Origin of the sequence: Curtobacterium herbarum (genome assembly GCF_016907335.1) — a bacterium.
Classification (GTDB): Bacteria; Actinomycetota; Actinomycetes; order Actinomycetales; family Microbacteriaceae; genus Curtobacterium; species Curtobacterium herbarum.
In genome coordinates this window covers 504,271-958,891 of sequence record NZ_JAFBBT010000001.1, presented here as the reverse complement: position 1 = coordinate 958,891, position 454,621 = coordinate 504,271, and the positions used below count along the sequence as shown (strand labels likewise).

Genomic DNA, 454,621 nt, shown 5'->3' with positions numbered 1-454,621 from the left:
CCACGATCGAGTCCATCAGCGCCCAGAGCTGCGCCTGCGACCCGGCCGTGACCAGACCCGGCTTGCCGCTCATCCGCTGCAGGGCGCGCGGCACGGTCCCCGGTCCGCGCGGGTCGGCCTGCACGACGGCCAGGAAGAAGTCCTCGCCGACGAAGGCGTGCACCTCGCCGAACTCGACCTCTTCCTCGGCGTCCCGGTACACGGCGGGCTTCAGCACGGCGAACAGCGTCGACCCGTACCGCTCGAGCTTCGGCCGCTGGTGCCCCTCGGCGGAGTCCTCGACCGCCAGCTCGTGCAGCCCGAGCGCCACCGCGACGTCGCCGAGCTCGACCGCGTCGGGCCGGTCCAGCACGATGCACGCGGAGGCGCCCTGCTCCTCGAGCATCCGGAAGCTGTCGTCGAGCGAGCTGCTCGCCGTCGGGGCGATGCGGTCCACGTACACGGTGTTCAACTCGACGGTCACGGCACCACCGTACGCACCCTGGGCAACCGGTGGGCGAACAGCAGCGGGACGGCGTAGCGTCCAGGTCCTCAGCATGCTGACGAAAGGGATGACCATGCGGTGGATGCGGAAGATCGTGATCGCGGTGAGCGCCGTCGTCGCCGTGGTGGGCTCGTTCATCGGGTCCGGAGCGGCCGGCGGCACACCGATCGCCGAGGCGGCGGACGGAGCACTGTCGGCCTCGTCGACGGCGATCGCGCCGGGCGGCCCCGCGTTCGGGATCTGGAGCGTCATCTACGTCGGGCTCATCGCCTTCGCCGTGTGGCAGTTCCTTCCCCGGACCGCCGACCGCGCCCGCCACGACCGGCTCGCCGTGCCCGCGACGCTGTCCCTGCTGCTCAACGCCGCGTGGATCCTGTCCGTGCAGTTCGGGTACCTGTGGCTCAGCGAACCGATCATCGTCGCGCTGCTCGGCGTGCTCGCCTGGGCCTTCGTGGTGCTCCGGCGCACCCGGCCGTCCGGTCGTCTCGAGGCGCTCATCACCGACGGCACGTTCGGGCTCTACCTCGGCTGGGTGTGCGTCGCGACGGCGGCCAACACGGCCGCGGTCCTGACCGCTGCGGGCTTCCGCGGGTTCGGTCTCGGGCAGGACGTCTGGGGCGTCGTCGTCGCTGCGGTCGCCGGCCTGGTCGGTGTGCTCGTCGCGGTCACCGGACGCGGGCGGATCGCGCCGACACTGTCGCTCGGCTGGGGCCTGGCGTGGGTCGCGATCGCGCGCCTCGACGGTCCGCTGGTGTCGGTGCCGACCGCCGTCACCGCGGTGGGGGCCACCGCAGTCGTCGTCGTCGTGACCCTCGTGGCGCGCGCCCGTGCGGGGTGGGCCGCGCGGCCGGCCGGGCTGCGCACGGCCTGACGCGGCGCTGTCCGCGGGCCGGCAGGCACGGCACGGCGCTGACTGCGGCCCCGCGGGCAGGGACGGCGCTGACCGGCGCCCGGCAGGCACGGCCGGTTCCGGACCTCCGGCCTGGAGGCACGGCACCGCCCGCCACGCCGGCCGGCTCAGCGTGCGGCGGCCACCAACCCGTGTGCGGCGGCCACGGCCTCGTTCGTGACCCGCCCCGCGTGCACGTTGAGGCCGAGTGCGAGAGCCGGGTCAGCCTCCAGTGCGCGCTCCCACCCCTGGTCCGCGATGGCCACGGCGTACGGCAGCGTCGCGTTCGTCAGCGCGATCGTGCTGGTGCGGGGTACCGCTCCGGGCATGTTCGCCACGCAGTAGTAGACGGCGTCGTGCACCCGGAAGGTCGGGTCGTCGTGCGTGGTCGGCCGTGAGCCCTCGAAGCACCCGCCCTGGTCGATCGCGATGTCCACGAGTACCGAGCCGGGTCGCATGTCGGCCACCATCGCGTCGGTCACGAGCTTCGGCGCCGAGGCCCCCGGGATCAGCACCGACCCGATCACCAGGTCGGCGTCCGCCACGGCCGCCGCGATCGCGAGCGGGTTCGACCGGAGCGTCGTCACCCGGCCGTCGAACCGCGCGTCGAGGGCCCGGAGGCGCGGCAGGCTGATGTCGAAGAGCGTCACCTCGGCCCCCATCCCGAGCGCGATCGTCGCCGCGTGCTCACCGGCGACACCGCCGCCGATCACCACGACCCGCCCCTTCGGCGTCCCGGGGACACCGCCGAGGAGCAGCCCACGACCACCGTTCGCCCGCATCAGGTGGTGCGCACCGACCTGGGCCGACAGCCGCCCGGCGATCTCGGACATCGGCGACAGCAGCGGCAGCGACCGGTCCGGCAGCTGCACGGTCTCGTAGGCGATCGCGGTCGCACCGGACTCGACGAGCGCCGAGGTCAGCGGGCGGTCGGCGGCCAGGTGCAGGTAGGTGAAGAGCACCTGCCCCTCGCGGATCAGCGGGTACTCGGACGCGACGGGCTCCTTGACCTTGAGCACCATCTCGGCCTGCTCCCAGACCTGTCGCGCGTCCGGGACGACGGTGGCACCGGCTGCGGTGTACTCGTCGTCCGTGAAGGCGGACCCCGCGCCGGCTCCGGCCTGCACGAGCACCTGGTGGCCGTGCATCGTCAGCTCGCCGACCCCGGCCGGGGTGGCGGCGACGCGGAACTCGTTGTTCTTGATCTCGGTGGGGACGCCGATGCGCATGACGGACTCCTTCGTGGGGCAGTTGCTCGGTCCCACCATTCAGCCGCGTGTTCGTCTCGGCCGTGGTCAGACCGAACGATCGCCCGTCCGGAACGAGTTCGGTGTCACGGCGTTCGGTACGACGGCACGTCAGACCGCTCCCACCGAACGCGGCACCGCACACTGGCCCGCACGGTGGCGCAGCGCGCGGTCAGCGGCGCAGGCGGGAGCGCAGCGTGTCGCTCGGCAGCTCGCCGAAGCGGGACCGGAACGCCGCCGAGAACCGTCCGAGGTGCCCGAAGCCCCACGCACGGGCGATGTCCGCCACCGAGGTCTCGTCGCGATCGGCACGCCGCAGGTCGTCGCGCGCGCCGTCGAGCCGCACCGAGCGGAGCAGTTCGCCGGGCGTCTGGTCGAGGTGCCGACGGAGCGACTGCTGCAGTCCGCGGGGGCTGAGGCCCGCGGCGGCGGCGATCTCCGGGGTCCCGATCGGCTCACGGGCGTGGGCGTGCACGTAGTCGAGAGCCCGACGCAGGCGCTGGTGTTCCGGGCCGCTGCCGGACACCGCGGTCCGCCAGCTGCTGCGCCGCGGGAACGCCCGGACGGCGGCGGTCGCGAAGGCCTCGGCGATGTCGCGACGGGCGACCGCGGAGAGCTCGGTGTCGACCTGCAGCCAGGTGGACGAGTGCCGGCGGACGGTCTCCTGCCAGACACGGAGACCGTCGGCGTCGGGACGCTCGAGCGGTTCGAACGCGAAGGTGTCGTCGCCGACCAGGTCGGTCAGGAACTTCCGGTCCAGGTGGACGAGGTTCAGCCCGACGTCGCGGTGGTGCAGGTCGTAGAGCTCCGACGGCAGGACCATCGGCACGCCCTGCACCAGGTCGACGGCGCGACCGTTGAACGTGATGGTGCTGCTGCCGCTGCGGAGCCACGCGACGATGACGTCGTCGGACTGGCTCTGGCTGCGCAGGTCGACGCCGAACCGGGAGGTCCGGAGGGACATCCGCTCGTCGGTGACCCCGGCGAAGTCCCAGAGCGTGTCCGGACGGGTCCGGCGGATGACCGGGGCCTTGAGGTCGTAGTCGGCGGTGAAGAACGCCATGGCCTGGTCGATGTCGGTCCCGGCGAGCCGGCGGTAGGAGCGCGTGTCCTGCCGCGGGACGGCTCGGGGCCGCTCGACGCTGCCGGATCGGCCGACACTGCCGGATCGACCGACGCTGCCGGATCGACCGACACTGCCGGATCGGCGGGCGACGGACGGACCGGCTTCGGGAGAGAGCACCATCCTCCGACGGTAGATCAGGCCACCGACATCCTGGCCGGTCCGTCCACCCCAGAAGCGGGGACAGGCCCCGGGTTCCCGTCCGGGCCCTGGTGCTCCGGTCAGTTCTGCAGGATCGCCTGCCCGACGCTCTCGTCGAGGATCAGGTCCGTCACGAGCCCCGCCGCCAGCGCCCCGCGGAGCGACGCCGCCTTGCCCCGCCCGGCGACGACGCAGATCCGCCGCGGTGCCCGTTTGATCGTGTCGAGGTCGGGGGCGCCGGCCCGGGCGTTCACCCCGATGTCCTTCCACGACCCGTCCGCACGGTAGAACACGGTCGAGACGTCGCCGACGACCTGCGCCGTGACGAGTTCGTCCTGGTCGGCCGGGTCCAGGTACCCGCCGGAGTACACGTGCGAGGGCACCGGGGCCTGCGGGGCGCCGACGCCGAACACGACGACGTCCATCCGTTCGTGCAGGTCGAGCACACGGCGGATCGAGCGCTCCCGGAAGAGCGCGGCCTTGGTGGCGGGGTCGTCGAAGAACGCCGGCACCGGGAACTGCTGGACGAGGGCGCCGTACGCCTCGCCGAAGCGCCGGAGGATCTCCGAGGCGTAGACGATGCCGGTCGTCCGGGTGTTCGCCGCCCCGTTCACCTGCACGATCGTCGAGCCGTGCGTGGTCTTCGGCACGAGGTACCGGCTGACCGCGCTCACCGTCGACCCCCACGAGATGCCGATCACCATGTTCGACTCGATGTACTGGGTGAGGATCCGCGCGGCGGACAGCGCGACCCGTTCCAGGCGGTCCACGTCGCTCGTGTGGTCCGGCACCGGCACGACGTGGGCGTGCACGCCGAAGCGCGCGCGGATGCTGCGGCTGAGCGCGGCGGCCTGGTCGAGGGGCGACCGGATCTGGATGTCGACCAGTCCGGTGTCCCGCGCGTACTTGAGCAGTCGGGACACCGAGGACCGGGACGTGCCGAGCTCGTCGGCGATCGCGTCCATCGTGAGGTCCTGCAGGTAGTAGAGGTGTGCGGCCCGCAGGGCCTGCTGGGTGCGCACGGGCTGGGCGGCATCGCTCATGGACCGAGCATGCACGGACGTGCACGACCTCTGCAACCCCGTCCGCGCCTCCCGTCCGCACCCACGCACCGCGCACCGGAGGCGCGACAACCGTTCTGCACGTCCGTGCACGCAGGTTGCCCACGCGTTCCGACGAGCGCACGATCGATGGAGTACCAACGGAATCGACCCCAGAAAGCGATGCGAACGACCATGTCGAAGAAGACGCAGCCCAGGAACACGGTCACCGCCCTCACCGGACGCCCGAACGCACAGGTCCTCATCGTCGGTGGTGGGATCAACGGCATCGCCGCGTTCCGCGACCTCGCCCTGCAGGGTGTCGACGTCGCGATCGTCGAGCGTGGCGACTACGCCTCCGGCGCCTCCGCCGCGTCGAGCCACATGATCCACGGCGGTATCCGCTACCTGGAGAACGGCGAGTTCCGCCTGGTGCGCGAGAGCGTGCAGGAGCGCAACGGCCTGATCCGCATCGCCCCGCACTACGTCAAGCCGCTGCAGACGACGATGCCGATCTTCTCGACGTTCTCGGGCATCATGAACGCCCCGCTGCGCATGCTGACGCACAAGCAGCGCTCCACGAAGGAGCGCGGCGCGATGCTCATCAAGATCGGCATGACGATCTACGACTCGTTCTCCCGCGACGGCGGCTCGGTCCCGAAGCACGTCTTCCGCACCAAGAAGGCCGCGCTGCAGGACATGCCTGCCCTGAACCGCGACCTGAAGTACACCGGCACCTACTACGACGCCTCGGTCCACGAGCCGGAGCGCCTGGCCCTCGACGTCCTCAAGGACGGCCTGGCCGCCGGCACCGGCACCGGTTCCGACGCCACCGCGCGTGCCACCAACTACGTCGAGGCCGCGGGCAGCCGTGACGGCGGTGTCCTGCTCCGCGACCGCGAGACCGGCGAGGAGTTCGTGTTCACCGCGGACGTCGTCGTCAACGCGTCCGGCCCCTGGACCGACCTCACCAACGAGGCGTTCGGTGGCGAGACGAAGTACATGGGCGGCACCAAGGGCTCGCACATCGTCGTCGACAACCCCGAGCTCCTCGAGGCGACGAAGGGCCGCGAGCTGTTCTTCGAGAACAACGACGGCCGCATCGTCCTCATCTACCCGCTCAAGGGCCGGGTGCTCATCGGCACGACCGACATCGACGCGGACCCGTCCGAGCCGGCCGTCTGCACCGAGGAAGAGGTCGACTACTTCTTCGGCCTGGTGAAGCACGTCTTCCCGCAGATCGAGCTGAACCGCGACCACATCGTCTACCGCTACTCGGGCATCCGACCGCTCCCCCGCCACGAGGACACCGCCCCCGGGTTCGTGTCGCGTGACTACCGGATCGTCGACACCCCGATCGCCGGGCTGCCGAAGACCACGGTCCTGTCGCTCGTCGGTGGCAAGTGGACCACCTTCCGCGCCCTCGCCGCGCACCTGTCCACGGACATCACGACGAAGCTCGGCGTCGCCCGCAAGGTCGACACCACGGGCATGCCGATCGGCGGTGGCAAGGACTTCCCGACCACCGACGGGCAGCGTGCCCTGTGGATCAAGTCGCACCGTGACGGGCTCGCGTCCGAGACGGTCGACCGGCTGCTCGAGCGCTACGGCACCCGTGCCGCCGAGGTCGTCGACGCCCTGTCCACCGGTCCGGTCGAGCCGCTCGAGTCCGACGCCACGATCACCCGTGGCGAGGTCCGGTACTTCGCCGAGCACGAGCAGGCCGTGCACCTGATCGACGTGGTGCTCCGCCGCACGAACCTGGCGTTCGTCGGTGGCGTCACGATCGACCTGCTCGACGAGCTGGCCGACGTCATGGCCGACACCCTCGGCTGGACGACCGAGGAGCGCGCGGACGAGATCCAGCGCACGCTCGACGTCCTGCGCGAGTCGCACGGCGTCATCGTGCCGCTGACCTCGGCGTCGCAGCTCGCCTGACCCCTCCCGCGAAACGCAACCTGGGCGGTTCTCCGCAGCGGTATCCCGCTGCGAGGAGCCGCCCCGGTTGCGTTTCGCGAGGACTGCGCGTTTCGCGGGGACCGCGCGTTCCGCGGGGCGGACGGGAGGCGCGGGCCGGGTCCGTCAGAACCGCTCGCCGGTCGGGTCCTGCGCGCTCAGGTCGGTGAGGTCGTCGCCGCCGATCGGCTCCCCCGCCCAGTCCACGAGGCGCCAGCCGTCCGCACTCGATCCCTCCAGCTCGACGACGCCGGTGTTCTCCAGGTGCCGGTTCCGTCCGAGGTCGTTCGGCACGTTCTGCGCCGTCACCGCGGCCCAGATCCGGATCGCCGCACCGTGGCTGAACGCCGCCGCGACCTGGGCCCCGGTCGCCTCGATCTGCTGCACGGCGTCGTCGTAGCGGGCGAAGAAGCCGTGCCCGTCCTCGGCGCCGGGCATCCGCGCGTCGAGGTCCCCGGCGGCCCAGGCGTAGGCCGCGGCCAGGTAGCTCTGGACCGACACGGTGTCCCGCTTGCCCTGCAGGTCGCCGGCCTCGATCTCGCGGAGGCCGGGCAGCACCGCGGGCTCGAGGTCGAGCGCCCGGGCGAGCGGGGCCGCGGTGATCTGCGTCCGCACCATCGTCGAGGTGAACAGCCGCTCGATCCCCCGGTCGCCGAGGGCCGCGGGGAGCGCGTCGGCCTGCTCCTGGCCGAGGTCGGTCAGGCCGGGCCCGGGCACCTCGGCGTCGAGCAGGCCGGTCACGTTGGCGGGGGTCTGTCCGTGGCGGACGAGCAGCAGTCGCATGCCTCCCACCCTACGGATCGGCCCGGACGTCACCCCTGCCGGGTGTTCCAGCGCGGGTTCTTCTTGTTGATGACGTAGACGCGTCCGCGGCGGCGGACGATCTGCGAGCCGGGGATCTTCTTCAGCGCCTTGAGCGAGTTGCGGACCTTCACCACGAGCCTCCTTGTTGAGAACGGTTTTCATGTACCGTACTGCACATGTCGACCGTCCCGATCACCCTCGTGTCCGCACTCCACGACGCCGACGCCGCACGCGTCGCCGCTCGGCTGTCGGACGGCCACCGGATGCACGCCGCCGGCAGCGCCCTGGCGGCCGCGCGTGCCGTCGCGGAGCGCGCGGAGCACCTCGCCGAGGTCTGCGGTCCGGACGCCCGGCACTCCCTCGTCGTCACGCTGCCGGCGTGGGGTGACGCCCGGGCGGTGGCGATGATGCTCGCGAACGCCGCCCGCGCCGAGACCGGCGACGACCGGGTGATCGACCACGTGGTGTCGGTCCTCCGTGCCGGCGACGTCGAGCACCTGCTCTGGTCCGGCGTCGACGACGCGTTCGTCGCCGGTGAGCGGCTCGCGGCCCTGATCGAGTACGCAACCGTCATCGTGCTCCAGGGCACGGAACGCCTGCCGGTCGCCCGCCGACGGGCTGTCGTCGCCGTCGTGCACCGCTGCGCACCACAGGCGGTCGTGCTCGCGGACGTCCGGGTCCGGAGTGCCGACGACCTGCCCGCCTCGAACGGTGCCGCCGCACGGGTCCTCGCCGGGTCGGCCGGCTGGATGCTCGCCCTGTCCGCGGACCACGACGTCCGGGTCCCGAGCACCGACGGGCTCACCGCGTTCCGCTACCGCGACCCGCTGCCGTTCCACCCCGCGCGCCTGGCCGACGTCGTGGAGCACGACCTGGTCGCGGGACCGCAGGGCCGGGTGCTCCGCTCGCGCGGCTTCTTCCGCCTGGCGTCCCGGCCGGACCACGTCGGCTCCTGGTCGAGCGTCGGTGCGATGCTCGCCCTGGACCCCACCGCGAACCCGTCCTGGGACGAGGACGCCCCGATCGGCCAAGCGCTCTGGTTCATCGGCGAGGGACTCGACGTCGACCGGCTGACCCGCGCGCTCGACGGGGCGCTCATCACGCCGTCGGAGCTGCTGGCCGGCCCGGACCTCTGGCGGTCCTGGGCCGACCCGTTCCCGGTCTGGCCGGCGCTCGACCGCGGCGAGTGACGCCGCGGCGACGGGCGGCGCTGGCCTGCGGAACACCGGTGTTCGTCTGTCGAACACCCGCCGGCCGCGGTGTGACGGACGAACACCGGTGTCTTGCGGGGGCGCGGGGCGGCCGGGAGGCGCGGGTCAGCGCCCGGGCTCGCCCGCCGGCACCGGGGTGGCCGCGTCCACGGCCCCGAACGGCAGGTCGCCGAGGTCGAGGTGCGGGTTCGTGTCCTGCGTGCGCACGAGCTCCCGTGCCTCGTCGCTCGTCTCGACCGCCGGCATCGACCCGGGCAGCGGGCGCTGCGAGGACTCCTTCATGCAGAACACCCCGACCGCCCCGAGGACGCTCGTCGCCATCAGGAAGTACGCCGGTGCCAGCTCGTCGCCGGTCGCGTCGAGGAGCGCCTGCACGATGAGCGGCGTGGTCCCGCCGAACACGGCGATGGCGATGTTGTACGCGAAGCCCATGCCGCCGTACCGCGTCGAGGTCGGGAAGAGCGCCGGCAGCGACGCCGCCTGGTTCGACACCCACAGCGCCGTCATCAGCGCGAGCAGCGCCAGCCCGAGCAGCGTCGACCACTGCTCGCCGTGGCCGATCAGCATGAAGGCCGGCAGCACGAGCACGATCGTCGTCGCGGCACCGATCCACATCACCGTGCGACGGCCGAGGCGGTCGGACAGCCGTCCGGTGACCGGCAGCATCAGTGCCAGGAGCACGAGCACCGGGATCGTCAGCAGGGTGCCGTCGACGGCGGAGTAGCCGAGCGAGTCGGTGAGGTACGTCGGCATGTACGAGGTCAGGGCGTAGCCGACGGTGTTCGACGCGGCGACGAGCATCACGGCGATGACGATCGGCCGCCAGTACTGCCGCACCATGGCGAACACCGTGGCCGGACGGCCCTCGGCGTCGGCGCGGGCCTCGGTCGATGCCTCCTGGGCCGCCTGGGTCGCCTGGAACACCGGGGACTCCTCGATGCGCAGGCGGAAGTACACGGCGACGACGCCGATCACGCCGGCGAGCAGGAACGGCAGCCGCCAGCCCCAGGCGGTCATGGTCTGCTCGCCGAGGACGATCTGCAGGACCGTGACCACGGAGGCACCGAGCGCGAAGCCCATGTAGCTGCCGAGGTCCAGGAAGCTGGCGAAGAACCCCCGCCGCCGGTCCGGGGCGTACTCGGTGATGAACGTGGTGGCACCGGCGTACTCACCGCCGGTCGAGAACCCCTGCAGCAGCTTGAGCACGACGAGCAGCACGGGCGCCGCGACCCCGATCAGCGCGAAGTCCGGCAGGGCACCGATCAGCACGGTGGACGCCGCCATCATGATGAGCGTCGTCGCCAGCACCTTCTGCCGGCCGATCCGGTCCCCGAGCCGCCCGAAGACGATCCCACCGAGGGGGCGGGCGATGTACGTCGCCGCGAACACCCCGAGACTGAAGAGGACCTGCACCCCGGGCTCGGCAGTCGGCAGGAACACCCGACCCATCGTCACGGCGAGGTAGCCGTAGACACCGACGTCGTACCACTCCATCGTGTTGCCGACCACCATGCCGCCGACCGCCCGGCGCATCATGCCCTTGTCGACGACGGTCACGTCGCTCTCGCGGAGCCGACGAGCAGGCCTGCGCCCGGGCCTCCCGGTCGACGGGTCACTGCGTGCTGACCGGTCCCCACGGGTGTCGGGGCGCTCGGTACTGCTGGGGTCGGAACCCATCCGTCTCTCCTCTGTTCCGCTCGGCCGGTCGTTCCGGCCTGGAAGCAACAGCCGACGACGTTACCGAGCGACTGCCATTTCATCCAGCGGAGACTGCCAGGTTCGGCGCTGTCACCCGGACGGGGGTCGTGCCCGATCAGCAGCCTGGTACCGATCGGGCGGAACGGTCACAGCCTGGTAACTTCTGGCGATGGGGATCGAACCGGACACGAAGAACTGGACCTGGGTCATCGAGTCGGCCTGCCCGGACTGCGGGTTCGACGGCGCCGCGGTGACGATCCGCGACGTGCCGGGGCTCATCGACGCGAACACCGCCGGGTGGCCCGAGCAGCTCCGCCGCGCCGACGTGCGGCAGCGCCCGGACGACGCGACCTGGTCACCGCTGGAGTACGGCGCACACGTCCGCGACGTGCACCGGAAGATGACCGAGCGACTCGAACTCATGCTCGCCGAGGACGACCCGCTCTTCCCGAACTGGGACCAGGATGCGACCGCCGTCGCCGAAGGGTACGGCGAGCAGGATCCGGCGACGGTCGCCGAGGACCTGCAGGCCGCGGCGCGTCGGGCCGCACGTGCGTTCGCCGGTGTCCGCGACGACCAGCTCGACCGCACCGGGCGACGCTCCGACGGCAGCGGCTTCACGGTCGGGTCGCTCGCGGTGTACTACGCCCACGATCCGGTCCACCACCTGTGGGACGTGCGGCACGCGCGCTGAGTGATCCGGGCCTCCCGGCCGACTGCGACCGCCGACGGCGACCACGGACGACGACCGCAGGCCGCCGTCAGGCCAGGGCGTCGAGCAGCGCTCGAGCGGTCGCCGCGTCGGTGACCAGCTCGTTGACCAGACGTCCCCGGACGGCACTGATGATGCTCGGCACCTTGACCGCACCGACCGCGACCCCGACCGCGTGCGGCACGGCGGCGAGGACCTCGCGTGAGGTCCGCACCATCCGGTCGCTGCCCGGGAACTCGATCGGCTCCCCGTCCGGCCCGGTGAAGTTCAGGCAGACGTCGCCGGTCGCCCGGTCGAAGACGTCGTCGTCGACCGGCAGCCCGCGGGCCATCGCGTCCCGGGTCACGACCGGCGCACCGATGCCCAGGATCGCGCCCTTCGCCCGACCCCACAGCCCGACGACGTGCTGGAACGCCGGGTCCTCGTCCAGGGAGGCCCGGAGCGCCTCCGACGGCAGGGCCTGCGCGAACAGGAAGGTCGGGATCGCCCCCGAGCGCTCCGCGGCGGCGCGGGTGATCTCGTTCGTCTGGAACCACTGGTTCGGGTCCGCCTGACCACCGACTGTGGGGACGAGCTGCACGCCCGGCATCGGCGGCATCGCCCCGTGCGCGATCGCGTGCACGGTGCTGCCGGACGACATCAGCACGGCGTCGCCCGGGGCCAACCCCATAGCCTCGACGGCGGCGGCGACCGGCTCGGCCAGGTCGACCCCGAGCGTCGCGGCGTGGGTGACGGCGGCCAGGTGCACGGCCTGCAGACCGAGCACCACCTGCAGTCGTTCGGCCAGGGCCACGGTTTCGTCCTGGAACGGGTCGACGACCTCGATCCGGACCAGGCCGGCACGACGGGCCTCGGACACGAGCCGGCTCACCGTCGGGCGGGAGACCCCGAGGCGCGTCGCGATCTCGTTCTGCGTGGCGTCCTCGAGGTAGTACATCCGCGCGGCCTGGTAGACGGTGTCGAGCGGGAACCGGGAGCGCTGGTTCTCGACCGCCGGCGTGGGGGTCGACGGGCCCGGTGCGGGGATCGAGGGACCCGGTGCGGACGCGGTGCTGTCGGACATCGAGCGCGGGCCTCCCGGGGAGTGGTGCGGTCGGCCGGGCACCCGGACGACACCGCGATCGTAGCGCCGCGCGGCCGGACGTCGGCTGCCCGCGGACCCGGCAGAGCACAGCGTTCTGTCGGTTGTCGGACGTACCGTCCTCGTGACCCTGATGCGCTCCACAGCGGGGTCCGACGCTCCACCGAGGGGATCCACCCATGAAGAAGTCCGTCTGGCTGCCGGCCCTGATCGCACCCGTCGTCGTGGCCGGTGTCGTCGCCGCTCCCGTGATCGCGCAGGCCGCGTCCACCCCGATCGCCGGTGACCACCCGACCGCGGCCGCCGTCATCGCCAGCATCGCGAAGTCCTCGGACGCGCGGTACTCGGGCAAGCTCGCGCAGACGAGCGACCTGGGACTGCCGGAGCTCCCCACCGGGGCCGGCGGATCCTCGCTCGAGGGCGACGCCTCGGACGCCCTCAGCCTGCTCACCGCGTCGCACACCGCCCGCGTCTACGTCGACGGGGCGAGCAAGCAGCGCGTGCAGGTGACGGAGCAGCTCGCCGAGCAGGACCTGATCCGCAACGGCAGCACCGTGTGGACGTGGGACTCGAAGGCGCGCACCGCCACCAAGACCACGCTGCCCAGTCGTGGGGCCCAGGCCCCGGGCAGCGGCACGACCACCCCGTCGGACGTCGCCGAGCAGGCCATCGACGCGATCACGCCCACCACGACGGTCTCGAAGCCCGTCGCGACCTCGGTCGCCGGGCACGACGCCTGGCTGCTGACCCTGACGCCGAAGTCCTCCGACACCCTGGTCGGCCGGGTCCAGCTCGCCGTCGACCAGCAGACCGGACTGCCCCTCCGTGCCTCGGTCACCGCTGCCGGCACGACCGACCCCGCGTTCCAGGTCGGGTTCACCAGCCTCGACTACGGCGCCCCGGCCGCGCGCCTGTTCGACTTCACCCCGCCGACCGGCGCGGACGTCAGCACGAAGGACCTCTCCGACGCCACACCCGGTTCCGGTGCACGCCACCACGGCTCCGGCAGCGCCGAGCGCCCGACCGTGTCCGGCACCGGCTGGGACACCGTCGTGGCCCTCCCCGCGGGCAGCGCCGACCAGGCCGGTCTCGGCTCCGACGCCTCGGGGCTCCTCGACCAGCTCACCACCGCGGTCGCCGGCGGACGTGCCGTCCAGACCTCGCTCGTGTCGGTGTACCTGACCGACGACGGCCGGGTCCTGGCGGGCGCGGTGCCGGTGTCGACCCTGGTCGCCGCGGCCAAGTGACGACGGCCCCGGACGCAGCAGCGGCGGCGCAGACCGCGGCACCGCAGACCAGAGCGCCGCAGACCGGCACCGACCTCGCCATCCGCACCGAGGGTCTCCGCAAGGTGTTCCACAAGCAGCGCGCGGTGGACGGCATCGACCTGGCCGTCCCCCGCGGCTCGGTCTTCGGGTTCCTCGGACCGAACGGCTCCGGCAAGACCACCACCATCCGGATGCTCCTCGGGCTCTCGAGCGCGACCGGCGGCTCGATCCAGGTGCTCGGCGAACCGATGCCGTCGGCACTCCGCTCGGTGCTCCCCCGCGTCGGTGCGCTCGTCGAGGGTCCGGCGTTCTACCCGTACCTCTCCGGTCGGGCGAACCTCTCGCGGTTCGACGCCGCCGACCCCACCTCGGACCCGCGCAGCCGGAAGGACCGGGTCGCGTCCGCCCTGGACCGCGTCGGCCTGACGCACGCGGCCGACAAGAAGGCGCACGCGTACTCGCTCGGCATGAAGCAGCGGCTCGGGCTCGCGAACGCCCTGCTCACCCCGCGCGAGCTCCTGGTGCTCGACGAGCCGACGAACGGCCTCGACCCCCAGGGCACCCGTGAGGTCCGACACCTCATCCGGTCCCTGGCCGACGACGGCACCACGGTCTTCGTGTCGAGCCACCTGCTCGCCGAGATCGAACAGGTCTGCACGCACGCCGCCGTGATGCGGACCGGGCAGCTCGTCGCGCAGGGCACGCTCGACGACCTGCGCTCAGCCGGTGCCCGCACCGTGACGGTCCGCACCCCCGACGTCGGGCAGGCGGCGGTCGTCCTCGGACGGCTCGGGCTGGCGCCACGACGGGACGGCGGGTCGGACGTCCTGGTCGCCGACCTGGTCGCCGACGTCGAACCCGAGACCATCACCGCGGAACTCGTCCGCGCCGACGTCCGGGTCCGCGGGCTCGCCGTCGGTGGCGGCACGCTCGAGGACCTGTTCGTCGCGCTGACCGGAGAGGGATTCGATGTCGCTGGCTGAGCCCACCCCGTCCACCGCCGAGCGCCCGTCGACGACCGGCAGCGCCGACCGTGGCACCGCCCCGGCCCGCCGGACCCGTCCGTTCGCGCTGCTCGGTTCCGAACTCGCACTCGTCTTCCGGCGTCGCCGCACCTGGGCGATGCTCGGTGCCCTGGCCGCCGTGCCGATCCTCATCGCCGTCGCGGTCCGACTGACCACCGGCGCGGACAGCGGGGGCCCGGCGTTCCTCGGCGACATCACGAACAACGGCCTGTTCGTCGCGTTCACCGCGCTCACCGTGTCGATCCCGCTGTTCCTGCCGCTCACCGTCGGCGTCGTCGCGGGTGACACCGTGGCGGGCGAGGCGAGTCACGGCACCCTGCGGTACCTGCTCGTCGCGCCGACCGGCCGGGTGCGGTTCATCCTGGTGAAGACGGCCGGTGCGATCGCGTTCTGCCTCGCCGCGACCCTGCTCGTGGTGCTCGTGGGTGCCGCGATCGGGGCCGTGCTGTTCCGGATCGGCCCGGTGACGCTGCTGTCCGGCACGCAGGTCGACGGCTGGTCGTACGCCGCGCGGGCCCTGCTGCTCGCGCTCTACGTGACCCTGTCGATGCTCGGCCTCGTCGCGATCGGTCTGTTCGCGTCGACCCTGACGAACGTGCCGGTCGGGGCGATGGCGGCGACCGTGGTGCTCGCCGGCGTCTCGCAGGTGCTCGACCAACTGCCGCAGCTGGACTGGCTGCACCCGTACCTGTTCTCGCACCTGTGGCTCGGGTTCGGCGACCTGCTCCGCGACCCGATCTCGTTCGACTCGTTCGGCAGCAACGCGCTGCTGCAGCTCGGCTACCTGGTCGTCTTCGGGGCGCTGGCGTACGGCCGGTTCGCCAGCAAGGACATCCTCAGCTAGACCGGACCACCAGCGGACCGACCGCCCTCAGCTGGTCGGCACCGCCCCGTCGGCCTTCGCCTCGGCGTACTGGTCGCGCAGGTCGCGGTTCTTCTCGGACCGGTACCAGTCCTGCCGCGCCCCGGTCTCGACGGGCTGCATGCCCACGACGACCTTGCCGCGGGAGTGCATCTCGGCCAGGTCCTCGTAGGCGTCGACGATGTACTCGAACGGGTAGAAGCCCGAGATCAGGATCTGCACCCGGCGGTCCTCGACGGCCTTCGCCAGGAACAGGATGAGCTCCTTCGCCTCCGGGTCGGAGGCCGGGGCGCGCAGGAAGCGGAGTTCCGCGTCCCGTCGGGCCTCGGACGAGACGAACCGTTCCTCGGCGACGCCCAGGCGGAGCGCGAGCTCGTGCGCGGCTTCGTCGCCGTGGTTGTCGATGAAGGCGGTGACGGGCCGACCCGCCGCGATCTCGGTGATCCGGGCCTCCTCGCCGTCCCCGTACGCGACCGGCAGGATGCCGATCTGCCGCAGGTAGTCGTGGTTCCGCGGGCTGCCGAGGCCGATCACGGTCGCGCCGGCGTCGCGGGCGAGCTGGCACTGGATGTGGCCGACGCCACCGGCGGCGGCGCTGATGACGACGGTGTCGCCGGGGCCCAGGCGGAGCTTCCGGACCACGTCCACGGCGGTGCAGCCGGCCAGGTACAGGCCGCCGGCGACCTCCCACCCGACGTGCGTCGGCTTCGTGACGACGGCTTCGCGGGGCACCACGACCCAGGTCGCATGCGAGCCGCCCTCGGGTGCGTGACCCATGACCTCGTCACCGACGCGCAGGTCCTTCACGCCGGCACCCCGGGCGCGGACGATGCCCGCCAGGTCGACGCCCTGGCGTGCCGGGAACTCGACCTGGATGTGGTCCTGCAACTTGCCCTCGCGGAGGAACCGCTCGATGTGGTTCAGGCCGGCGGAGATGACCTCGACGACCACCTCGCCGGGGCCGGGTGTGGGTCGCTCCTGTGGCACGACCTCGACCACGTCGAAGTCGCCGTACCGCTCGTACTGGACTGCGCTACCGGTTCGCATGTCACCCTCCTCGGGATGTCGTGCGTCCGTCCTACTCGCCTCGGCCGCGGGTCTGTCCGCGGATGTGGGGTACTCGCAGGGAGCGGACCGGATCCTGAAGACCCGTCGGGACGTGCCGGCACCCGCTGCGGCGGGGACGGACGGGAGGCACGGTGCGGGGCCGCCACGTGCCTCCCGTCCGCCCCGTGGTGCGTCGGGACCCGCAGGTCAGGCCGGTCAGGCCGGGCCGAACGCCGCCGCGATCCGGGCGGCGGCCTCCGCGTCGAGGTGCAGCGCCTGCTCGTCGGCGTCCGGCCGGGGCAGCCGGACGGGCGTCGACCAGAGCGAGCCGTCGGCGGCCAGGTCCACGACGAGCGCGCCGGTGCCGACGAGCGCGGTCTCCTGGTCGTACGCTCCGGCGACGTCGTTGTCGTTCGCGACCCCCGGGGCCACCAGGACCGGCACGCCCGCGATCGACCCGGCGAAGTGGTGGTGGTAGTGCCCGCCGAGGACGACCCGGACGTCGGTGCCCCGCAGCACGTCGGCGAGGTCCTCGGGGTTCCGGAGCTTCAGGGCGTCGTGCAGCGCGGTCGGTGCCGGCAGCGGCGGGTGGTGCAGGACGACCACGGACCCGTGCTCGGACGGTTCGGCGAGCGCGGCGCGCAGGTGCTCGAGCGCCGGCTCGCTGAGTTCGCCGTACCCGGCTCCGGGGACGCTGGTGTCGACGGTGACGATCCGCCGGCCCGCGACGAGCGACTGGCCGCGCACCGGGACGGACGGGTCGTGGTGCTCCATGGTGTGCACGAGGGGCTGCCCGCCCTCGCCGAGGACGTGCCCGTCCACCAGGACCTGCCGGAAGCCGGCGCGCTGGTCGTGGTTGCCGGGCACGGTGACGAACGCGGCTCCGTGCCGCTCGGCCCAGTCGCCGACCGTCCTCCGGACCGTCTCGTACGACTCGGGCGAGCCGTCCTCGGACACGTCGCCGGAGATCACGACGAGTCCGGTGCCGGGCACGGTGTCGAGGTGCTCGAGCAGCGCGTGGAGGGCCGCCGTCGTGTCGACCGTGCCCTGGTGCAGGGCGCCGTCGCCGGTCAGGTGCGTGTCCGACAGGTGCAGGATGCGGAGGGTTCCGGGTGCGGGGGTCTGCATGTCGCACACCGTAGCCGGGGCGGGCATCCGCGGGCTGTCGGCGGGGTTACCGTTGTCCGGTGATCGACCTCCGCTCCGACACCGTGACCCGTCCCACCCCGGCGATGCGCCGCGCGATGGCGGACGCCGAGGTCGGGGACGACGTCTTCGGCGAGGACCCGGAGACCACCCGGCTCGAGCAGGAGGTCGCGGAGCTCCTCGGGCACCAGGCCGGCCTGTTCACGCCGTCCGGCTCGATGGCGAACCAGCTCGGGCTGCGACTGCTCGTCGGCCCGGGCGAGGAACTGCTCGCCGACGTGCAGGCCCACGTCGTCCGCGCCGAGCTCGGGGCGGCCGCGGTGTTCTCCGGCATCACGACCCGCACCTGGGCGTCCGAGCGGGGTCGCCTGGTCGCCTGGTCCGTGCAGGAGATCGCCGAGCCGAACGCCGGCGCCTACTCGGTGTCGACCACGGCGATCGCGGTCGAGAACACGCACAACTTCGGCGGCGGCACGGTCCAACCACCCGACCAGGTCCGGGCGGTACAGGACTTCGCCCGCGAGCACGGCATCGGGCTGCACCTGGACGGCGCCCGGCTGTGGAACGCGCACGTCGCGTCGGGCACCCCGTTCCGGGAGCTCGCCGGCGGCTTCGACACGGTGTCCGTCTGCCTGTCGAAGGGCCTCGGTGCCCCGGTCGGGTCGGTGCTCGTCAGCACGGCCGAACGGATCGCGGCCGCACGGATCTGGCGGAAGCGGTACGGCGGCGGCATGCGGCAGACCGGCATCCTGGCCGCCGGTGCCCGGTACGCCCTGCGTTCGCACGTCGACCGACTGGCCGAGGACCACGCGAACGCCCGGCTGATCGCGGCGGCGCTCGACGTCGACCCCGCGACGGTGGACACGAACATCGTCTTCGTCGAGGTGGCCGACCCGGCGGCGTTCGTCACGGCTGCCGCAGCGGGTGGTGTCCGGGTGATGCAGCTCGGGCGGACCACCGTGCGGCTCGTGACGCACCTCGACGTCTCGGCCGCGGACGCCGAGCAGGCGGCCCGGGTGCTCGCGACGATCCCGCGGTGAACGCGACCGGCTGACGGACCGCGGGCACGCTGCACGACGCGAGCCGCGCCTCCTGGCCGTCAGACGGCCTGGGTAGGGTCGGCTCGTCGGAAGGGGTCCACCGTGGCCGGAGCAGACATCAGCGTCCGCGACTTCGTCATGCGCTTCGGCGACCGGAACGTCGTCGACGGACTGACGTTCGACATCGCCCCCGGTGAGACGTTCGGCCTGCTCGGCAGCAACGGCTCCGGCAAGACCACGACGATCCGCGCGCTCCTCGGGATCACCGCGCCGACCGCCGGCACCCTGACGATCGACGGCGAACCGTACCGACCCGCGACCGGCGGCATCGGGTACCTGCCGGAGGAGCGCGGGCTGTACCGCAAGGAGACGGTCATCGACGTGATGACGTACTTCGCGGCCCTGCGCGGGACACCCCGGGGGCCGGCCACCCGGTGGTCGACGGAGTACCTGGAGCGGGTCGGCCTGGCGGACAAGGCGAAGGTGCGCATCGACCGGCTCTCGGGCGGGCAGCAGCAGAAGGTGCAGCTCGGCATCACGATCATGGACCGGCCGCGCCTGCTGATCCTCGACGAACCGACGAAGGGCCTGGACCCGGTGAACCGCCGGCTGCTCCTGGACCTGGTCGACGAGCGGAAGGCCGACGGCGCCACCGTCGTCCTGGTCACCCACCACATGGACGAGGTCGAACGGCTCTGCGACCGGATCCTGCTCCTCAAGGACGGGGTGGCCGCCGCGTACGGCTCGATCCCCGAGGTGCAGGACGCCTTCGGTGGGGCCGTCGCCAAGGTCTCGCTGAGCGGGTCGGTCCCCCGCTCCGACCGCTACCGGCTCGCCCGCCACGAGGGCCACGTCGCCTACCTGGTGCCGACCGCGGCGGCAGCCTCCGACGGGTCGGACGTCCTGGCCGAGCTCGTGGCCGCCGGGGTCCGCGTCACCGGCTTCGAGATGCGGCGGATCCCCCTCGACGAGATCTTCGTGCAGCTGTACGGGCACGACGCCGGCGCGGATGCCGGTGCCGCGGCCGCGGCGGCCGGAGCCGCACGGTGAGCCGCCTGGGCACCGTCGTCCGGTTCGAGTTCGTCCGCGCGGTGAAGAAGCCCGCGTTCTGGATCGGCACCCTCGCCCTGCCGCTCGTCGTCATCGTCGTGTCGCTGCTCGTCGGGGTCGGTCAGGCCGCCGGCACGGACTCGGCGATCTCGAGCGGGTCGGCCGCCCGGACGCCGTTCCACTACGTCGACCACTCCGGGCTGGTGTCCGAGCAGGTCGCGGCGAGGTGGGGCGGCTCCCCCTCCACCGACCCGGCGGCGGACCGGGCAGCCGTCCGCGCCGGACACCTCGACGCGTTCGTCACGTTCCCCGCGAGGCCGTCCACCACCCCCGTGACCGTGCTCGGTGCGGACCGCGGACTGTTCGCCAACACGGGGTACTCGGCCCTGGCGGAACGGGTGCTCGAGCAGAGCGTCGCCGCGCAGGTCGACGACGCCGAGGCCGTGCACATCCTCCGGTCGCCGCCGGACGCGACGGTCACCACCTACGCCGACGGCCGTGTCGCCCCGGGCTGGCTGTCGATCGTGCCGCCGCTGCTGTACGTCGCCGCGTTCTTCGGGCTCGTGATCCTGCTCGCCGCCCGGATGGTCACCGTCGTGGTCGAGGAGAAGGAGAACCGCATCTCCGAGATGATCCTGACCACGGTCACCGCCGGCACCCTGATCCGCGGCAAGGTCATCGCCATGCTGCTGGTCGGACTCGTGCAGGTCGGCGTGTTCCTGGTGCCCGGGCTGCTGTCGCTCACCGTGGTGCTGCCGCTGGTCGCCGGACGGGTCGGGGCCGTCGCTCTGGACCCGTGGCGGATGGTCGCGGGCGCACTGCTGCTCGTCGGCGGGGTGCTGCTGGCGTCGGCGCTGTTCGTGGCGGTCGGTGCCTCGGTGCCGACGATCAAGGACGCCTCGACGCTGCAGTCGGCGGCGCTGTTCGCGGTGATCATCCCGCTCTACGCCGCCTTCTTCGTGATGACGACGCCCTCGTCACCGATCGCCGCGTTCTTCACGTACTTCCCGACGTTCACGCCGGTCACCGCGATGGTGCGGAACGCGGTGGGGTCCCTGTCGGTCGTCGAGACGGTCGCGTGCATCGTCGAGGTGTTCGTGGTCGCGGGCGTGTTGCTCTGGTTCGCGGAGTTCCTGTTCCGGCACTCGGTCGCACAGTACGGGTCGAAGGTCAGCCTGAAGCAGATCGCCGGGTGGCGACGGTCGAGGGCGTTGCCGCGGTCACGCTGAACCGCGGTCTCAGCCGACGGTGACCGGCGCGGCGGAGGGCTTCCGCCCCTGCACCATCCAGACGAAGAAGCCCGCCAGGGTGAAGCCGCCGTAGACGACGTACATCAGCCCCGAGGCGTAGTACCCGGCCGAGAACAGCAGCGGCACACCGACCAGGTCGACCGCGACCCAGATGAGCCAGAACTCGACCCAGCCCTTCGCCATGCCGTAGGTGGCGAGGAGTGATCCGACGAAGATCCAGGCGTCGCTCCACACCGGCTCGTAGGAGCCGAGCGCGCGGAACACCGGCGTGAGGACGGCGGTTCCGCCGACGAGGGCGACGACGAGCAGCGCACGCGCCCGCCAGGAGGCCCACCTCGGCTCGAGCACGGTGGTCGCCTCGTCCGCGCGGTGCGTCCAGCGGTACCAGCCGTAGACGCTGACCAGGATGAACATGACCTGCCGTCCGGCCTGCCCGAGGAGGTTGACGGGGTTCGGGGTGTCGAAGAGGGCACCCATGAAGACCGTGAAGAGGAGCGCGTTGCCCGCGATGCCGACCGGCCAGGCCCACACCTTGCGGCGCATCCCGCCCAGGGCGCTGAGCAGCCCGAAGACGTTGCCGATCACCTCACGCCAGAGCACCGTCTGGTCGCCGATGACGAGCTGCGCGTCGAACAACCACCGCACGATGCCCATGTGACCTCCTCGATCCGGTCGATGCAACTGCACAGACCTGGCGCGCATTCCGCCGATCACCGCCGAACGGTCGGGGGACAGACTGGTCCACTATCCGGAGGACGAGAATCACCCCTGTTCTGGGGGTCGCAGGGGGCCCGACGGCGCTTGTCCTCCATTTGGGGGACTTGTACGCTCGGACCAACAAGCGAGTCCAGCCCGCCCGAGCAGCGTCCGACGCCAGCGTCACCACGCCGACGTCACGACGCCTCGGAGCCCGGCGACCGCTCCTCTCCCGCACCGCGCGGTTGCGGCCCCGCCTCCCACGGGGCCGTCCACGCCGTCGTGCGCGAGCACACCCGAGTGCCGACGACGGCCACACCGCGCCCGTCAGGGGCGCAGAACGGAACCACCCATGCACAAGATCGTCTCCGGAGCAATCGCGGGCGCAGCAGGCGTCGCCCTCCTCCTCGGCGGGGCCGGCTCCTTCGCCCTGTGGAACGCGAGCGCCAGCAGTGCGGCATCGGCCGTGAGCGCGGGCACGCTGACCCTCACCGCGAACAACGACGGCGCGTGGACCGACATCACGAACGGCCGCTCCGCCACGATCAACCCGGCATCCGTGCTCATGGTCCCCGGCAACACGTACCAGTTCACCCAGACCCTCACCGTCGGCGCCACCGGCCAGGACCTCAAGGCCAACCTGACCTACGCGCAGCAGAGCATCACCGGCGACCAGGCACTCGTCGCCGCGACGACGAAGACCCTCGCGGTCACCTCGACCAGCGCCTCGGTCGTCCCCGCCAGCGGCACCGCCAACACCTTCGTGGTGTCCCCGTCGACCGCGACCTCGACCGTCAAGGTCGTCTTCACGATCGCCCTGCCGTCCTCGGCGACCACCGGGCAGGGCGGCACCGTCAACGTCGGCGCGCTCGCCTTCACCCTGACGCAGACCGCCATCGGGTCCTGACCCGTCGGTGACCGACCGCGTGCGACGGGCTGCCGATCCGCCCGTCGCACGCGTCTGCCCACCCGGGCACCCGCACCTGCCCCCGCACCGCCAGCACCACCGCACCGCCCGAGGAGGACGAGCATGAGCGCCACCACGACGGCCTCGGGGCGCCACCGCGCACCCCGACGGAACCGCTGGGTGTGGCCCGCCGTGCTCGCCCTCGTCGTGGCCGTCGTCACCGCACTGCTCGGCACCAGCAGCACCTACGCGCTCTGGAACCAGGCGGCGAGCACCTCCGCCTCGACCGTCCGCTCGGGCACCGCGACCCTCACGGTGAGCCAGCTGACGATGGACGCCACACCCCTGGCACCCGGAGCCGCCAGCACCGGGACCTTCACCGTCACCAACACCGGCACCGTCCCGCTGAGCACTCGGGTCGTCACGGCGTCCGCGCGCGTCACCGGCACCAGCACCGCCAGCACGACCGTGCTCGGCGAGGTCACCCTGCGCTACTCGGTCGTCACGTCGACCAGTGCCTGCCGCGCCGGCACCGCCGGGACCTCCGGCCGCGTCGCCACGTACGACTCGGGCACCGACGCCGGCAGCGTCCCGGCCGGCGGTCGACGGATCGGCTGCGTGGAGATGGACCTGGACACCGACGCACCCCAGAGCCTGGCCGGAGCCGGGGTGTCCGTGACCCTCACGGTGACCGGGACGCAGGTGACCTCGTGACCGCGCGCCTCCGCCTGCTCCTCACCGTCCTGCTGGTCGCGGCCTTCGTCGGCGGCGGTTCGTCCGCCGCCTGGGCGCTCTGGACGGCCTCCGCATCGACGACCACCAGCGTCGCGGTCGGCCGCATCGCGGTCACGCTCGGCGGCACCGACGCGCTGACCACCGCGTTCTCGTCGACCACCACGACCGCGACCACACCGGTGACCGTCACGAACACCGGCACGATCGCCGGGACCGCGAGCACCACGGTGTCCGTCCTGGCCGGCGGGTCGACCGCCCTCGCCCGCGCCGTCGACGTCCGCGCCTGGCCGGTCGGCTCGACGGGCGCCTGCACGGCGAGCACCGCGGTCGCGTCCGGCGCGGTCGTCGGCACCTGGGCCTCCCTGCCGAGCCTGACGTCCAAGCTCAGCGCCGGTGGCAGCACCGTCTGGTGCATCCGGTCGACCCCCGGCACGGCGGCCCCCGCCGCCTCGCGGGTCGACGTCGCCCTCGACGCGACCCTGACGAACGCCAGCTGGACGACGGGCGCCGTCCGCGGGACGTTCTCGCTGACGACGGCCGCGGCGGCTCCCGCCCTGGTCTGCACCGACCACAGCGGCAACTACGTCGACGTCGCCTGGGACGCCGCCGGGCGGTCGATGGACACCTGGTACGGCGCGTTCGTCCGTGGCGTCCAGATCGGCGACCGCCAGCAGTCCTACTTCGGTCGCGTCACGATCGCGCCGAACCAGATCCCGGCGTCGGTCGCGACGAGCGGCACGGTCACGGTCGACGTCTTCGTCCTCGACTCGGCCGGCAACCGCACGACGACCAACGCGGGGACCGGCACGATCACGCTGTTCACGCAGAACAACGGCCCCGCCGTCCGGTGCGGATCGTGAGCGCCCACCTGGCCGGGCGCGGGACGGGAGGCCCGGACCGCCGCCGCCCCTCGGCCCCCGTCCCACAGGAGCGCACCCGCCGCACCGGCGCGCGGGCCGCGCGAGTCCAGCGCGTCCGGCGTTCCGGCGGACCGGTCGCCCCGCGGAGCGCCCTGGTCTCGGTGCTCCGCGCCGTCGGCTTCGGGCTGAGCACCGGTCTGGTGCTGCTCGTCGCCGCACTCGCCGTCGTCCTCATCGTCGTGCCGAAGGCCACCGGCTCGATGCCGCTGACCGTCCTCACCCAGTCGATGGAGCCGACGCTGCCGCCGGGCACGCTCGTCGTCGTCCGGCCGGTCGCCACGGACCAGATCGAGGTCGGCGACGTCGTCACGTACCAGATCACCTCCGGCCAGGCGGCCGTGGTCACGCACCGGGTCATCGCCGTGAGCTCGTCGTCCGACGGCGGCCGGACGTTCACCACCAAGGGCGACAACAACGCCGTGGCCGACAGCCGACCGGTCCTCCCGGCACAGATCCGCGGCACCGTCTGGTACAGCCTGCCGGCGCTCGGCACGGTCGACCAGTTCGTGAACGGCTCCCGTTCGTGGCTGATCCCGTCGGCGGCCGTCCTGCTGCTCGGCTACGCGGCCGTGATGATCACCGTGGGCAGCGTGTCCACCGTCCGCCGCCGCCGGGCCGCCCGCGCAGCACCGGCGGGCAGCCGCCGTGCCGCGGGTCGGCACCGGTAGCGGGCGCCGGCAGACGTCCCGCGGGGTGGACGGCAGACGTCCACCGGCGGTCTAGGCTCTGGCGGGTGACGGACGGTCGGACCGACGGGGTGCAGCGTGCACGGACGCTGCTCGAGGACGCGGCGACGCGGCTCGCAGCGGCCGGCGCCCGTGACGAAGCACTCGGCGAGTACGTCGAACCGAAGGCGGTGCTCGGCATCCGGCGGGACCCGATGATCCGCTCCCTCGGACGGGTCTGGCGGATCGGCGCGCTGCTGCTCGGGTCCTCCCCCGAGACCGCGGGCCAGGTCTGGGCGACGGGGTCGATCACGCGCGTGACCGAGGCCGGACGCTCCCAGTTCGTCTCCGTCTCCGCCGAGGTCCGCCGGGCCTACCGTGCGGCGGCGGCGAAGGGGCACTTCGCACCCGGGGACACCGTGAACCACAGCGCGACGCCGATCCCGCTCGACGCCTCGCTCGTCGGCGCGGACACGGCACTGTTCGTTCGCGACGACGAACCCCGCGTCCGGTGGTCCGCGACCGCAGGCACCGACGTCCCGCTGGCGGACTACCTCGCCGACCGCGTCGGGCTGCTCGTCGACCCACCACCCGGTGCAACGGACTAGCGGCACGAGCCGCCGGCAGCGTCGCCGCGTACCGTCTCCGGAGTGACCGACCCCGCCCCCGCAGCCGTGCGACGGCGCCTCCTGCTGCCCGGCCAGTACGGCCCGGCGTTCGACGACGGCGGCCCGGTGCTCGTCGTCGAGGCCCGCGAGTTCTTCACCGCACGCCCGGTGCACCGGACGAAGGCGCACCTCTGGCTCAGCGCCCTCCGCCACCGCGTCCGCGCCCTGGGCGAACGCGCCGAGCACGTCCGGGTCGAGCACCTGCGGGACGCCCTGGTCGGACAGGACGACCTGGAGGTCGTCGACCCACCGTCCCGGGTGCAGCGCGCCCAGGTCCGGCACTGGGGACACGGCACCACCATCCTGCCGAGCCGCGGGTTCGTCACCGGCGAGGACGAGTTCGCCCGCTGGGCCGCCGAGCGCGGCGGACGCTTCCTGATGGAAGCGCACTACGAGCGCGTCCGGCGCCGTGAGGGCTGGCTGATGGCGAACGACGCCCCGCTCGGCGGCGCGTTCAGCCTCGACGCCCAGAACCGGCAGCCTCCACCCCGCGGCGCGACGACCCTCGGGTTGCCCGCCCCCTGGTGGCCGACCGAGGACGACGTCGACGACGAGGTCCGCGCCGACCTCGACCGGTGGGAGCGCGACGGCCTGGTGCAGTTCGTCGGGCGGGACGACCGACGACGCTTCGCGGTGACGCCCGACGAGGCCCAGGCGGCACTCGACGACTTCGTCGCGGTCCGGCTCGGTGACTTCGGGCCGTACGAGGACGCCGTGCTGACGAACGACTGGACCATGGCGCACTCGCTGCTCAGCGTGCCGCTCAACCTCGGTGTGCTCGACCCCCGGCAGGCGATCGACGCGGCGCTGGCGGCCCACGCCTCGGGAGCGGCACCGCTCGCCAGCGTCGAGGGGTTCGTCCGGCAGGTCGCCGGGTGGCGGGACTACGTCTGGCACCTCTACTGGTGGCTCGGCGACGACTACGGGTCCGACGTCGAAGCACTCGGGGCGCGGTCGGCGGCCCAGGCGGCACCGCCCCGGACGCGACCGCCTGCCGGAGCCGGGCCCGCCTACCCGGCGGGGCCGAGCCTCCCGGCCTGGTGGCGGGACCTGGACGCGACGGAGGTCGACGCCGTCTGCCTGTCCGTCGCCCTCGACGGCGTCCGCGACCACGGGTGGCTGCACCACATCCAGCGGCTCATGGTCCTCGGCAACTGGGCGCTGCAGCGGGGGTACGACCCGCTCGAACTGACCGAGTGGTTCACCGACGTGTTCGTCGACGGCACCGACTGGGTGATGCCCGCCAACGTCATCGGGATGTCGCAGCACGCCGACGGCGGGGTCGTCGCGACGAAGCCCTACGCGGCCGGCGGGCGGTACATCGACCGGATGACCGACCACTGCGGCGGCTGCCGGTTCAACCCGACCACGCGCCTGGGCGAGGACGCCTGCCCGTTCACCGCCGGGTACTGGGCGTTCCTCGAACGGGCCGAACCGGCGCTCCGGCGGAACCCGCGGATGCGACGGCCGCTGCAGCAGATGCGGGCGATGCCGGACCTGGCGGCCGTCGTCGCGCAGGAGGCGGCACGCGGGAGACCGTGACACCGGCCGGTAGGGTCGGAGCGTGGCTCAGATCAACGACGACCCCACCGACCGCTACGACCTCCGCGAGTTCCGCCCGCAGACCGACGACCAGGGGTTGCCGGACGCCACCACCCGCGCCTGGATGGACGCCGTCGCCCTCGGGTTCCACGAGCCTCCCGAGGCGGACGAGGGCGCGGCCCGGATGGTGTCGCACTTCATCGCCGACCAGGAGACCTTCCTCGGCGTCTACGTCCAGCGGCCCGCTCCCGGTTCCGTCGACGAGACCTGGCCCGCCGGCACGTTCACGTGGTTCCCGAAGGACCTCAGCTGGGGCGACGGTTCCGCCGTCCGGACCCAGGCGGTGTCCGCCGTGACCGTCCGACCGACCGACCGTCGCCGCGGGATCCTCCGCCGGATGATGACGCACGCGCTCGGACGCGGCGTCGCCGACGGCTACGCGATCGCCTCGCTCACCGCCTCGGAGGGCACCATCTACCGCCGCTTCGGCTTCGGCTGCGCGATCCGCGAGCGTGCCGTGCACGTCCGCCGCGACCGGGCACTGCCGTTCCTGGCGCCGACCACCGGCACGGTCGTCATGGTCACCACGCAGTGGCTGGCGGACGGCGTCGGCCAGGAGGTCTTCGCCCGCTTCCACGCCCGCACCCCCGGCTCGATGGTCCGCAACACCGGCACCTGGCCGATCGTGTTCGGCGAGTTCGGTCTCGACGGGCAGAAGGCGAAGGACGTCCGCGCCGCGGTGCACCGTCCCGACGGGTCCGACGAGGTCGACGGCTACGTCACCTGGCGGGTCGTCGAGGGCAAGACCGGCGAGGACACCCGCGTCGAGATCGTCGACCTGGTGTACACGACCGACGCCGCCTACCTGTCGCTGTGGGAGTTCCTGCTCTCCATCGACCTCAACGACGTCGTCGTCTACAAGCGCTCCCGCCTCGACGACCCGATCGTCGCCGCGCTGGCGGACGCCCGCGCCTACGACGTCGACCACGAGGAGGACCACGTCTGGCTACGCGTCCTCGACGTCGCCGCCGTGCTCGAGTCCCGCCCGTACGCGGCCGACGGCTCGCTCACGATCGCGGTCACCGACGCGCTCGGCCACGCGTCCGGCACGTACCGGCTCGACGTCCGGGAGGCCCGGGGCACCGTCACCCGGCTGGCACCCGACGCGGACGTGGCCGGCTCCGACGTCGCACTCGACGTGGCCGACCTCGGGGCGCTGCTGATCGGGTCGGTCTCGCCGGTGACGCTCGCGGCCGCCGGGCTGCTGCGTGCGGCGGACCCGGCCGTGCCGGTGCTCCTCCGCGCGATGCTCACCCCGCCCCGGACCCCGCACGGCATCACGTACTTCTGACGCGGGCGGCGCCGCGCGCGGCCGCCCGCGGCCGCCCGGCGTCGTCTGGCGTCGTCTGGCGTGGCACAACAGGAACCGGCCCGAACCACGGGATGCAGTGGTTCGGGCCGGTTCCTGTCGTGCGGGTCCGGCCGGCACCGCAGGCGGGCGGGCCGGAGCGGAAGGACGGGAGGCCCGCCCTACGCCCGGCGGCGCACCCGCGGGTCGACCACGGCGTAGACCAGGTCGACGACGACGTTCGCGGTGACGACCAGGAACGCCGAGAACACCGTGAACCCGACGACGACCTGCAGGTCCAGCGTGTGCACCGCGTCGATGAGCAGCGCGCCGAGCCCCTGCATCGAGAACACCTTCTCGGTGATGACCGCGCCGCCGAGCAGCGTGCCGAGGTCGAGCCCGAACAGCGTCACCACGGGCAGGATCGCCGTCCGCAGCCCGTGCCGCACGACGACCTGCCGCTCGCGGAGGCCCTTCGCGCGGGCGGTCCGGACGAAGTCCTGCCCCATCGCCTCGAGCATCTCACCACGGGTCAGGCGGGCGTAGATCGCGGCGCTGATGAACGCGAGCACGCACCACGGCAGCACCAGGTGCGTCAGCCAACCGACCGGGTCCTCGGTCAACGGGACGTACCCGCTGGTCGGCAGGATCCCGAGCACGAAGCCGAACAGCAGGATCGACAGCAGCCCGATCAGGTACGCGGGCGAGGACACCCCCGCCACCGCGACGGTCATCACGGTGCGGTCGAGGGCCGAACCCGGACGGAGCGCCGAGGCGGTCCCGCCGAGCACGCCCGCGACGAGCCAGAGGAGCGCCGCACCGATCGCGATCGAAGCCGTGACGGGCAGGCGGTCGACGATGAGCGTGGTGACGCTCTCGTGCAGCTGGAACGAGTAGCCGAAGCAGGGTGCGGCGCACTGCACGGCCGAGACACCGCTGCCGAACGAGCGGCCGGTGAAGATCCCGCCGAGGTAGGCCGTGAACTGCAGGATCCACGGCTTGTCGGTGCCCAGGAACGCCTGCACCTGCGCCAGTCGGTCCGGGGTGCAGGGCTTGTCGCAGATCGCCCGCGCCGGGTTCGTCGGCAGGAGCATGAACAGGGCGTAGGTGATCGCGGCGACGACGAGCAGCACGACGACGGCACCGAGCACCCGGAACAGCACGAAGCGGAGCGCGGTCATCGGCTGCCTCCTCTCGGGTCGAGGGCGTCGCGGAGGGCGTCGCCGAGCACGTTGAACGCCAGCGTGACGAGGAACAGGGCGGCTCCCGGGAAGACGAGGTACATCGGGTCGGTCTGCACCCACCCGACGGCGTCGCCGATGCTGCGACCCCACGACGGCGTCGGCGGGGTGACGCCGACGGCCAGGAAGGACAGCGCGGCCTCGGCGCCGATCATGGACGGGATCGAGATGGTGGCGTAGACGGTGATCGTCGCCGCCAGGTTCGGCAGGAGCTGGGTGCGGATGACGTGCCAGCGGCCTGCCCCCATCGCGGTCGAGGCGACGACGTAGTTCCGTTCCCGGAGCGACAGGGTCTGACCGCGGATCACGCGCGCGACCGCCGGCCAGCCGAAGAACCCGATGACCAGGACGACCAGGACGGGCTTCGGGAACGAGGTCGGCACGATCGCGGTCAGGGCGATCATGAACACCAGCGACGGGAAGCCGAACATCACGTCGACGACCCGGCTGAGCACCCGGTCGTACCAGCCGCCGAAGAACCCGGTGGTGACGCCGACGAGCACGCCGATGACGAGCGACAGCACGGTCGCGGCGAGCCCGATGCCGAGCGAGGTCCGCGCGCCGTAGGTGACGATCGCGAACAGGTCGCGGCCGGTCAGGGGCTCGACGCCGAACCAGTGCGCCGCGCTCATCCCGCCCAGGGAGCCGCGGGGGGCGCCGAAGTCGTTGAGGGCCCCGACGTTGTACCCGTACGGGTCCTGCCCGCTGATCCCGGCGATGAGCGGTGCCGCGAGGGCGACCACGACGAACACGGCGATCACGACCGCGGACACCACGGCCCAGCGGTCACGACGGATGCGTCCGACGACGGCACGGAAGCCGGTGCCGGAGCCCGGGGCCGGGCGGACCGGACGCTCGACGACGTTCGCGGTCATGCGACCACCCCTTCCCACTCGCGCCACGCTCGGCGGCGTTCGGCCTGTCGGGCCGGGTCGGCGACCGGTGCGGCGGCGAGCAGCATGCGTGTGTAGTCCTCCTGCGGGTCGTCGAGGACGGCCTGGGTCGTACCGTGTTCGACGATCCGCCCGTGGTGCAGCACCGCGACCCGGTCGGCGAGCTGCCGGACGACGGCCAGGTCGTGGCTGACGAGCAGGCACCCGAACCCGAACTCGACCTGCAGGTCACGGAGCAGGTCGAGCACCGCGGCCTGCACGGTGACGTCGAGCGCCGAGGTCGGCTCGTCGGCGATGAGCAGCGCCGGCCGGAGCGCCAGTGCCCGCGCCACGGCGACCCGCTGCCGCTGCCCGCCGGAGAGCTGGTGCGGGAACCGCTCGGCCCACGACGGATCGAGCTGCACGGCCTCGAGCAGTTCGCGGACGCGTGCCGGTCGGTCGGCGTTCGGCTCGTGCACGAGGAGCGGCTCGGCGATGCTCCAGCCGATGCTCTGCCGGGGGTTCAGCGACGAGGCGGGGTCCTGGAACACGATGCCGACGCGCTTGCGGATCTCGCGGAGTCGACGGCCGCGGGCGGTGCGGAGGTCCTGCCCGTCGACGTCCACCGTGCCCTCGACCACCGGGACGAGGCCGGCCAGGGCACGGCCGATCGTGGTCTTGCCCGAGCCGGACTCCCCCACGAGGCCCAGGGTCTCGCCGGCGTGCAGCTCGAGGTCGATGCCCGACACGGTCGGTGCGCCGCGGCGCGAGTACCGCACGCCGACGTCGCGCATGCGCGCGACCAGCGGCCGGGAGGCACGCGCCGCGTCGTCGAGCGGCGCCGCGCCGAGTCTCGCTTCCGCGGACAGATCGCGGCTCTCGAGGGCCGCGTCGTGTCCGCCAGGGCGAGTCTCGGCGGAGGCGCCGTCCGTGGCGGGGGTGGGACGCGCCTCCAGGGCGGGCACGGCGGCGAGGAGCGCTCGCGTGTACTCGGCCTGCGGGTGGGCGAACAGGTCGACGACCTGGCCGTGCTCGACCGGGTCGCCGCGACGCATCACGAGCACCTCGTCGGCGACGTCCGCCACCACACCCATGTCGTGCGTGATGAGCAGCACCGCGAGCCCGCGGTCGCGGCAGAGGGTCCGGAGCAGGTCGAGGATCCCGGCCTGCACGGTGACGTCGAGGGCCGTCGTCGGCTCGTCCGCGATGAGTGCGACCGGGTCACCGGCCAGCGCCATCGCGATCATCGCGCGCTGCAGCTGGCCGCCCGAGAGCTCGTGCGGGAAGGCCTTGCGGATCCGCGACGAGTCGTCGATGCCGGCGGACCGGAGCAGCTCGTCGACCCGGGCAGACACCCCGGCGCGGTCGAGGGTGGTCGGATGTGCCCGGACGGCCTCGGCGATCTGGGTCCCGATCGACAGCACCGGCGTGAACGAGTTCATCGGTTCTTGGAACACCACGCCGATGCCGGCGCCGCGCACCTGGCGCAGTTCCTCGACGGGTGCGCCGACGAGCTCCTCGCCGCGGAACCGGGCACTGCCCTCGACCCGCGCCTGCGGCGGCAGGAGTCCGAGCACGCTCATCGCGCTGACGGACTTGCCGGAGCCGGACTCTCCGACGAGCGCCAGGACACGTCCGGGCGTCAGGTCGAAGGAGACGTCACGGACGACGGGCTCCGCGTCGCCGAACGCGACGCGGAGCCCCCGTACTTCCAGGATGGGATCGGTCACTGCTCGAGCGAGACCTTGAGGTAGTTCGGGTACGCCGGGAAGTCGGCGATCTGGAAGTTGTCGACGTCCGAGCCGGCCAGGAACGACTGCTTGGCGTACATCAGCGGGACGACCGGAGCGTCGGCCATGATCGTCTTGTCCGCCTGCGCCCAGATCTTCTGCGCGTCGGACTGGTCGACCGTGGCGCTGGCCTTCGCGATGAGGGCGTCCACCTTCGGGTTGCTGTACTTCGAGACGTTGTAGCCACCGCCACCGATCTGCGACGAGTCGTAGAGCGGCTGCAGGTTGGCGTTCGCGCTCGGGAAGTCCGGCTGCCAGCTCGACAGCGACAGGTCGAAGTCGGTGCCGTTCGTGGTGGCCTGCGTGAACGAGTCGTAGTCGAGGGGCTTCAGCGTCACCGTGATGCCGGCGCGCTTGAGACCGGCCTGCAGTGCCTGCGCCTGGGCGAGGTACGTCGGGTCGTTCTGCGTGACGAGCGTCAGCTTGAGGTTCGAGACCCCGGCCTGCTTCAGCAGCGACTTCGCCTTGTCGACGTCACCCGTGGCGCTCGTCTTGTAGAGGTCGTAGTCCTGGCGACCGGCGATGCCCGGCGTGATCAGCGTCGACGCGTAGGTGCCGGCGAGGGCTCCACCCGCGGCGATCCGGAAGGACTTGCGGTCGACCGCGTACTGCAGGGCCTGACGGACCTTGAGGTCCTGCAGCTCGCCGCGCTGCGTGTTGATCGCCATGTAGCTGATCGGGCCGGCCTTCGACGTGGCGAGGCGGTCCTGCGCGGACGGGTTGCTCCGGACCTGGTTGAGCTCGGCGGCACCGAGGTAGATCGCGCCGAACGAGCTCTTCGCGTCACCGTTGTCGGCGATCAGCGTCTGCGTCATGGTGGACGGGTCCTGGCTCTCCTTGAAGACGATCTTCGAGGGGCCGGCGGTGCGCACGTCGTCCGTCTTCGCGGACCAGGCCTTGTTGCGGACCAGGGTGACCTGTGAGCCCTGCTGGTTCGACTGCACCTGGTACGGGCCGGACGCGACCGGCTTGAGGTCGTAGGCGCCGGTGTCGGTGCCCTGGCCCTCGGGGACCGGGGTGAACGCGGGCATCGACGCGAGCCACGGCCAGTCGCCGTACGCGTCGTTCAGCTTGAAGACGATGGTCTTGTCGTTCGGCGTCTCGATGCTGTCGAGGCTCTTGCCCTCGAACGGACCCTTGTAGTCGCCGCCGCCGACCAGGAGCGACTTGTGGTAGCTCAAACCACCGGACAGGGTCGGCGCGAACGAGCGCTCGATCCCCCACTTGATGTCCTTCGTGGTGATCGGCGTGCCGTCCTGGAACTCGACGCCGTCCTTCAGCGTGTAGGTCCAGGTCTTGCCGCCGTCACTGGCGACACCGGTGTTCGTGGCCAGGTCCGGGACGACCTTCGCGGTCTTGCCCGGCTCGACGTCCCAGGTGGTGAGGCGACGGGCGACGAGGCCCATCGACGTGATGCCGAGGCTCTGGCTCGTCGCGGGGTCGAGGTGGAACGTGGTCTGCGAGGTGAGGATGTTGAGCGTGCCGCCCTTGTCCGTCCCGCCGCTGGCGTCGTCGGAGGCGTTGCCGCCCGAGCAGCCCGTGAGGACCAGGGCCGCTGCGGCGGCGACTGCCGCGGTGATGGTCAGGCGCTTCGGACGTCTCATGACGACGGGTCTCCTTGTTCGGGGGTGCCGGGTGGGCGGCGTCCATCCTGGCACCGCGCCCGGATCCGTTCCGAATCCCGAGCGTGCGGGACGACGCACAACGAAACACTCCAAGTCGTCGGCGTCGCCCGCCATTCCCGAACGGTGGTCGCGATCTGGAGACCGTCGGGTATTGCGGACGCGGCTCAGCGGTCGAAGAAGTCGCCGATCCCCGGCCACTGGAAGCCCTCGCCGAGGTTCCCGACCTGTTCGCCGAGTCCGCCGAGCGCCTGCTCCCCCTGCGCCGCCACGCCCTCCACGCTGCCGCCGAGGTCACCGAGACCGCCGCCCACTGTGTCGCCGAGGCCGGCCGCGACGCCCTCGAAGTCCACGCCGAGGTCCGCCGCCTGCGCGAGCACCGGTCCCGCGGCCGCGCTGAGGACCGCACCGCCGGCGACCGCGACCGCGAGACCGCCGACCGCCAGGGCGCCGCCGCCGATCGCGGCGCCGCCGAGCACCTTCCGCATGGTCCCGGGACGGCTCGTCTCGCCCCGTGTCGCGGTCCGGGCGAGACCCGCCGCGGAGGCATCGGTCCCCCGGTCGTGCTGCGGCAGTTCCGCGTTGAGCCGCTGCAGGACCTGCTGGCGCTGCTCCGGGGTGAGTCGGGCGAACGCGTCGTGGTGGGCCTGCTCGAGCCGCTCGGGATCGGCGGTCTTCAGCAGGTAGTCGTACTTCGCGATCGCGACGCGGTCGGCCTCGCTCGATGCGCCGGGACGGGCCTGGTGGTTGCCGACGGGGCGCTGCTGCTGGCGTCCGGACGGCGACTGCGCGGGCTGTCCGTGCGGCTCCGCGTGCGGTTGCGTGCTGCGGTCGTCGCCGGTCAGCTTGTCCGCCGCCGTCCGGACCAGTCCCCGCCAGTCGGTCCCGCCCGGACGAGCCGGCTGTCGGTACTGCTGCACGCCCCCGGACTGCTGCCCGCTGCCGGGCTGCTGGCCGGAGCGCTTCTGGAGTTGCTTGTCGATGACCTTCGAGGCCATGCCGAGGATGCGGTTCAGGTTCGCCATGCCTGACCTTTGCGTCCGCACGTGCACAGCCCCGGCGACGACCCGGTGGAACGGCGGTGCAGTCCCCGGGCATCTCCTGTGAACAGCGAGAAAGGCACGCCTGCGCTCGCGCCCTGACCATCGTCACTCCGTGTCGACGTCTTCCGGCACCGTCGATCCGACGCCGCCGACGTCGTCTCGGTACGGGCGCCGGAGCGGCGCGGTGAGTTGCCAGGCGATCACGCCGCAGAGCCCGACGGCGCCGAGCAGGACCAGTGCCAGGAACGGAACGAGATGCGATCCGATGACGTCCATGCCGTTCCGCCCTCCGAGCTGTGGTGACACTGGAATACATGTATCACGCCGGTAGGCTGGCCGTCGAGCGCGGAACCGCCGGACCGCGCTCGGAGCGAACGAGTGAAGCCCGGGACTGCAGGAACAGTCCCGGGCTTCGGTTCGCTCTCCGAGTGGAGGGCCAGGGGAAGACACCGTTCCCCGAGTTCAGCACTCGGGAAGCAGTGTAGCCGAGCTCGCTCGGCGGCACACCCCTGGCCTGACGCTCCTCGTGTCCGCCGGCGATGACACCAGGAGGTCTCGATGTCCCACGACGACGAGCGCCGGCCCAGGCGTCAGGTCCCGTGGCTGGGGATCGCGAGCTTGCTCGTGACCCTCGCCCGGTTCCTGCACGACCTGAGCCGCAAGGGCCAGTGACGAGGGCGCCCCGCACCGCATCCAGCGGCGCGGGGCGCTCCCGTCCGGCGGGGTCAGCCGAGCACGCGGTCCAGGAACGGGTTGCGGAAGCGCCCCTCCGGGTCGAGGTCCCGCGCCAGGGCGGCGAACGCCCCGAGCTGCGGGTAGACCTGGTGCAGCCGCTCCGGGCTCGCCGACGCGACCTTGCCCCAGTGCGGCCGGGGTCCGAACGGCGCGAGGGCCTGCTCGATCAGGGGCAGCGCGACCGCGACGTCCTCGTTCTGGCGGCGGAACGTGAAGTGGAACGCGACCGAGTCCCGTCCGGAGCTCGGTGCGAGCCAGGCGTCGTCGGCGGCGATGCGGCGGATCTCGGACACGAACAGCACGGGGGCGAGGGCGTCCCCGATCTGCCGGAGCGCGTGGACCGCGGGGACGGCGTTGCTCGCGTCGATCATGTACTCGGCCTGGATCTCCTCGCCGGCCGAGGGCGTGAACGACGACCGGAAGTGCGGCAGCCGTTCGTGCCAGGGTCCGGGGACGCCGCCCTGTTCGGTGACGCCGGCGGTCTCGCTGCCGGGTACCGGGTGGATCGGTTCGGCCCCGGCGACCGCCCCGAGGGCAGCGAGGTCGACCACGGCGTCGTCGCGGTCCTCGCGCCGCTTGGTCCAGATCTGCCGGATGCCGTCGTCGGTGTAGCCGGTGAACATGCTGACGCTGTAGCCGGCGGACATGATCGACTCGAACTGCGCGTCGACGACGTCCCAGCCGAGCCCGGTGTGGACGGTCTGCGCGACCCGGTAGGTCGGTTCGACCGCCAGGTGCACGGCGACGACGACGCCGAGCGCGCCGAGGGCGACCCGGTGCGCGTCGAGCCGGGGGTCGTCCGCACCGACGACCTCGACGTCGCCGGAGGCCCGGACGATCTCGAGTCCGACGACCGACTGGGCGAGCGACGCGTTGCCGACACCGGAGCCGTGGGTGCCGGTCGCGACGGCACCGGCGACGGAGATGTGCGGCAGGGAGGCGAGGTTCGCGAGGGCCCAGCCACGGGCCTCCAGGCCGACGGCGACCTGGGCGTGCGTGAGTCCGGCGGCGACGCGGGCCACGCGCCGGTCGGAGTCCACGTCGAGTTCGGGCGGGAGGCCCGTCAGCGTCACCTGCACCGCGTCGGTGTCGGCGATGGTGTTGAACGAGTGCCGTGACCCGAGCGCCGTCAGGCGCGGGGTCGAGGCGACCAGCCGCTGGAGGTCGTCCACGCTCGTCGGTTCCGCCAGGTGGCTCGCCGAGTAGGTGACGTTCCCCGCCCAGTTGGTGCGGGTGTGGGCTGCGGTGGTGGTGTCGTCGTCGATCACGTCGCTCATGGTAGGCCTCCCGACCTGACTCAGAAGCCCCGGTCGAGCCGGTGCCAGGTCTGCTGCGTGCGGACCTCGTCGCGGAAGCCGCGCACCGTGGTGTGCTCGTCGATGACCAGGAACTCGGTGCCGATCATGGTGGCGAGGTCCTCGAGCACCTGGATGCCGACGGCGGTCGTCATCACGGTGTGGTGTGCGGCACCGGCGGTGAGCCAGGCCTCGGCCGAGACCGGGAACGAGGGCTGCGGCTCCCAGACGGCACGGCCGACCGGCAGGTTCGGCAGCGCCTCGGTCGGCGGGACGACCTCGACGACGTTCGCGGTGAGGCGGAAGCCGTCGCGGGTGTCGCTCAGGGCGGCGACGACCGCGGGGCCGGCGTCGGCGGTGAAGACCAGGCGCACCGGGTCGTCCTTGCCGCCGATGCCGAGCGGGTGGATCTCGAGCGTCGGGGTCGACGACGTCAGGGTCGGCGACACCTCGAGCATGTGCGCGCCGAGGATCTTCTCGGCCCCCGGGGTGAGGTCGTACGTGTAGTCCTCCATGAGCGAGGCACCACCGGGCAGCCCGGCACCGGCGACGTTCATCGCGCGGACCAGGACGGCCGTCTTCCAGTCGCCCTCGGCGCCGAAGCCGTACCCGTCCGCCATCAGTCGCTGGACGGCCAGGCCGGGCAGCTGCTTGAGCGTGCCGAGGTCCTCGAAGTTCGTGGTGAACGCAGCGGAGCCGTTCTCGGCGAGCAGGGCGCGGAGGCCGAGCTCGATCGCGGCACCGTCGCGGAGGGCGCCGTGCCGGTCGCCGTCGCCGCGGAGCGACGGGTCGACGTCGTACTCCGCCTCGTACGCAGCGACGAGCGCGTCGACCGCGGCGGTGTCGGCCGTCGCGGCGTCCACGGCGGCGACGAGGTCGTTGACACCCCAGGTGTTGACCTGCACGCCGAGCTCGATCTCGGCCTCGGTCTTGTCGCCCTCGGTGACGGCGACGTAGCGCATGTTGTCGCCGAACCGTGTCAGCTTGAGCTCACGGATCGCGGCGGCTCCGGCGGCGGCTCGGGTCCAGTCGGCGACGCGCTGCTGCACGCGCGGGTCGGACACGTGGCCGACGGCGGTGGCGTGCCGGACACCCATGCGGGCGAGGGCGTACCCGAACTCGCGGTCGCCGTGGGCGGCCTGGTTGAGGTTCATGAAGTCGAAGTCGATGTCCGCCCAGGGCAGCGTGACGTTGGCCTGCGTGTGCAGGTGCAGCAGCGGCTTGGTCAGCGCGTTGAGGCCGCCGATCCACATCTTCGCGGGGCTGAACGTGTGCATCCACGTCGTCACGCCGATGACGTCGTCGTCCGCGCTGGCCTCGATGAGGGCGCGGCGGATGCCGTCGGCGTCCTTGAGGACGGGCTTCCACACGAGCTTCACGGGGACGTGCGGCGCGAGCTCTGCGTGCACGGCGCGGCTCTGTGCCTCGACCTGGCGGAGGGTCTCCTCGCCGTAGAGGCCCTGCGAGCCGGTGAGGAACCAGACCTCGTAGCGCTCGAGCGTGGCCTCGGGGTCGACGGCGTCCGTCGTGGTGGGGGTGTCCTGCGTCATCGCATGGCTCCTTCGGGGTTCTGTCCGTAGACGTTCTGGTATCGATCGAAGAGCCGGTCGACGTCCTCGGGCGCGATCGGCACGAGGTCACCGCCCTGCTTCGCGATGTGGACCGTGCGGGCGACGTCCTCGCACATCACGGCGGCCTTGACGGCGTCCTTCGCGTCCTTGCCGATGGTGAAGACGCCGTGGTTCTGCATGAGCACCGCGCGCGACCGGTGGTCCTTGAGCGTCGCGACGATGCCCTGACCGATCGAGTCGTCGCCGATGATCGCGAAGGGTCCGACCGGGATCGGGCCGCCGAACTCGTCGGCCATCGCGGTGATCACGCAGGGGATCTCCTCGGCGCGGGCGGCCCAGGCGGTGGCGTAGGTCGAGTGGGTGTGCACGACGCCGTTCACCTCGGGCATGTTGCGGTACACGAAGGCGTGCGCGGCGGTGTCGGAGGACGGCCCGTGCGCGTTGCCCCAGCCCTCGGCCGGGACGCCGTCGAGGGTGCAGACGACCTGGTTCTCGGGGGTCAGGTCCTCGCTGACGACGCCGCTCGGCTTGATGACGAACAGGTCGGTGCCGGGCACACGCTCGGAGACGTTGCCGCCGGTCCAGATGACCAGCCCGTAGCGGACGAGTTCGCCGTGCAGTCGGGCCACGCGCTCCCGCGCTGCGGCGACGGCCGCCGTGGTGGTGTCGTCGGTCATCAGTTCACGTCCTGTTCCTGCTGCTGTTCGGTCGGGAGGCTCGGTTCGGCTGCCGTCGTCGGCCCGCTCGCCGACGTGGTCGCGCTCGCCGACGTGGTCGCGCCGGGCGTCGGGGTCGCTCCGGGCGTCGGAGCCGCTCCGGGCACACCCGCTGCGATCGCCTGGATCGGCAGCGCTGTCCGGAACCGATCGAGGTACGCCGTGAACCCGTCGACGTCGCGCTGGTCCGGGTCGACGACGTCCGACGCCGCCGATCCGAACACGGTCGTGTCGAGGTACTCGGCGAGCGAGGTGCCGGCCGCGTGCTCGAGGTAGGAGGCGAGGACCGCGATGCCCCACGCCCCGCCCTCGCTGGCGGTGGCCTCGAGCGCGACGGGCACGCGGAGTGCGGCGGCGAGCTGGCGCTGCGGCAGGCCGGGCGTCCGGAAGAGTCCGCCGTGTGCGGTCATCCGGTCGACGGCGACGTCCTCGGCGTGCAGGACCTCCATGCCGATGGCGAGCGTGGCGAACGCGCCCATGAGTTCGGCGCGGACCAGGTTGCCGAGCGTGAAGCGTGCGTCGGGGGCGCGGAGGAGCAGCGGTCGGCCGTCCTCGACGCCGGTGACGGGTTCGCCGGCCAGGTAGTTGACGGCGAGCAGTCCGCCGGCGTCGGGGTCGGCGGTGGCGGCCTCGTCGAGCAGGGTGCGGAAGACGGTGTCGGCGTCGGTCGGGGTGCCGGCGGCCTCGGCGAAGCGCCCGAAGACCCGGGCCCAGCTGCCGATCTCACTGGCGCCGTTGTTGCAGTGCACCATCGCGACGGCGTCACCGGCGGGGGTGGTGACGACGTCGAGTTCCTCGTGCGGGGTGGACAGCGGCCGCTCGAGCACGACCATCGCGAAGATGCTCGTGCCGACGCTGACGTTGCCGGTGCGCTGGGCGACCGCGTTGGTGGCGACCATGCCGGTGCCGGCGTCGCCCTCGGGCGGGCAGAGCGGGGCGCCGGGCTGCAGGGTGCCGGTGGGGTCGAGCCAGGCGGCGCCCGCCGGGGTCAGGTGGCCGGCGTCCTGGCCGGCGACGCGGACCTCGGGCAGGAGTGCGCGGAGGTCGGGGACGCCGATCAGGTCCTGTGCGGTGTCGAGCATCCGGGCGTCGTAGTCGCCGGTGGCCGGGTCGATCGGGAACACGCCCGAGGCGTCCCCCACGCCGAGGACGTCCTGCCCGGTGAGCTGGCGGTGCACGTACCCGGCGAGCGTCGTGATGCCCGTGGTCTGCGCGACGTGCTGCTCGTCGTCGAGGACGGCCTGGTACAGGTGCGCGATCGACCAGCGGAGCGGGATGTTGAACCCGAGCGCGTCGCTCAAGGCCGCCGCGGCCGGGCCGGTCGAGGTGTTGCGCCAGGTGCGGAACGGCACGAGCAGCTCACCGTCGGCGTCGAAGGGCAGGTAGCCGTGCATCATCGCCGAGACCCCGACGGCGCGGAACGTCGTCGGCACCGTGCCGTGCTGCGCCTGCAGGTCGGCGACGAGTGCGGCGTACGCGGCGCGGACGCCGGTCTCGACCGCTGCCAGCGGGTAGGTCCAGCGACCGTCGACGAACTCGTTCTCCCACTCGTGGCTGCCGGCGGCGATGACCGTCAGGTCCTCGCCCACCAGACACGCCTTGATGCGGGTCGACCCGAGTTCGATGCCGAGGGTCGTGCGGCCGTCCGCGATCTCGCGGGTCCGGTCGTCGCTCATGGTGGGCCTCCTGCTCTCGCCGTCGAGTGAGCGCTCACACCGTAGCGCGTGAGCGCTCACCCGGACAACTCGTCGGGCCGCGTCGCCGCACAGCGCACCGGAGGCGGTCGTCCGCGTTCCGGAGCCGTCAGACGCCGACGGTGCTCTCGCGGATGACGAGCGTGGGGGCGACCGACGCCGACGCGGCCGTCCCGCCGTCGATCAGCGCCAGGAGCGCCTGCCCCGCGACGCGGCCGAGCTCCTCGAGCCGCAGGTCCACGGTGGTCAGCGGGGGTCGGCTCGCCAGCGCCATCACGTCCCAGTCGTCGAACCCGGTCACCGCGACATCGCCGGGCACCGACCGGCCGGACTCCCGCAGTCGGTCGCACACGCCTCGGGCGATCTGGTCGCTGCCGCACACGATCGCGTCGACGTCGGGCGCCTGGCGCGCGAGCACGTCCACGGCCTGTCGACCCCAGCGCTCGGACCACTCGCCGAACAGCGGCGGTGCCACCAGGTGCGACCCGAGCACCGAGGACGCACCGTCCGCCCGTCGGAGCGCCGACCGGTGCCGCTCCGGCCCGGTCACGACGGCGACCCGCTGCCGACCGAGTGAGCGCACGTGCGTGGCCACGAGTGCCGAGCCGGCGGCGTCGTCGAGGGTGATCGAGACGTCGGCCTCGTCGGTGGAGGGCGTGAAGGCGTAGACGACCGGCATCGACACGTCGATCGGCGGTCGGGCGTCGGCGGACCGCCCGGTCACGATGACGCCGTCGACACCGCGTGCCGCCAGGGAGCGCAGGTAGTGGGCCTCGCGCACGTGGTCGTCGCGGGTGTCGCAGAGCAGCACGGCCATCTGCCCAGCGGACAGCGCGTCCTCGGCGCCGAGCAGCACCGGGATCGAGAACCGACCGAACGAGTCCGTGGTGATCATGCCGACGGTGTAGGTCCGCCCCGAGGACAGCGCGCGGGCTCGGGCGTCGCCGACGAACCCGAGCTTCTCGGCGGCGTCCTTCACCCGCTGCCGCGTCGAGTCGCGCAGCTGACCGGTGCCGTTGAGCGCCTTCGACGCGGTGCCGATCGACACGCCGGCGAGCGCGGCGACGTCGGTGATGCGGGTCGGCGCTCCGGTGCGTTCGGCCGTCACGGCAACCGCCTTTCCGATGGTCTGGACGTTCGGATGATCATACGCAAGCCGGTGCACGGAGCCCTTGCGCGCCTGACGTCCGTGTCGTAACGTCCACCGCAGAAAGCGTTTTCCGAACCGGGACGATGCAGTCCGGGACGGCACCAGTCACATCGCAAGGAGGCGACATGACCACCACGCTCGCGACCGACCGCGGCGCGCACACCGCGACCCCGGTCCTCCCGACCGCCGATGCGCACCTCACGCTCCGGCCGTTGCCGACGGGGGACGCCCGGATCACCGGCGGCTTCTGGGCGCTCCGGCAGGAGCGCAACGGCCGCGACGCCGTGCGCGGCGCCCACGCCCTGCTCGAGGCCGCCGGCAACTTCCGCAACCTCCGCATCGCCGCCGGACTCGAGGAGGGCGAGGCCACCGGCCCGGTCTTCATGGACTCCGACGTGACGAAGTGGCTCGAGGCGGTGGCGTGGGAGTACGGCCGCGCGCCCGCCGACGACCTGCTCGAGCTGCAGCGCGAGGTCACCGCCCTGTACGCGCAGGCGCAGGCCGATGACGGCTACCTGGACTCCGTGCAGCAGGTCCGGGGGAAGGGCGAGCGGTACACGGACCTCAAGTGGAGCCACGAGATGTACTGCGCCGGGCACCTGTACCAGGCGGCCGTGGCCCAGCACCGTGCGACCGGGGACGACGCGCTGCTCGAGGTCGCGATCCGGAACGCCGACCACCTGGTCCGCACGTTCGGCGACGGCACCGCACCGGACGGCACGCCGAAGACCCGCGACGTCGACGGCCACCCCGTCGTCGAGATGGGCCTGGTCGAGCTGTACCGCGAGACCGGCACCCGCGCCTACCTCGACCTGGCGCACTGGTTCGTCGACGCCCGTGGGCACGGCATCATCGAGCGTGCCGGCGGCGAACCGACGTACTTCTCCGACCGGGTCCCGACCCGGCAGGCCACGACCGTCGAGGGCCACGCGGTCCGGGCCGTGTACCTGGCGGCCGGCGCGGTGGACGTCGCGATCGAGACCGGCGACACCGAGCTCCTCGCCGCGAGCGAGCGGCAGTTCGCCGACATGATGGCGACGAAGGCGTTCATCACCGGCGGCCTCGGCGCCCGCTGGGACTGGGAGGCGTTCGGCGACCCGTACGAGCTGCCGACCGACCGGGGGTACGCCGAGACCTGCGCGGCCATCGGCGGGGTGCAGTGGGCCTGGCGTCTGCTGCTCGCGACCGGCAAGCCCGTCTACGCCGACGCGATCGAGCGTCTGCTGTACAACGCGTTCCTCGCGGGCGTGAGCCTCGGCGGCACCGAGTACTTCTACGTCAACCCGCTGCAGCAGCGCGACCACGCCCACCAGGACGAGAACCGCTCCCCCGCGCACGGCCGTCGGGGCTGGTTCGACTGCGCCTGCTGCCCGCCGAACATCATGCGCACCTTCGCCAGTCTCGACGGCTACCTGGCGACCGCGACCGACGGCGGGCTGCAGGTCCACCAGTACGCGACCGCCTCGCTCGGGCCGGTCGACGTGGCGACCGGGTACCCGCACGACGGCCGGGTGCGCGTCACGGTCACCGAGGACGGACCGCTCGCCCTCGGACTCCGGATCCCGGCGTGGTCGGACACCACGACCGTCACGGGTCCGGACGGCCCGGCGAGTCCGGCGGCCGGCACGCTCCACGTCATCGACCGCGAGTGGTCGGCCGGCGACACCGTCGAGCTCGTCTTCGACACGACGCCGCACCGGTACGTCGCCGACGCGCGCATCGACGCCGCCCGCGGGCAGGTCGCCATCGAGCGCGGCCCGCTCGTCTACGCGGTCGAGCAGGCTGACCAGCAGGGCTTCACGGTCGACGACCTGACGGTGGACCCGGCGGCGCCGATCACCGAGGACCACCGGGACGAGCTGCTCGACGGCGTCGTCACGCTGCGGATCCCGGGGCGCGCGCCGGCCGAGCACGTGCAGCCGGCGTGGCCGTACCGGCGGCTGGACGGGCCGGGAGGGGCGGATCGCGCAGGCGACGCGACCAGCGTCGACGACGTGGCCGGTGCGTCGGACGCGACCACGGGCCTCCCGGGAGCTCGCGACGTCACCGCGACCGCCGTCCCGTACTACGCGTGGGCGAACCGGGGAGCCGCGCCGATGCGCGTCTGGCTCCCGCTGGCCCGGTGACGTCGTGGACCGCAGGTCGTTCCTCGTCGGCGGCGTCGCCGGCGCGGCAGCCCTCGCACTCGCCGGCTGCTCCGGCACCCTGCCGAAGGTCGTCGCGAAGCCCGCGGTCTTCGGCAAGGGCGCGACCGGCACCGTGCAGGTCTGGTGCCGGTCCGCGACCCAGGCCGGTCTGACCGCGGCCGTCGCCGGCTTCAACCGCCAGAACCCGGAGCTGCAGGTCCAGCTCACCCCGGTGCCGGACGCGCAGTACGTGACGAAGCTCGCGACCGCGATCCGTGGCGGGACACCGCCGGACGTCGTCGACATCGACGACATCAACTCGCAGCTGTTCATCTTCCGCGACGCGTTCGCCGACCTGACCGACGTGGTGCGGGACCTCGACTACGTCGATGCGATCTCGCCCGGGCACCTGCGCCTGCTCGAGTTCCGCGGCCGGTACTACGGGCTGCCGTACCTGGCGGACAACTCGCAGCTGTTCGTGAACACCGAGCTGTTCGAGCGGGCGGGGCTCGACGTCCAGGAGTCGACGAAGGACCTGTCCACGCTGCTCGACGCGGCCAAGGCGATCCGGAAGACCGGCGACGACGTGTACGGCTGGTCGATCGCCGGCAACGCCGCCGGCATCATCGGCTTCGTCACGCAGCCGCACGTGTGGGCGACCGGGGTCGACATGATGTCCGGCGAGGTCGGCTCGCAGCGGGCGAACATCACCGGCAACGAGGCCCTGGAACGGATGCTCGAGTTCTACCGCCAGCTCTGGAAGGACGGGGTGCTGTCGAAGGCCACGTACTCCGACGCCGGCACCACGTGGGGCGCGGACTTCCGGGCCGGCAAGGTCGGGATCTTCCCCACCTCGTACGGGGCGACGGTGCCCGCCGCGACGAAGGCGATGCGGGCGAAGATGCAGACGGTGCTCATCCCGTCGTGGGACGGCAAGCGGTCGTTCTTCGACGGCGGCGACAACATGTGCATCCCGAACGGTGCCACGAACCCGTCCGGGGGCTGGGCGTTCATGCAGTACGCCACCGGGCTCCGGCAGCAGCAGGCACTGCCGGACGGCGGGTACTTCCCGACGCGGTCCGACGCCGCGACGCCGGAGTACCGGAAGCGGTTCCCGCTGGCCTCCGGGCCGCTCGACTCCTTCGAGAGGGGCTACGCGCCGCGGACGCTCGCCTACAACCTGCTCAACAACCAGCCGTCGTCGCCGTACTTCGCGATGTTCCGGGAGGCCGTGTTCGGCTCGGGGAGCGCTGCCGCCATGCGGACGGCGCAGTCCGACTACCAGCGGATCCTCGACCAGGTCCAGGCCTGAGCGTCGTCCTGCTCGTCCTGCCCGTCCCGCTCGTCCCGCTCGTCTCGCGCTCGTTGATGCACAGAGAGGTGCACGCATGTCGACCATCTCCACCCGGCGCTCCACCGGCCGGACCGGCGTCGGCCGCCCGACCGTGGGCCGGGGCCCCGGCCCCGGTCGCGGCCCGGCTCGGCCCCGCAACTCGCTCATCCACCCGCCTCGGACCGGCGCCGTGCTCGTCGCGCCGGCGATCCTGTTCGTCGCGGTCTTCGTCCTCGTCCCGCTCGTGTTCGCGCTGTACATCTCGTTCACGAACTGGCCGCTCATCGGGTCGTACCGGTTCATCGGGCTGCAGAACTACCTGACGCTGTTCCAAGACCCGACGTTCGTGCACGCGATCCTGTACACGCTGCTCTACACCGCGATCGTGACGCTGCCGATCCTGGCGCTCGGCTACTTCCTGGCCGTGCTCGTCCGGGCCCGCCGCCGCGGCAGCACCGTGCTGCGGACGGTGTTCTTCCTGCCGTACGTGGTCGGGCTGACCACGCTGTCGTTCATGCTCGTGCTCGAGGCGCAGCCGAACTCGGGCGCCGTGAACCTGGTGCTCCGCTGGCTCGGGATCACCGACGGCAGCACCGCGTGGCTCGTCAACGGTCCGCTGGCGACGGTGCTCATCTGCGTGCTCGTGGTCTGGGCGGTGTCCGGGCTGACCATGGTGCTGCTCATGTCGGCGATGCAGGGCGTCCCCGACGAGGTGTACGAGTCCGCGCAGCTCGAGGGCGCGTCCTGGTGGCAGACCGAACGGCTGATCACCATCCCGATGATCCGCTCGACCATCGCGCTGAGCGTCATCATCTCGGTCATCGGGTCGCTGCTGGCCTTCAACCAGTTCTACATCCTGACCCAGGGCGGGCCGGGGACCGAGACCACCACGATCGTCAACGCGATCTACAACCGCGGGTTCGTGAACCTGCAGCTCGGGGCCGCGACCGCCCAGTCGATCGCCCTCGTCGTGGTGATCGCCGCCGTGACGGTGGTCCAGTTCTGGGCACTGCGAGAGAAGGACTGACGCCATGAGCACCACGACCTCGCGTTCGGGCCTCGGGGCGCCGGACCTGTCCACCCGGACCCTGACCACCACCGACGACGGGCATCGCCGCCGCCATCAGCAGGGCAGCGTCCAGCACCCGCGGGACACCACCGTCAAGCGCACCCTCTACGCGATCGCCGGCATCGGGTCCGCGCTGGTGTTCGGCGTCCCGCTGCTCTGGTCGATCCTGCGGGCGTTCCAGTCCGAGGCCGTCATCACCGAGGCACCTGACCCGGCGACGTTCTTCCAGCTCGGGTGGCAGAACTTCGCCGCCGTGTTCTCGTCGTCGTCGCACCTGCTGACCGGTGTCGTGAACTCGCTCATCGTGTCGATCGCCACGGCGGTGCTCACCGCGGTGATCGCGACGATGGCCGGGTACGGGTTCGCGCGCTTCCGGTTCCGTGGGTCCGGTGTCGTCTTCGGGCTGGTGCTGCTGACGATGATGGTGCCGTTCCAGGCGATCCTGACGCCGCTGTACCTCGAGCTCAACGCGATGAAGCTCACGAACTCGCTGCTCGGGCTCGTGTTGTTCTACACGACGGTGAACCTGCCGTTCGGGGTGTTCGTGATGCGGAACGCCTTCCAGTCGATCCCGACCGAGCTCGAGGACTCGGCCTTCGTCGACGGGGCTTCGCGCTTCCGGGTCGTCGTCTCCGTGCTCCGCCCGCTGCTCCTGCCCGGGGCGGCGACCGCGGCGCTGTACGCGTTCCTGGCGTCGTGGACGGAGTTCCTCGGAGCACTGACCTTCCTGACGAAGGACTCGCTGTACACGCTGCCGGTCGCCCTGCTCAACCTGCAGACCGGGGCGTACGGGCAGGTGTCCTACGGCAACCTAGTCGCCGGGTCGGTCGTCGCGATGCTCCCGTGCATCGCGCTCTACGTCGGACTGCAGCGGTTCTACGTCGCCGGGTTGTCGTCCGGCGCGCTGAAGGGCTGACCGCCGGAGCCGCTGGTCCGACGCCGCCTACGTGCTGCGCCGGACCACCAGCTCCGGCTGCAGCAGGGCGTCGTCGTGCTGGCCGCCCTCGAGCAGCGCCCGCGCCGAGGCGAGCACCCGCTCCCCCATCGCCTGGAAGTCCTGGCGGACGGTGGTCAGCGGCGGCGTGAAGTGCGCCGCCTCCGGGACGTCGTCGAAGCCGATCACCGCGACGTCGTCCGGCACCCGCAGCCCCTCTTCCACGAAGGCGTGCAGGACGCCGAGCGCCATCTGGTCGTTCCCGGCGAACACGGCGTCGACCGAGGCCACGTCCATCGCCCGACCGGCCGCGAAGCCGCTCGCCGGGGTCCAGTCGCCCTCGAACACGACCGGGGTCAGGCCGCGGTCGCGCATCGTCCGGTCGTAGGTCGCACGGCGCACCTCGGCCTCCTGCGAGACCGACGGCCCGGCGATGTGCACGATCCGCCGGTGCCCGCGGTCGAACAGGTGCTGCAGCGCCATGGTCGCGCCGGCCGCCTGGTCGATGGCGACCGCGGAGATCGTCGCACCACCGCTCCCCGGCACGACCAGGTCGGTCGGCAGCGCGTCACGCTGCACGGCGTTCGCGACGACGACGGGCACCGTCACCGGCAGGGTCAGTGACGCCAGGGCGTCGAGCACCCGGTTGTCGGCGGCGACGAGGACCACCGCGGCGACGTCCTGCGCCAGCAGTGTCGACAGCGCCTCGGACAGGTCGGCGGGCTTCGGGTCGTCCGGCAGCGTCGAGAGGAGCACGTGGTACCCGGCTGTCCGGGCCGCGCGCTCGAACCCGATCGCGGTACTCGACGGTCCGTAGAGCGCATCGCCCGCGCTGACGAGTCCGAGTGCCCGGCTCCGTCCGCCGGCGAGTGCCCGGGCGGCGGCGCGGGGCCGGTAGCCGAGGGCGGTGACGGCGTCGGTGACCTTCGTCCGGAACTGGTCCCGGACGGTCGGGTCCCCGTTGATCACGCGGGACACGGTCTGGTGGGAGACCCCCGCGCGTTCGGCGACGTCGAAGATCGTCGGGGCCTTGCGTCCCCTGCCGTTCGGCGTCGCGGTCGTCGTCATCCGGTCACCGTACCGTGCCGCCAGTTCGGGGACACGACATCCCGATCCGGTGTCGACGAGTTGACACCGCTCGGCGGAGACCACATGATGTGAGCGCTCACTTGGAGCATCACATCCCCAGCGGGACACAGCAGCCCCGCACCTGAACGCGTCGATGTCGACGCGAGAGGAACAGAGGTACTTCGATGAAGAAGCGCAGGATCGTCGCGGGCGTCGCAGCCCTCGGCCTCGCTCTCTCCCTGGCCGCCTGCTCTGGCGGCGGTGGTCGTTCCGCGACCGGCGACGGTGGCAGCAGCACCGACAACAAGGGCGCCCTCGTCGGCGTCGCGATGCCCACGAAGGTGTCGGAGCGCTGGATCAAGGACGGCAACGCCGTCAAGAGCGACCTCGAGAAGAAGGGCTACAAGGTCGACCTCGAGTACGCAGACAACAAGATCCCGCAGCAGGTCCAGCAGGTCAGCAACATGATCACGAAGGGCGCGAAGGTCCTCATCGTCGCGTCCATCGACGGTGGTTCGCTGTCCGACCAGCTCGACGCCGCCGCCAAGGCCGGCATCAAGGTGATCTCCTACGACCGCCTGCTCACCGGCTCGAAGAACGTCGACTACTACGTCTCGTTCGACAACGAGAAGGTCGGCGTCGACCAGGCCACCTCGCTCCTCACCGGGCTGGGTGTGCTCGACGCGGACGGCAAGAAGACCGGCAAGAAGGGTCCGTTCAACATCGAGGTGTTCGCCGGCTCGCCCGACGACAACAACGCCACGTTCTTCTTCAACGGCGCGATGAAGACCCTCAAGCCGTACATCGAGGACGGCACCATCAAGATCGGCTCCGGCCAGGACGGCTTCACGCAGGCCGCCACGCAGCAGTGGGACCCGGCGACCGCCAAGGCCCGCATGCAGAACCTCGTCGCGAAGTCCTACTCGGGCGGCACCGTGCTGAACGGCGTGCTCTCCCCGTACGACGGCATGTCGATCGGCATCATCTCGGCACTGCAGGGCGCCGGCTACGGCACCAGCAGCCGTCCGCTCCCGACCATCACGGGTCAGGACGCCGAGGCCGCGTCGGTCAAGTCGATCATCGACGACCAGCAGTACTCGACCATCTACAAGGACACGCGCAAGCTCGCGACCGAGTCCGTGAAGATGGCCGACGACCTGCTGACCGGCAAGAAGCCCGAGGTCAACGACACCAAGAGCTACGACAACAAGGTCAAGGTCGTCCCGACCTACCTGTTCCAGCCGACGGTCGTCACGAAGGACAACTACAAGAAGGTCCTCGTCGACTCCGGCTACTACAAGGAATCCGACCTCCAGTAGGTCCGTCCGGACCATCCCCGGACGGGAGGCGCGGTGCTGAGCCGCACCGCGCCTCCCGTCTGCCTTGAACTCACCACCCACAGAAAAGGCGGTCGACGTGGCGGACACCATCCTCGAGATGCGCGACATCACCAAGACGTTCCCCGGTGTGAAGGCGCTGCAGGGCGTCTCCATCGAGGTCGAACGCGGCCAGGTACACGCGATCTGCGGCGAGAACGGCGCGGGCAAGTCGACGCTGATGAAGGTGCTGTCGGGCGTCTACCCGGCCGGCACCTTCGACGGCGAGATCCTCTTCGAGGGCCAGCAGGTCAGGTTCTCGAACATCAACGACTCCGAGGAAGCCGGCGTCGTCATCATCCACCAGGAACTCGCCCTGAGCCCGTTCCTGTCGATCGCCGAGAACATCTTCCTCGGCAACGAGCAGTCCAAGGCCGGCTTCATCGACTGGAACAAGACGAACCTCGCCGCGGCGGAACTGCTCAAGCGCGTCGGTCTCAAGGACAACCCGATCACCAAGATCGTGGACATCGGCGTCGGCAAGCAGCAGCTCGTCGAGATCGCCAAGGCCCTGTCGAAGAAGGTCAAGCTCCTCATCCTCGACGAGCCGACCGCGGCACTGAACGACGACGACTCCGCGCACCTGCTCGAGCTCATCAAGTCGCTGCAGGCCGAGGGCATGACGGCGATCATCATCAGCCACAAGCTGAACGAGATCAAGGCGATCGCGGACAAGGTCACGATCATCCGCGACGGCCAGACGATCGAGACGCTCGACATGCACGCCGACGAGATCTCCGAGGACCGCATCATCCGCGGCATGGTCGGTCGCGACCTGTCGAGCCGCTACCCGGAGCACGAGTCGAAGGTCGGCGAAGAGCTCCTCCGCATCGAGGACTGGAACGTCCACCACCCGCTCGACGCCTCACGTCAGATCATCCACGACGCGAACCTCATGGTCCGCGCCGGTGAGATCGTCGGCATCGCCGGGCTGATGGGCGCCGGACGCACCGAACTCGCGATGAGCGTCTTCGGGCACTCGTACGGCACCGGCATCAGCGGCACCGTCTACAAGCGCGGCGTCCCGATCAAGACGAACACCGTGTCGGCGGCGATCGACAACGGCATCGCCTACGCCACCGAGGACCGCAAGCGCTACGGCCTCAACCTGATCGACGACATCAAGCGCAACGTGTCGGGCTCCGCACTCGGCAAGCTCGCCAACTGGGGCTTCGTCAACAGCTCCGAGGAGACCACCGTCGCGCGTGGCTTCCTGAAGAACATGAACATCAAGGCCCCGACGGTGAACGCCGTCACGGGCAAGCTCTCGGGCGGCAACCAGCAGAAGGTCGTCCTGTCGAAGTGGATGTACGCCGACCCGGACGTGCTCATCCTCGACGAGCCCACCCGCGGCATCGACGTCGGCGCGAAGTACGAGATCTACACGATCATCAACGCGCTCGCCGACCAGGGGAAGGGGATCATCGTGATCTCCTCCGAACTCCCCGAACTGCTCGGCATCTGCGACCGCATCTACACGCTCTCCGAGGGTCGCATCACGGCGGACGTCCCCCGCTCCGAGGCGACGCCCGAGACCCTCATGCAGTACATGACCCAGGAACGGGAGACCCCAGTCAATGAACGCGCTTAAGTCCGCCGCCAGCTACCTCACCGGGCAGCTCCGACAGATCGGCCTGTTCATCGCGCTGATCGTCATCGTGATCTTCTTCCAGGCGACGACCGGCGGGATCACCCTCGCGCCGATCAACGTCTCGAACCTGGTGGTGCAGAACAGCTACATCCTGATCCTCGCGATCGGCATGGTGATGGTGATCATCGCCGGCCACATCGACCTGTCCGTCGGGTCCGTCGTCGCCTTCACCGGTGCGATGGCCGGCGTCATGATCACCCAGTGGCACATCCCGTGGCCGATCGCGGTCGTCCTCTGCCTGGTCCTCGGCGCCCTCGTCGGTGCCTGGCAGGGCTTCTGGATCGCCTACTTCGGGATCCCGGCCTTCATCGTCACACTGGCGGGCATGCTCGCCTTCCGCGGTGCCGCCCAGATCGCCCTGCAGAACCAGCAGATCTCGCCGTTCCCGGAGGGCTTCCGCTCCCTGGGCTCGGGCTTCCTGCCGGCCTTCGGCACCTCGGGCTACGAGCCGCTCACGATGATCCTCGGTCTCGCCGCCTCGGTGATCCTGGTCATCACGGCGTTCCGTGGTCGTGCCACCCGTCGCAAGTACCAGCTCGAGGACGAGCCGTTCGCCTGGTTCATCACCAAGCTCGTCTTCACCATCGCGCTCGTCATGTTCGTCGCGGTGCTGCTCGCCAGCTACAACGGCACCCCGATCGTGCTGGTCATCCTCGGCGTCCTGGTCATCGTGTACTCGATGGTCATGCGCAGCTCGGTGTTCGGCCGTCACATCTACGCGATCGGCGGCAACCCGCTCGCCGCGCAGCTGTCCGGCGTCAAGACGAAGCGGGTCACGTTCCTGCTCTTCGTGAACATGGGCGTCATCGCGGCCCTGGCCGGCGTGGTCTTCACCGGTCAGCTCAACCTGGCCTCGCCGAGCGCGGGCAACGGGTTCGAGCTCGACGCCATCGCGGCCGTCTTCATCGGTGGCGCTGCCGTCACCGGTGGCATCGGTACGGTGCCGGGCGCGATCGTCGGTGGTCTGATCATCGGCATCCTGAACAACGGCATGTCGATCCTCGGTGTCGGCACCGAGTACCAGCAGCTCATCAAGGGCCTGGTGCTCCTCGCAGCCGTCGCGTTCGACGTCTTCAACAAGCGCCGCGCGGCCAGCAGCCGGAAGTAGTACCACCGCAGCCGAGACTCGGGCTGAGTGACAGGACGCGCATCATCTGATGCGCGGAACGTCGCTCAGCCCGAGTCTCGTTTGCGTCTGCGCTTGCGTCCGCGTCCGCGGTCAGCGGGTCAGGACGGCCCAGCCGGCGGCCGGGAGGCGCAGGGTCCCGTCGCGCAGGTCACCCGCGCCCGCCTCGACCCGCGTCGCGTCGGCTGCGGGCAGGACCACCGGCTCAGGCGAGAGGTTCAGGGCGGTGACCACGGCCTCCCGGTCGGTCGCGGTGCGGAGGACGAGCGCCGTGTTGTCGAGGTGCACCACGTCGGTGTGGGCGCGGTGCAGCCACGGGTGCCGACGGCGGAGGGCGACGAGCGCCTGGTGGGCGTGCAGGACGTCCGCCGCCGTGCCGGAGACCGCGGGCGGTGCGGCTGGGAAGGTCGGACGGACGGCGTCGTCGCCGCCCTCGCGGTCCTCCTTCACACCGGTCCAGGCGAACTCGTCGCCGGCGTAGACCGACGGTGTGCCGGCGACCGTGAACAGCACCGCGATGGCGTGGCCGACGACCCCCTCCCCCACGGCGGAGGCGATCCGGGTGACGTCGTGGTTGCCGACGAAGGTGCTCGGGGCGAAGGTGGTGAGCAGTTCGTCGTGCCGCTCGATCGCGTGCGCGAGCTCGTAGCAGTTGCGGTCGGCGATGCCGTGCCAGATCCCCTGCCACAGTTCGTACTGGGTGGTGGAGTCCATCGTCGACTCGCGGACGATCTGCGCGGTGTCGCCGTGGATGACCTCGCCGGAGAACCAGGCGTCGGGGAACCGCTCGCGGACGCGGGGCAGGACCCGCGCCCAGAACGCCTGCGGGACCGCGTAGGCCGCGTCGAGTCGCCACCCGTCGATGCCGCGCTCGAGCCAGTGCGTCATGACCTGGACGACCAGGTCCTCGGTCGCGGTCGAGGTGTGGTCGAGCGCCACCAGGATGTCGTGCCCCTCGAACGACCCGACGGGGACCGGCTGTCCGGGCTGCCAGCCGTCCCAGTCGACGGCGAACAGCGGAGCGGTCTCGGCGTCCGGGCCCTGCTCGGCGAGTGCGCGGAACGCGGGGTGCTCGCGGCCGACGTGGTTGAAGACGCCGTCGAGCAGGACCCGGATACCCCGGTCGTGGGCGGCGGTGACCAGGCGGTCGAAGTCGTCGTCGTCGCCCAGGCGGGGGTCGATCCGGAAGTGGTCGACGGTGTCGTAGCCGTGCGTCGAGCTCGCGAACACCGGGCCGAGCAGCAGGCCGTTGAGGCCGAGGTCGACGACGTGGTCGAGCCAGGCCTCCAGGTGTCCGAGACGGTGCTCGACAGTGCCGTGACGGCCGCTCGTCGGGCGGATCTCCGCACCGACGAAACCGAGCGGGTAGACGTGCCACCACATCACGTGCTCGACCCAGGCGGGCTCGGGAGTTCGGTCGACGTCGTGGTCCATCCCTGCATGCTGCCAGCCGGCCCTGGTCGGGAGCGCCGATCGGGGTACCACCAGCCTGGAAGCGCGTCGGTGGCGAGGACGATCATGGACGCATGGGACGAGCCATCCGCACCGAGGACGACGCACGCCGACTCGATGCCGCACACGCCGAGCGGACCTGCGCGTCGTGCGGTCGTCGGATGCCGGACTCGGCGAGCGCGGACGCGAAGTGGTGCTCCGACGCCTGCCGCCGGCACAAGCTCGACGACGCCGACCGGACGCTCGAGCGCACCATCGACGAGCTGCTCGACGCCCGAGCCGCGACCTCGAGCATCTGCCCCTCGGACGCCGCGCGCGCGATCGGCGGCGACGACTGGCGCGACCTGATGGAACCCGCTCGACGCGCTGCCCGACGCATGGTCGCCCGGGGCGAAGTCGAGATCACCCAGAGCGGCAACGTCGTCGATCCGTCGACCGCGAAGGGGCCGATCCGCATCCGCCGTCCGCGCTGAGTGGCCCTCCTGGACCGCCCGTCAGCGATTCCGGGGTACACCGCCCTCGGCCCAGCCGTGAGCGGCACGACGGACGGGGTTAGCGTCGGCAGCACGCGCCGGGGACCCTCGGCGGATCCCCGCAGGAAGGAACACCATGTCGCTCGCAGACAAGGCCAAGGACGCAACCCAGAAGATCGTCGGCAAGGCCGAGGAGACCGTCGGCAAGCACACCGACGACGCCGAACTCACCGCCCAGGGTCACAAGGACCAGGGCATGGGCGAGGCCCGCATGGAGACCGAGAAGGCCAAGGACGCCGCCGACGACAAGTGACCGTCGGCACCACCTCGTGACGCCCGTACCGCTCGCGGTGCGGGCGTTCGTGGTTCCTGGGCCCGTACCGCGGTTCGGTCAGCGGATCGTATCGGTCTTCTGCCGCATCGTGACGACCAGCCGCTCGAGCGCCAGGACGAGGCGATTCGTCTGCTCGCGCGTCACCCGGGAGGACGAGTACTGGAAGTTCGTCTTCTCGTCTGTCAGACGCTTGAGGTGGTTGCCCGGTTGTCTGTCCGGTGAGCACGCGACGTCGAGCAGGCGTCGCGCCTGCGCATGGTCATCACCGACGTGGTGCTGACCGAGGACAGCCCCGCAGATCGCGTCTGCTGCCGCGATTCCGCCGAGGACCGCGTTCGAGCCGGCAGCCTTCCAGTCCGCATGCGACGGTGATCCAGCACACAGTACGGCCACCTCGTAGTAGGCCTCGGCCTCGTCGCGCCGCATCCGGACTGCGGACGCGTCCATCGCTCGTGTCCGAGGCGGCATCAGACGAGAGTACGGATGTCGGACCCGTACACGGTGTGCGCGTCGGCTCGCCATGAGCCCACGAGCGGGTCCCCCTCGGCGGCGAACCGTTCCAGGTCGGCACGCGTGACGTCGAAGACCTGGCACGCGTTGCCCGTCCAGCGCTGCACGAGATCGCCCAGGCGAACGACCACGTCGACGTCGGTCTCGGCCGCGAACACCACCAGCAGGTCGACGTCCGATTCGTCGGTAGCCGTCCCCCGGGCGAGCGATCCGAAGATCGACACCGACAGCACGTCGACCTCGGCTGTCGCGACGAAGTCGTGGATGCGGCGCTCGAGCTCGGCGCGAGCACCGAGCACGAGCTCGACCGCTGGCCACAGCAGGTGTTCCCGGTTGACCTGGTACGCGGAGTGCTGCAGACCACGCTCGACGTGCACCAACCCGGAGTGCTCGAGTTTGTCGAGGGCGCGCTTGATCCCCGTGTGCTGTGCGGCACCGGCGACGCGAGCCACCTGACGCCCGGTCATCGCCGTGTCGGTCCGGGCGAGGACGCGGAGCGCGTCAGCCTGTGTCGGGCCGACGAGAGTGGCGAGGGGAGCAGCGAGTTGCATCCTGTGAGTGTACAGCTGATCGGTACATCTGTACACAGATCGCGTACACAACGCGACGGCCACCTCGGACTGCTTCTGCTCGCGTGCATCTCCCCGTCAACGGCAGCTCGCACGTGGTTCGGGCAGACTCGGGGCATGACCGCGGGCGTGGAGGACGACCACTTCTTCGTCGTGAGCGGACGACGCTGGCGGCGGACGGACCCGGCGCTCCCCGAGGACCTGGCAGCACGCCTCCGCGCACATCTGGGTCGCGGACGGAACGGGGTGAAGCTGGCGAAGCGGGCCGGTGACGAGAGTGCCGTCGCCGCCGCCCGCCACCGCAACGGCCTCGCCAAGCACGGGCTCGGCGAGCGGGGGCCCGAGTGGTGGGAGCGACCCGAACCCGAGCGGATCGCGCAGGCCGAACAGGCCCTCGCGGACCTCGACCGGCTCGACGGGACGCCGTGACCGACGACGAGGTCATCCGTGCCCCCGCGTGGGAGCGGAGCGCGAGCACCGCTGCACTCGGTCCCCTGCAGATCGTGGTCGGCGCTGTCCTCATCACGGTCGCCTTCGTCCCGGAAGCGTCGGCTCGGGTGTTCATCGTGGCCCTCGGCGTGCTCATGGTGGGCTTCGGCGCATGGACGACCGCTCGAGCTCGACGCGTGGCGGTCCGCCTGGGCGACGAGGAGCTCCGCTACGACGGGTACGTCCTGAGCTGGTCGGTGCCGCGCGCGCAGATATCGACCGTGCTCGACGACGGGTACGTCGAGTGGGTGGACGAGACCGGTCGCCAGCGTCGACGACAGATCGGACTCCTGACGAAGGCGTACGAGGACGACGGTACGAAGTTCGCCCCGGACTGGATCTGGCGTCGTCAAGGCCTCCTGCGCGTCCGTGAATGGGCCGAGGCTCGGGCGTTCTGACACAGCCCCGAAGTCGGACCCCGGTCGCCGGAGTCGCACTTCCTGCTGCTCGGTAGCCGTCGGTCCGGCCGATCGTGCGACCTGGGCGGACGGCGCTCGGTGCGCCGCCGAGCCACCTCGGTCCGCCACCCCGTCACCCGCATGGTGGACGCGACACCCGCGATTCCCCACCTTCCGGATGAGGTGCGAGCGATCCTCGCCGCCGTAGGCTCATCGCGGCGAGGACGCCGAGGACCGAGGGGGACCATGAACGACATCACGCACACGGGCGCACTGGTGGGGCTGCGCACCGGCACGACGACGGCCGAGGGACCGGCCGGCGCCAGGGTCGGTGTGCTGCTCGAACTCTGCTCCGAGGACGCCGCGGGCGTCCGCCGACCGTGGGAGCTGCTGGTCACACCGGCCCAGGCCGCCGCACTCGTCGAGGCCGAGCGGACCGAGCCCGGGGTGCTCGTCCGCTTCGCCGGCGAGCGTCTCGGTGAGCGCGGCGGTGTCCCGGTCGTGCGGGTCGGCCGGATCGCGGTGCTCGTCCCCGAACCGACCTGCTGACCCCACCCAGACCGAGACCGAGCACCGGACGAGGACTCAGCCCTCGGTGTGCCCGAGCGACGGCTCGACACGCATGCAGACGGTGCGGGCCGCCGAGGCGTGCACCTCGAACACGACGACCTCGTTCCGACCGGCCCGGAGCACCGGCCCCGGGACGGCGAGCGTCCGCTGCGGCCCACGCGACCAGTACCGGCCCAGGCAGAACCCGTTGACCCAGGCGACACCCTTCCGGAACCCGTCGAGCGCCAGGAAGCGGTCGCGGTCTGCGTCGCTCTCCGGCAGGTCGAACGCCCCCGTGGCGAACACCGGACCGGCGAGGGTCTCCCCCGTCGGCACGGCTGCGGTCCGCAGGGCATCGAGCGCGCCCTCCGGCAGCGGGTCGAGTGCCAGGGGTGAGACGGTCCAGCGCGACAGCACGTCGTCGTCGATCCGGACCGCGCCGATGAGCCCCTTCGGCTCGCCGATCCGGGGCCCGTAGTCGACGCGGCCCTGGTCCTCGACGAGCAGTTCCAGGAGGCCCGTCACCGGTGGCAGGGCGATCGCACGATCGTGGTGCTCCCGCTCCAGGACGCCGACGGTCCGGCCGTCGACCCGGACGAGGACGCGGTCGCGGACCTCCTCGGCGACGGTCAGCACGCCGCCGGCGGGCAGGTCGACCTCCGTCCGGTACAAGACGAACCCGGAGGCGGCGCCCAACTGGTCGAAGGTCGGTGGCGTCTCGTGGGTGGTCCAGCTGGTGATCGTCGGCAGCAGGTCGACGAGCGGCAGGACGTGGTCGAGGCGGACGGCGACGTCCGCGGCGGGGGTGGGCCGGGCCTCCAGGCCGTCAGCGGACGGCGACGCCGACACGGACGCGAGCAGGCCGGACCCGCCGGGCTGCATCGCCGCGGGCAGCTCCGGGACGGGTGCGTACCGGGCGATGACGTCACGGAACGCGTGGAACTTCTCGGTGGGGCGTCCGGCCTCGTCGAGCGGGGCGTCGTAGTCGTACGACGTCGCGATCGGCCGGTACACGCCCTTGTCGTTCGCGCCGTTCGTGAAGCCGAAGTTCGTGCCGCCGTGGAACATGTAGACGTTGACCGAGCCGCCGGCGGCGAGCAGGTCGTCCAGGTCCGCGGCCGAGGCGGCGGCCGGGGTGGTGTGGTGGTGCTCGCCCCAGCTGTCGAACCAGCCGTCCCAGAACTCGGAGCACATCAGTGGTCCGGTCGGCTGTGCCTGGCGGAGCCGTGCGAGGCGCTCGGTGGAGCGGGACCCGAACGAGCCGGTCTTGTGCAGCGACGGCAGCGAGCCGTCCTCGAGCATCGAGTCCATCGGCTGGTCGACGCTCGTGAACGGGACGGTGAGCCCGATGTCGCGGTGCATGCGCTCGAGCTTCTCGAGGTACACCGGGTCGGATCCGTAGGCGCCGTACTCGTTCTCGACCTGCACGAGCACGATCGGGCCGCCGGCGTCGATCTGCCGCGGCACCAGGATCGGCGCGAGGGCGTCGAGGTACCGGCCGACCGCGGCGAGGAACTGCGGTTCGTCGCGGCGGATGCCGACCGTGCCGTCGGTGAAGAGCCAGAACGGCAGCCCGCCGTTGGTCCACTCGGCGCAGATGTACGGGCCGGGACGGACGATGGCGTGCATGCCCGAGGCTTCGACGAGGTCCAGGAACCGGCCGAGGTCCAGGCCGCCGGTGAAGTCGAAGGTGCCGGGCGTTTCCTCGTGTGCGTTCCACGCGACGTAGGTCTCGACGGTGTTCAGGCCCATGAGCTTGGCCTTGTGGATCCGGTCGGCCCACAGGTCGGGGTGGACGCGGAAGTAGTGGATCGCACCGGAGAGCACCCGGTGCGGCTGCCCGTCGAGCAGGAAGTCGGTGTCGCCGATGGCGAAGCGCATGTCGTTGCTTTCTGGTGGGAACACGTCGGTGCCGACGCGTCTCGTGGGAACGCGGCCGTGCGGGGAACCCGCACGGCCGCGTCGATGTGGTGGGACTACTTGGTCGAGACCGTGAAGCCCTGCTGCTTGCCGTACTTCGCGAGCGCGTCCTGCCAGGCCGACAGACCCGACTCGAGCGACGTGCCCTTCTCGTACGACTGCCCGACGGTGTCGGCGTAGACGCTGTTCGCGTACACCTGGTACGGCAGGTAGGTGAAGTCGTTGTCCGACGCCTTGGACGCGTCGACGAGCACCTTGTTGATCTGCTGGCCACCGAAGTAGTCCGGCTTCTCGTCGAGGAACGCGGACGACTCGAGGTCGGCGGTGGTGGACGGGAACCCGCCGGACTCCATGAAGACCTTGGTGGAGGCCTTCGACGAGTTCAGCCACTTGAGGAAGCCGGCGGCGAGGGCCGGGTTCTTCGACTGCTTCATGACGACCTCGGCGCTGCCGCCGTTGTTCGCGGTGGCCGCGGTCTGGCCGTCGTAGGTCGGCATCGGGGCGACGCGCCAGTCACCCTTGGCGTCGGCGACGCTGGCCTCGAGGTTGCCGGGCATCCAGGCGCCGGTGATCAGCGTGGCGATCTCGCCGTTGCCGAGCTGCTTGTACCAGTCGTCGGTCCAGCCGACGGTCTTCGCCAGCAGGCCCTGCTCGACGAGCTGGTTCCAGGTCTTGGTCCACTTCTTCGTGCCGGCGTCCTGCAGGTTGATGGTCACCTTGTCACCGTCGGTGGTGAACGGGGTGCCGCCGGCCTGGGCGATCATGCTCGTGGTGAAGCCCGCGTCGCCGGAGTCGGCGGCCAGGTACTTCTCGGGGTCGGCGTCGTGCAGCTTCTTGGCCGCGGCGACGTACTCGTCCCACGTCTTCGGCACGGCGATGTCGTACTGGTCGAAGACCTTCTTGTTGTAGAACATCGCCATGGGGCCGGAGTCCTGCGGCAGGCCGTAGACCTTGCCGTCCATCGAGACCGACTTCCAGGTGCTCGCGGCGAACTTGCTCTTCATGTCGCCGAAGCCGTAGTCGGACAGGTTGAGCAGCGACTCGGACAGGGCGAACTGCGGCAGCGCGTAGTACTCGACCTGGGCGACGTCGGGAGCGCCCGAGCCGGCCTTCACGGTGTTCTGCAGCTTCGTGTACTGGTCGGCGCCGGTGCCGGCGTTGACGAGCTTGACCTTCACCTTGGGGTAGGCCTTCTCGAACGCGGCGACCTGGTCCTTCGCGGAGGGGGTCCACGACCAGTAGGTCAGCGTGCCGCCCTGCTCGAGGGCCTTGTCGATGTCGGAGGCCGAGCCGCCGGAGGCGGAGCCGCCGGACGCGCAGGCGGCGAGGGCCATCGCGGCGGTGACGCCGATGGCGAGGGCGCTGAGCCCGCGCCGGAGACGCTTCTGCATGGTGGTGCCTTTCACTTCATCGTGAAGAAGGTGCTTCTTCGTGGAGGAGGGACTGCTGGTGCCGGTGCGGTCCGTTGCGGGGCCGCTCCGTGCCTCCCGGCCGGGTTCCGGTGCTGCTGACCGGGGCCGGAGGGCGGGATCAGGCCTTGACGGAGCCGGCCGCGAGGCCGGACTGCCAGAAGCGCTGGAGGAAGAGGAACGCGACCACGATCGGGATGATCGTGAGGAGCGAGCCGGTGACGACGAGGTTGTAGATCGGCTGCGCACCGGAGCCGGTGGCCTGCGCGTTCCACTGGTTCAGGCCGACGGTCAGCGGGTACCACTTCGGGTCGCTCAGCATGATGAGCGGCAGGAAGTAGTTGTTCCAGGTGGCGACGACCGCGAACAGCAGGACCGTGACGACACCGGGCGCCAGGAGCTTCAGCGCGATGGTGAAGAAGATCCGGAACTCGCCGGCGCCGTCCATGCGGGCGGCCTCTATGAGTTCGGTGGGGATCGCCTCGACCGCGTAGGTCCAGATGAGGTACATGCCGAACGGGCTGATCAGCGACGGCAGGATGATCGACCACGGGGTGTTGGTCAGGCCGACCTGCGAGAAGAGCAGGAACGTCGGCACCGCGAGAGCCGTGCCCGGAACGGCGATCGCGCCGAGGACGATGGCGAACACGGCGCGACGGCCGGGGAACTGGAACTTCGCCATGCCGTAGCCGGCGACGGTCGCGAGCAGCGTCGCGCCACCCGCACCGACGACGACGTAGAGCAGCGTGTTGCCGAGCCACTGCACGAAGATGCCGTCGTTGTAGGTGAGCGTGTCGACGATGTTCTGCCAGAGGTTGAACTTCCCGCCGAACCACAGGCCGAACGTGGACAGCAGCGACGACTGCGTCTTCGTGCTGTTGACCAGCAGGTAGAAGAGCGGTGCGAACGAGTAGACGACGAAGACGACCATGACCGCGGTCAGGAGACCGGAGCGCTTCACCTTGCGTCCGTCGACGGGCTTGGCCGCCTTCCGGGAGGCGCGGGTGCGGCGGTCACGCGGGTCACCCTGCGTCGTGGTCGCCTCGGTGACGGTGAGGGGGGCGGGACCCTGGAGGGTGCTCATCGGTTCTCCTGTCGGGTGCCGCGGACCTGCACGACGTAGGCGATGACGGCGGTGATGACGCCCATCACGATCGCGACGGTGGCGGAGTAGTTGAACTGCTGGCCGCTGAAGGACAGCGAGTAGGCGTACATGTTCGGCGTGAAGGCGCTGCCGATGACGTTCGGGGCGAGGGTCTTCAGCAGGTTCGGCTCGTTGAAGAGCTGGAAGCTGCCGATGATCGAGAAGATCGTCGCGATGACCATCGGGCCGCGGAGCGCCGGGAGCTTGATCGAGAACACGGTGCGCATCGGGCCGGCGCCGTCGAGCTCGGCCGCTTCGTACAGGTCGCCGGGGACCGTGCGCAGGGCGGCGTAGAAGATCAGCATGTTGTAGCCGAGGAACTCCCAGGTGACCACGTTGCCGATGCTCGTCAGGACCCAGCTCGGGCTGAACGGCTGGAGCAGGTCGATGCCCATGGCGTCGTTCGCGGCTCCGGTCAGGCCGAACTGGTTGCCGTAGATGAAGCCCCAGATCAGTGCCGCGACCACACCGGGGACGGCGTAGGGCAGGAACACCGCAATGCGGAAGAACCCGGTGCCCCAGAGGCGGGCGCTGTCGAGGGCCAGGGCGGCGACGAGGGCCAGGACCAGCATGATCGGCACCTGGACGACCAGGAAGATCGCGACGCGGCCGAACCCGGACCAGAACTTGGCGTCCTGGAACAGCTGCACGTAGTTGGCGAACCAGACGAACTGGTTGCCGCCGATGAGCTGGTCGCGGAACAGGCTGAGCCAGAGCGCGTAGCCGATCGGCACGATGAGCATCAGCACGAGGACGGCGACGAACGGGCCGACGAACAGCCAGCCGGTCATGCGACCCCGGGGCTTCCCACGGCGACGCGGTGCGGGCGTGGTGCCCGTGCGTCGCGGCGCGGCCTCGGGGCTCCGCGCGGTGAGCGTGCTCATGTGACTCCTTCGTCGTGTCCTGAACTGACGTCGACGAGGACCGCAGCGCCGGGTGGTCGTGCTGCGACCCGCGCTGATGTTGACGTCAACATCGAACGGAGGCGACCATAGCATGGCAACGTCAACATGCGCTAGCGTTCGGAGGAGTGGCCGCGCACCGACGCCGGTCCACCGGTCGTGATCCGGTGCCCGTCCCCCGGCGGCGCACCCGTCCCGGCCCCACGTCGTTCGCACGGAAGGGGGCGCGACCATCTCGACGACCACCGACGCCACCGCAGTCCCCCGCCGGGCCCCGTCCCTCGCCGCCGTGGCGGACGCCGCCGGGGTCTCGATGCAGACCGTCTCCCGCGTGGCCCGCGGGTTCGACAACGTCAGCCCCGAGACCCGCACCCGGGTCCAGCAGGCGATGGCCGACCTCGGCTACCGGCCGAACCGCGCCGCCCGGGCACTGCGCTCCGGGCGCTTCCGCACCATCGGCGTGATCATGTTCACGCTCGCCTCGTACGGCAACATGCGCACGCTCGAGGCGATCGCCGACGCCGCGGGGGTCGCCGACTTCACCATCACGCTGCTGCCGATGGCCTCTCGCACGGAAGAGGGCGTCCGGTCCGCGTTCTCCCGCCTGCACGAACAGGCCGTCGACGGTGTCGTCATCATCATCGAGTCGCACGTCATCGACACCGCAGAGGTCGAGCTCCCCGACGGCGTCCCCATGGTCGTCGTCGACTCCACCGGCACCACCGAGCACCCGGCGATCGACACCGACCAGGCCGACGGCGCCCGCCTGGCGACCCAGCACCTGCTCGACCTGGGCCACGACACCGTCTGGCACGTGGCCGGACCGGCGTCGTCGTACTCGGCCGCGCGGCGTCAGGCGGCCTGGAGTGCGGCCCTCACCGCCGCCGGACGCACCGTCCCGCCCGTGCTCGGCGGCGACTGGAGCACCGAGTCCGGCTACCGGGCGGGCCTCGAGATCGCCCGACGCCCCGAGATCACCGCGGTGTTCGCGGCGAACGACCAGACCGCGCTCGGTGTGCTCCGCGCCTGCCACGAGGTCGGGCGTGCCGTCCCGTCCTCGCTCAGCGTCGTGGGCTTCGACGACTCCCCCGAGTCCGACTCGTTCTGGCCGCCGCTCACCACCGTGCACCAGTCCTTCGACGAGGTCGGACGGCGCGCGGTCGCCACCCTCCTGACGCAGATCGAGGGCGGCGCGGTCACGGCAGCGACGGACCTCGTGCCGGTGCGGCTCGTCGTGCGTGCGAGCACGGCGGCGCCGCCGGCGCGCTAGCTGCGGAGCCGCGGGGCCGCGCCGAGGCTCGGCCAGGCGGACAGAATGCACCGCACGCAGGCCGCAATGTGTCCGCCCAGCCGAGGCTCGGCGGACGGGAGGCGCGGCGCGGGCCCGCCACGCGCCTCCAGGCCGCACAAGATTCGCGCTGAGCGACAGGCCGCGGGTCAGCCGCCGCGAACGGTGTCGCCCAGCGCGAACCGCGCCGAGGCTCGGACACGCGGACAGAATGCGCCGCACGCAGGCCGCAACGTGTCCGCCCAGCCGAGGCTCGGCCGACGGGAGGCGCGGCGCGAGCCCGCCACGCGCCTGCCGGCCGCACGAGACTCGCGCTGAGCGACACGCCTCGCGCCGGCCACCGCGAGCGGTGTCGCCCAGCGCGAAACGCGCCGAGGCTCGGCCACGCGGACAGAATGCGCCGCACGCAGGCAGCAATGTGTCCGCACAGCCGAGCTTCGGCGGACGGGAGGCGCGGCGCGGGCCCGCCACGCGCCTCCCGGCCGCACGAGACTCGCGCTCGGCGACAATCCGCGCGGCGGCCACCGCGAGCGGTGTCGCCCAGCGCGAACCGCGCCGAGGCTCGGCCACGCGGACAGAATGCGCCACACGCGAGCCGCAATGTGTCCGCACAGCCGAGGCTCGGCCCCGCCGGCCCCGCCGGGCCGGCGGCAGCCCGCCGGGCCGGCCCGCCGCGCCGCCGCGCCGCCGGCCCGCACAGCGAAGGACGCAGGGCCCCCGAAGGGACCCGGCGTCCTCTGCTCACTCGACGCTCGCCGCACGCAGCGTGCGCCGAGGCGACTACCCGATCGAGAGCGCCGTCCAGGAGACGGGCGGCAGCTCGATCGTGATCGTGTCACCCTCGCGGCGGACGGACTCGTTGGTCCGCAGGCCGACGCGGGAGGTGTTCGACAGGTCGTTCACGGCGTGCAGGTCATCGTCCCAGATGCCCTCCGCGTGCACGTCACCATCGACGTCGAGCCCGGACAGGTCGATCGTGACCGTCGTGCTCTCGCTCTGGTGGCGGTTGACGAGGAACACCGCGGCGTGCCCGTCCTCCACCGTGGCCGCCGAGTCGACGACCGGGACGGTGCCGTGCTTGCCGCCGTCGATCGTGTCACCCGAGGCGACGACGTTCAGCGACGTGCCGTGCGCCAGGCGCGACGTGACCGAGAACGGGAAGAACGTGGTCTGGCGCCAGGCCTCGCCACCGGGCTCGGTCATGATCGGGCCGATGACGTTGACGAGCTGCGCGATCGACGCGGATGCGACGCGGTCCGCGTGGCGGAGGAGCGAGATGAGCAGCCCACCAAGGACGACGGCGTCGGCGACGGTGTAGACGTCCTCCAGGAGGCGCGGGGCGACCGGCCACTCGTCGAGCGTGAACGTCTTCTGCTGTGCCTCCCACTTCGTGATCGACCAGACGTTCCACTCGTCGAACGAGATGTCGATCCGCTTGTCGGAGCCCTTGTGCGCCTGCACGTGGTCCGCCGCGGTCGTCACCGTCTTGATGAAGTGGTCCATGTTGGCGCCGGAGGCCAGGAACGAGGTGAGGTCCTGGTCCTCCTCGTAGTAGGCGTGCGCCGAGATGTAGTCGACGTCCTCGTACGCGTGCTCGAGGACGGTGCGCTCCCACTCGCCGAACGTCGGCATCGACGCACCCGAGGACCCGCAGGCGACGAGCTCGAGGTCGGGCTGGATCTGCCGCATCGCCTTCGCGGTCATCGCGGCGAGCTTGCCGTAGTCCTCGGCGTTCTTGTGGCCGAGCTGCCACGGGCCGTCCATCTCGTTGCCGAGGCACCACATGGTGATGCCGAAGGGCTCCTCGCGGCCGTTGGCCTTGCGCTCCTCGGACCGGGCGGTGCCGCCGGGGATGTTCGCGTACTCGAGCAGCTCGATGGCCTCGGCGGCCCCGCGCGTGCCGAGGTTCACGGCGAGCATGAGCTCCGAGCCGACGGAGTCGAGCCACTGCTGGAACTCGTGCAGCCCGACCTCGTTCGTCTCGGTCGAGTGCCACGCCAGGTCGAGTCGGCGGGGACGCTGCTCGACCGGGCCGACGCCGTCCTCCCACTTGTAGCCGGAGACGAAGTTGCCGCCGGGGTAGCGGATGGTCGTGACGCCGAGCTCCTTGACGAGTTCGATGACGTCCTTGCGGAAGCCGTGCTCGTCGGCCGACTCGTGGGCGGGTTCGTGGATGCCGTCGTAGACGTGGCGGCCGAGGTGTTCGACGAAGCCGCCGAACAGTCGGCGCCGCACCGGCCCCACCGTGAACGCGGAGTCGAGGACGAGGTGTGTGCGGGGCATGGATCTCCTTCGATCAGGCTGTGCGTCGAGCACGAGTGTTCCGCAGGGTCACGGAAGTGAGCGCTCACCTGCAGGAAACGCTATCGGGTGTCGACACGGGACGGAAGGGCTGGTGCGCGCGTCGGCGCGGCACTAATGTGAGCGCTCACGGGGCACCGAAGCCCCGCGATCGGGACGTCGTTCCTCCCCGGATGACCGTCCCGTTTCGGCCCGTCCCGATGGAGTGATGCCATGCCGAACCGATCCGTCCCACCCCTCCGCGGGTCCACCTTCACCCGGAGGAGCCTGCTTGCGGCCGGAGCGGCGGCCGCGACGGTCCTGCCGCTCGCCGCCTGCTCCAGCCCGCTCGCCGCCGGTCTCGCCGGCAGCGCCCTGAACCCCGAGACGCTCGTCTTCTGGAACCTCTTCGGCGGCGGCGACGGTGTCCGCATGCAGACCATGGAGGACGGCTACGCCAAGCAGCACGGCGGTTCGTCGTCCCTGCAGGCCACGACCTTCGCGTGGGGCAACCCGTACTACTCGAAGCTGACACTGGCGACCGTCGGGAACAAGCCGCCGGACGTCGCGATCGCGCACCTGACCCGGGCGAAGCCGCTCTGGGACGGCGACCTGCTCGACCCGATCACGGCGGAGGACCTGGCCGGCGTCGGTCTCAAGGCCAGCGACTTCAACCAGAAGGCGTGGGCCGCGCAGAAGACCGACGGCGCCAACATCGCGATCCCGCTCGACACCCACCCGTTCGTGCTGTTCTATAACGTGGACGTCTGCAGGAAAGCGGGGCTGCTCGACAGCGACGGCGAGCTGAAGAACCTGGACGGCATGGACGCGTTCGAGAGCGCCCTCGCCGCCGTGTCCAAGGTCACCGGTGGCACCGCACTCAACGTCGCGAACGTCGTGCCGGAGACCGCGACCCCGTGGCGCTTCTTCTGGACGATGTACAACCAGATCAACGGTGCGACGCCGTTCATCAGCGACGGCGGCGCGAAGCTCACCGTCAACGAGGACGCCTACAACGAGGTCACCAACCGCACCCAGAAGTGGGTGAAGCAGGGCTGGATGAACAAGGCCCTGGACTACGCCACCGCCCAGTCGCTGATGTTCGACGGCAAGGCCGGTTTCTTCATGCAGGGCGAATGGGAGATCAGCACCGCCCAGTCGATCAAGGGGCTGAAGTTCGGGATGGCGCCGATCCCGACGCTCTACGACAAGCCCGCCACCCAGGCCGACTCGCACACGTTCATCCTGCCGAAGAAGGACCGCACGCCCGAGCAGAAGAAGGCCGCGCTGCTCTTCATCAAGCAGATGCTCGAGCAGAGCCTGACCTGGGCCGAGGGTGGGCACGTCCCGGCCTACATGCCCACGTTCGACAGCACGAAGTACAAGGAGCTCAAGCCGCAGTCGAACTACGCCGCGGCCGCCGAGACCGCGGTCTTCGACGACGCCGCGTGGTACGGCGGATCGGGTTCGACGTTCGAGGGCACGGTCGGTGCGCAGCTCGCCCTCGTGCAGCAGGGCAGCTCGAGTCCCGCGCAGGCACTCAGTGCGATCAAGAGCCAGCTGGCGACCTACCTCAACACCCCGAGCCCCCTGTGAACGGGCACACGACCGGGCAGAACACCGGGCACACGACCACCGTGAACACCGCGCGAAAGGCACGATGACGTGACCACAGCACCTGTCCTCGACCGCCCCACGGACGCGGCCGCCGCGCCCCGTCGACTCCGTACCTACCGCACCAGTCTCACCCGCGGGCAGGGCCGCAGCGGGTGGCTGTTCCTCGCCCCGTTCGGCCTGTTCTACATCGCCTTCCTGCTCGGCCCGACGGTCTGGATGATCGTCACGAGCTTCTTCAACACCTCGACCGTCCGCACCGGGCTCGGGAGCTTCGCCGGCTTGGCGAACTACGCCGAGATGCTCGGGCGCTCCGACTTCTGGTCGTCGCTCTGGCACACCCTGCAGTTCACGCTGTACACGACCCCGCCGCTGGTGATCCTGGCGTTCGTCTTCGCCGTGCTGACGAACCGGATGAACAAGGGCCAGTGGTTCTTCCGCCTGGCGTTCTTCCTGCCGTTCATCCTGCCGTCGGCGACGATCTCGCTGATCTGGGTGTTCATCTTCACGCCGGCCACCGGCCTGTTCGCGACCATCCAGTCCGCGATCGGCATGACCCCCGGCTCGGGCATGCTGTCGAGCCCGAACACGGCGATGATCGGTGTCGCCATCGCCACCGTCTGGTGGACCCTCGGCTTCAACTTCGTGCTGTACCTGGCCGGTCTGCAGGAGATCCCCCGCGAGCTGTACGAGGCGGCTGCCGTCGACGGTGCGTCGAACTGGCAGCAGATCAAGTCGATCACCCTGCCGCTGCTCGGCCGCACGACGACGCTCGTCATCCTGCTGCAGATCATCGCGAGCCTGAAGATCTTCGACCAGGTGTACCTGATGACGAACGGCGGCCCGGGCATCTCGACCCAGGTCTCGCTGCAGCTCATCACCGGTGTCGGCTTCACCGACAACCGGCTCGGTGCCGCGTCGGCAGCGTCGGTGCTGCTGTTCATCGTGATCGTCGCCATCGCGATCATCCGGCAGCTCGTCGAGCGCGCCGCCGCCAAGCGTGAGATCGGAGCCTGACATGACCGCCACCGAGAGCATCACCACCGGCCGCACCAAGCTCCGCACCGGCGTCTCGTCCGCCGCCCCCACGAGCGCCGCGAAGATCGGCGTCAGCGGTCGCGGTTTCACGATCGTGTCCGCCGTCGTCCTGACGGTGTTCGCGATCATCTGGCTCATCCCGAGCCTGTTCGCGCTGAAGACCTCGCTGTCGGACAACGGTGTGGCCGCGCTCGGCGCGAAGTCGATCCTGTCGAACTGGAACCCGACGCTGCACTCCTACGCGTCGCTGTTCCAGTCCGGCGACATCTGGAACTGGTACCTGGCCAGCGGTGTCACGAGCGTCGTCACCGCGGTGCTCACGGTGATCTTCGCGTCGATGGCGGCCTTCGCGCTGTCGCGGCTGGTGTTCCGCGGCCGGAACATCGCGTTCCTGCTCATCATCCTGGGCATCATGATCCCGACGCAGGTCCTGATCATCCCGATCTTCCAGGAGCTCAACGCGGTCAACCTGCTCAACACCTACTGGTCGGTGATCTTCCCGCAGGTGCCCGCCGTGATCGCGGTCTTCATCTTCAAGCAGTTCTTCGACGGCATCCCGAAGGAGCTGGAGGAGGCCGCGCGCATCGACGGCGCGGGCATCTGGAAGATCTACTGGTCGGTCATCTTGCCGCTGTCGCGTCCGGTGATCGCGGCGGTGACGATCCTGACGTTCGTCGGGGTCTGGAACAACCTGCTGCTGCCGCTGTTCGTGCTGTCGAACCCGGACCTCATGACGATCCCGGTCGGGCTCGCCACGGTGCAGGGCAGCTTCGGTCAGCGGTACGCCGACATCCAGGCGGGTGCGATCCTGGCGGCGCTGCCGCTGATCATCCTGTACCTGATCTTCCAGCGGCAGATCGTCGAGGGTGTCACCGGCTCCGGCCTGAAGGGCTGACGCCCGGTCCGGACGTCGCGTCCGGACCACGTGCCGGACGGGAGGCTCCCCACCAGCTGGTGGGGAGCCTCCCGTCCGTCGTGGGTGCGGTCCGCACCCGCGGGGTGCCCCCGGTCAGCCCCGTCAGCCGGCGAGCGGCTCGAGCCGCGACCGGAGGAGGCAGAACTCGTTGCCCTCCGGGTCCTGCAGCACGTGCCAGGACTCCTCGCCGGTCTGGCCGACGTCCGCCGGTCGGGCGCCGAGCGCGAGGAGGCGTTCGAGTTCGGCGTCCTGGTCGCGGTCGACCGGGTTGACGTCGAGGTGCAGGCGGAGGGGCTGGGCCTCCGCGTGCGGGACACGGGCCAGGATGATGGTCGGTGTCGCGCCGCCGAAGCCCGAGGCCGGGCCGATCTCGATGCCGTCCTCGTCCTTGCCGAGTTCGACGTAGTCGAGGACGGCGCACCAGAAGCGGGACAGTGCCTCGGGGTCGTCGCAGTTGAGGACCAGTTCGCTCAGTCGGCAGCTCATGGCGCGAGGCTACGCGCGGGCCTCCCAGGGCGTCAGCGCGTCAGCGCGTCAGCGCGTCAGGGTGTCGGTGTGACGGTCCACTTCCCGTTCGTGGCGATCGCGAGGATGCCCGGCAGATCGGCCTCGAAGGTCTCGGAGAACGCCTCCGTGTCGCCGTAGATCCGGGTGGCGTCCGAGGTCGTGAAGACGCGGAGGCCGAAGCGGTCGTCCGCGCTGGCCGGCGTGTAGTCGACCTTCACGTGCCCGACGTCGTCGGAGAAGAACAGCACGGCGGGACCGGTTCCGGACTGTGGGCCGGACACCGTCGCCAGGTCGTTCCAGCTGCGCAGCGTGAGCGACCACGGGCCGTCGGCCTCGATGATGAGCATCTGCTGCTCCGGGTCGTTCTTGAGGACGCTGGTCACGAACGACGCCTCGAGGGGTGCCCGAGCGGAGCCGAACGGTGACATCCGCCCGGGTGCCGTGATGGTCGCGGTACCGGTGCACCCCGAACAGTCCAGGTCGGCGACAACGCCGAAGTCCCCGCGGACCCGGAACGCGATGTCCGAGGGGCCGATGCCGGAGACGGTCGCGGGAGCACCCTCGGCGACGTCCCCCGCGTCGATCGTGACACCGGTGAGTTCGGCGACCGGCGGGGCCGTCGGTGTGGGGGTGGGGGTCGGCGTGGGCGTGGCACGGGCGGTGGGCGTGCGGTGCGGCGTTGCCCGTCGGCTGGATGCCGTGTCGGAGCCGGTGCTGCCCGGCAGCATCGAGCAGCCGGTCACCAGCAGCAGAGCGGTAAGGACGACCGCCGTCGCGGTCGCTCGCCGGGTGCGCCCCCGGCGCGGGTCGTCCGTGTGTTCCCCCATGCCGCAAGCGTGCCACAGGCGGGGGCCCCGCGATCGAGCCTTAGCAGGCGCTCAGGCCATCGCGGGCTGGCGTGCCTCGTGCTTCCAGAACCCCGAGAACGTGATGCGGGACTTCGGCAGCCCCGCACGGTGCAGGTGCCGGCGCCCCTCGGTGGCCAGGCGGGACTCCCCCACGACGAACGCGTATCCGCGGTCGTCGGAGGGCACGTGCCGCTGCAGTTCGGCGAGCGCCGCACGTCCGGGGACCGCGGCGGCGTCACCGCGGACGAGCCAGGTGACGGTGACACCGACCGGGGCGTCGAGGTCGCGGATGTCGAGCGCCGACGGGACCTCCTGGATGATGCGGCCGACGGCGTCCCGCGGCAGGGACCGGGCGATGCCGACGACGGCGGGCAGGCCGGTCTCCTCGGCGGCGATGACGACCTCGCTGGCGTCGTCGGGGCAGTGGAAGATGCAGCCCTGGTCGAGGAGCGCGAGTTCGTCGCCGGGCCGGGCACCGCAGGCCCAGATCGCGGCGCGGCCCTCGAGCTGGCCGTCGGCGCCGGTGTGCACGACGAAGTCGATGTCCATCTCGCCGAGTTCTGGGCGGTGTCCGGCGACGGTGTAGTTCGCGCAGTGCGGTCGGGCGTCCTCGGCGATGCGGAGGTACTGCGGCCACCACTTGGCACCGTCGAGCTCGGGCATCACGAAGGTGTCCTGCTCGGGGCGCTGCAGGAACAGGCGGAACCAGTGGTCGAAGCCGAGGAACGGGAAGTCGCGGATCTCGTCGCTCGCGATGGTGACGCGGTGGATCGACGGGGTGTGCCGTTCGGTGCGGACGACACTCGCCCGGAACAGCCGCGGGTTCTCGGGCATCAGCCTCGGGATCTTCGCCATGAGGGAAGGCTAACCTAATATGGCTTCCGTGCCACCCCCTCCCCTCGCCGTCCCGACCGCGCCCGCCGCCCTGCCCGGAGCGGTGATCGGCGCCTCCGGGGTGCACCGTCGGACGGCTCGACGCCGTGTCGCGATCCTGCTCGGCCTCGCCGTGCTGGTCGTCGTGGCGGCGGTCGCGAGCATGCTCCTCGGCAGCAACCAGATCGGTGCCGACCGCGTGCTCGCGGGCCTGATGCGCACCGGTTCGGGGACCGACGAGGCGATCGTCTGGGGCTCCCGCGTCCCCCGCACCCTGATCGGCGCGAGCGTCGGGGCAGCCCTGGGGATCGCCGGACTGCTCATGCAGGGGCACACGCGCAACCCGCTCGCCGACCCCGGCCTGTTCGGCGTCTCCGCCGGTGCGGGTCTGGCGGTCGTGCTCGGGGTCTTCGTCTTCGGCGTCACGAGCACCAGCGCCTCGGTCTGGTTCGCGCTCGTCGGCGCGGTCGTCGCGAGCGTCGTCGTCTTCTCGGTGACGGTCGCCGGCAGCGGGACCGCCAGTCCGGTGCCGCTCGCCCTGGCCGGAGCCGCGGTGTCCGCACTGCTCGGCGCACTGACGTCCTTCATCGTGCTCACCGATCAGGACTCCCTGGACGCCTACCGCCTCTGGGTCGTCGGGTCCCTGTCCGGTCGGCAGCTCGACGTGCTCGCCGCCGCGTGGCCGTTCATGGCCGTCGGCCTCGTGCTCGCGATCTGGAACACCCGGGCCCTCGACGCGCTCGGGCTCGGGTCGGAGCTGGCGAAGGGCCTGGGCGAGGACCTGCTCACCGCGCGGCTCGTCGGCCTCGGCGGCATCACCCTGCTGGCCGCAGGCGCCACCGCCGCGGCCGGTCCGATCGCCTTCGTCGGGCTGACCGTGCCGCACGTCGCCCGCGCCGTGGTCGGGACCGGGCACCGGTGGACCCTGCCGGCGTCGGCGTTGCTCGGGGCGGTGCTGGTCCTGGCCGCGGACGTCGTCGGTCGCCTGATCGGCGGGTTCGCCGAGGTCGAGGTCGGCATCGTCCTGGCCGTCATCGGCGGTCCGGTGTTCGTCGCCGTCGCCCGTCGCCGATCGCTGGTGTCCCTGTGAGCGCCACGACGCGGGTCGACACCGACGTGCCGACCGCCGACCCCACCACCGGCGGGCCGACGCCGACCGCCACGCGCACCGCCACCGGCCCCCGCCGCGGCATCCGCATCGGCCCGGTCGGTCTGGCCTGGCGCCCCCGCGTCCTCACCACCTCGGTCGTCGCGGTCGTCGCGGCCCTGCTGCTCGTCGTCCTCGGCGTCGCGATCGGCTCGACGTTCATCGCCCCGGGCACCGTCGTCCGTGCGCTGCTCGGCCTGGAGTCCGGCCCGGACCAGTTCATCGTGACGACCCTGCGCCTGCCCCGGGTCCTGACCGGAGCGCTCGTCGGTGTGACCCTGGCCGTCGCCGGTGCCCTGACCCAGACCTTCACCCGCAACCCGCTCGGCACGCCGGACATCATCGGTGTGACCTCCGGCGCGAGCGTCGGCGCGGTGGCGGCGGTGGTCCTCGGCGGCGGCAGCTCCTCGATCAGCGCCCTCGTCCTCGGCGGCGGCATCCCGGTCGCCGCGACGATCGGCGCCCTGGTCGCGGCGACCATCGTCTACGGGCTCGGCTGGCGCGGCGGCGTCCAGAGCCACCGGCTGATCCTGGTCGGCATCGGGGTCAGCGCGACCCTCGACGCCGTCACGAGCTACCTGCTCGTCCGCGCGAAGATCACCCAGGCCACCGCCGCGTCGCAGTGGCTCGTCGGCAGCCTGTCGAGCACCTCGTGGACGACGGTGTGGCCACTGCTGGTGATCGCCGCGGTCGGGGTGCCGATCGCCCTCGCGACCTCGGGCGCGCTCGGCATCGGGCAGCTCGGCGACGAGGTCGCCACCGGCGTCGGCCTGGGCGTCCAGCGGCACCGGCTGCTCGTGATCGGCCTGGCGGTCGTCCTGACCGCCGCCGCGGTCGCCGCCGCCGGCCCGGTCGGCTTCGTCGCGTTCGTGGTCCCGCAGATCGCACTGCGGATCGCGGGGACGAACCGGCCACCGCTGCTGCTGTCGGCAGCGCTCGGCGCGGTCCTGGTCCTCGGCGCGGACCTGCTCGCCCGCTCGGCCTTCCCCTGGCAGGTGCCGGTCGGCATCGTCACCACCGTGATCGGCGCCCCCTACCTGATCTGGCTCCTCATCCGTCACCGCAAGGAGATGTCCCGATGACCACGACGACCCACTCGGCACCGGCCGCGACGCCGGCCGTCGGTCGCGGACACGCCGCCCCCGTCCTGGAGGCCCGTGGCCTGTCCGTCGGGTACGACCGGACCCCGGTCATCCGCGACCTCGACCTGACGATCGAGCACGGCACCGTGACGACGTTCCTCGGCGCGAACGGGTGCGGCAAGTCGACGCTCCTCAAGGCGCTCGGCCGGGTGCTCAAGCCGCAGGCCGGCGAGGTGCTCCTGGACGGCCTGCCGATCCGGAAGGAGCCGAACCGTGCGGTGGCGCGGAAGCTCGCGATCCTGCCGCAGTCGCCGCTCGCCCCGGCCGGCACGAGCGTGCTCGACCTGGTGATGCGCGGCCGGAACCCGCACCAGTCCTGGGCCCGCCCGTGGACGGCGGAGGATGCGGCCGTCGCCGAGGACGCCATCGCGGCGACCGGTCTGACCGAGGTCGCCCACCGCGACGTCGCGAGCCTGTCCGGTGGGCAGCGCCAGCGCGCCTGGATCGCCCTGGTCCTGGCGCAGCGGGCGGACACCCTGCTGCTCGACGAACCCACCACCTACCTGGACCTGGCGCACCAGCTCGACGTCCTCCGCCTCGTCCGCCGGATCAACCGCGAGCAGGGCTCGACCGTCGTGATGGTGCTGCACGACCTGACGCTGGCCGCGCGCTACTCGGACCGGCTCGTGGTGCTCCACGACGGCGGTGTGGTGGCCGACGGCACGCCCGCCGAGGTCCTCACCCCGGCCGTCCTCGAGCAGGCGTTCGGCCTGCACGCCCGCGTGGTGCCGGACCCGGTGACGGGCGCGCCCATGGTGGTCCCGGAGGCCGACGAGCACGACGTCTGACGTGCCTCCCGGCCGGGATCCGACCCGGAACTGGTGCATCGATACGGGTTAGGTTAGGCTCACCTAACGTGAACACTCTCCGCCGCGGCACGGTCCGTGCCGCCCTCCTGACCGCCGTCACCGCGACGGCCCTCATCCTCACCGGCTGCTCGAGCACCGGCGGATCCGACGACGCCGGCAACGGCACGAGCGCGTCCTCCCGCGCCTGGTCGTACGAGGACGCCACCGGAGCCACGGTGAAGGTCGACCACACCCCGAAGCGCGTCGTGGTCCTCAACGACATCGCGATCTCGTTCATCGAGTACGGCCTGCGCCCGGTCGGCACCTTCGGCCAGCTGACCATGGCGAAGGACCAGCGCTTCAAGGGTCTGGACACCGACGGCATCACGCAGCTCGGCAACGCCTACGGCGACATCGACCTCGAGAAGCTCGCGGCCCTGAAGCCCGACCTCATCGTCACCTCGGTCTACCCGACCGACGCCAAGGGCACGCTCGACACCACGCAGCCCGGCTACGGCTTCAAGGACAAGGAACAGCAGGAGCAGGTCGCCGCCATCGCGCCGATCGCCCAGGTCAAGTGGGGCGGCGAGGGCGAGGACGTCATCGAGCACATCGCCGACCTCGCCGAGTCCCTCGGGGCGAAGGAGACCACCGTCGAGGCCGCCGAGAAGGACTTCGACACCGCCAAGGGCGCCCTGCAGCAGGCCGCGAAGAAGAGCGACCTCTCCATCGTCTCGATGTACGCGGACGGCGACGGTGCCTACGTCACCCGCCCGTCCGACGAGCCGACGCTGCAGATGTACACCGACTTCGGCGTGGACTTCGTCGTCCCGAAGCCCAAGGGCTGGTACTGGGGCATCTACAGCTGGGAGAACGCGGGCCAGATCACCGGTGACGTGATCCTGCTCTCGCAGCAGGGCTACCAGGTCGCGGACCTCGAGAAGCAGCCGACGTTCGCCGACAACGCCGCCCTGCGGGCCGGCCAGGTCCACAGCTGGACCTTCCCCGCGCTCGACTACGCCTCGCAGGCCGACTACATGACCAAGCTCGCGGGCTGGATCGCGGAGAGCAAGCCGGTCTCCTGACGCGACCGCACGACGCAGTCGGGAGGCTCCTCACCAGCCGGTGGGGAGCCTCCCGTTCCGTCGTCAGCCCGCTCCGGGTCAGCCGCGCAGGCCGGCGACGGCGGTCTTCGTCGCCGCGGCGACGAGCGCGTCGACCGGATCCGCGTCCGCCCGCGACCGACTGGTCATCACGACGAGCACGATCGGGGTACCGCCGGGCGGGGTGACGATCCCGACGTCGTTCCGGACACCGTACGAACCGGTACCGGTCTTGTCCGCGACCGTCCACCCGTCCGGCACACCGGCGCGGATCGTCGCGTCACCCGTGGTGGTGCCGGCCATCGTGTCGACGAGCAGCTTCCGGTCCTCCGGCCGCAGCGCGTCGCCGAGCAGCACGGTCCGCAGGTCCGCCGCGAACTGCGCCGGCGTGGTCGTGTCACGTTCGTCACCCGGGGTGGCCTCGTTGAGGTCCGGCTCGACCCGGACGACCTGCGTCACCTGGTCCCCGATCCCCCGGAGCCACTGCTGCACGACCGCCGGACCCCCGACCCGGGCGACGAGCAGGTTCGCGGCCGTGTTGTCGCTCGACCGCAGCATGGCGTCGAGGAGCGCCCGGACCGTCATGCCCGAGCCGACGTGCTGCGAGGTCACCGGTGCGTAGGAGAGGACGTCGTGCTGCTCGATCGGCACGACGGCGTCGAGATCGTCCGCCCCGGCGTCGTCGAGCACGGTCGCGGCGATGAACACCTTCGCGGCCGACGCGAACGCGAAGCGCTCCCCCGCCCGGTGCGTGACGGTCGCACCACTGCCGGTGTCGATCGCGACGAGCCCCAGGCGGGCGTCGTCCCGGGTCTCCAGAGCGTCGAGGGCCCGGGCGGTCGCCGCGCTCGTCGTGCTCGCGTGGGTCGGTGCCGCGGGGGTCGGCGTCACCGCGTTCGTCCCGGCCCGGGAGGTGGGCGCGCTACCGCGGAGCCCGACCACCGTCGTCCCCGACTGGCAGCCGGTCAACGCGATCGCCGACGCGACGACGAGCGCGGTCGCGATGGTGGCCCTCGTCCGATCCGGCATCGTCACACGATAGTGCGGCGATCCTGCCCGTGGCCGAGTGCACCTGCGCGCTCCCGCAGGTCCGCTCGCACCGATCGGGGGACGAACCTGGGCATCGACTCCAGGAAGGTGCACCGAGTGCATCGATGCACCTAGTGTCTTCACCGTGACCCTCTCACCCGACCGCCGTGCTGCCCTCAAGGCACGGCACCGGGCCGCGATCCTGCAGGCCGCTCGCGACCTGATCGACGAGCGCAGCGGCGAGTTCAGCGTCGACGAGCTCGCCGCCCGCGCCGACGTCGCCCGACGCACGGTGTTCAACCACTTCGCCTCGCTCGACGAGATCCGCCTGTCGGTCTGCGAAGAGGTGCTGTCGGTGATCATCGACCAGTTCCTCGCCGAGATCGCGAACACTCCGGTCGGTGACGGCAGCCGTGCCGCGATGTTCGACGAGCTCGAGTCCGCCGCCCGCGGCACCGACCTGCCCGGCGCGATCGTCCGCCTGCACCGGATCCTCGGCGAGCCGGAGGAGGACGACCCGAAGGCGGCCGCCCTCACGCAGACCGCGTTCGCCCGCGTGACGGGGCGCCTCCGGAGCGAGGTCGCCCGCCGGCACCGCGCAGCTGATGCCCTGGACACCGCACTCCTGGTGGACTCGTTGATGAGCGGCATCGTCGTCATCGCCGACCACTGGCTCGCGACCACCGGCCCCCGCCTGGACGACCAGGCCCGGGACGACTGGGACGCCCTGCTCGGACGGCTCGTGCACAGCGTCCGCAGCGGGTACCTGCCCGAGCACTGACCACTCGACGTCCTCCCTGGGGTCCACCGGCGCACCCCGTTCGACAGCACCACCCACGATGAAAGGAACGGGGCCCAGCATGGCCGGTCTCCTCTACCGCCTCGGTCGCTTCGCGGCCCGCCGACACTGGTCGGTGATCATCGCCTGGATCGTCCTCATGGCGATCGCCGGTGTCACCTTCAGCCTGTTCTCGGGCACGATCTCGTCCTCGATCACGATCCCCGGCACGAAGACCAGCCAGGTGCAGGACGAGCTGGCCGACAAGTTCCCGAGCGCGAACGGCGGCAACGGCACGCTCGTCTTCCAGACGACCGACGGCAAGGCCTTCTCGGACAGCCAGAAGGACGGGGTGCAGTCGTTCCTGACCGACCTCGAGGACCTGCCCGGCGTCAAGGGCACCACCGACGGCTTCGCCACCCAGCAGCGACTCGACGACCAGCGCCAGAAGATCGTCGACGGCCGCAAGGAGATCTCCGACGGCCGCCAGAAGCTCGAGGACGGGCAGCAGGAACTCGACGCGCAGAAGACCCAGCTCGAGTCCGGCCAGCAGCAGATCAAGGACGCCCAGGCGCAGCTCGACGCGAAGAAGGCCCAGGCGCAGGCGCAGGCCCAGGCCGCCGGAGCCGCTGCGGCCGCCAGCGCCGCAGCGCAGGCCCAGGCGCAGGCCGGCCAGCAGCAGCTCGCCCAGGCACAGGCGCAGATCGACGCCCAGCAGCAGCAGCTGACCGCCGGCGAGCAGAAGATCGCCGACGCGCAGAAGACGATCGATGCGAACACGAAGAAGCTGGCGGAGAACGAGAAGGACCTCGAGCAGGGCTCCGACCTGCTCGACCTGTCGAAGGACATCCGCTTCGTCTCGTCGAACGACTCCGCCGCCATCGGCACGGTGCAGTTCACGAAGTCGACGTTCGAGGTCCCGCAGACCACGAAGCAGGAGATCTCGGACCGTGCGGACGCCGCGAAGATCAGCGGCGTCGACGTCTTCGTGTCGAACGACATCGCGCAGGGCGTGCCGTCGATCCTCGGACCGGGCGAGATCATCGGCGTCATCATCGCCGCGCTCGTGCTGTTCCTCATGCTCCGCACGGTGATCGGTGCCGCGATCCCGCTGCTCAGCGCCGTGCTCGGTGTCGGCGTCGCGACCCTCGCCTCGCTGTCCTTCTCCGACCTGGTCGAGTTCATCTCGGTCACGCCCGTGCTCGGGGTGATGCTCGGGTTGGCGGTCGGCATCGACTACTCGCTGTTCATCCTGAACCGCCACCGGACCCAGCTGAAGCAGGGCATGGGCGTGCACGAGTCGATCGGGCTGGCGAACGGCACGTCCGGCAACGCGGTGGTCTTCGCGGGCACCACGGTCATCGTGGCGCTGCTCGCGCTGAACATCACCGGCATCCCGTTCCTCGGCCTGATGGGCACGGTCGGTGCGGTCGCGGTCCTGTTCGCGATCCTCATCGCCACGTCCTTCACCCCGGCCCTGCTCTCGCTGCTCGGCCTGCGGGTCCTCCGGAAGAAGGAGCGGCAGCAGATCGGGCACACCGGCTCGGTGCCGGTGCCGAACAAGCCGATGTCGACCTGGCGTGCCGTGATCACGCTCGTCGCGGGCATCGCCGTCCTCGGCACGATCGCGCTGCCCGCCACGCAGATGCGCCTGGGTCTGCCGTCCGGCTCGTCCGAGGCGGTCGAGTCCAGCCAGTACAAGGCGTACAAGACGCTCGAGAAGGAGTTCGGCGCCGGCCAGAACGGCCCGCTGCTCGTCGTCGCGACGCTGCCGAAGGCGGTCGGCAAGGACGACGTCACCGGCACCGAGGTCACCATCGGCCAGGCGCTGTCGAAGAACGACGACGTCGACGCCGTCCTGCCGATCGGCGCGTCGAAGGACCGCTCGATCATCGCGTTCCAGGTGAAGCCGAACGGCGGCCCGGACAGCGTCTCCACCGAGACGCTCGTCAAGGACCTCCGCGCGCAGAACGTCTCGACCGACGACGGCACGGTGGAGCTCGGCGTCGCCGGCAACGCCAGCGCCAACATCGACGTGTCCGAGAAGCTCGCGAACGTCCTGCCGCTCTACCTGGCGGTCGTGGTGGGTCTGTCGCTCATCATCCTGATCATCGTGTTCCGGTCGTTCCTGGTCCCGATCACGGCGACGGCGGGCTTCATCCTGTCCGTGCTCGCGTCGTTCGGTGGGCTGACCGCGATCTACCAGTTCGGCTGGCTCGGCAGCGTGTTCGGCGTGCACGACCCGGCGCCGATCCTGAGCTTCCTGCCCATCATCGAGATCGGGATCCTGTTCGGTCTCGCGATGGACTACCAGCTCTTCCTGGTCTCCGGCATGCGCGAGGCGTACGCCCACGGGGCCAGCGCGAAGGTCGCGGTCCAGCGTGGTCTGCACGCCGGTCGCGCCGTGGTCACGGCAGCCGCGATCATCATGATCTCGGTGTTCGCCGGGTTCATCTTCTCGGACTCGTCGACGATCAAGCCGATCGGGTTCGGGCTCGCGTTCGGCGTCCTGCTCGACGCGTTCGTGGTCCGGATGCTGCTGATCCCGGCCGTGATGCACCTGCTCGGGAAGAGCGCCTGGTGGATCCCGAAGTGGCTCGACCGGATCCTGCCGGACGTCGACGTCGAGGGCGCCAAGCTCGAGCGCATGCAGCCGGCGACGCAGCACGCATCGTCCACCGCAGCGGGCGAGGGCGACGCGCACCACGGGTCGCACGCCGCCCCGGCGGAGCCGGACGCGCCGACCCACGACTCGGGTCACTCGCCCGCGCACCGCGCGTAGGCACCAGCGTCACCCCGGGAGGCCCGGTGCCGGTCCACGAGACCGGCACCGGGCCTCCCGTCCGTCGCCCACCCCGCGCCACCCCCGCGGAACACCGGTGTTCGTCGATCACATCGCGCAGATGCGCGGCGCAACAGACGAACACCGGTGTTCCGCCGCCTCGATGCCAGCCGCTTCGTGCACGAAGGGTACGGTGGGCGCATGCTCCACACCGAGATCGACCCGCTCTCCCTCGACCGGCAGCTCTGCTTCGCCCTCGCCGCCACGAGCCGCAGTGTGGTCGGCCTCTACCGCGAGCACCTGGAACCGATGGGCCTGACGCACCCGCAGTACCTCGTCATGCTGGCACTGTGGGAGCGTGACCCCCGCTCGGTGCGCGAGATCGCGGGCGAACTCCGACTCGAGTCCGCGACCTTGAGCCCCTTGCTGAAGCGTCTCGAAGCCTCCGGGTACGTCCGTCGCGGCCGCAGCCCCGAGGACGAACGACAGCTCGCGGTGTCCCTGACCACGGCCGGACGAGCCCTCCGCGACCGGGCCGAGGCGGTCCCCGTCGCGGTCGCCGCCCAGCTCGGGTGGCCGGTGGCGCGGCTCGAGGCCCTGAAGGACGAGCTGACGGCACTGCTCGAGGTCGTCGACCACGGCTGACCTGTCCGTCCCGCGGAACAGCGCGTACACTAATGGTCAGGGCACGAACGGAAGGGTGACCATGGGACGCTTCGCGCAGTGGTACGAGCGGTGGAACACGACGCTGATCGACAAGATGGGCCCGTCGCAGATCGGCGCCGGACACCCCGAGGGGCTCGACGACCGCACGGTCGACCGCGGCTGCCCGATCTGCCACCAGCCGCTGTCCCTGCACACCGTGATCCGCCCCGAGGGCCAGGTCCGCTCCTCCACGCTGGTGTGCCCGCGCTCCTGAGCGCACCGGCCGGCGCCCGAGTACCGGCCGCCGCCCGCGCACCGGCCGGCCTCACCGAGTTGGAATACGCAACACGATGCCGACGTTGCCGCTCGGCGTGAAGCTCTTCGAACCCACCGCCCTCGGCGCACTCCGACTCAGCAACCGCATCGTCATGGCCCCGCTCACGCGCACCCGCGCCGGCGAGCACGGGATCCCCAACGACCTGCTCGTCGAGCACTACGCGCAGCGCGCGACCCTCGGCATGATCATCACCGAGGGCACCTGGCCCGTGCAGGAGGGCCGCTCCTACCCCGGCCAGCCCGGCATCGAGACCGACGAGCAGATCGCCGGCTGGCGTCGCGTCGCCGACGCCGTCCACGAGCGCGGCGGCACGATCGTCATGCAGCTCATGCACGGTGGTCGCGTCTCGCACCCCGCGATCTCGCAGACCCCGCGCATCGTCGGCCCGAGCGCCGTCGCCGCCCCGGGTCAGACCCACCTGGCCGACGGCTCGAAGGCCGACATGCCGGTCCCGCACGGGCTGACCACCGACGAGGTCGCCGAGGCAGTCCAGGGCTTCGTCCAGGCCGCCCGCAACGCCATCGCCGCCGGCATCGACGGTGTCGAGGTGCACGGCGCCAACGGCTACCTGGTGCACGAGTTCATGTCGAGCCACTCGAACACCCGCACAGACCAGTACGGCGGCTCGGCCGAGAATCGTGCCCGCTTCGCCGTCGAGGTCACCACGGCCGTCGCCGAGGCCGTCGGCGCGGACCGCACCGGCATCCGCCTGTCGCCGGAGCACGGCATCCAGGGCGTCATCGAGGACGACGCCGACGACGTGCGCGCCGTCTACTCCGCGATCGCCGAGGGCCTGGCGCCGCTCGGGCTCGCCTTCATCGACGTCCTGCACGCCGAGCCGACCGGTGAGCTCGTGCAGCACATCCGCCGCACCGCGGGCGCCCCGTTCGTCGTGAACTCGGGCTTCAGCGCGATGACCACGCGCGACGAGGCCATCGCCGTCGTCGACGAGGACGTCGCGGACGCCATCGCCGTCGGCCGTCCCGCGATCGCGAACCCGGACCTCGCCGAGCGCTGGGAGCAGGACGCCGAGCTCAACGAGCCCCGCCCCGAGCTCTTCTACGGTGCGACCGCCGAGGGCTACACCGACTACCCGACCCTCGCCGAGGCGCGCACGTCGGTCGCGTAGTCCGCACCGCACGACGGGAGCCCCGGCCCCGGCCCCGGCCCCGGCCCCGGCCCCCAGCGCGAGCCGGACCCGCACAACAGGAACCCGCTCGAACCATGGTCTCCCATGGTTCGAGCGGGTTCCTGTTGTGCGCAGCCGATCGGCGCCAGCCGTCCGGCGCGCGGCGTTCGTGCGACAGGCCGTCGAGCAGCAGGGCCGCCATCGCGACGGGAGGCCCGGTGCCAGCTGGCACCGGGCCTCCCGTCGTTCCCGGCTCAGGTCGCACCCGGGTCAGGTCGCACCCGACTCAGCACACACCCGACCGGGCCGCACTCGACAGAGGCCGGTCCTGGTCGGCGCCGTCCCAGAGGTCGCCGCACTCGACCGGCTGCGCCCCCGCTGACCGGAGCCAGGGACCGGCGCCACGGTCGCCGCCCGCCGCCGCAGCGATCGCAGCCCGGAGCGATGCGCCGAGCGCTCCCCAGTGGTCGCGGCCGACGAGCACCGGGTGCCCTGGTCGGCCGTCGTGCACCGCCCGCCGCAGCGACGCGTGGTCCGGAGCCGCGCGCCCGCGGGCGTCGAGCACCCACCGGACCGCAGCGGCGGGCAGCCCGGGCAGGTCCACGAGCGTGACGAGCACGGCCGTCGCGTCCGGGTTCTCGGCCGCCGCCGCCAGACCGGTCAGCAGCGAGGCGGACGGACCGCGCTCCCAGTCGTCGGCGACCACGCTGCGGACCGCCGGCCGGTCGGGGACCAGGGCACGGGCCTCCCGGCTGGCGGCACCGAGGACGACGACGACCGCATCGCACCCGCCGTCGAGCAACGCGGTGACCGCCAGGTCGACCCAGGGTCGGCCGTCCGCTCGTCGGACCAGCGCCTTCGGCCGACCCATCCGGGTGCCCGCGCCAGCCGCGAGGACGACGCCGACCACCCGGCCGACGCCGACCACCCGGCCGGGCCCCGCGCTGGCAGTCGTCACGTGGTCGCTCAGACGAACCCGGGCACGGCGAGCCAGGCGGCGGGGGCGTCCTCGATGCCGTCCCGGACGACCGTGCCCGAGATCAGGCCGTAGGGGCGGTCCGCGGCGAAGAAGACCTCGCCCGGGTTGTCGAGGCCGAACGGTGCCAGGTCGACCAGGAAGTGGTGCTTGTTCGGCATCGAGAAGCGCACCTCGGCGATCTCGGGGAACGCCTCGATCGCGGTGCGGCCCATCGCGAACAGGGTCTGCTGCAGCGCGAACGAGTGCAGGTCGGCGAAGGTCTCGAGCATCCGTGCGAGGACGCCGGCGTGCACCGCGTCGTAGTCGATGCCGGCGGCGACCGCGTCGGGCAGGTACCGCCAGCGGGCCGTCACCGAGGTCGCCAGGATCCGGTCGTCGGTCTCGGCGAGGGTCGTGTAGCCGTCGCGCGGGAAGCCGTGGAACTCGCTGCCCGTGGACTTCAGCACGGTCAGGTCGGTGACGCCCGCGATCACGTGGACGTCGTCGCCGTCGACCTGCACGACGGCGGTGCGGGTGCCGGCGCCGGCGCGGACGAAGGCGTGGTCGTGCTCGCGGCCGGCGACCGTGATGCGCTCCCAGGTGTGCTGCTCGGCCGAGAGGGTGGCGCCGTCGTACCAGTCGAACGCGGTGGTGAAGTGGCGTCCCAGGCGGAGCAGGAACTCCTCCGGGCTGTGCACACCGTGCTCGCGGGCGAAGGCGTAGACGGTGTTCTTCTGCGAGTCCGTCGCCAGGACCTTCGCGTTGTCGCCGTCGGTGTACGAGTCGGCGAGCGCCGTGCCCCGCAGCTGGGTCGTGACGGTCAGGTCCTCGATCTCGTGGCGGTCGGTGTCGCGGGTGATCCGGACCAGGCGGACCTCGGCCTTGCCGTACTGGTTGGCGCCGAGGTGGACCGTGGTGGGGGCGGGTGCCGTGGCGGGTGCCGTGGCGGGTGCCGTGGCGGGTGCCGTGGCGGGTGCCGTGGCGGTGGCGCTGTCGGGGGCGGTGCTGGTGTCGGTCATGGGGTCAGCTCCCTCGGTAGGTGGAGTAGGCGAACGGACTGAGCAGGAGGGGGACGTGCAGGTGCGGCGCGGGGTCGTCGGGCCCCTCGGTCGTTCCGGGCGTCTCGGGCACGGTGATCGTCACGGTCACCCGCGGGTGGAACGTGCCGGTGTCGAGCGCCGCCCAGTACGCGCCCGTGGCGAAGGACAGGGTCCACTCCCCCGGAGCGAGCAGATCCGGTCCCAGGCTGCTGATCCGACCGTCGGCATCGGTGCGACCGGAGGCGACGAGCACCCCGGCGGCGTCGGTCAGCGAGACGGCGACCCCGGCGGCGGGCCACCCGTTCGTGGTGTCGAGCACGTGGGTGCTGAGGTGGCTCACCGGACGCTCCGGTCGAGTCGGAGGAGGGCGATCTCCCGCAGCTGGTCGGCGACCTCGACGCGCTCGGCGGCGTCGTCGTTCTCCATCCGTCGGCGGAGCTCGGCGAGCACCTGGTCGGCGCTGCGACCGGCAGCGCGGATGAGGAACACCCGGTCGAAGCGGGTCTCGTAGGCGGCGTTGCCGGCCCGGAGCGCGGCCGCGGTGTTCGCGTCGGCACCGGCGGACGCGGCCTGTTCCAGCCGGGAGGCTGCTGCCGCGGCCCCGTCACCCACCGGCCGGTCCCCGATCCGCGGGTGCTCGGCGAGCGCGGCGTCGACCTCGTCGTCGGTCCAGGTCCGGGCGAGCCGGTCGGCCGCGGCGGCGAGGGCGTCCGCCGATCCGTACGGGCGGCCGGCGAGGACGGCGTCGACCCACCGGGGCACCGCGGCCCACGACGTGACGAGGGCCCGGGCAGCGTCGTCGTCGAGCCGGTCGAACGCGAGGGCGCTGCCGGTGGTCGCGGATGCCTGGGTGACAGCGCCGGACGTGGCGGTGTCGGACGGTGGAACGGTCATGTCCCGGAGGATGGCACCCCCGTGTTTCGGGGAGAGGTCGGGCAGGTCACGGGTCCGCTGCACCACCCGACCGCGGCTGTTCCTTCCCCGTAACGACGCTGAAACACCGGTTCCCTAGCGTGGCCGACATGGCATGGAACCGGGGCATGATCGCGCACGGCCGACGAGTCGGTGCGCTCGTCGACCCCTGCCGCCCTGCCCTGATCGGACCCGTCCATGGACCTCGTCTCCGTCCGCACCGTGCGGACCCCGTCGCACCGCGACGACCTCGTCTTCGCACCCGGTGACCGCCCGCTCGGTGGCGGCACCTGGCTCTTCTCGGAGGAGCAACCCGGCCTGACCGGGCTCGTCGACCTGACGACGCTCGGCTGGCCCGACGTCGAGCGGACGCCCGGCACGCTGACGATCGCGGCGACGTGCACGATCGCCGCGCTGCTCCGGGTGCAGCCGGACCCCGACTGGGTCGCCTGGCCGCTGGTCGACCGGTGTGCGAACGCGCTGCTCGCCTCGTTCAAGGTGTGGAACGCGGCGACCGTCGGCGGGAACGTGGCGGTCGGGTTGCCGGCCGGGGCGATGACGGCGCTCCTCGTCACGCTCGACGCGACCGCGGTTGTGTGGACGCCGGACGGCGGGGAGCGCCGCGTCCCCGTGGACCGGCTCGTGCTCGGGGTACAGACGCTCGACCTCCGGCACGGCGAGGTGATCCGGGCGTTCGAACTGCCGGAAGAGGCACTGCGGGCGACGACCGGGTTCCGCCGGGTGTCGCTCAGCCCGCACGGCCGGTCGGGCTCGCTCGTCACCGCACGGTGGTCGGCGGCGGGCTTCGTGCTCGTCGTCACGGCGGCGACCCCGCGGCCGGTGGTGTTCCGGTGGTCGTCGGTGCCGTCGGCCGGCGAGGTGGACGCAGCACTCGACGCCGTCCTGGGCGCGGACGAGGACTGGTACGACGACCCGCACGGATCCCCCCGGTGGCGACGAGCGGTGAGCAGCGTCTTCGCCCACGAGCTCCGGGACGAAGCGGCCGAGGCAGCGGCCGCACCGGGAACACCCGCAACGACGGCGGGCACCCGATGAGGCTCGAGGTGGACGGCGCACCGCTCGAGGTCGCGCCGCAGCCCGGACAGGTCCTCCGCACGCTCCTCCGCGACCACGGCGTGACCTCGGTGAAGAAGGGCTGCGACGCCGGGGACTGCGGTGCCTGCACGGTCCTCGTCGACCAGGTACCGGTGCACTCCTGCATCACCCCGGCCCACCGGCTCGAGGGCCGCTCGGTCACCACGGCCGCCGGTCTCGGCACCCCCGAGGACCCGCACCCCGTCCAGCGCGCGTTCGCCGAGGCACCCGGGTTCCAGTGCGGCTTCTGCACGGCGGGCTTCGTGGTCACCGCGTCGACACTGACCGAGGACGACCTGGCCGACCGGCACCGGAAGCTCAAGGGGAACCTCTGCCGCTGCACCGGGTACCGGGCGATCGAGGACGCACTCGACGGCGTCGCGAACACCTCGTGCGCGGCACCGGGCGCGGCGATCGGCACCTCGGTCGCCGCCCCCGCCGCCCGGCGCATCGTCACCGGCCGCGAGGAGTACACGCTGGACATCCCGGGCGACGGACTCCGGCGGACCGAGGCGCTCCTGCACCTCGCCGTCCTCGGCAGCCCGCACCCGCACGCCCGCATCACCGCGATCGACACCGCCGAGGCCTCGGCCCTGCCCGGCGTGCACGCCGTACTGACCCACCACGACGACCCCGGCGTGCTGTTCTCCACCGGCCGACACGAGTCCCGACTCGACGACCCCGACGACACCCGCGTGCTCGACCCGGTGCTGCGGTTCCGCGGCCAGCGCGTCGCCGCCGTGGTCGCCGACAGTGTCCGGATCGCCGAGCAGGCGTGCGCCCTGGTCCGGGTCGAGTACGAGGTCCTCGACAGCGTCCACGATCCCGACGCCGCACGCCGACCGGATGCCCCGCTCCTGCACGGTGACAAGACGACGGCCGAGCACCGGATCGCCGAGCCTGCGCGGAACGTGGTGGCGAGCCTCCACGGCGGGACCGGCGACGTCGAGACCGCACTGTCCGCGTCGGCCGCGACCGTCGACGGGGTCTGGACCACCGGCCGCGTCTCGCACGCCGCCCTCGAGACGCACGCGACCCGCGGGTGGGTGGACCCGGACGGGAGGCTCGTGCTCCGGACCGCCACGCAGGTCCCGTTCCTGGTGCGGGACGAGGTCGCCCGCGTCTTCGCGCTCGACCCGGCCCGGGTGCGCGTCGTCGCGAAACGGGTGGGCGGCGGCTTCGGCGGCAAGCAGGAGCTGCTCACCGAGGACCTCGTCACCCTGGCGGTGCTCCGGACCGGCCGCACCGTGCAGTTCGAGTTCAGCCGCCGGGACGAGTTCACGGTCGCGCCCACCCGGCACCCGATGCGTGTCCGGGTCCGGCTCGGTGCCGATGCGGACGGCACGCTCACGGCGCTGCACGTCGACCAGACGATGGACACCGGGGCGTACGGCAACCACGGCATCGGCGTGATGTTCCACTCGGTCAGCGAGTCCGTCGCGGTGTACCGCTGCCCGGTGAAGCGCGTCGACGCGGAGTCGGTCTACACGAACAACCTGCCCTCGGGGGCGTTCCGCGGGTACGGGCTCGGGCAGGTGGTGTTCGCGATCGAGTCGGCGATGGACGACCTGGCCCGGGAGCTGGACATCGACCCGGTCGACCTCCGGCGGCGGAACGTCGTCGTGCCGGGTGACCCACTCGTCGTCACCGACCCGCACGAGCAGAGCGACCTGCAGTGGGAGGGCAGCTACGGGCTCGACCAGTGCCTGGACCTGGTCGAGGACGCCCTGGCCGGCCCGCTGCCCGAGGTGCCGCGGATGGACGGGCCGGTGGTGGACGATTCTGCCGACTGGGCGTTCGGCACCGGTGTCGCGCTCGCGGCCATCGCCACCATGCCGCCCCGCGGCCACCACGCACACACCTGGGTCGAGCTGGTGTCCGGCGGCCGGTACCGGATCGGCGTCGGCACCGCCGAGTTCGGCAACGGCACCACCACCGTGCACACGCAGCTCGTCGCCACCGCACTCGGCACCACGCCCGACCGGGTCGACGTGCACCAGTCCGACACCGACGCCACCCACCACGACACCGGGGCGTTCGGGTCCGCCGGGGTCGTCGTCGCCGGCCGTGCCCTGTACGCGGCCGCGCAGGCACTCCGCGACGACCTGACCGCCCGGGCCCTGGCACTCGTCGCAGCCCGCACGCCACGCACCGCCTCCGGGGTGCTCGGTCCCGCGGTCACCGTCGAGCCCGAGGGCGTCCGCGTCGGCGACGAACTCGTCGGACACGCCGAACTGCTGGCCGAGGGGCCGCTCGTCGCCCACGCCAGCCACGACGGCACCCCGCGCTCCCTCGCGTTCACGGTGCACGGCGCCCGGGTCGCGGTGCACCGACCGACCGGCGAGGTCCGCATCCTGCAGAGCGTGCAGGCCGTCGACGCCGGCACCGTCCTCAACCCCGAACAGCTCCGCGGCCAGGTCGAGGGCGGTGCCGCACAGGCGATCGGGTCGACGCTCTACGAGGAAGTCGTGCTCGACGACACCGGCCGGGTCACCACCGACGCCTTCCGCTCCTACCGGGTGCCGAAGATCTCCGACGTGCCGCGCACCCGGGTGCTGTTCGCCGAGACACACGACCCGCTCGGACCCCTCGGCGCGAAGTCGATGAGCGAGGCGCCCTACAACCCCGTCGCCCCGGCCGTCGCCAACGCCGTCCGCGACGCGATCGGCATCCGGCCGTACCGCCTGCCGATGACCCGCGACCGGGTGTGGGCGCTGCTGACGGACGCGACCGACGCCGGAGGTGCCTGATGTTCGAACTGGCACCGCGCCTCCTGGCCGTGCTCGACGGCGGCGACCCGATCGTCGTCGCGACCGCCGTCGACGTGCAGGGCAGCGCGCCGAGCGGCACCGGCACCTCGATGGCCGTGCTGCCCGGCGGTGAGGTCGTCGGCACGATCTCCGGCGGGTGCGTCGAGGGGGCGCTGTACGACACCGCCGAACAGGTCATGGCGACCGGCGTCCCGGTCCTGGAGCGGTTCGGGTTCGAGGACCCCTCCGACCCGCTGGCCGACTGGGCGCCGGGTCTCCGGTGCGGGGGCCGGGTCGAGGTCCTCGTGCGCCGCGTCCTGCCGACCGACGCCGTCGTCGTCGACGCGCTCCGCGCCGCCGCTGCCGGGACGCCGACGTCGCTCGCCCTGTCGCTCGACGCGGCCTCGCTCGGCACCGTGGTGACGGCGTCGGACGGCTGCCGGACCCGCGTCTTCACCGAGTACGCCGGCGGACGGGCACGGTGCATCGTCGTCGGCGCGGTCGAGTTCGCCGTCGCCGTCACGAACACCGCGGCGATGCTCGGCTACGCGGTGACCGTCGTCGACCCGCGGCCGGTGTTCCTCACCGACCAGCGGTTCCCGGCGGCGCAGGAGCGGGTCGTCGGGTGGCCGCCGCGGGTCCTCGCCGACACCGCGATCGGGCCGGACACCGTCGTCATCGTGCTCACCCACGACGAGCGGTTCGACGCCGAGGTGCTCGACCTGGCGCTCCGTCGTGGTGCCGGGTACGTCGGGGCGATGGGGTCCCGGGCGACGCACGAGCGGCGGCTGTCGGTGCTGCGGGAGCTCGGGACGCCCGGCACCGAGCGGCTGCGGTCCCCGATCGGCCTCGACATCGGCGCTGAGACGCCCGCCGAGATGGCGCTGTCGATCATGGCCGAGGTGGTGGCGGTCCGCCGCGGTGCCTCGGGCGGCGCGCTCGTCGACGGCAGCGGACCGGTGCACCGGCGGGCGGTCGCCGCCCGCTGAGCCACGACCGCGTGCTCAGGGACCGGCCGACAGCCGCCCGAGCAGCGGGAACCAGTGCCGCTCGGCCAGCACGGACCCGGTCCCGCCGTCGACCCACTCGCCCGGGACGACGGGACGGGCCACGGCCGTCCAGACCGCGAAGGCAGCGACCGGTGTCGGCCACTCGTACTCCGGTGTCGGCACCCTGACCGTGTTGCGCACGGCCCCGACGTACCGGAGCGGCACGGGACCACCGACCACGTGACGGGTGAGTGCCGCGATGGCGAGCACACCGTCGTGGTCGTCCGGACCGACGCGCGCCGTCGGCAGGTCGAGCTTGCCGGACCCGTCGCGACGTGTGCAGAAGACGCGGTGGCCGTCGGTCAGCAGCAGGCGGACCAGCCCGGTTGGACCGAGCACGGGGCCGCCGAGGACGACGTCCGCGACACCGCCCGGCGGCAGCCACGGGGCGTCGACGGTCGACGCGATGACCTGCGGGGCGTCGTCCTGCACCGGACGAGGGTACCGAGCGGACGCACCCGAGGGGGCGTCACGCGACCGCACCACGCGACGGGACCTCAGCCGACGGGGGTGAGTCGCGCCTCCCGGCCGTGGTCCGGTACCGGACTGCCCGAGCCGGACACGGGCAGGGTGAGCACGAACGCCGCGCCGTCCAGGACGAGCGGGTCGGCCGCGACCAGCTCGCCGCCGGACGCACGCGCGATCCCGCGCGCGATCGGCAGGCCGAGCCCGGCGCCGCCGCTCCGGTCCTCGCGTCCGTCGTCCAAGCGGACGAGTCGGTCGAAGACGCGCTCCCGGTCCGCGAGCGGGATGCCGACGCCGTCGTCCTCCAGCCGGACCACCGCGGTGTCCGCACCGGCGGCAGCCAGGAGCGTCAGCAGCAGGTGGCCGTCACCGCCGGTCGCCCGGGCGGCGTTGTCGGCGAGGTTGCCGAGCACCTGGGCGATCCGGTCCGCGTCGAGCAAGGCCGGCACCGGATGGTCCGGCACCCGCACGTCGAGGCGCACCGACGGCAGCCGCAGGACCAGCCGTTCTGCCTCAGCCGTCAGGAACGCGGCCAGGTCCACCGGTCGGCGGTCGAGTTCGATCCCACGATCCAGCCGCGCCATCGTGAGCATGTCGTCGACGAGCCGGGAGGCGCGCCCCGCCTGTCGCACGACGTGCACCGCGAGCTGCTCCTGCTGCCCGCCCTGCACGCCCGCGCGGATCAGCGTCTCCGCGGCCGCCCGGACCCCGGCGACCGGGGTGCGGAGTTCGTGCGCGGCGTCGGACAGGAACGCCCGGAGGCGCAGCTCGGCCTGGACGGCGGAGTCCTCCGCACCCTCAACGGCGTCGAGCATGGTGTCGAGGGCGGTCGCGACGCGGCCGATCTCGGTGTCGTTCCGGTGCGGGCGGAGGCGTCGGCCACGGTCACCCCCGGCGATCGACATCGCGGTCGACGTCACGACGTCGAGTGGTCGGAGCGCCCGGCGAACAACGAGGGTGACACCGACGACGGCGACGACGAGGAACCCGGCGGACGCGGCGCCCATCACCCAGCCGAGTGTCGACAGGGTGGACTGGACGTCGCGCGTGCCGGTCGTCAGGGTCAGGACCGTGCCGTCGTCGAGCCGCGACCGAAGGGTCAGGACACCGTCGTCCTCGGAGGTCGTCGAGGACACCACGGACGCGCCGTCCGCACTGCCGGTCGTGGTGCGGCCCGTGCCTGTGCCGGTGCCGGTGCCGCCAGCAGCTGCCCCCGGGCCCGACCCCGGCGCGGGCAGGCTCCCCGGGTCGGGTGGTCCGGCGCGGAGCTGCTCGGGCGACGGGCCGGCCTGCACCTCGGCACCGTCGGGCTGCACGATGCGGACGGACAACCCCTGCATGGACAGCCGGTCGGCGAGGTCGTCGGCGTCGACCGTCCCGACGAGGGCCGCCGCCGCGGACGCCCGGTCCCGCAGCCGGTCGACGGTCTGCGCGCGGAGCTGATCACCGAGCAGGACCTGCACCGCGACGCACAGCCCGCCCAGCAGGACGGCCAGGAGCACCACGATCGCCACGACGGTCCGCAGGCGGAGGGACGTGGTGCGGAGTGCGGGCGGCGCGGCTGTCACAGCCGGTTGCGTGCTGTGACTGACCACGACCCGGCGGCGGCTCACGCGGCGACCCGCTCGGCGCTCATCCGGTAGCCCAGCCCGCGGATCGTGTGGATGAGGCGTGGGCCGTGCGCCTCCATCTTCCGCCGCAGTGCACTGAGGTGCACCTCGACGATGTTCGGGTCGATGTCGTCGTACCCCCACACCTGCGTCAGGATCTGCGCCTTCGACAGCGTCCGGCCACGACCCTCGGCCAGGAAGCAGAGCAGCCGGAACTCGGTCGCGGTCAGGTCGAGCAGCGCACCACCGCGGCGGGCGGTCGCGCCGTCCGGGTCGACGACCAGGTCGCCGACCTCGACCACGGACGGGATCCGCCCGCGCCGCCGCAGGACCGCGGTGACCCGGGCCACGAGCTCCGCCATCGCGAACGGCTTCACCACGTAGTCGTCGGCCCCCTCGGCGAACCCGCGGAGTCGGTCCTCGAGTTCGTCCCGCGCCGTCATCATCACCACGGCCGCGTCCGACACCGACCGCACGCGGGCAGCCAGCACGATGCCGCTCGCACCGGGCAGCATCCAGTCCAGCACCACCAGGTCGGGGCGCCCGGAGGCCAGGTCGTCGACGAGGGTGTCGCCGTCGCCGGCGGTGCGCACGGCAAACCCCTCGGCGCGGAGGCTCGAGGCGACGGCGGTGCGGATGGACTCGTCGTCGTCGACGACGAGGATGCGGGCGGGGAGGGTCACGCCGGGAACCGTAGGCGTCCACTGCGAGCAAGGAGCATGGAACGACCTGGGCAACGCCTGTGCTTCAGTTCTGCTTCAGACACGACTTCCAGCGTGGTCCACAGCGAGCCGGACGGGTTCGTCACGACCACGAGGAGCACCCCGATGCACCAGAGCAACCAGCCCGACGACCAGAACGACCGCAACCGCAACCGGAACGACCAGCCCACGGAGCAGTACCCCGTGGACCACTTCGCCGCGGCGCCCACCACAGCACCCGCAGCCGACCGCACCGCCGGACGACGACGCTTCGCCCGCCGCGCCGGCATCGGTGCCGCGGTCGCCGCCACCCTCGTCCTCGGCGGGGTCGGCGTCACCGCGGCGATGGCTGCCGGTCCGGGTGACGGTGGGAACAGCAGCGTCACCGCGCCGACCGGGGCGCCGAGCGGAGCACCGTCCGGGGCGCCCACCGGTGCGCCGACGGGAGCGCCGAGCGGTGCGCCCGCCGGTCCGGGCGCAGCCGGTGGTGCAGCCGGCGGCCCGGCAGGTGGCCCCGCCGGTGGTCCGGCAGCCGGGCCCGGAGCCGGTCCGGCCGGCGGAGCCGCCACGTGCGGTCCCGACGGAGCAGCACCGAAGGCAGACGGGAAGGTGCCGACGCCGCCGAAGGGCGACGGCAAGGCGCCGACTCCCCCGGCGACGGACGGCTCGGCGCCGACCCCGCCCGCCCCGGCTGACGCCCCCACCGGTGCCCCGAGCGACGCACCGAGCGACGCACCGACGTCAGGTTCCTGACGCGACCGGGCCGGGAGGCGCGGTGCGGGTCCGACCCGCACCGCGCCTCCCGGCTGGTCCGGACCGGACCGGCCGGATCCGCTCGGTCGGTCTCGCGGAGGAAGCGGGGTGCGGGATCGATCGCCGCCGGGAAGGCACGGATGTCCAGCCCCACCGTCGTGGCGATGACCGTTCCGATCGACTCGGGGCTCAGCCCGCTCGTACCGGCGCGCGTCCCGCGGTAGCCGTACCCGGCGTTGGGTCCGGTGACCCAGGTGACCTGGTGCGCGGCCCCTCCATGTTGTGCACCATCTCGCGCTCGTCTATCAGCGCAGCGCAACCCAGACGGGGAACGCTGACGCGGCGCTCCATGCCTGGGGCCGGCATGCGGCCGGGTACGGTACGGGCGCGATGACGTCGGCGGCGTCGTCGCCGGAGTGCAGCTCCGGCATCCGGTAGTCGAAGGTGACTGCGGCGCGGAGGAGGCCCTCGGCGAGCGTGCGGGCCTGGTCAGTGAGGCCGGCGCGCGTGAGGCCGTCGATGGCGATGGCGGTGTCGTGGGTCCAGACGCTGCCGCCGTGGTAGCTCAGCGGCCAGAACCCACCGGCGGTCGTCGAGAGGGTGCGGAGACCGAAACCGCTTGCCATGTCGGGAGCGACGAGCCGATCGGCGATGGTGCGCTCCTCGTCGGCGGAGAGCAAGCCGGTGCCGACGAGGTGGCCGATGTTGCTGGTGACGGTGTCGACGGGCCGCTTGTGGACGTCGAGGGCGATGGCCGGGTACGCGCTGATGCTGTCGGCCAGCCAGAACTGGTCGCGGAACTTCGTCTGCAGCGTCGCTGCCCAGCTGCGCCACGCGTCGCCACCGTCGCGGTCGAGAGCGTCGAGGATGTCTGCGCCGTGGACGGCTGCTTCGTAGGCGTAGGCCTGCACTTCGCAGAGCGCGATCGGCCCGTCAGCGAGGCTGCCGTCGTGCCACTGGACACTGTCGCCGGAGTCCTTCCACCCTTGGTTCGCAAGGCCACGGCCGGACTCGTCGACGTACTCGAGGAAACCGTCGCCGTCGGAGTCGCCGTAGTCGCGCATCCACGCCAGCGCCTGTTCGAGGGCCGGGACCAGCGCGCGTACTTCCTCCTCCGGCATGCCGGCGCGCCAAGCGTCGTGGAGCAGACAGATCCACAGCGGGGTCGCGTCGATGGTGCCGTAGTACAGCGGGGACAGGGTGAGCTCGTCGTTGTCGATCGCGAGGGACTCTGAGCGGATCTCGTGCATGATCTTGCCCGGCTGCTCCGCGGTGACCGGATCGACCTTCGTTCCCTGCAGTGAGGCGAGCACGCGGAGCGTGGATGCAGCGAGCTCTGTGGTGACGGGGAGCAGGAACCGTGCCGCCCAGATCGAGTCCCGCCCGAAGAGGGTGAAGAACCAGGGTGCGCCGGCTGCGAGGAACTCGTCCTGCCCGCCGGTGAGGCGCATGCGGAGGTTGTCGAGGTCGGTGGATGCCTGCTCGAGCCAGGCCTGGAGGCGGTGGTCCGCGACGCCGGTCGGCGTGGTCCAGGGGCGCGCAGCGGTGACACCTTCGACGACGGTGTCGTCGGTCGTGCTCGTCACGGTGTACCTGAAGACTGCCGGGCGCCCCGCGGTGGCGGTGTCGGTCCAGGTCACGACGACGTCCGTGGCGTCGATGGTGATGACGGCTCCGGGCGCGGTGAGGGTGACCGTGGTCAGGTCCGAGCACCATGTCGCTCCGGTCGGGGTTGTGTCCGGCTGCGCGCCCGTCGGTGCGGCACCGCTCTTGATGGCGTCCATGCCGGTGGCGTCGGTGGTGATCCGGATCGTCAGCGTGACGTCGACCGGGCTGGTCTGCCGGGTGGTGACGGTGTACTGCTCGTCGATGCCGTCCGTGCGGGTGCTGCGGTCGTGGTCGAGCCGGGTGTCGGGATCGGCGCCGGGAGCGTCGAGGCCGCGGAGGAGCGCGGTGCAGCGGGTGTGTGCGCCGTCGCGACGTGCGGTGGCGATGTGCTCGACGTCAGTGCCTGCCACCGTGGTGCGGATGGCGGAGACGATGCGCTGGTCGCCGGTCCAGTAGCCCTGCACCGGGAAGCTGCCGATACTGCCATCCGGGGCAGCCCAGACATGGGTGGGGGCGGTGAGGGTGACGAGCGCATCGTGCAGGAGCGGCTGCTTGGGTGCGGAGCTCGGGGTGGTCGGGGCGGGTGCGGGAGGATTCACAAGCGTCATCGACGGAAGCTTTCGTGTGGTGGGTGGTCAGTGGTGCCGGTGGTGGAGGGTCACTCCTTCACGGCTCCGTCGCTGGAGTTCATGATCCGGCGCTGGAAGACGAAGAACGCGATCGCGACGGGGATCGTCATCACGAATGCGGCGGCGAGCTTGATGGGGAACTGGTTCCCGGCACTGAGCTGCCCAGAAGCGAGGCCCGCGACGCCCTTGGTGAGCGTCGTCAGTTCTGGTGAGGAGCTCGAGACGATGAACTGCGACAGCTCGTTCCACGAGCCCTGGAAGGACAGGATCGTGATGGTCACCACTGCGGGGCGGGCCATCGGCAGCACGATGGACCAGAAGGTGCGGAACGTGCCGGCACCGTCGATGCGGGCTTGTTCCTCGACGCTGACGGGGATGGACTCGAAGAAGTTCTTCATGATGAACACGCCTGCAGCGTCGACGAGCAGGGGGATGATCATGCCGGCGTAGGAGTCGTAGATGCCGAGCTGGTTGATGACGAGGAACTTCGGGATGAGCAGTACGACGCTCGGGACTGCCATGACTGCGACGACGGCGCCGAAGACGACGCCGCGACCGCGGAACCGGAGGCGGGCGAGCGCGTAGCCGGCGAGGGAGTCGAAGAAGATCCGGCCGAGGGTGACGAAGAACGCGACGATGAAGGAGTTCTTCAGCCAGGTCGGGAAGTCCGAGTTGTTGAACAGGGTCGTGAACGCAGCGGTGGTCCACGTCGCCGGCAGCGAGAGCGGGTTGAGGGATGCGTCTTCGTCGGTCTTGAAGGAGTTGACGATGTCGACGAAGAACGGCAGCAGGTAGACCAGCGCGATGACGGTCAGGACGACGTAGAGGGTGATCTTGCCGAGGACCGCCGACGGCGGCAGCTTCCGGCGGCGCTTCGGTTCCGACGTGCCTCGCGGGTTGATGGCGACGCCCGCTTGCGCGGCGGCCGCGGGGGTGCTGGCGGTCATCGCTGCTGCTCCTTCGTGGCGGCCGCGGCGGGACGGACGTTCTCGATCCACCGCATGCGGCGGCGGGAGACCTTCCGGTCACGCAGGATCAGTCGTTGCAGGAGGGTGAGGACGACGATGATCCCGAACAGGATGAACGCGATCGATGCGCCCACACCCCACTGCTGGTCGTTGAACGACGCTTGGTAGGACAGGTAGGCGGGGGTCAGTGTGGTGTTCGCCGGCGCACCCTTGGTACCGGTGTAGATCTGGTCGAACACCTGCCACGTGCCGATGAGGCCGAGCGTGAGGACGGTGAAGAGCGTCGTTCGCAGCTGCGGGAGGGTGACGAGCCAGAAACGGCTCCAGGACCCGGCACCGTCGAGCATCGCAGCTTCGTCGATGTCGCCGGAGAGGTTCTGCAGCGCGGCGATGAACAGCAGCATGAACGTTCCGGACGTGGTGAAGATCGCCATGATGATGTACGCACACATCGCCACCGACGGGCCGGAGAGCCACTCCCAGTAGGAGATGCCGAGCATGGTGTGGTCGGTCAGCAGTGCCGGGCCCTGCTGGATGCCGAGGCCGTGCCCGATCGCCGTGAACAGGCCGGTGGGCTCGTTGAACCAGTTCGGGCCGGCGATGCCGACCAGGGCGAGGATCTTGTTCACCGCTCCGGTGGAGGAGAACAAGAAGAGCCACAGCACGGTGATCGCCACCGACGAGGTGACCGACGGGAAGTAGAACGCGGTACGGAAGAAACCACGGCCGCGGATGACCTGCCGGTTCACCAGGAGCGCCAGGCCCAGGGCGACGGCGGTCTGGATCGGGACGACGAAGACGACGTACCAGAGGTTGTTGCGCAGCGACGTGCCGAACTGCTGCTCGATCAGCGAGCCGCCGGAGAGGAGCTGCTCGTAGTTCTTCCCACCGACGAACGAGACGCCGGCCCCGAACGGGCTGCCGACTCCCTGCCAGTCGGACAGGCTCACCCAGAGCGCCATCAGCACGGGCACGGCGAGGAAGACGCCGAGGATCACGAGGGTGGGTGCGGTGAACACCCATCCGGCGATGGCTTCTGCTCGTCCTGCCCCGCCGCGGCGACGCTTCGGCCCGTCCGGCCCGGTTCGTGGCCGTCGCGGGGTGGCGGGTGCCGTGGTGCTTGCGCTCATGGGTGAGCCTTCCGTTGCTGCTCGGGTGAGTTACTGCTTGAGGGCGGCGGCCAGGTTCTTCTGCGCCCCCTCGAGCAGGGTCTGCACGTCCGTGGACGCCAGCGCCGGGATCTTCGAGTCGAAGTCGGTGATCACGTCAGCGGTGCCCGGCTTGTTCGGCACACCCTTGGCGGAGTCGACCTCGTCGAGGAACGCGGCGTACTGCGGGTACTCCTGCTTCCACTTGCTGGCCGCGGACTGGACGCTCGGCATCACACCGAACTCCTTCGCGAAGGTCAGCTGCTGGTCAGCGGAGGTGAGCTGCTCGACGAGCTTCAGCGCGGCGGCCTGGTTCTTGGACGCCTTCGCGATGCCCCAGCAGTTCGTGAACTGCAGCGTGCCGGCGCCAGAGGGGCCTGCGGGCAGCTCGACGACCTTGTAGCCGACGTTCGGGTAGCTGGACTTCATCGCGCCGGTGAGCCAGTTGCCCTCGATGGTCATCGCCGACTTGCCCTTGCCGAACGCGTCGCCGCCCCAGCCCTCGCCTAGGTCGCTGGAGAACTTCGTCGAACCGTCCTTCAGCAGACCCTTGACGTAGTTGAACGCCTTCGCGTTCGCATCGGAGTCAACAGTCGCCTTCGTCTGGTCGGTGTTGGTCAGCTCGCCGCCAGCCTGCGCCATGAACGCGCCGATCCGCTCGTACTGCGGGCTCATCGCCAGGCCCACGTGGCCATCCTGAGTGAGCTTCTTCGCTACGGACGACAGCTCGTCCCACGTCTTCGGGACGTCGCTGTCGGTCAGGCCCGCGGCCTTCCAGTCGGCAGTGTTGATGAACAGCGCGAGGGTGGAGAAGTCCTTGGGCGCGCAGTAGAACTTGCCGTCGTAGGTGAACGACTGCTTCAGCGTCGGGTAGAAGTCCCCCTTGTTGCTCAGCTGGTCGCCGTAGGGCAAGAGGGAGCCGTTCTTCGCCCAGCCGGTCATCTGCGCGGACGAGGCGTAGAAGACGTCAGCGGGCTTGCCCGACGCGAAGCCCTGGCTCATCTGCTGGTCGAGGTCACTCGCGACCTGCACGCTCGCGCCTGTCCCGGACTTCTCCGACCAGCTCGACACCGCTTGCTTGACCGCGGATGCCTCCGCGTCGCCGGAGGAAGCGATCAAGACATTGAGCTTGCTGCTGCTCGAGGTCAGCTTGCCGTCGCTGGAGCTGGGCTGGGAGAACCCGGATCCTCCGCAGGCGGTGAGGGACAGGGCGGCGGTCAGCGCGATCGCGCCCACGGCCAGCATGCGCGGCATGCGTCGTTGCATCGGGTACTCCTCTTCGAGCGGTGCTGGAAACTTGATCGTTCAATTGGAACGATCAAGTGGTCACAAGATACACGAAGTCGGCACTACGGTGAAGCCATGCAGCGCACCCCCACCGTCGTCGACGTCGCCACCGCTGCCCAGGTGTCACGTCAGACGGTCTCCAACGTGCTGAACAGCCCGGACATCGTCCGACCGGCCACCAGGGAGCGCGTCGAGCGCGCCATCGCCGAGCTCGGCTACCGGCCGAACGCTGCCGCCCGTCGACTCCGCACACAGCGCAGCTCCACCCTCGGGATCCGCCTCGACCATGAACAGAACGGAATCTCCGGCGTCGTCCTCGACCGGTTCCTGCACGCGCTCGTCGAAGCAGCCGACGCTCGCAGATTCCGAGTCCTGCTCTTCACGGCAGACTCCCCTGAAGACGAGATCGCACAGATCGAAGCTCTGATCGAAGGCGCGGACGCGGACGGATTCGTGATCACCGCGACTGCCGAGAACGACCCCCGACTTTCGTGGCTGCACGACCGCAACGTGCCGTTCGTTTCCTTCGGGCGTCCTTGGGGCGTCCCGCTGGATGCGTGGGATTCCTATCCCTGGGTCGACATCGACGGTCGCGCTGGTGTCCGCGGCGCCACGCAGCACTTCCTCGCGGCCGGAACCCAACGGGTCGGCTACCTCGGGTGGCCGACCCGGTTCGGGCAGGACGACGAACGCCGTCAAGGGTGGGTTGAAGCGATGGACGCAGCCGGAACACCCCACGACGACCTCGAACTCGCAGTCGAAGACGATGTCGACGCTGCCGCCGCGGCCGTCCGCACGGCACTCTCTGCCGGTGTCACCTTCGAGGCGGTCGTCTGTGCCAGCGACACGCTCGCTCTCGGGGCCCGTATGGCTCTCCCAGCCGCAGTTCCGGTCGTCGGTTACGACGACACCCCCGTCGCCGGCGCCCTCGGGATCCCCAGCGTCGCGCAGCCCCTCGTCGAAGCCGCTCGCGCTGTCGTGGATGTCCTCCTCGGTTCCACTGGGCACGCCGTCCTGCCAGCCCCAGCCGGCCACCACCTGCTCGAACCATCTGTGGTCTGGCGGTAGTCGCTGTGAGTACCCGTTGAGCCGTCTGACGTTCGGTCAGCGCGTTGCTCGACACCTCGCGCCTCGCCCGTACGGTCTCGCACCGATCGTTCCTCCCGCGAGGGCGGACCACGCCGGCCGCAGGAGTCCCGCTTGCGCCTGCCCGTGCGCCGGTCGACTCTTCAGAACCCGAGCCGGGAGCTAACGGCGCCGACGGCGCAGGCTTCCGAGCGCGACCTTGAGCCAGCGTCGGCAGACGTAGATCACGCCGAGGAGGCCGACAGCGACGGGGATGAAGATCGGCCAGGCAGTCGTGAAACCGAGCACGAGCGCCAGGGCCTCGAATCCGATCAGGGAAGCGGCTCCGACGTAGAGCGTCGCCGCAGCATCGTTGAGTCGCCACCAGAGTGCTGTCGCTCGAGCTCGGACCGCTCCGATGCGCGGCAACTTCTTCTGGCGCGAGGGCACCACGTCAGACTCGCAGCCTGGTGAACTCAGGGCCAGCCCCGACCGTCGGAGGCTCCGTCGGGACGGGTCACATGCACCAGCAGAGCGGGGACAGCCGCGAGCACCGCGCCGATCACCCACAGCAGCGGCGCCGTTGAGAAGCCACCGTCGGGGGAACCGCTCGGTCCGGCTCGCATGAAGAGGACGGCGTCGACGACGAGTACCGCGGGGACCACGAGAAGCGCCGTGGTTCCGAGCCACGCGAACCTCCGCGCTCCTGTACCGAGGACCGCGCACACAGCGAGGGCGCCTCCGGTCATCACCGTGACCATCACGAGCACCAGCAAGCCCGGCAAGCCCGTCAGCAGAACGGCGACGGCACCGCCGTGGGTGAACTGGGCTGCGACGGCGCCGACTGCAGCTGCCAGCAGCGCATGCGGCCACGGCCCTGTCCCGGTGCGTCCGCTTCCGTCGCTGTCCCCACGAGTCACGGCCTGATCCTCGCACGGACAGGCAGAGCCAGTCCGATCGCGGGTGGATCGCCGCCCGAGCCGTCCGATGACCGTTGGTCGACGGTGTCAGCCGAGCACGCCGGTGTGCTCGAGGACGATCTGCACGCCGATGAGGATGAGCACCACACCGCCGGCGATCTCGGCGGGCTTGCCGAAGCGAGCGCCGACCCGACGACCGACTGCCACGCCGACGAAGCTCAGGACCGCGGTCGTGATGCCGATGAGCAGGACAGCCCATCCGATCGACACCGGCAGGAACGCCAGCGTGATGCCGACCGCGAGGGCGTCGATGCTCGTCGCGATCGCCAGCACCAGCAGCTCGCGGATGCGCAGCCGGTCGGTGTCCTCGTCGGTGTCCTCGTGCTTGCTGAACGCTTCCCAGAGCATCTTGCCGCCGACGAGCGCGAGCAGCCCGAACGCCACCCAGTGGTCGTAGTCGGCGATCGCCCGGGCGAACGTCGTCCCGAGCAGCCAACCGAGCAGCGGCATCAGCGCCTGGAAGAGACCGAAGACGACCGAGATCACCACGGCCTGCCGGACGTTGAACCGCTTCATGTGCAGGCCCTTGCCGAGCGCGACGGCGAAGGCGTCGGCTGAGACGCCGAGCGCGATGAGGAAGAGAGCCCAGAACGACATGGGGTGACGCCTTTCGAGATGACAACGGAGACGCCGTCGTCTCGGAACTCGTCGATCCTGCCATGTCGCGAGTGGCTTGCAGAGCGAAAAAGGCCTGATCAGAGGGATTCGGGGCGACGAATTCGCGTGTTCGATGGCCCGCCCCGAGAACCCGGTGTGTCACAGAACGGTAACGAGGACAAACCGACCCAAACCGGTTCGCGACCGGCCCCGAATCACTGTCACAAGCCGGGAAACACCCGCAAGCGCTCACCAGCAGCTCACCGCTGGTTCTCCACCCCGTCGCAGGGGTGTGTTCGGCGCGCTGTCACCAACCGCGCCGAGCGCGTTCAAGCAAAGGAATGAAGACATGCGCAAGTCCCTGAAGAACACGATCACCCTCGCCACCGCCGGCGCGATCGTCCTGGGCGGTGCCGGCTTCGGCATCACCGCAGCCAACGCGTCCACCCCGACCGTGCACACCGTCTCCTCCAGCTCCGCGTCGAAGATCCCCGCACCGGTCGCCTCGGTCCCCGAGGTCCTCGGCGGCAACACCTCCGTCGCACTCGACAAGGGCTTCACCGACGCCCTCACCTCGCTGAAGCTGACCCCGGGTGTCTCCGGCAACGCCAAGCTCGCCGACGGCGCCGTGTCGTTCCCGATCACCTCCGGCTCGGTCACCTACTGGAGCCCGGACGGCAAGTACCGCCCCTACGTGCAGGGCCTGCTGAACCACGACGACTCCGGCCTGACCCTCAAGGCCGGCGACACCACCGTCACGCTCGAGAACTTCGTCGTGAACCCGGGCTCCTCGAAGCTCTCCGGTGACGTCCTCGTCAACGGCAAGGTCGCCGTCTCCAACGCCTACCTCTTCTCGCTCCACGGTGGCACGCTCAAGCCGCTGCAGCTCGAGGGCGACAACGCCATCCTCACCGGCACCACCGTGCACATCTCCGACGACGCCGCGAAGCTGCTCAACAGCACCTTCAAGACCGACGCCGTCAAGGGCGGCCTGCTCGTCGGCACCGCCACCATCACCGCCCAGATCAAGTAACACCCACGCGTCACCAGACGCACCAGCACCACGAGAACGCCGCCCCGGCACCACCGGGGCGGCGTTCTCGCGTTCCCGCCGCCGTGCCACTGTGCGAAGGTGCTGGCATGGCCTCGCCGCAGACACTGGACCTCACCGACCGCCGGGTCCTCGCCGCGTGGGCCGCGGACTGCGCCGAGCGGGTCCTCCCGCTGTTCGAGCGCCACGCCCCCGAGGACGGCCGACCCCGTGACGGCCGGCCCCGTGACGGCCGGCCCCGTGACGGCCGGCCCCGTGACGGCATCGTGCGGACGCGGGCCTTCGCCCGCGGGGAGATCGACGCAGCAGAGATGATCCGCCGGCGCTTCGAGACCGGTCGCGCCGCCTCTGCCGTGCGTGACCCGGCAGCACGAGCGGCCGGGTTCGCCGCCGGCCAGGCATCGGGTGTCGCCCACATGGGCGCCCATGCGCTCGGCGCCGCTGCCTACGCGGTGCGTGCAGCCGGGCTCGGGTACTCCGGATCGGGTGCGGACGAACTCCGCTGGCAGATCGGGAGCATGAGCGCTGAGGTCGGACGCGCACTGCGCCGACTCCCCCTGCTCGGGACCGACTCGTCCGGGCCGCTCGGGTCCGGCCTGTTGGCCTCCGGTGGCCTCGCCGTCACGATCCGCGCGCTCCAGGCGTCCGTCGTCGCCGCGCCCTGATCGCGGGTGCCGCCGTGCCGGGAGGCGCGGGCCGGCACCACGACGCCGCTACACTCCGCGAAAGGGGTGCGACCGCGTGCTCCGGGGAAGGTGGGGACGTGCTCCAGGGAGTATTCGGCGGCGGGCACGTCGCCGTCCTGCTCGTGATCGTGCTGATCGAGGTCGGAGCGCTGGTCGTGCTCTGGCGCGACCGGACCCGCTCGCAACTGGCGAAGATCGTCTGGACCGTCGTCGTCATCGCGCTCCCGGTGCTGGGCGCGCTGGGCTTCCTGCTGAACTGGGCGCTCGGACGTCTCGCCGACCGGCTCAACCGCGCGCACTGAGCCGCGCGCACTGAGCTACGCGCACTGAGCTACGCGCACCGACCGCCGGTCAGGGGCGGTAGTCGGGCCGCTGTTCGTAGAGCTTCCGCTGACCGTCCAGGTCGTGCGTGTGCGCTCCGGACATCGCGCCGATCGTCTTCGCCACCGATTCGAGGGCGAACAGCAACCCGCGAACCACGTTCCCCAGGATCCGCATGACGGTCCTCCCTCGTTCTGCGAACCGTACCCCGGCGGCCGGGCCCGCGTCGAGACACGCCCGTCAGTGCTCGACGCCCTCACGATCCCGAGACGCCGTGGAATCCGGCGGCGTCTGAGCACAAGCGGGGCGTCCCACGGAGACGGCGGCGTCCCACGGAGACGGGGGCGTCGCACGGAGACGGGGGCGTCTCACGGCGACGGACGCCTCACGGAGACGCGCGCGTCTCACGGACGCGCGCGCCCCCGCGCCAGGCGCTCCCGCAGCCGGGCCGCCAGCTCGCCCTCGTCGGCCGTGACGAGCCTCCCGTCCCGCACCACGACGCGCCCACCGACGACGACGTGCTTCGGCCGCCGCCCCGGCGACGCCCAGAGCAGCCCGGCGACCGGGTCCGCCACCCCGGCGTCCGCGACCCCGGACACGTCCCACACGCACAGGTCACCCGCCGAGCCGGCCCCGAGGTGCCCGAGTCCGGGCCGCCCGAGCCCGACCGCGGAGCCCTCGGTCGCCATGCCGAGCACCTGGCGCGCCGGCAGCTGCGGTCCGACGAGCGCGGACACCTGCATCGCGAGTCGCGCGTCGGCGAGCAGGTGTCCGGCGTCGTTGCTGCCACCGCCGCTGGTGCCGAGCCCGACCGGCACACCCGCGGCGGCGAGCCGGGCGACGGGTGCGATGCCCCACCCCATCGGCACGTCGCAGCCCGGGGCGTGGGTCGCGGTGGCCCCGGCGGCAGCGAGGCGCCCGATCTCCTCGTCCGTGACGTCGCAGAGGTGCGCGACGGTCACGTCCGGCGCGAGCCACCCCCACGCCTCGAGGAGGTCGAGCGGCCGGCGACCGTACCGCTCCAACGCGATGGCGGTGTCGACCTGCTCGTTCGCCTGCGTCCGCCGACGGAGGCCGTGCTCGGCGGCGACCTCGCCGAGCGCCCGGAAGGTGGCCTCGCCGTCGGAGTGCACGCCGGCCGGCCCGACCGCGATCTGCAGCCGGCCGTCCGGGTCGGTGCCGCCGACGGCGTCCTCGTGCAGCAGCGCCCGGACGATCGCATCGGCCGATGCCGCTGCCTGCGACGGGTCGTCGCGCGCGCTCCCCCGGACGAAGACGAGCCGACCGCCGAGTCCGCGCACGGCCTCCACGGTCGCCGCGGCGAGCGCGACGGTCTCGACGGTGCTCGCGTCGGTCGGCCAGTTCAGGTGGTGGTCGGCGATGGTCGTGACGCCGGACAGGAGGCCCTCCGCGGCTCCGACCGCAGCGGCCGCCCGGTAGAGCTCGGGGTCGTGCCCCGCTTCCGCGTAGGCCTGCGCCATCGTGGGCAGCCAGTCCGCCATCGGCACTCCGCGCGTGCCCGGGAGCGTCCGGAACGCGGTCTGCAGCAGGTGGTGGTGGGCGTTGACGAGTCCGGCGGTGACGACGCAGCCGGAGGCGTCGAGGGTGGTCGCGTCAGTGCTGCCGTCGTCGACGACCACGTCGCCGTCACGTTCGGTGCGGGGGTCGACGAGGACACGGAGGGCACCGGTGACGGTCAGCATGGGGAGTTTGTAGCAGGGTGCTGTTTCGGTCTCGTGACGCCGGACGTTCCGGGAGGGACGCCCCGCGTTCGCGGGAAACCGGCCGGGAACACCCGCGAAACACGGGGTCCCTAGGGTCCCGGACATGACCCACACCCTGATCCGCGGCGGGTGGGTGCTGACCGCCGCCCCCGACGCCTCCTCCACCCCGTCCGCGATCCGGGACGGCGCGGTGCTGCTCGACGGGGACCGGGTCGCCGCGGTCGGCACGTTCGCCGAGCTGTCGGCAGCGAACCCGGACGCGACGGTCCGCGGCGGGGCGAACGACATCGTCACCCCGGGCTTCGTCAACACGCACGGGCACTTCAGCGAGGGCCTCATCACGGGCATCGGCTCGCAGTACACGCTGTGGGAGTGGCTGAACGCCCTGATCTCGCACGTCAACCCGGTGATGACGCGGGACAAGGCGTACGCGGGCACCATGCTGCAGGGCATCCAGATGCTCCGGAGCGGGGTGACGACGGCGAACGACATGTTCTGCTCGGACCCGATCGCGGACGAGCCGGCGACCCCGGGTGTCGTCCAGGCGCTCGAGGAGCTCGGCCTCCGCGGCGTCGTGTCGTTCGGCTCCGGGGACGTCGACCGCGGCTTCGGCCCGGCCCCGATCCTGGCGGAGTTCGACGCTCTGCGCGAGGCGGCCGACGCCAGCCGCTACAGCACGTTCCGGGTCGGCATGTCCTCGATCGGCCGGTACTCGGACGCCGCGTGGCAGGAGCACATCGACTACGCGGTGAACGGCGGCCACGGCATCCACGTGCACGTGCACGAGGTCCGCGAGGAGGTCACCGCCGCCCGCCAGCGCACCGGCAGGACCGTCGTCGGGCACGCCGAGGCGACGGGCATGTTCCGCGTGCCGGTGATCGCCGCCCACAGCGTCTGGATGGACCGTCAGGACCGCGAGACCTACGCGGCGAACGGCGTCGGCGTCGCGCACAACCCGGTGGCGAACGGCATCCTGGCGAGCGGCATCGCACCGGTGGCGGAGCTGCGGGCCCTCGGGATCCCGGTCGGCATCGGCGTCGACGGGCCGGCGTCGAACGACTCGCAGGACTTCCTGCAGGCGATGAAGACCGCGGCGATCCTGGCCCGCATCCGCGATCTGCAGGCGACCGCGATGAGCGCCCGGGAGGCGTTCGAGATGGGCACGATCGGCGGTGCCCGCGCCCTGCGGATGGAGACGGAGATCGGTTCGCTGGAGCCGGGCAAGCGCGCGGACGTGGTCGTGTTCGACGGGGAGAGCCCGACGCTCGCGAACGTCCACGACCCGTTCCAGGCGGTCGTGTTCGTCGCCGGCAGCCGCGAGGTCAAGGACGTCTGGGTCGACGGCGAGCTGAGCCTGGCCGACTTCGAGGTCACCCGCGTCGACGTCCGGGAGGCGGTGGCTCGCGCCCGTCCGCTGGCTCGCCAGCTCGTCGAGCAGGCTGGGCTGGAGCGCCTGTCGGCGCTGACCGGCGGCCCCCTCGACGACACCGAGCGGCCGTAGGTCCGGCCGACGGCGGGTCAGAGCTCGAGCACCAGTCGCGGGCAGCCGGCAGCAGCGCGGGAGACGCAGACCATCATGGTGCGGTCGTCGGCCTGCTCGGCGGGGCTGAGCACGGTGTCCCGGTGCTCGACGGCACCCTCGAGGACGGGGGTCTCGCACGTGCCGCAGGTGCCCTCGCGGCAGGACGACAGGACGAAGGCCCCGGCCTCCTCCGCGACCTCGAGCAGGGTCCGGTCGGCGGGGACGGTGACGGTCGTCCCGGTCAGGGTGAGCTCGACCTCGAACGACTCCCCGGGCGCGTCCACGGCGGCGGCGGGCTCGAAGCGCTCGACCCGGACGCTGCCGGCCGGCCAGTGCGCGGCGGCGGCTTCGACGGCGTCCATGAGGCCGCGCGGACCGCAGCAGTAGACGACGGCGTCCCGTGGTTCGGCGAGCAGCCCGACCACGTTCAACCGGGGTGCCTCGTCGGCCGCGGCGAGGTCGACCCGGTCGGGGTGCGCGGCCAGGAGCTCGTCAGCGAACGCCATCCGGTCGCGGGAGCGCCCGGCGTAGTGCAGCTCCCACGGGGTACCGGCTGCCTCGGCGGCGGCGATCATCGCGCGGATCGGGGTGATCCCGATGCCACCGGCGACGAAGACCGCGGGGCGGTCGGGGTCGAAGCCGAAGTGGTTGCGCGGGCCACCGACCAGGACCTCGTCGCCGGTGCGCAGGGTGTCGTGCACGGCGACGGACCCGCCCCGACCGGCGGCTTCGCGGAGGACCGCCACCCGCCAGTGCCCGTCCGGGGTGGTGGTGACGAGCGAGTACTGGCGTTCGGTGCCGGGCGTGACCTCGAGGTCCACGTGGGCGCCGGGCTCCCAGTCGGGCAAGGGAGCACCGTCGACGAGGGCGAGGTCGAGCGTGACGACGTCCTCGGCCACCCGCTGTCGGTCGGCGACGCGCATCCGGTGCCGGGCCTCCGTGCCGTTCGTGAACGCGGCGCCGTTCGTGAACCCAGCGCCGTTCGTGAACCCAGCGCCGTTCGTGAACCCAGCACCGTTCGTGATGCCGGGCCCGCTCACGATGCCGCTCCGGCCCGCGGGGTCTCCTTGACGACGATCATGTGGAAGGCGCTGCCGTCGGCACTGCACCAGCGGTGCCCGGTGCCACCGCGGTAGTACGCCGAGTCGCCGGGTCCGAGCCGGACGACGTCCTGGCCGCGGAGGTCGAGCAGGACGTCGCCGGCGAGCACGGTGAGGAACTCGTCCTCGCGGTGCTCGAAGTACTCCCCCGGTTCGGTGTTGTCACCCTTCCACTCGAGCGGCTCGAAGGCGTGCGGGCCGGCGTGCACGAGCAGCCGTGCCTCGCCGCTGGAGAACGGCCCGCGGGCACCCTCGCCGGAGCGGAGCACCTCGGGCCCCCGGTCGTCGGGCTCGTCACGGACCGGGGCCCCGGCGGCGAGGAGTGCGACCTGCGTGGTGTCGAGCGCGGCGGCGATCTTCTCGAGCGACACCATGCTCGCCCGGGAGTGCCCGCGCTCCGCCTGGCTGAGGAACGGGTGCGACAGCCCGGTCCGTTCGGCGAGCTGCACGAGCGTCAGCCGCGCGGAACGGCGGAGCGCCCGGATGTGCTCGCCGACGAGACGAGCCTGTTCGTCGACGACCCGGTCGGCCGTGGGCAGGTCGCGCTCGGGCAGGAGTTCGGTGTGCATCGCGCTCCGATCGTGGTCCGGTCCGTTGCCGGCGTTCCGTGCACGCCATCTCGTCACAGTCGGCAACCGGAGCGAAACGGGTGGGAAACACGGCCCACCTAGCATCGAGGATGTTGATGCGATCAACATTGTCACACACGATCGAGAGGGCTCCATGGACTCGTCACTGCCCCGCCCGATCGCCCTCCTGCGGACTGCGCTCCTGGCCGACGGCCGTCTCGTCGACGTCGCTCTGACCGATGACACCGTGACCGAGGTCGCCCCCGCCGGCATGCTCCGAGCCCCGTCCGCGAGCACGCTCGAGCTCGACGGCCGCCTGCTCCTGACCGCCCCGGCCGAACCGCACGCACACCTCGACAAGGCGCTCAGCGCCGACCGGATCGACCCGCCGCTCGGGGACCTCGGCTCGGCCATCGCCGCGTGGGCCGCGTACGCCACGACGATGTCCGTCGACGAGATCGCCGACCGGGCCCGGACCGCGGCCCTCGCGCTGCTGGCCGCCGGCACCACCGCGGTCCGCACCCACGTCGACGTCCTCAGCCACGGTGGGACCGGCACCGTCGCCGAGGCCGTCCGCGGCGCCCGGGCCCTCGTGCAGGTCCGGGACGAGCTCGCCCACCTGATGGACATCGAGCTCGTCGCACTGGCCGGACCGCTCGCCCCCGACGCCCACGTCGAGGCGGTCCTGGACCTCGGCGTGGACCTGGTCGGCGGCGCCCCGCACCTCGCCGAGGACCCGCTGGCCGACGTCGACCGGCTGCTCGCCATCGCCCGGCGCCGCGGCCTCGGGGTCGACCTGCACGCCGACGAGAGCCTCGACGGGCCGGTCACCCTCGACCACTACGCCCGGGCCGTCCGCGACTGGCCGCGCGACCGCCAGTACTCCGCCGGGCACTGCGTCCGCCTCGGCACGATGGACCCGGAGCGCCTGGCCCGGGTGGTGGCCGACGTCGCCGCAGCGGACCTCGGCGTCATCACGCTGCCGATCACGAACCTGTACCTGCAGGGCTGGCAGCACCGGGTGTCGACACCGCGTGGGCTCACCGCGATCCAGGCACTCCTCGACGCCGGCGTCCGGGTGGCGGCCGGCGCCGACAACGTCCGCGACCCGTTCAACCCGGTCGGCCGGAGCGACGCCCTCGAGACCGCGTCGCTGCTCGTGACCGCGGGCCACCTGACGCCGGACCAGGCGTACGCGATGGTGAGCGACACCGCCCGGAGCGTGATGGGCCTCCCGGCCGCCGGCCCCGTCGTCGGCGCGCGCGCCGACCTGCTCGCGATCGCCGCGACCAGCGTCACCGACGCCGTCGCGAACGCACCCGCCGACCGCATCGTCCTGTCCCGCGGGCGACTCGTCGCCCGCACCGAGGTGCACCGCACCGTCGCCGCCCCCGCACGGGCCAGGGCCTCGGTGCCCGAGCCCGCGACCGTCCCCGTTCCCTGACCGCGCACGACCATGCACGAGAACACGAGGTAGCCGTGACCACCACCGCACCAGCCCCCGTCACCGCGACGGACACGCTGCTCGACTTCCGGAACGTCGAGATGACGTTCCCGAACGGCACCGTCGCCCTGCAGGGCGTCGACCTGACCGTCGACCGCGGCCAGTTCGTCTCGGTCGTCGGCCCGTCCGGCTGCGGCAAGTCGACGCTGCTCCGGATCGCCTCGGGGCTCGAGACCGCCTCCGACGGCACCGCCGGGGTCGCCGCCGACCGGATCGGCTACGTCTTCCAGGACGCCACCCTGCTGCCGTGGCGGAGCGTGCAGGGGAACGTCGAACTGCTCGCCGAACTCGGGCACGTCCCCAAGGCCGAACGGGCCGCGAAGGCGAAGCACGCGATCGACCTGGTCGGCCTGGACGGCTTCGAGGCGAACCTGCCGAAGCAGCTCTCCGGCGGCATGCGGATGCGCGTCTCGCTCGCCCGGTCGCTGACCCTCGACCCGGAGCTGTTCCTGTTCGACGAGCCGTTCGGTGCCCTCGACGAGATCACCCGCGAGCGCCTCAACGACGAACTGCTGCGGCTGTTCGTGGAGCAGCAGTTCGCCGGCCTGTTCATCACCCACTCGGTGTCCGAGGCCGTCTACCTGTCCACCGAGGTCATCGTCATGTCCGGCCGACCGGGCAGCATCGTCGGCCGGTTCGACGTGCCGTTCCCGATGCCCCGCGACCCGGACATCCGCTTCACCCCCGAGTTCGCCGAACTGGTCGGCGAGGTCTCGCACGCACTCCGGGAAGGACACCGCTGATGGTCACGCTGCAGGAGGTCACGGAGGCCCGCACCGCACGCAACGCCGCCCGTCGGTCCTCGACCCGCACCCGCCGGTCGGTCACCTGGTGGCAGCCCGTCGTCGTCCTCGCCGTGCTGGTCGCGCTCTGGTACGCCGCGGCCGCCTACTACGACCACGTCCGGAGCCTGGCGTTCCTCGTGCCGTACCCGCACCTGGTCCTCACGGCCATCGTCGCCCCGACCGGCATGGACGGCGCACCCTCGACGTTCGGCCACGACCTGTGGACGGCGCTCGGGCGGACCACCGTCGTGTCGCTGACCGGGCTGGGGTTCGCGATCGTCATCGGCGTCCTCTGGGCGATGGCGATGGCGCAGGCGAAGTGGCTCGAGAACTCCCTCTACCCCTACGCGGTGGTCCTGCAGTGCGTGCCGATCCTGGCGCTCGTGCCGCTCATCGGTGCCCTGTTCGGCTACGAGTTCACCAGCCGGGTCATCGTCACGGTGATGATCGCCCTGTTCCCGATGGTGTCGAACACCCTGTTCGGGCTGCAGTCGGCCGACCGGGCGCAGCACGAGCTCTTCCGACTGCAGCGCGCCAGCCGCCTCGCCCGACTCGTGAAGCTGCAGGTCCCCGCGGCGCTGCCGTCGATCTTCGTCGGTCTGCGCACCTCGGCCGGCCTGTCGGTGATCGGTGCGATCGTCGGCGACCAGTTCTTCCAGCGCGGCAACCCCGGCCTCGGCGTCCTGATCCAGGTAACGGCGTCCCGGCTGATGGGACCCGAGCTCTACGCGACCATCATCATCGCCTCGCTCTACGGCGTCGTGGTGTTCCTGGTCTTCGGTCTGCTCGGTCGCCTGGCCGTCGGCCGCTGGCACGACTTCGGCTGACGCCTTCGCCGGGCGACGCCGCCCGGCCGCTCCCACTCCTCCCTTCCCACAGCACCCACCCCCAGCACCACGAGACCCGCACCACGAACGGAGCCTCCATGCGCACCACCACCCGACTCGGCGCTGTCACCGCCGCCCTCACCGTCACCGCGATCGCCCTCACCGGCTGCGCGAGCGGCTCGGCGAGCGGCAGCAGCACGACGGCCGCCAGCACCGCCACGGCGACCGGCCCGAAGGTCGACCTGTCCGGCACCTGCCCCGCGACCGTCGTCGTCCAGACCGACTGGAACCCGGAGGGCGAGCACGGCCACCTGTACCAGATGCTCGGCCCGAACCCGACGGTCGACGCCTCCGGCAAGACCGTCACCGGCGACCTGTACGCGAACGGCAAGCCGACCGGGGTGAAGCTCGAGATCCGTGCCGGCGGCCCGGCCATCGGCTACTCGAAGGTCAGCTCGCAGATGTACCAGGACAAGTCGATCACCCTCGGCTACGTCTCCACCGACGAGGCCGTCCAGTTCTCCGGCAAGCTGCCCACCACCGCGGTGTTCGCCGAGAACGACCAGTCCCCGTTCGTGATCATGTACGACCCGTCGAAGTACAAGGACGTCGACAGCATCAAGGACCTCGGCAAGCAGCTCGAGAAGAAGAAGGGTGTCGTCCGGTACTTCAACGGCGCCTCGTACATGTCGTACCTGGAGTCGGCGGGCATCCTGCCGAAGAGCATCCTCGACGGCAGCTACGACGGCACCCCGGCGAAGTTCGTCTCCGCGGGCGGCAAGGACGCGCAGCAGGGCTTCGCCACCGCCGAGCCGTACATCTACCAGCACCAGGTCGCGGCGTGGGGCAAGAAGGTCGCGTACAAGCTCGTCTCGAGCACCGGCTGGAACCCGTACCCCGAGACGATGTCGGTCCGCACCGGTGAGCTGTCGAAGCTGTCGCCGTGCCTGAAGCAGCTCGTCCCCGTGATGCAGCAGGCGGACGTCGACTACCTGAAGTCCCCCGGCGCCACGAACGACCTGATCACCCAGCTCGTGCAGCAGTACAACAACGGCTGGACGTACGACTCGAAGGTCGGTGCGTTCGCCGCGAAGCAGATGAAGTCGCTCGGCATCGCGACCGACGGTGACAACGGCTACGTCGGGGACCTCGACGAGCAGCGCGTCACCGACTTCATCGAGAAGGCCACCCCGGTCTTCGCCGGCGACGGCGGCGACGTGAAGTCCGGCCTGCAGGCCTCCGACCTGTACACGAACGAGTTCCTGGACAAGAAGGTCTCGCTCGGCTTCTGAGCGCGCCGGTCGGCTGAGCCGACCACCCACCGGACGGGAGGCGCGGTGCACCACCGCTTCGGGCCTCCCGTCCGCCGTCTCCCCACCTCCCACGCAGCAGGAGCCCGCATGACCACCGTCACCCCCACCGCCGTGCCCACCGCCCCCGTCCCGCCCGCCGCACTCGAGGCCCTCCGCGCCGAACTCGTCGACCTGCTCGGCGAGCGTGGGGTCAGCGCGGACCAGCGCACCCGCGAACGCGCCTCGGTCGACGAGGCCACGATGAGCCCGATCCTCAGCGAGCAGCTGCCGCTCGGACTGGCGGACCTCGTCGCATCCCCCGCGTCCGCCGACGAGATCGCGGCGACCCTGCACGCGGCCGTCCGACACGGCGTCCCCGTCACCACCCGGGGCAAGGGCACCGGCAACTACGGCCAGGGCATCCCGCTGCACGGTGGCCTGGTCCTCGACACCTCCCGGGCCCGCGCGGTCGTCGAGGTCGGCGACGGCTGGATCACCGCCGAGTCCGGCACCTCGATGGTCGCCCTCGAGCAGGCGGCAGCGACGGCCGGCCAGCAGCTCTGGATGTACCCGTCCACCGCGCAGTCGACGATCGGCGGGTTCCTGTCCGGTGGCTCCGGCGGCACCGGGTCGATCGCGCACGGGTCGAACTGGCAGGGCTTCGTGACCGCGCTCGACATCGCGCTGCCCGGCGAGCCCGGCCTGCACCACGTCGAGGGCGACGCCGCACAGCCCTTCGTGCACACGTACGGCACCGCCGGCGTCATCGCCCGCGCGACCGTCCGGCTCGAACCGCTGCAGGACTGGCGGGCCGTGTACGCGTCCTTCCCGAGCTTCGAGCAGGCCCTCGCGGCCGTCCGCACCCTGCGCGGGCTGGACCCGGTGCCGCGCCTGGTGAGCGCCGACCGCGCCGAGGTCGCCGCCACCCTGCCGACCGACGCCGCGATCGTCGCCGGCCGTGCGAGCCTCCGCGGCATCATCGACGCCGACACGCTCGACGAGGCCCGCGACCTGATCGGCCTGGCCGGTGGCACCGTCGAGGACGTCCGCGAGGGCCTGCAGCAGACCACGAAGGTGTCGATGCTGTCCTACAACCACCCGATCTGGTGGCTGAAGCGGAACACCCCCGACACCGAGTACTTCCACGTCGAGGTCGGCGGCGAGGCGCTGATCGACCGGATCGCCGAGGTCGAGGCCGCGTACCCGGGCGGGATGCTGCACATCGAGGCGGCGCACGTCGGCCCGATCGGCATGCTCACAGCGCCCTACACCGGGGCGGAGGACGTCTACGCCGGTTACCCGGTCCTCCGCGACCTGGGCGTCCGGGTGCACAGCCCGCACCAGTACTACGTCGACCACGGGGTCGAGGAACTGCTCGCGCTGAAGCAGCAGACCGACCCGGACGGGCTGCTCAACCCGGGGCACGTCATCGACCCGGCGTTGGTGCACTCCGGCGGCTCCACCGCGTCCGCGCAGCCCGCCGTCCCCGGGTTCGGCAAGTGAGCGCGGGCACGACGAGCTCGCGGAAGCTCGCCGAGCTCTCCGGCCCGGCCGTCGCCGCCGGCTTCACCGCCGACACGATCGTCGTCCAGCCCACCGGCGCGATCGAGCACCACGGCCCGCACCTGCCGTTGCTGACCGACTTCCTGCTCGCCGACCACATCGGCGGCGCAGCGGTCGAGCAGGCCGCGGCCGAGGGGCTCGACGTCTGGCAGCTCCCCACCCTGGCGTTCACGAAGTCCGACGAGCACAGCTGGGCACCCGGCACCGTGTGGCTCGACGCCGACACGATGTTCGACACCGTGGTGCAGATCGGCCGGGCCGTCGCCCTGACCGGTGCCGGCACCCTGGTGTTCGCGAACGGACACGGCGGCAACGTGGCGCTGCTGCAGGTCGCCCTCCGCGAGATCCGGAAGCAGACCGGACTGAAGACGTTCCTCATGCCGACCCTGGCCCGCGTGCCCGGGCCGGACGGCGAGGACGCCGACGAACGCGGCCTCGGCATCCACGGCGGGGCGGCCGAGACGTCGATGATCCTGCACCTCCGGCCGGACCTGGTCGACATGCGCCTCGCCGAACGGTGGGTGCCGGACCACCTGGCGGACTTCGAGAAGATCGCCTTCAACGGCGGACCGGTGTCCTTCGGGTGGCTCTCGAACGACTTCGGGCCGGCCGGCGTCGTCGGGGACGCGAGTCGCGCCTCCCGCTCGTACGGGGCCGCACTGTGGGAGCACTCGCTCGCCGAGGCGGTGGCATCCCTGCACGAGATCGCCCGGTTCGACCCCGCCGGACCGCGGTGACGAGCGCGGTGACGGGCGCGGTGTCGGGCGCACCCGACCCGCTCGCGCTGGCCGCGTCGTGGCTGCCGGCGACCTGGTCGGGCGTCACCCCGACGATGACGCTCGCCACCATCGGCCTCGACGGCTACCCGTCGGCGCGGACGGTCCTGCTGTCCGCGTTCGACGGGCAGCGGCTGCACTTCCACACCGACACCCGCAGCCGGAAGGCGGCCGAACTGGCGGCCGTGCCACGGGCCTCCGTCACGATCCACTGGCCGGACGTCGCCCGCCAGCTCACCGTCACCGGAGACGTCGCACCGGTCACCGACCGGGAGGCCCGGATCGCCTACGACGCGCGCTCCCGGTACCTGCAGGTGCTCGCCTGGCTCAACGACACCGACCTGGCGGTCGCGCCCGAGGCGGACCGCCGGGTCCGGTGGGCGGCGTTCGAGCGGGAGCACGGTGACGCTCCGCTGTCGCCACCGCCGACCTGGGGCGGGTTCGCCCTGACGCCGCTGCGGATGCTGTTCTGGACCGGGGCGGCGGACGGGCCGAGCAACCGGCTGGCGTACGAGCGGGACGCCTGTGGGGTGTGGCGGAGCGAGGTGTGGCCGGGCTGAGGACTGCCGAGTCTGCCGGGTCTGCCGCACCGGCCCTCGTCGACGCCCCGACCTGGAAGCGCCGTGTCGCGGAGAGCCGCCCGGATGATCGAGAACCTCCGGCCAGATCCGACTGCTCCCTCCTCAGCCAGCCGTGACGATGTCCACCTGCCGCGCAGGCAGCGGGCCCCGTGCCGCCGTTGCGAGTCGCGCCGGGAGAACGACCCCGCCGGTGTGCGCCGCGAGGTAGTCCACGAAGGTGCCGACAGAACACTCGGCACTGGGCTGCTCGTCGGTCGCCCGCATGTCATCAGCCGACCGGACGTCGAGGGCACCATCGATGTCCACGACCGCCACTCGACGGACACCAGCCTGCGTCTTGACGAACACGTTGGCGTAGCCTCCGACTGCTTCGACGCGACGGAGCAGGACCGGCAGGCGCTCGTCCTCGAGCGCGACGACGACGGGAGAGCGCCCGTCCACGTCCACGACGTCGAGGTCGACGTCCGCGAGATCACCGATCGCCAAGGAGCGATCGATCTCACGTCTGAATGCATCGAGGTCGGTCATCGCGCTCACTCTTTCCCTTTCGTGTCCCGCAGTGTAATCGCGTACTTGGTCACGAGCGCGGACGCGGTGTCGAAGAGCCGAGCGACGTCATCCTCGTTGTGCAATGGTCCGATGCTCTGCACCTCGCCGGTGACGTGGTGCAGGTGAACATGCCCATGACAGCAGTCCGCACGTGCGCGTTCGATCCAGGTCCCGTCGATGTCGAGCGAGAGCACGAGGATCGCGAAGTCCACGAGCTGTCCTGCGGACCGGAACAATCGGTGATCCATCCGGCTGGTGTCCGCGTCGTCGACACTCTGGTACCACGCCCGAGGTGAGCAGTCTCGCCGGTCGGGTGCTCTGTACGCTCCCCGCTCCTGATCGGCGACCACACGTTCGACCTCGGCCCGCGCACGACGTTCCTCCCGTCGCACCTTCTGCTTCCGCCGCGCCATGGGCAGAGCAGTGGCTGCACGCCGCTCAAGGCCCGCCGTACCCGGTGGCCGTGAGCTCGTTCCTGGTGTCCTGCCGCGGCGCTGGGCAGCCGATGACGGTAAGGGTCTGGTGAGCGTCGTGAAGAAGATTGCCGGCGCGGTAACCGGCGGTATCGACGAGGACCACCGGACCGTCGCCGCGTACTAGGCAGCACGGAAGGGCCGAGACCTCGCGATCGAGGAAGCAGCACTCGACGTCGGCCACCACCGGGTGGCGCAGGAAGCCGGCCTCTCACCGTCCGCGTTCGACAGATCCTGCGCGACGTCACTGCTCCGCAGGAACACGACGGCACTGACCGGTAAGGGTGCTCTCAATGAGACGCTGAACGAAGCAGAACATCGGCATCACCGCGGCTCTCGTCGCGGCCGCCGTCATCGGTACGATCGTCCCGCCGTCCGTGGGGCCCTCTCGACGTGGACGGGAAGCTGCTTGTTCGAAACCGCAGCGTGGTCACCACCGACGATACGTCTGGTCATCTGGAGCGTGCCGCAGAAGCATCGGTGCGTGCCCTCAGCCAGGACACGGTGAGGGAACCGATCCAGGTCCTAACGGGCTGATTGGTCGATACGCTGTTCGATGAGTAGCAGCAGCGTCAATCAGGGGGATGCGATGGGAAAGGCAAGTAGGCAAAAGGCAGAACGTCGGGCCGCGGGGACCACAGGCCCTTCGCCCGCTGTTGAGCAGCGCAAAGCGAAAGCCGCAGCCCCGCGATTCAGCCCGGGGGCGCTTGCCGTCGACGAAAAGCAACTCGAAGGCCTACTCACCGTGATGCCCGCCGACCGGTTGCCCTATCTCGGGATGGCGGCCTGGTATCTTGCGCAAGCGCCGCACCGTAACGCGAATCAATGCCTGGTGGCGAGCATGGTCCTCGTGGCCGCGTTGCAGTCCTTCGGCGTTCAGGCGGACCTGGTCGCCATTGAAGTAGCGATACCGTCGGCCGGTGTCTCCTACGGTTCGCCAGAGCCCCGGGTTGTTGACGACATGGTTGCAGGCCACGTGGGCCTCCTCGCCGGCGACACCTTCTTGGATGCGACCGCTTCCCAGTTCAAAGAGATCCGAGAAGATCGGGGTGTGATGCCGGTCGTTGGCAGGATTGCCGACGAGGACAGGGTGCGTAAGCACGGTGGAGTTCTGCGGTTCCCGTTCGGCAGCGGCGAAACGATGGAGTACAAGGTGCATCCGGTGGGCTCGGCAGACGAGGTCGGTATCAAGTTCTTGGAGAAGAACTCGATGGTAGACATCGCGCAGCTGGTCACGAACCTTATCCGCGGGTTCGCGTGGGCTGTCGGTGCGACGCGAGGTGAGATCAACACCGGATTGCCGAAGCTGAACCAGTCGATCGCCGAGGCGCTGCAGGCGGCCTCAAAGGGCCAGACCCCCCAGCTCGTTGACGGATCGGTCGAGTACCGGTAGTCCTGCTAGAAGCGGGACTACCGGTCAGTAGCCTGCTTAGGGAACAGGGGCGCTTGTCCGAAGGACGGGATCCCCGCGACGCCGGCGAGCAGCCGCCACCGCTGGGCGAGTTGCTCATCGGTGGCGTCCGCAGGGGCAAAGAAGAATCGCTTGGTGCCCGCTTCGGCGCTGCGGACATGCAGCTCGTAGTCGTCGCTAGGAAGGCCCGCCTTCTCTACCCAGACCTGGTCGAAGCGGTCGAGGTTCACCATCTGTGGTCCGGTCGTCGTGCTGAGTTTCACCCATGCGCTCATGGCTCCAGTTTCCTCGACAAGCCTGTGACGAGCTCTGAGCTACATGTGGCGATGCGGGCCGCTCTGATCCTGGCGGGGGCCGGACTGGTCGTACGTGTTCCGCTTCGTGGCCTCGGTCTGTTGCGCGCCCTCATGCGCAGATTGTGCCGCGGCGGCAGCCCGGCGTCGGGGAGGGCGTCTACGAGGCCATCCGGGGCGTTGGCCATCCGGCGGATGGCCTTGTGCGCGTTGGGTGCCGTCTCCTCGATGGGTTCCGCGGTGGGAGTGGCCGCCGGAGGATCCAATGGACCGTTGCCTGAGCGAACGCCGCGGGCTCGCCGGCGACGCGCTCGGATGCGTCCGCGGACGCGGTGCGGTCGGTCGACGGCTGGGCAGCGTCAGTGTGTGTTGTGGACCGTTGTGTCAGGCGCCACACCGGTCTCACGGTCCAGCAGCCGCAGGACTCAGCTGGCGCCGATGGAGCCGAGCTGGGCTGGGTCGCCGCGCAGGCGACGCAGCGCCGTGCTTGTCCGCAAGGGCCAGCAGCCGGCCGAACTCGGGGGTCCCCGCCATCGATGCCTCGTCGATCAGCAGGAGCGTGTTGTGATCGATGCGGTACCGGTCGAGGACGGGCTGCACGGTGCGTTTCCCGTGGCGTGCGCCTGCAGGAGCATGTGCGCGGTATCGGAGTCGGTGTCCAGTTCTCGGCCGAGGACCTGCTCGGCCTTCCCGGTTGGGCCGATTGCGAGGACCCTGCCGCCGCCTTCTTCGACGGCGTAGATCGTGGCCCGCATCGCGGTGCCCTTCCCGGTGCCGGCGGGGTTCATACCGGGAAGAGCACGGCGATGCGGTGTCCACCGTTCGCGAACCGGTGGGCGAGCTTGAGCTGGCCGCCGTTGAGTTCGTGGCCGCCGTCGGCGACGGCGCGTGCGTTGAAGCGTGCGATCGCCGCGTCGAAGTCAGCGTCCGACATGCGGAAACCACCCACGGTACGAGCGGCGTCGAGGACGACTTTTTCGAGGCGGAGAGTCTTCGCGGACGTGTACTGCTCCGCGCGGTGCACCCGAAAGACGCTCTCCCCCGTGTCGTGTCGCAGCTGCGCCGGGACGGGGTTGAGCTCCGGCGGTGTCAACAACACGGAACGTCGCGCGCCGGCCATGGTGACGTCGTCAGCGAGTGACTGGAGTCCTTGCCCAGTGACCTGCGCGACGCGGCGTGCGAGGCGGTCCGCCTCCGTCTGGAGGTGCGTGTCCTTCCAGGTGAACCGGTCGCCATCAGCCGACCATAGCGAAACCCAAGTCAGGAGGCCGAGAATCTGTATGCACGGCGCGCGCTCCGTCAATGTCGAGTGCGAAATCCTCCAGGAGGGGACGAACGCACCCGATGTGCATCGGGGGCGTGACGAGATGAGACGTTGCCGTGTTCTGAGCGAGCGAACTCCCCGACGTAAAGGCCTTCCAGCCACGCGGCGAGGACGCCAGGTCCCCTGCTGCTCATCGGCCCGCCTCCGTGGTGACCGGCGGCAGGGCGAGCGGCTCGACGTCGAGCGCTCGGAGGACGCTCCGGATCGCGTAGAGGCCGACGCCCGGGCGCCCTCGTTCGAGATCGGCCACCACGTCCGGTGTGACGCCGGCGCAGGCCGCGAGTTCGACGCGCGAGAGCTGTCGGATCAGCCGCTCGTCGATGATCGCACGGGCCAAGCGCTCAGGCGTGCCGCCCCTCGTGAGCCTGGCTGACCATCAACTCGCCCGGCGACCATCCCGTGGGGACGTCGCCGCGGAACCAGGCGCGGAGGAGCGACGCCGGATCTTCGGCGGTGCGGAGGGCAGCCAGGTGCCGTGCGACCCGGATCCGATCCGCGCCGGTGAGTCCGACCACGCTCTGATCGCGCAGGGCACGGAGCAGCAGCGCACGCATCTTGACACCCATCGGGCGCGGAGCGCGGGACACCTCGTGCCGCCCTCCGTCCTCGATCACCCAGGTCGTGCCGACGCGGCGTGCCGGTATGCGGCCCGCCACCCGGGAACGACGAAGGCCCCGGAGACGATCTCCGGGGCCTTCGTGGTGCTCTGGTGCTGTGCGCTCGAAGGGACTCGAACCCCCAACCTTCTGATCCGTAGTCAGATGCTCTATCCATTGAGCTACGAGCGCGTGGCCCTTACGAGCCGTGGAAGACTCTACAACAGCTCCGCTCACAGCGCCAATCGACGGGACCGAGCCCGACCCTCCGGCGTGTCGCTCGGTTCAGGCGACGGTCGGCTCCTGGTCGAACACCTCGGCGAGGAACACCTGCAGCGCCTGCCACGAACGACGGTCGGCACGCTCCTGGTACTGCGCACCGTGGTCCGGTGCGTCGGTGCCCGGGACGGCGAAGGCGTGCATGGCGTCCGCGTAGGTGACGACCTGCCAGTCGACGTGCGACACCCCACGCATCTCGTCCTGCCAGGCGTGCACGGCCTCGTCCGGCACGACCGGGTCCGCACCGCCGGTGAGGACCAGGAGCTTCGCGCGGATCTGGTCCGCGTCCGAGGGGTCGTGCGCGATGAGGCCGCCGTGGAACGAGACCGCCCCGACCAGATCGGCACCGGTGCGGGCGAGCTCGAGCGCACCCGATCCGCCGAAGCAGTAGCCCATCACGACGACCTTCGACGCGTCGACGTCGGGGTCGGCGAGCAGGCGGTCGAGTCCGGCGAGCAGGCGGGTGCGGAACAGGGCGTTGTCGCCGTAGAAACGACCGGCCACCTCGGCGGCGGTGTCGTCGCCCGGGCGGACGCCGGCGCCGTAGACGTCGGCGCCGAAGGCCACGTAGCCCAGGCGCGCGAGCATCGTCACGCGTGCCTCGACGTGCTCGTTCACCCCGTGCCAGTCGTGGATGACGAGGACGGCCGGGCGCGGACCGGCGATGGCTGCGTCCTTGGCCAGGACCCCTTCGAGGTCGGTGCCCTCGGAGTCGTAGTGGACGGTCTCGACACGGATGTCGGCACCGGCGGGTTCGGGAACGGTCTGCAGGACGTCGTCTGTCGTGGTCACGTCTCCGAACGCTACGCCTGCCCCGCTACGAGACACCGCGACGAGGCGGTGTCACGAGGCGCTGTCACGAGTCGACGTTGTCCCAGTCCTCCGGCCCACCCGACCCGGCCGCGTAGTCGTCGAGCGGGGCCTTGCCGGAGCGCCAGAGCTGCAGGAACGGCTCGACGACCTTCCACCCCTGCACGGCGCTGTCACCGCGGACGGACAGGGTCGCGTCGCCCTCGAGCACCCCGGCGAGCACCTCCCCGTAGGCACTGAGCCGACCGGGGTTGAACGTCACCTCGAGCGCGGTGTGGTCGATCGTGTACGGGTCGCCCGGGCCGTTGACGTTGAGCTCGAGCTGCATCTCGTCCGGCGCGATCCAGATGCACAGGCGGTCCGGCTTGTGCGCCCCGGTCAGGCCGTCGGGCACGTGCGGCGAGTCCTTGAACGTGATGAGGATCTCGCGGCGCTGCTTGCCGAGGGCCTTGCCGGAGCGCAGGGTGAACGGCACCCCGGCCCAGCGCCAGTTCGCGACCTCGAGCTTCAGCTGCGCCAGGGTCTCGGTGCCGAGCGACGGGTCCACCCCGTCCTCGTCGACGTACGACGGCATCGAGCGGTCCCCCACCGTGCCGGCCGTGTACCGGGCGCGCTTGCCCGCCGTGAGCGGGTCCCCACCCCACGGGCGGACGGCGCGGAGGACGAGCTCCTTCTGCGTCCGGAGGTCCTCCGCGTCGATCGATGCGGGCGCCTCCATCGCGACGACCGCCATCACCTGCAGCAGGTGGCTCTGGATCATGTCGACCAGGGCGCCGGCCTTGTCGTAGTAGCGGGCACGTCCCTCCAGTCCGAGGGTCTCGTCGTAGACGATGTCGACGCGCTCGACGTGCTGGGAGGACAGCAGGGGTTCGATGATGCGGTTCGCGAAGCGCAGGCCGAGCAGGTTGAGCACCGTGGACCGACCGAGGAAGTGGTCGACACGGTGGATCCGCGACTCCGGCAGGAACGAGTGCAGCAGGTCGTTGAGGTGCTCTGCGCTCGCGGCGTCGGTGCCGAACGGCTTCTCGAGGGCGAGCCGGGTGTGTGCCGGCAGGTCCAGCTTCGCCAGCTGCTCGCAGCTCTTCTCGGTCACCGCGGGCGGCAGGGCGAAGTAGATCGCCGGGTCGAAGCGGCAGTCCCCGAGCAGGGTCGTCAGGTCGTCCGGGGACGTGACGTCGGCCTTGCGGTACGAGGATGCGTCGACCACGGCCTGGAGGCGCGGGGACAGCGCCGTCTCGCCGGTCGCGCCCTCGTCCTCCTCGTTCTTCGACGCCTGTGCGTTCTCGAACGCGTCGTGCACCAGCTGCTTCCACTCGGCGTCCGAGAGGTCCTCCACACCGGCGCCGACGAGCTGGATCTCCCAGTCCTCCTTGACGTCGAGGAGCGTCGCGAGGCCGGGCAGCAGCAGCCGCTTGGACAGGTCGCCGCTGGCTCCGAGGATGAGCAGTGTGGTCTGGAGGCTCGCCATGCCCCAGACCGTACTCATCGGATCCCGAACGGGGCCGGTCCGCGGCGCTACGGTGGTGGCGGTGTGGACGCGCGGGAGCGTCGACACGGCGCGAGGGAGCACCATGACGACAGAGGGCAACGTCCACGCACCCGGTGTGGGACAGCAGCTGGCCGGTCCACCACGGGCGACGACACCGCAGGGCGGACGGCTCCGGGTCGCGGTCGTCGGCACCGGCATGATCGCCGCGGTGCACGTCCGGGCTGCGCGTGCCGCCGGTGCCGACGTGGTCGGGGTCCTCGGCCGGAACCGGGAGCGCTCGGAGCAGGTCGCCCAGCAGCTCGGCCTGGAGCACGGGTACGCCGACCTGGACGCCGTGATCGCCGACCGCCCGGACGTCGTGCACATCTGCACGCCGAACGACCAGCACCACCCGCAGGCCCTCGCGGTGATCCGCGCCGGGATCAACGTCGTGTGCGAGAAGCCCCTGGCGGTGTCCGCCGAGCAGGCCGACGAGCTCGAACGGGCCGCTGCCGAGGCCGGTGTCGTGGCGAGCGTGCCCTTCGTCTACCGGTACCACCCGATGGTCCGCGAGATCCGCTCCCGCATCGCCGACGGCCAGCTCGGCCGACTGCTCGCCGTGCACGGTCACTACCTGCAGGACTGGATGCTCGACTCGGATGCGTCCTCGTGGCGGGTCGACTCCGGCGCGGGCGGACAGTCGCGGGCCTTCGCGGACATCGGCTCGCACTGGTGCGACCTGGTCGAGTTCGTCACCGGCGAGCAGTTCGACTCGGTCAGCGCCGTCACCGACATCGTCCACCCGACCCGACCCGCAGCCTCCGGGCCGTCGTTCTCCGGCACCCCGGACCCGGACCCGATCGCCGACGCCGGCGAGCGCGCCGAGGTCACCACCGAGGACACCGCGGTCGCGACGTTCCGCACCGGCAGCGGCCGGATCGGCAACGTCGTCATCTCGCAGGTCTCGGCCGGCCGGAAGAACCGGCTCTGGTTCGAGGTGGACGGCATGCTCGGTTCCGCGGCCTTCGACCAGGAGCAGCCCGAGTCCGCCTGGTTCGGCAACGAGACCGGGGCGCAGATCGTCGTCCGCGACCCGTCCCAGGGCTCCCCCGACCAGCGCCGACTGGCGGTCGTGCCGTCCGGACACCCGCAGGGCTACGTCGACGCCTTCGCCGCGTTCGTCGCCGACACCTACACGGCCGTCACGACGGGCACCGCACCCGAGGGGCTGCCGACCTTCGCGGACGGCGCCCGGTCGGCACGCATCATCGACACCGTGGTCGCCAGCGCCGGCGACCGCGCCTGGAGGGAGATCCGATGAAGCTCGGCATGCTGACCGCCTGTCTCCCCGGGTGGGACCTCGGCCGCATCGCGGACTTCGCGAGCGGGCAGGGCTACGAACGGCTCGAGGTCGCCGTCTGGCCCGACACCGGCGGCCGCGACTTCGAGGCGGCGCACCTGCCCGTGTCGACCCTCACCGACGAGGACGTCCAGGCGACGCGGGAGCTGCTCGACCGCACCGGGCTCGAGATCTCCGCGCTGGCGTACTACGAGAACAACCTGCACCAGGACCCGGCCCGGCGCGACGAGGTCCGCACGCACCTCAAGCACGCGGTCGACGCCGCACAGCGCCTCGGGATCCCCTACGTCGGCACGTTCATCGGCCGCGACAACACCAAGAGCGTCCGCGAGAACATGGCCGAGGGCGACCGGGTCCTGCCCGAGCTGCTCGACTACGCCGGGGAGCGCGGGGTCCGCCTGATCATCGAGAACTGCGTCATGGAGGGCTGGCACCCGGACGGCTACCCGGGCAACATCGCGTACTCGCCGGAGCTCTGGGAGTGGGTGACCGGGCTCGGCTTCGGCCTGAACTGGGACCCGTCGCACCTGACGTGGATCGGCATCGACCCGGTCGAGACGATCCTGCCGTTCGCCGAGCACATCGTGCACGCGCAGGCGAAGGACCTCGAGCTGTTCCCGGAGCACCGCAACCGGTACGGCTTCTTCGGCAAGGTCGACAAGGGCGACGACCCGTGGGACATGGGCTGGTGGCGGTTCCGCGTACCGGGTCGCGGGGTCGTGGACTGGCCGCACGTGGTCGACCGGCTGTACGAGGCGGGCTTCGACGGCACGCTGAGCGTCGAGCACGAGGACCCGCTCTGGGGCGGGGAGGACGAGAAGGTGTTGGAGGGCCTCCGGATCGCACACCGGACGCTCCGGCCGCTCATCGCGGTCGAGTAGGTGCAGACGCCGCGGTGCTGGGAATCCTGAGGGCGCTCCGGAGCACCCTGGACGCATGAGCCAGAACGTCAGCGAATTCGTCCTCGACCGCATCAAGGCATGGGGCGTCACGCGCGTCTACGGCTACCCGGGTGACGGCATCGGCGAGTTCGACGGCGCCCTCGGCAAGGCCGACCGTGCGGGCGAGGGTGTCGAGTACATCCGGCCGACGCACGAGGAGATCGCGGCGCTGATGGCGACCGCGCACGCGAAGTTCACCGGCGAGGTCGGCGTCTGCATCGCCACGTCGAGCCCCGGCGCCTTCCACATGCTCAACGGCCTGTACGACGCGCAGATGGACAACCAGCCCGTCGTTGCGATCGTCGGGCAGCAGGGCCTGGCCGCCGTCGGGACGTTCACGCAGCAGGAGTCGAACCTGGAGCGGGTCTTCGCCGACGTCGCCTGCTACGTGCAGACCATCACGACGCCGGACGCCGCCGGGGTCGTCATCGACACCGCCTTCCGCACCGCGATGCTCCGGAAGCAGCCGGCCGTGGTCGTGCTCCCCCACGACGTGCAGGCGATGCCCTGGTCGGAGCCCGGCGCCGAGCACTGGGTCTCGCGGTCGAGCGACGTCCCGGCCTCGACCCGGATCACGCCGCCGGCTGAGGACATCCGGAAGATGGCGGACATCATCAACGCCGGCGAGAAGGTCACGTTCCTGGTCGGCGCGGGAGCACGCGGTGCCACGGACCAGGTGCTCGCCGCCGCCGGGAAGGCCGGCGCCGGGATCATCACCGCGCTGCGCGGCAAGGACGTCGTGCCCTCGGACGTGCCGTTCCACACGCAGCAGGTCGGTCTGCTCGGGTCGCGCCCGAGCCTGACCCAGATCAAGGAGTGCGACACGATCGTGCTCCTCGGCACGAACTACCCCTACGGCGAGTACCTGCCGAAGGTCGGGCAGGCCCGCGGCATCCAGGTCGACATCAAGCCCGAGCAGCTGGGCCTGCGGTACCCGAACGAGCTCAACATGTGGGGCGACGTCGGTGCGACGCTCGACGCCCTTCTGCCGCTGCTCGAGCAGAAGGACGACCTGGGCTGGCAGGAGCAGCTGGCCGAGGAGATGCGTGAGTGGGAGGCCGAGATGGGCCGCCAGGCCGAGGTCGCGTACAGCGACGGGGTCAACCCGCGCCGGGTCGTCCGCGCCGTCAACGAGCGGCTGCCCGAGGGCGTCACGGTCACCTGCGACGCCGGCACCACGGCGGACTGGTACGGCCACCACATCCGACTGCGTCGCGGCATGCACGGCGACATGTCCGGCCGACTGGCGACGATGCTCGCGGCGATGCCGTACGCCGTCACCGCGAAGTTCGCGTTCCCGGACCGGCCGGCGGTGTGCACGATCGGTGACGGTGCCTTCCAGATGCTCGGCATGAACGAGCTCATCACGGTGAAGAAGTACATGGACCGCTGGCAGGACAAGCAGCTCGTCATCGTGGTGATGCACAACGACGACCTGGGCCAGGTCTCGTGGGAGATGCGCACCGAGGACGGCAACCCGATGTGGCGCGGCTCGCAGGACGTCGAGACGATGGACTACGCCGGGTACGCCGAACTGCTCGGGTTCCAGGGCATCGCGGTGCACAGCGACGACGAGGTGGACGCCGCCGTCGAGCGGGCCTTCGCGCACCAGGGCGTCACGCTCATCGACGCGTACGTCAGCCGGAGCGTGCCGCCGCTGCCGCCGCACATCACCGCCGAGTACGCGATGAACACCGCGAAGAGCCTGCTGAAGGGCGACCCGGTGGAGTTCGACGTCGTGAAGGACTCCGCGAAGGCGATGGCCGCCGAGGTCGTCGAGCGGGCGAAGGGTGCGTTCGGCCGCGACTGACCGGGTTCGTGGGACGGTGGCGTCACGGCCAGTTGAACATCATGTGACGCCGCCGACCCTGGTCTGGCGTGTCGCCTGTGGATCCTCGTAGGTTCGGCAGGTCGCGTCCCCCGTCCGGGGGCGGAACCACCACACCAGGAGTCCTCACACCGATGAGCCCGTCCCACACCCCCGAGACCACCAGGCGGAGGCGCGGCATCGTCGCCGGCACCGCCCTCGCCACCGCCGGGGTCCTCGTCGCCCTCGGCGCACCGACCACCGCCTCTGCCGCCGAGACGCCGGCCACCACCACGCCGGCCGCCACCGCAGCGGCAGCGGCAGCGGCAGCGGCAGCCGGTGACACGACGATCGACCTGTACGACGTCAACGACTTCCACGGCCGGATCACGCGGTCGATCTCGCAGACCGCGGGCAAGCCGACCCCTCGCGACGGGGACGCCGCCGGTGCGGCCACCCTCGCCGGCGCACTCGACCAGCTCCGCGGGCCGGACCCCTCGACGTCCGCCTTCGTCAGCTCGGGTGACAACATCGGCGGGTCGACGTTCGAGTCCTTCATCCAGCAGGACCAGCCGACCATCGACGTCCTCAACCAGATGGACCTCAGCGTCAGCGCGATCGGCAACCACGAGCTCGACAAGGGCCAGGACGACCTCCGAGACCGCGTGATCGGGCCGGACGGCGCCCGCAACGCCAAGTGGGACTACATCTCGGCCAACATCCTGGACAGCGCCACCGGCGAGCCTGCCTTCGACCCGTACTCGATCCAGGAGATCAGCGGGAAGCGCGTCGGGTTCATCGGTGCCACGGTCGACCTCGTCAAGCAGGGGCTCGTCAGCCCGGACGGCATCGCCGGACTCGAGATGGGCGACATCACCACCGAGGTCAACAGCGTCGCCGACGACCTGACCGACGGAGACGACACCAACGGCGAAGCAGACGTGCTCGTGCTCCTCGTCCACGACGGAGCGGAGTCCGCGGCTGCCGGCGACCTGGACAACGGCTCCGACTTCGCTCGAGCCGTGCACGGTGTCACGCCGAAGGTCTCGGCGATCCTGTCCGCGCACACCCACCAGACCTACGTGCACTCGGTCGTCCCCGACGGCGGCACGACCCCGCGTCCGGTGATCCAGACCGGCTCCTACGGGTTCAACCTCGGACACGTGCAGCTCACGGTCGCCGCGGACGGCACGGTCACCCCGAGCCTCGCCGAGAACGTCCGCCTCGTCGACGGCACCTTCACGCCGGACGCCGGCGTCCAGCAGACCGTCGACGCAGCGGTCGCCGAAGCGGACGTGCAGGGGGCGGTCGAACTCGGCACCATCGACCGCGACATGCGGCGCGCCGTCCAGACCGACGGCTCGGAGAACCGGGGTGGCGAGTCCACGCTCGGCAACTTCGTCGCCGAGGTCCAGCGGGAAGCGACCGATCGACAGGGTTCGCAGATCGCGTTCATGAACTCGGGCGGACTCCGCGCGGACATGGCAGCCGGCCCGGTGACGTACAAGGAGGCGGCGGTGGTCCAGTCGTTCGCGAACACCCTGGTCGTCCTCGACCTCACGGGTGACCAGATCCGCCAGGCACTCGAACAGCAGTGGCAGCCGTCGACCGCGTCCCGTCCGTTCCTCAAGCTCGGCGCCTCGGACGGCTTCGCCTCCACGTACGACCCCCAGGCCGCCGCCGGCTCCCGCATCACGTCGATGACGCTGGACGGTGAGGCTGTCGGCGCGACGACCACCTACAAGGTGACCGTCAACTCGTTCCTCGCGGGCGGCGGCGACAACTTCGCCGCGTTCAAGCAGGCCACCGTCAAGCAGGACAGCGGCAAGGTCGACCTCGAGGCACAGGTCGAGTACTTCCGTGCCCACCCCGAGGTGACGGTGCCGATCGACCAGCGCTCGATCGGTGTCCGCACGACGCCGGTCCCCGAGGGCGGCTTCCAGCCGGGTGACGACGTGACGGTCGACCTGTCCTCACTGGTGTTCAGCAACGCCGGCGACCAGAGCGGCGACGTCTCGGTCTCCGCCGGCGACCAGGTGCTCGCCACCAGCCCGGTCGACACCACCGTGGTCGACAAGACCGACGAGCAGGGTCGTGCGTCGTTGACGTTCACGGTCCCCGAGCCGGGCGTCGCCCAGCCCGCGGACCCGACGCCGGCCACCTCGCGCCTGGCCGCGACGGCCGTCGAGACCTCGGACGAGCCGCTCGTCGTCACGCTGCCGAACGGGCAGCGGATCACCCTCGCCGTGACCATCCCGCTCGCGGTCGCCGCCGACCCCGGTACGGACCCCGGAACCGATCCGGGCGCCCCCACCGACGGCTCCGACCCGACGCCGACCCCCGTCCCCGGCGGGACCCCCGGTGATGCCGGACTCGGCGGCACCGGCACCGGTGTCGTGCCGATCGCCGGCGGCGGGATCGACGCCACCGACGGCGGTGCCCTCGCCTACACGGGTGCCGAGCTCGCCGCTCCGGCCGTCGCGGCCGGGCTGCTGCTCCTGGCCGGACTGACCGCACTGCTGGTGGTCCGCCGGAAGCGTGACGCGCACGACGTGAGCGAGCGCTAGGAGGGCTGACGCGCCTCCCGGCCACGACGCAGTCGACGGGCCCGTCCACCGACCGGTGGGCGGGCCCGTCCCGCGTGGGCCGGCGGCCGGGAGGCCCGTCCCCCGGATCCGTCGGTCTCGCGCGGTCAGCGCGGTCGGTTTCCGCACGTCACCGCGGTACGCTGCATCCGTCGCCACGCGCGATGCGTCGTGCCGGGTCGCCGGACGGTGGTTCCGCCCGATCGGACCCCGCGGCGCGGGTGTCCTCCGCCTCCAGGGAAACGGCGGAGGACACCCCTCTCAGTTCCGGGCGTTCCCGGCGCGGCCGGGGTCAGCGGAAGAGCTGCTCGCCGATGTACGAACCCTTGCGGGGTGCCGGCGGGACCGCGAAGACCGCCGACCCGATGTGCGCGATGTACTCGTTGAGCCGGTCCGACGCGCCGAGCTTCCGCTGCAGCCGCGTGAAGTGGTCCGGGTCGTTCATGTACGCCACGAACAGCAGTCCGGCGTCGAGCTGCCCGTACTGGTTGAGCCCGTCCGTGTAGTTGTAGCCGCGGCGCAGGATCTTCACGCCACCGTTCGCCTCGTGTGCGGCGAGGGCGACGTGCGAGCGGGGGTCGATCGCGGGCGCTCCGTGCGCGGTTGCGTGGAAGTCCGGAGTGGTGTGCTCCTGGCCGCCGGAGAGCGGCGCGCCGCTGACCTTCGTCCGCCCGAACACCCGCTGCTGGTCGCTGACGACGTCGGCGTCCCAGATCTCCAGGTTCATCCGGATCTTCCGGACCACCTGGTAGGTGCCGCCGGCCATCCAGTCGGCGTCCTCGTCGAGCCACACGAAGCGGTCGTGGTCGGCGTCGGTGGTGATGTTGCGGGTGCCGTCCTTGAAGCCCATGAGGTTCCGCGGGGTCGCCTGGGTCGGCCCGGCCGAGGCCCGACCGAAGCCCAGGACGGTCCACTTCACGGTCGCGCTCCCCCGGGCCATCCGGGCCAGGTCACGGACCGCGTGGTACGCCACCTGCGGGTCGTCGGCGCAGGCCTGCAGGGACAGGTCGCCACCGGTCAGCCCGGACTCGAACCGGTCGCTCGGCAGCGACGGCAGTTCGGCCAGGTCCGCCGGACGCTTGCCGGCCAGGCCGAAGCGCTCGTCGAAGACCCCGGGGCCGAGGCCGACCGTGACGGTGAGGGACGCGGGCCCGAGGTCGAGCGCCTCGCCGGTGTCCGCGCCGACGCCGTCCCCGTGCGCGGGTTCGACGCTGCCGATGGTCTCCCCGGCCTGCAGCTGCGCGATCGCGGCCGACCAGCGGGCGAGCAGCACCTGCAGCTCGGTCGCGGTTCCGAGGGTCAGGTCGAAGGTCATGAACACGCAGTGCCGCTGCGGGTCGGTCCGGATCCCGCCCTGCGGTGCACCGGCCGTCGTCGCGTAGAACGGGTGGCTGCGGGACGTGTCGACGGACTCGTCGCCGTTCGCCGCCGCGGTGAACGGGTCGACCCCGCTCGCCACCGCGGACCCGGCGATCCCTGCGGCCGCGCCGACACCGGCTCCGGCGACCGCAAGGCCGGCGCCGAGCAGGCCCCGGCGGGAGACTCCCCGGGCCTGGTCCTCTCCGGGGTTCCGGTCGTCGCGGTCGTCGCGGTCGTTCACGCGGTGGCGACCTTCTCGGCCAGGCGGGACAGCGGGTCCTGCAGTGCCTGGACCTGCTGCGAGATCGCGTTCGCGTGCGCGGCCCGGGTGGAGGCGTCCCAGCTGTCGAAGCCGCCGAGGTCGTCGGCGTTCCGGAAGCTGTCCATGAGCGTGTTCGTGGCGTCGAACTGCTGGGCGATCTGCTTCGTCAGCGCCGGGTCGACCTTCGTCAGTCCGGGCTTGAGGTACGCGAAGGCCTGGCGGGAACCCTCGACGTTGGCGGCGAGGTCGACGAGGTCGATGTGGCTGTACGCCTCTTCCTCGCCGGTGATCTTGTTCGACTGGACCTCCTCGAGCAGGCCCGCGGCACCGTTGGCCAGGTCCTCGGGCTTGTACTCCAGCGTCGGCACGAGCTTCGCGAGCAGGTGCACGTTCGTGGCGAGGTCGTCGGCGTACCGCTTGGTGTCGGCGGTGATCGCACCCGTCGCGAACAGGTCGCGCTCGACGGCGTGGAACCCGCTCCAGCCGACGGCCGGGTCGGCGTTCGAGGCGCGCATGTCGATGAGGTAGTCGAGGTTGCCGGCGTTGTCCGTCGCCTTGTGGCCCTTCTTCACGAAGCCGTCGACGTCGCTCTCGACGTGCTCGTAGTACGGTCGGGCGTTCGCGTAGTCGGTCTTCGCGGCCATCAGGTGACCGGCGTCGACGTCCTTCTCGAGCTTGTCGACCGCGGTCACCATGTCGGTGACCTGGCCGTCGACGTACTCGGCGTACCCCTTCGTGCCGTCCTGCAGCAGGCTCGCGGCGCTGCTGTTCGCGGTCGACTTCACCGAGCCGGTCACGGTCAGGCCGGTGAGCTCGTGCTCCGCACCCGGGCAGTACACCTGGTACTTCCCGCCGGTGAGCGTCGCGGTGAACGAGACCGGGTCGAGTCCCGGCGCCAGGTTCTCCTTCTCGCCGAGGATGCGCTGGTCCTGCAGCAGCTCGACCTCGGTGATCGCGGTCGACGACTCGTTCTTCACGGTGAAGGTCACGGGTCCGGCGCCGACCTTGCTGCTGCTCACGGCGCAGCGGTCGGAACCGTCGTTCGTCAGGGTGACGGTGACCCGGGCCACCTTGCCGGAGGTCTCGGTGGCGTCACCCGAGGCGGTCCCGTTGCTCGCGCAGCCGGTGAGGGCCAGTGCCGCGACGGCGCCCAGCGCGCCGAGGGTGACGAGGCGCCCCCGCGTGGTCAGGGGTCGGACGGTGGTCGCTCTACCGAACGGCATCGGTGCTCCTTGCGGTCGCCGTGACGGGAGGGCCACGGGTGGGGGTGGTCGAGGGGACGGTCGTGTCGGGCAGGCCGAGGCGACGGCGGTCCCGGAGGGCGAGCAGCACCTGCGCGGCGGCGGCGATGCCGAGCGCGAGGGGCAGCCAGCGGGTCCAGAGGGCGAGCTCCGCGGTGTGGGTCCGGTCCGCCGCCAGGGCGGCGGTCGTCCGGTCGACGGTGGCGCGCGGCACGGCCCAGACGGTGCGGTCGAGCGTGCTAGTCCGGGCGGTCGGGAGGCCCCCACCGGTCAGCGTGAGCACCGAGCGTTCCGCACGGCTCGCGTCCACGACGCCGCCGCCGACACTCCACAGCGTCACGGTGTCGCGGGTCACCCAGGAGGCCCGGTACGGCCCGGGCGCGCTGCTCGGGGAGATGCCGACCGGGATCCGGCCGAACAGCTGCACGAGGTCGTCGAGCGTCAGGGTGGCGGGCTGGTCGGCGGCCCCTCCGTCGGAGGTGACCCGCCAGCGGTCGGTCGTGGTGCCGGCGCGCGTGACGCGGCGGTGGGCCGCCGCGGGGAGGGTGATGCGCGCCTCCCGGCCGGCGCTGCCGGTGCTGCTGCCGACGACGCGCAGGGTCGCCGTGGCCCCGGAGACCCGTGCGGTGACGGAGCGGGCGTCGCCGGTGACGCGGGTCGTCGCGGGGACGTCGGTGTGTCCGGCCGGGACGGCGACGGCGAGCGCGAGGGCGGCGACCGCGAGTCCGGACGCGACCGCGATGCGGACGGCGGGGACGCGGACGGCCGACGGCTTCCACCGGCGCGGCCAGAGCGACAGGGCCAGGACGGGGACGACGTAGAGGACCCAGCCGAGCACCTCGACGACCCGCGGGTCCGGCGGGATGCCGAGCACACCGGTGACCAGGGCGCCCTGCACCGAACCGTTCGGGGCGAGCCAGCTGAGGTCGACGGTCCGCTGCTGACCGATCACGACCCAGCCGGCCTCGTGCGCCCGGCGGAGCACGGTCAGGACCAGGCCGCCGGCGACGAAGACCAGGAAGACGCCGGTGCCGGTGAAGAACTTCGCCAGGTCGAGCCGGACACCGCCGGTGTATATGCCGTACCCGACGACGACCGCGCCGGCGATGCCGATCACCGCGCCGAGGGCGGCGAGGCCGGTGTCGGTCGACGCCTGGAAGGTGGCGAGGAGGAAGACCGAGGTCTCGAAGCCCTCCTTGAGGACGGCGAGGAAGGCCATGCCGGCCAGTGCCCAAGCGGTGCCGCGGCCGAGGGCGGCGGACGCGCTGGCCTCGAGCTCGCGGCTGAGGTGGCGGGCGTGGGTCCGCATCCAGACGATCATCCCGGTGACGAAGACCACGGCGACGATGCCCATGACGGCCTCCATCGCCTCCTGCTGCGCCTGCGGGAGCGCCTGCTCGACGACCTGCAGCCCGAGCCCGACGGCGATGCTGAGGAGCACGGCGACGCCGACCCCGGTCCACATCGGGGCGAGGGGAACGCGGTTCCGTCGGAGGAACGCGGCGATGATCCCGACGATCAGGGTGGCTTCGAGGCCTTCGCGGAGACCGATGACGAGTGTGGCGAGCATGACGAAGGTGAGGCTAACCTAACCGGCGCGCGAACCGCCAGCCGGAGACGCGTGCGCTTTGATGGTCCTCATGAACCTGCTGACCGTGGACGGCCTCGCCGCCGTGACGAACGTGCTCGACCTCGCCGGGGTCTTCGCGTCCGCACTGCTCGGTGGCGCGGTCGCCCGGTCGATGGACTTCGACCTGTTCGGCTTCCTGGTGGTGGGGTTCGTCTCGGGCCTCGGCGGCGGGATGCTCCGCGACGTCCTGCTGCAGAACGGTCCCCCGGTCGCCCTCACCGATCCGCTGTACGTGCCGGTCGCGGTGGCCGGGGCGCTGGTCGCGTTCTTCGTGTCGTTCTCCGAGCGCGGGTGGGACCGGCTGTTCACGTTCCTCGACGCCGCCGTCATCGGGTTCTGGGCGGTGGTCGGGGTGCAGCGCACGTTCGACGCCGGGCTCGAGTGGCCGGCCGCGATCATCATGGGCACCATCACCGCGGTGGGTGGCGGGGTCGGGCGTGACCTGCTGCTCCGACGCGTGCCGGCGGTGTTCGGCGGCAACGCCCTCTACGCCTCGGTCGCGGTCGCCGCGTCGGTCGTGATGGTCGGTGCGTCCGCACTCGGCTCGCCGACGATCGGCATCATCGCCGCCGTCGTGCTCTCGCTGCTGCTGCGCTGGGGCGCCGTCCGCTGGGGCTGGGGTCTGCCGAACGGCCGCAACTGGCAACCGCAGTCGCGGCTCGCCTCGCTGCTCGGACGCGGCCGTGGGCGCGGGCGGACACCGCGGCCGGTCCGGCCGGTCGGTGCGCGGGTGCTCCGTCGGCCCGGGCAGCGCGCGGGCGCCGGTGGGCTGCACACCGGCAGCATCCGGATCGAGGGGCTCCGCGGGGAGGGCCGCGGCGACGGCGGGCACGGTGGCGACGGGCACGGTGGCGACGGGCACGGCGCCGAGGGGTACGGCGCTGCGGCGAACGGCGTTGCGGGGCCGCGCACCGGCGGGCTGCGCCCGGACCCGGACGCGCCACATCCCGCGGAGCGCCACGAGGACTGAGCCGCCGCCCTGTCGCCCGCCGCAGACACGACGTACACTCGAGACCGCCGGGTATCGACCCGGCTGCACTCCCCGAGACGACGAACCGACGTGACCCGAAGACGGCGGTCCGGTCGTGGGGCGCGCAGGCACCGTCCGTGCCGGCACGAGGGGCCACCGCTCCGCGCGTGATCAGACACGCGGTGCGGTCCCCCGGGCCTGCCGGCGGGAGCACCGGCCCCAGCCGCGGGCACCGCCGCGACGAGCACACGCGTCATCCGCACACCCCGCACCAGCACCACCCGCACCAGCAGAGTCCCGGAACAGGATCCTCCGATGACCGACGCAACCGACCCGGTCGATCCGGGGACATCGGAGGACCGCACCACGCCGGTCCCCCGGACACCACGGTCCGAGGTCCGGGAGCGTCTGCTCGCCGCCGGCTCCCGGGTCTTCGCCGAACAGGGCGTGCACGAAGCCCGGCTCGACGCCGTCGCCGCGGCCGCGGGCTTCAGCAAGGGCGCCGTGTACTCGAACTTCTCCTCGAAGGAGGACCTGGTCGCGCAGGTCATGCAGCGCGCCACGAGCATGGTGCTCGCGTCACTGCAGGAGCTGATCGGGCTCGACGTCAGCGCCGCGGACATCAGCGACGTCGTCCGGGCGGCCTTCGGGCGGCACGACCAGAGCGCGCAGTTCGCCCTGCTCTCCGAGCTGCGTGCCTACGCCATGCGGCACCCGGAGTTCATGCCGGAGTTCGTCCGCCAGCGTCGCACCCTGCAGGACGGCGTGCGCGAACTCGTCCACACCTGGTTCGCCGCGCACCCCGAGGTCGACCCCGGCATGCCGCTCGACACCTTCGCGACGATCCTCATCGCCACGAACTCCGGCATGGTGTTCGACGCACCGGCCCTCGACGGCATGCACCCCGGCGACGCGGTCGCGACCGTGGTGGAGGCGGTGCTCCGGCCGCGCTGACCGGCCGGCCGGGCCAGCACGGTGCGCGACCCAGCGGTGCCGGGGGCCCGCGGCGCAGGGGTCGGGCGGTGCCGGTCGGTCGGCCTCCGGGGCCGGGTCAGCCCGCCGCCGGCGCCGGCCGACGGTCGGACGGACGACCCGAGGGCAGCACGCTCGGCGGGAGCAGGCGGGACCGGACCACACGACCACCGGACACGGCGGCGTCCAACGCGGTGCGGGCCTCCTGGACGGACCGCAGGAGCGCCTGCGTGTCGGAACGGCCGTCGGCGGCGAACCGCTCGTGGTCGACGGCGTCCACCACGGACCGCAGGTGCGGCAGCACCGATGGCGGCACGACCGATCGGAGCCGACCGAGGTCGGCGCGTGCCGTCCGGGCGACCGCCGCAGCGTCCCCGGGTGGAGCCGATCCCGGTGTGCAGCCGTGGTCGGCGAGGTCGTCGAGCAGCTCGCGCCAGGCGGTGACGGCCGGGTGTCGCCCGGCGGCGATCCCGCTCAGTCGTCGGTGCCGTCGCGTCGCCCGCACCGCACCCGGGGCGGCGAGCACGGCCAGGGCGACGAGCACGCCGACGAGCACACCCCACGGGACGGGGCCGCCGCCGGTGCTGCTGCCGCCCGCAGCGGCGGCGGTCGGCGTCGGGGTCGGGGTCGCCGAGGCGGACGAGGGGGCGGTCTCCCCCGGGGCCGGCAGGGGCGTCTCGGTCGGGGCCGGAGCCGGGGTGGCGGAGGCGGAGGGCTGCGGCTGTGCGGCCTGGTCGGAGTCCGGCGTCGGCTCGAACGACACCCAGCCGGCGCCTCGGATGTAGAGCTCCGGCCACGAGTGCAGCTGGCGGTTCGACACCGTGTACTGGCCGTCCTCACGGCTCGCACCGGCGCGGTAGCCGACGGCGATGCGGGACGGGATGCCGAGCGTCCGGGCCATCACGGCCATCGCGGACGCGAAGTGCACGCAGTAGCCGGAACGCTCCTGCAGGAACCGGGCGACGACGTCCATGCTGTCGCCGTCGTAGCCCTGCTCGACCGGTGCCGTCTCGGAGTAGGTGAACAGGCCGCTGCGGAACCACCGCTCGAGTGCCCGGGCCTGGGCGTAGTCGGTGGTCGCGCCGGCGTCGACCCGGGCCGCGGTCGTGCGGATCACGGCCGGCAGGTCCTTCGGCAGTTCCGTGTCGGTCCGGAGCTGCGCCCGGGACGGCACGACGAAGCCGCGACCGTCCGCCTGGGACAACCGGCCGGACGCGGCGATGGCGTCCAGGTAGGCGTTCGCGGAGACCGAGGCGCCGTACGCCTCGTAGACCGCGCCGCGTCGGGTCGCCGGACCGGCCGAGCGCACCGTGTTCGCGTCGCCGGACCAGCGCCACTGGGTGAGGTCCAGGTTCGTCGACTTCGACTCGACCGACATCGCACCGGCGGGCACCGGCAGGTAGTTGCTCGACAGCCCGGTGATCTGGACGGTGACGTCCCCGCGGTCCGCCAACCGGGGGTTGATGCCGTCCACCCGTCGGGACTGGTCGGCGGTGTCCGAGGTCGAGGCGTCGGTGACGGTCGGCACCCAGTCGCCGGTGCCGAACTCGTCGAGGTCCGCGAGCTTGAGGTACTCCGGCTGCCCGTCGGAGGACCGGTAGCGGAACACCTCGAGCTCGTTCGGACGGCGGAGGTCCTGGCCGAGTTCGAGCAGGGTGCCCGGGCGTCCGGGTTGGATCGGCGACTGGATCGCCCCGGTCACACCGGAGAGCCAGCCGGCGTTGATCGGCACGAGGACGGGCAGGCCGATCGCCACGACCAGGCCGATCGCGCCGACGACGGCCGCCGGGAAGACCCGTTGCACCGGTCGGACCGAGGTCCACAGCAGCGCCAGGAAGGCCAGCGCGGTGCCGGCGATCAGCCACGCGGACGGGGCCTCGCCGGTGATGATGCCCGGCACCAGCAGGATCACGAGCGCGGGTGCGGCGGCCAGGGCGGCGGTCGGGGCCACGGCCGCCAGGAACAGCGAGGCACCCGCGACCCAGGCGATCGCCACCGTCACGATCAGGCGGATCGAGTCGGTCTGCGGCAGCGGTGCCGGGTTCAGGCGGATCGCCGCGAGCGTCTGCCCGAGGGCGCCGTTCCGGTCGAGCCACCCGAGCGGTGCGGTGTCGTTGAGGAGCGCGGCGGCGCAGGAGCCGAGCACGAGCGTGGCGACGAGCGCCACGAACCGGACACCACGCGGTCGCGTCCGGACGCCGAGCACGACGGCGACGAGCACGGCGGTGAAGACCACGCCGGACAGCCACCACGAGACACCCTGCACGAGCGGCCGCATCGCGAGCGCGGCGACCAGGACGGGCACCGGGGCGAGGGCGACGACCCAGGCGCCGGGGCTGTCCGGGCTGCGGTCGTCACGGTCCAGGACCTCGCGGACGTCGACGTGCTCGCGCTGCCGACTCGGGCTGGTGGCGGTCATCGGCTGTGTCCGCTCGGGCTGGTGGCGGTCATCGGCTGTGTCCGCTCGGGCTGGTGGCGGTCATCGGCTGTGTCCGCTCGTGGTCGTGCCGGGCACCGGGACCACGAGCACGCGCCACCCGGCACGGCCCATGATCCCGCGCACGACGGGGTCCGGGGCGACGACGGTGACGAGCACACCACGGCTCGACCCGTTCGTCGTGGAGACGAGTTCGGCCGCCTCCTCCGCGCTGCAGTGCCCGGTGACGACGGCGGTCATGCCGTGCACGTCACGGCCGCGCACCTCGTGCAGGACGTCGGTCAGTTCGCGGGCGTCCGAGCGGGGCTGCACGTCGGCCAGCCCCACGAGGACCTCCGACAGCCCGCCCGCGTCGCCGCTGTGTCGGACGTCCCCGCCGGGGCCGTCGCTGACGAGCGCGACCCGGGAGGTGCGTGCCGACAGGGCCCGCGCGACGCTGGCCGCCACCACGACGGCGTGCTCGAAGGCCTGGTCGCCGCCGAGGTCGGACAGTTCCGACAGGTCGTCGCGGCCGAGCTGCTGGTACGAGGATCGGCGCACGTCCAGGGCGACCACGGCCTCCGGCGGCTGCGCCTGCGTGGTCTGGCGGACGTGCAGGACGCCTCGCTTCGCGCTCTGCCCCCAGTGCACGCGACGGATCGGGTCGCCCGGTCGGTAGGGACGGAGCTCACTGTCGTCGGCGGAACCGCCCTGACCGACCCGGCCCTCGTCCGCGGAGACCGCGCCGACGAGCGCACCGGTGTCGAGTGCGGCGAGCGGCGTCGTCCCGGGGACCACGACGACCTCCTCCGCCGGCACGACCGGACGGTCGATGCGGAGCAGGCCGAACGGGTCCTCGACGCGGACCGTGACCGGGCCGACGAACGCCCTCCCCCGCTGGATCGCGAGGGCTTCGACGTCGAGCACGGCCGGCGGGGCACCCGGTCCGATGGTGATGAGCGACGCGGCCTCGTTCGTGCTCACGAACAGGTCGTCGAGCTGCTCTCGGACCAGCAGCGTCGACCGCGGCGCGAACCGCACCTCGGACCCGCGGAGCGTGACGCGTTCCCGGTAGACCTCCCCCACCTGCACGATCGCGCGCGGTGCCGACCGGGAGGCGCGGAGCGGCGCCGCCACGGCCAGTGCGGTGACGACACCCGAGACGACGAGCACCAGGAGCAGGAGCCCCGCGGACACGGCGACGCTCATCGAGGCGACGAGGCCGCCGCCGACCAGGCCGAGACCGACCGCGAGGACCGTCCAGCCCCGGAGCGTCGGCCGGGGGAACGGGGTGCGGCGCAGCATGCCGAGCCCGCGACGGCCGATCCGGGACAGCGCCGAGCCGGCCGCGCCCGCGCGCAGCGCGAACGGTCGGACGGCGGGGCGCTGGTCGGCCATCAGGAGCGGACGGGGGTCGCGGTGAACGGCACCGCGGTGTCGGAGACGATCCGGACGACGATCCCGCGGGCGGTGTCCTCCGCCGAGCCGCCGAGGCCGCGGGCCACCGGGACGAGCCGGTGTGCCAGGACCACCGGGGCCAGGGCGGCGACGTCGTCCGGGGTGACAAAGCTCCGGCCGAGGAGCGCCGCGTGCGCCCGGGCGGCCTGCGCCAGGTGCAGGGTCGCCCGCGGGCTCGCGCCGAGCAGCAGGTCGGGGTGCATGCGGGTGGCACGGACGAGCTCGACGATGTAGGCCTCGACGTCCGCGGCGATGTGCACCGTGCGGACCGACGCGATCATCGCGCGGAGCGTGTCGACGTCGACGACCGGACGCAGGTCGGCGAGCGGGTCGTGACCACCGCGGGCCGCGAGCATCCGCCGCTCGGCACCGGGGCTCGGGTAGCCCATCGCGATGCGCGCCATGAAGCGGTCGCGCTGCGCCTCCGGCAGGGGGTAGGTGCCCTCCATGTCGACCGGGTTCTGCGTCGCGACGATCATGAACGGGGACTCGAGGGGTCGGGTCACGCCGTCGACCGTGACCTGCGACTCCGCCATCGCCTCGAGCAGCGCCGACTGGGTCTTCGGGCTGGTGCGGTTGATCTCGTCGCCGATCACGACGTTCGCGAACACCGGCCCGGGCGAGAACCGGAAGGTGCCGGACGACTGGTCGTAGATGTTCACGCCGGTGACGTCCGAGGGGAGCATGTCCGAGGTGAACTGGATGCGGCTCACGGACCCGCCGACCGAGGCCCCGAGTGCCTTCGCGAGCACGGTCTTGCCGACGCCGGGGACGTCCTCGACGAGCAGGTGCCCCTCCGCCAGCATCACGGTGAGAGCGGTGCGGATCGCCTCGCTCTTGCCGTCCACCACGGTCGCGACCGACGCCATGACGGCCGCCCCCGCGTCCTGGATCCGGTCGATCGGGACGGTGTGGTGGGTCAGCTCCGGCACGCAGGTCTCCTCGCCGCTGGGTCGATGTCCGGCGATGCTACAACGGCCGAGTGAGCGCAACCGGAGGATGCGTCACCGAACGCGTCGTCCGGACGGGAGGCCCGTCACCGCCCCGGCAGGGAGGACAGGTTGAGCGACCACATCGCGACCCCGTGCACGCCGAGTTCGCGGGCCAGGTCGCGTCGGACACCGTACGACCGCTCGTCCGACCAGTGCAGCTGCCGGCCGTCCGCGAGCGTCGCCGACCACTCCCCGGTGCGGTCCGACCACACCGCACGGTCGCCGGCCAGGTGCGACGCCCGGGCGGCCGGGATCGGGGCGGGGTCCGCGCCGGGACCCCAGGCGTAGCCGTAGCCCGCGACGCCGACGTCGATGCGGTCCGCGGGCAGCCCGCCGGCGATCGCGGTCCGGAGTGCCTTCCGTGTCCACGGCAGCGACCCGATCGTCCCGGCGTCGCTCCACGGCCCGTGCTGGTCGTAGGTCATCAGCACGGTCCGGTCCAGGTGCGGCGCGAGCCCGGCCAGGTCGTAGCCGCGCGAGCGGTACTCGGCCGGGTCCGTGGAGGACATCATCGCGATGGACACCTCGGCGTCCGCCCCGAGCCGCTCGCGGACCGCCGTGCGGAGCGCCCGGGCGAAGGCGACCAGGTCGGCCTGGTCCTGGGAGCGCATCGACTCGAGGTCGATCTGCACGCCGTCGGTCCCCAGTCGCGCAGCCAGGTCGACGAGCTCCCCGACGACCCGGGCCCGGTTGGCCGACGACGACAACAGGGCCGTGGCGCCCTCGGGCGAGAAGTCCCCGATGCTCGAGGAGTAGTTGCTGAAGAGCACCTCGGTCCGGGCTCCGGCCGTCGCGGCCACACCGACGAGTTCCCCGACGTCGCCGGAGGTCGGCAGCAGGTGCGTGCCGTCGTCGGAGAGTGCAGCCCCGTCGACGCCGATGACGTCGGCGCCGCGGTCGACCGCGGTCCGGACGCGTTCGGCGGCGCCGCCACCGGGTTCGACGTAGCCCTCGATGCCGCTACCCGCGCCGTTCCCGTCGTCCTTGCCGTCGGCGTTGCGGTCGGCGCTGCACCCGGCGAGCAGCAGGGCGGCGACCGCGACGGTCGCCGCGGCAGACGTCATCCGTCGCATCACCCGATGACCGTAGCCCGTGCGACAGCCCGAGACCCGGTGCGCCCGGAGTGGGCGGCCCGGGAGCACTGCCAGCGAGACGACGAAACCCCGATCCGCTGAGCGGGACCGGGGTTTCGTGGAGTGCGGAGACGGAGGGATTTGAACCCTCGGTCCCCTAGAGGGGACTCCACCTTAGCAGGGTGGTGCACTCGGCCTGACTATGCGACGTCTCCAGGTGTTCGACGACGAGCATACAGGAGGTCCGGCGGACTCTCGACCCGGTCGGACCACCGGATCACAGCCCCGGACCGCGGACCGCAGACCGGGGACCAGCCAGGCCGGTTCACCGCGTGCGTGCGGCATCGAATCGGCCGGTCCCCCGAATTGGGGACGATGAGGGGTTGCTGTTGTGTACCCCGGTGCCTAGTCTGATCCTGACGTGGCATCACATTCCGGGGCGTCACACCCCCGTCGCCGCGACACAGCACCCAGCAAGAGCACGCAGTGCACCACCCAGATGTCGCTCCCCGTGGCCTGGGCCTGACGCCCCGATCGTCAGTGCCCGCCCGGGGAGCGACCTGGTTCCGGGACGTCCGCGGTGCCGCCGGGGTCCTGAGGGCCCGGCACCGGTCAGGCCGTCTCGGCGCTGCGGAACCGCTCGGGCAGCGCGATGAGCAGCTCGGACAGCTCGGTCAGCCGCACGGCGCACAGGGCGACGTCGTCCGCGAGCGCGGCGTTCCGTGCGGCCTTGACGACCTGCATGCGCCGGGTCCAGTCCGCCGCGACGTCGATGCCGTTCGCCCGGGCGATGTCATCGGTGTGGAAGACGTCGAGCACCGTCTGCTGTGACCGCAGCCAGTCCGCACTGACCGGGGCTCCCGAGCGCCGGAGCACCCAGACGGCGAGCTCGACGAACGCGCCGGCCTCGGACAGGCAGTCGCGCAGGACGGACGGGTCGAACGGCTCGTCGGCCCGCGCGCAGCTGGTCGGCGGATCGACGAGCATCGACTGCGCGATCCGGGTGCGCTCGACCATCTGCCCGACCGTCCACGGGGCGATCACGACGCCGACGTAGCGCTGGACGATGACCAGCCGCAGGGCTTCGAGCGGGACGAGGGCTTCGCGCACCGGCGTCCGGGACACCCGCATGTCGTCGGCCAGGGCGTCGAGTCGCAGACGCTGCCCACGGCGGTAGTGGCCACGCAGGATGTTGCGCAGCATCCGCTCGAACACCGCGTCGCGCAGCAGGTTCCGCGGCACGCCGAGCGGGTCGCCGGCACCGGCAGCAGTCGGGGCGCCCGGAGCGCTGGCAGCACTGCTGGGCACGTCGCTGTCGACACGCAGGGGTTCGGTCATCAGGTCACCGTCATGCACAGCGGCCCCGATGGCCGAGGGCGTCGGCGGCCCGGTGGACAACCGCGCCGGTCTGTCGTCTGTGGAGGACAGCGCGCTGTCCTCTCCGGCGGTGTGGTGCCGGTGTGGTGGTGTCGTGCATCGGATCCTCCGTGACCACGGCCCTCCAGGACGGGACCGTGGCCACGAGGATCACAGAACGCGACGCCAGCCGCTAAACATGTTGCATCAGGAGTTTCGCTTGCCCTCCGCGCTGTCCTTGCCGGTGAGCACCGACAGGGGCTGCGTGATGTCCTCGAGCCCCTTCCGGGCGGCATCGACCCCGAAGACCAACGCGACCACCCCGCCGATGATCATCACCGCCGACCCCAGCAGGTACCCCCAGAAGAGCGGTTCACGGTCCGAGCCGTCGCCGATGAACGCGCCGTAGATGAGCGGGGCGACGGCACCGAAGACCTGGGCCAGGGCGAAGAAGTACGAGATCGCCTGCGACCGCAGCTCGAGCGGGAAGATCTCGCTCACGGTCAGGTAGGCGCTCGAGGCACCGGCCGACGCGAAGAAGAACGAGATGCACCAGAACACGACCTGGACACCGGCGCTGATCGCGTCCGCCCGGAACAGGAACGCCGAGGTCGCGAGGACGAGCCCGGACACCAGGTACGTCAGGAAGATCATCTGCCGCCGACCCCAGGTGTCGAAGAAGCGGCCGAGGATGATCGGGCCGAGCAGGTTGCCGATCGCGAACGGGAAGAAGTAGATCGACGTCTCAGCGGTCTTCAGCCCGAAGAAGTTCGTCAGGACCAGCGCGTAGGTGAAGAAGATCGCGTTGTAGAGGAACGCCTGCGTGATCATCATCGTCGCGCCGACCAGTGTGCGGGTCGGGTACTGCTTGAGCAGCACGCGGGCGATCGTCAGGAACCCGACGTTGTCCATCGGGGTGACCGTCAGCGCCTTGGACTGCGGCACGGGCTCGAGCTTCGTGCCGGACTCCTTCTCGACCTCCGCCTCGATCCGGGCGACGGTGTCCTCGGCCTCCTGCTCCTTGCCGTGCGTCATCAGCCACCGCGGACTCTCCGGGATGTGCCGACGCAGGAAGATGATCGCGATCCCGAGCACCGGGCCGAGGAAGAACCCGATGCGCCACCCGATGCTCTCCGAGAAGTTCGCCGTGTCGAGCAGGTAGATGTTCGCCGCCGCGCCGAGTGCCGCACCGCCCCAGTAGGTGCCGTTGATCGCGATGTCGACGTGCCCGCGGTACTTCGCCGGGATCAGTTCGTCGATCGCGGAGTTGATCGCGGCGTACTCACCGCCGATGCCGAGACCGGCGACGAAGCGGAACACCGCCAGGAACCAGAAGTCCTGCGCCAGGCCCGCGACGCCGGAGCCGATCAGGTAGATCGCGAGCGTCAGGATGAACAGCTTGCGGCGACCCAACTTGTCGGACAACCGCCCGAAGACGAGGGCGCCGACGACCTGGCCGACCAGGTAGATGCTGCCGAGGGACGCCACGTCCTGGTTGCTCAGGCCCAGGTCCGCCTTGAACCCGGCGTTCGACACGATCTGGATCTCGAGGCCGTCGAGGATCCAGGACACCCCCAGGCCGACCACGACGCTCCAGTGGAACCGGGTCCACGGCAGTCGGTCCATCCTCGCCGGGACCAGGCTCGTCACCGATCCGTCTCGCGTTCCGCTGGCGCTCGCCATGCGCATGCTCCTTCCGCGGCGAGCGCCCTCGGCTGCCGCAGAATCGGAACGTACGCCTCAGCCGCCGCCCAGGTTCGGAGCCGGCGAGAACCGGCCCGGAACAGGGGGGCCGACGGACGGGAGGCGCGGGACGGCCCCGCCACGGGCCTCCAGTCAGTACCGTGGTCGCGTGCCGCTGCAGAACTCGACCGACCGCATCCTCACGACCCACACGGGGTCGCTCCCCCGGACGCCGGAGCTGACCGCGCTCCTGGTCGCCCGCGACCAGGGCAAGCCCTTCGACGAGCAGGCGCTCCGCGAGGAGACCGCCGCGGTCCTCGCGCGCACCGTCGACGCGCAGCTCGACGCCGGGATCGACATCGTCAACGACGGCGAGGTCCCCCGCGTCGGCTTCTCGACCTACATCCGCGAGCGCCTGTCGGGGTTCGGCGGGACGGGCCACCGCAAGCCGACGCTCGACTCGGTGAAGTTCCCGGAGTACGCGGCGTTCCAGGCCCGACAGATCGACGAGGGCGCCGAGTTCGCCCGCGTCTGGGACACGCCGGTGGCCCAGGGACTGCTGCAGTACGACGAGGAACGCGCCGGCATCCGCGAGGACCTCGACGGCTTCACCCGCGAGCTCGACCGGAACGCCGCTGCCGGACGCACCCCGGCCGGCACGTTCCTCTCGGCGGCGACGCCCGGGATCGTCGCGACCACGCTGCTGCTCGACGACGCGAACCCGCACTACGCCGACCACCGCGAGTACGTCTTCGCCCTCGCCGAGCAGCTCCGCGTCGAGTACGAGGAGATCGTCGCCCGCGGGCACGTCCTGCAGCTCGACGCCCCGGACCTGGCGATGGAACGTGTGATCCACTTCGGCGACGCCTCGCTCGACGAGTTCCTGGCGGCGGTCGACCTGCACGTCGACGCCCTCAACCATGCGCTGCGGAACATCCCGAAGGAGCAGACCCGGCTGCACGTCTGCTACGGCAACTGGCAGGGTCCGCACCAGGACGACGTGCCGGTCGACGTGCTGCTGCCGCACCTGTACCGGGCCGAGGTCGGGTCGTTCAGCATCCCGTTCGGCAACCCGCGGCACGCGCACGAGTTCCCGGCGTTCCGCGACCTGCCGCTGCCGGACGGCGCGGTCCTGGTGCCCGGGGTCATCGACGTGACGACGAACTACCTGGAGCACCCGCAGCTCGTCGCGAACCGCATCGTCGAGGCGGCGGAGGCCGTGGGCGACCCGACGCGCATCGTCGCGGGCACGGACTGCGGGCTCGCCACCTTCGCCAGCTACGAGTTCGTGGCGTCCGACGTCGCGTGGGCGAAGCTCGGCGTGCTCGTCGAGGGCGCCGAGATCGCGTCCCGCCGCCTGTTCGGGTAGAGCTCCCGCAAAACGCAACGTCGGCGGTGACTCGCAGCGGTATCGCCTTGCGCACAGCCGCCAACGTTGCGTTTTGCGAGGATGCCGTCGGTGGGCGGGCGTACCGTGGCGCCCGTGAACCGACCTGCAACCTCCACGGTCGGCGAGCTCCGCGCTGCTGGGCACGTCCAGAAGTCGGTCCGCGCCGAGATCCGCGACAACCTGCTCACCGCCCTCCGCGAGGGCCGCGACCCCTGGCCCGGCCTGCACGGCTTCCAGACCACCGTCATCCCGCAGCTCGAACGTGCCCTGATCGCCGGGCACGACGTCGTCCTGCTCGGTGAGCGCGGCCAGGGCAAGACCCGACTGCTCCGCACCCTGAACGGTCTGATGGACGAGTGGACGCCGGTCATCACCGGCTCCGAACTCGGCGAGCACCCCTACGAACCGATCACCACGGCGAGCATCCGCCGGGCCGAGGAGCTCGGCGACGCGCTGCCGATCTCGTGGGTGCACCGCGACGACCGCTACGTCGAGAAGCTCGCGACGCCGGACACGTCCGTCGCGGACCTGATCGGTGACGTCGACCCGATGAAGGTCGCCGAAGGCCGCAGCCTGGGTGACCCGGAGACCATCCACTTCGGCCTGATCCCCCGCGGCCACCGGGGCATCGTCGCGATCAACGAACTGCCCGACCTGGCCGAACGCATCCAGGTCGCGATGCTCAACGTGATGGAGGAGCGCGACGTCCAGATCCGCGGCTACGTGCTGCGTCTGCCGCTCGACGTGCTCGTCGTCGCGAGTGCGAACCCCGAGGACTACACGAACCGCGGCCGGATCATCACCCCGCTGAAGGACCGCTTCGGCGCCGAGATCCGCACGCACTACCCGATCGAGCTCGCGGACGAGATCGCCGTCATCCGGCAAGAGGCGCAGTTGACGGCCGAGGTGCCCGACGCCCTCGTCGAGATCCTGGCCCGCTTCACCCGTGCGCTCCGCGAGTCGAGCGCCGTCGACCAGCGCAGTGGTGTCAGCGCCCGCTTCTCGATCGCCGGCGCCGAGACGGTGTCCGCCGCCGCCGTGCACCGCGCCGCCCGCCAGGGTGAGTCCGACGCCGTCGCCCGGCCGATCGACCTCGAGACCGCGGTCGACGTCCTCGGCGGCAAGATCGAGTTCGAGTCGGGTGAAGAGGACCGCGCAGACGAGGTGCTCGAGCACCTGCTCCGGACCGCGACGGCCGAGACCGTCCGCGCGCGCTTCCGCGGGCTGGACTTCGGGGTGCTCGTCGACGCGCTCGAGGGCGGCACCATGGTCACGACGGGCGAACAGGTCAGCGCGCGGGACTTCCTCGCCGGGCTGCCGTCGCTCGGCGAGTCCGACCTGTACGACCAGGTCTGCGAACGCCTCGACGCGACGTCCGACGGCGAGCGTGCGGGCGCGATCGAACTCGCACTCGAGGGGCTGTTCCTCGCCCGCCGCATCAGCAAGGAGTCCGGCGGGGGCGAAGCAGCGTATGGGATGTGACGCCGTGCACACCGATACCGGCACCCGCACCGGCACCGGCACCACAGGGGTGACCCGTGGCTAGCCGCCCGAACCGTCGACTGAGCCGCGACAGCCGGTACGGCAAGTACGACGGCGGCCCGGACCCCCTCGCCGCCCCCGCCGACCTGTCCGAGGCGCTCGACGCCATCGGGCAGGACGTGATGGCCGGCACGTCGCCCGAGCGTGCGATGCGGGAGTTCCTCCGCCGCGGTGGACGGTCGCAGCGCGGGCTCGACGACCTCGCCCGACTCGTCGCCGAGAAACGCCGCGAGCTGACGAGCAAGAACAACCTCGACGGCACCCTGCAGGAGATCAAGCAGCTCCTCGACGAGGCCGTCCTGGCCGAACGCGGGCAGCTCGCCCGCGACACGGCGATGGACGACGGCGACCGGGCACTGGCCGAACTGCAGCTCGACAGCCTGCCCGCCTCGCCCGCCGCCGCGGTCAGCGAGCTGAACGGCTACGACTGGAAGAGCCCGACGGCCCGCCAGAAGTACGACCAGATCAAGGACCTGCTCGGCCGCGAGATGCTCGACCAGCGGTTCGCGGGCATGAAGCAGGCGCTCGAGAACGCCACCGACGACGACCGAGCCGCGGTCGCGCAGATGATGCAGGACCTCAACGAGCTGCTCGACGCCCACCGTCGGGGCGAGGACAGCCAGGAACAGTTCGACGAGTTCATGGCGAAGCACGGGGACCAGTTCCCGTCGAACCCGCAGAACGTCGACGAACTGCTCGACGACCTCGCGGCCCGTGCCGCCGCGGCCCAGCGGATGCGGAACTCGATGACGCAGGAGCAGCGGGACGAACTCGATGCCCTGGCCGAGCAGGCGTTCGGCTCCCCCGCGCTGATGGGGGCGCTGTCCCAGCTCGACGAGAACCTCCGAGCCCTCCGTCCCGGCGAGGACTGGGGCGGCTCCGAGGGCATGGACGGTGAGCAGGGACTCGGGCTCGGCGACGGCACCGGGGTCTTCCAGGACATCGCGGACCTCGACGCCCTGGCCGACCAGCTCGCCCAGGTCGGCCCCGGGTCCGAGCTCGACGACCTGGACCTCGACGCCCTGGCGCAACAGCTCGGCGACCAGGCGGCCGTCGATGCCCGGACCCTGCAGCAGCTCGAGAAGGCACTGCGGAACTCGGGTGCGATGCAGCGCGGCAGCGACGGGCAGCTCCGACTGACCCCGAAGGCGATGCGGCAGCTCGGCAAGAGCCTGCTCAAGGACGTCGCCGAGCGGATGTCGGGTCGGCAGGGTGCGCGGGACCTCCGCCGTGCCGGTGCGGCCGGGGACCGCTCCGGGTCGACCCGTCCGTGGGAGTTCGGCGACACCGAGCCCTGGGACGTCACGCGCTCGATCACGAACGCGCTGACCCGGACCGCCGGGGACGGCCCACGGACCGGAGCCGGCGTGCGGCTGCAGATCGAGGACGTCGAGGTGCAGGAGACCGAGGCCCGCACCCAGGCCGTCGTCGCACTGCTCGTCGACACGTCGTTCTCGATGGCGATGGAGGACCGCTGGGTCCCGATGAAGCGCACGGCCCTGGCGCTGCACACACTCATCTCGACACGGTTCCGTGGCGACGACCTGCAGCTCATCGCGTTCGGTCGCGAGGCCGAGGTGATGGACGTCGAGCAGCTCGTCGGCCTCGACGCCATGTGGGACAAGGGCACGAACCTGCACCACGCCCTGCTCCTGGCGAACCGGCACTTCCGGAAGCACCCGAACGCCCAACCGGTGCTGCTCATCGTCACCGACGGCGAGCCGACGTCGCACCTCGAGCCGAACGGGCAGGTGTACTTCAGCTACCCGCCGGACCCGGTGACGATCGCGCTGAGCGTCCGAGAGCTCGAGAACGCCCACCGCCTGGGCGCGAAGACGACGTTCTTCCGGCTCGGTGACGACCCGGGCCTCGCCCGCTTCGTGGACGGCATGGCCCGCCGCGTCGAGGGCACGGTCACGGCGCCGGAGAACGACGACCTCGGGGTCGCGGTGGTCGGCTCGTACCTCGGTGCTCGACGCGGTTCCGGGTCCGCCTTCGGCGGCGGCCCCGGTGACGACGGCCTGTGGGGCAGCGCCTTCACCCGCTTCGGCTGACCGGTCACCTGACGGACGGGAGGCGCGTACCGGCCCCGGTACGCGCCTCCCGTCCGTCAGCGACGCAGCGTCAGAAGACCGGCCACGGCACGGCCGGCCCGTAGCCGTCCGGCGGCGGGAACGTCGCGACCGCGGCCAGCGCGGCACAGCGCCCGCGGAGCGCCGACAGCTCGTCGTCGGTGAGGTGCTCGCGCAGGGTCTCGCCGAGCTCCCCACGCAGCGCCTCGGACAGTCGCTGGAGTCCGGCCAGTTCGTCCTCGCTGAGCGGTTCGCCGATCCAGCCCCAGAGCACGGTCCGGAGTTTGTGCTCGACGTGGAAGGTCAGGCCGTGGTCGACGCCGTACCGGTGCCCGTCGGCCATCGCCAGGACGTGTCCGCCCTTGCGGTCGGCGTTGTTCGTGACGACGTCGAAGACCGCCATCCGCCGGAGGGCGACCGAGTCCTCGTGCACCAGGGTCACGGCCTGGTCGTTCTCGTCCACGGCGTCGAGCACCTCGCGGACGGTGCCCTCGGCGACCGCGGCGGCGGCGTCATCGGCGGGGACCAGGTCGACGGCGTCCTGCTCGGGGTCGACGTCCTGCCACCGCTGCACCATGCCGGGGCCGAAGGGGCCGTCGCCGATCCAGGTCTCGGGCACGACGTCCCACCCGAGCGCCTGGGACACCAGGTAGGCGGAGACCTCACGCCCGGCGAGGGTGCCGTCGGGGAAGTCCCACAGCGGCTTCTCGCCCTCGATCGGCTTGTAGACGACGTTCTCGCCGTCGAGCCGGGCGAGGAACGTGGCGTTCGAGGCCTCGCGGATGCGTCCGGTGATCCGGAGCTCGCCCGGGGCGCTCGGCACCGCGGCGCCGGCGGCGTCAGGGCCGAGCGTCATCCGAGCTCGGGGAGCTCGGGCGGGTTCGGTCGGCCGGCGGCGATGACCTCCCGCGTGCGCTCGACGAAGGCGCGGGCGCTGCCGACCGGGATCTTCACCTGCAGCAGTTCGCTCGGCTCGGACAGCTCGACGACCGCTTCGACCTCGTCGCCGTCACCGGTCGGTTCGGTGAACACCTCGACGTCGTCCTCGATCGGGTACGCCTCGATGACGACCTGCGCGGTGGCCGGGTCGAAGCCCAGGCTCAGGGCGCCGGCGCGGAACTCGGGCTCGACGGGCTGGTCGAGGGGGTCGCCGTCGCGCAGCTCGGTGGGTGCGGCGTCCGGGACGCTGAAGCGGTTGTCCTCGACCGTGGCGACCTCGTCGAGGAGCTCGTCGATCTTGTCGGCGAGGACGGCCGACTGTTCCTTCTCGATGGCGACGCTGACGACACGGCGGCCGTCACGGGCCTGGATGTAGAACGACCGCTCGCCCGGGCGTCCGATCGTTCCGACGACGAGTCTGTCCGGCCAGTCGAAGCCGTGGACGATGGGGGGCATACCCGCATTGTAGGAGCGTGCGGCTCCGACCGTTCAGGGAGTGGCGGAGTCCGGGCGCTCGGAGGACGACGACGGCTCGTCGTGCCCCGCCCCACCGCCGACGACGGCGTCCCCGCTCGGCGCCGCGGCCCGGGCGAGCCACGACAGGTCCCCCGACTCGGTGTTCGTCGCGACGACGTCCGGCCGGGCCTCCCCGTACCGGACGATCGACACCGATGCCGGTCCGACCGAGATGCGCTGGAACAGGTCCAGGTGCATGCCGAGCGCGTCGGCCAGCACGGACTTGATGATGTCGCCGTGGCTCACCGCGACCCAGACCGCGGCGGCGCCGTGCTCGGCCTCGATCTGCGCGTCCATCCGACGGATCGCGGCGACCGCCCGGGACTGCATGGTCTGCATCGACTCGCCGCCGGGGAACACGACCGCGCTCGGGTTCGACTGCACCACCCGCCACAGGGGTTCGGTGGCGAGTTCGCTGATCGTGCGGTTCTGCCAGTCGCCGTAGTCCGCCTCGATGATGCCGCGCTCGACGAACTGCTGCGGCTCGCCCGACTGGAACGCGGTGATCGCCCGCGCGGTCTGCCGGCACCGCTCGAGCGGGCTCGACACGACGGCGGCCAGCGGCACCGCGGCGATGCGCTCGGCGGTGGTGGCAGCCTGGCGCTTGCCGACGGAGTCGAGCGCGACTCCGGCCGTTCGCCCGGCGAGGAGTCCGGTCGCGTTCGCGGTGGTGCGTCCGTGCCGGACGAGGAGGACGGTCGCCATGGGGACGATCCTAGGCGGCTGGTCCCATGCAGATCGCGCACACGATTGCGTCCGGCGGCGAACCCGGGCGATGATGCACTGTGCTGGTCTCCATCGTCTACATGAGCGTCGCGACGCACGAGTTCAGCGAGGACGAGCTCACCGAGATGCTCGCGGGTGCCCGGCTGAACAACGAGGCGCTCGGCGTCTCCGGGTTGCTCGTCGTGAAGAACGGCCGGTTCATGCAGTTGCTCGAAGGTCCGGCGTGGAGCGTCGACGACCGGTTCGCCGCGATCGAGCGGGACCCGCGGCACCACGCCGTCAAGTCGCTGATCCGTGAGGACATCGAACGCCGCCGGTTCGACGGCTGGTCGATGGCGTACCGCGGGCTCGACGACTCCGACATCGCGTCCGTCGAGGGGTTCAGCCCGTTCCTGTCCGGCACCCTCGACTTCCCGCGGTCCTTCGACCGGACGAGTGCCGCCTGGCTGCTCAAGTGGTTCCGGGACCGCGACCTCGGCGACGCCTGACCGCATCGAGACCCGGCGGAGCCGCCTGTGCGTCTGTACCGTCGGCGTCATGCCGTTCTTCCGCTCCTCCGCCGCTGCCCCGCCGACGACGCCACCGACCGAGTCGGTGACCGGTGTACGCGCTGCCTGGTCGGACTCGCTCGGCCGCCTGGCGACGCGCTGCCTGCAGCTGATCATCCTCATCGTCATCGCCGCGGGCATCGTCTACGCCGGTCAGGTGCTCGGCGTCGTGACGATCCCGGTGCTCCTGGCACTCATCATCGCGTCGGCCATGCACCCGGTCGTCTCGTGGCTCCGCCGGCACGGTTTCCCGTCGGTGTTCGCGACGCTGACGGTCCTGCTCGGGGTCCTCGTCGTCCTCGGGCTCCTCGGCTACCTCATCGTCGTCGCGGTCGAGAACCAGTGGTCGAGCCTGCAGAAGTCGGCGGTGCAGGGCTTCGAGCAGCTGCAGGACTTCAGCAAGAGCCTGCCGTTCGCGATCTCCGACAAGCAGGTCGACGACGCGGTGAAGACCGCCACCGACTTCGTCACGAGCGCCAAGTTCGGCTCCGGTGCCCTGGCCGGCGCGTCCGCCACCGCGAACTTCCTCACCGGCCTGGTGCTGATGATCGTCGTGCTCTTCTTCTTCCTCAAGGACGGGCCCCGCATCTGGGAGTTCCTGCTCCGTCCCTTCACCGGCGCCTCGTACGACCGCGCCCGTCGTGTCGGTGACCGCGTCGTCTCGACCCTCGGCGGCTACGTCCGCGGCACCGCGACCGTCGCCGCGGTCGACGCGATCGGCATCGGCGTCGGCATCGCCATCGTCGGCGTCCCGCTCGCGCTGCCGCTGGCGGTCATCGTCTTCATCACGGCGTTCATCCCGATCGTCGGCGCCACCGCGGCCGGCATCCTCGCCGCCCTCGTGGCCCTGGTCGCCCTCGGTCCGGTGCCGGCGCTGATCGTCGTCGGCATCGTCGTGGTCGTCAACCAGCTCGAGGGCAACTTCCTGCAGCCGGTCCTGATGGGCAAGACCCTGCGCCTGCACGGCCTGGTCATCCTGGTCGGCCTGACCGCGGGCACCGTCCTCGCCGGCATCACCGGCGCGATCATCTCGGTGCCGCTGCTCGCCGCCGCCTGGGGCGCCATCAAGGTGTGGGACGGCCCGGACCTGGCCGCCGAGCCGTGGCGGCAGAAGCGTTCCGAGGACGTCGAGCACCACGAGCGTGAGAACAAGCGGGCGAAGCGTCGCGAGAAGGCGCAGAAGGCCCGCGACAAGCGTCGCGAGGAGCAGGTCAAGGAGCGCGCCAAGCGCGTCGCGCAGACCGACTGACGTCGACGACAGGACCGGACGGGAGGCCCGGACCAGCCCACCGGGGCCGGTCCGGGCCTCCCGTCGTGCGTCCGGTACCACGCTGGCGCCGGAGGCCGTCCGGCGGCGAGCGGTCCGTCCTGCGGCGAGCGGTCAGGCGAAGGCGCGGTCGACGACCGCCAGCAACCGGTCGCGGTGCGCCGGCACGACGCAGGCGTGGGCGAGGACGCGCCACATCGTCGCCACGGACGGCAGCAGGTCGATCCGGGCGGCACGGACGTCGGACACGAGCTGCACGCCGGTGAACCACGGGACGACCGTTGCACCGAGCGCCTCCGGGGTGACGGTCGGACCGACCTCGCCCGCGGCGACCGCCAGGCGGAAGACGTCGACGACGCTCGCGATCCACTGGTCGTAGAAGGACGACGTCGTCCCGGCGAACACCCGGTTCTCGAGCGACAGGCGGATGCCGGCGCGGACGACCGGGTCCACGAGCAGCAGTCCGGCGATCGCCCGCGACGCCTCGACCAGCCGGGCCAGCGGTGACGGCCCGTCGTAGGTGATCGCCTCGAACGTGCGGGCGTTCTGCTCGGCGATGACGGCGAGGGCGATGGCCTGCTTCGTGCGGAAGTGGAAGTGGATGGCGCCCTGGCTGACCTCGGCGGCCTTGGCGATGCCGGAGATGCTCGCGGCGCTGAAGCCCTGCCGGTCGAACTCGACGGCGGCGGCCTCGAGGATCGCGGTGCGGCGGTCCGGTCCCCGTCCTGGGACCGAGGTCGGCGTGGTCATGGTCGTGCTTCCCCCGTGGTCCGTCGTGCAGGCCGTGCACAGAACGACCCGTACACTCCGCCGACAACCGTACCGCCGTCCGGCGGCGAACTCACGCCCCCGATCTGGTGCCGCGGGCGAGGGACGCGAGCATGCCCAGCCGCTCGGCGCTCGCACTGCCCGGGTCGGCGTAGTAGAGCACGAGGAGCAGCCCGTCGACCGGCAGTTTGTCCCGGTGCAGGTGCAGCTCCCCCACGACCGGGTGGTCGACCGTCATCGATCCACCTTCGAGCACCCGGACGTCCTGCCGCGCCCACAGCTGCCGGAAACGTCCGCTGGCCAGCGACAGCTCCCCAACGAGTTCGACGACCCGCTGGTCGTGGACCTCGTCGGCGACCGAGTGCAGGAAGGCGCCGACGAAGCTCGCGACGGCATCCTCCCAGTCACGGTGGAACACCTGTTCCTCCGGGTCGAGCAGCAGGGAACGAAGCCGGTTCTCACCGACGCGGAGCCGGGGCGAGAACGCGGTCGCCAGATCGTTCGTGGCGAGGACGTCGAATGCCCGCCCCTCGATGAACGCCGGGACCTCGAGTGCGGCCAGCAGTGCGTGCAGACGCGCCGGGACCCGCTCCGCCGTGCGACGGGGACGCGCACGTCGGACGGGTTCGGCGAGGTGCTGGAGGTGCGCGCGTTCGACCTCGTCCAGCTGGAGCACCCGGGCGAGCGCGTCGAGCACCTGGTGCGACGGGTGGATGTCCCGCCCTCGCTCCAGGCGCAGGTAGTAGTCGGTGCTGACGCCGGCGAGCATCGCGACCTCTTCACGGCGCAGGCCCGGCACGCGCCGGACCCCACCGACGGGGAGCCCGACCTGCTCCGGTGTGACGAGTCCACGCCGTGCCTGGAGGTACGCGCCGAGCGGGTTCGTCGGCGTCGCGGTCGGGTCCCCGTCGCGTGTCACGCCGCTGAGCCCGACCGTCCGGGCAGCGTCGCCAGAGCCCGGGAGCGCTGAGTGACCAGGTCGTCGTACGTGCCGTCACGTTCTGCCCACCGGTGCATGAGGACACCCTGCACCAAGAGCTCGTGCGGGGTCGGCTCCTGTGCCAGGAGCGCCATCACCTCGGCACCGAAGTCGCCGAGGTGCAGCGCGTTCGTGTTGCTGGCGCCCATCGTGGTGTTGACGGCCGGGGGCACGAGTTCGGCGACGTCGACCCCGGTCCCGGCGAGCTGCGCTCGGAGCGCCTCGCTGTAGGCGTGCACCGCCGCCTTGGTGGCGGCGTACGTCGCCATCAGCGGGAACGGCAGGAAGCCGATGCCCGAGCTCACCGTGACGATCGTGCCGCTGCCCTGTCGGAGCAGGTGCGGGGTGAACGCGTCGACCACCCGGATCGTGCCGAGCAGGTTGACGTCGACCGTGCGGGCAGCGTCGGCGAAGTGCGCCGGATCTCGGAGGTCCTCGGCGACGCCGATGCCCGACATCGTGATGACGGCATCCAGGTCGGGCAGCAGGTCGAGCACGGTGTCGCGGGCGGTGGTGACGGAGTCGTCGTCCGTGACGTCGATCGAGACGGTGCCGAAGCCCTCGGCGGCGAGCTGGTCGAGCACGTCGGCTCGCCGGCCGCCGACGACGACCCCGCTGCCGGCGTCACGGAAGCGCCGTGCGAGTTCCAGGCCGATGCCGGAGGTGCCGCCGATGACGGCGACCGAGCGTGTGGTGATGTCCATGCCCTCGACGCTAGGTCGGCTGAGCGCTGTCACCCGGGGCTCTGCGAGGACCCCCTCAGTCGCCGCCGCGGTTCAGAGGCAACGCCGGACGTCCTCGACGAAGCGCGGGACACCTGCCCGCCGGAGCGTCTCGAGGACGTCGTTCTTCGACACGGGCGGGTCGGCGTAGTCCTCCACGAGTTCTCGCAGCGCCTCAGTCCGAGATCGCGACTTCGACAAGCGCGTGCGAGACCTCTGAGTCTGGAAGCCGATCGGTAACATGAACCATGGCAGCGGCGACACGGTTGCATGGTTGCGAACCATCCTTCCGCGCGGTCCGTGCACGAATCGCTTCCGCCTCCGCATCCGTCCTGTTCGCGTCGGCCAGCCGGCCGACGGCCTCAGCAGTGTTCTTGAAGACTCTGGACACCACAAGCAGGACAGAGACGGCGGCCATCGCGCAGCCGGCGTACGTCGTGCATGAAGAGCCGAAGGCAACAGCTCGATATCGATAGTGGACGGGCTGCCACAGCCCAACCGCCTTACTCGGGCGTTCGGCCGGTCTTCCTCGTCCTGCCATCGGCGGTCTTCTTCGTGCCCGAGGTACTACGCGAAGACGAAGACTTGCGCTGCGTCGTCGATATCTTCGGCGACTTCGTCGATAGACATGCCGGCCGCTTCGTTGAGCCCGACGCGCAAGTGCAGCGCCTCCGTGTCGAGCTGAGCTTGAAGAATGGTCGCATGCGGCAGCCTTGGGCAAGCCGATGGGGTAGCGAAGCTCCAACCGCCTCGCTCCGACCTCACCTTGCAATGGCTCTTTGAAGACGGGTCGACAGTCCGCGTTCGCGGCTGTAGCCGACCAGCTGGCCGTCCACCGAGCCGCCGCGTCATGTTTGCGAACGAGCGTCCGCAGGCGTCGGCGAACGCTGCTCGAGAAGAAACGTGACCAGCTTCGAATTTGTCTTGTGCCTAACCGTCTTTGTGGGTGAGTTCTGCCGCGATGTCCCACCCCTGGCCTTTCGCCCAGCTGAGAGTCACCCAGCACCTCTTGAGGGCACGGTCGTGTGGGTGCAAAATCACGCCGATGATGCTCGGCTCGACCCCATCGTCATAGGTGACCTTCGCCGGCTTCCCAACGACCGACTTGCAGGTTGACCAGGCGACTCTTGCCTCAGATCGATTCGCTTTGCTCGCAGCGGCGATGAACTGACTCTCATCGGCGCGCTTGAGTCCAGCGATGACCGCGTCCCGTGCGTGAATCTGCGACGCCTCGGATGGCTCCCCTCCCGCGTCTGACGGCGCGTTGGATCCCGCACACCCGACGAGCGCCCCCAACGAGAACATCACGATCCCGGTAAGAGACACAGCTCGCACCAACCTGCTCGTTGATTTCATATTAGATTCCATAAGGGTTCACCCAGTAGGGGCCGCTCATGTGTGGGTCAAGTCCTGCCCACGTCTGGCCCCTGCCATAAACCGGCTCGTTGGTCTTGTTCTTAGAGTGTTGCGACACGTAGATGTTGCCTGCTGTGACCTTCGTCACAATCGCGGCGTGGTCGATTCCGCTCTTCCCGCCGCCCTTGAAGGCTACGTATGCGATGTATCCCGGCTTCACGCTGCTCCTGCCGACGCTCACTGCCCCGTGACTGAGCTGGAAGTTGTAGTTCTCCGGTTGGTGACCCCAGGACATCGAGTAGAACGCATTCCGACCGAATGCTCGGTCGATGAACCACCGGTTGGAGTCGTGAGAGATGTGCTGGGTCATCTCGTTGTTCACCATGTTGGCCAATCCACCCCAGTGAAGTGCTCGAGACACGAAGTTCGTGCAATCTGGGCTGAACCAATTGGTCTTTCCACTCTCCTTCGAGTACCTCAGAGCCCACGCAGCGACGCCAGCGACGTCCACCGTTGGGCCAGTCGTGCCGCGCGCTGCAGTCGTCAGGTTGCGCGTCCGGGCAACGCCAGCAACGATGCTGCCACCCGCCGGCCCCTGGTAACCGGTAGTCGATATCGAGCCGAGATCAGGATTCTCAGTTGCCGCCCACCCGGCTGCGTCCTCGGCGCTGTCGGCGGCGCTCGTCGTCACCGGCTGCACAAGGGCTTCCTGGTCGGCGTACCCGCGCAGTGTGGGAATTGTGCCGTCCAATGTGAAGAGGTAGGCACCGTCGTCGTCCGACTCCCCGTCCACGCTCTCAGCTGAGCCGCTGCTCGTATCCACAGTCGTGTAGGTCTGTGTGGCGGTCGCGAGCAATGTCACCCCGGTAGCCGTTGGGATCGCGAGCACATCGGTGAGTTTGGTGACGTCGTTCGTGTCTTGCTGATCATTGGCCGATTCGGCGTCGTACTGGTTCAGATATCCGGTGCTGAGCACACCGAGCGCTGGGGTCACCACGGCTGCTGCAGATGCGCCGCTGAGCGCATCGGACGTGCTCGCCTCACTTCCCGAGGCGAGTTTGCTTTCCGCGTCGACGAGGTTCTGAACAGCGAAGGCGTACAAAGAGGGTCCGTTGGCGACGGCGACCGGCGTGACGCTGCTGGAGACCGTCGCTTGCCCAGAGCCGACGGGATTGTTGGCGACCACGCTGACTGTGTATGCGCTCCCGTTCGTCAGACCGGTGAACACGACACGAGGCTTGAACACCGTCTTTGTGGAAACAACCGTTCCCGCCGCAGTGAGGACAGAAGCTGTGTAAGAGCGGACGCCGTCGGTCGAGCCCGTCGTGTCGTACCATCCTGCGTTGGTCGGCGAATCCCATGCTGCAATGACCCCACCGTCCCCGCCTGTCGCCGTCAGTGCACGCGTCGCCCCGGGAATGGTCGCCGCCACGTACGTGATGGTGATTGATGCCGGCGTCTCTAGCGATGCGGGCCCGTAGTAGTTCTCACCTGTGGCGCCGCTTGCGGTGTTGGATTCCGACAGTACCGCGCCGAGGTTACCGGCACCGTTGCTGTCGTACCAGTCATTAACGATGGTGGTGATGTCGTAGCTCGTGGTCGAGGCAGATTCAGGGAACGTCAGCGGGCTGTCTGCTGGCGTCGCGGCGATGTCGAGCCCAGAGGCCGCCGCGCCGACATTCTGTGTAGCTTGCGCGATGGAAAGCGTTCCGCTCGAGCAGGATTCGCCGAAGCACCCGCTCGCAGTGAGGTTCAACGACGCCGACGTGATCGTTGCGCCTGTCGGAAGTGCGCCGAGGTTGGCGTGCAGGGCGGTGATGTGGTCCGCGTTCTGTCCATCCATACCCAGCGAGATAGCGCCGGTCGTGAGGTTGCATGGTGCTCCATCACAGTCCTGCTGTCCGTCGGGCGCCGTCGCCGTGGTGAGCGAGTCTCCGGTGATACTCATCGTCTGCGTCGAAGGTGCGGCCGTCGGAGAAGGGGTGCCAACAACAAACGTGTGTTTGGCAGACGTGGCCTGCGCCGCGCAGGCGTCGTCTTGGTACGCGTGGACCCACCACGTGTATTTCGCTCCGGCCTGGATGTACTTGGCGGGCAGGTGGAAGGTGATGGCTGACCCGTTGTCAACTGTCTCGGTGGCCGTGGGTGAGCCGTCGACGGTCTTCCCTGAGGAGTCGACCACAAAAATTTGTCCATTCACTCGTCCGGCGAGCGAGTTGGTCAGCACCGCCGAGAGGACCGGGTCGCCTTCTGAGGCGCCGGCTGTCGGGGTCGTAGTATCCGCGGCTTCGCCGAGGATCGAGTCGGTATCGCTCGCGCACATCGTCGAAGCGCCCCCGGCATACCATCCCTCGATGTCGACGACGAAGTCGACCGAGGCTGTGCCGAGGTTGTGGATCTCGATTGCGCCGTCCAGCCCGACCGGGACGGTGTTGGTGTTCGAGCGGATCGAGTCTGGTGCGTACTCGACGTCCGAGATGTTTGGTTCCGCTGTGCCGTCAGCCCATGCTCGGGCGAAGCCGGCGGTGTCGGTTGATGCGTGGATGGCAATGAGGTCGACGACGACTGACGACAACCCATCCGAGGTGCTCGGCACCCCATGGGTGTCACCCAACGGGACAGTGATCGTCTTGCCCTTGGGGACGGAGACGTGCGGTTTCACCCGCGTGTCGTAGGCGCGGCCGGAACCCGGCGTGAACGACCCAGCAGTCGACGATCCCGGGACGAAGTAGCCCTCGACGTCGATGTTGACTGCGATGGCGGTCCCGTTGCGGTTCCACACCTCGAGCTTGCCGTCAGCGCTCAACTGCACGTGTGCGCTGATGGCAGTTGCGACGTTCGCTACACCCGGATAGTTCAGCGAGGTCGTCGGGACGATTGACCCTGCTGGACCGGGGGCGATGTAACCCTGATCCGTCCCCTTGTTCTTCACCACGAAGTCCGCGACCACGGCGGTGGCGTTGCTGGGAATGTTGTTCACGCCGGTGATCTGCACGGTGTAGTTGCCATTCGCTGCGATGGCTTGATCGCCGGCGTAGCGCTTCCCAGCGATCGGCACATAACCACCGGCCGCCGACGAGCCAGTGGAGTAGTACCCCTCGACATCGGCCACGAGCTGGGTGGACGCGTTGGTCTCCACCTGGATCGTGCCGTCACTGTTCACCGCGACATCCGCCTGGTTCGACGTGGTCCCCAGGTCACCGCCGTCGAAGGTGCCCACAAGGGTCGCAGCAGTGTTGGCGTTCGGGCGCACGGACACCTGCCCCAAGCCACTCGGACTGACCTCGGTCAGGTTCAGTGCCACAGCAGTCACCGAAGACGACGACGGCACTCCAGCTTTCCCAGTCACTTGCACCGTGCGCCACGTGTTCGCCGGCATGGCGGTCTTGTAGCCGCCCATGCCGTTCCGCGTGTCAAGGATCCGCCCCGCGGATGCGACAAACTGTGCTCCCGTAGCAGTGTCCGCAGCCGCTAGCTCCCCCGGCGCGGTGAGAACAGCCCCCGTCAGCGCCGCCACAACGGTGGCCGCGACGATCACAAGACGAGTCGGCGTAAACAGTCGGCTCAGACGCACCAGAAGTCCCCTCGCTCCGCCACGTACCTCACGGCGGATCAGGCCAAGCAAAGCGTAAGAGCGGTCTGTGAAGCCATGAACGCTCCCAAAGGGTGACGCAGGCACCGGCTGTCGCGAAAATCCTTCATTCGCCGAGGGCGCCCGGCGCCTGGCACGCAGATCGATAACGCGTTCCTCGCCCGCCCGCCCGCCAGCCAGCCAGCCAGCCAGCCAGCCAGCCAGCCAGCCAGCCAGACTCGCCGACGCACCGCGACGCGAGTTTCCGACGACGCCGCGGAGTTGGAGGCTCTGCGCCGCCCAATGCCGCTCCCAGTCGTCGGTCTGGAACCTCAACGCCTCGGGCACCGCGTCGTTCGGAGCGGCTGCTTCCAGCTGATGCACGTCACCACCTGCGGCGCGAACACCATCAGATGCCAAAGCGACGCCCTGCGCACGGAGGGCCACCTCGAAGGCCCTCCGTCTCGCAGGGTCACGAATCCGACGACACCCGCTTCGGGAACCGCTGACCTGCCTGCGCGCACCGCCGAACCGACCGACCGGCCCGCGCGGCGCGAAGCGCGTATCCCGACCTCGCGGACGGCAACTCCTCCACGATCACGTACGGCTCCGCCCACTAGGCGTAAGCCCCACACGTCGGTAGCCAGAACCGCTACGCCAGAGTCATTGCCTCGCTGCGCGGATCAGCGCGACCCCGCGACCGCGTCCAAGCTCAACACCGCCGACCTGCCCCGGGAACGGCCGATTTTGCATAGGACCTCAACTGAACGACGACGAGCGAGAAGAACCCAGATCAGCGGCCCAATCAGGCATCCTTCGACTGCGGGCGGACTGCGGCGATTCCCAGAAACCGGTTCCGGTTTCCGCGACTCGTCGCCCAAGATCGCAATCGCTCTTCCCCGTAACAACGCGGAAGTGGGTCGAGTTTCCGAGACCTCTCCGTCGGAAATTCCGAAATCCCCCTGCGGAGGGTGTGGGATTCGAACCCACGAGACATCTCTGCCCACCTGTTTTCAAGACAGGCTCCATCGGCCGCTCGGACAACCCTCCGTGACCCGACCACGTGGCGAGACGTGACCGGGTCCCGAGCAGTCTACCGAGCCTCCCGGCCCGCGCGCAGCCAGCGCCCGTCAGCCAGCGAACAGCAGCCAGCCGTCAGCGCGGCAACGTGTCGAGCGCCGCCGCGAGCCCGTCGTCCGTGACGCCGCCCGTCAGCTCGTTGCCCGCGTCCACGACGTCGTCGGGCGCCTGCCCCATGACGACCCCGCGGCCTGAGGTGGAGGCCCACCGCAGCATGTCGATGTCGTTGCGTCCGTCGCCGGCCGCGAAGACGCGGGAGCGCGGGATGTCGAGCCACTCGCGGACGCGCTCCATGGCGGTCGCCTTGGTGACCCCTTCGGGCGCGATGTCGAGCCACGCGGTCCAGCCGACCGTGTACGAGACCTTGTGCAGCCCCATCTTGTCGACGATGTCCAGGAACTCTTCGAGGCCGTGCTCCGGGGAGATCACGACGACCCGGGTGGCCTGGACGCCGAGCAGCCGCTCGAACGCGACGTGGTCGCCAGCGGCGGTCATGGTGTCGTCGGGGAAGTCGCCGGAGAGCAGGTAGTGCCCGGTCTCGTCCTCGACCCCGTAGGCCCCGTTCTCGAGGGCACCGCGGATCGTCCGCAGGACCTCGGTCGGGTCGAACGTCTCGACGTGCACGCGCTCGTAGGCGCCGGTCTCGATGCGCTTGAGGGTCAGGGCACCGTTGGCGCAGACCAGGTACTTCGGCTGGATGCCGAGCCGGTCGAGCAGCGGGACGGTCATGCCCTCGCTGCGACCGGTGGAGAGCATGACCTCGTGTCCGGCGGCTTCGGCGTCCAGGACGGCCTGGACGACGGTGTCGGTGACGACGCCGTCCTCACGCATGGTGGTGCCGTCGATGTCGAGGGCGACGAGCCAGCGCTTGACCCGCGCGACCTCGCCCGAGCCCGCAGCAGCCGCAGCCAGGCCCGACCCCGACGCCTCGGAACCGTCGACGAATCCGCGTGACGAGCTCATCGGGGCTCGATCACCTCGACGCCGCCGAGGTACGGGCGGAGCACCTCGGGGATGACGACCGAGCCGTCCTCCTGCTGGTGGGTCTCGAGGATCGCGACGAGCCAGCGGGTGGTGGCGAGGGTGCCGTTGAGCGTGGCGACCGGGGCGGTCTTGCCGCTCTCGGTGCGGTAGCGGATGTCGAGGCGGCGGGCCTGGAAGGTCGTGCAGTTCGACGTCGAGGTGAGCTCGCGGTAGGTGCCCTGCGTCGGGACCCACGCTTCGAGGTCGTACTTGCGTGCGGCGCTCGTGCCGAGGTCGCCGGCCGCGGTCTCGATGACGCGGTAGTGCAGCCCGAGGTCCTGCAGCATCGACTCCTGGTAGGACATCAGCCGCTGGTGCTCGGCGTCGGCCTGGTCCGGGTGGACGTAGGCGAACATCTCGAGCTTGTTGAACTGGTGCACGCGGAGGATGCCGCGGTTGTCGCGACCCGCGGACCCGGCTTCGCGGCGGTAGCAGGTGGACCAGCCGGCGTAACGGAGGGCCTGGTCGTCGCCGGCGGGGAACTGCAGGATCTCGTCGGCGTGGAACCCGGCGAGGGCGACCTCGCTGGTGCCGGTCAGGTACAGGTCGTCGGCTTCGAGACGGTAGACCTCGGCGGCGTGCTCGCCGAGGAAGCCGGTGCCGGCCATCGTCTCGGGGCGCACGAGCGTCGGCGTGATGAGCGGCTCGAACCCGTGCGCGACGGCGCGGTCGAGACCGAGCGACATCAGCGCGATCTCGAGTCGGGCACCCATGCCGCGCAGGAAGTAGAAGCGCGAGCCGGAGACCTTGACGCCGCGGGCGATGTCGATGATGCCCAGGGACTCCCCGAGGTCGGCGTGGTCCTTCGGTTCGAAGGAGAACTCCGGCTTGGTGCCGACGGTACGGAGCGTGACGAAGTCGTCCTCGCCGCCGGCGGGCACGTCGGGCATGACGACGTTCGGGATCGAGCGGACGACCGTGTTGAAGGTGTCCTCGGCCGCGGTGACGGTGGCCTGGGCCTCCTTCACCTTCGCGGACAGCGCCTGGGCCTGCTGCACGAGCGCGGCCTTCTCGTCCTTCGGGGCCTTCGCGACGGTCTTGCCGAACGCGTTCTGCTCGGCACGGAGTGCCTCGAACGCGGTGATGGCCGCCCGTCGGGCGGCGTCGGCTGCGACGGCCTCGTCGACGACGTCGACGGAGGCGCCGCGCGCCGCCTGCGAGGCCTTGATGAGGTCCGGTTCGTCGCGCAACAGCTGGGGGTCGATCACCCGACCACCTTACCCAGCCACGGGTGACCAGCCGGTGAACCACCGGACGGGAGGCCCGTGCTCGGCTGATCCGCGCCTCCCGGCTGCCGGCTGGCCGCGTTCCGGACTGCGCAGCACCTGTTCGGTAGCGTTGTCGGCATGTCGACGCCCTCGGATGCCACCGCTGTGCCGGAGGACGCCCCCGCAACGGAGCAGCGCACCGCCGCAGTCATCTACAACCCCGTCAAGGTCCACCTGCCGACGCTGAAGCGCACCGTGAACCGGTACCAGCGTGAGGCCGGCTGGGCCGAGACGAAGTGGTTCGCCACGAGCGAGGAGGACCCGGGCGGCGGCATGGCCCGCGAGGCCCTCGAGGCCGGCGCCGACGTGATCGCCGCGGCGGGTGGCGACGGCACGGTCCGCGCGGTGGCCGAGGTCGTGCACGGGTCCGACGCGGTCCTCGCGCTGCTGCCGAGCGGCACCGGCAACCTGCTCGCCCGCAACATCCCGGCGCCGATCGACGACCTGGGTGCGAGCGCGCACACGATCTTCCACGGCGAGGACCGGCCGATCGACTTCGGCACGGTCGGGGTCGAGCGGAAGGACGGCTCGCGCGAGCAGTTCGGGTTCCTCGTGATGGCCGGCCTGGGTCTCGACGCCCGGATGCTCGCGAACACGAACGACGACCTGAAGAAGAAGGTCGGCTGGCTGGCCTACGTCGACTCCCTGGTGCGGTCGCTGCGGGACGCCAGTGCGTTCGAGTTCCGGTACCGCCTGGACGGCGAGTCGAACCGCTCGGTCCGCGCGCACTCGCTGATCGTCGGCAACTGCGGCATGCTGCAGGCCGGTGCGACGCTGCTGCCCGACGCGGAGATCGACGACGGTGTGTTCGACATCGTCGTGATGCGTCCGCGGGGCTTCTTCGGCTGGTTCCGGATCGCCGCCCGGATGCTGTGGGAGAACGCGATCCTCCGCTCGGTCCGCCGGTCCGCGCTCGGCAAGACCGAGATCGGCAAGCGCATCGTCACGAAGGCGCGCGAGGAGCGCCCGCTGCGCTACCTGCGCGGCGAGGAGTTCACGGCCCGCCTGGAGCGTCCGGACGAGTTCGAGATCGACGGCGACCCGGTGGGCGAGGTCGTCGCCTTCCGCGCGCGGATCGACCCGGGTGGGTTGACCGTCCGTGTCGCGGGTCCCGAGGACCAGACGCGGGCGACCCGCCGCCGGACGCCGCGTTCGTGACGGCGGCGCCGGACGGCGGATCGTCCCGTTCCGGCAGATCGGGCCGGGAGGCTCAGCTCGCGTCCGGTTCGCCGCTCACGATCGCACGCAACCAGTCGCGCGCCTCGACGAACGCCTGGTCCGAGTAGCGGGGTGAGACCTCGGCCCGGACGCCGTCCGCCCGCGGGTACGACCCGAGGAACGTCACCCGCGGGCTGAACCGGCGAAGTCCGAGCAGCGCGTCCGCGACCCGTTCGTCCCGCACGTGGCCGTCGAGGTCGATGACGAACCGGTACCGCCCGAGTTCGTCGCCGATCGGCCGCGACGACAGCAGGCCCATGTTGATGCCCCGGGTGGCGAACTGCTCGAGCATGTCGACCAGGGCGCCGGGGTGCTCGTTCGGCAGTTCCACGACGACGCTGGTCTTGTCTGAACCCGTGCGCTCCGGCAGTGCGAGCGTCTTCGAGACGAGCACGAACCGGGTGACGGCGCTGGCGTTCTCGCCGATGGACTCCGCGAGCACCGCCAGGTCGTAGTGGTCGGTGATGCCGGGCGGGGCGACGGCAGCGTCTGCGACCGAGTGCTCCGCGAGCAGTTCGGCCGCCGCGGCGACGTTCGACGAGGCCGGGATGTGCCCGTGCCCCGGGACGTTCGCCTCGAGCCACCGGTGCGTCTGCGCGTAGGCGACGGGGTGGGCGTTGACGGTGCGGACGTCGGCGAGCGCGGTGCCGGGGCGGGCGACGAGGACGAAGTCGACGGGGACCAGGTACTCCCCCACGATCCGCACGCCGGGGATCCGGGCCAGGGCGTCCTGCGTGGCGCTGACCCCGCCGTCGACGCTGTTCTCGATCGCGATGACCGCACCGACCGAGCGACCGGTGACGACGTCGTCGAGGGCTTCGCCGACGTTGTTGACGCTCCGCCAGGGCTTGCCGGCGGCGGCCTCGACGAGCTTCAGGGCCGCCTCGGTGAAGGTGCCGGCCGGTCCGAGGTAGCTGTAGGTCTCGTCGGGCTGGTCGGCGGCATGGCTCATACCGGGGAGCCTAGCGGCGGTCAGTACACCAACTGCATGGTGTCGGAGTCGCCGTTCCGTCCGACGGTGCGGAAGCCGATGCGTTCGTAGAGGATCCGGGCGCCGGTGTTGCCGTCCTCGACGCTCAGGCTGATCCCCGGCCAGCCGGCGCTCCGTCCGGCGGCGACGAGCCGGGCGAGCAGGGCTGATCCGACACCGCGGCCGCGGGCACGGGCGTCGACGGCGAGGGTGAGTTCGGGCACGTCCTCGGCGACGAAGCCGTAGCCCGGGTCGCTCGCGGGCAGGTGCACGGCCCAGGCGACGCCGAGCGGCCCGTCGTCGTCGGACGCCACGACGCCGATGTCGGCGGGGCGCCCGTCGGTCTGGTCGTCCGGGGTCCGGTCCGGGTCGAAGGCGACCGAGTAGTGGGCGAACTCGGGCCGGTCGAGGTCGGCGTCGGTGAACCGCTCGGCCGACCAGTTCATCGCGTCGAGGCTCGCACGGCGCAGCAGGGGCAGGTCGTCGCGGGTCGCGAGTCGGTAGGTGACGCCGTCGGCCACGTCCGGGAAGCCGTCGTCGGCGGTGCCGGTCAGCCGCCCCTCGCAGATCGTCGGCTCGTCCGCGGGCATGTTCGCCACCGCGGCGAAGCGTCCCTCGGGGTCGACGCGGCTGAGGAGCACGCGGGAGATCCCGTCGAGCTCGGCGACCTGCTCGTCCGACAGCGCGTCGATGACCAGGCGGCGGGCGGTCCGGACGTGCCCGGGGGCCGCGGCGACGATGTGGTCGAAGCCGGCGTCGGTGAGCCGGACGTCGGTGGCCCGGCGGTCCTCGGTGGAGGGGCAGCGTGCGACCAGCCCGCGCTTCTCGAGCCGGGACACCACGTGCGACAGCCGGGGCAGTGACGCGTTCGTGGCCGAGGCCAGCACCGACATCCGGAGCGTGTGGAGCTCGGTCTCGGACAGCATCGCGATGACCATGTAGTCGAACAGGGTCAGGTCGGCGTCGCGCTGCAGCTGGTGGTCGAGCGCTGCCGGCAGCAGTTCCATCACCGCGACGAACCCCATCCACGCCCGGAGCTGCTCGCGGGAGAGCCAGGGCGTGTCGTCGGTCATGCTCTCATCCTAGGGAGAGGTTGTCGCTGCAACCACAGGTTGGTCCGACCGACGCCGAGCCGTGACCACACCGACGACGAGGGCGATCACCACGACGGCGACCAGGACCCCCTCGACGACGAGCAACCGCGTCGTGTAGTCGAACGGCAGCACGGTGTCGTTCTTCGTGCCGTGGGCCTTCGCGGCGATCTCCGGCAGGACGACCAGGGCCAGGACGGCGCCGAGGACGATGGCCGCCTGCACCACGACGAGCACCCACGTGCGGAGGGACCGGCCGGCCCGGCGCAGGCCCATGCCGACGGCCAGCACGAACGGCGACAGGATCGCGTCGTGCAGCACGACGGCGCCGAGGAGCCAGGTCGCCAGCCCACCGATCCGGTTCGGACGGACCGAGGTGACGAGGACCCAGGCCCCGAACGCCAGGACCAGCACGCCCAGGACGACGAGCACGATGCGGGCCGTGCGGACCCGGTTGTCGACGACGGCGGTGCTCATGCGATGACCTCGATCCGTTCGATCCACTTCGTCTGCAGCACACCCGGACGTCCGGGCGCGATGATCCGGGCGGGGAACCCGTGTTCCAGGTCGAGCTTCGCGCCGTTGAGCTCGAGGGCGATCAGCGTCGTCGGGTCGGCGGTGTACTCCGGCCCCATCTCCATGATCCGGTAGCCGCCGTGCCGCTCCAGGCTCGTCACCCGGACGTGCACGTTCGGATCGGCCTGCACCGCAGCCAGGAGGTCACGCATCCGGACCCCCTTCCACGTCGCCATCTGGCTCCAGCCCTCGACGCAGGAGATCGGCAGGCGCGCCTCGGTCTGGCCGAGGGCGATGAGCTCGGCGCGCGAGAACGTGCGGCTGACCGAGGGGCCGGCGACCGTGAGCACCCAGTCGGCGGCGGTCGCGGTGGCCAGGACCCCGGCGGCGCGGGCCGTGCGGTTCACCGGCAGCCCGTTCTGGCCGAGGTGCCGCTTGCGGGGACCGAAGACGTTGAACGGTTCGCCGAGGACCGACGACTGCCCGACCGTCAGGGCGACCACGCCCGCGGTGGCCGCGGAGACACCGGCGATGAACCCGCGGCGGGCGACGCGCTGGCGGCGACCGTCCGCGGTCGCGGTGGCGGCGGCGGTCGGGGCAGCAGGAGTGGCGGCCGGCGCGGCGTCGGTGTCGGTGTCGGTGTGGGCGACACGGACCGGCTCGGGTGCGGGAGTCCCGTCGATCCAGCGGTGGAGGCGACCGACGAACCCGCGGGACGTCGAGGCGGAGCCGGGACGGGCCTCCTGTCCGGGCCGGTCCGGATCGTGCTGGTTCGGATCGGGCAGTTCACTGCCCACCGTCGGGTCCGCGACGAAGCGGCCCTGGGCGTCGAAGGAGTCGCGCTTCCGCCAGTACCGCGTGATGATCTGCAGCTTCGTGCCGATGTGGATGAGCAGCGACCCGATGAGGACGTAGGCCAGCGCGTTGTGCACCTGGCGGAACGGGAACGGCCACGGGTACCACTGGTAGGTGTTGAGCAGCCCGGTGACGACCTGCACGAGCGCCGACGCCACGAACACCGCGATCGACGCACGCTCGAGCAGGTGCAGGACGCTCCGGACCGGCGGGGTCTGCACGAGCGCCGGCATCACGATGTTCAGCTTCGCGAGCAGCAGCGGGATGATCGCGATGCCCGCCGTGATGTGCAGGCCCTGCGTGAACTGGTAGAGCTGCACGGGCCGGGTCGGGAACCGCATCCAGCCGAGGGGCTCCTGCAGCAGGTGGCTGTAGACGCCGGTCAGGAAGCAGACCAGGAACGCGATGCCGAGCAGGCGGCCGGTGACCACGGCGCCGCGGGCGGTGCGGTTCGGCGAGGCCATCGCGTCGCGGGTGTGGCGCATCAGACGCTGCACCCCGGCTACTGTCGTCGGACCATGAGCGAACGACTGCGTCCGACCCGTCCCGACCGACGAGCGCTCGTCCCGACCGTGCTCGCCGTCGTGGGCGTGCTGGTGCTCGGCATCGTCATCGCGGTGGGTGTCACGCATCTGGGGTTCCTCCGGGAGGGTCATCGCTCTCCATTCGTTGCGTGGACCCTCATCGCTTGGACGGTCTTCGCAGGCGCCGTGCTGGCGCTCAGGTTCGTGCCCCCGCACCTGGTGACGCGGATCGTCCTCGGTGGAGCGGTGATCGTCGGCATCGCGGCCCTGATCGGACCACCGAACACGAGCACCGACTCCGCACGCTACGCCTGGGACGGCATCGTGCAGCACGCGGGCATCTCGCCGTACCTGCACACCCCGCAGTCGGACGTGCTGCAGCACCTCCGCCCGGACTGGTTGTTCCCCGACAAGGTGAACGGCACGTGCGACGACATCAAGCCCCGGTTCCGCGGTCTCGGCGACGGTCGGCTCGGCCACTGCACGGCGATCAACCGACCCGACGTGCCGACGATCTACCCGCCGATGGCCGAGCTGTGGTTCGCGCTCGTCCGGGCGTTCGTCCCCGCCACCGCGCAGTACCTGCCGTTCCAGTTCGCCGGGCTCGTCGTCTCGCTCGGCGTCACGATCGGCCTGCTCGTCGTCCTCCGCCGTCTCGGCCGTCCGACCTGGTGGGCCGCGCTCTGGGCCTGGTCGCCGCTCGTCGCCGCCGAGGCCGTGACGAACTCGCACGTCGACGTCGTCGGCGCCGCCCTGGCCACCGCGGGCGCCGTGCTCGTCGCGTTCGGCCGGCCGATCTGGGGCGGCATCGCGCTCGGAGCCGCCACCGCGACGAAGCTCATCCCGGCGATCGTCTACCCGGCGCTCCTCGGGCGGTGGCGCAGCTGGTGGGCGATCCCGGTCGGCATCGCCGTGTTCGGGCTGCTCTACGTGCCGTACGTGCTGACGACCGGTCCGAAGGTGCTCGGCTACCTGCCCGGCTACCTGTCGGAAGAGGGCTACGAGGACGGCTCCCGGTTCGCCCTGGTCGCGAAGGTCCTGCCCGGGGACGCCGCCACGGTCGTGGTCGGACTCGTCGTGCTCGTCGCCGCGGTGCTGGCCTGGCGGCTGTCCGACCCGGCGAACCCCTGGTCCGGCCAGGTCTTCATGATCGGCGTGACCTTCCTCGCCGTGACCCCGCGCTACCCCTGGTACGCGCTGCTGCTCATCCCCTTCGTGGTGCTCTCCGGCCGGTGGGAGTGGCTGGCCCTGACCCTCGCGATCGCGCTGCGCGGGGTGTGGCCCTCGGTCGTCGCCTACCGGTGGTGGCTGCTCGCGGCGATCGCCGTCGTGCTCGTCGTCACCCTGGTCCGCACCCGCCGGGAGGACTGGCTGCGCTGGCGTGACCGGCTGCTCGGCCGCGACCGGGCGCTCCACGACGGGGTCCACCCGGATCGGAGCGAGCGCACCGTATCCTGAGGCGATGCCGGCCCAGATGCTGCCCTCGACGGGCCAGATGCCGCCCACGTCCGGGCAGTCCACGTCCGGGCAGTCCACGTCCGGGCAGCCGCAGTCGACGACGGGTCAGGCATCGCCCGGGCAACTCCTCCCCACGTCGGACCTGATGCGCCGGGTCCACCCCGAGGCGCCGGCGCCCGGCCCCCTGGACCGCACCGACCTGCCCCCGCGCCCCGCCGGCGACCCCGGCCTGGTCGACCGCTTCGGCCGGTACGCCGTGGACCTGCGGGTGTCCCTGACCGAACGCTGCAACCTCCGTTGCACGTACTGCATGCCGGCCGAGGGGCTGCCCTTCGCCCCCGACGCCGCCCTGATGTCCGCGGACGAGATCGCCCGGCTGGTGGGCCTCGGCGCCGAGCAGCTCGGCATCCGCAAGGTCCGCTTCACCGGCGGCGAACCGCTGCTCCGCAAGGACCTGGTCGACGTGATCGCCCGGAGCGCAGCTTCCCACCCCGACCTGGAGCTCTCGCTCACCACGAACGCCATCGGGCTCGCCGGTCGCGCCGCCGCCCTCCGCGCCGCCGGACTGCACCGGCTCAACGTCTCGCTCGACACCGTCGACCCGGACGTCTTCGCCGAGGTCACCCGCCGACCGTTCCTGGACCGGGTCCTCGAGGGCATCGCGGCCGCCGCGGACGCCGGACTCGGGGTGAAGGTCAACGCGGTCCTGATGCGCGGGGTCAACGACCACCTGGCGTCCGAGCTGCTGGCCTGGTGCCTGGAACGTGGCCACGAGCTGCGGTTCATCGAGCAGATGCCGCTGGACCCGGGCCACGCCTGGGACGCGTCGACGATGATCACCGCCGTGCAGATCCGCGAGATCCTCAGCGTCGACCACGAGCTCACCCCCGACGAGGCCCCGCGGAACGGCGCTCCGGCCGAGCGCTACCGCGTGCGGTCGCGTGCGACCGGACAGGACCTCGGCACGGTCGGCATCATCGCGAGCATCACCGAGTCGTTCTGTGCCGACTGCACCCGCACCCGCCTGACCGCCGACGGCCACGTCCGCAGCTGCCTGTTCTCGGACGACGAGGTCGACCTGCTCGGCCCGCTGCGCGCCGGCGCCGACGACGGGGTGGTCCTCGACCGCTGGCGTCGGGCGATGTGGGCGAAGCCGCGGGACCACGGCGACGACAGCGACGGGTTCGTGCACCCCACCCGGGGCATGAGCGCGATCGGAGGATGACCGACATGACCACGCTGCGTTTCTTCGCCGCCGCCCGTGCCGCGGTCGGGCTCGACGAGACGACCGTCAGGGCGGACTCGCTCGACGACGCCCTCCGGCAGGTCGCCGCCGCGGACCCCGACCGGTGGTCGGCACTGCAGGAGCGCTGTTCTTACCTGGTCGACGGGGTCACCACCCGTGACCGCTCGACCTCGCTGACGGGCGTCGGCGTCGTGGACGTCATGCCGCCCTTCGCCGGCGGGTAGCCGCCCGGCCGCAGGGCCGATCAGCGCTCCCAGACCGTGAGCTCGGCGGGCGGCACGTACACCCGCACGGGCGTCCCCGGTGTCAGTCCGAGCGCCGCGACCGCCGCGAGCGTCAGGTCCGCCGTCAGCTCCCCGGCCCGCACTCGGACCAGACCGTCCCGCGGCTCCAGCGCGGTGACGGTGCGGAGCAGCCCGCCGTGGTCGTCGTGGTCGGCACGGGTGACGACGGCGGCGGTCGGGTGGTGCGCGGCCGACACGGCACGGCCGGGAGGCACGCCGTGCGTCCCCGACACCAGCCGGCCCCCGGCGTCGGGCTGGCTCCCCGCACCGTCCGGCACCGTCTCCGCGAGCACGAGACCGTCCGCCGTCGCCGTCCCGTGCAGGACGACGAGGCCCGAGAACGTCGCCGCGAAGGCGCTCCGCGGTCGGGCGAGGACGTCGGCGGGGCGCCCCTCCTCGACCACACGGCCGTCCTCGATCACGACGACGCGGTCGGCGAGGGCCATCACCTCGACCGGGTCGTGCGTGACGAGCAGGCTCGGGCGGCCGGCGACGGCGGTGCGGAGGGCTGCCCGGACCTCCTGCCGTGCGCCGACGTCGAGTGCCGAGGTCGGTTCGTCGAGCAGGACGACCGCCGGGTCCGCCGCCAGGGCCCGGGCGATCGCGACGCGCTGCGCCTGCCCACCCGACAGGGTCCCGGGGGCGCGGTCTGCCAGGTCGGCCACCCCGACGGCGGCCAGGGCCTGGCGTGCGGTGTGGCGGGCCTCCCGGCCGGAGCGTCCGGCAGCCCGCGGACCGAAGGCGACGTTCGCCAGGACGCTCCGGTGCGGGAACAGGTCCGGGCGCTGGGCGACCAGGCCGACCCGGCGGCGGTGTGCGGGGACGCTGCGGCCCGGGCCGGCGAGCAGCCGGCCGGCGGAGCGGACCTCGCCGTCGTCCAGGGCGAGCAGGCCGGCGACGGCGTCGACCACGGTGGACTTGCCGGCACCGTTCGGGCCGATCAGGGCGACGCACTCGGACGGTCCGACGTGCAGGGCGACGTCGACGCCGCGGTCGTGCCGGACGACGTGGGCGACCAGTCCGGCCGGGTCGACCAGGCCGGCCGGGTCGGCGGTCACAGCGCGGCTCCGCGGGTCCGGACCGAGGCCAGCCCGATCACCAGGACCGCGACGACGACGAGCACCAGCGCGAGCGCGACCGCCGTGTCCGGGTCGATCTCCCGCTGCAGGTACACCTCGAGCGGGAGGGTCCGGGTGACGCCCTGCAGGCTGCCCGCGAACGTGAGGGTCGCGCCGAACTCACCGAGGGCGCGGGCGAAGCAGAGGACCAGGCCGGCCGTGATGCCGGGCAGGACCCGCGGGGTGGTGACCGTGAGGAACGTGCGGGTCGGACCGGCGCCGAGCGTGGCGGCGACCCGCTCGTACCGGTCGCCCTCGACGCGGAGCGCCCCCTCGATCGAGGACACCAGGAACGGCATCGCCACGAACGTCTGCGCGATCACGACCGCCGCCGTGGTGAACGCGATCCGCAGCCCGTGCTCGTCGAGGAACGCCCCGACGACCCCGAGCCGACCGAACGCGGCGAGCAGCGCCAGCCCACCGACCACGGGCGGCAGGACCAGCGGCAGCAGCACCACCGCGCGGGCCACCCCGGTCCACCGTGAGCGGGAGCGGGCGAACAGGACCGCCAACGGGTACCCGAGGACGAACGCGATGCCGGTCGCCGCGGTCGCCGTGCCGAGGCTCAGCCCGAGTGCGGTCAGCGACGCGGGCGAGGTCACCAGCGCGACGAAGGAGCCCCACTGGACCCGGCCGACCATCGCGAGCACGGGGACGACGACGAACAGGCCGCCGAGCACCGCGGGGACCGGCAGCCACCACGGGACCGGGCCACGGACCGCCGGGCGGCTGCGGCGGGTGCTGCCCGCCGGGCGGCTGCGTCGGCTGCGGCCACGCGGTGTGTCCGGCACGTCGGTCAGGGCTTCCCGAAGCCGGCGGCGCGCAGGGTCCGCTGCCCCGCCGAGGACAGGACGTACGACGTGAAGGCCTGGGCGAGCCCGGGGTTCGCCGCGTCCCGCAGCACGCTGATCGGGTAGGTGTTCACCGCGTCGTCCGCGGCCGCGAAGGGCACCCCGTCGACGTCCCCACCCGCGCCCTGCACGTCGGTGCGGTAGACGATGCCGGCGTCGGCCTGACCGGAGCGCACCTTGCCGAGGACGTCGGTGACGGACTGCTCCTCGCTCACCGGGTGCAGGTCGACCCCGCTCGAGCGCTCCACCGCGGCCGTCGCGGCACCGCAGGGCACCGGTGCGGCGCAGGTCACGAGCTGTACGCCGGAGTCGTCCAGGTCCGCCAGGTCCCGGATGTGGTCCGGGTTGCCCGGTGCGACGGCGATCTCGAGCGTGTTCGTGGCGAAGTCCCGCGGCGAACCGCTGGCGAGGGTCCCCGCACCGAGCTTCGCCGTGGTGGCCTCGTCCGCCGAGGCGATGACGTCGGCGGGTGCGCCGTTCTGGATCTGCGAGACGAGGTCGCTCGATCCGGCGAACGAGAACGTGACGGTGGTGCCCGGGTGCGCCTGCTCGAAGTCGTGCCCCAGGGCGGTGAAGGTCTTCTGGAGCGACGCGGCGGCGAAGACCGTGATCGACCCGGTCGGCATCGAGTTCGACGTCGGCCCCGGGGTCGTGCTGGCACCCCCGGCGGCCGGCGTGCTCGCGCATCCGCCGAGCGCCAGCGCGAGCAGCACGGCGGTGGTCAGGACGGTCGTCACCGGGGTGCGCTGCTGCATCGTGGGCCTTCTCTTCGCGAACTGGGGTTCCGCAGGTGCGGTCAGGTTCGACGATCCTACCCGCAGCAGCGGTTCACTCCAGCGTGAGTGGCCGGCCCTCACGTCGCCAGGCGTCGATGCCGCCGTCGAGGACGGTGACGGGCCTCCCGACGGTCCGCGCCCACGCGTCGGCCCGCGGCCCGCGCGCGCAGGTGACGACGACGTCCCCGTCCGGCAGCACGGCGTCCCCGTGCACCGACCCGGCGATGACGCCGGTGGCCCACTCCTCGGGGGTGCGGACGTCGACGAGGGTCAGGGTGTCGGCCGGGTTGGCCAGGCGGGCGGCGAGGGCTGCGGGCGCGATGCGCGGGGCGGCGGGGGCTGGGCCGCCGGCTGCGGCCGCTCCGGCAGCTCCGGCCGGGAGGCCCGTGGGGCGTCGCGACGCCGGCCCGCGTCGGATCGGGCTCTCGGTCCACCGCCAGCGCCGTGCGTCGACCGTGAGGAGCCGGCCGAGCAGCGGGTCGCCGAGCCCGGCGACGAGGGCGGTCACCTGCGCGGCCATCACCGACCCGACCGCCCCGCAGAGTGCCGGCAGGACACCGTCGACCGCACACGAGCCCTCGTCGGGCAGGACCTCGGGGTGCAGGTCGTGGAAGTCGACGCCGTCGTCCCCGGCGTCGCGGAAGACCGAGACCTGCCCGTCGTAGGCCAGCACGGTCCCCCAGACGAACGGGATGCCGAGCGGCGCACACGCGTCCGAGATCGCCCGCGTGACGTCCACCGCGTCGGCGGCGTCGACCACGACGTCGTGCCCGGCGACGTGCTCCGGCCGGAACCGACCGACGACCGCGACGACGTCGAGTTCGGGGTCGACCGCGCGGGCCCGGGCCGCGGCGACCTCGGCCTTCGCGACGCCGACGTCCGCGGTCGTGAAGAGCGTCTGCCGGGCCAGGTTCGAGCCGTCCACGACGTCGTCGTCCACGATCGTCAGGCGTCCGAGCCCGCTGCCCGCCAGGTACGCGACGACCGGTGCACCGAGACCGCCGGCACCGACCACCAGGACCCGCGCCCGACCGAGCCGTTCGAGGACGTCCGGCCCGGAGCCGGTGAGCGCCGCCGTCCGTGAGCCGAGCCGGCGGCGCGCGGTGCTGACGGTCATGCGTCCTCCTCCGGGCCCGGCGTCTCGACCGTGACCATCGTGGCCTTGACCGAGGCGACCGCGACCGAGCCGATCTCGAGCCCGAGCTCCCGCACCGCCTCGGAGCTCATCAGCGAGACGACCCGGTGCGGACCGCACTGCAGCTCGACCTGGGCCATCACGGTGTCGACGACGAGCCCGGTCACGATGCCGACGAACCGGTTCCGTGCCGAGCTCTGGACGCCCGAGGGGTCGGCGAGCTGGTCGCCGCGGGACCGGGCGTACTCGGCGAGCTCCCGACCGTCGACGACCGCCCGCCCCACGGCGTCGGTCGCACGGCTGAAGGTGCCGCCCTCGACCAGTCGGCGCACGGTGTCGTCGCTGACCCCGAGGTACGTCGCGGCGTCACGGATCCGGAGCTGCGTCATGACGTCGACCTTAACTGTGCGACACCGACCTTCGGCTTGTGGACACTCACCGGCTCCGAGGGCCTGATGTCGGGCTCCCGTCCAGCGGCGCTCGGTACCGTCTCCGGCGTGAGTTCTCCCCGTACCGGCAGCATCAGCGTCCCGCACGCGGTGCGCCACGTGCCGGTCCGTGCCGGTCTCCGCGGTGCCGTGTCGGCCGCCGCGACCACCGCCGTCCGCACCCCGGAGCTCACCATCGGAGCACTCGGCGTCGTCGTCGCGGCCGCCTTCTCGTGGGTCCCGTCGCTCTGGTACGACGAGGCCGCGACCGTCACCAGCGCGCAGCGGTCCTGGCCCCAGCTGTGGGCCGAGCTGCACACCGTCGACGCGGTGCACGGTCTCTACTACGCGCTGATCCACGCCTGGTTCTGGCTGGTCGGCTACACCCCCTTCACGCTGCGACTGCCGAGCGCGCTGGCGATCGGTGTCGCCGCCGCGCTCGTGGTCGCCCTGGGTCGTCGGATCGGCGGCAAGCGACTCGGCATCACGGCGGGCATCGTGTTCCTGCTCCTGCCCCGCGTGCAGTGGGCCGGCACCGAGGGCCGCCCGTACGCCACGATCACGACCCTGTCGGTCTGCCTGACGCTGGTCGGCCTGACCGCGCTCCGCCACGGTCGGCAGGGCCGCGCGATCGGCTGGTGGGTGGCCTACGGCGTGCTCGCGGTCGTCTCGGTCGCCTTCAACGTGTACCTCTCGCTCGCGGTCGTCGCCCACGCCGTGGCGCTGGTGTGGACCCTGCTCGCCGAGCGGCACGACCTGCGCCTGGCGACGGTCTCGCGCACCGGCCGGATGCCGGGCGCTCCGCTGGTGACCGGTCACGTCCTGGTCCGGTGGGCCGTCGCCGCCGGTGCCGCTGCCGTCGTGGTCGCGCCGTTCGTCCTCGTGGTGTCGTCGCAGGCCAGGCAGATCGGCTGGATCAAGGGCATCGGCACCGGCACGTTCGGGCAGGTCTTCTCGACGGCGTGGTTCGGCGCCTCCGGCCCGTACGCCGCGATGGCGTGGACGCTCATGACGATCGGCGTCGGGACCGCACTGGTCCAGGCGCGTCGGGGCGTGCCGGCGGCGCGCGCCGTCGTCCGGGCGCAGGCCGTCCGTGTCGCGCTCCCGCTCGTCGTCGTCCCGACCACGGTCCTCCTGCTCGCGACCGCGCTGGGCGAGCGGCTCTACTCCCCCAAGTACGCGTCGCTGAGCCTGCCGTTCGTCGCGGTGCTCATCGCACTGGCCCTGACGATGATCCGACCGAAGGCGCTGCTCGCGGTGGCCGTCGCGGCCCTCGTCGTCCTGTCCGTGCCCACGGCGGTCACCGTGAAGGGGACCGAGGCGAAGTCCGGCTCGACCTGGTCGCAGGCGGCGTCGATCATCAGCGCCGAGCGGGCCTCCCGTCCGAACGCCAACGAGGGCGTCGTCTTCGGCAGCGTCTACCGGCACCCGACCACGACCGCGGACATCATCAAGGTCTCCTACCCGGAGGCGTTCGCCGGCCTCACCGACCTGGCCGTCGGCGCGGACGGGGCCGACCAGGGCGTGCTCTGGAACCGGAACGCGGACCTCGCCTCGACGGTCCCCGCTCGACTCGGCGACATCGACACCGTCTGGTACGTCGGTGGCACGTCGCGCACGATCCGGCCGGAGTTGAAGGCCGTGCTCGCGGAGCACGGGTTCCGTCCGGTGCACAACTGGCAGACCGGCAAGGTCATCATGACGGAGTTCGTCCGCTCCTGACGGTCGCCCCGATCGAACGCCGGTCCGACCGACGGCCGCTCCGATCGACGGCCGCCGTCAGTGCAGGACGCGGGCGCCGTGCACGGGACCGTGTGCCCGCAGTGCCACGAAGCCGGACGCGCTGAGCGCCACCTGCACCTCGAGTGCGGCGTCGCGGTCCGGCACGAGGAACGCCACCGTCGGCCCGCTGCCGGACACCAGCCCGGCCAGGGCACCCGACCGCTCCCCCAGCTCCAGCGTCTCCGCCAGTGCCGGCTGCAGTCGCATGGCGGGTGCCTGCAGGTCGTTGTGCAGGTTCTCGGCCAGGAGCTCGGCGTCACCGGCTCGGAGGGCCTGCAGCACCTGCGCCTCGACCACGGGGGTGCGCGGCGCGGGTGAGATGTCGGCCCGGTAGCGCTCCCGGTGCTCGTCGAGCGCGCGGTACACGGCGGGGGTCGAGAGGCCGGTCTCGCTGAGCGCGAGGACCCAGTGGAACTCGCCCTTCGCCAGCGCCGGGCTGAGCTCGTCGCCACGGCCCGTGCCGACGGCGGTGCCCCCGGCGAAGGCGAACGGCACGTCGGCGCCGAGCTCGGCCGCCAGGCGAAGCAGTTCGTCCCGACCGAGTCCGGCGCCCCACAGGGTGTCGACGGCCAGGAGGGTCGCGGCGGCGTCCGCCGAGCCGCCACCCATGCCGCCCGCGACCGGCACCTGCTTGTCGATCGTCAGGTGCACGCCGCCGCGGTGCCCGGACGTGCGGGCGATCAGGCGGGCGGCGCGGATCGCCAGGTTGGTGTCGTCCGTCGGTACCGAGGAGGTGTCGATCGGACCGGTGAAGCGGACCGAGAAGTCGTCGGCGTGTTCCGCCGTGACGTCCTCGTACAGGGACACTGCCTGGTACGCGGTGGCGATGTCGTGGTAGCCGTCGTCCTGCAGCGCACCGACGGACAGGTGGACGTTGATCTTGCCCGGTGCGCGCGTCCGCACCCGATCCGGAGCGGGCGTCGACGTCATGCGACCAACCTATCCCCGTCCGGGTCCGGCTCCGGTCGCGTCGGCCGCCGCGGCGAACCCACGGCGCAGGTCCGCGATGACGTCGTCGATGTGCTCCAGGCCGATCGACAGGCGGATCAGGCCCTCGCCGACCCCGGCCGCAGCACGCTCGGACGGGGTCATCTGCACGTGCGTGGTCGACGCCGGGTGCACGACCAGGGAGCGGACGTCACCGATGTTCGACACGTGGTCGAAGAGCTCGAGCGCGGCGACGAAGCGTCGGCCGGCCGCGACCCCACCGGCGAGGTCGAACGCCAGGACGCTCGACGGCCCCTTCGGCACGTACCGCTGCTGCAGATGGTGCCACGGCGAACTCGGCAGGCCGGCGTAGTGCACGTGCTCGACCTGCTCGTGGGCATCGAGCCAGGACGCCACCGCCGCCGCGTTCGACACGTGCCGGTCCATCCGGAGCGACAGGGTCTGGATGCCCTGCAGCACCAGGAAGGCGTTGAACGGGGCGATCGCCGGGCCCAGGTCCGCCGACAGCTTCGACCGGGTGCGCTGGATGAAGGCGCGGCGCCCGAACTTCTCGGCGAAGTTCGTCCCCGAGAAGCCCGAGTGCTCCGTCGTCGTGAGCTGCGGGTACTTCGCCGGGTACGCGGCCCAGTCGAAGTTCCCACTGTCGACGATGAGCCCGGCGATCGCGCTGCCGTGTCCGGCGAGGTACTTCGTCGCCGAGTGCACGACGATGTCCGCGCCGTGCTCGATCGGCCGGACCAGGTACGGCGTCGCGATGGTGTTGTCGACGATGAGCGGGACGCCGGCGTCGTGCGCGACCCCGGCCACCCCGGCGAAGTCCAGGACGTCGCCGCGCGGGTTCGGGATCGACTCGCCGAAGAACGCACGGGTCTCGGGGCGCACCGCGGCGGCCCACTCGTCCAGGTCGGTGGGGTCCTGCACGAAGGTGAACGTGATCCCCAGGTCCTTCAGCGTCGACGCGAAGAGGGTGTAGGTCGCGCCGTACAGCGACGCGCTCGAGACGATGTGGTCCCCGGCGCGGGCGAGGCCCAGCACCGCCAACGACGTCGCCGCCTGCCCGGACGCCAGCGCCAGGGCGGCGACCCCGCCCTCGAGGTCGGCGATCCGACGCTCCAGCGCCGCAGCCGACGGGTTGTTCACGCGGGAGTACGTGTGCCCGGGCGCGTTCAGCAGGAACCGGTCGGCCGCGTCCTCACCGGACGGGTAGACGAACGCCGCGGTCTGGGCGATGGGCGGCACGTTCCCGCCGAAGCCCGGGTCGGACTTGAAGCCCGCCCGGATCTGCCGGGTCTCGAACGCCCAGTCGTCCTCGGCGGCCATCAGGAGATCGCCTCTGCGGGCACCGAGGCGCGGACCAGCGGGATGACCTGCTCGCCGAAGCGCTCCATCTCCTCGAGCTGCGGCGAGAACTGCAGCAGCAGCGTGTCGACACCGGCGTCCTCGTACTCGCGGATCCGCGCCGCGACCTGCTCCGGCGTGCCGACGAACTGCGGCCGCAGCCCACGGTTCGACACGGAGTAGTCCTCGAGCGAGGGCACGTGCTCGAGCTGCGACTTCGAGATGAAGTCCTGGTACGACTCGTACGCCTTGCCGTGCTGCACGTCGGTGATGCGTGCCAGCTCGGCCTGCGCCTCGTCCTCGGTCTCGCGGACGATCGCGTAGGCGGCCATCCCGAACGCCTCGAACGGCGGCAGACCGGCGTCCGCACGGCGACGGCGCATCTCGGCGATCTTCGTGCGGAGCTCCTCGACCGTGCCACCGTGGGTCAGGTAGGCGTCGGCGTAGTGCGTGATGCTCGCCTTGCCGGCCTCGCTCTCACCGCCGGCGTAGATGCGCGGGGTGACGCGCGGCTTCGGTTCGAGGTGCGCGTTCTCGACGTCGTAGTACTCGCCGTGGAAGCTGTACGGCGTCTCGCGCCAGAGGCCCTTCAGGATCTCGACGAACTCCGCGGTGCGCTTGTACCGGTCGTCGTGCTCCGAGAAGATGCCGCCGTACTGCCGTGCTTCCTCCGCCCACCAGGCGCTCACCACGTTGAAGGTGAACCGGCCGCCCGAGATGTCGTCGATCGTCGCCGCCTGCTTCGCCGTCACCGCCGGCAGGTGGTAGCCGGGCCGCATCGCCGCCATGATCTCGAGGCGCTCGGTGGTCGCCGCGATCGCCGCCGCCAGGGCCCACGCCTCGAGACTCGGCGCCGCGACGCCCTTGATGTCGTTGAGGTTCAGCTCCGGCACGAGGGTCAGGTCGAACCCGATCCGCTCGGCGCGCTGCGCCAGGAGCTTCACGTAGTCGAACGTGACCGGCATCTGCTCGTCGTCGACGTTGCGCAGCCAGCCGCCGAAGAGCGGGGTCCAGTATCCGAATCGCACGGGAGAGGTTCCTTGGGTGGTGAGGAGGGACGGACGGGAGGCACGCCCCGGGTCGTGGGGCGGGCCTCCCGTCCGATGGTGGTCGGGACGGGACGGCCGGGGGCCGCGTGGGCGGCTGGCCTCGTCGGGTCAGGCGTGCGCTGCGGCGGCCGCGTACTCCGCGTCGAGCAGGCCGCCGAGGAAGCGCGCGATCGAGCGCGGCCCGGAGGCCGGCGCGACCGCCTCGACGGCGGGGTTGTAGTTCGTGTTCGTGTTGATGTCGTACACGACGGTGCGGCCGTCGGTGGTCTCCATGAACTCGACGCCCGCGATCCGGATGCGCTGGTCGGCGAGGAAGCCGCGCAGCTGCCGGACCAGCTGGTGATCCGCGGTGACCTCGGCGCGGACCGAGAACGTCTCGGTGGCGCCGCCGTCGGTACCCGGGACGTCGCACACCGCACCCGCGATGATCTGCGGGACCTCGCACGCGTCCGCCGGGCAGAGCTCGAAGCTGCCGGCGCTCGTGTCGACACGGACCGCGTAGACGAACTCGCCGCCCACGAACTCCGCGCGGGTGATGAACGGCTCGCGGGCGACCAGGTACTCCTGCAGCAGCGTGATGCCGTCGACCGGCGCCTCGAACTCCGGGCTGTCGACGTAGGCGTCGAACTCGGCGAGCGAGTCGAAGCGGCGGACGCCGAGGCCCTTGCCGCCCTGGTTGTGCTTCGTGATGAACGGGACGTCCTGGCCCCCGGTGAAGGTGGCCGCCGACTGCTTGAGCGTCGTCGTGCCGAACACCGCGGTCGTCCGGGGAACGTCGAAGCCGGCGGCGCGGAGGAGTCCGTGCTGGGCGACCTTCGACACCTCGAGCTCGAGGACGTGGCTGCCGCCGACCACCTGACGCCCGGCGCGCTCGAGCCAGCCGAGCACCGCGCGGGTGTACTCCTTGCTGTGCTCGTGCCCGCGGGTGTGGCTGCTCGCCGACATGCGGCTCCAGTAGACGCCCGGCTCCGGCTCGGCGGCCAGGTCGATCTGCCCCTCGGTCAGGAGGATCTCCTGCACCGGGACACCCTCGGCCTCGAAGGCGGCGGCGAGCGGCGGGAACCACTCGGGGTTCTCGTGGATGACGTACACGCGCGGAGTGCTCACCGCACCACCCTAGGCACGGTGTCCGCGTGCCTGCCAGGTGTGTGACGTGGTGTTGCGTGCGCACCACACTGGTGCCGCACCACACTGCTGCCGCACGACACAACGCCCCGCACTGGGCGGGGCGCTGGCTGGGTGCGGGAGGCCCGGAGGCATCCTGCACGTGCAGCATATCAGTTCAGCGGGGCGCGGCCGCGGCGTCGAAGGTCTGCTGGCCCAGGACGCCGAGGAGCTCGAGCTTCTGCGCGTCCTCGCTGCCCGGCGGAGCCGTGAACAGCAGGAGCGCCTGCGCCTGGTCGTCGGTGTGCAGCACCTGGCAGTCGACGGTGATCCGGCCGAGTTCGGGCTGCACGATCGTCTTGTTGTCCGACCAGCGGCTCGCCACCTCGTGCAGCGCCCACAGCTCGGCGAACTCGGGGCTCCGCCGTTCGAGTTCCGCGACGAGCTCGGTCGCCCGACGGTCCCCGGGGCCGGCCAGCCCCACGGCGGCCCGGAGTGACGCCACGACGACCCGGCCCAGGTGTCCGTGTTCCTCGGCGGCGTACTTCGCCCGCTCGGTGCCGCTGACGAACCAGCGCCACGCCTGGTAGCGCTCGTTGCCGGACAGCCCGACCGAGGTGCCGAGGAGCGCCGCGGCCATCGGGTTCTCGACGAGCGTCTCGCCCAGGTGGTTGACGACGATCGCCGGGGTGTCCGCCAGCCGGTCGAGGACGCGGAGGATCGCGGGGTCGACGTGGTCGGCGCGGTGCATGCGGACGGGTGCGTTCTGCCCGGCCAGGTGGAACAGGTGGTCCCGTTCGTCGAGCGAGCAGCGGAGGGCACGGGCGATCGCCGCGACCATCTGCTCCGACGGCTGCGGGCCGCGCTGCTGTTCGAGCCGCGTGTAGTAGTCGACGGACATGCCGGCGAGGGCCGCCACCTCTTCACGCCGGAGGCCCGGGGTGCGCCGCCGGACACCGGCCCCGATCCCGACGTCCTCCGGGCGGAGCAACTCGCGACGGCGTCGGAGGAAGTCGGCGAGCGCAGCACGGTCCATGCGCCCAGTCTGCTGCGTCCGCCCTCCGGGAGCCAGGGACCGCCGGTCCCCCGATGACCGCGCTCTGGTTGCCGCTCGCCCGACGGCGCATCGTGGTGGTCATGGACATCACGAACAGCACCGTCTTCATCCCCGGCGCGACCTCGGGCATCGGCCTGGCACTCGCGCTCCGCCTGCAGCAGGCCGGCAGCACCGTCGTCGTCGGCGGCCGTCGTCAGGCGCTCCTCGACTCGATCGCCGCCGAGCACGGCCTGGACACCGTGCAGGTCGACGTCGCCGACGCGGACTCGATCCGGCAGGCGGCCGAGACCGTCCTCGCCGCCCACCCCGCGCTCGACACCCTGGTGACGATGTCGGGCATCATGCGCAACGAGGACCTCCGCGACCCGGCGCACATCACGGATGCCGTCGAGATCGTCGAGACGAACCTGGTCGGTACGATCCGGCTCATCGACGCGTTCCTGCCGCACCTGCTCGGTCGCCCGAGCGCGACGGTCATGACGGTGTCGTCGGGTCTGGCGTTCGTGCCGCTGACCGCCACCCCGACCTACAGCGCGACCAAGGCCGGCGTGCACGCGTACACGCAGGCGCTCCGGCAGCAGCTCGTCGGCTCGTCGGTCGAGGTGCTCGAGCTCGCGCCGCCCGCCGTCGCCACCGACCTGATGGGCGGCCAGGACTTCGGCGGGATGCCGCTCGACGCGTTCATCGACGAGGTCGTCGGCCTGGTCGAGTCCGGTGCGGCTCCGGAGATCCTGGTGCAGAACGTCCAGCCGCTGCGCTGGGCCGAGCGCAACGGGAACCACCAGCAGATCCTCGAGATGATGGCGGGACGCGAGCACTGACCCGATCCACCCCTCCCGACATGTCGCACATCACTGTGCCGGGAGGTGCCAGGATGGGTGGATGCGACCAGCACCGTACGAGGAGACCCTGCCGTCCGGACGCCTGATGCCCGTGGTCGGCATCGCCCTGATCGTCATCGCGGTCGGGGCGGTGGCGCTCCCGCTCGTCGTCCCGCCGTCACCGGGGAACGACATGGGTCCCGGAGACACCGCGGTCCTGATCGGGACACTCGCCGTCACGGTCGTGCTCGGCGTCGGCGTCGTCCGGATGCGCGAGACGGTCCGCGTCGACGACGTGCTGGAGGTCCGCGTCACCCCGTTCTGGTACCGACGCCGCATCCCGCTCGACCAGATCGCGTCGGTGACGCCGATGACCCTGACCGGCCGCAACTCCGGCGGGTGGGGCATCCGCCTGATCCCGAGCGGGACCGCGATCCTGCTCGACCACGGGCCCGGCGTGCACGTCGCCGTCCACGGCAAGCGTGCGCTCCGGTTCCGCTGCGGCGATCCGGACGCGCTCGTCGCCGTCCTGGAGGCACGGGGCGCGTCCGTCCGCTGAGTCGCGTCGGTCAGCGTGCGCGCGTCCGCTGAGTCGCGTCCGTCGGGCGGGGTCCGTCGGGCGGACTCCCTCGGGCCGGGTCCGTCAGTCGCTCGTGCCGGCGGCCGCGAGGACGGTCCGGCCGAGCCGCACGAAGTCGTCGACGCCGAGCTCCTCGCCGCGGGCGGTCGGCGCGATGCCGGCGGCTTCGAGGACCTCGGACGCACGAGCACTGCCACCCAGGACACCGGAGAGCGCCTGGCGGAGCATCTTCCGCCGCTGCTGGAACGCTGCGTCGACCAGGGTGAACACCCGCGAGCGCAGCTGTTCGTCGCCCGGCGGCTCGTGCCGGTCGAACCCGACCAGGACGCTGTCGACGTTCGGCACCGGCCAGAACACCTGCCGGCTGACCTGCCCGGCGATCCGCCACGACCCGTACCAGGCGGCCTTGACGCTCGGGGAGCCGTAGACCTTGCTGCCGGGGTCGGCGGCCAGGCGGTACCCGACCTCGGCCTGCACCATGACGAGCGAGCGGACCAGGGACGGGAAGGTCGCGAGCAGGTGCAGGAGCACCGGCACGGACACGTTGTACGGCAGGTTCGCCACGAGGTGCGTCGGCGCGACGGGCAGGTCCTCGGACGAGACCTGCATGGCGTCCTGGTGGACGACGGTCAGGCGGGCGTCGGGCTGCATCGCGGAGACGGTCGTCGGCAGGTGCGCGGCGAGCCGGGCGTCGATCTCGACGGCGGTGACGGCAGCGCCGGTCTCGGTGAGCCCGAGCGTCAGCGACCCGAGGCCGGGTCCGACCTCGAGCACCGCCGACTCGGGCGTGACGCCGGCGATCGACACGATGCGCCGGACGGTGTTGGCGTCGTGCACGAAGTTCTGGCCGAGCTTCTTCGTGGGGGTGACGTCGAACGTCGCCGCGAGTTCCCGGATCTCCGCCGGGCCGAGGAGCGCACCCACGGCTACTGCACCACCGTGACGGGCTCGGCGTCCCACGCGCCGTAGACGAGTTCGGTGTTCGAGGTGATCTGCGCCGCGAGCATCGAGGCGTCGGTCCCCAGCGTCTCGGCCATCGACCGGAGCGTGTGCGGGATCAGGTACGGCGCGTTCGGCCGACCGCGGAACGGCGTCGGGGTGAGGAACGGCGCGTCCGTCTCGATCATGATCAGGTGGCGCGGTGCGACGTGCAGGGCGTCACGCAGGTTCTGCGCGTTCTTGAACGTCACGGTGCCGGCGAACGACATGTACCAGCCGCGCTCGGCACACAGGCGTGCGAGCTCGGGGCCGCCCGAGAAGCAGTGGAAGACCGTGCGCTCCGGGGCCCCGACACGCTCGAGCACCTCGACCACGGCGTCGTGGGCGTCCCGGTCGTGGATCGTCAGCGCCAGGTCGTGGTCCTTCGCGATGCGGATGTGCTCCTCGAAGGAGCGGATCTGCGCCGCCCGGCCGTCGTCACCCGTTCGGAAGAAGTCGAGCCCGGTCTCCCCGATCGCCCGGACCCGGGGCAGGGCCGCGAGCTCCGCGATGCCGGCGAGGTGCTCGTCGAGCAAGCCCTGTTCGTCGAGGACCGGGGCTTCGTTCGGGTGCAGGGCCACCGCGGCGAGGACCCGGGGCTCCCGTGCTGCGATCGACGCCGACCACTGCGAGGTGGCCAGGTCCGTGCCGACCTGCACGACACCGCGGACGCCGACGCTCGAGGCACGGTCGAGGTGCTCCCGGTAGTCGAGGGGACCGTCGCCGCCGTCCCCGACCCCGTCGGCGATCTCCATGTGCGTGTGGTTGTCGTACACCGGGACGGTGAGGGCCTGCGGCAGCGGCGGGTACGTCAGGTCCCGCTTCTGTCCACCGCCGTCGCCACCGCGTGCGCGGACGTGCGCGTCGGTCACGCGGCGCCCTGCTCCGGCTGCTCGATGCGCGGGAAGAGCCCGGCCGCGAGGGGTGTCACCGTCTCGGAGCCCTGCCACTCCCAGGCGCGGTCGATGCGCTGCTCGGCGATGGTCCCACCGGCACCGATCGAGGCCCAGAGCTTCTCGGTCGCCTTCGGCATCACCGGGGACACGAGCACGGCCACCGTGCCGAGGCCCCGGAGTGCCGTGACGAGCACGGTCGCGAGGCGCTCGCGCTGGGCGTCGTCCTTCGCCAGGGCCCAGGGCTCCTGCTCGGTGATGTAGCCGTTCAGGGCGTCGACGAGTTCCCAGACCGTGGTGATCGCGTCGTGCGGGGCGAAGGCGGCGATCGACGCGTCGGCCCGCTCGGTGACGGCCTGCGCGAGGGCATCGACGGCCGCGTCGGACTCGGTCAGCTCGTCGCGTTCCGGGACGGCACCGTCGAAGTACCGGTTCAGCATGGCGACGATGCGGGAGGCCAGGTTGCCGAAGCCGTTCGCCAGCTCGGCCTGGTACCGCGCCGAGATGTCTTCCCAGCTGAAGTTGCCGTCCTGCCCGAAGGTGATCGCGCGGAGGAAGTAGTAGCGGAAGGCGTCGGAGCCGAACGTGTCGGTGATCTCGCTCGGGGCGATGCCGGTCAGCTTGGACTTCGACATCTTCTCGCCGCCGACGAGCAGCCAGCCGTGGCCGAACACGCGCTCCGGCACCGGGAGCCCGGCGGCCATGAGCATCGCCGGCCAGATCACGGCGTGGAAGCGGGCGATGTCCTTGCCCACGATGTGCACGCTCGGCCAGAGGCGCTGGAACGCTTCGTCGTCCTCGGTGCCGTAGCCGAGGGCGGTGATGTAGTTCAGCAGCGCGTCGAACCAGACGTAGAGCACGTGGTCGGAGTCCCACGGGATCTGGATGCCCCAGTCGAAGCTCGACCGCGAGATCGACAGGTCGCGCAGCCCCTGCTTGACGAAGGAGACGATCTCGTTGCGGACGCTCTCCGGCTGGATGAACTGCGGGTTCGACTCGTACAGGTCGAGCAGGCGCTGCTCGAAGTCGGACATCCGGAAGAAGTAGTTGCGCTCGGCCAGGACCTCCACCGGGATGGAGTGGATCGCACAGACCTGCTGCCCCTCGTACGGCCCGGTGCCGGGGACCAGGTCGCTCGGCTGCTTGTACTCCTCGCAGCCCACGCAGTAGAAGCCCTCGAACTCGCCGGCGTAGATGTAGCCGTCGTCGTACAGCTTCTGCAGGAACGCCGTCACACCGCGCTCGTGGCGTTCGTCGGTCGTCCGGATGAAGTCGTCGTTCGCGACGTCGACGGTGTCGAGCAGCGGCTTCCACGCGTCGGTGACCAGACGGTCCGCCCACTCCTTCGGGGTCACGTCGTTCGCCGAGGCGGTCCGCAGGATCTTCTGCCCGTGCTCGTCGGTGCCCGTGAGCAGCCAGGTGTCGTCGCCGCGCTGGCGGTGCCAGCGCGCGAGGACGTCCGCGGCGACCTCCGTGTACGCGTGCCCGATGTGGGGCACGTCGTTGACGTAGAAGATCGGCGTGGTGATCGAGAACGAGCTGCCGTCGGCCATGCGGACCATCCTAGAGGCGCGTCCGTGCCCCGTGACGCGCGGTCACCGGCCTGTGGAGAACCGGACGGGAGGCCCGTGGCGGCGCCGCCACGGGCCTCCCGTCCGACAGGTGTCGGGTCCGGTCAGCGTGCGGCGAGTGCACCCTCGTAGAGGTCGCGCTTGGACAGTCCGGTCGCGTCGGCGACCGCCGCGGCGGCCTCCTTCATGCGTGCGCCGGCGGCCACGCGCTCGAGGACCAGGCGGACGCCGTCCTCGATCGTGGCGTCCTCACCCGACCCGGTCGAACCGGCGACGACGACGCAGATCTCGCCGCGGACACCGTCGGCCGCCCACTCGGTCAGCTCGGCGAGGGTCCCGCGTCGGATCTCCTCGTGCATCTTCGTGAGCTCCCGGCAGACCGCGGCGCGCCGGTCGGCGCCGAAGCCTGCGGCCATGTCGCCGAGCGTGTCGGCGATCCGGTGCGGCGACTCGAAGAAGACCATGGTCCGCTGCTCCCCCGCCAGCGCGGCGAAGACGCGGCGACGCTCGCCGCCCTTGCGGGTCGGGAAGCCCTCGAACGTGAACCGGTCCGTCGGCAGTCCGGAGAGCGCGAGGGCGGTGAGGACGGCACTCGGGCCGGGGATCGCGGTGACGGTGACGCCCGCGGCGGCGGCGGCCTCGACCAGGGGGAAGCCGGGGTCGCTGATGGCGGGCATGCCCGCGTCGGTGAGCACGACGACGTCGTCCTCCCGGGCGAGTTCGACGACCTCGGCCGCACGCTCCCGCTCGTTGTGCTCGTGCAGCGCGATGAGCCGCGGCCGGTTCTCGATGCCGAGTGCGCGCATCAGGTGGATCGCGGTCCGGGTGTCCTCGGCGGCCACGACGGAGGCGTTCGACAGCGTCTCCACGAGTCGACGGGAGGCATCACCGAGGTTGCCGATGGGGGTTGCTGCGAGGACGATCACGACCCCATTGTCGTCGTCGTGGCCGTGCCCTGTGGACGGCGCGGGCGAGCGGCGAGGTCGCGTCCGTAGGATGCTGCGAATGACCACGGACCTGGCCGACCTGCAGAAGACCGTGCCGGACGTCCCGCGCGGCTCGCGGCTCGACGACTGGTGGGGCCGCGTGCTGTCCGTCGGCTGGCGGGTCGCCGCCTGGCGCTGGGGCGGTCCGATCGCGGTCACCGTGCTGGCGGCCCTGCTCCGACTGGTCGACCTGGGCCGGCCGCACACGCTCGTGTTCGACGAGACGTACTACGTCAAGGACAGCTGGTCCCTGGTGCACCTCGGGTACGAGGGCACGTGGCCGGCGAACCCGACCGGTGACGGCGCGACGACGACCGACCAACGGTTCGCCGACGGGCAGACGGACCTCTACTCGCGCGCCGCGGAGTTCATCGCGCACCCGCCGCTCGGCAAGTACCTCATCGGCCTCGGCATGCTGCTCTTCGGGCCGGACAACGCCTTCGGCTGGCGGTTCACGGTCGCGGTCCTCGGCATCGCCACCGTCTTCCTCACCGCGGTGATCGCCCGCTCCCTGTTCCGGTCGACGTTCATCGGCACGCTGGCCGGCGGCTTCCTGGCGGTGGACGGGCAGGCGATCGTGATGTCGCGGGTGTCGCTCCTCGACGGCATCGTCACGTTCTTCGTCGTGCTCGGGTTCGGCGCGCTCGTGCTCGACCGGCGGTGGTCCGCCCGGCAGCTCGACCGGTGGGTCGACCGGAGGGCCGCGGCCGGTCGCCCGACGCTCTGGGGGCCGGTGCTGTGGTGGCGGCCCTGGCTCGTCGCGATGGGCTTCGCGCTCGGGCTCGCGACGGCGACGAAGTGGACCGGGCTGTACTTCCTGGCGTTCTTCGCCGTGTACTCGGTGGTCAGCGACATGCTGCTCCGCCGTCGGGCCGGTGTTGCGTTCTGGTCGTCGAGTGCCGCGCTGCAGCAGGCCCCGGTGACGTTCATGCTCACCGTGCCGATCGCGGCCGTCACCTACGTGGCGTCCTGGGCCGGCTGGTTCCTGACCCGCGGCGGCTGGGACCGGAACTGGCTCGGGACCGGCGGGGAGCGCTGGACCGGGGTGCTCGCCTGGGTGCCCGACAGCCTGCAGAACTGGTGGCACTACCAGAGCGAGATCTACGCGTTCAACATCGGCCTGCACACGCCGCACTCGTACCAGGCGAACCCGCTGCTCTGGCTCCTCATGCAGCGGCCGACGTCGATGTACTACGTCGGCGTGGACGCGGGCCAGGACGGCTGCGCGGCCGATCGCTGCGGGGCCGCCATCACGGGCATCGCGAACCCGTTCGTCTGGTACGCCGCGGTGATCGCAGCCGTGGTGCTGCTCGTGCTGCTCGTCACCCGGCGGCGGTGGGAGTACGGCATCGTCCTGATGGGCATCGGCGCCGGGTACCTGCCGTGGCTGATGTACCTGGACCGGACGGTCTTCCAGTTCTACACGATCGCCTTCGAGCCCTTCCTCGTGATGGCGTTGGCCGCGGTGATCGCACACCTGCTCGGCTCACGCGAGGATCCGCGACCACGACGGACACGGGCGCTGGTCTGGCTCGGGGTCTACCTGGTCGTGGTGGTCCTGGCGTCGGCGTACTGGTACCCGCTGTGGTCGGCGATCCAGGCTCCGTGGGACTTCATCCGGTCCCACTACTGGCTGCCGAGCTGGCTCTAGGCGGGTCGGGCTGGTCGGGCTGGCTGCGCTGGTCGGGCTGGCTGCGCCGACGGCGCTGGCTGCACGGGAGGTCCGGGCACCCGCCGGGCGGGAGGCGCGGTGCCGGCCCGCCACGGGCCTCCCCCACCGACACTGCCCGCGCCGTGGGCCGAGTCCGGAGGGTGGCGAGCGGTCACGACACCCCGCCCGAGCTCTCCGAGTGGTCACGAACCGTCGGTTCGGCGCGCCCGAGACGACGGTTCTCGACCGGTCGGCGGACGTGAACGGTGGGTCCTGACCGGTCGGGAGCCCGGTGGCGGCGTGCGCCGGCGGACGTGAGCGGTGTGTTGTGACCGGTCAGGGCTGGGCGTGCAGGGCGCGCTCGATGGTCTCGCGGTCGAGCGGTTCGCCGAGCATGCCGTCCGGTTCGACCGGCGGCAGGACGCCGTCGATGACGACCTTGGCGTACCGGCGCCAGGCGTCCGGGTCGTGCGCACGGGTGGCGTCCGCGACGGAGCCGATCATCGTGGTGAGCATCGGCAGGTCGCGGTAGTCGAAGCCCTCTCGGACGACGCCGGCGTCCCGCGCGCGACCGATGATCGCGGCGACCTGGCGTTCGAGGCGGTCGCGTTCGTGCACGATCGAGGGCCTGGCCTTGCCGGCACGGACGATCGCGTCGGCGAGGGCGCGGTCCCGCGCACGGAACTCGAACACGCCCATCAGGTACAGCCGGAGCGACTCGCGCGGGTCGATCTCGGTGGCGGCACGTTCGGCCGCGGCGTTCATCGCCTCGAACTTCGTCGCGAGCAGCGCCTCGATCAGGGAGTCCTTGTCGGCGAACCGACGGTAGACGGTGCCGACGCCGACGCCGGCTTCGTGCGCGATGTCGTTCAGGGTCACCGACAGCCCGCGCTCGGCGAAGCACTTGCGTGCGGTCTGCAGGATCAGCTCGCGGTTGCGTGCCGCGTCGGCTCGGAGGGGCCGCTCGAGTTCGGCGTGCTGATCGGTGGTGCTCACGGTGACGACCGTAGTTGAACTTTCTGGGAACAAGCGGATGCGCTCGCTCCGTTTTGGTCTACAGTGGTCTGAAGCGGATGCCTGGCATCCGGTTTCACCACATCAAGACAGTGCCCGACGGCGCGCGCTGCGAACACCCTCCACCCCTTCTCGAAGGAGGCCTGTCGTGACGGCAGAACAGACAGCGCCCGCTCCCACCGGTGCGGCGCCCAAGACATCCGGTGCCACCGCATCCGGTGCCACCGCACCCCGCAAGGACCACCGCTGGATCACCCTGGCGGTCATCGCCCTCGCGCAGCTCATGGTCGTGCTCGACGCGACGATCGTGAACATCGCGCTCCCCTCGGCGCAGCAGGACCTCGGCTTCGGCACGGACCAGCGACAGTGGGTCGTCACCGCGTACTCCCTGGCGTTCGGCTCGCTGCTGCTGCTCGGTGGTCGCCTCGGTGACCTCTTCGGTCGGAAGAACACCTTCATCATCGGGCTCGTCGGGTTCGCCCTCGCCTCGGTGCTCGGTGGCCTCGCCGACTCGTTCGGGCTGCTCGTCGCCGCCCGCGCCCTGCAGGGAGCCTTCGGTGCACTGCTCGCGCCGTCCGCACTCGGCATGCTCACGACGACCTTCCGCGACCCGAAGGAACGCGGTCGTGCGTTCGGCATCTTCGGTTCGATCGCCGGGTCCGGTGCGGCCATCGGTCTGCTGCTCGGTGGGGTCCTGACCGAGTACACCTCGTGGCGCTGGTGCCTCTACGTCAACGTCGTCTTCGCCGTGCTCGGTGTGATCGGGGCACTCGTCTTCATGGTGAAGCCCCCGAAGGCCGACCGGCCGCGCATCGACGTCCTCGGTGTCGTCACGATCACCCTCGGGTTGGTCGGCGTCGTCTACGGCTTCTCGAACGCCGAGACCAACGGCTGGGACGACCCCGTGACGATCGCGATGCTCGCCGTCGGTGTCGTGCTGATCGCGGCCTTCGTGTTCATCGAGACCCGCGTCGCGCACCCGCTGCTGCCCCTGCGCGTCGTGCTCGACCGTGACCGCGGTGGCTCGTTCGTCGCGATCGGCCTCGTGGCGATCGGCATGTTCGGGATCTTCCTGTTCCTGACCTACTACCTCGAGCAGACCCTCGGCTTCTCGGCACTGCAGACCGGCCTGGCGTTCCTGCCGATGCCGCTGTCGATCATGATCTCCGCGACGCAGATCGGCGGCCGCCTGCTGCCCCGCGTCGGCCCGAAGGTCCTGATCTTCGCCGGTGGCCTCGTCGCCGCGACCGGGCTCCTGCTGCTGCTCCGCACCGACCTGGACAGCTCCTACGCGGGCACCGTCCTGCCGGCGCTGGTCGTCATCGGGCTCGGCATGGGCACGATCTTCTCGTCCGCGATGAACACCGCGACCACCGGTGTGGCCCGCGCCGACGCCGGTGTCGCCTCGGCAACGGTGAACACCATGCAGCAGATCGGTGGCTCGATCGGCACGGCACTGCTGTCGACGATCTTCGCCGACGTCGTGAAGAACAGCCTCTCCGGGCTGTCCGCCGCACCGACGAAGCTGCAGCAGGCCCAGGCCACGCTCGACGGCTACCACGCGGCCTTCGGCATCTCGGCCGGTGTGCTCGTGCTCGTCGCGATCGCCAGCGGGTTGCTCATCAACCGCCAGTCGGTCCGTCTGGCCCGCCTGGCGCGTGCCGGCTCGGACACGACCGGCAGCGTCCCGGTCGCCGCGCACTGAGCGGAAACCACCACAGCACGAACGTCGAACGCCGGTCGGCTCCGCACCACCATGCGGAGCGGGCCGGCGTTCGCCGTGTCGGAAGCCGCTTCGCGCGGCGATCGACGTCCGCCTCCCCCGGCCTGTGTCGGACTGTTGCTGAACCGCTGTCCCAGGTCAGGGGTGTCCGTTAGCGTTTGCGCCATGGCCCCCGTCCTGACCTCGCCGCTCGTGTCGACGCAGTGGCTCGCCGACCACCTGGGCGCAGAGGACCTCCTGGTCCTCGACGCCTCGGTGCACACGGACGGCATCGGCTTCGACATGTCGTGGCACTCGGCTCGCGAAGCGCACGAGCGCCGCGGACACGTACCGGGCGCCGTCTACGCCGACCTGATCGACGACTTCTCGGCCTCCCAGGCCGATCTGCCGTTCACCCGTCCCGGAGTCGACCGCTTCGAGTCCGCGGCCCGCGCGCTCGGGGTGAGCCGGTCCTCCACGGTGGTGGTCTACGACGACGGTGTCGGCGAGTGGAGCGCTCGTCTGTGGTGGATCTTCCGGTCCTTCGGCTTCGACGCCGTCGCCGTGCTCGACGGCGGCTTCGCGAAGTGGCGCGAGGAAGGCCGCCCGGTCCGCGTCGGCGCGCTGTCCCGCGGGCCGAAGCCGGCCGGCGACGGCGACGCGTTCGTCGCGGGTGAAGAGCGACCGGTCTGGGCCGACCGGGCACGGGTCCTCCGCGCGGTCGACGGTTCCGAGCCGGCCGCCCTCGTCATGGCTGCCGACCCGACCGTCCTGGGCGAGGACCACCCGCCGATCGTCCCGGGCAGCACGACCATCGGGGTCCGCGAGCTGCTCGACGGATCGAACGCGCTCCTGCGGCAACCGGAGCTCAAGCGTGCCCTCGCGCCGGTCCTGTCCGCGGACGAGGTCGTGACCTACTGCGGTGTCGGCAGCGCATCGTGCGTGGACGCCCTGGCCCTCACGGTGCTCGGACACCAGAAGGTCCGCGTCTACGACGGGTCGCTCGCCGAGTGGTGGCGGGAGCCGATCGCCTCCTGAACGGCCGACGCGTCTGCGGGTCCGGCGCCGTCTGCGGGGCCGGCGCCGTCTGCAGGTCCGGCGCGTCTGCGGCGCCGGCGCTTCCCGTCGTCCCCGGCGGGCTAGCGTTGCCCGCATGAGCAGCAGACGCGCGGTCGTCCTCGGCGGCACCGGCGGCATCGGGTCCCAGGTGGTCCGCGGACTCCTCGACGTGTCCGGCCGGGGCGGCGGCGACTGGGAGGTCGAGGTCGTCTCCCGCACCGGCGGGCCGGTCGCCGACGAACTCCTGGCCCGTGGTGCCGTCGGCCGACCTGGAGACCGACGCGACACGTCCTTCCTGCGCGAACTGCTGCGTCCCGGCGCGGACCTGCTCGTCGACACGGTCGGCGTGACCCGCGACGACGCCGTGCAGCTCGCTCCCTTCCTGGACGACGTGGGGTCGACCGTCTTCGTCTCGTCCAAGGCGGTCTACGCCGACGAGCAGGGGCGGCACGCGAACTCGGTGGACAAGCCGGTGTTCGGCGGCGCGGTCACCGAACTGCAGCCGACGCTCGCACCGGGCGACGCCGACCCGACGAGTCGCGACGGCTACGGCGCCGCGAAGGTCGCCGCCGAACAGGTCCTGCTCGACCACGGTGCACCCGTCACGGTCCTGCGTCCGTCGAAGGTGTACGGCGTCGGCATCGGCCGCCCCCGGGAGTGGTTCGTCGTGCGCCGGGTGCTCGACGGCCGCGAGCGCATCCTGCTCGCCGACGAGGGCCGCGGCGTCGACCACACGACGGCAGCATCCGGCATCGCGTCCCTGGTCCGACTCGTCGCCGACGCGCCCGACCGCCGGATCCTCAACGTCGCCGACGAGACGGCGCCCAGCGTGCTCGACATCGTCCGCACCGTCGCCGGCCACCTCGGCCACACGTTCGAGGAGGTCCTGCTCGGCGAGGACGCGCCCGCCTTCGTCGGGCTCACGCCGTGGTCCGTGCCGTCGCCGTTCGTGCTCGACACCACCGCCGCACGCGCACTCGGGTGGGTGCCGCCGCGGTTCGCCGACGCGGTCGTGCCGGAGGTCGACTGGCTGGTCGAGACCGCGCACCGCACGCCGGTCGACGGGGACGTCCCGTGGGCGTCGGACCCGTTCTGGGACCGGATGTTCGACTACGGGCCGGAGGATGCGGCGATGGTGCTGCTGTCGCTCGGGCTCGACTGATCGCGGACCCGGCTGCGGCGCACACGATGTCCACGGTGAACCGCCCAGAGGTCCTGCTGATCGGCGGCCGGTCCGGCGTCGGCAAGTCGACGACCGCCATCGCGCTCCACGGTCTGCTCGCGGCGGCCGACGTCCGACACGTGGTAATCGAGGGCGACTTCCTGGACCTCGCATGGCCACCGCCGCACCGGGAGCACCCGGAGGCACAGCTGGCTGCACGGAACCTCGCGGCCGTCTGGGCAAACGCGCGGGCGTTGGAGCACCACCGGCTCGTCTTCACGAACACCGTCTCCGTCCTCGAGTCCGTCGTGCTCGCAGACGCGATCGGTGAGGACCCCCTCGTCACCGCGGTGCTGCTGCGCGCCGGGGACGAGGTGGTGGCGGACCGTCTCGGCCGACGAGTCGGCGGTCCGGCTGCCCTCGACGAGATCCGCCACAGTGCTGCGACTGCACGGCACCTCGACCATGCCGTCGCCGACGACGTCGTCCGCGTCGAGACGGACGGACGGACACCGGCGGACATCGCGCAGGAGCTCGGCCGCCTGACCGGGTGGCTGGCCTGACGGCCCGCTCGGTCTGGTCGCGCCGGGCTGTGGACAGCGGCGACTCCTCCACAGATCGGCCTGGAGGCCCGCCCACACAGGGCGCGCGGGGCACGCTGGGTGCATGAACGACAACCGGCTCGGGACCGCCGTCAGCCCCTACCTCCGCCAGCACGCCGACAACCCGGTGGACTGGCGTGAGTGGGGAGCGGACGCCTTCGCCGAGGCACGGGAGCGCGACGTGCCCGTCCTGGTGTCGATCGGCTACGCCACGTGCCACTGGTGCCACGTCATGGCGCGCGAGAGCTTCTCCGACCCGGAGATCGGCGCGGTGCTCCGGCAGGACTTCGTCGCCGTGAAGGTCGACCGTGAAGAGCGCCCGGACGTCGACGCGAGCGCGATGGCCGCGGCGAGCGCCTTCACGGAACAGCTCGGGTGGCCGCTGACCGTGTTCATGACGCCGGACGCGCAGGTCTTCTACGCCGGCACGTACTACCCGCCGCAGCCGGTCGGCGAGCACCCGTCGTTCCGCCAGGTCACGGCTGCGGTGCTCGACGCGTGGCACGACCGTCGACACGAGGTCGATGCGAACGCGGCAGCCGTCGCGCGGGCGATCCGGCAGGGTGCGCAGGCGGACGCGGCCGCGGCGCAGGCGGGGCCGCCTGACGGGGGTGGGGCGGGCCTCCCGTCGGTCGATGCGATCCGCGGGGTCGTGGCGGACCTCGAGCGCGCAGAAGACGCGACGGACGGCGGGTTCGGTGGAGCGCCGAAGTTCCCGAACGCCCCGCTGCTCGAGTTCCTCGGCGACGCGGCCGCGGACGGCGACGGCGCTGCCGGCGCGCTGCTCGCCCGTGCGCTGGACGCCATCGCCGGTTCGGAGCTGACCGACGCCGACGGCGGGGTGTTCCGGTACGCGACTCGTCGCGACTGGTCCGTCCCGCACTACGAGCGGATGCTCTCCGACAACGCCGGACTACTCGCGGTCGCCGACGCTGACCGGGCCCGGGGCATCGCCGACTTCCTGCGCGACACCCTGCGCCGATCGGACGGTGCGTTCGTCGCGGCACAGGACAGCGAGTCCACGATCGACGGCCGTCGGGTCGAGGGCGAGTGGTACCGGTTGCCACGCGACGAACGCAGTCGGCTGGATCCGCCGCCGCTGGACGACCAGGTGCTCACCGGGTGGAACGGCCTCGCGATCCGGGGGCTGGTGCTGGCGGGCACCCGCGCGGGCGACGACGAGATGATCACCCTCGCACGCGCCGCCGCCGACGCCGTGGTCGACGCGCACCTCCGCGACGGCCACGTCGTCGTCCGGTCGAGCACGCCGCGTGGTGCGTCGTCCGCGCCGCCGACGGTGGAGGACCTGGGGTTGTTCGCCGAGGGGCTGCTCGAACTCGCCCTCGCGACCGGTGAACTGCGGTACGCGACGATCGCCCGGACCCTGGTCGGCGACGGACTCTCCGGGGCGCTCGAGGTCGACCCCGTCCTGGCTGCCGCGGGCACCGCGACCGGCGAGCAGCCGCAGACGGCCCTGCGATCGGGGACGGTCGCGCTGGCCGGTGCTGCGGCGACGCTGTCCGCCCTCACCGGGGACGACGAGCCGCGACGCGCTGCCGAGCGGCTGGTCGCGGAGCGCGCACGGACGGGGGTGGAGCGGCCGCTCGGGCATGCGGACGCCCTGGGCTTGGCCCTCGCCCTGCAGCGCCCCTCCCGGCAGGTCGTCGTGGTCGCCGACGAGCGGGCCGACGCCACGGTCGCGGGCATGCTCGCCGCGGTCCGGACTGCGCGACGTCCGGGAACGCTGGTGGCAGTGCTCACCCGGTCGCAGGCAGCGGAGTGGTCCGCAGCGGGTTTCTCGTTGTTCGACGGGCGCGACGCCCTCGACGGCGTGACCTACGTCTGCCACGACCGCGTGTGTGCGCTCCCCGCGCGGAACGCGGACGACCTGTCCGGCCAGCTCGCGCTCCGGCACGGCTGACCGCGGCGCGCCCGGACGGTATCCTGGAATGCTCATGTCGAATCCCCCCGTCATCACGTACCCGCCCGAGCTGCCCGTCTCGCAGCGGCGGGACGACATCGCCGCCGCGATCCGCGACAACCAGGTCGTCATCGTCGCCGGTGCGACCGGGTCGGGGAAGACGACGCAGCTGCCGAAGATCTGCCTCGAGCTCGGGCGCGAGAGCATCGGCCACACCCAACCCCGACGCATCGCAGCGCGCACGATCGCCGAACGTGTGTCCGAGGAACTCGGCGGTGAGCTCGGCGGACTCGTCGGCTACCAGGTGCGCTTCACGGACCGGGTCAGTTCGGACACCCGCATCAAGGTGATGACCGACGGCATCCTGCTCAACGAGATCCACTTCGACCGCGACCTGAAGCGGTACGACACGATCATCATCGACGAGGCACACGAGCGGTCCCTGACGATCGACTTCCTGCTCGGCTACCTGAAGCGGCTCCTCGCACGGCGCCCCGACCTCAAGCTCGTCATCACGAGCGCCACGATCGACCCGGGGTCCTTCTCGAAGCACTTCGACGACGCCCCGATCATCGAGGTCTCCGGTCGCACCTACCCGGTGGAGATCCGCTACCGGCCGCTCGTGGCCGAGGACACCGGCGACGACTCCGATGACGACGAGTCCGACTCCCGCACCGGCGACAGCGGCAGCAACGCCGACGACCGCGACACCCTGCAGGGCATCACCGACGCGCTCGACGAACTCGCGCGGGAAGACCCGGGCGACGTCCTGGTGTTCCTGTCCGGCGAGAACGAGATCCGCGACGCGCAGGACGCCATCGAGGGCAAGCACTACCCGGGCACCGAGGTCCTCCCCCTCTACGGGCGACTGTCCGCGGCCGACCAGCACCGGGTGTTCCAGCGGTCGAACACCCCGGGCCTCCGGCGACGTGTCGTGCTCGCGACGAACGTGGCCGAGACCTCGCTGACCGTCCCCGGCATCAAGTACGTCGTCGACACCGGCACCGCCCGCATCTCCCGGTACTCCCCGCGGGCGAAGGTGCAGCGGCTGCCGATCGAGGCGATCTCGCAGGCGTCCGCCAACCAGCGTTCCGGCCGCGCCGGTCGCACGAGTGCGGGCATCGCGATCCGGCTCTACTCCGAGGACGACTTCGACCGCCGTCCGGAGTACACCGACCCGGAGATCCTCCGCACGAACCTGGCGGCCGTCATCCTGCAGATGATCTCGCTCGGGTTCGGGGACATCGAGTCGTTCCCGTTCCTGCAGCCGCCGGACTCACGGGGCGTGAAGGACGGCCTGGACCTGCTCCGCGAACTCCGCGCCGTCGACACGGAGGGTGCGATCACGAAGACCGGCAAGCAGCTCACGCGCCTGCCGATCGACCCGCGGCTCGGCCGGATGGTGCTCGAGGCCAGCCGGCAGGGTGTCGGGCGCGAGGTCATCGCGATCGTCTCGGCACTGAGCATCCAGGACCCCCGCGAACGTCCGCTCGAGAAGCGTGCCCAGGCCGATCAGCTGCACAGCCGCTTCGCCGACCCGACCAGTGACTTCCTGACGCTGCTCGGCCTGTGGAACTACCTGGAGGACAAGCAGGACGAGCTGTCGTCGAGTGCGTTCCGCCGGATGTGCAAGGCCGAGTTCCTCAACCACCTGCGGATCCGCGAGTGGCAGGACCTGTACCGCCAGCTCTCCCGCGCGGCGAAGCAGGTCGGCATCCACGTCGGGACGGAGCGCAAGGACGACCCGGACTCGGTGCACCGGGCGCTGCTCGCCGGACTCCTCAGTCAGATCGGGCTCCGCGACCGCGAGAAGCGCGACTACCTCGGATCGCGGAACACCCGGTTCGTGGTCTTCCCCGGCAGCGTCCTGGCGAAGAAGCAGCCGGACGCCGTGATGGCCGCGGAGCTCGTCGAGACCAGTCGACTGTTCGCCCGGACCGTCGGCCGCATCGACACCGCCTGGGTCGAACCGTTGGCCGGTGACCTGCTCAAGCGCACCTACGGCGAACCGCACTGGGAGAAGAAGCAGGGCGCCGTCGTCGCCTTCGAGCGGGTGACGCTGTTCGGTGTCCCGATCGTGCAGCGCCGACGCGTGCAGTACAACCGGATCGACCCCGTGCACTCACGGGAACTGTTCATCCGGCACGCCCTGGTCGAGGGCGAGTGGGAGTCACAGCAGGCGTTCGACCGGGCGAACCGGACGCTCCGCCGCGAACTCGAACAGCTCGAGGAGCGCACGCGACGCCGCGACATCCTGCTCGACGACGAGACCGTCGTCGCGTTCTACGACGCGCGCATCCCCGCCGAGATCGCCACCACCCGCGACTTCGAGGGGTGGTGGCGACGGACCCGGCGTGACCAGCCGGACCTCCTCACCATGCGGCGGGAGGACCTGCTTGACGAGTCGGCTGCCTCCGCCGCCGAGGACGACGACGAGTACCCGACGCAGTGGCGGAGCGGCGACCAGCGCCTCGCCGTCCGCTACCGGTTCGAGCCGGGTGCCGAGGACGACGGCGTCAGCGTGCAGGTACCGCTCGCCGTGCTGCCCCGGATGCGCGAAGCGGGCTTCGACTGGCAGGTGCGCGGCCTCCGCAAGGAGCTCGTCACCGCCCTGATCAAGGCGCTGCCGAAGCAGATCCGCAAGAACGTCGTCCCCGCGGCCGACTGGGCCGAGAAGATCGTCACCGAGCTGCCCGACGACGCCCCGACGACGCCGACCGAGAGCTTCCGGGCAACCCTGGCGAAGACGATCCAGCGGCTCGTGCACGTGCCGGTCTCGGAGTCCGACTTCGACATGTCCCGGGTGCCGTCGCACCTGCTGCCGACCTACGCGGTCGTCGACGAACGCGGCCGCCGGGTCGAGGCCGGCAAGGACCTGTCCGCGCTGCAGACGAAGCTGAAGGACCGGACCCAGCAGAGCGTCGCCGCCGCCACGCAGCGGTCGGGAGGCTCGTCCCGCGTCGCCGACGCCGGCTCCGGCCGCCGCATCGAACGCTCCGGCCTCGCCGCCTGGCCCGACCAGGACCTGCCGGAGGTCCTCGACACGAAGCAGGCCGGCGGCGTCATCCGCGCCTACCCGGCCCTGGTCGAGGAGGGCTCCGGCCCGAAGGCGACCGTCGGCGTGCAACTCCTCGCGACACCGGGCGACCGGGCCGTGCAGATGCCCGCCGGGGTCCGGCGCCTCGTGATGCTCGCCGTACCCTCCCCGGTGTCCTACATCCAGCAGCACCTCACCGCGCAGGAGAAGCTCGCCCTCGCCGCGAGCCCCTACCCGTCGACGAACGCACTGTTCGACGACGTCCTGGCCGCGGTGGTCGACGCCGGCATCCGACGGACCCACCCGGACGGGCTGGTCTTCACACGGGCCGCGTTCGAGCAGGTGCGGGACACCGTCTCGGCGACCGTGGTCGACACGATGTTCACCGCGGTGTCCGAGGTCGCCGCCGTCCTGACCGCGCAGCGGAACGCCGAGCGCGCGATGAAGCAGGCGACGAACATGGCGCTGCTCCCGGCGCTGTCGGACATGCGGCAGCAGATGGAGCGCCTGGTGTTCGCCGGGTTCGTCTCGGTCGCGGGGCTCGACCGCCTCCGACGCATCCGGGTGTACCTGCAGGGCATCGAGGCCCGCGTGACGAAGCTGGTGCAGAACCCGGGCCGCGACGCGAGCTGGATGCGTGAGGTCACCGGCGCGACCGAACGCTACGTCGAGGCGGGTGGGGCGTTCCCGCCCGCGGTCGGCTCGCACCCGGAGCTCGTGCACGCACGGTGGATGCTCGAGGAGTTCCGCCTCAGCCTGTTCGCGCAGGAACTCGGGACGGCGGAGACCGTGTCGCTGCAGCGGATCACGAAGGCGCTGACCGCCGCCGGCCGCTGAACCGCGCCGTCCCGCCGACCAGCAGCGAGGAGGCGGGGCTCACCCAGGCTCGGCCAGGCACTCGGTGCTGAAGAACACCTCGCCGGAGGTCGTGGAACCCTCATCGGGTCGGCGGAGGTCGTCGATGGAGTACGTGCCCGGCTGGTCGTTGCGGAGCTGGCACTCCTGCCTGGTCACCTCGGCGTCCGCGGGGTCCAGATCCGACTGCAGGAGCGCAGCGGTACGAGCCCCCAGCTTCCGCAGCTCCCCGGCAGCGTCTCGGTCACCGAAGTGACGTTCAGCCGCGGTGGCCGGCTGGGCGCGTCGCTGGGCGCCCTGGGCGGTGGTGCCGATCGTGTTGAGCAGCGCCGTTCCGTCCAACACCCCGGCGATGCAGAGGACGACGATGGCTCCGATCATCGCCGCCGACGACCGGCTGCGGTCCTTCCGGCGTTCGCGGACCTCGACGACGAGCACGGCTGCCGGGATCCCGACGGCGATGGCGACGCCCAGCAGGACGGCCAGCGTGGTGCCCGGGGTCGGCTCTCCGGACCCGAAGGTCTGCTGCAGGCTCGCCCCGAGTTGGAACGCGAAGCCCACGACGAGGGCAACCGGCATCATCAACGCCACGACGACGCTCGACGACCGGTTGGTCGCCTGTGTGGGCTGCGCAGGCGGCGCCGGGGTCGTCCGGCCCGGGACGGCGGCGTCGAGACCGTAGGGACCAGGTGTGCCCAGGTCCTCGTCCGGCTGCGACTCGGGATCGTCGTCCGGTCCGCGGTCGTGATCAGTTGCTTCGTTCATGTTCCCCCCGAGACCCATCTTGCCGGACCAGGACTACGGTGACCGCCATGATCGGCACACTCGACGTCGTCGTCCTGGACTGCCCGGACACCCGCGCCTCCGCCCGCTTCTCCGCCGAAGTCCTCGGCGGGGAGGTCGTCGCCTTCGACGAGGACTGGGCCGAGGTGGTCCTGCCCTTCGCCGGACACCGTCCGTTGCTCGCCCTCCAGCGCGCCGACGGCTACCGGGCTCCGGACTGGCCGGGGCAGAGCGTCCCGCAGCAGGTCCACCTCGACGTGAAGGTGGACGACCTCGACGTCGCTGAACAGGCCGTGTTGGCGGTCGGTGCGCGGGCGACCGGCGCGGGCACCGACACCTTCCGGGTCTACCTCGACCCGGCGGGGCACCCGTTCTGCCTGGTCCGCCCCCAGGACTGACCTGCTCCGGTCAGTCCGACGGCCCGTCGGCGGCAGCGTCAGCCGCAGCAACCGGCCCGTCGGGCTCGACCGCCAGCCCCGTGACGACCTCGACCCGCGGCAGTTCGGCGAGCACCGCACCCGGCAGGAGCAGCTTCGCCCCGCGGACACCCGCACCGATGACGACCTCGGGCACCTCGAGCACCCGGGAGTCGACGTACACCGCCCAGTCCGCCGGCAGCCCGATCGGCGTGATGCCGCCGTACTCCATCCGGGTGCGCTCGACGGCGTCGTCCATCGGCGCGAAGCTGACCTTCCGAGCACCGAGCAGCCCCTTGACGGTGCGGTTGACGTCGAGCTTCGTCGACGCGAGCACCACGCATGCGGCGTACGTCACGGTGTCTCCACGCTTGCCCGCGACGACGATGCAGTTCGCGCCGCCGGACACCGGGAAGCCGTACGCCTCGGAGAAGGCTGCCGTGTCCGCCAGGTCCGGGTCGATCGGCGACGCCTCGATCCGCTGCACCACGCCGGCGGGCAGGGCGACCAGGGCCTCCGCGACGGGGATGGCGATCGAGCCGGTGGCGAGCAGGACGGGCATGCGGTTCAACGTCGGCATCGCTCCACCCTAGGGACGCCCACCACGACGACGTGTCAGCAGGAAGCCGGACGACGCGGCGTCCACCGCGACGCGGCGTCCACCGCGACGCGGCGTCCACCGCGACGCGGCGTTCACCGCGAGCCGACCACCCGCCGCCGGTCACGCGCCGATGCCCAGACCTGCACGACCAGCCCGAGCGCGATGAACCCCGCCATCATCCCGCCCATCGCCGTCGCGGTGCCGCCGAGCGCTCCGGCGAGCGGCGTCGCCAACCCGCCCAGCCCGAACGTCAGCCCACCGGCCAGCGCCGAGGCGGTCCCGGGGTGCCGGTGGCCGAGCGCCTGCGTCAGCGTGATCGACCCGGGGATCACCCAGCCCCACGCGGCGGTGACGAGAGCGAGCGCTGGCCAGACCACGGCTGGCCCGGCCCCGCTGACCGCGCCGAGCAGGACGAGCACCGACCCCGCGGTGCCGACGGCGAGGCCGATCGTGTAGAGCCGGTCCTCGGCGACGCGGCCGACGAGCTGCCGGAACACCAGGGTCGACACGATCATGCACGACGCGTTCGAGGCGAAGACGAGCGTGTAGAGCCCCTCGCCGAAGCCGTACTGCTGCTGGAACACGAAGGACGAGGTGGCGATGTACGAGAAGAAGCCGATGGTCCCGCAGCACCCGGTGACGAGGTACCAGCGGAACCGTGGGATGCGCAGCAACTCCGCCATCCGTCCGAGCACGGCCCGGGGCGACCGGCCACCGGGGGTCGGCTCGGTCAGGGTCTCCGGCAGCAGGCGTGCTGCGGCGATCGTGAGGACGGCGCCGAGGACCGCGAGCACGACGAACGCACCGCGCCAGGTCGAGAACGACAGCACGACGCCCCCGGCGAGCGGTGCGACGACGGGCCCGACCGAGTTGACGACCGCGAGCGTCGAGTACAGCCGGCTGCGCTGCGTCCCGGTGGCCGCGTCGCCGACCATCGCTCGACCCGCCACCGCGCCGGCTGCGCCGCCGAGGCCCTGCACCACGCGCGCCACGACCAGGGTCACGATGTCCGGGGCGATCGCGCAGACCAGTCCGGCGACCGCGAACAGGGCCGTCCCGCCGAGCAGGATCCGGCGCCGTCCGACGCCGTCGCTGATCGGTCCGACGACGATCTGCCCGACCGCGAAGGCGACGAGGAACGCGGTGAGGGTGAGTTGGACGGCGGCGGTCGAGACGTCGAGGTCGCGGGCGATGGCCGGCAGCCCCGGGATGTACATGTCGGTCGCGAAGGGCGACACCCCGACGATGAGGCTGAGGGTCAGCAACGGCCCCCGGCGTCCGGTCCAGGACGTGCGGGTGTGATCGGCAGCGCTGCTCATCGCCGCCACCCTAGCCCGCGCGGAGCGCGCAGCGACAGGGACGATCGTGACCGGTCCGGGTCAGCGACGCGACCCCGGGACGGACGGGAGGCCCGTGACCAGCTGGTCACGGGCCTCCCGTCCGACGGTGTCGCGCTCCCCCGCGACTGGCCGTCACCGGCCGGTTCCCCGTCAGCCGACGATCTCCCACGTGACGAGTCGCGCGTCGCGGGTGGTGACCTCGTGCACCGGTCCCTCGACCGCGAGGACCGCGCGCGGTGTCGCGGTGCCGGGCAGGACCCGGGGCGCGGTGGCGCGCTCGTTGACGATGACGCCTCCGGTCGCGGTGTCGGCGTCCGCCACGGAGGCCGAGGCCGCCGCGTGCGAGCCGACCCAGACCTCCACGTCACCGGGTTCCACGATCCGGACCATGCGCCGGTCGCTGAACGCCAGGCGGGTGGTGGGGACGGTGAAGGCGAGCCGGACGGAGGCGCCGGCGTCGAGTTCGACGCGGGCGTAGCCGAGCAGCTGCACGACCGGGCGGGTGACCGACCCGGCGACGTCGTGCCCGAACAGCTGCACGACGTGGGCGCCGGCGACCGAGCCGGTGTTCGTCACCGTGATGCTGGCGGTGAACGCCGAACCGGCACGGACCGCGTCGTCGACGACCAGGTCCGTGTGGTCGAACGAGGCGTAGGACAGGCCGAAGCCGAACGGCCGGACCGGCGTGGAGTCGGTCGCGGTGACGTCGGACGGGCCGCCCAGGGCGGGGTGCAGGTACGAGTACGGCTGCGCACCGGCGGACCGGGGCAGCGACACCGGCAGCCGACCGGAGGGGTTCACCCGACCGGTGACGACGTCGGCGATCGCGAGACCGCCGCCCTCACCGGGGAAGAACGCCTGCAGGACGGCGGCGGGCCGCGGCCCTTCCCCGTCGAGCGCCCAGCCGACGGCGTACGGCCGGCCGGTGAGGAGCACCAGGACGACCGGCGTGCCGGTGGCGACCACGGCCTCCACCAGGTCGCGCTGCACGCCGGGCAGGTCGAGCGACTCGGAGTCGTTGCCCTCGCCGACGGTGCCGCGGCCGAACAGGCCCGCCTGGTCGCCGACGACGACGACGGCGAGCTCGGCCGCCATCGCGGCGGCGACGGCGTCGGCGATGCCGGTCCGGTCCTCCCCCTCGACCGTGCAGCCCTCGACGACCCGGACCGACGCGCCGGCGAACGCGTCGGTCAGCGCCTCGGCGACCGTCGGGATCGAGAACCCGAGCGGCAGTCCGGGGTGGGCGGCGAGGACGTGGTTCGCGAACGAGTAACAGCCCTGCAGCGCCTCGGCGCGGTCGGCGTTCGGGCCGATCACGGCGACGGTGCCGGGGGTCTGCCGGACCGGCAGGACCCCGTCGTTGCCGAGCAGCACGATCGACTCCTCGGCGAGACGCCGGGCGAGCGCCTGGTGCCGCGTTGAGTCGAGGTCGACGCCGGTGGGCGGTTCGTCCTCGTACGCCTCGGGGTCGAGCAGGCCCAGGGCCTCCTTCTGCGCGAGCGCACGGAGGACCGCTCGGTCGACGTACGCCTCGTCGAGCTGGCCGGACCGCACGCGCTCCAGCAGGGGCTGCAGGTACGCGTCGCCGGTGGGCAGCTCGATGTCGATGCCGGCCTCGAGGGCGAGCGCCGCCGCTTCCCCGCGGTCGGCGGCGACGGCGTGCATGACCTCGAGGAACGCGATCGCGAAGTAGTCCGCGACGACGGTGCCGTCGAAGCCGAGCTGTTCACGCAGCACGGTCGTCAGGTACTCGGGGTTGGCGGCCATCGGGACGCCGTCGGTCTCGGTGTACGAGTTCATCACCGAGCGGGCGCCGCCGTCGAGCAGTGCCATCTCGAACGGCGGCAGGAACACGTCGCGGATCTCGCGCGGCCCGGCGGAGACGGGCGCGTGGTTGCGTCCGGCGCGGGATGCCGAGTAGCCGAGGAAGTGCTTCAGTGTGGCGTGCACGCCGGCGTCCTGCAGGCCGCGGACGTACGCGGTGCCGACCGTGCCGACCAGGTACGGGTCCTCACCGATGCACTCGTCGACGCGGCCCCAGCGGGGGTCGCGGACGACGTCGAGCACCGGGGCGAGCCCCTGGTGGATGCCGAGTTCGCGCATCGAGTCGCCGATCGCACGGCCGACCTGCTCAACGAGTTCCGGGTCGAACGAGGCGCCCCACGCGAGCGGGGTCGGGAAGGTCGCGGCCTTCCAGGCGGCCAGTCCGGTGAGGCACTCCTCGTGCACGAGCGCGGGGATGCCGAGCCGCGTCTCCCGCTTCAGGCGACGCTGCTCCTGCCAGAGCCAGGCGGCCCGCTCCTCGGCGTCGACCGGGCGGGTGCCGTACACGCGGGTGTAGTGCCCGATGCCGTCGCGGGTCACGTCGGGCAACGTGGCCCGGTCGTCCTGCGCGGCCGCCATCTCGCCCTGCATGGGCGCGACGACGCCGTTCTGGTCGAGCCAGTAGCCGACGATCTGCGCCGTCTTCTCCTCGAGCGTCATCCGGGCGAGCAGGTCGCGGACGCGGTCGCTCACCTCGGGGACGGCCGGGAGGCCCGTGGCCGGGTCCGACAGGTCGGTGCGGACCGTGTCGACCTGCCGGGGTTCGTTGGTGATCGTCATCCCTTGACCGCCCCGGTGAGACCGCCGACGATCCGGCGCTGGAAGATCGTGAAGAAGACCAGCGCGGGGATCATCGACATCGACGTGAACGCCAGCACCTTCGCGGTGTCGACGGAGTACTGCGATGAGAACGCCTGCACACCGAGCGGCAGCGTGTAGCTGCCCTCGTTGTTAAGGATGAACAGCGGCAGGATGTAGCTGTTCCAGCTGGCGATGAACGCCAGGATCCCGACCGTGACGACACCGGGCAGGGACAGCGGCACGATCATCCGGAAGAAGAACCCGAGGCGGCTGGCGCCGTCGATGGACGCCGCTTCCTCGAGCTCGTCGGGGATCGCGCGGAGGAACGGCACCAGGATGATGACCGTCGTCGGCAGGGCGAAGGCGATCTGCGGCAGGATCACACCGGCCAGGCTGTCCGTCAGACCGAGGTCCTTGATGAGCAGGTACAGCGGGGTGATCGCGACGGTGATCGGGAACATCAGGCCGGCGGCGAACAGCGCGTAGAGGGCACCGCGGCCGGCGAACCGGTAGCGGGCCAGGATGTAGCTGACCATCAGGCCGAGCACGACGACACCGACGGTCGTCGCGATCGCGCTGACCGCCGAGTTACCGAGCTCCCGCCAGAAGATCGAGCTGCTGAGGACCGAGCCGTAGTTGCCCAGTTCGAACGGTGCCGGCAGACCGGCGGGGCTCGTGGTGATCTGCGAGTTCGTGCGGAAGCCGCCCAGCACGATGTACAGCACCGGGGCGAGGTTCGCGGCGACGAACAGGATCGCCACGACGTAGGTGAGCGGGTTGGCGCGACCGATGGCCGCACTCGACCGGCGTGCACGCGTCGCACGGCGCCCGGGGGCGACGATGCTCGTGGTGGCCATCACTTCTTCCCTTCGGTGATCGCGCCCGCGGTGTCCCGGCGGAGCACGAATCGTTGGTAGATGAGCGCGACGGCCAGGGAGATGATGAACATCACGACGGCGACGGCGCTGCCGAACCCGTAGTTCCCGGAAGTACGGCCGTTCGCCACCATGTAGGTCGCCATGGTCGACGTGCCTGCGGTGGAGGCGATGTACTGCCCCCAGATGATGTAGACGAGGTCGAACAGCTGCAGCGACCCGATGATCGACAGGAACGCCCAGATGCGGATCGTCGGCCCGAGCAGCGGCAGGGTGATGCGCCGCTGGATCTGCCAGTAACCGGCGCCGTCGATCGCGGCGGCCTCGAACAGTTCTTCGGGGATGCTCTGCAGGCCGGCGAGGAACAGGATCACCGCGAAGCCGATGTACTTCCACGAGATGATCACGAGCAGCGTCCAGATGGCGATGTCCGGGTTGGACAACCAGTCTGCGCGGAGGCCACCGAGGCCGATGCCCTGGAGCAGGTCGTTCACGGCGCCGTTCGACTGCAGCAGCAGGCTCCAGCCGGTGCCGACGATGACCTCGGAGATCACGTACGGCACGAAGACCAGGACGCGGATGAGACCGCGGCCGTGCATCTTCTGGTTGAGCAGCAGCGCGAGGACGATGGCGATCGGGCCCTGCAGCACCAGCGACAGGACGACGATGAAACCGTTGTGCATGAGGACCGACCGGAAGGCCTGGTCCTGGAAGATGATGACGTAGTTCTGCAGGCCGACGAAGTCGGTGGGCGGGCCGTAGCCCTGCCACTTGAAGAACCCGTAGTACGCGGCCATGGCCACGGGCAGGATCACGAACGTGACGAAGACGATCACGGCGGGTCCGGCGAGGACGGCGATCTCCGCGCGCTGCCGCCAGTCCGCGAGCCGCTTGGCGGGCCGACGCCCGGCGGGGCGCGGTGCCGTGGAGGCACCGCGCCCTGCCTGCGTGGACCCCGCGCCGCGGTCCGACCCGGTGGCCGGGTCCGTGCCGAGCGAGGTGTCGAGGGTCATGGTCAGCCCTTGGCCGCAGCCTGGTTGGTGGCGGTGACGATGTCCTTGGCGTTGCCCTTGCCGGCGAGGACGTCCACGACGCTGGTGTTCAGCGCGTTGCCGACGTTCTGGCCGTAGAGGGTGTCGAGGTACTGCGACACGAAGGGGGCGTCCTTGTACGCGGCGAGCGCCGTCTTCAGGTACGACTCCGACACGACGGACTGGGCGTCCTGGTTGACGGGGATCGCCTGGAAGGCCTTGTAGTAGCCCTCCTGGTTGTCCTTCTGCACGATGAAGTTGAGGAAGTCGGTGCAGGCCTTCTTCGGGGCCTTCGCGGTGCAGGAGTAGCCGTCGACACCACCCATCATCGACTTGGCGTCACCCTTGCCGCCGGACACAGCGGGGAACGGGAACCAGCCGAGGTCCGGCAGCGGCTTGGCGTCCGGGGTCAGGGAGGAGATCACGCCCGGGTCCCACGCGCCCATGAGTTCCATGGCCGCCTTGTGGTTGGCGAGGAGACCGGCGGAGCTGCCGGCACCCTGCTGGGCTGCGGTGGTGAGGAAGCCGTCGTTGAACGGCTTGGTGTCGTTGAAGGCCTCGAGGTCCTTGCCGGCCTTGGCCCAGCAGGCGTTGTCGAACTTCAGCGACTTCGCGGCACCGGTCAGGGTCTTCTCGCTGCAGGCGCGGAGGGCGAAGTTGTAGTACCAGTGCGCGGCCGGCCAGGCGTCCTTCGCACCGACGGCGACCGGGTCGACCCCGGCGTCCTTGAGCTTGCTGATGTCGTCGTTGAGCTCGTCCATCGTGGTGGGGGTACCCGAGATGCCGGCCTTCTCGAAGAGGTCCTTCGAGTACCAGATGCCCTCGGGGAGCACGGCGACGGGCATGGCGTAGGTGCCGTCCTTCGCGTCGTAGCCCGAGAACGTGCCGGCGCTGATCGACTTCTTCGCGTCGGCGCTGATCGAGTCCTTGATGTCGAGCAGCTGCCCGGCGTTGATCATGGCGTTGAGCTTGCCGCCACCGCGCTGCAGGAAGACGTCGGGGCCGTCACCGGAGTTCAGCGCGGTCTGGAGCTTGCCGTCCAGGTCCTCGTTCTGGATGGCCTGGATCTTGATCGTGACGTTCGGGTTCTTCTTCTCGAACGCCTTGACCGTGTCGGCCCAGTAGGCCTTGCCCGGTCCGGTGGTGGAGTTGTGCCAGAAGGTCATCGTGACCTTGCCGTTGCCGTTGCCGTCGTCGGCGGATCCGCCGCTCGAGCAGCCCGTGGCGAGCAGTGCGGTGCCGGCTGCGATGGCGATTGCCGCCGCGAACCTGTTCTTCCTCGTCATTGTGGAATCCCTCGGTAGTCGTCGTTGACATGCGACCGCGAGGCCGCACGGAGAGCATGCCTGGCGCTCTTTCGGCTTGTCAATCGATTTCGATAACGATTTCGGTGCGTGGCGGTCCGCGGCTCAGCGGCCCGGCGCGGGGTACGGTGTCGACGTGGATGCCATCGCCCGTCCGGCTCCCCTGCGGGGGCGGACCACCATCAGCGATGTCGCGCGGGCCGCCGGTGTCTCCGTCCCGACCGTCTCGAAGGTCATCAACGGACGCGACGGTGTCGCCGCCGCCACCTCACAACGCGTGCTCGCGGTGATCGAGTCGCTCGGGTACGAGAGCTCCCTGGTCGCCCGCAGTCTCCGCCGCAGCCGCACCGACGTGATCGGCATCCTGGTCACCGAGTTCGAGCCGTTCTCGACCGAGTTGCTCACGGGCATCTCGTCCGCCGCCGACGGCACCGGGTACGAGCTGCTCGCGTACGCCGGACTCGTCAGCGGTGAGGCACGCCCCGGCTGGGAGCGTCGCTCACTCTCCCGACTGGCGGGCACCCTGATCGACGGCGCGATCGTCGTCACCCCCACCACCCTGATGGCGAGCACCCCGATCCCCGTCGTGTCGATCGACCCGCACACCGGGCCCGAGGGCCACGCCGCGATCGACTCCGACAACGTCGGCGGGGCGCGGGCCGCGACCGAACACCTCATCGCCCTCGGACACCGCCGGATCGCGCACATCCGCGGACGTGCCGACCTGGCCTCGGCGGAACTGCGCGAGCTCGGGTACCGCCGGTCCCTCGAGGCCGCCGGCATCCCGTTCGACCCCGACCTGGTCCGCGTCGGCGACTACCAGACCGCCGCCACCGCCGAGGTCGCCCGCGAACTGCTCTCCCGCCACGACCGACCGACCGCGGTGTTCGCGGCGAACGACAGCTCGGCGATCGGGGTGCTGCAGGTCGCCGGCGAACTCGGGCTCCGCGTGCCGCAGGACCTGTCCGTTGTCGGCTTCGACGACGTCCCCCAGGCCGCGAACGCCACTCCCCCGCTGACGACGGTCGCGCAGCCGCTGCACGACCTCGGTGCCGAGGCGCTCCGCATGCTGCTGGAACTGCTCGGCGGCCGCGACGTACCGGCGCACGTGCAGCTGCCGGCGTCCCTCGTGGTCCGCGCGAGCACGGCGCCGCCCCCGCCCGGTTCCTGAGGCGGCAGGCGCGGGACGCCGGCGTCTCCGCGAGACACCGCGGACCTCCCGAGACGCCGCCACATTCCGCGGCGTCTCCCGCACTCGGCGGCGTTTCCCACAGACGGGGCGTCGGACGGGAGGCGCGCAGCCCGCTCGCCCCGCGCCTCCCGTCCGCCCCGCCAAACGCCGGCGTCTGCGCGAGACACCGCGGACGCCGCGAGACACCGCCACATTCCGCGGCGTCTCGCACACTCAGCGGTGTCTCTCACAGACGAAGGGCGGCCGATCGTTTCGCGGGCCCATGGCATTCAGTCAAACCCATGGAACGTCTCGTTGGCCGATCGGCTAACGAGATGTCCGGATCTTTGCCCGTCCGGCTACATCAAGAACTCAGTAGCTGCTTCGACCCCTTCAGTCGTCAGGCTCCAGTTCGGCCTAGCGAAATCCTCCCGCCGTAGTCGCACCCTGACCTCGTCGACAACCTCATCCGCGCGAGTCTGGGCACGACTAACACCGTTGACCTCATATCCGAGCTTCTGCGACACCCGCAGGGATGCTTCGTTCCAAGCGGCTGCGCTCGACTCCGCCCACTCCGCTCCTAGGTGATCGAACGAGAACAGCAGCAATGCCGTCCGCATCTCGGTGCCGAGCCCGTTGCCCTGGTGCGCGAGGGCAAGCCATGATCCGCTCTCGACGGTCTTGCGCGCGGCGAAGCGGCGAGCATGCAACTCCTGGACGCCGACCGGCGTGCCGTGGTGGAGCACGGTGAAGCTCACACCCCATGAGTCAGGGCTCACTCCGGACCGTAGCTTCCAGTGGTACTGCGCGAGAGAATGCGCCAATGTTGTCGGTTCTGCGTCCGTCCACGGAACACCGAACGGCATCCGAGCGGGATCGTGCACACCCGACAGTGCCACGTCGACGAGCCCGGGAAGGTCCTCGTCGCGCAGGGGGCGCAGTTCCAGCCTGGGAGTGATGAGGCGCAGCCCGAACAAGGGCCAGACTTGATCGAGATCCATCGACCAACGATAAGAGCGCGACGTCGAACGTTACAGGCCGACAGTGTCTCGTTGATCGGTCGGCTACCGGACACCGAATCGGGCCCAGGAGTCGGCGGGTAGCTCCGGCTGGCCTGGGTGTGAGCAGCCTCGCTCTGTGTCGTCGTTTTCGCTGCGATCGGTGTCGGGTCAGGTGGTGCCGATGACGAGGGTGCTGCGGGCGGCCTCGACGACGTCGTTGGTGATGACGTCGAGCTCGTTGATCTTCAGGACGCGTTGGATCTGAGGGAGGAGGCGCTCAAGGAGCCGGAAGTTGCCGCGGGTGATGCGTTCGACGGCGGCGATGGCTTGCGCGTCGGTGAAGTCGTCGGGGTCGAGCGTCTTGCCGAGCTTGCGCCATTGACGTTCGAGGACGAAGAGCAGCTCGTCGTGGCCGAGCGGACGGTACTGGTGGGCGAAACCGAGGCGGCTGTAGAGCTGCGGGTAGTGGCTGAACTGCTTCTCGATGCCGGGCATGCCGATGAGGATCATCGCTATGCCGGTGCGGTCGTACTGGTCGCGGAGCCACTCGATCGCGTTGCCGGTGAGGCGTTCGGACTCGTCGATGATGATCAGCTCGAGCAGGGACGGGTTGGGGCCGTGTGCGTGGTCGAAGTGGCGACCCTGGAGCAGGAGGTGTTCCTCGATGCAGCGTTCGGTGCGGAGCATGTCGTGCCGGAGGTCGTCCTGCAGGGCGCGCATCGTGGCGGAGACCTCGGGCGTGTAGAAGACGGTGCGGGCTCGGTGGGCGGCGGCGTAGATCTTCGTGTCGTCTTCGCTGCGTGCGGCCCATCTGGCGATGAACGGGCCGATGCTGTCCCAGTGGGCGTAGCGGCGTGCGGAGAGGGTCTTGCCGACGCCAGCGGGGCCGAAGCAGACGCCGATGGTGTTCTGCTTCCGGACGGCGTCGGCGAACTCCGCGAACCGACGGTGTTCCTTCGTGATGATGAACTGGCTCGTCATGACCGGTCCTCCTCGTAGGTCATCAGTCGCGGTTGATCCGGTGCCGGTGCGGGTGCTGGTGGGGTGTGATCATCGGGTGTGGGGCGGACGATCGCGATGCGTTCGCGGATCTGCCCGCGCAGGGCTCTTCGTTGCGCGTTCCGGGCGGCCTGGATCTGCTTGAGACTGATGGTCTCGGTCTGATGCGCGGTACTGATCGCGGTGCACAGGAACGCGTCGCGGTGAAAGACACGGATCTCGGTGACGTCGCGGGGGTCGTACCGGACGCTGACGGTGCTGCCCACGAAGGGTGCGAGAGTGGTTGCGGTGTAGCGGAGCCCTTCGAAGTGGATGCCGTCTCGTTGCACGACACGCGTGGTCGGGACGGTGAGCAGGAACCCGTCGAGCTGCTCGAGGGAGTCCGGCATTCGTGGCAGCCACCCGTCTGCGATCCACGCTTCCAGTGGGCTCTTCCGGAGCTCGCGGTGGATGCGGGCGTTGTAGCGGCGGATGAACGTGTTGATGGCACTGTCGACACCGGCGAGATCCAGCGCCGGCGTCGGCGCCGGCGCCGAGGATCCGGGTGCGAGGTGGCCGGGGAGCGTTGGGAGCAGCTCGGTGTTGATGGTGCCGAAGAACCGCTCGATCTTCCCGCGGCCCTGGGGGCGAGCGACCTGCGAGTGGATGATGCGGAGGTGCAGCACGGCGGCGGTGTCGCCGATTCGGTGGCTGGTGAAGTCGGACCCGTGGTCTGTGTAGAGCACGTCTGGGATCCCGCAGACAGGCCAGTCCGGTTCCGGCTTGTGCCAGATCGCTTGCCGGAGCGCGAGCGCGGTGTTCGCGGCGGATGGGGCGCCGAGGAACACCATGTACCCGCAGACCGCGCGGGAGTAGTCGTCGAGGATCACCGTCAACCACGGCCGTTCGGGCTTGCCGTCGGGTCCGACGATGAGCAGATCGAGCATCGTGTGGTCCGCCTGCCAGATCGCGTTGGGGCGATCCGCACGACGTCGGAGCAGCAGTTCGTGCTTGTCCCGATATGACGCGGGCCCCTCAAGCGCGAGCGTCACCATCCCGGGATCAAGCCCGTTCACGATCGACCGCACAACGGAGTACGACGGCGCTGAGAGACCTCGTTTGGTGCAGTAATTGTCGACCTGGCGGTGAATCGTGGCGATCGAAGGTCGTGGCTTGGTGAGTGCGAGCCCCTCAATCAGGCGCACCAGTTCCGGTGCCGTCCGTCGGGCGCCGTGATCGGTGCGGGTGCCGTCGGCGAGAGCCGGGTATCCGCCGGTTCGGTAGCGGGCCAACCAGCGTTGCAGGGTGCGCTCAGCGACGCCCGTGGTGCGGGCCAGGGTGGCGAGCGGGATGGCGTCCTCGACGTGCAGTCGAAGGATGCCCCACCGCTCGCTCGCGTCCATAGCCAGCTACATCGTTGGGGAAGGCTTGGTTCGTCGCGCCGCGACGGGCTCGGCGTGCTTCGCGAGTGCACGGTAGATGGTGGTGCGGCTAACGCCGAGCACGTCGCCGATCTGCGCGACGGTCATGTCCTGCTGTTCGTAGAGCCGGCGTGCGGTGCGCACCTGGTCCGCGGAGAGCCGAGATGGTCGGCCGCCGGTGCGGCCGCGGGCTCGAGCGGCGGCGAGGCCGGCGTTGGTGCGTTCCTTGATGAGGTCCCGTTCGAACTCCGCCAACGCGGCGAAGACGTGGAACACGAGCCGGCCGCCGGGCGAGGTGGTGTCGATGGTCTCCTGCAGGGACCGGAACCCGATGCCGCGCTCGGCGAGAGCGTGCAGCTGATCGATGAGGTGCCGGATGGACCGGCCGAGCCGGTCGAGTCGCCAGACGACGAGAGTGTCGCCGGGGCGGAGCTGGTCGAGGAGCTTGTCGAGCTCGGGCCGGTGTTGGAGCGACCCGGACATGGTGTCGACGAACACGCGGTAGCAGCCAGCGGCGTTGAGCGCGTCGATCTGCAGCGACGCGTCCTGGTCTGTGGTGGACACGCGCGCATACCCGAGAAGGTGACCCATGAAGAGAACGTAGCGAAACTCGACCAGGAGGGGTAGTGGCGGCACGTAGATTCTGGGACTGGGTTCCGCTACAAGACACGGCGCCTCGCACCCGGACTGAGCGCCGGTACGGATAGTTGTAGCGGAATCGTTCGTATTTGTTACGTCTGCCGCGCTCGCGCGGCGAGCCGGAGTGCTTGCACGGAACGGAGGTGTTGTTCCGATCGGTGGCGGCCGTTGGCGGGAGACGGATGTGGTGCTGCGATGACCGGAAGGAGTCGGGGGTGCTCGTCCAGGGTGAAGTGTCGCATGACGCCGTCGAGGGCAACGGCCCCGTACGTGACGATCGCAGTGAGAGCGGGGAGGGCCGCGAGCAGTGTGGCGAGGGCATGCCGCCCCTCGTCGATGTCCTCGAGTCGCACGCGGTCGGGCAGTTCCCATGGGACAAGGTTCCAGCGGACGTACTCGCCGCGTGCGAGTCCGGACTCGATACGGGCTGCTCGGAACGCGGCCGCGGTCGGGCCCGGGTTGTCCTCGCTGCAGATCGCTGCGTGCGCTGCGGCGATGGTCTGGGGGCCAGGCGACTGCATCAGGACCAGGACACGGCTGAATCTGCCGCCGGATCGTGGGTCGAAGCTCGGGACGAACCGTCGGCTGCCGTCGGGCGCGGTCCGCCACGTCTCCGCGAGACCGTTCAGCGATCGAACGTCAGCGAGTTCCTCGGGGGTACTCATGCCGGCTGTGGCGGTGCCAGCAGGGTGCCACGGATGACGGATCCGTGAAAGGTGCGAAGGGCAACGGTGATCCATGCGGCGACGAGGCCGGCGTAGTAGATGACGGCGAGGACGGCAACGACGGTCAGGCCTGAGTGCAGGGCGAGCCCGTTCAGGCCGGTGACGCAGGTCCCGACGGGGAACGTGAAGGACCACCAAGTCAGGCTGAACGGCAAGTGTTCGCGGGCAGTGCGGATGGTGATCGCGAGGGCGATGACGGTCCACAGCAGCGCGAAGCCGAGCATCGCGAACCCGTACACCAGCGCCACGACCAGCAGGGCATGCGCGGTACTCGCATCGACAACGGTGGGGGCGTTCGATGCGAGGAGGTTCACCGCGGTGATCGACTGTCCGACCGGCCCGAGGACGATCCACAGAGTCGGGACCATGCCGGCGGCCCCGACCTTGTGCTGCGCGAGACGGTTCCAGATCAGCGTGATCACGACCAGCGACGTGATGAGGCTGAGGCCGAAGAAGCCGTAGCAGGACCACAGCAGCGTCTCCCGCGCCTGCCCGGCGGGGGCGTACGGCAGCAGGAGCGCACCGGTGGAGGCGGACACCATCGGCGGGACGATCGGCATCAGCCAGCCGCCGAACGCGGAGTCGGGCTTGTTCTCGTGGCGGGTGAACGCCAGGTACGGCACGAGCACTGCCGTGAGCAGTCCTCCGATGGTGCCGATGGTCCACAGGACCCAGTCGATGGTGACGGCGGCGGGCAGGCCGACCCAGTCCTTGCCGAGCAGGAGTGTCCCGGCGCCGACGGTGAGGAACGCCATCGGTGGTGCGCCGTAGAAGTGCGAGATCACCGGGTTGAGCTGGTGCCCGGCTGCAGTGCTCCGGTAGCGGATCCAGTGCAGCACCGTCGCGGTCGTGAGGGCGACGAGGAGCACCGCGGCGATCGCCCACACGACCGTCGCCGCGAGGCGCAGCCCGGGGAACTGCAGCGGCAGTGACGCAGCTGCGACAGCGACGATCCCCGTGCCCATGATCGACGCGAACCAGTTCGGTGTGAGATTCGACACGATCAGGCCTGGCCGCTCCAGGTCACGGAACAACGCCGTCTGCGGCCGTTGGGGCAGCTGGCTACCGTTCGCGGGTGCAGGGTCCGTGCGGAGCGTTGTCATGGGCCAAGCCTGCGCGAATCCTGCCTCTGGCGGTACCCGGAACCTCTTGGCAGGGCACAATCAATGATTGTGGCACTACGGCGACTCACGGACCGAACCCTCGACCTCGACACACTCGACGTGCTCGCACGCGTCGCCGAGACCGGCTCCCTCTCCGCTGCCGCTGGAGCGCTCGGCGTCACGCAACAGGCAGTGTCTGCTCGGATCCGGGTCGCCGAGCGCATGGTCGGTCACTTGTTGGTGCACCGCTCGACCACGGGGTCGGTGCTGACCGAGACCGGCAGGCTCGTCGTCGGGCTGGCCGGACCGGTCCTCGACGCGTCTCGCCACCTCGAAGCAGGAGTGGCTGCGCTGCGGACTCCCACGGGTTCGCTCGTCGTCGCAGCGTCACAGACGATCGCGGAGCTGCTGCTGCCGGGCTGGCTGCTCGAATTCCGCCGCCGCGAACCCGACGTGCGGGTGCGCCTGATCGCGGGCAACTCCGCCGCGGTGACGGACCTCGTGCAGTCGGGTGGCGCGAACCTCGGGTTCACGGAGACCCCGGTGACGGCGGCAGGTGTGTCCGCGCAGGTGATCGCGGACGATGAGCTCGCGGTCGTCGTTGCGCCGGAACATCCCTGGGCTCGGTCGACCGGGATCACTGCGGAGGTCCTGGCGGCGACGGCTCTGCTCCTGCGGGAAGAAGGTTCCGGAACTCGCGCGACCCTCGCCGCATGGCTCAGGGAGGCCGGTTTGAGCATGTCGGTTCCGGCCGCGGTGCTGGAGACCACGAGCATCATCCGGGCGAACGCGCAGGCTGGAATTGCACCGGCGGTGATGAGCCTTCGCACGGTCGCCGCCGACATCAACGACGGGTCGCTGGTGCGGGTCCCGCTCGCTGGGCCGCCACTTGCCCGGCCGTTGCGGGCGATCTGGTCGGGAGAGCCTCAGCCAGCTGGTTCTGCTTTCCTGCGCGTCGCCCACGAGGTGACCGGTCGGGGTCAGCGCAGCCCGTAGGGCAGCTCCGGATTGTTCTCCGCGATCTCGGTGAGCCGGTTGTACTTGGCGACGCGTTCTCCGCGGGCGGGTGCGCCGGACTTGATCTGTCCGGTTCCGGTGCCGACGACGAGGTCCGCGATGAACGTGTCGGTGGTCTCGCCGGACCGGTGCGACACCATGCTCCGCATCCCGAGCGAGCGTGCGACGCCGATCGCGTCGAGGGTCTGGGAGACGGTGCCGATCTGGTTCGGCTTGATGAGCGCCGCGTTCGAGAGCCCGTCCTTCCCACCGTCGCGGATGCGCTGCGGATCGGTGACGTAGAGATCATCGCCGACGATCTGGAGCATGTCGCCGAGCGCGAACGACATCGCCTTCCAGCCGCCGTGGTCATCTTCGGAGAAGCCGTCTTCGATGCTCCGGATCGGATACCGGCTGATGAGGTCGCGGTAGTAGTCGACCATGCCTGCGCGGTCGAGCCGGCGGTCCACGACCCGGTAGCTACCGTCACCGAGCGCGAACTCGTTCGCCGCCGGGTCGAGTGCGATCGCGACGGTGTCCACGCCGGGCTCGTAACCGGCGGCACTGATCGCGGCGACGAGGAGGTCGAGGGCCTCCTCGGGCGCGGCGATCGACGGGGCGAAGCCGCCTTCGTCCCCGAGACCGAGACTGCCGAACCGTTCCCGGACCAGTGCCGCCAGCGCGTGGTAGACGTCCGATCCGATCCGAACCGCGTCGGTCATGGTCTCGGCGTTCACCGGGGCGATCATGAACTCCTGGAAGTCGAGCGCGTTCGCTGCGTGCGCTCCGCCGTTGAGCACGTTGAAGTGCGGGACGGGCAGGCGGGGCGTGCTGCCGGTGACGTCTGCGATCCAACGCCAGAGCGGCAGCTCCGCTGCGGCGGCGAGAGCGCGTGCCATCGCGATCGAGGTCGCGACGACACTGTTCGCGCCGAGCCGGCGGTGGTTCGGGGTGCCGTCGAGGGCAGCGAGGGCGGCGTCGGCCTGCCCGATCGAGGTCCACGACTGGCCGGTGATCATCGGTGCGACGTCCGTCGTGATGAGGTGCAGTGCCTGGCTCACGTCGCGGCCGCCGTAGCTGCTGCCGCCGTCGCGAAGCTCGACAGCCTCATGCGCGCCAGTGGATGCGCCTGCGGGGGCGTCACCGGTGACGACGGTGCCGTCCTCGAGCTCGAGACGCACCTGGATCGTCGGGTAGCCGCGGGAGTCGAGGATCCGGGAGCCGTGCAGGCTGCTGATGGTGACGGGGCGGCTGGTGTGGGTCACGTACTCGCCCTGATGGTGGGTGGTGTGGTGGACGTTGCTGATGTAGTCGTTCACGGCGGTTGTCGCCTTTCGGGTTGGTCGTGCGGGTGTGGGCCGCGGGGAGGCGGAGGGACGACCTCCTGGCGATCACTGGGCGCCAGTTGCCTCCCCACGGCGGTTCAGGGCGCGCACTGGATGGTGTCGGGTGCGCGGGTGCCGGTCAGGGGTGCGGGGTGAACCGTTCCTGTGCGGCGCGGATGATGGCTTCGGCGTCGACACGGTTCGCCCACCCGTTGGTGGTGACGTGCTTGCCGTGCTCGATCTCCTTGTAGTGGGCGAAGAAGTGCTCGATCTCCGCCAGGACCGGCTCGGCGACGTCGGAGATGTCCTGGACGTGGTCGAAGCGGACGTCTCCGGCGGGGACGGTGAGGATCTTGTCATCGCCGCCGTTCTCGTCGACCATGCGGAGCATCCCGACCGGGCGGACGTCGATGACGACGCCGGGGAACGTGGGCCGGGGCAGCAGCACGAGCGCGTCGAGGGGGTCGCCGTCATCGCCGAGAGTGTCGTCGATCGAGCCGTAGTCCTGCGGGAACACCATGCTGGTGAACACCGCCCGGTCCAGGCGGATCCGTCCGGTGGCGTGGTCGACCTCGTACTTGTTGCCGCTGCCGCGGGGGATCTCGATCGTGATGTCGAAGTGCATGAGCTGTTCGTCTCCCAGTCGGATGGTCAAGTGAGGGTGCCGAGGGTGACGCCCCCGGCGGCTGCGGCGACGGAGACGACGAGCATCCCGAGCCCGTTCACGGCAGCCGCGGTGGTGCGGCCAGTGCGTGCGAGGCGGACGGTCTCGAAGCTGGCGGTGCTGAACGTGGTGTAGCCACCCATGAGCCCTGTTCCGAGCACCGCGACGGGGGTGGCGCCGAGGTGACCGGCGGCGCCGGTGATCAAGCCCAGCAGGAACGAGCCGGTGATGTTGATCGTCAGCGTCCCGACCGGGAGCCGGAACTGCCGACCCCGGTTGATCGCACCATCCACGAAGAACCGTGCGGCCGCGCCGACACCGCCAGCGACCGCGACGCTGAGGAAGGCCAGGGCGCTCATGATGTGGCCCCGTTCGGTCGGACCAAACCCGCGATCGCGAGGCCGCTACCGGTGGCGATCGCGCCGGCGAGGACCGTCAGGAGCGCGTACCCGGTGCCGGCCAACCCGCGGCCAGCGAGGAACAACACCGCGGTGCTGGTCGCGAGGGTGCTGTAGGTGGTGAACCCGCCGAGGACACCGGTTCCCAGAAGCAGGCGCAGTGTCCGGCGGCGACCCTCGTCAGGTCCGCGATGCGCGAGGTGTTCCAGCAGCACACCCAGTAGGAGCGCGCCGGCGATGTTGATCCAGAAGATCGCCCAGGACACCTCCTGCTGAGCGGGGAACGCGGTGCTGAGTCCGTCGCGTGCGGCGGTACCGATGGCGCCGCCGAGTGCGACGACACCGAGGTACCGCCACCGCAGATGCACTGGCCGGTCGATACGTTCCGGGTCGTTGGCGTCGATGTCTGGGTCGGGCGGGAGCTGCCCATCGGGCAGCTGCGTGTCCGTTCGGGAGGTCATGTTCCACCTTCCGCAGCGACCGCTGCCGCTGCTGCTCGTGCTGCCGGATGCAGGTACTCCCCACCCCGCGGACAGAACCCACCGTCGCCGTCGAACCGGTAGATCAGGGGTTCGCCCGTGGGGAGGTTCAGGTCCGCGAGCTCACCGTCAGTTAGGCCGTCCATGCAGGCACACAGTGCCCGCAGTGAGTTGCCGTGCGCGACGACGAGCACTGTCTGCCCGTCGCGGAGTGCCGGGGTGATGCTGTGCGACAGGACGGGTTGGACCCGGCGGATGACGTCGGAGAGTGTTTCGGTTCGACGAAGTGCCGCCCACGGCAGTCCACGAAGCGCCGGCGTCCGCCGGAGCGCCAGCCACGCGCGGATCGACATGCGTGGTGGCCGTCCCGTGCGGGTCCGACGAACAGCGAAGAACTGCTCCGCCCCCAACGCCGCTTGCGCATTCTGCTTGGACATGCCGGTGAGGGCGCCGTAGTTCCGCTCGTTCAACCGCCACGTCGACTCGATCGGCGCATCACGTCCGAGGACGTCGGTGACGAGCTCCGCCGTGTGGAGCGCCCGCTCGAGCGTCGACGTGAGCACGAGGTCCGGTCGGATGCCGGCATGCAGAAGTAGCAACCCAGCCCGATTCGCTTCGGCGCTGCCCTGTTCGGTCAGCGCGACGTCTCGCAAGCCGGTGAAGGTACCGGCAGCGTTCGCAGTGCTCTGTCCGTGGCGGAGCAGAACAAGCTGGCCGGTCACGGGGTGTCCCACGGCAGTGGGGCATCGAACCCGACCGGATCAACGGGCACTACGAGCACTGAACGGTGCTGCTGATGGGTCAGCCGTACCGCGACCGACCCCGTGAAGAACTCCGCGATTCGACCCGCTCCCGTCCTGGCCCCGACGACCAGCATCGCCGCGTCGCGGTCTTCGGCCACCTGCGACAGTGCCCGGCTCGGATCCCCGACACCCGGGACGAACGTGACGTCGACGCCGTAGGTCGTTGCGGCAGCACGTACTGCCGCCTTGTCACTGTCCGACAAGCCCTGCGGTGTCGTGTCAGCGGTGTCAGGGTCGATCGGTTCCACCATCACCGACCCGTCCGAGCGCGTACCGGCATCGAAGAGCGATGCATCCACGCTGACGCACACCAGCGTCGTACCGAAGCGCCGCGCGATAGACGACGCAACCTCGATGACCCCCGGAGCGAGGCCGGGCAGGACGCCGACGACGACCGGTCCGGAACCGATTGGTGCTGTCATGACACTCCCTACCTCAGGCGCGCAGAAGCGCGACCAGCTGAGATAGGGACTGTTGTCGACAACTGTCGAGGTTGGGTCCGGCAAGCCCCACTACCGGGTCCGAAGACACCACCATTATGCACCCGAACCCCAAGTCACGCGGGCCGTCTCGCGCACCCGCGACGTCCCGACACCGAAGGAAGCGATTCCGACGACACGGAGCGAAGCTGCCCACACCTGGGACGGCGTGGTGCTCGAACGTGCACGTCGGGTCGATTTCGGTCGCGACCGTGCGCCAGAACTTCGCTGCTACTTCGTTGCGGTCCTGGTAGGCCACCGCCCATCTCCCCGGGTGCGCAGCGGTCAGTTCCGTCACGGCGGCACGTCCGATGCGAGAGCGTCGTACTCCGTGCGCGATGAAGAAGCTACTGATGATGTGTTCCTCTTCGTCGAGGCCGCGGAGGACCGCGAGTCCGACCGGGTGCGGTCTGAGGTGGAATACGTGTGCCGACCAGCCCGGCTCCGCAAGGCCGGCGTCGAGTCGTTCTTGGCGGAAGCGGCCGCGCTCATCGGGGAGCGTGCCGGTGAACGCGGACATCTCGTGCCGGAACATGGTCCAGAGCTGTTCGAGCTGAGGGCGGTGTCGTTCGTCGGCGGTGGTGATGGTCAGGGGTGTTGGGGTGCTCATACAAGAAAACCTCCGCCGTGGTCGGCGGAGGTTTCGTCGCTGACAGTATATCGCCCCGTCCGGCACCCGATCGGCTATCGGACGGTTCGAGCGACGGCCCACTCGCGATCGAGCATGGCGTACTGGTAGCCGTCGACCCATCCCAGGTCGGCGTGCCAGGAATCCCCGACGCCGTGCTGCTCGCGTCGCATGCCGTTCTTTTCCAGGACGCGGGCGGAGGCGATGTTGTCTGCGTTGCAGCTTGCTGTGACACGCCGGAGCTGGAGCGCGTCGAATGCTGCGGCCAGGAGCCCGCGGGCCAGGTCCGTTCCCAGTCCTCGTCCGGCGAGGTCGGGTTGGAGCATGTAGCCGATGACGCCCTGCGTGCCTTGGGGCATTCCTGGTTGCCCCAGGCCGTCGGTGACGTCGAGGAACCCCAGGCCGGCGAGCTGGCCGTTCAGCTCAGCGACGCACGAGAAGTCAGTGTCACTGTCGGGGATGCTCGCCCACTCTCTGGCGTAGGCATCCGGGTCGACGTGTGTGCGAAGCATGAACCGGTTGACGACGGGGTTGTTCCGCAGGGCGACGACCTGGTCCGCTTCCTCGGGCCGAGGGTCGCGGAGGAGGAGAGCCCCGCTTTGAGCAGGCCAAGGAGAGATGCGCACGCTGTCATCCTTCCAGGGAGCCACGCCCGGTGACCGATCGGCTACCGCGACAGGGCGCCGGCTGTCAGGAGCTCTATGACCCATCCCGCCACGTCGATCGGTACGGTCAGGACATGGGAGAGCGTGGTTCAGCTACCGCCGTGATCCGGGCGGCAACCATCGATGACGCGGCGAGCATTGCCCGCCTGCACGCCGCTTCCTGGCGCGAAACCTACGGGCGGTTCGTGGACGACCCCGACACCAACCCCTGGTTCGACGTCGACCGGCGCGTCAGCATGTGGTCATCGAACCTGGAAGACCAGACCTTCACAGCGGTGGTCGCCATCGAAGAGGTGGGCATGATCGGGTTCGCCGCTGTCCAGGCCACCGCGGAAGAACCGGCCGCCGTCCGGCCCGAGGAGCTGAGCATGCTCTATGTGCTCGAGCACGCGCACGGGAGCGGAACAGGTCAAGCGCTACTGGACGCTGTGCTCGGCGAACGGCCGGCGTCACTGTGGGTCGCGGCCGACAACCCGCGCGCTCACTCGTTCTACCGACGAAACGGCTTCATCGCCGACGGTGCCATCTCCAGTTTCGGCCCGATCGGAACAACAGTGCGGCTCGTCCGATGACCAATCCGCTACCGGCACGGAGTGTGACGGCGCCTGTCTGCTCGTGAGGTTGGTCGTTAGAGTCGGGTCGTGTCTCCGACAGTGCCGTTCGCCGCTCTCCCGATCGGGCAGCGGGACGTCTCGTACGAGTACGGACCCGACTCAGCGATCCGACCTGACGTCCCTGCCGGCACGATTGAGGAACTCCACCTCGGCTCGAGCGAACGGTACCCGGGGACTTCCCGGAAGGTCTGGGTCCATCGCCCCGCAGGACATCTCGCTGATGCTGCAAGCGCGGTCATGGTCTTCAATGACGGCTGGTGGTACCTCGATCCAGACGGCGCGGTCCGAGGGGGGACCGTGCTGGACAACCTCGCCGCGGACGGCGTCCTTCCGCAGATGATCGGCGTGTTCGTCGACCCCGGAGTGGTGAACGTCGACGGCGTACCGACGAAGCACCGCAATGCCGAGTACGACGCGTTTGATGACACCTACGCGAGCTTCCTGCTGGAGGAAGTCCTACCAGAGGTCGAGTCTCGCTACGGCGTTTCGGCTGAACCGATGAACCGTGGCATCTGCGGCGGCAGTAGCGGCGGCAATGCCGCCCTGACAGCAGCATGGACTCGCCCTGACGGGTTCGGGAGGGTCATCGCATTCAACCCGAGCTTCGCGCAGATGCCGGGCGGAAACCCCTACCCCGAGCTCCTCGCGGCCGAAGCACCGCGACCCACCCGCGTGTTCCTGCATGCTGCGCACAGAGACCTCCACTGGAACGAGCGAGCGTGGAACTGGTTCGCCGAGAGCCTCGACACCGCGTCCGCGCTCGCGAGAGCTGGCTATGACTTCCGGCTCGTCGTCGGCGACGGGTCGCACTCCCCGAACCACGGCGGGGTATTACTTCCCGATGCGCTGCGGTGGCTCTGGGCGGAGGATCACACCGATGCTTGACGGAGCCGTCGACCTCTCGACGAGCGCAGCGGTGGCTTGGGTCGTGACCGGTATGCCGGGCGCTGGAAAGTCGACGGTGAGCCGTGCCCTTGCTGCAGCGCTCCCTCGTGCCGTGCGGATCGGCGCCGACGACCTCAACGCGATGATCGTCTCCGGCGCGGTCTGGCCACTCGGTCACCCCGCCGACGAAGCAGAACGACAAGTCGAACTCTGCTACCGCAACATCGGCGCGCTCGCGCACAACTTCACGGCGAGCGGTTTCACGACCATCATCGACTGCGTCCTCCCCGGACGGGACAATCTCGATCGCCTCCTCCGGCAGCTCCCACAGCAGCGCGCACGACTGGTCGTCCTCGCTCCCGGCGAAGCAGCCTGCCGCGACCGCAATGCCGCACGGAGCGCCGACGAGCAGTTCGACTTCGACGGCTACTCCGAACTTGACGCAACCATGCGAGCCGGCTTCGGCGATCAAGGACAGTGGATCGACAGCGCCGACCTCACTGGTGAACAAACGGTGCGGACGATCCTCGAACAGGTCGCCATCGACAGCAGCGTCCGCTGGCCGATCGGCTACCGGACTCCGTTTGGTCGCGCCTTCGACTCTCCGATCACTCGGGGGGACCGAAGATAGACAGGAGTGTCCAGACGATGCCGATCATTGCCAGCCCTACAGCGAGCACACGGACGAGTCCCGGGGTCATCGCAGTCTGCGGACCGCGGCTGCCCTGCTGGGCGTCGACGAAGTACTGCGCGATCGGTGCCGGACGCACGAACGCGGTGACCGCTACCGCCACGATTGCCGGCCCGGCAATGAGTCCGGGGATCCACATGGACTCCATCCAACCAGGTCGACGTGATGGCAGTGAGGAGTAGCTGCCCGCTGTCCGGTGGCCGATCGCGGTGCGAGACGAGGCGGACTCGGGAAGTCGGCGGATCCTCGCGCCATGACCGCTCTACTCATCGGGTACGCCCGCGTCTCAACCTACGAACAGGACCTCACCGCCCAGCGCGTCGCGCTGGAACGGCTTGGAGTCCTCCCGCCCAACATCCACACCGATCATGGCCTGACTGGCACGAACAGATCACGACCAGGGCTGCGCGAAGCGCTTGCCTCCTGTCGTGACGGGGACACACTCGTCATCGCCAAGCTCGACCGGCTCGCACGAAGCCTCCGCGACGCGAAGGACATCGTCGACGAACTCACCGCCAAGAACGTCAAGCTCAACATCGGCGGCTCCGTCCACGACCCGAACGACCCCGTCGGCCGTCTGCTGTTCAACGTCCTCGCGATGGTGGCCGAGTTCGAGTCCGACCTCATCCGCGCCCGAACGCGCGAAGGAATGCAGATCGCGAAAGCGAAAGGCCACCTCCGCGGCCGGCAACCCAAACTCAGCCCCGCGCAACAACGCCATCTCCTCGAGGTCCACGAAGCTGGCACGCACTCGGTCGCCGAACTCGCCGAGCTGTTCGGCATCGGACGCGCAACCGTCTACCGCTGCGTCAACCGACAAGCGCACCCCAACCGCTAAATCCTCAGCTCCGCTCTCAGACGTAGGCGTCCGAGAGCGGAGCCCCACCCGGGACCAGAACCATCGAGGGTCCCCGCCTGGCAGCTTCGAACAAGCACGTCCGTTGAACGACTTGCTACCGGACGTACCTACCACCCGTGGCGAAGGTGATTCGCCGACGTGTCTCGACCGTTGCTGCTCGGCCGTTCTTCTGATGGTGATCACGACGGCGGTTGCCCGCTCGGCACTTGAGTGCTTCGCTGAACACGAGCGAAGGAGGTCGCGTGTTCACGACTGACCCGATGCCGGGGAATCCCTGGCCTCACGACATGCGGATCACGATCGAGGACGACGTGCACGCGTTGCTCGATCTGCTCTGGATTCGTGAGGCCTGGAGACTCGACCCGATCGGGGAGGACCTACCACCGCGCTTGGTTGCAACTCCGGCGCAGGAACCCGCGTTCAACGACTCGCAGGTCGAAGCCTGGGCGAGCTCCTGTCCCGAGATCTGGCGCGCATGCGTGGCTCATGCTGGCGAAGAACGAGACCCGCTCCTGTTCGATCGGCTGCAGTCTTCGCCGCTCGCTTCGCAGGAGCGGAAAGAGCTACTCGCTCAGCTTGTCGGGCCGTCCTGGCAGGACTGGTTCGGCGACGCAGCGTTCACCGACGAATACGACGTGTGGAACAGCACCCTGTTCCAGGAACGTACATCGCCGCGCACGACACGAAGCCCGGAGCGGGAGAGCCTCGAGCAGCTCGTGCCCGCGTGGCGCGCAGGGCTCACCAAGATCATCGTCATCCCGTGCCACGGATCATTCACCCGACGCATCGGCGCACACGCTCTCCTCGTCACCGCAGAGACACGAGATACTGCCGAAAAGTACGCGGAGGCGCTCAGCTCCTTTGACTGACCGCCGATCCGCGGCAGCAGCACGTTCGGTTGACGATCGGCTATCGAGACGCCGTCAGGTGCAGTTCATCAGGCCGGGAGGGCTGCGCTCGGTAGCCCTCCCGGCTCCGATCAGAGCGTCCGGGCGTAGTCGACGGTCGGGTACGGGATGAAGCCGAGGGATTCGTAGAGGGCTCGTGCCGGGGCGTGGAACTCGTCGCCGCCCGTTCCGATGTGCACCACGGTGACCCCAAGCTCTCCGAGCCTGGTCAGCGCCGCCAAGCAGAGCGCTCGCGCGACCCCTTGCCGACGAGCGTCAGGGTGAACGGCAACCATCTCCAGTCGTCCGGACGTCGCACCGGTGGTGTTCCAGCCGACGTAGCCGAGCGGTGTGCCATGTTCTTCCGCGAGTGTGATGAAGCGGCCCTCGTCTGGAGCGAGCAGAGACGGGACCTCGTGGCGGTAGTCGTCTTCCCAGTGCCCGTGGTCGTGCGCGGTGACTTCGGCCCGTAGCTGTACGAGGGAGCCGGCGAGGAGGGGCCGGAAGGTCTCGATCGTGAGTGCGGTGAGCGCGGGGAGGTCGAGCGATGTGCAGTCGCGGATGTGCATGGTTGTGCTTCTTTCGTGAGCAGTCTGAAGGCTCCACACCCGGGGCCGGGGTGGAGGAGGGCGACGGCCAGAGCCGTCCCTTCAGTTGCGAGTGCGCCAGCTCGCGAAGCAGTCCATGTGACCACGGTAACCACGGGGTACCAGCCGGGGAAGAGGTGCGTGCTCGCACGCACCGCCCACCGATCGCCTATGGAGACGGTGCTTCGCCGGACTTGGTCGTGTCCGGCCGGGCACCGTCTCACACCAGCTGTGCCGAACGGTCGATGCGTCGGGTCGTCCGTGCCCGTACGGTCGGAGGATGCTCCAGCGAACCGCCGCCGTCACCGCAGCCCTCGTGATCACGCTCGTCTCGGTCACGGGGTGCGCGGCCGGGCAGGGAGACACGGCCTCCTCCGCCACGACAGCGGCGGCGGTCCCGCAGCTGGACCCGCAGGTCGCGTCCACCCTCCACGACGCACTCCGCACCGTGCAGGCCAGCCCCGGCGTCGCGAGCGCGGCGAACCGGATCGAGCTGCACCAGCGCTACACCGCCGCCGACGGAACGGACGTCACGCCCCCTGGCCTCGACGCATGGAACAACCGCGACGCCGGCCCGGCTGCACCGCCGCCGATCGGCGGTGTCTCCCAGGACGATCCCATGCTCCCGCCGGTGCCCACGCCCTCCGCTCGTCCCACACCCCCGGCCGGTGCGACCGAGACGCACTCGTTCTCGAGCGCTTTCGTGGTCACGATGGACCCGGACGCAACCCCGTCGGAAGCGGCGGCGGTCCCGGTCGCGATGGCGGAGCGGATCGCCTGGACCGGTGTCACCCTCACGCTGCAGGTGCCGGCCGGGCCGGGACACGTCCTCTCCTCCGTCACCTACTCGGGCACGTTCGACCAGCAGATCCCTGACGAAACCGCCCTCGGTGTCGCGTCCGGACTGGCCACGCTCGCCTCCACTCCGGGCGTGACCGGACTCGAGGCGAGCATTCCGCAGACGATGCGCATCGACTACGGCTCGCTGACGATCGGGGTCTCCCCGGCGGACGACGCCACGCTCGCTCGGGTACACGGGGTGATCGACGGAACTGCGTTCGCGGGGACGACGCTGCACGGGTCGTTCGGGAACGGGGCGAAGCCCTAGTCGGAGGTGCGATTGCACGCTCGACCCGCCCGGTAGACCATGGTCGACCGGACGCCCACCACAGAAGCTTGCTACAGGCCCTTGACCTTCTTGTACTATATAGGTAGATTCAGGGGATGGACCCGATCAGACGCGTGACCGCTCCCACGCTCGAGGTGCTCGATGCACTGCTCGCGAGCGACGGACCGACCTGGGGGCTGCTCGTCATCAAGGCGACCGGCCGACCGGCCGGCACCGTGTACCCGATCCTGGAGCGCCTGGAGCAACAGGGCTGGACGCGTTCCTCGTGGGATGACGACGCTGACCGCTCCGGTCCACGGCGACGACTCCACGAGTTCACGGCCGACGGCGCGGTGGCTGCGCGCGAACTGGTGCGGGCCCGCGGGGATGCGGCCCGTGCTGCGGCACGCACTGCGGGGACCGCCCGTCCGACGCACCGGCCGGTGGCCCAGTGAGCGCGCTCGACCGGCTGCTCGTCTCCGCTGCCGTCGCCGCCTCGCCGCTGGAGCAGCGTGCCCCCCGACACGAGCAGTGGCTCGCCGACGTCCGTGACGCACACGAGCTCGACCTCTCGCCGACCGCTGTCGCGTTCGGCGCACTCACCACGGCGCTCTTCCACCGACGCGCCGGCCACCGATCCACCTGGGGGAACACCATGACCACGATGCCCGGCTCCGTCCGCAGCACACCGCACACGATCCCGACGATCCCGGTCCTCCTGGTCCTCGCCGCGGTGTCCTTCCTGGCCGGGGGCCTGGGACTCGGGCTCGTGCAGCGCTACAACGGGCTCGCGGGCGGCGTCCCGGTGGTCCTGCTGATCTCGATCGTCCTCACCGTGGTGCCCGGGCTCGCCGTGAGCGCGAGTGTCCTCCTCGTCACCGGGGCGCCGATCCGCCGCCGGGCGATGGGTGCGCTGTTCGTCCTGGCCGTGACGGCTCTGTGGTGGTCGATCCAGACCGGGTTCTTCAACCCGCCGGTGCACCCCGCACTCTCTCTGGGCATCATCACGGGTGCATGGCTCGCTGTCTGGCTCGTCGTCCTCCGTCGGCCGGGTTGGACCTGGTCGCTGCTGCTCCTGCCGGTCCTGGCCTCGGTCCTCGTGTTCCCGCTGTCGACCGGCGTGTACGGAACCCAGCTCGCCTTCTCAGTCAAGGCGGCGGTCTCCTCCGCGATTACGCTCGTGCCCTTCCTCGCCGCGCTCCTCGCCGCGACGATCGCTGGCCGGCTGTCAACAGATGCGCCCGACGGGTTCGTCCAGCACGAGGAAGCCCTGATGAGCAACAACGCTTGAGTGGAACCTGATCCAGCACCAAGCACACTGCGTCTCCCGATGAAGCTGGCGTCCTTCGCCCGGTAGCCGATCGTCAACCGGGCTCGAGGTCGGGCGGTGTCGTCGACCGAAACCGAGTGCGGTCGGGTGCATGGCGAGGCTAGATTGCCGCCATGAGCGAGTACCGGCAGCACCCCAGTCGGACGGCCGAATGGGCGGGATCTTCGCTTGTGCCGACGCAATCGGCGTCCGACGCGGACACTGAAGTCTGGTTCGCGCTTCCCTCCGACTCTGGTGACGTGTTCTGGGAAGCGTTGAACGCAAAGACGATCGGGCCGGACCTGGTGCAGGTTCGTGCAGTACCCGCATGGGTGTACGGCGTGAACTACGACGACACAGTAGCCACCGTCAGATCCGCGGAAGGATCGCTCGTGGCAACGAGCGTCAGCGAGCACGGCAACCAGGCCACCTTCCGACTCTGGCTCGGCGAAGATCCGGACCTCGCCGCGGCGTGGCGGTCGATCGCAGGACGCTACGCCCAGCGCGGGTGTCTCGTCGACGCGATCTCGGAGAACCTCATCGCCCTGTCCTGCCCCGTCGAGAACGCGCCCCTGATCCGCGACCTGCTCATCCACGAGGAGCAGGCAACAGCACTGATGTGGGAAGACGGCACCCCTGCCAGCTCCGTCCGTTAGCCGATTACTCACCGGTCACATCTTCGGCCCGTAAAGCAATAAGTCGCCGACCCTCACCACTGATCTAGCAGCCCTCAACAACAGGTGTTGCAGGCGAGCGATGTACACGCCAGCTGACCGGCGTCAGCGTCCTACGTGAGATCGGCTTGCACCTGCCGCAGCGTCATGTGGTCTGCTCGAAGCACGTTAAGTTTCGTCCCCAGCCCGGAGGCCCGTCATGCACCCATTCCCGACGCCTCCCCGTGAGGTCCTGATCGGCGACGCCGCGGCCTTCGTCGGCACCACTCCGCGCGCAATCCGCCACTACCACCAGGTCGGCCTGCTTTCGGAGCGCAAGCGAGGCAGCGACGGTCGACGCCGGTACGGCTATGCAGAGATCATCCGACTGCTCTGGATCCGACGCATGGCCGACGCCGGCATCGCCCTCGACGACGTCCGCGATGCGTTCACCGGTGGCGCACCCGCCGACCCTGACAGCGACGACGAGGTCGCCGGTGTCCTCGCGCGGCTCGAGGACACCCTCGTCGCGCAGATGGCCGAGCTGCAGAAGAAGCTCAGCTCCGTGCAGCGCATGCGTACCCTCGGCAGCCGGCTGGGGCTGCTCGACGACTTCGTTTCCAGCCGCCTCGAGGCCGCACCCGTGGGCTCGCTGCGCCAGGACGACCTCGACACCCTCCTGGTCACCGAGCGCATCTTCGGTCCCCTCGGCGCCATCGCTCAGGCCAGCCGCTTCCTCACCCTCGCCCTTCACCCCGAACTGCGCACCGAGTCCGACCGCGTCGACGCCGCTGAAGCGGCACTCGACGATACGGTCGCCGTCGATGACCCTCGCGTGGCGCAGGTGGCGGCCGAGCGGCACGCCTTCGAGACCACTCTGATGAGCGTTATCGAGGAGTCCGGTCAGCTGGAGGAGGACGACGTTCTCTTCGATGCCTGGGACGAACTGCACCTGCCCAAAGACACCGACACGGCGCCCGTTTCCGACACGGCGAAGGACACACGGGTCACCAGCGCGGCGGAGGCGATCCAGGCCATGCCCTATGACTTCTCACCGGCTCGTCTGCGCTCGATGGAGCTGGCGGTGCGGCTCGGCGTATCGGCAGAACAGGCACCCTGAACGGAGCTCGCAGCTGTCCGCATGAGGGTCGCCCACCGGTACACGGCTGACGCCGACAACCATGACAACTTGCCCGCATCCTCCCTGACCTGGGGATTCCCGTATGACTGTCCCGCGAATACGCCCGGTGAAGGGGCGTCGAATGCAACACCGTCCACGCATCCGGAGAAGGGTGGGGCACTCCCCCTCGGGGACGCCAGTGCGGGCCTCAGATCGCCGCGTGCATCCCGCTCGAGCACGCCCCTGAACCCGGTGCCCACCCCGACAACAGGCAAGCGCGCACGGCACGTTGCTCCTGACCTGCCGGCAGACGTCCACTGGCTGGGGCAGCACCGAGGAACGCGCTCCGGAGACGAGCTGTGTGCGTGGGAGACAGGTCCTCCACGCGCCGACAGCCCCAGGAGGACACGCTCGCTTCCATCACCCCGACCTGATAAGTTCCCGTTCACAACAAATGCGGGAGGCCGTCGATGGAGACGCAGCACGACACAGCACACCGGACCGGCGAGCTCATCGTCACCGTGGCCGACGCCGACGGCACACCCCGGGCAGGCACCGAGGTCGTCGTGGAACAGCGGCGTCACGAGTTCGGGTTCGGCAACATCGGGTTCGACTTCATCGGCCTCGCGAACGGTGAGCACGACCCCGACGACGTCGGCACCCCCGAGCTCGCCGACCTCTGGCTCGACGTCTTCAACACCGCCACGCTGCCGTTCTACTGGGGCCGCTTCGAACCCGAGCGCGGCCGCCCCGACACCGAGCGGTTGCAGCGGACGGCCGCCTGGTTCCGTGACCGCGGCGTCGCGACGAAGGGGCACCCGCTGGTCTGGCACACCGTGCAGCCGGACTGGTTGCTCGGGCTGGACACCGACGAGGTCGAGCGGCTGCAGCGCGAACGGATCCGCCGCGAGGTGCGGGACTTCACCGGCCTCGTGGACACATGGGACGCGATCAACGAGGTCGTGATCATGCCGCACTTCGCGAACGGCGACAACGGCATCACACCCCTCGCCCGGGCACGCGGCCGCCTCGCGATGATCCGGATGGCCGTCGACGAGGCACGCGCGACGAACCCGTCGGTCACGCTGCTGCTCAACGACTTCGACCTGTCGGACGCGTACGAGTGCCTGATCGAGGGCGTCCTGGAGGCCGGGATCGGCATCGACGCCATCGGCCTGCAGACCCACATGCACCAGGGCTACTGGGGCGAGGACACGATGCTCGCGATGGTGGACCGCTTCGCCCGGTACGGCCTGCCGCTGCACCTGACCGAGACCTCGCTCGTGTCCGGCGACCTGATGCCCGCGCACATCGTCGACCTCAACGACCACCAGGTGGACTCATGGCCCTCGACGCCGGAGGGTGAGGCGCGCCAGGCCGACGAGCTCGAACGCCACTACCGCAGCCTGGTCGGGCACCCCGCGGTCCAGGCGATCACCTACTGGGGAGTCACCGACCGGGGCGCCTGGTTGAACGCCCCGATCGGCCTGGTCCGCGCGGACGGCACGCCGAAGCCGTCGTACGACGCCCTCCGTCGTCTCGTGAAGGACGAGTGGTGGACGGGGCCGACGACCCTCCGCACGGACGACTCCGGGCGCGCACGGCTGCGCGGGTTCCGGGGCGAGTACGCGGTGCGCGCCGGCAGCGCGGAGTCCACGGTCACGATCGGTCGGGACGCGCCGGCGGAGGTCCGGCTGACGACGGACTGACGGTCCGCGGTGCGGACGCGACCGCCGTCGGACGGGAGGCGCGGGACCGGACGGCACGCGCCTCCCGTCCGGCCCGTGGCCGGGACGGCAGGAACGAGGCTCAGCCACTACCGTCGTCGACGTGACCGATGCACAGGATCTGCCCGACGTGCCTGACCCCCTCGACCCGCTCGACGTCGTCGCCGTCGGACCGGTGACGATCGTCCCGGACACGAGCCGCCCGGTGGCCGCGGTGGTCGAGGGCGACGAGTTCCAGCGGTGGCTGACCTGGCCGACGGCACCCCTGCCGTCGGGCGCCGTCGACGGGGCGGACGTCTGGCCGAGCCCGTCGGGCGTGTGGATCGTCTACGCGGCAGAGGACATGGAGCAGTCGTCCCGGACGGCCGTGTTCCTGTCGCCCGAGCAACCGCCGCGGTCCGTGGAACTCGGCGACCGGCGACCGATCGGGGTCGACGCCGAGGGGCTGTGGGTCGGCGATCCCCGTGATGCGTCGTTCTGGACCGAGGAGTCGAGCGGCACGGCCGAGGACCACGACGACCTGTCCCGCATCGACCCCGAGACACTCGAGTGGGCCCCGGTGGCCCCGTTCTGGCCCGACCGTGACACGTGGACCGAGCCGGAAGACGACGAAGACGAAGAAGAGAACGAGGACGAGGACCGCCCCGACCCCCTCGACGGTGACGGTGACGGTGACGACGACGACGACGAGACGTTCGTCGGCACTGCCAGCCAGTGGACCGTCAGCATCGGTCGCCAGCCGGGCAGCGACGACGACCAGGACGACGACGACGCCGACGACGGCCCGGTCAGCGCTCCCCTCCCGACCCCGCCGACCGAGATCGTCCGGATCACCCCGGCCGACGAGCGGACCACCGTGCTGGTCGACCACCTGGTCGACGCCGTCTCGATCGAGGACGGCCGGATGACCCTGCGCTTCCACCCCGCCGGCCCTCGGCAGGTCGAGGTGCCGTTCGGCGAACGCGGGCCCTGGCGCAGCTGGGACACCGTGTACGAACCCCGCGAGGTGGTCGTCGACGTCACCGCGGGCCTGCCGTCGGCCGTCGTCACCGAGGACCACGCCTCCGTCCCGGCCACGGACGAGGACGGCGGAGGGGACCTCGAGGAGCTCGAGGCGGTGTGGGCTGCAGAGGACGCCGCGCTCCAGGCCCGACGCGCCCCGTGGGTCGGGCGACTCGACCTGACGGGCGCGAGCGGAGCCTCCTGGCAGACGCCGGAACCGGACCCGGAGACGGTCGAGCGCAGTGTCGCGGCGGTCCGCGAGCAGTTCGTCGGCCTGAGCGAACCGAGCGTGATGTGGTCAGCCGACACCGACACCGTCACCCGGGTGCGGAGCGACTACCGCGCAGTGCAGGTGGACGTCGACGGCGCTTGGCCGGACACCGAGGTTGTCGTCTCGTTCGAACACACGGCGGTGCCGTTCCTGCGACTGCGCAGGCGGTACCGGGTCTTCGACGACGCCGGGTACCCGATCGACCGGCAGTACGTCACGGTCCACCTGGAGGAGGACGTCGCGACCGGCCACATCCCGTCCCGAGGCGCGGCGGTCGACGGCGTCCTCGACATCTGACGCGGCGGGCTACGTCCGCGCTTCGGTCCGCCGCGGCTTCAACCGCTCGGGGGCGTCCGTCGCCGGCACCCACTCGCAGGTGAACGAGCCGCGGTAGCCGAAGAGGAACCCGAACAGTCGGTTGTGCACCTCGAGGTCGACGTGGAACGACCGGTCGTCGTCCGACCACCACTCGCGCAGGATCGCCCGCCCGCTGAACAGCATCGGGAATCGGAACGACAGCGGCCCCTCGTGGAACCGCTGCGCGTCCGAGGTCAGGACGAGCCCGCCGCGCTCGTCGACGGCCAGGTCGAGGTCGACCGCCAGGTGCTGGTGCGAGCCGAGGTAGTCGAGCACCCGGCCGTCGACGAGCACCATCGTCGCGTCGAACCGTGCCGTGCGCCCGGAGCAAACGGTGTAGGTCCGGACGAAGGTCACGGTCTCGCGGCCGAGCACGTCGCGGTAGGGGTAGTTCTCGATGGTGAACGGGACGTCGTCGCCGACGTCGGGGACCAGGATGTTCCGGAGCCGACCGATCTGCAGGAACGGCACGGTCCACCAGGGCCCGCGTCGGATCGACTGCATGGTGCCGTGCCCGACGCACGCCTCAGCAGCGTCGAGTCCGACGCCGAACCTCCGCTGCATCATCGGGTGCAGCCGGTCGAAGTCGGCGCCGAGCGCCTGCCGGAACACCGAGCTCATGCGATCCCTCCGGGCCTGGCGGTCGCACCGGGCCTGACCCTCGCACCGGGCGGAGCCAGGGTCGCGAGGGTCGCCGGGGCGTCCCGCAGGTGGTCGGCTCGACGCGTCCCGCCGGCGGGTGCGCGGAGCGTCCGGGAGGCCCGTGGCCGGTCCCGCCGCCACACGGCCAGTGCGCTGGTGAGCGGCCACGCCTCCGGCTCGGCTCCGCCCTCGAGCCAGATGCGGAGGCGGTCGAAGCTCCAGGCGGTCGCCCACCCGAGGAGCGGCCGGACGACGAGGTCGAGCGGCCCCCACCTGGAGTCGTAGTCGTAGCCGGTGACGAACCGGGTCCGGCCGTCGTCGGTCGGCACGTACCGCCAGTAGCCGCGACCGGTCCGGATCGGGGACAGCCGGTCCCGGGTGGCGAAGCGGAGCGCCGAGGTACGCGTGCCGTCGTCGCGTCGTCGTTCGCCGAGCGAGATGCCGGTGCCGTGCACGTCGTGGACGGCGGACCGGCGGACGTAGGTGAAGCGTGCGGACCCGTCCGGTTCGGCGGGCTCCGGGACGATCTCGGAGAACCGGACGTCCCACCGCACGTGCTGTCGGGGGTCCTGCGTGGCAGCCCACACCGCGTCGACGTCGGCGTCGATCACGGTCTCCACGTAGATGCTCCGGCTGGCCACGGGGCTGAGCGTAGCGCCCGGGTGTCACCGGCGGCAGCGATGCCGTCAGTCCCCGTCCGCCGCCCGCAGCACGGCCGCCGCGGTCCGGCGGTCGCCGAGGATCCGGAAGTGCCCGCCGAGGTCCAACCGCACGTTCTCGGCGCCCGTCAGTTCGCTGCCGCCCGGGATGAGCGTGTCGAACACCCCGTAGACCGAGGTGATCCGGGCGTTCGCGTCGAGCTCGCGTGCCAGGCCCGCCAGCACCGGGTCGGCGGCACGGAACACCCGCAGGTGTCGGACGGGTGCCAGGACGGCGTACTTCGAGCCGGCGAACGGCGTCGACACCGCGACCATCCGGTCGATGCGCCCGTGCGGGTCGAGCCGGGTCATCGCGTACTTGCCGATGAGCCCGCCCTTGCTGTGCGCGACGACGAGGACCCCGCGCAGGTCGTGTTCGTCGAGGTACGCCATGACCTCCTCCGCCGACACGGGGACGGGCTTGACGTTGTGCCGGAGCACAGTGAGCACGTGCACCGGGTGACCGCGGTCGTGCAGCACGTCCATCAGCGGGCGCATGAAGTGCCAGGTCTCGTAGACGCCGGGGATCACGACGACGGCCTGTCGGTCGCCGGTCCGGTAGTCGTCGGCGGTGGTCGGGCCGAGGCTGCGGGCCTGCCAGACGGCGGCGTAGACCCAGTCCAGCAGCGCCCACCGTGCACGTCGCACGAGTCCGACCCGGACGGGAGGCACGCCCGGCGTCGTCCGCGTCCCCCCGCCTCCGCCGGTGGTCGCGTCGGTCACCGCGGCACCTCGTCCCGACTGGCCTCGAGGGTCTGCACCCGCCGGAACTCCTCGACGAGCCGGGCGACGGCGACGGACTGCCGCTCCTGGACGTGGTGGCCGCCGGGCAGTTCGACGAGGGCTCCGCGTGCGGCCGCTCCGACGACCCGCTGCCCCCAGTCGTGCTTCGCGATCGGGTCCTGTTCGCCGCGGACGACGAGCACCGGGACGGTGAGAGCGCGGACCCGGTCGAGCATGCGGTAGTCGCGCATCGGCCGGAGTTCGCGCAGGTATTGAGCGGCGCTCCGGAAGTAGTCGGTGAGGACGACGGCGTTCATCCGGACACCCTCGAACGCGCAGTCGACGGCGAGTGCCGCGGCCAACCGGACCAGCGAACGGCGGTGGTCGTCGACGACGGGTCCGATGAGCACGACCGAGGACACGACGTCGGTGTGCCGGAGGCCCGCTTCGACGGCGACCTGGCTGCCCATCGACTGCCCCACCACGACCAGGTCCCCGGCGCCGCGCTCGGTGACCGCGCGGACGACGAGGTCGGCGTACTCGTGCGCCTCGAAGCGACGGCCGGAGTACGGCAGTCCCCCGAAGCCGGGCAGGTCGACGGCGACGGTGCGGTGGCTGCGGGACAGCGCGGCCTGCAGTCGGCGGAAGGAGCGGTGCGACATGCCGATGCCGTGCACCAGGACGACGGTGGGGGCGAACGCGTCGTGCAGGCGGCCGGCGGGCGCCACCGTCCGGAGTCGGACGCGGTGCCCGTCGACCCGGACCGTCTCCACCAGCGCGCGCATCACCCGAGACTATGCCGGTGGCCGGTGACCACCTGGGAGTGCTCCGCAGCACGGTGGTCGACAGCGCAGGTGATGCGCAGCGCAGGGACAGCCGGGTCTTCGACTCCTGCAAGGTCCGCGGGGTGCACTGCTGACATGAGCGACACGACCCCTCCGCGACGACGACCCGACGAACGCACCGACGGACCCCACGACGCGTGGGCCGCAGCCCCTGCTGCCGCGCCGACCGCCACCCTCTCGCCGCCCCCGCCGTCCTGGTACGGCACGCCGACCGCGGCGCCCGCAGCGGCATCGGCCTCCGCAGCAGCGCCGGGCCCGGTACAAACACCGGGCCCGGTACCCGCGGGTCGGAACACCCCGCACCCGCCGTGGTTCTGGCCGGTCGTCGCGGCGGCGATCGGCCTCGGCGCGCTGCTCGTCGGCGGTGGTGTCGGCTTCGCGGTCGGGCACGCGGTCGCGAGCCACGGCGTCTCCTCGTTCACGGTGCCGGGCGGTGGCAGCGGCCCCGGCACCGGCACCGGGCAGGACGGCCCGCGCGGCCAGTCCGGCACCGGCAGCAGTCAGGAGCTCCCGGGCGGCGCCACGATCACCCCGCAGCAGGGCAGCTGACCACCGGGGGCTCCGGAACACCGAGCCACCGGGCCGCGGGGCCACCGGGCCGCGGGGCCACCGAGGCACGGCGTCTCCGCGACCCGCTCGACGGACCGGACCCGCGCCTCCCGGCCGTCCGCCGAGGGGTGGACCGCGGAGACGCCGGACCGGCGTACCCTTCTGGGTGGCCCAGACCGCACGACAACCGGAGCTCACCATGCCGCAGGACACCCGCCCGCACGTCGTCATCGTCGGCGGTGGATTCGCCGGGATCGCCGCCATGCGTGAGCTGAAGGACGCTCCGGTCCGTGTCACGCTCGTCGACCGCCACGTCTACAACATGTTCCAGCCGCTCATGTACCAGGTGGCGACCGGCGGGCTGAACGCCGGCGACGTGACGTACTTCCTGCGCAGCCTGCGGGCCCGGCAGTCGAACGCGGACTTCCGCCACGGGCTGCTCACCGGCATCCGGCACGACGAGCGCATCGCCGAGATGTCCGACGGCGAGCACCTGCACTACGACTACCTGATCCTGGCCAACGGCGTGAACACGAGCTACTTCGGCACGCCCGGCGCCTACGAGTACGCGTACTCGATGTACTCCCGGTCGCAGGCGCTCCGCATCCGCGACGAGCTCTTCACCCGCCTGGAGCAGGCTGCGGCGAAGCAGGGCCCGGACGAGATCCGCGTCGTCATCGTCGGTGGCGGTGCGACCGGCGTCGAGATGGCCGGCGCGCTCGCCGAACTCCGCGACCAGGCACTGGTCGGTGCGTACCCGGAGATCGAACGCGGCAACATCTCGATCACGCTCGTGCACCGCAGCGGTGAGCTCCTCAAGCCGTTCGCCCCGCGCCTGCGTCGGTACGCGGCGAAGATCCTGCGGAAGCGTGGCGTCGTCCTGCGCCTGAACGCCGGTGTCGAAGAGGTCATGCCCGACGGCGTCCGGCTCGCCGGTGGTGAGGTCATCCCGGCCTCCCAGGTGATCTGGGCGACCGGCGTCTCGGCGCACAAGGAGGTCGGCAACTGGGGCCTGCCGCAGACCCACGGCGGCCGCATCCAGGTGAACGACGACCTGAGCGTCAAGGGCGTCGACCGGGTCTTCTCCGCCGGGGACATCGCCGCGCAGGACGCCGCGTTGGCACAGCTCGCGCAGCCGGCCCTGCAGGGTGGCAAGCACGTCGCCCAGCAGATCAAGCGTCGTCTGGCCGGCAAGCCGACCGAGCGGTTCAAGTACTTCGACAAGGGCACGATGGCGACGATCGGCACGAACGCCGCCGTCGCGCAGCTCCGTGGCGGCATCACGATGGTCGGGCCGGTCGCGTGGGCGGCGTGGGTGTTCGTCCACATCACCAGCCTGCTCGGCAACGGCAACCGGATGTCGACGCTGACCCACTTCTTCGTCCGCTACGTGTGGTTCATGCGGAAGCGCTCGATCCCGATCGTCGGCGACGTCCGCCCGGTCCGCCCGAACGGCGACCGCGAGCCGGAGCCCTGGCAGCTGCAGAAGGCGGAGTAGCCGTCACCGGGTGACAGCCGTCACCGCGTGACCGTGTTCCACCTGGCGTTCGCGCAGTGGATCACCCCGGGCGAGACCCGGACGCTGCCCGATCTGGCGACCGAGCGACTCGAGGCCCTGACGGCGACGATGGGGCGGCCGAGCACGACGGGACGGCGGGCGGTCTGACGCTCCGGCCGTGACCGGACAGCTCGGAGCCGGTTCATGGACTGCCGGAGCACACTGGCGGGATGACCCGGACCGCAGCCCCGGCGCCATCCCCGACGACCGTCCACCGGGCGGGGACCGCAGCCGTCCCCGTACAGTCGACCGCGCCCGCACCCCTCGCCTCCCGCGCCCTGGCCCTCGACGGCCTGCGCACCGTCGCGATCGTCATGGTGATCCTGTACCACCTGCACGTGCCGCAGTTCGAGGGCGGGTGGATCGGTGTGACCGTGTTCTTCGTGCTCTCCGGCTACCTCATCACCACGCTGCTGCTCCGCGAACGCCGGAAGACCGGCACCGTGCGACTCGGCACGTTCTGGTGGAAGCGCCTGCTCCGGCTCTACCCGGCTCTGGTCGCCCTGGTCGTCGCCGGACTGCTGCTCTGGAACTGGGTCGGCGACTACAAGGGCGCCTCGTTCTCGGCGGGCGAGGCCGCGTTCATCGCCCTCACCTACACGGGCAACCTCTACCGGTCGTTCTGGGACACCACGCAGGGCGTGTTCGCGCACACGTGGAGCCTGTCGATGGAGGAGCAGTTCTACCTGGTCTGGCCGCCGGTGCTCGTGGTCCTGCTCGCGCTCGGACGCCGTCGTCGCGCACTCGTCATCGGCCTGTCCGCGGTGATCGTCGCCGCCTCCGCCGCGACCTGGCTGAGCTACCGCACCCCCTCCGGCGGGTCCACGCCGGACGTGTACTTCTCCCCCGTGCTCGGTGTCGTGCCGCTCGCCACCGGTTGCCTGCTCGCCCTGCTGCTCGACGACGACCGGTTCCGGGCGTTCGCCGCGGGGCTCGCCGGACACGTCGGCACCTGGGTCGGTGCGGCGGTGGTGCTCGGGGTGCAGTTCTGGATCGGCGACGACTGGACCGAGCACGCCTGGACCTTCGGCCTGCTCATGCCGGTGACCGGGCTCTTCGCCGCGGTGCTGATCGGCGGGCTCGTCTCGGTGCGGACGCCGGTGTCCCAGGCGCTGTCCTGGAGCCCGATCGCCTGGTTCGGCCGCCGGGTGTCGTACTCCGCGTACCTCTGGCACCCGCTCGTCATCGCGCTGCTCGGCACGTTCGCGATCGGCTGGTTCGGGGACGTCTGGCTCTTCGCCGCAGCTGTCGTGGTGTCGATCGGGGCGGCCTACGCGGTCGAGGTCCCGGTCGAGAAGCTCCGCGCCCGCGCCCGGGAGGCCCGCCTGCTGGTCGCCGAGGACCGCGCCGCCCGCAGCGCCGCCACGAGCTGACGCGACCGGTCAGCGCCGGCGGCTGGCCGCGCGCCGGGCGTGGTTGTGGTCGATCGCCCGACGCACGAGCGCCTGCAGCGCCGGTGCGTCGAAGGTGCCACCCGCCGAGTACTTGATCGCCCGGCGCTGGTTGCCGCCGAGCTCGTCGTTGAACAGGCCGTCCGGGTCCGCCAGTGATGCGCCGTACATGAAGCCGAGCTTCACCGCCTGCTGGAAGACGTTCCCGACGACCAGGATCCCCTCGAGCTCCCACACCGGGGCGCCCCGCCACTTCCAGGTCTCCTCGATCGCCGGGTCCACCGCCAGGATCGCCGTGCGGGCGTCGGCGAGCAGCGCCCCGCGCCAGTCCGGGTGCGCCGCGATCATCGCGTCGATGTGCTGCGCGGGTGTCGTCTCCGCCACCGGTGTCTCGTCCTCCTGGGCCATGCGCACACGGTAGTGCTGCGTCGCACCCATCGGCAGAGGTCGGTGCGTTCCGGTGGAGAACGCCCGCGGGACCGGAGCCTGCGGGATCAGGTGGGACGCGCCTCCTGGACGGTCACCCGCCGGACGCTCGGCGTGACGGCGGCCGCCACGGTGGCGACGACGATGAGCACGGCGCAGCCGAGCAGCGTCGGGGTGGTGCCGACCGTGTGGGCGAGCGGGCCGACCAGGGCCTCACCGAACGGCACGGCGACGACCGACCCGACGGCGTCGTACGAGTAGACGCGGGCCAGGACATCCCGCGGCACCTTCGTCTGCAGGGACTGGTCCCAGGCGATCGAGAAGACCTCGATGGCGGCTCCGGCGACCGCGAACGACACGATCAACGCCGGGACGGAGGGACGGAGCGCCAGGGTGAGCACCGGTACCGCGGCCACGACCATGAGCGCCACCCCAGGCGGATGGGGTGCGCGGTGGCGCGGAGCTCGTCGACGGTGGACACGAGGGCATCGTGACAGTCGGGCACCGACACCGTCAAAGGGACCTTTGGGGGTCGTGCCGCCGGTCGTGATCCGCACCCCGACCGCTCGCACGCCCGGCCCTGCGTAGGCTCGGCCGCGTGACCACGGACACCACGGACGTCCTCGTCGTCGGCGGCGGACCGGTCGGCCTGTTCCTCGGCGCGCTCCTGGCCGCCCGCGGCACGGCCGTGCAGGTCTGGGAGCGCCGGACCACCGACCCGGTCGGCTCCCGCGCCATCGGCATCCACCCGCCCTCGATCGACGCCTTCGCCGAGATCGGTCTGGCCCGCCCGGTGCTCGACGAGGCCGTCCTCGTCCGCACCGGCGTCGCACGCAGCCGCGGCCGGGTGCTCGGCGCGCTGTCGTTCGACCGGGCCTCGGACACCCACCCGTACGTCGCGACGCTCGACCAGCACCGCACCGAGACGCTGCTGCGGGAGCGTCTCGCCGCCGCCGCTCCGGACGCCCTCCGGACCGGCACCGCACTCGTCGACCTCACCCGGCACGCCGACCACGTCGACGCGACGGGCACCGACCGGGACGGGCGGACCGTGTCGGTCCGGGCCGCGTTCGTGGTCGGTGCCGACGGCGCCCGCAGCGTCGTCCGCGACCTGCTCGGCATCGGCACGACCGGCCGGGACTACCCCGACCGGTACGTGATGGGCGACTTCGCCGACCCCGAGGACGCCGACGCCCGTGCGACCGCACTCGTCGACGTCGGGTCGGCCGGGGTCGTCGAGTCCTTCCCGCTCCCCCACGGCCGCCGCCGCTACGTGGCGCTCCTGCCCGCCGACGACCCGCTCGTGGACGGATCCGCCCCGACCACCGCAGCGGACGCACCGGAGGCGGGACGAGCCTCCCGGCTGGCCGCGATCGTCCGCGACCGCACCGGCGTCGCACCGGACGCGACCACCTGCTCGATGCTCAGCGCGTTCCGCGTCCGCCGGCGGACCGCCGAACGCATCGGCGTCGGCCGCGTCGTCCTGGTCGGCGACGCGGCCCACGAGATCAGCCCGATCGGCGGGCAGGGCATGAACCTCGGGTGGCTGGACGCCGCGGACCTCGCGCCCCTGCTGAGCGACGCGGTCCGGACCGGCGCGGCCGGACCGTGGCCGTCCTACGCGCGGCGCCGGCAGGCCGCCGCCCGCCGAGCGGGTCGGCAGGCCGAGGCGAACATGGCACTCGGCAGTGCCGTCCCGGACGTGGTCGGCATCGGCCGGGAGGCGCTGCTCCGGTCCGTCCTGGCCCTCCGGACCTCGGGTGCGCTCGCCCGGCTCTACGCGATGGCGTGGGCGTAGTCGCCTGACGCGCGGACGGGCGGCCCGTCGAGACGGGCCCGTCTGTGCGGGACGCCGCCGAGCACCCAGGACGCCGCGGGATTCGGCGGCGTCTCGGGCCGACCGACGTGTCTCAGCCAGACGCCGTTTCGCAGCCGGACGCGGAGTCGACCGGGATCCGGAGCCGAACCGGTCGACTCGTCAGGCAGTCACGCCGTGGGGGTACTCCGCCGCCCGGCCCTGGAACGCCAGGATCGCGTCGTTGCGGACCTGCCCGTCCTCGATCTCGATCGCACGGTGGATCGTGTCGGACTCCGCCCAGGCCGACGGCCCGGACATCACGGTGCGGAGGAACGGCACGAGCGCCTCGCTGATCTCCCACGTCGACGAGTTCCAGAGCAGCGACGGGCTGTGGTCGACTGCGTAGTAGTTCGTCGAGTCACCCACCGTGACCATCGGTTCGGCGAAGGACGTCGAGCGTGCCCAGCTGAACCCCATGCCCTCGTCGATCGACACGTCCACGATCAGGCTGCCGGGACGGAAGGCGTCGAGGTCCTCGGTCCGCAGGTAGGTGAGCGGGGCGTTCGGGTCCTGCAGCGTGCAGTTCACGACGATGTCGTTCTCGGCCAGGTACGGCGCCAGCGGCACCGGGCCGTCGGGCGTGCGGACCGTGCTCGCGAAGGGGGCGTGGTCGTCGTGCTCGAACTGCAGGATGTCGACCGACGGGATCGGTGACCCGACCGCGGCGATGTCCCGGTTGGTCAGGACGCGGACGTCGTGGACACCGTGCGCATTCAGTGCCGTGACGGCCCCGCGCGCAGTGGCCCCGAACCCGATCACGACGGCGGTCAGACGACGGCCGTAGTCGCCCGTGGACCCGCAGAGCTGCAGGCCGTGCAGCACGGAGCAGTACCCGGCGAGCTCGTTGTTCTTGTGGAAGACGTGCAGGCTGAAGCCGCCGTCCTCGCGCCAGTGGTTCATGGCCTCCCAGGCGATCAGGGTGAGCCGCTTGTCGATCGCGAGCTGCGTCAGTTCCTGGTCCTGCACGCAGTGCGGCCAGCCCCAGAGCACCTGGCCGTCGCGCAGGTCGGCGAGGTCCTCGGCCAGGGGCTTCGGCAGGAGCACCACGTCGGACGTGGCGATGATCTCGGCACGCGTGGCCATGCCGGCGACGAGCGGCTCGAGGTCGTCGTCGGGGACACCGAACCGGTCCCCGTAGCCGCGCTCCAGGACGATCTGCGCACGGAGGTCCGGGTCGATGCGCTCGAGGTGCGCGGGGTGGATCGGCAGGCGACGTTCGTCGGCCTTCCGGGAGACGGCCAACACCCCGAGCCGCAACAGGCGGGGGGTGGGCGTGGTTTCGGTCATGGTGCACTGTAACGGCGCACCCGAGCAGAACTCAGGCCACGAGGGCTGCCCCGGCGAACCCGAGCTCGACGACGAGCACGAGGGACGACGCGATCACGAGCCGGAACAGCGTGCGCGTCGGCGGTCCGGTGAGCACGAGCCGCACCCCGACCGCCGCGAGCACGACCACCACGACGGCACCGAGCACGGCGAGCACCGCCCCGACACCACGGACCGGGTCGTCCCCACCGAGCTGGCCGACGAGCACCAGGACCGCGGCGACGACGAGCGACCCGAACGCCACGATCCCGGACGCGTGCAGCCCCAGGCGGTGCGGGAAGCCGCGGACCCCGGTGGCCGCGTCGTCGACCAGGTCGGGCAGGACGTTCGTGCAGTGGATCGCGACGCCGAACACCGCTCCGGTGGCGATCGCCCACGTCGCCGGCCACCCGCCGTCGGGGCCGGCAGCGACCGCGACGACCGGCAGCAGCCCGAACGCCACGATGAACGGCACGACCGAGACCACGGTCCGCTTCAGTCCGGCGTCGTAGGCCCACCCGGCCGCCACGAGGACGACGTGGGCGACGGCGGCGACCGGTCCGAGGAACAGCGAGAGGACGACGGCGACCCCGGCGGTCACGACCGCGGCGGTCCGGACCGTGCCGACGGCGATCAGGCCACGGGCGACGGGCTTGTCGCTCCGTCCCACCGCACGGTCGCGGTCGGCGTCGATCCAGTCGTTGGCCAGTCCGATCGACAGCTGCCCCGCGACCACGGCGAGCGCCACCAGGAGCACGACCCAGAACGGGTGCCCGACAGCCGTGGCGATGACCGCGGCCAGGACGGTGACGGTGACGGTCGGGCCGGGGTGCGAGGACGCGAACAGCAGGCGGACCGTCGAGGCGGTCGGGGCGTCGGTCACCCGGTCAGCGTACGGGCCGAGCGGTGCACCCGGTCACACCGTCGACGCCGCGACCCGCCGTCGCGCGCCGAGCAGCCCGGAGGCCAACGCGATCCCGGCGAGCACGACCAGCCCGCCGACGGGTTCGTTCCACCGCAGCGGCTCACCGAGCACGAGGACGCCGAGCGCGACCCCGACGACCGGCGTCAGGTAGGTCACGGTGGAGGCCCGCCCCGCGCCCCACGCGCCGACCAGTCGGGTGTTCCACGCGTAGGCCAGCCCCGTGCCCACGGCACCGAGCGCGACCATCGCGCCCACGATCCTCCAGTCCAGCTGCACCGGACCGGTGGCGACGACGGGCGCGACGACCAGCATCAGCCCGGCCGCGAGGGTGAGCTGCACCGTCGCGACGGTGGTCGGGTCGTACCCGCCGCCGACGCCGAAGCGGCGGAGCCAGGCGAGGCCGATGCCGTACGAGGCGGTCATGCCGAGCAGCGCGACCTGGCCTGGCACGCTCGCCAGGACCTCCGGGTCGCCGAGGACGTCCCACGGGCCGACCAGGACGAGCACACCGACGATGCCGAGGACGATCCCGGCCACCTGCCGACGGCTGAGCCGCTCGGTGGGGACCAGGACGGCCAACGCCAGCAGCGTCATGATCGGCGTGGTCGCGTTGTAGATGCTCGCGAGGCCCGACGGCACGGTCTGCTCCGCCCACGCCATCAGCGACGAGGGGACGGCGTTGAGGAACACCGCGACGACGAGCAGGTGCCCCCACACCCGCTTCTCGCGTGGCCAGCGACGGCGGGTGACGAGGAGCACCACGACGAGCGTCAGCGCACCGAGCACGGTGCGGACGGTGGCGACCTGCTGCGGCGCGAGGCCGTCGAGCCCGATCTTCGCGAAGAAGAAGCTCGACCCCCAGGTCAGGGCGACGAGCACGTAGAGGAGGGCGTTCACGTGGCCTAGTCTCGACACCGCACGCACATGCGGCAAACGCATGGACCTCATGCCGACATGAAGGACACGCATGACCGTCTCGCTCCCCCAGCTCCGCGCCTTCGTCGCGACCGTCGACGCCGGCTCCTTCACCACGGCGGCCGTCGCGCTCGGGGTCGGCCAGTCCGCCGTGTCGCACGCCGTCGCGGGGCTCGAGCGCGAGGTCGGCGGCCCGGTCGTCCGCCGCGGCGGCGCCGCCGTCCCGACCCCGCTGGGCGAGCGCCTGCTGGCCCACGCCCGGAGCGTCCTCGCCTCGGTCGACGCCCTGGAGGCCGTGGTCCGGCCCGCCACGGCGCGCGGCACCGTGCGCCTCGCCGCCGTCCCGACCGTGTGCCAGGGGCTGCTGCCGCGCCTCCGGGAACTGTGGGCGGTGACCCTGCCGGACGTCGACGTGCAGGTCTACGAGGGCGACGACGACGAGATGCCGGAGTGGCTCGAGGCCGGGACGGTCGACGCCGCCGTGCTCGTCGACCCGGTCGCGATGCCGGACGGCGGGGTCGTCGTGGCGACGGACGAGATGGCCGCCGTGGTCCGACGCGACCACCCGCTGGCGGGAGCCGAGGCGCTGACGCTCGACGACCTGCACGACGACGGCCTGGTCGCGGGCGGCGGGGGCTGCGAACACCAGATCGAGCGGATGCACGCGCTCGCCGGGCAGCCCTTCCGGTACGCCCACCGGGTGCGGGAGATGAGCACCATGTTCGGGATGATCGAGCGCGGCGAGGGGGTGTCGATCGTGCCGACCCTCGGCCGGGTGATGCTGCCCGCCGGGCTCGTGATGCTGCCGGTCGCGCCGCGGTACGAGCGGACCCTGGTGCTGTCGGGGCCGTCCTCGCGGCCGTGGCACCCCTTGGCGCGGGCGCTGGTCGACGCGGTGTGAGGTCCGCGCGGTGTGCTGAGCGTGCAGGCAGGCGGGCGTGCGCGGCGTGCGCGGTCTCCGCGCGCTCGGCGCGCTCGGCGCGCTCCGGGCAGGATGGGGTGATGTCGGAGACCTACGTCAAGACCCTCACCAGCCCGGACGAGGCCGCCGCCGAGGCGGCCGGACTCGAGTGGCTCGCCGAGGCCGAGGACGCCGGCGGCACCCGCATCGCCCGGGTGGTGGCTCGTCCGCGTCCGACGGTGCTCGAGCTCGAGTTCATCTCGGACACCGCACCCTCGGCGGCCCAGGCGGAGCGCTTCGGACGGTCGCTCGCCCACACCCACGCCGCCGGGGCGTCGCACTGGGGAGCGCCGTCGCCCGGGTTCCCCGCGAACGGACCGCTGCGGATGGGCCGCTCGCGGACGCCGTTCGTCCCCGCGAGCGAGGCGCCCGAGACGTGGGGCGAGTTCTTCGCCGAGTACCGGATCCGCGACTTCGTGCACCGCATCGTCGACGCGGGCGGGTACGACGGCTCCGAGGCCGCCGTGTTCGAGCGCGTCTGCGACCGACTGGAGGACGGCACGCTCGGCTCCCCGCAGCCTGCACTGGTCGGGGACGGCCCCGCCCGGCTGCACGGTGACCTGTGGGCGGGGAACGTGCTGTGGCCCAGGGACCGGTCCGAGCCGACCGGAGCGGTGCTCATCGACGCGAACCCGCACGGTGGGCACGCCGAGACGGACCTGGCGCTGCTCGCACTGTTCTGGCTGCCCCGGCTCGAGACCGTCCTGGCCGCGTACGACGCCGAGTCGCGTCTGGCGCCCGGGTGGCAGGAGCGCGTCGAGCTGCACCAGCTGGCGCCGCTGCTGCTGCACGTGCTGCTGTTCGGCGGCTCGTACACGGACGCGGCCCTGCGCGCAGCCCGCCGCTACGCCTGATCCGTCCCGCAACACGCAACGTCGGCGACGTCTCGCAGCGGTATCCCGTTGCGGAGCGTCGCCGACGTTGCGTTTCGCGGAGGGGTCAGGGGGAGCGCCTAGCCTGGGCCGATGACGGTCGAGCAGGCGAGCACCCCGGTCCTCGCGTTCTTCGACGTGGACAACACCCTCATCCACGGCGCGAGCGCGTTCCACCTGGTCCGCGGACTCCGTGCGGCCGGACTGATCACCATGCGCGACATCGTCAGCGCCGGGTGGAAGCACGCGCGCTTCAAGGTCCGGGGCGAGAACGACCGGCACCTGGCCTCCGCCCAGACCCGCGGGCTCGAGGTCATCACCGGCATCACCGTCGCCGACATGGCGAAGCTGTCCGACGACGTCTACCTGCGCCACACCGAGTCGACGGTCTGGCCGGAGACCGCCGCGCTGGCGCAGGAGCACCTGGCGAAGGGCCACCAGGTGTGGCTCGTCACCGCGACGCCGACGTTCCTGGCCGAGGTGATCGCCCGCAGCCTCGGGCTGACCGGAGCCCTCGGCAGCGTGTTCGAGACCAGCGAGGGCGCCTACACGGGCCGGCTCGAGGGGGCGTTCCTGCACGGTGAGCACAAGGCCGTCGCCGCACGGAAGCTCCTGGCCGAGACCGGCGCCGACCCCGCTGCGTGCTGGGCGTACTCCGATTCGCGCCACGACATCCCGCTGCTCTCGCTGGTCGGGAACCCCGTCGTGGTGAACCCGGACCAGGGACTCGCGGCGCACGCCCGCGCCGCCGGCTGGCCGTCGATGCGGATGCAGCGGGCGAGCCTCCGGGAGGCGCGTCGTCGCGTCCGCCGGCAGGGTTCGACCGCAGGCGGCACCCCCACCGCCTGACGCGGCCCGGCTCCGATCCGTGGCCGGTCTTAGGCGGTCCACAGGAGACGCATCGGCCGGGTCGACCCCCGACGGCGATGCTCGCTGCCATGACCACCTACCCGGTACCCGTGACCGATCGTCGCGACCGCGCGCGCAGTGACGCGCCGGTCCGACGTCGCCCGCCCCTCGCTCGCCTGTTCCTCGGCGAGCGCGAGGACGCCCGCTGGCTGCGGCCGGCGTTCTGGGCGCTCCTCGCCCTCACCGCCGTGCTGTACCTCTGGGACCTCAGTGTCTCCGGCTACGCCAACAGCTTCTACGCCGCCGCCGTGCAGGCCGGCACGAAGTCGTGGACGGCGTTCTTCTTCGGCTCGCTCGACTCGTCGAACTTCATCACGGTCGACAAGCCCCCGGCGTCGCTGTGGGTGATGGTGCTGTCGGCGCGGCTGTTCGGCTTCTCGAGCACCAGCCTGCTGCTCCCCCAGGCGCTGATGGCCGTCGGGACCGTCGCGCTGGTCTGGGGCACGGTCCGCCGCACCCTGGCGCGGCTGGGATCGACCACCGCGGGGGTCGGCGCGCTGCTCGCGGGCCTCGTCGTCGCGGCGACCCCGGCGGCGGCACTGATGTTCCGCTTCGACAACCCGGACGCCCTGCTCGTGTTCCTCATGACCGCCGGGGCGTACGCGACCGTGCGGGCCCTGCCGCGGGGCAGCTGGCGGTGGATCGCCCTGGCCGGGGTCGCGCTCGGGTTCGCGTTCCTGACGAAGATGCTGCAGGGGCTGCTCGTGCTGCCGGCGTTCGGCCTGGTGTACCTGGTCGCTGCGCGGACCTCGTGGCCGCGGCGCATCGTCGGGCTGCTCATCGGCGCGGTGTCGCTCGTCGTCGCGGCCGGCTGGTGGGTCCTCGCCGTCGCGCTGTGGCCGGCGGACGCCCGACCGTACATCGGCGGGTCGACGAACGACACGGTGCTCGACCTGGTCTTCGGGTACAACGGGCTCGGCCGGATCTTCGGCGGCTCGGGCAACGGCGGCGGCGGTGGCATGGCCGGCGGCACCGCGGGCTCGTCCTTCGGCGGGTCGACCGGGCTGAACCGCCTGTTCTCGTCCGAGATGGGCCTCGAGATCTCGTGGCTCCTGCCCGCCGCGCTCATCGCCCTCGTCCTCGGCCTGGTGGTCGTCGGCCGGCGGCACCTCGCCGACCCCGCACGCGCCGGACTCGTCCTCTGGGGCGGTTGGCTGCTCGTCACCGGGCTGGTCTTCTCGTACATGTCCGGCACGATCCACCCGTACTACACGGTCGCACTCACCCCCGCGATCGCCGGACTCGTCGGGACCGGCGGCGCCCTCCTCTGGCACGCCCGACACCGCGTGACCGGCCGGCTGGGCCTCGCCGCGATGACCGGCGCCACCGCGGTCTGGAGCTGGTGCCTGCTCGGCGAGAACCCCGACTGGCTGCCCTGGCTGCGGTGGCTGGTCCTGGTCGGCGGACTGGTCTCGACCGCGCTCATCGTGGTCGGCAGCGTCCCCCGGCTGCGTCGCCTCGTCGCCGTCGGCGTCCTCGTCGGCACCCTGTCCGGCCTCGCCGGCACCACCGCGTACGCGGTCGTCACGACCACGGTCGCGCACTCCGGTTCGATCCCGAGCGTCGGTCCGTCCGGCACCTCCGGCGGCACGGGCGGCATGCCGGGAGGCGCGAACGGCCCCGGCGGATCGGCCACCGGCACCGGGGACGAACGTTCCGACAGCAGCGGCTCGGGCGCGCAGGGCGGTCCCGGCGGGACCCCGCCGTCGGGCACCGACGGCGGCCAGCCGCCGGCGATGCCGGACGGGACCAGCGGAGGTGGGACCACTGGAGGCGGGACCACCGGTGACGGGACCAGCGAGTCGGGGTCGGGGACGAGCCTCCCGTCCGACAGCAGCGACGGCGGCTCCCGGACCGGCGGTGCCATGGGCGGCGGCGCCTCGACGTCCTCGGCGCTCGAGGCGCTGCTCCGCTCGACCGACACCACCTGGTCCGCCGCGGTCGGCGGCTCCCAGTCCGCCGCGCAGCTGGAACTCGACACCGACACCGCCGTGATGGCCATCGGCGGCTGGTCGAGCGACCCCACCCCCACCCTGGCGGAGTTCCAGGCGGACGTGGCGGCCGGCAAGATCGGCTACTACATCGCCTCGGGCACCGGTGGCGGGATGGGGGGTCGCACGGGTGGTGGCTCGTCCACCGCGAGCGCCATCGCGGAGTGGGTCGCGGCGAACTACGACGCGACGACCGTCGGCGGGCAGACCGTCTACGACCTCGGCGCGGCGGGGTAGCCGGCCGTGCACGACGACCAGGACACGGACGGGACCGTGGGTAGGCTCGCCCCCGTGGCAGGCACCCCGCTCGCACGCACCGACGGCACACCCGTCCGTGTCCTCGTCGTCGACGACGAGCACGCCCTGGCCGAGGCGGTCGGGCTGGCGTTCGCCGCCGACGGGTGGGCCGTGCAGACCGTCCACCGGGGTCGGGACGTGCTCTTCGCCGCCCGCGCGGGACAGCCCGACGTCATCGTCCTCGACGTGATGCTGCCGGACATCGACGGCTTCACCGTGCTCGACCGGCTCCGGGACGCCCGCGACGACGTCCGGGTGCTGTTCCTCACCGCCCGGGACGCCGCCGAGGACCGGCTCGCCGGACTCACCCGGGGCGGCGACGACTACCTGACGAAGCCGTTCGGCATCGACGAACTCGTCGCCCGGGCACGGATCCTCGCCCGGACCTCGGCCCGGGTCGCGGCCACCGCGGCGGCGGACACCGCGGTCGTGGTCGGGGACCTCCGGCTCGACGAGGAGACCCGCACCGTCAGCCGCGGGGACGACCCGATCGACCTCACCCCGACCGAGTACGAACTGCTGCGGCACCTGGCCCGGAACGCCAACCGGGTGCTGTCGCGCGAGCACCTGCTGGCGCACGTGTGGGGCATGGACTTCGGGTCGTCGTCGAACCTCGTGGACATGTACGTGTCGTACCTGCGGAAGAAGGTCGACGCCGGACGCGAGCCGCTGATCCACACCGTCCGCGGAGCCGGGTACGTGCTCCGGCCGTCCCCGTGAGCGGGCGGAGGCGTCGGGTGCCGTCGCTGCGGTGGCGGATCGTCGCCGCCGTCGCCCTGCTGCTCGTCGCGACCAACGTCGTGGTCGGCGCGGTGACCGTCGTCGCGTACCGGGGGTACCTGGTCGAGCGGCTCGACGCAGAGCTGGCGACGGCCGCCGGTCGCGTGGTCGGCGGACCGCCGGGCGGGATGCGGGGCGGGTTCCCGACGCGGGCATCGTCCGCGTCCGGGTCGTCGTCGGGGTCGTCCTCGTCCGGGTCGTCGTCTTCGTCGCCGCCGCCGTCTTCGTCGGGATCGTCGTCGTCCGCCGCGCCCGATCCGGACAACACCGTCATCGGCGCGCCGGGCCAGTCCGCCGGCACGGTGGTCGCGATCTACCGGGACGGCGACGCGCTCCTCGGCGGGTACACCGACGCGCGCGGCCGACAGCACACGTTGACCGCCGCGCAGGAGCGGACCCTCGCCGCCCTCGACCCCACCGGGCAGCCGGTCACGACGAGCCTCGGCACGCTCGGGCCCTTCCGCGCGCAGGCCGTCGGCTCGGACGGGGACGTCTTCGTCACGGCGCTGCCGCTCGGCGACCTCGACGCGTCGATCAGTCGGCTGCTGCTCGTCATCGCGGCGGTCACCCTCGTCGGGCTGCTCGTCGCCTGCTGGGCCGGCGCACTGCTCGTCCGTCGCTCCCTGCGGCCGCTCGAGCACGTCGCCGCGGTGGCGTCGAGCGTCACCACCCTCGACCTCGACCGCGGTGACCCCGACATCGCCGCCCGGGTCGCGGACTCCGACCTCGCTGCGAACCGCGAGGTCGGTCAGGTCGGCACCGCACTCAACCGGCTGCTCGGACACGTCGCCCGTGCCCTGACCGTCCGCCGCGACGCCGAGGCCGGCATGCGGACCTTCGTCGCCGACGCCTCCCACGAGCTCCGCACCCCGATCGCCACCGTCCGCGCCTACGCCGAGCTGACCGGGCACACCGACGACCCCGCCGAGGTCCGGCGGAACGTCGACCGGATCGGCACCGAGGCCCGCCGGATGGGCGACCTGGTCGAGGAGCTCCTGCTGCTGGCCCGGCTCGACGCTGCGGCGGTCGCCGGGGTCCCGCGCGCCGACACCACGGACCCCGACGACCCGGTCCCGCACCCCTCCGCGCAGCCGGTGGACCTGACGTCGATCGTCGTCGAGGCGACGATGGACGCCCGCACCACCGCCCCCGGCCACCGGTGGACGCTGCAGGTCGACGACGACCCCGTCGTGCTCGACGGCGACGCCGGAGCCCTCCGCCGGGTGGTCACGAACCTGCTGACGAACGCCCGGACCCACACGCCCACCGGGACCGCGGTCGTGGTGTCCCTCCGCCGGGCCGCGGACGCGGTGCAGTTCGTCGTCGCCAACGACGGCCCGCCGATCCCCGCCGAGGCGCTGCCGACGCTGTTCGACCGGTTCACCCGCGGGGCGGCCTCACGCTCCCGCGAGCACGGCACGAGCGGGTTGGGCCTGGCGATCGTCCGCGCCGTGGTGGAGGCCGAGGGCGGCACGGTCCACGTCGTCTCGGACCAGGCGCGGACCGCCTTCACGGTCACCCTGCCCCTCCTCTGAGCGGAGTGGGGCAGCGCCCGGAAACGCGCGAAACCCGAGCGCCACAACCGTCCGGATGGGTCTCGGGTCCACTTCTCGAAGCTCAACGCAACGAGCAACCTGACCCTAGCACCCCCGGAATGTGACACACCACCCGTTCTTACCCGCACCACAGCGCCCTGCTCCGGCCCGCACTGCCCCGCTGCCGAGCATGATCCGCATGACGGAGACGAACCCCACCCTCGACATCGACATCGTCGTCCCGTGCCACGACGAGCAGGACACCCTCGCCGCGCACGTCCGACGGCTGCACGCCTTCTGCACGACGTCACTGCACCACTCGTGGCGCATCACGATCGCCGACAACGCCTCGACCGACGACACCGCCCGCATCGCCGACGACCTGGCCGCGATGCTGCCCGGCGTCCACGCGGTGCACCTGCCGCTGAAGGGCCGCGGCCGCGCGCTGAAGGCCGTGTGGGGAGCGTCCCCGGCCCGGGTGCTCGTGTACGTCGACGAGGACCTCTCGACGGACCTCGCCGCCCTGGGACCCCTGGTCGCCCCGCTGCTGTCCGGCCACTCGGACCTGGCGATCGGGACCCGGTTGGCCGGCACCTCCCGCGTGGTCCGGGGCAGCAAGCGCGAGTTCATCTCCCGCTCGTACAACGCGCTGCTCCGGACGACGATGGGAGTGGCCTTCTCGGACGCGCAGTGCGGGTTCAAGGCCGTCACCGCCGAGGCCGCACACCACCTGCTGCCGCTCTGCGAGGACGACGCCTGGTTCTTCGACACCGAGATGCTCGTCCTGGCCGAGCACGCCGGCCTCCGCATCCACGAGGTCCCGGTCGACTGGGTGGACGACGTCAACTCGTCCGTGCACATCGCCTCGACCGCGACCGAGGACCTGCGGGGCATGTGGCGGGTCTCCCGCGGTCTGGCCACGGGTCGGGTGCCGATCGCGCCGGTGTACGAGGCGATCGGCCGCCGCCCCTTCACCCCGGCGCACCTCGGGCTCGGCGGCCAGGTGCTCCGGTTCGGCGCGGTCGGCGTGCTGTCGACGATCGCCTTCGCCCTGCTCTACGCCCTGTTCCGCCCGGCGATCGGCGCGCAGTCCGCGGACTTCCTCGCCCTGCTGCTCACCGCGGTCGGCAACACGGCACTGAACCGCCGGTTCACCTTCGGGGTGCGCGGTCGAGCCGGTTCGGGCCGGCACCAGGTGCAGGGGCTCGTGGTGTTCGCGATCGCCTGGGCGATGACCTCCGGCTCGCTCGTGGTACTGCACGCGGTCGCCCCGGGTTCGACGCACACGGCCGAGATCGCGGTGCTCACGGGCGCGAACCTGGTGGCCACGGTGGTCCGGTTCGTCCTCTTCAAGGCGTGGGTGTTCCACTCCGGCCGGCGCCACCCGGTCCGGACCGACGCGACGCCGACGGACGAGGCGAGCACGGCCTCCGAGCCGGTCCCCCTGGACCGTCGGGCCAGCGCCGCGAGTCGCGCGGACAACCGGTGACCCGCCCCGGGGAGCCGGTCACGGGCCTCCCGGGACGACGCCGAGCACAGGCGACGCGGCCGGGCCGGGCACCCCGGTCAGGCGACAGCCGCCCCGGTCAGACGCCGGACGCCCCGGTCAGGCGGCGGTCGCCTCGTAGTGGCGTGCACCACCGGACACCCCGGCGAACCGGAACGGTGCCGTGGTGACGCGGGGGCGCTCGACGTCCTCGCTCGTGGCCGCGCCGGCGGCGTGCAGCTCGCGGTACACCTCGACCGACAGCGGTACCCGCGCGGCGAGCAGCTCGTGCACCCGGCCGGTACGGCGGTGCTGCTGGTACTCGGGACGGACGACGCCGGTCATCAGCTCACCGACGCTGCCCGAGCCGTAGCTGAACATGCCGATGCGGGCGCCGGCCAGGTCGTCGTCCAGGTCGAGCAGCGCCCCGAGGGCGATCCAGAGCGACGCCGTGTACGTGTTGCCGGTCTGCCGGTTGTACGTGAAGCCGATCGCGAGTTCGGTCTCCTCGAACGGCACACCCACGTGCTGGGCGAGCTTCCGGTGCGCCTTGATCGCCATCTTCGTGAACGGCTGGTGGTGGACGAAGCGGTCGATCGCCTCGATGCCGGGGCCACCGCGCGATGCCAGGTCGTCCCAGGCGCCGATGAACGAGTCGACGTAGGCGGTGACGGACAGGCGGCCGTCGACGAGCGCGGTCGAGCGGTCGTTGGGCCGCCAGAAGTCGTCGACGTCGGCGGTGAACAGCCCGGACTGCGGCTCGAGTTCGATCAGGTCGGGGTCGGCGGCGATGAGCATCGCGACCGCTCCGGCACCCTGCGTCGGCTCGGCGGCGGTCTCGACGTCGTAGCGGGCGACGTCGGCGGCGATGACGAGCACCCGCTCGCTCGGGTCGCGGGCGATGATGCCGAGGGCCATCTGCACCGCCGCGGTCCCGCCGTAGCAGGCCTGCTTCAGCTCGACGACGCGGACGTTGCGCGGCAGGCCGAGCAGCCCGTGCACGTACACACCGGCGGCCTTCGACTGGTCGACGCCGGACTCGGTGGCGAACAGCACCGTGCGGATGCCGTCGACGCCGTGGCGGTCGATCACCTGCTTCGCGGCGGCGGCGCCCATCGTGACGATGTCCTCGTCGGGGGCGGGGACACTGAAGGCGTCCTGGCCGATGCCGACGTGGTACTTCGCGGGGTCCACGCCGTTGGCGGCAGCGAGGTCGTCGAGGTCGAGCACGTGGTGCCCCGTCGCGATGGCGAGGTCGTGGATGCCCAGTGCGAGTGGGTGCTGGGCGGTCATGCCGAAGCTCCTTCAGGTCGGTGGCCGCGGCGTTCCATCGCGACGTGGGCTGCCATCAGCTCGCCCGGGTTCGTCTGGGCGGCGAGCAGCGAGAGTTCCCCGCACAGCACGGTGGCGGCGCAGAGTGCGGCCAGGCGGCGGGCGTTGGCACCGGGCTCGCGGTCCTCCCGGCAGCCGAGGCGCACCAGGGCGTCCTCGACGACGGGCAGGTCGTTGCCCTTGCCGTTGCCGACGGTGCCGACGATCAGGTGCGGCAGCGAGCACGAGAAGTACAGGTCGTCGCCGCGGGCCTGGGCGAGCGTGATGCCCTGCGAGCCCTCGACGATGTTGGCGGCGTCCTGCCCGGTGGCCAGGTAGAAGCCGAGCAGCATGTTGGCGTAGTGCGCGTTCGCGGACCGCAGGGCTCCGGCGATGGTCGAGCCGACCAGGTTCTTCGCGGTGTTGAGCTCGACGATCCGCTCGGTCGAGGACCGCAGGCGCTTCTCGACGACCTCGCCCGGGATCACGATCTCGGCGATGGTGTTGCGCCCGCGCCCACGGATGCCGTTCACCGCGGTGGCCTTCTTGTCGGAGCAGAAGTTGCCCGAGATCGACACGTAGCGGAGCTCGGGCTCCCAGGCCAGGATCGCCGGCAGCAGCGTGTCCGCCGCCTGGGTCACCATGTTGTGGCCGGAGGCGTCACCCGTCGTGAAGGCGAAGCGCAGGAACAGCAGGTCCCCGACGATCTCCGGGTGCACCTCGATGAGCTTCGCGAACCGGCTCTGCCCGACGACGATCGTCTCGAGTTCGTCCTGGCGGGCCAGGATCCGACCGGCGGAGAGGTGCGCGGCGGCCGCACTGGCGGCACGGACGACGACGGAGCGGGTCATCCGCTCGTCGACGACGGTCGAGACGATGCCGCCCTCGATCATCCGCGAGATCCGGGCGCCACGACCGACGGAGGGCCAGAGCGGCGACTCGTAGGTGGCGAGGGGCACCTCGTGCTCGCCCTCGACGGCGTTGCCGCTGACGCGGATCGGCCCGACCCACTTCGTCGGGATCGGGGTCTGCAGGACGCTCATCGCGTGGTCCCTTCCTCGGGTTGCACCGCGACGCTGAGGTGCCTGATGTCGTGCGCCTCCCAGGCGCGGAGGATCTCGGCGTCGTCGCCGTCCGTGGGGACGAGCGCGATGCCGCAGTCGCCGCCGCCGGCGCCGGAGGGCTTCGCGGCCCCGCCGGCGGCCTCGACGACGTCGCACAGGGTCGCGAGCCGCGGGGTCTCGATCTGCGAGCCGACGGACGTGCCGAGGCCCTGCAGCAGGCCGCGTGCGCGACGGAGCGCGGCGAGCGTCCGGTCGGCGTCGCCGGTCCGGAGGCCCGTGGTCAGGTCGTCGACGCAGGCCCGGCTGGCGTCGAGGAACGCCGCGTAGTCGCCGTCGCGGTGTCGGCGCACGACGCCGACGAGCTTGGTGGTGGACGCCGGGGACCCGGTCCACCCGACCAGGAGGCGCAGGTCGGCCGGTGCGGGCAGGTGCTCGACGTCGAAGCCGGCCCACGCCTGTTCGTCGTCGAGGATCGCGGAGACCGAGCGCTCGTCGAGCAGGCCGGCCAGGGCCTCCCGGTCGGGCGCGCTGTACCGGAGCCAACCGCCGAACGTGCTGGCCGCCAGGTCGCCGCCGGACGCACGCGGGGCGACCCGGATCGTGGCGAGCAACGCCACCATGAAGCGCCGGCGCTGCGAGAGCCCGAGGCCGTAGAAGCGGTCGAGGGCACCGACGGTCGCGACGGTCACCGCGGCCGAGGACCCCAGGCCGAACTTCCGGCCGCTGGCGTCGTCGAGCTGGCTCTCGATGCGCAGGTCGTGGAAGCGCGGTGCGATGCCGAGTTCGGCGCGGAGCTTCTCGACCAGGTCGATCGTCGCCATCACGTAGTCGTAGGGGTGGTGCTCACGGTCGAGCGCCAGGCCGTCCTCGGCACGGGTCCAGGTCAGCGGGAGGTTGCCGTACTCCTGGGAGTGCACGCTGCCGGCGCCGTGTCCCTCGGTGACCCGGGCGGTGATCGCCCGGTCGAGGGCGATGAGCACCGACGGCTGTCCGGGCTCGACGACGGCGTACTCGCCCGCCACGAACAGCTTGCCGTGGGCTCGGAACTCGATCACCTGATGCTCTCCTCTGCCTCGGGGTTCTCCCCCGTGCCTTCGGAGCGGAGCAGGCGTGCGGCTGGTCCGGTGCCGGACTCGATGACCGCACCCTGGCCGTCGAGCGCCGTCGCCACCCGGGCCCGGTCCTCCGGTCGGCAGAGCACGACGACGTTCGGGCCGGCGTCCGCGGTGGCGTACGCCTCGAGCCCGTCGGCGCGCATCGCGGCGACGGCGTCGAACACGGCGACGCTGCGGCTGTTCAGGTAGCGGATCGGCGGGAAGGCGCCCTCGATCGTGGCGTGCATGCGGAGCGCGTTGCTCTCGGTGAGCTCGCCGATCCGGGTGAAGTCGCCCGCGGCGCACGCGGCGAGCATGTCGTCCACGGTGACGGTGGTCGAGGTCACCCACGCCGGGTAGAACGGCGACGTCGCGATGGTGCGGCGCATCGCCTCGCGCGAGCCGATCTCCTTCGGGCCGTCGTTGATCGTGACGACCACCATGGCCATCGGCGGCGCGGGGACGGTCTCGGCGAACGAGGCCTGGTCGTCGCCGGCGTGCCAGACGGACACCCCGCCGGGGATCGATCGCGTGGCCGAACCGGAACCGCGTCGGGCGAGTCGGGACAGGTCACGTGCGGACAGGTCCAGGCCGTAGGCGTCGGCCGCCGCGACGGCGAGTGCGGCGAAGCCCGAGGCGCTCGAGGCCAGCCCGGCGCCGGTGGGCACGGTGTTCTCCGAGACCACGGCGGCGCGGGCGTCGGAGCCGGCCAGGTCGCGGACCAGGTCCAGGAAGCGCTCGACCCGCACCAGTGCACCGTCGTCGACGACGCGGCCGTTCAGGGTGAAGGCGTCCTGTTCCCCCTGGTCGAGCAGGGTGACGGCGGTCGTGGTGGGGAAGACGTCGAGGCCCATCGAGACGCTGCCGGTGGCGGGCAGCGCGAGGTCGGCGTCTGCCTTGCCCCAGTACTTCACGAGCGCGATGTTGGGGTGCGCGACGGCGGTGGAGGTCATCAGGCGCGGGCTCCGATCGAGGTGGTCCAGGTGGCGGTCGCCCCGGCGCTCCGCAGTGCGGTCGCGATGCGGGCGGCGTGCTCGTCGTCGGCGGCGAGCGCCAGGACGCATCCGCCGCGGCCACCGCCGGTGAGCTTCGCGCCGAGGGCGTCCGCGCTGCGTGCGGCACCGACGAGCCGGTCGAGGTCGCCGCTCGACACGTCGAGGGTGGTGAGCAGTTCGTGCGCGGCGTCCATGGTGGCACCGAGGCCCTGGGCGTCGCCGTCCACGAGTGTGCCACGGGCGGTCCGGGCGAGTCCGCCGATGCGCTCCACGACGGCGTCGACCATCTGGGGGGCGCGGTCGTGGCGTTCGCGGACGGCGGCGACGGCGGCGCGGGTGTGGCCCGGGACGCCGGTGTCGGCGACGACGAAGACGAACCGGCCGGTGACCTGCACGGGCTCGATGACGCCGGCGGCGAACCAGACGGGTTCGGTGGCGACGACCCCGCGGGCGTCGAGTCCGGAGGGGCGGCCGTGCGCGACGCGCTCGCACTCCTGGATGAGCTCGTGGTGGGTGTCGGTGTCGAGCGCGACACCGAACACGTCGGCGACGGCGGCGGTGACGGCAGCGGCGACGGCGGCGCTGGAACCCATGCCCCGGGCGGTCGGGACCTGGCTGTCGACCAGGACGTGCAGTGGCAGGTCCGCGGCGGCCGGGTGTCCGGTCTGCGCCAGGTGCCGGAGCGTCGCGGTGACGGCGGTGACGGTGGGCAGCACGGCGGCGGGTGCGTTGCCGAGCGGTCCGGTGTGGACCGTCGACTCCAGCGTCGGCTCCGCGCCGGCCGGCAGCGGCGTCGCGGTGGCGGTCACGCGGACGTCGGTCACCGGCAGGACGAGGGCGGGTGCGCCGTAGACCACGGCGTGTTCGCCGATCAGGATCGTCTTGCCGTGGGACGCCGAGGAGCCGACTCGCGGGATCGCTGTGGTCGTCGTCGGTGCGGAGGCTGCGTGGTTGCTGGTCATCTTCGGTCCGGCCAGCCTAACCGGCCCCGACGACACCCGTCCCGCCGTGCGCTGACGGCACATCGCCGTCGTGCACCCTGGACCCTGGGCATCCGGTGAACTGAGTTGTGCGCAACCCGGTCGCGTGCAACAGTGGTGGACATGCCCGTGACCGACGAGATGGTGTGCTTCTCCCTCTACGCAGCGACCCGGGCGACCACCCAGGCGTACCGCTCGATGCTCGAGCCGTGGGGCCTCACCTACCCGCAGTACCTGGTCCTCGTGACCCTGTGGGTCGAGGGCGACCAGACCGTCTCGAGCCTGGGCGAACACCTGCAGCTCGACTCCGGCACGCTCTCCCCGCTCCTCAAGCGCATGGAGCAGGCCGATCTGGTCCGCCGCGAGCGCCGCAGCACCGACGAGCGTGTCGTCACCGTCACCACCGGCGACCGCGGACGCGCCCTGCGCACCGAACTCGCCCACGTCCCGGCGCGTATCGCCGCGGGCACCGGCTTGACCGACGAGCAGTCGGCCGTCGAACTCATCGCGACCCTGCAGCACCTCACCGAGGCGATGCACCGAGCGGCGGCCGCCCCCGCCCCGGTCGCGGACTGACCACACAGACCCCACGAAGGAAGGAACCCCACATGGACGTCCTCTACACCGCAGAAGCCCTGTCCACCGGCGAAGGCCGCAACGGCAAGGTCCAGACCAGCGACGGCACGTTCGAGCTGGACATGGCCATCCCCAAGGAGATGGGCGGCTCCGGCGCCGGCGCCAACCCCGAGCAGCTCTTCGCCGCCGGCTACGCCGCGTGCTTCCACTCCGCCCTGCAGGGCGTCGCCCGCTCGCAGAAGGTCAAGGTCGCCGACTCCTCCGTCGGCGGTCGCGTCCAGATCGGCCCGAACGGCCAGGGCGGCTTCCAGCTCGCCGTCATGCTCGAGGTCGTCATCCCGGGCATGGACCACGACCAGGCCCAGGCCCTCGCGGACGCCGCCCACCAGGTGTGCCCGTACTCGAACGCGACGCGCGGCAACATCGACGTCACGATCACCGTCTCGGAGGACTGAACCATGGCAGACCAGAACACGATGCGCGCCGTCGTCCACCCGCAGTTCGGCGAGCCCGCCGACGTCCTGACCGTCGACCAGCGCCCCGTCCCCACCCCGGGCGCCGGCCAGGTCCTCGTCCGGACCGTGCTCTCCCCGATCCACAACCACGACCTGTGGACCATCCGCGGCACCTACGGCTTCAAGCCCGAGCTGCCCGCGCAGTCCGGCACCGAGGCCCTCGGCGTCGTCGAGTCCCTGGGCGAGGGCGTCACGAACCTCACCGTCGGCCAGCGCGTCGCCGGTGGCACGTTCGGCGTCTGGGCCGAGTACTACGTCGCCGACGCCGCCGGGCTCATCCCGGTGCCGGACGCGATGCCCGACGAGTCCGCCGCCCAGCTCGTCTCGATGCCGTTCAGCGCGATCAGCCTGCTGCACTCGCTCGACCTGCACGAGGGTGACTGGATCATCCAGAACGCCGCCAACGGTGCGGTCGGCCGCATGGTCGCCCAGCTCGGTGCCGCCCGCGGCATCAACGTCATCGGCCTGGTGCGTCGCGCCGCCGGTGTCGAGGAACTCCGCGCACAGGGCGTCGAGCGCATCGTCGCCACCGACGCGGACGACTGGCAGGACCAGGTCACCGCGATCACCGGTGGCGCCCCGATCGTCGCCGGCGTCGAGTCCGTCGGTGGCCCGGCAGCGGGCGACATCGCCTCGGTGCTGGGCGAGAACGCCACGCTCGTCGTCTTCGGCGCGATGGCCTCCCCCACGCTCGAGATCCCGTCCGGCAAGGTCATCTTCGGCCAGCTGACCGTCAAGGGCTTCTGGGGCAGCGTCGTCAGCCGCACCATGCCGGCCGAGACGAAGCAGCAGCTCTTCGGCGAGCTCATCACGCGCGTGCTCGACGGGTCGCTCACGCTCCCCGTGTCCGAGACGTTCGCGTTCGAGGACGCCCGTGACGCCGCCCGCGCGAGCGACACCGCGGGTCGCGTCGGCAAGGTGCTCCTGCGCCCGTAGCGCGACCAGTGCACAGACGGGAGGCCCGTGGCGGATCCGCCACGGGCCTCCCGTCTACGTCGTGGACGGCACCAGGGCACGCAGCGCGTCGGCCGGGCCGAGCCACCCGACCGGCCGGCCGGACCCGTCGACGACGGGCAGGCCGCTGGTCTCGGTGGCACCCACCACCTCGGGGACGACGTCCCGCAGCAGCGCGGTCGTCGGGACCGCGCGCACGTCCGCGACCACGTCGGTGGCCGGACGGGACGCGAAGTCCTGGTCACCGAGCACGGCGTCACCGACGGAGCGGGCCGACACGACGCCCACGAACGCCCCGTCGGTGTCGACGAGCACGACGGGGTCCCCGTCGTGGTCCTCGAGCACCTCGAGGGCCTGCGCCGCCGACGCTCCGGACGACAGCACCGGGCCGAGTGCCCGCGCCGAACCACCCGCCGTGGCGTCGGCCAGCGACGGCGCCGCTCCGGCCGAGTCCGTCAGGTCGACCCCGCGTCGGCTGAGCTTCAGCGTGTAGATGGTGTCCCGCGACAGCACCTTCGACACGGCGGTGGCGATGACGACCGCGACGACGATCGGCAGCAGCAGGGCGGTGTCCCCGGTCAGCTCGAACAGCATGATCCCGGCGGTGATCGGCGCCCGCGTCGACCCGGCGAACACCGCGGCCATCCCGACCACCGCGAAGGCCCCGACCTGGCCGCGCATCGCCGGGTCGATCATCGCGACGACCTCACCGAAGCCCGCTCCCGCCATGGCACCGACGAACAGCGACGGCGCGAACACCCCGCCGGACCCCCCGATGCCGAGCGTCAGCGACGTCGCGAGCACCTTCCCCACGACCAGCACCGCCAGGAACCCGATCGCGTACTGCCCGGCGACACCCCGTTCGAGCACCGGGTAGCCGACGCCGTACAGCTGCGGGAGCGCGAGCAGCAGGGCGCCGAGCACCACTCCACCGACGACCGGGCGCAGCCACTCCGGACCACGCGACGCCGCCCACATCAGGTCGCAGGCGTCCTCGACCAGGTACAGCACCCGGGTGAAGCCGATGCCGATCATTCCGGCGAGCAGCCCGAGCGCCGCGAAGAGCAGGTACTCGGGCGGCGTGACGGCCCCGATCGACGGCAGGTGCAGGAACGCCGTGTCACCGAACGCCGCGCGTCCGATCAGTGCCGCGGTGACGCTCGCGATCGCCACCGCGCCGAACGACGTGGGCGTGAAGTCGCGGAGCAGGAGCTCGAGGGCGAAGAACACCCCGGCGACGGGCGCGTTGAACGTCGCGGAGATGCCGCCCGCAGCGCCGCAGGCCACCAGGGTCCGCAGCCGGACCTCGGGCATCCGCATCCACCGCCCGATCGTCGACCCGAGCGCGGAACCGATCTGGATGATGGGCCCCTCGCGCCCGACCGATCCGCCGGCGCCGATGCAGATCGCACTGGCCAGGGCCTTCACCACCGCGACACTCCCCCGGATGCGCCCGCCGTTCCGCGCGATGGCGAACATCACCTCGGGGACGCCGTGGCCGCGTGCCTCAGGGGCGAAGCGCTGGATGAGGGGGCCGTAGAGCAGCCCGCCGACCGCCGGCGCGAGCACGACGAACCCGGCACCGAGCCACGGCACCCAGGGGTTCGCCGGGTGCCCGGTCACGGCCGAGTAGTCCGCGTGCCCGCTGAACACGAGCGTCGCGTGCTCGATCAGCCAGCGGAACACGACAGCGGCGAGCCCCGCTCCGGCGCCGATGACGAGCGCGGGCAGGGCGAGTCGCACGGCGGCCCCGCCGAACCGGGTGCTCGCGATGTGCAGGTGGCGACGGGGTGCGACGGGTGCGGACACGGTCCTCCAGAGTTGGTTGCATGAACACAACGATTGTAGGCATGCAACAACATGGAGGAGTGGACTCAGCCGCCGAACACCGAGATCTCTTCGGGCAGCGGTTCGTTCATCGCCCGCCGCAGCGCCGCCATCCCCGCGACCACCGCGGCGCGCTGGTCGGCGGGTACACGCGCGAGCGCCTCCGCGAGCTCCTGCCGTCGCCGGGCAGTCACCTCGTCGACCAGGACGTGACCGCGTTCGGTCGCCGCGATGCGGACCTCGCGCCGGCTCCCCTCGCCCGGCCGACGCTCCACCCAACCGCCCGACACCAGTCGGTCGACGTTGCGGGTGAGCGTCGAGGGGCCGACAGCCAGTCGCTCCGCCAGGTCGCCCGACCGGGTGGGGCCCAGCGTCACGACCAGGACGATGAGCCGGAACTGCGCGACCGTGACGTCCTCGAGCGCGGGGCCGAGGGACCGGGCGACCACCCCGAGCAGGCCCCGCGATGCGGCGAGCAGCTCGTCGGTCCCCTCGGGTGCGGCGTCACTCATGCGTCCATCCTGTCCGACGGACGGGCGCGCCCGCTCAGCGGCGACGCGGAGCGTCGCGCGGGCGCGCCGACCGAGCCTGCGAGGGAGGCCCGGTGCCAGCTGGCACCGGGCCTCCCGTCAGTCACCCGCTCGCGACGCGACCGGCGGTCGCCTGCGTCAGGCGCGACGACCGTGCTTGTCGACCGTGAAGATGTTGCCGGTGGTGACGCCCTCTTCGACCTCTTCGAGGGTGCGGCCGCGGCTCTCCGGCACGAACTTCCAGATGAAGAGCAGGGCCAGCAGGCCGACGATACCGAAGCCGAAGAACGTGCCGGTGATGCCGGTCGCGGCGACGATCGTCGGGAAGTACAGCCCCAGGAAGGCGTTCGCGATCCACAGGCAGAACACCGAGATGCCCATGCCGAGTGCCCGGATCTGCGTCGGGAAGATCTCGGACAGGACGACCCAGACGGCGATGTTGAGGAAGGTCTGCATCGACCCGACGAACGCGACGACGAGGAACAGGATCACCCAGGGGCGGGCCGGGTTGCCGTCGGGCAGGGCGACCGAGGCGATGCCGATGAGGAAGTGGCAGACCGTGGTCAGCGAGAACCCGATGATCAGCGTGGTCCGGCGGTTGATGCGCTCCATGTTCGCGATCGCGATGACGCCACCGATGACGGCGATGACCCCGGGGGCGATGTTGGCGATCAGGGCGGCGGACGCCTTGAACCCGGACTCGATCAGGACCGTCTGGCCGTAGTACATGATCGAGTTGATGCCGGTGAGCTGCTGCGCCACACCGAGGCCGGCACCGATGAGCACGATCCGGATCAGCCACTTGTTGCCGAGCAGGGTGCGCCAGCCGCTCTCGTGCTGGATCTGCGCCTCGAGCTCGTTGCTGCGCTTGATGTCCTCGATCTCGGCCTCGGCACGGTCGTCGGAGCGGATCTGGCGCAGGACGTCGAGCGCCTCGGCGTTGCGCCCCTTCGACGCGAGCCACCGGGGCGACTCCGGCACCCGGAGCATGCCGACGAAGAGCGCGATCGCGGGCAGGGCGCAGACGGCGAGCATGACGCGCCAGACGCCGTGGCCCTCACCCCACAGGCTGCCGATGACCGCGTTCACCAGGAAGGCGGCAAGCTGGCCGATGACGATCATCAGCTCGTTGCGGCCGGACAGGGACCCGCGGATCTCGTACGGGGCCAGTTCGGCCAGGAACACCGGGACGACCGTCGACGCGCCGCCGACCGCCAGGCCGAGGAGCACACGACCGACGACGATCACGCCGAAGGTCGGGGCGAACACGCACGCCAGGGTGCCGACGAAGAACGTCACCGCCAGCACCAGGATCGTCTTGCGTCGGCCCCAGCCGTCGGCGATGCGGCCGCCGAGCATGGCACCGATCGCGGCACCGAAGAGCAGGGAGCTGGTGACGACCCCCTCGGTGAAGTTCGTCAGGCCGAGCTCGATGGTCATCGGCCGCAGGGCGCCGTTGATCACCCCGGTGTCGTAGCCGAAGAGCAGCCCGCCGAAGGTGGCGACCAGCGCCAGCATCCCGAGGCGTCGCTGGTGGGGACCGGCGCCGTTCGGGGGCAGGGCGACGGTCGGTGCTGCCGGTTTGATGTCGACCATGTCGGTGACTCCTTCGTCCGTGATCGCGCGTCATCGCGTGGGAGTGATCGTGACCCAGAAACTTTGTCCTGTCAACCGGACAACATGTCGTATTGCGACTTGGACCGGTCCATGAAAGCCCTGGTCAGCATCGGAGCGGTCCACTGTCCATCGCGGGCGTGCACTCGCGGAGTGGACCGTCTCTGATCTTCCCACTCCGCCGACACGGCCGACGCCGTAGGCTCTCCGGGTCAGAAGACGACGATCCATCACGCACGAGGCGGATCGCAGCGGACGAGCGCAGGGGGACCATGCACCACGGGGACGGATTCCAGGGGAAACGACGACGACTGACGACAGCGCTCGCGCTCGCCGTCGTCGTCACGACCGCCACGGCCGGGTGCTCGCTGCTCCGCGGCCCGGACGAGTTCCCCGCGCCGGTCCGGAGCACCGCCAGCACCGCCCCCGCCACCCCCGAGGCCGACCCGAGCGCCAGCGCCGAGGCCCGCCGCGTCGCGGAGTCCGCCTCGCCCCGCACCCCGACCGCCGTCCCGACCGAGGCCGCCGCCCCCGACCCCACGGTCTCGCCGATCCCCGTCGGCAGTGTCCTCAGCGAAGCGGACGTCGTCACGCCGAAGGGCAGCGTGCGGTTCCACTACCGGGTCGTCGTCGGCACCGACGGCACCCCGACCGCGCAGTGGACGAGCTTCACCTCGACCCTGCCGGTGCCGGTCGCGACCACGTTCCTCGAGACGCCGCCCGCGGTCGGCGACGGCATCACCTGGCACGGGGTGGGAGACACGACGCTCGGCGGCCCGGGAGCCGCGGCAGCGCCCGCGGCGACGGCGCTCGACCCCGGCCGCGCGGACCCGTCCTGGCTCGGCGCGATCGTCATCTACTCGGCGGCGACCTCGGCCAGCCCGGACCTGCCCGTCGAGATCGGCCCCGGCAAGGTGCTCGCCGTGCAGCCCGTCCGGTGGTCGGTGCCGGCCCGAACGACCAACGTGCACCCGGTCGACGGCGGTGCCCAGCCGAACGCCACTGGCCGGTCCAGCAGCGACGGCTCGACCGACGGCGCCCCGACCGCCTACCGGATCGCGTCGGAGGACCTCATCGGCTCGGTCGCCGCTCGCTTCGGGCTGTCGGTGAAGGACCTGGTCTGGCTCAACCCGGACGTCACCGTCTACGGCGACCAGCAGTACCTGTACGAGGACACGGTCCTCAACCTGGACCCCTACCGGCGGTAGTGCAGCCCCGTCCCGGCAGCGGGATGCCTGCCGGTCTCAGCGATCGGTGGTGTCGGAGGTCTCGGTGACGTCGTCCGGCAGGTCCAGTTCGACCGACTCGGCGCGCTCGACCGGTCCGGCGTCCAGGACGTCGCCGATCGCCGACATACCGGCACCGTGGTCGGTGTAGCGGCGGACCGTCCGTCGTGCGGCAGCCCGAGCCGCTCCGGTCAACCGCTCGTTGCGGCGGGCGGCGTCGGCGACCCGGCCCGCGTGCCCGGCGGTGGAGAGCAGCACGTTCGCGAAGGCACGGGCGTCGCCCTGCTCCGGGATGCCCGTGACCGTCCACGCGCTCCGCACCTGTGCGTCCGGCGTCACCCCGCGGCGGGTGCCCATCCGGCGCCAGTCCGACAGCGCACCCTCGGTGCGGTCGGCGGCACGGTCCGACTCGGCGGCACGCTCAGCGTCCGCGGACCGGCGGCGCTCGGGTGCGGGCGCGGCCGAGGCGGCCTCGGCACGGTCGCGTGCGGCGGTGTCGTCACCGCCCGCGGCGGCGATGCGTGCGGCGTGGGCCGCTGCTGCGGCCGCGAGGATCTCGGAACGGTCCATGCGACGACGGTACCCCGGACGACCGACGTGGTGCGGGCCTCCCGGGCGGTGGGACCCCCCGCCGGACGCGAGACGCCGCCACATCGTCGAGACGCCGCTCCGTCGTCGAGACGCCGCCACATCCGGCGGTGTCTCGGCCACGCGGCGGTGTCTCGGCCGCTCGGCGGCGTCTCGGCCACTCGGCGGTGTCTGGCCCACTCGACCCCGCCGCGGCGGCGCGACGCCGTCTCGTCAGTCGGTACCGAGGTGCGCCGCCACCACGTCCCGCACCGACGTCCACTCGTGCGGGCCGTAGCGGTCGTTGCGGACGTGGCGCAGCTCGGCCTCGCCGCTGAACATGCTGACGAAGTACTGCATCCCCTGCCAGGCCGGGAAGGTCTCGTCCTCGGTCGACGACAGCCGCCGCCCTGTGCGCGCCATCGCGGACAGGAGGCCCGTGGTACCGGCCCACTGCAACCGGAACGTCCGCCCCGTCAGCCGTGACATCGTGGCCGCCAGTTCCCGCGAGGTCACCCGGTCCCCCGCCACCTCGACGACCCGCGGGGCGTCGGTGTCGAGCGCCACGTGCGCTGTGACCCAGGCGACGTCGTCCTTCGTGGTGAAGTCGAGCACCTGGTCGGGCGAGGACCAGAACAGCACGCGCTGCCGGTCGAACAGCACCAGCGGCGCCTGCCCGGTGAGCATGTCGGCGAAGGCACCGTTCAGCACCGAGGTCGCCCGGATCGACGCGGCGTCGACGTCGGCGGCGAACTCGCGGCGGAGCTCGAAGTTCCGGTTCGTGCCCGGCGTGACCGAACGGTAGTCGGCGGCGTAGTCGGACGGCACGAACCGCGGCACACCGGCGTCGACTGCGGCCGCGAGCAGGGCCCGCTGCGCGTCGACGATGACCGAGCGGGTGCCGCTGACGGCCGAGACGACGACCTCGACACCCTCGAGTGCCCGGAGCAGCGCAGCCCGGTCGGTGTAGTCGGCGACGACGACCTCGACCCGGTCCTGGTCGGCGAACTGCTCGGACGCCCGGCTCGATCCCCCGCGGGTGAGGACGCGCACGTGCGTGTCGTGGAGCAGGAGTTCACGGACGATGCGCGAACCGAGGTCACCGGTCGCACCGGCGACGAGCACAGAGGTGGTCATGTCCACCACGCTACGGACGGCGGATGTGCCCGTCCGCATCGGCCGCGGCGGCGAGCGCGCGCAGCCCCTCGTCGATCGACACCGACGGCGCCCACTCCAGGTCCGCACGGGTCCGACGCTGGTCGAACCAGTGCGCCGTCGAGAGCTGTTCGGCGAGGAACCGGGTCATCGGCGGCTCGTCGGTGCCCGGACGGACGCGCCAGAGGGCCTCGATCGCGGACCCGGCGACCCGGGCGAGCGCGGCGGGCACGTGCCGACGAGGTGCGGGGACGCCGGAGGCCGTGCAGATCCCGGCGAGGAGCTCGGCGACCGGACGGGGCTCCCCGTTCGTGACGACGTAGGCCCGGCCGTGGACGTCCTCGGCGCGGTGCAGCGCGGCGACCATCGCGGTGGCGGCGTTGTCGACGTAGCAGGTGTCGATCAGGGCGGCGCCGGAGTCCAGGACCGGCAGGCGTCCGCTCCGGGCACGGTCGACGATGCGCCCGACGAGCTGCTCGTCACCCGGACCCCACACCAGGTGCGGGCGGACGGCGACGACCGCGAAGCCGGGGGCGTCGGCGGCCAGGGCCAGGCGTTCGGCGGCGGCCTTCGTCCGGGCGTAGTCGCCGCGGGCGGTCTCCGGGGATGCCGGGGTGGCGTCGTCGCCGGCGATCGACGCCCCGGTGTGGGCGACGGAGGGCGACGAGACGAACACGAAGCGCGTGGCTCCGGCGGCGCGGGCGGCAGCGAGCAGGTCGCGCGTCCCGTCGACGTTGACGCGCTCGAACTCGGCGGGGTCACCCGCCAGCGACACCTTGGCGGCCAGGTGCACGACCGCCTGGACACCGTCGACCGCCGAACGGACCGCTGCCGGGTCGGTCATCGTGCCGAGCAGGTCCGTGACGCCGTCGACCCGGGAGGGGCGCCGCTGGAACGTCCGGACCTCGTGCCCGGCGTCCCGGACGGCAGCGGCGACCGCGCGGCCGAGGAAGCCGCTCGCACCGGTGACCAGGACCCTCACGGGCGGGTCATCCGTCCCCCGGCGAGCACCGACGACGCCCAGCGGGAGAGCCGTGCCCGGTCGACCTTGGAGTTGTGCCGGATGTCCGTCGGCAGCACCGGCACCACGAGGACCGCCGCGACCGGGACCCCGGCGGCGACGCGCACCGCGGCGGCCAGGTCGGGGTCCGCCAGGCCGGGGCGACGGACGGCCGGGACGGTCTCGACGACGACGACGACCTGCTGCGTGCCGGCGGGGCCGATACCCGCGATGCCGACACGGCCGATGCCGTCCACCCGTTCGATGCGCTGTTCGGGACCGACCGGTGTGACCACGCTGCCCGGGGTCGTGACGACGTGCTGCATGCGACCCTCGACCCAGAGCTGGCCGGAGGCGTCGAGGTGCCCGACGTCGCCGGTGCGGTGGCCGCGCGGGTCGCTGACGCCGAGGCGCGAGGCACGGTCGGTCCGCCAGAGCCGGTCGTAGTGGTCGCGCACGTGCGGGGCGACGACGACGATCTCGCCGGTGACGTCCGGCGTCTCGGTGAGCGCTCCGGTCGCGCGGCCGTCATCGTCGAGCGGGGCGATCCGCACCTGCACCGACGCAGCCGGTCGGCCGACGCAGATGCCCTCGGACCCGGACGTCCCGGCAGCGCGGACGCCGTCCAGGTCGACGTCCGTCATGAGCAGTCCCTCGGTCATGCCGTACGGGGTGTGCGCACTGGCGTTCGGCATCAGCTCGGTCGCCGCAGTGAGCAACGCCGCCGACACCGGGGCGCCGGCGGACAGGAACAGCCGCACGCGGCCGAGGGCCCGCCGGTCGTCGTCGGTGAGCGCGGCGGCGGTCGCGACGACGTTCGCCAGCGCCGCCGGCGAGAGGAACACCACGGTGGCGTCGGCCGCGACGACGGCGTCCGCGACCGCACGGGCGGTCAGTGTCCGGGGCGCGGTGACGTCCATGTCGGGGGCGACCGAGCGTGCTCCGAGGGCAGGTCCGAGGAGCGCGAACGGGGCGAAGCCCGCCACCAGTCCGGTGCCGACACCGACGTCGTACTGGCCGGCGAGGGCGTCCCGCACCGCGCCGAGCTGCCCGTGCGTGTAGACGACGCCCTTCGCCGGGCCGGTCGACCCGGAGGTGAACAGCACCGCGGCCGGGGCGTCGGCGGCGGGAGCGTCCGGCAGCGCGGAACCGGCGGCCAGACGTACGGCACCGCGACGGGCGACGGCGGCCAGGGTGTGCTCGACGCGCAGTGCCCGACGAGCGGGGGCGGGCAGCGCCACGGTCGCGATCCGGCGTCCGGGCCAGCCGAGCGCGCGTGCGGCGGCGAGGCCCGGCAGCGCGCCGATGATCCAGTCCGGGCGGGCGCCACGGACGGCTCGCGTCAGGCCACCGAGCCCGAGTCCCGCGTCCGCGACCACGACGACCGCGCCGATCCGCACGCACGCGTACAGCGCGGCGGTCAGGTCGGCGCCAGGGGTCACCAGGAGCGACACGCGGTCGCCGTGCCGGACGCCGAGGTCGAGCAGTCCGGCGGCGACCTCGTCGATGCGTCGGGTGAGCAGACGCCAGGTGATCGTGCGGGTCCCGCCGGGTGCGGCCATCTCGACCAGGGCTGGCTCGTCGCTGTCGCGGAGCTCGGTCAGGTGTGTCCAGAGCGGGCGGTGGGCGGGCCCGTCAGCGTCGCCGGTGGGCTCGGCGACGTCGGTGCGCTCGGTGACGTCGGTGCGCTCGGTGACGTTGGTGCGCTCGGTGTCGGTCCGCAGGTCCGGTCCAGCCGGGAGGCCCGGTCCGGCCTGGGTGGGCACGGTGCCGTGCGGCAGGTGGTCGCCGAGCCAGTCGAACACCGTCCCGGCGACGTCGGCGTCGTCCGGCAGCAGGTGACCGGCGCCCTCGAAGCGGTGCACGTCGGCCTGCGGCAGCCGGGCGGCGAGGTCGTCGAGGTAGCGCTCGAGGAACACCGGGTCGCGCGGCCCCCAGAGGAGCAGGGCCGGGACCCGCAGTGCGGCCACACCGGTCGCGATGCGGTCGAGTTCGGCCGCGCTCGGGTGCGCCGAGTCGACGGGGATGTCCGCGACGAACCCACCGACCGCACCACGTCGGGCAGCGCCGCGGTACGGCGCCCGGTAGGCGTCGGCGGTGGCTCGGTCGAGCTTCGGGTGCGCGATCGCCAGAGTGGTCTCGATGAAGGCCGGGGTGACGACGGTGGCCCGACCGAGCAGCTGCGGGCGGAGCGCCAGCCGGAGCGGTGCCGGGATCGGGACGTCCGCGGGCTGGTGCACGGCGGTGTTGCAGGTCGTCACCGCGACCACGAGGTCCGGGTGGTCGACGGCCCACCCGAGGGAGACGACACCACCCCAGTCGTGGCCGAGCGTGACGACGGGACCCGTGAGTCCGAGCTCGTCGGTCAGTCTGCCGAGCTCGGCGACCCGGTCGGCCAGGCGGTGGTCGACGCCGGTGCGCTCCGAGAAGCCCATGCCGAGCTGGTCGACGGCGACGACGCGCCACGCCGGACCGCCGGCCGCGGCGACCGCCAGGGACTGCGCGACGACCGAGCGCCACAGGTAGGACCAGGTCGGGTTGCCGTGCACGCAGAGCAGCGTGCCGACGGGCTCGACGCCGAGTGCGGTCAGGGACGCGGCCGTGTCGAGGAGGTGCCAGGTGCGCGCGGGGCGAGCCGGGCCTCCCGAGCTGTCCGACGGCGTCCCCGGGACCGTGACCAGGCGGGACCAGGCCGGGTCGAGTCCGGGCAGGGGCGGCGGGAGCGTCGCCGGAGCCGTGCTCACGGCGGCGCGGGGCAACCGCGCTGTCACCAGTGCAGTTCCATCATCGCCGTGTTGATGCCCGAGCCGACACCGCCGAGGAACACGCGGTCGCCGGGGCGGATCGAGCCGCGGGCGACCTCGTCCGCCAGGGTGATCGGGATCGACGCGGGGCCGACGTTGCCGAAGCGCTCGTACGTGGTGGGGACCTTGTCGCGCGGCACGCCGATCGCGGCGACGAACGCGTTGGTGTGCACGTCGGAGACCTGGTGCAGCACGTACCGGTCCATGTCGGTCCAGTCGAAGTGGGCGCGCGCCTCGTTCCAGGCGGCGACGACGAGCTCCATGCCGCCCTTGAGCAGCATCTTCGCGTCCGTGAACATGCCGTCGACGCTGCCGACGCACAGGTCGTACCACTGGGTCGCCGCGCGGGTGACGCCGCCGACGATGCGGTGACCGGTCGGGTGCAGGTCCGCCGGACCGAGCACGGCCGCGGCGGCACCGGAGCCGAGCGTCAGGCTGGCGAACTCGCTCATGAAGTCCTTGCGGTTCCGGCCGCCCTGGTTCAGGCGGTCGATGGTGTTGAGCTGCACCTGGTCCGCGTCCTCGCCGTCGACGACCAAGGCGTACTTGATCTGCCCGGAGTCGATCATGCCGGCGGCGACGCTCATGGCGTTGACGAAGCCCAGGCAGGCGTTCGCGATGTCGAAGTTGATCGCCGAGGTCGGCAGGCCCAGCCCGTGGTGCAGCCGGACGGCAACCGAGGGCTCGAGGTGCGGACGGGTCACCGAGGTGTTGATGAGCAGACCGACGTCCTCGGGCTCGATGCCCGCGGCAGCCATCGCGCGGCGGCCGGCGTCGATCGCAGCGTCCTGGAAGGACTGGTTCTCACCCCAGTTGCGGCGCTCCCGCACGCCGGCGACGCGCTCGAGCAGTCCCATCGGCAGACGCAGGCGGCGGAGCACACCGCCGAGCTTCTCCTCGATGTCCGCGGAGGTGGTCACGCGGTCCGCGACGGTCGTCTCGACGGCCAGGACTGCGGCGTTGCGGAAGCGGACGGTCGCGTTGCCGGGTCGCTCCGTCTCGGCGCTCGGGGTGTCCTGCTGAGGCCGCTCGGTCATGATCGTCACTTGCACATACTTCCGTATCGATGCTGGGTCTCCGTTGCGACTGCGCCGGACGGACCCCGGGAACGTCGTCGCCGTTGCCGATCCGGCAATCGTACTGGCCGTCCCCGAGCGCCGGTGGGATGCTGCGCGGATGACCGCAGAACCCACTCCCCGCACCGATGCCGAGGCCTACTGGACCGACCGCTACGGCGACGCCCCGATCTGGTCGGGGGCGCCGAACGCCTCGCTCGTCGACACGGTGGGACTGCTCGCTCCCGGCAGTGACCTGGCAGCAGCCGGGGCGGCCGCTGGCGGGACCGCTGACGGGGCGGCTCGTGCACGCCGTGCGCTCGACCTCGGCAGCGGTGAGGGCGGCGACGCGCTCTGGCTCGCCGCGCAGGGGTGGCAGGTCACCGCGGTCGACATCGCCGCCAACGCCCTCGCCCGCGGCCGGGCCGAGGCCGAGCGCGTCGGACTCGGCGACCGGCTCACCTGGGTGCCGGCAGACCTGGCGACCTGGGACACCGAGGACCGGTTCGACCTCGTCACCGCGTCGTTCCTGCACTCGTCGGTGTCGTTCCCGCGGGCCGCGGTGCTCCGACGGGCGACGACGTTCGTGGCGCCCGGCGGGCACCTGGCGGTCGTCGGGCACGCCGGCTCGCCGTCCTGGGCCTCGCACGGCGAGCACGCGCACGCCGAACCCCTGGTCGGGCCGGCCGAGCAGGTGGAGCAGCTCGGGCTCGACGACGGGTGGAGCGTCGAGGTCGCGGAGCTCCGCACCCGGCAGGTCACCGTGCCGGACGGCGAGCCGGCGACGCTCGAGGAGTCGGTGGTGCTGGTCCGGCGGCACTGACGCCGGGCCGTGACAGACGAGAGGCCCGTCGCCGGAGCGACGGGCCTCTCGTGTCAGGTGCGTCGGATCAGCCGCGCAGCTCGAGGTACTTGGCGATCAGCGCCTTCGTCGAGGAGTCCTGCGCGTCCAGGGCGTCCTGGTCGCCGTCGACCGCCGGGGCGACCTGCAGCGCGAGCTGCTTGCCGAGCTCGACGCCCCACTGGTCGAACGAGTCGATGCCCCAGATCGTGCCCTCGGTGAACACGATGTGCTCGTAGAGGGCGATCAGCTGGCCGAGGACGCTCGGGGTGAGCTCCGGCGCCAGGATCGACGTGCTCGGCTTGTTACCGGTGAAGGTGCGGGCCGCGACGATCATCTCGTCGGTGGTGCCCTCGGCACGGACCTCGTCCGCGGTCTTGCCGAACGCCAGCGCCTTGGACTGGGCGAAGAAGTTCGCCAGGAACAGGGAGTGCACGTCCTGGCCGGGCTGCACGGCCTTGCCGTCGCCGGTCTGGTCGGCCAGCGCGTGCGCCGGCTTCGCGACCGTGATGAAGTCGGCGGGGATCAGACGGGTGCCCTGGTGGATGAGCTGGTAGAACGCGTGCTGGCCGTTCGTGCCGGGCTCGCCCCAGAAGACCTCGCCGGTGTCGGTGACGACGTCCGAGCCGTCCCAGCGGACGCGCTTGCCGTTCGACTCCATGGTGAGCTGCTGCAGGTACGCGGGGAAGCGGTGCAGGTACTGCGTGTACGGCAGGACCGCGTGGCTCTGGGCTCCGAGGAAGTTTGTGTACCAGACGTTGAGCAGGCCCATCAGGACGGGGACGTTCTGCTCGAGCGGGGCGGTGCGCATGTGCTCGTCGATCGCGTGGAAGCCGGCGAGGAACTGCTCCCAGTTCTCCTTGCCGATCGCGATGACGACGCTGGTGCCGATGGCCGAGTCGACCGAGTAGCGGCCGCCGACCCAGTCCCAGAAGCCGAAGGCGTTCTCGGGGTCGATGCCGAACGCGGCGACCTTGTCGAGCGCGGTGGAGACGGCGACGAAGTGCTTCGCGACGGCGTCCTTCTTCTCGTCGTCACCGGCGTCGGTGAGCCCGAGCCGCTCCCACAGCCACTGCCGTGCCAGGCGGGCGTTCGTCAGGGTCTCGAGGGTGCCGAACGTCTTCGACGCGACGATGAAGAGCGTGGTCTCGGGGTCGAGGTCCGCGGTCTTCTCGTGGATGTCGGCCGGGTCGATGTTCGAGACGAACCGGGCTTCGAGCCCCGGCTGCACGTACGGCTTGAGGGCTTCGTAGACCATGACCGGGCCGAGGTCCGAGCCACCGATGCCGATGTTGACGACGGTCTCGATGCGCTTGCCGGTGACACCGGTCCAGGCGCCGGAGCGGACCTGCTCGGCGAAGCCGTAGACCTTGTCGAGCGTGGCGTGCACGTCGGCGTCGACGTCCTGGCCGTCGACGGTCAGGGGTGCGGCGGGGACCAGGCCCTCGGTCGCCTTCGGACGGCGGAGCGCGGTGTGCAGGACGGCACGGTCCTCGGTGACGTTGATGCGCTCACCGGAGATCATCGCCTGGTAGCGCTCGGCGACGCCGGTGTCCTTCGCGACCTGCAGCAGTGCCTGCAGGATCTCGTCGGTCACCAGGCCCTTCGACAGGTCGACGGTCAGGTCCGCGGCCTGGAAGGTGTACTTCTCGGCACGACCGGGGTCGGCGTCGAACCACCCCCGGAGGTCCGGGGAGAAGCCGGCGGCGATGCCGTCGAGCTGCTTCCATCCTGCGGTCGATGTGGGGTCGACGGGTGCGGAATCGGTCACTTCGGTCCTCCTGGACGCCAGAGCTGGACGGCCCGCAGACCTGGCGCAGCATCGCGTCGCGGGCCGCGTCCGAGCGTAGTGCCGTTCCGTCGACCTCGCGCACAGGACCGCATCGCCCGTGGAGAACACGGACACGCCGGGCACGACTTCGTCAGGATCCCCGATCTCCCGACATTGCTGTAGTGAAGGAGGCACCGTGGACACAGACACCGACACCGACGCAGACGTCGCCCTGACCCGCCGGCTGGCGGGCGGGGACCGCGCCGCGCTGGCGGACGCGTTCGACCGGTTCGCGCCGACGCTCACCCGGTACGCGTGGGCGCTGGCCGGCAGCAGGCAGGACGTCGAGGAGCTCGTGCAGGACACGTTCCTGACGCTCTGGCAGAAGGCCGACACCCTGCAGCTGTCGACGCGAGCCCTCCTCCCCTGGCTGCTGGTGGTGTGCCGGAACCACGCGCGCAACCAGGCCCGGGCCGTGGCGGGACGGGCGGCCGACGAACTGCCGGCGGACCTGGTGGCTCCGGAAGCCGACCAGGAGGCCCGTGCGCGCCTCCGGTGGGTCCGCGACGAGATCGACGCCCTCCCGCCGCTCGACCGGCGGATCTGCGAGCTGTGCCTGATCGAGGGCCACTCGTACACCGAGGCGGCCACGATGCTCGGGCTGAGCGTCGGTGCCGTGACCCAGCGGGTGTCCCGCTCCCGAGCACGACTGAAGAAGGCGGTGACGCACGATGAACACTGAGCCCCCCACCGGAGACGACCTGCAGCGGATGCTCGTCTCGATGAAGCAGAACGTCCTCGAGCACGCCGAGGAACGGCACCCGAAGCCCCGGCGTCACCGCAGCCGCATCGTCATCGCCACCGTCGCCCTCCTCGCCCTCGGCACGGCCGGTGGCGCCGTCGCGCTCGCCGTCGTCCCCCAGGTCCAGCAGGCCGCGCCGGCGCCGAGCCCGACCACCGAACCCTCGGTGCCCGCGAGCACCCCGGCGTCCGCCCCGGTCGTCGACACCCCGGCTCCGAAGCCGTCCGCATCGAGCGCGGCGGCGCCGTCGCGGTACCCGACCGACTGCCGTGCGCTGTACTCCGACGCGGACCGGGAGCGGTTCTTCGGCAGGGCGCCCCTGACCCAGACGCCCGCGCACCCGGACGGGACGACCGTGCCCGCACCGTCGACGATGCGGTACGGCGGCGGCACCTGGACCGCTTCCGAGTGGCTCGACTGTGCCTGGGCGGATCCCCGCGCCGACATCAGCGGCATCCGCGTGATCATCGGCAGCGCCTCGGCCGCGGAGCTCTCGGGGCGCGAGGACGGGTTGCGCGCGGCCGGTGCCGACTGCGCACCGGGCGACGGCGGCACGGTGTGCACCCGCACGTACCGGCCCGATCCGCCACTCGCCGACGGCACCGAGACCTCGTGGTGGGACGGCGACGGTCGATGGATCACGATCACCCAGGTCAACTCGCCGACCTCGGGCCTGCTGTCGGCCACCATCGCCGGGCTCTCGTCCGACCGGGTCGGACCGGGCTCCTGGGTCGTGAGCGGCGCCGGGGTCGGGCCGATCACCATCGGCAGCGCCTACCAGGACGTCGCGGACGAGGTCAGGGCGGTGGTTCCGGAGACGACCGGCAGCTGCCCCAACCCGAACGTCGGGATCTTCGGCTCCGGGGACGTGTCCCTCGTCGTCCAGCAGGCAGACGGCAAGGTCACCGGAGTCGAGGCGAGCGCGATGACCACCGCGGCGGGGATGGGCCGGGGGAACACCCTCGACCAGCTCCGGGCGGCGTACCCGGGCCTCACCCGGACCCCGGGCTACGGCGACGACTCGTCCCCCGCGTTCGCCTACTGGAGCGTCCGCGACGGCGACCGGTCGGTGACCTTCGAGATGGACGAGGGCGGGGACCTCGTGACCGGCGTCTGGGTCGGCGACGACCCGCGACCGCCCTACGAGTACTGCGGCTGAGGACCCGCGGCGGTCTGGTGCGGCACCTTCCCGGGCAATCGGTACGACGACAGTCGTACTGTGGACAGACCCACGAACCGAACAACCGGGAAGGACCCGCGTGACCCACGCACTCTTCGACCCCATCACCCTCCGCGGACTCGAGATCCGGAACCGCGTCTGGATCCCGCCGATGTGCCAGTACATGGTCGAGGCACAGGACGGCGTCCCCACGCCCTGGCACCTCGTGCACCTGGGCGGCCTGGCCCGCGGCGGTGCCGGCGCGGTGGTCGTCGAGGCCACCGGCGTCGTCCCCGAGGGCCGCATCAGCCCCCAGGACCTCGGCCTCTGGAACGACGAGCAGCGCGACGCGTTCCGCCCGATCACCGACTTCATCCACAGTCAGGGCGCCGTCGCCGGCATCCAGCTCGCGCACGCCGGCCGCAAGGCCTCCACCAGCCGCGAGTGGGGTCCGACGGCGGGTGGCGGGAACGTCGCGCCGGAGCAGGGCGGGTGGCAGCCGGTCGGCCCGTCGCCGGTCGCATTCCCCGGCCTGCACGTCCCCACCGAGCTGACCGTCGAGGGCATCGCCGACGTGGTCCGGGCCTTCGCGGTCGCCGCCCGCCGCGCCGTCGACGCCGGCTTCGACCTGCTGGAACTGCACGGGGCCCACGGGTACCTGCTGCACGAGTTCCTGTCGCCGCTGTCGAACGAACGGACCGACCAGTACGGCGGCTCGCTCGAGAACCGCGCCCGCGCACTGCTCGAGACGGTCGACGCCGTCCGGGCCGAGGTCGGCGAGGACGTCCCGCTGGTGGTCCGCCTGTCCGCGACCGACTGGGTCGAGGGCGGCTGGGACCTCCCCGAGACCGAGCAGCTGTCCGCCTGGCTCGGCGAGCACGACGTGGACCTCGTCTCGGTGTCGACCGGCGGCAACGTCCAGAACGCCCCGATCCCGGTCGGCCCCGGCTACCAGCTGCCGTTCGCGACGGCGATCCGGCAGGCCACGGGCGTGCCGGTCGCGGCCGTCGGGATGATCGACGACCCGTTCCAGGCCGAGCAGATCGTCGCCCTCGGGCAGGCCGACGTGGTCCTCGTCGGGCGGGGCGCGCTCCGCGACCCGAACTTCCCGATCCGGGCCGCGCAGGCGCTCCGGGTGGACCTGCCGTACAAGCCGGCACCGTACGAGCGCGCCTACCGCTGACGCGCTCCGGGTGACGGACGGGAGGCCCGCACCACCGCCTCCCGTCCGTCGCCCTCCACAGGTGGCCGGGTCCCGACCACCGTCCACAGGCGGACGCACGCCGACGGCCCCGCCGTTGTGAGCCGCTACCGTGGTCCCCATGACGGGCACGGGGGTGACCGCCGGGCACGACCCGGCTCGGGGTGAGGGGTGGACGCGGCTGCCGGTGGGGCGGCGGGAGCACCGACAGGACGCGGTCCTGGCGCTCGTGCTCGCCGCTGCGCTCACGGTGTCGACGGTCCTCTACGGTGCGATGGGGCTGTACGACGACCCCGCGCCCTGGTGGGTGTCGGCGCTCATGGTGGTCGCGAACGCCGGACCCCTCGCGTTCCGACGACGCTTCCCGATGTCGGTCGCCGTCGTCTCGGCACTGGCCTTCGCCGCAACCCAGCTCCTGCACGTGCCGGAGGGGCTGTTCCTCAACTTCACGCTGTTCATCGCCCTGTACACGGTCGGCGCCTGGTGCTCCGACCGGGTCCGCGCCGAAGCGGTGCGCTGGGTCCTGATCCTCGGCATGTTCGCGTGGGTGTTCCTGGCGATCGTGTTCCGGTGGTCGGTGCCGAGCGCGCTGCCGGACGACGGTGACTCGGCGATCCCGCCGTACGTGGCGAACTCGCTGCTGGCGATCGTCATCAACCTCGTGTACTTCGGCGCCGCCTGGTACTCGGGCAACCGTGCCTGGACGGCTGCGGTCGCCAAGCACGAGCTCGACGAGCGCACGGTCGAACTCGCGGCCGAACGGGAACGCTCCGCCGCGCAGGCGGTCGCGCTCGAACGGGTCCGGATCGCCCGGGAACTCCACGACGTCGTCGCCCACCACGTCTCGCTGATGGGCGTCCAGGCGGGCGCCGCCCGACGGGTGCTCGAGCGCGACCCGGAGCAGGCTGCCGCGTCCCTCGGGGTCGTCGAGGACAGCGCCCGGACCGCGGTGGAGGAACTGCGGCGGATGCTCGGCACCCTCCGCCAGACCGACGCCGACGGGCACACGCTGCCCGCGGACGCACCGAGCACCGAGGGGCTCGCGCGACTGCCGGAACTGGCCGCCGCCGCCACGACCGCCGGTCACGCCACCGGCTTCAGCGTCGTCGGCGATGCACGTCCGGTGCCGCCGACCGTCGCCTCGGTCACCTACCGGATCGCGCAAGAGGCCGTGACGAACGTCCTCAAGCACGCCGGTCACGACGCCCGCGCCGACCTGCGGTTGCGGTACCTGCCGGACGCCCTGGAGCTCGAGGTGACGGACACGGGTGCCGGGGCACGGGCCTCCCGGTCGACCGCGGGCAGCGGGCTCGGCCACGTCGGCATGCGCGAGCGGGTCGCCGCGGTCGGCGGACGGATCGAGATCGGGCCCCGAGCCCGCGGCGGCTACCTGGTGCGGGCATGGCTGCCGACGGTGTGATCCGGGTGGTCCTGGCCGACGACCAGGACCTGGTCCGGGCGGGCTTCCGGGTGATCCTCGAGTCCGAACCCGGCGTGCAGGTCGTGGCCGAGGCCCGCGACGGTGCCGCAGCGGTGGCCGCCGTCGCCGCCCACCGCCCCGACGTCGTCTGCTTGGACGTCCAGATGCCCGGGGTCGACGGGCTCGAGGCCGCCCGCCGCATCACCGCCACGGACGACCCGCCGGCGGTGCTCGTGCTGACGACGTTCGACACCGACGAGTACCTGTTCGACGCGCTCGCTGCCGGCGCGAGCGGCTTCCTGCTGAAGAACGCCTCGCCCGAGAAGCTCATCGAGGCCGTGCGGACCGTGGCCGCCGGGGACGCGCTGCTCTCCCCCGACGTGACGCGGCGGGTGATCAGCCGCGCGACGACGGCGAGCGTGCCGGTCGTGGCAACGGCGGCCGAGCGGCCCGAGCCCGACCCCGGACCCGGCCGCGGCCACGGCCCTGTGGCGGTGCCCGGCCTGACCGAGCGTGAGACCGAGGTGCTGCGGCTGCTCGGACGGGGCCTCAGCAACGCCGAGATCGCCCGGCTGCTCTTCGTCGGGGACGCCACCGTGAAGACCCACGTGTCGAACGTCCTGCAGAAGCTCGGCGTGCGCGACCGGATCCAGGCCGTGGTGTGGGCGTACGAGAACGGCGTGGTCCGCTCCGGCGACTGACCCCCGCGAAACGCAACGTGGGCGGCACCGCGCCAGGGAACACCGTTGCGCGTCGTCGTCGTCGTTGCGTTTCGCGGGAGGGCCTGCGCTCCCCCGCGCGGCGGAGACGGCGCCGGCACGATCCCCGTCTCGTGCCGGAGGCGGAGACGCGCCCGCGCTCGTAGCGTCGGAGGCGCAGCGACGGTCGCTGCGGAAGGGACCCGTCATGCTCAGCATCGAGGGAGTGACCAAGCACTTCGGCGAGCGCCAGGTGCTCGACGACGTCGGCTTCACGGTCGGTCGCGGTCGGTTGACCGGGTTCGTCGGCGGCAACGGCGCCGGCAAGACCACCACCATGCGCATCATGCTCGGCGTGCTCGACGCCGACCGCGGGACGGTCGCCATCGACGGCGTCCCGATCGGCCCCGCCGACCGTCGTCGGTTCGGGTACATGCCGGAGGAACGCGGGCTGTACCCGAAGATGCCGGTCGCCGAGCAGGTCACCTACCTGGCGCGGCTGCACGGCGTCGACCGCCGGAGTGCGACGGCCCGGACGACGGAGCTGCTCGAGCGGCTCGAGCTCGGCGCGCACGCCACCGACCCGGTGGAGAAGCTCTCGCTCGGCAACCAGCAGCGTGTCCAGGTCGCCGCGGCCCTGGCCCACCGGCCCGAGGTCCTGGTGCTCGACGAACCGTTCTCCGGACTGGACCCGATGGCCGTCGACACGGTCCTCGGTGTCCTCCGTGAGACCGCCGCCGAAGGGGTACCGGTGCTGTTCTCCAGCCACCAGCTCGACGTCGTCGAGCGGCTCTGCGACGACGTCGTCGTGATCGCCGACGGGCGGATCCGGGCGGCCGGGCCGCAGGACGAACTGCGGCGGAACGCCGGTCCCGCGGCGTGGGAGATCCTGGTGGCGGACGACGTCGCCTGGCTCCGCGACGAACCGGGTGTCCGCATCCGGGCCTTCGACGGCGGCTACGCCCTGTTCGAGGCCGACGAGTCCGTCGCCCAGGCGGTGCTGCAGCGTGCGGTCGGCCGCGGCGCGGTGGCGTCGTTCGGCCCGCGGGTCCCCCGGCTCAGCGAGGTCTTCACGGAGGTCGTCCGATGAGCATCGTCCAGCGCAGCACCGTCGAGGCCGTCCGGCTCGTCACCGTGCGGGAGATCCAGGCCCGGCTGCGGAGCAAGGCCTTCGTGGTCTCCGCGGTGATCCTGCTCGTGATGGTCGTGGCCGGCATCGTCGTCGCGGGCATCGTCGGGAAGTCGACGGCGAACGCGACGACCCCGGTCGCCGTGGTCAGCGGCGTGGCCCTGCCGAGCTCCGACGGGCTCGACGTGACGCGGGCCGCCGACCGGGCTGCCGCCGAGCAGCTCGTGCGTGACGGCGAGGTGGACGCTGCGATCGTCCCCGACGGCGGGCAGCTCGGCTTCCGGGTCGTCGGGCTCGACAGCGCCCCGACCGACGTCGTGCAGGCGCTCAGCGTCTCGCCCGAGGTCGACCTGCTCGACCCCGGCGCGCTGCCGTCGGGCCTGGTGTCCCTGGTGGGCATCGCGTTCGGCGTGGTGTTCTTCGCCTCGGCCGTGACGTTCGGGCAGTCGATCGCGCAGAGCGTCGTCGAGGAGAAGTCCACCCGGGTCGTCGAGATCCTGATGGCGGCGATCCCGGCGCGGGCGCTGCTGGCGGGCAAGGTGATCGGCAACAGCGCGATGGCGCTCGGGCAGATCGTCGCCATCGCCATCGCGGCCGCGATCGCCCTGGCGGTGACGGGGCAGAACAACCTCTTCACGCTGCTCGGTCCGAGCGCACTGTGGTTCGTCGGGTTCTTCGCGGTCGGGTTCGTCCTCATCGCGGCGCTGTTCGCGGCGTCGGCGGCGCTGGTGTCCCGTCAGGAGGACGTCGGCAGCGTGACCACCCCGGTGATGATGCTGCTGATGATCCCGTACTTCCTCATCGTGTTCGCCGCGGACGACCCGACGATCCTCGGCATCATGTCGTACGTGCCGTTCAGTGCCCCGATCGGCATGCCGGTCCGGATCTTCCTGGGCACGGCCGAGTGGTGGGAGCCCCTGCTGTCGCTCGTCGTCGTCGCGGTGTCTGCCCTGGTCGTCGTGCTCCTCGGCGCCCGCGTCTACGAGAACGCGCTGCTCCGGACGGGTGGCCGGGTGAAGCTGGGCGAGGCGATCCGCGGCTGACCCGAGCAACGCCGACCCGAGCGACGACGACCCGAGCTGATGCTCCGCAGGACGCGGCTGGCCGGTCCCCCGTGGCGGTTCCCGGACACCGGGCTGCCACCGGGGACGGCCGTCGTGGGATGCTTCGCCTGATGCCGATCGACGACGCGATGCCGGTGCGTCTCGACGTGACGGGGACGGACCTCGGAGAGGCCGCGACCTTCATCGCGGACCTCTACGGCGCCGACCTGCACGTCGGCCCCGTGTCGAACCCGTTCTCGTTCCGGTACGCGGCCATGGGTGACAGCACGATGTCGCTGCACACCTCGCAGTTCGCGGGACACGTGCACGGGGACCTGCCGCCGTCCGACGCCGTCATCGTGCAGTGGTTGCAGTCCGGGTCCTCGCGGCTCGACACCGGGGGCACGGTGCTCGAGATGGAGCCCGGCGTCCCGGTGCCCCTGCTGCCCGACCGGACCTTCTCGTTCGCGATGGACGACTACGAGCAGCGGCTCGTGCACCTGTCCCGGGAGGTCGTCGAACGCGTCGCGACCGAACAGGGCGCTGACCTGTCCGCGGGCCTGCGCTTCGACCACACCGCGGCGCCGTCGGAGCAGTCCGTCCGCACCTGGCACAACACGGTGTCGCTGATCTCGCACACCCTGCGCGACGGGACGCCCGGTCGCCTGCTGCACGCCGAGATGGCGCGGCTGGCGGCGGCGTCGCTGCTCGAGATGTACCCGCAGCAGCGTCCGGTGCGCCGGGACCCCGAGGGCACGGCGCTGTCGATCCACGTCCGCGCGGCCGTGGAGTACGTCAACGACCACGCCCGGATGCCGATCACGACGAGCTCCCTGGCGCGACACCTCGACGTCAGCCTGCGTGCCCTGCAGGAGGCGTTCCAGCGGGACCTGCAGACCACGCCGAACGCCTACATCCGGCAGGTGCGCCTGGACCGGGTCCGGCAGGAGCTGCTCGTGTCCGACCCGACCGCCGTCACCGTGCGTGAGGTCGCCGCGGCATGGGGGTTCGCGCACCTCGGACGGTTCGCGCAGCAGTACGCGGCCGAGTTCGGCGAGACCCCGCGGACCACGCTCGACCGCACCGCGGACTGACCAGGCCGACCGACCCGGCCGACCCACCAGGCCGACCGGCCGCGGACGTGACGGGTCGTCGGCAGGAGGCCGTGCCTCCCGGCCGACGGTCCGTCGCCGGAGGCGGCAGCAGCAGCCGCAGCCGCAGCCGCAGCCGCAGCGGACTCAGATGAAGTCGGTGTGCGCCGTCGGCGCGTACGCCGTCATGAGCGTCGCCGCCGCGAGCCGGGCGGAGCGCGCCGGACGGGTGGTGCGGTGGATCGCCGACTCGACCTTGGCGCCCTCGACCAGCAGGGAGAGCGCGTCCGCGACGTGCACGGGCAGGCCGGCGCGTCCGGCGAGGACGTGCAGGTGCGCCTCGATGCCGCGCAGGTGGTCGTGGGCCAGGGCGGCGACGCGGGCCTCGGATCGTCCGAGCTCGCCGTAGCCGTTGATGAAGGCGCAGCCGGTCCAGGACTCGTCGCGGAAGCAGTCCTCGAGGTGCGCGAAGACGGTGAGGATCTCGTCCCGGGCGTCGGCGGCACCGACGGCGGCCTCGGCGAGCCCGGCGTTCCACTGCTCGTGCCGGTGTTCCAGCACAGCGACGACGACGTCGATCCGTTCCGGGAAGTGTGCCCGGACCGCGTCCGGGTCCGCTCCGGCGAGCGTGGCGACGGCGGCGTGGTCGAGGCCGGCAGCGCCCCCGGCGGTGAAGACCCGGTCGGCGGCGTCGACGACACGCGCACGGTCCCAGCGGTGCGGTTCCTGCGCGACGGCGACACCCACGTCAGATGGTCGTGGTCGTGGTGCGGAGGGACGCGCGCCCGGCGGACAGCGCCCCGGCGCACAGAGCCTCGGCGCACAGGGCCTCGAGGCGCCCGAGGCGTGCCCAGACGACGCGGTGATCGGCGCTCAGCCCGGTCGCGTCGGCCGTCATCCGGACGGTCTCCTGCTCGAGGGCGTTCACGCAGCGGCCTGGAAGAAGTCGGCGTACGTCGGGTCGGCACTGACGCCGATGCCGAGCCGGCTGATCACGATCCGGTCGATCTCGAGGGGCGAGGACATGCCTCGACGGTGCCACTCCAGGGGGTCGGAGCGGAGTTCCTGCATCACGGTGGAATCACGCACGGGGGGCCTCCTGTTCGCGCATCAGCGCGGTCATGTCGATGGGTTCGGTCAGCGCGACGACGTCGTACGGCGCTGGTGCTGCGGCGATCACGCGGCGACCGCGAGGGCGATCACGGCGAGCGTGCATGCGGTGACGGCTGCGAGGGCGACGACCAGCGCGCTGGCGATCAGCACCCGGAGTCGGGTGCTCTCGCGGACCTCGGAGAAGGTCCCGGTGCGCGACGGCCGGAGGTCGGCGGCGCTGCCGGTGAGGGGGGTCGGGATGGCGGTGATGGTGGCGGGCATGAGCGTCGCCTCCTCTGCAGGGACCTCGTTCGGTCCCACGTCGACCAGGACGACCGTTGCGGCCCGGCCACCGCGGATCGCGGGGGATGTCGGGACTTGCGGGATGGTGTCCGTCCTGGTGTCTGCGACGCTACGGCACGGCTCCGACCGGACACGAACGCGTTCGCGGATCCGCGAATCGCGACGGATCGGGGCCGCGCATCCCGACCGGGGGTCAGCGCGGCACAGGGTCAGCGCAGCGCGCGCCGGTAGCGCCAGCGGACCACGACCTGTGCGGCCCGGAGCAGCGGGAACACGAGCGCCCAGCCCCGGGTGGTCGACGGCCGGGTCAGGGACCGCAGGGTCATCCAGACGGTGTCGCCCTCGCGGGTGACGACGAACGCCTCTTCGCCGTCGACCGGGTGGCCGGGCAGCGTCCGGTAGGCGAACCCGACCCGGTCGTCGGTGCGCACGACCGCGACGACCTCGACCGGCTCCCGCACGACGACGGGGCCGATCCGGAAGCGCAGGTCCAGCCGCTGGCCCGCCCGCACGGCGGCGTCGTCCGGCACCGCGAAGCCGCTGCGGGTCTTCACGCCCCACCGGAGCACCGACCTGGAGGCCCGCTCCCACACCGCCTCGCCCGTCCCGACCGCAGACCGTCGCTCGTACCGCCGGTGCGTCGGAGCCGTGCGTCCCCAGACGGCGGACGCGACCTCGGTCCGTGCGGTCCCCTCGTCGCTGCCCATGCCGGCCATCCTGCCCGAGTGCGGTGCCCTGCTGCGCGGGGCGACCCTCCCGGCCGACCACCGGCCACCTCGTCGTCAGGCCCCGCGCGTACCGTCCAGGTCATGAGCAACGTCATCATCCTCGGCGGCCACGGCCGCGTCGCCCTCCTCACCGCACAGCTCCTGACCGGCCGCGGTGACACCGTCTCGTCGGTCATCCGGAAGGCCGAGCAGCAGGACGACGTCCGCGCCACCGGTGCGGAGCCCGTCGTCGCCGACATCGAGCAGCTCGACATCGCCGGACTCACCGACCTGGTCCGTGGCCACGACGCGATCGTCTGGGCCGCCGGCGCCGGCGGAGGTTCGGCCGAGCGCACCTGGGCCGTCGATCGTGACGCCGCGATCCGCTCCATGCACGCCGCCCTCGAAGCCGACGTGCAGCGCTTCGTCCTCGTCTCCTGGTCGGACGCGGGCCTCGGCCACGGCGTCCCCGAGGACGACGACTTCTTCGCGTACGCCGAGGCGAAGACCGTCGCCGACGCCGTCCTCCGCGACTCGGCCCTCGACTGGACGATCGTCGCCCCGAGCACCCTGACCGACGACGAGCCGACCGGATCCGTCGAGAGCGCCGACCCGTCCTCGAGCATCGCCCGCGGGGACGTCGCCGCGCTGGTCGCCGCGGCCCTGCACGACGACGCGTCGGTCGGCAAGACCTTCCGCGTGAACACCGGCGACGTCGCGATCGAGCAGTTCGTCCGCGACTGAGCCCTGGCGCTCCCGCCTGCGCGAGACGCCGCCGAGTGCCCGAGACGCCGCCGGATCCGGCGGTGTCTCGCGCGTTCGGCGGCGTCTCGTGTGTTCCGCCGACCCGGGTCCGACGGAGCGTCCCGCGGCCTCTAGGCTTTCCCGGAGCCGGACAGTCGGCGCGGAAGGACACCACCATGGGCAAACTCGTCTACGACTCCACGTTCACCGCCGAGTTCGACGACCGCCTGCTCACGCACCTGCAGATCGTCATCGGGATGAAGCTCCGCCGCGGTGAGTCCTTCATGTTCTCGTGGAAGGACGACGTCGAGCTCGGCGACGGCCGGACGGCGATCTGGCTGGACCGCTCGCTGCCGCTGGTCTTCCGCTACTCCGGCAGCCGGATCCCCGCCGTGAACCGCGCCTGGGTCGAAGCACTCGGCCTGACCGCCGGCTCGTCCGCGGGCCTCCGCATCGTTCCCGAACCGACCGACTCCGGAGACACCCTGTGAAGCGCACGGTCCTGACCTACGGCGGCACGCAGTACACGATCGCGAACGAGGACACCGAGACCGTCCAGGCACGCATCGACGCGGGCCTCCGCGACCAGCCGTTCATGTGGCTGCACGTCAACCACGGCGACGGCCGGGTGACCCCCGCCGTGCTCCTCGTCTCCCCCGCGACCCCGGTGGCGATCATCACCGAGCGCGACGTCGACGAGCAGGACGAGGGCGACGTCGGCCGCTACCTGCTGCCGGAGGAGCCCGACTCGGCGTCGATCGAGAGCAGCCCCACGGACCACTGACCCGGACGCCAGCCCGTCAGGCGACGAGCGGCGCCAGCACGTCGACCACCAGGTCGGGTCGGGTGATGAACGGGTGGTGTCCGGTCGGCAGGTCGACCGACCGGGAGGCCCGCCCCGCGTGGTCCCGCTGCAGACCGATCGAGGTGCTCCGGTCCGCCGTGCACACCAGGTAGGTGGAGTCGACGCCGTGCCAACCCGCCGCCGTCGTCGGGGTGCCGAGGGCGGCGACGGACTGCGCCGTCACCCGCTCCCAGGCTCCGCGCTGCACGACGTCGTCGGCGTCCTGCAGGAAGCGCGCCCCGAACGTTGCGGCGTCGTACCCGTCGACCGCGACGAGGCTGTCCCCCACGTCGGCCACCGCGACCGGGTCCGGCTCACCGGCCATGATCTGCGCCTGCGCCAGCCCGACGTCCGGCAGGTACGACGAGACGAGCACCAGGTGTCGGACCGCGTCGTGCCGTCCGGCCTGGGCGATCACCGTGCCGCCGTAGGAGTGTCCGACCAGGACGGCGTCGTCGAGCTCGTCGAGGACCGCCCGGAGTGCTGCGGCGTCGGCCTCGAGCCCACCGCGCTCCCCGGTCTCACCGCAGGACGGCAGCGCGACCGATCGGCTGCGCACACCGGTCCGCTCCTCGAGCAGGGCCGCGGTCGGCTGCCACCACCACTGTCCGTCGCGCACGAGTGCGCCGTGGACGAAGACGACTTCCATCGGTGACCTCCGGTCGTGGCCGACCACGTGGTCGCCCGTGCCGCCATCCAACGCCGATCCGGCTCCGACCGGCGCAGCGCAGGGCGACCCCGATCGGCCTGCGTCAGCCCCGCCCGCCGCCGAGCAGTGCCCGGAGCGCGTCCTCGAGCGGCGCGGCCACCGCCTCGACGTCGGCGGACGCCAGCGGTTCCACCCTCGTCGAGGTCCGGAGCATCGTCATGCCGAGCACCACGGACAGGGCGATTTCGGCGCGGACGAGCAGGTCGTCGTCATCCTGGGACGAGCCGCCGGTACGGCCGGCACGCGCGGCACCGGCGAGCCGTTCGGCGTACCCGCGGAGGGTGTCCCGGCGGATGCGGTCCACGGCCTCGTCCCCGGAGCCCCGGAGCAGCAGGAGCAGCTGCATCGAGTCCTCGTCCGTCGGCGACCGGATGATGTGCCGGATGAGCCCGCCGAGCACGCGCTCGAGGTCCGATCCCGACGGTGCGACCTCCTGCTCGGGTGTGGCGCGGTCGAGGCACGCGCGGAACAGCCCCTCCTTCGACCCGAAGTACCGGTTGATGAGCGCGACGTTCACCCCGGCGTCGGCGGCGATGTCCCGCACCGTCGTGGCCCGGTAGCCGTCGAAGGCGAAGCGACGCCGAGCGGCCTGCACGAGGGCCAGGCGGGTGGCGGCGGCGTCCTTGCTCATGGCCCGAGCGTAGCGGGCGCACCCGATCGCCCGAGGTCGATGTAATCAGGTGTTGACATCACTTCCAGAACGCGTACCCTCGTCAAGTCAGCAGTTGTTGACATCGACAGCGTCGTCGGTCCCCCACCCCGAACACACCCGATCCGACCAGACGGAGCACGATGTCCACCGCCACCGCGAGCCCCCGCACGGGCTCCACCCCGACCGCCGAGCACGGCCGCCGCCCGAACAGCACCGCGATCATCGTCTACCTGTCCCTGGGTGGCCTGTCGTTCGCGGTCCTGCAGTCCCTCGTCGCCCCCGCGCTCGCCACGATCGGCCAGGACCTCGGGGCCTCGACCAGCGCCGCCAGCTGGGTCCTCACGGCCTACCTGCTCTCGGCGTCGGTGCTCACCCCGATCCTCGGTCGCCTGGGTGACATGGTCGGCAAGCGCAAGGTGCTCATCGTGGTCCTCACCATCCTCCTGGCCGGCGCGGTCCTCGCCGCCCTGGCCCCGAACCTCGGCGTCCTCATCGTGGCGCGCGCCCTGCAGGGCGCCGCGGGCGCGGTGATGCCGCTCTCCATCGGCATCGTCCGCGACGAACTGCCGAAGGAGAAGGTGAGCGTCACCATCGGGCTGCTCTCCGCCATCTTCGGCATCGGCGCGGGTGTCGGCATCGTCGCCGCCGGTCCGATCGTCGAGCACCTGTCCTGGCACTGGCTGTTCTGGCTGCCCGCCGGCCTGGTCGTGGTCGCCCTACTCGGCGCCGTCTTCGGCATGCCGGAGTCACCGGTGCGAAAGCCCGGGCGCCTCGACGTCGCCGGCACCGCCGTCCTCGCCGTGTCGCTCGTCGCGATCCTGCTCGCCGTCAGCGAGGGCCAGACCTGGGGCTGGGGCGACGTGAAGACCGTCGGCCTGCTCGTCCTCGGCGCCGTCGCGCTCGTCGCCTTCGTGTTCGTCGAACTCCGCGTCGCCGAGCCCCTCATCGACGTGCGGCTCTTCGCCGTCCGCGGTGTCTGGACCGCCCACGTCGTCGCCCTCGTCTTCGGCTTCGCGATGTTCGGCACGTTCGTCCTCGTCCCGACGATCCTGCAGCTGCCCGCCGCGACCGGGTACGGCTTCGGCAAGGACGTCACCCAGGCCGGACTCTTCCTGCTGCCGACCGTCGTGATGATGGTCATCGCGGGCCCGATCGCCGGCATCCTGGTCCGCACGGTCGGACCGAAGCCGCCGATGCTCATCGGTGGTGTGGCCATCGTCGCCGCGTTCGTGATCCCAGCGGTCTCGCACGCTGCGATCGCCGAGATCGTGGTGTCCGGGATCCTCACCGGCATCGGGATCGGCATGGCGCTGGCCGCCTGCTCGAACGCCATCATCGAGAGCGTTCCGGCGAACCAGACCGGCGAGGCGATCAGCGCGAACACCGTCGTCCGGACCATCGGCTCGAGCGTCGGCACCGCCGTGATCGCCGCACTCATCACCTCGCACAGCACCCCGCAGGGCCTGCCGACCGACGACGCGTTCGCGATCGGCTTCTGGGCGTGCACGGGGGTGGCGGTCCTCGCGGTGGTCGCGGCCCTCGCGGCGCCGTCGATGCGCGCACGCCGCGCGGCCGCCCTCGCGGCGGGTGTCGACGACTTCGACCAGGTCACGCGCTGACCTGCTGACGGGTCCGTCTCGCCGAGACGCCGCGCGCCGCGCGAGACGCCGCCAGGTTCGGCGGCGTCGCGCGGGCTCGGCGGCGTCTCGGACTGACGCCAGCGTCGTCGGCGGGTGTCGACGACCCCGACCAGGTCACGCGCTGACCCGCTGAACGCGCCCATCTCGCCGAGACGCCGCGCGCCGCGCGAGACGCCGCCAGGTTCGGCGGCGTCTCACGGGTTCGGCGGCGTCTCGCACTGACGCCGGCGTCGTGCGCCGGCGCGGCCGCACCAGACGGGAGGCCCGGACCACGTGAGCAGACCGCTCACCGGGTCCGGGCCTCCCGTCCGTCAGCGCGGTCGCGCGCGCAGACACGGCCGCCGCGGCGCCGAGACGCTGAACGGGCTCGGCGGCGTCTCCGACCGACGCCGGCGTCCGCCGCCGGCGGGCCGGCCAGCCGCACCGCGGCTCAGACCCGGTGGTGGTCCCGGCCGAAGAGCGACGTGAGTGTCGCGACGATCGCCATCCGGAGCCGCACGCCCGCGGGCGGAGTCGGCGGCAGGGTCCGGATCGGCGCCGTGAACGCGAGGTCGTGCAGGTTGTTGCGCTTCGACCCGTCCCAGTTCGCGAACAGGTAGGGCGTGCCGAGCGCCATGAGGCTGCGGACCGGTGCCGGGCGCGTGCCGGAGGCGGCGACCGCGTAGCCGGAGTGGCCGGCCGTGATCGCCTGGATGACGGTGTCCGCGTCGGTCACGCCGTTGGCGGTCACCACGGTGGTGATGCCCGTGCGGTCACGAGCGACGAATTCGATGATGTGTTCAGTCACGAGGAGCTCAGGGTCGCGAGTGTCTGCCTCGGCGTGGGTGAGACGCTCGGGGCTTGGCCGGAACCGACGTTGCTTCCGTCATCGAGGATACGTCGTGCCCGGCGGGACGGCGCACGGACGATCCCGATTGCGTGCCCGTGAACGGGGGTCAGGCAACCCAGACGACGATGCCGTTGTACCCGTTCAGCAGCGCGGCGACCCCGGCACGCAGGGCCCGGCCGGCCCGCTCGTCGGTGAACGTGGACGGGTCGTGGTGGTCCGCGGTGCCGAGCCCCTCGCCGCGGAAGCCCGCGCCGGTCCAGTCCGCCGCGGTGACGTTGGCGGTCGGTTCGGCGATCTCGGCGCCGAGCACGAGGAACTGCTGGTGCAGCGCGGAGGGTGAGATCGCGGCGATCGGGTCGACCATCTCGTCGCCGACGCTGATCACCAGGTCGGCACGCTTGCCGATCGCGGCGGCGACCGACGGCAGGCGGTCGTCGGCGCTGTCCGCGACGATCGGGACGACGGTGACGTCCTCGGCCTGTGCCCATGCGTCGACGGCGTCGACGAGGGTCTCGGTCTGCGCGCTCGGCTTCCCCGGCGAGAGCAGCACGACGCGGTACCCGGACGGCGGCGCGACGTCGTCCCACGAGTGCGGTGCCGGGCTGACGGTGGCCTCGGGTGCGGGCGGCGAGTCGGCGTCGACGAACCCGGTGCCGAGCGAGCCCCTGCCACGCAGCGGGGTGGGCGCGTCGGTCGGCACGGCCGTGTCCGCGGGACCGGTCTGGAGGCCCGTGGCCTGCTCGGCCTCGGCCGTCCGGCCCGTCTGCCCCGTCTGTCCCGACCCGGTCGAGCACCCGGCGACGAGGACCGTACCGGCCGCCACCAGGGCGGCGGTAGCGAGGACGGTGGTGGCGCGACGGGTCAGACGGATCACGAGACGCCATGCAAGCACAGCCCGCGGGCGCGCCGGTCCACTGCGGCCCGCTGTCCAGAGCCCGTCCAGCTGTTCGACACCTGCTGTTCGCCTGCGCGTCGCTCTCGGCCGGGATGGTCAGCCCGGTGATGCACCGAACCACCCGTCCCGCTCGCAGCGGGTCCGCCCTCCTCGCTCCTCCCATGCTCTGCCGGGTCGCCACGCGACTGGTCGCCCTGCTGGTGCTCGTCGGCACGGTCGTCGTGAGCCTGCTGACCGGGGTGTCCGCGGCGAGCGCCCACGGGTTCAGCTCCGTCGTCTACGCGGACGTCAGCGGGAAGGGATCGACCGTGGTGCAGGCCCGGCTCGGCCTGGAGTACGACCTGATGCTCGTGTCGGTGGGGACGAGCGAGCACGACGACCGGCTGTACCGGCAGGGCCAGGCGGCGTGGGACGCCGGCGACTACCCGGGCATGGTCACGGCGGCCGAAGCGCACCACGACTCGATCAGCAAGTACCTGTTCGACCGGTTCTCGGTGACGTCGGGCGGGAAGGAGTGCACCGGCACCCTGCGGGACTCCCTGCGGGTCGACGTGCAGGACGAGGTCCCCTACGCCGAGGTCGTCGCGGACTTCGCGTGCCCGGCGCCCGGGCGGACCGACCCGGGCCACGTGGTGGAGTCGCGGCTCTTCCCGGACAGCGAGACGTTCGTGAAGGACACGAAGACGATCGTCACCTACGACGTCGACGGCAAGGACGGCACGGCGACCCTCGACGCGTCCCAGCCGACCTTCTCGACCGAGCAGTCGGCGGGGCAGCGGTTCTGGGAGTTCTTCGCCCTCGGGGCGGAGCACCTGCTGACCGGGATCGACCACATCCTGTTCCTCATCGCGTTGATCGCGGGGTCCCGACGGCTGCGCGAGGTCGTGTACACGGCGTCGGCGTTCACGATCGCGCACTCGATCACGTTCATCCTGGCGGCGCTCGGGGTCGTCAGCCCGCCGTCGATCGTGGTCGAGCCGCTCATCGCCCTGTCCATCGCCGCGGTCGCCGGCTGGTACCTGTGGCGCCTGGCGACCCGACGGTCGCGGGCGGACGAGCTGGTCCTGACCGACCACGGCCGGTTCGCGCTGGACCGGTCCGGGTGGTCCCGCCTGGCCGTGGTGTTCGCGTTCGGGCTCATCCACGGGCTCGGGTTCGCCGGGGCCCTCGGGATCCACGAGGCGTTCTCGTGGCAGCTGCTCGTCTCGCTGCTCATCTTCAACGTCGGCATCGAGGCCGTGCAGCTGGCGATCATCGTGATCGTGTTCCCGCCGCTGTCCCTGCTGCGCCGGAAGGCCCACCGGGTGTCGCTCTGGGTGACCGGCATCGTGACGGCCGGGGTGTTCGTGATGGGGATGATCTGGTTCGTGCAGCGCTTGGCCGCGGGCTGACGAGCCGGCGGGCTATACCGCCCGCCGACCCCAATCCGTATGGACACTCAGCGTTTACTCACGATCTACCGAGGGGATGCAGAGTCTGTCTGCTGCACCATCCCTCTCCCTGAGAACGGAACCACATGAGTCTCCTGTCCGGCGCCCCCTCCCGGCGCAGAACCACCACCCTCCGCGTCAGCGGGGCCGTCATCGGCGCCGCGCTCATCGCGGGTGCCTGCCTCGTCGGCACCGGCTCCGCGAACGCGGCGACCACCACGCCGACGACGAACATCTCGACCGGTGGCCCGATCCACATCCTGCTCGGCGTCGGCGCGACCGAGAGCCAGCGCATCGCCTCGTGGTACTTCCCCGCGAACGTCGCCCAGTCGGTCGAGATCCAGAAGACCGACTCGATGACCGGCGGCGTCTTCACCGACGCGAAGAAGACCATCGCCGCATCCGCGACCGCCAACACCGCTGCCGACACGAGCACCACCGACAGCAGCACCAAGGCGATCCCGGGCATCACCAACGAAGCCGGCTACGCCAACGCGCACGCGGTCATCGACGGCCTCGAGCCGAACACCACGTACACGTACCACGTGGGTGCAGCGGACGGTTCGGCCTGGTCGACGGCGTACACCTTCACCACGAAGAGCTTCAGCGGCGACTTCGACTTCCTGTTCTTCGGTGACCCGCAGATCGGGTCGTCGGGCTTCGTCGACGACGACGGTGCCGGCTGGGCCGACACCCTGCAGTACGCCACGACCAAGGAGAAGAACGCCGAGCTCCTCGTGTCCGGCGGCGACCAGGTCGAGAACGCCAACAACGAGTACCAGTGGGGCGCGTTCGCCGACAGCAGCGACGTGCTGAAGCGCTACCCGTGGGCCTCCACGATCGGCAACCACGACGTCGGTGGCAAGTCGTACGAGCAGCACAACCAGCTGCCGAACTCGCTCAAGGTGCCGGACTTCTACCCGGGTGGCAACACCGCCACGAACTCGGGTGGCGACTACTGGTACATGTACAAGGGCGTCCTGTTCATCGACATCAACTCGAACGCCTACGCGGGCGGCTCGGACGCAGCGCACGTCAACTACGTCCGCGACGTGATCACCCGCCACGGTGACGACGCGAAGTGGACCGCGCTGGTCTACCACCACTCGATCTACTCGCCGGCCGACCACGCGAACGACAAGGACAACCAGCAGCGCCGGTTCGACTTCACGCGTGCGTTCTCCGACATGGGCGTCGACATCGTCCTGCAGGGCCACGACCACTCCTACTCGCGCAGCTACGCGATCAAGAACGGCCAGAAGGCCAACCCGGCCGAGCAGCCGGGCGCTGACGAGGTCTTCGCCGGCCCCGGTGGCGTCATCTACCTGACCGCCAACTCCGCGTCGGGCTCGAAGTACTACGACCTGACCACGCCGGACGCGACGCAGGGCAGCTACGGAGCCGACCCGCTCGACCCGACCGGCCAGCGTCACTTCGCCAACTCGGTCGAGAACCAGGAGCACGTCCGCACCTACGTCAAGGTCGGCGTCACGGACGACAACCTCGCCGTCACGACCGTCCGCGCCGGTGACTGCACCACGCTGAACTCGGCCGTCCAGCACGGCAAGGTCGACAGCTGCGGTGTCACCCTCCAGCCGACGGCTTCGGCCGACCCGGCGGCGATCGGCTCGACCGTCGACCAGTTCCGACTCGACGCGGCCCTGCCGGCGACCACCACGACGCTCACGGCCTCGGCCGCGACGCAGGCGTACGGCACGAGCAAGCCGGTCACCGTCACCGCCACGATCGGCGGCGGCCTCGGTGACAAGAGCGGCACGGTCACCTTCACGGAGGCGGGCAAGGAGCTCGCCACCGTCCCGGTGACGGGGAACACGGCGACCGTCACGCTGCCGAACACCACCACCGTCGGCAAGCACAGCGTCACCGCGTCCTTCACCAGCACCTCGGCCTACTCCGGCACGGACGCGACGACCACCCGCGCGCTCGTCGTCACGGTCGTGAAGGCCACCTCGAAGTCGACCATGACCTACGCCAAGGGCAAGGCCGTCGTCCGGGTCACCGCACCCGGCAACACCGTGACCGGCAAGGCGAAGATCTACGACGGCAAGAAGGTCGTCGCGAACGTCAAGGTCCTGCGCAACAGCGTCAGCACGAAGTTCACGCTGAAGAAGGGGACCCACAAGCTGAAGGTCGTCTTCGCCGGCAACTCGACCGTCGCCGGCAGCACCAGCCCGACCATCTCGGTCCGGGTGCGCTGACCCACCAGCGGAACGAGTGCGGGCCCCGCGGCTTCGGCTGCGGGGCCCGCACCTGTTCCCGGGTCCAGACGTCGGCGGCGGCGTCGGTGTCAGCTCAGGCGTTCTGCCAGACCCGCAGCCAGTCCACGGTCATCTCCTGCGGGAACCGGGTCGACGAGTCCGGCGAGCCCGGCCATCCCCCGCCGACCGCGACGTTCAGGATGACGAAGAACGGCCCGTCGAACACCCACCGGTCGCCGCCCAGGTCCGCCGGTGTGACGGTCCGGTAGGTCGCGCCGTCGACCGTCCAGCTGATCGAACCCGGCCGCCAGTCGACGCCGTACACGTGGAATTCGTCGGCGAAGGCACCGCTCGGCAGCGTCGCCGCGGCGCTGATGCCCGACGCCCCGGAGTACCCCGGCCCGTGGACGGTGCCGTGGACGACCCCGGGCTCACGCCCGATGTTCTCCATCACGTCGATCTCGCCGCTCGCCGGCCAGCCGACCTGCGGCAGGTCCGCGCCGAGCATCCAGAAGGCCGGCCAGATGCCCTGCCCGCGCGGGATCCTGATGCGCGCCTCGATGCGGCCGTACTGCGCGGTGTAGGTGCCCTGCGAGGTGAGCCGCGCCGAGGTGTACGAGCCGTCGGCTTCTCGCCGCGCGGTGATGACGAGGTTCCCGTCGCCGTCGAGGGCCGAGTTCCGCCGCGAGTCCGTGTAGACCTCGAGCTCGCCGTTGCCCCAGCCGCCACCGCCCAGTTCGTGTCGCCAGACGGCGGGGTTCGGGGCGCTGCCGGCCGGGCCGTCGAACTCGTCGGCCGCCAGCAGGGTGGGACCGGTCGCCGCGTGCGCCGCCGCCGGTCGGAGGCCCGCCACGCTGCCTGCTCCGAGGGCAGCAGCAGCGCCGAGTCCCAGGGTCAGCAGGCGACGGCGGTCGATCCCGACGGCCCCGTCGTCCGGGTGGTCGGTCTGCTGCTGGTCGTCCTGCGGCACGGTTCCTCCAACGCGCGCGGTCACTCCGCACGCAAGGGACAAGCCTCACCCGTGCTCGGCCCACCCCACCAGCCCCCGTCCGGGCACGCCGCGTCGAACGGCCAGGGCTCGCAGGCGGGAGCCTGCCCCGGACGGACGGGAGGCCCGTGGCGGATCCGCCACGGGCCTCCCGTCCGTCAGCCGGTCACCACCCGGACCGGCGTCTCGTTCAGGCGTGCCCTGCCGACGCCTCGACGGTCTCCTCGAGCACCTCGGCCGGCGCGTGCGTCGACCGGGTCCGGACGAACACGGCGGCGAGCACGGCGACGACCACCGCGACCACACCGGCCACGACGAACGCGGTGTGCAGGCCGCCGAGGAAGGCGTCCCGGGCGGCAGCCGACGCCGCGGCACCGAGGCCGTCCGGCACGATCCCCTGCACCAGGCCCTGCCGTGCAGCCGTGCCCAGCCCGAGGCCCGCCGTGCCGGAGAGCACCCCGGCGCTGACGACGGCGGAGAGCACCGACGTGCCGAGCGCCCCGCCGAGCTGGAGTGCGGTCGCCTGGAACCCTCCGGCGACACCCGCGAGCTGGACCGGGGCGCCGCCGACGACGGCCTCCGCCCCGGCGGTCATCGTGAAGCCCGCGCCCAGGGCGAAGACGACGAACGGGATGGCCATGCCGATGTAGGGCGAGTCCTGGGTGGTGCCGGTGAGCAGGAACAGGGCGACGCCGACCATGAGCAGGCCGATGGTCAGGGTGCGCCGGATGCCGAGCTTGCCGACCAGGGCGGCGCCGATCGGTGACGCGATGATCGAGACACCGCTCAGCGGCAGCTGCATGAGGCCCGCCTGCAGCCCGGTCACCCCGCGGAGGTTGAGCATGTAGAGGGAGAGGAAGAACGTCACGCCGAGCATGGCGAAGAAGTTCGCACCGACCGCCAGACCGCCGATCGACAGCGACGAGGACCGGAACAGCGACATCGGCAGCAGCGGATCGATGACCCGCAGTTCGACGACGACGAACACCACCAGGAGCACCACACCGGCGAGCAGCACACCGAGGGTCAGCGGGCTCGTCCAGCCCCACGACTCGGACTGCACGACGGCGAGGACGATGCCGAACAGGCCGAGAGCGAGCAACACCACGCCGGGGACGTCGAAGCGTCCGCGGTGCGGGGCGGTCGACTCGCGGAGGACCAGGCCGCCGATCACCAGGCCGATGACGGCGATCGGGGCGTTCACGAAGAACACCGACTCCCAGCCGAGCGACGCGACGAGGACCCCGGCGACGATCGGTCCGGCGGCGATGGCGACCGAGGACGCCCCGCCCCAGACACCGACGGCGACGCCGAACTTCTCCTTCGGGAAGGTCGCACGGAGCAGCGCCAGGGTCTGCGGCATGAGCAGCGCGGCGCTGAGGCCCTGCACGGCGCGGAACACGATCACGCCGGTGGCACTGCCGACCAGGCCGATGGCGACCGAGGACAGCGCGAACGCGACGACCCCGATCAGGTACATCCGGCGTCGGCCGAAGCGGTCCCCGAGCTTGCCGCCGAGGATCAGGAAGACGGCCAGTGCCAGCAGGTACGCGTTGGTGATCCACTGCAGCTGCGTGAAGGTGGTGCCGAGGTCGGCGGCGATCGCGGGGTTCGCGATCGAGACCACGGTGGCGTCGAGGCCGACCATGAACAGGCCGAAGCACACGGCGACGAGGGTGGCGATCGGGTTGCCGCGCAGGGTGCGGCGGGGTCGAGGCATGGCTGTGCCCACGGGGAGCTCCTTCGGACGACACGGATCGTGCTCCGACGGACAGGGCCGTGCGGCGAGGGGCACGAGGGGTGCGAACCGAAGGACGCGGGGGTGGCACCGACTCGGCAAGTGGTACACGAGCCGTCCGTCGACCTCACGCGACGGGCAGCCCCCTTGGTTCTGAATCCATAACGATACCAGACGTGTCGCCGATCCCGGCGTCGGATGCCGGGTCGATCTCGACCCACAGTGCGTCGAGCGACAGGCCGAGGACCCCGGCGAGCGCCGCCACCGTCGAGAACGCCGGCGTGGCGATGCGGCCCGTCTCGATCTTCCGAAGCGTCTCGGGCGACAGCCCGGCGGTGAGCGCGACGTCGAGCATCGACCGGTCACCCCGCGCCGAGCGCAGCGCGCGCCCGAGGCGGAGTCCGCGTTCGAGGTCGAGCGGCGTGAGCGGGAGACGGACCATGGTCTGATAGTAATACCGGTACAACTATCCCGACGGAAGAAGCGCCCGCATGATCGAGATCCTCACCGCGACCGAGCTGCCCCGGGCACGCGCCGCCGGCACCCTCGTCGCCGACATCCTGCACACCCTGCGCGGGCGGGCGACGGCCGGCACGAACCTGCTCGACCTCGACCGCTGGGCAGCCGAGATGATCCGCGCCGCCGGGGCGACCTCCTGCTACGTCGACTACGCGCCCTCGTTCGGACGCGGCCCGTTCGGCCACCACATCTGCACCGCGGTGAACGACGCCGTCCTGCACGGCCTGCCGCATGACCGCGTGCTGGCCGACGGGGACCTGCTCACCCTCGACCTGGCCGTCGTGCACCACGGGTACGCGGCGGACTCGGCGATCAGCTTCATCGTCGGGCCGAGCCGGCCGGCCGAGAGCGTCGCGCTCATCGAGACGACCGAACGTGCCCTCGCCGCCGGCATCGCAGCAGCCCGGCCGGGAGCACGGCTCGGCGACCTGTCGCACGCGATCGGCACGGTACTCAGCGAGGCGGGCTACCCGATCAACCTGGAGTTCGGCGGCCACGGCATCGGGTCGACGATGCACCAGGACCCGCACGTGGCGAACGACGGACGCCCGGGCCGCGGGTACGCCCTGCGGCCGGGGCTCCTCCTGGCGCTCGAGCCGTGGGTGATGGTCGACACCGACGAGCTCGTCACCGACCCGGACGGGTGGACACTCCGCAGCGCGACCGGCTGCCGGACCGCGCACAGCGAGCACACCATCGCGATCACCGAGGACGGGGCCGAGGTGCTCACGCTGCCGTCCGGCTCGGTCGCCGGGTAGCCTCGGGCGGACAGCTCGGCGTTGTTCTCGATGCAGGGCGAGCCGGTCGAGACCACGAAGCCGACCCTCACCGGCACCGACGAAGCGCTCGGCTGGTGGGTGCGCGGCACACGCTGGAGCCGGCTCGACGCGCTGGAGCCGCCGGACGGGAGGCGCGTGGCGGCCTGGCCACGGGCCTCCCGGCCGGCAGGCGGGTCGCTCGGGCGACAGGCGGGTCGCTCGGGCGGCGCGTCGTTCCGGCGCTCAGGCCGGCGTCGCCCCGTCGAGCTGCTCGACCATCTCGATCTCGGCCCGCGTCGGGTCGAGCGCGTAGGGCTCGGTGTGCCCGGTGCGCACGAAGCCGCGGCGCTCGTAGAAGGCGAGGGCTCGAGCATTGTCCTCGTGCACGTGCAGCCGGAGCGTCGTCCCGTGTCCGGCAGCCCAGCGTTCCACGGCGTCCAGGAGCGCGTCGGCCACGCCCGCATCCCGACCGCGGTGCCCCGGTGCGACGTACACGCCGACCAGCAGCGGGCCGGTCGCCGCGTCGGGCACGTAGCCGTTCATCATCCCGACCCACTCGCCCGAGGCATCGATCGCGACGAGCGAGGTGCTGCCCGGGGTCTGACCGCGACGACCCCGCGAGCGCCACTCGGCCTCGTCGTGCTGCTCGGCGTCCGCGCGGTGCTCGCCGTACGCGATGGGGGTGTCCGCGAGCATCGCCAGGCGGAGGGCGCGGACCTCCTGCCAGTCGTCCTCGGTCGTGGTCCGGATCGTCAGCTCGTCCATCTCCCGACCCTACGGCGAAGCCGGGGCCCGGCGGTGACACGGTCGGCGGCGCGCGCTAGGTTGTTGAACAATCCCGACAGGAGGTCCGCATGCCCACGATCGACCTGAACAGCGACCTCGGCGAGGGCTTCGGTGCCTGGACCGCGGGCGACGACCGCGCGATGCTCGACGTGGTGTCCAGCGCGAACATCGCGTGCGGTGCCCATGCCGGCGACCCGACGATCATGCTCGACACCTGCCGTGCCGCCGTCGAGCGGGGTGTCGCGATCGGGGCGCACGTGGCCTACCGGGACCTCGCCGGCTTCGGCCGCCGGCCCGTGCACGTCACCCCGGACGAGCTCCACGCCGACGTCGTCCACCAGCTCGGGGCCCTGACCGCTGCCGCGCACGTCGCCGGCTCACGCGTCACCTACGCCAAGCCGCACGGCGCCCTCTACAACACTGCCTGCGCGGACCCGGTGCCGGCCGAGGCGGTCGTCCGTGCGGTGGCGGACGTCGACCCGTCGCTGGCGGTCCTGGCCCTGCCCGGGTCGGAGCTGCTCCTCGCCGCGGAACGGCACGGGCTGCGCGCGGTGAGCGAGTCGTTCGCCGACCGCGCCTACGAACCCGACGGCTCCCTGGTGTCGCGCAGCCGGCCGGGTTCGGTGCTGCACGACCCGGACGAGGTCGCGGCCCGTGTGCTCCGGATGGTGACCCAGGGCGTCGCCACCGCGATCGACGGCACCGACATCAGCGTCCGCGCCGACTCGGTCTGCGTGCACGGCGACTCCCCCGACGCGGTCGCGATGGCCCGGGCGATCCGCGCACTGCTGACCGAGCACGGCATCGACGTCACGGCGTTCGCGCCGGCGTCGCCCTCGGCCGCGGCGTCGGCCGCGTCCTCGGCGGCGTCCTCGTCGTGAGCCTCGACCTCCGGTCGGCCGGCACCTCGGCGGTGCTCGCGACCTTCGACTCCCTGGCCGAGGTCGTGGCGTTCCGCGCCGGGCTGGCCGGCACGGGAACCGACGCCGCGACCGGTGCCGGCGTGACCGAGGTCGTCTCCGGCGCCCGCACACTGCTGTTCCGCTTCGACCCCGACGTGACCGACGCCGGACGGGTCCGCTCCCTGCTGTCCGAGGTCCGTCCCTCCCGTCCCGCCGACGACGACGGCCAGCAGCGCGCCCCCGTCGTCGTCCCGGTCACCTACGACGGCGCGGACCTCGACGCCGTCGGCGCCCTGACCGGCATGAGCCGCGACGACCTCGTCGGGTGGCACACCGGGCAGGTGTGGACGAGCGCGTTCTGCGGCTTCGCCCCCGGCTTCAGCTACCTGACGGGCACCGCGCCGTCGCTCGACCTGCCGCGCCGCGACACCTCGCGCACCGCGGTGCCGAGCGGCGCGGTCGCCCTGGCCGGCGAGTTCAGCGCGGTGTACCCGCGGACCTCGCCCGGCGGCTGGCAGCTGATCGGGCGGACCGACGTGCCGATGTGGTCGCTCGACCGCACCCCGCCGGCCCTCGCCCCGGCCGGGGTCCGCCTGCGCTTCGTCGACGCCGAGGCCCCGTCGTGAGCACCCTGACCGTCGTGCAGGTCGGGTACGGCGTGACGACGCAGGACCTCGGCCGTCCCGGCCTCAGCGACATGGGGCTCGGTGCCGCCGGGGCGGCGGACCGGGGCTCGGCCGCGCTGGCGAACCGGATGGTCGGCAACCGTCCCGACGCGGCCGTCCTGGAGGCCCTCCTCGGCTCCGTCACGCTCCGCACCGACGCACACACGGTCGCCGCCGTCACCGGTGCACCGTGCCCGGTGTCGATCGAACGGGCGGACGGGCGGGTGCGCGGGGCCGCCGCGTACGAGGTGCTCCTGCTCGAGCCCGGCGACACCCTCCACGTCGGGCTGCCCGAGGACCGGCTCCGCGCCTACGTCGCCGTCCGTGGCGGCATCGCCGTCGACCCGGTGCTCGGCAGCCGGTCGTGGGACTCGCTCGCGCAGCTCGGCCCCGAGCCGCTGTCCGCCGGGGACGTGCTGCCGATCGGGTCGCCCGGGCATGGGCCCGACGCCGGTCTGTGGCCGGTCGTCGATGCGGTGCCGCCGCCGCTCCTGCCGTGGCCCGGAGACCCGGTGCTGCTCGACGTGGTGCCCGGCCCCCGTGACGACTGGTTCACCCCGGAGTGGCGGACGACCCTGACCGGGCAGGATTTCCACGTCAGCCCGGACAGCGACCGCGTCGGGGTCCGCACCACCGCCACCACTCCCCTGGTCCGCGCGGTCGCCGGCGAGCTCCCCAGCGAGGGCGTCGAGACCGGGTCGCTGCAGGTGCCGCCGGCCGGGTCCCCGGTGCTGTTCCTGGCGGACCACCCGGTCACCGGCGGGTACCCGGTCGTGGCCGTCCTGACGCCGGAGTCGGTCGACCGTGCCGCGCAGCTCCGCCCGGGCGACACGCTGCGCTTCCGCACCGTCCGCTGAACGCGCTGGGCACGGCGCCGGAACAACGACCCGGCGGCGGTGGTTGGCGTCACCGGACACCGTCAGCGGACGGGGCCCGACGACGAAAGGTGCACACCATGACGATGACCGTCTTCCTCGAGGTCCAGATCCGTGACGACGTCGCAGCCGACACGGTCGAGGCCGCGATCCGCGAGACCCTGGCCCAGACCGCAGCCCGGCAGGGGAACGAGTCACTCGAGGTCCTGGTCGACGACGAGGACCCGACGCGCATGGTCGTCCTCGAGCGCTGGACCACCGCCGAGGACCACGACGCGTACGTCGCCTGGCGCGCCACCCCCGAGGGCGCCGCGGAAGCGCTCGGCGCCGTCCTCGCCGCCCCGCCCGTCACGAAGACCTTCGGCCGCACGATCTCCCTGTAGCCCTCGCAAAACGCAACGTCGGCGGCGCTGCGCAGCGGAATACCGCTGCGAGGAACCGCCGACGTTGCGTTTTGCGGGGCGTTCAGGCGTGCTCGCGTGCCTCCATGGCGTCCCAGGCAAAGCTCGCCAGCCAGTGGGTGGAGTAGTACTCCTCGCCGACACTGGCCTCGAGGCCCGAGGCGAGCAGCCGGTCGGCCGCGCCGTCCAGCAGGTCCGCGAGTGCGGTGTCCTCGGGGTCGGCCGCACGCAGGGCGTCCGCGATGCGCCGCGCCGAACCGGCCCGCGACAGGTCGAGCCCGAAGAGGTGCACCTGCTGCGGGTCGTTCTCGTCGCGGACCGTCGTCGGGGTGAGGACCGCGTCACCGGCGGCGACCTCGGCGAAGAACGCCCGAGCCCACGGGCCGAACTCGGCGGCGGGCAGCACCGCGCGCATCAGGTCGGCCTCGGCGAGCCCGGCGGACAGGAAGTCGTGCCCGCTGCGCTCCCACGCGAACGGCCATCCGGCGTCGTCACCGAACCACTCCCGCGCAGCACGGGACACCGTCGCCACCAGGTCGTCGCGCCCGAGTGACCGGGCACCGTCGAGCACGAGCAGCAGTCCGAACGCCGAGTTCGCGTGCGCCCCGTGCCGGACCGGGTGCGCGGCGCCGTCGACCCAGCGGGTGACCAGGTCCTCGAGCACGTCGACGACCGGCACGAACCCGGGTGCGAGTGCGCGGATCGCGGGGACCTCCGACGCGGACACCTCGGCGGCGAGCCGCATCAGCCACGCCCAGCCGTACGGGCGCTCGTAGTGCGGGGTCGCGCGGAGGTACGCGGCCTCGATGGCCAGGTGCTCCGTCGTCAGGTGAGCCTGCAGGACCGCGGTGATCCGGGCCTCCAGGTCGGCCGGTACCCCGAACGCCAGCAGGCGGGTGGCGAGCCAGTGCATGTGCACGGACGAGTGCCAGTCGTAGGACGTCGCGAAGGCGGGGTGCAGCTCGACGGGCAGCGCGCGGTCGTCCGGACCCGCGGTGGCGTGGTGCGCGGCGTACGGGTACTCGCGGGTGACGTTGTCGAGCGCGACGGCCGCGAAGCCCGGCGCCCAGGCGGCACGGCCGAGGTCCGGCGACGACGGCGCTGGCGCTGGCGACGACGGCGACGACGGCGACGACGGCGACCCGACGGGGGCGGGGTCAGAATGCGACAAGGTACATCACTCCCATGTTGACGACGAGCAGGATCCCGGCGGTCGGGATCTGTGCCTTGATCGGTCCGTACTTGTCCCGCATCTCGAGCAGGGCGGCGGGCACGAGGTTGAAGTTCGCGGCCATCGGGGTGACCAGGGTGCCGCAGAAGCCGGCCAGCATGCCGATCGCGAAGATCGCGGCCGGGTTGCCGTCGAAGCCCTGCACCAGCACCGGCCAACCGATCGCGGCCGTCATGATCGGGAACGCGGCGAACGCGTTGCCCATGATCACCGTGAACAGCGCCATGCCGAGGCAGTAGACGACGACCGCGGCGAGCAGTGAGCCGTCGGGCAGGACGGCCTTGATGATCGTGCCGACGGCGGACCCGACCCCGGCCTGGGTGAAGACGATGCCGAGCGTCGAGAGCATCTGCGGCAGCAGCGCGGCCCAGCCGATCGCCTGCAGCAGGCGGGCGCCCTCGCGCACGGGGGTGTCGAGACGCGGCGGGCGGAGCACGAGGACGGCGACGACGACGGCGAGCACCGACCCGATGCCGAGCCCGGTCAGGGTCGCGCTGCCCTCGGCGAGCAGCGGCTTCCCGCCGACGTGGACGAGGGGGCCGAGGGTGGCGACGAGCACCGCGACGACGGGGATCACCAGCGCAGGGATGAACAGCCGGTTGCCGAACCGCTTCGCGAAGCCCGCGCGCTCGTCCGGGCTGGTGGTCGCGAGGACGCTCGTGCTGGAGCTCGGTCGGGTGGTCACCGCGGTGGGCTCGGCCGGACCGGTCGCCGATCCGACGCCGGCACCCGGGACGCTGGCGACGCGGGTGCGGCTCGTGGTGCCGGTGAACCCGAGTCCGGCGAGCGCCACCATCACCAGGACGGCGATGCCGAGCGCCCAGGCGGGGATCGCACCGGAGACGACGAAGGTGCCGGCGAAGAAGGAGAGCCCGAGGATGCCCCAGAACGCCGCGTTGCCGACGCGCTTGGCGTGCGTGCGGTCGGTGATGATGAACACGGCGACGGCGATGAAGAACGCGCCGATGAGCCAGTAGAGCCACTCGCTGGTGATCATGCTACGACCCCCTCGGTCCGGCGGACGTCGGCCGCCATCTTGTCGAGCTTGCGGTCGAGCAGCAGCAGCCGGGTGCCGTGCACGAGCAGGGCGGCGATGCCGGTGGGGATCGCCCACAGCGCCAGGTCGATCGGCTCGAGTGTCAGCTTGTACGTCTCGTCCACGAAGGACGTGATGAGCAGGATCGACCCGACCGCGACGAAGACGTCCTCGCCGAAGAACACCCCGACGGTGTCGGACGACGCCGAGAAGCCCTTGATCTGCTCGCGCATCCGCTCGTCGATCCGGCCGTACTTCTTGATCGCCGCGCCCTCGGCCATCGGGTGCACGAGCGGGCGGACGGTCTGCGCGGGACCGCCGATGCTCGTCAGGCCGACGGCGGCGGTGACCTGCCGCACGGCCAGGTACCCGGCGAGGATGCGGCCCGTCGTGAGCTTGTCGAGCTTCGCGATGAGGCGCTTCGCCTGGTCCTGCAGCCCGTAGCGCTCGATGAGCCCGATGACCGGCAGCACGAGCGCGAAGGTCGTGACGCTGCGGCTGGACGCGAAGCCACTGCCGAACGCGGTGAGGATGCCGACGGGGTCGATCCCGCCGATGGCCGCGGTGACGATGCCTGCGACGGTGACGACGAGCAGCGCGTTGATGCGCAACGCGAACCCGATGATCACGACGGCGACGCCGATGAGGACGAACATGCGGGACAGTCTGGCCCGCATTGTTCAACAATCTCAACACCCCGGCCCGATCTGTAACACGGCGGTCACACGGGGCCGTGGTCGTCGCCTCTGCCAGGATCGGGGCATGACCCGAACCGTCAGCGGCGCAGAGTCCACCGCGGCACGTCTGCGGTCCTCGATCGCGGACGGCGGGTTCATGCCGGGGACGCAGCTGTCCGAGGAGCGTCTCAGCGACCAGCTCGGCGTCTCGCGGAACACCCTGCGCGAGGCCTTCCGGCTGCTCGCGCGCGACCGGCTCGTCGAGCACGTCTTCAACCGCGGCGTCTTCGTGCGGCGGCTCTCGGCGGAGGACGTCACGGACCTCTACGCCGCCCGACGGGTGCTCGAAGCGGCCGGCGTCCGAGCCTGCACACCGGACTCCCCCGCCCTCGCCGCCGCCTCGGCCGCGGTCACGGAGGCCCGGGTCGCCGCGGCAGCGCACGACTGGCGGGCGGTGGGCACGGCGGACATCCGCTTCCACGCCGAGCTCGTCCGCGCCGTCCCGAGCACCCGGCTGCACGGCCTGATGGACTCCCTGCTCGCCGAGATGCGACTCGCCTTCCTCACCACGGAGGACCCGGGAGCGTTCCACGGCGCGTTCGTCGAGCGCAACGAGGCGATCGTCGCGGCGCTGCGGTCCGGGGACCAGGACGGCGCCTCGGCCCTGCTGGCCGACTACCTCGACGACGCGGAGCGGACCCTGCGCGCAGCGGCGGCAGCCGCCACCTGACGGACGACGACGCCGGACGCCCGACGGCCGACGCCCGACGGCCAGGAGGCCCGGCCAACGCCCGCCCCGCCCGGCCCGCCCGCCCCGCTCGCTTGCGGCAGTGCCCGTGCACCGGCACGATGGTCGTCACCGACCGGAGGGGAGCCATGCGGAAGCCATCGCTGATCGTCCTCGGCCTCGCGACTGCCGGACTGCTGCTCGCACTCGACGAGCCGCTGCCCGCAGCCGTGGCGGCCCTCGCCGCACTGTGGCTGGCGGATCGGAGGCCGGTCATCGGCGACACCCCGGTCCCACCCGAGGCCGCCGCCGGCGTCGACGTCCGCGCCGTCCGTCAGTACCGGGAAGAGCACCCGGGTGCCACGATCACCGAGGCGGTGGCCGCCACCACCCGCCGCTGACGCGGCGAGCTCACTCCGCCGCCGGCGGCCCCGTCTCGCCGTCGCCCTCGGTCAGGTCCGACCGGGTGTCCGCGTGGATGACGGTGTCGTGCCCGAACGTCCGGGCAGCGGCACGGAGCCGGGCGACGAACTCGTCGTTCTCGAGCTCGAGTGCGTCCTCGTCGGCGTCCTCGACGACGACCTCGCTCGTCGGCCCGATGAGGATCTTCGTGGTCGTCATGGTCCCGTCCTCGGCGACGGCGGGCACGGCCACGGTGTCGGCCCGGTCGCCGCCGGAGAGCGCCGCCGCGTACTCGATGACGGCGTCGGCGACGTCGTCGCTGGTCAGGATCGCGGTGTTGTCGTACCGGATGGTCTTCATCAGGGTTGCTCCTCTCGCACTCGCCATCCTGGCCCGGACCGCCGACGGGCTGCTCAGATGGTCCGCGAACCGCGAGACGGCCGGTGCCAGCGGCGTCGCCGCCGGACGGGAGGCGCGGTGCGGGCCCGCCACGGGCCTCCCGTCCGGCCGCGTGAGGACCCGCACAGTCCTGGCGGGGCGGGCCGTCCCGCGGACGGGCGCGGCCCGTATCCTTCGACCGTGCCCACCGATGCGCGTCACTGGTTCCTCGCCCGCGACGAACGCGGCAACACCGCGACCGAGGTGCACGCCGGCGGTGGGGACGGGCCGGCGTGGTCGGAGGGCAACCTCGTCCGTCCGCTGGTGCACGGGGCGTCGTACTTCGCCCGCATCGAGGCGGAGCTGTCGGCACTGCGGCCCGGCGACCGGGTCTGGTTCACCGACTGGCGCGGCGACGCCGACGAGCGGCTGTCGCCCGACGGGCCGACGGTCGGCGACCTGCTGGCCGACCGGGCACGTGCCGGGGTGGAGGTCCGCGGCCTCATCTGGCGCTCCCACGGCGAGCGGATCTCGGCGTCCCTCAGCGCGAAGGCGAACGAGCTGCTCGGACGCAAGATCAACGACGCAGGTGGCGAGGTCCTGCTCGACCAGCGCGTCCGGCTCTTCGGCTCGCACCACCAGAAGTTCTTCGTCATCCAGCACCGTGACGACCCGTCGCGGGACGTCGCCTACGTCGGCGGCATCGACCTGTGCCACAGCCGCCGTGACGACGCCCGGCACGAGGGCGACCCGCAGGCGATCTCGATGGACTCCCGGTACGGCGAGCGCCCCGCGTGGCACGACGCGTCGATGGAGCTCCGCGGCCCGGTCGTCGCCGACGTCCTCGCCGTGTTCGCCGAGCGGTGGGACGACCCGCACCCGCTGGACCGCAGCCTGCCGTACCGGATGCTGCTGCAGCGCCTGGTCCGGATGCCCCGCCACCCCGAGCCGCTGCCGGAGCGGACCCCCGCCCCGCCGGTCGCGGGCGGGCACGCGGTCCAGCTCCTCCGCACGTACGGAGTGAAGCACCCGCCGTTCCCGTTCGCGCCGGCGGGTGAGCGGAGCATCGCGCGGGCGTACGGCAAGGCGTTCCGGACGGCACGGTCCCTGATCTGCATCGAGGACCAGTACCTGTGGTCCCGCCAGGTCGCGACCGGCATCGCCGAGGCCCTGGAACGGAACCCCGAGCTGCGGGTGATCGTCCTGGTGCCGCGGTACCCGAACTCCGACGGCGTGCTGAGCGGTCCCCCGAGTCGCCTGGGGCAGATCGACGCGGTGACGACCCTCCGTCGGACGGCCCCGGACCGCGTCGGCGTCTTCGACCTGGAGCACGAGTCCGGCCGGCCGATCTACATCCACGCGAAGGTCTGCATCGTCGACGACGAGTGGTTCACGATCGGGTCCGACAACTTCAACCGCCGATCGTGGACGACCGACAGCGAGCTGACCGCCGCGGTCGTCGACACCACCGACGGCTCGCTCGCCCGCGACCTGCGGCACGAACTGTGGGCGGAACACCTGGCGACGACGCCCGACGACCCGCGGCTCGACGGCACCGGTGCCGAACTCCTCGCCCTGTGGCGCACGCACGCCCGAGCGCTCGACCACTGGCACGAGGACGGCCAGCCCGGACCCCGGCCGCCGGGTCGGATCCGCCGGCACGAGCCGGAACCGGTGTCGGCGCTGCAACGGCTGTGGGCGGCACCGGCGGCGAAGCTCGCCGTCGACCCCGACGGGCGGCCGCGGGGGCTGCGGGGCACGACCCGGTTCTGACGGCCGCGCACGGACGGACGGGAGGCGCGGTGCCAGCTGGCACCGCGCCTCCCGTCCGTATGCCCCGGGTCCGTCTGCTCCGGTCCGTCTGCCCCGGCGCTGACTACGCGCCGTGCGCCTCCTCGGCGACCGGCTGCCACTCGCGCCAGGTCGCGAGGCGGGACTCGTAGTCCTTCTCCGCGATGCCGAGCGGCGCCTTGCCGAAGAAGACGCGCAGCGGCGGCTGGTCGGCGTCGACGACCCGGAGGATCGCGCTCCGGGTCGCCTCGGGCTTGCCGGGGTCGGCTGCGGAGGGACGCTTGGACGCTGCCTCGCGGACGTCGGCGTAGGCCGGCAGCTGCTCGCTGTGCTTCGAGGACGGGCCGGACCAGTCGGTGGAGAACCCGCCGGGCTCGATCAGGGTGACGTGGATGCCGAAGCCGGCGACCTCCTGCGACAGCGACTGCGACAGCCCCTCGAGCGCCCACTTCGACGCGTGGTAGGCGCCGACGGTCGGGAACGCGCTGATGCCGCCGATGCTCGACACCTGGATGACGTGCCCCGAGCCCTGCTCGCGCATGATCGGCAGGGCCGCCTGGGTGACCCAGACCGCGCCGAACAGGTTGGTCTCGAGCTGCGCGCGGAGTTCGTCCTCGGTGAGCTCCTCGACCATGCCGAAGTGTCCGAACCCGGCGTTGTTGACGACGACGTCGAGCGAGCCGAAGTGCTCGGCAGCCTGCTGCACCGCGGCGAAGTCGGCGGCCCGGTCGGTGACGTCGAGCCGGAGCCCGAGGAACCTGTCCGGGTACTGCTCGACGAGGTCCTGGACGTCGTCGGTGTTGCGGGCGGTGCCGGCGACGGAGTCACCGCGTTCGAGTGCGGCTTCCGCCCACTCGCGGCCGAAGCCCTTGGATGCTCCGGTGATGAACCAGGTCTTGCTCATGTGTCCTCCTGTGGTTGCCGCGTCCCAGCCAACGCCGTGGCCGGTCCGCGGGGACGGATGTTCGCGGTGGGCGAGGTGTCAGACCGAGGCTTCGGTGTGCCGCACCTTGCCGACGACGACGTCGACGATCGCGGCGAGCAGCGCGGCGCCGACGAACGCGAGGGACACGCCCAACCCGAGCGGCAGGCCCTGTGCGTAGTCGCCGCGCGAGCTGGCGAGCGTCGAGTAGAAGACACTGCCGACCGCGGCGATCCCGACCGCCGAGCCGACGCGCGCGCCGACCTGGATGAGCCCTCCGGCCGAGCCGCCCTGTTCGACGGGCACCTCGGACAGGGTGAGGGTCTGGTTCGGCGAGATCGTCAGACCGGAGCCGATGCCGCTGACGAGCAACGGCAGGACGAGCCACCAGCCCAGGTCCCGCTCGAAGTGGTTCGCGACGACCCAGACGACGACGCCCAGGCCGATGAGCACCAGGATCGTGCCGATGACGATCAGCTGCCGGCCGAAGCGGTGCACGATCCGGCCACCCAGTGTCGAGGCGACACCGGACCCGATCGCGAACGGCACGGTCGCCAGGCCCGCGGTCAGCGCCGAGTAGTGCAGCCCGGACTGCAGGGCGAGGGTCAGGACGAAGAACAGCGGGGTGAAGCCGGCGAAGTACACCGTCGCCAGGCCGACACCGAGCGAGAACGACCGGCGGCGGAACAGTCGCAGGTCGACCACGGGCTCCTTCGTCCGCTGGTACCGACGCTCCCACAGCACGAACAGGACGGCGAACACGACGGCGACGACGATCAGCCACCACTTCGTGCTGCCCTTCCACACCTGCGACTGCACGAACGGCAGCAGCAGGGCGACGACCGCGGCACCCAGCAGGACGATCCCGACCGGGTCGAAGTCGTGCTTCTTCCCCTGCTCGGCACCCGAGGGCGCCGGCAGGTAGCGGAAGGCCAGGAGGATCGTGACGAGTCCCACGGGCAGGTTCACGAAGAAGACGAACCGCCACCCGTTCTCGGTGCCGAAGGCCGTGATGAGCAGGCCGCCGATCAGCGGGCCGATGGCGGTCGCGATGCCGACGGTGGCGCCGAACAGGCCGAACGCCTTCCCACGCTCGCGGCCGCGGAAGAGCTGCTGGATGAGCGCGGTCACCTGCGGGGTGAGCAGACCGCCCGCCAGACCCTGCACCAGGCGGGCGATCACCAGGACGATGCCGTTCGGGGCGAAGCCGCAGAGGGCGCTGGCGAGGGTGAACAGGCCGACGCCGATGACGAACATCCGCCGCCGTCCGGTCGCGTCACCGAGGCGCCCGCCGGGGACGAGGAGCAGGCCGAACGACAGGGCGTACCCGGAGAGGATCCACTGGACCGCCTCGGGCGTCGTGCCCGGCAGGCCGGTCGAGATCGACTGCAGGGCGACGTTGACGATCGACACGTCGAGCAGCACGATGCCACCGCCGAGCAGGCAGATGACGAGCGCCTTCCACCGGTTCGGATCCGGCTGGTCGCCGTCCGGCTGCGCTGCCCGGTCGGACTGGGCTGCGGGGTCCGGCTTCACTGCCTGTTCCGGCTTCGTGGCGGGGTCGTGCTGGCTCGATCCGTCGGCGGCCTCAGCGTGGTGGGCCGGGTGGTGCGCGACGGTGGGAGCCGCATCGGGCTCGACGGGTCTGCGGTGTTCAGCTGTCATGGCCACTTCACGCTAGGCTCGCCGACCCCCGGGGCCGGTCACGATCCTCCCGTCCCCGCACGGCAGTGTGAGGGAACGCACAGCCTCCGCGCGCCGAGGCTCACACCGGGCTGAGCGGCTCCAGCTCGCCCGCGGGCAGCTCGACGCGCACCGCGTCGCCCGGGCGCACGACGCCGCCGGCCACGACGACACCCATCACGCCGCCCTTCCGCGAGACCGACCCGTCCGCGGCGCGGCCGAGCACCTCGCGGAGCAGCCCCGGCTCGAAGTCGTTGATCTGCTGGCACGGGTTCCGGAGGCCCGTGAGCCGCACGCAGGCGCCCTCCCCCAGGTGGAGCAGCGCCCCGGTCGGCAGCCCGAGCAGGTCGACCCCGCGCGTGGTGACGTTCTCGCCGAGCAGCCCGGGCCGGACGGAGTGGCCGGCGGCCTCGAGCTCGTCGAAGAGCTCGGCGTGGATCAGGTGCACCTGCCGCAGGTTCGGCTGCGACGGGTCCCGGGCGACGCGGGAGCGGTGCTGCACGGTGGTGCCGGCGTGCGCGTCACCCTCGACGCCCCAGCCCTCGACGAGCGTGACCTCGTCGACGACCGGCTTGCTGAAGTGGTGGTCACGGTCGCGGCTGACGGCCACGACCTCGGATCGGCCTGTTCCCTGGTTCCCCATGACGCGAGTCTCGTGCACCGACCCCGCTGTCGGCAACGGTCGAGATGCCTAGGCTGGCGGGGTGGTCCCGCCCTGCACGTCGTCCGTCCGCCCCGACCGGCACCCGTGGTGACCGCCCGCGATCAGCTCGCGGCCGCCGTCGCCCCGGGAGCCGCACCACTCGTGACCGGGATGCCGTCCGCTCCGACGCCACGGCAGGCGGCGGTCCTCATGCTGTTCGGCCCGCTCGACGACGTGCCGAGCGACCGTCCGGCACGATCTGCCGACGTCCCGCGGGACCTGGACGTGCTCCTGCTCGCCCGCGCCAGCACCCTGCGCTCCCACGCCGGCGAGGTCGCGTTCCCCGGTGGACGTGTCGACCCCGGTGACGCGGACGTGGTCGCCGCGGCACTCCGGGAGGCCCGTGAGGAGACCGGCCTGGACCTGACGGGCGTCGACGTGCTCGGCTCTGCGCCGCCGGTGCCGCTCGCCCACTCGCGGCACCTGGTGACGCCGGTCCTCGGCTGGTGGCGTGCGCCGTCGCCGGTCCGGGTGGTGGACGTCGCCGAGTCGGCAGCGGTCTTCCGCGCCCCGGTCGCCGACCTGCTCGACCCGGCGAACCGCGGCATCACGGAGTTCCGTCGTGAGGGCCAGACGTGGCGCGGGCCGGCGTTCACCGTCCGGGCCGATTCCGGGTCGTTCGTCGTGTGGGGCTTCACCGCGACGCTGCTCGACGGGCTGTTCGACCTGGTCGGGTGGACCGAGCCGTGGGACCACGAGCGGGTGGTGGCCATCCCCGGACAGTGAACACAGGCCCGGGCAGTGCGCGCCGGCCCCGGCCGTGACCGCCCGCTGCTGCGCGGTCAGTCCGCCGTGAGGCCCCGTACGACGACGTCGGCGAGCACCTGCGCTTCGGCGGCCCACCCGGGCCGTTCGGTCGCCGACCCGACGCCGTGCAGCGCGACCAACACGGCGCCCGGGGTGACGTCGTCGCGGACGGTGCCCTCGGCGACCCCGCGGGCCATCAGCTCCCCGAGCGTCCGTTCCAGTTCGCCGCCGCCCGCAGCCCGGGTGTCCGCGTCGACGACGGCCGCCAGGGTCCGTGCGAGTGCGGTGTTCTCGACGACGTGGTCGACGAACGCGTGGACGAAGCGGTCGAGGGTCTCGCCCGCCGGTCGGGTGGAGTCCCGGGCCTGCCCGCAGAGCGCCTCGACCTCACCCTGGTACACCGCTGCCGCCAGCGACTCGCGCGTCGGGAAGTGCCGGTAGAGCGTGCCGACCCCCACTCCTGCTCGGGACGCGAAGTCGTCGAACCGGAGGTGCTCGTCGTTCTCGAACACGGAGCGGGCGGCAGCGATGATCGCGTCCCGGTTCCGGCGGGCGTCTGCACGCACTGGTCCTCCTCGGATCGGACGGCGGTCGTTGACAAACGGAGACCGTCTCCGTATCTTCGGAAGCGGAGACAGCCTCCACATTACTGAGGGGGAACGCGATGCGGATCCTGATGCTCGGGCGGGGCGTCATCGCGACGGTCTACGGCCAGGCGTTCGCGCACGCTGGCCACGACGTCGTCCACCACGTCCGACCGCGGCGCCTCGCCGAGTACCGCGAGCCCGTCCCGATGGACCTCATCGACGGACGCCTCGGACCGCTCGGTCGACGCACCCACGTCCGCTACGCGGCGCAGCTCCAGAGCTCGACGGAGCCGGACGACCGCTTCGACCTCGTCGTCATCAGTGTCGGTCACCACCAACTCCAGGAGGCCTCGGCCGCGCTGGCGCCGCACATCGGCGACGCGACGGTCGTGGTCCTGGGCAACGTCTGGGACGAGCTCGACGCCGCCGTGGCACCGATCCCCGCGGACCAGGTGGTCTTCGGCTTCCCCGGCGCGGGCGGCGGGTTCCGGACCGACGGCAGCCTGCACGGCGCAGTCCTCCGATCGGTCACCCTCGGTAGGTCGGGATCCGCACCGAACCGGCGCGGACAGGAGGCCCGGGCCGTGTTCCGCCAGGCCGGCTTCACCGTCCGCGACGAGCCGGACATCCGCGGCTGGCTCTTCCTGCACGTCGTCCTCGACGCCGGCATGTTCTCGCAGGCGCTGGAGAGCGGCGGGCTCGCCGCCATGATCGGCGACCGGCGTGCCCTCGGTGGGGCGTTCCGAACGAGCCGAGAACTGCTCCCGGTCCTCGAGGCGCGTGGCGTCGACCTCGCCCGGCACCGCACGGCGACCGTGCCGGCCAGGTTCCCGGGAGCGACCGGGACCGCGTTGGCACTCGCCACCGTGGTCGTGCCGATCGCCCGGGCGAGCCTCGCCGCGCACGACGACCCGCAGGCCGCCGAACCCTGCGCGGTGCTCCGCGACCTCTCGCGCACCGCCCGCGCACTGGGCATCGCGACACCGCGACTGGACCGAGCGGTCGGCATGGTGACCCGCCCGGACCGCGCGGTGTGAGCGACGGACGGGAGGCGCGGTGCCCGCTGGCACCGCGCCTCCCGTCCGTCATCGGGTCGCTCCGGTCAGCCGAACGGGATCACCCGGACCAGGATCCCGACGACGAGCATCGCGAGCGCCACCACCGCCGCACGCCACAGCACCTTCCGGTGGTGGTCGCCGAGGTTCACGTTCGCCAGGGACACGAGCAGCAGGATCGCCGGCACGAGCGGGCTCTGCATGTGCACCGGCTGCCCGACCACCGAGGCGCGTGCCATCTCGGCGGGCGTGATGCCGAAGGCCGAGGCGCTCTCCGACAGCACGGGCAGGATGCCGAAGTAGAAGGCGTCGTTGCTCATGAAGAACGTCAGCGGCATGCTCAGCACGCCCGTGATGCCGGCGAGGTAGGGGCCCATCGAGTCGGGGATCACCGCGACCAGCCAGTCGGCCATCGCCGCGACCATCCCGGTGCCGTCGAGCACGCCGATGAGGACCCCGGCGGCGAACACCATCGACACGACGCCGACGATGCTCGGGGCGTGGGCCACGATCTGCGCGCTCTGCTGCTTGAGCTGCGGGAAGTTCACGAGCAGCGCGATGGCCGTGCCGACCATGAACACGTACGCCAGCGGCAGCACCCCGAGCACCAGGACGACCATGACCGCGACGGTGAGCACGAGGTTGAACCAGATGCGCTTCGGCCGGAGCGTCGGACGGTCCGGGTCGAGCATCGTCGACGCCATCGTCGCGCCGGCGCTGGACGCCCCGCCGGCTCCGGCTCCGCCTGCGCCGGTCTCGTCAGCACCGGTCTCGTCAGCTCCGTCGACGCCGTCGCCGTCCGCCCGCCGGCCGTCGGCCTTGCCGCCACGCAGCCCGAGCGCGACGGTCGGGCTGGTGAACATCCCGCCGCCGGTCCCGCCGACCGCCGCGAGCATCCGCGAACCGGCACCGACCCCGGCACCGGCCTTCGCCTGGCTCCGAGCCCGGCTCGGAGCCCGGCTCGGTGCTCGGGACGCCCGGGTCGCCGACGTGAACTCGATGAGCCCGAGGCGCTTCCGCTCCGCCAGCCCCATCGTCCACGCGAACCCGAAGCACAGCAGCAGGCCGACGATCAGCGACGGCACGAGCGGCACGAAGACGTCCGTCGGGTCGATCTTCAGCGCCGCAGCGGCACGGGCGGTCGGGCCTCCCCAGGGCACGATGTTGAGCGTCCCGTTCGTCAGACCGGCGACGCACGTCAGCACGACCGGGCTCATCCCGAGCTTGAGGTAGATCGGCAGCATCGCCGCGGTCACCACGATGAACGTCGTCGACCCGTCACCGTCGAGCGACACCGCACCCGCCAGCAGGGCGGTCCCGAGGACGATCTTCGCCGGGTCGTTGCCGGTCACCCGCAGGATGAACCGGACGAGCGGGTCGAACAGGCCGACGTCGATCATCAGACCGAAGTACATGATCGCGAACATCAGCAGCGCGGCCGTCGGCGCGAGCGTCCCGATCGCCTTCATCACCATGTCGCCGAGGCCCAGGCCGGCACCGGCGAAGAGCCCGAAGACCGTCGGCACGATGATCAGGGCGAGCATCGGTGACATCCGCTTGGTCATGATCATCACCATGAAGACCACGACCATCGCGTACCCGAGGATGACGAGCATCAGGACTCCTTCGTCCGTGTCTGGCAGTCCGGGCACGTTACGACCCGGCCGGGAGGCGCGGCGCGCTTCTGCTCGTTGGCGCACCATCGCGCATTGACCGTGTTGTGCGCATTCTGCGCACGACGAGCGCTCCGCGCTCCGTACGCTGGTGCCGTGACCGACGACCGTTCACGGCGCCGCAGGCTCCGCTTCGCCACCGAGGTACTGGTGCTGCAGCTCGTCGTGGTCGTCGCCGTGGTCATCCTCACCAGCGCCGTGTTCGTCCGGATCGAGGTCACCCGGCTGGAACGCGCTGCCGAGGGGACCGCCCTGGCGATCGCGCAGAGCGTCGCCGCGCAGGACGACCTCCGCACCCAGGTGACGCGCCTCAGCGTCGACGGGACCGACCTCGACCCGACGGACCTCGCCGACGGCCCCGTCCAGCAGGCCGCACTCGACGCCCGACGGCGGACCGGCGCGCTGTTCGTGGTGGTGACCGACGACCGCGGCATCCGCCTGGCGCACCCGGACGCGGACCGCATCGGAGCGATGGTGAGCACCTCCCCCGACGCCGCACTCAGCGGACGCGAGAGCGTGTCGTGGGCGCGGGGCACCCTCGGCGAGTCCGCGCGGGCGAAGGTGCCCGTCTACGGGACCGGCGCCGGTGGGGCGGGCGCGGGGCGTGCCTCCCGGCCCGTCGTCGGCGAGGTCAGCGTCGGGTTCGCGCGCGACCGCGTCTACGACACCCTGGTCGAGGACAGCGTGCCGGTCGTCGGAGCCGGGCTCGTGGCGGTGCTGCTGGCGGTGATCGCCTCGGTGCTCATCCGCCGGCGTCTCGTGCGGCTGACGCTCGGCGTGCAGCCGGAGGAGCTCGTGACGCTCGTGCAGAACCAGCGGGCCGTCCTCGGGGGCGTCGGCGAAGGCGTCATCGCGGTCAGCCCCTCCGGCACGGTGACCGTCTGCAACGCCGAGGCCGCGCGGCTCCTCGCGCTGACCCGACCGGTCGGACGGGCGGTCACCGACCTGGACCTGCCCGACGCCCTCGCCGCGATGCTCGACCGCGCAGCGTCGACCCCGGCGAGCGCCACCGTCGTCGCCGGTCCCCAGGTGCTGCTCGTCGACGTGCGGAGCGTGTTCCGCGACGGCCTCGACCTGGGCCGCGTCGCCGTGCTGCGGGACCGGACCGACGTGGAGGCCCTCAGCCGACGACTCGACGCCGTCGGTTCGCTGACCCAGGCGCTCCGGGCGCAGCGGCACGAGTTCGCCAACCGGTTGCACGCGATCGCCGGGCTGCTCGACGTCGGGGAGACCGCCCGGGCCCGCGCGTACCTGGCGGACGTGCAGGAGCGGGGGCCGCTGCGGTACCCGGTGCAGCACGCCGACCGCCTGACCGAGCCGTTCCTGCAGGCGTTCCTCGGGGCGAAGGGCGTCGAGGCGGCCGAGCGCGGAGTCCTGCTGCGGATCGGGCCGGAGACGCTGGTGCAGGGGACGATCACCGAGCCCGGGGACGTGACGACCGTGCTCGGGAACCTGGTGGACAACGCGGTGACGGCGGCGCTGTCCGGGGCCGGGGCGTCGCCGGACCAGCAGCAGCCGTGGGTGGAGGTCGAGGTGCTCGACGACGGCACGACGCTGCACCTGTCGGTGGTGGACTCCGGGCCGGGCGTCCCCGGGGAGCTGGACCTGTTCGCCCGCCGCTCCCCCGGGCCGCGTGCTGCCGGAGCCGACGACGGCGGTTCCGCAGACCCCGGGCAGGTGCACGGACTCGGGATCGGCCTGCCGCTGTCGCGGGAGATCGCCCGGCGGAACGGTGGGGACGTGTGGCTCGCCGACCCCGGTGGGCCCGGCGGGCCCGGCGACGGTCGCGGTGACGACACGACGCACGGCGCGGTGTTCTGCGCACGACTCGAAGGAGCGGTGGGATGACGGACCTGATCGTGCTGGTGGTCGACGACGACTTCCACGTCGCGGACCTGCACCGACGGCAGGTCGACCAGGTGCCCGGGTTCCGGGCCCTCGACCCCGTCGGCACCGTCGCGCTCGCCCGTCAGGTGCTGGCGACGGCCCCGGTCGACCTGGTGCTCGTCGACGTCTACCTGCCGGACGGCAGCGGCCTCGACCTGCTCCGCTCGAGCGACACCGACGCGTTCGTGCTGAGCGCTGCCTCCGACTCGGGGACCGTGCGGCGGGCGATGCGGCACGGCGCCCTGGCGTACCTGATCAAACCGTTCGACTCGGAGGTGCTCGCCGAGCGGCTGCGGGCCTACGCACGCTCCCGGAACGTCCTGGACGAACGGGCGACGCTCGACCAGGAGGCCGTCGAGCGGGCGTTCCGGATCCTGCACGCCGGCGACAGCGGTGGCGCTTCCCCGTCGCGCGCGGCCACGGCGGCGCTGGTGCTCGAGCAGCTGTCGGGGTCCGAGGAGCGGTCGGCGGCCGAGGTGGCTGCGGCGATCGGGGTCTCGCGGGCGACGGCGCAGCGCTACCTGGCGCAGCTCGCGGCCGACGGGTCGGCGACCATGCAGCTGCGGTACGGCGCGGCGGGGAGGCCGGAGCACCGGTACACGCGGCGCTGACGTCTCGGCGGTCCGGCCTCGCGACGGAGGTCTCCGTTCGGTCTCGTTCACGCCCACGAGCCCGGAACTCCCGGCGCCACACCCCAGAGTGGGACGCATGGACACCTGGGGCATGGGCGACACCGGACGGTTGATCGCGAACAGCTACCTGTGGATGGTCGGCGTCACCACCCCCGTCAGTGGTGTGGTGATCACGGCGTTCGTCGCGATCATGAGCGGCACCATGCCCGACCTCATGTCGTTCGTGTGGTTCTCCGGCCTGTTCCTCGTCGCCACCCTCTTCCTGGCGCTGGCCGGCGCCGTGCTCTCCGTCCCCTTCACGTACCTGCTCGGCCGGGCACTGCGGCGGGTTCCCGCACGTGCGGTCCACAGCGCGGCGCACTCGGTCCTCGCCGGTCTGCTCGCAGCAGGAGCCGCGTCGCTCGCCGCGGCGATGTGGCTGCACACAGCCGTGCCGCCGCTCTCGATTCTGATCGCGGTCGCCGCGGGAGCCGCTGCGGCGATCGCCACCTGGCGGCAGCTCCGGCCGGCGCCTGCCGTCGTGGTGGTCGCCACTGGCGACAGCTTGGACGACGAGCCGGAGCGCGTCGACGCCCAGCGGTCGGTGTGACGGACGGGAGGCGCGGTGCCGGCTGGCACCGCGCCTCCCGTCCGTCCCCTGGTCGCGCTGGTGCGGAGGCGGCACCGCGGTCAGGGCAGCAGGACGACCTTGCCGTTGAGGGTCCGCGACTCGGCGAGTGCGAGGGCCGCGGCGGCCTCGGTCAGGGGGAACCGCGCGGCGCGTGCCGTCGGCCAGGAGGGCGAAGACGCGGCCGAGGTCGGCCTCCAGCCGTCGGCGGAAACGCGCCGGGCGGAGCGAGTGCCCGGCCCAGAGGTCCCTCCTCTGGAGTGCACTGCCGAACCGCCGCCGGGCGACCTTCTCCGCGGCTCGACTTCGAGATCGCCCGCGTGCACGATGGTTCGCCTGCGTCGTACGCTCGCCTCCATGTCGGAGTTCGTGCGGTACCAGAGCGCCGTTCCCAACCGGAACGGCCGGTACCCGGGAGTGTTCGCACTCGCCAACGGGCTGCGGCACATCGGCCTGTTGACAGCGGACGACTCGGCATGGCATCAGGAAGCGAACCGGGTTGCCACCGCGGCGTACGTCGATCCGATGGCGGTCGACCCCGACTGCTACGACCAGAAGCGCAACCCCGGGGCGCGGGCATGGTTCTCCGTTGATGCCGTCGACCTCCTCGTCATGGTGACCGCGTACCTCCGCCTCCTGGACCGGTACGACGTCCCCTGGGTGCAGCTCACCACTCGAAGCCCGGGTCGGATCGTCTACCGCGACGCCGTCCAGATCGTGGCCGTGCCCCACTCGTACCGCGACGACTGGCCGTTCCCGACGATCGATGCGGGACCGAGCCGGATGACAGGTGCATGACTTCTCCCCCAGACGCGCCCGATCTCGTGCCGGCCGTCATCGCCCCCAGCGCCGTTCGATCGGCATCGGCGGCGTCGGCGTCGTCGTCGTCGTCGTCGTCAGACCATCCCCCGACCCGTCTCGGCGATCATCTCCCGCAGGATCTGTCGTTCGTAGAGACTCGAGGCGAGTTGCCTCCGACCGTCGAGGGAGGTGACGATGACGTCGCGCACGTGCTGGAACCCCTGCTGCTCGTAGAAGCGTCGGAGGCCCGGGTTGTCCGCTGCGCAGTCAAGCCGCACGAAGGCCGCGCCCGACCCCTCGGCCCGGGCCTCCACCCACGACAGCAATCGTTGCCCGATGTGGCTGCCTCGGCACCTCCGAGCAACGGCTAATCGATGCACGTAGAGAGCAGGGCTGCTGTCCGTACCCCACGTCTCGACGTCTGCGTCGGAAACGGTCACCATGGCCACCACCGCACGGTCGTCCCGCACCACGAAGAGGCGTCCCTGTCGAACGTCCGCGAGCAGCACCGCGTCCGGCACGGCATCCTGCCACTGGTCGATCCCCCGTGACCGGAGCCAGCCCCTTGCCTCGTCGATGAGCGTTTGTGCGGCAGGGACGTCCGCGGCGTCGGCACGTTCGACCATCAGCACGTCACGCTCCACAAGACGACGGTACGGGACGACGTCCTCAGAGCCGCTCCCTGCTCCTCTTCCGGTTCCCCCTGCGGCCGGACACGAGCATGACGACACCGGTGCCACCCACGATGACGGTCAGGACGATCCCCAAACCTTGGACGAATTCGCCCGGCGTCCCGTACCCCGCGATGACCGCTGAGCCAGGATCGTCCTGGCGGTAGACGACGGTGACGGTGTCACGGAGCTTGGGCTTGGCATGAGAGACCCAATCCGCCCAGATCACGTGACGCGACGAATCGGCGGCGAAGTACTCCGCCCCGAAGCGTCGGTCCGACGACTCGGGGCCGTCATGCACGTCGATGACCGTTCCGGCGACCCGAGTGCCCGTCGCGAGCAGGTGGTTGTTGCCGGCGACGAGCACACTGCCGATCGTGACCAGCAGTGGACCGATGAGCAACATCGCAACGATCAACAGCGCGAGCGGCGCATGCCGTTGCTTCGGCGGGGCTGCTTCCCCAGTTTTCGACAGTTCCATCAGGCCCTTACTTCCCTCCGAGGAGCCGTGCCCTGCTGCGACAGGCGCCAGCGACTGGACACGACTCAGTGCTGGTCTCGTTCGGTACCCGCGAACACTGATGGGTAGTCGTTCACCGCGGCCCATCGCTGCACGGGCCAGGAGATGACGACGGCCCGTCCGACGACGGCCTTCTCCGGAACGAACCCCTTCGAGGGGAGGTCCTGGTGCGCGCGGGAGTCGGCGGATTCGTACCGGTTGTCCCCCATCACCCACAGTTTGCCCGCCGGAACGGTCACGTCGAAGGGCGTGCCAGAGGACGCTTCGCCCGCGTGCTTGCGGACGTACGGCTCGCTGAGCGGGACACCGTTGACCTCCATCTGCCCGAGCGCGTTGCAGCACTGCACGTGGTCACCAGGCAGGCCGATCACACGCTTGACGAGGTGGTCGTCCCCGTCCGAGCCGAGTCCGACCAGGCTGAGCGCGTCGGACACGAAGGATCGTGGCGGCGCCGACCGCCCTTCCACCGATCCAGCCGAGTCGAGCCAGCCGCCCGGGTCGCTGAACACGACCACATCACCGCGATGGATCGTCGCGCGCTCGTTCACGATGACGTGGTCGTCGATCTGGAGCGTGTTCTTCATCGACCCGGACGGGATCCAGAACGAGCGGACGAGGAAGGTCTTCACGAGGAACGAGACCAGGATCGCTGCCAACACGATGACCAGCAGGTCCCGGAGGAACCGCAGCATGCTGTTGGACTGCCGTGTTCCCGCCCTTTCCCCCATGGGACGCAGCCTAGGGGTGCTCAGCGAGTCGAGGGAGGTGTATCGGTCCACGCCTCGGTGAACGAGATCTACGGGTGCACCCTCGCGCAGCCTCCGGTCACAATGAGCCGATCTCGCATTAGGCTGCGATGACATTCGAGCACTGGGGGACACGATGGACCCGAGCATGCAGATTCCGACCGATGCGATGGGCTACGTGTTCCGCACGGATTCCGTCGACGGCGGCTGGTCGTATATCGGCCAGAGCACCCGATTGGACCGAGCCCACGTTTCGCACTACTTCGGTAGCGGTGACTTCATACGTCAGGTTCTCGAACGAGAAGGATCAAGCGGACTCACCAAGCGCATCCTGGCGACGGCAACCGATCAACTCGAACTGCACTACCTCGAGATGTTGTCCATCGCCGAAGCTCGCCGCGACGGTGATCAACTCCTCAACGGAGACTTCGGCGGCCCGCGACCGTCCGAGGTGATGCAGCGTGCGCTGCGGCAGTTTGCACCCGAAGTGATGCTCGCTGCAGGCGACCCGAAGCGGTTCCACTCCGGCCTCTTGAAGCATCGCGAACTGGTCGAGCAGGCGATCATCGAAGCGGGAACCGCGTCCGATGAGGAGTTCTACGCAGGCTTGGAGCGCGACCTGCTCGCAACGCAGGACTTGTCGCATCCCTGTCCGGCGTGCCTCTCAACAGTGGGCGAAGTGTGTCGCACGAACTCGAGATCCCTCACTGCCCCTCACCGACCCTCACGCAACCATGCAAAGCGGCCAATCCAGGCGGTTTGATCGACGCGACTCCGAGCTGCCCGTGATGGCCTGGCCATCGCGGTGATCGGTGCGAGCAAGGCGACGGCCGCCACCGGGCCAGGATCGATCATCGGACGCTTGCTTACCGCAGCTGGAAGACGGCGACGAGGACCGCTGACCGCTCGACGTCAGTGAGTCTCCAGCCGAACACCCGCTCCTTCTTCTGTCGGCGGAGCGGTCACAGCGCGCCAGAGGATCTCGCCGTCCACGACGGTCGACGTGGGCGCGAGCCCGAGCCGCTGGGCCACACGCTCCGACGCGACGTGGCCCGGACGGACGCAGGCCTGCAGCCGCCCGACCCCGATCGACGTCAGCCACGTCGCGACGGCGGACGTCGCTTCCCCTGCGAGTCCGCGCCCCTGTTCCGACGCGGTCACCAGCCACGCCAGGTCCGCGACGAGGCCGACGGCCTCGTGGGTGAGCGTCGCCTGGACGAACCCCGCAGGTGGCCCGCCGGCTCCAGGTCGGAGGATCCAGTTCATCCACGCGGCACGTCCGTCCGGTGACTGGCCCAGGGCCTGACGGCGGTAGCGCGCCTCGAGTTGTTCGAGCGTGGGCGGCTCGCCACCGGTGAACCGGTACAGCTCCGTTGGCGCCAGGACGAGCACCATCTGGTTCGCGTGGCGCTCGGTCAGCGGTTCCAGGGAGAGGCGATCCGTCCGCAGGGTTACCACTCGGGGCCACGACATGGCCCGAGCTTCGCAGATCCACCGATCACCTGTCGGGCGCTGAGGCCACGTGTCAGTGCAGGGCGCGCTCCCATGCCTCGAGCCAGGGCCGGATGGCGCGGAGGTCTTCACTGCCGATGACAACGGTATGTCACATTGTCCGTTTTACACGGTCACCGTTCACTGCTCTACGGTGATCGAAGTGCAGAAGAAGTTGATGAACGTCCCGCTCGCAACAGCCATCAGCGTCGCACTCGTGGTGTTCGGGGCGATCCTCACGACGGCCCCCGCGAAGGCCGGCCTCTGGGCCAGCAACGCCACCGCCGCGGTGAGTTTGTTCGCAGCGATCGTCTACATGGGTACAGCGATCCGCCACCGCCACCGCCACCGGCGCTGATCCGCCGCGTGCCGAGGCCTGAGTGCCCCACTGCCCGCGGACAGCGGGGCACTCCGCGGCCTGGCGGACGCATGTCGCGCCTCCAGACCGGTCACCGCACGAGCGGCCACCGCAACCGGCGTCGACTGCCGCCCGTCTACCCGAGCGGCTCGACGCCGTAGCTGGTGACCACCGCTCGCAGCTCGTCCAGGTACGTCTGCGCCTGCACGGTCAGGGGCACCGAGGCGTGGGCGATCCACCCGATCTCGATGCGTTCGTCGACGTCGAGCGGGATGGCGACGATCTCCGGGTCGAGGTCGTCGCTGATGAGGCCGGTCGAGATCGTGTACCCGCCCAGGCCGATCATGAGGTTGAAGATCGTCGCCCGGTCCGAGACGCGGATCTCGCGCTTGCTCGACATCGTCGACAGGATCTCCTCCGCCAGGTAGAAGGAGTTGTTCGCGCCCTGGTCGAACGTCAGCCGGGGCAGGTCCGCCAGGTCGGCGAGGGCCGCGCGCTTGCGCGACGCGAGCGGGTTCCGCCGGGCGACGAAGATGTGCGGCTGGGCGACGAACAGCGGGGTGAACACGACGCCGGCGTCACGCATCAGCTTGCCGAGGACCTGTCGGTTGAAGTCGTTGCGGTACAGGATGCCGACCTCGCTCCGGAGCGTGCGGACGTCCTCGATGATGTCCCACGTGCGCGTCTCACGGAGCGAGAACTCGTACTCGTCCGCAGCCGCCGCTTCGACCATGCGGACGAAGGCCTCCACGGCGAAGGAGTAGTGCTGCGCGGACACCCCGAGCAGCCGACGCGACGGCTGCCCACCGACGTACCGCTGTTCGAGCAGGGAGACCTGCTCGACGACCTGCCGGGCGTAGCCGAGGAACTCGACCCCGTCCACGGTGAGCACGACACCGCGGGCCGAGCGGGTGAACAGGGGCCGTCCGATCCGGGTCTCCAGGTCCTTCATCGCCGCGGACAGGGTCGGCTGCGAGACGTAGAGCAGGTCGGCCGCGGCGCTGATCGACCCCTCGGTCGCGACCTCGATGAAGTACCGGAGCTGCTGCAGGGTGATGTCGTTCGAGACCCGGGCCATAGGCGCAGGCTATACCGGCGCATAGCGTCTCGGTATTACCTGATGACCCGAGCCTCCCGTCATGATCGTGGGACACCTTCCCCAGCACCTTCGGGCGCTCGACGTACGGACTGCCGACCATGGCGAACGACCTCACCTTCAGCATCACCAGGACCCGGTTCGACGAGGACTACTCCCCCGCCGACAGCTCCCGGCTGACCACGAACTTCGCCAACCTGGCGCGCGGCGAGCACCGTCAGGAGAACCTGCGTGCTGCGCTGGCGATGATCGACGGGCGCGCGAACGACCTCGCCGGGGTCCATGACCGCTACCGCCTGGAACTCGACATCGTCTCGGCCGCACTGGGGTTCTCCGACGGTGGCTCGGACGCCGAGTTCCCGCTGCTCGAGATGCTCGACGTCACGATCGTCGACCAGCACACCGGCGAGCGCCACCACGGCATCCTCGGCAACAACTTCTCGTCGTACCTGCGCGACTACGACTTCTCGGTGCTGCTGCCGTCATCGCCGGGCTTGCCGTCTGACTTCGGGGCGCTGCACGGGGCGCTCTTCCAGCGCTTCCTGGAGTCGTCCGCGTTCCACTCGAACTTCAGTGGCGAGCCCGTCGTCTGCATCAGCGTCTCGACGAGCCAGACCTACCGCCGCACCGGGTACGTCCACCCGGTCCTCGGCGCCGAGTACGAGCACGAGCACTCCTCGCTCACCGACGACTACTTCGGCCGGATGGGCATGCGGGTCCGGTACTTCCAGCCCGCCGGAGCGTCGGCCCCGCTCGCCTTCTACACGCGCGGCGACCTGACCGGCGACTACACGGACCTGCAGCTCGTCGGCACGATCGCCACCATGGAGACGTTCCAGAAGATCTACCGGCCGGAGATCTACGCCGCGAACACCCCGGCGGGCAGCGTCTACAAGCCGACCCTCGACCACACCGACTTCACGCCCACACCGGTCACCTACGACCGTGAGGAGCGCAGCCGCCTCGGGATCACCCAGGGTCGGTGGACCGAGGAGCACCTCGTCAAGCCGCACCACGTGCTCCTCTCGCGTTTCGCTGCCGACTCCGTACCCGCCCGCTGACCGACTGGACCATCACCTCCATGAGCTCTCTCCTCCCCACCTCGATCGTCGGCAGCCTGCCGAAACCCTCCTGGCTCGCCGAGCCCGAACGGCTCTGGTCCCCGTGGGAGCTCGAGGGCGCAACTCTGACCGAGGGCAAGCAGGACGCACTCCGGTCCGCCGTCCACGAGCAGGAGCGCCGCGGCATCGACATCGTCAGCGACGGCGAGCAGACCCGCCAGCACTTCGTCACGACGTTCATCGAGCACCTGGACGGCGTCGACCTCGAGCGCAAGGAGACCGTCCGGATCCGTGACCGGTACGACGCGGCCGTCCCGACCGTCGTCGGTGCCGTCAGCCGCCGGGCACCCGTGTTCGTGGACGACGCAGCGTTCCTCCGCGCCCAGACCGACCGCCCGATCAAGTGGGCACTCCCTGGCCCGATGACGATGATCGACACCCTCTCCGACCAGCACTACAAGAGCCGCGAGAAGCTGGCGTGGGAGTTCGCCACGATCCTCAACCAGGAGGCACGCGAGCTGCAGGACGCCGGCGTCGACATCATCCAGTTCGACGAGCCCGCCTTCACCGTCTTCCACGACGAGGTGCAGGACTGGGGCGTGGCCGCGCTCGAGCGTGCTGCCGAGGGCCTCCGCGTGGAGACGGCCGTGCACATCTGTTACGGCTACGGCATCGAGGCGAACAACAGGTGGAAGGAGACGCTCGGGGCCGAGTGGCGGCAGTACGAGCGGTCGTTCCCGCTGCTGCAGCAGTCGTCGATCGACATCGTCTCGCTGGAGTGCATCCACTCGCACGTGCCGCTCGAGCTCGTCGAGCTGATCCGTGGGAAGAAGGTCATGCTCGGGGCGATCGACGTCGCCACCGAGACGGTGGAGACCCCGGAGGAAGTGGCTGAGGTGCTGCGTCGGGCGCTCGAGTTCGTCGACGCCGACAAGCTCATCCCGAGCTCCAACTGCGGGATGGCTCCGCTGGCGCGGGGTGCGGCACTCGACAAGCTCGGTGCGTTGTCCGCAGGTGCGGACATCGTCCGCAACGAGCTCGTCGGCACCGCCGCGTCGGCAGCACACTGACCCCCGGCGATGCAGGACGGATCGCCTCGACAACGGAGCGAGCCGACCTGCACCTCGCGTCCGCCGGGCGCCTCGCTCTCGGTGCGAACTGGAGGCGCGGCTCGGCTCCGCCGGGCAAGTCGCGTCGGCAGACCGCTCCGGGTCACGGTCGTCACCGTCGGCCAGCTCAGTCCGGTCACTCTTGACTGTCGCGGCTCATCCTGTCGAAGTCGCCCGCAACGCACTGCGAGCTGCCGTCGATCGTGTACCCCCGAGGATCCGCTCGGAAGTCGGAAGAACTCACCGGACCGCCCCTGCCCCGGACTCCGAGGATGGGGTCCTCACCGCCGGTCTGGTACCGCTCGGTCGTGACCCCGAGCCCCTTCCAGTGGCGCTCCACCGCAACGACATCGGCCTTCGGGTCGGCGCTCGCAGAACGGACCATCGCGTAGACGTACTGGACGCCCCCTACCCCGGGGCCGAGGCCGCACTTCCCGAGCCGCGGACCGTCTCGGACCTCCCAGTCGTGACCAACGACGCCGGTGGCCCCCTCGACGAACGTGACGATGGACTGCTTCGCCTGCTCTGGGCTCTTCCCGAGCCCTGCGCTGCAGCCGGTGAGGACGACGACGACGAACAGCGCTGCTCCCGTCGCCCGGAGGACGATCACGGCGTTCCGCCGATTGGCCTTCATGCGAGAGCTCCTTCCAGACCGCTGCGCTTCAGCAACGGTTCGACGATCATCTCGTGAAGCACTCGGGCTCGCCGCGCGGTCACTGACACAAGCGGGTCAGGCCAGGAGCGTTGACTACGCCCATGATCACCAAGAGCATGATCCACGAGGTCGAGAACGCGACCGTCCGAGACCGCGACGGTGCCTCGGTCGGCAAGGTCGCGCAGGTCTTCCCCGCCGAGGACGGCAGTGCTGCGTTCGTCAGCGTCGCGACAGGACTCTTCGGGGGTCACACCGCGCTCGTCCCGGTCGAGGACGCCACGTTCGACGGCACGGACCTGCACGTCGGGTACGCGAAGAGCGCGATCAAGGGCGCTCCCTCCCCCGGAGTCGGAAACGCTCTGTCTGCCAGCGAGGCGAACGCCGCCCGCAAGCACTTCGGGTTGTCCCCCAGCGGCAAGGCCACCGGAGACATGGGCGACCCGCACGAGAACCTCGACCAGGCTGGTACCGGTCCTGCGGGCGCAGACGACACCGAGGGCGCGGGCACGACGCCGCCGGCGTGAGCAGCGCCGGCGAGTGACCCGACCCGTCGGGACGGAACTGGCGGTACTGCTCTGTCTGGTCGGCCTGGAGGCGCGGTGCCAGCTGGCACCGCGCCTCCCGTCTGGAACACGGCTGCAGACACGCGACGGCGGTGCCGCCACCGCTCACATGTCAGCGATGAGCCGGAGCGTGTAGCCGTCGGGGACGGTCTGGTGTTCGACGTAGTACATGAAGACCGGCGCTGCCTGGTCGGCCGTGAAGAGCTCTGACGGGTGCCGCGGCTCGTGCGCAGCCTGCACATCGATGGTCTCCGTGAGCGGTTCCCCGAGGTCGTGATCACGGCCAACGATGTAGAAGCGGCACTCGCCGTCGTCCTCAAGGCGGCGAAGCTCGACACTCATCTTCTCCGCAGTACCCCCGGCCTGGAGGTACGAGTCTCCGTACTGCTCCTCGGCGGGTCCAGGGTTGAACATCCAATCGGCGTCGTCCGGACACCACCAGATCAGCCACGCGAACTGCTCATCGTTGTCGAGCAACCCCAGCATTCGGCGTACCTGATCAGGTATCGGCCGGAAGGTGTCCTGCAGGATGCTGCTGACGCTGCCGTTGCTCTTTGTGATGATCATGCGCTGTTCCACTCGTTGGTATTTGACCGAGGTGATCTTGATGCGTCGCCCTTCGGGGTGGCGTTGGCGGGATGGTCGTTCGACGCCCCCCGAAGGGCGGCGTTGGACACGCTCCCACCCTCGCGGCTGCCGCGGACATCGTCAGGAACGAACTAGCCGGAGGCAGCTGACGATGCCGCGAACTCATCCGACTGGAGGCGCGGTGCCAGCTGCCACCGCCCCTCTTGTCCGGAACACGGTCGCGGGCACGCGACGGCGGCGCCACCACCGCTCACATGTCAGCGATAACCCGGAGCGTGTGCCCGTCTGGGACCGTCTGGTGTTCGACGTAGTGCATGAACACCGGCGCCGCCTGGGCGGCCGTGAAGAGTTCCTCCGGGTGGCGCGGCTCGTGAGCAGCCTGCACGTCGATGGTCTCCGTGAGCGGTTCCGCGAGGTCGTGGTCACGGCCGACGATGTAGAAGCGGTACTCGCCGTCGTCCTCACGTCGGCGGAGCTCGACGCTCATCTTCTCCGCCGTGCCGCCGGCTTGGAGGTACGAGTTGCCGTACTCGTCGATGACCGACTGCGGGCCGGAGCGCCAGGTCTCGTCGTCGATCAGTGCAGAGAAGATGAGCCACGCGAAGTGGTCATCGTTGTCGAGCAGGCCGAGGCAGCGGCGGACCTGATCGGGGAGCGGGCGGAACGTGTCGTTCAGGACGCTGCTGACAGCCCCGTTGGTCTTCATGATGATCATCGCAAGTTACTCCAAGAGCTCGTGGGCGACAGAGGTAATCTCGATCCGGCCCCCGTGCAACCGGGCACACGACACCATCGACGTCGCGCCCCGAACGCGGCCTCGGTCCGACCGCCAGGTGACGCCGCCACTCGGGCCGCCTCCCGCCTCGAGAAGTCGTGGTGTCAGAGTCCGGCGAGGCCGAACAGCAAACCCCACGGCGACCCCAACTGATCCCCCGCCGGATGAGGCACTAAATACTACCTATGCCTTCAGTACTACATAGGTCCAACTTGTTTCCACAGCTCTTGATTCCCAGTCATGTGCTCAGGGCGACGAGAATGCCACACCATTCGCGAGAAGACGCGGCACTGTGACCTCCGAAACAGTCACAGCTGATGCTTCGATCCCGAACCACCGACGATCAAGTTCGCTTGCCGCTATGGCCGTACTTCCCGAACCCAAGTATGGGTCTAAAACCAGATCATCGACATCGGTAGCTATTTCAATAATACGCCGCAACAACTTAACCGGCTTTGGCGTCGCAAAAATCTCACCGACACCGACATCCGCCATCAATTCGCGCTTGGCGGAGGCATTATCTCCAACATCGTCGCTTGCCCAGATTGTGGACGGCGCCAACGGCTTAAGCTCTTCGACAAAGCGCTTTAGGCGAGGAGTGCCATCCCCTCCTCGCGTCCAATAAATACGCCCCTCCCGCTCCAACTGAGCCATGCGCTGCGACGAATAAGCCCAGCACCGCCCCCTCGGAGGTGAGACTAGGCGACCAGTCGGGCTTTCAATCTCGTAGAATTGCGATGATACTCCATGTCCGGCCTGAACGCTCAATGGGACAGACCTCCATCCACCTCGAGGGTCGTTATCTGGATTGGAGAGCGCGCCCTCGTTAGGTAGCCCGTTACGTACGTGCTTCCAGCTCTCACCCATAGGTGAATACACGTGGATGTAATCATGCGACGGACTGAAAGCTCGCCGGTTATCGCGCGAGGTGCGCTTTTGCCAAATTATTGTCGACACGAAGGCACCGCGCCCAAACACTTCGTCAAGAACTAAGCGACCGTGATGTTGTTCGCGGTCATCCAGGTGGAGCCACAGACTGCCATCTGACGCAAGAAGCGGTTTGATCACCTTTAGACGGTCACGGAGAACCTGAGCCCACTCATCCGAAGAACGGCGGTCATCATAATGATGAAATTGCTCACCAGTGTTGAACGGGGGGTCCAAGTACGCAAGCCTCACGGAGCCTTCGTCAGGTCCGTAAGCACTCAGGTTCGCCAAGTTGTCTCCGACAAGAAGGCTTCCTCGCGCTGACGGCGAGTGGCCTGGTCGGACATCCCCTGCGCTGTCATGGAGACTCGCCAAGACCCCAGTCCGAGGGACTGCGTCAGCGAACTCATGTGCCGTAGCCTCGAAGATCGTACTCACGGTGTCAGCCTAGGCGCACCGACCGACACGAGCGCCAGGGGGAACGCGTGGCTTTCAACTTCATGCTTCAGAGCAACACATCTGAGGAAAACACCTTAACTGAGCTCCGCTCTGCAGCGGCGGGCTCGGAACGAGGCCAGGCACTCTTCGCGTGGGCAACCGTCCCAGGCCTGAAGGCTCTACTCGACTCACCAGAGATCCAGAATCTTCTTCATACTGGGTCGCTGGACCTGATCATCGGCCTCGACGCCGTGACCAACGAGGCAACCGTGAAATACGCCCGGGCACTCGTATCGCAGCATCCCACACTTTCAATCCGATTCTTCTTACACGACGAACGGTGGTTCTTCCACCCTAAAACGGCATGGTTCATTTCGGCGACTGGGGAAGTCACCGTTGTGACTGGCTCGGGGAACTTGACGAAATGGGGGCTTTCTCACAACTGGGAAGCAGCGATCGGAACAACGCTCGCCCAAATCGAAGCGGCGCAAGTTGTCTCGAGATTTAGTTCGTGGGAAGCTGAGCACGCCGCTCAGCTCCGAGCTGCTGACGATCCAACAGTGCTGGAGCGCGCCGTGCTGAATCGTCCGGTGGAACGAGCAGCTTTCTCTCAACTCCAGCCAACCGACCTGAAGCCAGACTCTGACCTCCAAATGAGTGGGACCCCTCACGCGCCTTGGCTCTTGACTGAGCTAACCAAGAACCGCAAAAATCCTGCGACTCAATTGCCGATGTTTAGCCAGGCATCTTTCTCCGGGAACGTCGCGACCAACTACTTCGGTTACGAAGAAACCCCCGCGACGGTGATATCTATCTATCCTGTAGATGACGAAGGCTTCATCAATCACGAGCAGACGACCGCCATTCGTTTCAAGGCAAGCACAAATTACTACTTTGAACTCAATGCATATCGCGGAATAGACTACCCCGCCACTGGCCGTCCGATTGCCGCTTTCCGCCGCATCGCGGCAGACAGATTCCTATACGTGGTCCTGTTGCCAGGCGAAGACGGCTTCGATGACGCATTCACGCTGTGCCACTCAAAACCAAGCGTCGACGGCGGCGGCGCTGGTCACATGCATCGAGCCTACTTCTCCGATACGGAGGTTGCGAATCGGTGGCCCAGCAACCCAATCATGGCTCTAGATCAAGCCTAAATCAAGGAGCGCAGAAGACCAGAACCTCGGCTCCGTCCGGTGCAACTTGGCTGACATCACGACGATTCAATCGGGCATGCCGAGCTCCGTCGATCACAAGAAGGTCAACTTTTCGATAGTGCTTCTCAGCCAACCCGAGAACTGCTGGTAGGACGACACTCCTCGGCCTTGCAGTCTCGCCACCCGCGGTCGGAGAGTACGACAATAGCATTTTGGCGTTGCGTCGGCTCGCCATTTCGAACATATCATCGAACGCGGCCTGCGCCTGGCTTACAATCGAGAATTCAGATTGGTGCCTTTGAACGCGGTATAAACCCTTGCTCGGCATTGAACCACCACCGAGATTTGAATAACTCAAACCTGGCTCGTCTCCGACTGCAATGGTCTCCAACACGTGGTAAAAGCGAGAGTAATGCTCTCTCGTGTAAGGCGGGTCTGCATAGATAAGAGAATCCTCGCCGTGCCTTATGATCGCTTCCCTGAAATCGGCGGTCTCTCCTAAGATTGGAAGATCCGTCGACACACCCGAGACATGTTTTCTCGCCATCAACAGGAGCCCGATCGGGTTGAACCCGGCTCGCTGCTGAGCGATTTTGAGTGCGACTCGGTCCTTTGGAACCCCCGCCTTACTCAGGACCTGCACTGGCTGGGCGTAGTGCCCCCCCACCGATGTAACCAAGCTTGAGGCGAATTGCATTGCTAAAGTCAAGCCAACGTCAGCTTGACCCCTGGGCATCCGCCGAGCGATGGCTATTGCAGCGTCCAACCATGCTGCCTGTTCATAGGAAAAATAAATACCCCCGTAATAGCGAGTCATGACAAGGTCGCGCAAGCCATCGTCATCGCCGACGTTGACGCCCAACTCGGCCCACACGCTGCTCGAATCATGAGCCATTTTAGATCCACGCGAAAGCATTGCGACAATGTTACTGATATCGCCTTGCTTAAAGACTGCTCGCTCCCACTCGATAAGCCGTGATATGCGTCCGTCAGCAATGTATTTTGCCGCTTCGTTTTGAACCGCTTCCCAGTAATCTTCTGGTGAAATGGCCAGACGTCGCGAATACCCGTTCACGAGTATGCGCGAATAGTTTTGAATATCATTAGCCACGACGTCCCGCTCCGTGGCAACACTCAGGGCGACGCTACCGCTACCTGTAAAAAGGTCTAGTAGTGGTCGTTTATTCGTAGGATCTAATGAACGCAGGCCAGCGTTAATTGCTTCTATATATCGGCTCTTACCGCCGAGGTACGGTATTGTTCTCAACAGCTGAATTTGGATGGACTCAGAAGTCCCAGTCCTCGTCCTCAGTGCTCTCCGCCTTGCCGATGACGTACGACGAGCCGGACCCCGAGAAGAAGTCGTGGTTCTCGTCCGCGTTGGGCGACAGCGCCGACAGGATCGCCGGGTTCACGTCCGTCGTCTCCTTCGGGAACATCGGCTCGTAGCCCAGGTTCATCAGCGCCTTGTTGGCGTTGTAGTGCAGGAACTTCTTGACGTCCTCGGTCAGCCCGACCTGGTCGTAGAGGTCCTGCGTGTACTGGATCTCGTTCTCGTACAGCTCGAACAGCAGGCTGAACGTGTAGTCCTTGATCTCCTGCTTGCGCTCTTCCGAGGCGCCCTCGAGCCCCTTCTGGAACTTGTACCCGATGTAGTACCCGTGGACGGCTTCGTCGCGGATGATCAGGCGGATCAGGTCAGCGGTGTTCGTGAGCTTCGCGCGCGAGGACCAGTACATCGGCAGGTAGAAGCCGGAGTAGAACAGGAACGACTCGAGCAGCGTCGACGCGACCTTGCGCTTCAGGGGGTCGTCACCGGTGTAGTAGTCGAGGACGATCTGTGCCTTCTTCTGCAGGTTCACGTTCTCGGTGGACCAGCGGAAAGCGTCGTCGATCTCGGGCGTCGACGCCAGGGTCGAGAAGATCGACGAGTAGCTCTTGGCGTGCACCGACTCCATGAACGCGATGTTCGTGTAGACGGACTCCTCGTGCGGGGTGATCGCGTCGGGGATCAGGCTGATCGCGCCGACGGTGCCCTGGATGGTGTCGAGGAGCGTCAGACCGGTGAACACGCGCATGGTGAGCTGCTGCTCCTCCGGCGTGAGGGTGTTCCACGACTGCACGTCGTTCGACAGCGGCACCTTCTCGGGCAGCCAGAAGTTGTTGACGAGGCGGTTCCAGACCTCGACGTCCTTCTCGTCCTGGATGCGGTTCCAGTTGATCGCGCTGACCGAACGGATCAGCGGGACGGCTTTACCAGTGGCGTGGACCGGGTCGGTGAGAGTCATTGCGTTCTTCCGGAAGTCAGTGATCGGAACGGGATTCGGACTGGAGGCGCGGTGCGGGCTGGCACCGCGCCTCCAGGCCGGGGGTGGTCGCGTCAGCGACCGGAGGTCACAACATGCACGAAACGCAGCCCTCGACCTCGGTGCCCTCGAGTGCGAGCTGGCGCAGACGGATGTAGTAGATCGTCTTGATGCCCTTGCGCCATGCGTAGATCTGGGCCTTGTTGATGTCGCGCGTGGTAGCGGTGTCCTTGAAGAACAGCGTCAGGGACAGGCCCTGGTCTACGTGCTGCGTCGCCGCGGCGTACGTGTCGATGATCTTCTCGGCACCGATCTCGTACGCGTCCTGGTAGTAGTCCAGGTTGTCGTTCGTCATGAACGGCGCCGGGTAGTAGACGCGGCCGAGCTTGCCTTCCTTGCGGATCTCGATCTTCGACGCGATCGGGTGGATCGACGACGTCGAGTGGTTGATGTACGAGATCGAACCGGTCGGCGGGACGGCCTGCAGGTTCTGGTTGTAGATGCCGTGCTCCTGGATGGACGCCTTCAGCGCCTTCCAGTCGTCCTGCGTCGGGATGGTGATGTTCGCGTTGTCGAACAGCGACGCGACGCGGGCGGTGGCCGGCGTCCAGACCTGGTCGGTGTACTTGTCGAAGAACTCACCCGACGCGTACTTCGAGTCGCGGAAGCCGTCGAAGGTCTCGCCGGTCTCGATCGCGATGTTGTTCGAGGCGCGCAGGGCGTGGAACAGCACCGTGTAGAAGTAGATGTTCGTGAAGTCGATGCCCTCTTCGGAGCCGTAGTAGACGCGCTCACGAGCCAGGTAGCCGTGCAGGTTCATCTGGCCGAGGCCGATGGCGTGCGACTTGTCGTTGCCGTCCTCGACACTGCGGACCGAGGTGATGTGCGACATCTGCGAGACCGAGGTCAGGCCGCGGATGGCGGTCTCGATGGTCTTGCCGAAGTCCGGCGAGTCCATCGTCAGCGCGATGTTCAGCGAGCCGAGGTTGCAGGAGATGTCCTTGCCGATCTCCTTGTACGAGAGGTCCTCGTTGAAGGTGGTCGGGGTGTTGACCTGCAGGATCTCCGAGCACAGGTTCGACATGTTGATCCGGCCCTTGATCGGGTTGGCCTTGTTCACCGTGTCCTCGAACACGATGTACGGGTAGCCCGACTCGAACTGGATCTCCGCGATGGTCTGGAAGAACTCGCGTGCCTTGATCTTCGTCTTCTTGATGCGCGAGTCGTCGACCATCGCGCGGTAGTTCTCGGAGATAGGGACGTCACCGAAGGGGACGCCGTAGACCTTCTCGACGTCGTACGGCGAGAACAGGTACATGTCCTCGTTGTTCTTCGCGAGCTCGAACGTGATGTCCGGCACGACGACGCCGAGGGACAGCGTCTTGATGCGGATCTTCTCGTCGGCGTTCTCGCGCTTGGTGTCGAGGAACTTCATGATGTCCGGGTGGTGGGCGCTGAGGTAGACCGCGCCGGCACCCTGACGCGCACCGAGCTGGTTCGCGTAGGAGAAGGAGTCTTCCAGCAGCTTCATCACGGGGATGATGCCCGAGGACTGGTTCTCGATCTGCTTGATCGGTGCGCCGGCCTCGCGGATGTTCGAGAGCAGCAGGGCCACGCCGCCGCCGCGCTTCGAGAGCTGCAGCGACGAGTTGATCCCGCGGGAGATCGACTCCATGTTGTCCTCGATGCGCAGGAGGAAGCAGGAGACGAGCTCGCCGCGCTGGGCCTTCGCGGTGTTGAGGAACGTCGGGGTGGCGGGCTGGAAGCGGCCGGCGACGATCTCTTCGACGAGGTCGATCGCGAGCTGCTCGTTGCCCTGGGCCAGGCCGAGGGCGGTCATGACGACGCGGTCCTCGAAGCGCTCCAGGTAGCGCTTGCCGTCGAACGTCTTGAGCGTGTAGCTCGTGTAGTACTTGAACGCACCGAGGAACGTCTGGAACCGGAACTTCTTCGAGTACGCCAGGTCGTTGAGCCGCTGGATGAAGTCCATCGAGTACAGGTCGATCGTCGCCTGCTCGTAGTACTCGTTCTCGACCAGGTAGTCCAGCCGCTCCTTCAGGTTGTGGAAGAAGACGGTGTTCTGGTTGACGTGCTGCAGGAAGAACTGCTTGGCCGCCTCACGATCCTTGTCGAACTGGATCTTGCCGTCCGCGTCGTAGAGGTTGAGCATCGCGTTGAGGGAGTGGTAGTCCATCCCCGTCTGCGGCGACGTCAGATCGACGTCTGCAACTGCTGCGTCCAAAATGCTTCCAATCCTGAGTTGACCGCCTGCACGTCGTCAGGCGTTCCGAAGAGTTCGAATCTGTAGAGCACGGGCACGTGGCACTTCTGGGAGACGACGTCGCCCGCCCGGCCGTAGGCCGCACCGAAGTTCGTGTTGCCGGCGGCGATCACACCCCGGATCAGTGCCCGGTTGTGTTCGTCGTTGAGGAACTTGATGACCTGCTTGGGGACCGCTCCGTGCCCGTTGCCGCCACCGTAGGTCGGGAGGACGAGGACGTAGGGGCCGTCCGCGTGGAGGAACGGTTCGCTCGGGTAGAGCGGGATCCGGTCGGCGTCCTGGCCGAGCTTCTCCACGAACCGGGCGGTGTTGCCCGAGACACTCGAGAAGTAGACGAGGCGGCTCATGGTGCGCTCCCTGACGAGGTGCGGACTGCGGACCGGAGGGGTGTGGCGGGCGTGTGACGAGCCTCCCGGCTGTCACCCACCACGGTGGGTGCAGGCCGATGTGGCCTGCGCCCGGATCAGGCCAGTTCGGCGCTGAGGGTGGCGATCTTGTCGGGGCGGAAGCCCGACCAGTGGTCGTCGTCGGTCACGACGACGGGGGCCTGCATGTAGCCGAGGCTCTTGACGTGCTCGAGCGCCGCTTCGTCCGTGGAGACGTCGTGCACTTCGTACTCGATGCCCTTGTTGTCGAGGGCGCGGTACGTCGCAGTGCACTGGACGCAGGACGGCTTGGTGTAGACGGTGACGGCCATGTTTACCCCTGGTTCTTGCTGGTGTGGTGCGTGGTCTGGAGGTGGTGCTGAGGTCTGTGCGCAGCCGCATCCGAGAGGAGCCGCTGCGATGACTTCACACTACATCTAGTGGCCCGCCGCGTGACCGACCACAAGAGGGAGTGTTACAGCCGTGTAGTTCTCCACAACGCTCTGCACAGCCTGTGGATTCCCGGGTGGCCCGGTTTTCCGCCAGTCTGACGGGCACCTCCGACACTTCCCCACACCGGTGGACAGCTCGATTCCACACGTGTGGAATCAGCACATCGGCGTGTCGCGCACACACCTCCGAGGGCCGCTCCCCCGCACGGGGGACACCGCTCTCCACAGCCGCCGCAACGCGGTCCGTCCGGTCCGTACACTCGTCTCGTGAGCGCGTACGGGTCCCTGCTGAAGACTCCCGGGGTCGGCCGGGTCATCGCCGCGCAACTCACCGCGCGCTTCCCGTTCGGCATGCTGTCGCTGGCCTACCTGCTGCACGTCGAGCACATCTTCGACTCGTACGGCGCCGCCGGACTCGTCCTCGCGACGACGAGCATCGGCCAGGCCCTCGCCGGTCCGCTGACCAGCCGGTGGATGGGCCGCTGGGGCATGCGCCCGGTGCTGATCCTGACGAGCATCGTCGCGTTCGTGACCATGGGCATCATCGCCTTCTTCGTGATGCCGCTCTGGGCGTACGTCGTGATCGGCTTCGTCGGCGGCCTGGCGGTCCCGCCCGTGCAGCCCGCGGTCCGCACCATCTACCCGAAGATGGTCACGTCCTCGCAGCTCACCCCGCTGTTCTCCCTCGACGCCAGCGCGCAGGAACTCATCTGGGTCGCCGGCCCGGTCATCACCACGTTCGTCGCGACGCAGATCGGCACGGTCGAGGCGATCGTCGTCGCGATGGTGTTCCTGCTCATCGGCTGCACCTGGTTCATCGCCTCCCCCGAGCTCGGCCGCGTCCGCATCCCCCGCTCGAAGCGCGCGTTCGGTGTCGTCATGAAGCGGCCGTCGGTCGTCGTCGCCACCGTCACCGGTCTGCTGCTCATCGGCGCGTGCTCCGCGGTGGAGGCCAGCGTCACCAGCGTCTTCGGCGAGGGCAGTCCGAACGCCGGCATCGTCCTCGCCGTCTTCGCGGTCGGCTCGCTCGCGGGCGGGTTGGCGCTCGGCCACCGTCCGATCTCGCAGAACGCCCTCTGGCTCCGCATGACGATCGTGTTCGTCGGACTCGTGCTCGCGGTCGGCAACCCGACGTTCTGGTGGCTCTGCATCTCGCTCGTCATCGCCGGCGCCGGCATCGCCCCCGCGCTGACCGTGATGTTCGGCTCGGTCTCCGCCACGGTCAAGTTCTCCGACACGGCCGAGGCGTACGGCTGGATGGGCACCGGTCAGCTCATCGGTGCCGCAGGCGGCTCCGCGGTCGCGGGCTTCCTCATCGACAGCAGCGGCCCGAGCGGCGGTCTGACGGTCGGCGCCGTCATGGCGGCGGCCGGCGTGGTCTTCCCCCTGGTCATGCGCCGCTGGCTGCCCGACCTCCGCGGTCGCGACGCCAGCCCGCTGCCCGACACCGAGCCGGTCCACCTCCCCACCTGATCCGTCGCCCCGCGTTCTCCACAGGTCGGACTGGAGGCCCGCCCCACCCCCGTCACGCCGGGCAGGATGGGTGCATGGTCACCTCGATCCCCCTCCGCGCCGGCCGGAGCATCCCCACCGTCGGCTTCGGCGTCTACAAGGTCGACGATGCCGAAGCGGCGACGGCCGTCGGGCTCGCGCTGGACGCCGGGTACCGCCACGTGGACACGGCCGAGATGTACGGCAACGAGCGGGGCGTCGGGCAGGCGATCCGCGCCTCCGGGCTCGAGCGCGACGACGTGTTCGTGACCACGAAGGTGTGGAACGACCACCAGGGCCGTGACGGCACGCTCCGGGCGTTCGACGCCAGTCTCGAGCGGCTGGGGCTCGACGCGGTCGACCTGTACCTGATCCACTGGCCGGCGGCGGCGAACGACCGCTACGTCGAGACCTGGCGGACGCTCGTCGAACTCCGGCGGTCCGGGCGGGCACGCAGTGTCGGGGTCTCGAACTTCCAGGTGCCGCACCTCGAACGGATCATCGACGAAACCGGTGAAGTCCCCGCGGTCAACCAGGTCGAGCGGCACCCGTGGTTGCCGCAGCGCGAGCTGATGGCGTTCCACGAGCAGCACGACATCGTGACCGCGGCGTGGTCGCCCCTCGGTCGCGGACGTCTGATCGAGGACCCGGTGCTCGTCGGCATCGCGGCCGCACACGACGTCAGCGTCGCCCAGGTGCTCGTCCGGTGGAACGTGCAGCAGGGGGTCGTCGTGCTGCCGAAGTCGGTGACGCCGTCCCGGATCCGCTCGAACCTCGACGTCGACGGCTTCGTGCTGACGGACGACGAGCTCGCCGCGATCGCCGGCCTGGAGTCCGGCCAGCGAACGGGCTCCCACCCCGACTCCGTCGCCTGACCGCCGCCGCGCTGCACGGGCGCCGCGCGGCACGCAAAACACCGGTGTTCGTCAGTCTCGCCGCGCAATCGCGCGGTGTCTCCGACGAACACCGGTGTTTCGAGAAGGCCAGCTCAGCCCTGGCGGTCCTCCTCGGACTGCCACGGCAGGTGCAGGTCGCCCGGCTCGGGCTCGACGTCACCGGCGTCGTCCGCGCCACCGGTCCCCGGGGCGGCGACGATGCGCGAGGGGTCGATGCCGTCCGCGCGCAGGTCGTCATCGTCGCGCTGCTCGGTCTGTGACGCCTCCATCTCGCGCTCGCTCGAGGGGCTGTACGACGTGTCGGCGGCCCGCTGCTCGCTGCCGCTCACCCCGTCGACGTCGTCGCTGTGCGCTGCCGAGGCCAGGGCGTCGGAACGGTCCCGGTCGTCGGAGTGCTCGGGGCCTGCGATGTCGTTGCTCATGGTGGTTCCTCCCGTTTCCCCGAACGCTAGGCGGCAGAGCGCCCCGGACTCCCAGGCCGTCGGTCCGATCGGGGCACAACCACCCGCTCCGTGCTCCAGTACCGTCGAGGAGTGATCGATCCTCGTGCCCTGGCCAACGATGAACTCCGACCCGGGGAGCGCCTGCTGTGGGTGGGGCAGAGCGACCCCGCGCGGCTCTTCACCGGACGAGACGGCTTCCTCGTGCCCTTCAGCCTCTTGTGGGGCGGCTTCGCGATCTCCTGGGAGGTCGGCGCCCTGACCACCGGAGCGCCGTGGTTCTTCGCCCTCTTCGGCAGCGTCTTCGCGCTCATCGGGCTGCAGCTGATCATCGGCCGGTTCTTCGTGAAGCGCCACCGGAAGCGGACGGAGGCCTTCGCCGTGACCGACCGGCGGGCGTTCATCACGAACGGACGCAGCAGCCGCGAGACCGATGTCAGCCGGACCGACCGGAACATCGCCTGGACCCGCGATCGGACCCACTGCTCGGTCGAGTGGGGCGAGAGCTCCGGACGCGGAGTCTTCGGCGGCGGCGGGTTCGGCGGCCCCAACCTCCAGCACATCTACGCCAACACCGGCCTGGACGGGTTCTTCGGTCCACGTCCGATGGCGTTCTACGACGTCGCCGACGGCGCGGCCCTGGTCCAGGCGCTCGATGACGCGGCCCGACGCTGACCACGGGCTGGTCGCCGCACTCCGCCGGACTTCCGGTCGCTGACCACGGCCAGGAGGCACGCCCCACCCCCGCAGGTCCGTTACGCTCGTCGGGCACTCGCCACCACCAGGAGGTCCCACCGTGACGATCGTCGCCGCCGCTGACGGCTCAGCCCTCGGCAACCCCGGCCCCGCCGGCTGGGCCTGGTACGTGGACGACGACCGCTGGGCTGCCGGCGGCTGGCCCCGCGGCACCAACAACCAGGGCGAGCTGACCGCCGTCCTGCAGCTCCTCAAGGCGACGAAGGACACGGGCGAGCCGCTGCACATCCTGTGCGACAGCCAGTACGCCATCAAGGCGTGCACCGAGTGGCTCGCGGGTTGGAAGCGCAAGGGGTGGCGGAAGGCCGACGGCAAGCCGGTCCTCAACGTCGAGATCATCCAGGAGCTCGACGCCGAGCTGCAGGGCCGCAAGGTGACGTTCGAGTGGGTCCGTGGGCACATGGGCCACGAGATGAACGAGGCCGCCGACGTCCGTGCCCGTGGTGCGGCGACGGCGTACCAGAACCGCACCGAGGTCCCGACGGGTCCGGGGTGGCCGGGCGTCGACGTGCCGGAGCCGGCGGCGATCCCCGAGGTCGCTCCGCCCGCGACGCTCTTCTAGACCGCGCGACAGACGACAGACGACAGACGACAGACGGCGAGGGCGGGACCGATCGGTCCCGCCCTCGCCGTCTGTCGTACCGGACTCAGTAGGTGCCGTCGCGGCGGTCCTGCTGGGTGATCTGCTCGCCCGAGGCCGGGTCGACCCCGGAACGCGTGGTGGTGGTCGTCCGACGTCCGCCGAAGCCCACCGCCAGGCTGATGATGAGCAGGACGACGCCGGCGGCCATCAGGATGTACCCGATGAGGCGCAGGTCGACGCCGGCGATCTGGTAGTCGACCGCGAACGCGACGATGGCGCCGATCACGATCAAGGCGATGCTGGAGCCGATTCGCATGGGGTTCCTTCCGTGGGCTGCGGCTGACCGTACCCGGTCGGCTGCCCGGGTGTTCCAGCCAGGCGAACCGTGCGTTCCCCGGAGCGGGCCGGACCACCCGCACTCAGTCGACGTCGACCTCGGCCCACCCGTCGAAGCGTCCGATCTCGGTGACGCGGACCACGGCCTCCCCCGCATCGTCCGAGGCGTCGAGGTCGATGGTCGCCGAGAACCCGAAGTCCTTGTCGCCGGCCGGGTCGGCGAAGATCTGCCGCGCACGCCAGGTCCGACCCTGCTCGGAGAGCACCAGGTACTGCATCGACCGGGCCTCGGCGTCGATGCCGATCGTGTCGTGCTCGTCGTAGTACTCCTCGAGCACGGCGTCCCACGCGTCCTGGTCGAACCCGGCGGAGGCGTCGAGTTCGCCGAGGCCCTCGATGTCGTCCCGGGCGGCCAGCAGCACGCGCTGGAACAGGGCGTTGCGGACCAGGACCCGGAAGGCGCGGACGTTGCCGGTGAGTCGGGCGGGCTGCGGCGGCGCGATCTCTTCGTGTTCGGCCTCGGCGAGCGCGATGTCCCCGTTCATCAGCGCTTCCCACTCGTCGACGAGCGAGGAGTCGACCTGGCGCACGAGTTCCCCGAGCCACTCGATGATGTCGTCGAGCTCCTGGGTGCGGTGCTCGTCCGAGATGGTCTGTCGCATGGTGCGGTACGCGTCGGACAGGTACCGCAGCACGAGCCCTTCGGAGCGGGTGAGCTGGTAGAAGCGCACGTAGTCGCCGAAGGTCATCGCCCGCTCGTACATGTCGCGGACGACGGACTTCGGGGACAGCGAGAAGTCGAGCACCCACGGCTGTTCGTCGGCGTAGCTCTCGTACGCGGCGGTGAGCAGTTCGTCGAGGGGCTTCGGCCAGGTGACCGCTTCGAGCAACTCCATGCGCTCGTCGTACTCGATGCCCTCCTGCTTCATCCGGGCGACCGCTTCGCCGCGTTCCTTGAACTGCTGCTGCGACAGGATCGCGCGCGGGTCGTCGAGGGTGGCTTCGACGATGGACACCATGTCGAGGGCGAAGGTCGGCGACTCGGGGTCGAGCAGTTCGAACGCGGCGAGTGCGAACGGCGACAGCGGCTGGTTGAGCGCGAAGTTCGCCTGCAGGTCGACGGTGAGCCGGTAGGCGCCGTCGACCTTCTCGATGACGCGCGCGTTGATGAGGGTTCGTGCGATGGTCAGGGCTCGGCGGGCCATCGCGAGCTGCCGGACGCGGGGTTCGTGGTTGTCGGAGACCAGGGACCGGACGTCCTCGAAGGCGTCTCCGCCACGGGCGACGACGGACAGGACCATCGCGTGGGTGATCCGCATCCGCGACGCCATCGGCTCGGGCTCGGCACCGATCAGCCGCTCGAAGGACGCCTGCCCCCAGGAGACGAAGCCCTCGGGCGCCTTCTTCCGCTTGATCTTGTTCTTCTTCTTGGGGTCGTCGCCGGCCTTGGCGACGGCGCGGGCGTTCTCGATGTCGTGCTCGGGTGCCTCGGCGACGACGTCACCCTCGGTGTCGTACCCGGCACGTCCGGCACGGCCGGCGATCTGGTGGAACTCGCGGGCGGAGAGCTGGCGCATCTTCGTGCCGTCGAACTTCGTCAGGCCGGTGAACAGGACCGAGCGGATCGGGACGTTGATGCCGACGCCCAGGGTGTCGGTGCCGCAGATCACGGGCAGCAGACCGCGCTGGGCGAGCTGTTCGACCAGGCGCCGGTACTTCGGCAGCATGCCCGCGTGGTGGACGCCGATGCCCGCGCGGATCAGGCGCGACAGGGTCTGCCCGAACCCGGCGCTGAAGCGGAAGGTGGCGATGGCCTCGGCGATCTGGTCGCGGCGTTCGCGCGTGGCGACCTTGGCCGACATGAGCGCCTGGGCCCGTTCGAGCGCTGCGGCCTGGGCGAAGTGCACGATGTAGACCGGTGCCTTGCCCTCGTCGAGCAGCCGTTCGACGGTCTCCTGCACGGGGGTCATCACGTACTCGTACGCGAGCGGCACCGGGCGCGAGACACCGGTGACCCGCGCGGTCGGCCGCCCGGTCCGCCGGGACAGGTCGTCCGCGATCGTCGTGACGTCGCCCAGGGTGGCGGACATGAGCAGGAACTGCGCGCGCTCGAGCACGAGCAGCGGCACCTGCCACGCCCACCCGCGGTCGGGGTCGCCGTAGAAGTGGAACTCGTCCATCACCACGAGGTCGACGTCGGCGTCGGGTCCCTGCCGGAGCGCCAGGTTTGCCAGGATCTCGGCCGTGCAGCAGACGATCGGGGCGTCGGCGTTGACGGCCGAGTCACCCGTGACCATGCCGACGTTCTGGGCGCCGAACAGGTCGACGAGCTGGAAGAACTTCTCGGACACCAGGGCCTTGATCGGTGCCGTGTAGTAGCTGCGCTTGCCTTCGGCGAGCGCAGCGAAGTGGGCGCCGGCGGCGACGAGCGACTTGCCGGTACCGGTCGGCGTGCTGAGGACGACGTTGGCGCCGGACACCAGCTCGATGAGGGCTTCGTCCTGCGCCGGGTAGAGCGGCCGTCCGCTGGACTCTGCCCAGTCGGCGAAGGCCTGGTAGACGGCGTCGGGGTCGACGACACCGCCGGGGGCCGCCGGCATCGCGGCGACGAGCGGGGCAGCAGTGGTGACGTCGGTCATGTGCCCATCCTCCCAGCCCCACCACCACCGACGGTCGGGAGGCTCGACATCCGTGGACAGACACCGCACCTTCCACAGATCCATACGGCCGCATAGACTCGGGTCGTGCGTGAACTCGGCTTCCTCTCCTTCGTCCCCAACCACGGAGGCACCGCTGGCGCGGCCGCCGCCCTGGAGGACGGCCTCCGCCTCTTCGAGACCGCCGAACGGCTCGGGTACGGCACCGGGTGGGTCCGTGGTCGGCACTTCGAGCCGTTCCTCACCAGCCCGATGACGTTCTTCGCCGCCGCGGCCCAGCGGACGAGCACGATCGGCTTCGGCACCGCGGTGCTCGGCATGCGCTACGAGGACCCGGTCCGCCTGGCCGAGGACGCCAGCACCGTCGACCTGCTCAGCGGCGGGCGCGTGCAGCTCGGCATCAGCACGGGCATCGCCGGGTACGGCCCGATCCTGGACCCGGTGTTCGGCGGCTCCGAGCGCTCCTTCCGCGACGAGGCCGAGGCCCGCGCGTCCCGACTGCTCGAGGTCCTGCACGGCGACGCACTCGGCTCGGCGGGCAAGGGCTACGAGAGCATCCCCGCCGGCGCGGAACTCACCCTGCAGCCCCGGAGCCCCGAACTGCTCGACCGCGTCTGGTGGGGCGGCGGCAGCACGGGCACCGCGGTCCGCACCGCCGAGAAGGGCCTGCTGCTGCACTGCTCGACGCTCAACACCGAGGACACCGGCGCCCCGTTCGCCGAGGCGCAGGCCGACCAGATCGCCGCGTACCGCACCCGGTTCGCCGAGCTGCACCCGAACCGGCAGTCCAAGGTCGCCGTCGGCCGGATCATCGTGCCCCTGCTCGACGACCACGACCGCGCCGTCCACGACGAGTTCCTCACCGGCTACGCCGCCGGCATGGACGACGAGGGGCGCCCGCTCTCGGGCCCGCCGTTCCGCTTCAGCCGGGTGCTCTCCGGTGAGCCGGCCGCGATCATCGACGCCCTGCGCGCCGACCCGGCGGTGACGGCGACCGACGAGTTGGTCGTGACGCTGCCCGCCAACGGGGACAGCGCCTCCCACGAGCGGATCCTGCGCATCATCGCCGAGGAGATCGCACCGGTCGTCCGCGCCGCCTGACGGCCACGGCTCCGCGCCGTCTGACAGCCACAGACCCCACCACGGACCCCACCACGGGCGCAGGCGCGGCCGCACGAAGAAATCCGGCGGGGCCCACTGGTCGGTGAGTCCCGTGGGCTCCCCCGCCGGACCACCATCAGCGCTCCTGATCCGAACGCGATGGTGCCCTCATCGTTCCACCTGCGCACCTTTTTGTCACACATGGAGAAAGCCCGATACCGGCTGCCGCAGTGCGCATCAGGCGGGCCGGGAGATGCCCAGTACGCAGCGGCGGGAACAAGGATGCGCCCCCGCATCAGGTGCGGGGGCGCATCGGAACGCATCAGGACCACCGGGGCGTCATCGGCCGGATCAGGAGGCCGCGACACTCGCTCGGCAGCCCTTCTTCGATGCGTGCGCCGCCGGTAACCAGCCGACTGGCGCATCGACGATGGTACCGACGCCACGGCAGCGCGTGCGGAAAGTGGACGGAATCACAGCCTCCGGGCGCACTCCAGTCCGAGGGCCACACGCCCCGACGTCAGCACCCGCGATGCCGGACGGCCGCTCCGGCAGCGGACGGTACAGTCACGCCATGGCACGACGGGGTTCGTACGCGAAGGGCATCGCCAAGCGCGAGGAGATCCTCGCTGTCGCGCTCGAACGCGTCGCCACGCAGGGCTTCCGGCGGACGAGCATCCGGGACATCGCGGCTGCGGTCGGCCTCACCCAGGCGGGGCTGCTGCACTACTTCGACTCGAAGGACGAGCTCTGGGTCGCGGTCCTCCGGCGCCGCGACGACGCGGACCGGGCCGCGCAGTGGGACGCCCCGGACCTGGCGTCGCTGCTGGCGGCGGTCGTCCGGCACAACGCCGAGGTGCCGGGGCTGGTCCAGCTGTTCGTGAACCTGTCGGCCGCGGCCGCGACCGACCCGGAGCACCCGGCGCACGGGTACTTCCGCGAGCGCTACGAGTCGAGCCGTGCCCGCATGACGGCCGACTTCCAGGCGATGCAGGCGGACGGGCGGCTCCGGAGCGACCTCGAACCGGAGGAACTCGCCAGCGCACTCCTCGCTGTCGCGGACGGGCTGCAGATCCAGTGGCTCTACGACCCGACCCGCGACATGGCCGAGCACGTCGAGCTCGTCACCCGGCTCGCGATGGCCGAGGTCACGGCTCGCACCTGACCCGGCCGGGAGGCCCGCCCCACCTCCGCCGCGGCAGGTACCGCCCGTACCTGGTGGCGTCCACCACCCGCAGGGCAGGATGGGCGTGACCCGACCCGGGGTCTCGACGACGAGGTGGAGTGACGCGATGACGCGTGTAGTGGTGACCGGTGGCAGCGGCAAGCTCGGACGGGCGGTCGTCCGTGACCTGGACGAGCACGGCTACGAGGTCGTGCTCCTCGACCGGGTGCCCTCCCCGGACAAGCCCGACCGGGTGCAGTTCGTCCGCACCGACCTGACGGACTACGGGCAGGTGCTCAACACGTTCCTGGGCGTCGACGACCGCTACGACTCGGTCGACGCGGTCGTGCACCTCGCCGCCGTGCCCGCGCCCGGCCAGGTGCCGGACGTCGCACTCATCACGAACAACGTGACCGCGTCGATCAACGTGTTCCACGCTGCCCGCGCGGCCCGCATCCGGAACGTGGTGTGGGCCTCCAGTGAGACGCTCCTGGGGATCCCGATGGGCGAGCACCACCCGCCCTACCTGCCCGTGGACGAGGAGTTCGCGGTCCGTCCGCAGTCGTCGTACTCGCTCGGCAAGGCGGTGGAGGAGGAGATGGCACGCCACTTCACCCGCTGGGACCCGCAGCTGAAGATGATCGGGCTGCGCTTCTCGAACGTGATGGACGAGACCGACTACCCGGCGTTCCCGTGGGACGCGTCACCCGAGGCGAAGACGTTCAACCTGTGGTCGTACATCGACTCGCGTGACGGCGCCCAGGCGGTCCGCAAGGCCGTCGAGAGCGAGCTGACCGGGTTCGAGGCGTTCATCATCGCGAGCCCCGACACCGTGATGGCGACCCCGACGCTGCAGCTCGTCGAGCAGTTCCTGCCGGACGTCGAGCGCCGTGCCGAGATCGACGGCACGAGCTCGCTGCTGTCCTCGGAGAAGGCCCGCGAGCTGCTCGGTTACGCCCCCGAGCACACCTGGCGCCCCTGACCCCCCTCGCAAAACGCAACCTCGGCGGCTGCACGCAACGGGATACCCCTGCGCGTTGCCGCCAACGTTGCGTTTTGCGGGCCCCCTACGCGGGGAGGAGCAGGCCGTCGAGGACCAGGTCGCGGAGGCGCGGCAGCAGGTCCGCGGTCAGCGCCCGGTCGTCGACGCCGGTGAGCTGGGCGATCGCGCCGATGATCTGGCCGACCGCGAGCTCACCGTCGGCCGCGCCCACGAACGCGGCGAGCGCGGTGTCGGCGTCGACCCGTCGGCCGAACCCGCCGCCCTGCACGAGCGTCATCACCGTCGGGTCGTCGTTGCCCGGCCAGTAGTGCCGCTCCTCGGTGACGTCGCCGGCGACACGGAGGTGCGCGGCCGCGAACGCGTCGTCGTCGCGTCCGGCGAGCCACGAGACGGCGTCGAGCGTGCGGGCGATGGTCGCGCCGAGGCCGGCGGGGTTGGCGCCGAGCACCTGCGGGAGCCGCTCGAAGCGGCGGAGGTCGGGCGCGCCTCCCGACCGGACCACCACGTAGCCGAAGCCGACCCCGGTGACGTGGCGGTCGCGGAAGTCGTCGAGCCAGGCGTCGACCAGGTCGTCGAAGACGGCCGTGCCGGGCTTCGTGCCGCCGTCGCGGATCCAGGTCTCGGCGTAGGCGGGCGGGTCCTCGCGTTCCCGCTCGACCACCCACACGTCCAGGTCGGTGTCGGCGAACCAGGAGCGGACGCGCTCCAGGCCGTCGTCCCCCCACCGGTGTTCCCAGTTGCCGAGCAGCTGCGCGGTGCCGCCGGGCTCCAGGTGCTCGGCCAGACCGCGCAGGACGGTCTCGACGAGCGCGTCGCCGACCATCCCGCCGTCGCGGTACTCGTAGGCGGGGACACCCTGCCGGCGGGGCGTGATGACGAACGGCGGGTTCGAGACGATGCGGTCGAACCGCTCCCCCGCCACCGGTTCGAACAGTGAGCCGAGGCGGAAGTCGATGCCGTCGATGCCGTTGAGCTGCGCGTTGAACCGGGCGATGTCGAGTGCCCGTCGGGAGATGTCGGTGGCGACGACCTGCTCGGCGAAGCGCCGGGCGTGCATGGCCTGGATGCCGCACCCGGTGCCGAGGTCGAGCACTCGACGGACCGGCACGGGCAGCTGCAGCCCGCTCAGGGTGGTGGTGGCCCCGCCGATGCCGAGGACGTGCTCCTCGCTGATGGCGTGCCCGAGGGCGAGTTCGCCGAGGTCGGAGACGATCCACCAGCTGCCGGCACCCAGGTCGTCGACGAACGCGTACGGGCGGAGGTCCACGGCGGCGGCGACGGTGTCCCCGTCGGCCCGCAGGACCCCGGCCGCACCGAGGGCGTCGACTCCGACGGTCGGGAAGGCTGCGTCGGCCTCGGCCCGCGGGACGGGCAGGCCGAGCACGAAGAGCGTCGCGACGGTGGACAGTGGGGTCGTCGGCCGGCTGGCGAGGGCCCGCCGGGCGGCGACCCGGACCCCGCGGTGCAGGGCGGCGGCGGCCTCGGTGCCCCAGAGTGCGTCGACGCCCTCGACCGTGTAGCCGGCGGCGGTCAGGTCCGCGGCGAGCGCCGACGTGACGGCGGGCTCGGCGACGACGTCGGGCAGTCGGGCCGGCGTGGTGTCGGTGCCGACGACCGAGCGGTCTGCGGTCATGCCGAAGCCTCGGCGCGGACCAGGCCGGCGGGCACCTGCCAGTCGAGGACCAGGTCGAGCAGGCCCGGGAACCGCTGCTGGACCTCCTCGGTCCGGACGCGGCTGACGCGGGTCAGTCCCTCGAGGTGCTGCTCGAGCAGCCCGGCTTCGCGGAGGACCCGGAAGTGGTGCGTCAGCGTGGACTTCGGCCGGTCGATGCCGACCCAGCCGCAGGAGCGCTCCGCACCCCCGCCGTCGACCAGGTACCGGTGCAGGATCGACAGCCGGATCGGGTCGGACAGGGCGTCCAGGACGGCGGGCAGGTCCATCTCGGCCGGTGTCGGCTGCGGAAGCGGGGTGTGCTGCGGGAGTGGTGCGGCTCCGTCGGTGCGCTCGGGCATGCACGGACGGTACCACTCGACACCGAGTAGTACGACTTGCGTCGTACAGCGCGAGTGCGGTACGAATGCAGTCGTACAACGAAAGGGACGGCCATGCAGTCACCACGTTCCGTCGCAGGGTTCTGGATCCTCGCGACGATGCTCCTCGTCTCGGTCGCCTCGTCGGCCGTGCCCTCCCCGATCTACCCGGTCTACGCGGCCGAGTGGCACCTCACCCCGCTCATGCTCACCGCGGTGTTCGCCATCTACGTCGCCGGGCTCCTGCTCAGCCTGCTCATCGCGGGTCGGCTGTCGGACCACGTCGGCCGGAAGCCCGTCCTGGTGGTCGGCGGCCTCGGCGTCGCCGTCTCGCTCGGACTGTTCGCCGTCGCGGACGGACTCGGCGCGCTCATCCTCGACCGCATCGTGCAGGGAGTGTCGGTCGGGCTGCTCATCGGTGCCCTCGGCGCGGCACTCATCGACAACTCGCTCGAGCGGCACCCCTCGCTCGCGGGCGTCCTGAACGGGGTCATCCCGCCGATCGCCCTCGCCACCGGCGCCCTGTCGAGCGGTGCCCTCGTCGAGTGGGGTCCCGCACCCCAGCAGCTCGTCTACCTGCTGTTCGGCACGCTCCTCGTGCTCCTCGTGATCGCCCTCGCGGTCGTCCCCGAGCAGGTCGTCCGGCGACCCGGGGCCCTGCGGTCGCTCCGTCCGACGGTCTCGGTGCCACGGGCCTCCCGTCGGCTGTTCCGCAGCGTCGCCGGGTCGCTCGTGTCAAGCTGGGCGCTCGGCGGACTGTTCCTGTCCCTCGTGCCGTCCACCCTCGGCGCGGTCTTCGACATCCGCAACCACTTCGCCGCCGGTGCCCTGATCGCCGTCGTCACCGGTGTCGGCGCGCTGACCGGCCTGGCGATCCAGCGGGTCGACACCCGCAGGGCCGTCCTGCTCGGCCTCGTCGCACTCGTCCTCGGTCCGGTCGTCACCGTCACCTTCGTCGTCGTGCCGTCACTGCCCGGACTGGTCGTCGGCAGCGCGATCGCCGGTGTCGGCTTCGGCGCGGGGTTCCAGGCGCCGCTCCGGATGCTGCTCGCGACCGCGGCGCCCACCCACCGCGCCGGCCTGCTCTCGACCATCTACGTGGTCAGCTACCTGGCCTTCGGGGTGCCGAGCGTCATCGGCGGGTTCCTCGAGCCGTCGCTCGGCCTGGTGCCGGTGCTCGTCGGGTACGGCGCGTTCATCGTCCTGGCGGCGCTCGTCGCCCTCGTGCTGCAGGTCACGTCGAAGGACGCGGCCGAGGTCGAGGAAGCGGCTGCCGAAGCCGTCGAGCGCACGGCGACGGGCTCGGTCAGCACGGTCTGACGCGCAGCGAGCGTCGGAGCAGACTGCGGGCGACCCCGAGCGCCGGTCAGTGCCCGGTCCGCGCGGTCTGCCCACGCGGCCGCTGCACCCCGACGTTCCGGTGCGCCTCGGCATGTGCGGCGTCGACGTCCGCCTTGCCCTTGTCCGCCGCGTCTCGCATCCGCTTGGACGGCGCGTGGTGCTTCGCCCAGTCCCAGAACCGGTGCAGCTTCGCGCGGAGCCACGTGATGATCCGGTGGAAGAAGTGGAACTCGCTCGCCAGGACGGTCAGGCCGACGAAGACGACCAGCCAGCCCGGACCGGGCAGCGGCACCAGGATCAGGCCGATGACGACGATGAGCCCGCCGACGATCCCGACCAGGACCTTGTAGAAGAGGTGCACGTGCGGACGGGCGTGGATCCAGGTGCGCATGTCGCGGAACCACTGGAAGCGCTGCCGGCCGGATGAGGCGTCGGCAGCGGCACTCCGGGGAGGCTCAGTCGGGTCGCCGTGCATGCCCGAACGCTAGGACGCGCGGCTGGGAAACCGCGGCGCAACGGGTCCGTGTGCGGTGGGTACGGCGCACCGCGACGGGCGTGGCGGTGTCTGCCGCGCCTCCCGTCCGGCCGGGAGGCCCGTCACGCGTGCGCGACGCACGTCGCCGCCCACGGGACGGCGGCCAGGCGCGCCTCCGGGATCGGCTCCCCACCCACCGCGCAGCGACCGTAGGTCCCGGCGTCGAGGCGAGCGAGGGACGCGTCGACCTGCTCGACGCGGCGGCGTGCGTCGTCCCGCACTGCCCCGAGGGACCCGCGTTCCCAGGCCAGGGTCGCGCCCTCGGGGTCGTGTTCGTCGTCGGTGTTCGCGCCGTCCCGGGCGTCGCTGACGTCGAGCATGCTGCGCTCGACATCGGCCAGCAGCTTCATCGCCCGCGCACGTTCGGTCTGCAGGGCGGTCCGCGGGTCCAGGTCCATCAGCCCGACCGTAGTCCTCGGAATGGACCCCGACCCGGATGCGTTCGCATGCACATGACGAAGATCGGGTTCCTCTCCTTCGGGCACTGGCGCGACGTCCCCGGCTCCCGGGTGCGCAGCGCGCGCGAGTCCCTCGTGCAGGCGATCGACCTCGCCCTCGCGGCCGAGGAGGTCGGCGTCGACGGTGCCTACTTCCGTGTGCACCACTTCGCACCGCAGCAGGCCGCGCCCTTCCCGCTGCTGTCCGCGATCGCTGCCCGGACCAGCCGCATCGAGATCGGCACCGGCGTGATCGACATGCGCTACGAGAACCCGCTGTACATGGCAGAGGAAGCGGCGGCCACCGACCTCATCTCCGGCGGCCGGCTGCAGCTCGGCGTGAGCCGGGGATCACCCGAGACCGCCCTCGCCGGCTACCGCTCGTTCGGCTACGTGCCCGAGTCCGACGACGAGAACGGCGCCGACCTGGCCCGCGACCACACCTCGGTCTTCCGTCGCGCTATCGCCGGCGAGCCGATGGCGAACGCGAACCCGCAGATGACCGGCGCGGTCGGCTCGCTGGCGATCACGCCGCAGTCCGACACCCTGTCCGAGCGCATCTGGTGGGGCGCCGGCACCCGGGCCACCGCGGAGTGGACGGCCGAGCAGGGCATGAACCTGATGTCGTCGACCCTGCTCACCGAGGACACCGGCGTGCCCTTCGACCAGCTGCAGGCGGAGCAGATCGACCGCTTCCGCACCACCTGGCGCGAGATGGGCTGGGAGCGCGAGCCCCGCGTCAGCGTGAGCCGCAGCATCATCCCGATCATCGACGACGAGTCGCGCCACTACTTCGGCGTCCGCGCCCAGGTCGAGGGGCAGGACCAGGTCGGACACCTCGACGGCGGTCTCGCCCGGTTCGGTCGGTCGTACATCGGCGAACCGGAACAGCTCGTCGCGGAACTCGCGGCGGACCAGGCGGTGCGCGAGGCCGACACCGTGCTCGTGACCGTGCCGAACCAGCTCGGGGTGGACTTCAACGCCCGGCTGCTCGCCGCCGTACGGGACGTCTTCACCGAGGTCGACGCCACTCCCGCAGCAGTCTGAGGCGGGGGCCGAGCGGCCGATCCCGTCAGTCGTCCGACGGCCGCCGACGCTGCTGCTTGGTCGCGGACCGCTGCTGCTTGCTCGCGAGGCGTCGTCGCTCGGACCCCCGCGTCGGCCGGGTCGCGCGCCGTGGCGGACCGGGCGGAGCGAGCGCCTCCCGCACGAGCTCACCGAGCGTGTCGAGTGCTGCCTCGCGGTTGCGCAGCTGGGACCGGCGCGCCGACACCGTCACGGTGATCGCTCCCGCGGCGGTGCGCCGGGCGGTCCGCTCGAGGATCCGCGTCCGCTGCTCCTCGGTGAGCGCCGACGACCCCGTGACGTCCCACGTCAGCTGGACACGACTGTCAGCGGTGTTGACGTGCTGACCCCCGGGGCCGGACGACCGCGAGAACCGCCACTGCAGTTCGGACTCGGGGATCGTCAGCCCCGGCCCCACCTCGAGGTCCATGCGACCAGGGTCCCACGGTGACCGGTCCCATGGTCACGGCTCCCACGGTCACAGCTCCCCCGGACACAGCTCCCCCGGTCACGCCGTCCCTGCCCCACGCTCCGTCTCTCGCCGCGCCCGCGGGTGCGCCGTCTGGTACACGTCCCGCAGCATGTCCGCCGTGACCATCGTGTAGATCTGCGTCGTCGCGACACTCGCGTGCCCGAGCAGCTCCTGCACGACCCGGACGTCGGCACCGCCCTCGAGCAGGTGCGTCGCGAACGAGTGCCGGAAGGTGTGCGGTGACACGTGCGCCGCCAGCTCGGCCCGCTCCGCCGCCGCCTGGATGACGAGCCAGGCGCTCTGCCGCGAGAGCCGGGCACCACGGGCCCCGAGGAACAGCGCCGGCGTCGCGGTCCCCCGGACGGCGAACACCGGCCGTGCCCGCACCAGGTACGCGTCCACCGCGGCCCGCGCGTAGCTGCCGAGCGGCACGATCCGCTGCTTGTTCCCCTTGCCGGTGACGCGCACCACGGAGACGTCGGTGTCCTCGTCCGACACCCCGTCCACGTCGGCGAGGGTGGTCACGTCGTCGACCGACAGCCCCACCGCCTCCGAGATGCGGGCGCCGGTCGCGTAGAGCAGTTCGAGGAGGGCCCGGTCCCGCAGCTGCACGGGGTCGTCGCCGACCACGGACCCGATCAGCCGCTCCATGTCGAGCACCGAGATCGCCTTCGGCAGCCGCATCGGTGCCTTCGGTGGGTGGACCGAGGCGCCGGGGTCGAGGGGCAGCCACCCCTCCGCAGCCGCGAACGCCGAGAACGAGCGCACCGAACTGAGCATCCGTGCGACCGACCGGGGTGCCAACGGCCCCTCGGGACGGGTGGTCAGGTGCTGCACGAAGCCGGCGAGGTCCGCGCGAGCCAGCCGTCCGACGTCCGCCAGGACCCCTGCCCCGCCGGCGCGGTCGGCCCCGGTGGAGTCCACGACGGGCTGCGTGCCGATCCACTCCCCGAACGTCGTTAGGTCCCGCCGGTACGCCGACAGGGTGTGCTGCGACAGCCCCCGCTCGACGGCGATGTGCCGCAGGTAGTCCTGCACGGCACGCTCGAACGGCATCACCCGACGAGGCTAGCGGGGCCCGAGCGGGGAACCGTCCTGGCGGCGTTCGGCGGCCTCCACCGCGAGCGTCGCCACGATGAGCGCCGAGTTCTGCAGCCGCCCCGCGAGGATCCCGGCCACGAGTTCGGCACGCGGTACCCAACGGATCGCGATGTCGGCCTCCTCGGCCTCGCGCGCGAACGCCGACGAGGTCGCCCGAACACCGGTCGCCCGGAAGATCTCGATGAACTCGTTGCTGCCGCCCGAGGACGTGTTGTACCGGACCAGGTGCTGCCACTCGTCGGCCTCGACGTCGGCCTCCTCGGCCAGCTCGCGCTTCGCGGCCGTCAGGTGGTCCTCGCCCGCGTGGTCGAGCAGCCCGGCCGGCAGCTCCCAGTCGCGCACCTGCACCGGGTGGCGGTACTGCTGGATGACCAGGACACGGCCGTCCTCGTCCTCCGCGAACACCGCGACGGCGCCCGTGTGGTCGATGTACTCGCGGACCATGTCGGCGCCGTTGTAGTCGACGGTGTCGCGCCTGATGTCCCAGACCGCGCCCGCGAACACCCGCTCGGAGGCGGTCACGGGGAACGAGGCGGGTTCGTCGGCGATCGGTGCGTCAGTCACCTCGCCATCCTGCCCCACGACGGACGGGAGGCTCCCCACCAGCTGGTGGGGAGCCTCCCGTCCGTGACGTGGTCGCGACCGCGACCTGCCGGCTCAGGCGACCGCTTCGGCCTCCGGGTCGAACAGGCGCGTCGACTCGTTGCGCTCGATCGCCGCGCCGACGAGGCCCGCGAAGAGCGGGTGCGCGCGGTTCGGACGCGACCGGAGCTCCGGGTGCGCCTGCGTGCCGATGTAGAACGGGTGCTCCGCGCGGTCCAGCTCGACGTACTCGACGAGGGTGCCGTCGGGCGAGGTGCCGGAGAAGACCATGCCGGCGTCCGCGATCTGCTGGCGGTAGTGGTTGTTGACCTCGTAGCGGTGACGGTGGCGCTCCGAGGCCTGGTCCGCGCCGTACAGCTCGGCGGCCAGGGAGCCCTCGAGGAACGTCGCCGGGTACATGCCGAGGCGCATCGTGCCACCCATGTCGCCGCCCGCGATGATGTCCACCTGCTCCGCCATCGTCGCGATGACCGGGGTGGAGGTCTCCGGGTCGAACTCGGTGCTCGACGCGTCGAACAGGCCGGCCTCGTGGCGGGCGTACTCGATGACCATGCACTGCAGGCCGAGGCACAGGCCGAGCGTCGGGATGGCCTGCTCGCGGGCGAACTTCAGCGCACCGAGCTTGCCCTCGATGCCGCGGATCCCGAACCCACCCGGGATGCAGATACCGTCCACGTCACCGAGGTTCTTCGCCGCACCCTCGGGGGTGGTGCACTCGTCCGAGGCGACCCACTTCAGCGTCACCTTCGCGGTGTGTGCGAAGCCACCCGCGCGCAGCGCCTCGGTCACCGACAGGTATGCGTCGGGCAGGTCGATGTACTTGCCGACCAGGGCGATCGTGACGGCCTTCTTCGGCTCGTGCACCGCGGTCAGCACGCCGTTCCAGCGCGACCAGTCGACGTCGTGCGCCTCGAGGCGGAGGGCCTCGATGATGACCTGGTCGAGACCCTGGTCGTGCAGCATCGTCGGGATGTCGTAGATCGACGGGACGTCCACGGCGTTCACCACGGCGTCCTCGTCGACGTCGCACATCAGGGCGATCTTGCGCTTGTTCGCGTCCGACACCGGGCGGTCGCTGCGGAGCACGAGGGCGTCCGGCTGGATGCCGATCGACCGGAGCTGCGCGACCGAGTGCTGCGTCGGCTTCGTCTTCTGCTCACCCGAGGCCGCCATGAACGGCACCAGGGAGACGTGCACGAAGAACACGTTGTTCCGGCCGAGCTCGTGGCGCACCTGCCGTGCCGCCTCGATGAACGGCTGCGACTCGATGTCACCGACCGTGCCGCCGACCTCGGTGATGATCACGTCGGGCTGCGGGTCGTTCTCGGACTGCTCCCGCATCCGACGCTTGATCTCGTCGGTGATGTGCGGGATGACCTGCACGGTGTCGCCGAGGTACTCGCCACGACGCTCCTTGGCGATGACCGTCGAGTAGACCTGCCCGGTCGTGACGTTCGCCGACTGCGCCAGGTCGATGTCGAGGAAGCGCTCGTAGTGCCCGATGTCCAGGTCCGTCTCGGCGCCGTCGTCGGTCACGAAGACCTCGCCGTGCTGGAACGGGTTCATCGTGCCCGGGTCCACGTTGAGGTACGGGTCGAGCTTCTGCATGACGACCTTGAGGCCGCGTGCCGTGAGCAGGTTGCCGAGGCTGGCCGCCGTCAGGCCCTTGCCGAGAGACGAGACGACCCCGCCGGTCACGAAGATCTGCTTCGTCACCTTCGGGGTCGCGTTCGAAGAATTGGTTCCGCCGCTGAGAGTGTCCGCCACGGGATTCCATCGTACGTCAGAAGTGCCGGGAGGCGCGACCCGCGTTCGCTGGGCGCGTTGCGGTCCCGGGGGTGCGGGGGCGGTCCGCAGGGGCGGGGGGGCCGCGGAGCGCGGGGGCGGTCCGCAGGGGGCGGGGGCCGCGGAGCGCAGGGGCTGTCCGCAGGGCGCCCTCGTGCGCGCGGGACGCCGCGAAGGTCGCGAGACGCCGCCGACTTCGGCGGCGTCGCGGGCATTCGGGGGCGTCTTGAGGGTCCGGGGCGTGTCGGAGGTCCGGGGCGTCTCGCGGATTCGGCGGCGTCTCGGAGGTCCCGGGGTGTCTCGGGAGGCGGGGCGCGCCTCCCGGCTGGCGCTCGGACCGGTACCCGGACCGGTCAGGCGGAGCGGCCGGCGACCTGGAGGAGTTCGCGTGCGTGCTCCATGCCGCTCGCGCTGTCCCCGAGGCCGGAGAGCAGCCGTGCCATCTCCTGCAGGCGGTCGTCGCCCTCGAGGCGGCGGACGCTCGACGACGTCACCGCGCCGCTGGCGTCCTTGACGACGTTGAGGTGGTTGTTCGCGAACGCGGCCACCTGCGCCAGGTGCGTGACCACGATGACCTGGGTCCGTTCGGCGAGCGCCGCGAGACGCCGACCGATCTCGATCGCTGCCGCGCCACCGACGCCCGCGTCGACCTCGTCGAAGACGAAGGTCGGGACGGTGGTGCTGCCCGCCATCACGACCTCGATCGCGAGCATCACGCGCGAGAGCTCCCCGCCGGACGCGCCCTTGCCGATCGGCCGCGGGTCGGTGCCCGAGTGCGGCTGCAGCAGGATCGCGACCTGGTCGCGGCCGTGGCGGCGGAACTCACCGGCGTCGGTGACCTCGACCACCAGGGTCGCGCCGGCCATCGCCAGGCTCTTCAGCTCGGCGGTGACCCGCTTGGCCAGTTCCGTCGCCGCCTTCGCCCGCACCTTCGTCAGCACGGTGCCGGCAGCCTCGAGCGCTGCCCGGTCGGATTCGACCGCCTGCTGCAGCTGCACGATGCGGTCGTCGTCGCCGTCCAGCTCGAGGAGCCGGTCGGAGGCACGCTGTCCGGCGGCGATGACGTCCTCGACGCTCTCGCCGTACTTCCGGGTCAGGCCGGCGAGCAGTGCCCGACGTTCGTTGATCAGCTCGAGGTCGTGGCCGGCCTCGGGTTCGAGGGAGCCGATGTAGCTCGACAGCGACGCCGAGGCCTCGCTCGCCTGGATGCCCAGCTCGGTCAGCTGCTCCAGCACGGGCTGCAGCGCCGGGTCGACGCTCGCCACCCGTTCGATCGCGCGCCGGGCCGACTCGACCAGGCCGATCACGTCCGGGCCGTCGAGCGACTCGCTCGACACGGCCTCGTGCGCCAGGCCCGCGGACAGCCGGAGGTCCTCGAGGTTCCCCAACCGCTCCGCGCGTTCGGCGAGCTCGGTGTCCTCGCCCGGCTGCGGGTCGGCGGCCTCGATCTCGGCGGATGCTTCACGGAGGCGCGCGGCCTCGGCGAGCCGCTCGTCGCGGTCACGGGTCAGCGTCTCGAGGTCGCCGGTGTGCTGCTGCCACGCGTCGTACACGGCGACGTACTTCGCCAGGGCCTTCTCGACCGCTGCGCCGCCGAAGCCGTCGAGGGCTGCCCGTTGCGCGGCCGCCGAGGTCAGCCGGATCTGGTCGGACTGCCCGTGGACGGTGACGAGCTGGTCGGCGAGTTCACCGAGCACCGCGACCGGAGCGGTCCGGCCACCCACGGTCGCCCGGCTGCGCCCTTCGGCGGAGACCGTGCGGGTGAGGATGAGTTCGCCGTCCTCGACCGTGCCGCCGGCGTCCTCGACCCGTTCCGCGACCGCGGCGTGGTCGGGGAGGTCCCAGCGTCCCTCGACGACGGCGTTTGGTGCGCCACGGCGGACCGAACCGGCATCGGCACGGGCACCCAGGAGCAGACCGAGTGCCGTGACGATCATCGTCTTGCCGGCGCCGGTCTCGCCCGTGACGACGGTGAAGCCGGGGCCGAGCTCGAGTGTGGCGTCGCCGATCACGCCGAGGTCGGAGATGCGGATTTCCTCGATCACTGGATGTGCTCCTGCTGCTGGTTCACGTCGTGGTGCCGGTGCTCGTGCTCGTGCTCGTCGGTGCGGTCGCGCGCGTGCTGGTGCTGGTCGGTGTTGTGGGGCGACTCAGCGTTCGCGAGCGTCCGCGTCACACGTCCTCGTCGTCCCGCTGCGGACCGCGCCACCCGGCGACCGGCAGGCGGAACTTCGCCACCAGACGGTCCGCGAACGCGGCGTCCTTGATCCGGGCGACCCGCACCGGCTCCGGGGAACGGCGCACCTCGACCCGGGCGCCCGGAGGCAGGTCGTGCGTCCGCCGTCCGTCGCACCACAGCACGCCCACCCCGCTCGTCCGGCGCAGGACCTCGACCGCGAGGACCCGGTCCGGCCCGACCACGATCGGCCTGGAGAACAGCGCGTGGGCGCTCAGCGGCACCATCAGGATCGCGTCGACGTCGGGCCACACCACGGGGCCGCCGCCGGAGAACGAGTACGCCGTCGAGCCGGTCGGGGTCGAGAAGACGACGCCGTCGCACCCGAAGGAGGACAGCGGACGTCCGTCGACCTCGGTGACGACCTCGAGCATCCGCTCGCGGGAAGCCTTCTCGACCGTCGCCTCGTTGAGCGCCCAGCTGGAGTAGACGATCTCGTTGCCGACGACGACGTCGACCTGCAGCGCGACGCGCTCCTCGACCTTGTACTCGCCGGTCAGTGCCCGCTCGACCGTCTCGGCCAGACCGTCGCGCTCGCTCTCGGCCAGGAAGCCGACGTGCCCGAGGTTGACGCCGACGATCGGGGCCGTGGTGCCCCGTGCCAGTTCAGCGGCGCGCAGGATCGTGCCGTCGCCACCGAGGACGATGACGATCTCGATCTCGTCGGGACGGACGTCGACGCCCAGGATGTCGACCTGGCCGACCGACGCTTCGGCACGCCGGATGTCGGCGTACTCGTCGAACGGCATGACCGGGGTCAGGCCGGCGTCGTGCAGGATGTCGCAGACCTCGACCGCGGCGTCGATCGAGTCGCGCCGTCCGGTGTGCGAGACGAGCAGGATGTGTCGTTCGTCGCTCATGGAGCTCCCTCTGCCAGTTCCGTCGCCCGGAGGATCCATTCTGTCGGGTTCTCCCCGGCACCTCGCTGGAAACGCACGAGGTACTCGTGGTTGCCGTGCGTCCCGACGATCGGAGACGCTGCGACCCCCGCCGTTCCGAGGCCCAGGTCCCAAGCCGCCCAGAGGACGTTCATCAGCGCGTCCTGCCGCAACGACGCATCGCGGACGATCCCCTCGCGGATACCGGTCCGACCGACCTCGAACTGCGGCTTGACCAGCAGGACGAACTCGTCGGCCGGCACCGCCTCGACCAGCGCGGGCAACACCATGCGGAGGCTGATGAAGGACAGGTCCGCCACCACCAGGCTGGTGCGCGCAGCCGCTGCGTCGAGGGCCAGGTAGTCGGCGCGCGTGAGGTTCCGGGCGTTGACCCCCTCGACCACGGCGACGCGGTCGTCGATGGCGATCATCGGTGCCATCTGGCCGTGGCCCACGTCCAGGGCGATCACCCGCGCGGCACCGCGTGCGAGGAGCACCTGCGTGAACCCGCCCGTCGAGGCACCGACATCAAGAACCGTCCGGCCCCGCGGGTCGACGCCGAACGCATCGAGCGCGCCGACGAGCTTCAGTGCAGCGCGGGAGACCCACTCGTCCTCGGCGTCCACCACGATGACGGTGGCGGCGGTGACCGGGGTCGAGGCCTTCGTGACCGGCACCCCGTCGATCGTCACCCGACCGGCCTGGATCAGGGCGGCCGCTGCTGTCCGGGAACGGGCGAGGCCGCGCGCCGGGATCGCGGCGTCGAGGCGCGTCGTTGCGGTGGACGCGGGGGCCGGGTCGCTCGCTCCCGCTGGCCCGCCAACCGCTGCTGTTCCGTCCACCGGAGTGGTGCTGTCCGCCGGGACGGTTCCGTCCACCGGGGTGGGTGCTGTCTGGTCGGGCTGGGCGGGCTGGTCCGTCTGGGCGAGCCGGGCGGGCTGATCCGTCTGGTCAGCGGCTGCGCGGTCACCCACGGGTGGCCTCGCCCTGTTCCAGCCGGGTTCGGAGTTCGTCGTGCAGCGCCGCGAACGCGTCAGCGCGGTCGGGCAACGGCAGCTGCTCGACCGCTGCAGCTCGGAGGTCCATCGAACCAGCGCCGGCCCCGGCCCCGGTGCCGGTACCGGTGCCGGTGCCGGTGCCGGTGCCGGTGCCGGTGCCATCGTCCGTGTCGGGCTGCGTGGTGGCGGATGCGTGTCCGTCGTCGGCGCTGCGCTCGGAGCCCGGACCGCCGTCATCGCTCGGAACCGTCGCCGGTCGCCCATCAGGACTGTCCGCTGCGGGAACGGCAGCGTCTCCCGCTCCGCTACCAGGCACGCGAGGCCCTGCCGGCGTCGGTCGCGGCGGCCCCGGAACAGCCCGCGGCACCGCCGGCACATCGGCCGATGACGACGGGACGGCAGAGCCCGTCACGTCGTCCATCGGGGCAGGTTCCACTCCCGTCACGCTACTCGCCGCCGTACAGCGCCGGGTCGACGTCGAGGCCGTAGATCGCCAGGCCGGAGTCCCAGATCGCCGTGGCACCGGCGCGCAGCAGGTCCATCTCGTCCGAGCCGACCTGCTCGGCGCGGACGACGTGTCCACGCATCGAGACGGTCGACTCCCCGACCGTGACCCGACGCGTGCCGTCCGGGTCCTCGCTGCGGATGGTGGCCGGGTACGGCTCGTGCAGGCCGCGGAGGTCCTTGAGCACGTACGTCGGCCGCGAACGCTGGTCGGCCGCGAGGACCTGCTTCGGCTGATCGATCCCGGTCAGTACGAGCACGCTCGGGATGCCGGCGTCGTTCGCGCCCTTGATGTCGGTGTCCAGACGGTCACCGATGAACAGCGGACGTTCGCCGCCGAACCGTGCGAGGGCTGCGTCGAAGATCGGCCGCTCGGGCTTCCCCGCCACCACCGGCATCCGGCTCACCGCCTGGTGCACGGCCGCCACGAGGGTGCCGTTGCCGGGGGCGATCCCACGTTCGACCGGGATCGACCAGTCCATGTTGGTGGCCACCCACGGCACGGATGCATCAGCCAGCGCGAAGGACGCCTCGGCCAGCTGCGCCCACCCGAGGTCCGGCGAGAACCCCTGGATGACCGCTGCCGGACTGTCGTCCGCACTGTCGGTCACCACGAAGCCGGCCTGCTCGACGATCGTCGTCAGTCCGAGCCCGCCGATGACCAGCACGGTCGCCCCTTCCGGAACGAGCGTGGCCAGGAGCCGGGCCCCCGCCTGCGAGGACGTCACGACGTCGTCGGCGGTGACCTCGAGCCCGTACTGCTCGAGGTGCTCCGCGACGTCCACCGGACGCCGCGAGGCGTTGTTGGTGATGTAGCCGACCCGTGCCGACGTGGCGGCCTGGGTGAGGGCCTCCACCGCGTGCGGGATGGCGTTGCGTCCCCGGTAGACGACGCCGTCGAGGTCCGTCAGGACCACGTCGATGCCGTCGACCGGGGTGCGCGGCGACTCAGCCGGCTGCGGAGCCGTCGATGTCGCGGGGGTTGTCCTCGTCGACCTCTCCGGGCTGGTCGCCGGCGTCGTCGGCGTCGTCGTCGAGGTCGTTGGAGTCCTCGAGGTCGTCGTCCCCGAGGGTGCTGACGTACCCGTTGCCCGGCTCGGCGTCCCCGAGTTCTGCGTCGTCGAGCTCGACGGACTCGTCGTCGACGGGTTCATCGTTCCCGTGTTCGTCGTCTCCGGGCTCGTCGTCTCCGGGCTCGTCGAACTCGTCGACTTCGATCGCTTCCTCGACCACATCCACTGTCTCCCAAGCATCGTCTTCAGCGGCTTCCGCGAGGGCTTCGGCCGCGCGGTCGACGCGGGCCCACCACTCGTCGGCCTCGTCTTGGCGGCCGAGCTCCTCGAGCGTGGCCGCGTAAGCACTGTAGAGCGCCGGCGACCACGTGTAGGCGGTCGAGGGATCGAGCTGTGGAATCTCCAGCTCGCCCAGCGCGGCTGTGGGATTCCCGAGGTCCAGACGCGCGCCGGACATCGCGATCGCGAGTTCGACCTGCACCGGCGTCTCGAGTGCGGCGCGATCAACGGACCGCCCGAGCTCGAGGGCACGCTCCGGACGGCCGAGACCGCGCTCGCAGTCCACCATCATCGGGAGCTGGTCGTTCCGGCCGGAGATCCGCCGGTACGTGCGGAGCTCCCGGAGAGCCGTCGCGAAGTCACCGAGCCGGTACGCCGTGATCGCCGCGGTCTCACGTACGACAGCCACACGACCGGCACGACGAGCGGCGCTCAGTGCGTGCTGGTTCGCTTCTTCCGGGTCCGAGTCGACGAGGAGCGCCGCGGTGATGAGGTGACGCGCGACCCAGTCCGCGTTGTCCTTGCTGAGGGTCTTGAGCTCAGCACGAGCAGCGGGGTGGAGGTCGCGAGCGTCGATCTCGTCCGGGATCTCCGGGTCGTCGTGACGCGGGCGGATCGACCGGGTGCCGTACGGGTCGCGGTCTTCCCAGTCGTCACGCGCAGCCTCGCCGAACCGTGCACCGGCCGAGCGGTTGCCGTCGCCGAATCGTTTGCGCTCGGCTCCACCATCCCGCGAGGGACGGTCGTCGTTGCCACGGAACGGACGGTCGTTGCCGCCACTGCGGAACGGACGGTCACCATCACGACGCGGTCGATCGTCGTTCCCACGGAACGGACGGTCTCCGCCTCCACCGCGGACCGGGCGGTCACCATCACGACGGGGACGGTCATCCCCGCCACGGAACGGACGATCTCCGCCGGAGTTGCGCACGGGACGTTCGCCGTCGCGACGGGGACGGTCGTCGCCGCCACGGAACGGACGGTCGTTGCCACCGCTGCGGAACGGACGGTCACCATCACGACGCGGACGGTCATCACTCCCACGGAACGGACGGTCACCATCACGACGCGGACGGTCGTCGTTCCCACGGAACGGACGGTCCCCATCACGACGGGGCCGATCGTCGTTCCCACGGAACGGACGGTCACCGGCTCCACTGCGGGCCGGACGGTCACCGTCACGACGAGGACGGTCGTCGCTTCCACGGAACGGACGGTCCCCATCACGACGGGGCCGATCGTCGTTCCCACGGAACGGACGGTCACCGGCTCCACTGCGGGCCGGACGGTCACCGTCACGACGCGGACGGTCGTCGCTTCCACGGAACGGACGGTCCCCATCGCGACGGGGCCGATCGTCGTTCCCACGGAACGGACGGTCACCGGCTCCGCTGCGGGCCGGACGGTCACCGTCACGACGCGGACGGTCGTCGCTTCCACGAGCCGGACGGTCGCCATCACGACGAGGCCGATCGTCACTTCCACGGAACGGACGGTCACCATCACGACGCGGACGGTCCGACGCGGGACGGTCTGAGCGCCACGAGGGTCGGTCGTTCCTGGCACCGCCGTCGCGGAAGTCGCGGCCAGCCGGCCGACGATCAGAGCTCTCGCGGCGGGGGCCGTCGCCACGCGGAGCATCGCGCCCGGACCGATCGCCTTCTCGACGCTCGAAGTCACGAGGGCCAGAGGACCAACGCCCACTGTCGCCTTCACGTCGCGACCGATCCGGACGGTCTCCGTCACGCCCGTCTCGTCGCTGTTCGTCGTCGTTCGCCACCGTAGCTCCTCGTTGCGTGCCGAAGACCCTGGTCTCGGCGATCGTCCGCTGTGTCGTTGTGTGGATGGAGCCGCTCGGGCTGCACCCTTGCGTCCAGTCCATCACGAACGGGGCGCAGAGTCGACCTCGAGCCGCTCCGATGAAACAGAAAATGGCCACCGGCCCTCACGAGAGCTGTCGCTCTCGATGGAGGGCCGATGGCCACATCATGAAAAGAAGTCCGGCGGCGTCCTACTCTCCCACAAGGTCCCCCTTGCAGTACCATCGGCGCTGAGAGGCTTAGCTTCCGGGTTCGGAATGTGACCGGGCGTTTCCCTCTCGCTATGACCACCGGAACACCATCGACCCGAATCCGGATCAAACAGGTTCCAGCCATCCCCCACCAACGGTCCGGTGCCACCAACCCCGCATGAAACGGGTTCGATGACACCCCACACCGGTGGGGTAGCTGAACTATTCAGTTTGATTCCCGATCGTCTGTCGGGAACCACAAAGTGGACGCGAGCCCCGACCCACAAGGGGTCAGGAAAAAAGTGTGTGTCAAGTCTTCGGCTTATTAGTACCGGTCAGCTCCACGGGTCGTTAGTCCCCGCTTCCACATCCGGCCTATCAACCCAGTAGTCTGCTGGGAGCCTCTCACACTCAAGGTGCATGGAAATCTCATCTCGAAGACGGCTTCCCGCTTAGATGCTTTCAGCGGTTATCCGGTCCGAACGTAGCTAATCAGCGGTGCCCTTGGCAGAACAACTGACACACCAGAGGTTCGTCCATCCCGGTCCTCTCGTACTAGGGATAGATCTTCTCAAATTTCCAACGCGCGCAGCGGATAGGGACCGAACTGTCTCACGACGTTCTAAACCCAGCTCGCGTACCGCTTTAATGGGCGAACAGCCCAACCCTTGGGACCTACTCCAGCCCCAGGATGCGACGAGCCGACATCGAGGTGCCAAACCATGCCGTCGATATGGACTCTTGGGCAAGATCAGCCTGTTATCCCCGAGGTACCTTTTATCCGTTGAGCGACAGCGCTTCCACAAGCCACTGCCGGATCACTAGTCCCGACTTTCGTCCCTGCTCGACCTGTCAGTCTCACAGTCAAGCTCCCTTGTGCACTTACACTCGCCACCTGATTGCCAACCAGGTTGAGGGAACCTTTGGGCGCCTCCGTTACTCTTTGGGAGGCAACCGCCCCAGTTAAACTACCCATCAGGCACTGTCCATGAACCCGATCAGGGTCCTACGTTAGACATCCAAAGTGACCAGAGTGGTATTTCAACAATGACTCCACGAACACTAGCGTGCCCGCTTCACAGTCTCCCACCTATCCTACACAAGCCACTCCGAACACCAATACCAAACTGTAGTAAAGGTCACGGGGTCTTTCCGTCCTGCTGCGCGTAACGAGCATCTTTACTCGTAGTGCAATTTCGCCGAGTTCGCGGTTGAGACAGCTGGGAAGTCGTTACGCCATTCGTGCAGGTCGGAACTTACCCGACAAGGAATTTCGCTACCTTAGGATGGTTATAGTTACCACCGCCGTTTACTGGGGCTTAAATTCAGAGCTTCGCCGTGAGGCTGACCCTTCCTCTTAACCTTCCAGCACCGGGCAGGCGTCAGTCCGTATACATCGTCTTGCGACTTCGCACGGACCTGTGTTTTTAGTAAACAGTCGCTTCCCACTGGTCTCTGCGGCCTTCAACGCTCACGGAGCAAAGTCCGGTCACGTATCCGGCCCCCCTTCTCCCGAAGTTACGGGGGCATTTTGCCGAGTTCCTTAACCACGATTATCTCGATCTCCTTGGTATTCTCTACCTGACCACCTGAGTCGGTTTCGGGTACGGGCGGCTGCAACCTCGCGTCGATGCTTTTCTCGGCAGCATAGGATCACTGAATTCCCCTTACGGGTACGCGTCGGATCTCAGGCATACAGACGACGGATTTGCCTATCGTCAGCCCTACATCCTTACACCAGGTTCACCTTACGGATACCATCGCCTGGCTCAGCTACCTTCCTGCGTCACACCTGTTCATACGCTAACCGCACCAGCATGGGGTCGAGCGTTAGACCGGCCCGTCTCACCCCGAAGGGATCAACAAGTGCCGGGTTAGGACTCTTAGCACCACTGGATTAGCTTGGGCGGTTGTTCGCCGGTACGGGAATATCAACCCGTTGTCCATCGACTACGCCTGTCGGCCTCGCCTTAGGTCCCGACTTACCCAGGGCGGATTAACCTGGCCCTGGAACCCTTGGTCTTTCGGAGGACGGGTTTCTCACCCGTCTTTCGCTACTCATGCCTGCATTCTCACTCGTGTGGCGTCCACGGCTGGATCACTCCGCCGCTTCACTCGCCACACGACGCTCTCCTACCACTCCGCACGACTGAACCACGAAGGCTTGTCTAATGTGCGAAATCTACAACTTCGGTGGTGTGCTTGAGCCCCGTTACATTGTCGGCGCGGAATCACTTGACCAGTGAGCTATTACGCACTCTTTCAAGGGTGGCTGCTTCTAAGCCAACCTCCTGGTTGTCTGTGCAACTCCACATCCTTTCCCACTTAGCACACGCTTAGGGACCTTAGTTGGTAGTCTGGGTTGTTTCCCTCTCGACGATGAAGCTTATCCCCCACCGTCTCACTGCTGCGCTCTCACTCACCGGCATTCGGAGTTTGGCTGACGTCAGTAACCTGTTGAGGCCCATCGGCCATCCAGTAGCTCTACCTCCGGCGAGAAACACGCAACGCTGCACCTAAATGCATTTCGGAGAGAACCAGCTATCACGAAGTTTGATTGGCCTTTCACCCCTATCCACAGCTCATCCCCTCCATTTTCAACTGAAGTGGGTTCGGTCCTCCACGACGTCTTACCGTCGCTTCAACCTGGCCATGGATAGATCACTTCGCTTCGGGTCTAGGACATGCGACTGAATCGCCCTATTCAGACTCGCTTTCGCTACGGCTACCCCACACGGGTTAACCTCGCCACATATCGCTAACTCGCAGGCTCATTCTTCAAAAGGCACGCCGTCACCCCTACAAAGGAGGCTCCGACGGTTTGTAAGCAAACGGTTTCAGGTACTATTTCACTCCCCTCCCGGGGTACTTTTCACCTTTCCCTCACGGTACTTGTCCGCTATCGGTCATCTGGGAGTATTTAGGCTTATCAGGTGGTCCTGACAGATTCACACGGGATTTCTCGGGCCCCGTGCTACTTGGGATACACATCCGGCCATAACACCATTTCGTCTACGGGGCTGGCACCCACTACGGCCCGGCTTTCAAACCGGTTCGACTATGATGCGCTGTAACCGCCCCAGTCCGGCAGAACTGAGTGACGTGTCCCACAACCCCGACCATGCAACGCCCGCCGGCTATCACACATGATCGGTTTAGCCTCATCCGTTTTCGCTCGCCACTACTCACGGAATCACATGTTGTTTTCTCTTCCTGTGGGTACTGAGATGTTTCACTTCCCCACGTTCCCTCTACCCGCCCTATATATTCAGGCGGGAGTCACCAGGTCACAAAAGCGCCTAGCGGGGTTTCCCCATTCGGAAATCCTCGGCTCACAGCTCGATTATCAGCTCCCCGAGGCTTATCGCAGATTTCTACGTCCTTCTTCGGCTCCAGATGCCAAGGCATCCACCGTTTGCTCTTAGAAACTTGACCACAAAGATTAAAATTGCGATCCAACGCCACGAACCACGCCAACCCGAAAGCTGACGATCATCGATGACGCGAATCTAAAGATGCTCGCGTCCACTGTGTAGTTCTCAACATACGATCGGCACCACACTCCCCCACACCCAACGGTGCGGCTTCATGTGGCCCAACGAAGGACCCATACGGCCCAACCCCCACCACAGGTGGGCATCCAACACGGACACCACCCACAGCAGGAAGCCTGGTCCCTCAGGACCCAACAACGTGCACCAGCCAACCCGCTCCCCACCGACCCGTTCCAACCCCCCAACACCGGCACAAGACCGACGACGAGGAACGTACTGAGACCGGAAGACGCGCTCCCGACTGCACTGTCAATGTTCCACCCATGAGCTACCCGTCGGACACGTTCGGTCCGAATCGGGCGCCTGGACCAGCCACTGACCCACCATCACGGTGAACAGCACTGACCAGATGCTCCTTAGAAAGGAGGTGATCCAGCCGCACCTTCCGGTACGGCTACCTTGTTACGACTTAGTCCTAATCACCGATCCCACCTTCGACGGCTCCTCCCACAAGGGTTAGGCCACCGGCTTCGGGTGTTACCGACTTTCATGACTTGACGGGCGGTGTGTACAAGGCCCGGGAACGTATTCACCGCAGCGTTGCTGATCTGCGATTACTAGCGACTCCGACTTCATGAGGTCGAGTTGCAGACCTCAATCCGAACTGAGACCGGCTTTTTGGGATTCGCTCCACCTTACGGTATCGCAGCCCTTTGTACCGGCCATTGTAGCATGCGTGAAGCCCAAGACATAAGGGGCATGATGATTTGACGTCATCCCCACCTTCCTCCGAGTTGACCCCGGCAGTCTCCTATGAGTCCCCGGCATAACCCGCTGGCAACATAGAACGAGGGTTGCGCTCGTTGCGGGACTTAACCCAACATCTCACGACACGAGCTGACGACAACCATGCACCACCTGTACACCGACCACAAGGGGGCGACCATCTCTGGCCGTTTCCGGTGTATGTCAAGCCTTGGTAAGGTTCTTCGCGTTGCATCGAATTAATCCGCATGCTCCGCCGCTTGTGCGGGCCCCCGTCAATTCCTTTGAGTTTTAGCCTTGCGGCCGTACTCCCCAGGCGGGGCGCTTAATGCGTTAGCTACGACACAGAAACCGTGGAAAGGTCCCTACATCTAGCGCCCAACGTTTACGGCATGGACTACCAGGGTATCTAATCCTGTTCGCTCCCCATGCTTTCGCTCCTCAGCGTCAGTTACGGCCCAGAGATCTGCCTTCGCCATCGGTGTTCCTCCTGATATCTGCGCATTCCACCGCTACACCAGGAATTCCAATCTCCCCTACCGCACTCTAGTCTGCCCGTACCCACTGCAAGCCCGAGGTTGAGCCTCGGGATTTCACAGCAGACGCGACAAACCGCCTACGAGCTCTTTACGCCCAATAATTCCGGACAACGCTTGCACCCTACGTATTACCGCGGCTGCTGGCACGTAGTTAGCCGGTGCTTTTTCTGCAGGTACCGTCAAGAACCGAAGCCCCCTTCTTCCCTACTAAAAGAGGTTTACAACCCGAAGGCCGTCATCCCTCACGCGGCGTTGCTGCATCAGGCTTTCGCCCATTGTGCAATATTCCCCACTGCTGCCTCCCGTAGGAGTCTGGGCCGTGTCTCAGTCCCAGTGTGGCCGGTCACCCTCTCAGGCCGGCTACCCGTCGTCGCCTTGGTGAGCCATTACCTCACCAACAAGCTGATAGGCCGCGAGTCCATCCCCAACCAAAAAATCTTTCCACCACCAGGCCATGCGACCAGTGATCATATCCAGTATTAGACGTCGTTTCCAACGCTTATCCCAGAGTCAGGGGCAGGTTACTCACGTGTTACTCACCCGTTCGCCACTAATCACAGGAGCAAGCTCCTGATCATCGTTCGACTTGCATGTGTTAAGCACGCCGCCAGCGTTCGTCCTGAGCCAGGATCAAACTCTCCGTAAAAAATTACAACCAACACCGAAGTGTCAGCGAGTTGATCTTGACTGTTGACTGTCTACTGACAATCTTCAATCCAAAAGGAATTGCTTCATGACCCAATCAACCAAAGCCGACCGGGCACGAGGTCAATAAAATTGGCATTGACAATGTGCACGCTGTTGAGTTCTCAAGGACCAGACGCACTCCCCACATCACACCACGAAGATGATCCGCCAGAGAGGCTGTCGTTCTCGAACCCACCGATGTCGTCGAACCCAGCCACACAACAGTGCAACCAGATCCAGTGGCTCATCCCGAAGGAGAGAACCGGTGGAGTAGTCATCCTAAGCGTCGAAGCGAACCAGCACAAGGCCAGATCCGAACTCCAGTTGAGGATGGTCCCACTTGAGGGCCGACGTGCTCTGGGCTTTCGCTCCAGCCGCTCCGCCGCACCTTTGGGGTGACGAGGGATTACTTTACGCAGCCCCCACCCCCGACCACCAACCCACCACACATCCCGGGCGTGTCGCACACTGCAACAGCCCGCGGCCGCTCCCCAGTCCGACAGCATCAGACCGGCTCTGGGCTCTGGGCTCTGGGCTCTGGGCTCTGGGCTCTGGGCTCTGGGCTCTGGGCTCTGGGCTCTGGGCTCTGGGCTCTGGGCTCTGGGCTCTGGGCTCTGGGCTCTGGGCTCTGGGCTCTGGGCTCTGGGCTCTGGGCTCTGGGCTCTGGGCTCTGGGCTCTGGGCTCTGGGCTCTGGGCTCTGGGCTCTGGGCTCTGGGCTCTGGGCTCTGGGCTCTGGGCTCTGGGCTCTGGGCTCTGGGCTCTGGGCTCTGGGCCAATCATCCCCCTCTCACCGACCGAGTGGAACCACATCTCCTTCCACCCACCGAGGTGGTGCGGCGCCCACATGTTTGCTTCCGCCTCACGAACCTTCTGGACCGCGACGCGCGTCGGTATTCGCTGAAGCCGGAGACCGCTCGAGCGGCCAAGAAGCTCGGGGCGACAGCCCGTCGGCCCGCCAACATTCCAGGCCCCCGGTCCGGTGACCACAAGGGACACCCCCGCAGGCAAGACTGCGCCGGTACCAGACGGCACACCGACGTCCGCGTTGCAAGAAAAGCAGCACCCCTAGGCGCCGCATCGATGGCCGCGAGGACTGGCTGGGCGGTCCGGCCGCCTCGAACGCCTCCCACGCACTCGCGGTCACGCAGTCGGAGGCAGTCATGCGTCACCCAGTCCTTTCGAGGCCACAAGATCCGGCATGTGACCCCACGTTGACAGCGACTCCTGACGAACGCTTCCACCAACGGAGGCGCCTCCACTTCCGGAACAGCATCAGACCGGCCTCGGCACACGACGCCGTTTGGCGCGTCCGCCGACACCCTCGACGACACCCATGTCCGCGAAGCCCACTGCAGCGCTATCGGGCGACCCGCAACGGAACGTGGCCAGCCCGAGCTCGTCATCGAGCTCGGCGACGACAAGCCCCCCGATCTGAGCTCCACGAGTTGCAACCCCTGACGTCGCGCTCGACTGACGGCAACAACGCGCGCATACCTCGCGAACGCCGGCGGACTTCCACGTCGCACGGTCCCGGCTCGCCCCCGCCTGTCCCGCTGTCGTCCTCGAGACGGCAAATGTGCGGGCGTCCACCCCGCGAGACACTGCGGATCTCGCCAACAAGCTCCTGTGGTGCGCGCTGCGTCGCCTTCCTCAACGGGCGACGACGAGGTACGTGACGAACAAGCTGGCGTAGTCCCGGCGGTCGGCACCCCACACACGGCTGCACGACGCAGAACTGCCGTGGGAATGCGAAAAGCCCCTGACTGGTGGAGCGTGATGCTCCACCCGTCAGGGGCTTTCCGTATGAAAAGAAGTCCGGCGGCGTCCTACTCTCCCACAAGGTCCCCCTTGCAGTACCATCGGCGCTGAGAGGCTTAGCTTCCGGGTTCGGAATGTGACCGGGCGTTTCCCTCTCGCTAAGACCACCGGAACACCATCGACCCGAATCCGGATCAAACAGGTTCCAGCCATCCCCCACCAACGGTCCGGTGCCACCAACCCCGCATGAAACGGGTTCGATGACACCCCACACAGGTGGGGTAGCTGAACTATTCAGTTTGATTCCCGATCGTCTGTCGGGAACCACAAAGTGGACGCGAGCCCCTGACCACAAGGGGTCAGGAAAAAAGTGTGTGTCAAGTCTTCGGCTTATTAGTACCGGTCAGCTCCACGGGTCGTTAGTCCCCGCTTCCACATCCGGCCTATCAACCCAGTAGTCTGCTGGGAGCCTCTCACACTCAAGGTGCATGGAAATCTCATCTCGAAGACGGCTTCCCGCTTAGATGCTTTCAGCGGTTATCCGGTCCGAACGTAGCTAATCAGCGGTGCCCTTGGCAGAACAACTGACACACCAGAGGTTCGTCCATCCCGGTCCTCTCGTACTAGGGATAGATCTTCTCAAATTTCCAACGCGCGCAGCGGATAGGGACCGAACTGTCTCACGACGTTCTAAACCCAGCTCGCGTACCGCTTTAATGGGCGAACAGCCCAACCCTTGGGACCTACTCCAGCCCCAGGATGCGACGAGCCGACATCGAGGTGCCAAACCATGCCGTCGATATGGACTCTTGGGCAAGATCAGCCTGTTATCCCCGAGGTACCTTTTATCCGTTGAGCGACAGCGCTTCCACAAGCCACTGCCGGATCACTAGTCCCGACTTTCGTCCCTGCTCGACCTGTCAGTCTCACAGTCAAGCTCCCTTGTGCACTTACACTCGCCACCTGATTGCCAACCAGGTTGAGGGAACCTTTGGGCGCCTCCGTTACTCTTTGGGAGGCAACCGCCCCAGTTAAACTACCCATCAGGCACTGTCCATGAACCCGATCAGGGTCCTACGTTAGACATCCAAAGTGACCAGAGTGGTATTTCAACAATGACTCCACGAACACTAGCGTGCCCGCTTCACAGTCTCCCACCTATCCTACACAAGCCACTCCGAACACCAATACCAAACTGTAGTAAAGGTCACGGGGTCTTTCCGTCCTGCTGCGCGTAACGAGCATCTTTACTCGTAGTGCAATTTCGCCGAGTTCGCGGTTGAGACAGCTGGGAAGTCGTTACGCCATTCGTGCAGGTCGGAACTTACCCGACAAGGAATTTCGCTACCTTAGGATGGTTATAGTTACCACCGCCGTTTACTGGGGCTTAAATTCAGAGCTTCGCCGTGAGGCTGACCCTTCCTCTTAACCTTCCAGCACCGGGCAGGCGTCAGTCCGTATACATCGTCTTGCGACTTCGCACGGACCTGTGTTTTTAGTAAACAGTCGCTTCCCACTGGTCTCTGCGGCCTTCAACGCTCACGGAGCAAAGTCCGGTCACGTATCCGGCCCCCCTTCTCCCGAAGTTACGGGGGCATTTTGCCGAGTTCCTTAACCACGATTATCTCGATCTCCTTGGTATTCTCTACCTGACCACCTGAGTCGGTTTCGGGTACGGGCGGCTGCAACCTCGCGTCGATGCTTTTCTCGGCAGCATAGGATCACTGAATTCCCCTTACGGGTACGCGTCGGGTCTCAGGCATACAGACGACGGATTTGCCTATCGTCAGCCCTACATCCTTACACCAGGTTCACCTTACGGATACCATCGCCTGGCTCAGCTACCTTCCTGCGTCACACCTGTTCATACGCTAACCGCACCAGCATGGGGTCGAGCGTTAGACCGGCCCGTCTCACCCCGAAGGGATCAACAAGTGCCGGGTTAGGACTCTTAGCACCACTGGATTAGCTTGGGCGGTTGTTCGCCGGTACGGGAATATCAACCCGTTGTCCATCGACTACGCCTGTCGGCCTCGCCTTAGGTCCCGACTTACCCAGGGCGGATTAACCTGGCCCTGGAACCCTTGGTCTTTCGGAGGACGGGTTTCTCACCCGTCTTTCGCTACTCATGCCTGCATTCTCACTCGTGTGGCGTCCACGGCTGGATCACTCCGCCGCTTCACTCGCCACACGACGCTCTCCTACCACTCCGCACGACTGAACCACGAAGGCTTGTCTAGTGTGCGAAATCTACAACTTCGGTGGTGTGCTTGAGCCCCGTTACATTGTCGGCGCGGAATCACTTGACCAGTGAGCTATTACGCACTCTTTCAAGGGTGGCTGCTTCTAAGCCAACCTCCTGGTTGTCTGTGCAACTCCACATCCTTTCCCACTTAGCACACGCTTAGGGACCTTAGTTGGTAGTCTGGGTTGTTTCCCTCTCGACGATGAAGCTTATCCCCCACCGTCTCACTGCTGCGCTCTCACTCACCGGCATTCGGAGTTTGGCTGACGTCAGTAACCTGTTGAGGCCCATCGGCCATCCAGTAGCTCTACCTCCGGCGAGAAACACGCAACGCTGCACCTAAATGCATTTCGGAGAGAACCAGCTATCACGAAGTTTGATTGGCCTTTCACCCCTATCCACAGCTCATCCCCTCCATTTTCAACTGAAGTGGGTTCGGTCCTCCACGACGTCTTACCGTCGCTTCAACCTGGCCATGGATAGATCACTTCGCTTCGGGTCTAGGACATGCGACTGAATCGCCCTATTCAGACTCGCTTTCGCTACGGCTACCCCACACGGGTTAACCTCGCCACATATCGCTAACTCGCAGGCTCATTCTTCAAAAGGCACGCCGTCACCCCTACAAAGGAGGCTCCGACGGTTTGTAAGCAAACGGTTTCAGGTACTATTTCACTCCCCTCCCGGGGTACTTTTCACCTTTCCCTCACGGTACTTGTCCGCTATCGGTCATCTGGGAGTATTTAGGCTTATCAGGTGGTCCTGACAGATTCACACGGGATTTCTCGGGCCCCGTGCTACTTGGGATACACATCCGGCCATAACACCATTTCGTCTACGGGGCTGGCACCCACTACGGCCCGGCTTTCAAACCGGTTCGACTATGATGCGCTGTAACCGCCCCAGTCCGGCAGAACTGAGTGACGTGTCCCACAACCCCGACCATGCAACGCCCGCCGGCTATCACACATGATCGGTTTAGCCTCATCCGTTTTCGCTCGCCACTACTCACGGAATCACATGTTGTTTTCTCTTCCTGTGGGTACTGAGATGTTTCACTTCCCCACGTTCCCTCTACCCGCCCTATATATTCAGGCGGGAGTCACCAGGTCACAAAAGCGCCTAGCGGGGTTTCCCCATTCGGAAATCCTCGGCTCACAGCTCGATTATCAGCTCCCCGAGGCTTATCGCAGATTTCTACGTCCTTCTTCGGCTCCAGATGCCAAGGCATCCACCGTTTGCTCTTAGAAACTTGACCACAAAGATTAAAATTGCGATCCAACGCCACGAACCACGCCAACCCGAAAGCTGACGATCATCGATGACGCGAATCTAAAGATGCTCGCGTCCACTGTGTAGTTCTCAACATACGATCGGCACCACACTCCCCCACACCCAACGGTGCGGCTTCATGTGGCCCAACGAAGGACCCATACGGCCCAACCCCCACCACAGGTGGGCATCCAACACGGACACCACCCACAGCAGGAAGCCTGGTCCCTCAGGACCCAACAACGTGCACCAGCCAACCCGCTCCCCACCGACCCGTTCCAACCCCCCAACACCGGCACAAGACCGACGACGAGGAACGTACTGAGACCGGAAGACGCGCTCCCGACTGCACTGTCAATGTTCCACCCATGAGCTACCCGTCGGACACGTTCGGTCCGAATCGGGCGCCTGGACCAGCCACTGACCCACCATCACGGTGAACAGCACTGACCAGATGCTCCTTAGAAAGGAGGTGATCCAGCCGCACCTTCCGGTACGGCTACCTTGTTACGACTTAGTCCTAATCACCGATCCCACCTTCGACGGCTCCTCCCACAAGGGTTAGGCCACCGGCTTCGGGTGTTACCGACTTTCATGACTTGACGGGCGGTGTGTACAAGGCCCGGGAACGTATTCACCGCAGCGTTGCTGATCTGCGATTACTAGCGACTCCGACTTCATGAGGTCGAGTTGCAGACCTCAATCCGAACTGAGACCGGCTTTTTGGGATTCGCTCCACCTTACGGTATCGCAGCCCTTTGTACCGGCCATTGTAGCATGCGTGAAGCCCAAGACATAAGGGGCATGATGATTTGACGTCATCCCCACCTTCCTCCGAGTTGACCCCGGCAGTCTCCTATGAGTCCCCGGCATAACCCGCTGGCAACATAGAACGAGGGTTGCGCTCGTTGCGGGACTTAACCCAACATCTCACGACACGAGCTGACGACAACCATGCACCACCTGTACACCGACCACAAGGGGGCGACCATCTCTGGCCGTTTCCGGTGTATGTCAAGCCTTGGTAAGGTTCTTCGCGTTGCATCGAATTAATCCGCATGCTCCGCCGCTTGTGCGGGCCCCCGTCAATTCCTTTGAGTTTTAGCCTTGCGGCCGTACTCCCCAGGCGGGGCGCTTAATGCGTTAGCTACGACACAGAAACCGTGGAAAGGTCCCTACATCTAGCGCCCAACGTTTACGGCATGGACTACCAGGGTATCTAATCCTGTTCGCTCCCCATGCTTTCGCTCCTCAGCGTCAGTTACGGCCCAGAGATCTGCCTTCGCCATCGGTGTTCCTCCTGATATCTGCGCATTCCACCGCTACACCAGGAATTCCAATCTCCCCTACCGCACTCTAGTCTGCCCGTACCCACTGCAAGCCCGAGGTTGAGCCTCGGGATTTCACAGCAGACGCGACAAACCGCCTACGAGCTCTTTACGCCCAATAATTCCGGACAACGCTTGCACCCTACGTATTACCGCGGCTGCTGGCACGTAGTTAGCCGGTGCTTTTTCTGCAGGTACCGTCAAGAACCGAAGCCCCCTTCTTCCCTACTAAAAGAGGTTTACAACCCGAAGGCCGTCATCCCTCACGCGGCGTTGCTGCATCAGGCTTTCGCCCATTGTGCAATATTCCCCACTGCTGCCTCCCGTAGGAGTCTGGGCCGTGTCTCAGTCCCAGTGTGGCCGGTCACCCTCTCAGGCCGGCTACCCGTCGTCGCCTTGGTGAGCCATTACCTCACCAACAAGCTGATAGGCCGCGAGTCCATCCCCAACCAAAAAATCTTTCCACCACCAGGCCATGCGACCAGTGATCATATCCAGTATTAGACGTCGTTTCCAACGCTTATCCCAGAGTCAGGGGCAGGTTACTCACGTGTTACTCACCCGTTCGCCACTAATCACAGGAGCAAGCTCCTGATCATCGTTCGACTTGCATGTGTTAAGCACGCCGCCAGCGTTCGTCCTGAGCCAGGATCAAACTCTCCGTAAAAAATTACAACCAACACCGAAGTGTCAGCGAGTTGATCTTGACTGTTGACTGTCTACTGACAATCTTCAATCCAAAAGGAATTGCTTCATGACCCAATCAACCAAAGCCGACCGGGCACGAGGTCAATAAAATTGGCATTGACAATGTGCACGCTGTTGAGTTCTCAAGGACCAGACGCACTCCCCACATCACACCACGAAGATGATCCGCCAGAGAGGCTGTCGTTCTCGAACCCACCGATGTCGTCGAACCCAGCCACACAACAGTGCAACCAGATCCAGTGGCTCATCCCGAAGGAGAGAACCGGTGGAGTAGTCATCCTAAGCGTCGAAGCGAACCAGCACAAGGCCAGATCCGAACTCCAGTGGAGGATGGTCCCACTTGAGGGCCGACGTGCTCTGGGCTTTCGCTCCAGCCGCTCCGCCGCACCTTTGGGGTGACGAGGGATTACTTTACGCAGCCCCCACCCCGACCACCAACCCACCCCACATCCCGGGCGTGTCGCACACTGCAACAGCGTGGCAACAGCCCGGGATGCGGATGGGTGCGTCAGGACACCGTCACTCCGGCGAGGGTCTTCTTGCCCCGACGGAGCACGAGCACCCCGGCCGGCAGTGCGAGGGACGCCACCGTCGTCGCCGGGTCCTCGGCTCGCTCGTTGTTCACGTAGACCCCACCCTGGGTGATCGCGCGCCGCGCTTCACCGAGGGACTTCACGAGTTCCGTCTCGACGAGGGCACGCGCCAGGTCCGCCGTCCCCTCGATGGTGACGGAGCCGGGCAGCTCGGCGATCGCCGACCGCAGGGTCTCGTCGTCCAGTGCGCCGAGGTCACCGTTGCCGAACAAGGCTGCCGACGCGTCGATCGTCGCCTGTGTCGCGTCGGAGCCGTGGACCAGGGTGGTGACCTCCGTCGCCAGGGTGCGCTGGGCCTCCCGGCGGAACGGTTCGTCGGCCACCGCCTGCTCGAGCCGCTCGATCTCGGCACGGGACAGGAACGTGAACTCGCGCAGGCGTGCGATGACGTCGGCGTCCGAGGTGTTGAGCCAGAACTGGAAGAACGCGTACGGCGACGTCATCGTGGCGTCGAGCCACACCGCGTTGCCCTCGCTCTTGCCGAACTTCGTGCCGTCGGAGTTCGTGATGAGGGGCGTCCCGACCGCGTGGGCGGCCACACCCTCGGTGCGCCGGATCAGCTCCGTCCCCGAGGTCAGGTTCCCCCACTGGTCCGAACCACCGGTCTGCAGCGTGCACCCGTACTGGCGGTACAGCTCACGGAAGTCCAGTCCCTGCAGGATCTGGTAGCTGAACTCCGTGTAGCTGATGCCGGCATCCGAGTTCAGGCGTGCGGCGACGGCGTCCTTCTTGAGCATCGAGTTGACGCGGAAGTACTTGCCGATGTCGCGCAGGAAGTCGATCGCGGAGAGCGGCGCCGTCCAGTCGAGGTTGTTCACCAGCCGGACCCCGTTCTCGCCGTCCGGGCTGAGGAAACGGGACACCTGGGTCTGCAGACGGCCGACCCACTCGGTGACGGTCTCCGGGGTGTTCAAGGTCCGCTCGGCCGTCGGGCGCGGGTCGCCGATCAGCCCGGTCGACCCGCCGACGAGCGCGAGCGGCTTGTGGCCGGCGAGCTGCAACCGGCGCATGGTGAGGAGCTGCAGCAGGTTGCCGCAGTGCAGCGACGGAGCCGTCGGGTCGAAGCCGCAGTAGTAGGTGACCGGGCCGGCGTCGAGGGCCTCTTTGAGTGCGGTCTCGTCGGTCGAGACGTGCACCAGACCACGCCAGCGCAGTTCGTCCCACACCGAGGCGAAGGTGGGGTCGTTCTGCTGGCGCGTCAGGACATCGGGAGCGGTATCACTGGACACCCGGCCATCGTAGCGGCGCGGCGGCGCACGCTTCAGCCCACGGCACCCTTGTGCCGGCGGTACGGGGAGACGGTCGGGTCGCCGCGCAGCCAGAACCGCCACGGGAAGGAGGCGCCACCGGCGATCCCGCCGACTCCCGTCCGGGGTCCGCGCGCGATCGAGCCGTCGGCCAGCAGGCCGTCGACGACCGCAGCCGGTGTCGCGGAGGCGAGTCGGGCCTCCAGTCCGGGCGCCAGGGTGAGCCGGTACGGACCGGAACCGTCGAGGAGCGAGGAGCCGTCGTCCTCGCCGAGGACCGCGCCGAGCGCGACACCGAGGTTGCCCGGTCCGCGCGCGAGGGCGACGTCGGCGACGGACGGACCACGCCGTCGCCGTGCCGTCTCGATGCCGTCGACGACCTCGGCCCCGCGGAGCAGGGACCCCGACGAGGCACCCTCGGGTCCGCTCACGACGTTGACGCAGGTGTGGATGCCGTACGAGCGGTACGCGTACAGGGTGCCGGGTGCGCCGAACAGGTGCCGGTTCCGCGGCGTCATCCCGCGGTGTCCGTGCGATCCCGGGTCGGTGGATCCGGAGTAGGCCTCGACCTCGGTGATGCGGAGCGTGACGTCCTTGCCGGTGAGCGTCGCACCGAGCAGGGCCGGCGCGGAGACCGAGGCCGGCTCCGCCAGCAGGGCGAGCAGCGCGGCAGCCGCCGCGCGACTCATCGGGACACCGCCCGGCTCATCGGGCCACCGCCCGGCTCATCGGGCCGCCGCCTGGCTCATCCGGCCACCGTCCGGCTCATCAGGCGAAGGGCGTCCCCGCGGCGATCTCGGCCACGGACCGCGTCACGGCGGCGAGCTGCTCGGCGACCCGCTCCGGAGCCGTGCCGCCCACGCCACGACGCGACGCGACGCTGCCCTCGATGGTGAGCACGGCGCGGACGTCCGGCGTCAGGTGCGGGGAGACGGACGCGTACTGCTCGTCCGTCGGGTCATCGAGGTCGATCCCGCGCTCTTCGCAGAACCGGACCAGCGCACCGGACACCTCGTGCGCGTCACGGAACGGGACACCCTGCCGGACCAGCCACTCGGCGACGTCCGTCGCGAGCGAGAAGCCCTGCGGGGCCAGCTCCGCCATGCGAGCCGTGTCGAACGACAGCGTCGCGACCATGCCGGTGACGGCGGGCAGCAGGACCTCGAGCTGGGCGACCGAGTCGAACACCGGCTCCTTGTCCTCCTGCAGGTCGCGGTTGTACGCGAGCGGCAGCCCCTTCAGCGTCGCGAGCAGGCCCGTGAGGTTGCCGATCAGCCGGCCCGACTTGCCGCGCGCCAGTTCGGCGATGTCCGGGTTCTTCTTCTGCGGCATGATGCTCGACCCGGTCGAGAAGGCATCGTGGAGCCGGACGAAACCGAACTCCTTCGTGTTCCAGAGGATGATCTCCTCGGCCAGACGCGAGAGGTCGATGCCGATCTGCGCCAGGACGAAGGCGAACTCCGCCACGACGTCGCGGGCGGCCGTCGCGTCGATCGAGTTGTCGGCCGGCCGGGCGAAGCCCAGCTCGTGCGCGATCGCCGTCGGGTCGAGGCCCAGGGAGCTCCCCGCGAGCGCGCCGGCTCCGTAGGGGCTCACGCTCGCGCGGCCGGCCCAGTCGCGGAGGCGCTCGAGGTCGCGGACGAGGGGCCACGCGTGCGCGAGCAGGTGGTGCGCGAGCAGGACCGGCTGCGCGTGCTGCAGGTGCGTCCGCCCCGGCATGATCGCGCCCTCGTGCTCGGACGCCTGCTGGCTGATCGCGTCGACGAGGTCGATCACCATCCGCCCGATCCGGCGGCCGTGGTCGAGCATGTGCATGCGGCCGAGGGTCGCGATCTGGTCGTTGCGGCTGCGGCCGGCGCGGAGCTTCCCACCGAGTTCCGGCCCGACGTCGGCGATGAGCAGCCGCTCCAGGGCTCCGTGCACGTCCTCGTCGGAGTCGGCCGGCTGCAGGGAGCCGTCGAGGAACGACTCCTCGAGGCGGTCCAGCCCGGCGAGCATCCGGTCGAGTTCGTCGGCCGTCAGGTAGCCAGCCGTCTGCAGTGCGCGGGCGTGCGCGCGGGACCCGGCGAGGTCGTACGGCGCCAGCTGCCAGTCGAAGTGGGTCGACTTCGACAGCGCGGCGAGCTCGGCGCTCGGACCGTCGGCGAAACGGCCACCCCAGAGGGCACCCGTGTTCGTCGCGTCGGTCTTGCTGCTGGCTTCTTCCGGCCGGGAGGCCCGGGGCACGTCCGTCATGTCGTCCTGCGTCGTCAGAGGTGGCTGGGTGGTGCCGGACGGACCGGGGCGATGCGCCCCGGCCCGTCCGACCGGGTGGTGCTGGTGCTGGTGCTGCGCTTCGGCTAGTTCGCGAGGTCGCGGCGTGCCGAGATCTTGCTCGGCAGCGACCACAGCTCGATGAAGCCCTTGGACAGCGACTGGTCGAACGTGTCGCCGGTGTCGTACGTGGCGAGGTCGAAGTCGTAGAGGCTCTGCTCCGAACGACGGCCCGTCACCGTGGCACGACCACCGTGCAGCTGCATGCGGATGTCGCCGGAGACGTACTCCTGCGTGGAGTCGATGAAGGCGTCGAGGCTGCGCTTGAGCCCACCGAACCAGAGCCCGTCGTAGACCAGGTCAGCCCACTCCGACTCGACACCGCGCTTGTACCGGTTCACGTCACGCTCGAGGGTCAGGCTCTCGAGCTCCTCGTGCGCGGCGATGAGCGCCATCGCGGCCGGGGCCTCGTAGACCTCGCGCGACTTGATGCCGACGAGACGGTCCTCCACGACGTCGATGCGGCCGACGCCGTGCTTGCCGGCGAGGGCGTTGAGCTCCTGCACGATGCGCAGGACGCTGAAGCGCTGGCCGTCGATCGCGACCGGCACACCCTGCTCGAAGGTGATGGTGACCTCGTCGGCCTCGCGGTCGATCGAGGGGTCCTGCGTGTAGGCGTACAGGTCCTCGATCGGCGGGTTCCACGGGTCCTCGAGGAAGCCGGTCTCCACCGCACGACCCCAGACGTTCTGGTCGATCGAGTACGGCGACTTCTTGCTCTGCAGGATCGGCAGGTCGTGCTCCTGCGCGTAGATGATCGCCTTGTCGCGGGTGAGCGCGAGGTCACGGACCGGTGCGACGCTCGTCAGGTCCGGGGCGATCGCGGCGACGGCGGCCTCGAAGCGGACCTGGTCGTTGCCCTTGCCGGTGCAGCCGTGCGCGACGCTGTCGGCGCCGAGCTGCTTCGCCGTCAGGGCGAGGTGCTTCGCGATGAGCGGACGGCTCAGCGCGGAGACGAGCGGGTACCGCTTCTGGTACAGCGCGTTCGCCTTGAGGGCGGGGACGAGGTAGTCGTCCGCGAACTCGTCCTTGGCGTCGATGACGACGGACTCCACCGCACCGCAGTCGAGCGCGCGCTGGCGGATGGCGTCCATGTCCTCGCCGCCCTGCCCGACGTCCACCGCGAGGGCGACGACCTCTTTCCCGGTGGCGTCCTTGAGCCAGCCGATGCCGACGGAGGTGTCGAGGCCACCTGAGTAGGCCAGTACGACGCGGTCTGCCATGTGATGTCTCCTAGGGGTGTTGGGATCAGTTGTTCGCGGCGAGGAGCCAGGCGAGCAGGGCCTTCTGGGCGTGCAGGCGGTTCTCCGCCTCGTCCCAGATGATGCTGCGGGGGCCGTCGATGACCTCGGCCGTGACCTCGTAGCCGCGATCGGCGGGCAGGCAGTGCATGAACACCGCGTCGTCGGCGGCGTGCGCGAGCAGCTCGTCGTCGACGCGGTAGCCGTGGAAGACCTCGAGACGCTGCTGCTTCTCCTCTTCCTTGCCCATCGAGACCCAGGTGTCGGTCACGACGACGTCGGCCCCGGCGACCGCGGCCACCGGGTCGGTCACGACGAGTACCGAACCGCCGGTCTCGGCCGCGCGGACCTCGGCGTCGGTGACGACCTGGGCGGCCGGCGCGAACTCGGCGGGAGCTGCGACGCGGACGTGCATGCCGGCCGTGGCGCAGGCGAGCAGGTACGAGTGCGCCATGTTGCTGGCGCCGTCGCCCACGAAGGCGATGGTCTGGCCGGCGAGTGCGCCACGGTGCTCACGGATGGTGAGCAGGTCGGCGAGCAGCTGGCACGGGTGGAAGTCGTCGGACAGCGCGTTGACCACGGGCACCGTGGTGCTCGCCGCCATCTCCTCGAGCCCGGCCTGGCCGTAGGTGCGCCAGACGATCGCCGACACCATGCGCTCGAGCACGCGGGCGGTGTCGGTCGGGGTCTCCTTGCCGCCGAGCTGGCTGTTGGCGGTGGAGATGATCAGCGGGCTGCCGCCGAGGTCGCTGATGCCGACGTGGAAGGACACCCGCGTGCGGGTCGACGACTTGTCGAAGATCACGGCGACGCTCTGCGGACCGGCGAGCGGCTTGGCACCCCAGCGGTCGCGCTTCATCTCGACCGCGAGGTCGAGGACGGCGGACTGCTCCGCCTGGGTCAGGTCGTCGTCCCGGAGGAAGTGGCGGGTCATGCGGTGGTCTCCTGGTCGGCGCCCGCGACGGCCGCCATGCTCTGGGCGAGGATCGCGAGGAACTCGTCGATCTCGTCGTCGGACACGATGAGCGGCGGCGCGATGCGCAGGCTCGACTCGTTCGGGGCGTTGATGATGAGGCCGCGGTCGAGTGCGGCGGCGGACACGGCTGCCGCGACGGGCAGACGGAGTCCGACGCCGACGAGCAGGCCGCTGCCGCGCACCTCTTCCACCAGGTCGGAGCCGAGCGCGGCGATGCCCGCACGGATCCGCTGCCCCTTGACGACGGCGTTCTCGACGAGCCCGGCCCGTTCGATCTCGGCCAGGACCGCGTTCGCGACCCGGGTGCCGAGCGGGTTGCCGCCGAAGGTCGAACCGTGCTGTCCGGCCGAGAACAGGTCGGACGCCGCACCGAAGGTCACGAGCGCGCCGATCGGGAACCCGCCGGCGATGCCCTTCGCCACCGTGATGGCGTCCGGGGTCACGCCGGTGTTCTGGAACGCGAACCACGACCCGGTCCGGCCGATGCCGGTCTGGATCTCGTCGAGGATCAGCAGGGCGCCGTGTTGCTCGGTCAGGGTCCGAGCGGCCTGCAGGAAGCCCTCGGGCAGGTCGACCACGCCGGCCTCGCCCTTGATCGGCTCGAGGATGAGCGCCGCGACGGTGTCGTCGATCGAGCGCTCGAGGGCCTCGATCGAGGTCTCGATGTGCTCGACGCCCGGGATCATCGGCAGGAAGTCCTCCTGCAGGGCGGGCTTGCCGGTGAGGGCGAGCGCGCCCATCGTCCGGCCGTGGAACGCCTGCTGCAGCGCGAGGATGCGGGTCTTGCGACCGTCGGCCCCGCGGTTCAGGCGCGCGAGCTTGAAGGCGGCCTCGTTCGCCTCGGCTCCGGAGTTGCCGAAGTACACGCGGCCGGCCTCCCCCGCACCGGAGATGCGCTTGAGGCGCTCGGCGAGCTCGAGCTGCGGCGGGGTGGCGAAGTAGTTCGACACGTGCACGAGCTTCGCGGCCTGGTCGCTGATCGCCTCGACCAGCGCCGGGTGGGCGTGGCCGAGCGAGTTCACGGCGATGCCGGCCAGGAAGTCGAGGTACTCGTTGCCGTCGACGTCCCAGACGCGGCAGCCCTGGCCTCGCTCGAGCATGATCTTCGGCGGGGTCAGGGATCGCATGAGCGACGCCCCGAACCGGTCGTTCCAGGTCTCGGTCTGCGTCTCGGTGCTCACCGTGGTGTGCCCTTCTCGTCGTGGTGCGGGATGGTGTGGTGCGGGGTCGCGTGCTCGCCGGCGGCGCGACGGCCGATCTCGGCGTGCGTGTTCTGGTTCTCGGTCCGACGGCTGGGGTCCGGGATCACCTCCGTGCCCGCACCCCGCAGGGTGAAGACCTCGAGCAGGATCGAGTGCGGGATGCGACCGTCGATGATGGTCGCGCCGCCGACCCCGCCGACCACGGCGTCCAGGCACGCGGTCATCTTCGGGATCATCCCCGACTCGAGCGAGGGCAGCAGCTGCCGCAGTTCCTCGACCGCGATGAGGTCGATGATCGAGTCGCGGTCGGGCCAGTTGCGGTACAGCCCGGGGACGTCGGTCAGCATCATCAGCTTGGACGCGTTCAGGGCGATCGCCAGTGCGGCCGCAGCGGCGTCGGCGTTCACGTTGAGCGCCTGGTCCGGGTGCGCGTCGTCGATCGCGATGCTCGACACCACCGGGATGCGGTCGGCACGGATCGCTGCGAGGACCCCGGACGGGTCGACGTGCGTGATGTCGCCGACGTGGCCGAGGTCGAAGTGCTCGCCGTCCACGACGACGCCCTTCTTCTCGCCGGTGAACAGCGACCCGCCGTCACCGAACACGCCGACGCCCAGGCCCGGCCCGTGCTCGTCGATGAGGTCCACGATCTCGCGGTTCACCTCACCGGCCAGCACGTCACGGACGACCGTGATCGCCTCGGTGGTCGTCACGCGGTAGCCGCCGCGGAACTCGGACTCGATGCCCTGTTCCTTCAGTGCCGCCGAGATCTGCGGTCCGCCGCCGTGCACGACGACGGGGTGCAGACCGGCGTACCGGAGGTAGACCATGTCCTCGGCGAACGCCCGCTTGAGGTCGTCGTTCACCATCGCGTTGCCGCCGAACTTGACGACGACGATCTTGCCCGAGAACCGCTTCAGCCACGGCAGGGACTCGATGAGGGTCGCGGCCTTGACGGTCGCGAGCTCGTGCTCTTCTTCCTTCGAGAGGTCCGGATCGCTCATCAGCTGGAGTACGCGCTGTTCTCGTGGACGTAGTCGTGCGTCAGGTCGTTCGTCAGGATCGTGGCCGCGTACGGTCCGACACCGAGGTCGATGAGCACGTGGGTGTCCCTGGGGGTGAGGTCGACGCTGTCGCTCGGCTGGTCCGGGGCGCCGGCGTGGCAGACGCGGATCCCGTTCATCGAGACGTCGACCGCGTACGGGTCGAACTCCGCGTCGGTCGTCCCGATCGCGGCGAGGACGCGGCCCCAGTTGGGGTCGTTGCCGAAGACGGCGGCCTTGAAGAGGTTGTTCCGCGCGACGCTCCGGCCGACCGTGACCGCGTCGTCCTCGCTCACGGCGCCGATCACCTCGATCGCGATGTCGTGCGCGGCACCCTCGGCGTCCTGCTGGAGCTGGCGGGCGAGGTCGGCACAGACGGCGGTCAGGGCCTCCTGGAAGTCACCGACCTCGGGCGTCGTGTCGGACGCGCCGGAGGACATCAGCACGACGGTGTCGTTCGTCGACATGCAGCCGTCCGAGTCGACACGGTCGAAGGTGACCCGGGTCGCGGCGCGCAGTGCCTGGTCGAGTTCGTCCGAGGTCAGCGCCGCGTCGGTCGTGATGACGACGAGCATCGTCGCCAGCCCCGGTGCGAGCATGCCCGCGCCCTTCGCCATGCCGCCGACCGTCCAGCCGTCGACGGTCACGACGGACTGCTTCGGCTTCGTGTCGGTCGTCATGATCGCGGTCGCTGCGGCCGCTCCCCCGTCGTCGGTGAGGGCGTCGGCGGCGAGCGTCACCCCGCGGAGCACACCGTCGCGGAAGGTCTGGTCGCCCCGCCCGATCAGGCCGGTGGAGCAGACGACCACGTCGCCGGCGCCGATCCCGAGGGCGTCGCCGACCGCTTCGGCGGTGAGGTGCGTGGTCTGGAAGCCGAACGCTCCCGTGAAGCAGTTCGCGCCTCCCGAGTTGAGCAGGACGGCCCGCGCCACCCCGTCCCCCACGACCTGGCGGGACCAGATCACCGGGTGCGCCTGCGCGCGGTTCGAGGTGAAGACGGCGGCCACCGCGTCGGACGGACCGTCGTTGACGACCAGCGCCACGTCCGGCTTGCCGCTGGTCTTGAGGCCGGCGGTGACGCCGGCGGCGCGGAAGCCCCGAGCGGCGGTGACGCCCTGCAGCGCCCCCTGGGCGGACGGGAGGCCCGTGGTCGCGTCGTCCGCGCCGGTGCCGTCGATGCTGTCGGTCACGGGGCGACTCCGTCCACGCTGAGGCCGAGGGTCTCGGGGAACCCGAGCGCGATGTTCGCGGACTGCACGGCTGCGCCGCCGGTCCCCTTGGCGAGGTTGTCGAGCGCGGTCACGGCGACGACCCGACCGGCCGCTTCGTCGACCGCGATGCCGACCAGGGCGGTGTTGGCGCCGATCGTGTCGGCGACCCGCGGGAAGACACCCTCGGGCAGCAGGTGCACGAACGGTTCGTCGGCGTACGCCTGCTCCCACGCGAAGCGGACGTCGTGGGCGGTGACCCCGGGCGCCAAACGCGCGGTGGTCGTCGCGAGGATGCCGCGGGACATCGGCACGAGTACGGGGGTGAAGGAGATGCGCACGTCCGATGCCCCGGCAGCGCGGAGGTTCTGCTGGATCTCCGGCACGTGCCGGTGCGAGCCACCGACGGCGTACGCGCTGGCGGAGCCCATGATCTCGGCAGCCAGGTAGGTCGACTCGAGCTTCTTGCCGGCACCGCTCGGGCCGACGCTCAGCACGGCGACGATGTCGTCGGACTCGACGAGGCCCGCCTGGACACCGGGCTGGATGCCGAGCGTGACCGCGGTGACGTTGCAGCCGGGGACGGCGATGCGCTTCGTCGCCGCCAGCTCGGTGCGCTGTCGGCCCTGGGCGACGATGTCGTCGACGTCCCGCCACTCGTCCGCCGCACCGGGTGTGGGCGGCGCGTGCAGGAGTTCCGGCAGACCGTAGGTCCAGGCGCCGTAGAACTCGCCGCCGTAGAAGGTCGCCCAGGCGTTCTCGTCGGTCAGGCGGTGGTCCGCGCCGCAGTCCACCACGAGGGTGTCCGCGTCGAGCTCGGCGGTGATGGCGCCGGACTGCCCGTGCGGCAGCGCGAGGAACACCACGTCGTGCCCGCGGAGGTTCTCGGCTGTCGTCGCCACCAGCGTCAGGTGTGCGAGCGAGCGCAGGTGCGGCTGCGTCGCGATGAGCGGCTGTCCGGCGTTCGAGAACGCCGTCACCGTCCTGACGTCGAACTCGGGGTGAGCGGAGAGGATGCGCAACAACTCGCCACCCGCGTAGCCGCTGGCTCCCGCCACGGCGACGGATACGGACATGGGTTCCACCTTTGGTCGGACTGGTCGTCGAGAGGTTCGGAGGCGGCGACCCCGGGCGGTGATCCGTCGTGGATCAGTCGCGCAGGGTCGCCCCGAATCGCTCGCCGGCACGTCGGACAGCGCCGTCGCGGGCCTGGGAGGCCTCGGCAGCGGTCAGCGTGCGGTCCGTGGCACGGAAGCGCAGGGCGAACGTCAGGGACTTCTGTCCCTCGTCCACGCCGGCACCCCGGTAGTCATCCACGAGCCGAGCATACTCCAACAGGTCTCCCGCACCAGCGCGCACCTCGGTCAGGACGTCACCGGCGGGCACCGACACGTCCACCACCAGCGACAGGTCCTGCGTCGCAGCCGGGTAGGACACGATCGCCGAGACGTCCACGAGCTCGGGGGCCGCGGCGACCAGTGCGTCGAGGTCCAGCTCGACGACGGCGACGACGCGGGGCAGGTCGGCGTCCGCCGTGCGCTCCGGCAGGAGCTCGCCCGCGACGCCGACGACCGTGTCCCCGACGAGCAGCGACGCAGCGCGACCGGGGTGCAGCGACGGGTGACTCGTCTGCGCGACGGTGAGCTCGGCACCCACGGCCCAGGCCACGATGCGGGCGACGTCGAGGGCGTCGGCGATGCCGAACGGCTCGGCCGCGGTGCCGGGCTGCTTGAGCACGGCGTTGCCGACGAGCAGCGCACTGACATGGAACGGCTGCGACGGCAGCGCGGCGTCGAGGGCCGCGAGGGTCTCGGGCGTCGGACGCTGCGCGCCGACGGGGACGTCGACCGTCCCGAGCTCGACACCGGGCGCGGGCAGGAACACCCGGGAGGTCTCGTACACGGCGACGTCGACCAGCCCGCGCGACACGTTGCGACGGGCGACGTCGACGAGGGCCGGCAGCCCGCTCCGGCGCAGGCGGTCCTGCGCGCTGTCGAGGGCGTTCGCCAGGACGACGCTCGGGCCGCCCGCGGGGTCGATGCCCGGATAGGCGGCAGCGGTGGTGGCGGAGACGAACGGGGCCGTGACGACCTCGGTGAGACCGGCTGCGGCGAGGGCGGCGGACACCCGGCGCCGGGCCTGCTGGTGCCGCGTCAGCCCACGTCCGGGCGGTGCGACCGGCAGCACGCTGGGGATGCGGTCGTACCCGACGACGCGGGCGATCTCCTCGACCAGGGACACGTCGTCCACCAGGTCGGGACGCCAGGTCGGCGGGGTCACGGCGAGCAGGGCACCGTCGACGTCCACGGTCGCCCCGATCGCACGGAGGGTGTCGAGCACCTCGGCGTCGGTGTAGTCGACACCGATCAGCGCGGCGGCCCGGTCGACGCGCATGGTCACGGTGGGGCGCGGCGACTCGTCGACCAGCGTCGAACCGAGTGCGTCCGGCGCGCCACCGGCGAGGTCGACGAGGAGCTCGACGGCGCGGTTCGCGGCAGCCTGGGCGACGAGCGGGTCGACACCGCGCTCGAAGCGACGCGACGCCTCGCTCGGCAGCTTGTGCCGCCGGGCGGTGCGGGCGATCGACACCTGGTCGAAGCCGGCGGCCTCGATCAGGACGTCGGTCGTCGCCGCGGTGATCTCGGTGCGTGCGCCACCCATGACGCCCGCGAGGCCGACGGCCCCGGCGTCGTCGGCGATCACCAGGTCCTCGGCGTCGAGCGTGCGCTCCACGCCGTCGAGGGTGGTGAGGTGCTCCCCCGCGGTGGCCCGTCGGACGGTGAGGCCGCCCTGGAGGGTGCCGAGGTCGTACCCGTGCAGCGGCTGACCGAGCTCGAACATCACGTAGTTGGTGATGTCGACGGGCAGCGAGATCGACCGGACGCCGGCGAGCGACAGGCGCGCGACCATCCAGGCCGGGGTGGGACGGCTGGCGTCGATACCGCGGACGACCCGCGTCACGAAGGTGCTCGCGCCGACACGGCCACGGATCGGTGCGGTGTCGTCGATCGTGACCGGGAAGCCGTCACCGGTGCGCGGCAGGACGCGGTCGACCGGGTCCGAGAAGGTCGCCCCGGTGGCGTGCGCGTACTCACGAGCGACGCCGCGCATGCTCATCGCGTAGCCGCGGTCCGGCGTCACGTTGATCTCGACCGCGGCGTCGTCCAGGCCGAGCAGCGCGATGGCGTCCGCGCCGACCGGGGGCTCCATGCCGAGGTCGGCGAAGCGCAGGATGCCGTCGTGCTCGTCGCCGAGCCCGAGTTCACGCGCGGACGCGATCATGCCGTCCGAGACGTGGCCGTAGGTCTTCCGGGCGGCGATCGGGAACGGTCCGGGCAGCACGGCGCCGGGGAGCGTCACCACGACGAGGTCGCCGACGTCGAAGTTGTGCGCACCGCAGACGATGCCGCGGGGTTCGGCGTCGCCGACGTCCACCTGGCACCAGTTGATCGTCTTGCCGTTCTTCTGCGGCTCCGGGACACGCTCGAGCACCCGGCCGACCACGACGGGTCCGGTCAGCTCGGCAGCGTGCACGGCTTCTTCTTCGAACCCGACCGACACCAGGGCGGCGTGGACGTGCTCGAGCGAGACGTCGTCGGGCAGGTCGACGGATTCGCCGAGCCAGCGGAGTGGGACGCGCATCAGACCACCGTTCCGAACTGCTGCGAGAAGCGGAGATCGCCCTCGAGGAAGTCACGCATGTCGTTCAGGCCGTTGCGGAACTGCAGCGTCCGCTCGATGCCCATGCCGAAGGCGAAGCCCTGGTACTCGTCCGGGTCGATGCCGGCGGCACGCAGGACGTTCGGGTTGACCATGCCGCAGCCACCCCACTCGACCCAGCGCGCGCCGCCCTTGGCGTTCGGCTGCCAGACGTCCATCTCGGCGCTCGGCTCGGTGAACGGGAAGTAGTTCGGACGCAGCCGGATCTGCGCTTCGGCACCGAAGACCTGGCGGGCGAAGTGCTCCAGCGTGCCCCGGAGGTGCGCCATCGTCAGACCCTTGTCGATCGCGATGCCCTCGACCTGGGTGAAGACCGGCAGGTGCGTGGCGTCGAGCTCGTCGGCGCGGTAGACGCGGCCCGGGGCGATGACGTAGAGGGGCAGGTCGCGGGACAGCAGCGACCGCACCTGGACGGGTGAGGTGTGCGTGCGCATGAGCAGGTGCCGGTCCACGGGCTCGACGAACACCGTGTCCGCCATGGCCCGCGCCGGGTGGTCCTGGTCGAAGTTCAGCGCGTCGAAGTTGAACCACTCGTGCTCGAGCTCGGGGCCTTCCGCGACTTCCCACCCCATGCCGACGAAGATGTCCGCGACGGTCTCGTTGAGCACCGACAGCGGGTGCCGGGAACCGGGCGTGCGACGCGACGGCAGCGCGGTGACGTCCACGCGCTCGGCGTCGAGACGCGCGCGCTCTTCCGATTCGGCGAGGACCGATTCCTGCGCGGCGATCGCCTGGTTCACCTGGCCGCGCGCCTGCCCCACGAGCTTGCCCGCGGCGGCCTTCTGCTCCGGCGGGACGCTGCGCATCGACGCGTTCATCCGGGCGAGCGTCGACTGCTCGCCGGTGTGCTCGGCACGGGCCTGCTTCAGCTCGGCGACGGTCGTCGTGGCGCGGACGGCGGCGAGGGCCGCTTCCACGGCGCCGGCGACCGCCGATTCGCTGATCTCGAGAGGTTCTGACACGAGAGCCAAGCCTACCGGCCGACGGGATACCGCCGCCCTGCACCGGTCGGACTGTGGGCAGTGCCCCGTCAGTCGGTGGCTGTGGAGGAACGGGTCCGCTGGGCGAACGCGCTCTCGTAGAGGCACACCGACGCCGCGGTCGCGAGGTTCATCGACTCGGCACGACCGTAGATCGGGACCTTCACGGCGCGGTCGACCAGGGCCAGGTCCTCGGCCGTCAGCCCGCGGGCCTCGTTGCCGAACACCCAGACGGTCGGGCCGTCGAGCATGCCGTCGGCGCGGACGTCCGGCAGGTCGTCGCCCGACACGTCCGCGGCGAGGATCGTGTAGCCGAGACCCCGTGCGCGCTCGACGGCGTCGACCAGGGTCACGCCGACCGAGACCGGCACGTGGAACAGCGAGCCGGTGGTGGAGCGGACGACCTTCGGGTTGTACGGGTCGACACTGCGTCCGGTGAGCACGACGGCGTCGGCGCCGGCGGCGTCCGCGGCCCGGATGATCGTGCCGGCGTTGCCCGGGTCACGGACCTCTTCGAGGATGGCGACCAGTCCGGGGAGGGCACCGGTCTCGGCGACGTCGGCGCGCGCCTCCGGGCGGGCGTCCGGGAAGACGTCCTTGACCGACGTCGGGAACTGCTGGCACACCGCGACCACGCCCTGCGGGGTCACCGTGTCGGCCATCGCGTCGAGCACCTGCTCGGTGACGAACCAGGTGTCGACCGGAGCGTCGTCCAGGCCGTGTCGGGCCGCCGCGGTCGGGGTGACGTAGAGCTCACGGAGGAGCTCCGGTCGGTACTCGATCGCCTCGCGCACCGCCTGCGGCCCCTCGAGCAGGAACAGCCCGGTCTCGGCACGGACGTCCTTCTTGGCCAGGGCGGCCACGGCCTTCACTCGGCCGGCACGGGGGTTCTCGAGGAGTTCACTCACGGGCCCAGTCTAGGAACCACCGGCAGCCCGGGCCGACCGGAGCACCGCCGGGCGGCTCGGGCCGGCTCCGGGCGGCTCCGGGAACGACGGAACCCCCACTCCCGATGGAGTGGGGGTTCCGGTGCACGGGTGACGTGGCTCAGGCTGCCTTCGGCGCCGAGGTGTCGGCCGGCAGGGCCTTCTTGGCGGTCTCGACGAGCGCGGCGAACGTCTCGGCGTTGTTGACCGCGAGGTCCGCGAGGATGCGACGGTCGACCTCGACGCCGGCCAGGGCGAGACCCTGGATGAGGCGGTTGTAGGTCAGGCCGTTCGCACGCGACGCAGCGTTGATGCGCTGGATCCAGAGGCGACGGAACTCGCCCTTCTTCGCGTGACGGTCACGGTACGCGTAGACGAGGGAGTGGGTGACCTGCTCCTTCGCCTTGCGGTAGAGGCGCGACCGCTGGCCGCGGTAGCCCTCTGCGCGCTCGAGGATGACGCGACGCTTCTTGGCGGCGTTGACCGCTCTCTTGACTCTTGCCATTGATCTGTTCCTTTACGATCCGGGTCGACTCAGTGGCCGAGGAGCTTCTTGACGGCCTTGACGTCGGCCTTCGCGAGGACCTGGTCCTCGTTGAGGCGGGCCTTGCGCTTGGAGGACTTCACCTCGAGGTTGTGGCGCATACCGGCCTGCTGCTTCATGATCTTGCCGCTGCCGGTGATCTTGAAGCGCTTCTTCGACCCGGAGTGGGTCTTCTGCTTGGGCATCGTGGTGCCTTTCCGTGGGGTGGATGGGGACCGCGTCGAGCGCGGATCGGCCTGGGAGGACCTATTCGGCCGACGAGTCGGCCGGGGCTGCTGCTGCGGCGGGGCCCGACGCGGGCTCGTCCTCCGGCTTGGCCTTCGCGGAGTGCTCGGTGGCCTTCCGCTCGGCCTTCTCAGCGGCACGCTTGGCGTTCTGCTCGCCCTTGACGTCCGACTTGTTCTTCAGCGGCGCGATGATCATCGTCATGTTGCGGCCGTCCTGGGTCGGACGCGACTCGACGACACCGAACTCGGCGATCTCCTCCGCGAACTTCTGGAGGAGTCGGACACCCTGCTCGGGACGCGACTGCTCGCGACCGCGGAAGAGGATCATCGCCTTCACCTTGTCGCCACCGAGGAGGAACCCCTCGGCGCGCTTGCGCTTCGTCTCGTAGTCGTGCACGTCGATCTTCAGGCGGAAACGGACCTCTTTCAGGTCGGTGTTGACCTGGTTGCGGCGGGCTTCCTTGGCCTTCTGAGCGGCTTCGTACTTGAACTTGCCGTAGTCCATGATCTTGGCCACGGGCGGCTTCGAGTTCGGCGCGACCTCGACCAGATCCAGCTCGGCTTCCTGCGCGAGGCGCAGTGCGACGGCGATGGGGACAACGCCGACCTGCTCGCCCTGGGGTCCGACCAGTCGGACCTCGGGGACGCGGATTCGGTCGTTGGTACGGGGATCGGTGATGCGGAGCTCCTTCAATCAGGTGGTGGCCGTCCGGGGCGTTTGCCCGGGACGACGGCACGAGAGAGGAGATCTGACGCACGGATCGAGACCCGTTCGGCAGCCGCCCGACGCCGACCCGCTCGGACCGGCTCGCGCCGATCTTCGTGGTCCGGCCTGCCGGTGCCCACGTGGTGGACCCCGGCGGAGCGGTGGTGACCCGGTAGCCTTGGTGCAGCCGCGGGTGGGAGGAACTCCTCTTTCGTGACGCTGTCCTGATCCGGACCGTCCTGGGTACAACCGGGATGATCTGGCACGACCGGAACGATCCGGGCGCGCGGACAGTGTCTGCCGTCGGCGAGTCTAGCAGAGGAGCACCGTGACCGACACCCCGAGCAACCCGGCCCCCACGTTCGACGACCTGGGCGTCGACGGATCGGGATCCGACGAGGCCGCGCGCGACATCGCCGAGGTCCCCGCGATCGAACTCATCAACACCGTGGCCGTGCACCTGCTCAGCGCCGCCGCCGTGAAGGTCGGCCTGGCCGACGACCCCGAGCAGCAGACCGACCTGGACGAGGCGCGGAAGCTCATCACCTCGCTCGCCGGGCTCGTCACCGCCGCCGCGACCGAGATCGGCGACCAGCACGCGCGTCCCCTGCGTGACGGGCTGCGGTCGGTGCAGCTGGCGTTCCGCGAGGCCTCGGCGATCCCGGACGCGCCGGGCAAGGGTCCGGGCGAGAAGTACACCGGGCCCGTCAACTAGACGCTCCCCCGGGACGGACGGGAGGCCCGTGGCGGTGTCGCCACGGGCCTCCCGTCCGTCGTCGGGTCGCGCTGCCGGCGCGGCCGGCCGGTCTCAGCCCGCCGAGCGCGCGACCAGGCGGTCGACCGCCGCGACCGGGATGCCCACCCAGGTCGGTCGGTTCCGCGCTTCGTAGACGACCTCGTAGACCGCCTTGTCGAGCTCGAAGGCGTCGAGCAGGGCGCGGTGCGCGCGGAGGTCCGACCCGCTGCCCCGCTCGTACCCGTCGAGGAAGGCGTTGCGCGCCTCGTGGGCCCAGTCGCCGGTCGTGACCGGCTCGTCCTCGTGCGCGAGTGCCCCGGCGACGTAGTCGAAGGACCGGAGCATGCCGGCGACGTCCCGCAGCGCGACGTCCGGCCGCGATCGTTCCGGCATCGGGCGGAGCGGTTCGCCCTCGAAGTCGAGGAAGACCCAGCCGCGGGGCTCGGGCGCCGAGAGCACCTGGCCGAGGTGCAGGTCACCGTGGATGCGCTGCATGGTCGGCCACGGCACGGTCGCCGCCCGGTCGTAGACCCGGCCGACGGCGGCGGCGTGCTCGGCGACCTGCGGCACCTCGGCAGCGGCGGTGTCCAGGCGGCGGCGCATCGTCGCGATCGCCTCGTCCACCTGGTCCGGTCCGGACGTCGCCGTGGGCATCGCGCCCGCCAGGACCGTGTGCACCTCGGCGAGTGCGGCACCGAGCCGGTCGGCGGCGCTGGCGAAGGACTCGCCGTCCCGGGCCGCGGTGAGGGCGACGCGCCAGGCGTCCTCGAGCCCGGGCAGGAACTCCTGCGCGAAGGCGAGGTGGCCGTGCGCGGTGCCGCTCGCCTGACCGGCGTCCGGCCACTCCCCCGTCAGCGCGCCGAAGGTGCGGGGTACGCGGACCGAGCCCGCGGTGGACAGTGCCCGCTGCGTGGTGACGTCGGGGTTCTCGCCGTCGTGCAGGACCCGGAAGACCTTGGTGATGACCTGGCCGTTCTCGGCGGTGCCGCAGATGACGGACGTGTTCGACTGCTCGCCGCTGAGGACGCGGGCGTCGGTGACCGGCCCGATGTGTTCGCCGTCGGCCTCGATCCGGCCGAGCAGCCAGCGCGCGTAGGCGACGTCGTGCGGGGCGTCGTAGACCGCTGCGCCGTCGAGTTCGGTGACCAGGGCGGCGGCGAGCTCGGGGACCGCTGCGGGTCGGACGGTGAGCGGCACCTGGTAGAGGACGGGGCCGGTGGGGGCGTCGTCGAGGACGAAGAGGGTGCGGATCGTCGCGTCCGCGGTGGTGTCGGTCTGTTCGGCGACGACCCGGATGCTGGGGGTCCCGCCCTTGGCGGCGTACCACCGTTGGTCGGCCATCCAGCCGGCGACGGCGGTCTCGAAGGGGTCGGCGTGCGCAGCGTCGGTCATGTCGGGGACGCTACCCGTCGCTGCTGCGCCGGGTAGCGGGAACGATGCCGTCGGGTGCTGCGCCGGGTCGCGGGAACGATGCCGTCGGGTGCTGCCGACGGTCGGCCGCCGGTGGGCCGACCGTCGGTCCGGACGCGGGTGGGAACTGCTCACCCGTGCCCGGTCAGGACGTGCACTTCGTGGTCGAGAACTCGTTCGAGCCGACCACGTCGTTGTCGCACGACACCGTGTTGCCGAGGACCGGGCGGAAGGCGAAGGCCACGCCGTCGCTGTTGCCGAGGTCCACGGTGTTGCCGGAGAACGTGTTGTCCGTGCCCCAGCCGTCCAGCAGTTCGTGCGTCTGGAACCCGTCGAGGATCGAGTGCACCCCGTGGTTCCCGGTGATGCTCCAGCCGTTGCCCTTCACGTCGACCCAGGAGTCCGCGTGGTTCTGCCCCTGCATGCCCGCGCCGTCGAAGGAGTTGTCCGAGAGCACGCCGCCGGTGGTCCCCTCCTTGATGTCCACGTTCTCGGCCGCGGTGTCGGTGATCGTGTTCCCGGTCACGACGTTGCGGTCGCTGCGGTCGGGCTTGCAGTCGGACACGTCGCACCAGTTGTTCTTCGACGAGCCGATGTAGATGCCCTCGCCGAACTTCGGCTTCCGCAGCCCGGTCTCCGAGACGTGGTTGCCGCGCACCGTGTTGTCGCTGCTGTTGCCACGGACGTGCACCGCCTCGTCGCCGGTCTTCCGGACCGTCAACCCCTGCAGGACCGAGTGCTGGGTGTCGTCGAGCATCACGCCCTTCTGCCCGTTCTGCACCGCGAACCCGGACAGGGTCCAGTAGGCGCCGCCGTCGAGGTGCATGACGTACCCGTCGGACGGGTCGCCGCCGTCGAGGACGGCACCGCTCCCGCCGCACAGGGCGATGGGCCGACTCGCCGTGCCCCTGGCCGTGCCCTCGAAGGTGCCGTCGTAGGTGCCGTTCGCGAGTGCGATGACGTCACCGGCCTTCGCGTCCTGCAACGCGGCGGTGAGGGCGTCCGCGGTGCTGACCCGGACCGTCGGCGACGTGCACGCGGCGGCCGGGGCGGCCGTGGCCGTCCCGCCGGAGCCGCTCGCCGCACCGCCGGAGCCGCTGCCCTTGCTCTTGCTCTTGCTCTTGCTTTTGCTTTTGCTCTTGTCGTTGCTCGTGCTCGATCCCCCGTCGGCGCCCAGGACGCCGAGCTGCGGGGTGCGGCTGGCACTCGGGGCGCGGCCGGGGTCGCGCGTCGCCGAGGAGCCGGGGGCGGGTGCCGCGACGGACTCCGGACCGCGGACCGCAGCGCTGACGCCCCAGATCCCGCCGACCAGCACGGCTCCGGTCACGAGCCCGACGACGCCGGTCAGGACCTGGACACGATGTCGTCCGAACAGGTTCGTCATCCGCGTCACCGGCCCGTCGCGGCGAGCGCCGCGTCCACGCCGGCACCGTCGGACCGGGCGGCGTGTGCGGCACGCCGCCCGCCGTCCTGGTCAGTGCTGCTCGGGTCGACCCCGGTCTGGTGCTGCGCCGTCTGGGGTTGGCCGGCCTGGTGCTGCGTCGTCTGGGGCTGGCCGGCCTCGGCCGTCGGCGCCGAGATCGGCGACGCGGGCAGGCCCAGCGTGGTCGGGTCGACGACACCGCGGGTGAAGGACGACAGCGGCGCGAGCTTGGCGTACGGGTGCTCGCGGGCCTCACCGCGACGCCCCCGGAGGACACCACCGATCGCGGCGACCACGACGACGAGCAGCAGGAGCAGCCACAGCACGGTGAGGGGCTGGAAGATCCCGCGCAGCGTCACGAGCAGCGGCTTGGTGGAGTGCCAGCCGGTCGTGGTGTTGCCGTGCTGCACGGCGTCGTCGGACCGCGCCAGGTCGATGGCGCTCGGCCCACGACCGGAGACCGAGTTGTCGGTCACGGTCGTGCCCTTCGACGCCCCGACGACCGTCACACCGTGGGTGCGTGCGCCGGAGATCTCGTTGCCGTCGACGTCGGCGTCCGACGCCCGGCTGTAGATCCCGATGTCGGCGCCCGCGATCGTGTTGTCGCTGACCTCCGAGGATCGGACGCCGTCCAGCACCGAGATGCCGTTCTGGGTCGAGCCCTTGATGACGTTGTTCCGCACGGTCGTCTTCACGGCGTCCTGCCCGATGACGATGCCCATCCGGTTGCGATCCATCGTGGAACCGCTCACCTTGACGTTCTCGCCTCCGAGCACCTCGACACCGTACCGCCCGTTGTCGGACGCGGTGCTGTCGGTGAGGGAGTTGTTGCCGTAGTCGCCGGTCGGCATGCCGACCGCGTTCGGACCGTCGGCGAGCGCCCCGCCGTTCAGCGTGATGCCGTTGCGGCCGTTCCCGTTCGCGGTGACCTGGCTGAGCACGATGCCGGTGGAGGCGCGGGTCATCTTGATCCCGTCCACCCCGTTGTCACGCGAGTCGACCGAGGACAGCGTGCTGTTCGTCACGTACCGGTGCAGCACGAGGCCGTCGATGAGCGAGTGCTGGATCGTGGAGTCGGACATCACGACGCCGTCCGCGCTGGTGAGGAACAGGCCGTACGCGTTGCCGTCGAACTCGGTGTGCTGGATCTTCGCCGAGACGAAGCTGTAGGACCCGGCCGCGGTGCTCTCGCCGGGGGTGGCCCCGTCGACGGCACCGGTCGGCAGCAGCGTGGTGCCGAAGACGTCCTTCGTGGTGCGGAGCGTCTTCGCCGTCTGGGTGCCGGAGGCGGTGTCGAGCGTCGACAGGTCGGTGCCGGTGAGCGAGACCCCGCCGGTCGTGCCGCTCCAGAAGCCGAGGTCGTGGAACTGGGCGTAGCTCAGGGTCGCGGTCCCGCCCTGCACGCGGACGTACGCGCGGCCGTCGGTGGTGTCGGTGTCGACCTTGCCGGCCTGCGGGTCCCACGAGTCGATCGTGACGGGGGCCTTGGCCGAACCGGCGATCTGCAGCGCTCCGGCCTGCGTGACGATCGACACGAAGCCGCGGTCGTCGCTCTCCATGTGGATGTGCAGGCCGTCCGGGCTGGCGAGCTGCAGGGTCGCGCCGTTCTCCACGACGATGTTCTCGCTGAGCAGGTACGACCCGTCGGGCTGCTTCACGAACGTCGAGGGGGCGAGCTGCTTGAGGTCGTCGACGGTGTACGCCGAACCGCGGGCGACGAGCACCAGGGTGTACGAGCTGCCCGTGGCCAGTCGGTACGGCTTGGTGGTCACGAGGCCGCTCCACCGCGCGGCCGAGGCGAGCGCGCGCACGTTGTAGATGCGTTCGTTCTCGGCGGCGACGAGCTTGGCCTCCTTGTTCGGGCTGCCCGGGTAGGCCTTGCCCGTCACGGCGGCGGGCGCACCCACGGCCGTGGTCGACCCGGGGGCCGCGGCCTGTGCCGCGGTGGGCAGGGAGAGGGCGCCGACGCCGGCGAGCGTCAGGACGAGCGCAGACGCGGTCGCCAGGCGACGACGACGCGTGGACGTGCTGCGGATCGGGTCGGTGCTCATGCTGCCGCCACCTCTCCGGCCTGGAGGCCCGCTGCCGGCTGCGACGCGCGTTGCGTCCCCGACGTGGTCGGGATCGCAGGTTCCGGGTGGGACGCGGTGCCCGGAGCCGAGGCGTCCGAGCTGGAGGTCGTCGCGGCCGTGGCCGAGGTGGCGACCGCCGCCGTCTCGGGTGCTCCCGCCGTGGACATGGCCATCTCGGGCGCTCCCGCCATGGCGAAGGCCGGAGCCGGGACCGGTGCCGGCGTCTGGACCGGTGTGGTCGTCGGGACCGGTGTGGTCTGGGCCGCCGGGCGCGACGCGGGACCGTCGAGGGTCGCCGCGGTCTGTCCGTCGCCACCCATCTGGTCGGCGTGCCGCGTCAGCCAGCCCTGCTTGTTCATCGTGATGAACGAGAACACCTTGATCGGCAGGGCGATGACGATCACCACGACGGCCAGGAACGGCAGGACGAAGAGGTCGAGCGGGTGCCGGCGCAGGTTCGAGAACCCGCGGACGGCACGGCCGGCGAGCAGCCAGGCGAGGGTGAACGCCGCGCCGATGACGCTGAGTTCCAGGCGGCTGAACAGCAGGTACCACATGGTGATGCCCATGGTGACGGGCGTCAGGATGATCTGGAGCACGGTGATCTTCGTGACGAAGGGCACACGCCAGATCCAGCCCTTGGCGATCGCCGTCAGGTAGGTCCGGTACGAGTTGCGGCTCCAGCGGATGCGCTGCTTGAAGAACGCCTTGCCGGTGGCCGGGAACATCGAGAGGGCCTTGGCGCTCTCCTGGTGCACGGTCCTGAAGCCCGAGGCGAGCACGAGCCAGGTGAGCCGACCGTCGTCGCCGGCGACGCAGCGGCGGCCGAGGAAGAACTCGTTCTCGAGGTTGTCGAGCACGGGCAGGACGGCCGAGCGACGGTAGGCGGCGGTGCGGCCGGACAGGCACGGCACGGCACCGGCGGCACCCATCGCGGGCACGTAGTTGAAGTACCGCAGGTTGACGAGCCAGTCGGCGATGATCCGCCAGATGCTCGAGTTCCGCTGGTAGACGTTCTGCTGCGTGCCGACCCCGCCGACGGTGGGGTCGATGAAGGGCATCTGCACGTTCTCGAGCAGTCCCGGCTCCCAGCTGGTGTCGGAGTCGACGAGGACGACGACGTCGTACCGCGCGAGCCGGATGCCCTGGCCGAGGGCGCTCCGCTTGCCGACGTGGTGGAACAGGATCGGCTTCACGGTCGGGTCACCCACGGCCACGATGCGCCGGTACGCCTCGGTGTCGGCGATGTCGAGCACGATGATGATCTCGTCGGGCTCCTGCGAGCGCCAGGAGTCGAGGCAGCGGAGCAGGATGTCGGGGTCCTCGTGGTAGCTCGGCACGACGACGGAGGTCGTGGTGCGGAAGCCGTTGACGACCGGCTTGGCCCGCGCCGACAGCACGACGCGGTAGAGCCACAGGGCCCACACGATCACACCGGCGATGCCGACGGGCACGTACTTGAGGGCTTCGTGGCCGAAGGCGACGAGCTGGTCGATGACGACCTGGGTCGATGTCTGGGATGCGGCGAGCGCGGCCAGGGTGTCCATGGGTTCGGGTCCTTCGGACTGGCAGGGTGGATGATCCGGGTCGCTCGGTGGGTGGCCGGGCGCGGACGGTCGATGAGTGGGTGGCTCACCCGACGGTCGGTACGGCGTCGTGCTGAGGACGCTAGGCGGAGCGTCGACCACGCGACAAGGGGCTGCGGGGCACTCTTGCGCGTTCGCGCAAGGCCCTGCGGGAGTGCGGGAGTCGCACGGCGCGGAACCTGTACAGCGGTGGACCGTGTCGGCCAGCATGGGGTCATGACCGCGCTCATCGGCAACGACGCCGCCCCCATCCTCCCGCTCGCCAGCCGTCAGGACGGCGAGTACCCCCGCCCGCAGATGATGCGGTCCCGGTGGGCGGACCTCGACGGCACCTGGTCCTTCCGCAACACCGGCGACGACCCCGCGTGGCGGAACGGCTTCCCGGACGCCCGTGCCATCACCGTGCCGTTCGCGCCGGAGTCCGTCGCCTCGGGCATCGACGAGCCGGGGTTCCACCCGGTCCTCTGGTACTCGCGGCCGATCACGGCGGCGGACCTGACGGCGGCCGGGCACGGCACGGACGCGCCCCGCGTGCTGCTGCACTTCGGCGCGGTCGACCACCGGGCCCGGGTCTGGATCGACGGGCAGTTCATCGGCGAGCACGAGGGCGGCCACACCCCCTTCACCCTCGACGTGACCGAGGCGCTCGGAACGGACCCGAGCACCGGCACGCACACCCTGGTGGTCCGCGCCGAGGACGACCCGCACGACCTCACCCAGCCCCGCGGCAAGCAGGACTGGCACGAGCAGGCCCACGACATCTGGTACCGCCGCACCACCGGGATCTGGCAGACCGTCTGGCTCGAGGCCGTCCCGACCACCGCGATCCGTGCCCTGCGCTGGACGAACGTCGACCACGAGACGATGCGCCTCACCGTCCGGCTGACGGGCGAGCACCCGGCCGGCACGCGCCTCCGGGTCGAGGCGACGTGGACCGAGCACGACGAGCACCTCGCGACCGTCGAGACCACCGTCGGCCCGACCGCCCGCGAGTGCGAGCTCGTCGTGCCGATCGCCCGGCAGGCGAACGGCCAGGCGGAGCAGGAGCTGCAGTGGAGCCCGGACGCACCGCACCTCGTCGACGCGGTCGTCACGCTGGTGGCCCCGGCGGGTGCCACGGTCGACGCGGTGAGCTCCTACTTCGGCATCCGCACCACGCGCACCGGCGGCGGCCGGTTCCTGCTCAACGACCGCAGCATCGACGTCCGCAGTGTCCTCAACCAGGGCTACTGGCCGGACTCGCACCTGACCGCGCCGACGCGGCAGGCCCTCCGCCGCGAGGTCGAGCTCATCAAGGAACTCGGCTTCAACGCGGCCCGGAACCACCAGAAGATCGAGGACCCGCGTTTCCTGTACTGGGCGGACCGGCTCGGCCTGATGGTCTGGGGCGAGGCCCCGGGCGCCTACGCGTTCTCGCCCACCGCCGTGCAGCGGCTGATGCGCGAGTGGATGGACGCCGTGGAGCGCGACGCCGCACACCCGTCGATCGTGACCTGGGTGCCGGCGAACGAGAGCTGGGGCGTGCAGCACATCGCCACCGACCCGGCGCAGCAGGCCTACGCGCGGGCGCTGGCCGACGTCACCCGGGCGCTCGACGCGACCCGCCCGGTGATCTCGAACGACGGGTGGGAGCACCCGGACTCGGACATCCTCTCGGTGCACGACTACGAGGGCGACGGCGAACGGCTGGCCCGGACCTACGCCGACGATACGGCGCGGACCCGTCTGCTCGCGGGTCTCGGACCGGCGGACCGGCTGGTCCTGGTCGGCGGCGCGGTGGACCGTGGGCAGCCGGTGATGCTGACCGAGTTCGGCGGCGTGAACCACCAGCCGGGGGCGCCTCGCGACGACGCGTGGGGCTACACCACGGCCGCGGACGGCGACGACTGGATCGCCCGCGTCACCGCCCTGTACGACGCCGTGCGCGCGAGCTCGTTCCTGGCCGGCAGCTGCTGGACGCAGCTCACCGACACGATGCAGGAGACGAACGGGCTCCTCAACGCCGACCGCACGCCGAAGGAGCCGATCGAGCGGATCCGACGCGCCGTCCTCGGGCGCTGACGGGCGCACCAGCGGACCGGCGCACGGGCGCACGGGCGCACGGGCGCACCAGCGCACCGACGACGGAACGGGAGGCCCGTGACCAGCTGGTCACGGGCCTCCCGTTCCGTCAGGTGCCGCCGTGCGGCGATCCGGCTACTGCGCGAGGAAGCGCAGGACCGCCTCGTTCCACTCGTCGCGGTGCGACGCGAGGACGCCGTGCGGCCCGCCCTCGATGACGTGGACCTGCGCGTTCGGGATCGCCTCGGCGGTCCGCTTGCCGGAGACCTCGAACGGGACGATCCCGTCGGCGTCGCCGTGGATGACGAGCGTCGGGACGTCGACCTTCGTCAGGTCGTCACGGAAGTCCGTCGTCGCGAACGCGACCGTGCAGTCGAGCGTGCCCTTCGGCGACGCGAGCTCCGCGATCGACAGGTCGTAGGCGCGCTGGTCGTCGCTGACGAGCGGCTTGTGGGTCAGCGACACCTGGCCGCCGGCCGTGTAGAACATGTCGACGAACTCGCGCAGGAAGGCCGGACGGTCGCCGGTGATGCCGTTCGCGAACCAGTCCGCCAGGCCCTGGTCGACGCCGCCGTCCGGGTTCTCGTCCGACTTCCACAGGTACGGCGGGACCGCGCTGGCGAAGACGAGCCCCGCGACCTTGCCGGTGCCGTAGGTGGAGACGTAGCGGGCGAGCTCGCCGCCGCCCATCGAGAACCCGATCAGGGTGACGTCGGTCAACCCGAGCTCGGTGATCAGCTTGTCGAGGTCCGCGGCGAAGGTGTCGTAGTCGTAGCCGTTCCACGGCTGCGAGGACTGCCCGAACCCGCGACGGTCGTAGGCGATGACCCGGTGGCCGGCCGCGACGAGCGCGGGGACCTGGCCCTCCCACGACCGGCCGGACAGCGGCCACCCGTGGATCAGGACGACCGGGGACCCGGTGCCGAAGTCGTCGTAGTGCAGGTCGATGTCGTGCCCGTTCTCGGCTCCGACGGTGATGAACGGCATGGTGCCTCCAGGTGGTTGGTGTCCAGGAACGTCCGCGATGCAACGCCCGGCCGCTGGACGCGGCCTGGCCGTCGTGCGGCGAGTGGACACCGACGGTCTGGGAGGATCGGGCGCGTGACGGACCTGCTGGAGACGACCCGGGCCTCCGAGCCGACCCGCCTCCGCCGGACGGTCACGGCCGTCCTGGAGGCACGCTCCAGCAGATGGACCACTCCCCTGCTGCTGTGGCTGGCCTCCCGGGTGGTCAGCACGCTGCTGCTCGGGACCGTCTACGTGCTGGCGACCGCGAACGGCTGGCACTTCGCCTCGTACCGGCGCGATCCGTCGTTCGCCACGTTCTCCGGATCGTGGGACGCGTCCTTCTACCGGACCATCGCCGAGCACGGGTACCCGCACGCCCTGCCGACCGATGCGTCCGGGCACGTCGTGCCGAACCCGTGGGCGTTCCTGCCGGTGTTCCCCGGGGTGGTGCGCGCGGTGATGACGCTGACCGGCGCCTCGTTCTGGGTGGCCGGGGTGCTCGTGGCGACCGTCTGCGGTGCCGGTGCCTGCGTGGTGCTGTTCCGGCTCGTGCTCGCCGTCGTCGACGCCCGCCGGGCCCGGTGGGCCACCGCGCTCTTTGCGTTCGGGGCGACCGGGTACCTGCTGCAGGTCGCCTACGCCGAGAGCATGTTCCTGCTGCTGCTCTTCGGGGCGCTGCTCGCCCTGGTCCGACGGCGCTACTGGCTGGTGGCGGTGCTCGGGGTGGTCGCCGCGTTCACCCGGCCGGGGGTGCTGGCCCTGGCCGTGGCGTTGGCCGTCCACCTCGTCGTGCGCTGGGTCGGGGTTCGGCGGGGCTCGGCCGATCAGGTCGCGGACCGCCAGAACGCCGGGCTCGCTGCCGGCGGCCCCACTGTCGGCGGCCCCGCTGTCGGCGGACGTGACCCGTTCCCGTGGCGGGAGCGCGCGGCCGTCGTCGCCGCCGGGCTGGTGGTGGCCGCAGCCGGGCTCGCCTGGCCGGTCGTCGCCTCGGCGGTCACCGGGCGACCCGGGGCGTACCTCGACACGGAGCTGTCCTGGTGGGTGGGGTTCGTCGGCCGGGTCGACTTCACCCCGCTGACGCCGTGGTTCCTGATGGCCGGGCGGTGGCTCGGGCCGGCGGGACTCGTGCTCGTGGTGGTGGTGCTCGCGGCCACGGCGTGGTTCCTCGGCCGGCGCGACGTGCGCGCGCTCGGGCCGGAGGTGCTCGGCTTCGTCATCGCCTACGTCGCCTACCTGGTGGCGGTGTTCCTGCCGCAGCAGAGCCTGCCGCGGCTGCTGATGCCCGCCGCACCGCTGCTCGGGTCGGACGTGTTCCTGGCGACCCGACGCCGGGCCGTGGGGTGGCTCGTCGCGGGGGTGTGCCTGCAGGCGGTCGCGGTCGTGCTGCTCTGGTTCCTCGGGTTCCCCTGACGGGCTACGCGTCGAAGGTGTGGAACCAGGCGGTGCCGCCCGGGTGCTGCACGGTGATCATCTCGTCGAGGTCCCGGTAGGGGCCGTCCTGGTTGTGGCTCGCCGACTTGATGCGGATCGTGCCGTCGGACTCGGTGAACACCTCGGACACGATCGTCGTGTGGTCCGGTGACCCGTTCGCGTTCCAGTCGAACATGACGATGTCGCCGACCTTGACGTGCTGCCGCTCGTCGGAGGTGCGCCGGGTCAGACCGAACGTCGACGCGTTCTGGTCCAGCCACGGGTCCATCGCCGGGCAGTACGTCCAGGTGGCGGAGTGCTCCACGCCGCCGTCCCGGTTGTACCAGTCGCTGCGCTGCTGCCACCCGCGCGCCTGGAGTGTCTGGTTCACGTAGTTGGCGCAGTCACCACCGATCGGGTTCATGGTGCCGTACTGGGCCGTGTTGTACTCCGACCAGTGCCGCATGGCGTACTGCAGCTGCCGGTCGACGTCGGTCTTCGGGACGTAGTCCACCCTCGTGGTGGCCACCGCCGAGCCCGCGTCCGGCACGGCAGCCGTCGTCGGGGCCGGCGTCGCCGTGGCCGAGTCCTGGGTCGCACCGACCTGGCCGTCGTTGGCCGCGCTGCCGTTGCCGTCCGAGGTCTGGTTCGCCGAGGGCACCGGCTGGACCGCGGTCGTGAACAGTGCGACGTCCGCGGACCCGGCCGTGTACATCGCCTGGTGCGGCGCCGTGAAGGTGACCGTCGAGGCGGTGGCGGACACGTCGCGTGCGGCGACACCACCGACCGTGACCCCCGCGACCGAGGCCAGCCCGGTTCCGGTGACCGTCACGGTGACACCGCCGGCGAGCGGGATCGCGGTGGGCTGCACCGACGTGGCGGTCGGCTTCGCGGCCGTTCCCGTCGTCGGGGCGGCGGTCGCGCCGGAGCCCGCAGCGCCGGACCCGCGCGCCGCGGACGACGACCCGGCGTCCGGGCCGTCGGACGAGCAGGCAGCGGCGACGAAGCCGACACCGGTGATGCCGGCGAGGGACAGGAGGGTGCGGCGCGTGATCGGGGCAGTCATGACGCGTCCCAGGCTAGGCGACGCAGTCGGGAGATCGGCCCACCGACTCGGCCTCGGTGCGGGTGTGCGGTGCGGTGCGCGGTGTGCGGCAGGCACCCGTGTGCTTCGCCCGGGCGGCGGACGCTCAGGCGGACGGGGCCGGCTGGGTCGCGGTGACGTTCACGAGCCAGGTCACGCCGAACCGGTCCGTCACCATGCCGAACTCGTCGCCCCACGGCGCCCGGGTCAGCGGCTCGAGCACCTGGCCGCCGTCGGAGAGCGCCGCGAAGTACCCCCGGAGGTCGTCCGCGTCGTCGGCGTCACCCGACAGGGACATCGAGATGTTGTTCGTCTCCGACCGGCTCATCGATGCCGGGGTGTCCGACGCCATCAGCACGTAGCCACGGGTCGTCTCGAGCTGCCCGTGCATGACCTTGTCCGCGTCGGCCGGGTCCTGCACGGCGCCCATCTCGGCGAACGTGCCGATGCGGAGGTCCCCGCCGAACACCGAGTGGTAGAACTCCAGCGCCTGCCGGGCGTCGTCGCGGAAGCCGAGGTACGGGTTCAACCGTGAGGTCATGGTGGGCTCCTTCGTCCGGGGCTCATCGTGTCAGCGCTGCCGGGCGGCCGCAAGGGACCCTCCCGGGCGCGCAGCACCACCCCGCTGCGCTCGACTGTCCGGCCGGATCAGCTGCAGGAGACGTCGCGGTCGATCGTCGTCGACCCGAACGCGGTGACGTACTGGGTCATCACGGTCTTCCCACCCGCCAGTCCCGCACCGGAGCACGCCTTCTGCGCTGCCGCGAGCGTGCCCGGACCGATGGCGAGCCAGCTGCTGCGGCCGTACGCCGTGCTGGTCTTCGGGACGACGCCGGCGACGGTCGCCCACTGGCTGGACGTCGAGTAGAACCCGATGGTCGTCGCTCCGCCGCTCTGCAGCCCGGCGATCATGCCCTCGAGCACGGTCCGGTTCAGGCTGGTGTCGGCCTGGTGGGAGAACTGCGTCTCGACGTCGATCCACCAGCGGTGCGAGCCGGGGGTCGCGACCCCGCGCTTCGTCGTGTCGTCGCCGCCGAGGGCGTACCCGTAGAGGAACGAGCACGCCGGGCTGTTCTGCGGCTTCCCGCCGTCACGGGTCGAGCACGACCCGTAGGGGTTCTTCGGGGCGTACCCCTTGAAGGTGTTCGACGTCGGCCAGGCCGAGGCGGCAGCGGCGGCGGGGTTGGCGAAGAGGACGTAGAGCTGGGCCGTGGGCTGGGCGGTGCCACCGGCGGCGAGTGCCGCCCAGGAGAGCTGGCTGCTCAGGCACGGGTTCGTGGTGTTCGCGAGCTCGCCGTTCACCCCGACGATGCCGAACGCGTGGTCGGTGGGCAGGGCCGAACCGCACTGCGGCCAGGACACGTCCGCCCCGGTACCGACGCCGGAGGAGCCGTCGACGAAGTAGCCGACCGCGTCCAGGTTCACCGTGCCGGTGCCGGCCTTCGCACGCGCCTGCACGGTGCCGGTCGGGGCGATCGGCACCGTCGCGGTCCCGGCGAGCGACTGCGACTTGGCGACCACCTGTGTCGAAGCGACGACCGCGCCGACGGAACCGACGTGGAACCAGCCGGCGGCGGAGAGCCCCGTGGTCCGGGCGGTGAGGACCGCGGCCCGCGCGGTCAGCGGGATGCCACCGGCGCCCGCGACCCGCACCTGCTGCAGGGTCGACTTCACGGCGACCGAGGCGACCCGTGCCCCGTCGGCCGGGACGAACACCAGTCCGGACGTGCTCGTCGACCAGTAGCCGGCGACGGTCACGGTGACACCCGAGGCGACCCCGGAGGTGCGCACGTCGACGGCGCCGCTGGCGGGCAGCCGGACGGTCGCGGTGTTCGTGATCGACAGCCCCTTCGCCGGGAACGCCTGGGTGACGGCGGCCCGGTCGGCCACCCCCTGCGGGGTGACGCTGACACTGCCGGCCGCTGCGGGGTTGCTGACCCGGACGTCGAGGACCGCGGCGGTCGCCCCGGCCGGGACACCGGCACGACCGGTGACCTGGACGGTGGTGGGCGTCGTCGCCGCGACGGTGCCGGCGAGGAGCGCCGTGGGCGTCACGGGCGTGTAGGTGGAGCCGCTGCTGCCGTACGAGCCGGCCACGACCAGCGAGACGGTCGCGGTGCCGGCGGAGAGCACGACCTGCACCCGCCCGCCGGAGACCGCGACGGTCGTGCTGCCGGCGACCGTCCGGCCGCGGACGTAGTCCTGCAGCGGCGGGCGCGCGGTGCTGCCCACCGGCACGACCGAGACCACGCCGGCCGCGGTGGGGGCGGCGACCTGCACGACGAGTGTCGCGGCGGTCGCCGACGCGGGGATGCCCGGCAGCGTCACCGTGGTCGGCGTCGTGCGGGCGGTGCCGGTCCAGACGGTCGGTGCGGCGAGTGGCGTGTAGCGCCCGTAGGCCGGAGCGGTCGTCGCCGCAGCGGCCGTGCCCGTCGTCCCGGCCGCGGCGGGTGTGGTGGACACCGCGGCGGAGGCCGATGCGACCGGGACGACGACGAGTCCGGCAGAGACGACGGCAGCGGCCGCGATGGTCGCGAGCGCTCGTGTGAAGCGGTGCATGGCACTCCCCTGGTGTCTGCCCGGTCCGGGCGCAGCAGGAGTCTAGGCGCAGGGTGTGACGCGCCGACAGCCCCAGGACGGACCTGTGGGAAGTCGGATGCCGAGGGCACGAACACGTCAGGCCCGGAACCGGGTGGTTCCGAGCCTGTGGCCCACCGTGCTGGTGGGGTGCTGCTTCTTGGTGGAGCTAAGGGGATTCGAACCCCTGACCTTCTCATTGCGAACGAGACGCGCTACCAACTGCGCCATAGCCCCAAGTGCTCGACCACGATAGCACCGGGTCGCAGTGATCCGAAATCGAGCCGCCGCGGTCGGGCGTGCCGTTGCCGGGCGCGCCGGTCCGGGTCAGACCGCGCGACGCCGACGCATGATCGCGTCGAGGTCGGTCTGTCCGTACGCGTCGTCGCCGATGACGCCCATGCCGGCCCAGCGGCTGGGCGCGGACGGGGTCTCGTCCGCGGCGGACTCGGACGACGCCGAGCCGGACGACGCCGACGCCGGCGCCCGCAGCCCGAGCCGCTCCGCGAGCCGCCCCTGGTCGTGCGAGGACAGTGCCGCCGCGGCCTCCTCGACGTCGGCACGCATCCGCGACACCCGCGCCAGCGATGGGTCGGACTCGGCCGCCCGGATCGCGGCGGCTTCGGCGTCCGCCTCGGCCTTCGCCTGCGCGACCCGCTCCCGCAGCCGCGCGGCGAGCACCGCGGACGACTCCGGCGACGGCTCGGGCGCTGCGGGGGCCTGCACGTACAGCGGCTTCGGGACGGCCCCGGGCGTCCAGGTGCGTTCGGCCGGCGCGGCCTCGGGCTGCTCGGTGGACAGCGGCGGGGCCGGGTCGGTCCACGTGCTGGCTGGACGGGAGGCCCGGCGCTGCTCCGGCGCGCCGGCTGCGGCCCGACGACGACGTGCGGTCGCGACCTGGTGCAGCTGCGCGAGGACCGCCGCCGAACCAGCAGCCGCGACGAGTCCGGCGACCGCGAGGACCCAGGCGCCGGGAGCGGCGACGAGGACGACGAGCGCCGTGAGGAGCCCGAGCGTGCCGAGGATCGTGGCGCCGAGGCGCGAGCGACGCATCCGCATCGCGGTGAGTGCGGGCACGGCGGACACCTGCTCGAGGACGGGCGCCTGGGCTGCCAGGCGACGGGTGATCTCACGCTGCCGGGCGGCTTCGTGGGCGCGGACGATGGCCGCGCGCTTGGCCTCTTCCGACCGGGCGACGCGCTGCGCCTCGGCGAGGGACTTCGCGTTCATCTCGACGCGCACCTCGTCCGGCAGCTCGGCGGTCTGCGCCAGGATGCGGAGGGTCTGCTGCAGGCGGATCGCGTTCCGCTCGGTCGCCAGGTACTCACGTCGCGCTGCCCACGCGGGCATCAGGTACACGACCCAGAGCACCGCCGCCACGAGCAGCACCACGCCGCCGCCCCAGGTCCCGAATCCCATGGGGCAACGGTAGGGGGAGCGCACCGCCGGGACGCCCATTGCCGGGAGCGTGTCGAGCGAGTCGTGACGGATCCGTCGGACCCGGGACGGGCCTCCCGGCCGACGGCCGCGCCGACCGGGTCGGCTGCTGCGAGGGGGCTCAGCCGCGCGGCGAGAGGGGCAGCGGCACGGACGCTTCGTCCCAGGCCTCGTCCGGCACGTGCCCGGTGCCGAGCGGGACCTGCCCGCGGACCCAGCGGTCGAGGACGCCGTCCTGGACCTCCTCGGCGACGAGACCGAAACAGAAGTGGTCACGCCAGTCGCCGTTGATGTGGATGTACCGGCGACGGAGGCCCTCGTACCGGAAACCGAGCTTCTCGACGACGCGGAGGCTCGGCGCGTTCTCCGGACGGATGCAGATCTCGAGACGGTGGATGCCGACGACGCGGAAGCAGTGGTCCGCCGCCAGCGCGACCGCGGTCGGGGTCACGTTGTGCCCGGCCGCGTCCTGCACGACCCAGTACCCGATCGACGCGCTCGCGAGCGAGCCGTAGGTGATCCCGGACACGTTCAGCTGGCCGACGAAACGACCGTCCAGCTCCATCGCGAACGGGAGGCCCAGCCCGGCCCGGGCGTTCGCCTGCAGTGCGCGGATGCTCCCGCGGACGTCCGAGGACGCCATGCCGGACGGGTTCGTCGCCTCCCAGGTGCGGAGCCAGGAGCGGTTGCCCGCCAGTGCGAGGTCGAGATCGCGGGAGTCACGGACCCGGAGGGGGCGGATGGTGACCCGCCCGTGGGTGAGGGTCGGGATCGTCGTCATCGCTTCTGGTTCCTCCGGGGTCCCGATCTCGTCGGGACGGGTGTCCCGCACGGGCCCGGGTTCACCGGACCCGTACGGGATGGGTCGACTCATTCGCCCGCGTTGAACTCCTTGAGCCAGGACTTGAGGTCCGGCCCGAGGTCTGCACGGTCCGAGGCGAGCTGCACGATCGCCTTGATGTAGTCGAGTTTGTCACCGGTGTCGTAGCGGCGTCCACGGAAGACGACGCCGTACACGCCCCCGGTCCATTCCTCGGCGCTCGCCATCTTCATGAGCGCGTCGGTGAGCTGGATCTCGCCGCCCTTGCCCGGCTCCTGCTTCTCGAGGACGTCGAAGACCTCGGGGCGGATCACGTAGCGGCCGATGATGGCCAGGTTCGAGGGAGCCTCGCCCTGCGCCGGCTTCTCGACCAGGCCGGTGATCTTCACGACGTCGTCGGTGTCGGTCGGCTCGACCGTGGCGATGCCGTAGAGGTGGGTCTGCGACTCCGGGACCTCCAGGAGCGCCACGATCGTCGCGTTCTTCTCACCCTGGACCTCGATCATGCGCTTGAGGAGCGGGTCGCGGGCGTCGATGATGTCGTCGCCGAGGAGCACGGCGAACGGCTCGCGGCCGACGTGCATCTTCGCGCGGAGCACCGCGTGGCCGAGGCCGAGCGGGTCACCCTGCCGGACGTAGTGCATGTCCGCGAGGTCCGTCGACTGGTTGACCTTCTGCAGCTTCTCGTGGTCGCCCTTCTTGCGGAGGGTCTCCTCGAGCTCGGACACGTGGTCGAAGTGGTTCTCGAGCGCGTTCTTGTTGCGCCCGGTGATCATGAGGACGTCGGTGAGGCCCGCGTCCACGGCCTCTTCCACGACGTACTGGATGGCCGGCTTGTCGACGACGGGGAGCATCTCCTTCGGCATCGCCTTGGTCGCGGGGAGGAAGCGCGTGCCCAGCCCTGCAGCGGGGATCACGGCCTTCGAAATCTGGAAGCCCATGCAGCGACCGTATCCGATCCCCTTTTCGGGGGCATGTCAACGGATAGGGGGACATCGAGATCGGCGGGAAGCCGCATCGCCCGCGATCGCTACACTCGTCGCCATGACCGCCGATCTCGGGAACGAGAAGCGTGCCCTGCGAGCCGACCTCCGGCAGCGGCGGCGCAGCCGGACCTCGACCGAACGCGACGCCGACGCGCAGTCCCTGACGGCGACGCTGCAGCGGTTCGTCGAGGAACGGCAGATCACCTCGGTCGCCGTGTACCTCTCCGCGCCCGACGAACCCGACGTCCGTCCCTTCCTCAACTGGGCGTTCGAGCAGGGCATCCGCGTGCTCCTGCCGGTGACCCGCGAGGACGGCCTGCTCGACTGGGCGGTCGGTGACGGCACGTCGGAACGCGAAGGACTGTTCGGCATGCCCGAGGTCGTCGGCGAGGTCCTCTCCCCCCTGGCGATCAACGACGTCGACGCGATCCTCACCCCGGCCGCCGCCGTCGGGCACGACGGTGTCCGGATGGGCTGGGGCCGCGGCTACTACGACAAGACCCTCGGGTCCATGGCGAAGCGCCCGCCCGTCTATGCTGTGGTGTTCGATGCGGAGTACCTCGTCGAGGTCCCGCGCGAAGCCCACGACGAACCCGTGGACGGCATCATCACGCCGTCACGCATCATCACGTTCCGGAGCTGACGTGCCCACCTACTCGTACCGCTGCACCGAGTGCGGCAACGCGTTCGACATCAAGCAGTCCTTCTCCGACGACGCCCTGACCGAGTGCCCGGTCTGCGGCGGGGTCCTGCGGAAGGTCTTCTCGCCCGTCGGCGTGACCTTCAACGGGGGCGGCTTCTACCGGACGGACTCGCGGCCGGCGCCGAAGAGCGAGGGCGGCAGCGGGTCGGGGTCCGGGTCGTCCGGCTCCGGCTCGTCCGGCTCCGGTTCCGGCTCGTCGGGGTCCGGCTCTGGTTCCGGCTCGTCCGGCTCCGGCGCGTCCGGGTCGTCCGGCTCCGGCTCCTCGGGGTCCGCCACGTCGGGCTCGGGTTCTTCGGGATCGGGATCGTCGACCTCCGGATCCTGACCTGCCCCGCGCCTCCTGGATAGGTTGGACCGGGCCACGCACGGTGGTCGTCCACGACAGAAGGGGGCTCGCATGAAGGGCTTCAAGGAGTTCCTGCTCCGCGGCAACGTCATCGATCTGGCCGTCGCGGTCGTCATCGGTGCCGCGTTCACCGCCATCGTCACGACCATCGTGAACTCACTCATCAACCCGCTCATCGGTGCGGTGTTCAACGCGTCGAGCCTCGACAGAGCGTTGATCTGGAAGATCCCGACCGTCTCCGGCGGCAGCGCGGACATCCTCTTCGGCGCGATCATCGGTGCGGTCATCAACTTCGTCATCGTCGCGGCCGTGGTGTACTTCGCCCTCGTGCTCCCGGTGAACCACCTCAAGAAGGTGGCCTTCGACCGGGTGAAGAACAACGAGGAGCAGACGCCGCAGGACGTCCCGCCGACCGACGTCGAGGTGCTGCTCGAGATCCGCGATCTGCTCCGCCGTCCGGGCAGCGACGAGGGAACGGCCCCGACCGGCGGTGGCGCACACGTCGCACCGTCGACCGCTCCCGAGGGCCCGGGGATCGCCGGCTAGACGAAGCTGTAGGCCGAAGCCGCCCCCGCCAACCCCCGCCACCCCCCGCCGACCGGTCACGACAGCCCGTTGAGCCGGAAGGTGAACGGGGTGTCCTGACCAGTCGGGGGTGGTGCGCGGGCGTGGCGGGCGTCAAACGGGCCTCCCGGGAGGCACGCGACAGGCCGCAGCCGCCCCGCCGACCGGTCACGACACCCCGCCCGCCCTCCGCCGACCGGTCACGACACCCCGTCGAGCCAGAAGGTGAACGGGGTGTTGTGACCAGTCGGGGGTGGAGTGCGGGCGTGGCGGGCGCCAGCCGGACCTCCCGGGGGCCACGCGACAGGCCGCAGCCGCCCTCGCCGACCGGTCACGACACCCCGCCCGCCCTCCGCCGACCGGTCACGACACCCCGTCGAGACAGAAGGTGAACGGGGTGTTGTGACCGCTCGGCGACGGGACGCGGGCGCGCCAGGCGCCAGCCCGCCGCGCCCCGCCCAGCCCAGCCCCGTGCCTACGCCGGGGCGCGCTGCGTCCGGTGCTTCCGGGACATCTCGGCCGCGTACTGCAGCCCGGCCAGGACGTGCCCGATCGTCCCAAGCCAGACGAGCACGAGCGCCACGTTCCGGATCCAGTGGTGGTCCGCCGCGACCGAGGTCGACGAGAACAGCAGCACCGGCAGCCCGACGAACAGCAGCGCCGAGCGGATCTTGCCCGTCCACGTCACGCGCAGGTCCGGGTTGCCACGGAACCACGCACTCGACAGGGCGAGGAGCGCCAGGTCGACGACCACCACGATCGCGACGACGATCCACGGCAGCAGCCCGACGAGCACGAGCGACAACACGATCGCGACGATCGCCAACCGGTCGGCGATCGGGTCGAGGGCCTTGCCGAGCTCCGACTCCTGGTGCAGGCGACGTGCCAGGAACCCGTCCGCCCAGTCGCTGACACCGAGGACGACCAGCGAGGCCAGCGCCCAGCCGGGGTGTCCCGCGACGACGAGCGCCACGTAGACCGGGATGAGGACGAACCGCACCATCGTGATGAGGTTCGGCCACGTCTGCCAGTCGGGCCGGGTCCGCCGGGAGGGCTCCGTCATCACACGCTTCCGTTCGGGGTTCAGGACCCCCAGCGTACCGGTCAGCCCCAGTGCGGCGGCCGGTCGCGGAGCAGCCGGTCGTCGTTCTCCCCCGACGTGTGCCGCGCCGGCTCGGGCGACGGGGTCGGGTCGCTGCCCGGGACCGGCCTGGTGGTGACGCGACGGCCGGACCGGACGACACCGACGGACGGCTCGGGCGCCGTGTCCGCGACCCCCTGCGGGACGGGAGGCTCGGCGGCGGTCGGGTGCGCGCCTCCCGTCCGTGGGGTGGTCGCCTCGGGCGTCCACGCACCGGTGAGCCGCTCCGTGGTCGACGTGACCGGGCCGGCCGGGCGGGCCGCTCGACGGACGGGCCGAGCGGTCACGAGCGGCAGGCGCGGCAGGCGCCGCCGGTCACGAGCGGGAGAGCGAGGCTCATCGTCGTGCGGGCACCGGCGGGATCGAGATCTCCTGCGTGGCGCCGCGGTCGACCCCGAGCACCTGCGCGACCGTGTTCGCGACCCGGTCCGGGTCGGAGAACAGCTGGAACGCGTGCACGCGGACGTAGTGCCAGCCGAGACGGCGGAGCACCTCGGGCCGGAGCCGCAGCGACTCGCGCAGCGACCCCTTCACCAGCGACGCGTCGGTCTCGATCGTGACGCAGACCCCGCCGTGCGCGGCGACCAGGCCGAGCTTGCCGCGGTGGCCGAGCGCGACCGGGATGCCGCGCATCTCGAGTCGGCGAGCCAGGTCGACGAGCAGCGGGTCGGAGTCGTCCGGCACGTACTCGGCGGTGGTGCGGGCGCGGACCTCGGCCAGGATCTCGGCGAGGGCGACCGTGCCGTGGCCCATGCGCTCGGCCTCGATGTCGGACGGCTGGAAGCACGTGACGATCACCATCGAGCGACGGGCACGGGTCATCGCGACGGCGAGCAGGCGCTCCCCACCGGGCTTGCCGAGCGGACCGAAGTCGCGGAGGACCCGGCCGTGCGGGGTGCGGCCGTACCCGATCGAGAACACGACGCGGTCACGGCTCTGCGCCACGGACTGCTCGAGGGTGGCGACGATGAACGGCTCGGGACGGTCGCCGATGACGAACTCGGTGAGGTCCTTGTGGCCCTGCGCGGCGGCCAGGACGGCCTGCTCGACCCGGACCGCGTGCTTCGCCGAGGCCGTGATGACCATGAGCGACTCGGTCGGTCGGGTGCGGGCGTGCTCGATGACGTGGCGGACGACGCGGTCCACCTCGGCGTCGACGCTCTCGACGGCGCCGGACTCGGGGTCCGGGACGGCCTTGCCCTCGCTGACGTAGTCGAGCGCGATCGAGCCGTGGCCGAGGAACGAGCCGGCCCAGGGCAGCGACTCGATGCGGCCACCGTAGAAGCGACGGTTGACGAGCTCCGCCAGGTCCTCGCCACCGGCCCGGTACGAACGGGTGAGCGACAGCGTCGGCAGCAGCGTGGACAGCTTCGCCAGGGCGGAGTCGGCGTGCAGGGCGTCGAGCGTCTCCTCGTCGACCTGCAGGGCGCGGTGCTCCGGGTCGACGGCGATGCGGAACGGCGACGGCGTCTGCGTGACCGGGTCGCCGAAGACGACGGTCTGGCGGGCGCGGCGGACGGCACCGACGGTCTCGGCGATGGTGACGGCTCCGGCGTCGACGAGGATCACGGTGTCGAACGGCATCGTGTCGGCGATCTGCGCGACCTCGTACGGCGAGGCGAGCCAGACCGGGGCGATCGCGCGGGACAGGTGCGGTGCCGAGTCGTGCAGCAGGCGGGAGGTGATCGCGCCGTCGCGGAGCTGGCTCTTCAGCGCGGCGGACTCCTCCGGCCAGTCGACGAGCCCGACCTTCCAGTTCTCGGCGAGCTGCCACGCGAGACCCTGGGACACCCCGGCCGCGTGCGCGTCGTCGACGAGTCGGAAGTCGGCCTCGACCCGGTCGAGCATGTCGGTGTTCGCCCCGAGCAGTGCGCGGTCGGACTCGAGCATGGTCTCGAGCGCGGACTGCCACCAGGCGAGTTCGAGCTCGGCGGGCACCTGCACGTCGGGGACGTGCCGGTTCGCCAGGTCGGTCAGGAGCGGCTCGAGCTGCAGGTCGCGGAGCGTCTGCATGAGCTCGGTGCGCTCCTGCAGGTTGTGCAGGACGTCGGACTCGGCCGCGAGCTCGGCGATCGTCGGCACGAGGCGCTCGATCGGCAGGTTCGCGAGCTGCTGTTCGCGGCTGCTGCGGCCGAGCGGCTCGTCGAGGCGCGCGAGGTCCTCGACCACGTTCGAGAACAGCACCTGGACGTCGGCGATGCCGGTGGGGACCTCGGGGTTCACACCGGCGGCGACGTACCGCTGCCAGAGGACCCGCTGCTGCTGGACACGCGTGAGTGCCTCGTGCAGGTCGGAGACGTGGACGCCCGGACGGACGTACTCACGAGCGAGCTTCTTCAGCCGGCGACGGTTCGTGCTGGACATCGGCGCGCCCTCGCCCCGCGGCGCGGTGGCGGCGACGAGCTCGGACACGGACCGGTCGAAGACGATCGGCAGGAAGCGGTCGAGGGTGTCGCGGATCTCGGTGAGCAGGCGCAGGTAGATGCCGAGCTCGTTGATCGTCGTGAACTGGCGCATGTGCGTCGACGCGACCAGGTCGTGTGCACGCTGCAGGAGGGCCGGCAGCGATCCGCCGTCGAGTTCCTGCGCGGTCGCGTGGGCGCGCTGGGCACCGTCGCTCGAGCTGAACTTCGCGCCGTACCAGGGCGAGTCGTCCGGGCCGTAGCGGAACTCGCCGAGGTTGGCGGCGCTGACCATGGTCTCGGCGACCCGGGCGCGGCCGGACACCATCGACACGACGGACTGCTTCGACAGCCGGGCCGTGGTGGACGGCGCGACGGGCAGCAGGGACAGCCGCGACAGCTCGACCAGGCAGTCGAGCACGCTGACGCCGAAGTCGGGGTCGGTGCGGGTCAGGGCACCGCGGTAGTCGGTGAGGACCTTGCGGAGCCGGACCAGGGCGTCGTCGACCTCACGGAGGTTCGGACGGCTGGCCTTCTCGTTGCGGGCGATGGCCCGGACGACGTCCCGGCGGAGGGTGCCCGGCGTGACGGCGACACCCGGCAGGTGCACCTCGCCGAAGCGGGCCGCGATGCCGCGCAGGGTCGCACGACGGGGGCTGACCACGAGCACGCGCTTGTTCGCCGCGACCAGTCCGCCGAGGGCGTTCACGATCGTCTGCGTGCCGCCGGTGCCGGGCAGGGTCTTCACGACGATGGAGTTGCCGGCCGTGATCTGCGCGATCACGTTCTCCTGCTCGTCGTCGGCGTCGAGCAGCAGGGTGTCGGTCTCCGGGCTGCGCTCGTCCGAGGGGGTCTGCTCGACCGGGTGGTACGACTGCTCGACCTGCCACTTGGCGCTGGGGTTGCCGGCGAGGGCGTCGAGGACGGGGTGGGCCAGGTCGTCGGTGTCCTCGACGAGCCCGGTCGCGACCTCGGCGAACGTCGACACGACCAGTCGGGCGTGGACGGAGAAGCCGGGGATGTGCGCGGTGAGACCACGGAGGCGGTCGATCACCGGGTTCGGCGTGAACGAGCCGTCCTGCTGCGCGAGGGCGACGAAGGACTGCGCGTCGAGGGTCACGCCGAACTGCTCGCGGAGCGCGTCGGACAGACCCGGGTTGAGGACGGGTTCGCCGAGCAGGCGGACCTCGAAGTCCCGACCGTGACGACGGATCGCCAGCGGGCGGAGCAGGACGGGTCCGCGGAAGTGCTCGTCGCCGTGCTGCCAGTCGGCGATGCCGATGCCGAGCTTCACGGCGTCGAGGCCGCGGACCGTCGCGAGCTCGGTGCCCTTCGCCTCGACGTGGCCGGCGGCGACGCGGGCGGCACGGAGGGCGACCTCGTCGCGGATCAGGCTGGACAGCAGCGTGGTCTTGCCGGTGATGAACTGGGCGAGCCCGCCGGGGTGCGTCGTCGAGAGCTCGATGCGGCCGCGCGGGTGGTCGGCGAAGTGCACGAGCGGGCTGGTGCCGCCGACGCCGGCGAGCTGCTCGCGCCAGGCGTCCCACGCGGGCTCGGCCGCGTTGCCCGCGGTCAGTCGCGGGTCACCGAGGCTGATCGCGTGCGGGCTGGTGACCTGGAGTTCCGGGCGCAGCGCAGACCGCTCGTCGGGCAGGTCGGTGCCCTCCGTCGTTCCGCCGTCGACCGAGGCGTCGTCGTTCGTCACGTCGTCCTCATCGCCGGTCGTCCTGTCCACTCGCCACACACGCCCACTGTAGGCGGAAGCACCGCAGCACTCCGGCAATGACCGCGCGGTTCCGGGTTTTCGCCCGACCACCCCGCCCGCCGCACCGGGCCAGGACGCACGGGTGTGGTACCAACGGTGCATGGCCACCGACGACCGAACCGCTCCGTCCGCCCCCGCCGTCTCCCGGCGTCGATCGGTCCCCGCCGAGATCTCGCGCTCCTGGCTGCTCGTCGCCGGCACCGCCGAGGAGCGCTTCGACGGCGCAACCCGGTCCCGTGCCGACCAGGTGATCCTGGACATCGAGGACGCCGTCGACCCCGCCGCGAAGCCCGCCGCCCGGTCGACCGTCGCGGCCTGGCTCGCGGGCTCCGGCGAGGCCTGGGTCCGTGTCAACGACGTCACGACCGACTTCTGGGAGGACGATCTCGAGGAACTCCGCGGCCTGCCGGGTCTGCAGGGCGTGATGCTCGCGAAGACCGAGAGCCCCGCCCAGGTCACCGACACCTGGCACCGACTCGGCGGGCACACCCCGGTGATCGCCCTGGTCGAGTCCGCGGTCGGCATCGAGGACGCGACGAGCATCGCCAAGGCGCAGGGCGCGTTCCGCCTGGCGTTCGGCAGCGGCGACTACCGCCGGGACACCGGCACGAGTGCGGACACCCTGGCGATGGCGTACCCCCGCTCCCGACTGGTCGTGGCGTCCCGCGTCGGTGACCTGCCCGGCCCGATCGACGGCCCGACCGTGGGCTCCTCGCACCCGATCCTCCGCGAGCAGTCGCAGGTCGCGGTGTCGCTCGGCCTGACCGGCAAGCTCTGCCTGGACACCGAGCAGCTGCCCGTGATCAACGAGGTCATCTCCCCCACGCCGACCGACGTCGCCTGGGCGCAGGACTTCCTGGACGACTTCGAAGCCCGCGGGCGCGTCATCCGCGACGGTTCGGACCTGCCGCGCCTCGGTCGTGCGCAGAAGATCCAGCGCCTCGCCCAGGCGTTCGGGGTGGAGCCCCGGTAGGACGGACCCATGACCTGGTCGAACGTCCCCGGATCCGGACCCGAGCACCACCGCCCGCAGCAGTACGGGCCGTCGGCGCCGCACCCCACCGACGCCGAGCGCGCCGCGTGGGAGCAGGGCGGGACGTCGCTGTTCCCGCCGGGCAGGATCGCGGACCGGGTGTCCACCGTCCTGCTCCTGGTGGCGGGCGCCGTCCTCACCGCGGTCGCGGCCGTCGCGGCGGTCATCGCGGTCGCGTCCGCGGCGACGTCCTGCGGCACGGGTGCGGCCTGCAGCCCGGGTGGGTTCGTCGGCGGCGCCGTCCTGGCCGTCGGCGGTGCGTTCGTGGTCGGGGTCGTGACGCTGGTGTTCGCGGTGCGGGCCTGGATCCGCCGCCGGACGTCGTGGTGGATCGCCGGCATCGGCTTCGTCCTGGCCGTCGCGGCCGTCACCTGGGGCACCGTGCTCTTCGTGCACACCCTCGACGAGCAGGGTGCGGGTCGGGACGCCGGTGTCGCGACCGCGCAGCTGCCCACCACCTGACCGGTCCTCCCCTGGACGTCGGGCCGACCCCCGGGCGCATGCTGGGCCGATGAAGCAACGAGTCATCGGAGACACGTCCGTCAGCGCCATCGGACTCGGCGGCATGCCGATGTCCATCGAGGGGCGGCCGGACGAACGGCGCTCCGTCGCCACCATCCACGCCGCCCTCGAGGCCGGCGTCACCCTCATCGACACCGCCGACGCGTACCACCTGGCCGCGCACGACGAGGTCGGGCACAACGAGGAGCTCATCGCGAAGGCCGTCCGGCAGTACTCCGGCGACACCTCCGCGGTCCTCATCGCGACCAAGGGCGGGCACCTCCGCCCCGAGGCCGGCGCCTGGGCGCAGAACGGCGACCCGGCGTACCTCAAGGAGGCGGCCAAGGCCTCGGCGAAGCGTCTCGGCGTCGACGCGATCGGCCTCTACCAGTTCCACCGCCCGGACCCGGCCGTGCCGTACGCGGACTCGGTCGGCGCACTCGCCGAGCTGCTCGACGAGGGCGTAATCCGGATGGCCGGCATCTCGAACGCCACGGTCGACCAGATCCGGGAGGCCAACGAGGTCCTCGGCGGTCGACTCGCCTCGGTGCAGAACCGGTTCTCGCCGGTGTTCCGCTCGAGCGAGCCGGAACTCGAGCTCTGTGACGAGATGGGCATCGCGTTCCTGCCGTGGAGCCCCCTCGGCGGCATCGGTGGCGCGGCGGACCTCGGCACCACGGCCGAGGAGTTCGCCTTCCTCGCCCGCGAGCGCGACGTCACCCCGCAGGTCATCGCCCTGGCGTGGGAGCTCGCGAAGAGCGACGTCGTCGTCCCGATCCCGGGAGCGTCCCGTCCGCAGTCGATCCTCGACTCCGTCACGGCGGCCACCGTCAAGCTGCGGCCCGAGGAGGTCGACCGGCTCGACGCGTCACGACCGGACCAGGCGGCGTAGTCGGCCGACCGCACGACGCACCACGGGCCTCCCGGCCAGGACAGCCGGGAGGCCCGTGGTGCGTTCAGCGACGCGTGTCGCGTCTCAGGACGCGCAGGTCGTGTCGAAGTCGTTGCCGGCGGTCTGGACCGCGGTCGCGGACGACTGGAACGCCGACAGGTCGGCGGACTTCGGGTCCTTCGTGATCGCCTCGAGGCGGGTCACCATGTCGCCGTAGGCGCTCTGGAACGCCTCGGCCTTGCCCTTGACCTCGGTGTTCGTCACCGCGGCGACGCCGTCGTCGATGCTCGAGTCGAGCTCCTTGAGCTTGGCGACCGCGGCGGCCGGGTCGGACTGCAGCTTCGCGGCCTGCGACTGCAGCCCCTCGGCGGCGGAGCGGACCTTGCTCTCGAAGGCCTGGCAGGCGTCGGCCTTCGACTGCGTGCCGGATGCCTCGGCGGCCTTCGTCGGCGCGCTCGAGCTCGCGCCCGTCGTCGCCCCCTGCGACGCCGCGTCCGACCCCGACGTGCTGCCACCCGTGGAACAACCGGTGAGCAGGACCGCGGCGAGTGCGGCGGTCGCGAGGACGGTGAGGTGCTTCGTGGACATGGGATCCCCCGTTGGTTCGCGACGCGTCCCTGATCGGACGCGTTCGCGGTCGACAGTACCGACCCCGCGCTCCGGGCGAGCGGGGAGGTGGCCCCGGGAGGAGCGTGGTCCGGCAGGCGCGTACGGTCGAGGGATGCGTGCCATCACCTTCTCCCAGCCCGGCGACGTCGACGTCCTGACCCTCGGCGAGCTGCCCGACCCGGTCCCCGGTGACGGCGAGGTCCTCGTCGAGGTCGCCGCCGCCGGCGTGAACAACGCCGACCTGCAGCAGCGTCAGGGGAACTACCCGCCGCCGCCCGGAGCCTCCGACGTCCTCGGACTCGAGGTGTCCGGCACCGTCCGTGCCCTCGGCGCGGGCGTCACCGACTGGGCGGTCGGCGACCGGGTCTGCGCGCTGCTCAGCGGCGGTGGGTACGCCTCGCTCGCCGTGGTCCCGCAGGCGCAGCTGCTGCCGGTTCCCGACGACCTGGACCTGGTGTCGGCGGCCGGGCTGCCCGAGGCGGCCTGCACCGTCTACTCGAACATCGGCATGCTCGCCGGGCTCCGACCGGGCCAGACCCTGCTCGTACACGGCGGGACCGGCGGCATGGGGTCGCACGCGGTGCTCTGGGCGAAGGCCCTCGGCGCGCGGGTGATCGCGACCTCCGGCGGGGAGCGGAAGGTCCGGGCTGCCCGGGAGCTCGGCGCGGACCTCGTCGTCGACCACCGGGCCGAGGACTTCGTCGAGCGTGCGCTGGCCTTCACGGACGGCGTCGGTGTCGACGTGGTCCTCGACGTCGTGGGCCCGTCGTACCTGCACCGGAACCTCGAGGTCCTCGCGCCGAACGGGCACCTGGCGATCATCGCCGCGGGTGCCGGGCCGGACGCCACCCTGCCGATCGGGCAGCTGATGCGGAAGCGTGCGACCGTGAGCGGGACGACGCTGCGGGCACGTCCCGCAGCCGAGAAGGCCGAGATCGTCGCGGCCGTGCGACGGGACGTCTGGCCGTTCGTCGCGGACGGCCGGGTGCGTCCGGTCGTCGACGCCGTGCTGCCGATCGCCGACGCGGCCGACGCGCACAGCCGTCTGGCGTCCGGCGACGTGGTGGGGAAGCTCCTGCTGGCCCTGTGACCCAGGCGGAAGACACCGGTGTTCGTCGGTCGCGCCGCGTCCTGCGGGTGTTCGACGGACGAACACCGGTGTTCCGCAGCTTCGGGGCAGCCGCAGCCGCAGTCGCAGCGGCGGCGGCTACGCGTGGACGCGGGCCAGGAACGCCTGGAGCGCGGGGTGCTGCGGGGTGTCGAGGACCGCGGCGGGAGTGCCCTGCTCGACGACCTCGCCGCGGTGCAGGAAGACGATCCGGTCGGCGACGTTCCGCGCGAAGTGCATCTCGTGCGTCGTCATGAGGATCGTCGACCCCTGCTGCTTGAGCTCGGTGACCAGGTCGAGGACCTCGCCCACGAGCTGCGGGTCGAGCGCACTCGTCACCTCGTCGAGCAGGAGCAGCTCCGGGTCCGACGCGACGGCGCGGACGATCGCGACGCGCTGCTGCTGCCCGCCGGACAGCCGGTCGGGGAACGCCCCGGCGAACTCGCCGAGTCCGATCCGGTCGAGCAGACGACGGGCGATCGCCTCGGCCTCCGGACGGGAGGCGCGGTGCACCTTCCGCGAGGCCAGGGTCACGTTGTCCAGGACGCTCATGTGCGGGAACAGGTTGAACTGCTGGAACACGACGCCGATCCGGGCGCGGGTGGCGTCCACGTCGACGCGAGGGTCCGAGATGTCCTCGCCCTGGAGCAGCACCTGGCCGTCGTCGATCCCCTCGAGCAGGTTCACGGTCTTCAGCAGCGTCGACTTGCCGGAGCCGGAGGCCCCGATGACGCAGATGACCTCGTGGCGGTGCACGGCCAGGTCGATGCCGCGCAGGACCTCCTGGTCGCCGAAGGACTTGCGCAGGCCGCGCAGTTCGAGGACGGGAGCGGTCGTGTCGGTCACACCGCGCCTCCGATCTGTTCACGCTGCTGCTGTCCCCGGGCGATCGCATCGGTGACCCGGATGAGCGGCAGGCTGATGACGACGAAGAGCAGGCCGGCGACCAGGTAGGGCGTGAAGTTCGTCTGCTCCGCCTGTGCGATCTGGGCGCTGCGGACCGCGTCCACGGCGCCGAGGATCGAGACGAGCCCGACGTCCTTCTGCATCGACACGAAGTCGTTCATGAGCGCGGGCGTGACCTTGCGGATCGCCTGCGGCAGCACGACCAACCGCAGCGTCTGGGCGTGGGACAGGCCGAGCGACCGGGCGGCCAGGCGCTGGGACGGGTGCACGGCCTCCATCCCGGCGCGGAGCACCTCGGCGACGTACGACGAGTACGTCAGGACGATCGCGATGGTGCCCCAGAACTCGGGCGCGAGTCGCGGGAAGACGCCGAGGCCGGGCAGGCCGAAGCCGATCAGGTACAGCACGATGATGAGCGGCAGGCCGCGGAACAGGTCCGTGTAGCCGGTCGCGAGCATCCGCAGCGGGAAGAACACCGGGTTGCGGAGGCCCCGGACGACGGCCAGCAGGGTGCCGAGCACGGCGACGCCGATGCTGGCGAAGAACAGGATCCGGACGTTCAGCCAGAGGCCGAGCAGGATGTCCGGCAGCGTCTCCCACGCGACCTGCGGGTCGAAGAACGACCGTTGGACGGCCGCCCACCCGGGGGTGTTGACGATGCCGATCCAGACCAGCGCCACGACCACCAGGGTCGAGACGACGGAGACGGCGACCGATCGGCGGCCGCGCTGCCGGCGGTAGAGCTGCCGTTCACGCTCGACCTGGCTCGGCGCCGGTGTGACCAGCGGTGTGCCGGCTCCTGCGGGGGAGGTCATGCCCGCGTCACTTCAGGACCGGGGTGTTCGTCTCGGAGGACAGCCACTTCGTCTGCAGGTCCCGCAGCGCGCCGTCGTCCTCGAGCGACTTGAGTGCCTTGTCGACCTTCGGCGTCAGCTTCGAGTCCTTCGGCAGGACGATGCCGAACTGGTCGCCGGTGCCGTCGGCCGGGAACTGCGCCGACACCGTGCCGCCCTTCACCTGCGAGGCGGAGATGAAGAACGCCGTCGGCAGGTCCGTGACGATCGCGTCGATCTGGCCGGACTGCAGCGCCAGGACGGCGTCGTCGTTCGAGTTGAAGACCTGCGGGGTGACGCCGAGCACGTCCTTGACGCTCTGGATGCTCGTCGATCCGGCCGCGACGCCGATGGTGTCCTTCTTCAGTGCGGCGACGGTGGTGTCACCGGCGGCGGCGGACGACTTCTTCGTCACGACCGCCTGCGTGGTCGTGTAGTACGCGGACGACATGTCCACGGCCTTCTTGCGCTTGGCGTTGATCGAGAACTGCTGCAGGTTCAGGTCCCAGTCCTTCGCACCCGGCGCGATGGCGCTGTCGAAGGTGCTGCGCTTCCAGACCACGTCGCCCTTGCTGTAGCCCATCTCCTTCGCGACGGCGTACGCCAGGGCGGCCTCGAAGCCCTTGCCGGACTGCGGCTCGTCGTCCTCGACCCAGGGCGAGTACGCGGGCTGGCCGGTGGCGATCGTGAGCTTGCCGTCGGTCACGGTGCCGGCGGCGCTGTCACCACCACCGGACGAGCAGCCGGCGAGGGCGGTCGCGGCGACGAGGGCCGTGGCGAGGGCGATGGTCAGGCGGAGGGGACGGGTCACGGTCTGGCCTTCGTCAGGGGGAACAGGGCAGGTCGAAGTGTACTTCGATGTGGGATACCAACGCGAAGCGGATGACGCGGCGCGACGGCCGGTGCCGGCCGCGCGCCGGTGCCGGTGCCAGCCGCGCGCCGGCTCAGTCGGCGAGGGTGAAGTCCTCGAACGAGAACCCGGGCGACACCAGGCAGCTGAGGAGCACCTCGCCCTCGTGCGGGATCGTCCGCTGCCAGACACCACCGCGGACGAACGCCTGCGCGTCGTTGACCCGGTCGCGACCGGCGTCCGGCCCGAGCGTGATCCGTGCACCCGGTTCCGGCTGGTCGCCCGACCCGCCGAGTTCGAGCTCCACGGCGTCCGGTCCGTGCCACATCCAGATCTCGTCGCTCGTGACCCGGTGCCAGGCCGAGGCCTCGCCCGGGGGCAGCAGGAAGTGGATGAGGGTCGCGGCGGGACGCTCCCCCGCCGGCGTCTGCACGGTCGCCGGCGAGGTCCAGGTCCGGACGTACCAGCCGCCCTCGGGGTGCGGCTCCATGCCGAGTGCGCGGGCCCGGGACGGGACGTCGAGCCACTCGACGAGTTCGCCGGAGACGGTCCGTCGTGCGGCCATGCCGGGTCGGGGTGCGGTGTCGGTCATCGGGACTCCTTGCTGGGGGTGACGAGAGGTGTGGTCGTGGGTGCCGCGGTGCCGGGCATCACCCGGGCGGCGTCGGCGGTCCGGACGACCCCGCGGATCACGGTCGCCGCGGCACGTCCACCGCCGTCCTCGACGAGTTCGGCGAGCGCGTCGGGCACCGTCCGCGAGTCGACGTCGAACACGGCGAGGTCCGCGCGGGCGCCGACGGCCAGGTGTCCGATCCGGTCGGGTCCGACGGCCAGGCCCATCGCGTGCGCCCCGCCGAGGGTCGCCGCGGCGAGCAGCCGTTCGTGCAGGTCCCGGCCGGTGTAGCCCTGGGCGCGGGCGATCCGGTGCAGTGCGGTGACGTCGGCCATCGGGTCGAGGGACGGTGATGACGACAGCGAGTCGGTGCCGACGGCGATCGGGCTGCCCTCCCGCAGGTAGTCGGCGACGGGCGGCGGGTCGAGACCGATGACGGCGTTCGAGCGTGGGCAGAGTGCGACGGCGGTGCCGCGGGCCCGGAGCAGTGCCCGGTCGGCGGCGGTCATGTAGACACCGTGTGCGATGTGGCAGTCCGGGCCGAGGACGCCGAGCCGGTCGACGAACGACGTCGCACTCGCGCCGAACCCGAGGGCGCGCATGGCCCGGAAGGACGGCACGTTCGCCAGGTGCCAGTCCGCGCCGTGGCCGACGCCGGCGACGCCGTCCAGCCCGGGGATCGGCTCGACGGCGGTGCGCTCCCCCTCGAACGCCGCTTCGCCGAGGTGCAGGTGCAGCCGCAGTCCCCGCTGCCGGACGATGTCGGGCAGCTCGAGCAGCGGTGCCACGTCGAGCGAGTAGGGCGCGTGCGGTGAGAGTCCGGCGCCGGGGGTGGTCGGGATGCGGGCGAGTTCGTCGAGGACCTGGTCGCGCCCGTGCTGCTGCCAGGCGGCGTTCTCCCAGTCCATGACCTCCCAGTAGGCGATGCCGCCGAGGCCGGCGTCCTGCAGCGCGGTCGCCGCCTCGAGGTCGGTGACGACGTCGGCGATGCTCGTCACCCCGGCGGCGATGGACTGCACGGCGCCGGCCGCGGCCTCGGCCCGCCAGTCGTGCGACTCGGCGTAGACGGTGTTGAACGCGGACGCCCAGTCCTCGAACCCGGCGTACTGCCCCTGCCCGACCCTGGCCATGCCGGTGTACTGGAGGTGCGAGTGCGCGTTGACGAGTCCGGGCAGCAGGGCGCCGCGCCACCGCCGTTCGGTGAACGGGCTGCCGTCGAGCTGGTCCACCACCCACGAGCGTTCGCCGACGTGCAGGATCCGGCCGTCGCGCACGGCCACGGCACCGTCGGCGATCGGGGGCGCGGTCATCGGCACGACGACCCGCGCCGAGTGCACGGTCGTCGCCGAGCCCGTCGGCATCGGCGCGCTCACGCCGGGTCCCCGAACCGTCGCGTGCGGACGTCCGGTTCCCGCTCCGCGGGCTGCGCGGCTGGCCAGGTCGTGCCGACCGGCGGGCCGGGAGGCTCGACCACCGTCCCGAACGCGGCGAGCGCCGCGCGGGCAGTCACCGCGTCCACCTCGGGGTCGATCGACACGACGGCGCGCTCGAGCTCGTCCCCGCGCTCGACGAGCATCCGCACCGCCCCGAGCTGCGCCGCGAAGGACAGGTCCATGATCTCGATCGGGTTGCCCTCGGCAGCGGTGATGTTGATGCAGCCCCCGCCGTCGAGCAGGAGCACGTCCGGCCCGTCCGGGATGGTCACGCGTTCGACCCTGCGCCCGATCGTCGTGCGGACGGCTCCGGCGGCGAGCGCGTCGTCGACGGCGACCTCCTGGTCCACCCCACCGGCGACCGCGACCACCGTTCCGGCAGCGCAGGCCCGCAGCACGGCGAGGCTGATCGTGTCCGGCACCCCGGAGGCGCTCATCACCAGGTCGGCGGTGCGGACGGCCTCGGTGAGCGGGGCGACGGCGTACCCGGCGAACAGGGCCTGCAGCGCCCGGACCGGGTCGGGGTCCGCGACGGTGACGCGGAAGCCGAGGGCGCGGAGCACCAGGGCGACCCCTTCGCCGACGTGACCGAACCCGGCGACGACGGCCGAGCCTCCCCCCACCGGCGCGGCCGAGGGGTCGTCGAGGCCGTCGAGCAGGTCCAGCGCGGCGAACACGGTCGACTGCCCGGTGCCGTACCGGTTGTCGAAGAACGTCTTGGTGCGGGCGTCGTTCACGGCGACGACCGGGATCCCGAGCTGCCCGCGCGCGGCCATGACCCGCAGGGGGCGGAGGCCGCTCGTGGTCTCCTCGGCGGCCCCGAGCATCGTCGGCAGCAGGTCCGGGCGGTCCTGGTGCACGAGCCGGATGACGTGCGACCCGTCGTCGACGAGCACGTGCGGCCGGGTGTCGAGCATCGCGAGCGCCAGGTCCCGCTGTTCCGGCACGGTGGCCGTACTGCCGGCGTGCACCGGGATGCCCGTGCGGCGGAGGACGTCCGCGACGGCGTCGTCGGTCTCGTCCGCGTGGGCGTAGACGACGACCTCGGCGCCGGCGTCCTGCAGCAGCAGGGCGAGCACCGCGGTCTTCGGTTCGAGGAACAGGCTGACGCCGATGCGGGTTCCGCGGAGCAGGCTGCCCTGCCGGAGCTCGTCGGCGACCGCTCGCGAGACCGGCATCGAGCGACGTGCCCAGCGGATCCGGGCCTCGGCGGCGGGGTAGTCCTCGGCGTCCCGGCCGGTGGAGACGAGGAACACGTCGTCGGAGGTCGTCGGCACGCCGAGCACCCCGGGTCGGGCGAGCGTCGTCGGGCCGAAGGCGTCCTCGTCGACGGCGGGGACGTGGCGGCCAGCGTCGACCACGAGCAACGTCGACCCGCGCGGGCGGTCGGCGGTGGCCTGCTCGACGGCGGCGACGGACTGGTCGGGCGTGCCGAGACACCAGAGCTGGTCGACGTGCGTCCCGTCCTCGGCCGGCCGGGCGCCGAGGCCCGTCAGCAGGTCGTGCAGGACAGCGGCCTCGCGGGGGTCACCGCCGACGACGCGGAAACGCCGGGCGGCGAGCAGCATGTTCGTCACCCGGGCGGTGTGCCGGACGGCGGCTGAGGCCCAGGCCAGCAGGGCCGGGTCGGCGCGGGCGGTCGGGTCGGCGCGCGGCATGCGCCCATCGTAGGGCGCTCGAAGCGGTGCGACTCGGCGCTGAGCGGCCCTCGGCGCAGCGGATGCGGCGGCGGCGACCCGGTCACCGGGAATAGCGGAGGCGCGGCGGACGTAGTGACCGACATGACTGACGAGACGTTCGACAAGGTGACCATGTTCGGCGCGGACTGGTGCCGCGACTGCCGTCGATCCAAGGCGCTGCTCGACCGCCTGGGCGTGGACTACGAGTACGTCGACGTCGAGGCCGACCTGTCGGCGGCCGACCGGGCCGAGGCGATCAGCGGCCGCAAGAACATCCCCGTCGTCGTGCTGCCCAACGGCAAGCACTTCGTCGAGCCGTCCGACGCCGAACTGCAGGGTGAGCTGGAGTCCTCGGGCGCGCTCTGACGCACGACCGGGCCGCACGACCGGGCCGCACGTTCGGGCGCACCGCGCTGACCGGTATCCGACGTTCCTGGTGACACGCTGAGTCGATCCGGTGTTCAATCGGGCACCGGCCCTGAGCTCGGTGATCCGCCGCTGCCTCGGACCGGCCGCAGAACAAGGAGAACACCATGGGCGTACTCGGCCTCATCATCAGCCTGATCATCATCGGCCTCATCGCCGGTGCACTCGCCCGACTGATCGTCCCCGGCAAGCAGAGCATGTCGGTCCTGATGACCATCGTCCTCGGCATCGTCGGCTCGTTCGTGGGCGGCCTGCTCGGCTTCCTCATCTTCCAGCACGACGTCACGGACGGCTTCTTCCAGCCGGCCGGCATCATCGGCTCGGTCATCGGCGCCATCATCGTGCTGTTCCTCTACACGCGCTTCGCGGGTCGCGGTGCGAACCGTCGCTGACCAGCGACGTCTGGTCGGCGCCTGAGGCGTCGACCACGGACGGGAGGCCCGGTACCAGCTGGTACCGGGCCTCCCGTCGTTCCGGTACCAGCGCGTCCCCCGTCGTCCGGATGCTGCGCAGCACGCGGCGCGTACCGTCCACGTCATGACTGACGAGAACGACACCCGTCGCCCGGAGCAGGACGCAGCGCGCCTCGGCCTGGTCGTGGTCGGCGAGGCCTCGGCTCTGCAGTCCGGTGACGAGGAAGCGCTGAACGCGAGCGAGGCGAACATCCGTGATGCGGTGGACGAGCTGGTCGACGAGCCGCTCACCCCGCGTCAGGAGGAGGTCGTCGCGCGGCTCGCGCAGGCCGGCGGCACCCTGACGGCCGGCCTCAGCGGCGCGCTGGCGGCCCAGACCGGGCACCCGGTCGAGGACGTCCTCGAGGGCGCCGCCCGCAGCATCGTCTGGCAGGAGCGTCTCGCCAGCGAGGGCCTGGAACGCCAGGACGGCAGCCGACAGGAAGACGGGCGTCAGGACGCCGGGCACCCGGACTCCGGCAACCCGGATCCCGACCGTGACGGGCGCAGCGACCGCGACCAGGGCTGATCCGCCGACGGACGGGAGGCTCCCCACCGGTCCGGTGGGGAGCCTCCCGTCCGTCGGTCAGCCGACGGTCACGCCGTCGGGCGCCACCACTCGTCGAACGGCGTCGCCGGCACCTGGCGCTTGTGCTCGGTCGCGCGGTAGCGGGTCTCGATCGCCTCGGCGACCTCGACCGGCACGTCGTGGCCCTGCAGGTAGGCGTCGAGCTCGGCGTACGTCAGGCCGAGGTTCGCCTCGTCCGTCTGGCCGGGCAGGTCGTCGAGCAGGTCCGCGGTCGGGGCCTTCTCGTACAGGCGGGCCGGAGCGCCGAGGTGTTCGAGGAGCTGGCGGCCCTGGCTCTTCGTCAGGCCGGTCAGCGGGGTGAGGTCGACGCCGCCGTCACCGTACTTCGTGAAGAAGCCGGTCACCGCCTCGGCCGCGTGGTCCGTGCCGACGACCAGGTAGCCGCGCTGCCCGGCCACGGCGTACTGGGCGACCATCCGCATCCGGGCCTTGACGTTGCCCTTGACGAAGTCGCTCAGCGGCACCCCGGCGTCCGTCGTGTCCTGGACGACCCCGTCGACCCCGTGCTCGATGTTGACGACGATGCCCGGGTCGGCGGCGATGAACTGCAGCGCGAGCTGCGCGTCATCCTCGTCGGCCTGCACGCGGTACGGCATCCGGACCGTGGTGAACTCGGCCGCGTGACCGTCCGCGCGGAGCGACTCGATCGCGAGCTGCGTGAGCCGACCGGCAAGGGTGGAGTCCTGCCCGCCACTGACGGCGAGGACGTACCCCTTCGCGCCGGTGGTCAGCAGGTAGTCGCGCAGGAAGCCCACGCGCCGGGCGACCTCCTGCTCGGGGTCGATGGTCGGCTGGACGTTGAGGTCCGCGGCGATGGCGGCTTGGAGTTCTCGCACTCCCCCAGTATCCGCCCGGACCGCCGTCGTGCGCACGGGTTCTCGGCACCTGCTCGGATCGGATCAGGGCGCCGGCGACGGGGACGCGGTCACTGCTGCTGGACGGAGAAGACGTTGCCGGCCGGGTCCGTGAACCAGGCGATGTCCGGCCCCATGTCCTTCGACCGGCCGCGGAGGACCTGCCGCTCGTCCGCCCACTGCCCGCCGTCCGTCGGGTGGACGCCGAGCGCGGCCAGGTCGTCGAGGGCCGTGTCGATGTCGTCCACGACGAAGTTCAGCACCGTGAACGCCGCCGGGGTGTGGTCGGGCTTGCCGTAGACCAGGACGTGGACGTCGGAGCCGGGCAACCGGAGCTGCATCATCTGGCCGGCGACGAGGACCCGGACGTCGATGCCGAGGACGCCGGCGTAGAAGGCCACGGCGGCGTCGACGTCGTCCACGCTGAATCCGCTGTAGGCGCTGGTGGGCTGGAACACGGGGGCCTCCTCGTCCGGGTGCAGCAAGTGTGCACCCGCGGGCCTTCCACGTCGATTGTGCCCCTGGAGGGACTCGAACCCCCAACCCTTTCCTTAGGACGGAACTGCTCTTCCATTGAGCTACAGAGGCCGGCCCGACCACTCTAGCGGGAGCAGGGAGACGACGGACGGGAGGCCCGTGGCGACACCGCCACGGGCCTCCCGTCCGTCCGGGGCGCGTCGGGTCAGGCGCCCGCCTGCCGGAACGGGTCGAGGAACCCGACCACCTCGGCGACGTACCGCTCCGGCTGCTCGACCGGCGCGAAGTGCCCGCCCCGGGACGCTTCGGACAGCGAGACCAGGTTCGTCGTCCGCTCGAGCCACTCCCGCGGCGGCCGCACCAGGTCGACCGGGAACAGCGTGAAGCCGGAAGGCACCTCCACCCGCCGGGCCTGCTCACTCCGGGGCACTGCGGCGTTCGCGTGGTACATCCGCATCGACGACGCGATCGTGCCGGTGACCCAGTACTCGGTCAGCAGCGCACAGACGTCGTCGCGGGACCAGACCGACCACAGGTCACCGTCGCAGTCGCTCCAGGACCGCAGCTTCTCGACGATCCACGCCGCCAGACCGGCCGGTGAGTCGGTCAGCCCGACCGCCGCGGTCTGGGGCTTCGTCCGGTGCATCGCGGCGTACGCGCCCTCGTCCGTCCGCCACTGCTCGGTGGCCGCCAGGAAGTCCCGTTCGGCTGCCGACAGCTCGGCGGGGTCGCCCTCGTACACGGGCATGCCGGCGTCCATCCGGTGCACTGCGACGACCCGGTCGGGGTGGTCGATCGCGAGCCACCGGGCGACCCCGCTGCCGATGTCCCCACCGGCGACGGCGAACCGGTCGTACCCGAGCCGGGTCATGAGGTCCGCCCAGAGACCGGCGACGTCACGGGAGTCGAGCAGCGACGACGGTGTCGCCGAGAACCCGTACCCGGGCATGTCCGGCACGACGACGTCGAACCCGGCGGCAACCAGGTCGGGCAGCGCGCGGCGGTAGCGCCAGCCGGAGTCCGGCCAACCGTGCGCCAGCAGCAGCGGCAGGGCGTCCTCGCGGTCGGCGCGCTGGTGCAGCAGGTGCACGTCGATGCCGCCGACGTCGGCCCGTCGGCTGGGGAGCGCGTCGAGGGCCGCGCGGTGTACCCCGAAGTCGAACGTGTCCGCCCACCAGGTCACGAGCTCCCGGAGTTCGTCGACGTCGACACCGAGCGACCAGCCGGTCCCGGCGGGCGCGTCCGGCCAGCGGGTCGCCCGGAGCCGTGCTCGGAGGTCCTCGATGGTGGCGTCGTCGAACCGTGCGCTCTCGCTCATGCGCGCACGCTACCGGCGACGACCGACGCGCCCGTGGTCAGCGGAGGATGCCCAGGCTCCTGGCCTCGGACACCGCGGCGGTCCGGGAACTCACGCCGAGCTTCGAGAACACGTGCACCAGGTGCGACTTCACGGTGGCGTCGGTGATGTGCAGACGTGCCGCGACGTCACCGTTCGACGCGCCACCGGCAACGAGTTGCAGCACCTCGATCTCCCGCGCGGACAGGCTCACCCGCGGTGCCCGCATCCGCGCCAGCAGCCGACCGGCGATCGCCGGTGCGAGGGCGCTCTCGCCGGCGGCGGCGGCGCGCACCGCGGCGAGGAGCTCCTCCGGCGGCGCGTCCTTGAGGAGGTACCCGCTGGCGCCGGCCTCGACCGCGCTCAGGATGTCCCCGTCGCTGTCGTAGTTGGTGAGGACCAGGACGTACGGCGGCGCGTCCGCTGCGCGGATCGCCCGCGTGGCGTCGGCGCCGGAGCGGCCCCCGCCGAACTGCAGGTCCATCAGCACCAGGTCGGGGTCCGTGGACGCGGCGAGGACGACGGCCTCGTCCGCGGTGGCGGCCTCGCCGACGACCGCGATGCCGTCGTCGTGGTCGAGGAGTGCCCGGAGTCCGGCGCGGACGACCGGGTGGTCGTCGGCGATGACGACCCGGATCACGTGGAGCACCGGTCCACGACCACGGTGACGGTGGTGCCCCGGCTGGGTGCGCTGTCGACCGTGAGCCCGCCGCCGAGCTGCTCGACGCGCTCGGCCATCGCGCGGAGGCCGAACGAGTCGGACGTGCCGGTGTCGACGCCGACGAGGTCCGGGTCGAACCCGATGCCGTCGTCGTGCACCACCAGGGTCGCGTCCGTCGCGGAGACGGTGAGGCCGATGTCGACCGTCGTGGCCGCGGCGTGCTGCGCGACGTTCGCCACGGCCCCCTGCGCGATGCGGAGCAGGGCCGTCTGGACGTCCATCGTCAGGTCGGCGCTCCCGGCCGGCACGGTGACCTCGATGCGGAGTCCCTCACGGTGCCACTGCTGGCTGAGCCGCCGGAGCGCTGCGGCGAGGCCGGCGTCGAGGGACGGCGGAGCGAGTTCCCGGATGAACCGGCGGGTGTCGGCGAGGCCGTCGGCCGCGGTGGACCGGGCGAGGCGGATGTGGTCGATGCCCGGCCGGTCGCCGTCGGCGGCTTCGGCCGCGTGGAGCAGCATCTGGATGCTCGACAGGCCCTGCGCGACGGTGTCGTGGATCTCGCGGGCGAGACGGGCACGTTCGGTGAGGACGCCCTGCTGCCGTTCCGTCGCGGCGAGCAGGTCACGGGTCGCGAGCAGTTCCGCCACGAGCGCCTCCCGTTCGACGGCCTCACGGGCGAGTGCCCGGTAGCCGAGGCCGATGAGCAGTGCCACGCCGGCGCCGACCAGGGGGCCGATCACCCCGCCGACCGTGAAGCCGCCGTGCACGCCGAGGGCGACGACCGCGATCGCCGTCGCCACCACGACGGCGGCCGGCCCGACGATCCGGGGCAGGACGTGCAGGTAGAGGAAGAACAGCGGGAACACCAGGTACGCCGCCTCCGGCACGAGGACGAGCAGCGCGACCCACACCGCGGTCAGCCCCGTGATCCACAGCGCTCCCACGAGTGCTCGGCGTGGTCCCCGCACGGTGGCGACCCGGGCGCCGAGCAGGTAGAGGACCGCGAACAGTGCGGCCAGACCGGACTCCGCCCACACGGTGTCGTCCTGCACCACGACGACCCGGACGACGACGAGTGCGAGGAGCGCGGCGAACAGGACGTGCAGTCCGGTGCGCAGCCCGACGAACACGGGCGTGAGGGTGCTGTGAGCCATGTCCGTTGCAGCGTACGGCCGGCCGGGACGCAGCGGATCAACCAGAAGTCGTACCCGAGGAGTCGACCTCTCCTCGATGGCACCGTGGCGCGCCCTGGCGAAGCTGGTCGGGACGACGGGGAACGCCCTCGACGTCGGGAAGGAACCATCGTGTTCGTCGCTTGGCGTGACCTCCGGTCCGCCCGTGGCCGGTTCGTGCTCATCGGGTCCGTCGTGGCCTTGATCACCCTGCTGGTCGGTTTCCTCGCCGGCCTGACCGGTGGTCTCGCCACCCAGGACGTGTCCGCCGTCCTCGGTCTCCCCGGGGACCGGCTCGTGCTCCAGCAGCCGACGGACGGCAAGCCGTCGTTCTCGGAGTCCTCGATCGGCACGTCGACCGTGGCCGCGTGGCGGGACACCGCCGGCGTCGAGGACGTCACCCCGGTCGGGATCGCCCAGGGGCGTGCGACGGCCCAGGGGCGTGCGACGGCCCAGGGGCGTGCGACGTCCCAGGGACGCGCGACGGGTGCGCGGGGCTCGTCGGCGGTCGCCGTCGCCCTCTTCGGTGTCCCGCACGGCGCCCCGAGGTCCACGACCACCGACCTGGCCCCGACGACCGACGACACGGTCGGGCTGTCCTCGGGTGCAGCGGCCGCCCTCCACGTCGCCGTCGGGGACCGCGTCACGATCGCCGGGACCGCCTACCGGGTCGCGACCGTCGGCGGTGACGCCTGGTACAGCCACACCCCCGTCGTCGCGCTCACCCCCGACGCGTGGGCGCAGGCCGACCGCCGACTGGGCGGCGACGGCGCTCCCACCGTGCTCGCCGTGTCGGGCACGCCGGACTGGACCGCCGCGGCGGCCCGCACCCACACGGCGGCCGCATCACCGCTGATGAGCCTGCCCGCCCTGCAGACGTTCACGTCCGAGGTCGGCTCGCTCGGCCTGATGATCGTCATGCTCTTCGGCGTCTCCGCCCTCGTCGTGGGCGCGTTCTTCACCGTCTGGACCATGCAGCGTTCGGGCGACATCGCCGTCCTCAAGGCGCTCGGGGCCTCCGACGCATCCCTCGTCCGCGACGCACTCGGTCAGGCACTCGTCGTCCTTGTCGTCGGCATCGGTGTCGGCATCGGCCTGGTGTCCGTCCTCGGCGCGGTCGCCGGCGGGGTCCTGCCGTTCCTGCTCAGCCCGCTCACCACCGTCCTCCCGGCGACCGTGATGGTCGTCCTCGGACTCGCCGGCGCTGCCGTCGCGCTCCGCACCGTCACCCGCGCCGACCCCCTCACCGCCCTCGGGAGCAACCGATGATCCGACTCGACGACGTCACCCTCACCTTCCCGGACGGCGACGCCCGCATCACCGCGGTCGACCACGTGTCGCTGGAGGCCCCGGCCGGCGTCGTCACCGGCGTCACGGGGCCCTCCGGCTCCGGGAAGTCCTCCCTGCTCGCCGTGGCCGCGACCCTGATCCGGCCCGACTCCGGGCACGTCTGGATCGACGACGTCGACGCCGCCACGCTGACACGGAACGCGGCGACTGCCCTGCGTCGGGACCACATCGGGATCGTCTTCCAACAGTCGAACCTCGTGCCCGCCCTGACCGCCCGCGAACAGCTCCTCGTGATGGCCGAGCTCGGTGGCGGCGGGCACCGGCGCCGGGCCGCGGTCCGTCGCCACGCGGACGAGCTGCTCGACGCGGTCGGACTCGCCCAGCACGGTGGGAAACGTCCCGCACAGCTGTCCGGCGGCCAGCGGCAACGCGTCGCCATCGCCCGGGCGCTGGTGAACGACCCGTCCGTCCTGCTCGTCGACGAACCGACCAGCGCACTCGACCAGGAGCGCGGGGCAGCGGTCATGGCGCTCGTCGCAGAGCTCACCCACGAACGGCGCACCGCGACCGTGCTCGTCACGCACGACCTCGTCCACCGCGGTGCACTCGACCGCCTGGTCACCCTCGTCGACGGCAGGATCACCGACGGCGGCCGGCCCGTGCCGGGTCCGGTCGAGGCGACCGTCTCGCGTTGAGTCGGACGGGAGGCCCGTGGTCACCGCACCACGGGCCTCCCGTCCGACAGGCGGTAGCGACACGGACGGGAGGCCGCGTCAGCCGGTCGGGCGCCGGCGCAGGAGACAGACGACGAACACCAGCGCACCCCAGATGACGGCAGCGAGCACCGGCAGGAGTGCTCCGGTGGACCCAGCCGCGCTGAGCACCATCGTGAGCCACACGGCGGCGATGCTCCCGGTCGAGGCCGAGATGATGCCGATGGTGGCGGCGGCCTGCAACATCGTCGCGTCACTGGCGAGCGTGATCGACAGGACGGAGCAGATGAGCGCACCGGCCACGCCGGGCACCAGCATCGACCAGAAGGCGGAAGCCGTCGAACCCCATCCGTCGACGACGCCAGCACCGCTCCAGTGCACCGGCACGCGCACCGGCGCGTCCGCCCAGGCAAGACGAACCACCGTGAGGACCACGGGAGGGACCCAGGACATCACCGCGGCGACGGCCAGGGCCGGGCTCACCGACCTCGCCGGACGGCCGAGCGATGCCGATGGCCGCACAGTGCGATCGGGCGCCGTCATGGATGGTGGACGGACACACGAGACGCTGCACGGTTCGCGGCGACGATCATCCAGACGAGTTCGCAGACGAAGGCCACGGCCGCCACCACCATCATCGCGGTCCCGGTCCTGGTGTCGGCGAGGGAGACGATCAACGCGACCACGATGACCGCGGTTCCCGTCAGGGCAGCCGGGACTGCGGCGCGATGCCCGACACGCCAGGCGGTCTCACCTCGCTGTGTCGCTGGGATGCGGAGTCCGATCCCGTGGTTCGGTTTGATCCAGCCCTTCGCGCAGACGAGGACCATCACCAGTACGAGGATTGAGACCACGGACCAGATGATCATGCTGTGCTCCTTTCACGTGCGACGTCGGCGCCGGCGAGGCGGTCGGCATCGGATTGTCCAGTCGGAGGCACGAGGCCGTAGGAGGCGACGACGGCTGTCCCGACCATCACCAGCGCGAACGACCACAGGCCCATGATGACCGCGATGCCAGCGTGCAGGACGATCACACCGATCAGTCCGTACCGCTTGAAACGATGCGGCAGCAGGAATGCCACCGCGATGCAGCACTCCCCGACGATGGTTCCCCAGGTGAGGAGAGCCGTACCGAGCGGGTGGGCGGTGACCGCGGTGACGACTGCGCCGATGAGGCCGACACCTCCGAACATCGGGTCACGGACGATGTAGTACATCGCCGATCCGTTGGACCAGTCCGGCACCGCCAGCTTCGCGAGTCCGCTCTCGAAGTAGATGCCAGCGAGTTGGAGGCAGAGCGCGATCGACGCTGCGTACCCGATCGCGGTCAGGACGGGCCGAGGTGTCGGCCCCGCGGGGATCCACGCGACCACTCGCCCGTTCGGCACGAGGACACCGATCAGGAGCGCGCAGCTGAAGACCGCGACCGCCTCGCCGCCGTCGGGCAGCGAGAGCGACACGGCCATCGAGATGGCTACCCACGCGTGCAGGATGCTCGTCCACCGGGGCGAGATGCCACTGATGACGAGGACACACACAGCGATCGCGATCCAGCGACCGGTCTCGTCGGGGGTGCTGGAACCGAGACAGAACAACGAGATGCCCCTCGGGCCGGCGCAGTACATCTCGGGCGAACGGCCGAGTACATCGGCAGTGAGGTTCGGCCAGCTCGTCATCGCAAGCGTCATCAGCTGTGCGAGCGCGATGATGGAGCGGCCCACTTGGGGCCGGACGGACTGGCCGTCGAATCGGTCGAGATTGCTGGCGAGCGTGTTGAAGACGTCCCGCAGATCCTGGACGGGCTTCATCTCGGGCACTCGACTTCCACGTCGGCGTACCGAGCGACCCGCACCGACTCCGGTACCGAGCCTCGGTAGGCCCACTTCACCGGCTCCTGCTGGACGATGCGGAACGAGCCGCAGAAGTGGTGCGTGTTGGTCTCGTTCGTCACCGTGACGACCTTCCCGCCCGACTTGTCGAGGCATGCGGTGAGGTAGTCCTGGCAGGCGGTGAACCTGGGCACGGCAGCGGCGATGATCGCCAGTTCGGTGCTCTGCGCGCGTTGGTTCCGACTCAGGCCGAAGCCGTTCGCGGCATTGCTCTGCGGGAGCGAGTCAGCGCGTTCCCAGACGCCGGTCGGGGACTTCTCGTACGGAACGAGCGTCACGCCCTCGGGGCTCTTCGTGAAGAAGGCCCAGCCTTGCGGGACGAGCACTTGCAGCGCCTGCCGTGGGCCGCCGTTCTCGACGCCGGCCAAGACGTTCGCGGACCAGGAAGCCGCAACCGTGAGCGCCAGGAACCCGCACACGACCGCCATGGCGATGCCGAACGTTCGGCGGGCGGGACGCCCCGTCTCGGTCGAGGCGAGGCGTCCCGTCGTGTTGCGTTGGAGCATGCCGACTACAGCGATGCCCAGGAGCTGGCGTATCCCTCGCGTGCGATCGCGGAGGAGTCCCCTGGCTTCTGGTAAGCGAAGACCGCCAGCGCCGCCACCACGCCGATGACGCTGACAGCGAGAGACGCCGTGAGGGCGACCTGGACGCTGACGACGTAGTTCGAGAAGGCGTACACCTGCCCGTTGGCGGTTGCCGCGGTCGACGCCGCACGAACGGTCTTCTGCGACACCTGGTACTTCGCCGCGACTGCTTCCACGTCCTTGCTGAAGGCCCTGATCGACGCTTCCGCCTTGTACGGGTCACCGGCCTGAGCCTCCGCCGTCACGCGGCTGTGGAATGCCGGGTCGACGGACTCGAGATCGGAGAGCAGACGATCCGTCACCGAGGCTGGGGCCTCTGCGACCGTGGTGATGTTCATCTGCTTCAGGAGCTCCGGCTGCTCCGTCGCGATGGCTCCACGTCCGAACACGAGGAAGTCCACGATGTCGCGGTCGGAGTAGTGGAGCGAGCCCGTCGTGGTGGAGGCCACGGTGCGGGCTGCCGGTGCGGTGTCGGCCGCCGTGGCTGGTGCCGCCGAGATCGTCGTCGCAGCGACGAGAGCCGCGGCAGTCGACAACGTGATCATGGTGCGTGAGATCTTCATGGTTTCCCCTCGAATCCATGAGGTGCAGCGATGGTTCTGTCCCCAGTCGCGACATTGCAACCCCACGAACACGGTACATCTCCTTGTACCGAAGCGGAACCACCTGTCTACTGTGGTTCGTGCGCAGATCTGCGGTGGACGGCTGCCGGTGAGCAGGACGCCAGCGCGGGTCGGTACAGGCTCGAGAACCCCCGGCGGGAGGAGAACACATGTCCGGTGAGCAGCACGTGACACTCGCGCGAGGTCACCGGACACCCTTCTGGGTCCTCCTGACGACCTTCCTCGTGGTGAGTTCCGGAGGCGCTTGGCTGGTCGCGCTTCCGCTCTGGACGAGCAGCGCCGGTCTCGCGTCACCCGTGGCTCCGCTTCTCCTGCCGGCGATCATGTACACGCCGGCGGCTGCAGTGTTCGTGGTGGCATCGGTGCGACGGCAGCGACCTGGCGCAACCGCTCGCGAGTTGGGCATGTGGCCGCTGCGCCCCGTGAAACGCGTCCTGGGGCTGACGATCATCGCTGTCGCTGGCGCTCCGTTGCTGATCGCGATCGGAGTGTTCATCGCAGCAGGTTTCGGGTGGGTCCGTCTCGACCTAGAGCACTTGTCAGGGTTCCGCGAAACCCTCCGCGCCGCAGCAGGCCGAGCCGCCGACGCAGCGCCGCTGCAACTGATCGCGATCGTTCAGTTGGTGAGCATCCCGATCGGCGCCCTGTTCAACGGACTCCTCACGTTCGGCGAGGAAGTCGGGTGGCGCGGCTGGCTCCTCCCACGGCTGCGATCCCGGATCGGGACGTGGCCTTCGCTCGTCGTGAGCGGGGCGATCTGGGGTCTGTGGCACAGCCCGCTCATCCTGCTCGGGTACAACTTCGAACAGCCGAACGTCTTCGGAGTCTTCCTCATGGTCGTCGGTTCCGTGTCCGTCGGGATCCTCTTCGGTTGGTTGCGCCTCCGCAGCGGTTCGGTGTGGCCGCCCGTCTTCGCTCACGGTGCCCTCAACGCCAGCGCCAACCTGGTGGTGCTGTTCTCTTCCGCAGGTGATCGGGTCGACCCGGTACTCGCCGGGCCACTCGGAGCGGGTACCTGGACCGCCGCCGCCATCGTGATCACGGCACTCGTCATCGTGGGACAGTTCGCGCCTGCTCGACTGGAGCCGTTCCCGAGTTCGTCATCCCGGACCTCCGGTTCCGCGCTTCGGGCGCAGCAGGATCAGGTCGACGACTGACCCTGCTGACGGTCGACCGGGATGTGCCAGGAAGGCCGTCCAGAGACCGAGGTGGTCGTCTCGTTCCCCGGGGCACGCGCGTCACGACCGCCCGTAGGAGCGCAGTCGGAGGCTGTTCGAGACGACCAGCGTGGACGAGAGCGCCATCGCTGCCGCCGCGATGAGCGGGTTGAGCAAGCCGGCGGCGGCGAGTGGGATCGCCGCGATGTTGTAGCCGAACGCCCAGACCAGGTTGACCCGGATGGTGCGGAGCGTCCTGCGGGAGAGCTGCACGGCGTCGACGACCGCGCGGAGGTCCTCGCGGACGATGATGACGTCGGCGGCCTTCATGGCGATGTCGGTGCCCTGGACGACGGCGATGCCGAGGGTCGCGGTGGCGAGCGCCGCGGAGTCGTTGACACCGTCACCGACCATCGCGACGTGGTGTCCGTCCGCCTGCATCCGTTCGACGTGCCCGGCCTTCTCGTCGGGCAGGACACGGGCGATCACCTCGTCGACGCCGACTTCCGCTCCGACGGCCGCGGCTGTGGTCTCCGAGTCGCCGGAGAGCAGGACGGTGCGGAGCCCGAGCGCCCGCAGTTGCGTGACGGCCTCGACGGCACCGGGCCGGAGCGTGTCCTGCACGGTGAGGACCGCGGCGACCGCACCGTCGACGGCGAGCAGCACCACGGTCGCGCCGGACGCTTCCCGTTCTGCGACGACGGCGGCGACCCGGGCGGCGACGACCACTCCGGTGTCCTCCAGGAGCGCACGCCGGCCGATGACGCAGCGCCGGCCGCCGACGGATCCCGAGGCGCCGAGGCCCGCGTGTGCGACGAAGTCCTCGACGGGGCCCGGGGTGCCGAACCGTCCACCGGCCGCGGCGGTGACGGCGGTCGCGATCGGGTGTTCCGACGCCGCTTCGAGGGCACCGGCGGTCGCGAGTGCCGTGTCGGCGTCCGTGCTGAACGTGTCGATGGCGGTGAGGGTCATCCGACCCGTCGTGAGGGTGCCGGTCTTGTCGAACACGACGGTGTCGACACGGCCGCTCGCCTCGAGGGCATCGGGGCCCTTGATCAGGACACCGAGCTGGCCGCCGCGGCCGACGCCGACCATGAGCGCCGTGGGCGTGGCGAGGCCGAGCGCGCAGGGGCAGGCGATGATGAGGACGGCGACGCCGTTCGCGATGGCGGTCCCGACGGGTGCGCCGCCGATCAGCCAGCCGGCGGCGACGACGACGGCGACGCCGATGACGACGGGCACGAACACGCTCGTGACGCGGTCGACGGTCCGCTGCACCGCGGCCTTCCGGCGTTGCGCGTCGTCGGCGACCGCCGCCATCTGCGCCAGCCGGGTCCGGGTGCCGACCGCGTCGGCACGGATGACGAGCCGGCCGCCCTGGACGAGGGTGCCGCCGATGACCCGGTCCCCCGCAGCGGTGTCGACCGGGACGGACTCACCGGTCATGGCGGACGTGTCGACGCTGGCGGCACCGTCCGTCACCGTGCCGTCGACGGGGACCCGGCCGCCGGGGCGGACGACGACGTGGTCGCCGACACGGACGGCGCCGAGGGGCGTGGTGCGTTCCTCGCCGTCGGCGAGGACCTGTGCCTCGGTGACGCCGAGGTCGCCGATGGCTTCGAGGACGTCGGCGGCACGTCGGCGGCTGCGGCTCTCGAAGTAGCGGCCGGCGAGTTGGAACGTGACCATGCCGGCGGCGACGTCGAGGTAGATCGAGTCGGCCCCCGCCGGGGTCGTGCCGAAGCCGAGCCAGTACCCCGGGGTGGTGGCCGGGTCGACGAACAGGGTCCAGAGCGCCCACCCGAACGAGACCACGGCGCCGAGGGAGACGAGCGTGTCCATGCTCGTGCTGCGGTGCCGCAGCCCGCGGAGCGTCGCCCGGTGGAACGGCCATGCCGCCCACGTGACGATCGGGACCGCGAGGAGGACGCAGAGTGCCTGCCAGCCGGGGAACCGCCAGGCGGGCACGAGGGCGAGGATGATCGTGACGTCGCACAGCGGGATGGTCAGCAGCGCCGCGACGGTCAGGCGTCGGCGGAGCGTCGTGGTCCGGGTCTCCGCGGCTCGTGCGCTCCACGCGTCGTCGCCGGGTGTGTGCACGGCGGCGGTGTAGCCGGCGCGTTCGACCTGCGCGATCGCGGTCGACGCGTCTCCGGGTCCGAGCCCGCTGACGGTCGCACGTTCGGTGGCGAAGTTGACGGAGGCGGTGACCCCGTCGAGCTTGCCGAGCTTGCGTTCGATGGCGTTGGCGCAGGCGGAACAGGTCATCCCGCCGATGTCGAGCTCGAGGCGTTCGCCGACGAGGGGCGGTGTGGTCGTGGTCACGGGTGCTCCCGGTGGTCGGTGACGATCAGCGTCGGCAGGCCGTCGGCGCGTGCACGATCGGTGGACGCGCCCGACGGTGTGACGTCGCTCGGCGCCGCGGTCGTGGCGTCGCGAGTGGTGAGTCTGCCGAGCATGGCGTTGTACTGCTCGTGGTCGTCGTCGAGGCCCCGGTCGGCGTGCCGGTCGGTGCGCGTCGCCTGCCGGGCGTCCTGCTTCGCCCACTGGGTGACGAGGGCGATGACGACGACGATGAGCGGCAGTTCCCCGGCGGCCCAGGCGACGCCGCCGGCGACGTACTGGTCGTGGGCCAGGCTGCCGATCCAGGGGACGTCGACGTACTGGAAGTACGTGCCGGCGAGGAGGTCGGTGCTGGTCATCACGACGACGCCGAAGAACGCGTGGAACGGCATCGCTGCGAGCACCAGCCCGAGCTTGCCGATGTGCGGCAACGGACGCGGCGGCGCATCGACGCCGATGATGAGCGCGTAGAAGACGTACCCGATGGCGAGGTAGTGCAGGGTCATCGCCTGGTGCGCCCAGTGGTACCGCATCGCCCAGTCGAAGAACGGCGTGAGGTAGATCACGTAGTACGACCCCACGAACACGGCGAGGACGTACACCGGGTTGTACGTCACGCGCAGCAGCTTCGAGTGCGTCAGCGCCACGAGCCACTCGTGGGGGCCGGCGAAGTCGTCGCGACGGTGCGCCGTCGTCGCTCGGAGGAACAGGGTGACGGGACCGCCGAGGACGAGCAGCAGCGGACCGAGCATGTTCAGGCTCATGTGGAGCCCCATGTGCACGGCGAACGACGCGGACGAGTACGGGCCGACTCCGGACGACGTGGTGATGACGACCGTGACCCAGCCGAGCATCCACGCGCTGGTCCGGCCGTTCGACCAGTGGTCGCCCCGCTTCCGGAGCCGGACGACGGCAGCGGCGTACGCGACGATCCCGACCACGGAGACGACGAGGAAGAGGATGTTGGCCCGGCCCGCGGTCCACAGCGTGACCGGGGTGAGGGGGGTGTCGACCCGGTAGCCGAGGAAGAGCTGCTGCGCGTCGGTGGGGACGAAGTACACCGGCGGCGGGATCCGCGTCATGACCACACCGATCCCCGCCGCCACGAACAGCACCGCCGACAGCACGGCCGGAGCGCCGGGGGTGTCGAACCGCCGCGTGCTGAGCAGGATCGGGCCGGCGACTGCCGAGACGAGGACGAGTTGGACGGCGAACAGGATCCCCGTCGGCACGGCCCACGGCGCGGTGCCGGCGAGTTCGACGGCGGCGATGACGACGGACCCGGTCAC

General features: G+C 71.0%; 421 protein-coding genes, 5 tRNA genes and 6 rRNA genes (2 of these 432 running past the window's edge). 176 read left to right on the top strand and 256 right to left on the bottom strand.

Annotation, left to right across the window (positions count from 1 at the left end):
• Window positions 1-463, bottom strand: the beginning of a protein-coding gene (locus JOD51_RS04660) for a magnesium and cobalt transport protein CorA (RefSeq protein WP_259558793.1). The gene continues 521 nt to the left of window position 1, outside the view; the window shows 463 of its 984 coding nt (coding positions 1-463); it begins with the start codon at window positions 461-463; its stop codon lies off the left edge, out of view.
• Between the two features lie 103 nt (window positions 464-566).
• On the opposite strand from JOD51_RS04660, the gene JOD51_RS04655 reads away from it, so the two are divergent.
• On the top strand, window positions 567-1,355 hold the full coding sequence (locus tag JOD51_RS04655; protein WP_239539774.1) for a TspO-related membrane protein: 789 nt from the start codon (window positions 567-569) through the stop codon (window positions 1,353-1,355).
• A gap of 146 nt (window positions 1,356-1,501) precedes the next feature.
• Here JOD51_RS04655 and ald read toward each other — a convergent pair whose 3' ends face one another.
• The 3 genes from ald to JOD51_RS04640 form a co-directional block, all read right to left on the bottom strand.
• Window positions 1,502-2,602: an alanine dehydrogenase gene (ald, locus tag JOD51_RS04650; protein WP_204607238.1), complete on the bottom strand. Its 1,101-nt coding sequence runs from the start codon at window positions 2,600-2,602 to the stop codon at window positions 1,502-1,504.
• A 190-nt stretch (window positions 2,603-2,792) separates the two neighbouring features.
• On the bottom strand, window positions 2,793-3,866 hold the full coding sequence (locus JOD51_RS17305) for an AraC family transcriptional regulator (protein WP_204607237.1): 1,074 nt from the start codon (window positions 3,864-3,866) through the stop codon (window positions 2,793-2,795).
• 98 nt (window positions 3,867-3,964) lie between these two features.
• On the bottom strand, window positions 3,965-4,927 hold the full coding sequence (locus JOD51_RS04640; protein WP_111079032.1) for a sugar-binding transcriptional regulator: 963 nt from the start codon (window positions 4,925-4,927) through the stop codon (window positions 3,965-3,967).
• Window positions 4,928-5,119: 192 nt separating this feature from the next.
• Here JOD51_RS04640 and JOD51_RS04635 point away from each other — a divergent pair, with 192 nt between their 5' ends.
• The gene (locus JOD51_RS04635; RefSeq protein WP_204607236.1) at window positions 5,120-6,862 is read left to right on the top strand and encodes a glycerol-3-phosphate dehydrogenase/oxidase; all 1,743 of its coding nucleotides are present in this window, start codon (window positions 5,120-5,122) and stop codon (window positions 6,860-6,862) included.
• 144 nt (window positions 6,863-7,006) lie between these two features.
• Here the strand turns inward: JOD51_RS04635 and JOD51_RS04630 are convergent, their stop codons facing one another.
• Window positions 7,007-7,663, bottom strand: coding sequence for a histidine phosphatase family protein (locus tag JOD51_RS04630; RefSeq protein ID WP_204607235.1), 657 nt, complete (start codon window positions 7,661-7,663; stop codon window positions 7,007-7,009).
• A 29-nt stretch (window positions 7,664-7,692) separates the two neighbouring features.
• Window positions 7,693-7,815 carry a type B 50S ribosomal protein L36 gene (ykgO, locus tag JOD51_RS04625; RefSeq protein ID WP_111074819.1) on the bottom strand — a complete coding sequence of 41 codons (123 nt, stop codon included), beginning with the start codon at window positions 7,813-7,815 and terminating at the stop codon, window positions 7,693-7,695.
• Window positions 7,816-7,860: 45 nt separating this feature from the next.
• Here ykgO and JOD51_RS04620 point away from each other — a divergent pair, with 45 nt between their 5' ends.
• Window positions 7,861-8,874: a CobW family GTP-binding protein gene (locus JOD51_RS04620; RefSeq protein ID WP_204607234.1), complete on the top strand. Its 1,014-nt coding sequence runs from the start codon at window positions 7,861-7,863 to the stop codon at window positions 8,872-8,874.
• Between the two features lie 126 nt (window positions 8,875-9,000).
• Here JOD51_RS04620 and JOD51_RS04615 read toward each other — a convergent pair whose 3' ends face one another.
• Entirely contained in the window at window positions 9,001-10,572 is a 1,572-nt protein-coding gene (locus tag JOD51_RS04615) for an MFS transporter (RefSeq protein ID WP_204607233.1), read from the bottom strand.
• A gap of 190 nt (window positions 10,573-10,762) precedes the next feature.
• Between JOD51_RS04615 and JOD51_RS04610 the strand changes: the two genes are divergently transcribed.
• The gene (locus tag JOD51_RS04610) at window positions 10,763-11,287 is read left to right on the top strand and encodes a DinB family protein (RefSeq protein ID WP_204607232.1); all 525 of its coding nucleotides are present in this window, start codon (window positions 10,763-10,765) and stop codon (window positions 11,285-11,287) included.
• A gap of 67 nt (window positions 11,288-11,354) precedes the next feature.
• Here the strand turns inward: JOD51_RS04610 and JOD51_RS04605 are convergent, their stop codons facing one another.
• The gene (locus JOD51_RS04605) at window positions 11,355-12,368 is read right to left on the bottom strand and encodes a sugar-binding transcriptional regulator (RefSeq protein WP_204607231.1); all 1,014 of its coding nucleotides are present in this window, start codon (window positions 12,366-12,368) and stop codon (window positions 11,355-11,357) included.
• 197 nt (window positions 12,369-12,565) lie between these two features.
• Between JOD51_RS04605 and JOD51_RS04600 the strand changes: the two genes are divergently transcribed.
• The 3 genes from JOD51_RS04600 to JOD51_RS04590 are packed head-to-tail and all read left to right on the top strand — an operon-like array spanning window position 12,566 to window position 15,523.
• A complete protein-coding gene (locus tag JOD51_RS04600) occupies window positions 12,566-13,633 on the top strand; it encodes a LolA family protein (RefSeq protein WP_204607230.1) in 1,068 nt (355 codons plus the stop codon).
• A complete protein-coding gene (locus tag JOD51_RS04595; RefSeq protein ID WP_204607229.1) occupies window positions 13,630-14,637 on the top strand; it encodes an ABC transporter ATP-binding protein in 1,008 nt (335 codons plus the stop codon). The genes JOD51_RS04600 and JOD51_RS04595 overlap by 4 nt, the downstream gene beginning before the upstream one ends.
• Window positions 14,624-15,523 carry an ABC transporter permease gene (locus JOD51_RS04590; RefSeq protein WP_259558788.1) on the top strand — a complete coding sequence of 300 codons (900 nt, stop codon included), beginning with the start codon at window positions 14,624-14,626 and terminating at the stop codon, window positions 15,521-15,523. Before JOD51_RS04595 ends, JOD51_RS04590 begins: the two co-directional genes overlap by 14 nt.
• 27 nt (window positions 15,524-15,550) lie before the next feature.
• On the opposite strand, the gene JOD51_RS04585 is transcribed toward JOD51_RS04590, so the two are convergent.
• Complete coding sequence (locus JOD51_RS04585; RefSeq protein ID WP_204607228.1) at window positions 15,551-16,588, bottom strand: NADP-dependent oxidoreductase; 1,038 nt, start codon at window positions 16,586-16,588, stop codon at window positions 15,551-15,553.
• A gap of 216 nt (window positions 16,589-16,804) precedes the next feature.
• Window positions 16,805-17,716: a metallophosphoesterase gene (locus JOD51_RS04580; RefSeq protein WP_204607227.1), complete on the bottom strand. Its 912-nt coding sequence runs from the start codon at window positions 17,714-17,716 to the stop codon at window positions 16,805-16,807.
• Window positions 17,717-17,775: 59 nt separating this feature from the next.
• On the opposite strand from JOD51_RS04580, the gene JOD51_RS04575 reads away from it, so the two are divergent.
• The 3 genes from JOD51_RS04575 to JOD51_RS04565 all read left to right on the top strand — a co-directional run bounded on the left by JOD51_RS04575 (window position 17,776) and on the right by JOD51_RS04565 (window position 21,053).
• Window positions 17,776-18,774 (top strand): threonine aldolase family protein, encoded by a 999-nt coding sequence (locus JOD51_RS04575; protein WP_259558784.1) that lies wholly within the window; start codon window positions 17,776-17,778, stop codon window positions 18,772-18,774.
• 102 nt (window positions 18,775-18,876) lie between these two features.
• Window positions 18,877-19,824 (top strand): ABC transporter ATP-binding protein, encoded by a 948-nt coding sequence (locus JOD51_RS04570; protein WP_259558781.1) that lies wholly within the window; start codon window positions 18,877-18,879, stop codon window positions 19,822-19,824.
• On the top strand, window positions 19,821-21,053 hold the full coding sequence (locus JOD51_RS04565) for an ABC transporter permease (protein ID WP_204607226.1): 1,233 nt from the start codon (window positions 19,821-19,823) through the stop codon (window positions 21,051-21,053). Before JOD51_RS04570 ends, JOD51_RS04565 begins: the two co-directional genes overlap by 4 nt.
• 9 nt (window positions 21,054-21,062) lie before the next feature.
• Here the strand turns inward: JOD51_RS04565 and pnuC are convergent, their stop codons facing one another.
• Window positions 21,063-21,728, bottom strand: coding sequence for a nicotinamide riboside transporter PnuC (gene pnuC, locus JOD51_RS04560; protein ID WP_204607225.1), 666 nt, complete (start codon window positions 21,726-21,728; stop codon window positions 21,063-21,065).
• 394 nt (window positions 21,729-22,122) lie between these two features.
• Here pnuC and JOD51_RS04555 point away from each other — a divergent pair, with 394 nt between their 5' ends.
• From JOD51_RS04555 to JOD51_RS04525, 7 genes are all read left to right on the top strand, one after another.
• Complete coding sequence (locus JOD51_RS04555) at window positions 22,123-22,677, top strand: alternate-type signal peptide domain-containing protein (RefSeq protein WP_204607224.1); 555 nt, start codon at window positions 22,123-22,125, stop codon at window positions 22,675-22,677.
• Window positions 22,678-22,800: 123 nt separating this feature from the next.
• A complete protein-coding gene (locus JOD51_RS04550) occupies window positions 22,801-23,391 on the top strand; it encodes a hypothetical protein (RefSeq protein ID WP_204607223.1) in 591 nt (196 codons plus the stop codon).
• Window positions 23,388-24,272: a hypothetical protein gene (locus JOD51_RS04545; RefSeq protein WP_204607222.1), complete on the top strand. Its 885-nt coding sequence runs from the start codon at window positions 23,388-23,390 to the stop codon at window positions 24,270-24,272. Before JOD51_RS04550 ends, JOD51_RS04545 begins: the two co-directional genes overlap by 4 nt.
• A complete protein-coding gene (locus JOD51_RS04540) occupies window positions 24,269-25,000 on the top strand; it encodes a signal peptidase I (protein WP_259558761.1) in 732 nt (243 codons plus the stop codon). The genes JOD51_RS04545 and JOD51_RS04540 overlap by 4 nt, the downstream gene beginning before the upstream one ends.
• A gap of 65 nt (window positions 25,001-25,065) precedes the next feature.
• Window positions 25,066-25,605 (top strand): hypothetical protein, encoded by a 540-nt coding sequence (locus tag JOD51_RS04535; RefSeq protein WP_204607221.1) that lies wholly within the window; start codon window positions 25,066-25,068, stop codon window positions 25,603-25,605.
• Window positions 25,606-25,647: 42 nt separating this feature from the next.
• A complete protein-coding gene (locus JOD51_RS04530; RefSeq protein ID WP_259558759.1) occupies window positions 25,648-27,207 on the top strand; it encodes a cryptochrome/photolyase family protein in 1,560 nt (519 codons plus the stop codon).
• A 22-nt stretch (window positions 27,208-27,229) separates the two neighbouring features.
• Window positions 27,230-28,558: a GNAT family N-acetyltransferase gene (locus tag JOD51_RS04525; RefSeq protein WP_204607220.1), complete on the top strand. Its 1,329-nt coding sequence runs from the start codon at window positions 27,230-27,232 to the stop codon at window positions 28,556-28,558.
• A gap of 179 nt (window positions 28,559-28,737) precedes the next feature.
• Here JOD51_RS04525 and JOD51_RS04520 read toward each other — a convergent pair whose 3' ends face one another.
• The 11 genes from JOD51_RS04520 to JOD51_RS04470 all read right to left on the bottom strand — a co-directional run bounded on the left by JOD51_RS04520 (window position 28,738) and on the right by JOD51_RS04470 (window position 42,242).
• Window positions 28,738-29,736 carry an ABC transporter permease gene (locus tag JOD51_RS04520; protein WP_111074753.1) on the bottom strand — a complete coding sequence of 333 codons (999 nt, stop codon included), beginning with the start codon at window positions 29,734-29,736 and terminating at the stop codon, window positions 28,738-28,740.
• Window positions 29,733-30,671, bottom strand: a complete 939-nt coding sequence (locus tag JOD51_RS04515; protein WP_204607219.1) for an ABC transporter permease — start codon at window positions 30,669-30,671, stop codon at window positions 29,733-29,735. Before JOD51_RS04515 ends, JOD51_RS04520 begins: the two co-directional genes overlap by 4 nt.
• On the bottom strand, window positions 30,668-32,398 hold the full coding sequence (locus tag JOD51_RS04510) for a dipeptide ABC transporter ATP-binding protein (protein ID WP_204607218.1): 1,731 nt from the start codon (window positions 32,396-32,398) through the stop codon (window positions 30,668-30,670). The genes JOD51_RS04515 and JOD51_RS04510 overlap by 4 nt, the downstream gene beginning before the upstream one ends.
• Entirely contained in the window at window positions 32,395-34,062 is a 1,668-nt protein-coding gene (locus JOD51_RS04505; protein WP_204607217.1) for an ABC transporter substrate-binding protein, read from the bottom strand. The genes JOD51_RS04510 and JOD51_RS04505 overlap by 4 nt, the downstream gene beginning before the upstream one ends.
• Before the next feature lie 185 nt (window positions 34,063-34,247).
• The gene (locus JOD51_RS04500; RefSeq protein WP_204607216.1) at window positions 34,248-35,105 is read right to left on the bottom strand and encodes a cation-transporting ATPase; all 858 of its coding nucleotides are present in this window, start codon (window positions 35,103-35,105) and stop codon (window positions 34,248-34,250) included.
• Between the two features lie 123 nt (window positions 35,106-35,228).
• A complete protein-coding gene (locus tag JOD51_RS04495) occupies window positions 35,229-35,399 on the bottom strand; it encodes a hypothetical protein (RefSeq protein WP_204607215.1) in 171 nt (56 codons plus the stop codon).
• A 449-nt stretch (window positions 35,400-35,848) separates the two neighbouring features.
• Window positions 35,849-37,126, bottom strand: a complete 1,278-nt coding sequence (locus JOD51_RS04490; protein ID WP_307839394.1) for a D-arabinono-1,4-lactone oxidase — start codon at window positions 37,124-37,126, stop codon at window positions 35,849-35,851.
• 29 nt (window positions 37,127-37,155) lie between these two features.
• Window positions 37,156-38,703, bottom strand: coding sequence for an L-arabinose isomerase (gene araA, locus JOD51_RS04485; protein ID WP_204607213.1), 1,548 nt, complete (start codon window positions 38,701-38,703; stop codon window positions 37,156-37,158).
• Window positions 38,700-39,401, bottom strand: coding sequence for an L-ribulose-5-phosphate 4-epimerase (locus JOD51_RS04480; RefSeq protein ID WP_204607212.1), 702 nt, complete (start codon window positions 39,399-39,401; stop codon window positions 38,700-38,702). The genes araA and JOD51_RS04480 overlap by 4 nt, the downstream gene beginning before the upstream one ends.
• Window positions 39,401-41,116: a xylulokinase gene (locus JOD51_RS04475; RefSeq protein ID WP_204607211.1), complete on the bottom strand. Its 1,716-nt coding sequence runs from the start codon at window positions 41,114-41,116 to the stop codon at window positions 39,401-39,403. Before JOD51_RS04475 ends, JOD51_RS04480 begins: the two co-directional genes overlap by 1 nt.
• Before the next feature lie 127 nt (window positions 41,117-41,243).
• On the bottom strand, window positions 41,244-42,242 hold the full coding sequence (locus JOD51_RS04470; protein ID WP_204607210.1) for a LacI family DNA-binding transcriptional regulator: 999 nt from the start codon (window positions 42,240-42,242) through the stop codon (window positions 41,244-41,246).
• Window positions 42,243-42,409: 167 nt separating this feature from the next.
• Between JOD51_RS04470 and JOD51_RS04465 the strand changes: the two genes are divergently transcribed.
• From JOD51_RS04465 to JOD51_RS04450, 4 genes are all read left to right on the top strand, one after another.
• On the top strand, window positions 42,410-44,410 hold the full coding sequence (locus JOD51_RS04465) for a glycoside hydrolase family 127 protein (protein WP_204607209.1): 2,001 nt from the start codon (window positions 42,410-42,412) through the stop codon (window positions 44,408-44,410).
• A gap of 4 nt (window positions 44,411-44,414) precedes the next feature.
• Window positions 44,415-45,722 (top strand): ABC transporter substrate-binding protein, encoded by a 1,308-nt coding sequence (locus JOD51_RS04460; RefSeq protein WP_204607208.1) that lies wholly within the window; start codon window positions 44,415-44,417, stop codon window positions 45,720-45,722.
• Window positions 45,723-45,798: 76 nt separating this feature from the next.
• A complete protein-coding gene (locus JOD51_RS04455; RefSeq protein ID WP_204607207.1) occupies window positions 45,799-46,770 on the top strand; it encodes a carbohydrate ABC transporter permease in 972 nt (323 codons plus the stop codon).
• Between the two features lie 4 nt (window positions 46,771-46,774).
• Window positions 46,775-47,728: a carbohydrate ABC transporter permease gene (locus tag JOD51_RS04450; protein ID WP_204607206.1), complete on the top strand. Its 954-nt coding sequence runs from the start codon at window positions 46,775-46,777 to the stop codon at window positions 47,726-47,728.
• Between the two features lie 27 nt (window positions 47,729-47,755).
• Here the strand turns inward: JOD51_RS04450 and JOD51_RS04445 are convergent, their stop codons facing one another.
• Window positions 47,756-48,814, bottom strand: coding sequence for a LacI family DNA-binding transcriptional regulator (locus JOD51_RS04445; protein ID WP_204607205.1), 1,059 nt, complete (start codon window positions 48,812-48,814; stop codon window positions 47,756-47,758).
• A gap of 185 nt (window positions 48,815-48,999) precedes the next feature.
• On the opposite strand from JOD51_RS04445, the gene chvE reads away from it, so the two are divergent.
• The 3 genes from chvE (at window position 49,000) to mmsB (ending at window position 52,949) form a co-directional block, all read left to right on the top strand.
• The gene (gene chvE / locus JOD51_RS04440) at window positions 49,000-50,133 is read left to right on the top strand and encodes a multiple monosaccharide ABC transporter substrate-binding protein (protein WP_204607204.1); all 1,134 of its coding nucleotides are present in this window, start codon (window positions 49,000-49,002) and stop codon (window positions 50,131-50,133) included.
• Window positions 50,134-50,230: 97 nt separating this feature from the next.
• Entirely contained in the window at window positions 50,231-51,781 is a 1,551-nt protein-coding gene (gene mmsA / locus JOD51_RS04435) for a multiple monosaccharide ABC transporter ATP-binding protein (protein WP_204607203.1), read from the top strand.
• Window positions 51,768-52,949 carry a multiple monosaccharide ABC transporter permease gene (gene mmsB / locus JOD51_RS04430; protein ID WP_111074771.1) on the top strand — a complete coding sequence of 394 codons (1,182 nt, stop codon included), beginning with the start codon at window positions 51,768-51,770 and terminating at the stop codon, window positions 52,947-52,949. The genes mmsA and mmsB overlap by 14 nt, the downstream gene beginning before the upstream one ends.
• A gap of 111 nt (window positions 52,950-53,060) precedes the next feature.
• On the opposite strand, the gene JOD51_RS04425 is transcribed toward mmsB, so the two are convergent.
• Window positions 53,061-54,401 (bottom strand): alpha-amylase family glycosyl hydrolase, encoded by a 1,341-nt coding sequence (locus tag JOD51_RS04425; RefSeq protein WP_204607202.1) that lies wholly within the window; start codon window positions 54,399-54,401, stop codon window positions 53,061-53,063.
• 92 nt (window positions 54,402-54,493) lie between these two features.
• Here JOD51_RS04425 and JOD51_RS04420 point away from each other — a divergent pair, with 92 nt between their 5' ends.
• Both JOD51_RS04420 and JOD51_RS04415 read left to right on the top strand, forming a co-directional pair.
• Window positions 54,494-54,892 (top strand): DUF3253 domain-containing protein, encoded by a 399-nt coding sequence (locus JOD51_RS04420; protein ID WP_204607201.1) that lies wholly within the window; start codon window positions 54,494-54,496, stop codon window positions 54,890-54,892.
• 136 nt (window positions 54,893-55,028) lie between these two features.
• Window positions 55,029-55,205 carry a CsbD family protein gene (locus tag JOD51_RS04415; protein WP_204607200.1) on the top strand — a complete coding sequence of 59 codons (177 nt, stop codon included), beginning with the start codon at window positions 55,029-55,031 and terminating at the stop codon, window positions 55,203-55,205.
• Window positions 55,206-55,283: 78 nt separating this feature from the next.
• Here JOD51_RS04415 and JOD51_RS04410 read toward each other — a convergent pair whose 3' ends face one another.
• Both JOD51_RS04410 and JOD51_RS04405 read right to left on the bottom strand, forming a co-directional pair.
• Window positions 55,284-55,673 carry a hypothetical protein gene (locus tag JOD51_RS04410; protein WP_204607199.1) on the bottom strand — a complete coding sequence of 130 codons (390 nt, stop codon included), beginning with the start codon at window positions 55,671-55,673 and terminating at the stop codon, window positions 55,284-55,286.
• Between the two features lie 20 nt (window positions 55,674-55,693).
• Complete coding sequence (locus JOD51_RS04405) at window positions 55,694-56,287, bottom strand: nucleotidyltransferase domain-containing protein (protein ID WP_204607198.1); 594 nt, start codon at window positions 56,285-56,287, stop codon at window positions 55,694-55,696.
• A 135-nt stretch (window positions 56,288-56,422) separates the two neighbouring features.
• Between JOD51_RS04405 and JOD51_RS04400 the strand changes: the two genes are divergently transcribed.
• The 3 genes from JOD51_RS04400 (at window position 56,423) to JOD51_RS04390 (ending at window position 57,741) form a co-directional block, all read left to right on the top strand.
• Entirely contained in the window at window positions 56,423-56,734 is a 312-nt protein-coding gene (locus tag JOD51_RS04400) for a biopolymer transporter Tol (RefSeq protein WP_204607197.1), read from the top strand.
• The gene (locus JOD51_RS04395) at window positions 56,731-57,192 is read left to right on the top strand and encodes a hypothetical protein (protein WP_204607196.1); all 462 of its coding nucleotides are present in this window, start codon (window positions 56,731-56,733) and stop codon (window positions 57,190-57,192) included. Before JOD51_RS04400 ends, JOD51_RS04395 begins: the two co-directional genes overlap by 4 nt.
• 246 nt (window positions 57,193-57,438) lie before the next feature.
• Window positions 57,439-57,741 (top strand): hypothetical protein, encoded by a 303-nt coding sequence (locus tag JOD51_RS04390; protein WP_204607195.1) that lies wholly within the window; start codon window positions 57,439-57,441, stop codon window positions 57,739-57,741.
• Between the two features lie 36 nt (window positions 57,742-57,777).
• Here the strand turns inward: JOD51_RS04390 and JOD51_RS04385 are convergent, their stop codons facing one another.
• The 4 genes from JOD51_RS04385 to JOD51_RS04370 form a co-directional block, all read right to left on the bottom strand.
• Window positions 57,778-59,622 carry a glycoside hydrolase family 35 protein gene (locus tag JOD51_RS04385; protein WP_204607194.1) on the bottom strand — a complete coding sequence of 615 codons (1,845 nt, stop codon included), beginning with the start codon at window positions 59,620-59,622 and terminating at the stop codon, window positions 57,778-57,780.
• 95 nt (window positions 59,623-59,717) lie between these two features.
• Window positions 59,718-61,052 carry an ABC transporter substrate-binding protein gene (locus JOD51_RS04380; RefSeq protein ID WP_204607193.1) on the bottom strand — a complete coding sequence of 445 codons (1,335 nt, stop codon included), beginning with the start codon at window positions 61,050-61,052 and terminating at the stop codon, window positions 59,718-59,720.
• Window positions 61,053-61,191: 139 nt separating this feature from the next.
• A complete protein-coding gene (locus JOD51_RS04375) occupies window positions 61,192-62,154 on the bottom strand; it encodes a carbohydrate ABC transporter permease (RefSeq protein ID WP_111074781.1) in 963 nt (320 codons plus the stop codon).
• A complete protein-coding gene (locus JOD51_RS04370; protein WP_204607192.1) occupies window positions 62,151-63,098 on the bottom strand; it encodes a carbohydrate ABC transporter permease in 948 nt (315 codons plus the stop codon). The genes JOD51_RS04375 and JOD51_RS04370 overlap by 4 nt, the downstream gene beginning before the upstream one ends.
• Before the next feature lie 307 nt (window positions 63,099-63,405).
• Here JOD51_RS04370 and JOD51_RS04365 point away from each other — a divergent pair, with 307 nt between their 5' ends.
• On the top strand, window positions 63,406-64,386 hold the full coding sequence (locus JOD51_RS04365) for a LacI family DNA-binding transcriptional regulator (protein WP_259558733.1): 981 nt from the start codon (window positions 63,406-63,408) through the stop codon (window positions 64,384-64,386).
• Window positions 64,387-65,184: 798 nt separating this feature from the next.
• Here JOD51_RS04365 and arfA read toward each other — a convergent pair.
• Window positions 65,185-66,687 carry an arabinosylfuranosidase ArfA gene (arfA, locus tag JOD51_RS04360; protein ID WP_204607191.1) on the bottom strand — a complete coding sequence of 501 codons (1,503 nt, stop codon included), beginning with the start codon at window positions 66,685-66,687 and terminating at the stop codon, window positions 65,185-65,187.
• Between the two features lie 231 nt (window positions 66,688-66,918).
• Here arfA and JOD51_RS04355 point away from each other — a divergent pair, with 231 nt between their 5' ends.
• The 3 genes from JOD51_RS04355 to JOD51_RS04345 all read left to right on the top strand — a co-directional run bounded on the left by JOD51_RS04355 (window position 66,919) and on the right by JOD51_RS04345 (window position 70,231).
• Window positions 66,919-68,280, top strand: coding sequence for an extracellular solute-binding protein (locus tag JOD51_RS04355; protein WP_204607190.1), 1,362 nt, complete (start codon window positions 66,919-66,921; stop codon window positions 68,278-68,280).
• Window positions 68,281-68,349: 69 nt separating this feature from the next.
• Window positions 68,350-69,315 carry a carbohydrate ABC transporter permease gene (locus JOD51_RS16895; protein ID WP_204607189.1) on the top strand — a complete coding sequence of 322 codons (966 nt, stop codon included), beginning with the start codon at window positions 68,350-68,352 and terminating at the stop codon, window positions 69,313-69,315.
• A gap of 1 nt (window position 69,316) precedes the next feature.
• The gene (locus tag JOD51_RS04345) at window positions 69,317-70,231 is read left to right on the top strand and encodes a carbohydrate ABC transporter permease (protein ID WP_204607188.1); all 915 of its coding nucleotides are present in this window, start codon (window positions 69,317-69,319) and stop codon (window positions 70,229-70,231) included.
• Window positions 70,232-70,354: 123 nt separating this feature from the next.
• On the opposite strand, the gene JOD51_RS04340 is transcribed toward JOD51_RS04345, so the two are convergent.
• The 3 genes from JOD51_RS04340 to JOD51_RS04330 are packed head-to-tail and all read right to left on the bottom strand — an operon-like array spanning window position 70,355 to window position 72,462.
• Entirely contained in the window at window positions 70,355-70,738 is a 384-nt protein-coding gene (locus JOD51_RS04340) for a VOC family protein (protein WP_204607187.1), read from the bottom strand.
• 56 nt (window positions 70,739-70,794) lie between these two features.
• Complete coding sequence (locus JOD51_RS04335; RefSeq protein WP_204607186.1) at window positions 70,795-71,586, bottom strand: hypothetical protein; 792 nt, start codon at window positions 71,584-71,586, stop codon at window positions 70,795-70,797.
• 51 nt (window positions 71,587-71,637) lie between these two features.
• Entirely contained in the window at window positions 71,638-72,462 is an 825-nt protein-coding gene (locus tag JOD51_RS04330) for a siderophore-interacting protein (protein WP_204607185.1), read from the bottom strand.
• 28 nt (window positions 72,463-72,490) lie between these two features.
• On the opposite strand from JOD51_RS04330, the gene JOD51_RS04325 reads away from it, so the two are divergent.
• The 4 genes from JOD51_RS04325 to JOD51_RS04310 all read left to right on the top strand — a co-directional run bounded on the left by JOD51_RS04325 (window position 72,491) and on the right by JOD51_RS04310 (window position 76,642).
• On the top strand, window positions 72,491-73,570 hold the full coding sequence (locus tag JOD51_RS04325) for a FecCD family ABC transporter permease (RefSeq protein ID WP_259558719.1): 1,080 nt from the start codon (window positions 72,491-72,493) through the stop codon (window positions 73,568-73,570).
• Window positions 73,567-74,709 (top strand): FecCD family ABC transporter permease, encoded by a 1,143-nt coding sequence (locus JOD51_RS04320; protein ID WP_259558717.1) that lies wholly within the window; start codon window positions 73,567-73,569, stop codon window positions 74,707-74,709. The genes JOD51_RS04325 and JOD51_RS04320 overlap by 4 nt, the downstream gene beginning before the upstream one ends.
• A complete protein-coding gene (locus tag JOD51_RS04315) occupies window positions 74,706-75,557 on the top strand; it encodes an ABC transporter ATP-binding protein (RefSeq protein ID WP_239539773.1) in 852 nt (283 codons plus the stop codon). The genes JOD51_RS04320 and JOD51_RS04315 overlap by 4 nt, the downstream gene beginning before the upstream one ends.
• Window positions 75,558-75,625: 68 nt before the next feature.
• The gene (locus tag JOD51_RS04310) at window positions 75,626-76,642 is read left to right on the top strand and encodes an ABC transporter substrate-binding protein (protein WP_204607183.1); all 1,017 of its coding nucleotides are present in this window, start codon (window positions 75,626-75,628) and stop codon (window positions 76,640-76,642) included.
• 78 nt (window positions 76,643-76,720) lie between these two features.
• On the opposite strand, the gene bla is transcribed toward JOD51_RS04310, so the two are convergent.
• A complete protein-coding gene (gene bla, locus JOD51_RS04305; RefSeq protein ID WP_204607182.1) occupies window positions 76,721-77,689 on the bottom strand; it encodes a class A beta-lactamase in 969 nt (322 codons plus the stop codon).
• A gap of 145 nt (window positions 77,690-77,834) precedes the next feature.
• Here bla and JOD51_RS04300 point away from each other — a divergent pair, with 145 nt between their 5' ends.
• From JOD51_RS04300 to JOD51_RS04280, 5 genes are all read left to right on the top strand, one after another.
• A complete protein-coding gene (locus JOD51_RS04300) occupies window positions 77,835-78,470 on the top strand; it encodes a TetR/AcrR family transcriptional regulator (RefSeq protein WP_204607181.1) in 636 nt (211 codons plus the stop codon).
• Between the two features lie 79 nt (window positions 78,471-78,549).
• Complete coding sequence (locus JOD51_RS04295; RefSeq protein ID WP_204607180.1) at window positions 78,550-81,249, top strand: MMPL family transporter; 2,700 nt, start codon at window positions 78,550-78,552, stop codon at window positions 81,247-81,249.
• A 201-nt stretch (window positions 81,250-81,450) separates the two neighbouring features.
• Window positions 81,451-81,894, top strand: a complete 444-nt coding sequence (locus JOD51_RS04290) for a MarR family winged helix-turn-helix transcriptional regulator (protein WP_204607179.1) — start codon at window positions 81,451-81,453, stop codon at window positions 81,892-81,894.
• A gap of 61 nt (window positions 81,895-81,955) precedes the next feature.
• A complete protein-coding gene (locus JOD51_RS04285) occupies window positions 81,956-82,168 on the top strand; it encodes a hypothetical protein (protein WP_204607178.1) in 213 nt (70 codons plus the stop codon).
• Between the two features lie 97 nt (window positions 82,169-82,265).
• Entirely contained in the window at window positions 82,266-83,360 is a 1,095-nt protein-coding gene (locus JOD51_RS04280; RefSeq protein ID WP_204610805.1) for an alkene reductase, read from the top strand.
• A gap of 286 nt (window positions 83,361-83,646) precedes the next feature.
• Here JOD51_RS04280 and JOD51_RS04275 read toward each other — a convergent pair whose 3' ends face one another.
• Genes JOD51_RS04275 through uraD form a run of 4 tightly spaced genes read right to left on the bottom strand, consistent with a single transcriptional unit; the run spans window position 83,647 to window position 86,252 of the window.
• Window positions 83,647-84,318 carry a nucleotidyltransferase family protein gene (locus tag JOD51_RS04275; RefSeq protein WP_259558710.1) on the bottom strand — a complete coding sequence of 224 codons (672 nt, stop codon included), beginning with the start codon at window positions 84,316-84,318 and terminating at the stop codon, window positions 83,647-83,649.
• An 8-nt stretch (window positions 84,319-84,326) separates the two neighbouring features.
• Window positions 84,327-85,337, bottom strand: coding sequence for a factor-independent urate hydroxylase (gene pucL, locus JOD51_RS04270; RefSeq protein WP_204607177.1), 1,011 nt, complete (start codon window positions 85,335-85,337; stop codon window positions 84,327-84,329).
• Window positions 85,338-85,341: 4 nt separating this feature from the next.
• The gene (uraH, locus tag JOD51_RS04265; protein WP_204607176.1) at window positions 85,342-85,698 is read right to left on the bottom strand and encodes a hydroxyisourate hydrolase; all 357 of its coding nucleotides are present in this window, start codon (window positions 85,696-85,698) and stop codon (window positions 85,342-85,344) included.
• Window positions 85,695-86,252, bottom strand: a complete 558-nt coding sequence (gene uraD, locus JOD51_RS04260; RefSeq protein WP_204607175.1) for a 2-oxo-4-hydroxy-4-carboxy-5-ureidoimidazoline decarboxylase — start codon at window positions 86,250-86,252, stop codon at window positions 85,695-85,697. The genes uraH and uraD overlap by 4 nt, the downstream gene beginning before the upstream one ends.
• A gap of 216 nt (window positions 86,253-86,468) precedes the next feature.
• Here uraD and JOD51_RS04255 point away from each other — a divergent pair, with 216 nt between their 5' ends.
• The 3 genes from JOD51_RS04255 to JOD51_RS04245 are packed head-to-tail and all read left to right on the top strand — an operon-like array spanning window position 86,469 to window position 91,104.
• Complete coding sequence (locus JOD51_RS04255; RefSeq protein WP_204607174.1) at window positions 86,469-87,326, top strand: FAD binding domain-containing protein; 858 nt, start codon at window positions 86,469-86,471, stop codon at window positions 87,324-87,326.
• The gene (locus tag JOD51_RS04250; RefSeq protein WP_204607173.1) at window positions 87,323-90,115 is read left to right on the top strand and encodes a molybdopterin-dependent oxidoreductase; all 2,793 of its coding nucleotides are present in this window, start codon (window positions 87,323-87,325) and stop codon (window positions 90,113-90,115) included. Before JOD51_RS04255 ends, JOD51_RS04250 begins: the two co-directional genes overlap by 4 nt.
• Complete coding sequence (locus JOD51_RS04245) at window positions 90,115-91,104, top strand: XdhC family protein (protein ID WP_204607172.1); 990 nt, start codon at window positions 90,115-90,117, stop codon at window positions 91,102-91,104. The genes JOD51_RS04250 and JOD51_RS04245 overlap by 1 nt, the downstream gene beginning before the upstream one ends.
• A 15-nt stretch (window positions 91,105-91,119) precedes the next feature.
• On the opposite strand, the gene JOD51_RS04240 is transcribed toward JOD51_RS04245, so the two are convergent.
• The 3 genes from JOD51_RS04240 to JOD51_RS04230 all read right to left on the bottom strand — a co-directional run bounded on the left by JOD51_RS04240 (window position 91,120) and on the right by JOD51_RS04230 (window position 93,922).
• Window positions 91,120-91,596, bottom strand: coding sequence for an NUDIX hydrolase (locus tag JOD51_RS04240; RefSeq protein WP_204607171.1), 477 nt, complete (start codon window positions 91,594-91,596; stop codon window positions 91,120-91,122).
• A gap of 65 nt (window positions 91,597-91,661) precedes the next feature.
• Window positions 91,662-93,197: a HAMP domain-containing sensor histidine kinase gene (locus JOD51_RS04235; protein WP_204607170.1), complete on the bottom strand. Its 1,536-nt coding sequence runs from the start codon at window positions 93,195-93,197 to the stop codon at window positions 91,662-91,664.
• Between the two features lie 41 nt (window positions 93,198-93,238).
• Window positions 93,239-93,922: a response regulator transcription factor gene (locus tag JOD51_RS04230; RefSeq protein WP_204607169.1), complete on the bottom strand. Its 684-nt coding sequence runs from the start codon at window positions 93,920-93,922 to the stop codon at window positions 93,239-93,241.
• A gap of 144 nt (window positions 93,923-94,066) precedes the next feature.
• Between JOD51_RS04230 and JOD51_RS04225 the strand changes: the two genes are divergently transcribed.
• Complete coding sequence (locus tag JOD51_RS04225; protein ID WP_204607168.1) at window positions 94,067-94,693, top strand: hypothetical protein; 627 nt, start codon at window positions 94,067-94,069, stop codon at window positions 94,691-94,693.
• A 305-nt stretch (window positions 94,694-94,998) separates the two neighbouring features.
• On the opposite strand, the gene JOD51_RS04220 is transcribed toward JOD51_RS04225, so the two are convergent.
• From JOD51_RS04220 to JOD51_RS04205, 4 genes are read right to left on the bottom strand one after another with little or no spacing between them, the layout of a single operon-like run.
• Complete coding sequence (locus JOD51_RS04220; protein WP_204607167.1) at window positions 94,999-96,909, bottom strand: amylo-alpha-1,6-glucosidase; 1,911 nt, start codon at window positions 96,907-96,909, stop codon at window positions 94,999-95,001.
• Window positions 96,910-96,959: 50 nt separating this feature from the next.
• Window positions 96,960-97,877: a carbohydrate ABC transporter permease gene (locus JOD51_RS04215; protein ID WP_204607166.1), complete on the bottom strand. Its 918-nt coding sequence runs from the start codon at window positions 97,875-97,877 to the stop codon at window positions 96,960-96,962.
• Window positions 97,874-99,028, bottom strand: coding sequence for a carbohydrate ABC transporter permease (locus JOD51_RS04210; RefSeq protein ID WP_204607165.1), 1,155 nt, complete (start codon window positions 99,026-99,028; stop codon window positions 97,874-97,876). Before JOD51_RS04210 ends, JOD51_RS04215 begins: the two co-directional genes overlap by 4 nt.
• A gap of 30 nt (window positions 99,029-99,058) precedes the next feature.
• Window positions 99,059-100,312 (bottom strand): sugar ABC transporter substrate-binding protein, encoded by a 1,254-nt coding sequence (locus tag JOD51_RS04205; RefSeq protein WP_204607164.1) that lies wholly within the window; start codon window positions 100,310-100,312, stop codon window positions 99,059-99,061.
• 96 nt (window positions 100,313-100,408) lie between these two features.
• Between JOD51_RS04205 and JOD51_RS04200 the strand changes: the two genes are divergently transcribed.
• Window positions 100,409-101,401 (top strand): LacI family DNA-binding transcriptional regulator, encoded by a 993-nt coding sequence (locus tag JOD51_RS04200; RefSeq protein WP_204607163.1) that lies wholly within the window; start codon window positions 100,409-100,411, stop codon window positions 101,399-101,401.
• 180 nt (window positions 101,402-101,581) lie between these two features.
• Here JOD51_RS04200 and JOD51_RS04195 read toward each other — a convergent pair whose 3' ends face one another.
• From JOD51_RS04195 to JOD51_RS04185, 3 genes are all read right to left on the bottom strand, one after another.
• Window positions 101,582-101,848, bottom strand: coding sequence for a hypothetical protein (locus tag JOD51_RS04195; protein ID WP_204607162.1), 267 nt, complete (start codon window positions 101,846-101,848; stop codon window positions 101,582-101,584).
• A 26-nt stretch (window positions 101,849-101,874) separates the two neighbouring features.
• Window positions 101,875-102,318, bottom strand: coding sequence for a hypothetical protein (locus tag JOD51_RS04190; protein WP_204607161.1), 444 nt, complete (start codon window positions 102,316-102,318; stop codon window positions 101,875-101,877).
• Between the two features lie 87 nt (window positions 102,319-102,405).
• Entirely contained in the window at window positions 102,406-102,975 is a 570-nt protein-coding gene (locus JOD51_RS04185; RefSeq protein WP_204607160.1) for a manganese efflux pump MntP, read from the bottom strand.
• Between the two features lie 349 nt (window positions 102,976-103,324).
• Between JOD51_RS04185 and JOD51_RS04180 the strand changes: the two genes are divergently transcribed.
• The 3 genes from JOD51_RS04180 to JOD51_RS16890 all read left to right on the top strand — a co-directional run bounded on the left by JOD51_RS04180 (window position 103,325) and on the right by JOD51_RS16890 (window position 105,014).
• Window positions 103,325-104,008, top strand: coding sequence for a hypothetical protein (locus tag JOD51_RS04180; RefSeq protein ID WP_204607159.1), 684 nt, complete (start codon window positions 103,325-103,327; stop codon window positions 104,006-104,008).
• Between the two features lie 107 nt (window positions 104,009-104,115).
• Window positions 104,116-104,691, top strand: coding sequence for a putative immunity protein (locus JOD51_RS04175; protein ID WP_204607158.1), 576 nt, complete (start codon window positions 104,116-104,118; stop codon window positions 104,689-104,691).
• 98 nt (window positions 104,692-104,789) lie between these two features.
• On the top strand, window positions 104,790-105,014 hold the full coding sequence (locus JOD51_RS16890; protein ID WP_204607157.1) for a PLDc N-terminal domain-containing protein: 225 nt from the start codon (window positions 104,790-104,792) through the stop codon (window positions 105,012-105,014).
• Between the two features lie 49 nt (window positions 105,015-105,063).
• Here JOD51_RS16890 and JOD51_RS04165 read toward each other — a convergent pair whose 3' ends face one another.
• Both JOD51_RS04165 and JOD51_RS04160 read right to left on the bottom strand, forming a co-directional pair.
• A complete protein-coding gene (locus JOD51_RS04165) occupies window positions 105,064-105,210 on the bottom strand; it encodes a hypothetical protein (protein WP_204607156.1) in 147 nt (48 codons plus the stop codon).
• Between the two features lie 227 nt (window positions 105,211-105,437).
• Window positions 105,438-106,736: an amidohydrolase family protein gene (locus tag JOD51_RS04160; protein WP_204607155.1), complete on the bottom strand. Its 1,299-nt coding sequence runs from the start codon at window positions 106,734-106,736 to the stop codon at window positions 105,438-105,440.
• A gap of 124 nt (window positions 106,737-106,860) precedes the next feature.
• Here JOD51_RS04160 and JOD51_RS04155 point away from each other — a divergent pair, with 124 nt between their 5' ends.
• On the top strand, window positions 106,861-108,258 hold the full coding sequence (locus tag JOD51_RS04155) for an amidohydrolase family protein (protein ID WP_204607154.1): 1,398 nt from the start codon (window positions 106,861-106,863) through the stop codon (window positions 108,256-108,258).
• A gap of 17 nt (window positions 108,259-108,275) precedes the next feature.
• Here the strand turns inward: JOD51_RS04155 and JOD51_RS04150 are convergent, their stop codons facing one another.
• Complete coding sequence (locus JOD51_RS04150; protein ID WP_259559329.1) at window positions 108,276-109,319, bottom strand: PDR/VanB family oxidoreductase; 1,044 nt, start codon at window positions 109,317-109,319, stop codon at window positions 108,276-108,278.
• The gene (locus JOD51_RS04145) at window positions 109,316-109,948 is read right to left on the bottom strand and encodes a helix-turn-helix domain-containing protein (RefSeq protein WP_204607153.1); all 633 of its coding nucleotides are present in this window, start codon (window positions 109,946-109,948) and stop codon (window positions 109,316-109,318) included. Before JOD51_RS04145 ends, JOD51_RS04150 begins: the two co-directional genes overlap by 4 nt.
• A 154-nt stretch (window positions 109,949-110,102) precedes the next feature.
• Here JOD51_RS04145 and JOD51_RS04140 point away from each other — a divergent pair, with 154 nt between their 5' ends.
• The 7 genes from JOD51_RS04140 to JOD51_RS04110 all read left to right on the top strand — a co-directional run bounded on the left by JOD51_RS04140 (window position 110,103) and on the right by JOD51_RS04110 (window position 117,255).
• Window positions 110,103-111,392, top strand: a complete 1,290-nt coding sequence (locus JOD51_RS04140; RefSeq protein ID WP_204607152.1) for an amidohydrolase family protein — start codon at window positions 110,103-110,105, stop codon at window positions 111,390-111,392.
• 35 nt (window positions 111,393-111,427) lie between these two features.
• Complete coding sequence (locus tag JOD51_RS04135; protein ID WP_259559323.1) at window positions 111,428-112,195, top strand: ABC transporter ATP-binding protein; 768 nt, start codon at window positions 111,428-111,430, stop codon at window positions 112,193-112,195.
• On the top strand, window positions 112,195-113,064 hold the full coding sequence (locus JOD51_RS04130) for an ABC transporter permease (protein ID WP_204607151.1): 870 nt from the start codon (window positions 112,195-112,197) through the stop codon (window positions 113,062-113,064). The genes JOD51_RS04135 and JOD51_RS04130 overlap by 1 nt, the downstream gene beginning before the upstream one ends.
• 98 nt (window positions 113,065-113,162) lie before the next feature.
• Window positions 113,163-114,356: a substrate-binding domain-containing protein gene (locus tag JOD51_RS04125; RefSeq protein ID WP_204607150.1), complete on the top strand. Its 1,194-nt coding sequence runs from the start codon at window positions 113,163-113,165 to the stop codon at window positions 114,354-114,356.
• Window positions 114,357-114,464: 108 nt separating this feature from the next.
• Window positions 114,465-115,859, top strand: coding sequence for an FAD-binding oxidoreductase (locus tag JOD51_RS04120; protein ID WP_204607149.1), 1,395 nt, complete (start codon window positions 114,465-114,467; stop codon window positions 115,857-115,859).
• Entirely contained in the window at window positions 115,856-116,656 is an 801-nt protein-coding gene (locus JOD51_RS04115; protein ID WP_204607148.1) for a creatininase family protein, read from the top strand. Before JOD51_RS04120 ends, JOD51_RS04115 begins: the two co-directional genes overlap by 4 nt.
• An 8-nt stretch (window positions 116,657-116,664) precedes the next feature.
• The gene (locus tag JOD51_RS04110) at window positions 116,665-117,255 is read left to right on the top strand and encodes a pyridoxine/pyridoxamine 5'-phosphate oxidase (protein ID WP_204607147.1); all 591 of its coding nucleotides are present in this window, start codon (window positions 116,665-116,667) and stop codon (window positions 117,253-117,255) included.
• A 123-nt stretch (window positions 117,256-117,378) separates the two neighbouring features.
• On the opposite strand, the gene JOD51_RS04105 is transcribed toward JOD51_RS04110, so the two are convergent.
• Window positions 117,379-117,804 carry a hypothetical protein gene (locus tag JOD51_RS04105; protein WP_204607146.1) on the bottom strand — a complete coding sequence of 142 codons (426 nt, stop codon included), beginning with the start codon at window positions 117,802-117,804 and terminating at the stop codon, window positions 117,379-117,381.
• A gap of 5 nt (window positions 117,805-117,809) precedes the next feature.
• Entirely contained in the window at window positions 117,810-118,037 is a 228-nt protein-coding gene (locus JOD51_RS04100) for a hypothetical protein (protein ID WP_204607145.1), read from the bottom strand.
• A gap of 817 nt (window positions 118,038-118,854) precedes the next feature.
• Here JOD51_RS04100 and JOD51_RS04095 point away from each other — a divergent pair.
• On the top strand, window positions 118,855-119,691 hold the full coding sequence (locus JOD51_RS04095; protein WP_204607144.1) for a hypothetical protein: 837 nt from the start codon (window positions 118,855-118,857) through the stop codon (window positions 119,689-119,691).
• A gap of 17 nt (window positions 119,692-119,708) precedes the next feature.
• Here JOD51_RS04095 and JOD51_RS04090 read toward each other — a convergent pair whose 3' ends face one another.
• The 8 genes from JOD51_RS04090 to JOD51_RS04055 form a co-directional block, all read right to left on the bottom strand.
• On the bottom strand, window positions 119,709-119,984 hold the full coding sequence (locus JOD51_RS04090; RefSeq protein WP_204607143.1) for a hypothetical protein: 276 nt from the start codon (window positions 119,982-119,984) through the stop codon (window positions 119,709-119,711).
• 566 nt (window positions 119,985-120,550) lie between these two features.
• On the bottom strand, window positions 120,551-120,790 hold the full coding sequence (locus JOD51_RS17650; RefSeq protein ID WP_204607142.1) for an AAA family ATPase: 240 nt from the start codon (window positions 120,788-120,790) through the stop codon (window positions 120,551-120,553).
• Window positions 120,787-121,305, bottom strand: coding sequence for a hypothetical protein (locus JOD51_RS04080; protein ID WP_204607141.1), 519 nt, complete (start codon window positions 121,303-121,305; stop codon window positions 120,787-120,789). Before JOD51_RS04080 ends, JOD51_RS17650 begins: the two co-directional genes overlap by 4 nt.
• 151 nt (window positions 121,306-121,456) lie before the next feature.
• Entirely contained in the window at window positions 121,457-121,663 is a 207-nt protein-coding gene (locus tag JOD51_RS04075) for a helix-turn-helix domain-containing protein (RefSeq protein ID WP_204607140.1), read from the bottom strand.
• 4 nt (window positions 121,664-121,667) lie between these two features.
• The gene (locus JOD51_RS04070) at window positions 121,668-121,880 is read right to left on the bottom strand and encodes a hypothetical protein (protein ID WP_204607139.1); all 213 of its coding nucleotides are present in this window, start codon (window positions 121,878-121,880) and stop codon (window positions 121,668-121,670) included.
• Window positions 121,881-122,041: 161 nt separating this feature from the next.
• A tRNA-Arg gene (locus JOD51_RS04065) sits at window positions 122,042-122,114 on the bottom strand.
• 93 nt (window positions 122,115-122,207) lie between these two features.
• Window positions 122,208-122,993 (bottom strand): dienelactone hydrolase family protein, encoded by a 786-nt coding sequence (locus JOD51_RS04060; RefSeq protein WP_204607138.1) that lies wholly within the window; start codon window positions 122,991-122,993, stop codon window positions 122,208-122,210.
• 64 nt (window positions 122,994-123,057) lie between these two features.
• Window positions 123,058-124,479 (bottom strand): glucose-6-phosphate dehydrogenase, encoded by a 1,422-nt coding sequence (locus JOD51_RS04055; protein WP_204607137.1) that lies wholly within the window; start codon window positions 124,477-124,479, stop codon window positions 123,058-123,060.
• Between the two features lie 103 nt (window positions 124,480-124,582).
• On the opposite strand from JOD51_RS04055, the gene JOD51_RS04050 reads away from it, so the two are divergent.
• The 4 genes from JOD51_RS04050 (at window position 124,583) to JOD51_RS04035 (ending at window position 131,154) form a co-directional block, all read left to right on the top strand.
• Window positions 124,583-125,800 (top strand): Gfo/Idh/MocA family protein, encoded by a 1,218-nt coding sequence (locus tag JOD51_RS04050; protein ID WP_204607136.1) that lies wholly within the window; start codon window positions 124,583-124,585, stop codon window positions 125,798-125,800.
• Window positions 125,797-126,720 carry a sugar phosphate isomerase/epimerase family protein gene (locus tag JOD51_RS04045; RefSeq protein WP_204607135.1) on the top strand — a complete coding sequence of 308 codons (924 nt, stop codon included), beginning with the start codon at window positions 125,797-125,799 and terminating at the stop codon, window positions 126,718-126,720. Before JOD51_RS04050 ends, JOD51_RS04045 begins: the two co-directional genes overlap by 4 nt.
• Before the next feature lie 55 nt (window positions 126,721-126,775).
• A complete protein-coding gene (locus JOD51_RS04040; protein WP_204607134.1) occupies window positions 126,776-128,590 on the top strand; it encodes a thiamine pyrophosphate-requiring protein in 1,815 nt (604 codons plus the stop codon).
• A 152-nt stretch (window positions 128,591-128,742) separates the two neighbouring features.
• Complete coding sequence (locus tag JOD51_RS04035; RefSeq protein WP_204607133.1) at window positions 128,743-131,154, top strand: bifunctional metallophosphatase/5'-nucleotidase; 2,412 nt, start codon at window positions 128,743-128,745, stop codon at window positions 131,152-131,154.
• A gap of 310 nt (window positions 131,155-131,464) precedes the next feature.
• Here JOD51_RS04035 and JOD51_RS04030 read toward each other — a convergent pair whose 3' ends face one another.
• Genes JOD51_RS04030 through efeU form a run of 3 tightly spaced genes read right to left on the bottom strand, consistent with a single transcriptional unit; the run spans window position 131,465 to window position 135,604 of the window.
• Window positions 131,465-132,772 carry a Dyp-type peroxidase gene (locus JOD51_RS04030; RefSeq protein ID WP_204607132.1) on the bottom strand — a complete coding sequence of 436 codons (1,308 nt, stop codon included), beginning with the start codon at window positions 132,770-132,772 and terminating at the stop codon, window positions 131,465-131,467.
• Complete coding sequence (efeO, locus tag JOD51_RS04025; protein WP_204607131.1) at window positions 132,769-134,016, bottom strand: iron uptake system protein EfeO; 1,248 nt, start codon at window positions 134,014-134,016, stop codon at window positions 132,769-132,771. The genes JOD51_RS04030 and efeO overlap by 4 nt, the downstream gene beginning before the upstream one ends.
• A complete protein-coding gene (efeU, locus tag JOD51_RS04020) occupies window positions 134,003-135,604 on the bottom strand; it encodes an iron uptake transporter permease EfeU (RefSeq protein WP_204607130.1) in 1,602 nt (533 codons plus the stop codon). The genes efeO and efeU overlap by 14 nt, the downstream gene beginning before the upstream one ends.
• A gap of 70 nt (window positions 135,605-135,674) precedes the next feature.
• On the opposite strand from efeU, the gene JOD51_RS04015 reads away from it, so the two are divergent.
• Window positions 135,675-136,634, top strand: a complete 960-nt coding sequence (locus JOD51_RS04015; protein ID WP_239539770.1) for a trimeric intracellular cation channel family protein — start codon at window positions 135,675-135,677, stop codon at window positions 136,632-136,634.
• 315 nt (window positions 136,635-136,949) lie between these two features.
• A complete protein-coding gene (locus tag JOD51_RS04010; protein WP_204607129.1) occupies window positions 136,950-137,588 on the top strand; it encodes a TetR/AcrR family transcriptional regulator in 639 nt (212 codons plus the stop codon).
• A 97-nt stretch (window positions 137,589-137,685) separates the two neighbouring features.
• Here JOD51_RS04010 and JOD51_RS04005 read toward each other — a convergent pair whose 3' ends face one another.
• From JOD51_RS04005 to JOD51_RS03975, 7 genes are all read right to left on the bottom strand, one after another.
• Window positions 137,686-140,025 (bottom strand): transglutaminase TgpA family protein, encoded by a 2,340-nt coding sequence (locus tag JOD51_RS04005; protein WP_204607128.1) that lies wholly within the window; start codon window positions 140,023-140,025, stop codon window positions 137,686-137,688.
• Between the two features lie 60 nt (window positions 140,026-140,085).
• A complete protein-coding gene (locus JOD51_RS04000; protein ID WP_204607127.1) occupies window positions 140,086-141,420 on the bottom strand; it encodes a DUF58 domain-containing protein in 1,335 nt (444 codons plus the stop codon).
• Window positions 141,420-142,349 carry an AAA family ATPase gene (locus JOD51_RS03995; RefSeq protein ID WP_204610798.1) on the bottom strand — a complete coding sequence of 310 codons (930 nt, stop codon included), beginning with the start codon at window positions 142,347-142,349 and terminating at the stop codon, window positions 141,420-141,422. Before JOD51_RS03995 ends, JOD51_RS04000 begins: the two co-directional genes overlap by 1 nt.
• A gap of 167 nt (window positions 142,350-142,516) precedes the next feature.
• Window positions 142,517-143,536: a glycosyl hydrolase family 18 protein gene (locus JOD51_RS03990; protein WP_204607126.1), complete on the bottom strand. Its 1,020-nt coding sequence runs from the start codon at window positions 143,534-143,536 to the stop codon at window positions 142,517-142,519.
• A 135-nt stretch (window positions 143,537-143,671) separates the two neighbouring features.
• Window positions 143,672-143,760: transfer RNA gene (locus JOD51_RS03985), tRNA-Ser, on the bottom strand.
• Between the two features lie 397 nt (window positions 143,761-144,157).
• On the bottom strand, window positions 144,158-144,883 hold the full coding sequence (locus JOD51_RS03980) for a GntR family transcriptional regulator (protein ID WP_204607125.1): 726 nt from the start codon (window positions 144,881-144,883) through the stop codon (window positions 144,158-144,160).
• Between the two features lie 225 nt (window positions 144,884-145,108).
• Window positions 145,109-146,584: an MFS transporter gene (locus tag JOD51_RS03975; RefSeq protein WP_239539769.1), complete on the bottom strand. Its 1,476-nt coding sequence runs from the start codon at window positions 146,582-146,584 to the stop codon at window positions 145,109-145,111.
• A gap of 169 nt (window positions 146,585-146,753) precedes the next feature.
• Here JOD51_RS03975 and JOD51_RS03970 point away from each other — a divergent pair, with 169 nt between their 5' ends.
• The 3 genes from JOD51_RS03970 to JOD51_RS03960 all read left to right on the top strand — a co-directional run bounded on the left by JOD51_RS03970 (window position 146,754) and on the right by JOD51_RS03960 (window position 151,570).
• Entirely contained in the window at window positions 146,754-147,953 is a 1,200-nt protein-coding gene (locus JOD51_RS03970; protein ID WP_259559292.1) for a cobalamin-independent methionine synthase II family protein, read from the top strand.
• A gap of 81 nt (window positions 147,954-148,034) precedes the next feature.
• Window positions 148,035-149,456: a MoxR family ATPase gene (locus tag JOD51_RS03965; RefSeq protein ID WP_204607124.1), complete on the top strand. Its 1,422-nt coding sequence runs from the start codon at window positions 148,035-148,037 to the stop codon at window positions 149,454-149,456.
• 56 nt (window positions 149,457-149,512) lie between these two features.
• A complete protein-coding gene (locus JOD51_RS03960; RefSeq protein ID WP_259559288.1) occupies window positions 149,513-151,570 on the top strand; it encodes a vWA domain-containing protein in 2,058 nt (685 codons plus the stop codon).
• Between the two features lie 70 nt (window positions 151,571-151,640).
• On the opposite strand, the gene JOD51_RS03955 is transcribed toward JOD51_RS03960, so the two are convergent.
• Genes JOD51_RS03955 through JOD51_RS03945 form a run of 3 tightly spaced genes read right to left on the bottom strand, consistent with a single transcriptional unit; the run spans window position 151,641 to window position 153,748 of the window.
• Entirely contained in the window at window positions 151,641-152,444 is an 804-nt protein-coding gene (locus tag JOD51_RS03955; protein WP_204607123.1) for an SCO1664 family protein, read from the bottom strand.
• Window positions 152,441-152,983, bottom strand: a complete 543-nt coding sequence (locus tag JOD51_RS03950) for a DUF3090 domain-containing protein (protein ID WP_204607122.1) — start codon at window positions 152,981-152,983, stop codon at window positions 152,441-152,443. Before JOD51_RS03950 ends, JOD51_RS03955 begins: the two co-directional genes overlap by 4 nt.
• 33 nt (window positions 152,984-153,016) lie before the next feature.
• Complete coding sequence (locus JOD51_RS03945; RefSeq protein WP_204607121.1) at window positions 153,017-153,748, bottom strand: histidine phosphatase family protein; 732 nt, start codon at window positions 153,746-153,748, stop codon at window positions 153,017-153,019.
• A gap of 80 nt (window positions 153,749-153,828) precedes the next feature.
• On the opposite strand from JOD51_RS03945, the gene JOD51_RS03940 reads away from it, so the two are divergent.
• Window positions 153,829-154,257 (top strand): BLUF domain-containing protein, encoded by a 429-nt coding sequence (locus JOD51_RS03940; RefSeq protein WP_204607120.1) that lies wholly within the window; start codon window positions 153,829-153,831, stop codon window positions 154,255-154,257.
• A 49-nt stretch (window positions 154,258-154,306) separates the two neighbouring features.
• The gene (locus tag JOD51_RS03935) at window positions 154,307-155,566 is read left to right on the top strand and encodes an AI-2E family transporter (RefSeq protein ID WP_204607119.1); all 1,260 of its coding nucleotides are present in this window, start codon (window positions 154,307-154,309) and stop codon (window positions 155,564-155,566) included.
• A 132-nt stretch (window positions 155,567-155,698) separates the two neighbouring features.
• On the opposite strand, the gene JOD51_RS03930 is transcribed toward JOD51_RS03935, so the two are convergent.
• The 8 genes from JOD51_RS03930 to serS all read right to left on the bottom strand — a co-directional run bounded on the left by JOD51_RS03930 (window position 155,699) and on the right by serS (window position 166,291).
• A complete protein-coding gene (locus tag JOD51_RS03930) occupies window positions 155,699-156,334 on the bottom strand; it encodes a ScbR family autoregulator-binding transcription factor (RefSeq protein WP_204607118.1) in 636 nt (211 codons plus the stop codon).
• A 91-nt stretch (window positions 156,335-156,425) separates the two neighbouring features.
• Window positions 156,426-157,271, bottom strand: coding sequence for a helix-turn-helix transcriptional regulator (locus tag JOD51_RS17490; RefSeq protein ID WP_204607117.1), 846 nt, complete (start codon window positions 157,269-157,271; stop codon window positions 156,426-156,428).
• Window positions 157,268-158,035: an SDR family oxidoreductase gene (locus JOD51_RS03920; RefSeq protein WP_204607116.1), complete on the bottom strand. Its 768-nt coding sequence runs from the start codon at window positions 158,033-158,035 to the stop codon at window positions 157,268-157,270. Before JOD51_RS03920 ends, JOD51_RS17490 begins: the two co-directional genes overlap by 4 nt.
• 72 nt (window positions 158,036-158,107) lie before the next feature.
• The gene (locus JOD51_RS17690; protein WP_486303359.1) at window positions 158,108-158,296 is read right to left on the bottom strand and encodes a VapC50 family PIN domain-containing toxin; all 189 of its coding nucleotides are present in this window, start codon (window positions 158,294-158,296) and stop codon (window positions 158,108-158,110) included.
• A gap of 1,114 nt (window positions 158,297-159,410) precedes the next feature.
• Entirely contained in the window at window positions 159,411-163,364 is a 3,954-nt protein-coding gene (locus tag JOD51_RS03915) for an amidase domain-containing protein (RefSeq protein ID WP_204607115.1), read from the bottom strand.
• Window positions 163,365-163,945: 581 nt separating this feature from the next.
• A tRNA-Ser gene (locus JOD51_RS03910) sits at window positions 163,946-164,030 on the bottom strand.
• A gap of 105 nt (window positions 164,031-164,135) precedes the next feature.
• Window positions 164,136-165,023 carry an HAD family hydrolase gene (locus JOD51_RS03905; RefSeq protein WP_204607114.1) on the bottom strand — a complete coding sequence of 296 codons (888 nt, stop codon included), beginning with the start codon at window positions 165,021-165,023 and terminating at the stop codon, window positions 164,136-164,138.
• Window positions 165,020-166,291 (bottom strand): serine--tRNA ligase, encoded by a 1,272-nt coding sequence (serS, locus tag JOD51_RS03900; protein WP_204607113.1) that lies wholly within the window; start codon window positions 166,289-166,291, stop codon window positions 165,020-165,022. Before serS ends, JOD51_RS03905 begins: the two co-directional genes overlap by 4 nt.
• A gap of 138 nt (window positions 166,292-166,429) precedes the next feature.
• On the opposite strand from serS, the gene JOD51_RS03895 reads away from it, so the two are divergent.
• Window positions 166,430-167,509, top strand: coding sequence for a diacylglycerol/lipid kinase family protein (locus JOD51_RS03895; RefSeq protein WP_204607112.1), 1,080 nt, complete (start codon window positions 166,430-166,432; stop codon window positions 167,507-167,509).
• A 52-nt stretch (window positions 167,510-167,561) separates the two neighbouring features.
• Here JOD51_RS03895 and pheA read toward each other — a convergent pair whose 3' ends face one another.
• From pheA to JOD51_RS03870, 4 genes are read right to left on the bottom strand one after another with little or no spacing between them, the layout of a single operon-like run.
• Window positions 167,562-168,521: a prephenate dehydratase gene (pheA, locus tag JOD51_RS03890; protein ID WP_204607111.1), complete on the bottom strand. Its 960-nt coding sequence runs from the start codon at window positions 168,519-168,521 to the stop codon at window positions 167,562-167,564.
• 20 nt (window positions 168,522-168,541) lie between these two features.
• Window positions 168,542-169,612, bottom strand: coding sequence for a GNAT family N-acetyltransferase (locus tag JOD51_RS17485; RefSeq protein ID WP_307839388.1), 1,071 nt, complete (start codon window positions 169,610-169,612; stop codon window positions 168,542-168,544).
• Window positions 169,613-169,621: 9 nt separating this feature from the next.
• Window positions 169,622-170,107, bottom strand: a complete 486-nt coding sequence (locus tag JOD51_RS03875; protein WP_204607110.1) for a hypothetical protein — start codon at window positions 170,105-170,107, stop codon at window positions 169,622-169,624.
• Window positions 170,104-171,498 carry a molybdopterin-dependent oxidoreductase gene (locus tag JOD51_RS03870; RefSeq protein WP_259559279.1) on the bottom strand — a complete coding sequence of 465 codons (1,395 nt, stop codon included), beginning with the start codon at window positions 171,496-171,498 and terminating at the stop codon, window positions 170,104-170,106. The genes JOD51_RS03875 and JOD51_RS03870 overlap by 4 nt, the downstream gene beginning before the upstream one ends.
• Before the next feature lie 21 nt (window positions 171,499-171,519).
• Here JOD51_RS03870 and JOD51_RS03865 point away from each other — a divergent pair, with 21 nt between their 5' ends.
• The 3 genes from JOD51_RS03865 to JOD51_RS03855 all read left to right on the top strand — a co-directional run bounded on the left by JOD51_RS03865 (window position 171,520) and on the right by JOD51_RS03855 (window position 174,453).
• Window positions 171,520-172,983, top strand: coding sequence for a glycosyltransferase 87 family protein (locus JOD51_RS03865; RefSeq protein ID WP_204607109.1), 1,464 nt, complete (start codon window positions 171,520-171,522; stop codon window positions 172,981-172,983).
• A gap of 145 nt (window positions 172,984-173,128) precedes the next feature.
• Window positions 173,129-174,208: a GTP 3',8-cyclase MoaA gene (gene moaA / locus JOD51_RS03860; RefSeq protein ID WP_204610780.1), complete on the top strand. Its 1,080-nt coding sequence runs from the start codon at window positions 173,129-173,131 to the stop codon at window positions 174,206-174,208.
• 5 nt (window positions 174,209-174,213) lie between these two features.
• Complete coding sequence (locus tag JOD51_RS03855) at window positions 174,214-174,453, top strand: MoaD/ThiS family protein (protein WP_204607108.1); 240 nt, start codon at window positions 174,214-174,216, stop codon at window positions 174,451-174,453.
• Between the two features lie 20 nt (window positions 174,454-174,473).
• Here the strand turns inward: JOD51_RS03855 and JOD51_RS03850 are convergent, their stop codons facing one another.
• From JOD51_RS03850 to JOD51_RS03830, 5 genes are all read right to left on the bottom strand, one after another.
• Complete coding sequence (locus JOD51_RS03850; protein WP_259559277.1) at window positions 174,474-175,571, bottom strand: ABC transporter ATP-binding protein; 1,098 nt, start codon at window positions 175,569-175,571, stop codon at window positions 174,474-174,476.
• Window positions 175,568-176,422 carry an ABC transporter permease gene (locus JOD51_RS03845; protein WP_372377614.1) on the bottom strand — a complete coding sequence of 285 codons (855 nt, stop codon included), beginning with the start codon at window positions 176,420-176,422 and terminating at the stop codon, window positions 175,568-175,570. The genes JOD51_RS03850 and JOD51_RS03845 overlap by 4 nt, the downstream gene beginning before the upstream one ends.
• Window positions 176,423-176,427: 5 nt before the next feature.
• Window positions 176,428-177,237, bottom strand: coding sequence for a molybdate ABC transporter substrate-binding protein (gene modA, locus JOD51_RS03840; protein ID WP_204607107.1), 810 nt, complete (start codon window positions 177,235-177,237; stop codon window positions 176,428-176,430).
• Between the two features lie 73 nt (window positions 177,238-177,310).
• Complete coding sequence (locus JOD51_RS03835) at window positions 177,311-178,375, bottom strand: ThiF family adenylyltransferase (protein WP_204607106.1); 1,065 nt, start codon at window positions 178,373-178,375, stop codon at window positions 177,311-177,313.
• Window positions 178,372-178,782: a TOBE domain-containing protein gene (locus JOD51_RS03830; protein ID WP_204607105.1), complete on the bottom strand. Its 411-nt coding sequence runs from the start codon at window positions 178,780-178,782 to the stop codon at window positions 178,372-178,374. Before JOD51_RS03830 ends, JOD51_RS03835 begins: the two co-directional genes overlap by 4 nt.
• A gap of 108 nt (window positions 178,783-178,890) precedes the next feature.
• Here JOD51_RS03830 and JOD51_RS03825 point away from each other — a divergent pair, with 108 nt between their 5' ends.
• Window positions 178,891-180,543, top strand: a complete 1,653-nt coding sequence (locus tag JOD51_RS03825; protein ID WP_204607104.1) for a glycosyltransferase family 39 protein — start codon at window positions 178,891-178,893, stop codon at window positions 180,541-180,543.
• Window positions 180,544-180,600: 57 nt separating this feature from the next.
• Here the strand turns inward: JOD51_RS03825 and JOD51_RS03820 are convergent, their stop codons facing one another.
• The 5 genes from JOD51_RS03820 to JOD51_RS03800 all read right to left on the bottom strand — a co-directional run bounded on the left by JOD51_RS03820 (window position 180,601) and on the right by JOD51_RS03800 (window position 186,078).
• Window positions 180,601-181,533, bottom strand: a complete 933-nt coding sequence (locus JOD51_RS03820) for a 4-(cytidine 5'-diphospho)-2-C-methyl-D-erythritol kinase (protein ID WP_204607103.1) — start codon at window positions 181,531-181,533, stop codon at window positions 180,601-180,603.
• Window positions 181,534-181,542: 9 nt separating this feature from the next.
• Entirely contained in the window at window positions 181,543-182,871 is a 1,329-nt protein-coding gene (locus JOD51_RS03815; RefSeq protein ID WP_204607102.1) for an O-acetylhomoserine aminocarboxypropyltransferase/cysteine synthase family protein, read from the bottom strand.
• Entirely contained in the window at window positions 182,871-183,917 is a 1,047-nt protein-coding gene (locus tag JOD51_RS03810) for an LLM class flavin-dependent oxidoreductase (RefSeq protein ID WP_204607101.1), read from the bottom strand. The genes JOD51_RS03815 and JOD51_RS03810 overlap by 1 nt, the downstream gene beginning before the upstream one ends.
• Window positions 183,918-184,046: 129 nt before the next feature.
• The gene (locus JOD51_RS03805; RefSeq protein WP_204607100.1) at window positions 184,047-185,045 is read right to left on the bottom strand and encodes an ATP-grasp domain-containing protein; all 999 of its coding nucleotides are present in this window, start codon (window positions 185,043-185,045) and stop codon (window positions 184,047-184,049) included.
• Between the two features lie 175 nt (window positions 185,046-185,220).
• On the bottom strand, window positions 185,221-186,078 hold the full coding sequence (locus JOD51_RS03800) for a helix-turn-helix transcriptional regulator (protein ID WP_204607099.1): 858 nt from the start codon (window positions 186,076-186,078) through the stop codon (window positions 185,221-185,223).
• Window positions 186,079-186,179: 101 nt separating this feature from the next.
• On the opposite strand from JOD51_RS03800, the gene JOD51_RS03795 reads away from it, so the two are divergent.
• Window positions 186,180-186,920 carry an SDR family oxidoreductase gene (locus JOD51_RS03795; RefSeq protein ID WP_204610767.1) on the top strand — a complete coding sequence of 247 codons (741 nt, stop codon included), beginning with the start codon at window positions 186,180-186,182 and terminating at the stop codon, window positions 186,918-186,920.
• Between the two features lie 61 nt (window positions 186,921-186,981).
• Window positions 186,982-187,479 (top strand): hypothetical protein, encoded by a 498-nt coding sequence (locus tag JOD51_RS03790; RefSeq protein WP_204607098.1) that lies wholly within the window; start codon window positions 186,982-186,984, stop codon window positions 187,477-187,479.
• Between the two features lie 84 nt (window positions 187,480-187,563).
• Here JOD51_RS03790 and rsmA read toward each other — a convergent pair whose 3' ends face one another.
• The 4 genes from rsmA to rsmI form a co-directional block, all read right to left on the bottom strand.
• The gene (gene rsmA, locus JOD51_RS03785; RefSeq protein WP_204607097.1) at window positions 187,564-188,424 is read right to left on the bottom strand and encodes a 16S rRNA (adenine(1518)-N(6)/adenine(1519)-N(6))-dimethyltransferase RsmA; all 861 of its coding nucleotides are present in this window, start codon (window positions 188,422-188,424) and stop codon (window positions 187,564-187,566) included.
• Between the two features lie 2 nt (window positions 188,425-188,426).
• Entirely contained in the window at window positions 188,427-189,350 is a 924-nt protein-coding gene (locus JOD51_RS03780) for a TatD family hydrolase (protein ID WP_166781419.1), read from the bottom strand.
• Window positions 189,347-190,924 (bottom strand): methionine--tRNA ligase, encoded by a 1,578-nt coding sequence (gene metG, locus JOD51_RS03775; protein ID WP_204607096.1) that lies wholly within the window; start codon window positions 190,922-190,924, stop codon window positions 189,347-189,349. The genes JOD51_RS03780 and metG overlap by 4 nt, the downstream gene beginning before the upstream one ends.
• A gap of 122 nt (window positions 190,925-191,046) precedes the next feature.
• Window positions 191,047-191,868 carry a 16S rRNA (cytidine(1402)-2'-O)-methyltransferase gene (rsmI, locus tag JOD51_RS03770; protein ID WP_204607095.1) on the bottom strand — a complete coding sequence of 274 codons (822 nt, stop codon included), beginning with the start codon at window positions 191,866-191,868 and terminating at the stop codon, window positions 191,047-191,049.
• Window positions 191,869-191,947: 79 nt separating this feature from the next.
• Between rsmI and JOD51_RS03765 the strand changes: the two genes are divergently transcribed.
• Window positions 191,948-193,579: a dolichyl-phosphate-mannose--protein mannosyltransferase gene (locus JOD51_RS03765; RefSeq protein WP_204607094.1), complete on the top strand. Its 1,632-nt coding sequence runs from the start codon at window positions 191,948-191,950 to the stop codon at window positions 193,577-193,579.
• A gap of 336 nt (window positions 193,580-193,915) precedes the next feature.
• On the opposite strand, the gene JOD51_RS03760 is transcribed toward JOD51_RS03765, so the two are convergent.
• Window positions 193,916-194,575: a TetR/AcrR family transcriptional regulator gene (locus JOD51_RS03760; RefSeq protein WP_204607093.1), complete on the bottom strand. Its 660-nt coding sequence runs from the start codon at window positions 194,573-194,575 to the stop codon at window positions 193,916-193,918.
• Window positions 194,576-194,741: 166 nt separating this feature from the next.
• Here JOD51_RS03760 and JOD51_RS03755 point away from each other — a divergent pair, with 166 nt between their 5' ends.
• From JOD51_RS03755 to hrpA, 6 genes are all read left to right on the top strand, one after another.
• Window positions 194,742-196,298 (top strand): MFS transporter, encoded by a 1,557-nt coding sequence (locus JOD51_RS03755; RefSeq protein ID WP_204607092.1) that lies wholly within the window; start codon window positions 194,742-194,744, stop codon window positions 196,296-196,298.
• 183 nt (window positions 196,299-196,481) lie between these two features.
• On the top strand, window positions 196,482-197,333 hold the full coding sequence (locus JOD51_RS03750; RefSeq protein ID WP_204607091.1) for a sulfurtransferase: 852 nt from the start codon (window positions 196,482-196,484) through the stop codon (window positions 197,331-197,333).
• A gap of 115 nt (window positions 197,334-197,448) precedes the next feature.
• Window positions 197,449-198,516, top strand: a complete 1,068-nt coding sequence (locus tag JOD51_RS03745; protein ID WP_204607090.1) for an NAD-dependent epimerase/dehydratase family protein — start codon at window positions 197,449-197,451, stop codon at window positions 198,514-198,516.
• 26 nt (window positions 198,517-198,542) lie between these two features.
• The gene (locus JOD51_RS03740) at window positions 198,543-199,079 is read left to right on the top strand and encodes an AAA family ATPase (protein WP_239539766.1); all 537 of its coding nucleotides are present in this window, start codon (window positions 198,543-198,545) and stop codon (window positions 199,077-199,079) included.
• A 103-nt stretch (window positions 199,080-199,182) separates the two neighbouring features.
• Window positions 199,183-201,039, top strand: coding sequence for a thioredoxin domain-containing protein (locus JOD51_RS03735; RefSeq protein ID WP_204607088.1), 1,857 nt, complete (start codon window positions 199,183-199,185; stop codon window positions 201,037-201,039).
• A 34-nt stretch (window positions 201,040-201,073) separates the two neighbouring features.
• On the top strand, window positions 201,074-204,913 hold the full coding sequence (gene hrpA, locus JOD51_RS03730) for an ATP-dependent RNA helicase HrpA (protein WP_204607087.1): 3,840 nt from the start codon (window positions 201,074-201,076) through the stop codon (window positions 204,911-204,913).
• Between the two features lie 39 nt (window positions 204,914-204,952).
• Here hrpA and JOD51_RS03725 read toward each other — a convergent pair whose 3' ends face one another.
• Window positions 204,953-205,696 carry a hypothetical protein gene (locus tag JOD51_RS03725; protein ID WP_204607086.1) on the bottom strand — a complete coding sequence of 248 codons (744 nt, stop codon included), beginning with the start codon at window positions 205,694-205,696 and terminating at the stop codon, window positions 204,953-204,955.
• Window positions 205,697-205,743: 47 nt separating this feature from the next.
• On the opposite strand from JOD51_RS03725, the gene JOD51_RS03720 reads away from it, so the two are divergent.
• On the top strand, window positions 205,744-206,112 hold the full coding sequence (locus JOD51_RS03720; protein WP_204607085.1) for a VOC family protein: 369 nt from the start codon (window positions 205,744-205,746) through the stop codon (window positions 206,110-206,112).
• 10 nt (window positions 206,113-206,122) lie between these two features.
• Here JOD51_RS03720 and JOD51_RS03715 read toward each other — a convergent pair whose 3' ends face one another.
• The 6 genes from JOD51_RS03715 to JOD51_RS03690 all read right to left on the bottom strand — a co-directional run bounded on the left by JOD51_RS03715 (window position 206,123) and on the right by JOD51_RS03690 (window position 213,888).
• On the bottom strand, window positions 206,123-206,710 hold the full coding sequence (locus JOD51_RS03715; RefSeq protein WP_204607084.1) for a YbaK/EbsC family protein: 588 nt from the start codon (window positions 206,708-206,710) through the stop codon (window positions 206,123-206,125).
• 113 nt (window positions 206,711-206,823) lie between these two features.
• Window positions 206,824-208,050, bottom strand: coding sequence for a multidrug effflux MFS transporter (locus tag JOD51_RS03710; protein ID WP_204607083.1), 1,227 nt, complete (start codon window positions 208,048-208,050; stop codon window positions 206,824-206,826).
• A 171-nt stretch (window positions 208,051-208,221) separates the two neighbouring features.
• Entirely contained in the window at window positions 208,222-210,675 is a 2,454-nt protein-coding gene (locus JOD51_RS03705) for a beta-xylosidase/alpha-l-arabinosidase (RefSeq protein WP_204607082.1), read from the bottom strand.
• Window positions 210,672-211,553: a carbohydrate ABC transporter permease gene (locus JOD51_RS03700; protein ID WP_204607081.1), complete on the bottom strand. Its 882-nt coding sequence runs from the start codon at window positions 211,551-211,553 to the stop codon at window positions 210,672-210,674. Before JOD51_RS03700 ends, JOD51_RS03705 begins: the two co-directional genes overlap by 4 nt.
• A complete protein-coding gene (locus JOD51_RS03695; RefSeq protein ID WP_111074509.1) occupies window positions 211,553-212,584 on the bottom strand; it encodes a carbohydrate ABC transporter permease in 1,032 nt (343 codons plus the stop codon). The genes JOD51_RS03700 and JOD51_RS03695 overlap by 1 nt, the downstream gene beginning before the upstream one ends.
• A 2-nt stretch (window positions 212,585-212,586) precedes the next feature.
• Window positions 212,587-213,888: an ABC transporter substrate-binding protein gene (locus JOD51_RS03690; protein ID WP_204607080.1), complete on the bottom strand. Its 1,302-nt coding sequence runs from the start codon at window positions 213,886-213,888 to the stop codon at window positions 212,587-212,589.
• 154 nt (window positions 213,889-214,042) lie between these two features.
• Between JOD51_RS03690 and JOD51_RS03685 the strand changes: the two genes are divergently transcribed.
• Complete coding sequence (locus JOD51_RS03685) at window positions 214,043-215,077, top strand: LacI family DNA-binding transcriptional regulator (RefSeq protein ID WP_259559248.1); 1,035 nt, start codon at window positions 214,043-214,045, stop codon at window positions 215,075-215,077.
• A gap of 359 nt (window positions 215,078-215,436) precedes the next feature.
• Here JOD51_RS03685 and JOD51_RS03680 read toward each other — a convergent pair whose 3' ends face one another.
• The 5 genes from JOD51_RS03680 to JOD51_RS03660 all read right to left on the bottom strand — a co-directional run bounded on the left by JOD51_RS03680 (window position 215,437) and on the right by JOD51_RS03660 (window position 220,842).
• Entirely contained in the window at window positions 215,437-216,078 is a 642-nt protein-coding gene (locus JOD51_RS03680; protein WP_204607079.1) for a GNAT family N-acetyltransferase, read from the bottom strand.
• Between the two features lie 168 nt (window positions 216,079-216,246).
• Entirely contained in the window at window positions 216,247-217,059 is an 813-nt protein-coding gene (locus JOD51_RS03675; RefSeq protein ID WP_055960810.1) for an AAA family ATPase, read from the bottom strand.
• Complete coding sequence (locus tag JOD51_RS03670; protein ID WP_071301383.1) at window positions 217,056-218,459, bottom strand: TnsB C-terminal domain-containing protein; 1,404 nt, start codon at window positions 218,457-218,459, stop codon at window positions 217,056-217,058. Before JOD51_RS03670 ends, JOD51_RS03675 begins: the two co-directional genes overlap by 4 nt.
• 6 nt (window positions 218,460-218,465) lie before the next feature.
• Window positions 218,466-219,068, bottom strand: a complete 603-nt coding sequence (locus tag JOD51_RS03665; protein WP_055960814.1) for a recombinase family protein — start codon at window positions 219,066-219,068, stop codon at window positions 218,466-218,468.
• A gap of 709 nt (window positions 219,069-219,777) precedes the next feature.
• A complete protein-coding gene (locus JOD51_RS03660) occupies window positions 219,778-220,842 on the bottom strand; it encodes a TDT family transporter (protein WP_240614499.1) in 1,065 nt (354 codons plus the stop codon).
• 165 nt (window positions 220,843-221,007) lie between these two features.
• On the opposite strand from JOD51_RS03660, the gene JOD51_RS03655 reads away from it, so the two are divergent.
• Window positions 221,008-221,940 carry a LysR family transcriptional regulator gene (locus tag JOD51_RS03655; protein ID WP_208385475.1) on the top strand — a complete coding sequence of 311 codons (933 nt, stop codon included), beginning with the start codon at window positions 221,008-221,010 and terminating at the stop codon, window positions 221,938-221,940.
• Here JOD51_RS03655 and eno read toward each other — a convergent pair.
• The 8 genes from eno to JOD51_RS03615 all read right to left on the bottom strand — a co-directional run bounded on the left by eno (window position 221,925) and on the right by JOD51_RS03615 (window position 227,342).
• Window positions 221,925-223,259, bottom strand: a complete 1,335-nt coding sequence (gene eno, locus JOD51_RS03650; RefSeq protein WP_083393829.1) for a phosphopyruvate hydratase — start codon at window positions 223,257-223,259, stop codon at window positions 221,925-221,927. The two genes, JOD51_RS03655 and eno, sit on opposite strands and share 16 nt — an antisense overlap.
• Window positions 223,260-223,404: 145 nt before the next feature.
• Complete coding sequence (locus tag JOD51_RS03645; protein ID WP_055960822.1) at window positions 223,405-223,890, bottom strand: inorganic diphosphatase; 486 nt, start codon at window positions 223,888-223,890, stop codon at window positions 223,405-223,407.
• Between the two features lie 26 nt (window positions 223,891-223,916).
• Complete coding sequence (locus tag JOD51_RS03640; protein ID WP_055960823.1) at window positions 223,917-224,288, bottom strand: fluoride efflux transporter FluC; 372 nt, start codon at window positions 224,286-224,288, stop codon at window positions 223,917-223,919.
• Entirely contained in the window at window positions 224,285-224,788 is a 504-nt protein-coding gene (locus JOD51_RS03635) for a fluoride efflux transporter FluC (RefSeq protein ID WP_239539765.1), read from the bottom strand. The genes JOD51_RS03640 and JOD51_RS03635 overlap by 4 nt, the downstream gene beginning before the upstream one ends.
• Window positions 224,785-225,528: a 2,3-bisphosphoglycerate-dependent phosphoglycerate mutase gene (locus JOD51_RS03630; protein ID WP_055960826.1), complete on the bottom strand. Its 744-nt coding sequence runs from the start codon at window positions 225,526-225,528 to the stop codon at window positions 224,785-224,787. Before JOD51_RS03630 ends, JOD51_RS03635 begins: the two co-directional genes overlap by 4 nt.
• The gene (locus JOD51_RS03625; protein ID WP_060915497.1) at window positions 225,525-226,031 is read right to left on the bottom strand and encodes a universal stress protein; all 507 of its coding nucleotides are present in this window, start codon (window positions 226,029-226,031) and stop codon (window positions 225,525-225,527) included. The genes JOD51_RS03630 and JOD51_RS03625 overlap by 4 nt, the downstream gene beginning before the upstream one ends.
• A gap of 13 nt (window positions 226,032-226,044) precedes the next feature.
• Window positions 226,045-226,698 carry a GNAT family N-acetyltransferase gene (locus JOD51_RS03620; RefSeq protein WP_204607078.1) on the bottom strand — a complete coding sequence of 218 codons (654 nt, stop codon included), beginning with the start codon at window positions 226,696-226,698 and terminating at the stop codon, window positions 226,045-226,047.
• 74 nt (window positions 226,699-226,772) lie between these two features.
• A complete protein-coding gene (locus JOD51_RS03615; protein ID WP_204607077.1) occupies window positions 226,773-227,342 on the bottom strand; it encodes a GNAT family N-acetyltransferase in 570 nt (189 codons plus the stop codon).
• 113 nt (window positions 227,343-227,455) lie between these two features.
• Here JOD51_RS03615 and JOD51_RS03610 point away from each other — a divergent pair, with 113 nt between their 5' ends.
• From JOD51_RS03610 to JOD51_RS03600, 3 genes are all read left to right on the top strand, one after another.
• Complete coding sequence (locus JOD51_RS03610; protein ID WP_204607076.1) at window positions 227,456-227,953, top strand: GNAT family N-acetyltransferase; 498 nt, start codon at window positions 227,456-227,458, stop codon at window positions 227,951-227,953.
• 69 nt (window positions 227,954-228,022) lie between these two features.
• Window positions 228,023-228,880 (top strand): alpha/beta hydrolase, encoded by an 858-nt coding sequence (locus tag JOD51_RS03605; protein WP_259559233.1) that lies wholly within the window; start codon window positions 228,023-228,025, stop codon window positions 228,878-228,880.
• Complete coding sequence (locus JOD51_RS03600; RefSeq protein ID WP_204607075.1) at window positions 228,873-229,511, top strand: AAA family ATPase; 639 nt, start codon at window positions 228,873-228,875, stop codon at window positions 229,509-229,511. The genes JOD51_RS03605 and JOD51_RS03600 overlap by 8 nt, the downstream gene beginning before the upstream one ends.
• Here the strand turns inward: JOD51_RS03600 and JOD51_RS03595 are convergent.
• Entirely contained in the window at window positions 229,489-229,710 is a 222-nt protein-coding gene (locus JOD51_RS03595) for a hypothetical protein (protein ID WP_204607074.1), read from the bottom strand. The two genes, JOD51_RS03600 and JOD51_RS03595, sit on opposite strands and share 23 nt — an antisense overlap.
• Before the next feature lie 114 nt (window positions 229,711-229,824).
• Here JOD51_RS03595 and JOD51_RS03590 point away from each other — a divergent pair, with 114 nt between their 5' ends.
• Together JOD51_RS03590 and JOD51_RS03585 are read left to right on the top strand one after the other, a co-directional pair.
• Window positions 229,825-230,409: a recombinase family protein gene (locus JOD51_RS03590; protein WP_204607073.1), complete on the top strand. Its 585-nt coding sequence runs from the start codon at window positions 229,825-229,827 to the stop codon at window positions 230,407-230,409.
• A 263-nt stretch (window positions 230,410-230,672) separates the two neighbouring features.
• Window positions 230,673-231,299: a hypothetical protein gene (locus JOD51_RS03585; RefSeq protein WP_259559227.1), complete on the top strand. Its 627-nt coding sequence runs from the start codon at window positions 230,673-230,675 to the stop codon at window positions 231,297-231,299.
• A gap of 110 nt (window positions 231,300-231,409) precedes the next feature.
• On the opposite strand, the gene JOD51_RS03580 is transcribed toward JOD51_RS03585, so the two are convergent.
• Window positions 231,410-231,886, bottom strand: coding sequence for a GNAT family N-acetyltransferase (locus JOD51_RS03580; RefSeq protein WP_204607072.1), 477 nt, complete (start codon window positions 231,884-231,886; stop codon window positions 231,410-231,412).
• Between the two features lie 298 nt (window positions 231,887-232,184).
• Between JOD51_RS03580 and JOD51_RS03575 the strand changes: the two genes are divergently transcribed.
• From JOD51_RS03575 to JOD51_RS03545, 7 genes are all read left to right on the top strand, one after another.
• A complete protein-coding gene (locus JOD51_RS03575; protein WP_204607071.1) occupies window positions 232,185-233,012 on the top strand; it encodes a hypothetical protein in 828 nt (275 codons plus the stop codon).
• A gap of 116 nt (window positions 233,013-233,128) precedes the next feature.
• Window positions 233,129-233,467, top strand: coding sequence for a PadR family transcriptional regulator (locus JOD51_RS03570; protein WP_204607070.1), 339 nt, complete (start codon window positions 233,129-233,131; stop codon window positions 233,465-233,467).
• Window positions 233,464-234,303 (top strand): hypothetical protein, encoded by an 840-nt coding sequence (locus tag JOD51_RS03565; RefSeq protein ID WP_204607069.1) that lies wholly within the window; start codon window positions 233,464-233,466, stop codon window positions 234,301-234,303. Before JOD51_RS03570 ends, JOD51_RS03565 begins: the two co-directional genes overlap by 4 nt.
• 152 nt (window positions 234,304-234,455) lie before the next feature.
• Window positions 234,456-234,977, top strand: coding sequence for a DUF4265 domain-containing protein (locus tag JOD51_RS03560; protein WP_204607068.1), 522 nt, complete (start codon window positions 234,456-234,458; stop codon window positions 234,975-234,977).
• A gap of 217 nt (window positions 234,978-235,194) precedes the next feature.
• Window positions 235,195-236,094: a helix-turn-helix domain-containing protein gene (locus JOD51_RS03555; protein WP_204607067.1), complete on the top strand. Its 900-nt coding sequence runs from the start codon at window positions 235,195-235,197 to the stop codon at window positions 236,092-236,094.
• 470 nt (window positions 236,095-236,564) lie between these two features.
• The gene (locus JOD51_RS03550; RefSeq protein ID WP_204607066.1) at window positions 236,565-237,803 is read left to right on the top strand and encodes an endo-1,4-beta-xylanase; all 1,239 of its coding nucleotides are present in this window, start codon (window positions 236,565-236,567) and stop codon (window positions 237,801-237,803) included.
• A gap of 121 nt (window positions 237,804-237,924) precedes the next feature.
• A complete protein-coding gene (locus tag JOD51_RS03545; RefSeq protein ID WP_204607065.1) occupies window positions 237,925-239,391 on the top strand; it encodes a hypothetical protein in 1,467 nt (488 codons plus the stop codon).
• A 9-nt stretch (window positions 239,392-239,400) separates the two neighbouring features.
• Here the strand turns inward: JOD51_RS03545 and JOD51_RS03540 are convergent, their stop codons facing one another.
• The 4 genes from JOD51_RS03540 to JOD51_RS03525 are packed head-to-tail and all read right to left on the bottom strand — an operon-like array spanning window position 239,401 to window position 242,299.
• Window positions 239,401-240,072, bottom strand: coding sequence for a DUF4166 domain-containing protein (locus JOD51_RS03540; protein WP_204607064.1), 672 nt, complete (start codon window positions 240,070-240,072; stop codon window positions 239,401-239,403).
• Complete coding sequence (locus JOD51_RS03535) at window positions 240,069-240,734, bottom strand: SRPBCC family protein (protein ID WP_204607063.1); 666 nt, start codon at window positions 240,732-240,734, stop codon at window positions 240,069-240,071. Before JOD51_RS03535 ends, JOD51_RS03540 begins: the two co-directional genes overlap by 4 nt.
• A 45-nt stretch (window positions 240,735-240,779) precedes the next feature.
• Entirely contained in the window at window positions 240,780-241,514 is a 735-nt protein-coding gene (locus JOD51_RS03530) for an esterase/lipase family protein (RefSeq protein WP_307839385.1), read from the bottom strand.
• Window positions 241,511-242,299 carry an alpha/beta fold hydrolase gene (locus JOD51_RS03525; RefSeq protein WP_204607062.1) on the bottom strand — a complete coding sequence of 263 codons (789 nt, stop codon included), beginning with the start codon at window positions 242,297-242,299 and terminating at the stop codon, window positions 241,511-241,513. Before JOD51_RS03525 ends, JOD51_RS03530 begins: the two co-directional genes overlap by 4 nt.
• Window positions 242,300-242,434: 135 nt before the next feature.
• Here JOD51_RS03525 and JOD51_RS03520 point away from each other — a divergent pair, with 135 nt between their 5' ends.
• The 4 genes from JOD51_RS03520 to JOD51_RS03505 all read left to right on the top strand — a co-directional run bounded on the left by JOD51_RS03520 (window position 242,435) and on the right by JOD51_RS03505 (window position 245,839).
• On the top strand, window positions 242,435-242,908 hold the full coding sequence (locus tag JOD51_RS03520) for a hypothetical protein (protein WP_204607061.1): 474 nt from the start codon (window positions 242,435-242,437) through the stop codon (window positions 242,906-242,908).
• Between the two features lie 166 nt (window positions 242,909-243,074).
• Entirely contained in the window at window positions 243,075-244,406 is a 1,332-nt protein-coding gene (locus tag JOD51_RS03515; RefSeq protein WP_259559221.1) for an NAD(P)/FAD-dependent oxidoreductase, read from the top strand.
• 27 nt (window positions 244,407-244,433) lie between these two features.
• Complete coding sequence (locus JOD51_RS03510) at window positions 244,434-244,574, top strand: hypothetical protein (RefSeq protein WP_204607060.1); 141 nt, start codon at window positions 244,434-244,436, stop codon at window positions 244,572-244,574.
• A gap of 62 nt (window positions 244,575-244,636) precedes the next feature.
• A complete protein-coding gene (locus JOD51_RS03505) occupies window positions 244,637-245,839 on the top strand; it encodes an acyltransferase family protein (protein ID WP_204607059.1) in 1,203 nt (400 codons plus the stop codon).
• Window positions 245,840-245,848: 9 nt separating this feature from the next.
• Here JOD51_RS03505 and JOD51_RS03500 read toward each other — a convergent pair whose 3' ends face one another.
• Together JOD51_RS03500 and JOD51_RS03495 are read right to left on the bottom strand one after the other, a co-directional pair.
• The gene (locus tag JOD51_RS03500; RefSeq protein WP_204607058.1) at window positions 245,849-246,265 is read right to left on the bottom strand and encodes a DUF1801 domain-containing protein; all 417 of its coding nucleotides are present in this window, start codon (window positions 246,263-246,265) and stop codon (window positions 245,849-245,851) included.
• 86 nt (window positions 246,266-246,351) lie between these two features.
• Window positions 246,352-246,705 (bottom strand): MFS transporter, encoded by a 354-nt coding sequence (locus tag JOD51_RS03495; protein ID WP_204607057.1) that lies wholly within the window; start codon window positions 246,703-246,705, stop codon window positions 246,352-246,354.
• 176 nt (window positions 246,706-246,881) lie between these two features.
• Between JOD51_RS03495 and JOD51_RS03490 the strand changes: the two genes are divergently transcribed.
• Window positions 246,882-248,081: an FAD-dependent oxidoreductase gene (locus JOD51_RS03490; RefSeq protein WP_204607056.1), complete on the top strand. Its 1,200-nt coding sequence runs from the start codon at window positions 246,882-246,884 to the stop codon at window positions 248,079-248,081.
• A 180-nt stretch (window positions 248,082-248,261) separates the two neighbouring features.
• Here JOD51_RS03490 and JOD51_RS03485 read toward each other — a convergent pair whose 3' ends face one another.
• From JOD51_RS03485 to JOD51_RS03475, 3 genes are read right to left on the bottom strand one after another with little or no spacing between them, the layout of a single operon-like run.
• Window positions 248,262-249,428, bottom strand: coding sequence for a N(5)-(carboxyethyl)ornithine synthase (locus JOD51_RS03485; protein WP_204607055.1), 1,167 nt, complete (start codon window positions 249,426-249,428; stop codon window positions 248,262-248,264).
• A 31-nt stretch (window positions 249,429-249,459) separates the two neighbouring features.
• Entirely contained in the window at window positions 249,460-250,329 is an 870-nt protein-coding gene (locus tag JOD51_RS03480; protein ID WP_204607054.1) for a UbiA family prenyltransferase, read from the bottom strand.
• A 33-nt stretch (window positions 250,330-250,362) separates the two neighbouring features.
• Window positions 250,363-251,268: a DMT family transporter gene (locus JOD51_RS03475; RefSeq protein ID WP_204607053.1), complete on the bottom strand. Its 906-nt coding sequence runs from the start codon at window positions 251,266-251,268 to the stop codon at window positions 250,363-250,365.
• Between the two features lie 70 nt (window positions 251,269-251,338).
• On the opposite strand from JOD51_RS03475, the gene JOD51_RS03470 reads away from it, so the two are divergent.
• The 7 genes from JOD51_RS03470 (at window position 251,339) to JOD51_RS03440 (ending at window position 260,120) form a co-directional block, all read left to right on the top strand.
• The gene (locus JOD51_RS03470; protein WP_204607052.1) at window positions 251,339-252,187 is read left to right on the top strand and encodes a LysR family transcriptional regulator; all 849 of its coding nucleotides are present in this window, start codon (window positions 251,339-251,341) and stop codon (window positions 252,185-252,187) included.
• Between the two features lie 101 nt (window positions 252,188-252,288).
• Window positions 252,289-253,101 (top strand): fructosamine kinase family protein, encoded by an 813-nt coding sequence (locus tag JOD51_RS03465; protein WP_204607051.1) that lies wholly within the window; start codon window positions 252,289-252,291, stop codon window positions 253,099-253,101.
• A gap of 111 nt (window positions 253,102-253,212) precedes the next feature.
• Window positions 253,213-253,968: an HAD family hydrolase gene (locus JOD51_RS03460; RefSeq protein ID WP_204607050.1), complete on the top strand. Its 756-nt coding sequence runs from the start codon at window positions 253,213-253,215 to the stop codon at window positions 253,966-253,968.
• A gap of 110 nt (window positions 253,969-254,078) precedes the next feature.
• A complete protein-coding gene (locus tag JOD51_RS03455) occupies window positions 254,079-256,256 on the top strand; it encodes an ArnT family glycosyltransferase (RefSeq protein WP_259559214.1) in 2,178 nt (725 codons plus the stop codon).
• Between the two features lie 54 nt (window positions 256,257-256,310).
• Window positions 256,311-257,036 (top strand): response regulator transcription factor, encoded by a 726-nt coding sequence (locus JOD51_RS03450; protein WP_204607048.1) that lies wholly within the window; start codon window positions 256,311-256,313, stop codon window positions 257,034-257,036.
• 17 nt (window positions 257,037-257,053) lie between these two features.
• The gene (locus JOD51_RS03445; protein WP_204607047.1) at window positions 257,054-258,631 is read left to right on the top strand and encodes a sensor histidine kinase; all 1,578 of its coding nucleotides are present in this window, start codon (window positions 257,054-257,056) and stop codon (window positions 258,629-258,631) included.
• Window positions 258,632-258,821: 190 nt separating this feature from the next.
• Entirely contained in the window at window positions 258,822-260,120 is a 1,299-nt protein-coding gene (locus JOD51_RS03440; RefSeq protein WP_204607046.1) for a glycosyltransferase, read from the top strand.
• Between the two features lie 117 nt (window positions 260,121-260,237).
• Here the strand turns inward: JOD51_RS03440 and JOD51_RS03435 are convergent, their stop codons facing one another.
• Genes JOD51_RS03435 through mvk form a run of 5 tightly spaced genes read right to left on the bottom strand, consistent with a single transcriptional unit; the run spans window position 260,238 to window position 265,543 of the window.
• Window positions 260,238-261,410, bottom strand: coding sequence for a hydroxymethylglutaryl-CoA synthase (locus JOD51_RS03435; RefSeq protein ID WP_204607045.1), 1,173 nt, complete (start codon window positions 261,408-261,410; stop codon window positions 260,238-260,240).
• Window positions 261,407-262,471: a hydroxymethylglutaryl-coenzyme A reductase family protein gene (locus JOD51_RS03430; protein ID WP_204607044.1), complete on the bottom strand. Its 1,065-nt coding sequence runs from the start codon at window positions 262,469-262,471 to the stop codon at window positions 261,407-261,409. The genes JOD51_RS03435 and JOD51_RS03430 overlap by 4 nt, the downstream gene beginning before the upstream one ends.
• The gene (locus tag JOD51_RS03425; protein ID WP_204607043.1) at window positions 262,468-263,547 is read right to left on the bottom strand and encodes a phosphomevalonate kinase; all 1,080 of its coding nucleotides are present in this window, start codon (window positions 263,545-263,547) and stop codon (window positions 262,468-262,470) included. Before JOD51_RS03425 ends, JOD51_RS03430 begins: the two co-directional genes overlap by 4 nt.
• Entirely contained in the window at window positions 263,544-264,539 is a 996-nt protein-coding gene (gene mvaD, locus JOD51_RS03420) for a diphosphomevalonate decarboxylase (protein WP_239539760.1), read from the bottom strand. Before mvaD ends, JOD51_RS03425 begins: the two co-directional genes overlap by 4 nt.
• On the bottom strand, window positions 264,539-265,543 hold the full coding sequence (gene mvk / locus JOD51_RS03415; protein WP_204607042.1) for a mevalonate kinase: 1,005 nt from the start codon (window positions 265,541-265,543) through the stop codon (window positions 264,539-264,541). The genes mvaD and mvk overlap by 1 nt, the downstream gene beginning before the upstream one ends.
• A 141-nt stretch (window positions 265,544-265,684) precedes the next feature.
• Here mvk and JOD51_RS03410 point away from each other — a divergent pair, with 141 nt between their 5' ends.
• The 3 genes from JOD51_RS03410 to JOD51_RS03400 are packed head-to-tail and all read left to right on the top strand — an operon-like array spanning window position 265,685 to window position 267,588.
• Window positions 265,685-266,137 carry a MarR family winged helix-turn-helix transcriptional regulator gene (locus JOD51_RS03410; RefSeq protein WP_204607041.1) on the top strand — a complete coding sequence of 151 codons (453 nt, stop codon included), beginning with the start codon at window positions 265,685-265,687 and terminating at the stop codon, window positions 266,135-266,137.
• A gap of 32 nt (window positions 266,138-266,169) precedes the next feature.
• Complete coding sequence (locus JOD51_RS03405) at window positions 266,170-266,592, top strand: organic hydroperoxide resistance protein (RefSeq protein WP_111074480.1); 423 nt, start codon at window positions 266,170-266,172, stop codon at window positions 266,590-266,592.
• 21 nt (window positions 266,593-266,613) lie between these two features.
• On the top strand, window positions 266,614-267,588 hold the full coding sequence (locus tag JOD51_RS03400; protein WP_204610745.1) for a zinc-binding dehydrogenase: 975 nt from the start codon (window positions 266,614-266,616) through the stop codon (window positions 267,586-267,588).
• A gap of 54 nt (window positions 267,589-267,642) precedes the next feature.
• Here JOD51_RS03400 and JOD51_RS03395 read toward each other — a convergent pair whose 3' ends face one another.
• The 3 genes from JOD51_RS03395 to JOD51_RS03385 form a co-directional block, all read right to left on the bottom strand.
• Entirely contained in the window at window positions 267,643-269,415 is a 1,773-nt protein-coding gene (locus JOD51_RS03395; RefSeq protein WP_204607040.1) for a chloride channel protein, read from the bottom strand.
• A gap of 65 nt (window positions 269,416-269,480) precedes the next feature.
• Window positions 269,481-269,945 (bottom strand): MarR family winged helix-turn-helix transcriptional regulator, encoded by a 465-nt coding sequence (locus tag JOD51_RS03390; protein WP_204607039.1) that lies wholly within the window; start codon window positions 269,943-269,945, stop codon window positions 269,481-269,483.
• A gap of 156 nt (window positions 269,946-270,101) precedes the next feature.
• Entirely contained in the window at window positions 270,102-271,559 is a 1,458-nt protein-coding gene (locus JOD51_RS03385) for a sugar porter family MFS transporter (protein WP_204607038.1), read from the bottom strand.
• A gap of 290 nt (window positions 271,560-271,849) precedes the next feature.
• Between JOD51_RS03385 and JOD51_RS03380 the strand changes: the two genes are divergently transcribed.
• Entirely contained in the window at window positions 271,850-272,785 is a 936-nt protein-coding gene (locus JOD51_RS03380; protein WP_204607037.1) for a LysM domain-containing protein, read from the top strand.
• 36 nt (window positions 272,786-272,821) lie between these two features.
• On the opposite strand, the gene JOD51_RS03375 is transcribed toward JOD51_RS03380, so the two are convergent.
• From JOD51_RS03375 to JOD51_RS03355, 5 genes are all read right to left on the bottom strand, one after another.
• Entirely contained in the window at window positions 272,822-273,373 is a 552-nt protein-coding gene (locus tag JOD51_RS03375) for a hypothetical protein (protein WP_204607036.1), read from the bottom strand.
• A gap of 231 nt (window positions 273,374-273,604) precedes the next feature.
• Window positions 273,605-274,507, bottom strand: coding sequence for an NmrA family NAD(P)-binding protein (locus JOD51_RS03370; RefSeq protein ID WP_204607035.1), 903 nt, complete (start codon window positions 274,505-274,507; stop codon window positions 273,605-273,607).
• Between the two features lie 10 nt (window positions 274,508-274,517).
• A complete protein-coding gene (locus JOD51_RS03365) occupies window positions 274,518-275,507 on the bottom strand; it encodes an NAD-dependent epimerase/dehydratase family protein (protein ID WP_204607034.1) in 990 nt (329 codons plus the stop codon).
• Window positions 275,504-278,296, bottom strand: coding sequence for an alpha/beta fold hydrolase (locus JOD51_RS03360; protein WP_259559203.1), 2,793 nt, complete (start codon window positions 278,294-278,296; stop codon window positions 275,504-275,506). The genes JOD51_RS03365 and JOD51_RS03360 overlap by 4 nt, the downstream gene beginning before the upstream one ends.
• On the bottom strand, window positions 278,293-279,366 hold the full coding sequence (locus JOD51_RS03355; RefSeq protein ID WP_204610741.1) for a 3-oxoacyl-ACP synthase III: 1,074 nt from the start codon (window positions 279,364-279,366) through the stop codon (window positions 278,293-278,295). Before JOD51_RS03355 ends, JOD51_RS03360 begins: the two co-directional genes overlap by 4 nt.
• Before the next feature lie 139 nt (window positions 279,367-279,505).
• Between JOD51_RS03355 and JOD51_RS03350 the strand changes: the two genes are divergently transcribed.
• Window positions 279,506-280,207 carry a class I SAM-dependent methyltransferase gene (locus JOD51_RS03350; protein WP_204607033.1) on the top strand — a complete coding sequence of 234 codons (702 nt, stop codon included), beginning with the start codon at window positions 279,506-279,508 and terminating at the stop codon, window positions 280,205-280,207.
• Between the two features lie 67 nt (window positions 280,208-280,274).
• On the opposite strand, the gene pgi is transcribed toward JOD51_RS03350, so the two are convergent.
• Window positions 280,275-281,996 carry a glucose-6-phosphate isomerase gene (gene pgi / locus JOD51_RS03345; RefSeq protein ID WP_204607032.1) on the bottom strand — a complete coding sequence of 574 codons (1,722 nt, stop codon included), beginning with the start codon at window positions 281,994-281,996 and terminating at the stop codon, window positions 280,275-280,277.
• A gap of 196 nt (window positions 281,997-282,192) precedes the next feature.
• Here pgi and JOD51_RS03340 point away from each other — a divergent pair, with 196 nt between their 5' ends.
• From JOD51_RS03340 to JOD51_RS03305, 8 genes are all read left to right on the top strand, one after another.
• Window positions 282,193-282,738 (top strand): RNA polymerase sigma factor, encoded by a 546-nt coding sequence (locus JOD51_RS03340; RefSeq protein WP_204607031.1) that lies wholly within the window; start codon window positions 282,193-282,195, stop codon window positions 282,736-282,738.
• Window positions 282,728-283,957 (top strand): hypothetical protein, encoded by a 1,230-nt coding sequence (locus JOD51_RS03335; RefSeq protein WP_204607030.1) that lies wholly within the window; start codon window positions 282,728-282,730, stop codon window positions 283,955-283,957. Before JOD51_RS03340 ends, JOD51_RS03335 begins: the two co-directional genes overlap by 11 nt.
• A gap of 100 nt (window positions 283,958-284,057) precedes the next feature.
• Window positions 284,058-285,140 carry an NADH:flavin oxidoreductase/NADH oxidase gene (locus JOD51_RS03330; RefSeq protein ID WP_204607029.1) on the top strand — a complete coding sequence of 361 codons (1,083 nt, stop codon included), beginning with the start codon at window positions 284,058-284,060 and terminating at the stop codon, window positions 285,138-285,140.
• Window positions 285,141-285,279: 139 nt separating this feature from the next.
• Window positions 285,280-286,578, top strand: coding sequence for a sensor histidine kinase (locus JOD51_RS03325; RefSeq protein WP_204607028.1), 1,299 nt, complete (start codon window positions 285,280-285,282; stop codon window positions 286,576-286,578).
• On the top strand, window positions 286,560-287,279 hold the full coding sequence (locus JOD51_RS03320) for a response regulator (protein ID WP_239539758.1): 720 nt from the start codon (window positions 286,560-286,562) through the stop codon (window positions 287,277-287,279). The genes JOD51_RS03325 and JOD51_RS03320 overlap by 19 nt, the downstream gene beginning before the upstream one ends.
• A 205-nt stretch (window positions 287,280-287,484) precedes the next feature.
• A complete protein-coding gene (locus tag JOD51_RS03315; RefSeq protein ID WP_204607027.1) occupies window positions 287,485-288,366 on the top strand; it encodes an ABC transporter ATP-binding protein in 882 nt (293 codons plus the stop codon).
• Entirely contained in the window at window positions 288,363-289,448 is a 1,086-nt protein-coding gene (locus JOD51_RS03310; protein WP_204607026.1) for an ABC transporter permease, read from the top strand. The genes JOD51_RS03315 and JOD51_RS03310 overlap by 4 nt, the downstream gene beginning before the upstream one ends.
• A 131-nt stretch (window positions 289,449-289,579) precedes the next feature.
• The gene (locus JOD51_RS03305) at window positions 289,580-290,542 is read left to right on the top strand and encodes an AraC family transcriptional regulator (protein WP_204607025.1); all 963 of its coding nucleotides are present in this window, start codon (window positions 289,580-289,582) and stop codon (window positions 290,540-290,542) included.
• A 144-nt stretch (window positions 290,543-290,686) separates the two neighbouring features.
• On the opposite strand, the gene JOD51_RS03300 is transcribed toward JOD51_RS03305, so the two are convergent.
• From JOD51_RS03300 to JOD51_RS03280, 5 genes are all read right to left on the bottom strand, one after another.
• On the bottom strand, window positions 290,687-291,286 hold the full coding sequence (locus JOD51_RS03300) for a TetR/AcrR family transcriptional regulator (RefSeq protein WP_204607024.1): 600 nt from the start codon (window positions 291,284-291,286) through the stop codon (window positions 290,687-290,689).
• 1 nt (window position 291,287) lies between these two features.
• Window positions 291,288-291,467, bottom strand: a complete 180-nt coding sequence (locus JOD51_RS03295) for a hypothetical protein (RefSeq protein WP_204607023.1) — start codon at window positions 291,465-291,467, stop codon at window positions 291,288-291,290.
• A complete protein-coding gene (locus JOD51_RS03290) occupies window positions 291,464-291,628 on the bottom strand; it encodes a hypothetical protein (RefSeq protein ID WP_204607022.1) in 165 nt (54 codons plus the stop codon). Before JOD51_RS03290 ends, JOD51_RS03295 begins: the two co-directional genes overlap by 4 nt.
• 87 nt (window positions 291,629-291,715) lie before the next feature.
• Complete coding sequence (locus JOD51_RS03285; RefSeq protein ID WP_204607021.1) at window positions 291,716-291,913, bottom strand: hypothetical protein; 198 nt, start codon at window positions 291,911-291,913, stop codon at window positions 291,716-291,718.
• A gap of 230 nt (window positions 291,914-292,143) precedes the next feature.
• A complete protein-coding gene (locus tag JOD51_RS03280; RefSeq protein ID WP_204607020.1) occupies window positions 292,144-292,641 on the bottom strand; it encodes a DUF1990 family protein in 498 nt (165 codons plus the stop codon).
• A gap of 102 nt (window positions 292,642-292,743) precedes the next feature.
• On the opposite strand from JOD51_RS03280, the gene JOD51_RS03275 reads away from it, so the two are divergent.
• From JOD51_RS03275 to JOD51_RS03265, 3 genes are all read left to right on the top strand, one after another.
• A complete protein-coding gene (locus tag JOD51_RS03275; RefSeq protein ID WP_204607019.1) occupies window positions 292,744-293,385 on the top strand; it encodes an NAD(P)H-binding protein in 642 nt (213 codons plus the stop codon).
• Between the two features lie 176 nt (window positions 293,386-293,561).
• A complete protein-coding gene (locus JOD51_RS03270; RefSeq protein ID WP_204607018.1) occupies window positions 293,562-293,876 on the top strand; it encodes a DUF7882 family protein in 315 nt (104 codons plus the stop codon).
• Window positions 293,873-294,169: a hypothetical protein gene (locus tag JOD51_RS03265; RefSeq protein WP_204607017.1), complete on the top strand. Its 297-nt coding sequence runs from the start codon at window positions 293,873-293,875 to the stop codon at window positions 294,167-294,169. The genes JOD51_RS03270 and JOD51_RS03265 overlap by 4 nt, the downstream gene beginning before the upstream one ends.
• 16 nt (window positions 294,170-294,185) lie before the next feature.
• On the opposite strand, the gene JOD51_RS03260 is transcribed toward JOD51_RS03265, so the two are convergent.
• Both JOD51_RS03260 and JOD51_RS17295 read right to left on the bottom strand, forming a co-directional pair.
• Entirely contained in the window at window positions 294,186-294,878 is a 693-nt protein-coding gene (locus JOD51_RS03260) for an alpha/beta hydrolase (protein WP_204607016.1), read from the bottom strand.
• A 103-nt stretch (window positions 294,879-294,981) separates the two neighbouring features.
• Window positions 294,982-295,569, bottom strand: a complete 588-nt coding sequence (locus JOD51_RS17295) for a TetR/AcrR family transcriptional regulator (RefSeq protein ID WP_204607015.1) — start codon at window positions 295,567-295,569, stop codon at window positions 294,982-294,984.
• A gap of 161 nt (window positions 295,570-295,730) precedes the next feature.
• On the opposite strand from JOD51_RS17295, the gene JOD51_RS03250 reads away from it, so the two are divergent.
• The gene (locus tag JOD51_RS03250) at window positions 295,731-297,209 is read left to right on the top strand and encodes an MFS transporter (protein WP_204607014.1); all 1,479 of its coding nucleotides are present in this window, start codon (window positions 295,731-295,733) and stop codon (window positions 297,207-297,209) included.
• A 451-nt stretch (window positions 297,210-297,660) separates the two neighbouring features.
• On the opposite strand, the gene JOD51_RS03245 is transcribed toward JOD51_RS03250, so the two are convergent.
• Together JOD51_RS03245 and JOD51_RS03240 are read right to left on the bottom strand one after the other, a co-directional pair.
• Window positions 297,661-298,017 (bottom strand): hypothetical protein, encoded by a 357-nt coding sequence (locus JOD51_RS03245; RefSeq protein ID WP_204607013.1) that lies wholly within the window; start codon window positions 298,015-298,017, stop codon window positions 297,661-297,663.
• Between the two features lie 148 nt (window positions 298,018-298,165).
• Window positions 298,166-298,933 (bottom strand): type 1 periplasmic-binding domain-containing protein, encoded by a 768-nt coding sequence (locus JOD51_RS03240; RefSeq protein ID WP_204607012.1) that lies wholly within the window; start codon window positions 298,931-298,933, stop codon window positions 298,166-298,168.
• Window positions 298,934-299,061: 128 nt separating this feature from the next.
• Here JOD51_RS03240 and JOD51_RS03235 point away from each other — a divergent pair, with 128 nt between their 5' ends.
• Together JOD51_RS03235 and JOD51_RS03230 are read left to right on the top strand one after the other, a co-directional pair.
• On the top strand, window positions 299,062-300,345 hold the full coding sequence (locus JOD51_RS03235; RefSeq protein WP_239539757.1) for a HupE/UreJ family protein: 1,284 nt from the start codon (window positions 299,062-299,064) through the stop codon (window positions 300,343-300,345).
• A gap of 125 nt (window positions 300,346-300,470) precedes the next feature.
• Window positions 300,471-302,603: a fibronectin type III domain-containing protein gene (locus JOD51_RS03230; protein WP_204607011.1), complete on the top strand. Its 2,133-nt coding sequence runs from the start codon at window positions 300,471-300,473 to the stop codon at window positions 302,601-302,603.
• Window positions 302,604-302,697: 94 nt separating this feature from the next.
• Here JOD51_RS03230 and JOD51_RS03225 read toward each other — a convergent pair whose 3' ends face one another.
• The 3 genes from JOD51_RS03225 to JOD51_RS03215 form a co-directional block, all read right to left on the bottom strand.
• Window positions 302,698-303,573: a glycoside hydrolase family 16 protein gene (locus JOD51_RS03225; protein ID WP_259559176.1), complete on the bottom strand. Its 876-nt coding sequence runs from the start codon at window positions 303,571-303,573 to the stop codon at window positions 302,698-302,700.
• A gap of 208 nt (window positions 303,574-303,781) precedes the next feature.
• Entirely contained in the window at window positions 303,782-305,323 is a 1,542-nt protein-coding gene (locus JOD51_RS03220; protein ID WP_204607010.1) for an MFS transporter, read from the bottom strand.
• Between the two features lie 133 nt (window positions 305,324-305,456).
• Entirely contained in the window at window positions 305,457-305,771 is a 315-nt protein-coding gene (locus tag JOD51_RS03215; RefSeq protein WP_204607009.1) for a helix-turn-helix domain-containing protein, read from the bottom strand.
• 49 nt (window positions 305,772-305,820) lie between these two features.
• On the opposite strand from JOD51_RS03215, the gene map reads away from it, so the two are divergent.
• Window positions 305,821-306,606, top strand: coding sequence for a type I methionyl aminopeptidase (gene map, locus JOD51_RS03210; RefSeq protein ID WP_204607008.1), 786 nt, complete (start codon window positions 305,821-305,823; stop codon window positions 306,604-306,606).
• 243 nt (window positions 306,607-306,849) lie between these two features.
• Here map and JOD51_RS03205 read toward each other — a convergent pair whose 3' ends face one another.
• Window positions 306,850-307,371 (bottom strand): GNAT family N-acetyltransferase, encoded by a 522-nt coding sequence (locus tag JOD51_RS03205; protein WP_204607007.1) that lies wholly within the window; start codon window positions 307,369-307,371, stop codon window positions 306,850-306,852.
• Between the two features lie 89 nt (window positions 307,372-307,460).
• Here JOD51_RS03205 and JOD51_RS03200 point away from each other — a divergent pair, with 89 nt between their 5' ends.
• The 4 genes from JOD51_RS03200 to JOD51_RS03185 all read left to right on the top strand — a co-directional run bounded on the left by JOD51_RS03200 (window position 307,461) and on the right by JOD51_RS03185 (window position 310,217).
• On the top strand, window positions 307,461-308,273 hold the full coding sequence (locus JOD51_RS03200; RefSeq protein ID WP_204607006.1) for a LamB/YcsF family protein: 813 nt from the start codon (window positions 307,461-307,463) through the stop codon (window positions 308,271-308,273).
• Complete coding sequence (locus JOD51_RS03195) at window positions 308,270-308,920, top strand: 5-oxoprolinase subunit B family protein (RefSeq protein ID WP_204607005.1); 651 nt, start codon at window positions 308,270-308,272, stop codon at window positions 308,918-308,920. Before JOD51_RS03200 ends, JOD51_RS03195 begins: the two co-directional genes overlap by 4 nt.
• The gene (locus tag JOD51_RS03190) at window positions 308,917-309,816 is read left to right on the top strand and encodes a 5-oxoprolinase subunit C family protein (protein ID WP_204607004.1); all 900 of its coding nucleotides are present in this window, start codon (window positions 308,917-308,919) and stop codon (window positions 309,814-309,816) included. Before JOD51_RS03195 ends, JOD51_RS03190 begins: the two co-directional genes overlap by 4 nt.
• A gap of 98 nt (window positions 309,817-309,914) precedes the next feature.
• Complete coding sequence (locus JOD51_RS03185) at window positions 309,915-310,217, top strand: putative quinol monooxygenase (protein ID WP_204607003.1); 303 nt, start codon at window positions 309,915-309,917, stop codon at window positions 310,215-310,217.
• 82 nt (window positions 310,218-310,299) lie between these two features.
• Here JOD51_RS03185 and JOD51_RS03180 read toward each other — a convergent pair whose 3' ends face one another.
• The 3 genes from JOD51_RS03180 to JOD51_RS03170 are packed head-to-tail and all read right to left on the bottom strand — an operon-like array spanning window position 310,300 to window position 313,158.
• Window positions 310,300-311,406: a DUF2891 family protein gene (locus tag JOD51_RS03180; protein ID WP_204607002.1), complete on the bottom strand. Its 1,107-nt coding sequence runs from the start codon at window positions 311,404-311,406 to the stop codon at window positions 310,300-310,302.
• Window positions 311,393-312,463 carry a DUF979 domain-containing protein gene (locus JOD51_RS03175; RefSeq protein WP_204607001.1) on the bottom strand — a complete coding sequence of 357 codons (1,071 nt, stop codon included), beginning with the start codon at window positions 312,461-312,463 and terminating at the stop codon, window positions 311,393-311,395. Before JOD51_RS03175 ends, JOD51_RS03180 begins: the two co-directional genes overlap by 14 nt.
• A complete protein-coding gene (locus JOD51_RS03170) occupies window positions 312,460-313,158 on the bottom strand; it encodes a DUF969 domain-containing protein (RefSeq protein ID WP_204607000.1) in 699 nt (232 codons plus the stop codon). The genes JOD51_RS03175 and JOD51_RS03170 overlap by 4 nt, the downstream gene beginning before the upstream one ends.
• Window positions 313,159-313,264: 106 nt before the next feature.
• On the opposite strand from JOD51_RS03170, the gene JOD51_RS03165 reads away from it, so the two are divergent.
• Both JOD51_RS03165 and JOD51_RS03160 read left to right on the top strand, forming a co-directional pair.
• Window positions 313,265-313,909, top strand: coding sequence for a GntR family transcriptional regulator (locus tag JOD51_RS03165; protein WP_204606999.1), 645 nt, complete (start codon window positions 313,265-313,267; stop codon window positions 313,907-313,909).
• Between the two features lie 146 nt (window positions 313,910-314,055).
• Entirely contained in the window at window positions 314,056-314,307 is a 252-nt protein-coding gene (locus tag JOD51_RS03160; RefSeq protein ID WP_204606998.1) for a hypothetical protein, read from the top strand.
• 10 nt (window positions 314,308-314,317) lie between these two features.
• Here the strand turns inward: JOD51_RS03160 and JOD51_RS03155 are convergent, their stop codons facing one another.
• A complete protein-coding gene (locus JOD51_RS03155) occupies window positions 314,318-314,668 on the bottom strand; it encodes a hypothetical protein (protein ID WP_204606997.1) in 351 nt (116 codons plus the stop codon).
• A 219-nt stretch (window positions 314,669-314,887) separates the two neighbouring features.
• Here JOD51_RS03155 and JOD51_RS03150 point away from each other — a divergent pair, with 219 nt between their 5' ends.
• Window positions 314,888-316,459, top strand: coding sequence for a phospholipase D-like domain-containing protein (locus tag JOD51_RS03150; protein ID WP_204606996.1), 1,572 nt, complete (start codon window positions 314,888-314,890; stop codon window positions 316,457-316,459).
• Window positions 316,460-316,562: 103 nt separating this feature from the next.
• On the opposite strand, the gene JOD51_RS03145 is transcribed toward JOD51_RS03150, so the two are convergent.
• From JOD51_RS03145 to JOD51_RS03135, 3 genes are all read right to left on the bottom strand, one after another.
• The gene (locus tag JOD51_RS03145; protein ID WP_204606995.1) at window positions 316,563-317,381 is read right to left on the bottom strand and encodes an SDR family oxidoreductase; all 819 of its coding nucleotides are present in this window, start codon (window positions 317,379-317,381) and stop codon (window positions 316,563-316,565) included.
• Between the two features lie 78 nt (window positions 317,382-317,459).
• Complete coding sequence (locus tag JOD51_RS03140) at window positions 317,460-319,064, bottom strand: MFS transporter (protein ID WP_204606994.1); 1,605 nt, start codon at window positions 319,062-319,064, stop codon at window positions 317,460-317,462.
• A 100-nt stretch (window positions 319,065-319,164) separates the two neighbouring features.
• Window positions 319,165-319,725, bottom strand: coding sequence for an MOSC domain-containing protein (locus JOD51_RS03135; RefSeq protein ID WP_204606993.1), 561 nt, complete (start codon window positions 319,723-319,725; stop codon window positions 319,165-319,167).
• A gap of 108 nt (window positions 319,726-319,833) precedes the next feature.
• Between JOD51_RS03135 and JOD51_RS03130 the strand changes: the two genes are divergently transcribed.
• Window positions 319,834-320,511, top strand: coding sequence for an NUDIX hydrolase (locus JOD51_RS03130; RefSeq protein ID WP_372377571.1), 678 nt, complete (start codon window positions 319,834-319,836; stop codon window positions 320,509-320,511).
• Between the two features lie 56 nt (window positions 320,512-320,567).
• Here JOD51_RS03130 and JOD51_RS03125 read toward each other — a convergent pair whose 3' ends face one another.
• Window positions 320,568-321,098: a TetR/AcrR family transcriptional regulator gene (locus JOD51_RS03125; RefSeq protein ID WP_259559158.1), complete on the bottom strand. Its 531-nt coding sequence runs from the start codon at window positions 321,096-321,098 to the stop codon at window positions 320,568-320,570.
• Window positions 321,099-321,196: 98 nt separating this feature from the next.
• Here JOD51_RS03125 and JOD51_RS03120 point away from each other — a divergent pair, with 98 nt between their 5' ends.
• Window positions 321,197-322,156: a ketopantoate reductase family protein gene (locus tag JOD51_RS03120; RefSeq protein ID WP_204606991.1), complete on the top strand. Its 960-nt coding sequence runs from the start codon at window positions 321,197-321,199 to the stop codon at window positions 322,154-322,156.
• Between the two features lie 65 nt (window positions 322,157-322,221).
• On the opposite strand, the gene JOD51_RS03115 is transcribed toward JOD51_RS03120, so the two are convergent.
• Window positions 322,222-323,790: a CitMHS family transporter gene (locus tag JOD51_RS03115; RefSeq protein ID WP_204606990.1), complete on the bottom strand. Its 1,569-nt coding sequence runs from the start codon at window positions 323,788-323,790 to the stop codon at window positions 322,222-322,224.
• A 153-nt stretch (window positions 323,791-323,943) separates the two neighbouring features.
• On the opposite strand from JOD51_RS03115, the gene JOD51_RS03110 reads away from it, so the two are divergent.
• From JOD51_RS03110 to JOD51_RS03095, 4 genes are all read left to right on the top strand, one after another.
• On the top strand, window positions 323,944-325,695 hold the full coding sequence (locus JOD51_RS03110; RefSeq protein WP_204606989.1) for a sensor histidine kinase: 1,752 nt from the start codon (window positions 323,944-323,946) through the stop codon (window positions 325,693-325,695).
• On the top strand, window positions 325,692-326,345 hold the full coding sequence (locus tag JOD51_RS03105; protein ID WP_204606988.1) for a response regulator: 654 nt from the start codon (window positions 325,692-325,694) through the stop codon (window positions 326,343-326,345). The genes JOD51_RS03110 and JOD51_RS03105 overlap by 4 nt, the downstream gene beginning before the upstream one ends.
• 97 nt (window positions 326,346-326,442) lie before the next feature.
• Window positions 326,443-326,955 (top strand): hypothetical protein, encoded by a 513-nt coding sequence (locus tag JOD51_RS03100; RefSeq protein ID WP_204606987.1) that lies wholly within the window; start codon window positions 326,443-326,445, stop codon window positions 326,953-326,955.
• Window positions 326,956-327,330: 375 nt separating this feature from the next.
• Window positions 327,331-327,771 (top strand): hypothetical protein, encoded by a 441-nt coding sequence (locus JOD51_RS03095; protein WP_204606986.1) that lies wholly within the window; start codon window positions 327,331-327,333, stop codon window positions 327,769-327,771.
• Window positions 327,772-327,869: 98 nt separating this feature from the next.
• On the opposite strand, the gene JOD51_RS03090 is transcribed toward JOD51_RS03095, so the two are convergent.
• The 3 genes from JOD51_RS03090 to lepB all read right to left on the bottom strand — a co-directional run bounded on the left by JOD51_RS03090 (window position 327,870) and on the right by lepB (window position 329,693).
• Complete coding sequence (locus tag JOD51_RS03090) at window positions 327,870-328,418, bottom strand: GNAT family N-acetyltransferase (protein ID WP_259559152.1); 549 nt, start codon at window positions 328,416-328,418, stop codon at window positions 327,870-327,872.
• Window positions 328,419-328,443: 25 nt separating this feature from the next.
• Window positions 328,444-328,926, bottom strand: a complete 483-nt coding sequence (locus tag JOD51_RS03085; protein ID WP_204606985.1) for a DUF3592 domain-containing protein — start codon at window positions 328,924-328,926, stop codon at window positions 328,444-328,446.
• 65 nt (window positions 328,927-328,991) lie between these two features.
• On the bottom strand, window positions 328,992-329,693 hold the full coding sequence (gene lepB / locus JOD51_RS03080; RefSeq protein ID WP_204606984.1) for a signal peptidase I: 702 nt from the start codon (window positions 329,691-329,693) through the stop codon (window positions 328,992-328,994).
• Window positions 329,694-329,859: 166 nt separating this feature from the next.
• Between lepB and JOD51_RS03075 the strand changes: the two genes are divergently transcribed.
• Entirely contained in the window at window positions 329,860-330,474 is a 615-nt protein-coding gene (locus JOD51_RS03075) for a zinc finger domain-containing protein (protein WP_204606983.1), read from the top strand.
• A 149-nt stretch (window positions 330,475-330,623) separates the two neighbouring features.
• Here the strand turns inward: JOD51_RS03075 and JOD51_RS03070 are convergent, their stop codons facing one another.
• Window positions 330,624-331,184 (bottom strand): GNAT family N-acetyltransferase, encoded by a 561-nt coding sequence (locus JOD51_RS03070; protein WP_204606982.1) that lies wholly within the window; start codon window positions 331,182-331,184, stop codon window positions 330,624-330,626.
• Window positions 331,185-331,365: 181 nt separating this feature from the next.
• On the opposite strand from JOD51_RS03070, the gene JOD51_RS03065 reads away from it, so the two are divergent.
• Complete coding sequence (locus JOD51_RS03065) at window positions 331,366-331,560, top strand: hypothetical protein (RefSeq protein ID WP_204606981.1); 195 nt, start codon at window positions 331,366-331,368, stop codon at window positions 331,558-331,560.
• A 136-nt stretch (window positions 331,561-331,696) separates the two neighbouring features.
• On the opposite strand, the gene JOD51_RS03060 is transcribed toward JOD51_RS03065, so the two are convergent.
• Entirely contained in the window at window positions 331,697-332,638 is a 942-nt protein-coding gene (locus tag JOD51_RS03060; RefSeq protein ID WP_204606980.1) for a LysR family transcriptional regulator, read from the bottom strand.
• Window positions 332,639-332,757: 119 nt separating this feature from the next.
• On the opposite strand from JOD51_RS03060, the gene JOD51_RS03055 reads away from it, so the two are divergent.
• Together JOD51_RS03055 and JOD51_RS03050 are read left to right on the top strand one after the other, a co-directional pair.
• Window positions 332,758-333,717: a putative oxygenase MesX gene (locus tag JOD51_RS03055; RefSeq protein ID WP_204606979.1), complete on the top strand. Its 960-nt coding sequence runs from the start codon at window positions 332,758-332,760 to the stop codon at window positions 333,715-333,717.
• 20 nt (window positions 333,718-333,737) lie between these two features.
• Complete coding sequence (locus JOD51_RS03050; protein WP_204606978.1) at window positions 333,738-334,787, top strand: methionine synthase; 1,050 nt, start codon at window positions 333,738-333,740, stop codon at window positions 334,785-334,787.
• Between the two features lie 175 nt (window positions 334,788-334,962).
• Here the strand turns inward: JOD51_RS03050 and JOD51_RS03045 are convergent, their stop codons facing one another.
• Entirely contained in the window at window positions 334,963-335,436 is a 474-nt protein-coding gene (locus JOD51_RS03045) for a hypothetical protein (RefSeq protein WP_204606977.1), read from the bottom strand.
• 146 nt (window positions 335,437-335,582) lie between these two features.
• Here JOD51_RS03045 and JOD51_RS03040 point away from each other — a divergent pair, with 146 nt between their 5' ends.
• Window positions 335,583-336,005 carry a PRC-barrel domain-containing protein gene (locus JOD51_RS03040; RefSeq protein WP_204606976.1) on the top strand — a complete coding sequence of 141 codons (423 nt, stop codon included), beginning with the start codon at window positions 335,583-335,585 and terminating at the stop codon, window positions 336,003-336,005.
• Window positions 336,006-336,149: 144 nt separating this feature from the next.
• Here the strand turns inward: JOD51_RS03040 and JOD51_RS03035 are convergent, their stop codons facing one another.
• From JOD51_RS03035 to JOD51_RS03025, 3 genes are all read right to left on the bottom strand, one after another.
• A complete protein-coding gene (locus JOD51_RS03035; protein ID WP_204606975.1) occupies window positions 336,150-336,611 on the bottom strand; it encodes a hypothetical protein in 462 nt (153 codons plus the stop codon).
• Between the two features lie 271 nt (window positions 336,612-336,882).
• Entirely contained in the window at window positions 336,883-337,347 is a 465-nt protein-coding gene (locus JOD51_RS03030; RefSeq protein WP_204606974.1) for a hypothetical protein, read from the bottom strand.
• Window positions 337,348-337,653: 306 nt separating this feature from the next.
• The gene (locus tag JOD51_RS03025) at window positions 337,654-338,586 is read right to left on the bottom strand and encodes a site-specific DNA-methyltransferase (RefSeq protein ID WP_259559144.1); all 933 of its coding nucleotides are present in this window, start codon (window positions 338,584-338,586) and stop codon (window positions 337,654-337,656) included.
• A 233-nt stretch (window positions 338,587-338,819) separates the two neighbouring features.
• Between JOD51_RS03025 and JOD51_RS03020 the strand changes: the two genes are divergently transcribed.
• On the top strand, window positions 338,820-339,929 hold the full coding sequence (locus JOD51_RS03020; protein WP_204606972.1) for a phospholipase D family protein: 1,110 nt from the start codon (window positions 338,820-338,822) through the stop codon (window positions 339,927-339,929).
• Between the two features lies 1 nt (window position 339,930).
• Here JOD51_RS03020 and JOD51_RS17290 read toward each other — a convergent pair whose 3' ends face one another.
• The 5 genes from JOD51_RS17290 to nrdH form a co-directional block, all read right to left on the bottom strand.
• Window positions 339,931-341,196 carry a DNA adenine methylase gene (locus JOD51_RS17290; RefSeq protein ID WP_204606971.1) on the bottom strand — a complete coding sequence of 422 codons (1,266 nt, stop codon included), beginning with the start codon at window positions 341,194-341,196 and terminating at the stop codon, window positions 339,931-339,933.
• 19 nt (window positions 341,197-341,215) lie between these two features.
• Complete coding sequence (gene nrdF, locus JOD51_RS03010) at window positions 341,216-342,217, bottom strand: class 1b ribonucleoside-diphosphate reductase subunit beta (RefSeq protein ID WP_056119980.1); 1,002 nt, start codon at window positions 342,215-342,217, stop codon at window positions 341,216-341,218.
• Window positions 342,218-342,323: 106 nt separating this feature from the next.
• Window positions 342,324-344,429, bottom strand: a complete 2,106-nt coding sequence (gene nrdE, locus JOD51_RS03005) for a class 1b ribonucleoside-diphosphate reductase subunit alpha (RefSeq protein WP_204606970.1) — start codon at window positions 344,427-344,429, stop codon at window positions 342,324-342,326.
• 17 nt (window positions 344,430-344,446) lie between these two features.
• Window positions 344,447-344,863, bottom strand: a complete 417-nt coding sequence (nrdI, locus tag JOD51_RS03000) for a class Ib ribonucleoside-diphosphate reductase assembly flavoprotein NrdI (protein WP_204606969.1) — start codon at window positions 344,861-344,863, stop codon at window positions 344,447-344,449.
• A gap of 116 nt (window positions 344,864-344,979) precedes the next feature.
• Entirely contained in the window at window positions 344,980-345,213 is a 234-nt protein-coding gene (gene nrdH, locus JOD51_RS02995; protein ID WP_017886897.1) for a glutaredoxin-like protein NrdH, read from the bottom strand.
• Window positions 345,214-345,600: 387 nt separating this feature from the next.
• Between nrdH and JOD51_RS02990 the strand changes: the two genes are divergently transcribed.
• A complete protein-coding gene (locus JOD51_RS02990) occupies window positions 345,601-346,806 on the top strand; it encodes an MFS transporter (protein WP_204606968.1) in 1,206 nt (401 codons plus the stop codon).
• A gap of 74 nt (window positions 346,807-346,880) precedes the next feature.
• Window positions 346,881-347,699 carry an aldo/keto reductase gene (locus tag JOD51_RS02985; protein WP_204606967.1) on the top strand — a complete coding sequence of 273 codons (819 nt, stop codon included), beginning with the start codon at window positions 346,881-346,883 and terminating at the stop codon, window positions 347,697-347,699.
• Between the two features lie 113 nt (window positions 347,700-347,812).
• Here the strand turns inward: JOD51_RS02985 and JOD51_RS02980 are convergent, their stop codons facing one another.
• Window positions 347,813-348,142: a hypothetical protein gene (locus tag JOD51_RS02980; protein ID WP_204606966.1), complete on the bottom strand. Its 330-nt coding sequence runs from the start codon at window positions 348,140-348,142 to the stop codon at window positions 347,813-347,815.
• Window positions 348,143-348,253: 111 nt separating this feature from the next.
• On the opposite strand from JOD51_RS02980, the gene JOD51_RS02975 reads away from it, so the two are divergent.
• A complete protein-coding gene (locus JOD51_RS02975) occupies window positions 348,254-348,835 on the top strand; it encodes a hypothetical protein (protein ID WP_204606965.1) in 582 nt (193 codons plus the stop codon).
• Window positions 348,836-348,956: 121 nt separating this feature from the next.
• Complete coding sequence (locus JOD51_RS02970; RefSeq protein WP_111078557.1) at window positions 348,957-349,478, top strand: ribonuclease H family protein; 522 nt, start codon at window positions 348,957-348,959, stop codon at window positions 349,476-349,478.
• Between the two features lie 85 nt (window positions 349,479-349,563).
• Here JOD51_RS02970 and JOD51_RS02965 read toward each other — a convergent pair whose 3' ends face one another.
• Window positions 349,564-349,815, bottom strand: coding sequence for a DUF6458 family protein (locus JOD51_RS02965; RefSeq protein ID WP_204606964.1), 252 nt, complete (start codon window positions 349,813-349,815; stop codon window positions 349,564-349,566).
• Window positions 349,816-349,918: 103 nt separating this feature from the next.
• A complete protein-coding gene (locus tag JOD51_RS02960) occupies window positions 349,919-352,474 on the bottom strand; it encodes a DEAD/DEAH box helicase (protein WP_372377559.1) in 2,556 nt (851 codons plus the stop codon).
• A gap of 105 nt (window positions 352,475-352,579) precedes the next feature.
• On the opposite strand from JOD51_RS02960, the gene JOD51_RS02955 reads away from it, so the two are divergent.
• From JOD51_RS02955 to JOD51_RS02945, 3 genes are all read left to right on the top strand, one after another.
• A complete protein-coding gene (locus tag JOD51_RS02955) occupies window positions 352,580-353,593 on the top strand; it encodes an LLM class flavin-dependent oxidoreductase (RefSeq protein ID WP_204606963.1) in 1,014 nt (337 codons plus the stop codon).
• 574 nt (window positions 353,594-354,167) lie between these two features.
• Window positions 354,168-354,758: a TetR/AcrR family transcriptional regulator gene (locus JOD51_RS02950; RefSeq protein WP_204606962.1), complete on the top strand. Its 591-nt coding sequence runs from the start codon at window positions 354,168-354,170 to the stop codon at window positions 354,756-354,758.
• A gap of 127 nt (window positions 354,759-354,885) precedes the next feature.
• The gene (locus JOD51_RS02945; RefSeq protein ID WP_204606961.1) at window positions 354,886-355,740 is read left to right on the top strand and encodes an NAD-dependent epimerase/dehydratase family protein; all 855 of its coding nucleotides are present in this window, start codon (window positions 354,886-354,888) and stop codon (window positions 355,738-355,740) included.
• 85 nt (window positions 355,741-355,825) lie between these two features.
• Here the strand turns inward: JOD51_RS02945 and JOD51_RS02940 are convergent, their stop codons facing one another.
• A complete protein-coding gene (locus JOD51_RS02940) occupies window positions 355,826-357,394 on the bottom strand; it encodes a DUF7059 domain-containing protein (protein ID WP_204606960.1) in 1,569 nt (522 codons plus the stop codon).
• Window positions 357,391-357,774 carry an ArsR/SmtB family transcription factor gene (locus tag JOD51_RS02935; RefSeq protein ID WP_204606959.1) on the bottom strand — a complete coding sequence of 128 codons (384 nt, stop codon included), beginning with the start codon at window positions 357,772-357,774 and terminating at the stop codon, window positions 357,391-357,393. The genes JOD51_RS02940 and JOD51_RS02935 overlap by 4 nt, the downstream gene beginning before the upstream one ends.
• A gap of 93 nt (window positions 357,775-357,867) precedes the next feature.
• Between JOD51_RS02935 and JOD51_RS02930 the strand changes: the two genes are divergently transcribed.
• Window positions 357,868-359,112: an MFS transporter gene (locus JOD51_RS02930; RefSeq protein WP_204606958.1), complete on the top strand. Its 1,245-nt coding sequence runs from the start codon at window positions 357,868-357,870 to the stop codon at window positions 359,110-359,112.
• Window positions 359,113-359,158: 46 nt separating this feature from the next.
• Here JOD51_RS02930 and JOD51_RS02925 read toward each other — a convergent pair whose 3' ends face one another.
• Together JOD51_RS02925 and JOD51_RS02920 are read right to left on the bottom strand one after the other, a co-directional pair.
• Entirely contained in the window at window positions 359,159-359,608 is a 450-nt protein-coding gene (locus JOD51_RS02925) for a TIGR02611 family protein (RefSeq protein ID WP_239539755.1), read from the bottom strand.
• Between the two features lie 122 nt (window positions 359,609-359,730).
• Window positions 359,731-360,066 (bottom strand): TraR/DksA family transcriptional regulator, encoded by a 336-nt coding sequence (locus tag JOD51_RS02920; protein ID WP_204606957.1) that lies wholly within the window; start codon window positions 360,064-360,066, stop codon window positions 359,731-359,733.
• 48 nt (window positions 360,067-360,114) lie between these two features.
• Here JOD51_RS02920 and JOD51_RS02915 point away from each other — a divergent pair, with 48 nt between their 5' ends.
• The gene (locus JOD51_RS02915; RefSeq protein ID WP_204606956.1) at window positions 360,115-361,152 is read left to right on the top strand and encodes an LLM class flavin-dependent oxidoreductase; all 1,038 of its coding nucleotides are present in this window, start codon (window positions 360,115-360,117) and stop codon (window positions 361,150-361,152) included.
• A gap of 25 nt (window positions 361,153-361,177) precedes the next feature.
• Here JOD51_RS02915 and arfB read toward each other — a convergent pair whose 3' ends face one another.
• The 9 genes from arfB to JOD51_RS02875 all read right to left on the bottom strand — a co-directional run bounded on the left by arfB (window position 361,178) and on the right by JOD51_RS02875 (window position 370,664).
• Complete coding sequence (arfB, locus tag JOD51_RS02910; RefSeq protein WP_204606955.1) at window positions 361,178-361,600, bottom strand: alternative ribosome rescue aminoacyl-tRNA hydrolase ArfB; 423 nt, start codon at window positions 361,598-361,600, stop codon at window positions 361,178-361,180.
• 78 nt (window positions 361,601-361,678) lie between these two features.
• A complete protein-coding gene (locus tag JOD51_RS02905; RefSeq protein WP_204606954.1) occupies window positions 361,679-362,698 on the bottom strand; it encodes a site-specific tyrosine recombinase XerD in 1,020 nt (339 codons plus the stop codon).
• A gap of 12 nt (window positions 362,699-362,710) precedes the next feature.
• Window positions 362,711-363,307: an NUDIX domain-containing protein gene (locus JOD51_RS02900; RefSeq protein WP_259559126.1), complete on the bottom strand. Its 597-nt coding sequence runs from the start codon at window positions 363,305-363,307 to the stop codon at window positions 362,711-362,713.
• 93 nt (window positions 363,308-363,400) lie between these two features.
• Window positions 363,401-365,113 carry a CTP synthase gene (gene pyrG / locus JOD51_RS02895; protein ID WP_307839380.1) on the bottom strand — a complete coding sequence of 571 codons (1,713 nt, stop codon included), beginning with the start codon at window positions 365,111-365,113 and terminating at the stop codon, window positions 363,401-363,403.
• Between the two features lie 371 nt (window positions 365,114-365,484).
• Window positions 365,485-367,176, bottom strand: a complete 1,692-nt coding sequence (gene recN / locus JOD51_RS02890) for a DNA repair protein RecN (RefSeq protein WP_204606953.1) — start codon at window positions 367,174-367,176, stop codon at window positions 365,485-365,487.
• Complete coding sequence (locus tag JOD51_RS17285; RefSeq protein WP_259559123.1) at window positions 367,173-367,307, bottom strand: hypothetical protein; 135 nt, start codon at window positions 367,305-367,307, stop codon at window positions 367,173-367,175. Before JOD51_RS17285 ends, recN begins: the two co-directional genes overlap by 4 nt.
• Entirely contained in the window at window positions 367,304-368,227 is a 924-nt protein-coding gene (locus JOD51_RS02885) for an NAD kinase (protein ID WP_204606952.1), read from the bottom strand. Before JOD51_RS02885 ends, JOD51_RS17285 begins: the two co-directional genes overlap by 4 nt.
• Window positions 368,224-369,219 (bottom strand): TlyA family RNA methyltransferase, encoded by a 996-nt coding sequence (locus JOD51_RS02880; RefSeq protein ID WP_259559121.1) that lies wholly within the window; start codon window positions 369,217-369,219, stop codon window positions 368,224-368,226. Before JOD51_RS02880 ends, JOD51_RS02885 begins: the two co-directional genes overlap by 4 nt.
• 470 nt (window positions 369,220-369,689) lie before the next feature.
• Window positions 369,690-370,664: an HAD-IIA family hydrolase gene (locus tag JOD51_RS02875; protein WP_259559118.1), complete on the bottom strand. Its 975-nt coding sequence runs from the start codon at window positions 370,662-370,664 to the stop codon at window positions 369,690-369,692.
• 4 nt (window positions 370,665-370,668) lie between these two features.
• On the opposite strand from JOD51_RS02875, the gene JOD51_RS02870 reads away from it, so the two are divergent.
• Window positions 370,669-372,576, top strand: coding sequence for a hypothetical protein (locus JOD51_RS02870; RefSeq protein WP_239539754.1), 1,908 nt, complete (start codon window positions 370,669-370,671; stop codon window positions 372,574-372,576).
• Between the two features lie 461 nt (window positions 372,577-373,037).
• On the opposite strand, the gene rrf (JOD51_RS02865) is transcribed toward JOD51_RS02870, so the two are convergent.
• The 21 genes from rrf (JOD51_RS02865) to infC form a co-directional block, all read right to left on the bottom strand.
• A 5S ribosomal RNA gene (rrf, locus tag JOD51_RS02865) occupies window positions 373,038-373,154 on the bottom strand.
• Window positions 373,155-373,355: 201 nt separating this feature from the next.
• Window positions 373,356-376,485 (bottom strand): 23S ribosomal RNA (locus tag JOD51_RS02860).
• A 479-nt stretch (window positions 376,486-376,964) separates the two neighbouring features.
• A 16S ribosomal RNA gene (locus JOD51_RS02855) occupies window positions 376,965-378,494 on the bottom strand.
• A gap of 1,855 nt (window positions 378,495-380,349) precedes the next feature.
• A 5S ribosomal RNA gene (rrf, locus tag JOD51_RS02850) occupies window positions 380,350-380,466 on the bottom strand.
• A 201-nt stretch (window positions 380,467-380,667) separates the two neighbouring features.
• A 23S ribosomal RNA gene (locus JOD51_RS02845) occupies window positions 380,668-383,797 on the bottom strand.
• 479 nt (window positions 383,798-384,276) lie between these two features.
• Window positions 384,277-385,806: ribosomal RNA gene (locus JOD51_RS02840) — 16S ribosomal RNA — on the bottom strand.
• Together the 16S, 23S and 5S rRNA genes form the textbook arrangement of a ribosomal RNA operon.
• 549 nt (window positions 385,807-386,355) lie before the next feature.
• Window positions 386,356-387,669 (bottom strand): tyrosine--tRNA ligase, encoded by a 1,314-nt coding sequence (tyrS, locus tag JOD51_RS02835; RefSeq protein ID WP_204606949.1) that lies wholly within the window; start codon window positions 387,667-387,669, stop codon window positions 386,356-386,358.
• 32 nt (window positions 387,670-387,701) lie between these two features.
• Window positions 387,702-388,376 carry a DNA-3-methyladenine glycosylase gene (locus tag JOD51_RS02830; RefSeq protein ID WP_204606948.1) on the bottom strand — a complete coding sequence of 225 codons (675 nt, stop codon included), beginning with the start codon at window positions 388,374-388,376 and terminating at the stop codon, window positions 387,702-387,704.
• Between the two features lie 79 nt (window positions 388,377-388,455).
• Entirely contained in the window at window positions 388,456-389,922 is a 1,467-nt protein-coding gene (gene argH, locus JOD51_RS02825; protein ID WP_239539753.1) for an argininosuccinate lyase, read from the bottom strand.
• Between the two features lie 104 nt (window positions 389,923-390,026).
• Entirely contained in the window at window positions 390,027-391,223 is a 1,197-nt protein-coding gene (locus tag JOD51_RS02820) for an argininosuccinate synthase (protein ID WP_204606947.1), read from the bottom strand.
• 25 nt (window positions 391,224-391,248) lie between these two features.
• Window positions 391,249-392,175, bottom strand: coding sequence for an ornithine carbamoyltransferase (gene argF / locus JOD51_RS02815; protein ID WP_204606946.1), 927 nt, complete (start codon window positions 392,173-392,175; stop codon window positions 391,249-391,251).
• Window positions 392,172-393,398: an acetylornithine transaminase gene (locus JOD51_RS02810; RefSeq protein ID WP_204606945.1), complete on the bottom strand. Its 1,227-nt coding sequence runs from the start codon at window positions 393,396-393,398 to the stop codon at window positions 392,172-392,174. The genes argF and JOD51_RS02810 overlap by 4 nt, the downstream gene beginning before the upstream one ends.
• The gene (gene argB / locus JOD51_RS02805) at window positions 393,395-394,423 is read right to left on the bottom strand and encodes an acetylglutamate kinase (RefSeq protein WP_239539752.1); all 1,029 of its coding nucleotides are present in this window, start codon (window positions 394,421-394,423) and stop codon (window positions 393,395-393,397) included. Before argB ends, JOD51_RS02810 begins: the two co-directional genes overlap by 4 nt.
• Complete coding sequence (argJ, locus tag JOD51_RS02800; protein WP_204610717.1) at window positions 394,423-395,583, bottom strand: bifunctional glutamate N-acetyltransferase/amino-acid acetyltransferase ArgJ; 1,161 nt, start codon at window positions 395,581-395,583, stop codon at window positions 394,423-394,425. Before argJ ends, argB begins: the two co-directional genes overlap by 1 nt.
• 65 nt (window positions 395,584-395,648) lie before the next feature.
• Window positions 395,649-396,746 carry an N-acetyl-gamma-glutamyl-phosphate reductase gene (locus tag JOD51_RS02795; protein ID WP_204606944.1) on the bottom strand — a complete coding sequence of 366 codons (1,098 nt, stop codon included), beginning with the start codon at window positions 396,744-396,746 and terminating at the stop codon, window positions 395,649-395,651.
• A 73-nt stretch (window positions 396,747-396,819) separates the two neighbouring features.
• On the bottom strand, window positions 396,820-399,312 hold the full coding sequence (pheT, locus tag JOD51_RS02790; RefSeq protein ID WP_204606943.1) for a phenylalanine--tRNA ligase subunit beta: 2,493 nt from the start codon (window positions 399,310-399,312) through the stop codon (window positions 396,820-396,822).
• On the bottom strand, window positions 399,312-400,352 hold the full coding sequence (gene pheS, locus JOD51_RS02785) for a phenylalanine--tRNA ligase subunit alpha (protein ID WP_166780191.1): 1,041 nt from the start codon (window positions 400,350-400,352) through the stop codon (window positions 399,312-399,314). Before pheS ends, pheT begins: the two co-directional genes overlap by 1 nt.
• Window positions 400,353-400,420: 68 nt before the next feature.
• Window positions 400,421-401,278 (bottom strand): TrmH family RNA methyltransferase, encoded by an 858-nt coding sequence (locus tag JOD51_RS02780; RefSeq protein ID WP_204606942.1) that lies wholly within the window; start codon window positions 401,276-401,278, stop codon window positions 400,421-400,423.
• 139 nt (window positions 401,279-401,417) lie between these two features.
• Entirely contained in the window at window positions 401,418-401,801 is a 384-nt protein-coding gene (gene rplT / locus JOD51_RS02775) for a 50S ribosomal protein L20 (protein ID WP_204606941.1), read from the bottom strand.
• A gap of 29 nt (window positions 401,802-401,830) precedes the next feature.
• Window positions 401,831-402,025, bottom strand: a complete 195-nt coding sequence (gene rpmI / locus JOD51_RS02770; RefSeq protein WP_111073736.1) for a 50S ribosomal protein L35 — start codon at window positions 402,023-402,025, stop codon at window positions 401,831-401,833.
• 61 nt (window positions 402,026-402,086) lie between these two features.
• On the bottom strand, window positions 402,087-402,761 hold the full coding sequence (gene infC, locus JOD51_RS02765; protein WP_204606940.1) for a translation initiation factor IF-3: 675 nt from the start codon (window positions 402,759-402,761) through the stop codon (window positions 402,087-402,089).
• Window positions 402,762-403,143: 382 nt separating this feature from the next.
• Here infC and JOD51_RS02760 point away from each other — a divergent pair, with 382 nt between their 5' ends.
• The gene (locus JOD51_RS02760; protein ID WP_204610714.1) at window positions 403,144-403,488 is read left to right on the top strand and encodes a DUF1844 domain-containing protein; all 345 of its coding nucleotides are present in this window, start codon (window positions 403,144-403,146) and stop codon (window positions 403,486-403,488) included.
• A gap of 93 nt (window positions 403,489-403,581) precedes the next feature.
• Here the strand turns inward: JOD51_RS02760 and JOD51_RS02755 are convergent, their stop codons facing one another.
• The 4 genes from JOD51_RS02755 to JOD51_RS02740 all read right to left on the bottom strand — a co-directional run bounded on the left by JOD51_RS02755 (window position 403,582) and on the right by JOD51_RS02740 (window position 409,961).
• Window positions 403,582-404,901: a maltokinase N-terminal cap-like domain-containing protein gene (locus JOD51_RS02755; protein WP_204606939.1), complete on the bottom strand. Its 1,320-nt coding sequence runs from the start codon at window positions 404,899-404,901 to the stop codon at window positions 403,582-403,584.
• A 163-nt stretch (window positions 404,902-405,064) separates the two neighbouring features.
• Window positions 405,065-406,303 carry a right-handed parallel beta-helix repeat-containing protein gene (locus JOD51_RS02750; protein WP_204606938.1) on the bottom strand — a complete coding sequence of 413 codons (1,239 nt, stop codon included), beginning with the start codon at window positions 406,301-406,303 and terminating at the stop codon, window positions 405,065-405,067.
• Window positions 406,304-406,308: 5 nt separating this feature from the next.
• Window positions 406,309-408,393, bottom strand: a complete 2,085-nt coding sequence (locus JOD51_RS02745) for a right-handed parallel beta-helix repeat-containing protein (protein ID WP_204606937.1) — start codon at window positions 408,391-408,393, stop codon at window positions 406,309-406,311.
• Window positions 408,390-409,961 (bottom strand): glycosyltransferase, encoded by a 1,572-nt coding sequence (locus JOD51_RS02740; RefSeq protein WP_204606936.1) that lies wholly within the window; start codon window positions 409,959-409,961, stop codon window positions 408,390-408,392. The genes JOD51_RS02745 and JOD51_RS02740 overlap by 4 nt, the downstream gene beginning before the upstream one ends.
• 255 nt (window positions 409,962-410,216) lie before the next feature.
• On the opposite strand from JOD51_RS02740, the gene JOD51_RS02735 reads away from it, so the two are divergent.
• A complete protein-coding gene (locus tag JOD51_RS02735; protein WP_204606935.1) occupies window positions 410,217-412,061 on the top strand; it encodes a glycoside hydrolase family 2 protein in 1,845 nt (614 codons plus the stop codon).
• A gap of 135 nt (window positions 412,062-412,196) precedes the next feature.
• Here JOD51_RS02735 and JOD51_RS02730 read toward each other — a convergent pair whose 3' ends face one another.
• Window positions 412,197-413,048 carry an alpha/beta fold hydrolase gene (locus JOD51_RS02730; RefSeq protein ID WP_204606934.1) on the bottom strand — a complete coding sequence of 284 codons (852 nt, stop codon included), beginning with the start codon at window positions 413,046-413,048 and terminating at the stop codon, window positions 412,197-412,199.
• 114 nt (window positions 413,049-413,162) lie between these two features.
• On the opposite strand from JOD51_RS02730, the gene JOD51_RS02725 reads away from it, so the two are divergent.
• A complete protein-coding gene (locus JOD51_RS02725) occupies window positions 413,163-414,479 on the top strand; it encodes a putative hexosyltransferase (RefSeq protein ID WP_204606933.1) in 1,317 nt (438 codons plus the stop codon).
• 4 nt (window positions 414,480-414,483) lie between these two features.
• Here JOD51_RS02725 and JOD51_RS02720 read toward each other — a convergent pair whose 3' ends face one another.
• The 7 genes from JOD51_RS02720 to galU all read right to left on the bottom strand — a co-directional run bounded on the left by JOD51_RS02720 (window position 414,484) and on the right by galU (window position 421,338).
• The gene (locus JOD51_RS02720; protein ID WP_204606932.1) at window positions 414,484-415,545 is read right to left on the bottom strand and encodes an amidase domain-containing protein; all 1,062 of its coding nucleotides are present in this window, start codon (window positions 415,543-415,545) and stop codon (window positions 414,484-414,486) included.
• A gap of 124 nt (window positions 415,546-415,669) precedes the next feature.
• Window positions 415,670-416,104, bottom strand: coding sequence for a VOC family protein (locus JOD51_RS02715; protein ID WP_204606931.1), 435 nt, complete (start codon window positions 416,102-416,104; stop codon window positions 415,670-415,672).
• A 107-nt stretch (window positions 416,105-416,211) separates the two neighbouring features.
• Window positions 416,212-418,122 carry a hypothetical protein gene (locus tag JOD51_RS02710; protein ID WP_204606930.1) on the bottom strand — a complete coding sequence of 637 codons (1,911 nt, stop codon included), beginning with the start codon at window positions 418,120-418,122 and terminating at the stop codon, window positions 416,212-416,214.
• Between the two features lie 179 nt (window positions 418,123-418,301).
• Window positions 418,302-418,377, bottom strand: a tRNA-Ala gene (locus JOD51_RS02705).
• 90 nt (window positions 418,378-418,467) lie between these two features.
• Complete coding sequence (locus JOD51_RS02700; protein ID WP_204606929.1) at window positions 418,468-419,559, bottom strand: hypothetical protein; 1,092 nt, start codon at window positions 419,557-419,559, stop codon at window positions 418,468-418,470.
• A gap of 139 nt (window positions 419,560-419,698) precedes the next feature.
• Entirely contained in the window at window positions 419,699-420,358 is a 660-nt protein-coding gene (locus JOD51_RS02695; protein WP_204610712.1) for a GNAT family N-acetyltransferase, read from the bottom strand.
• An 89-nt stretch (window positions 420,359-420,447) separates the two neighbouring features.
• The gene (gene galU, locus JOD51_RS02690; protein ID WP_111073746.1) at window positions 420,448-421,338 is read right to left on the bottom strand and encodes a UTP--glucose-1-phosphate uridylyltransferase GalU; all 891 of its coding nucleotides are present in this window, start codon (window positions 421,336-421,338) and stop codon (window positions 420,448-420,450) included.
• A gap of 103 nt (window positions 421,339-421,441) precedes the next feature.
• Here galU and JOD51_RS02685 point away from each other — a divergent pair, with 103 nt between their 5' ends.
• The 3 genes from JOD51_RS02685 (at window position 421,442) to mscL (ending at window position 422,978) form a co-directional block, all read left to right on the top strand.
• Window positions 421,442-422,026 carry a 5-formyltetrahydrofolate cyclo-ligase gene (locus JOD51_RS02685; RefSeq protein WP_204606928.1) on the top strand — a complete coding sequence of 195 codons (585 nt, stop codon included), beginning with the start codon at window positions 421,442-421,444 and terminating at the stop codon, window positions 422,024-422,026.
• A gap of 1 nt (window position 422,027) precedes the next feature.
• Entirely contained in the window at window positions 422,028-422,411 is a 384-nt protein-coding gene (locus JOD51_RS02680; RefSeq protein WP_204606927.1) for an FmdB family zinc ribbon protein, read from the top strand.
• 72 nt (window positions 422,412-422,483) lie between these two features.
• Window positions 422,484-422,978, top strand: a complete 495-nt coding sequence (gene mscL, locus JOD51_RS02675) for a large conductance mechanosensitive channel protein MscL (protein WP_204606926.1) — start codon at window positions 422,484-422,486, stop codon at window positions 422,976-422,978.
• A 493-nt stretch (window positions 422,979-423,471) separates the two neighbouring features.
• Here the strand turns inward: mscL and JOD51_RS02670 are convergent, their stop codons facing one another.
• The 3 genes from JOD51_RS02670 to JOD51_RS02660 are packed head-to-tail and all read right to left on the bottom strand — an operon-like array spanning window position 423,472 to window position 428,244.
• On the bottom strand, window positions 423,472-424,059 hold the full coding sequence (locus tag JOD51_RS02670) for a CDP-alcohol phosphatidyltransferase family protein (RefSeq protein ID WP_204606925.1): 588 nt from the start codon (window positions 424,057-424,059) through the stop codon (window positions 423,472-423,474).
• Window positions 424,060-424,100: 41 nt separating this feature from the next.
• Complete coding sequence (locus JOD51_RS02665) at window positions 424,101-424,424, bottom strand: hypothetical protein (protein ID WP_204606924.1); 324 nt, start codon at window positions 424,422-424,424, stop codon at window positions 424,101-424,103.
• A gap of 49 nt (window positions 424,425-424,473) precedes the next feature.
• The gene (locus tag JOD51_RS02660) at window positions 424,474-428,244 is read right to left on the bottom strand and encodes an AAA family ATPase (protein WP_372377542.1); all 3,771 of its coding nucleotides are present in this window, start codon (window positions 428,242-428,244) and stop codon (window positions 424,474-424,476) included.
• 160 nt (window positions 428,245-428,404) lie between these two features.
• On the opposite strand from JOD51_RS02660, the gene JOD51_RS02655 reads away from it, so the two are divergent.
• The 3 genes from JOD51_RS02655 to JOD51_RS02645 are packed head-to-tail and all read left to right on the top strand — an operon-like array spanning window position 428,405 to window position 430,730.
• Entirely contained in the window at window positions 428,405-429,277 is an 873-nt protein-coding gene (locus JOD51_RS02655; RefSeq protein ID WP_204606923.1) for an HpcH/HpaI aldolase/citrate lyase family protein, read from the top strand.
• Window positions 429,278-429,286: 9 nt separating this feature from the next.
• A complete protein-coding gene (locus JOD51_RS02650; protein ID WP_204606922.1) occupies window positions 429,287-429,799 on the top strand; it encodes a DUF6264 family protein in 513 nt (170 codons plus the stop codon).
• A gap of 49 nt (window positions 429,800-429,848) precedes the next feature.
• The gene (locus JOD51_RS02645) at window positions 429,849-430,730 is read left to right on the top strand and encodes an aldo/keto reductase (RefSeq protein ID WP_204606921.1); all 882 of its coding nucleotides are present in this window, start codon (window positions 429,849-429,851) and stop codon (window positions 430,728-430,730) included.
• Between the two features lie 84 nt (window positions 430,731-430,814).
• Here JOD51_RS02645 and JOD51_RS02640 read toward each other — a convergent pair whose 3' ends face one another.
• On the bottom strand, window positions 430,815-431,318 hold the full coding sequence (locus tag JOD51_RS02640; RefSeq protein ID WP_204606920.1) for a hypothetical protein: 504 nt from the start codon (window positions 431,316-431,318) through the stop codon (window positions 430,815-430,817).
• A 133-nt stretch (window positions 431,319-431,451) separates the two neighbouring features.
• On the opposite strand from JOD51_RS02640, the gene JOD51_RS02635 reads away from it, so the two are divergent.
• Entirely contained in the window at window positions 431,452-432,429 is a 978-nt protein-coding gene (locus JOD51_RS02635) for an NAD(P)H-quinone oxidoreductase (RefSeq protein WP_204606919.1), read from the top strand.
• Between the two features lie 117 nt (window positions 432,430-432,546).
• Here the strand turns inward: JOD51_RS02635 and JOD51_RS02630 are convergent, their stop codons facing one another.
• The 6 genes from JOD51_RS02630 to JOD51_RS02605 form a co-directional block, all read right to left on the bottom strand.
• Window positions 432,547-433,293, bottom strand: a complete 747-nt coding sequence (locus JOD51_RS02630) for an amino acid ABC transporter ATP-binding protein (protein WP_204606918.1) — start codon at window positions 433,291-433,293, stop codon at window positions 432,547-432,549.
• On the bottom strand, window positions 433,290-434,168 hold the full coding sequence (locus JOD51_RS02625; protein ID WP_204606917.1) for an amino acid ABC transporter permease: 879 nt from the start codon (window positions 434,166-434,168) through the stop codon (window positions 433,290-433,292). Before JOD51_RS02625 ends, JOD51_RS02630 begins: the two co-directional genes overlap by 4 nt.
• Window positions 434,169-434,175: 7 nt before the next feature.
• Complete coding sequence (locus JOD51_RS02620; RefSeq protein ID WP_204606916.1) at window positions 434,176-434,997, bottom strand: ABC transporter substrate-binding protein; 822 nt, start codon at window positions 434,995-434,997, stop codon at window positions 434,176-434,178.
• A 133-nt stretch (window positions 434,998-435,130) separates the two neighbouring features.
• On the bottom strand, window positions 435,131-435,628 hold the full coding sequence (locus JOD51_RS02615) for a cupin domain-containing protein (RefSeq protein ID WP_239539751.1): 498 nt from the start codon (window positions 435,626-435,628) through the stop codon (window positions 435,131-435,133).
• Window positions 435,625-437,022 (bottom strand): amidohydrolase family protein, encoded by a 1,398-nt coding sequence (locus JOD51_RS02610; protein ID WP_372377538.1) that lies wholly within the window; start codon window positions 437,020-437,022, stop codon window positions 435,625-435,627. The genes JOD51_RS02615 and JOD51_RS02610 overlap by 4 nt, the downstream gene beginning before the upstream one ends.
• On the bottom strand, window positions 437,019-438,740 hold the full coding sequence (locus JOD51_RS02605; RefSeq protein WP_204606915.1) for an adenosylhomocysteinase: 1,722 nt from the start codon (window positions 438,738-438,740) through the stop codon (window positions 437,019-437,021). Before JOD51_RS02605 ends, JOD51_RS02610 begins: the two co-directional genes overlap by 4 nt.
• A gap of 123 nt (window positions 438,741-438,863) precedes the next feature.
• Between JOD51_RS02605 and JOD51_RS02600 the strand changes: the two genes are divergently transcribed.
• From JOD51_RS02600 to JOD51_RS02590, 3 genes are all read left to right on the top strand, one after another.
• A complete protein-coding gene (locus tag JOD51_RS02600) occupies window positions 438,864-439,127 on the top strand; it encodes a glutaredoxin family protein (protein ID WP_204606914.1) in 264 nt (87 codons plus the stop codon).
• Window positions 439,128-439,294: 167 nt separating this feature from the next.
• Window positions 439,295-439,579 (top strand): GlsB/YeaQ/YmgE family stress response membrane protein, encoded by a 285-nt coding sequence (locus tag JOD51_RS02595; protein ID WP_204606913.1) that lies wholly within the window; start codon window positions 439,295-439,297, stop codon window positions 439,577-439,579.
• A 145-nt stretch (window positions 439,580-439,724) separates the two neighbouring features.
• Window positions 439,725-440,168, top strand: a complete 444-nt coding sequence (locus JOD51_RS02590; RefSeq protein ID WP_204606912.1) for a hypothetical protein — start codon at window positions 439,725-439,727, stop codon at window positions 440,166-440,168.
• 68 nt (window positions 440,169-440,236) lie between these two features.
• Here the strand turns inward: JOD51_RS02590 and nadE are convergent, their stop codons facing one another.
• From nadE to JOD51_RS02560, 6 genes are all read right to left on the bottom strand, one after another.
• A complete protein-coding gene (gene nadE / locus JOD51_RS02585) occupies window positions 440,237-441,064 on the bottom strand; it encodes an NAD(+) synthase (RefSeq protein WP_204606911.1) in 828 nt (275 codons plus the stop codon).
• An 89-nt stretch (window positions 441,065-441,153) separates the two neighbouring features.
• Window positions 441,154-441,540: a VOC family protein gene (locus tag JOD51_RS02580; RefSeq protein ID WP_204606910.1), complete on the bottom strand. Its 387-nt coding sequence runs from the start codon at window positions 441,538-441,540 to the stop codon at window positions 441,154-441,156.
• Between the two features lie 58 nt (window positions 441,541-441,598).
• A tRNA-Arg gene (locus JOD51_RS02575) sits at window positions 441,599-441,670 on the bottom strand.
• Window positions 441,671-441,764: 94 nt separating this feature from the next.
• Window positions 441,765-442,877, bottom strand: coding sequence for an epoxide hydrolase family protein (locus tag JOD51_RS02570; protein WP_204606909.1), 1,113 nt, complete (start codon window positions 442,875-442,877; stop codon window positions 441,765-441,767).
• Between the two features lie 37 nt (window positions 442,878-442,914).
• Complete coding sequence (locus JOD51_RS02565; protein WP_204610707.1) at window positions 442,915-443,535, bottom strand: response regulator; 621 nt, start codon at window positions 443,533-443,535, stop codon at window positions 442,915-442,917.
• Window positions 443,532-444,710, bottom strand: a complete 1,179-nt coding sequence (locus JOD51_RS02560) for a sensor histidine kinase (protein WP_204606908.1) — start codon at window positions 444,708-444,710, stop codon at window positions 443,532-443,534. The genes JOD51_RS02565 and JOD51_RS02560 overlap by 4 nt, the downstream gene beginning before the upstream one ends.
• Window positions 444,711-444,860: 150 nt before the next feature.
• On the opposite strand from JOD51_RS02560, the gene JOD51_RS02555 reads away from it, so the two are divergent.
• Together JOD51_RS02555 and JOD51_RS02550 are read left to right on the top strand one after the other, a co-directional pair.
• Window positions 444,861-445,997 (top strand): ABC transporter permease, encoded by a 1,137-nt coding sequence (locus JOD51_RS02555; RefSeq protein WP_204606907.1) that lies wholly within the window; start codon window positions 444,861-444,863, stop codon window positions 445,995-445,997.
• Window positions 445,994-446,713, top strand: coding sequence for an ABC transporter ATP-binding protein (locus JOD51_RS02550; RefSeq protein WP_204606906.1), 720 nt, complete (start codon window positions 445,994-445,996; stop codon window positions 446,711-446,713). The genes JOD51_RS02555 and JOD51_RS02550 overlap by 4 nt, the downstream gene beginning before the upstream one ends.
• A gap of 78 nt (window positions 446,714-446,791) precedes the next feature.
• Here the strand turns inward: JOD51_RS02550 and JOD51_RS02545 are convergent, their stop codons facing one another.
• From JOD51_RS02545 to JOD51_RS02525, 5 genes are all read right to left on the bottom strand, one after another.
• Window positions 446,792-447,214, bottom strand: a complete 423-nt coding sequence (locus tag JOD51_RS02545; RefSeq protein ID WP_204606905.1) for a DUF1648 domain-containing protein — start codon at window positions 447,212-447,214, stop codon at window positions 446,792-446,794.
• Window positions 447,215-447,270: 56 nt separating this feature from the next.
• A complete protein-coding gene (locus JOD51_RS02540; protein ID WP_204606904.1) occupies window positions 447,271-447,600 on the bottom strand; it encodes an SdpI family protein in 330 nt (109 codons plus the stop codon).
• Window positions 447,597-448,541, bottom strand: coding sequence for a sporulation-delaying protein SdpB family protein (locus JOD51_RS02535; RefSeq protein WP_204606903.1), 945 nt, complete (start codon window positions 448,539-448,541; stop codon window positions 447,597-447,599). The genes JOD51_RS02540 and JOD51_RS02535 overlap by 4 nt, the downstream gene beginning before the upstream one ends.
• Window positions 448,538-449,050 carry an SdpA family antimicrobial peptide system protein gene (locus tag JOD51_RS02530; RefSeq protein WP_239540037.1) on the bottom strand — a complete coding sequence of 171 codons (513 nt, stop codon included), beginning with the start codon at window positions 449,048-449,050 and terminating at the stop codon, window positions 448,538-448,540. Before JOD51_RS02530 ends, JOD51_RS02535 begins: the two co-directional genes overlap by 4 nt.
• Before the next feature lie 83 nt (window positions 449,051-449,133).
• Window positions 449,134-449,844 carry a sporulation delaying protein family toxin gene (locus JOD51_RS02525; RefSeq protein WP_204606901.1) on the bottom strand — a complete coding sequence of 237 codons (711 nt, stop codon included), beginning with the start codon at window positions 449,842-449,844 and terminating at the stop codon, window positions 449,134-449,136.
• Between the two features lie 311 nt (window positions 449,845-450,155).
• Here JOD51_RS02525 and JOD51_RS02520 point away from each other — a divergent pair, with 311 nt between their 5' ends.
• A complete protein-coding gene (locus JOD51_RS02520) occupies window positions 450,156-450,989 on the top strand; it encodes a CPBP family intramembrane glutamic endopeptidase (RefSeq protein ID WP_239539750.1) in 834 nt (277 codons plus the stop codon).
• A gap of 81 nt (window positions 450,990-451,070) precedes the next feature.
• On the opposite strand, the gene JOD51_RS02515 is transcribed toward JOD51_RS02520, so the two are convergent.
• On the bottom strand, window positions 451,071-453,314 hold the full coding sequence (locus JOD51_RS02515; RefSeq protein WP_259559473.1) for a heavy metal translocating P-type ATPase: 2,244 nt from the start codon (window positions 453,312-453,314) through the stop codon (window positions 451,071-451,073).
• Window positions 453,311-454,621 carry the 3' portion of a cytochrome c oxidase assembly protein gene (locus JOD51_RS17480; RefSeq protein ID WP_204606899.1) on the bottom strand. The gene runs 774 nt beyond the window's last position, so 1,311 of the gene's 2,085 nt are visible here — the last part of the coding sequence; its start codon lies off the right edge, out of view — the gene reads right to left on this strand; its stop codon occupies window positions 453,311-453,313. Before JOD51_RS17480 ends, JOD51_RS02515 begins: the two co-directional genes overlap by 4 nt.

What these genes read in the sequence shown, in the direction of transcription:
- JOD51_RS02715 (WP_204606931.1), bottom strand. Translation starts at nt 416,104, where the DNA reads ATGACCTCACGGTTGAACCCGTACCTCGGCTTCCGCGACGACGCCCGG.
- mscL (WP_204606926.1), top strand. Translation starts at nt 422,484, where the DNA reads ATGAAGGGCTTCAAGGAGTTCCTGCTCCGCGGCAACGTCATCGATCTG.
- JOD51_RS03335 (WP_204607030.1), top strand. Translation starts at nt 282,728, where the DNA reads ATGAACACTGAGCCCCCCACCGGAGACGACCTGCAGCGGATGCTCGTC.
- JOD51_RS03950 (WP_204607122.1), bottom strand. Translation starts at nt 152,983, where the DNA reads ATGCCCCCCATCGTCCACGGCTTCGACTGGCCGGACAGACTCGTCGTC.
- JOD51_RS03030 (WP_204606974.1), bottom strand. Translation starts at nt 337,347, where the DNA reads ATGATCATCATGAAGACCAACGGGGCTGTCAGCAGCGTCCTGAACGAC.
- JOD51_RS04495 (WP_204607215.1), bottom strand. Translation starts at nt 35,399, where the DNA reads ATGGACGTCATCGGATCGCATCTCGTTCCGTTCCTGGCACTGGTCCTG.
- JOD51_RS04055 (WP_204607137.1), bottom strand. Translation starts at nt 124,479, where the DNA reads ATGGCGAGCCTCCAGACCACACTGCTCATCCTCGGAGCCAGCGGCGAC.
- JOD51_RS03930 (WP_204607118.1), bottom strand. Translation starts at nt 156,334, where the DNA reads ATGACCACGCCGACCTCGGTCCCAGGACGGGGACCGGACCGCCGCACC.
- JOD51_RS04355 (WP_204607190.1), top strand. Translation starts at nt 66,919, where the DNA reads ATGCCGAACCGATCCGTCCCACCCCTCCGCGGGTCCACCTTCACCCGG.
- JOD51_RS02745 (WP_204606937.1), bottom strand. Translation starts at nt 408,393, where the DNA reads ATGAGCACCGACCCGATCCGCAGCACGTCCACGCGTCGTCGTCGCCTG.
- JOD51_RS04400 (WP_204607197.1), top strand. Translation starts at nt 56,423, where the DNA reads ATGACCGCGGGCGTGGAGGACGACCACTTCTTCGTCGTGAGCGGACGA.
- JOD51_RS04590 (WP_259558788.1), top strand. Translation starts at nt 14,624, where the DNA reads ATGTCGCTGGCTGAGCCCACCCCGTCCACCGCCGAGCGCCCGTCGACG.
- JOD51_RS02670 (WP_204606925.1), bottom strand. Translation starts at nt 424,059, where the DNA reads ATGACGGAGCCCTCCCGGCGGACCCGGCCCGACTGGCAGACGTGGCCG.
- JOD51_RS03715 (WP_204607084.1), bottom strand. Translation starts at nt 206,710, where the DNA reads ATGCCGACGTTGAACCGCATGCCCGTCCTGCTCGCCACCGGCTCGATC.
- JOD51_RS03640 (WP_055960823.1), bottom strand. Translation starts at nt 224,288, where the DNA reads ATGAGCGCCCTGGCCTTCCTCAGCGTCGCGGTCGCTGGCGGTGTCGGC.
- JOD51_RS03315 (WP_204607027.1), top strand. Translation starts at nt 287,485, where the DNA reads ATGCTCAGCATCGAGGGAGTGACCAAGCACTTCGGCGAGCGCCAGGTG.
- JOD51_RS04415 (WP_204607200.1), top strand. Translation starts at nt 55,029, where the DNA reads ATGTCGCTCGCAGACAAGGCCAAGGACGCAACCCAGAAGATCGTCGGC.
- JOD51_RS04475 (WP_204607211.1), bottom strand. Translation starts at nt 41,116, where the DNA reads ATGAGCGACGACCGGACCCGCGAGATCGCGGACGGCCGCACGACCCTC.
- JOD51_RS04010 (WP_204607129.1), top strand. Translation starts at nt 136,950, where the DNA reads ATGACCGACGCAACCGACCCGGTCGATCCGGGGACATCGGAGGACCGC.
- JOD51_RS03095 (WP_204606986.1), top strand. Translation starts at nt 327,331, where the DNA reads ATGTCGGAGTTCGTGCGGTACCAGAGCGCCGTTCCCAACCGGAACGGC.
- JOD51_RS03050 (WP_204606978.1), top strand. Translation starts at nt 333,738, where the DNA reads ATGAGCTCTCTCCTCCCCACCTCGATCGTCGGCAGCCTGCCGAAACCC.
- JOD51_RS03215 (WP_204607009.1), bottom strand. Translation starts at nt 305,771, where the DNA reads ATGGTCCGTCTCCCGCTCACGCCGCTCGACCTCGAACGCGGACTCCGC.
- JOD51_RS04130 (WP_204607151.1), top strand. Translation starts at nt 112,195, where the DNA reads ATGGTCACGCTGCAGGAGGTCACGGAGGCCCGCACCGCACGCAACGCC.
- pnuC (WP_204607225.1), bottom strand. Translation starts at nt 21,728, where the DNA reads ATGGGCATCGTGCGGTGGTTGTTCGACGCGCAGCTCGTCATCGGCGAC.
- JOD51_RS03440 (WP_204607046.1), top strand. Translation starts at nt 258,822, where the DNA reads ATGATCCGCATGACGGAGACGAACCCCACCCTCGACATCGACATCGTC.
- nrdE (WP_204606970.1), bottom strand. Translation starts at nt 344,429, where the DNA reads ATGGACTACCACTCCCTCAACGCGATGCTCAACCTCTACGACGCGGAC.
- argB (WP_239539752.1), bottom strand. Translation starts at nt 394,423, where the DNA reads ATGAGCGATCCGGACCTCTCGAAGGAAGAAGAGCACGAGCTCGCGACC.
- JOD51_RS03460 (WP_204607050.1), top strand. Translation starts at nt 253,213, where the DNA reads ATGACGGTCGAGCAGGCGAGCACCCCGGTCCTCGCGTTCTTCGACGTG.
- JOD51_RS03140 (WP_204606994.1), bottom strand. Translation starts at nt 319,064, where the DNA reads ATGACAGCTGAACACCGCAGACCCGTCGAGCCCGATGCGGCTCCCACC.
- JOD51_RS17690 (WP_486303359.1), bottom strand. Translation starts at nt 158,296, where the DNA reads ATGTTACCGATCGGCTTCCAGACTCAGAGGTCTCGCACGCGCTTGTCG.
- JOD51_RS03165 (WP_204606999.1), top strand. Translation starts at nt 313,265, where the DNA reads ATGACCCGAACCGTCAGCGGCGCAGAGTCCACCGCGGCACGTCTGCGG.
- JOD51_RS02550 (WP_204606906.1), top strand. Translation starts at nt 445,994, where the DNA reads ATGATCCGACTCGACGACGTCACCCTCACCTTCCCGGACGGCGACGCC.
- JOD51_RS03505 (WP_204607059.1), top strand. Translation starts at nt 244,637, where the DNA reads ATGACCCGGACCGCAGCCCCGGCGCCATCCCCGACGACCGTCCACCGG.
- JOD51_RS04000 (WP_204607127.1), bottom strand. Translation starts at nt 141,420, where the DNA reads ATGGCCGACCAGCGCCCCGCCGTCCGACCGTTCGCGCTGCGCGCGGGC.
- JOD51_RS03400 (WP_204610745.1), top strand. Translation starts at nt 266,614, where the DNA reads ATGCGCGCCGTCGTCCACCCGCAGTTCGGCGAGCCCGCCGACGTCCTG.
- galU (WP_111073746.1), bottom strand. Translation starts at nt 421,338, where the DNA reads ATGGGCTTCCAGATTTCGAAGGCCGTGATCCCCGCTGCAGGGCTGGGC.
- nrdF (WP_056119980.1), bottom strand. Translation starts at nt 342,217, where the DNA reads ATGACTCTCACCGACCCGGTCCACGCCACTGGTAAAGCCGTCCCGCTG.
- JOD51_RS04520 (WP_111074753.1), bottom strand. Translation starts at nt 29,736, where the DNA reads ATGACCGCGCTCCGCTTCGTGCTGTTCCGGGTGCTCGGTGCCGTCGTC.
- JOD51_RS03520 (WP_204607061.1), top strand. Translation starts at nt 242,435, where the DNA reads ATGAGCGACACGACCCCTCCGCGACGACGACCCGACGAACGCACCGAC.
- JOD51_RS04090 (WP_204607143.1), bottom strand. Translation starts at nt 119,984, where the DNA reads ATGAGCGCATGGGTGAAACTCAGCACGACGACCGGACCACAGATGGTG.
- JOD51_RS02755 (WP_204606939.1), bottom strand. Translation starts at nt 404,901, where the DNA reads ATGACCGACGCTGCGCACGCCGACCCCTTCGAGACCGCCGTCGCCGGC.
- JOD51_RS03495 (WP_204607057.1), bottom strand. Translation starts at nt 246,705, where the DNA reads ATGGTCGTGGCCGCGGTACCGGTGCTCACCCTGGCGCTCCGTCCCTCC.
- JOD51_RS04105 (WP_204607146.1), bottom strand. Translation starts at nt 117,804, where the DNA reads ATGACCGACCTCGATGCATTCAGACGTGAGATCGATCGCTCCTTGGCG.
- JOD51_RS04640 (WP_111079032.1), bottom strand. Translation starts at nt 4,927, where the DNA reads ATGAGCGATGCCGCCCAGCCCGTGCGCACCCAGCAGGCCCTGCGGGCC.
- JOD51_RS02950 (WP_204606962.1), top strand. Translation starts at nt 354,168, where the DNA reads ATGGCACGACGGGGTTCGTACGCGAAGGGCATCGCCAAGCGCGAGGAG.
- JOD51_RS02560 (WP_204606908.1), bottom strand. Translation starts at nt 444,710, where the DNA reads ATGGCTCACAGCACCCTCACGCCCGTGTTCGTCGGGCTGCGCACCGGA.
- JOD51_RS02540 (WP_204606904.1), bottom strand. Translation starts at nt 447,600, where the DNA reads ATGATCATCTGGTCCGTGGTCTCAATCCTCGTACTGGTGATGGTCCTC.
- JOD51_RS04145 (WP_204607153.1), bottom strand. Translation starts at nt 109,948, where the DNA reads ATGCACACCGAACTCCTGCCCGAGCGCGACCTGCCCACGGCCGACCGG.
- JOD51_RS02625 (WP_204606917.1), bottom strand. Translation starts at nt 434,168, where the DNA reads ATGACCTCCCCCGCAGGAGCCGGCACACCGCTGGTCACACCGGCGCCG.
- rplT (WP_204606941.1), bottom strand. Translation starts at nt 401,801, where the DNA reads ATGGCAAGAGTCAAGAGAGCGGTCAACGCCGCCAAGAAGCGTCGCGTC.
- JOD51_RS04140 (WP_204607152.1), top strand. Translation starts at nt 110,103, where the DNA reads ATGGACTCGTCACTGCCCCGCCCGATCGCCCTCCTGCGGACTGCGCTC.
- efeO (WP_204607131.1), bottom strand. Translation starts at nt 134,016, where the DNA reads ATGCCGTTCGGTAGAGCGACCACCGTCCGACCCCTGACCACGCGGGGG.
- JOD51_RS03550 (WP_204607066.1), top strand. Translation starts at nt 236,565, where the DNA reads ATGGAGACGCAGCACGACACAGCACACCGGACCGGCGAGCTCATCGTC.
- JOD51_RS03120 (WP_204606991.1), top strand. Translation starts at nt 321,197, where the DNA reads ATGCGGATCCTGATGCTCGGGCGGGGCGTCATCGCGACGGTCTACGGC.
- JOD51_RS03700 (WP_204607081.1), bottom strand. Translation starts at nt 211,553, where the DNA reads ATGGCCACCACGAGCATCGTCGCCCCCGGGCGCCGTGCGACGCGTGCA.
- JOD51_RS03975 (WP_239539769.1), bottom strand. Translation starts at nt 146,584, where the DNA reads ATGGCGAGCGCCAGCGGAACGCGAGACGGATCGGTGACGAGCCTGGTC.
- JOD51_RS03655 (WP_208385475.1), top strand. Translation starts at nt 221,008, where the DNA reads ATGATTGTGGCACTACGGCGACTCACGGACCGAACCCTCGACCTCGAC.
- JOD51_RS04345 (WP_204607188.1), top strand. Translation starts at nt 69,317, where the DNA reads ATGACCGCCACCGAGAGCATCACCACCGGCCGCACCAAGCTCCGCACC.
- JOD51_RS03350 (WP_204607033.1), top strand. Translation starts at nt 279,506, where the DNA reads ATGACCGCAGAACCCACTCCCCGCACCGATGCCGAGGCCTACTGGACC.
- JOD51_RS04445 (WP_204607205.1), bottom strand. Translation starts at nt 48,814, where the DNA reads ATGACGACGACCGCGACGCCGAACGGCAGGGGACGCAAGGCCCCGACG.
- JOD51_RS03705 (WP_204607082.1), bottom strand. Translation starts at nt 210,675, where the DNA reads ATGACGATCACCAACGAACCCCGGCAGGTCGACACGGTCCGCACCGAC.
- JOD51_RS03285 (WP_204607021.1), bottom strand. Translation starts at nt 291,913, where the DNA reads ATGCCCGCCACCATCACCGCCATCCCGACCCCCCTCACCGGCAGCGCC.
- mmsB (WP_111074771.1), top strand. Translation starts at nt 51,768, where the DNA reads ATGAACGCGCTTAAGTCCGCCGCCAGCTACCTCACCGGGCAGCTCCGA.
- JOD51_RS03540 (WP_204607064.1), bottom strand. Translation starts at nt 240,072, where the DNA reads ATGAGCTCGGTGTTCCGGCAGGCGCTCGGCGCCGACTTCGACCGGCTG.
- JOD51_RS03390 (WP_204607039.1), bottom strand. Translation starts at nt 269,945, where the DNA reads ATGAGTGACGCCGCACCCGAGGGGACCGACGAGCTGCTCGCCGCATCG.
- JOD51_RS04180 (WP_204607159.1), top strand. Translation starts at nt 103,325, where the DNA reads ATGCGCAAGTCCCTGAAGAACACGATCACCCTCGCCACCGCCGGCGCG.
- JOD51_RS02935 (WP_204606959.1), bottom strand. Translation starts at nt 357,774, where the DNA reads ATGCCCGAGCGCACCGACGGAGCCGCACCACTCCCGCAGCACACCCCG.
- JOD51_RS03750 (WP_204607091.1), top strand. Translation starts at nt 196,482, where the DNA reads ATGGCCCCCGTCCTGACCTCGCCGCTCGTGTCGACGCAGTGGCTCGCC.
- JOD51_RS03990 (WP_204607126.1), bottom strand. Translation starts at nt 143,536, where the DNA reads ATGACGTCTGCCGCGGCGACCGTCGCGGTCGCCGCCCTGCTGCTCGCC.
- moaA (WP_204610780.1), top strand. Translation starts at nt 173,129, where the DNA reads ATGCGCCGGGTCCACCCCGAGGCGCCGGCGCCCGGCCCCCTGGACCGC.
- JOD51_RS04050 (WP_204607136.1), top strand. Translation starts at nt 124,583, where the DNA reads ATGACGACAGAGGGCAACGTCCACGCACCCGGTGTGGGACAGCAGCTG.
- JOD51_RS03410 (WP_204607041.1), top strand. Translation starts at nt 265,685, where the DNA reads ATGCCCGTGACCGACGAGATGGTGTGCTTCTCCCTCTACGCAGCGACC.
- JOD51_RS04420 (WP_204607201.1), top strand. Translation starts at nt 54,494, where the DNA reads ATGGGACGAGCCATCCGCACCGAGGACGACGCACGCCGACTCGATGCC.
- JOD51_RS04290 (WP_204607179.1), top strand. Translation starts at nt 81,451, where the DNA reads ATGCTCCACACCGAGATCGACCCGCTCTCCCTCGACCGGCAGCTCTGC.
- JOD51_RS03280 (WP_204607020.1), bottom strand. Translation starts at nt 292,641, where the DNA reads ATGGGCAGCGACGAGGGGACCGCACGGACCGAGGTCGCGTCCGCCGTC.
- JOD51_RS02695 (WP_204610712.1), bottom strand. Translation starts at nt 420,358, where the DNA reads ATGACGACGATCCCGACCCTCACCCACGGGCGGGTCACCATCCGCCCC.
- JOD51_RS02830 (WP_204606948.1), bottom strand. Translation starts at nt 388,376, where the DNA reads ATGAGTCGCGCGGCGGCTGCCGCGCTGCTCGCCCTGCTGGCGGAGCCG.
- JOD51_RS03270 (WP_204607018.1), top strand. Translation starts at nt 293,562, where the DNA reads ATGGGCAAACTCGTCTACGACTCCACGTTCACCGCCGAGTTCGACGAC.
- JOD51_RS04630 (WP_204607235.1), bottom strand. Translation starts at nt 7,663, where the DNA reads ATGCGACTGCTGCTCGTCCGCCACGGACAGACCCCCGCCAACGTGACC.
- JOD51_RS04585 (WP_204607228.1), bottom strand. Translation starts at nt 16,588, where the DNA reads ATGCGAACCGGTAGCGCAGTCCAGTACGAGCGGTACGGCGACTTCGAC.
- araA (WP_204607213.1), bottom strand. Translation starts at nt 38,703, where the DNA reads ATGACGCAGGACACCCCCACCACGACGGACGCCGTCGACCCCGAGGCC.
- JOD51_RS03320 (WP_239539758.1), top strand. Translation starts at nt 286,560, where the DNA reads ATGGCTGCCGACGGTGTGATCCGGGTGGTCCTGGCCGACGACCAGGAC.
- JOD51_RS04605 (WP_204607231.1), bottom strand. Translation starts at nt 12,368, where the DNA reads ATGTCCGACAGCACCGCGTCCGCACCGGGTCCCTCGATCCCCGCACCG.
- JOD51_RS04385 (WP_204607194.1), bottom strand. Translation starts at nt 59,622, where the DNA reads ATGCGCTTCGCCATCGGCGACACCGACTTCCTGCTCGACGGGCAGCCG.
- JOD51_RS04500 (WP_204607216.1), bottom strand. Translation starts at nt 35,105, where the DNA reads ATGGCGAACCTGAACCGCATCCTCGGCATGGCCTCGAAGGTCATCGAC.
- JOD51_RS02870 (WP_239539754.1), top strand. Translation starts at nt 370,669, where the DNA reads ATGCCGTCGACCGGGGTGCGCGGCGACTCAGCCGGCTGCGGAGCCGTC.
- JOD51_RS04200 (WP_204607163.1), top strand. Translation starts at nt 100,409, where the DNA reads ATGCAGCGCACCCCCACCGTCGTCGACGTCGCCACCGCTGCCCAGGTG.
- JOD51_RS03610 (WP_204607076.1), top strand. Translation starts at nt 227,456, where the DNA reads ATGGGAGAGCGTGGTTCAGCTACCGCCGTGATCCGGGCGGCAACCATC.
- JOD51_RS04185 (WP_204607160.1), bottom strand. Translation starts at nt 102,975, where the DNA reads ATGTCGTTCTGGGCTCTCTTCCTCATCGCGCTCGGCGTCTCAGCCGAC.
- efeU (WP_204607130.1), bottom strand. Translation starts at nt 135,604, where the DNA reads ATGCTCGCCACACTCGTCATCGGTCTCCGCGAAGGCCTCGAAGCCACC.
- JOD51_RS04160 (WP_204607155.1), bottom strand. Translation starts at nt 106,736, where the DNA reads ATGCTGACCGTCACCGGTGCCCTCCGTGTCCTCGTCGACCCCCGCACC.
- JOD51_RS02700 (WP_204606929.1), bottom strand. Translation starts at nt 419,559, where the DNA reads ATGGGATTCGGGACCTGGGGCGGCGGCGTGGTGCTGCTCGTGGCGGCG.
- JOD51_RS03795 (WP_204610767.1), top strand. Translation starts at nt 186,180, where the DNA reads ATGGACATCACGAACAGCACCGTCTTCATCCCCGGCGCGACCTCGGGC.
- mvk (WP_204607042.1), bottom strand. Translation starts at nt 265,543, where the DNA reads ATGACCAGCAACCACGCAGCCTCCGCACCGACGACGACCACAGCGATC.
- JOD51_RS03055 (WP_204606979.1), top strand. Translation starts at nt 332,758, where the DNA reads ATGGCGAACGACCTCACCTTCAGCATCACCAGGACCCGGTTCGACGAG.
- JOD51_RS03310 (WP_204607026.1), top strand. Translation starts at nt 288,363, where the DNA reads ATGAGCATCGTCCAGCGCAGCACCGTCGAGGCCGTCCGGCTCGTCACC.
- JOD51_RS02720 (WP_204606932.1), bottom strand. Translation starts at nt 415,545, where the DNA reads ATGACTGCCCCGATCACGCGCCGCACCCTCCTGTCCCTCGCCGGCATC.
- JOD51_RS17295 (WP_204607015.1), bottom strand. Translation starts at nt 295,569, where the DNA reads ATGAGCAAGGACGCCGCCGCCACCCGCCTGGCCCTCGTGCAGGCCGCT.
- JOD51_RS02915 (WP_204606956.1), top strand. Translation starts at nt 360,115, where the DNA reads ATGCACATGACGAAGATCGGGTTCCTCTCCTTCGGGCACTGGCGCGAC.
- map (WP_204607008.1), top strand. Translation starts at nt 305,821, where the DNA reads ATGATCGAGATCCTCACCGCGACCGAGCTGCCCCGGGCACGCGCCGCC.
- JOD51_RS04380 (WP_204607193.1), bottom strand. Translation starts at nt 61,052, where the DNA reads ATGCAGAAGCGTCTCCGGCGCGGGCTCAGCGCCCTCGCCATCGGCGTC.
- JOD51_RS03670 (WP_071301383.1), bottom strand. Translation starts at nt 218,459, where the DNA reads ATGGACGCGAGCGAGCGGTGGGGCATCCTTCGACTGCACGTCGAGGAC.
- JOD51_RS03835 (WP_204607106.1), bottom strand. Translation starts at nt 178,375, where the DNA reads ATGACCGTCAGCACCGCGCGCCGCCGGCTCGGCTCACGGACGGCGGCG.
- JOD51_RS03370 (WP_204607035.1), bottom strand. Translation starts at nt 274,507, where the DNA reads ATGACCACCTCTGTGCTCGTCGCCGGTGCGACCGGTGACCTCGGTTCG.
- JOD51_RS04165 (WP_204607156.1), bottom strand. Translation starts at nt 105,210, where the DNA reads ATGCGGATCCTGGGGAACGTGGTTCGCGGGTTGCTGTTCGCCCTCGAA.
- JOD51_RS04070 (WP_204607139.1), bottom strand. Translation starts at nt 121,880, where the DNA reads ATGCGTGCGCTGCTGCTCCGTGCCCTGCGCGATCAGAGCGTGGTCGGA.
- JOD51_RS04045 (WP_204607135.1), top strand. Translation starts at nt 125,797, where the DNA reads ATGAAGCTCGGCATGCTGACCGCCTGTCTCCCCGGGTGGGACCTCGGC.
- JOD51_RS04610 (WP_204607232.1), top strand. Translation starts at nt 10,763, where the DNA reads ATGGGGATCGAACCGGACACGAAGAACTGGACCTGGGTCATCGAGTCG.
- JOD51_RS04250 (WP_204607173.1), top strand. Translation starts at nt 87,323, where the DNA reads ATGAGGCTCGAGGTGGACGGCGCACCGCTCGAGGTCGCGCCGCAGCCC.
- JOD51_RS04375 (WP_111074781.1), bottom strand. Translation starts at nt 62,154, where the DNA reads ATGAGCACCCTCCAGGGTCCCGCCCCCCTCACCGTCACCGAGGCGACC.
- JOD51_RS04335 (WP_204607186.1), bottom strand. Translation starts at nt 71,586, where the DNA reads ATGGGGGAACACACGGACGACCCGCGCCGGGGGCGCACCCGGCGAGCG.
- JOD51_RS03070 (WP_204606982.1), bottom strand. Translation starts at nt 331,184, where the DNA reads ATGTCGTGGCCCCGAGTGGTAACCCTGCGGACGGATCGCCTCTCCCTG.
- JOD51_RS03875 (WP_204607110.1), bottom strand. Translation starts at nt 170,107, where the DNA reads ATGAGCACCGCCGTCGTCGACAACCGGGTCCGCACGGCCCGCATCGTG.
- JOD51_RS04005 (WP_204607128.1), bottom strand. Translation starts at nt 140,025, where the DNA reads ATGACCGCCACCAGCCCGAGTCGGCAGCGCGAGCACGTCGACGTCCGC.
- JOD51_RS03980 (WP_204607125.1), bottom strand. Translation starts at nt 144,883, where the DNA reads ATGACCGAACCCCTGCGTGTCGACAGCGACGTGCCCAGCAGTGCTGCC.
- JOD51_RS02650 (WP_204606922.1), top strand. Translation starts at nt 429,287, where the DNA reads ATGACCTGGTCGAACGTCCCCGGATCCGGACCCGAGCACCACCGCCCG.
- JOD51_RS04480 (WP_204607212.1), bottom strand. Translation starts at nt 39,401, where the DNA reads ATGACCGACGACACCACCACGGCGGCCGTCGCCGCAGCGCGGGAGCGC.
- JOD51_RS02590 (WP_204606912.1), top strand. Translation starts at nt 439,725, where the DNA reads ATGACTGACGAGAACGACACCCGTCGCCCGGAGCAGGACGCAGCGCGC.
- JOD51_RS03485 (WP_204607055.1), bottom strand. Translation starts at nt 249,428, where the DNA reads ATGACCGAAACCACGCCCACCCCCCGCCTGTTGCGGCTCGGGGTGTTG.
- JOD51_RS17485 (WP_307839388.1), bottom strand. Translation starts at nt 169,612, where the DNA reads ATGACCGACGACACGCCCTGGCTCTCCCGCGAGCAGCTCCGGGCGTGG.
- JOD51_RS03430 (WP_204607044.1), bottom strand. Translation starts at nt 262,471, where the DNA reads ATGAGCGTCCTGCAGACCCCGATCCCGACGAAGTGGGTCGGGCCGATC.
- JOD51_RS04580 (WP_204607227.1), bottom strand. Translation starts at nt 17,716, where the DNA reads ATGCAGACCCCCGCACCCGGAACCCTCCGCATCCTGCACCTGTCGGAC.
- nrdI (WP_204606969.1), bottom strand. Translation starts at nt 344,863, where the DNA reads ATGAGCCGCCTCGTCTACTTCTCGAGTGTCTCGGGCAACACCGCCCGG.
- JOD51_RS04155 (WP_204607154.1), top strand. Translation starts at nt 106,861, where the DNA reads ATGACCCACACCCTGATCCGCGGCGGGTGGGTGCTGACCGCCGCCCCC.
- mvaD (WP_239539760.1), bottom strand. Translation starts at nt 264,539, where the DNA reads ATGACCTCCACCGCCGTCGCGCACCCCAACATCGCGCTCGTGAAGTAC.
- JOD51_RS03995 (WP_204610798.1), bottom strand. Translation starts at nt 142,349, where the DNA reads ATGGCGTCGGTCGCGACCGTGGTGGACGGCAAGAGCGAGGCGATCCGC.
- JOD51_RS02795 (WP_204606944.1), bottom strand. Translation starts at nt 396,746, where the DNA reads ATGTCCGTATCCGTCGCCGTGGCGGGAGCCAGCGGCTACGCGGGTGGC.
- JOD51_RS03085 (WP_204606985.1), bottom strand. Translation starts at nt 328,926, where the DNA reads ATGGAACTGTCGAAAACTGGGGAAGCAGCCCCGCCGAAGCAACGGCAT.
- argH (WP_239539753.1), bottom strand. Translation starts at nt 389,922, where the DNA reads ATGACGGACGTGCCCCGGGCCTCCCGGCCGGAAGAAGCCAGCAGCAAG.
- arfB (WP_204606955.1), bottom strand. Translation starts at nt 361,600, where the DNA reads ATGGACCTCGAGGTGGGGCCGGGGCTGACGATCCCCGAGTCCGAACTG.
- JOD51_RS02595 (WP_204606913.1), top strand. Translation starts at nt 439,295, where the DNA reads ATGGGCGTACTCGGCCTCATCATCAGCCTGATCATCATCGGCCTCATC.
- JOD51_RS02645 (WP_204606921.1), top strand. Translation starts at nt 429,849, where the DNA reads ATGAAGCAACGAGTCATCGGAGACACGTCCGTCAGCGCCATCGGACTC.
- JOD51_RS03105 (WP_204606988.1), top strand. Translation starts at nt 325,692, where the DNA reads ATGACGGACCTGATCGTGCTGGTGGTCGACGACGACTTCCACGTCGCG.
- JOD51_RS04095 (WP_204607144.1), top strand. Translation starts at nt 118,855, where the DNA reads ATGAGTAGCAGCAGCGTCAATCAGGGGGATGCGATGGGAAAGGCAAGT.
- JOD51_RS04175 (WP_204607158.1), top strand. Translation starts at nt 104,116, where the DNA reads ATGGCCTCGCCGCAGACACTGGACCTCACCGACCGCCGGGTCCTCGCC.
- JOD51_RS03905 (WP_204607114.1), bottom strand. Translation starts at nt 165,023, where the DNA reads ATGAGCTCGTCACGCGGATTCGTCGACGGTTCCGAGGCGTCGGGGTCG.
- JOD51_RS03595 (WP_204607074.1), bottom strand. Translation starts at nt 229,710, where the DNA reads ATGTGGATCCCCGGACTCATTGCCGGGCCGGCAATCGTGGCGGTAGCG.
- JOD51_RS02605 (WP_204606915.1), bottom strand. Translation starts at nt 438,740, where the DNA reads ATGCCGCGCGCCGACCCGACCGCCCGCGCCGACCCGGCCCTGCTGGCC.
- JOD51_RS04620 (WP_204607234.1), top strand. Translation starts at nt 7,861, where the DNA reads ATGTCGACCGTCCCGATCACCCTCGTGTCCGCACTCCACGACGCCGAC.
- JOD51_RS03945 (WP_204607121.1), bottom strand. Translation starts at nt 153,748, where the DNA reads ATGGCGACCGTCCTCCTCGTCCGGCACGGACGCACCACCGCGAACGCG.
- argF (WP_204606946.1), bottom strand. Translation starts at nt 392,175, where the DNA reads ATGACCCGCCACTTCCTCCGGGACGACGACCTGACCCAGGCGGAGCAG.
- ald (WP_204607238.1), bottom strand. Translation starts at nt 2,602, where the DNA reads ATGCGCATCGGCGTCCCCACCGAGATCAAGAACAACGAGTTCCGCGTC.
- JOD51_RS02820 (WP_204606947.1), bottom strand. Translation starts at nt 391,223, where the DNA reads ATGGCAGACCGCGTCGTACTGGCCTACTCAGGTGGCCTCGACACCTCC.
- JOD51_RS03135 (WP_204606993.1), bottom strand. Translation starts at nt 319,725, where the DNA reads ATGGGGAACCAGGGAACAGGCCGATCCGAGGTCGTGGCCGTCAGCCGC.
- pheA (WP_204607111.1), bottom strand. Translation starts at nt 168,521, where the DNA reads ATGAGCCATGCCGCCGACCAGCCCGACGAGACCTACAGCTACCTCGGA.
- JOD51_RS03100 (WP_204606987.1), top strand. Translation starts at nt 326,443, where the DNA reads ATGGACACCTGGGGCATGGGCGACACCGGACGGTTGATCGCGAACAGC.
- JOD51_RS04215 (WP_204607166.1), bottom strand. Translation starts at nt 97,877, where the DNA reads ATGACCGCCAGCACCCCCGCGGCCGCCGCGCAAGCGGGCGTCGCCATC.
- JOD51_RS03040 (WP_204606976.1), top strand. Translation starts at nt 335,583, where the DNA reads ATGATCACCAAGAGCATGATCCACGAGGTCGAGAACGCGACCGTCCGA.
- JOD51_RS02735 (WP_204606935.1), top strand. Translation starts at nt 410,217, where the DNA reads ATGACCGCGCTCATCGGCAACGACGCCGCCCCCATCCTCCCGCTCGCC.
- JOD51_RS03790 (WP_204607098.1), top strand. Translation starts at nt 186,982, where the DNA reads ATGCGACCAGCACCGTACGAGGAGACCCTGCCGTCCGGACGCCTGATG.
- JOD51_RS03405 (WP_111074480.1), top strand. Translation starts at nt 266,170, where the DNA reads ATGGACGTCCTCTACACCGCAGAAGCCCTGTCCACCGGCGAAGGCCGC.
- JOD51_RS03745 (WP_204607090.1), top strand. Translation starts at nt 197,449, where the DNA reads ATGAGCAGCAGACGCGCGGTCGTCCTCGGCGGCACCGGCGGCATCGGG.
- JOD51_RS03635 (WP_239539765.1), bottom strand. Translation starts at nt 224,788, where the DNA reads ATGACCTCCCGAACGGACACGCAGCTGCCCGATGGGCAGCTCCCGCCC.
- JOD51_RS03250 (WP_204607014.1), top strand. Translation starts at nt 295,731, where the DNA reads ATGTCCACCGCCACCGCGAGCCCCCGCACGGGCTCCACCCCGACCGCC.
- JOD51_RS02925 (WP_239539755.1), bottom strand. Translation starts at nt 359,608, where the DNA reads ATGCACGGCGACCCGACTGAGCCTCCCCGGAGTGCCGCTGCCGACGCC.
- JOD51_RS04035 (WP_204607133.1), top strand. Translation starts at nt 128,743, where the DNA reads ATGAGCCCGTCCCACACCCCCGAGACCACCAGGCGGAGGCGCGGCATC.
- JOD51_RS04425 (WP_204607202.1), bottom strand. Translation starts at nt 54,401, where the DNA reads ATGGACCACGACGTCGACCGAACTCCCGAGCCCGCCTGGGTCGAGCAC.
- JOD51_RS03955 (WP_204607123.1), bottom strand. Translation starts at nt 152,444, where the DNA reads ATGACGCTCGGCCCTGACGCCGCCGGCGCCGCGGTGCCGAGCGCCCCG.
- JOD51_RS03865 (WP_204607109.1), top strand. Translation starts at nt 171,520, where the DNA reads ATGAGCGAACGACTGCGTCCGACCCGTCCCGACCGACGAGCGCTCGTC.
- JOD51_RS02885 (WP_204606952.1), bottom strand. Translation starts at nt 368,227, where the DNA reads ATGAGCGACGAACGACACATCCTGCTCGTCTCGCACACCGGACGGCGC.
- JOD51_RS03160 (WP_204606998.1), top strand. Translation starts at nt 314,056, where the DNA reads ATGCGGAAGCCATCGCTGATCGTCCTCGGCCTCGCGACTGCCGGACTG.
- JOD51_RS03830 (WP_204607105.1), bottom strand. Translation starts at nt 178,782, where the DNA reads ATGACGCAGCTCCGGATCCGTGACGCCGCGACGTACCTCGGGGTCAGC.
- metG (WP_204607096.1), bottom strand. Translation starts at nt 190,924, where the DNA reads ATGGCCGACGGCAGCTCGTTCTCGATCACCACGCCGATCTTCTACGTC.
- JOD51_RS03275 (WP_204607019.1), top strand. Translation starts at nt 292,744, where the DNA reads ATGAGCAACGTCATCATCCTCGGCGGCCACGGCCGCGTCGCCCTCCTC.
- JOD51_RS02905 (WP_204606954.1), bottom strand. Translation starts at nt 362,698, where the DNA reads ATGCCGTTCGAGCGTGCCGTGCAGGACTACCTGCGGCACATCGCCGTC.
- rpmI (WP_111073736.1), bottom strand. Translation starts at nt 402,025, where the DNA reads ATGCCCAAGCAGAAGACCCACTCCGGGTCGAAGAAGCGCTTCAAGATC.
- JOD51_RS03375 (WP_204607036.1), bottom strand. Translation starts at nt 273,373, where the DNA reads ATGGACCGTTCCGAGATCCTCGCGGCCGCAGCAGCGGCCCACGCCGCA.
- JOD51_RS03325 (WP_204607028.1), top strand. Translation starts at nt 285,280, where the DNA reads ATGACGGGCACGGGGGTGACCGCCGGGCACGACCCGGCTCGGGGTGAG.
- JOD51_RS02655 (WP_204606923.1), top strand. Translation starts at nt 428,405, where the DNA reads ATGGCCACCGACGACCGAACCGCTCCGTCCGCCCCCGCCGTCTCCCGG.
- JOD51_RS03725 (WP_204607086.1), bottom strand. Translation starts at nt 205,696, where the DNA reads ATGAACGAAGCAACTGATCACGACCGCGGACCGGACGACGATCCCGAG.
- JOD51_RS04315 (WP_239539773.1), top strand. Translation starts at nt 74,706, where the DNA reads ATGACCACGACGACCCACTCGGCACCGGCCGCGACGCCGGCCGTCGGT.
- JOD51_RS02615 (WP_239539751.1), bottom strand. Translation starts at nt 435,628, where the DNA reads ATGACCGACACCGCACCCCGACCCGGCATGGCCGCACGACGGACCGTC.
- JOD51_RS03200 (WP_204607006.1), top strand. Translation starts at nt 307,461, where the DNA reads ATGCCCACGATCGACCTGAACAGCGACCTCGGCGAGGGCTTCGGTGCC.
- JOD51_RS02965 (WP_204606964.1), bottom strand. Translation starts at nt 349,815, where the DNA reads ATGCGAATCGGCTCCAGCATCGCCTTGATCGTGATCGGCGCCATCGTC.
- JOD51_RS04455 (WP_204607207.1), top strand. Translation starts at nt 45,799, where the DNA reads ATGTCGACCATCTCCACCCGGCGCTCCACCGGCCGGACCGGCGTCGGC.
- JOD51_RS03175 (WP_204607001.1), bottom strand. Translation starts at nt 312,463, where the DNA reads ATGATCACCAGCGAGTGGCTCTACTGGCTCATCGGCGCGTTCTTCATC.
- pucL (WP_204607177.1), bottom strand. Translation starts at nt 85,337, where the DNA reads ATGACCGACACCAGCACCGCCCCCGACAGCGCCACCGCCACGGCACCC.
- JOD51_RS17650 (WP_204607142.1), bottom strand. Translation starts at nt 120,790, where the DNA reads ATGAACCCCGCCGGCACCGGGAAGGGCACCGCGATGCGGGCCACGATC.
- JOD51_RS03185 (WP_204607003.1), top strand. Translation starts at nt 309,915, where the DNA reads ATGACGATGACCGTCTTCCTCGAGGTCCAGATCCGTGACGACGTCGCA.
- bla (WP_204607182.1), bottom strand. Translation starts at nt 77,689, where the DNA reads ATGCCGGATCGGACGAGGGCCACCATCGCGACCGCGCTCGTCGTCGCG.
- JOD51_RS03230 (WP_204607011.1), top strand. Translation starts at nt 300,471, where the DNA reads ATGAGTCTCCTGTCCGGCGCCCCCTCCCGGCGCAGAACCACCACCCTC.
- JOD51_RS04285 (WP_204607178.1), top strand. Translation starts at nt 81,956, where the DNA reads ATGGGACGCTTCGCGCAGTGGTACGAGCGGTGGAACACGACGCTGATC.
- JOD51_RS03720 (WP_204607085.1), top strand. Translation starts at nt 205,744, where the DNA reads ATGATCGGCACACTCGACGTCGTCGTCCTGGACTGCCCGGACACCCGC.
- uraD (WP_204607175.1), bottom strand. Translation starts at nt 86,252, where the DNA reads ATGACCGTTCCACCGTCCGACACCGCCACGTCCGGCGCTGTCACCCAG.
- chvE (WP_204607204.1), top strand. Translation starts at nt 49,000, where the DNA reads ATGAAGAAGCGCAGGATCGTCGCGGGCGTCGCAGCCCTCGGCCTCGCT.
- JOD51_RS02960 (WP_372377559.1), bottom strand. Translation starts at nt 352,474, where the DNA reads ATGACCGACGTCACCACTGCTGCCCCGCTCGTCGCCGCGATGCCGGCG.
- JOD51_RS04220 (WP_204607167.1), bottom strand. Translation starts at nt 96,909, where the DNA reads ATGACGCTTGTGAATCCTCCCGCACCCGCCCCGACCACCCCGAGCTCC.
- JOD51_RS03205 (WP_204607007.1), bottom strand. Translation starts at nt 307,371, where the DNA reads ATGGACGAGCTGACGATCCGGACCACGACCGAGGACGACTGGCAGGAG.
- JOD51_RS03355 (WP_204610741.1), bottom strand. Translation starts at nt 279,366, where the DNA reads ATGACCGAGCGGCCTCAGCAGGACACCCCGAGCGCCGAGACGGAGCGA.
- JOD51_RS03145 (WP_204606995.1), bottom strand. Translation starts at nt 317,381, where the DNA reads ATGAGCAAGACCTGGTTCATCACCGGAGCATCCAAGGGCTTCGGCCGC.
- JOD51_RS04405 (WP_204607198.1), bottom strand. Translation starts at nt 56,287, where the DNA reads ATGCAACTCGCTGCTCCCCTCGCCACTCTCGTCGGCCCGACACAGGCT.
- JOD51_RS03680 (WP_204607079.1), bottom strand. Translation starts at nt 216,078, where the DNA reads ATGGATCTCGATCAAGTCTGGCCCTTGTTCGGGCTGCGCCTCATCACT.
- JOD51_RS02710 (WP_204606930.1), bottom strand. Translation starts at nt 418,122, where the DNA reads ATGCACCGCTTCACACGAGCGCTCGCGACCATCGCGGCCGCTGCCGTC.
- JOD51_RS03260 (WP_204607016.1), bottom strand. Translation starts at nt 294,878, where the DNA reads ATGGAAGTCGTCTTCGTCCACGGCGCACTCGTGCGCGACGGACAGTGG.
- JOD51_RS02600 (WP_204606914.1), top strand. Translation starts at nt 438,864, where the DNA reads ATGACTGACGAGACGTTCGACAAGGTGACCATGTTCGGCGCGGACTGG.
- JOD51_RS04340 (WP_204607187.1), bottom strand. Translation starts at nt 70,738, where the DNA reads ATGAGCTGCCGACTGAGCGAACTGGTCCTCAACTGCGACGACCCCGAG.
- JOD51_RS03740 (WP_239539766.1), top strand. Translation starts at nt 198,543, where the DNA reads ATGTCCACGGTGAACCGCCCAGAGGTCCTGCTGATCGGCGGCCGGTCC.
- JOD51_RS03470 (WP_204607052.1), top strand. Translation starts at nt 251,339, where the DNA reads ATGACCGTCTCGCTCCCCCAGCTCCGCGCCTTCGTCGCGACCGTCGAC.
- JOD51_RS04120 (WP_204607149.1), top strand. Translation starts at nt 114,465, where the DNA reads ATGACCACCGTCACCCCCACCGCCGTGCCCACCGCCCCCGTCCCGCCC.
- pheT (WP_204606943.1), bottom strand. Translation starts at nt 399,312, where the DNA reads ATGCGCGTCCCACTCCGCTGGCTCGGCGAATCCGTCGACCTGCCCGAC.
- JOD51_RS02930 (WP_204606958.1), top strand. Translation starts at nt 357,868, where the DNA reads ATGCAGTCACCACGTTCCGTCGCAGGGTTCTGGATCCTCGCGACGATG.
- JOD51_RS02985 (WP_204606967.1), top strand. Translation starts at nt 346,881, where the DNA reads ATGGTCACCTCGATCCCCCTCCGCGCCGGCCGGAGCATCCCCACCGTC.
- JOD51_RS03305 (WP_204607025.1), top strand. Translation starts at nt 289,580, where the DNA reads ATGCCGATCGACGACGCGATGCCGGTGCGTCTCGACGTGACGGGGACG.
- JOD51_RS03695 (WP_111074509.1), bottom strand. Translation starts at nt 212,584, where the DNA reads ATGACCCTCGACACCTCGCTCGGCACGGACCCGGCCACCGGGTCGGAC.
- JOD51_RS02685 (WP_204606928.1), top strand. Translation starts at nt 421,442, where the DNA reads ATGACCGCCGATCTCGGGAACGAGAAGCGTGCCCTGCGAGCCGACCTC.
- JOD51_RS04125 (WP_204607150.1), top strand. Translation starts at nt 113,163, where the DNA reads ATGCGCACCACCACCCGACTCGGCGCTGTCACCGCCGCCCTCACCGTC.
- JOD51_RS03690 (WP_204607080.1), bottom strand. Translation starts at nt 213,888, where the DNA reads ATGACGAGGAAGAACAGGTTCGCGGCGGCAATCGCCATCGCAGCCGGC.
- JOD51_RS03555 (WP_204607067.1), top strand. Translation starts at nt 235,195, where the DNA reads ATGCACCCATTCCCGACGCCTCCCCGTGAGGTCCTGATCGGCGACGCC.
- JOD51_RS03525 (WP_204607062.1), bottom strand. Translation starts at nt 242,299, where the DNA reads ATGCGCGCGCTGGTGGAGACGGTCCGGGTCGACGGGCACCGCGTCCGA.
- JOD51_RS04465 (WP_204607209.1), top strand. Translation starts at nt 42,410, where the DNA reads ATGACCACCACGCTCGCGACCGACCGCGGCGCGCACACCGCGACCCCG.
- JOD51_RS03710 (WP_204607083.1), bottom strand. Translation starts at nt 208,050, where the DNA reads ATGAGCAGCGCTGCCGATCACACCCGCACGTCCTGGACCGGACGCCGG.
- JOD51_RS03590 (WP_204607073.1), top strand. Translation starts at nt 229,825, where the DNA reads ATGACCGCTCTACTCATCGGGTACGCCCGCGTCTCAACCTACGAACAG.
- JOD51_RS03855 (WP_204607108.1), top strand. Translation starts at nt 174,214, where the DNA reads ATGACCACGCTGCGTTTCTTCGCCGCCGCCCGTGCCGCGGTCGGGCTC.
- JOD51_RS04015 (WP_239539770.1), top strand. Translation starts at nt 135,675, where the DNA reads ATGAACCTGCTGACCGTGGACGGCCTCGCCGCCGTGACGAACGTGCTC.
- JOD51_RS02980 (WP_204606966.1), bottom strand. Translation starts at nt 348,142, where the DNA reads ATGAGCAACGACATCGCAGGCCCCGAGCACTCCGACGACCGGGACCGT.
- JOD51_RS03075 (WP_204606983.1), top strand. Translation starts at nt 329,860, where the DNA reads ATGCAGATTCCGACCGATGCGATGGGCTACGTGTTCCGCACGGATTCC.
- JOD51_RS03380 (WP_204607037.1), top strand. Translation starts at nt 271,850, where the DNA reads ATGCACCACGGGGACGGATTCCAGGGGAAACGACGACGACTGACGACA.
- JOD51_RS03800 (WP_204607099.1), bottom strand. Translation starts at nt 186,078, where the DNA reads ATGGACCGTGCTGCGCTCGCCGACTTCCTCCGACGCCGTCGCGAGTTG.
- JOD51_RS02640 (WP_204606920.1), bottom strand. Translation starts at nt 431,318, where the DNA reads ATGTCCACGAAGCACCTCACCGTCCTCGCGACCGCCGCACTCGCCGCG.
- JOD51_RS02740 (WP_204606936.1), bottom strand. Translation starts at nt 409,961, where the DNA reads ATGGACACCCTGGCCGCGCTCGCCGCATCCCAGACATCGACCCAGGTC.
- JOD51_RS04615 (WP_204607233.1), bottom strand. Translation starts at nt 10,572, where the DNA reads ATGGGTTCCGACCCCAGCAGTACCGAGCGCCCCGACACCCGTGGGGAC.
- JOD51_RS02940 (WP_204606960.1), bottom strand. Translation starts at nt 357,394, where the DNA reads ATGACCGCAGACCGCTCGGTCGTCGGCACCGACACCACGCCGGCCCGA.
- JOD51_RS02920 (WP_204606957.1), bottom strand. Translation starts at nt 360,066, where the DNA reads ATGGACCTGGACCCGCGGACCGCCCTGCAGACCGAACGTGCGCGGGCG.
- JOD51_RS04255 (WP_204607174.1), top strand. Translation starts at nt 86,469, where the DNA reads ATGGACCTCGTCTCCGTCCGCACCGTGCGGACCCCGTCGCACCGCGAC.
- JOD51_RS03625 (WP_060915497.1), bottom strand. Translation starts at nt 226,031, where the DNA reads ATGACAGCACCAATCGGTTCCGGACCGGTCGTCGTCGGCGTCCTGCCC.
- JOD51_RS17305 (WP_204607237.1), bottom strand. Translation starts at nt 3,866, where the DNA reads ATGGTGCTCTCTCCCGAAGCCGGTCCGTCCGTCGCCCGCCGATCCGGC.
- JOD51_RS02730 (WP_204606934.1), bottom strand. Translation starts at nt 413,048, where the DNA reads ATGCCGTTCATCACCGTCGGAGCCGAGAACGGGCACGACATCGACCTG.
- JOD51_RS04635 (WP_204607236.1), top strand. Translation starts at nt 5,120, where the DNA reads ATGTCGAAGAAGACGCAGCCCAGGAACACGGTCACCGCCCTCACCGGA.
- JOD51_RS03465 (WP_204607051.1), top strand. Translation starts at nt 252,289, where the DNA reads ATGTCGGAGACCTACGTCAAGACCCTCACCAGCCCGGACGAGGCCGCC.
- JOD51_RS04040 (WP_204607134.1), top strand. Translation starts at nt 126,776, where the DNA reads ATGAGCCAGAACGTCAGCGAATTCGTCCTCGACCGCATCAAGGCATGG.
- JOD51_RS03645 (WP_055960822.1), bottom strand. Translation starts at nt 223,890, where the DNA reads ATGCACTTCGACATCACGATCGAGATCCCCCGCGGCAGCGGCAACAAG.
- JOD51_RS04450 (WP_204607206.1), top strand. Translation starts at nt 46,775, where the DNA reads ATGAGCACCACGACCTCGCGTTCGGGCCTCGGGGCGCCGGACCTGTCC.
- JOD51_RS03385 (WP_204607038.1), bottom strand. Translation starts at nt 271,559, where the DNA reads ATGGTCGACATCAAACCGGCAGCACCGACCGTCGCCCTGCCCCCGAAC.
- JOD51_RS04550 (WP_204607223.1), top strand. Translation starts at nt 22,801, where the DNA reads ATGAGCGCCACCACGACGGCCTCGGGGCGCCACCGCGCACCCCGACGG.
- JOD51_RS02945 (WP_204606961.1), top strand. Translation starts at nt 354,886, where the DNA reads ATGACGCGTGTAGTGGTGACCGGTGGCAGCGGCAAGCTCGGACGGGCG.
- JOD51_RS04515 (WP_204607219.1), bottom strand. Translation starts at nt 30,671, where the DNA reads ATGACCGCGAACGTCGTCGAGCGTCCGGTCCGCCCGGCCCCGGGCTCC.
- JOD51_RS02530 (WP_239540037.1), bottom strand. Translation starts at nt 449,050, where the DNA reads ATGGCGGTCGTGTGCGGGTTCCTGGCGCTCACGGTTGCGGCTTCCTGG.
- JOD51_RS04370 (WP_204607192.1), bottom strand. Translation starts at nt 63,098, where the DNA reads ATGAGCACGCTCACCGCGCGGAGCCCCGAGGCCGCGCCGCGACGCACG.
- JOD51_RS03600 (WP_204607075.1), top strand. Translation starts at nt 228,873, where the DNA reads ATGCTTGACGGAGCCGTCGACCTCTCGACGAGCGCAGCGGTGGCTTGG.
- JOD51_RS03580 (WP_204607072.1), bottom strand. Translation starts at nt 231,886, where the DNA reads ATGCACATCCGCGACTGCACATCGCTCGACCTCCCCGCGCTCACCGCA.
- JOD51_RS03675 (WP_055960810.1), bottom strand. Translation starts at nt 217,059, where the DNA reads ATGACGAGCCAGTTCATCATCACGAAGGAACACCGTCGGTTCGCGGAG.
- modA (WP_204607107.1), bottom strand. Translation starts at nt 177,237, where the DNA reads ATGCAGCAGCGCACCCCGGTGACGACCGTCCTGACCACCGCCGTGCTG.
- JOD51_RS03235 (WP_239539757.1), top strand. Translation starts at nt 299,062, where the DNA reads ATGCACCGAACCACCCGTCCCGCTCGCAGCGGGTCCGCCCTCCTCGCT.
- nrdH (WP_017886897.1), bottom strand. Translation starts at nt 345,213, where the DNA reads ATGGCCGTCACCGTCTACACCAAGCCGTCCTGCGTCCAGTGCACTGCG.
- JOD51_RS02520 (WP_239539750.1), top strand. Translation starts at nt 450,156, where the DNA reads ATGTACACGCCGGCGGCTGCAGTGTTCGTGGTGGCATCGGTGCGACGG.
- JOD51_RS04245 (WP_204607172.1), top strand. Translation starts at nt 90,115, where the DNA reads ATGTTCGAACTGGCACCGCGCCTCCTGGCCGTGCTCGACGGCGGCGAC.
- JOD51_RS03560 (WP_204607068.1), top strand. Translation starts at nt 234,456, where the DNA reads ATGAGCGAGTACCGGCAGCACCCCAGTCGGACGGCCGAATGGGCGGGA.
- JOD51_RS03935 (WP_204607119.1), top strand. Translation starts at nt 154,307, where the DNA reads ATGCCGTTCTTCCGCTCCTCCGCCGCTGCCCCGCCGACGACGCCACCG.
- JOD51_RS03820 (WP_204607103.1), bottom strand. Translation starts at nt 181,533, where the DNA reads ATGACGTCGACGCCCGCTCCGGATCGGGTGCGGACGCGCGCACCGGGC.
- JOD51_RS03665 (WP_055960814.1), bottom strand. Translation starts at nt 219,068, where the DNA reads ATGGGTCACCTTCTCGGGTATGCGCGCGTGTCCACCACAGACCAGGAC.
- arfA (WP_204607191.1), bottom strand. Translation starts at nt 66,687, where the DNA reads ATGCCCCGCACACACCTCGTCCTCGACTCCGCGTTCACGGTGGGGCCG.
- JOD51_RS04600 (WP_204607230.1), top strand. Translation starts at nt 12,566, where the DNA reads ATGAAGAAGTCCGTCTGGCTGCCGGCCCTGATCGCACCCGTCGTCGTG.
- JOD51_RS04225 (WP_204607168.1), top strand. Translation starts at nt 94,067, where the DNA reads ATGCACCAGAGCAACCAGCCCGACGACCAGAACGACCGCAACCGCAAC.
- JOD51_RS04205 (WP_204607164.1), bottom strand. Translation starts at nt 100,312, where the DNA reads ATGCAACGACGCATGCCGCGCATGCTGGCCGTGGGCGCGATCGCGCTG.
- JOD51_RS03920 (WP_204607116.1), bottom strand. Translation starts at nt 158,035, where the DNA reads ATGGACATCACCACACGCTCGGTCGCCGTCATCGGCGGCACCTCCGGC.
- JOD51_RS04655 (WP_239539774.1), top strand. Translation starts at nt 567, where the DNA reads ATGCGGAAGATCGTGATCGCGGTGAGCGCCGTCGTCGCCGTGGTGGGC.
- JOD51_RS03115 (WP_204606990.1), bottom strand. Translation starts at nt 323,790, where the DNA reads ATGCTCGTCATCCTCGGGTACGCGATGGTCGTGGTCTTCATGGTGATG.
- JOD51_RS02635 (WP_204606919.1), top strand. Translation starts at nt 431,452, where the DNA reads ATGCGTGCCATCACCTTCTCCCAGCCCGGCGACGTCGACGTCCTGACC.
- JOD51_RS03765 (WP_204607094.1), top strand. Translation starts at nt 191,948, where the DNA reads ATGACCACGGACCTGGCCGACCTGCAGAAGACCGTGCCGGACGTCCCG.
- JOD51_RS03035 (WP_204606975.1), bottom strand. Translation starts at nt 336,611, where the DNA reads ATGATCATCACAAAGAGCAACGGCAGCGTCAGCAGCATCCTGCAGGAC.
- JOD51_RS02570 (WP_204606909.1), bottom strand. Translation starts at nt 442,877, where the DNA reads ATGAGCGAGAGCGCACGGTTCGACGACGCCACCATCGAGGACCTCCGA.
- JOD51_RS04210 (WP_204607165.1), bottom strand. Translation starts at nt 99,028, where the DNA reads ATGAGCGCAAGCACCACGGCACCCGCCACCCCGCGACGGCCACGAACC.
- JOD51_RS03170 (WP_204607000.1), bottom strand. Translation starts at nt 313,158, where the DNA reads ATGTTCGTCCTCATCGGCGTCGCCGTCGTGATCATCGGGTTCGCGTTG.
- JOD51_RS03815 (WP_204607102.1), bottom strand. Translation starts at nt 182,871, where the DNA reads ATGGCCGCCGAGGACGACTGGGCGTTCGAGACCCGGCAGATCCGGGCG.
- hrpA (WP_204607087.1), top strand. Translation starts at nt 201,074, where the DNA reads ATGTCGAATCCCCCCGTCATCACGTACCCGCCCGAGCTGCCCGTCTCG.
- JOD51_RS04555 (WP_204607224.1), top strand. Translation starts at nt 22,123, where the DNA reads ATGCACAAGATCGTCTCCGGAGCAATCGCGGGCGCAGCAGGCGTCGCC.
- JOD51_RS03500 (WP_204607058.1), bottom strand. Translation starts at nt 246,265, where the DNA reads ATGGCCCAGGAGGACGAGACACCGGTGGCGGAGACGACACCCGCGCAG.
- JOD51_RS03435 (WP_204607045.1), bottom strand. Translation starts at nt 261,410, where the DNA reads ATGACCGCCCAGCACCCACTCGCACTGGGCATCCACGACCTCGCCATC.
- JOD51_RS03155 (WP_204606997.1), bottom strand. Translation starts at nt 314,668, where the DNA reads ATGAAGACCATCCGGTACGACAACACCGCGATCCTGACCAGCGACGAC.
- JOD51_RS03575 (WP_204607071.1), top strand. Translation starts at nt 232,185, where the DNA reads ATGCTCCAGCGAACCGCCGCCGTCACCGCAGCCCTCGTGATCACGCTC.
- JOD51_RS03570 (WP_204607070.1), top strand. Translation starts at nt 233,129, where the DNA reads ATGGACCCGATCAGACGCGTGACCGCTCCCACGCTCGAGGTGCTCGAT.
- JOD51_RS03060 (WP_204606980.1), bottom strand. Translation starts at nt 332,638, where the DNA reads ATGGCCCGGGTCTCGAACGACATCACCCTGCAGCAGCTCCGGTACTTC.
- JOD51_RS04505 (WP_204607217.1), bottom strand. Translation starts at nt 34,062, where the DNA reads ATGAGACGTCCGAAGCGCCTGACCATCACCGCGGCAGTCGCCGCCGCA.
- JOD51_RS03895 (WP_204607112.1), top strand. Translation starts at nt 166,430, where the DNA reads ATGTCGACGCCCTCGGATGCCACCGCTGTGCCGGAGGACGCCCCCGCA.
- JOD51_RS03620 (WP_204607078.1), bottom strand. Translation starts at nt 226,698, where the DNA reads ATGAGCACCCCAACACCCCTGACCATCACCACCGCCGACGAACGACAC.
- JOD51_RS04295 (WP_204607180.1), top strand. Translation starts at nt 78,550, where the DNA reads ATGGCCGGTCTCCTCTACCGCCTCGGTCGCTTCGCGGCCCGCCGACAC.
- lepB (WP_204606984.1), bottom strand. Translation starts at nt 329,693, where the DNA reads ATGGGGGAAAGGGCGGGAACACGGCAGTCCAACAGCATGCTGCGGTTC.
- JOD51_RS03735 (WP_204607088.1), top strand. Translation starts at nt 199,183, where the DNA reads ATGAACGACAACCGGCTCGGGACCGCCGTCAGCCCCTACCTCCGCCAG.
- JOD51_RS03965 (WP_204607124.1), top strand. Translation starts at nt 148,035, where the DNA reads ATGCCGTCGGTGGGCGGGCGTACCGTGGCGCCCGTGAACCGACCTGCA.
- JOD51_RS04330 (WP_204607185.1), bottom strand. Translation starts at nt 72,462, where the DNA reads ATGGCGAAGATCCCGAGGCTGATGCCCGAGAACCCGCGGCTGTTCCGG.
- JOD51_RS02535 (WP_204606903.1), bottom strand. Translation starts at nt 448,541, where the DNA reads ATGAAGCCCGTCCAGGATCTGCGGGACGTCTTCAACACGCTCGCCAGC.
- JOD51_RS02750 (WP_204606938.1), bottom strand. Translation starts at nt 406,303, where the DNA reads ATGACGAACCTGTTCGGACGACATCGTGTCCAGGTCCTGACCGGCGTC.
- JOD51_RS04390 (WP_204607195.1), top strand. Translation starts at nt 57,439, where the DNA reads ATGAACGACATCACGCACACGGGCGCACTGGTGGGGCTGCGCACCGGC.
- JOD51_RS04410 (WP_204607199.1), bottom strand. Translation starts at nt 55,673, where the DNA reads ATGGACGCGTCCGCAGTCCGGATGCGGCGCGACGAGGCCGAGGCCTAC.